The organism is Methylophilus sp. YYY-1, assembly GCF_029132825.1.
GTDB classification, from domain to species: Bacteria; Pseudomonadota; Gammaproteobacteria; order Burkholderiales; family Methylophilaceae; genus Methylophilus; species Methylophilus glucosoxydans.
Map to the genome: position 1 here is coordinate 1 of NZ_WOVG01000001.1, position 461,373 is coordinate 461,373.

The 461,373-nt window shown below is 49.8% G+C and carries 392 protein-coding genes, 11 tRNA genes, 2 other RNA genes and 1 pseudogene; 223 read left to right on the forward strand and 183 right to left on the reverse strand.

Annotated features, from left to right (window positions below; genetic code table 11):
• Nucleotides 1-54: 54 nt before the first annotated feature.
• Nucleotides 55-4,053 carry an Ig-like domain-containing protein gene (locus GOC95_RS00005; RefSeq protein WP_275354837.1) on the forward strand — a complete coding sequence of 1,333 codons (3,999 nt, stop codon included), beginning with the start codon at nt 55-57 and terminating at the stop codon, nt 4,051-4,053.
• A 134-nt stretch (nt 4,054-4,187) separates the two neighbouring features.
• Here GOC95_RS00005 and GOC95_RS00010 read toward each other — a convergent pair whose 3' ends face one another.
• The 6 genes from GOC95_RS00010 to GOC95_RS00035 form a co-directional block, all read right to left on the reverse strand.
• Complete coding sequence (locus tag GOC95_RS00010) at nt 4,188-5,648, reverse strand: bifunctional 2-methylcitrate dehydratase/aconitate hydratase (protein WP_275354839.1); 1,461 nt, start codon at nt 5,646-5,648, stop codon at nt 4,188-4,190.
• A gap of 95 nt (nt 5,649-5,743) precedes the next feature.
• A complete protein-coding gene (prpC, locus tag GOC95_RS00015; RefSeq protein ID WP_275354841.1) occupies nt 5,744-6,919 on the reverse strand; it encodes a 2-methylcitrate synthase in 1,176 nt (391 codons plus the stop codon).
• Between the two features lie 32 nt (nt 6,920-6,951).
• The gene (gene prpB / locus GOC95_RS00020) at nt 6,952-7,830 is read right to left on the reverse strand and encodes a methylisocitrate lyase (RefSeq protein WP_275354843.1); all 879 of its coding nucleotides are present in this window, start codon (nt 7,828-7,830) and stop codon (nt 6,952-6,954) included.
• A gap of 116 nt (nt 7,831-7,946) precedes the next feature.
• Entirely contained in the window at nt 7,947-8,945 is a 999-nt protein-coding gene (locus GOC95_RS00025) for an aldolase/citrate lyase family protein (protein ID WP_275354845.1), read from the reverse strand.
• A 2-nt stretch (nt 8,946-8,947) separates the two neighbouring features.
• The gene (locus GOC95_RS00030) at nt 8,948-10,006 is read right to left on the reverse strand and encodes a MaoC family dehydratase (RefSeq protein WP_275354847.1); all 1,059 of its coding nucleotides are present in this window, start codon (nt 10,004-10,006) and stop codon (nt 8,948-8,950) included.
• 9 nt (nt 10,007-10,015) lie between these two features.
• A complete protein-coding gene (locus tag GOC95_RS00035; RefSeq protein ID WP_275354849.1) occupies nt 10,016-10,897 on the reverse strand; it encodes a CoA ester lyase in 882 nt (293 codons plus the stop codon).
• A 181-nt stretch (nt 10,898-11,078) separates the two neighbouring features.
• On the opposite strand from GOC95_RS00035, the gene GOC95_RS00040 reads away from it, so the two are divergent.
• From GOC95_RS00040 to GOC95_RS00075, 8 genes are all read left to right on the forward strand, one after another.
• Entirely contained in the window at nt 11,079-11,813 is a 735-nt protein-coding gene (locus GOC95_RS00040) for a GntR family transcriptional regulator (RefSeq protein WP_194746977.1), read from the forward strand.
• A 192-nt stretch (nt 11,814-12,005) separates the two neighbouring features.
• A complete protein-coding gene (locus GOC95_RS00045) occupies nt 12,006-13,208 on the forward strand; it encodes a malic enzyme-like NAD(P)-binding protein (RefSeq protein ID WP_275354851.1) in 1,203 nt (400 codons plus the stop codon).
• A 4-nt stretch (nt 13,209-13,212) separates the two neighbouring features.
• Complete coding sequence (sdhC, locus tag GOC95_RS00050) at nt 13,213-13,605, forward strand: succinate dehydrogenase, cytochrome b556 subunit (protein ID WP_194746975.1); 393 nt, start codon at nt 13,213-13,215, stop codon at nt 13,603-13,605.
• A gap of 6 nt (nt 13,606-13,611) precedes the next feature.
• A complete protein-coding gene (sdhD, locus tag GOC95_RS00055) occupies nt 13,612-13,965 on the forward strand; it encodes a succinate dehydrogenase, hydrophobic membrane anchor protein (protein ID WP_275354858.1) in 354 nt (117 codons plus the stop codon).
• 10 nt (nt 13,966-13,975) lie between these two features.
• Nucleotides 13,976-15,763 (forward strand): succinate dehydrogenase flavoprotein subunit, encoded by a 1,788-nt coding sequence (sdhA, locus tag GOC95_RS00060; protein WP_275354860.1) that lies wholly within the window; start codon nt 13,976-13,978, stop codon nt 15,761-15,763.
• 1 nt (nt 15,764) lies between these two features.
• Nucleotides 15,765-16,511: a succinate dehydrogenase iron-sulfur subunit gene (locus GOC95_RS00065; protein ID WP_275354862.1), complete on the forward strand. Its 747-nt coding sequence runs from the start codon at nt 15,765-15,767 to the stop codon at nt 16,509-16,511.
• 9 nt (nt 16,512-16,520) lie between these two features.
• Entirely contained in the window at nt 16,521-16,811 is a 291-nt protein-coding gene (locus GOC95_RS00070; protein WP_194746972.1) for a succinate dehydrogenase assembly factor 2, read from the forward strand.
• Nucleotides 16,808-17,938 (forward strand): aldolase/citrate lyase family protein, encoded by a 1,131-nt coding sequence (locus GOC95_RS00075; protein WP_194746971.1) that lies wholly within the window; start codon nt 16,808-16,810, stop codon nt 17,936-17,938. Before GOC95_RS00070 ends, GOC95_RS00075 begins: the two co-directional genes overlap by 4 nt.
• A 59-nt stretch (nt 17,939-17,997) precedes the next feature.
• Here the strand turns inward: GOC95_RS00075 and GOC95_RS00080 are convergent, their stop codons facing one another.
• Nucleotides 17,998-18,165, reverse strand: a complete 168-nt coding sequence (locus GOC95_RS00080) for a hypothetical protein (protein ID WP_194746970.1) — start codon at nt 18,163-18,165, stop codon at nt 17,998-18,000.
• Between GOC95_RS00080 and GOC95_RS00085 the strand changes: the two genes are divergently transcribed.
• From GOC95_RS00085 to GOC95_RS00105, 5 genes are all read left to right on the forward strand, one after another.
• Complete coding sequence (locus GOC95_RS00085) at nt 18,164-19,813, forward strand: acyl-CoA synthetase (protein WP_275354866.1); 1,650 nt, start codon at nt 18,164-18,166, stop codon at nt 19,811-19,813. The genes GOC95_RS00080 and GOC95_RS00085 overlap by 2 nt on opposite strands.
• Nucleotides 19,814-19,838: 25 nt before the next feature.
• Entirely contained in the window at nt 19,839-21,344 is a 1,506-nt protein-coding gene (locus GOC95_RS00090) for a fumarate hydratase (RefSeq protein ID WP_275354868.1), read from the forward strand.
• A 114-nt stretch (nt 21,345-21,458) separates the two neighbouring features.
• Nucleotides 21,459-21,755: a hypothetical protein gene (locus GOC95_RS00095; RefSeq protein WP_275356363.1), complete on the forward strand. Its 297-nt coding sequence runs from the start codon at nt 21,459-21,461 to the stop codon at nt 21,753-21,755.
• Nucleotides 21,756-21,960: 205 nt separating this feature from the next.
• Entirely contained in the window at nt 21,961-24,540 is a 2,580-nt protein-coding gene (acnB, locus tag GOC95_RS00100; protein ID WP_275354870.1) for a bifunctional aconitate hydratase 2/2-methylisocitrate dehydratase, read from the forward strand.
• Nucleotides 24,541-24,781: 241 nt separating this feature from the next.
• The gene (locus GOC95_RS00105) at nt 24,782-25,765 is read left to right on the forward strand and encodes a crotonase/enoyl-CoA hydratase family protein (protein WP_275354872.1); all 984 of its coding nucleotides are present in this window, start codon (nt 24,782-24,784) and stop codon (nt 25,763-25,765) included.
• A gap of 41 nt (nt 25,766-25,806) precedes the next feature.
• Here GOC95_RS00105 and GOC95_RS00110 read toward each other — a convergent pair whose 3' ends face one another.
• Nucleotides 25,807-27,999: an ATP-binding protein gene (locus GOC95_RS00110; protein WP_275354874.1), complete on the reverse strand. Its 2,193-nt coding sequence runs from the start codon at nt 27,997-27,999 to the stop codon at nt 25,807-25,809.
• Nucleotides 28,000-28,232: 233 nt separating this feature from the next.
• Between GOC95_RS00110 and GOC95_RS00115 the strand changes: the two genes are divergently transcribed.
• Nucleotides 28,233-29,348, forward strand: coding sequence for a DUF2914 domain-containing protein (locus GOC95_RS00115; RefSeq protein WP_275354876.1), 1,116 nt, complete (start codon nt 28,233-28,235; stop codon nt 29,346-29,348).
• A 75-nt stretch (nt 29,349-29,423) separates the two neighbouring features.
• Here GOC95_RS00115 and rlmJ read toward each other — a convergent pair whose 3' ends face one another.
• Nucleotides 29,424-30,260 (reverse strand): 23S rRNA (adenine(2030)-N(6))-methyltransferase RlmJ, encoded by an 837-nt coding sequence (gene rlmJ, locus GOC95_RS00120; protein ID WP_275354878.1) that lies wholly within the window; start codon nt 30,258-30,260, stop codon nt 29,424-29,426.
• A gap of 106 nt (nt 30,261-30,366) precedes the next feature.
• Here rlmJ and GOC95_RS00125 point away from each other — a divergent pair, with 106 nt between their 5' ends.
• The 9 genes from GOC95_RS00125 to GOC95_RS00165 all read left to right on the forward strand — a co-directional run bounded on the left by GOC95_RS00125 (nt 30,367) and on the right by GOC95_RS00165 (nt 35,119).
• On the forward strand, nt 30,367-31,146 hold the full coding sequence (locus tag GOC95_RS00125) for a cation diffusion facilitator family transporter (protein WP_275354880.1): 780 nt from the start codon (nt 30,367-30,369) through the stop codon (nt 31,144-31,146).
• 39 nt (nt 31,147-31,185) lie between these two features.
• Nucleotides 31,186-31,365, forward strand: coding sequence for a 4-oxalocrotonate tautomerase family protein (locus GOC95_RS00130; protein WP_018985002.1), 180 nt, complete (start codon nt 31,186-31,188; stop codon nt 31,363-31,365).
• A gap of 175 nt (nt 31,366-31,540) precedes the next feature.
• Nucleotides 31,541-32,026, forward strand: a complete 486-nt coding sequence (locus GOC95_RS00135) for a hypothetical protein (protein ID WP_275354881.1) — start codon at nt 31,541-31,543, stop codon at nt 32,024-32,026.
• 105 nt (nt 32,027-32,131) lie between these two features.
• Nucleotides 32,132-33,931: an excinuclease ABC subunit UvrC gene (gene uvrC / locus GOC95_RS00140; protein WP_275354883.1), complete on the forward strand. Its 1,800-nt coding sequence runs from the start codon at nt 32,132-32,134 to the stop codon at nt 33,929-33,931.
• A 30-nt stretch (nt 33,932-33,961) separates the two neighbouring features.
• Nucleotides 33,962-34,543, forward strand: a complete 582-nt coding sequence (gene pgsA / locus GOC95_RS00145; RefSeq protein WP_275354884.1) for a CDP-diacylglycerol--glycerol-3-phosphate 3-phosphatidyltransferase — start codon at nt 33,962-33,964, stop codon at nt 34,541-34,543.
• A 106-nt stretch (nt 34,544-34,649) separates the two neighbouring features.
• Nucleotides 34,650-34,725, forward strand: a tRNA-Gly gene (locus GOC95_RS00150).
• 61 nt (nt 34,726-34,786) lie between these two features.
• Nucleotides 34,787-34,860, forward strand: a tRNA-Cys gene (locus GOC95_RS00155).
• An 18-nt stretch (nt 34,861-34,878) separates the two neighbouring features.
• A tRNA-Gly gene (locus GOC95_RS00160) sits at nt 34,879-34,954 on the forward strand.
• Between the two features lie 78 nt (nt 34,955-35,032).
• Nucleotides 35,033-35,119, forward strand: a tRNA-Leu gene (locus GOC95_RS00165).
• Between the two features lie 314 nt (nt 35,120-35,433).
• On the opposite strand, the gene GOC95_RS00170 is transcribed toward GOC95_RS00165, so the two are convergent.
• The 3 genes from GOC95_RS00170 to GOC95_RS00180 all read right to left on the reverse strand — a co-directional run bounded on the left by GOC95_RS00170 (nt 35,434) and on the right by GOC95_RS00180 (nt 37,924).
• Nucleotides 35,434-36,276, reverse strand: a complete 843-nt coding sequence (locus tag GOC95_RS00170) for a PEP-CTERM sorting domain-containing protein (protein WP_275354885.1) — start codon at nt 36,274-36,276, stop codon at nt 35,434-35,436.
• A gap of 551 nt (nt 36,277-36,827) precedes the next feature.
• Nucleotides 36,828-37,286: a GNAT family N-acetyltransferase gene (locus tag GOC95_RS00175; protein WP_275354886.1), complete on the reverse strand. Its 459-nt coding sequence runs from the start codon at nt 37,284-37,286 to the stop codon at nt 36,828-36,830.
• On the reverse strand, nt 37,271-37,924 hold the full coding sequence (locus GOC95_RS00180; RefSeq protein ID WP_194746957.1) for an XRE family transcriptional regulator: 654 nt from the start codon (nt 37,922-37,924) through the stop codon (nt 37,271-37,273). The genes GOC95_RS00175 and GOC95_RS00180 overlap by 16 nt, the downstream gene beginning before the upstream one ends.
• A gap of 335 nt (nt 37,925-38,259) precedes the next feature.
• On the opposite strand from GOC95_RS00180, the gene GOC95_RS00185 reads away from it, so the two are divergent.
• From GOC95_RS00185 to GOC95_RS00270, 18 genes are all read left to right on the forward strand, one after another.
• The gene (locus tag GOC95_RS00185; RefSeq protein ID WP_194746956.1) at nt 38,260-39,501 is read left to right on the forward strand and encodes an FAD-dependent oxidoreductase; all 1,242 of its coding nucleotides are present in this window, start codon (nt 38,260-38,262) and stop codon (nt 39,499-39,501) included.
• Nucleotides 39,502-39,519: 18 nt separating this feature from the next.
• On the forward strand, nt 39,520-39,780 hold the full coding sequence (locus GOC95_RS00190; protein WP_275354890.1) for a sarcosine oxidase subunit delta: 261 nt from the start codon (nt 39,520-39,522) through the stop codon (nt 39,778-39,780).
• A gap of 2 nt (nt 39,781-39,782) precedes the next feature.
• Entirely contained in the window at nt 39,783-42,671 is a 2,889-nt protein-coding gene (locus GOC95_RS00195) for a 2Fe-2S iron-sulfur cluster-binding protein (RefSeq protein WP_275354891.1), read from the forward strand.
• A 2-nt stretch (nt 42,672-42,673) separates the two neighbouring features.
• Nucleotides 42,674-43,348: a sarcosine oxidase subunit gamma gene (locus GOC95_RS00200; RefSeq protein ID WP_275354893.1), complete on the forward strand. Its 675-nt coding sequence runs from the start codon at nt 42,674-42,676 to the stop codon at nt 43,346-43,348.
• 42 nt (nt 43,349-43,390) lie between these two features.
• Nucleotides 43,391-44,725: a type III glutamate--ammonia ligase gene (glnT, locus tag GOC95_RS00205; protein WP_275354894.1), complete on the forward strand. Its 1,335-nt coding sequence runs from the start codon at nt 43,391-43,393 to the stop codon at nt 44,723-44,725.
• Between the two features lie 58 nt (nt 44,726-44,783).
• On the forward strand, nt 44,784-45,680 hold the full coding sequence (locus GOC95_RS00210; RefSeq protein ID WP_275354896.1) for a glutamine amidotransferase family protein: 897 nt from the start codon (nt 44,784-44,786) through the stop codon (nt 45,678-45,680).
• Nucleotides 45,668-46,360, forward strand: a complete 693-nt coding sequence (locus GOC95_RS00215; protein ID WP_275354898.1) for a protein glxC — start codon at nt 45,668-45,670, stop codon at nt 46,358-46,360. Before GOC95_RS00210 ends, GOC95_RS00215 begins: the two co-directional genes overlap by 13 nt.
• Before the next feature lie 2 nt (nt 46,361-46,362).
• Nucleotides 46,363-47,700, forward strand: coding sequence for an FMN-binding glutamate synthase family protein (locus GOC95_RS00220; RefSeq protein WP_275354899.1), 1,338 nt, complete (start codon nt 46,363-46,365; stop codon nt 47,698-47,700).
• A 258-nt stretch (nt 47,701-47,958) separates the two neighbouring features.
• Entirely contained in the window at nt 47,959-48,147 is a 189-nt protein-coding gene (locus GOC95_RS00225; protein WP_194746949.1) for a hypothetical protein, read from the forward strand.
• A 2-nt stretch (nt 48,148-48,149) separates the two neighbouring features.
• Entirely contained in the window at nt 48,150-48,929 is a 780-nt protein-coding gene (locus tag GOC95_RS00230) for a hypothetical protein (RefSeq protein ID WP_275354901.1), read from the forward strand.
• A 261-nt stretch (nt 48,930-49,190) separates the two neighbouring features.
• Entirely contained in the window at nt 49,191-50,045 is an 855-nt protein-coding gene (locus GOC95_RS00235; RefSeq protein WP_275354903.1) for a YihY/virulence factor BrkB family protein, read from the forward strand.
• 201 nt (nt 50,046-50,246) lie between these two features.
• Entirely contained in the window at nt 50,247-50,495 is a 249-nt protein-coding gene (locus GOC95_RS00240; RefSeq protein ID WP_194746946.1) for a helix-turn-helix transcriptional regulator, read from the forward strand.
• Between the two features lie 351 nt (nt 50,496-50,846).
• Entirely contained in the window at nt 50,847-57,989 is a 7,143-nt protein-coding gene (locus tag GOC95_RS00245; protein WP_275354904.1) for a tetratricopeptide repeat protein, read from the forward strand.
• Nucleotides 57,986-61,438 (forward strand): tetratricopeptide repeat protein, encoded by a 3,453-nt coding sequence (locus GOC95_RS00250; RefSeq protein ID WP_275354905.1) that lies wholly within the window; start codon nt 57,986-57,988, stop codon nt 61,436-61,438. Before GOC95_RS00245 ends, GOC95_RS00250 begins: the two co-directional genes overlap by 4 nt.
• 1 nt (nt 61,439) lies before the next feature.
• Complete coding sequence (locus GOC95_RS00255) at nt 61,440-62,369, forward strand: GNAT family N-acetyltransferase (RefSeq protein ID WP_275354906.1); 930 nt, start codon at nt 61,440-61,442, stop codon at nt 62,367-62,369.
• A complete protein-coding gene (locus GOC95_RS00260; RefSeq protein ID WP_275354908.1) occupies nt 62,366-63,124 on the forward strand; it encodes a class I SAM-dependent methyltransferase in 759 nt (252 codons plus the stop codon). Before GOC95_RS00255 ends, GOC95_RS00260 begins: the two co-directional genes overlap by 4 nt.
• A 2-nt stretch (nt 63,125-63,126) precedes the next feature.
• Nucleotides 63,127-64,581 carry an FAD/NAD(P)-binding protein gene (locus tag GOC95_RS00265; RefSeq protein WP_275354909.1) on the forward strand — a complete coding sequence of 485 codons (1,455 nt, stop codon included), beginning with the start codon at nt 63,127-63,129 and terminating at the stop codon, nt 64,579-64,581.
• Between the two features lie 185 nt (nt 64,582-64,766).
• Nucleotides 64,767-65,177 carry an FdtA/QdtA family cupin domain-containing protein gene (locus tag GOC95_RS00270; RefSeq protein ID WP_275354910.1) on the forward strand — a complete coding sequence of 137 codons (411 nt, stop codon included), beginning with the start codon at nt 64,767-64,769 and terminating at the stop codon, nt 65,175-65,177.
• 87 nt (nt 65,178-65,264) lie between these two features.
• Here GOC95_RS00270 and GOC95_RS00275 read toward each other — a convergent pair whose 3' ends face one another.
• Nucleotides 65,265-66,116 carry a 2OG-Fe(II) oxygenase gene (locus GOC95_RS00275; RefSeq protein ID WP_275354911.1) on the reverse strand — a complete coding sequence of 284 codons (852 nt, stop codon included), beginning with the start codon at nt 66,114-66,116 and terminating at the stop codon, nt 65,265-65,267.
• A gap of 413 nt (nt 66,117-66,529) precedes the next feature.
• On the opposite strand from GOC95_RS00275, the gene GOC95_RS00280 reads away from it, so the two are divergent.
• The 10 genes from GOC95_RS00280 (at nt 66,530) to GOC95_RS00325 (ending at nt 75,722) form a co-directional block, all read left to right on the forward strand.
• Nucleotides 66,530-67,330 (forward strand): flagellin, encoded by an 801-nt coding sequence (locus tag GOC95_RS00280; RefSeq protein WP_275354912.1) that lies wholly within the window; start codon nt 66,530-66,532, stop codon nt 67,328-67,330.
• 245 nt (nt 67,331-67,575) lie between these two features.
• Nucleotides 67,576-68,679 carry a DegT/DnrJ/EryC1/StrS family aminotransferase gene (locus tag GOC95_RS00285; RefSeq protein WP_275354914.1) on the forward strand — a complete coding sequence of 368 codons (1,104 nt, stop codon included), beginning with the start codon at nt 67,576-67,578 and terminating at the stop codon, nt 68,677-68,679.
• Nucleotides 68,680-68,914: 235 nt separating this feature from the next.
• A complete protein-coding gene (locus GOC95_RS00290; protein WP_275354915.1) occupies nt 68,915-69,715 on the forward strand; it encodes a flagellin in 801 nt (266 codons plus the stop codon).
• An 817-nt stretch (nt 69,716-70,532) separates the two neighbouring features.
• On the forward strand, nt 70,533-71,333 hold the full coding sequence (locus GOC95_RS00295; RefSeq protein WP_275354917.1) for a flagellin: 801 nt from the start codon (nt 70,533-70,535) through the stop codon (nt 71,331-71,333).
• A gap of 73 nt (nt 71,334-71,406) precedes the next feature.
• Nucleotides 71,407-71,754 carry a flagellar protein FlaG gene (locus tag GOC95_RS00300; protein ID WP_275354918.1) on the forward strand — a complete coding sequence of 116 codons (348 nt, stop codon included), beginning with the start codon at nt 71,407-71,409 and terminating at the stop codon, nt 71,752-71,754.
• A gap of 30 nt (nt 71,755-71,784) precedes the next feature.
• Nucleotides 71,785-73,473 (forward strand): flagellar filament capping protein FliD, encoded by a 1,689-nt coding sequence (fliD, locus tag GOC95_RS00305; RefSeq protein ID WP_275354919.1) that lies wholly within the window; start codon nt 71,785-71,787, stop codon nt 73,471-73,473.
• 24 nt (nt 73,474-73,497) lie between these two features.
• Nucleotides 73,498-73,986, forward strand: a complete 489-nt coding sequence (fliS, locus tag GOC95_RS00310) for a flagellar export chaperone FliS (protein ID WP_275354920.1) — start codon at nt 73,498-73,500, stop codon at nt 73,984-73,986.
• Nucleotide 73,987: 1 nt separating this feature from the next.
• On the forward strand, nt 73,988-74,320 hold the full coding sequence (locus tag GOC95_RS00315; RefSeq protein ID WP_194746935.1) for a flagellar protein FliT: 333 nt from the start codon (nt 73,988-73,990) through the stop codon (nt 74,318-74,320).
• Entirely contained in the window at nt 74,321-75,457 is a 1,137-nt protein-coding gene (locus GOC95_RS00320) for a flagellar hook-length control protein FliK (protein WP_275354922.1), read from the forward strand.
• Complete coding sequence (locus GOC95_RS00325; protein ID WP_194746933.1) at nt 75,444-75,722, forward strand: EscU/YscU/HrcU family type III secretion system export apparatus switch protein; 279 nt, start codon at nt 75,444-75,446, stop codon at nt 75,720-75,722. Before GOC95_RS00320 ends, GOC95_RS00325 begins: the two co-directional genes overlap by 14 nt.
• Before the next feature lie 73 nt (nt 75,723-75,795).
• Here the strand turns inward: GOC95_RS00325 and GOC95_RS00330 are convergent, their stop codons facing one another.
• Both GOC95_RS00330 and fliE read right to left on the reverse strand, forming a co-directional pair.
• Nucleotides 75,796-77,391 (reverse strand): tetratricopeptide repeat protein, encoded by a 1,596-nt coding sequence (locus tag GOC95_RS00330; protein WP_194746932.1) that lies wholly within the window; start codon nt 77,389-77,391, stop codon nt 75,796-75,798.
• A 64-nt stretch (nt 77,392-77,455) separates the two neighbouring features.
• Nucleotides 77,456-77,821 carry a flagellar hook-basal body complex protein FliE gene (gene fliE / locus GOC95_RS00335; RefSeq protein ID WP_194746931.1) on the reverse strand — a complete coding sequence of 122 codons (366 nt, stop codon included), beginning with the start codon at nt 77,819-77,821 and terminating at the stop codon, nt 77,456-77,458.
• A gap of 276 nt (nt 77,822-78,097) precedes the next feature.
• On the opposite strand from fliE, the gene fliF reads away from it, so the two are divergent.
• The 13 genes from fliF (at nt 78,098) to fliR (ending at nt 89,678) form a co-directional block, all read left to right on the forward strand.
• Entirely contained in the window at nt 78,098-79,819 is a 1,722-nt protein-coding gene (gene fliF / locus GOC95_RS00340; protein WP_194746930.1) for a flagellar basal-body MS-ring/collar protein FliF, read from the forward strand.
• Between the two features lie 3 nt (nt 79,820-79,822).
• Nucleotides 79,823-80,818, forward strand: a complete 996-nt coding sequence (fliG, locus tag GOC95_RS00345) for a flagellar motor switch protein FliG (RefSeq protein WP_275354926.1) — start codon at nt 79,823-79,825, stop codon at nt 80,816-80,818.
• Between the two features lie 24 nt (nt 80,819-80,842).
• Complete coding sequence (locus GOC95_RS00350; RefSeq protein WP_275354927.1) at nt 80,843-81,511, forward strand: flagellar assembly protein FliH; 669 nt, start codon at nt 80,843-80,845, stop codon at nt 81,509-81,511.
• Nucleotides 81,512-81,541: 30 nt separating this feature from the next.
• Nucleotides 81,542-83,023: a flagellar protein export ATPase FliI gene (gene fliI / locus GOC95_RS00355; RefSeq protein ID WP_275354929.1), complete on the forward strand. Its 1,482-nt coding sequence runs from the start codon at nt 81,542-81,544 to the stop codon at nt 83,021-83,023.
• A gap of 18 nt (nt 83,024-83,041) precedes the next feature.
• Nucleotides 83,042-83,488, forward strand: a complete 447-nt coding sequence (gene fliJ, locus GOC95_RS00360) for a flagellar export protein FliJ (RefSeq protein WP_194746927.1) — start codon at nt 83,042-83,044, stop codon at nt 83,486-83,488.
• Nucleotides 83,489-83,506: 18 nt separating this feature from the next.
• Nucleotides 83,507-84,910, forward strand: coding sequence for a flagellar hook-length control protein FliK (locus GOC95_RS00365; protein ID WP_275354931.1), 1,404 nt, complete (start codon nt 83,507-83,509; stop codon nt 84,908-84,910).
• A 150-nt stretch (nt 84,911-85,060) separates the two neighbouring features.
• Nucleotides 85,061-85,675 carry a flagellar basal body-associated FliL family protein gene (locus GOC95_RS00370; protein WP_275354932.1) on the forward strand — a complete coding sequence of 205 codons (615 nt, stop codon included), beginning with the start codon at nt 85,061-85,063 and terminating at the stop codon, nt 85,673-85,675.
• A gap of 15 nt (nt 85,676-85,690) precedes the next feature.
• The gene (gene fliM / locus GOC95_RS00375) at nt 85,691-86,695 is read left to right on the forward strand and encodes a flagellar motor switch protein FliM (protein WP_194746924.1); all 1,005 of its coding nucleotides are present in this window, start codon (nt 85,691-85,693) and stop codon (nt 86,693-86,695) included.
• Entirely contained in the window at nt 86,695-87,180 is a 486-nt protein-coding gene (fliN, locus tag GOC95_RS00380; protein WP_228518639.1) for a flagellar motor switch protein FliN, read from the forward strand. Before fliM ends, fliN begins: the two co-directional genes overlap by 1 nt.
• A gap of 21 nt (nt 87,181-87,201) precedes the next feature.
• A complete protein-coding gene (gene fliO, locus GOC95_RS00385) occupies nt 87,202-87,723 on the forward strand; it encodes a flagellar biosynthetic protein FliO (protein ID WP_275354936.1) in 522 nt (173 codons plus the stop codon).
• A gap of 111 nt (nt 87,724-87,834) precedes the next feature.
• Nucleotides 87,835-88,599 (forward strand): flagellar type III secretion system pore protein FliP, encoded by a 765-nt coding sequence (gene fliP / locus GOC95_RS00390; protein ID WP_275354937.1) that lies wholly within the window; start codon nt 87,835-87,837, stop codon nt 88,597-88,599.
• A 23-nt stretch (nt 88,600-88,622) separates the two neighbouring features.
• Complete coding sequence (gene fliQ, locus GOC95_RS00395; RefSeq protein ID WP_194746923.1) at nt 88,623-88,892, forward strand: flagellar biosynthesis protein FliQ; 270 nt, start codon at nt 88,623-88,625, stop codon at nt 88,890-88,892.
• Nucleotides 88,893-88,910: 18 nt separating this feature from the next.
• Complete coding sequence (gene fliR / locus GOC95_RS00400) at nt 88,911-89,678, forward strand: flagellar biosynthetic protein FliR (RefSeq protein WP_194746922.1); 768 nt, start codon at nt 88,911-88,913, stop codon at nt 89,676-89,678.
• Nucleotides 89,679-89,786: 108 nt separating this feature from the next.
• On the opposite strand, the gene flgL is transcribed toward fliR, so the two are convergent.
• From flgL to flgB, 11 genes are all read right to left on the reverse strand, one after another.
• The gene (gene flgL, locus GOC95_RS00405) at nt 89,787-90,692 is read right to left on the reverse strand and encodes a flagellar hook-associated protein FlgL (RefSeq protein ID WP_194746921.1); all 906 of its coding nucleotides are present in this window, start codon (nt 90,690-90,692) and stop codon (nt 89,787-89,789) included.
• A gap of 40 nt (nt 90,693-90,732) precedes the next feature.
• Nucleotides 90,733-92,376 (reverse strand): flagellar hook-associated protein FlgK, encoded by a 1,644-nt coding sequence (flgK, locus tag GOC95_RS00410; protein ID WP_194746920.1) that lies wholly within the window; start codon nt 92,374-92,376, stop codon nt 90,733-90,735.
• Between the two features lie 102 nt (nt 92,377-92,478).
• Nucleotides 92,479-93,555 (reverse strand): flagellar assembly peptidoglycan hydrolase FlgJ, encoded by a 1,077-nt coding sequence (gene flgJ, locus GOC95_RS00415; RefSeq protein ID WP_275354939.1) that lies wholly within the window; start codon nt 93,553-93,555, stop codon nt 92,479-92,481.
• Between the two features lie 13 nt (nt 93,556-93,568).
• A complete protein-coding gene (locus GOC95_RS00420) occupies nt 93,569-94,654 on the reverse strand; it encodes a flagellar basal body P-ring protein FlgI (RefSeq protein ID WP_275356364.1) in 1,086 nt (361 codons plus the stop codon).
• An 87-nt stretch (nt 94,655-94,741) separates the two neighbouring features.
• Entirely contained in the window at nt 94,742-95,392 is a 651-nt protein-coding gene (locus GOC95_RS00425) for a flagellar basal body L-ring protein FlgH (protein WP_194746918.1), read from the reverse strand.
• Between the two features lie 40 nt (nt 95,393-95,432).
• A complete protein-coding gene (flgG, locus tag GOC95_RS00430; protein ID WP_194746917.1) occupies nt 95,433-96,215 on the reverse strand; it encodes a flagellar basal-body rod protein FlgG in 783 nt (260 codons plus the stop codon).
• Between the two features lie 53 nt (nt 96,216-96,268).
• Nucleotides 96,269-97,012, reverse strand: a complete 744-nt coding sequence (gene flgF, locus GOC95_RS00435; protein ID WP_194746916.1) for a flagellar basal-body rod protein FlgF — start codon at nt 97,010-97,012, stop codon at nt 96,269-96,271.
• Nucleotides 97,013-97,056: 44 nt separating this feature from the next.
• Nucleotides 97,057-98,295, reverse strand: coding sequence for a flagellar hook protein FlgE (gene flgE / locus GOC95_RS00440; RefSeq protein ID WP_275354942.1), 1,239 nt, complete (start codon nt 98,293-98,295; stop codon nt 97,057-97,059).
• A 38-nt stretch (nt 98,296-98,333) separates the two neighbouring features.
• A complete protein-coding gene (locus tag GOC95_RS00445) occupies nt 98,334-99,005 on the reverse strand; it encodes a flagellar hook assembly protein FlgD (RefSeq protein ID WP_275354943.1) in 672 nt (223 codons plus the stop codon).
• Nucleotides 99,006-99,025: 20 nt separating this feature from the next.
• Entirely contained in the window at nt 99,026-99,433 is a 408-nt protein-coding gene (gene flgC, locus GOC95_RS00450) for a flagellar basal body rod protein FlgC (protein WP_194746913.1), read from the reverse strand.
• A gap of 19 nt (nt 99,434-99,452) precedes the next feature.
• Nucleotides 99,453-99,875, reverse strand: a complete 423-nt coding sequence (gene flgB, locus GOC95_RS00455) for a flagellar basal body rod protein FlgB (RefSeq protein ID WP_275354944.1) — start codon at nt 99,873-99,875, stop codon at nt 99,453-99,455.
• Nucleotides 99,876-100,151: 276 nt separating this feature from the next.
• Between flgB and flgA the strand changes: the two genes are divergently transcribed.
• From flgA to GOC95_RS00470, 3 genes are all read left to right on the forward strand, one after another.
• Nucleotides 100,152-100,919 carry a flagellar basal body P-ring formation chaperone FlgA gene (flgA, locus tag GOC95_RS00460; protein WP_194746911.1) on the forward strand — a complete coding sequence of 256 codons (768 nt, stop codon included), beginning with the start codon at nt 100,152-100,154 and terminating at the stop codon, nt 100,917-100,919.
• A gap of 161 nt (nt 100,920-101,080) precedes the next feature.
• Nucleotides 101,081-101,401, forward strand: coding sequence for a flagellar biosynthesis anti-sigma factor FlgM (gene flgM, locus GOC95_RS00465; protein WP_275354946.1), 321 nt, complete (start codon nt 101,081-101,083; stop codon nt 101,399-101,401).
• 5 nt (nt 101,402-101,406) lie between these two features.
• Entirely contained in the window at nt 101,407-101,889 is a 483-nt protein-coding gene (locus GOC95_RS00470) for a flagellar protein FlgN (RefSeq protein ID WP_194746909.1), read from the forward strand.
• Between the two features lie 72 nt (nt 101,890-101,961).
• Here the strand turns inward: GOC95_RS00470 and GOC95_RS00475 are convergent, their stop codons facing one another.
• The 11 genes from GOC95_RS00475 to GOC95_RS00525 all read right to left on the reverse strand — a co-directional run bounded on the left by GOC95_RS00475 (nt 101,962) and on the right by GOC95_RS00525 (nt 116,126).
• Complete coding sequence (locus tag GOC95_RS00475; protein ID WP_275354948.1) at nt 101,962-103,869, reverse strand: ATP-binding cassette domain-containing protein; 1,908 nt, start codon at nt 103,867-103,869, stop codon at nt 101,962-101,964.
• Between the two features lies 1 nt (nt 103,870).
• A complete protein-coding gene (locus tag GOC95_RS00480; RefSeq protein ID WP_275354949.1) occupies nt 103,871-105,787 on the reverse strand; it encodes a nucleoside-diphosphate sugar epimerase/dehydratase in 1,917 nt (638 codons plus the stop codon).
• Between the two features lie 17 nt (nt 105,788-105,804).
• Nucleotides 105,805-106,380, reverse strand: coding sequence for a sugar transferase (locus tag GOC95_RS00485; RefSeq protein WP_275354951.1), 576 nt, complete (start codon nt 106,378-106,380; stop codon nt 105,805-105,807).
• Nucleotides 106,370-107,257: an NAD-dependent epimerase/dehydratase family protein gene (locus GOC95_RS00490; protein WP_275354952.1), complete on the reverse strand. Its 888-nt coding sequence runs from the start codon at nt 107,255-107,257 to the stop codon at nt 106,370-106,372. Before GOC95_RS00490 ends, GOC95_RS00485 begins: the two co-directional genes overlap by 11 nt.
• Nucleotides 107,254-108,153, reverse strand: a complete 900-nt coding sequence (locus tag GOC95_RS00495; protein WP_275354954.1) for a glycosyltransferase — start codon at nt 108,151-108,153, stop codon at nt 107,254-107,256. The genes GOC95_RS00490 and GOC95_RS00495 overlap by 4 nt, the downstream gene beginning before the upstream one ends.
• Before the next feature lie 11 nt (nt 108,154-108,164).
• Entirely contained in the window at nt 108,165-109,127 is a 963-nt protein-coding gene (locus tag GOC95_RS00500) for a glycosyltransferase family 2 protein (RefSeq protein WP_275354955.1), read from the reverse strand.
• Nucleotides 109,117-110,445, reverse strand: coding sequence for a hypothetical protein (locus GOC95_RS00505; RefSeq protein WP_275354957.1), 1,329 nt, complete (start codon nt 110,443-110,445; stop codon nt 109,117-109,119). The genes GOC95_RS00500 and GOC95_RS00505 overlap by 11 nt, the downstream gene beginning before the upstream one ends.
• Before the next feature lie 5 nt (nt 110,446-110,450).
• Complete coding sequence (locus GOC95_RS00510; RefSeq protein ID WP_275354959.1) at nt 110,451-112,313, reverse strand: acyltransferase family protein; 1,863 nt, start codon at nt 112,311-112,313, stop codon at nt 110,451-110,453.
• Nucleotides 112,313-113,068: a glycosyltransferase family A protein gene (locus GOC95_RS00515; RefSeq protein ID WP_275354961.1), complete on the reverse strand. Its 756-nt coding sequence runs from the start codon at nt 113,066-113,068 to the stop codon at nt 112,313-112,315. The genes GOC95_RS00510 and GOC95_RS00515 overlap by 1 nt, the downstream gene beginning before the upstream one ends.
• Complete coding sequence (locus GOC95_RS00520) at nt 113,065-114,003, reverse strand: hypothetical protein (RefSeq protein ID WP_275354963.1); 939 nt, start codon at nt 114,001-114,003, stop codon at nt 113,065-113,067. The genes GOC95_RS00515 and GOC95_RS00520 overlap by 4 nt, the downstream gene beginning before the upstream one ends.
• An 83-nt stretch (nt 114,004-114,086) precedes the next feature.
• Complete coding sequence (locus GOC95_RS00525; protein ID WP_275354964.1) at nt 114,087-116,126, reverse strand: UvrD-helicase domain-containing protein; 2,040 nt, start codon at nt 116,124-116,126, stop codon at nt 114,087-114,089.
• A 225-nt stretch (nt 116,127-116,351) separates the two neighbouring features.
• Here GOC95_RS00525 and GOC95_RS00530 point away from each other — a divergent pair, with 225 nt between their 5' ends.
• Nucleotides 116,352-117,539: a GGDEF domain-containing protein gene (locus GOC95_RS00530; RefSeq protein ID WP_275356365.1), complete on the forward strand. Its 1,188-nt coding sequence runs from the start codon at nt 116,352-116,354 to the stop codon at nt 117,537-117,539.
• Between the two features lie 31 nt (nt 117,540-117,570).
• Here GOC95_RS00530 and ylqF read toward each other — a convergent pair whose 3' ends face one another.
• Entirely contained in the window at nt 117,571-118,506 is a 936-nt protein-coding gene (gene ylqF / locus GOC95_RS00535; RefSeq protein ID WP_275354966.1) for a ribosome biogenesis GTPase YlqF, read from the reverse strand.
• A gap of 162 nt (nt 118,507-118,668) precedes the next feature.
• Nucleotides 118,669-119,667: a DUF481 domain-containing protein gene (locus GOC95_RS00540; protein ID WP_275354967.1), complete on the reverse strand. Its 999-nt coding sequence runs from the start codon at nt 119,665-119,667 to the stop codon at nt 118,669-118,671.
• Between the two features lie 360 nt (nt 119,668-120,027).
• Here GOC95_RS00540 and GOC95_RS00545 point away from each other — a divergent pair, with 360 nt between their 5' ends.
• On the forward strand, nt 120,028-120,858 hold the full coding sequence (locus GOC95_RS00545; protein WP_275354968.1) for an SAM-dependent methyltransferase: 831 nt from the start codon (nt 120,028-120,030) through the stop codon (nt 120,856-120,858).
• A gap of 118 nt (nt 120,859-120,976) precedes the next feature.
• Here GOC95_RS00545 and GOC95_RS00550 read toward each other — a convergent pair whose 3' ends face one another.
• Both GOC95_RS00550 and GOC95_RS00555 read right to left on the reverse strand, forming a co-directional pair.
• A complete protein-coding gene (locus GOC95_RS00550) occupies nt 120,977-121,678 on the reverse strand; it encodes an OmpW family outer membrane protein (protein ID WP_194746891.1) in 702 nt (233 codons plus the stop codon).
• A 180-nt stretch (nt 121,679-121,858) separates the two neighbouring features.
• Entirely contained in the window at nt 121,859-122,170 is a 312-nt protein-coding gene (locus GOC95_RS00555) for a hypothetical protein (RefSeq protein WP_194746890.1), read from the reverse strand.
• A 242-nt stretch (nt 122,171-122,412) separates the two neighbouring features.
• Here GOC95_RS00555 and GOC95_RS00560 point away from each other — a divergent pair, with 242 nt between their 5' ends.
• The gene (locus GOC95_RS00560; RefSeq protein ID WP_275354972.1) at nt 122,413-123,468 is read left to right on the forward strand and encodes a M14 family metallopeptidase; all 1,056 of its coding nucleotides are present in this window, start codon (nt 122,413-122,415) and stop codon (nt 123,466-123,468) included.
• On the opposite strand, the gene GOC95_RS00565 is transcribed toward GOC95_RS00560, so the two are convergent.
• From GOC95_RS00565 to GOC95_RS00630, 14 genes are all read right to left on the reverse strand, one after another.
• Nucleotides 123,465-124,760, reverse strand: a complete 1,296-nt coding sequence (locus tag GOC95_RS00565; protein ID WP_275354974.1) for a DUF3526 domain-containing protein — start codon at nt 124,758-124,760, stop codon at nt 123,465-123,467. The genes GOC95_RS00560 and GOC95_RS00565 overlap by 4 nt on opposite strands.
• A complete protein-coding gene (locus GOC95_RS00570) occupies nt 124,757-126,163 on the reverse strand; it encodes a DUF3526 domain-containing protein (RefSeq protein ID WP_275354975.1) in 1,407 nt (468 codons plus the stop codon). The genes GOC95_RS00565 and GOC95_RS00570 overlap by 4 nt, the downstream gene beginning before the upstream one ends.
• A complete protein-coding gene (locus tag GOC95_RS00575) occupies nt 126,160-126,870 on the reverse strand; it encodes an ABC transporter ATP-binding protein (RefSeq protein ID WP_275354977.1) in 711 nt (236 codons plus the stop codon). Before GOC95_RS00575 ends, GOC95_RS00570 begins: the two co-directional genes overlap by 4 nt.
• Nucleotides 126,867-128,924, reverse strand: coding sequence for a TonB-dependent receptor (locus GOC95_RS00580; protein WP_275354979.1), 2,058 nt, complete (start codon nt 128,922-128,924; stop codon nt 126,867-126,869). The genes GOC95_RS00575 and GOC95_RS00580 overlap by 4 nt, the downstream gene beginning before the upstream one ends.
• A gap of 320 nt (nt 128,925-129,244) precedes the next feature.
• Nucleotides 129,245-131,359 carry a TonB-dependent receptor gene (locus GOC95_RS00585; RefSeq protein ID WP_275354981.1) on the reverse strand — a complete coding sequence of 705 codons (2,115 nt, stop codon included), beginning with the start codon at nt 131,357-131,359 and terminating at the stop codon, nt 129,245-129,247.
• A gap of 64 nt (nt 131,360-131,423) precedes the next feature.
• Nucleotides 131,424-131,768, reverse strand: coding sequence for a hypothetical protein (locus tag GOC95_RS00590; RefSeq protein ID WP_275354983.1), 345 nt, complete (start codon nt 131,766-131,768; stop codon nt 131,424-131,426).
• A 101-nt stretch (nt 131,769-131,869) separates the two neighbouring features.
• Nucleotides 131,870-132,574, reverse strand: a complete 705-nt coding sequence (locus GOC95_RS00595) for a DUF1826 domain-containing protein (RefSeq protein ID WP_275354985.1) — start codon at nt 132,572-132,574, stop codon at nt 131,870-131,872.
• A gap of 1 nt (nt 132,575) precedes the next feature.
• Nucleotides 132,576-133,838: a zinc metallochaperone GTPase ZigA gene (gene zigA, locus GOC95_RS00600; RefSeq protein WP_275354987.1), complete on the reverse strand. Its 1,263-nt coding sequence runs from the start codon at nt 133,836-133,838 to the stop codon at nt 132,576-132,578.
• Entirely contained in the window at nt 133,826-134,806 is a 981-nt protein-coding gene (locus tag GOC95_RS00605; protein WP_275354989.1) for a GTP-binding protein, read from the reverse strand. Before GOC95_RS00605 ends, zigA begins: the two co-directional genes overlap by 13 nt.
• Nucleotides 134,803-135,594: a ZIP family metal transporter gene (locus GOC95_RS00610; protein WP_275354991.1), complete on the reverse strand. Its 792-nt coding sequence runs from the start codon at nt 135,592-135,594 to the stop codon at nt 134,803-134,805. The genes GOC95_RS00605 and GOC95_RS00610 overlap by 4 nt, the downstream gene beginning before the upstream one ends.
• Before the next feature lie 200 nt (nt 135,595-135,794).
• Nucleotides 135,795-136,904, reverse strand: a complete 1,110-nt coding sequence (locus GOC95_RS00615; RefSeq protein ID WP_275354993.1) for an aminomethyltransferase family protein — start codon at nt 136,902-136,904, stop codon at nt 135,795-135,797.
• Nucleotides 136,905-137,111: 207 nt separating this feature from the next.
• A complete protein-coding gene (locus GOC95_RS00620; RefSeq protein WP_275356366.1) occupies nt 137,112-138,800 on the reverse strand; it encodes an APC family permease in 1,689 nt (562 codons plus the stop codon).
• Nucleotides 138,801-139,148: 348 nt separating this feature from the next.
• Entirely contained in the window at nt 139,149-139,787 is a 639-nt protein-coding gene (gene narL / locus GOC95_RS00625; RefSeq protein WP_275356367.1) for a two-component system response regulator NarL, read from the reverse strand.
• A gap of 17 nt (nt 139,788-139,804) precedes the next feature.
• A complete protein-coding gene (locus GOC95_RS00630) occupies nt 139,805-141,649 on the reverse strand; it encodes a histidine kinase (protein WP_275354994.1) in 1,845 nt (614 codons plus the stop codon).
• A gap of 41 nt (nt 141,650-141,690) precedes the next feature.
• Between GOC95_RS00630 and GOC95_RS00635 the strand changes: the two genes are divergently transcribed.
• A complete protein-coding gene (locus GOC95_RS00635) occupies nt 141,691-143,070 on the forward strand; it encodes a PAS domain-containing protein (protein ID WP_275354996.1) in 1,380 nt (459 codons plus the stop codon).
• 15 nt (nt 143,071-143,085) lie between these two features.
• On the opposite strand, the gene GOC95_RS00640 is transcribed toward GOC95_RS00635, so the two are convergent.
• The 4 genes from GOC95_RS00640 to GOC95_RS00655 form a co-directional block, all read right to left on the reverse strand.
• Nucleotides 143,086-144,123, reverse strand: a complete 1,038-nt coding sequence (locus GOC95_RS00640) for a DUF3445 domain-containing protein (protein ID WP_275354997.1) — start codon at nt 144,121-144,123, stop codon at nt 143,086-143,088.
• Between the two features lie 11 nt (nt 144,124-144,134).
• Nucleotides 144,135-145,088 (reverse strand): PDR/VanB family oxidoreductase, encoded by a 954-nt coding sequence (locus tag GOC95_RS00645; RefSeq protein WP_275354998.1) that lies wholly within the window; start codon nt 145,086-145,088, stop codon nt 144,135-144,137.
• Nucleotides 145,085-145,690, reverse strand: coding sequence for a dimethylamine monooxygenase subunit DmmA family protein (locus GOC95_RS00650; RefSeq protein WP_275355000.1), 606 nt, complete (start codon nt 145,688-145,690; stop codon nt 145,085-145,087). The genes GOC95_RS00645 and GOC95_RS00650 overlap by 4 nt, the downstream gene beginning before the upstream one ends.
• Before the next feature lie 97 nt (nt 145,691-145,787).
• A complete protein-coding gene (locus GOC95_RS00655; RefSeq protein ID WP_275356368.1) occupies nt 145,788-147,254 on the reverse strand; it encodes an NAD(P)/FAD-dependent oxidoreductase in 1,467 nt (488 codons plus the stop codon).
• A gap of 332 nt (nt 147,255-147,586) precedes the next feature.
• On the opposite strand from GOC95_RS00655, the gene GOC95_RS00660 reads away from it, so the two are divergent.
• Nucleotides 147,587-149,911 carry an aminomethyltransferase family protein gene (locus tag GOC95_RS00660; protein WP_275355001.1) on the forward strand — a complete coding sequence of 775 codons (2,325 nt, stop codon included), beginning with the start codon at nt 147,587-147,589 and terminating at the stop codon, nt 149,909-149,911.
• Between the two features lie 178 nt (nt 149,912-150,089).
• Here GOC95_RS00660 and GOC95_RS00665 read toward each other — a convergent pair whose 3' ends face one another.
• The 3 genes from GOC95_RS00665 to GOC95_RS00675 all read right to left on the reverse strand — a co-directional run bounded on the left by GOC95_RS00665 (nt 150,090) and on the right by GOC95_RS00675 (nt 152,698).
• Nucleotides 150,090-150,506 (reverse strand): DUF393 domain-containing protein, encoded by a 417-nt coding sequence (locus tag GOC95_RS00665; protein ID WP_275355002.1) that lies wholly within the window; start codon nt 150,504-150,506, stop codon nt 150,090-150,092.
• Between the two features lie 123 nt (nt 150,507-150,629).
• The gene (locus GOC95_RS00670; RefSeq protein ID WP_275355003.1) at nt 150,630-151,103 is read right to left on the reverse strand and encodes a transcriptional repressor; all 474 of its coding nucleotides are present in this window, start codon (nt 151,101-151,103) and stop codon (nt 150,630-150,632) included.
• Nucleotides 151,104-151,111: 8 nt separating this feature from the next.
• The gene (locus GOC95_RS00675; protein WP_275355004.1) at nt 151,112-152,698 is read right to left on the reverse strand and encodes a YdiU family protein; all 1,587 of its coding nucleotides are present in this window, start codon (nt 152,696-152,698) and stop codon (nt 151,112-151,114) included.
• Between the two features lie 211 nt (nt 152,699-152,909).
• Here GOC95_RS00675 and GOC95_RS00680 point away from each other — a divergent pair, with 211 nt between their 5' ends.
• The 9 genes from GOC95_RS00680 (at nt 152,910) to GOC95_RS00720 (ending at nt 163,738) form a co-directional block, all read left to right on the forward strand.
• Nucleotides 152,910-153,377: an archaeosortase/exosortase family protein gene (locus GOC95_RS00680; protein WP_275355005.1), complete on the forward strand. Its 468-nt coding sequence runs from the start codon at nt 152,910-152,912 to the stop codon at nt 153,375-153,377.
• Nucleotides 153,362-153,922 (forward strand): hypothetical protein, encoded by a 561-nt coding sequence (locus tag GOC95_RS00685; protein WP_275355007.1) that lies wholly within the window; start codon nt 153,362-153,364, stop codon nt 153,920-153,922. The genes GOC95_RS00680 and GOC95_RS00685 overlap by 16 nt, the downstream gene beginning before the upstream one ends.
• Before the next feature lie 139 nt (nt 153,923-154,061).
• A complete protein-coding gene (locus GOC95_RS00690; protein WP_275355008.1) occupies nt 154,062-156,185 on the forward strand; it encodes an IPTL-CTERM sorting domain-containing protein in 2,124 nt (707 codons plus the stop codon).
• Nucleotides 156,186-156,278: 93 nt separating this feature from the next.
• Entirely contained in the window at nt 156,279-158,180 is a 1,902-nt protein-coding gene (locus tag GOC95_RS00695) for an RNB domain-containing ribonuclease (protein WP_275355010.1), read from the forward strand.
• On the forward strand, nt 158,173-158,964 hold the full coding sequence (locus GOC95_RS00700; RefSeq protein WP_275355012.1) for a polyamine aminopropyltransferase: 792 nt from the start codon (nt 158,173-158,175) through the stop codon (nt 158,962-158,964). Before GOC95_RS00695 ends, GOC95_RS00700 begins: the two co-directional genes overlap by 8 nt.
• Complete coding sequence (locus GOC95_RS00705; RefSeq protein WP_275355014.1) at nt 158,957-160,108, forward strand: class I SAM-dependent RNA methyltransferase; 1,152 nt, start codon at nt 158,957-158,959, stop codon at nt 160,106-160,108. The genes GOC95_RS00700 and GOC95_RS00705 overlap by 8 nt, the downstream gene beginning before the upstream one ends.
• 291 nt (nt 160,109-160,399) lie before the next feature.
• On the forward strand, nt 160,400-162,643 hold the full coding sequence (locus GOC95_RS00710; protein WP_275355015.1) for an EAL domain-containing protein: 2,244 nt from the start codon (nt 160,400-160,402) through the stop codon (nt 162,641-162,643).
• A gap of 34 nt (nt 162,644-162,677) precedes the next feature.
• Nucleotides 162,678-163,052 (forward strand): nucleotide pyrophosphohydrolase, encoded by a 375-nt coding sequence (locus GOC95_RS00715; protein WP_275355017.1) that lies wholly within the window; start codon nt 162,678-162,680, stop codon nt 163,050-163,052.
• Nucleotides 163,053-163,243: 191 nt separating this feature from the next.
• Nucleotides 163,244-163,738: a YbaK/EbsC family protein gene (locus GOC95_RS00720; protein WP_275355019.1), complete on the forward strand. Its 495-nt coding sequence runs from the start codon at nt 163,244-163,246 to the stop codon at nt 163,736-163,738.
• A gap of 108 nt (nt 163,739-163,846) precedes the next feature.
• On the opposite strand, the gene GOC95_RS00725 is transcribed toward GOC95_RS00720, so the two are convergent.
• Complete coding sequence (locus GOC95_RS00725; RefSeq protein ID WP_275355021.1) at nt 163,847-164,287, reverse strand: hypothetical protein; 441 nt, start codon at nt 164,285-164,287, stop codon at nt 163,847-163,849.
• Between GOC95_RS00725 and GOC95_RS00730 the strand changes: the two genes are divergently transcribed.
• From GOC95_RS00730 to GOC95_RS00770, 9 genes are all read left to right on the forward strand, one after another.
• The gene (locus GOC95_RS00730; RefSeq protein ID WP_194746865.1) at nt 164,286-164,489 is read left to right on the forward strand and encodes a hypothetical protein; all 204 of its coding nucleotides are present in this window, start codon (nt 164,286-164,288) and stop codon (nt 164,487-164,489) included. The genes GOC95_RS00725 and GOC95_RS00730 overlap by 2 nt on opposite strands.
• Before the next feature lie 9 nt (nt 164,490-164,498).
• Nucleotides 164,499-165,338 carry an aminodeoxychorismate lyase gene (gene pabC / locus GOC95_RS00735; protein ID WP_275355023.1) on the forward strand — a complete coding sequence of 280 codons (840 nt, stop codon included), beginning with the start codon at nt 164,499-164,501 and terminating at the stop codon, nt 165,336-165,338.
• Nucleotides 165,325-166,329 (forward strand): endolytic transglycosylase MltG, encoded by a 1,005-nt coding sequence (mltG, locus tag GOC95_RS00740; RefSeq protein WP_275355025.1) that lies wholly within the window; start codon nt 165,325-165,327, stop codon nt 166,327-166,329. Before pabC ends, mltG begins: the two co-directional genes overlap by 14 nt.
• A gap of 29 nt (nt 166,330-166,358) precedes the next feature.
• Nucleotides 166,359-166,964 carry a dTMP kinase gene (tmk, locus tag GOC95_RS00745; protein WP_275355027.1) on the forward strand — a complete coding sequence of 202 codons (606 nt, stop codon included), beginning with the start codon at nt 166,359-166,361 and terminating at the stop codon, nt 166,962-166,964.
• On the forward strand, nt 166,958-167,968 hold the full coding sequence (gene holB / locus GOC95_RS00750; RefSeq protein WP_275355028.1) for a DNA polymerase III subunit delta': 1,011 nt from the start codon (nt 166,958-166,960) through the stop codon (nt 167,966-167,968). Before tmk ends, holB begins: the two co-directional genes overlap by 7 nt.
• Nucleotides 167,969-168,092: 124 nt before the next feature.
• Entirely contained in the window at nt 168,093-168,455 is a 363-nt protein-coding gene (locus GOC95_RS00755) for a PilZ domain-containing protein (RefSeq protein ID WP_275355029.1), read from the forward strand.
• Nucleotides 168,456-168,480: 25 nt separating this feature from the next.
• Entirely contained in the window at nt 168,481-169,257 is a 777-nt protein-coding gene (locus tag GOC95_RS00760) for a TatD family hydrolase (RefSeq protein ID WP_275355032.1), read from the forward strand.
• The gene (locus tag GOC95_RS00765; RefSeq protein WP_275355034.1) at nt 169,248-170,012 is read left to right on the forward strand and encodes an MBL fold metallo-hydrolase; all 765 of its coding nucleotides are present in this window, start codon (nt 169,248-169,250) and stop codon (nt 170,010-170,012) included. The genes GOC95_RS00760 and GOC95_RS00765 overlap by 10 nt, the downstream gene beginning before the upstream one ends.
• A gap of 137 nt (nt 170,013-170,149) precedes the next feature.
• On the forward strand, nt 170,150-170,518 hold the full coding sequence (locus tag GOC95_RS00770) for a hypothetical protein (protein WP_194746858.1): 369 nt from the start codon (nt 170,150-170,152) through the stop codon (nt 170,516-170,518).
• A 640-nt stretch (nt 170,519-171,158) separates the two neighbouring features.
• Here GOC95_RS00770 and GOC95_RS00775 read toward each other — a convergent pair.
• Nucleotides 171,159-171,243, reverse strand: a tRNA-Leu gene (locus GOC95_RS00775).
• 35 nt (nt 171,244-171,278) lie between these two features.
• On the opposite strand from GOC95_RS00775, the gene rnr reads away from it, so the two are divergent.
• The 3 genes from rnr (at nt 171,279) to GOC95_RS00790 (ending at nt 176,493) form a co-directional block, all read left to right on the forward strand.
• The gene (gene rnr, locus GOC95_RS00780) at nt 171,279-173,756 is read left to right on the forward strand and encodes a ribonuclease R (protein ID WP_275355036.1); all 2,478 of its coding nucleotides are present in this window, start codon (nt 171,279-171,281) and stop codon (nt 173,754-173,756) included.
• 188 nt (nt 173,757-173,944) lie between these two features.
• On the forward strand, nt 173,945-174,697 hold the full coding sequence (rlmB, locus tag GOC95_RS00785; RefSeq protein WP_194746855.1) for a 23S rRNA (guanosine(2251)-2'-O)-methyltransferase RlmB: 753 nt from the start codon (nt 173,945-173,947) through the stop codon (nt 174,695-174,697).
• A 17-nt stretch (nt 174,698-174,714) separates the two neighbouring features.
• Nucleotides 174,715-176,493 (forward strand): ABC transporter ATP-binding protein, encoded by a 1,779-nt coding sequence (locus GOC95_RS00790; protein WP_275355038.1) that lies wholly within the window; start codon nt 174,715-174,717, stop codon nt 176,491-176,493.
• Between the two features lie 47 nt (nt 176,494-176,540).
• Here GOC95_RS00790 and GOC95_RS00795 read toward each other — a convergent pair whose 3' ends face one another.
• Together GOC95_RS00795 and mqo are read right to left on the reverse strand one after the other, a co-directional pair.
• The gene (locus GOC95_RS00795) at nt 176,541-178,331 is read right to left on the reverse strand and encodes an adenylyl cyclase (RefSeq protein ID WP_275355040.1); all 1,791 of its coding nucleotides are present in this window, start codon (nt 178,329-178,331) and stop codon (nt 176,541-176,543) included.
• A 99-nt stretch (nt 178,332-178,430) separates the two neighbouring features.
• Nucleotides 178,431-179,918, reverse strand: coding sequence for a malate dehydrogenase (quinone) (mqo, locus tag GOC95_RS00800; protein ID WP_275355041.1), 1,488 nt, complete (start codon nt 179,916-179,918; stop codon nt 178,431-178,433).
• A gap of 535 nt (nt 179,919-180,453) precedes the next feature.
• Between mqo and GOC95_RS00805 the strand changes: the two genes are divergently transcribed.
• The 5 genes from GOC95_RS00805 to cimA all read left to right on the forward strand — a co-directional run bounded on the left by GOC95_RS00805 (nt 180,454) and on the right by cimA (nt 186,212).
• Complete coding sequence (locus tag GOC95_RS00805; protein ID WP_275355042.1) at nt 180,454-180,945, forward strand: urate hydroxylase PuuD; 492 nt, start codon at nt 180,454-180,456, stop codon at nt 180,943-180,945.
• 62 nt (nt 180,946-181,007) lie between these two features.
• Nucleotides 181,008-182,198: an aspartate aminotransferase family protein gene (locus GOC95_RS00810; protein ID WP_275355044.1), complete on the forward strand. Its 1,191-nt coding sequence runs from the start codon at nt 181,008-181,010 to the stop codon at nt 182,196-182,198.
• 21 nt (nt 182,199-182,219) lie between these two features.
• On the forward strand, nt 182,220-183,134 hold the full coding sequence (argF, locus tag GOC95_RS00815; protein WP_275355046.1) for an ornithine carbamoyltransferase: 915 nt from the start codon (nt 182,220-182,222) through the stop codon (nt 183,132-183,134).
• Nucleotides 183,135-183,402: 268 nt separating this feature from the next.
• Nucleotides 183,403-184,626: an argininosuccinate synthase gene (locus GOC95_RS00820; RefSeq protein ID WP_275355048.1), complete on the forward strand. Its 1,224-nt coding sequence runs from the start codon at nt 183,403-183,405 to the stop codon at nt 184,624-184,626.
• Nucleotides 184,627-184,631: 5 nt separating this feature from the next.
• Nucleotides 184,632-186,212 (forward strand): citramalate synthase, encoded by a 1,581-nt coding sequence (gene cimA / locus GOC95_RS00825; RefSeq protein WP_275355050.1) that lies wholly within the window; start codon nt 184,632-184,634, stop codon nt 186,210-186,212.
• 22 nt (nt 186,213-186,234) lie between these two features.
• Here cimA and GOC95_RS00830 read toward each other — a convergent pair whose 3' ends face one another.
• Nucleotides 186,235-187,023 carry a helix-turn-helix transcriptional regulator gene (locus GOC95_RS00830; RefSeq protein ID WP_194746848.1) on the reverse strand — a complete coding sequence of 263 codons (789 nt, stop codon included), beginning with the start codon at nt 187,021-187,023 and terminating at the stop codon, nt 186,235-186,237.
• A gap of 150 nt (nt 187,024-187,173) precedes the next feature.
• Between GOC95_RS00830 and leuC the strand changes: the two genes are divergently transcribed.
• The 29 genes from leuC (at nt 187,174) to GOC95_RS00975 (ending at nt 218,929) form a co-directional block, all read left to right on the forward strand.
• A complete protein-coding gene (gene leuC / locus GOC95_RS00835) occupies nt 187,174-188,580 on the forward strand; it encodes a 3-isopropylmalate dehydratase large subunit (RefSeq protein WP_275355054.1) in 1,407 nt (468 codons plus the stop codon).
• Nucleotides 188,581-188,592: 12 nt separating this feature from the next.
• A complete protein-coding gene (gene leuD / locus GOC95_RS00840; protein WP_194746846.1) occupies nt 188,593-189,231 on the forward strand; it encodes a 3-isopropylmalate dehydratase small subunit in 639 nt (212 codons plus the stop codon).
• A 177-nt stretch (nt 189,232-189,408) separates the two neighbouring features.
• Nucleotides 189,409-190,473 (forward strand): 3-isopropylmalate dehydrogenase, encoded by a 1,065-nt coding sequence (gene leuB / locus GOC95_RS00845; protein WP_275356369.1) that lies wholly within the window; start codon nt 189,409-189,411, stop codon nt 190,471-190,473.
• A 107-nt stretch (nt 190,474-190,580) separates the two neighbouring features.
• On the forward strand, nt 190,581-190,892 hold the full coding sequence (locus GOC95_RS00850) for a pyrimidine/purine nucleoside phosphorylase (protein WP_194746844.1): 312 nt from the start codon (nt 190,581-190,583) through the stop codon (nt 190,890-190,892).
• A gap of 102 nt (nt 190,893-190,994) precedes the next feature.
• Nucleotides 190,995-191,489 (forward strand): YajQ family cyclic di-GMP-binding protein, encoded by a 495-nt coding sequence (locus tag GOC95_RS00855; protein ID WP_194746843.1) that lies wholly within the window; start codon nt 190,995-190,997, stop codon nt 191,487-191,489.
• Between the two features lie 34 nt (nt 191,490-191,523).
• Nucleotides 191,524-191,646 carry an entericidin A/B family lipoprotein gene (locus GOC95_RS00860; protein ID WP_343223934.1) on the forward strand — a complete coding sequence of 41 codons (123 nt, stop codon included), beginning with the start codon at nt 191,524-191,526 and terminating at the stop codon, nt 191,644-191,646.
• Between the two features lie 63 nt (nt 191,647-191,709).
• Nucleotides 191,710-192,822, forward strand: a complete 1,113-nt coding sequence (gene asd / locus GOC95_RS00865; protein ID WP_275355058.1) for an aspartate-semialdehyde dehydrogenase — start codon at nt 191,710-191,712, stop codon at nt 192,820-192,822.
• A gap of 209 nt (nt 192,823-193,031) precedes the next feature.
• Complete coding sequence (locus GOC95_RS00870) at nt 193,032-195,998, forward strand: FimV/HubP family polar landmark protein (RefSeq protein ID WP_275355059.1); 2,967 nt, start codon at nt 193,032-193,034, stop codon at nt 195,996-195,998.
• Nucleotides 195,999-196,075: 77 nt separating this feature from the next.
• Entirely contained in the window at nt 196,076-196,864 is a 789-nt protein-coding gene (gene truA / locus GOC95_RS00875) for a tRNA pseudouridine(38-40) synthase TruA (RefSeq protein ID WP_275355060.1), read from the forward strand.
• Nucleotides 196,865-196,880: 16 nt separating this feature from the next.
• Nucleotides 196,881-197,528 (forward strand): phosphoribosylanthranilate isomerase, encoded by a 648-nt coding sequence (locus GOC95_RS00880; protein WP_275355062.1) that lies wholly within the window; start codon nt 196,881-196,883, stop codon nt 197,526-197,528.
• 22 nt (nt 197,529-197,550) lie between these two features.
• Entirely contained in the window at nt 197,551-198,753 is a 1,203-nt protein-coding gene (trpB, locus tag GOC95_RS00885; protein ID WP_194746837.1) for a tryptophan synthase subunit beta, read from the forward strand.
• A gap of 79 nt (nt 198,754-198,832) precedes the next feature.
• The gene (gene trpA / locus GOC95_RS00890) at nt 198,833-199,633 is read left to right on the forward strand and encodes a tryptophan synthase subunit alpha (protein ID WP_275355064.1); all 801 of its coding nucleotides are present in this window, start codon (nt 198,833-198,835) and stop codon (nt 199,631-199,633) included.
• Between the two features lie 50 nt (nt 199,634-199,683).
• A complete protein-coding gene (accD, locus tag GOC95_RS00895) occupies nt 199,684-200,550 on the forward strand; it encodes an acetyl-CoA carboxylase, carboxyltransferase subunit beta (protein WP_194746835.1) in 867 nt (288 codons plus the stop codon).
• Nucleotides 200,550-201,845 carry a bifunctional tetrahydrofolate synthase/dihydrofolate synthase gene (gene folC, locus GOC95_RS00900; RefSeq protein ID WP_275355066.1) on the forward strand — a complete coding sequence of 432 codons (1,296 nt, stop codon included), beginning with the start codon at nt 200,550-200,552 and terminating at the stop codon, nt 201,843-201,845. The genes accD and folC overlap by 1 nt, the downstream gene beginning before the upstream one ends.
• A gap of 47 nt (nt 201,846-201,892) precedes the next feature.
• Nucleotides 201,893-202,648: an SPOR domain-containing protein gene (locus tag GOC95_RS00905; protein ID WP_275355067.1), complete on the forward strand. Its 756-nt coding sequence runs from the start codon at nt 201,893-201,895 to the stop codon at nt 202,646-202,648.
• A 6-nt stretch (nt 202,649-202,654) separates the two neighbouring features.
• Nucleotides 202,655-203,173: a CvpA family protein gene (locus GOC95_RS00910; protein ID WP_275355069.1), complete on the forward strand. Its 519-nt coding sequence runs from the start codon at nt 202,655-202,657 to the stop codon at nt 203,171-203,173.
• Between the two features lie 33 nt (nt 203,174-203,206).
• Nucleotides 203,207-204,742, forward strand: coding sequence for an amidophosphoribosyltransferase (purF, locus tag GOC95_RS00915; RefSeq protein WP_275355070.1), 1,536 nt, complete (start codon nt 203,207-203,209; stop codon nt 204,740-204,742).
• A gap of 193 nt (nt 204,743-204,935) precedes the next feature.
• Nucleotides 204,936-206,123, forward strand: a complete 1,188-nt coding sequence (locus GOC95_RS00920; RefSeq protein ID WP_275355071.1) for an O-succinylhomoserine sulfhydrylase — start codon at nt 204,936-204,938, stop codon at nt 206,121-206,123.
• A gap of 210 nt (nt 206,124-206,333) precedes the next feature.
• A complete protein-coding gene (gyrA, locus tag GOC95_RS00925; RefSeq protein WP_275355072.1) occupies nt 206,334-208,907 on the forward strand; it encodes a DNA gyrase subunit A in 2,574 nt (857 codons plus the stop codon).
• 24 nt (nt 208,908-208,931) lie between these two features.
• Entirely contained in the window at nt 208,932-210,011 is a 1,080-nt protein-coding gene (gene serC, locus GOC95_RS00930; RefSeq protein ID WP_275355074.1) for a 3-phosphoserine/phosphohydroxythreonine transaminase, read from the forward strand.
• 23 nt (nt 210,012-210,034) lie between these two features.
• On the forward strand, nt 210,035-211,117 hold the full coding sequence (gene pheA, locus GOC95_RS00935) for a prephenate dehydratase (protein WP_275355076.1): 1,083 nt from the start codon (nt 210,035-210,037) through the stop codon (nt 211,115-211,117).
• 14 nt (nt 211,118-211,131) lie between these two features.
• Nucleotides 211,132-212,253 (forward strand): histidinol-phosphate transaminase, encoded by a 1,122-nt coding sequence (hisC, locus tag GOC95_RS00940; RefSeq protein WP_194746826.1) that lies wholly within the window; start codon nt 211,132-211,134, stop codon nt 212,251-212,253.
• Nucleotides 212,250-213,332, forward strand: coding sequence for a 3-deoxy-7-phosphoheptulonate synthase (locus tag GOC95_RS00945; protein WP_275355079.1), 1,083 nt, complete (start codon nt 212,250-212,252; stop codon nt 213,330-213,332). The genes hisC and GOC95_RS00945 overlap by 4 nt, the downstream gene beginning before the upstream one ends.
• A gap of 251 nt (nt 213,333-213,583) precedes the next feature.
• Nucleotides 213,584-214,525: a pyrroloquinoline quinone biosynthesis protein PqqB gene (pqqB, locus tag GOC95_RS00950; RefSeq protein WP_194746824.1), complete on the forward strand. Its 942-nt coding sequence runs from the start codon at nt 213,584-213,586 to the stop codon at nt 214,523-214,525.
• 9 nt (nt 214,526-214,534) lie between these two features.
• Nucleotides 214,535-215,296, forward strand: a complete 762-nt coding sequence (gene pqqC / locus GOC95_RS00955) for a pyrroloquinoline-quinone synthase PqqC (RefSeq protein ID WP_275355082.1) — start codon at nt 214,535-214,537, stop codon at nt 215,294-215,296.
• Nucleotides 215,297-215,310: 14 nt separating this feature from the next.
• Nucleotides 215,311-215,595, forward strand: a complete 285-nt coding sequence (gene pqqD, locus GOC95_RS00960) for a pyrroloquinoline quinone biosynthesis peptide chaperone PqqD (RefSeq protein ID WP_194746822.1) — start codon at nt 215,311-215,313, stop codon at nt 215,593-215,595.
• A gap of 14 nt (nt 215,596-215,609) precedes the next feature.
• Entirely contained in the window at nt 215,610-216,791 is a 1,182-nt protein-coding gene (pqqE, locus tag GOC95_RS00965) for a pyrroloquinoline quinone biosynthesis protein PqqE (protein WP_194746821.1), read from the forward strand.
• Nucleotides 216,792-216,856: 65 nt separating this feature from the next.
• A complete protein-coding gene (locus GOC95_RS00970) occupies nt 216,857-218,056 on the forward strand; it encodes a multidrug effflux MFS transporter (RefSeq protein WP_275356370.1) in 1,200 nt (399 codons plus the stop codon).
• A gap of 180 nt (nt 218,057-218,236) precedes the next feature.
• Complete coding sequence (locus tag GOC95_RS00975) at nt 218,237-218,929, forward strand: hypothetical protein (RefSeq protein ID WP_194746820.1); 693 nt, start codon at nt 218,237-218,239, stop codon at nt 218,927-218,929.
• A gap of 66 nt (nt 218,930-218,995) precedes the next feature.
• Here GOC95_RS00975 and GOC95_RS00980 read toward each other — a convergent pair whose 3' ends face one another.
• Both GOC95_RS00980 and ppsA read right to left on the reverse strand, forming a co-directional pair.
• Nucleotides 218,996-219,799, reverse strand: coding sequence for a pyruvate, water dikinase regulatory protein (locus tag GOC95_RS00980; protein WP_275355085.1), 804 nt, complete (start codon nt 219,797-219,799; stop codon nt 218,996-218,998).
• A gap of 44 nt (nt 219,800-219,843) precedes the next feature.
• Entirely contained in the window at nt 219,844-222,216 is a 2,373-nt protein-coding gene (gene ppsA / locus GOC95_RS00985; RefSeq protein WP_194746818.1) for a phosphoenolpyruvate synthase, read from the reverse strand.
• Nucleotides 222,217-222,419: 203 nt separating this feature from the next.
• Here ppsA and GOC95_RS00990 point away from each other — a divergent pair, with 203 nt between their 5' ends.
• From GOC95_RS00990 to miaA, 8 genes are all read left to right on the forward strand, one after another.
• The gene (locus GOC95_RS00990) at nt 222,420-223,394 is read left to right on the forward strand and encodes a hypothetical protein (protein WP_275355087.1); all 975 of its coding nucleotides are present in this window, start codon (nt 222,420-222,422) and stop codon (nt 223,392-223,394) included.
• Between the two features lie 120 nt (nt 223,395-223,514).
• Nucleotides 223,515-224,408: an NAD(P)-dependent methylenetetrahydromethanopterin dehydrogenase gene (locus GOC95_RS00995; RefSeq protein WP_194746816.1), complete on the forward strand. Its 894-nt coding sequence runs from the start codon at nt 223,515-223,517 to the stop codon at nt 224,406-224,408.
• A 7-nt stretch (nt 224,409-224,415) separates the two neighbouring features.
• The gene (locus GOC95_RS01000) at nt 224,416-225,525 is read left to right on the forward strand and encodes an ATP-grasp domain-containing protein (RefSeq protein ID WP_275355090.1); all 1,110 of its coding nucleotides are present in this window, start codon (nt 224,416-224,418) and stop codon (nt 225,523-225,525) included.
• The gene (mch, locus tag GOC95_RS01005; RefSeq protein WP_275355092.1) at nt 225,491-226,486 is read left to right on the forward strand and encodes a methenyltetrahydromethanopterin cyclohydrolase; all 996 of its coding nucleotides are present in this window, start codon (nt 225,491-225,493) and stop codon (nt 226,484-226,486) included. Before GOC95_RS01000 ends, mch begins: the two co-directional genes overlap by 35 nt.
• Before the next feature lie 76 nt (nt 226,487-226,562).
• A complete protein-coding gene (locus GOC95_RS01010; RefSeq protein ID WP_275355094.1) occupies nt 226,563-227,459 on the forward strand; it encodes a RimK family alpha-L-glutamate ligase in 897 nt (298 codons plus the stop codon).
• Nucleotides 227,460-227,468: 9 nt separating this feature from the next.
• Entirely contained in the window at nt 227,469-228,329 is an 861-nt protein-coding gene (locus GOC95_RS01015) for a triphosphoribosyl-dephospho-CoA synthase (RefSeq protein WP_275355096.1), read from the forward strand.
• Between the two features lie 62 nt (nt 228,330-228,391).
• Nucleotides 228,392-228,766 (forward strand): 4a-hydroxytetrahydrobiopterin dehydratase, encoded by a 375-nt coding sequence (locus tag GOC95_RS01020; RefSeq protein ID WP_275355098.1) that lies wholly within the window; start codon nt 228,392-228,394, stop codon nt 228,764-228,766.
• Nucleotides 228,767-228,804: 38 nt separating this feature from the next.
• On the forward strand, nt 228,805-229,755 hold the full coding sequence (gene miaA / locus GOC95_RS01025; RefSeq protein WP_275355099.1) for a tRNA (adenosine(37)-N6)-dimethylallyltransferase MiaA: 951 nt from the start codon (nt 228,805-228,807) through the stop codon (nt 229,753-229,755).
• 70 nt (nt 229,756-229,825) lie between these two features.
• On the opposite strand, the gene GOC95_RS01030 is transcribed toward miaA, so the two are convergent.
• A complete protein-coding gene (locus GOC95_RS01030) occupies nt 229,826-231,133 on the reverse strand; it encodes an undecaprenyl-phosphate glucose phosphotransferase (RefSeq protein WP_338657585.1) in 1,308 nt (435 codons plus the stop codon).
• Nucleotides 231,134-231,472: 339 nt separating this feature from the next.
• On the opposite strand from GOC95_RS01030, the gene epsL reads away from it, so the two are divergent.
• The 15 genes from epsL (at nt 231,473) to GOC95_RS01105 (ending at nt 249,388) form a co-directional block, all read left to right on the forward strand.
• Complete coding sequence (gene epsL / locus GOC95_RS01035) at nt 231,473-232,675, forward strand: XrtB/PEP-CTERM-associated polysaccharide biosynthesis outer membrane protein EpsL (protein ID WP_275355102.1); 1,203 nt, start codon at nt 231,473-231,475, stop codon at nt 232,673-232,675.
• Nucleotides 232,676-232,888: 213 nt separating this feature from the next.
• A complete protein-coding gene (locus tag GOC95_RS01040) occupies nt 232,889-233,917 on the forward strand; it encodes an SLBB domain-containing protein (protein ID WP_275355104.1) in 1,029 nt (342 codons plus the stop codon).
• A 17-nt stretch (nt 233,918-233,934) separates the two neighbouring features.
• Nucleotides 233,935-235,293, forward strand: coding sequence for a chain length determinant protein EpsF (gene epsF / locus GOC95_RS01045; RefSeq protein WP_275355106.1), 1,359 nt, complete (start codon nt 233,935-233,937; stop codon nt 235,291-235,293).
• Nucleotides 235,294-235,328: 35 nt separating this feature from the next.
• Nucleotides 235,329-236,195 carry a chain length determinant protein tyrosine kinase EpsG gene (gene epsG, locus GOC95_RS01050; RefSeq protein WP_275355107.1) on the forward strand — a complete coding sequence of 289 codons (867 nt, stop codon included), beginning with the start codon at nt 235,329-235,331 and terminating at the stop codon, nt 236,193-236,195.
• A gap of 1 nt (nt 236,196) precedes the next feature.
• Nucleotides 236,197-237,093, forward strand: a complete 897-nt coding sequence (gene xrtB, locus GOC95_RS01055; RefSeq protein ID WP_275355109.1) for an exosortase B — start codon at nt 236,197-236,199, stop codon at nt 237,091-237,093.
• Nucleotides 237,094-237,100: 7 nt separating this feature from the next.
• Complete coding sequence (locus tag GOC95_RS01060; RefSeq protein WP_275355111.1) at nt 237,101-237,817, forward strand: exosortase C-terminal domain/associated protein EpsI; 717 nt, start codon at nt 237,101-237,103, stop codon at nt 237,815-237,817.
• A 16-nt stretch (nt 237,818-237,833) separates the two neighbouring features.
• A complete protein-coding gene (locus GOC95_RS01065; RefSeq protein WP_275355113.1) occupies nt 237,834-239,264 on the forward strand; it encodes a lipopolysaccharide biosynthesis protein in 1,431 nt (476 codons plus the stop codon).
• 6 nt (nt 239,265-239,270) lie between these two features.
• Nucleotides 239,271-240,119, forward strand: a complete 849-nt coding sequence (locus tag GOC95_RS01070; protein WP_275355114.1) for a glycosyltransferase — start codon at nt 239,271-239,273, stop codon at nt 240,117-240,119.
• A gap of 56 nt (nt 240,120-240,175) precedes the next feature.
• The gene (locus GOC95_RS01075) at nt 240,176-241,600 is read left to right on the forward strand and encodes an O-antigen ligase family protein (RefSeq protein ID WP_275355116.1); all 1,425 of its coding nucleotides are present in this window, start codon (nt 240,176-240,178) and stop codon (nt 241,598-241,600) included.
• An 11-nt stretch (nt 241,601-241,611) separates the two neighbouring features.
• Nucleotides 241,612-242,832, forward strand: coding sequence for a glycosyltransferase family 4 protein (locus tag GOC95_RS01080; protein ID WP_275355118.1), 1,221 nt, complete (start codon nt 241,612-241,614; stop codon nt 242,830-242,832).
• Nucleotide 242,833: 1 nt separating this feature from the next.
• Nucleotides 242,834-244,492 carry a GMC family oxidoreductase gene (locus tag GOC95_RS01085; protein ID WP_275355120.1) on the forward strand — a complete coding sequence of 553 codons (1,659 nt, stop codon included), beginning with the start codon at nt 242,834-242,836 and terminating at the stop codon, nt 244,490-244,492.
• Nucleotides 244,489-245,910, forward strand: a complete 1,422-nt coding sequence (locus GOC95_RS01090; protein WP_275355122.1) for an Atrophin-1 multi-domain protein — start codon at nt 244,489-244,491, stop codon at nt 245,908-245,910. The genes GOC95_RS01085 and GOC95_RS01090 overlap by 4 nt, the downstream gene beginning before the upstream one ends.
• 39 nt (nt 245,911-245,949) lie before the next feature.
• Complete coding sequence (locus GOC95_RS01095; RefSeq protein ID WP_275355123.1) at nt 245,950-247,134, forward strand: glycosyltransferase family 2 protein; 1,185 nt, start codon at nt 245,950-245,952, stop codon at nt 247,132-247,134.
• Between the two features lie 35 nt (nt 247,135-247,169).
• On the forward strand, nt 247,170-248,273 hold the full coding sequence (locus tag GOC95_RS01100) for an acyltransferase (RefSeq protein WP_275355125.1): 1,104 nt from the start codon (nt 247,170-247,172) through the stop codon (nt 248,271-248,273).
• 50 nt (nt 248,274-248,323) lie between these two features.
• Nucleotides 248,324-249,388 (forward strand): acyltransferase, encoded by a 1,065-nt coding sequence (locus GOC95_RS01105; protein WP_275355126.1) that lies wholly within the window; start codon nt 248,324-248,326, stop codon nt 249,386-249,388.
• Nucleotides 249,389-249,425: 37 nt separating this feature from the next.
• Here the strand turns inward: GOC95_RS01105 and GOC95_RS01110 are convergent, their stop codons facing one another.
• From GOC95_RS01110 to GOC95_RS01120, 3 genes are all read right to left on the reverse strand, one after another.
• Nucleotides 249,426-250,391, reverse strand: a complete 966-nt coding sequence (locus tag GOC95_RS01110) for an acyltransferase (RefSeq protein ID WP_275355128.1) — start codon at nt 250,389-250,391, stop codon at nt 249,426-249,428.
• Nucleotides 250,392-250,643: 252 nt separating this feature from the next.
• On the reverse strand, nt 250,644-251,612 hold the full coding sequence (locus GOC95_RS01115) for an NAD(P)-dependent oxidoreductase (RefSeq protein ID WP_275355129.1): 969 nt from the start codon (nt 251,610-251,612) through the stop codon (nt 250,644-250,646).
• Nucleotides 251,613-251,622: 10 nt separating this feature from the next.
• A complete protein-coding gene (locus GOC95_RS01120) occupies nt 251,623-253,305 on the reverse strand; it encodes a GMC family oxidoreductase (protein ID WP_275355131.1) in 1,683 nt (560 codons plus the stop codon).
• Nucleotides 253,306-253,560: 255 nt separating this feature from the next.
• Here GOC95_RS01120 and GOC95_RS01125 point away from each other — a divergent pair, with 255 nt between their 5' ends.
• The 6 genes from GOC95_RS01125 (at nt 253,561) to GOC95_RS01150 (ending at nt 260,276) form a co-directional block, all read left to right on the forward strand.
• Nucleotides 253,561-254,334 carry a WecB/TagA/CpsF family glycosyltransferase gene (locus GOC95_RS01125; RefSeq protein WP_275355132.1) on the forward strand — a complete coding sequence of 258 codons (774 nt, stop codon included), beginning with the start codon at nt 253,561-253,563 and terminating at the stop codon, nt 254,332-254,334.
• A 31-nt stretch (nt 254,335-254,365) separates the two neighbouring features.
• Nucleotides 254,366-255,532, forward strand: a complete 1,167-nt coding sequence (locus GOC95_RS01130) for a nucleotide sugar dehydrogenase (RefSeq protein WP_275355133.1) — start codon at nt 254,366-254,368, stop codon at nt 255,530-255,532.
• Between the two features lie 18 nt (nt 255,533-255,550).
• Nucleotides 255,551-256,525 (forward strand): UDP-glucose 4-epimerase GalE, encoded by a 975-nt coding sequence (gene galE, locus GOC95_RS01135; protein ID WP_275355134.1) that lies wholly within the window; start codon nt 255,551-255,553, stop codon nt 256,523-256,525.
• A 30-nt stretch (nt 256,526-256,555) separates the two neighbouring features.
• A complete protein-coding gene (locus GOC95_RS01140) occupies nt 256,556-257,968 on the forward strand; it encodes a mannose-1-phosphate guanylyltransferase/mannose-6-phosphate isomerase (RefSeq protein ID WP_275355135.1) in 1,413 nt (470 codons plus the stop codon).
• Nucleotides 257,955-259,400 carry a phosphomannomutase gene (locus GOC95_RS01145; RefSeq protein ID WP_275355137.1) on the forward strand — a complete coding sequence of 482 codons (1,446 nt, stop codon included), beginning with the start codon at nt 257,955-257,957 and terminating at the stop codon, nt 259,398-259,400. Before GOC95_RS01140 ends, GOC95_RS01145 begins: the two co-directional genes overlap by 14 nt.
• Nucleotides 259,401-259,757: 357 nt before the next feature.
• Nucleotides 259,758-260,276, forward strand: a complete 519-nt coding sequence (locus GOC95_RS01150; RefSeq protein ID WP_275355138.1) for a PEP-CTERM sorting domain-containing protein — start codon at nt 259,758-259,760, stop codon at nt 260,274-260,276.
• A gap of 71 nt (nt 260,277-260,347) precedes the next feature.
• Here GOC95_RS01150 and dapC read toward each other — a convergent pair whose 3' ends face one another.
• Nucleotides 260,348-261,541, reverse strand: coding sequence for a succinyldiaminopimelate transaminase (dapC, locus tag GOC95_RS01155; RefSeq protein ID WP_275355140.1), 1,194 nt, complete (start codon nt 261,539-261,541; stop codon nt 260,348-260,350).
• Between the two features lie 15 nt (nt 261,542-261,556).
• Between dapC and GOC95_RS01160 the strand changes: the two genes are divergently transcribed.
• Nucleotides 261,557-262,477 carry a DMT family transporter gene (locus GOC95_RS01160; RefSeq protein ID WP_275355142.1) on the forward strand — a complete coding sequence of 307 codons (921 nt, stop codon included), beginning with the start codon at nt 261,557-261,559 and terminating at the stop codon, nt 262,475-262,477.
• On the opposite strand, the gene GOC95_RS01165 is transcribed toward GOC95_RS01160, so the two are convergent.
• From GOC95_RS01165 to GOC95_RS01215, 11 genes are all read right to left on the reverse strand, one after another.
• On the reverse strand, nt 262,463-264,244 hold the full coding sequence (locus tag GOC95_RS01165) for a tetratricopeptide repeat protein (RefSeq protein ID WP_275355144.1): 1,782 nt from the start codon (nt 264,242-264,244) through the stop codon (nt 262,463-262,465). The two genes, GOC95_RS01160 and GOC95_RS01165, sit on opposite strands and share 15 nt — an antisense overlap.
• The gene (gene mnmC, locus GOC95_RS01170) at nt 264,241-266,217 is read right to left on the reverse strand and encodes a bifunctional tRNA (5-methylaminomethyl-2-thiouridine)(34)-methyltransferase MnmD/FAD-dependent 5-carboxymethylaminomethyl-2-thiouridine(34) oxidoreductase MnmC (RefSeq protein WP_275355145.1); all 1,977 of its coding nucleotides are present in this window, start codon (nt 266,215-266,217) and stop codon (nt 264,241-264,243) included. Before mnmC ends, GOC95_RS01165 begins: the two co-directional genes overlap by 4 nt.
• A 36-nt stretch (nt 266,218-266,253) precedes the next feature.
• Nucleotides 266,254-267,543, reverse strand: coding sequence for a cyclopropane-fatty-acyl-phospholipid synthase family protein (locus GOC95_RS01175; protein WP_194746775.1), 1,290 nt, complete (start codon nt 267,541-267,543; stop codon nt 266,254-266,256).
• Between the two features lie 16 nt (nt 267,544-267,559).
• Entirely contained in the window at nt 267,560-268,333 is a 774-nt protein-coding gene (locus GOC95_RS01180) for a DUF1365 domain-containing protein (RefSeq protein ID WP_275355148.1), read from the reverse strand.
• On the reverse strand, nt 268,330-269,577 hold the full coding sequence (locus GOC95_RS01185) for an FAD-dependent oxidoreductase (protein WP_275356371.1): 1,248 nt from the start codon (nt 269,575-269,577) through the stop codon (nt 268,330-268,332). The genes GOC95_RS01180 and GOC95_RS01185 overlap by 4 nt, the downstream gene beginning before the upstream one ends.
• Nucleotides 269,578-269,582: 5 nt before the next feature.
• Nucleotides 269,583-270,527, reverse strand: coding sequence for an acyl-CoA desaturase (locus GOC95_RS01190; RefSeq protein ID WP_275355150.1), 945 nt, complete (start codon nt 270,525-270,527; stop codon nt 269,583-269,585).
• Nucleotides 270,528-270,600: 73 nt separating this feature from the next.
• A complete protein-coding gene (locus GOC95_RS01195) occupies nt 270,601-271,098 on the reverse strand; it encodes a lipocalin family protein (RefSeq protein ID WP_275355152.1) in 498 nt (165 codons plus the stop codon).
• 38 nt (nt 271,099-271,136) lie between these two features.
• Entirely contained in the window at nt 271,137-271,775 is a 639-nt protein-coding gene (locus GOC95_RS01200) for a DUF6134 family protein (RefSeq protein WP_275355154.1), read from the reverse strand.
• Entirely contained in the window at nt 271,772-272,539 is a 768-nt protein-coding gene (locus GOC95_RS01205; protein ID WP_275355156.1) for a DUF1295 domain-containing protein, read from the reverse strand. The genes GOC95_RS01200 and GOC95_RS01205 overlap by 4 nt, the downstream gene beginning before the upstream one ends.
• Nucleotides 272,536-273,069, reverse strand: a complete 534-nt coding sequence (locus GOC95_RS01210; protein WP_275355157.1) for a DUF2878 domain-containing protein — start codon at nt 273,067-273,069, stop codon at nt 272,536-272,538. The genes GOC95_RS01205 and GOC95_RS01210 overlap by 4 nt, the downstream gene beginning before the upstream one ends.
• Nucleotides 273,070-273,084: 15 nt before the next feature.
• Nucleotides 273,085-274,128 carry a cyclopropane-fatty-acyl-phospholipid synthase family protein gene (locus tag GOC95_RS01215; RefSeq protein ID WP_275355158.1) on the reverse strand — a complete coding sequence of 348 codons (1,044 nt, stop codon included), beginning with the start codon at nt 274,126-274,128 and terminating at the stop codon, nt 273,085-273,087.
• A 206-nt stretch (nt 274,129-274,334) separates the two neighbouring features.
• Here GOC95_RS01215 and GOC95_RS01220 point away from each other — a divergent pair, with 206 nt between their 5' ends.
• From GOC95_RS01220 to GOC95_RS01250, 7 genes are all read left to right on the forward strand, one after another.
• The gene (locus GOC95_RS01220) at nt 274,335-276,128 is read left to right on the forward strand and encodes a PQQ-binding-like beta-propeller repeat protein (RefSeq protein WP_275355160.1); all 1,794 of its coding nucleotides are present in this window, start codon (nt 274,335-274,337) and stop codon (nt 276,126-276,128) included.
• A 183-nt stretch (nt 276,129-276,311) separates the two neighbouring features.
• Complete coding sequence (locus GOC95_RS01225; RefSeq protein WP_275355161.1) at nt 276,312-276,827, forward strand: FxDxF family PEP-CTERM protein; 516 nt, start codon at nt 276,312-276,314, stop codon at nt 276,825-276,827.
• 27 nt (nt 276,828-276,854) lie between these two features.
• Complete coding sequence (locus GOC95_RS01230) at nt 276,855-277,394, forward strand: FxDxF family PEP-CTERM protein (protein WP_275355162.1); 540 nt, start codon at nt 276,855-276,857, stop codon at nt 277,392-277,394.
• 437 nt (nt 277,395-277,831) lie between these two features.
• A complete protein-coding gene (locus tag GOC95_RS01235; RefSeq protein ID WP_275355163.1) occupies nt 277,832-278,200 on the forward strand; it encodes a hypothetical protein in 369 nt (122 codons plus the stop codon).
• Nucleotides 278,201-278,321: 121 nt separating this feature from the next.
• On the forward strand, nt 278,322-278,819 hold the full coding sequence (locus GOC95_RS01240) for a hypothetical protein (RefSeq protein WP_194746764.1): 498 nt from the start codon (nt 278,322-278,324) through the stop codon (nt 278,817-278,819).
• The gene (locus GOC95_RS01245) at nt 278,816-279,715 is read left to right on the forward strand and encodes a response regulator (protein ID WP_275355165.1); all 900 of its coding nucleotides are present in this window, start codon (nt 278,816-278,818) and stop codon (nt 279,713-279,715) included. Before GOC95_RS01240 ends, GOC95_RS01245 begins: the two co-directional genes overlap by 4 nt.
• Nucleotides 279,716-279,725: 10 nt before the next feature.
• Nucleotides 279,726-280,484, forward strand: a complete 759-nt coding sequence (locus tag GOC95_RS01250) for a hypothetical protein (protein WP_275355166.1) — start codon at nt 279,726-279,728, stop codon at nt 280,482-280,484.
• Nucleotides 280,485-280,694: 210 nt separating this feature from the next.
• On the opposite strand, the gene GOC95_RS01255 is transcribed toward GOC95_RS01250, so the two are convergent.
• From GOC95_RS01255 to ssrA, 4 genes are all read right to left on the reverse strand, one after another.
• On the reverse strand, nt 280,695-281,444 hold the full coding sequence (locus GOC95_RS01255) for a hypothetical protein (protein WP_275355167.1): 750 nt from the start codon (nt 281,442-281,444) through the stop codon (nt 280,695-280,697).
• Between the two features lie 120 nt (nt 281,445-281,564).
• A complete protein-coding gene (locus GOC95_RS01260; RefSeq protein WP_275355168.1) occupies nt 281,565-282,449 on the reverse strand; it encodes a hypothetical protein in 885 nt (294 codons plus the stop codon).
• A 580-nt stretch (nt 282,450-283,029) separates the two neighbouring features.
• Entirely contained in the window at nt 283,030-283,680 is a 651-nt protein-coding gene (locus GOC95_RS01265) for a thermonuclease family protein (protein WP_275355169.1), read from the reverse strand.
• A 990-nt stretch (nt 283,681-284,670) separates the two neighbouring features.
• Nucleotides 284,671-285,036, reverse strand: a transfer-messenger RNA (tmRNA) gene (gene ssrA / locus GOC95_RS01270).
• An 82-nt stretch (nt 285,037-285,118) separates the two neighbouring features.
• Between ssrA and GOC95_RS01275 the strand changes: the two genes are divergently transcribed.
• Both GOC95_RS01275 and aroA read left to right on the forward strand, forming a co-directional pair.
• Nucleotides 285,119-285,988 carry a prephenate dehydrogenase/arogenate dehydrogenase family protein gene (locus GOC95_RS01275; protein WP_275355171.1) on the forward strand — a complete coding sequence of 290 codons (870 nt, stop codon included), beginning with the start codon at nt 285,119-285,121 and terminating at the stop codon, nt 285,986-285,988.
• A gap of 12 nt (nt 285,989-286,000) precedes the next feature.
• Nucleotides 286,001-287,299 (forward strand): 3-phosphoshikimate 1-carboxyvinyltransferase, encoded by a 1,299-nt coding sequence (aroA, locus tag GOC95_RS01280; RefSeq protein WP_275355172.1) that lies wholly within the window; start codon nt 286,001-286,003, stop codon nt 287,297-287,299.
• A gap of 6 nt (nt 287,300-287,305) precedes the next feature.
• On the opposite strand, the gene GOC95_RS01285 is transcribed toward aroA, so the two are convergent.
• Nucleotides 287,306-287,533 carry a DUF2061 domain-containing protein gene (locus tag GOC95_RS01285; protein ID WP_275355173.1) on the reverse strand — a complete coding sequence of 76 codons (228 nt, stop codon included), beginning with the start codon at nt 287,531-287,533 and terminating at the stop codon, nt 287,306-287,308.
• 94 nt (nt 287,534-287,627) lie between these two features.
• Between GOC95_RS01285 and cmk the strand changes: the two genes are divergently transcribed.
• From cmk to GOC95_RS01320, 7 genes are all read left to right on the forward strand, one after another.
• Entirely contained in the window at nt 287,628-288,299 is a 672-nt protein-coding gene (cmk, locus tag GOC95_RS01290) for a (d)CMP kinase (protein ID WP_275355174.1), read from the forward strand.
• Nucleotides 288,300-288,480: 181 nt separating this feature from the next.
• A complete protein-coding gene (gene rpsA, locus GOC95_RS01295; RefSeq protein ID WP_124551649.1) occupies nt 288,481-289,977 on the forward strand; it encodes a 30S ribosomal protein S1 in 1,497 nt (498 codons plus the stop codon).
• Between the two features lie 14 nt (nt 289,978-289,991).
• Nucleotides 289,992-290,279, forward strand: a complete 288-nt coding sequence (locus tag GOC95_RS01300; protein WP_018985241.1) for an integration host factor subunit beta — start codon at nt 289,992-289,994, stop codon at nt 290,277-290,279.
• 127 nt (nt 290,280-290,406) lie between these two features.
• A complete protein-coding gene (gene lapB, locus GOC95_RS01305; protein ID WP_275355182.1) occupies nt 290,407-291,639 on the forward strand; it encodes a lipopolysaccharide assembly protein LapB in 1,233 nt (410 codons plus the stop codon).
• 51 nt (nt 291,640-291,690) lie between these two features.
• The gene (gene pyrF, locus GOC95_RS01310; protein WP_275355184.1) at nt 291,691-292,386 is read left to right on the forward strand and encodes an orotidine-5'-phosphate decarboxylase; all 696 of its coding nucleotides are present in this window, start codon (nt 291,691-291,693) and stop codon (nt 292,384-292,386) included.
• 109 nt (nt 292,387-292,495) lie between these two features.
• A complete protein-coding gene (locus GOC95_RS01315; RefSeq protein WP_275355185.1) occupies nt 292,496-292,807 on the forward strand; it encodes a ComEA family DNA-binding protein in 312 nt (103 codons plus the stop codon).
• 305 nt (nt 292,808-293,112) lie between these two features.
• A complete protein-coding gene (locus tag GOC95_RS01320; protein WP_275355186.1) occupies nt 293,113-293,730 on the forward strand; it encodes a hypothetical protein in 618 nt (205 codons plus the stop codon).
• A gap of 132 nt (nt 293,731-293,862) precedes the next feature.
• Here GOC95_RS01320 and GOC95_RS01325 read toward each other — a convergent pair whose 3' ends face one another.
• The 3 genes from GOC95_RS01325 to GOC95_RS01335 form a co-directional block, all read right to left on the reverse strand.
• Entirely contained in the window at nt 293,863-294,219 is a 357-nt protein-coding gene (locus tag GOC95_RS01325; protein ID WP_275355188.1) for a hypothetical protein, read from the reverse strand.
• A 594-nt stretch (nt 294,220-294,813) separates the two neighbouring features.
• Complete coding sequence (locus tag GOC95_RS14395) at nt 294,814-295,038, reverse strand: DUF4113 domain-containing protein (RefSeq protein WP_343223939.1); 225 nt, start codon at nt 295,036-295,038, stop codon at nt 294,814-294,816.
• A 576-nt stretch (nt 295,039-295,614) separates the two neighbouring features.
• A tRNA-Ser gene (locus GOC95_RS01335) sits at nt 295,615-295,704 on the reverse strand.
• 323 nt (nt 295,705-296,027) lie between these two features.
• Between GOC95_RS01335 and GOC95_RS01340 the strand changes: the two genes are divergently transcribed.
• The gene (locus GOC95_RS01340; RefSeq protein ID WP_194746687.1) at nt 296,028-297,548 is read left to right on the forward strand and encodes an aldehyde dehydrogenase family protein; all 1,521 of its coding nucleotides are present in this window, start codon (nt 296,028-296,030) and stop codon (nt 297,546-297,548) included.
• A 101-nt stretch (nt 297,549-297,649) separates the two neighbouring features.
• Nucleotides 297,650-298,027 (forward strand): DUF779 domain-containing protein, encoded by a 378-nt coding sequence (locus GOC95_RS01345; RefSeq protein ID WP_194746686.1) that lies wholly within the window; start codon nt 297,650-297,652, stop codon nt 298,025-298,027.
• Between the two features lie 79 nt (nt 298,028-298,106).
• On the opposite strand, the gene cheZ is transcribed toward GOC95_RS01345, so the two are convergent.
• The 23 genes from cheZ to flhD all read right to left on the reverse strand — a co-directional run bounded on the left by cheZ (nt 298,107) and on the right by flhD (nt 331,032).
• On the reverse strand, nt 298,107-298,787 hold the full coding sequence (cheZ, locus tag GOC95_RS01350; protein WP_194746685.1) for a protein phosphatase CheZ: 681 nt from the start codon (nt 298,785-298,787) through the stop codon (nt 298,107-298,109).
• A gap of 2 nt (nt 298,788-298,789) precedes the next feature.
• Nucleotides 298,790-299,188: a chemotaxis response regulator CheY gene (cheY, locus tag GOC95_RS01355; RefSeq protein ID WP_194746684.1), complete on the reverse strand. Its 399-nt coding sequence runs from the start codon at nt 299,186-299,188 to the stop codon at nt 298,790-298,792.
• Between the two features lie 112 nt (nt 299,189-299,300).
• On the reverse strand, nt 299,301-300,371 hold the full coding sequence (locus GOC95_RS01360; protein WP_275355195.1) for a chemotaxis response regulator protein-glutamate methylesterase: 1,071 nt from the start codon (nt 300,369-300,371) through the stop codon (nt 299,301-299,303).
• Between the two features lie 26 nt (nt 300,372-300,397).
• On the reverse strand, nt 300,398-301,006 hold the full coding sequence (gene cheD / locus GOC95_RS01365) for a chemoreceptor glutamine deamidase CheD (protein ID WP_124551641.1): 609 nt from the start codon (nt 301,004-301,006) through the stop codon (nt 300,398-300,400).
• Nucleotides 301,003-301,902, reverse strand: coding sequence for a CheR family methyltransferase (locus GOC95_RS01370; protein ID WP_194746682.1), 900 nt, complete (start codon nt 301,900-301,902; stop codon nt 301,003-301,005). Before GOC95_RS01370 ends, cheD begins: the two co-directional genes overlap by 4 nt.
• A 41-nt stretch (nt 301,903-301,943) precedes the next feature.
• Nucleotides 301,944-302,651: a formaldehyde-activating enzyme gene (gene fae, locus GOC95_RS01375; RefSeq protein WP_275355197.1), complete on the reverse strand. Its 708-nt coding sequence runs from the start codon at nt 302,649-302,651 to the stop codon at nt 301,944-301,946.
• A gap of 56 nt (nt 302,652-302,707) precedes the next feature.
• Entirely contained in the window at nt 302,708-304,837 is a 2,130-nt protein-coding gene (locus GOC95_RS01380; RefSeq protein ID WP_275355199.1) for a methyl-accepting chemotaxis protein, read from the reverse strand.
• A 282-nt stretch (nt 304,838-305,119) separates the two neighbouring features.
• Nucleotides 305,120-308,299 carry a methyl-accepting chemotaxis protein gene (locus tag GOC95_RS01385; protein ID WP_275355201.1) on the reverse strand — a complete coding sequence of 1,060 codons (3,180 nt, stop codon included), beginning with the start codon at nt 308,297-308,299 and terminating at the stop codon, nt 305,120-305,122.
• Nucleotides 308,300-308,618: 319 nt separating this feature from the next.
• On the reverse strand, nt 308,619-311,333 hold the full coding sequence (locus GOC95_RS01390; RefSeq protein ID WP_275355203.1) for a methyl-accepting chemotaxis protein: 2,715 nt from the start codon (nt 311,331-311,333) through the stop codon (nt 308,619-308,621).
• 296 nt (nt 311,334-311,629) lie between these two features.
• Entirely contained in the window at nt 311,630-314,332 is a 2,703-nt protein-coding gene (locus GOC95_RS01395; RefSeq protein ID WP_275355205.1) for a methyl-accepting chemotaxis protein, read from the reverse strand.
• 209 nt (nt 314,333-314,541) lie between these two features.
• Complete coding sequence (locus GOC95_RS01400; protein ID WP_194747579.1) at nt 314,542-314,766, reverse strand: hypothetical protein; 225 nt, start codon at nt 314,764-314,766, stop codon at nt 314,542-314,544.
• 118 nt (nt 314,767-314,884) lie between these two features.
• Entirely contained in the window at nt 314,885-317,530 is a 2,646-nt protein-coding gene (locus GOC95_RS01405; RefSeq protein ID WP_275355208.1) for a methyl-accepting chemotaxis protein, read from the reverse strand.
• Nucleotides 317,531-317,746: 216 nt separating this feature from the next.
• Complete coding sequence (locus tag GOC95_RS01410; protein ID WP_275355209.1) at nt 317,747-320,251, reverse strand: methyl-accepting chemotaxis protein; 2,505 nt, start codon at nt 320,249-320,251, stop codon at nt 317,747-317,749.
• A 180-nt stretch (nt 320,252-320,431) separates the two neighbouring features.
• Nucleotides 320,432-323,041: a methyl-accepting chemotaxis protein gene (locus GOC95_RS01415; protein ID WP_275355211.1), complete on the reverse strand. Its 2,610-nt coding sequence runs from the start codon at nt 323,039-323,041 to the stop codon at nt 320,432-320,434.
• A 90-nt stretch (nt 323,042-323,131) separates the two neighbouring features.
• Entirely contained in the window at nt 323,132-323,647 is a 516-nt protein-coding gene (locus tag GOC95_RS01420; RefSeq protein ID WP_194747587.1) for a chemotaxis protein CheW, read from the reverse strand.
• 12 nt (nt 323,648-323,659) lie between these two features.
• On the reverse strand, nt 323,660-326,074 hold the full coding sequence (gene cheA, locus GOC95_RS01425) for a chemotaxis protein CheA (RefSeq protein ID WP_275355213.1): 2,415 nt from the start codon (nt 326,072-326,074) through the stop codon (nt 323,660-323,662).
• Nucleotides 326,075-326,104: 30 nt separating this feature from the next.
• The gene (locus GOC95_RS01430; protein WP_018985223.1) at nt 326,105-326,473 is read right to left on the reverse strand and encodes a response regulator; all 369 of its coding nucleotides are present in this window, start codon (nt 326,471-326,473) and stop codon (nt 326,105-326,107) included.
• Between the two features lie 44 nt (nt 326,474-326,517).
• Nucleotides 326,518-327,060 carry a chemotaxis protein gene (locus tag GOC95_RS01435; protein ID WP_194747591.1) on the reverse strand — a complete coding sequence of 181 codons (543 nt, stop codon included), beginning with the start codon at nt 327,058-327,060 and terminating at the stop codon, nt 326,518-326,520.
• 96 nt (nt 327,061-327,156) lie between these two features.
• Complete coding sequence (gene motB, locus GOC95_RS01440) at nt 327,157-328,101, reverse strand: flagellar motor protein MotB (RefSeq protein ID WP_275355216.1); 945 nt, start codon at nt 328,099-328,101, stop codon at nt 327,157-327,159.
• Nucleotides 328,102-328,160: 59 nt separating this feature from the next.
• Nucleotides 328,161-329,018 (reverse strand): flagellar motor stator protein MotA, encoded by an 858-nt coding sequence (gene motA, locus GOC95_RS01445; RefSeq protein WP_194747595.1) that lies wholly within the window; start codon nt 329,016-329,018, stop codon nt 328,161-328,163.
• A gap of 182 nt (nt 329,019-329,200) precedes the next feature.
• Nucleotides 329,201-330,049, reverse strand: coding sequence for a class I SAM-dependent methyltransferase (locus GOC95_RS01450; RefSeq protein WP_275355219.1), 849 nt, complete (start codon nt 330,047-330,049; stop codon nt 329,201-329,203).
• Between the two features lie 46 nt (nt 330,050-330,095).
• On the reverse strand, nt 330,096-330,662 hold the full coding sequence (gene flhC / locus GOC95_RS01455) for a flagellar transcriptional regulator FlhC (RefSeq protein ID WP_194747597.1): 567 nt from the start codon (nt 330,660-330,662) through the stop codon (nt 330,096-330,098).
• A 49-nt stretch (nt 330,663-330,711) separates the two neighbouring features.
• A complete protein-coding gene (flhD, locus tag GOC95_RS01460; RefSeq protein ID WP_194747599.1) occupies nt 330,712-331,032 on the reverse strand; it encodes a flagellar transcriptional regulator FlhD in 321 nt (106 codons plus the stop codon).
• Nucleotides 331,033-331,641: 609 nt separating this feature from the next.
• Between flhD and flhB the strand changes: the two genes are divergently transcribed.
• From flhB to GOC95_RS01495, 7 genes are read left to right on the forward strand one after another with little or no spacing between them, the layout of a single operon-like run.
• Nucleotides 331,642-332,814, forward strand: a complete 1,173-nt coding sequence (flhB, locus tag GOC95_RS01465) for a flagellar biosynthesis protein FlhB (protein WP_275356373.1) — start codon at nt 331,642-331,644, stop codon at nt 332,812-332,814.
• Nucleotides 332,815-332,835: 21 nt separating this feature from the next.
• Nucleotides 332,836-334,923, forward strand: coding sequence for a flagellar biosynthesis protein FlhA (gene flhA / locus GOC95_RS01470; protein ID WP_275355223.1), 2,088 nt, complete (start codon nt 332,836-332,838; stop codon nt 334,921-334,923).
• Nucleotide 334,924: 1 nt separating this feature from the next.
• Nucleotides 334,925-336,274, forward strand: a complete 1,350-nt coding sequence (flhF, locus tag GOC95_RS01475; protein WP_275355225.1) for a flagellar biosynthesis protein FlhF — start codon at nt 334,925-334,927, stop codon at nt 336,272-336,274.
• Nucleotides 336,267-337,058 carry a hypothetical protein gene (locus GOC95_RS01480; protein WP_194747603.1) on the forward strand — a complete coding sequence of 264 codons (792 nt, stop codon included), beginning with the start codon at nt 336,267-336,269 and terminating at the stop codon, nt 337,056-337,058. The genes flhF and GOC95_RS01480 overlap by 8 nt, the downstream gene beginning before the upstream one ends.
• A gap of 17 nt (nt 337,059-337,075) precedes the next feature.
• Nucleotides 337,076-337,810, forward strand: a complete 735-nt coding sequence (locus tag GOC95_RS01485) for an RNA polymerase sigma factor FliA (RefSeq protein WP_275355227.1) — start codon at nt 337,076-337,078, stop codon at nt 337,808-337,810.
• Nucleotides 337,810-338,562 carry a flagellar motor protein gene (locus GOC95_RS01490; protein WP_275355230.1) on the forward strand — a complete coding sequence of 251 codons (753 nt, stop codon included), beginning with the start codon at nt 337,810-337,812 and terminating at the stop codon, nt 338,560-338,562. The genes GOC95_RS01485 and GOC95_RS01490 overlap by 1 nt, the downstream gene beginning before the upstream one ends.
• Complete coding sequence (locus GOC95_RS01495; protein ID WP_275356374.1) at nt 338,562-339,497, forward strand: flagellar motor protein MotB; 936 nt, start codon at nt 338,562-338,564, stop codon at nt 339,495-339,497. The genes GOC95_RS01490 and GOC95_RS01495 overlap by 1 nt, the downstream gene beginning before the upstream one ends.
• Before the next feature lie 59 nt (nt 339,498-339,556).
• On the opposite strand, the gene GOC95_RS01500 is transcribed toward GOC95_RS01495, so the two are convergent.
• From GOC95_RS01500 to GOC95_RS01515, 4 genes are all read right to left on the reverse strand, one after another.
• On the reverse strand, nt 339,557-341,818 hold the full coding sequence (locus GOC95_RS01500; protein ID WP_275355232.1) for a GGDEF domain-containing protein: 2,262 nt from the start codon (nt 341,816-341,818) through the stop codon (nt 339,557-339,559).
• A 331-nt stretch (nt 341,819-342,149) separates the two neighbouring features.
• Nucleotides 342,150-342,764, reverse strand: a complete 615-nt coding sequence (locus tag GOC95_RS01505; RefSeq protein WP_275355234.1) for a protein-methionine-sulfoxide reductase heme-binding subunit MsrQ — start codon at nt 342,762-342,764, stop codon at nt 342,150-342,152.
• A gap of 1 nt (nt 342,765) precedes the next feature.
• On the reverse strand, nt 342,766-343,713 hold the full coding sequence (gene msrP, locus GOC95_RS01510; protein WP_194747608.1) for a protein-methionine-sulfoxide reductase catalytic subunit MsrP: 948 nt from the start codon (nt 343,711-343,713) through the stop codon (nt 342,766-342,768).
• A 241-nt stretch (nt 343,714-343,954) separates the two neighbouring features.
• Nucleotides 343,955-345,271, reverse strand: coding sequence for a phytase (locus tag GOC95_RS01515; RefSeq protein WP_275355236.1), 1,317 nt, complete (start codon nt 345,269-345,271; stop codon nt 343,955-343,957).
• A 156-nt stretch (nt 345,272-345,427) separates the two neighbouring features.
• On the opposite strand from GOC95_RS01515, the pseudogene GOC95_RS01520 reads away from it, so the two are divergent.
• Nucleotides 345,428-345,857 (forward strand): annotated as a pseudogene (locus tag GOC95_RS01520) (transposase); the annotation flags it as partial.
• 362 nt (nt 345,858-346,219) lie between these two features.
• Here the strand turns inward: GOC95_RS01520 and GOC95_RS01525 are convergent.
• From GOC95_RS01525 to smc, 4 genes are read right to left on the reverse strand one after another with little or no spacing between them, the layout of a single operon-like run.
• Complete coding sequence (locus GOC95_RS01525) at nt 346,220-347,047, reverse strand: tetratricopeptide repeat protein (protein WP_275355237.1); 828 nt, start codon at nt 347,045-347,047, stop codon at nt 346,220-346,222.
• A gap of 59 nt (nt 347,048-347,106) precedes the next feature.
• Complete coding sequence (ligA, locus tag GOC95_RS01530) at nt 347,107-349,191, reverse strand: NAD-dependent DNA ligase LigA (protein ID WP_275356375.1); 2,085 nt, start codon at nt 349,189-349,191, stop codon at nt 347,107-347,109.
• Between the two features lie 2 nt (nt 349,192-349,193).
• Nucleotides 349,194-350,627: a cell division protein ZipA C-terminal FtsZ-binding domain-containing protein gene (locus tag GOC95_RS01535; RefSeq protein WP_275355239.1), complete on the reverse strand. Its 1,434-nt coding sequence runs from the start codon at nt 350,625-350,627 to the stop codon at nt 349,194-349,196.
• A gap of 52 nt (nt 350,628-350,679) precedes the next feature.
• A complete protein-coding gene (gene smc / locus GOC95_RS01540) occupies nt 350,680-354,189 on the reverse strand; it encodes a chromosome segregation protein SMC (protein ID WP_275355251.1) in 3,510 nt (1,169 codons plus the stop codon).
• A gap of 79 nt (nt 354,190-354,268) precedes the next feature.
• On the opposite strand from smc, the gene queF reads away from it, so the two are divergent.
• Complete coding sequence (queF, locus tag GOC95_RS01545) at nt 354,269-354,715, forward strand: preQ(1) synthase (protein ID WP_194747615.1); 447 nt, start codon at nt 354,269-354,271, stop codon at nt 354,713-354,715.
• Between the two features lie 174 nt (nt 354,716-354,889).
• On the opposite strand, the gene GOC95_RS01550 is transcribed toward queF, so the two are convergent.
• The 3 genes from GOC95_RS01550 to GOC95_RS01560 form a co-directional block, all read right to left on the reverse strand.
• Nucleotides 354,890-354,965: transfer RNA gene (locus tag GOC95_RS01550), tRNA-Glu, on the reverse strand.
• 88 nt (nt 354,966-355,053) lie between these two features.
• Nucleotides 355,054-355,129: transfer RNA gene (locus GOC95_RS01555), tRNA-Ala, on the reverse strand.
• 182 nt (nt 355,130-355,311) lie between these two features.
• Nucleotides 355,312-355,842: a glutathione peroxidase gene (locus GOC95_RS01560; RefSeq protein WP_228518728.1), complete on the reverse strand. Its 531-nt coding sequence runs from the start codon at nt 355,840-355,842 to the stop codon at nt 355,312-355,314.
• A 221-nt stretch (nt 355,843-356,063) separates the two neighbouring features.
• Here GOC95_RS01560 and GOC95_RS01565 point away from each other — a divergent pair, with 221 nt between their 5' ends.
• Both GOC95_RS01565 and queD read left to right on the forward strand, forming a co-directional pair.
• Nucleotides 356,064-356,237, forward strand: a complete 174-nt coding sequence (locus tag GOC95_RS01565; protein WP_194747616.1) for a hypothetical protein — start codon at nt 356,064-356,066, stop codon at nt 356,235-356,237.
• A gap of 70 nt (nt 356,238-356,307) precedes the next feature.
• Nucleotides 356,308-356,754 carry a 6-carboxytetrahydropterin synthase QueD gene (gene queD, locus GOC95_RS01570; RefSeq protein WP_194747617.1) on the forward strand — a complete coding sequence of 149 codons (447 nt, stop codon included), beginning with the start codon at nt 356,308-356,310 and terminating at the stop codon, nt 356,752-356,754.
• Between the two features lie 13 nt (nt 356,755-356,767).
• Here the strand turns inward: queD and rfbD are convergent, their stop codons facing one another.
• From rfbD to GOC95_RS01605, 7 genes are all read right to left on the reverse strand, one after another.
• Nucleotides 356,768-357,685 (reverse strand): dTDP-4-dehydrorhamnose reductase, encoded by a 918-nt coding sequence (rfbD, locus tag GOC95_RS01575; protein ID WP_275355269.1) that lies wholly within the window; start codon nt 357,683-357,685, stop codon nt 356,768-356,770.
• 39 nt (nt 357,686-357,724) lie between these two features.
• Nucleotides 357,725-358,270, reverse strand: a complete 546-nt coding sequence (gene rfbC, locus GOC95_RS01580; protein ID WP_275355271.1) for a dTDP-4-dehydrorhamnose 3,5-epimerase — start codon at nt 358,268-358,270, stop codon at nt 357,725-357,727.
• Nucleotides 358,270-359,151: a glucose-1-phosphate thymidylyltransferase RfbA gene (rfbA, locus tag GOC95_RS01585; protein WP_275355273.1), complete on the reverse strand. Its 882-nt coding sequence runs from the start codon at nt 359,149-359,151 to the stop codon at nt 358,270-358,272. The genes rfbC and rfbA overlap by 1 nt, the downstream gene beginning before the upstream one ends.
• A complete protein-coding gene (rfbB, locus tag GOC95_RS01590) occupies nt 359,151-360,236 on the reverse strand; it encodes a dTDP-glucose 4,6-dehydratase (protein ID WP_275355275.1) in 1,086 nt (361 codons plus the stop codon). Before rfbB ends, rfbA begins: the two co-directional genes overlap by 1 nt.
• A 122-nt stretch (nt 360,237-360,358) precedes the next feature.
• Complete coding sequence (dnaQ, locus tag GOC95_RS01595) at nt 360,359-361,039, reverse strand: DNA polymerase III subunit epsilon (protein ID WP_275355277.1); 681 nt, start codon at nt 361,037-361,039, stop codon at nt 360,359-360,361.
• A gap of 13 nt (nt 361,040-361,052) precedes the next feature.
• On the reverse strand, nt 361,053-361,502 hold the full coding sequence (gene rnhA, locus GOC95_RS01600) for a ribonuclease HI (protein ID WP_275355279.1): 450 nt from the start codon (nt 361,500-361,502) through the stop codon (nt 361,053-361,055).
• The gene (locus GOC95_RS01605; protein ID WP_275355281.1) at nt 361,468-362,247 is read right to left on the reverse strand and encodes a class I SAM-dependent methyltransferase; all 780 of its coding nucleotides are present in this window, start codon (nt 362,245-362,247) and stop codon (nt 361,468-361,470) included. The genes rnhA and GOC95_RS01605 overlap by 35 nt, the downstream gene beginning before the upstream one ends.
• A 90-nt stretch (nt 362,248-362,337) precedes the next feature.
• Between GOC95_RS01605 and gloB the strand changes: the two genes are divergently transcribed.
• The 10 genes from gloB to GOC95_RS01655 all read left to right on the forward strand — a co-directional run bounded on the left by gloB (nt 362,338) and on the right by GOC95_RS01655 (nt 372,028).
• A complete protein-coding gene (gloB, locus tag GOC95_RS01610; RefSeq protein ID WP_275355283.1) occupies nt 362,338-363,117 on the forward strand; it encodes a hydroxyacylglutathione hydrolase in 780 nt (259 codons plus the stop codon).
• Nucleotides 363,118-363,327: 210 nt separating this feature from the next.
• Entirely contained in the window at nt 363,328-364,896 is a 1,569-nt protein-coding gene (locus tag GOC95_RS01615; RefSeq protein ID WP_275355285.1) for a transglycosylase SLT domain-containing protein, read from the forward strand.
• Nucleotides 364,897-365,021: 125 nt separating this feature from the next.
• Complete coding sequence (locus tag GOC95_RS01620; protein ID WP_275356376.1) at nt 365,022-366,629, forward strand: peptide-binding protein; 1,608 nt, start codon at nt 365,022-365,024, stop codon at nt 366,627-366,629.
• 3 nt (nt 366,630-366,632) lie between these two features.
• Nucleotides 366,633-367,658: an ABC transporter permease gene (locus GOC95_RS01625; protein WP_275355286.1), complete on the forward strand. Its 1,026-nt coding sequence runs from the start codon at nt 366,633-366,635 to the stop codon at nt 367,656-367,658.
• An 11-nt stretch (nt 367,659-367,669) separates the two neighbouring features.
• Nucleotides 367,670-368,494, forward strand: coding sequence for an ABC transporter permease (locus GOC95_RS01630; RefSeq protein ID WP_194747631.1), 825 nt, complete (start codon nt 367,670-367,672; stop codon nt 368,492-368,494).
• Nucleotides 368,495-368,542: 48 nt separating this feature from the next.
• Nucleotides 368,543-369,328 carry an SDR family oxidoreductase gene (locus GOC95_RS01635; protein ID WP_275355288.1) on the forward strand — a complete coding sequence of 262 codons (786 nt, stop codon included), beginning with the start codon at nt 368,543-368,545 and terminating at the stop codon, nt 369,326-369,328.
• Between the two features lie 307 nt (nt 369,329-369,635).
• Nucleotides 369,636-370,031 (forward strand): hypothetical protein, encoded by a 396-nt coding sequence (locus tag GOC95_RS01640; protein WP_275355290.1) that lies wholly within the window; start codon nt 369,636-369,638, stop codon nt 370,029-370,031.
• A gap of 61 nt (nt 370,032-370,092) precedes the next feature.
• Nucleotides 370,093-370,575 carry a hypothetical protein gene (locus tag GOC95_RS01645; RefSeq protein WP_275355292.1) on the forward strand — a complete coding sequence of 161 codons (483 nt, stop codon included), beginning with the start codon at nt 370,093-370,095 and terminating at the stop codon, nt 370,573-370,575.
• 110 nt (nt 370,576-370,685) lie between these two features.
• Nucleotides 370,686-371,207, forward strand: coding sequence for a hypothetical protein (locus GOC95_RS01650; protein WP_275355294.1), 522 nt, complete (start codon nt 370,686-370,688; stop codon nt 371,205-371,207).
• 203 nt (nt 371,208-371,410) lie between these two features.
• Complete coding sequence (locus GOC95_RS01655) at nt 371,411-372,028, forward strand: cold shock and DUF1294 domain-containing protein (RefSeq protein WP_275355296.1); 618 nt, start codon at nt 371,411-371,413, stop codon at nt 372,026-372,028.
• A gap of 77 nt (nt 372,029-372,105) precedes the next feature.
• Here the strand turns inward: GOC95_RS01655 and GOC95_RS01660 are convergent, their stop codons facing one another.
• The 10 genes from GOC95_RS01660 to GOC95_RS01705 all read right to left on the reverse strand — a co-directional run bounded on the left by GOC95_RS01660 (nt 372,106) and on the right by GOC95_RS01705 (nt 381,906).
• A complete protein-coding gene (locus GOC95_RS01660; RefSeq protein ID WP_275355298.1) occupies nt 372,106-374,004 on the reverse strand; it encodes a SurA N-terminal domain-containing protein in 1,899 nt (632 codons plus the stop codon).
• A gap of 331 nt (nt 374,005-374,335) precedes the next feature.
• Nucleotides 374,336-374,412, reverse strand: a tRNA-Asp gene (locus GOC95_RS01665).
• A gap of 163 nt (nt 374,413-374,575) precedes the next feature.
• Nucleotides 374,576-374,651 (reverse strand) — tRNA-Val (locus tag GOC95_RS01670).
• 60 nt (nt 374,652-374,711) lie between these two features.
• Nucleotides 374,712-374,984 carry an HU family DNA-binding protein gene (locus GOC95_RS01675; RefSeq protein WP_018985281.1) on the reverse strand — a complete coding sequence of 91 codons (273 nt, stop codon included), beginning with the start codon at nt 374,982-374,984 and terminating at the stop codon, nt 374,712-374,714.
• A 120-nt stretch (nt 374,985-375,104) separates the two neighbouring features.
• Entirely contained in the window at nt 375,105-377,537 is a 2,433-nt protein-coding gene (gene lon / locus GOC95_RS01680; protein ID WP_194747641.1) for an endopeptidase La, read from the reverse strand.
• A 136-nt stretch (nt 377,538-377,673) separates the two neighbouring features.
• Complete coding sequence (clpX, locus tag GOC95_RS01685; protein ID WP_194747643.1) at nt 377,674-378,963, reverse strand: ATP-dependent Clp protease ATP-binding subunit ClpX; 1,290 nt, start codon at nt 378,961-378,963, stop codon at nt 377,674-377,676.
• A 27-nt stretch (nt 378,964-378,990) separates the two neighbouring features.
• Nucleotides 378,991-379,638, reverse strand: a complete 648-nt coding sequence (gene clpP, locus GOC95_RS01690) for an ATP-dependent Clp endopeptidase proteolytic subunit ClpP (protein ID WP_275355305.1) — start codon at nt 379,636-379,638, stop codon at nt 378,991-378,993.
• A 3-nt stretch (nt 379,639-379,641) separates the two neighbouring features.
• A complete protein-coding gene (gene tig, locus GOC95_RS01695; protein WP_275355307.1) occupies nt 379,642-380,952 on the reverse strand; it encodes a trigger factor in 1,311 nt (436 codons plus the stop codon).
• A gap of 335 nt (nt 380,953-381,287) precedes the next feature.
• A complete protein-coding gene (locus tag GOC95_RS01700) occupies nt 381,288-381,662 on the reverse strand; it encodes a RidA family protein (protein ID WP_275355309.1) in 375 nt (124 codons plus the stop codon).
• A gap of 159 nt (nt 381,663-381,821) precedes the next feature.
• Nucleotides 381,822-381,906 (reverse strand) — tRNA-Leu (locus GOC95_RS01705).
• Nucleotides 381,907-382,051: 145 nt separating this feature from the next.
• Between GOC95_RS01705 and GOC95_RS01710 the strand changes: the two genes are divergently transcribed.
• Genes GOC95_RS01710 through GOC95_RS01725 form a run of 4 tightly spaced genes read left to right on the forward strand, consistent with a single transcriptional unit; the run spans nt 382,052 to nt 387,978 of the window.
• On the forward strand, nt 382,052-382,288 hold the full coding sequence (locus tag GOC95_RS01710; RefSeq protein WP_194747649.1) for a hypothetical protein: 237 nt from the start codon (nt 382,052-382,054) through the stop codon (nt 382,286-382,288).
• Nucleotides 382,289-382,330: 42 nt separating this feature from the next.
• Nucleotides 382,331-383,749: a TolC family protein gene (locus GOC95_RS01715; RefSeq protein ID WP_275355310.1), complete on the forward strand. Its 1,419-nt coding sequence runs from the start codon at nt 382,331-382,333 to the stop codon at nt 383,747-383,749.
• Complete coding sequence (locus tag GOC95_RS01720; protein WP_275355312.1) at nt 383,746-384,810, forward strand: hypothetical protein; 1,065 nt, start codon at nt 383,746-383,748, stop codon at nt 384,808-384,810. The genes GOC95_RS01715 and GOC95_RS01720 overlap by 4 nt, the downstream gene beginning before the upstream one ends.
• Nucleotides 384,811-384,846: 36 nt before the next feature.
• On the forward strand, nt 384,847-387,978 hold the full coding sequence (locus GOC95_RS01725) for an efflux RND transporter permease subunit (RefSeq protein WP_275355315.1): 3,132 nt from the start codon (nt 384,847-384,849) through the stop codon (nt 387,976-387,978).
• Nucleotides 387,979-387,998: 20 nt separating this feature from the next.
• Here GOC95_RS01725 and GOC95_RS01730 read toward each other — a convergent pair whose 3' ends face one another.
• The 4 genes from GOC95_RS01730 to GOC95_RS01745 are packed head-to-tail and all read right to left on the reverse strand — an operon-like array spanning nt 387,999 to nt 392,238.
• Nucleotides 387,999-388,664 carry a hypothetical protein gene (locus GOC95_RS01730; RefSeq protein WP_275355318.1) on the reverse strand — a complete coding sequence of 222 codons (666 nt, stop codon included), beginning with the start codon at nt 388,662-388,664 and terminating at the stop codon, nt 387,999-388,001.
• 16 nt (nt 388,665-388,680) lie between these two features.
• On the reverse strand, nt 388,681-390,126 hold the full coding sequence (pabB, locus tag GOC95_RS01735) for an aminodeoxychorismate synthase component I (RefSeq protein WP_275356377.1): 1,446 nt from the start codon (nt 390,124-390,126) through the stop codon (nt 388,681-388,683).
• Nucleotides 390,123-391,175: a hydantoinase/oxoprolinase family protein gene (locus GOC95_RS01740; protein WP_275355320.1), complete on the reverse strand. Its 1,053-nt coding sequence runs from the start codon at nt 391,173-391,175 to the stop codon at nt 390,123-390,125. Before GOC95_RS01740 ends, pabB begins: the two co-directional genes overlap by 4 nt.
• Nucleotides 391,162-392,238: an ATP-grasp domain-containing protein gene (locus GOC95_RS01745; RefSeq protein ID WP_275355322.1), complete on the reverse strand. Its 1,077-nt coding sequence runs from the start codon at nt 392,236-392,238 to the stop codon at nt 391,162-391,164. Before GOC95_RS01745 ends, GOC95_RS01740 begins: the two co-directional genes overlap by 14 nt.
• On the opposite strand from GOC95_RS01745, the gene GOC95_RS01750 reads away from it, so the two are divergent.
• Nucleotides 392,233-392,940, forward strand: coding sequence for a HisA/HisF-related TIM barrel protein (locus tag GOC95_RS01750; RefSeq protein WP_275355324.1), 708 nt, complete (start codon nt 392,233-392,235; stop codon nt 392,938-392,940). The genes GOC95_RS01745 and GOC95_RS01750 overlap by 6 nt on opposite strands.
• 46 nt (nt 392,941-392,986) lie before the next feature.
• Here the strand turns inward: GOC95_RS01750 and hxlB are convergent, their stop codons facing one another.
• The 3 genes from hxlB to tal form a co-directional block, all read right to left on the reverse strand.
• Complete coding sequence (gene hxlB, locus GOC95_RS01755; RefSeq protein WP_091470596.1) at nt 392,987-393,523, reverse strand: 6-phospho-3-hexuloisomerase; 537 nt, start codon at nt 393,521-393,523, stop codon at nt 392,987-392,989.
• A gap of 105 nt (nt 393,524-393,628) precedes the next feature.
• Complete coding sequence (hxlA, locus tag GOC95_RS01760) at nt 393,629-394,261, reverse strand: 3-hexulose-6-phosphate synthase (protein ID WP_194747659.1); 633 nt, start codon at nt 394,259-394,261, stop codon at nt 393,629-393,631.
• Between the two features lie 172 nt (nt 394,262-394,433).
• Nucleotides 394,434-395,387 carry a transaldolase gene (gene tal / locus GOC95_RS01765; RefSeq protein WP_194747660.1) on the reverse strand — a complete coding sequence of 318 codons (954 nt, stop codon included), beginning with the start codon at nt 395,385-395,387 and terminating at the stop codon, nt 394,434-394,436.
• 274 nt (nt 395,388-395,661) lie between these two features.
• Between tal and GOC95_RS01770 the strand changes: the two genes are divergently transcribed.
• Nucleotides 395,662-396,813, forward strand: coding sequence for an aromatic ring-hydroxylating dioxygenase subunit alpha (locus tag GOC95_RS01770; RefSeq protein WP_275355332.1), 1,152 nt, complete (start codon nt 395,662-395,664; stop codon nt 396,811-396,813).
• Nucleotides 396,814-396,839: 26 nt separating this feature from the next.
• Complete coding sequence (locus GOC95_RS01775) at nt 396,840-397,739, forward strand: DMT family transporter (RefSeq protein ID WP_275355334.1); 900 nt, start codon at nt 396,840-396,842, stop codon at nt 397,737-397,739.
• 107 nt (nt 397,740-397,846) lie between these two features.
• Here the strand turns inward: GOC95_RS01775 and GOC95_RS01780 are convergent, their stop codons facing one another.
• From GOC95_RS01780 to typA, 6 genes are all read right to left on the reverse strand, one after another.
• The gene (locus GOC95_RS01780) at nt 397,847-398,467 is read right to left on the reverse strand and encodes a response regulator transcription factor (RefSeq protein WP_194748431.1); all 621 of its coding nucleotides are present in this window, start codon (nt 398,465-398,467) and stop codon (nt 397,847-397,849) included.
• Between the two features lie 29 nt (nt 398,468-398,496).
• Nucleotides 398,497-399,834 carry an ATP-binding protein gene (locus GOC95_RS01785; protein WP_275355335.1) on the reverse strand — a complete coding sequence of 446 codons (1,338 nt, stop codon included), beginning with the start codon at nt 399,832-399,834 and terminating at the stop codon, nt 398,497-398,499.
• A gap of 91 nt (nt 399,835-399,925) precedes the next feature.
• On the reverse strand, nt 399,926-400,738 hold the full coding sequence (locus tag GOC95_RS01790; RefSeq protein WP_275355336.1) for a polyphosphate kinase 2 family protein: 813 nt from the start codon (nt 400,736-400,738) through the stop codon (nt 399,926-399,928).
• A 1,110-nt stretch (nt 400,739-401,848) separates the two neighbouring features.
• Nucleotides 401,849-402,649 carry a hypothetical protein gene (locus GOC95_RS01795; protein ID WP_275355337.1) on the reverse strand — a complete coding sequence of 267 codons (801 nt, stop codon included), beginning with the start codon at nt 402,647-402,649 and terminating at the stop codon, nt 401,849-401,851.
• Nucleotides 402,650-402,707: 58 nt separating this feature from the next.
• A complete protein-coding gene (locus GOC95_RS01800; RefSeq protein WP_275355338.1) occupies nt 402,708-403,127 on the reverse strand; it encodes a hypothetical protein in 420 nt (139 codons plus the stop codon).
• 661 nt (nt 403,128-403,788) lie between these two features.
• Nucleotides 403,789-405,597, reverse strand: coding sequence for a translational GTPase TypA (gene typA / locus GOC95_RS01805; RefSeq protein WP_275355340.1), 1,809 nt, complete (start codon nt 405,595-405,597; stop codon nt 403,789-403,791).
• A 377-nt stretch (nt 405,598-405,974) separates the two neighbouring features.
• Between typA and GOC95_RS01810 the strand changes: the two genes are divergently transcribed.
• Both GOC95_RS01810 and GOC95_RS01815 read left to right on the forward strand, forming a co-directional pair.
• Nucleotides 405,975-407,525: a DEAD/DEAH box helicase gene (locus tag GOC95_RS01810; protein ID WP_194747667.1), complete on the forward strand. Its 1,551-nt coding sequence runs from the start codon at nt 405,975-405,977 to the stop codon at nt 407,523-407,525.
• Between the two features lie 9 nt (nt 407,526-407,534).
• Nucleotides 407,535-408,986, forward strand: a complete 1,452-nt coding sequence (locus GOC95_RS01815; RefSeq protein WP_275355341.1) for a DEAD/DEAH box helicase — start codon at nt 407,535-407,537, stop codon at nt 408,984-408,986.
• A gap of 122 nt (nt 408,987-409,108) precedes the next feature.
• Here the strand turns inward: GOC95_RS01815 and GOC95_RS01820 are convergent, their stop codons facing one another.
• From GOC95_RS01820 to dnaE, 7 genes are all read right to left on the reverse strand, one after another.
• Complete coding sequence (locus GOC95_RS01820; RefSeq protein ID WP_275355342.1) at nt 409,109-409,531, reverse strand: group II truncated hemoglobin; 423 nt, start codon at nt 409,529-409,531, stop codon at nt 409,109-409,111.
• An 11-nt stretch (nt 409,532-409,542) separates the two neighbouring features.
• Nucleotides 409,543-410,739 (reverse strand): formate-dependent phosphoribosylglycinamide formyltransferase, encoded by a 1,197-nt coding sequence (gene purT / locus GOC95_RS01825; protein WP_275355343.1) that lies wholly within the window; start codon nt 410,737-410,739, stop codon nt 409,543-409,545.
• Nucleotides 410,740-410,894: 155 nt separating this feature from the next.
• Nucleotides 410,895-412,310 carry a sigma-54 dependent transcriptional regulator gene (locus tag GOC95_RS01830; protein ID WP_194747671.1) on the reverse strand — a complete coding sequence of 472 codons (1,416 nt, stop codon included), beginning with the start codon at nt 412,308-412,310 and terminating at the stop codon, nt 410,895-410,897.
• Between the two features lie 17 nt (nt 412,311-412,327).
• A complete protein-coding gene (locus GOC95_RS01835; RefSeq protein ID WP_275355344.1) occupies nt 412,328-414,691 on the reverse strand; it encodes a TonB-dependent receptor in 2,364 nt (787 codons plus the stop codon).
• A gap of 218 nt (nt 414,692-414,909) precedes the next feature.
• The gene (gene tilS, locus GOC95_RS01840) at nt 414,910-416,361 is read right to left on the reverse strand and encodes a tRNA lysidine(34) synthetase TilS (RefSeq protein WP_275355346.1); all 1,452 of its coding nucleotides are present in this window, start codon (nt 416,359-416,361) and stop codon (nt 414,910-414,912) included.
• A gap of 10 nt (nt 416,362-416,371) precedes the next feature.
• Nucleotides 416,372-417,367, reverse strand: coding sequence for an acetyl-CoA carboxylase carboxyltransferase subunit alpha (locus tag GOC95_RS01845; protein WP_194747675.1), 996 nt, complete (start codon nt 417,365-417,367; stop codon nt 416,372-416,374).
• A 33-nt stretch (nt 417,368-417,400) separates the two neighbouring features.
• Complete coding sequence (gene dnaE, locus GOC95_RS01850) at nt 417,401-420,880, reverse strand: DNA polymerase III subunit alpha (RefSeq protein ID WP_275355348.1); 3,480 nt, start codon at nt 420,878-420,880, stop codon at nt 417,401-417,403.
• 184 nt (nt 420,881-421,064) lie between these two features.
• Here dnaE and tpx (GOC95_RS01855) point away from each other — a divergent pair, with 184 nt between their 5' ends.
• Both tpx (GOC95_RS01855) and tpx (GOC95_RS01860) read left to right on the forward strand, forming a co-directional pair.
• The gene (gene tpx / locus GOC95_RS01855; protein WP_275355350.1) at nt 421,065-421,571 is read left to right on the forward strand and encodes a thiol peroxidase; all 507 of its coding nucleotides are present in this window, start codon (nt 421,065-421,067) and stop codon (nt 421,569-421,571) included.
• An 88-nt stretch (nt 421,572-421,659) separates the two neighbouring features.
• Complete coding sequence (tpx, locus tag GOC95_RS01860) at nt 421,660-422,163, forward strand: thiol peroxidase (protein ID WP_194747678.1); 504 nt, start codon at nt 421,660-421,662, stop codon at nt 422,161-422,163.
• Between the two features lie 89 nt (nt 422,164-422,252).
• Here tpx (GOC95_RS01860) and fabF read toward each other — a convergent pair whose 3' ends face one another.
• The 8 genes from fabF to GOC95_RS01900 form a co-directional block, all read right to left on the reverse strand.
• Nucleotides 422,253-423,485 carry a beta-ketoacyl-ACP synthase II gene (fabF, locus tag GOC95_RS01865; protein ID WP_194747679.1) on the reverse strand — a complete coding sequence of 411 codons (1,233 nt, stop codon included), beginning with the start codon at nt 423,483-423,485 and terminating at the stop codon, nt 422,253-422,255.
• Nucleotides 423,486-423,537: 52 nt separating this feature from the next.
• Entirely contained in the window at nt 423,538-423,774 is a 237-nt protein-coding gene (acpP, locus tag GOC95_RS01870; protein ID WP_018985321.1) for an acyl carrier protein, read from the reverse strand.
• Nucleotides 423,775-423,860: 86 nt separating this feature from the next.
• Complete coding sequence (fabG, locus tag GOC95_RS01875; RefSeq protein WP_275355353.1) at nt 423,861-424,601, reverse strand: 3-oxoacyl-ACP reductase FabG; 741 nt, start codon at nt 424,599-424,601, stop codon at nt 423,861-423,863.
• Nucleotides 424,602-424,611: 10 nt separating this feature from the next.
• On the reverse strand, nt 424,612-425,535 hold the full coding sequence (gene fabD / locus GOC95_RS01880) for an ACP S-malonyltransferase (RefSeq protein WP_275355354.1): 924 nt from the start codon (nt 425,533-425,535) through the stop codon (nt 424,612-424,614).
• 83 nt (nt 425,536-425,618) lie between these two features.
• Complete coding sequence (locus tag GOC95_RS01885; RefSeq protein WP_275355356.1) at nt 425,619-426,560, reverse strand: beta-ketoacyl-ACP synthase III; 942 nt, start codon at nt 426,558-426,560, stop codon at nt 425,619-425,621.
• Between the two features lie 48 nt (nt 426,561-426,608).
• The gene (gene plsX, locus GOC95_RS01890; protein ID WP_194747684.1) at nt 426,609-427,661 is read right to left on the reverse strand and encodes a phosphate acyltransferase PlsX; all 1,053 of its coding nucleotides are present in this window, start codon (nt 427,659-427,661) and stop codon (nt 426,609-426,611) included.
• A 127-nt stretch (nt 427,662-427,788) separates the two neighbouring features.
• Nucleotides 427,789-427,968, reverse strand: coding sequence for a 50S ribosomal protein L32 (rpmF, locus tag GOC95_RS01895; protein ID WP_018985326.1), 180 nt, complete (start codon nt 427,966-427,968; stop codon nt 427,789-427,791).
• Between the two features lie 209 nt (nt 427,969-428,177).
• Entirely contained in the window at nt 428,178-428,684 is a 507-nt protein-coding gene (locus GOC95_RS01900; protein ID WP_194747685.1) for a YceD family protein, read from the reverse strand.
• Between the two features lie 340 nt (nt 428,685-429,024).
• On the opposite strand from GOC95_RS01900, the gene GOC95_RS01905 reads away from it, so the two are divergent.
• From GOC95_RS01905 to GOC95_RS01925, 5 genes are all read left to right on the forward strand, one after another.
• Nucleotides 429,025-430,443: an acetyl-CoA carboxylase biotin carboxylase subunit gene (locus GOC95_RS01905; protein WP_275355359.1), complete on the forward strand. Its 1,419-nt coding sequence runs from the start codon at nt 429,025-429,027 to the stop codon at nt 430,441-430,443.
• Between the two features lie 41 nt (nt 430,444-430,484).
• Nucleotides 430,485-432,332 carry a sodium-extruding oxaloacetate decarboxylase subunit alpha gene (gene oadA, locus GOC95_RS01910; RefSeq protein ID WP_275355360.1) on the forward strand — a complete coding sequence of 616 codons (1,848 nt, stop codon included), beginning with the start codon at nt 430,485-430,487 and terminating at the stop codon, nt 432,330-432,332.
• 61 nt (nt 432,333-432,393) lie between these two features.
• Nucleotides 432,394-432,987 (forward strand): Maf family nucleotide pyrophosphatase, encoded by a 594-nt coding sequence (locus GOC95_RS01915; RefSeq protein WP_275355362.1) that lies wholly within the window; start codon nt 432,394-432,396, stop codon nt 432,985-432,987.
• A 97-nt stretch (nt 432,988-433,084) separates the two neighbouring features.
• On the forward strand, nt 433,085-434,524 hold the full coding sequence (locus tag GOC95_RS01920) for a DUF4139 domain-containing protein (RefSeq protein WP_275355363.1): 1,440 nt from the start codon (nt 433,085-433,087) through the stop codon (nt 434,522-434,524).
• A gap of 118 nt (nt 434,525-434,642) precedes the next feature.
• Nucleotides 434,643-435,356: an SAM-dependent methyltransferase gene (locus tag GOC95_RS01925; protein WP_275355365.1), complete on the forward strand. Its 714-nt coding sequence runs from the start codon at nt 434,643-434,645 to the stop codon at nt 435,354-435,356.
• 4 nt (nt 435,357-435,360) lie between these two features.
• Here the strand turns inward: GOC95_RS01925 and GOC95_RS01930 are convergent, their stop codons facing one another.
• Complete coding sequence (locus GOC95_RS01930; protein ID WP_275355366.1) at nt 435,361-435,804, reverse strand: helix-turn-helix domain-containing protein; 444 nt, start codon at nt 435,802-435,804, stop codon at nt 435,361-435,363.
• Between the two features lie 146 nt (nt 435,805-435,950).
• On the opposite strand from GOC95_RS01930, the gene GOC95_RS01935 reads away from it, so the two are divergent.
• Nucleotides 435,951-436,436: an ester cyclase gene (locus GOC95_RS01935; protein ID WP_275355368.1), complete on the forward strand. Its 486-nt coding sequence runs from the start codon at nt 435,951-435,953 to the stop codon at nt 436,434-436,436.
• Nucleotides 436,437-436,843: 407 nt separating this feature from the next.
• Nucleotides 436,844-438,001 carry a DNA polymerase IV gene (dinB, locus tag GOC95_RS01940; protein WP_275355370.1) on the forward strand — a complete coding sequence of 386 codons (1,158 nt, stop codon included), beginning with the start codon at nt 436,844-436,846 and terminating at the stop codon, nt 437,999-438,001.
• Nucleotides 438,002-438,034: 33 nt separating this feature from the next.
• Here dinB and mutL read toward each other — a convergent pair whose 3' ends face one another.
• A complete protein-coding gene (gene mutL, locus GOC95_RS01945) occupies nt 438,035-439,924 on the reverse strand; it encodes a DNA mismatch repair endonuclease MutL (protein ID WP_275355372.1) in 1,890 nt (629 codons plus the stop codon).
• Between the two features lie 34 nt (nt 439,925-439,958).
• Here mutL and GOC95_RS01950 point away from each other — a divergent pair, with 34 nt between their 5' ends.
• Nucleotides 439,959-441,482: a helicase-related protein gene (locus GOC95_RS01950; protein WP_275355373.1), complete on the forward strand. Its 1,524-nt coding sequence runs from the start codon at nt 439,959-439,961 to the stop codon at nt 441,480-441,482.
• A gap of 95 nt (nt 441,483-441,577) precedes the next feature.
• On the opposite strand, the gene GOC95_RS01955 is transcribed toward GOC95_RS01950, so the two are convergent.
• Together GOC95_RS01955 and tsaE are read right to left on the reverse strand one after the other, a co-directional pair.
• The gene (locus tag GOC95_RS01955) at nt 441,578-442,903 is read right to left on the reverse strand and encodes an N-acetylmuramoyl-L-alanine amidase (RefSeq protein ID WP_275355375.1); all 1,326 of its coding nucleotides are present in this window, start codon (nt 442,901-442,903) and stop codon (nt 441,578-441,580) included.
• Nucleotides 442,894-443,352, reverse strand: coding sequence for a tRNA (adenosine(37)-N6)-threonylcarbamoyltransferase complex ATPase subunit type 1 TsaE (tsaE, locus tag GOC95_RS01960; protein ID WP_194747702.1), 459 nt, complete (start codon nt 443,350-443,352; stop codon nt 442,894-442,896). Before tsaE ends, GOC95_RS01955 begins: the two co-directional genes overlap by 10 nt.
• Between tsaE and queG the strand changes: the two genes are divergently transcribed.
• Nucleotides 443,351-444,463 carry a tRNA epoxyqueuosine(34) reductase QueG gene (gene queG / locus GOC95_RS01965; protein ID WP_275355381.1) on the forward strand — a complete coding sequence of 371 codons (1,113 nt, stop codon included), beginning with the start codon at nt 443,351-443,353 and terminating at the stop codon, nt 444,461-444,463. The two genes, tsaE and queG, sit on opposite strands and share 2 nt — an antisense overlap.
• On the opposite strand, the gene GOC95_RS01970 is transcribed toward queG, so the two are convergent.
• Genes GOC95_RS01970 through glgC form a run of 4 tightly spaced genes read right to left on the reverse strand, consistent with a single transcriptional unit; the run spans nt 444,455 to nt 449,943 of the window.
• The gene (locus tag GOC95_RS01970) at nt 444,455-445,402 is read right to left on the reverse strand and encodes an ROK family protein (protein WP_275355383.1); all 948 of its coding nucleotides are present in this window, start codon (nt 445,400-445,402) and stop codon (nt 444,455-444,457) included. The genes queG and GOC95_RS01970 overlap by 9 nt on opposite strands.
• The gene (gene malQ, locus GOC95_RS01975; RefSeq protein WP_194747708.1) at nt 445,395-446,852 is read right to left on the reverse strand and encodes a 4-alpha-glucanotransferase; all 1,458 of its coding nucleotides are present in this window, start codon (nt 446,850-446,852) and stop codon (nt 445,395-445,397) included. The genes GOC95_RS01970 and malQ overlap by 8 nt, the downstream gene beginning before the upstream one ends.
• Nucleotides 446,853-446,880: 28 nt before the next feature.
• Entirely contained in the window at nt 446,881-448,584 is a 1,704-nt protein-coding gene (locus GOC95_RS01980) for a glycoside hydrolase family 57 protein (protein ID WP_275355386.1), read from the reverse strand.
• A 36-nt stretch (nt 448,585-448,620) separates the two neighbouring features.
• Nucleotides 448,621-449,943 (reverse strand): glucose-1-phosphate adenylyltransferase, encoded by a 1,323-nt coding sequence (gene glgC / locus GOC95_RS01985; protein WP_275355388.1) that lies wholly within the window; start codon nt 449,941-449,943, stop codon nt 448,621-448,623.
• A 220-nt stretch (nt 449,944-450,163) separates the two neighbouring features.
• Here glgC and glgB point away from each other — a divergent pair, with 220 nt between their 5' ends.
• Nucleotides 450,164-452,380, forward strand: coding sequence for a 1,4-alpha-glucan branching protein GlgB (gene glgB, locus GOC95_RS01990; protein WP_275355390.1), 2,217 nt, complete (start codon nt 450,164-450,166; stop codon nt 452,378-452,380).
• Between the two features lie 126 nt (nt 452,381-452,506).
• Entirely contained in the window at nt 452,507-454,159 is a 1,653-nt protein-coding gene (gene pgi, locus GOC95_RS01995) for a glucose-6-phosphate isomerase (protein ID WP_275355392.1), read from the forward strand.
• Between the two features lie 70 nt (nt 454,160-454,229).
• Here pgi and GOC95_RS02000 read toward each other — a convergent pair whose 3' ends face one another.
• The 3 genes from GOC95_RS02000 to GOC95_RS02010 form a co-directional block, all read right to left on the reverse strand.
• Nucleotides 454,230-454,871, reverse strand: a complete 642-nt coding sequence (locus GOC95_RS02000; RefSeq protein ID WP_275355394.1) for a response regulator transcription factor — start codon at nt 454,869-454,871, stop codon at nt 454,230-454,232.
• An 81-nt stretch (nt 454,872-454,952) separates the two neighbouring features.
• Nucleotides 454,953-456,071, reverse strand: coding sequence for an ATP-binding protein (locus tag GOC95_RS02005; RefSeq protein ID WP_275355396.1), 1,119 nt, complete (start codon nt 456,069-456,071; stop codon nt 454,953-454,955).
• A gap of 118 nt (nt 456,072-456,189) precedes the next feature.
• Complete coding sequence (locus tag GOC95_RS02010; protein WP_275355397.1) at nt 456,190-457,992, reverse strand: GGDEF domain-containing protein; 1,803 nt, start codon at nt 457,990-457,992, stop codon at nt 456,190-456,192.
• A gap of 203 nt (nt 457,993-458,195) precedes the next feature.
• Here GOC95_RS02010 and ffs point away from each other — a divergent pair.
• The 4 genes from ffs to recR all read left to right on the forward strand — a co-directional run bounded on the left by ffs (nt 458,196) and on the right by recR (nt 461,186).
• An RNA gene (gene ffs, locus GOC95_RS02015) (signal recognition particle sRNA small type) lies at nt 458,196-458,292 on the forward strand.
• A 126-nt stretch (nt 458,293-458,418) separates the two neighbouring features.
• On the forward strand, nt 458,419-460,209 hold the full coding sequence (gene dnaX, locus GOC95_RS02020) for a DNA polymerase III subunit gamma/tau (protein ID WP_275355399.1): 1,791 nt from the start codon (nt 458,419-458,421) through the stop codon (nt 460,207-460,209).
• Between the two features lie 25 nt (nt 460,210-460,234).
• Complete coding sequence (locus GOC95_RS02025; protein ID WP_275355401.1) at nt 460,235-460,543, forward strand: YbaB/EbfC family nucleoid-associated protein; 309 nt, start codon at nt 460,235-460,237, stop codon at nt 460,541-460,543.
• Between the two features lie 43 nt (nt 460,544-460,586).
• Nucleotides 460,587-461,186 carry a recombination mediator RecR gene (gene recR / locus GOC95_RS02030; RefSeq protein WP_194747727.1) on the forward strand — a complete coding sequence of 200 codons (600 nt, stop codon included), beginning with the start codon at nt 460,587-460,589 and terminating at the stop codon, nt 461,184-461,186.
• Nucleotides 461,187-461,373: the final 187 nt, after the last annotated feature.

The following is a 461,373-nucleotide window of genomic DNA, read 5'->3' on the forward strand; positions in this document are numbered from 1 at the left end:
AGCGTTGCTGGTAACGAACTTGCGGCTGACTCAGACAAGACCATTGAAGCGAAAGTGACTGTCACAGACAACGCTGGCAACACAGCTAGCCAGTCTACACAGTTGACCTACACACTGGACCTGACGCCACCTAAGGCAGAGATTGCCTTGGATGCTAACTTTGGTGGTGATGGCATCATCAACATTGAAGAAGCCAAAGCGACTTCCTCGATTCCCGTAACTGGTACAGTGGGTGGTGACGCTAAAGTTGGTGATCCAGTGGTAGTCACTATTAATGGCAAAGATTACCCAACGACTGTAATCACCCGTGCGGATGGCAAGCTGGGCTTCAGTGTGAGTGTTGCTGGTAACGAACTTGCCGCTGACTCAGACAAGACCATTGAAGCGAAAGTGACTGTCACAGACAACGCTGGCAACACAGCCAGCCAGTCTACACAGTTGACCTACACGCTGGACCTGACGCCACCCGTCGCCACTATTGCGCTCGATGCTAACTTTGGTGGCGATGGTATTATCAATATTGCTGAATCTCAACCAGGTGTTAATCAGCCAGTGACTGGTACTGTAGGCGGTGAAGCCAAGCTTGGTGATCCAGTGGTAGTCACGATTAATGGCAAAGATTATCTGACAACAGTGGTGACTCGTGCAGACGGTAAACTAGGCTTCAGCGTTAGCGTGCCTGGTAGCGAATTAGTGGCAGATAGTGACAAAACGATTGACGCTAAAGTCTCTACAACAGACTCAGCAGGCAACGTAGGTGTTGCAACTACTCAACTTACCTATACTGTCGATGTCACTGCACCAAACAAACCAACTATCGACAACATTTACGATGACTTCGGTACAAACACAGGCAATATCCCTAGTGGTGGCGTAGCTGATGACCCAACCCCAACTTTGAGTGGTAGGGCTGAAGCTGGTAGCACCGTGACTGTTTATGACGGCAAAAATGCGATTGGTACAGCTATCGCTGACAAAAACGGTAACTGGACATTTACACCATCAACAGATATTGCTAAAGGCCTGCATAACTATACGGTGACTGCAACAGACAACGCTGGCAACACCAGTGTGCCAAGTGATAACTATGCTTACACTTTGAACCAGTCACCAGTGTTTGTGACTTTAGATGGTAGTGCCACTGTGTCTGAAGACGGTTTGCCAAATGGTGTTCTTGATCAAGGTGAGCCTTCAAACATTATTGCATCTGGTGATTTAGGTATCTCAGATCCAAATGGTGATCTGCAGAGTGTGACATTGACTGCACCAACTCAAACCTATACGTCTGGTGGCGTGGCAATTACCTGGGCTGGAAGCAACACCGGGACGCTGATCGGTTCTGCTAATGGTCAGGAAATCTTGCGCATATCCATTGATAACTCAGGCAAGTACGCTGTCAAGTTGTCAGGTCCGCTGGATCACCCTGCTCAAGGTGAAGATACGCTTGCCCTGAAGTTTGGTGTAAATGCTAAAGACTCTGATACCACAACTACTGGTTCTATTACAGTCAATGTGGCTGATGATGCGCCGATTGCTACCAATCAGACGGTCACTGCTCAGGGCGACAAAGGCACAAACATTATGTTTACCATTGATGTCTCTGGCAGTATGGCGTCACTGGATGGCGTCAATGGCACCTCACGTCTTGCTAGTGAAGTGAAGTCCATCAATACCTTGTTGGATCAATATGCTTCATTGGGTGGTGATGTCCGTGTCATGATTGTGACTTTCTCTGATGGTTATTATCAGAAAACGCCGACCTGGGTGACAATCTCTGAAGCAAAACTACAGTTGGCTTCCTTGAAAGCACTGTCCGGTACCAATTACGATGCTGCATTGGATGGTAGTAAAACAGCATTTAATTCAGCCGGAAAAATTCCTGGTGGTCAGAATATTGGGTACTTCTTCTCAGATGGCGAGCCCAATAGTGGCCGTGAAGTAGGGGATAGCGATAGACAGGCATGGGAAGCCTTCCTGAAAGCCAATAACATTAATGAATATGCGATTGGTGTGGGTAGCGGCGTTTCAGCGACTCAGGTGGCTAACAGCATGAACCAGATTGCATACAATGGCTCAACCGGCACGGATACAAATGCAATTCAGGTATCCAACTTTGCGCAATTGGATGCTGTACTGAGCCAGACTGTACCAACCCCTGTTGTTGGCAGTTTGACCAGTGGCGGTGGCTTCGGCGCAGATGGTGGCTATGTCAAATCGGTGGCGATTGAGGGTACCACTTACACCTTTGATGCTAAAACAGGTTCAATTGCCGTCGCTGGGACGAATAATAGCTCTTACAATTCGACCACTCATCAGCTGACAGTGGTTACCAAAGCTGGCACATTTGTTGTAGACATGGACGATGGTAAATATGCCTTCACCCCAGGACAGACAAAAGTAACCCTCATCAACACCACTTTTGATGCCAATGGCAGTAGTCAGCAAACGCCAGTGCCTTTAGGCTGGTACACAGACAACAAGAGTGGCACGATTGAGATTATGCCAAGTACTATTTATGGCTTGTCTGCAAGTTACGGCAATGTGCTTGAGATTGAAAACTATAACGGTGATGGAAATCTATACACTTATATCAATCCAAGCAAAGATGCAGTGGTGACATTAAGTTTTGATTATGCGGCACGTGCTGGTCATACATCAGGCGTTGACTCTGCAATTCAAGTAATTGTGAATGGTAAAGTCATTGATACGGTCAATACTGGAAGCTTGAACATGAGTACATTCTCATACAGCTTCACAGGGACTGGTAGCCAGATGCGCGTGGAGTTTAAATCAGTGGATACGAACAGTACCGGTGGTTTGCTTGATAACATTAAAATCACGACTTCAAGCACTACCCAGCCTGCAGACAGCACTAAAGTTACTTATACATTAAGTGACAAAGATGGTGACACCAGCACTGCTGATTTGACGGTGAATGTGGCGAAAAATAATACCTATACACCTACACCGCAGGTGGCGCCTGATGTCTCTACGGCTGTCGGTGCGGCTGGCTTGATTACCTTGCCTGGCCTGTTGAATGTTGATTTGCTGGATTTCTCTAGCCGCCAGAGCTTCACTGCAAGTGATGCCAATAACAACATTACTAACGTCAATATTGCGTTCAATGCTGGGATTGGTGTGATCATCGGCTCTACACTGATGAGTTACTCGCAAGCGGTAGCGAATGAGTTAGGCTTAAAAGTAAGCTATACAGAAAGTAGCGGCTTCCTTGGCTTAATCGGTGCAAATGGCAAACTGGTGGTTACAGCTGCTGACGGTGGCACGATCGACAACCTTGCTCTGAATGAATTCCTGTCAACGGTGAAGGTGAATCCGCAGCTTCTTGGCGTCAATGTGTTGGAAAACTTTACGATCACTGCAACTGACAGTACTGGCCTGCAAGATAGCGCAAGTGCAAGCAATCTGCTCAATCTCAGCTTGTTGAGTAGCAATAACAGTACGCCAATTATCGGTGGTGATGCAGGTGACAACGTTGTTAACGGTACCTCCGGCAATGACATTATCTACGGCTACGCTGGCAACGATACCTTGAATGGTGGCAATGGTAATGACATCCTGCGTGGTGGTGCTGGTAATGACACCTTGAACGGCGGTAATGGCAATGACATCCTGATCGGCGGTAAAGGTAACGATACCCTGACCGGTGGCGCGGGTGTTGATGTGTTCAAGTGGGATCAAGGCGATGATGGCTCTGCTGGCGCGCCTGCACGTGACACGATCACAGATTTCAACAAAGCGCCTGTCAACCAAGGCGGCGATGTATTGGATATCCGTGATTTGTTGCAAGGTGAAAATCCAAACAACTTGGTCAACTACATGCACTTCGAGAAATCAGGCAGCGATACCATTATTCATATCAGTTCGAATGGTGGCTTTGCTAATGATGCACACAATGTTTCAGGTGCATTCAATAGTGGTCAAGAAACGCAGACCATTGTGGTGGCTGGTGTCGATTTAACCAACGGCCAAACCAGCGATGCAGCCGTGATCGCAAACTTGCTGACACAGCAAAATATTGTTGTGGATCACTAATCGCCGCAGTATTGCTTATAGCAGTTCAAGAGCGACCCTTGTGGTCGCTCTTTTTTATTCAGCGTTTGGGTTTGATACAGGCAATAAAAAAGAGCGCTGCTTGAGCGCTCTTTTTAGAGACTGAGTTTGCGTTGTTAGAGCGCCAGCATATCCACAAACGCATTCACAGCAGTGGCTTCCAGCTTGGCCTGATCCTGACACAAGGCCAAAATGTCGGCTTGTCTGGTTGTGTCAAAGCGACGTGCCAGATTGGTTTTGAATTTCTTCACCAGTTCCGGGATGCCTTCGCCACGGCGGCGGCGATGGCCAATAGGGTATTCCACCGCAATATTGCTGGATTGCGTGCCATCCTTAAAGAAAATCTGAATGGCATTGGCAATGGAACGTTTTTCCGGGTCCAGATAGTCACGCGTATATTCTGCTTTTTCGACGCAAGTCATCTTGTCACGCAATGCATCTATGCGCGGATCAGCGGCTGCGGCATCTTCGTAATCCTGTGCAGTTAAACTTCCTTTGAGCAAACCAACGGCTGCCATATATTGAATACAATGGTCGCGGTCAGCAGGGTTATCCAACGGGCCGGTTTTATCGATGATGCGAATGGCGGACTCGTGTGTGGTGATAATAATCTTGTCGATGTTGGCAATGTCTTCCAGGGTTTGCAGACGGCTGCCCACTTCCTTGTTGAGCTGGAAAGCGCACTCCACCGCTGTTTGCGCGTGAAATTCGGCCGGGAACGAGATTTTGAACAATACCTGCTCCATCACATAGCTGCCGTAAGGGCGCTGGAACTTGAAGGCATTACCTTTGAACAAGACGTCATAAAAGCCCCAGGTTTTCGCCGTGAGTGCACTTGGGTAGCCCATTTCGCCTTGCAAGGTCATCCAGGCCAGGCGCACCGCCCGCGAGGTGGCATCGCCTGCTGCCCAGGATTTACGTGAACCGGTGTTTGGACTATGACGGTAGGTGCGTAAGCTTTGACCATCAACAAAGGCGTTAGACACAGCATTGATAATATCCTGCTTGTTGCCCCCCAGTAATTTGGTCACAACAGCGGTAGAGGCAATTTTAACCAGAATGACGTGGTCCAGACCCACTCTGTTAAAGCTGTTTTCCAGCGCCAGTACGCCCTGAATTTCATGCGCCTTGATCATGGCGGTAAGTACGTCTTTCATGGTCAATGGCGCTTTGCCTTCGGCCACATTTTTGCGCGACATGTAATCCGCTGAAGCCAGAATCCCGCCCAGGTTGTCAGATGGATGTCCCCATTCTGCGGCCAGCCAGGTGTCATTAAAATCCAGCCAGCGGATCATGGCGCCAATATTGAAAGCGGCCAGGATAGGGTCCAGCTGATAAGGGGTGCCGGGAACTTTGGCGCCATTCGGCACAACTGTACCGGCAATCACGGGGCCTAGTAATTTGGTACAGGCTGGATAATCCAGTGCCTCGAAACCACAGCCCAGCGTATCCATCAGGCAGTTGCGGGCGGTATCGTAAGCTTCATGAGAGTTGATTTCAAAATCTGCCACGTAGTTGGCGATATCTACAATGACTTGATCGGGATCGGGACGTACATTAGAAATATGGGCGGACATAAGAGATTCTTTCAAGTAAAAATTTAAGCAACAGAGGCTACAGCAGAGTTTTCTCTGTGCTCTCTGAGTCCTCTGTGGCTAAAAAATGGGTAAGACTAACGTTTGTCTAAAGGCACAAACGCTCTGTTATCCGGGCCGTTATACTCTGCATTCGGGCGAATAATCTTGTTATCGATACGCTGCTCTATGGCATGCGCGACCCAGCCGGTGGTGCGCGAAATCACAAAAATTGGCGTGAACATGCCAGTTGGAATCCCCATCATGTGGTAGCTGGATGCGCTATACCAGTCCAGGTTGGGGAACATCTTTTTCTCGTTCCACATGATTTCTTCAATGCGGGCAGAGATGTCAAACAGCTGCATATTGCCGGCATCTTCACACAGTGACTTGCTGACGGCTTTGATCGACTCATTGCGTGGATCGGCAATGGTATACACGGGATGGCCAAAGCCAATAATGATTTCTTTGCGCGCCATACGAGCCTTGATATCTGCTTCAGCTTCATCTGGTGTTTGGTAACGCTCAATAATCTCCATGGCGGCTTCATTGGCGCCGCCATGTTTGGGCCCCCGTAGTGCGCCAATCGCACCAGTGACGCAAGAATACAAGTCGGAGAGGGTGCCAGCGATCACGCGTGAAGTGAAGGTTGAGGCATTGAACTCATGTTCGGCATAGAGCACCAGTGAGGTGTTCATGGCTTTGATATGCAGCTCGGACGGTTTTTTGCCATGCAGGAGATGCAGGAAGTGCGCCGCGATAGAGTCGTCATCAGTTTCTACCTCAATACGTAAACCGCGATGGCTAAAGTGGTACCAGTAAATGAGGATAGAGCCGAAACAGGCAATCAAGCGGTCCCCCAGCGCTTGTGCGCCAGCAGTATTGCGGTCGGTAGCTTCTGGTTCCAGTGTCCCCAGCATCGAGCAGCCTGTGCGCATCACATCCATTGGATGCGCATTGGCTGGAATCTGTTCCAGTACGGCTTTAAGTGCACTGGGCAGGCCGCGTAGCTTTTTGAGCTTTTGATGATAAGCGGTGAGTTGTGGTTGGGTGGGCAGCTCACCGTGAATCAGCAAATAAGCGACTTCTTCAAACGTGGTATGTTTAGCCAGTTCGATGATATCGTAACCGCGGTAATGCAGGTCATTACCGCTATGGCCCACGGTACAAATGGCCGTGGTGCCCGCAGCCACACCCGCCAGCGCGACGCCCTTTTTACGCTTGGGCGCTTCGGTAGCGGGAGCTGTGTTGATAGGATCAGTGGTGGTGTTCATAACTAACCTCCTTTATCTCTGGTCGCGTGCGCTTATTTTTTATACAGCGCGTCTAGTTTCTGTTCAAAAGCGTGATAGCCAAGATGCTCGTACAAGTCCGCACGTGTCTGCATCAAATCCAACACGTGTTTCTGTGTGCCATCTTTGCGTACGCTCTGGTACACCTGAAGCGCCGCCTGGTTCATCGCGCGGAAGGCTGACAGAGGGTACAAGACCATGCCAACGCCTGCCGTGGCCAGTTCCTCTACCGTGAATAAAGGGGTAGAGCCAAATTCGGTGATATTGGCCAGTACCGGCACCTTGACGGCCTCGACAAACTGCTGATACATTCCCAGCTGAGTCATCGCTTCCGGAAAAATCATGTCCGCACCTGCTTCTACGCAAGCACAGGCGCGGTCTATGGCAGATTGCAATCCTTCCACCGCCAGCGCATCCGTGCGCGCCATGACCACGAAGTCATCATAGGGCTTCGCATCCACTGCGGCTTTTACCCGGTCTACCATTTCCTCCAGGCTCACAATCGCCTTGTTGGGGCGGTGCCCGCAACGCTTGGCGCTGACCTGATCTTCAATATGCACCGCTGCAGCCCCTGCTTTGGCAACGCTTTTAATGGTACGGGCAATGTTAAATGCCCCGCCAAACCCGGTATCAATATCGACCAGTAATGGCGTATCCACGGCATCGGTAATCCGGCGGACATCTACTAGCACGTCTTCCAGGCCAGAAATGCCAAGATCGGGCAGGCCTAAAGAACCTGCCGCCACGCCGCCACCAGACAGGTAGATGGCTTTAAAGCCGGATTGAGTGGCTAGCATCGCATGGTAGGCATTAATCGCACCGATAATCTGTAATGGTGTTTCATCGGCCAAGGCTGCACGAAAACGTGCACCTGCTGTAGTGATTTGTTGCATATTAAACCTTTATCTTTAAGCCACAGAGAACAGAGAGGTCACAGAGATATCCATCAAACCGAATGAAAAATGTCTCAGATTTTCTCTGTGTGCTCAGTCAGCGCTGTGGCTAAGTATTAAAAGAACGCGTGTTCAGCATCTTCTGGCATGGCCACACCCGTTTGTTTAGCTTTTTGCAAGACCTCCCAGAAGTAGCGATAGGTCGCGCGGTCATGCAATTCACCTGCATATTGAATTGGCCCCCAGTCAGCGGCCTGTGCTGCCAGCAAAATGTTGGCGGCATCCGTCACTTCGTCATAATTCGGTTTCATGGCATCAACGATGGCCTGAATTTGTGTCGGGTAGATACTCCACATGCGCATAAAGCCAAACTCATTACGCGCGCGTGCGGCGTCGCTAAAGGTCACTTCCACATTCTTGAGATCCAGCGTCACGTTGTGGGCAGGCACAACACCATTTGCCAGTGCTGCCGAGACCACTTCCGTTTTGGCACGCGCCAGCAGGCGGTGATCAAACTGGCCAGGGCTGCGCATCGCGGTTGCAGGGATGGCGCCATGGTGGGCGCTGACAAAGTCCATCAGGCCAAAGTCCAGCACTTGCAACCAGGGCAGTTGTGCAATCTCGTGCACTTGGCGCAGGGCGCCATGGGTTTCAATCAGGATATGCACCGGGATTTCGCGGCGTATGCCATGGTGTTTGGCAACTTCTTGAATATAGCCGATCATTTCACGGGCTTGCGCGATGTCGGTACATTTAGGGATCGTCAGGTAACTCAAGACTTCACCCGCCCCCCCCACCAAAATATCGATATCTTTTTTCCAGTGCGGATGCGTATAGTCGTGAATGCGTGCCCCTGCCATCTTGTATTGGTTGGCAGCAGAATTCAGCACACGCACGATCATTTCCGCATGCGCCTGCTCCTGGCCGCTGGCAGCGCCGTCTTCACAGTCGCAGGTGATGTCAAACACAGGACCGACCGTATTGGGATTGGCCGGGTCTTGCAAGGACAAGGCTTTTAAAATTAGCTTTTCGCTGCCTGCAAAATGCTCACAAGCCGGGATCACCGGAAAGGGTTTTTCGCCACCAAAGAGCGCCTGGTTAGGATGAACGGCCATGGTTAGTTTCCTTTTCGTGGAATTAAAACGGTGTAATCAAGGTCGAGTACCACATTAGGGTAGTAGCCCTGTGAGGTCTTGATGTTCTCAACATGATCTGGCGGAATATTCTTGAGGCCGATCATGCGTAGTCTGAGGGCGCCGAGCTGCGGGTGAGGCAGGGTCCATTGATCCAGCACTTCCGTCATGCAGTAAATCGTGTCGCCTGCGTAGCTGGGGTTGGCATGTGTGCCGCCATTAATCGCCGCAATCGACAGCGCGTTTTCCAGGCCTTCAAAGCTCAATGCACGGCAGGCGGAAATCACCACGCCGCCATAAACCAAGCGCAAGCCTTGTGGCGTGGATTGCATCAGATGAGCATCAAAATGCAGTCTGGCATTGTTTTGGTACAAATGGGTAGCCAGCGTATGATCGCTGTCGTTAATGGTGAGGCCAGCGGGATGGCGCAAACGTTCACCTACGGAGTAGTCTTCCCAGAAGTAACGGCCACCGGTAGCCACCGCGATTTCCTGATGCACATTAAACGGGGCGGGCAGACGCAGGTCCTTGGCGGCGACAAAGGCTGGCAAGTCAGGGATCACAGTCTCCGGCGCTGGGGCAGCCAGATTTTTCTTGTGCACCATCACCCAGCGCACCCAGCTTAAAACCGGTTGCTGGTCTTGATTGACCGAGGTCGAGCGTACCCAGACCACGCCATTTTTGCCACTTGAGTTTTGCTTGAGGCCGATCACTTCGCTGGAGGTGGTCAAGGTGTCACCGACAAATACCGGCTGGATAAACCGCACATCGGCATATCCCAGGTTTGCCACGGCATTGACCGAGATATCCGGTACCGTTTTGCCAAACGCGATATGAAAAGCCAGCAGGTCATCAATGGGCATCTGCGCATAGCCCAACGACAAGGCAAACGGTGCGCTGCAATGCAACGGATTGCGTGCGCCAGTCAGCGCAATGTATAGCGCAGTGTCACCGCTGGTGATGGTGCGCGGCGTCGCATGCGGGATGACTTCGCCCAGCTTGAAGTCTTCAAAAAAACGCCCGGCGTTGATTTTGCCTGTCATGTTGATTCCTTAAATGAATTCTTCTTCTAGCTCTGCAATCGCTTCTGATAATTTGATGAGTCGTTGCGCAGCTTTAATATGGTGGTGTTCCACCAGTTTGTCGTTGACCACGACCGTCCCTTTACCACCTTCGTTTGCCTCTTTCAGGGCTTTAATGATCAACCTTGCATGTTCGACCTCAGACCTTTGCGGGGTATACGCATCATTGCAATAAGCAATTTGCGCCGGATGCACCAGTGACTTGCCATCCATGCCTATGTCGCGCCCCAGGCGGCAGGCATATTCAAACGAATGCATGTTCTTAAAATCAGACGTAATGCCGTCGATCACGCCTTTGCCATACGCACGCGCCGCCAGAATCACCAGCGATAAGGAGGTGAGGATGGCAGAGCGTTCATGCGTCACACGTGCATGCAGTTGCGAAATGAGGTCAGAGGTGGCCATCACCATGCAGATCACGCGCTCAGAGGCGGCCGCAATTTCCTTGGCGTTTAATACTGCCAGCGGGCTCTCTATCATCACCATCATCGGCACATCCTTGCCGCCGGCATCGTCCAGCAGCTGTTGTGCCTGCAACACGTCTTCGCGAGACTCGATATTGGGGAACAGAATGGCATCTGCGCCAATATTGGCCACTGCCTTGATATCGTCATGCCCCCAAATCGAGTGCAGATCATTGACGCGCACCACCACTTCACGTTTGCCATAGCCACCTTGCTTGACAGCATTGACAACGTTATCCCGTGATTGCACTTTGACATCCACCAGAATCGGGTCTCCCAGATCCAGAATGACGGAATCGGCCGCTAATGTGCGCGCACGCTCCAAATAGTGCTGATTGCAGCCAGGGACATATAGCATCGAGCGTCGTGGTCTGAGTGCATATGACATGGGTTTTCCTTTGTTGCAGCGAGAATTGAATTCATTATTCATGAATAAAAAAACTCTGTCAACAAATATCTTATGTCTTATATAAGATATAAAATAGTAGACAACAAAAAAGCGCTGTGATATAAATTGAATAACTAATTTTTTGGCGTCTTGTGATGCCTGCAAGTGTGGAGTCAAGGATATGGATAAACAAGTCGGATCAGCCAGTTACAGGCCGTTATATGACCAGATTAAGGTGTTGATCACCCAGAGCCTGATTGGTGGGGAGTGGCGCCCGGGTGACATGATCCCGAGTGAGATTGATCTGGCTCAGCGTTACAAGGTCAGTCAGGGCACGGTGCGTAAGGCAATAGATAGTCTGGCTACTGAAAATATCCTGATTCGTCGTCAGGGCAAGGGTACGTTTGTCGCGACCCACAATCAGGATGATGTGAAGTTGCGCTTTTTGCGTCTGACTGCTGAAACCGGCCAAAAAGAATTGTTACAGAATGAGTTTATCTCCTGTGTCAAAAGCAAAGCCAGTGTGCATATCGGCAAGGTGCTGGAAATGAAGGCGGGCGCGACCACCATAGAGGTTAAGCGCTTGCTGACTTTTTCCGGACGGCCTCTGATTTATGACCACATTATTGTGCCCGCTGCGCCATTCAAAGGCTTGAATCGCGCCAAGGTGGAAGAAAGCAATGGCTCCATGTACAGCATGTATGAGTCGCAGTTTGGCATACGCATGATCCGTGCTGAAGAGCGGATCAAAGCGGTGGCCGCAGATGCTGAAGTGGCGAAAGCCCTGGGGCTGAAAGAGGGATATCCGCTGCTGAGCATAGAGCGCGTGTCGTTCACCTATGGCGACAAGCCAATGGAGTGGCGGTTAGGTTTGTGTCTGACCGATGACCACCACTACATGAGTGAATTGGAATGATTGAAAAATCTTCATCAGCGGCGTTGAGCTGCGCATGTCCGTCTGGCTGCTGAAGTTTTTGAATTATTCGGGATAAAAGAAATGACTTTTGAAAACATATTTTCGCGTTGTTGGGCTTCGCTAGCCTAGCCAACATGTATTTTGAAAAGTCTTGGTCAACGCAAAGACTGGTGAATAGAAAGAGGTTAATGAATGGATGACTTGAAAAAACGCGCGCTGGACTACCACCAGTTTCCCAAGCCGGGCAAGCTGAGCGTGGAGTCGTCCAAGCCATGCGCAACGCAACAGGATTTATCCCTGGCCTACACGCCAGGGGTGGCCGCGCCAGTGCTCGAAATAGAGGCGGATCCTGCCAATGCCTACAAATATACCAACAAGGGAAATTTGGTGGCGGTGATCACCGATGGCACAGCCGTGCTCGGACTGGGCAACGTGGGTGCTTTGGCCGGCAAGCCGGTGATGGAAGGCAAGGGCGTGCTGTTTAAACGCTTTGCAGATATTGATGTGTTTGATATCGAAGTCAATGCCGCCACGCCTGACGAGTTTATCCAGACCGTCGTCAATATCGCGCCGACTTTTGGCGGAATCAATCTGGAAGATATCGCTGCCCCGCACTGTTTTTATATTGAATCCGAACTGAAAAAACGCCTGGATATTCCGGTGTTTCATGATGACCAGCATGGTACGGCCGTGATTGTGGCAGCAGCCTTGTTAAATGCGCTTGAACTCCAAGGCAAAACCTTGCCCCGCGCCAAAATTGTGTTTTTAGGTGCGGGTGCGGCGGGTTGCTCGTGTGCCAAGTTGCTTAAGCTGATGGGCGCCACTGATATCACCATGGTGGATCGCAAAGGCGTGCTCGATTTGGCGAGAGATGACTTGCATGACAATAACCGTGCGTTGGCCATTACGGCTGGCAAGGTGAGCTCTCTGGCAGAGGCCATGCAGGGCGCAGATGTATTTATCGGTGTGTCGGCCAAGAATGGCTTGCCAGCAGAGCTGGTGGCCATCATGGCGGCCAAACCGGTGATTTTTGCACTGGCCAATCCAGATCCTGAAATTTTACCCAGCCAGGTTTTCGCCGTGCGTGATGACGTGATTATGGCCACCGGCCGCAGTGATTTCCCGAATCAGGTTAATAATGCCTTGTGCTTCCCCTATTTGTTCCGTGGCGCGCTGGATGCCAAGGCCAAACAGATTACCGAGCAGATGAAAGTGGCGGCAGCAAAAGCGCTCAGTCAACTGGCGCGCGAGCCTGTGCCGCAGCAAGTGCTGGAGGCTTATCAGTTAACGTCTTTATCGTTTGGCAAGGAATACATTATTCCCAAGCCGTTTGATCCACGCTTGATGGAATACGTGGCTGGTGCAGTGGCACGTGCAGCGCAGGCAGACGAGTAGCAGCATGATTGTTAAAAAGCAGAAAAAACAGCGGCCCAAGAATCTGGATTTATTCACGATCCGGCTGCCGGTCAATGCCGTGGTGTCTATCATGCATCGGGCCAGTGGCGTTGCACTGTTTTTGATCCAGCCCTTGCTGTTATGGACCTTGTATCTGTCATTGTCTAGCGCTGCGGGCTATCAAAGCGTGGCCGGCCAATTGCAAACATGGCCAGTCAAGTGTCTGGTCACGGCCTTGGCCTGGGCGTTTTTTCATCATTTTTATGCAGGTATTCGTCATCTGGCGATGGATGTGCACTGGATGACCACCCTGCAAAAGGCAAGGTTCTCCAGCCGCGTTGTGCTGGGATTGGTGGCATTCACCATGTTGTGGATGTTATGGGCGATTTGGGGTTGAGTCAGCATGCTATTTGAACTGCTTACGGCGAAATACCCTGGCATGCGTCGCTGGCTGACGCAGCGGCTGTGTGCCTTGTCCATGGCCTTGGGGCTGTTGTTATTCTGCATGCGGCTGCTGTGGTTGTCGCCAGCAAGTTATCACGACTGGGTGGCCCTGTTTGCGCCCTGGTGGTGGCGCCTGCTGACACTGTGGTTTTTTATCTGCATGTTATTGCATGCGTGGCTGGGTGTGCGTGATGTGCTGCGGGATTATGTGCCGCATCTGGGCGTACGGTCGGTGCTGCAACGATTGGTAGATATTGCGGTGTGGGGAAATGCATTCGCAGTATTGTGGATTTTATTTGGAATGAAGATTTAAGGTGAATGGCATGACCAAGACAGCGCAGGGGACAGGTGCAAGCAAACTACAGCATCATCAGGTAGATGCCGTCATCGTCGGCGGTGGTGGGGCTGGCTTGCGTGCGGCTTTGCAGCTGGCGGAATCCGGCGCCGATGTCGCTGTGCTGTCCAAAGTGTTCCCCACCCGTTCACATACCGTGGCGGCACAAGGCGGCATTGCCGCCGCGCTCGGTAATGTGTCTGACGATAATTGGTTGTGGCATATGTATGACACCATCAAGGGCTCGGATTACCTGGGCGACCAGGATGCGATTGAGTTTATGTGCCGCAATGCGGCCAAGGCCATTATTGAACTGGAGCACTTTGGTATGCCGTTCGACCGCCTCGAAAATGGCCGCATCTTTCAGCGTCCGTTTGGCGGCATGACCCGCAATTTTGGCGAGCAAGCCATTTCGCGGACCTGTGCTGTGGCGGACCGCACCGGCCATGCCATGCTGCATACGCTGTATCAGCGCAACGTCAAGGCCAACACTCAATTCCTGATTGAGTGGTTTGCCCTGGACCTGATTCGGGATGCCGATGGGGATATCTTGGGCGTGATCGCGCTCGAAATTGAAACCGGCGACATTCATGTGATTCATGCCAAAGCCACCATGCTGGCCACGGGTGGCGGTGGCCGCATCTTCCAGGCCAGTACCAATGCCTATATCAATACTGGGGATGGTTTGGGCATGGCCGCGCGCGCAGGGCTGCCGTTGCAGGATATGGAGTTCTGGCAGTTTCACCCCACCGGGGTATTGAATGCCGGCGTATTGATTACCGAAGGCGTGCGCGGCGAGGGTGGTTATCTGGTGAATAGCGAGGGCGAGCGCTTTATGGAGCGCTATGCGCCCAATGCCAAAGACCTGGCTAGCCGCGATGTGGTGTCACGCGCCATGGCGACCGAGATTAAAGATGGCCGCGGCGTTGGCAAGCATAAAGACGCGGTGTACCTCAAACTAGATCATTTAGGGGAAGACATCATCAGCAAACGCTTGCCTGGCATCCGCGAGATTGCCAAAACCTTTGCCGGTGTAGACCCAACCCAGGCGCCTATCCCGGTGGTGCCGACCGCGCATTACATGATGGGTGGCGTGCCCACCAATCTGGATGGTCAGGTTGTGGTACATGACGGCCAGTCTGAGCGTGTCGTTAATGGTTTGTATGCGGTGGGCGAATGTGCCTGCGTCTCTGTGCATGGCGCCAATCGTCTGGGCTCTAACTCTTTACTGGATCTGGTGGTGTTTGGCAAAGCGGCAGGTGACAAAATGGCGGCGGAGATTGCTGCCAACCGTGCGCACAAGCCGCTGCCAGCGAATGTCGCGGATGCAACGCTGGCACGCGTTAACCGCCTTGAAAATGGCGGGGGCGAGAAAGTGGCTGAGGTGGGCTTGGCGATGCGCCAGACCATGCAAAAACATTGCGGGGTATTCCGTTTTCCTGATTTATTGGCCGACGGCGTAGACGCCATCAAGCAGGTGGCCCAGCGTGCCGGGCAGTTAAGAATTGCTGATACAAGCAAGGTGTTTAACACGGCCAGGGTCGAAGCGCTGGAGCTGGATAACCTGCTGGAGGTGGCGCTGGCGACCATGCAAGCGGCCCATGCGCGCCAGGAAAGCCGCGGCGCCCATGCCCGTGAGGATTATCCCGAGCGTGACGATACGCATTGGCTCAGTCATTCGCTGTATTTTGCCCGCGAGCAAAAGCTGCTGTACAAGCCAGTGCGCCTCAAACCATTGACTGTAGAACCATTCGAGTTGAAGAAAAGGGTGTATTGATATGCGTTTCTCTATTTACCGGTTTAACCCCGATGTAGACAAAAAGCCCTATATGCAGGACTACGAAGTCACGCTGGAAGACAGTGACCAGATGTTATTGGACGCGCTAATGCGGATTAAAGAACTGGACGAAACGCTCAGTATGCGCAAGTCCTGCCGTGAAGGGGTGTGTGGCAGTGATGCCATGAATATCAATGGCAAAAATGGCCTGGCCTGTATTACCAAACTCAGCGATCTGCAAGAACCTGTGGTACTGCGTCCCATGCCTGGCTTGCCTGTGATTCGCGATCTGGTCGTGGATATGACGCAATTCTTTGATAACTATCATTCGGTGATGCCTTATTTGCAAAACCACGACACGCCGCCGGAAACCGAGCGCCTGCAAAGCCCGGAAGACCGTGCCAAGCTGGATGGCTTGTATGAGTGCATTTTGTGTGGGGCTTGTACGACCTCTTGCCCCAGCTTCTGGTGGAACCCGGACAAATTTGTCGGTCCGGCAGGGCTGATGCAGGCTTACCGCTTTATTGCCGACAGCCGTGACCAGGAACAGGATGCGCGGTTGGAGAATCTGGAAGACCCTTACCGTTTGTATCGTTGCCACAACATCATGAACTGTACCGATGTCTGTCCGAAAAAGCTGAATCCAAACGCTGCCATTGCAGCGATTAAAGACCTCAAGATCGAAAAAGCCAAGGCCCATCAAGACAGCAAGCCGGGTAAGAAGATCTTTAGTATCAAAGTGTTATAGGGGGAAGCCATGCTGAATGCTGAAATTTTACGTGACGCCGAGCAGCGGCGACTGACCTGGCGCTGCCGCCGCGGCATGCTGGAACTCGATATCGTATTGCAACGCTTTGTCAGTGAGCAATTTGGCAGCCTGACACTGGCAGAAATGGAGCAACTGGATGCCTTGCTTGAACTGCCAGATAACGTGTTTTGGGATTTGATTCAGGGCGTAAAAGCCCCGACTGGAGACCTCAAGCCTATGGCAGCCCTTCTTCAAAAATTGAGTGCGAGCCGACCTACGGCAGAACAGGAAACCAGATGATTCAGCATATGGGAGAAGAGCCGATTGCACTGGATGCCAGTGCCTTGGGGGATTACTGGCCAGGCATACAGTTGTATTACCCGCCAGTGAAATATGCGCCCAGCCTGGGCATTTATGAAGACATGGAGCAGGCGGCCAACCGCATGGTCAAGCATGCGCACTTTACCAATGCGCATACGCTGATTTTTGACCTGGAAGATGGTTGTCGGCAGAAAGAAATGAGCCGCACCTTGCTGCGGCAGGAGCTGCCCAAACTGCGCAAGGTCAATGAGCGCGTCACCATTGCCATCCGCGCCAACTCCTTCCGTACCGATGAGTACGAAGAAGACATGAAGCTGGTACGCGACATGGGCGAATTTATTGATGTTGTCATGCTGGCCAAGGCGGGTGAATCCTACGGTGCCGCCGAGGTGCGTGATCTGTCTAGCTTTTTGTTGAGTATCAACCCGCAAATCACCATACAGCCGATTATCGAACACCCGAAATCGCTCAAGATTGCCCCAGAACTGATGCAATACGACACTGTAAAACATGTGGTGTTTGGTATTCATGACTTCTCCAAAGCACTGGGGATTCATATCACCCCCGAGCATTGGATAGAAGAGCTGTTCTATTTTATTAACCAGCTGATTTTTGAAGCCAGGATCGCCGGTAAAGGTGTGATTGGCGGTGTGGAAACGCTGATTGGCAGCAATATCATGCCAGATAAGTTTGTCGAGCCGCACGACGTGCGTCGCTGGCTGGATTTGCATGGCGATAACGAGTCGCGCGTGGTGTACAAACACGCTTGCCAGGAAGCGGCCATGGGCCTGACCGGCAAGCAGGTGATCCATCCCGGGCATATTCATTTGTGTAAAACCGCTTACACGCCATCGCCTACCGAGATCAACCAGAAGGTGGCGATTTTGAAAGCGGCGATTGAAGCCGATGCCTTGTTGGGTGGGGCGATCAAGTTTGAAGGCGAGATGTTGGATCCACCCATGTTTGGTAAGGCCTTGCAAACTTTGCTGAGAGCGCATGCCTTGCGCGCGCTCAAGGTCAGCGATATGGAGTTTGCCTTGCATGTGCTGCAGTTGATGCCGGCGCAGGTAGTACGCCAAAACTGGCCCTACGGCATTCTGCTTTAAATCAATGGCTGCGCGGGCGAATCACGGCGTTGCGCGGTACTCGAAATCCTCATGTACTTTTAGTACATTCCGGTTTCTGTGTTCCGTGCGCCTTGTGCTTCATCCCGCTCGCTCATTGATGAGCGTTTAAGCGTCATTGAAGATTTAAAAAGCATTTTCAAAAGAAATGCATATAACAGCATCGCATCAACCATGCGTGCATAGAGTGATTGGAAAGGTTTGAACATGACACAGTTAGCCCCTTATCCACAATGGCAATGGGACATCCCTGAGTTTTTCAATATCGGGGTGGCTTGTAGTGACCGCCATTTAGGCACCGCCAAGGCGGATGAAATTGCCATGATTGTGGAGGATGACAGTTTTGGTACCAGCATCATCACCTTTGCCGAGTTGGCGGCCAGGACAGACCGTTTTGCGCAGGTGTTGCGTGGATTGGCTGTCAAGCCAGGGGACAGGGTACTTATTCGCCTGCCGAACAGCCTGGATTACCCGACGGCCTTTCTCGGCACCATGAAAACCGGGGCGATTTCCGTGCCGACGTCTACTTTGCTCACTGCAGAAGAGGTGGCTTATCTGGCCAAGGATTCCGGCGCCGTGGTCCTGATAACTGACGCGGCCGCCTGGCAGGCGATGTCTGCCAAAATGCAGCAGAATATCGCGCAAACACCCCATTTGAAGCATGTCTTGCTGACACAGTTATCCGGGGAGGTCTCGCCCGTGGATGGGTTTAATGTCGTATCGCTGGAGGCAGCCCTGGCGAATGTGACTGACGCAGCGCCCGCCTATACCACGCGGGCAGAAGATCCGGCTTATTTGGTCTATACCTCAGGTACGACTGGCTATCCTAAAGGCGTGTTGCATGCGCATCGTGCCTTGTTGGGGCGCCAGCCAGCCGCCAAATACTGGTTTAATTATAGTGACAGCATGCAAGACCGCATCATGCACTCCGGTAAGTTTAACTGGACCTATGTGCTGGGCACTGGGCTGATGGACCCGTTATACCTGGGTAAAACCGTGATTGTGCATGAAGGCAAAAATGATGCGCAAAAGTGGCTGGAGCTGATTGCCAAACACAAAGCCACCATCTTTATTGGTGTCCCGACCATTTACCGCCAGTTATTGCAAAAAACCACCGCTATACAGGCAGATATTCCCAGTGTGCGTCACTATATGAGTGCGGGCGAGCATTTGTCGGACGAAGTGTTAACGCAATGGCGTGAGCGTTTTGGGTTGGATATTTATGAAGCGGTAGGCATGAGTGAGTTTTCCTACTATTTGTCACAAAGTGTGTATCGGCCGATTCGTGCGGGCTCTGCCGGTTTTCCGCAACCTGGGCACCAGATTGTCTTGCTCAATCCCGACACACGGGAGCCGGTGGCCGAAGGCGAGGAGGGCATGATCAGCGTGCCGGATAATGATCCTGGGTTGTTCCTGAATTACTGGAACCTGCCGGAAGAGACCACCAAATACAAGCATGATGGCTATTTCTTTACCGGCGACTACGCCAAGTATGATGCCGATGGCTATCTCTGGTTTTTGGGCCGTAAGGATGACATTATCAAGAGCTTTGGCTACCGCGTTTCGCCGTATGAAATCGAGCGCGTCTATAAAGGCCATCCGGCCGTGGCAGATTGCGCGGCCGTCGGCGAAGAGATTGAAAAAGACAAACTGCTGGTGGTGATTTATGTGATCCCCAAACCGGATGCCGAGATTGCGCCAGAAGACCTGATGGTCTTTGGCAAGCAGCATCTGGCGGCGTATAAAGCACCGAAAACAGTCTACCTGGCCAAGGAGTTCCCACGCACCAAAAATGGTAAAATCTTGCGTAAAGATGTGAGTCCTGCCATTGCTTATCAGAAAAGCAATGCGCGCTAAAACGCCCGCCTGAGAGACCTAGAACATGGCCCTGATTAAAACCCAAGACTTTATCGAGAGTATTGCCGACGCCTTGCAATATATCTCGTACTATCATCCGGAAGACTACATCCGGGCACTGGCCGCGGCTTATGCACGCGAGGAATCGGTGGCAGCCAAGGATGCGATTGCCCAGATTTTGACCAACTCACGCATGTGCGCCGAAGGCAAGCGTCCGTTATGCCAGGATACCGGCATCGTGGTGGCCTTTATCAAGGTTGGCATGCATGCCAGGTTTGAAGGCGACATGACGCTGGAAGCCATGGTTAATGAAGGCGTACGCCGCGCCTATCTGCATCCTGACAATACGCTGCGCGCTTCCATCGTCAACGATCCGGCCGGGACACGCAAAAACACTAGAGACAATACGCCAGCGATTACCCACGTGGAAATGGTCGCAGGGGATAAGGTCGAAGTGCAGGTGGCAGCCAAGGGTGGCGGCTCCGAGAACAAGTCCAAACTGGCGATGCTGAACCCGAATGAAAGCATTGTCGATTGGGTGCTCGAAGTGGTGCCGGAAATGGGCGCAGGTTGGTGTCCGCCAGGCATGCTGGGCATAGGCATAGGCGGCAGCGCCGAAAAAGCCATGTTGTTGGCCAAAGAGTCATTGATGGCGCCGATCGATATTCAGGCGTTGCAGGCACGAGGCGCGCAAAACCGCATTGAAGAGTTGCGGCTGGAGTTGTATGAGAAGGTCAATCGCTTAGGCATAGGCGCACAGGGTTTGGGTGGCTTAACCACGGTACTCGATGTGAAAATTCTCGATTACCCCACCCATGCAGCCAGTTTGCCGGTGGCGATTATCCCCAACTGTGCCGCCACCAGACATGTGCACTTCACGCTGGATGGCTCAGGGGTGGCGGTGCTGACCCCGCCCAGCCCTGAGGTTTACCCTGATGTGCATTGGGCACCCAGTCCGCAAGCCAAGCGCGTCAATCTGGATACCCTGACGCGCGAAGAAACCCAGCGCTGGAAAACCGGCGACACGCTGTTGCTAACCGGCAAGATTCTGACCGGTCGTGATGCCGCGCATAAACGGATTCAAACCATGCTGGCCAAGGGCGAGCCCTTGCCGGTGAATTTCACCAACAAGTTTATCTACTACGTCGGCCCGGTCGATGCCGTGCGCGATGAGGCGGTAGGCCCTGCTGGCCCGACCACCGCCACTCGGATGGATAGCTATACCGACATGATGCTGAACACCGGCTTGCTTGGCTCCATCGGTAAAGCTGAACGCGGTGACGAAGCGCTGACTGAGATTGCCAGACACAAGTCGGTCTACCTGATGGCGGTTGGTGGTGCGGCTTACCTGGTCAGCAAGGCCATCAAACATGCGCGCGTGTTGGCATTTGAAGATTTAGGCATGGAGGCCATCTATGAGTTTGAAGTGGAAAACATGCCGGTGACGGTGGCAGTGAGTGCCGATGGCGATTCTGCGCACAAGAGCGGCCCAGCCCTCTGGCGCAAGAAGATTGCGCTCAAAGCGGTTTAATGTGCTTTCCATCACAGAACATGCGCACGATTTGCTAAACACTACGTCATACTACTAAGCGTCAGAATGGGGGTAAGTATGATAAAAGGATTAAAAGCAAATACAGGTGTCAGCATGTGTTGCGCCGTTGCGCTGATGATGTTGACTGTGCAAGCGTACGCAGAGTCTGCCCTGGAGTATTTTACGGATAGCACTGGCAAATATGCCGGACCGAGTCTGGAAGACCAGGTGGCGTTAATGGATACCGACCATAATGGTTTTGCCGATGTGTTTGAGGTACGTGCCTACCTGGAAAAGCAACATGGCAAGGGCTATCAGAAAGAACTGCTCGATAAATGGGAGTCCTCTGCTGCTGGCAAAAGCTGCAGTACCCCGTTTGCCAAGCAACTTTACGGAGACAGTACACGCTGACAGCGTTCGTAGTGTTGTTTTGATGCTGACAACGGCTGTCATTTTGATCAATTGCCAGAATGTTACAAGCAGTTAACATTCTGGCGGAGGGAGTGCATTATAATCAAATCAAAAGAATGCCTCGCGGCCAGTGGTTAATACCGGCCCATTCCCCGATTTTCGTTTTATTGCCCAAATTTGATTTATTAAATAGAGCCTACACATCATGTTAGAAGCATACGACACCCACGTAAAAGAGCGCGCTGCGCAAAACCTTCCTCCCTTACCCCTGAACGCTGAGCAAGTGGCCGCCCTGGTTGAGTTACTCAAGTCTCCTCCAGCCGGGCAGGAAGCCTTGCTGGTGCATCTGCTTGAAAACCGCATTCCGGCCGGTGTAGACCAGGCGGCGTACGTCAAAGCGGCCTTTTTGGCCGATATTGCCAATGGCAAGGCCAGCTCACCCTTGATCAGCGCTGAAAAAGCCGTTGAGCTGCTGGGGACCATGCTGGGTGGCTATAACGTGCAGGCACTGGTGGCTTTACTGGATACGCCCATGGCGGCGCATGCCGTGAAGGCCTTGTCCACGACCATCCTCATGTTTGATGCCTTCCATGATGTGGATGCCAAAATGAAGGCCGGTAACACGCATGCCAAAACATTGATGCAAGCCTGGGCAGAGGCACAATGGTTTACCAGCAAGCCAGCGCTCAAAGATGAGATCAAAGTGGTGGTGTTCAAGCTGGATGGTGAAACCAACACCGATGACCTGAGCCCGGCGCAAGATGCCTGGAGCCGTCCCGATATCCCGTTACACGCCAAGGCGATGCTGGTCAACCGTATGTCTGATGGCCTCAAAGTGATTGAGGACCTGAAGCAAAAAGGCCTGCCATTGGCTTATGTAGGCGATGTGGTCGGGACAGGTTCTTCACGCAAATCTGCCATCAACTCAGTGCAATGGTGGATGGGCGACGATATTCCGTTTATCCCCAACAAGCGCACGGGCGGCGTGGTGATTGGCAGCAAGATTGCGCCTATCTTCTTTAACACGGCTGAAGACTCTGGTGCCTTGCCGATTCAATGTGATGTCTCCAAACTGAATACGGGTGATGTGATTGTCATTAAGCCGTTTGAAGGCAAAGTGTTGTCTGAAGCGGGCGAGGTTCTGGCCACATTTGAAATGAACCCGGTTACCCTGGCGGATGAAGTGCGCGCCGGTGGCCGCATTCCGCTGATTATTGGCCGCGGCCTGACTTCAAATGCCCGCAAAGCGCTGGGCTTGGGTGAGACCGATCTCTTTATTAAAGCGGTGCCTGCCAAAGATACTGGCAAAGGCTATACGCTGGCGCAAAAAATGGTGGGCCGTGCGTGTGGCCTGCCTGAAGGCATGGGTGTGCGACCAGGTACCTATTGCGAACCTAAAGCCACCACCGTTGGCTCTCAGGATACCACAGGCGGCATGACGCGTGACGAGCTCAAAGAGCTGGCCTGTCTGGGCTTTAGTGCCGATCTGGTGATGCAGAGCTTCTGCCATACCGCGGCCTATCCAAAGCCGGTTGATATCAAGTTGCAGCACGAGCTGCCAGAGTTTATGTCCAGCCGTGGCGGTGTCAGTCTGCGCGCTGGCGATGGCGTGATCCACTCCTGGCTCAACCGTATGATTCTGCCGGATACCGTGGGTACGGGTGGTGATTCGCATACCCGTTTCCCGATTGGCATCAGCTTCCCGGCCGGGTCTGGTCTGGTGGCTTTTGCCGCAGCAACCGGGGCGATGCCACTGGATATGCCTGAGTCGGTCTTGGTGCGCTTTAAAGGTGAAATGCAACCAGGCATCACCTTGCGTGACCTGGTGAACGCGATTCCTTATGCGGCCATTCAGGAAGGAGCCTTGACCGTCGGCAAGCAGGGCAAGAAAAACGTGTTTAACGGCCGCGTGCTTGAAATTGAAGGCTTGCCTGACCTCAAGGTCGAGCAAGCGTTTGAATTGGCTGATGCCTCGGCGGAGCGTTCCGCCAACGGTTGCACGGTGCTGCTGAACAAAGAGCCGGTGATCGAATTCCTCAATTCCAATATCGTGCTGATGCAGAACATGATCGAAAACGGGTATGCCGACGCACGCACGCTGGAGCGCCGGATTGCCAGCATGAAGGCCTGGCTGGAAAAACCGGAGCTGTTGCAGCCTGACAGTGATGCCGAATACGCCCACGTAATCGAAATTGATCTTAACGAAATCAAAGAGCCATTGGTGGCCTGCCCGAATGACCCGGATGACATCAAGCCCTTGTCAGCCGTAGTGGGGGACAAGATTGATGAGGTGTTTATCGGTAGCTGCATGACCAATATCGGCCATTACCGTGCTGCTGGCAAGGTGCTTGAAGGCGCAGGTGGCATCCCAACCCGCTTGTGGATTGCCCCACCGACCCGCATGGACGAAGCACAACTGCGTGCCGAGGGCGTTTATTCCACCTTTGGGGTGGCAGGAGCCCGTACCGAAGTGCCAGGCTGCTCGCTTTGCATGGGTAACCAGGCACGCGTGGCGGACAAGGCCACCGTGTTCTCGACCTCTACCCGTAACTTTGATAACCGTATGGGCAAGGATGCTCGCGTCTATCTGGGCTCTGCCGAGCTGGCGGCGGTGTGCGCCAAGCTGGGGCGCATGCCGACCATGCAGGAATATATGGACACCTTGGGCAGCAAGCTGACCAATACTGCCGAGATATACAAATATCTCAACTTCAATCAGATGACGCAGTATGCAACCTCACTGGAAAACAGTAAAAAGATTATTCCGATCAAAGAAACGGTATAAGGGCTTAATCTTCAAGTACAACAAGGGGGTGCAAGCCCCCTTTGTTTTTTATCAGCGTCGTTCTTTTGTTTTCTGCTGTTGTTTTTCCAGCCGCACATTTGCTTGCAACTGTAAAAGCGGTAACGGCGATATTCGCAGGTGATCTGTTTTGATTATGATGTATTGGCTGTAAGCAATGATGGCTGCGGCTAGCACAGCCATTCATTGGTTTAACAGGTTGCCAATATCCAAGGAGAAACCCATGAAATCGTGCGAACAAACACTGCCTTACCTCCCTCAACAACGCTTGCTTGCTCATGATTACGGCCAGGTGTACTGCCGTTATGATGAAAAATCGCAGGCATTGTGGACTTATCTTTCTCAGCCGCAACGGATTCCGTGCATCAATCACGCCTTGTTGCTGGACTTGCATGCGCACCACCATGATATCGAACGCAGTGGCGGTTATGTTGAGACCGCGAACGGGGCGTCATTGCCGATCCGCTATTCGGTATTTGCCTCTGCCACGCCCGGCTATTTTAATATGGGTGGCGATCTGCAAAAGATGGCTGCTGCCATCCGCCAACAGGACCGGGCGCAACTGGAGGCCTATGCCAGACTCAGTATAGACGTGGTGGCACAACGCGCTTTCCGCTTTCAACTGGCCAATGTCACCAAAATTTCACTGCTGCAAGGTGAGGTGTTAGGGGCAGGCATAGAAGCGGCTTTAACCAGTGATGTGTTGATTGCAGAGCGACAGGCTGTGTTTTGCTTTCCCGAGCTATTCTTCAACATGATTCCAGGTATGGGCGCTTACAGCCTCATTGCACGCAAAGCGGGCATGGCAGTGGCTGACAAGATGATTTTGGGGTGCGAGCGCTATAGCGCGGAAGAGTGCCTGCAAATGGGGTTGATCGATATGGTGGTCGAGCAAGGGGAAGGCGAGCAGGCCGTACGCACCTTTATCGATAAAAACAATAAACATGCCGCAGGGTTTTTATCCGCACAAAAAGCCAAGGAAAAAATTCATCCGCTAAGCTATGATGAATTGACGGCGATTGTGCAGCTTTGGGTTGAAAATGCCTTGCAACTCAGTGAGCGCGACTTGAAAGTGATGGACCGTTTTTATCGTGCGCAGTCACGCTTATTTCAGCCAGTGCCTGCAGATCAGCAGAGAGAAGCTGTGCTGACACCGTCCACTGAAAGTGAGGCGTTCTTCGTGCATGACCGCGTTGTGAACCAATAAGCGTGTGCTTGATATTTGGGGATGCCTGGCGCTTGCACTAGCTATTTTTTTGACCGCTTGGATGAAAGCTTGTCTCGCTGTTGCATAAGCTGGCCACGGGTTTCTTCGTAGCAGTCTGCAACTGCCTGATATAGCAGGGAAATGGTCGAGGCATCCTTCATGTTTAAGCCCAGCAGGCGACGACTGTGCTTGCTCAATGGAATCAGGCCCATGTTGGCGGATTCCCCAGCCAGGCTGTGCGCCAGGGTATGAACTTGAGCAAAGTTGAGGTCCATGCATTGCTTGCCTAAGTCGCGGACCAGGTCATCTGTTGTCTCAATAAACTCGCGGATAAGTTTGTTTAAAAACGCCTCGCTGCCACCGAGCTTGAGCAAGTGCGCCATACGGTCTTGATCCAGCAGCGGCTCGGTCATCGGTGCAATGGTCGGGATACTTTCTGCGGTTGCCGAGGGATGCGCATCTGCTGGCGATTGCGCTTTGCCACGTTTTTTCGAAGCGGCTGTGGTGACGGCAAGCGCCTCTGCGCCTGCTTGCGTGTCCAGCGTGCTTGTAATGGCTTCCACCAAAGTTTGAATCTGGCGCGACACCACTGGCTTGGTCAATACCTGATAGACCCCGGCGCGCAAACAGCGATCCTGTGTGGCTTTGGTGGCATCGGCGGTGAGGATCACGGTACGGATAGGCTGACTGCCCGGCAAGGCATGATAGATCCTGAACACCTCCAGGCCATTCATTTCCGGCATGTTGTAATCCAGGATCATCAGGTCAAACTGATGCTGCTCCAGCATATCAAGCGCGGCATCACCGTTGTCCACGGATTTCACCACACAGTGCATTCTTTGCAGGGTCTCATTCAGGATCATCCGGTTGACCACATTATCATCTGCAATCAGCACACGGATTTTTTTGCGGAATCGGGTGTGGCTACTTAACGGCACCACATTGGAGGCGTTATCCAGGTTGATTTCGGTGCTCCTGTCAACACTGGGCGCGATTGCGTGGGTCAGGGGCAAGCTGACCTCAAACACTGTGCCTACATTTTCCTTGCTGCTGACGCTAATGCTGCCACCCATGACCTCAACCAGTTGCTTGGCAATCGTCGTACCCAATCCCGTGCCGCCATAACGCCGGGTGATGCTGCTATCGGCCTGGGTGAAACTGTCAAAAATAAAAGGCAAGGCTTCTGCCTTGATGCCGATGCCGCTATCCTGGATGCGGAAACATAACAGGCTGCGGTTGGCATACTGTTCCTGGACACTGACCGTGATCTCGACGCCACCGTGCTGCGTGAATTTAATCGCGTTGGCGATCAAATTAGTCAATATCTGCTCCAGATGATGCATGCTGCCAGAAAAGTGCCGTTCCGCTTCATTGGCGAGATTGAACTTCAACCAGAGTTGCTTGCGCTCCACTTCAAGTTGAAACACGAGGTGCAAGCGGTTGATCAAGTCTGGCAGGTAAAAAGCAATCTCTTCGAGATCGACTTTACCTTTTTCAATCTTGCTGATATCGAGCACGTCATTGATGAGCTTTTTCAGGCTGCTGGCTGAGGCTCCAACCATATTCAAGAATTCGGCTTGTTTGCGGTCAAGCTTGGTCTGTGCCAGCAGTTCACTGGCGCCAATAATGCCATTGAGCGGTGTGCGCATTTCATGGCTGATATTCGACAGAAAGTTTGTCTTTGCCTCGCTGGCCTGGTCAGCCTCTTTGGTGGCTTTTTCCAGGCTCACCAGCAACCGTAGGGCATGCGGTGGAATCAGTAACAGCGTCAGCAAAAAGCCATAAGCCAGATGCTGGTGTTCTATCCAATAAGGGTTTAAATACAAGGTTAGACTAAAGCCCACCAGACTTAGCATATAGCAGCCTTTGAAAAACTTGGTGCCATAACGCAAGCCATAGCCAATAATCAGCCACAGATAAATGCCGATAAATACGCCGGCCATCGCCCCCGAGATCATTTGCTCTAGCGAGGTGGCAGTGATGTCCATCACCATGGCGGTCCATTGCCGTTTTTCGTTTTTGGCCGGGTTGCGCAAGATGTTATACAACATCAGAAAACCAAAGCCCAGATAAATCAGACACAACAATACGGGTTCATAGCTGCTGCGATTAATCAGCAAGTAAAGCGTAATCATGCTGACAAAAAGCACGCGGATCAGTGCCTGCTCAGTTTCATAACTGACAGATTTGATCTCGCTTACTTTGTACACCAACTGCTTTACTAGGGTTCGCATGTTTGATGGGATATCAGGGTATTAGCCAATGATTAGTGAGAGAAAAACTTAACTTTATTGATAGTTAACGGCTTTTTCTTAAGATAACTTAAAGTTTAACAGGCAAGGTTTGATTATCAAAGTAAGTTTACTTTTCAAACGCGCAAAATAAGATTGTGTTTCGTGCAGCGCATGCGCAAAATACCGCCCTGATACAAAACGCTGCCTGATGACAGATGTGGAAAGTGTAATGAATGATGACTGATCAAGCGCCAGCCCTTTCAAGATGGTCACGTTGGCTCGCCCGTAGCCGCATGGCGCTGCCGATAGTGTTTTTTATCGGCGGCTTTGTCTGGGACGCGATTACCATAGGCAAAAAAGTCGCGATGTCCGACATGATCATTTTTGCCTTGTATTTGCTGGTGGCCGCTATTCTCATGTACCAGTTGGCCGAACCTTCTTCTTCCATCCGGCGGCTGGGCGAGCGGCTGTTGAGCTTCCAATGGGTACAGCACAAAGTCACGCGCTGGCCAGTGCACGATTGGCCATACTGGATATTGCAGTTTTTGTTCGGCAGTCTGTTAAGTGCCTTATTTATTCTGTATTTCAAAAGCTCCGGTGACGGCCTGGCCTGGATCATCACGCTAGTGTTAGGCGCTTTGCTGGTGGCGAATGAGTTTTTAGAGAGTGAGTATCGGCGCCTGAGCTTGTGCTGGAGTATGTTCGGCCTGTGTTTCATCCTGTGGTGTAACTTTGCCTTTCCCTTTTTGTTTGGCAGCGTGCATGCGGCTTGGTTTTACCTGAGTACCTTGCTCGGGGCGACCATCACTTATGTGCTTTACCAGCGCGCACCGCATCACAGAGGCCGAATCTGGCCGGTGTGGGCAATTGCCGGGTTGCTCATGCTGGCTTACCGGGAAGACATGATTCCGCCTGTGCCCTTGGTCAAGCAAGCTGTGGTGGTGGCCTACGATCTGGAAAAGTCACCACAAGGCTATTGGATGACGGTAGAAAAGTCGCCCTGGTGGCAGTTTTGGCGGGTGGATACCGACCATTTTTACTTGCAGCCCGGACAACGGCTGGTATGCTTTTCTGCCATTTTTGCGCCACAAGGCCTCAAAACCCATCTGGTACATGATTGGCAGAAAAAGCAGGGTGACCAGTGGGTGAGTGTCTCCACTCCAGGGTTTTCATTGACTGGCGGACGTGACAGCGGGTATCGCGGCTATACCTATAAAACCAATCTCACAACAGGCGAGTGGCGGGTGCGTATCCAGACCGGCAACCGGCAAACCATCGCCAGCCATCAATTCACCGTCACGCTTGGGCAGGGCAGGGATACGCATAAACGCATCCGTATCCGCTATTAGTGGCATGAGTGCTTGCCCATTCCAGCTCGCCTAATCAAGACTAGTTGAATCAAGTCCAGTTGAATCAAACCCAGTCTAGCGCTGTTTGCCTTCGCAACTGGCATGCGCGCCTGCATCTTGCGCTAACACTTGTGCCAGCCACGGCAGGTGTGGCTCTACCGATTGCCGCAAGGTCCATGGCGGGTTAATCACCCACATGCCACTGCCATACATGCCAAAGCCATCGGCTGAAGGTTGTTCTACATCCAGCGTCACATGCAAAAAGTCGGTGTCCAGTCGGCGCAGCTTGTCTATCATTTGCTGCGGTTCTGGGCGTTGCAAGCGCGGGTACCAGATTAAATAAGTGCCTGTGGCAAAGCGTTTCAGGCTGTCTTTAATGCAATCCACCACCCGCGCATAATCGTCTTTGACTTCATAAGGCGGATCAATCAGCACGATCCCGCGTTTGGTCGGTGGCGGCAGGCAAGCCTTGATGCCCTCAAAGCCGTCTTTTTGCTGAATCGCGATTTGCCGTTTTTGTGATGCAAATTGCTGTTCCAGCAAAGCCGCATCGGCCGGGTGTAGCTCAAACAAGCGTAATTTATCCACCGGGTTGATTAGGTGGCTGGCCAGCCAAGGTGAGCCCGGGTAAAGCATCTGCTGATCTTTATTTGCTGCAGCAATAGCCTCCAGATAGATTTGAAACGGCTCAGGCGCCTGGCTTTGCTGCAAACGCAAAATGCCATCCACGTATTCCGCTGTTTTATTCGCTACGCTACTGTCCAGGCGATACAGTCCGGCCCCGGCATGGGTATCAACCACCCAATAAGGCTTATCCTTCTGTTTAAAATAATCCAGCACCAGGCTGAAAATCCAGTGTTTTAAAACGTCGGCATGGTTGCCAGCATGAAAGGCGTGTCTGTAACTTAACATGATGATTTTCTCTACAAGCCAGCATTATCCCAGATTTTTCATTAGAGACTGTTTTATGTCAGTCAGGCTATTGTGAAAAGCAGCTAATTTGCATTAGCATGCCATCATGAAACCTAGCCATACACCTCACGAACATTCTCACTCTTCTGGTCGCTGCCCGTATGGGCACGATCACGCACATGCGAACAGCCACGATCAGGACCATGACCACAGCCATGAACACAGCCATGAACACAGCCATGAACACAGCCATGAACACGCGCATCGCCATGATGATCACGAACACGGTAACCCGTTTTGGCTGCCATTTCTCGCCATTTCCGTCTTTACCGTGGTCGAGTTTGTTGGCGGCTGGTGGACACAATCGCTAGCCTTGCTCAGCGACGCATGGCATATGCTGTTTGATGTGCTGGCCCTTGGCCTTGCGATGTGGGCAGCACAGCAGGCGCGCAGTGGGCATCCTGCCTCAAAACACACCGAGCGTCGGGTCTCCATGATCAACGCCGTCTCCATGCTGCTAGTCACCGGCTGGATTGTCTACGAAGCCATCGAGCGCTTGCAAAATCCGCGGCCAGTCGCAGGCGGTTATGTCAGCATCATTGCTCTGGTAGGCTTACTGGTTAACGTTGTTGTTGCCAAACACATGCACCATCAACATGAACATCATGGTGGCGATGCTAACTTAAACCACCGTGCCGCATTCCTGCATGTGCTAGGCGACTTGCTCGGCTCTGTTACCGCCGTGGTCGCAGGCGTAGTCATCTACTTTACCGGCTGGATGAGCATAGACCCCATCCTCTCTATCCTGATTTCAGTACTGCTGCTGGTGGTCACGCTCAACCTCATCCGCGATATTCTCCGCGGTGGTGCAGGCCATCATCACTAGTTTAAAGATCATTTAACCAACCACAGAAGGAGCGTCAATATGCCTTATGTCAATGTGAAACTAGCAGGCTCAGTCACCAAAGAGCAGAAAAAACAAATCGCCAAAGAGATCACTGAAACCCTGCAAAAGCACGCGCATAAACCAGCTAATTACACCTATATCGTGTTTGAAGAGGTGGAGTATGAGGATTGGGCGATTGGTGGGGAGCTTTTAGGGTAGGTAGTTCTTTTAGTTAGGCGTATCTTTTATGGAGCTCATAGGCTTTTGTGTGATGCTTACTAAATATAGTATAAATATCAACAATAGCTTATTGAAAAATGATAATTCACGTTAACAATAATCTTGCTTCAGGCTGTACAATAATTTTGATGTACAGCCCTCGTTAGAGCACAACATGAAAAATCACTGGATGCCACCGCTCGTAGGTGAAATCGCTGACGGCAAGGTTACATGGCTGCGATTGGACTCGATCGACTACGAATCACTGGGCTACTTTCTAAGTTGTCATCTAATCATCGAGCACTACCTAGATCATTTTATTGCCACGTATATGCCTACGAAGTTTGATTGGGAGGGGGCGAAGCTAACCTTTGGTCAAAAAGCTTCGCTAATTTCAACGCTTGAATTTCCTGAGCCCTACAATCTTCCGCCGACCATCAAATATCTCAACTCGCTACGTAATAAATTCAGTCACGATGTTACGTTCATTCTAACGGAGCAAGAGTTGCTTCCTATTCGTCAGTTCGTTGAGAAATGCACTGAGAAGAAGCTAGGTGCTCAGTTCAATATCCATGATCTTCTAAACACTTACACAGGTATTGTTTGCGCGTATTTTGCGAGCTCAATTTCACATAGTGCTCGTTTCCAGATAGGTAAGTGAAGTTTTTGGTCTAGTTATGAGTTCAAGCATATATGCCCCTGTTTCAAGTACTCCTGGTGCAATTAGGTGAAACCAGTCTACTTATGGCAATGCTAGAATACGCATATGTTCGACCCCAAGCCCATCCTGAAAAACCTTCCAAACCTGCCAGGCGTTTACCGCATGCTCAATGCGGAAAATGCTGTGATCTATGTGGGTAAAGCCAAAGATTTAAAAAAGCGGGTTTCGAGTTACTTTAATAAAAATCTCGCCAGTCCGCGTACCAAAATGATGGTGTCGCAGATTACCAATATCGAGACCACGGTGACACGCTCTGAAGCTGAGGCGTTGCTGCTTGAGAATAACCTGATCAAGAGCATCATGCCGCGTTATAACGTGTTGTTTCGCGACGATAAGTCTTATCCCTATATTAGCCTCACAGGCGATGCGTTTCCGCGGCTGGCGTTTCACCGCGGCACGCAGCGCAAGGGGCATCAGTATTTTGGGCCTTTCCCCAGCTCGCCAGCGGTGCGTGAGAGCATTCAGTTGCTGCAAAAGGTGTTTAAGCTTCGCACCTGTGAAAACACCGTGTTTGCCAACCGATCACGACCTTGTTTGCAATATCAGATTGCGCGGTGTACTGCACCGTGTGTGAATCTGATTTCCCAAGAAGACTATGCGAGTGATGTGCGCCACGCGGCGCTATTTTTGCTGGGCAAAACCAGTGAGGTGATGGATTCATTAGCGGATGGGATGAATGCTGCAGCCGAGGCGATGGAATACGAGCAGGCGGCGGTGTTGCGTGACCGGATTCAGGCCTTGCGTCAGGTGCAGGCCAAGCAGTTTGTCAGTGACTTTAGCGTGAGTGATGCGGATGTGATTGCCTGCGCCGAGATTGAGGGCCAGCACTGCATTAATCTGGTGATGATCCGTGGTGGGCGTCATTTGGGTGACAAGAGCTTTTTCCCCAAGAACGCGCAGGATGCCGAGCTGGTAGAAACGGTAGAGGCGTTTATTACCCAGTATTATGTAGCGCAAAACACGCCGCCTTTGCTGGTGTGTGGGGCGGAGATCGACAAGACCGAGTTTGAAACCATGCTCAGCGAGCAGGCTGAACGCAAAATCCGCGTGCTGACCAATGCGATTGGCGATAAAAAAGTCTGGCTCAAAATGGCGCAGACGAATGCCGAGCTGGCGCTGCAACAACGGCTGGCGACTTCGGCCAACCAGCAGGCGCGTTTGCTCTCTTTGCGTGAGGCGCTTAACCTGGCCGAGAACACCGAGCGCATTGAATGCTTTGATATTAGCCATACTATGGGTGAAGCCACGGTAGGTAGTTGCGTGGTGTTTGACCGGGGTGATATGCAAAACAGTGAATATCGCCGCTATAACGTCACTGGCATCACGCCAGGTGATGATTATGCGGCGATGCGGGATGTGCTGACCCGGCGATATAAAAAAGTCGCTGCGGGCGAGGGCAAGCGCCCAGACCTGATTTTTATTGATGGTGGCAAGGGCCAGTTGGGTGTGGCGATGGAGGTCATGCAAGAGGTCGGTCTAGACGATATACTGCTGATTGGTATTGCCAAGGGAGAAGAGCGCAAACCGGGTCTCGAAACCATGATTTTCTCCGACACTGGCGAAATGCTGAATTTACCCGTGGATAATCCCGGCTTGCACCTGCTGCAACAAATCCGCGATGAGGCACACCGTTTTGCGATTACCGGCCACCGGGCCAAGCGCGCCAAAGCCCGCATCACCTCTAGCCTGGAAGAAATTGAAGGAGTAGGGGCCAAGCGTCGCAAAGCCTTGTTGACGCGATTTGGTGGCCTGGATGCGATAAAAAGTGCTAGCATAGACGAGATTGCACAAGTCGAAGGCATTAGCCTGGCACTGGCGCAAACCATATACGAACGATTGCATTAAGCCATTGCAACAGCCCTGAGCAAAATAACCATGTGGAATGTCCCCAATATACTCACCCTGCTACGCATCGCGATGATCCCGGTGTTTGTTGGTATCTTCTTTTTGCCCGCGAATGCCATCGCCAGCGACGGGCTGCCAGCACACTGGGTAAACCTCACCGCTGCAAGCGTGTTTATTCTGGCCTCATTCACCGACTGGCTGGATGGCTATTGGGCCCGCAAATATCACCAAATGTCCAAGTTTGGCGCGTTTCTTGACCCCGTGGCTGACAAGCTGATGGTGGCCGCCGCCTTGATTGTGCTGGTGGAGTTGCACCGCGTCGGCGCTGTCGTTGCACTGATTATCATCGGCCGTGAAATTGCCATCAGCGCCTTGCGCGAGTGGATGGCCAGCATAGGTAAAAGTGCCAATGTCGCCGTTGCCATGGTCGGTAAAATCAAAACGGCGGCACAAATGGTCGCTATCATCCTGCTACTTTGGTTTGATCCGCTGTTTGGCATCAACATCCAGTGGCTGGGTGAATGGCTCATCGTGATTGCCGCATTGCTGACCCTGATCTCTATGGGCTACTACCTGCGTGCAGCGTGGCCGGCGATACGCGAAACCATCTAAAAAAGCAAGGCGAAAAAAGAAATATTATTTTCAAAATCTTCCTTGACACCGGTCTCAAAATCATTAAAATGCCAGCTTCTTTACGACACATGACGTAAGGAAATACGCGGGAATAGCTCAGTTGGTAGAGCGCAACCTTGCCAAGGTTGAGGTCGCGAGTTCGAGACTCGTTTCCCGCTCCAAATTCTGGGGAAAGCGCCGCTTTCCCTTTTTAACATAAGTTGTTTTTATGTTGTTGGTTCTGGCGCGATAGCAAAGCGGTTATGCCGCGGCCTGCAAAGCCGTTTAGGCCGGTTCGACTCCGGCTCGCGCCTCCAGTCTCATGTAGTAAATATGCGGGAATAGCTCAGTTGGTAGAGCGCAACCTTGCCAAGGTTGAGGTCGCGAGTTCGAGACTCGTTTCCCGCTCCAAATTTCTCTCAAGCACACATTCTGGCCGCTATGCAAAATAGACGACAGTGTTAGAATACAAAGCTTGCTAGACCTACCGCCCGGATGGTGAAACTGGTAGACACAAGGGACTTAAAATCCCTCGGCTTAACGGCTGTGCCGGTTCGATTCCGGCTCCGGGCACCAGTAAAAACTCAAATAAACCAGCGACTTAGCTGGTTTTTTTGTTTTTTCATTTTTCTTTGAATATCTCTATTTTTCATTCGCACTGTGGCGCAATTGTGGGGCGAGCTGAGTTGCAACTATTTTAATTTTGGGTTATCTTGACTCACGAATATTTTTCACTCAACACCAAAAGCCACTCCTAGGCATTAACTTAGGCCATACACCTGACGCGAAATCAGGCGTATTAGATAGGGTGGAAAAAGAAGTGACTCGAACTCTCATGCCTACAAATAATAAAGGCCGGTTATCCCGGCCTTTGTTTTATCAGGTGTTAGTTATGCTTGTTTATTACGGCGTACTGCAATACCTAGCAAACCTAAGCCTGCAAATAGCATCATTAGGCTTTCGGGCTCTGGGACGATTGTGATCTGACCTGGAGTAATAGCCCAAGCATAGAGTAAAGCATTCTTGTAGTTGGTTGACCTTGAACCAGCACTCATTAAAAAATACCATGAAATAGTATTTTCTGTATTTGGTTGTCCATATTCTGAACCAGACCAATATCCATCAAACATCTCGTTATCAAATTTATTATCGAGATCCTGGATCCCAAAAGGAAGGCCAAGGTCTATGACATTAAAACCATTTCTATCTCGGAAGGAGTTACTGCCTAATTCCAGATGAAATAGCTCTGGTAATTCATCGCCACCGATTGTTCCATTCGTAGCTACGTTATATCCACAATTTGATCCCCCAACGCTGTCAAAACAAAAAGTGGGGTTGGTGAATGTAGGTATCTCCCAATGCGTACTACCTCCATAACTGATACTGTTTAAATAATTGGCAAATGCCATAGCACCAAACCAAGTGGTTCTACCTAGTTGAGTGTCACTGAAATCATCGGCACTAAGCGTATATGTTCCGGTGGGACTGTAATAGTTAGGATAGTTTGAGATGGTCGGGCTAGCACTTAAAATATTATTTACCACAGTATTAAAACCATAATTTGCAATCATGCTACCAAGTAGGTTGCCATCTTTTGTCCAAGTAGCATCACTCACCGAGCTGTAAACTAAATCCTTACCATTAGAATTATAAGAAGTTAAGGTGGCTTGTGCGTTGAAACTGATTAATGCGATGGATGCTGCGAGAATTGCTTTTTTTATTGTTGAAGCCATAAAACTACCTCTCCTAAATTATTTTTGATTTTTGTAAAACGGCGTAATAACGTCCCTCGCGATTATGCCTAAGTTAAGTTAAAGCAAAAAGTCTATTGTTATGGCCCGAATGGGCTATTAGAGGTTCTTAGAGATGAGATTTAAAGACTGTGACTTTTATAAAAATGTATAACATTGTGTATAACTACAATGTAGTATTTTAATGGAATGGCTTAAATATTTGGCATAAACGCAACATTCGGTTCAGGCTCCGGCACCAATACTTCCCTTATATATTCTGGCTAATTAGGCTGGTTTTTCATTTTCAAATTTTTCTACACCTGTCTGTGAATGACTGTATTTTTTATGCATGCTGTGGGGTTGGTGTGGGATTCATGTATTCGGTTGTCTAACAGCGCGGGTGAAGTCCAGATATCCATTTAGGAGGGGCAAGCTCCGTTTTCATTTCTACCAAGTGACAAAAATTAGCCACTTAGAAAAAGGTAGTTTGTGAATGAGCATTTTTTCCTACCTTAGCCGGTGAGATGTGACTAGTTAAAAATGTATAACAATTATAAAAATAATCTTCTCGCATTTAACTGAGTGCTTTCCCAACCCAGGTGCCGGTAATACCCTATCGCGGGTTCATTTTCAATATCGACCAATAGCTGGGCACGAGTCGCTCCTTTTTCTTTTGCCCAATCCAATGCCGACTGCAGTAATTTTTTACCAATTCCTTGCTGTCTAAATTCTGCATGAACGACCATGTCCTCTACCCAAGCAGAGCGTGCTCCTTGTGCCGTGGAAATGACTAGTTGCGCGCTAACCATCCCAATCAGTTTCCCGTCTTCTGTAAATGCCGCCTTGATTACCCCATGTTCTGGTTGTGATATCAGCATAGTTAAACCGGCTTTTTGTTTCTCCATGTCTGGTTTGAAATCGGCTTCTATACTAAATAGCGCATGTAGAAGGTTGGCTAGTTGAGCGGCATCTTTTTCTTGTGCATCTCGAATACTTATGACTGCGTCCACTCACTGCCTCCTGAATGATCAACTGGGTCGTGATGAATAATAGCCAGGAAACGGATTGGGACCTCTATGAGCTTGGCTGGCTGATGCGGCTGGTCTCCTCTAAAGGTCAGTGAGTCGCCTGGCTCAAGTAAAAAAGTCTCCAAGCCTACCTTGTACTCTAATACCCCCTCCAGCATATGAATAAATTCAGTCCCGCCATGTTCAAAAGGGGGGAATTCTTCTGCCTGATCTTCCAGCGTGATCAAGAACGGCTCAAAAGTCTTTTGAGGCCCTTGGTCATAGGCTAATAAATGATATGTGTGGCCGAGCTTTGTGCCGCGGCGTACCACTTCCATACCATGCCCTTTTTTAACGAATTGTGCATTTCCTGAGGGGGCGTTGTAGTCGCGGAACAGCCTTGAAAGCGTTACGCCAAGCGCGTTGGCTACTTGTTCCAATGTTTCAAGACTGGTCGATACATGACCATTCTCAATTTTACTGAACATTCCAACACTAATATTCGCTCTCTCAGCGACATCGGCAATGGTCAGGCCATGTTGTTTTCTGACCTCTTTGATGACATTTCCCAAGTGTTTACCCAAAGGTTTGGATTCTGTTTCAGTAATAGGGACAACATTTTTTTTCAAATCAGAGGTCATTGGCGGCTAAAACTCCCATATCCATTCTTCTCGTTCAATTATCACAGGCACAGTAAATCAAGCTCCTGCTGGAGAATTAATTGACTAACTCTTTCTTAGTCATTAACCCATCCTCAGCCACTTTTTTAAGAATATTCACATGCTCTAAATGTGTTCATCAGACCAAATTATGCACCAAATCATTGCAAAATAGGTAAATTTATTCCTGAGAGGAAAAAAATATTCATAAAGCCGTTGACAGCGGTTTTTGCAATGCGTATAAATGGAATTGTTGTTTCCTGCTGGGAATAAAATTTTCATGTCGAGATTGATATTGGATCGTTGCGGAGCGTTGAATGCCTCTAAGATTGCTTAAATATGCGTTGAGTAAAGAGTACAAAGAGACTCGGTTTTTTAGGGAGAATGTGACCCCTAAGAAAAGTTACGACGCAGTCATTATTGGCGGAGGCGGACACGGTTTGGCTGCTGCCTACTATCTGGCTAAAGACCATGGCATGACTAATATTGCCGTGCTTGAAAAGGGTTACTTGGGTGGAGGCAACACCGGCCGCAATACCACCATTGTCAGGTCTAATTACCTGACCCCAGAGGGCGTGAACTTCTATGATGCCAGCGTCAAAATATATGAAGGTTTGTCCGAAGAGTTAGATATCAATCTATTCTATTCAACGCGCGGCCATTTCACATTGGCACATACAGAATCAGCGATGCGGACAATGCGTTGGCGCGCTGAGGTCAATAAACATGTGGGCGTGGATAGTTATGTCGTTGGTCCGGATGAGATCTCAAAAGCCTGTCCTCAGCTAGACATCAGCTGCAGTGGCCATGCGCCAATTTTAGGGGCTTTGTATCATGGGCCAGGTTCTGTGGCTCGGCATGACGCTGTTGCTTGGGGTTACGCCCGCGGCGCCGATAGGTTAGGTGTCGATATATTTCAGAGTACAGAAGTGACTGGCATCGATATCAAGGGCGGTAAGGTTCAAGGGGTACAAACGAGCCGAGGTTATATCTCTACCCCCCGAGTGCTCTCAGCGGTGGCAGGGTTTACTCCCCGCATCTGCAAAATGGCTGGCATTGATACGCCCATCGTTATTCATCCGTTGCAAGCCTGTGTGACTGAGCCAATGAAGCCCTGGCTGGATTCAATCCTGGTTTCCGGTAGCTTGCATGTCTACGTCAGTCAGTCTTCCCGTGGCGAATTGGTCATGGGGTCTTCGTTGGATCCCTATGAGGTTCATTCGACCAGGTCATCTTTAGACTTTGTGGAGGGACTGACGTCTCACATGTTAGACATGTTCCCCTTCCTCTCCAATGTGAAGATCGTCAGGCAGTGGGGCGGCATGGCAGACATGACCCCTGACTTCTCTCCCATTATGGGCAAGACACCGGTGGAAGGATTTTACCTCGATGCCGGGTGGGGAACATGGGGATTCAAGGCCACACCGATCAGTGGGAAAACAATGGCTGCCACGATTGCTAACGATATGGCACCAGATCTCATCAAGCCTTTCAGACTTTCAAGATTTGAAGAGTACGAATTGACTGGCGAAAAAGGTGCGGCTTCGGTCGGTCACTAAGCATCAGGAAGATTAGAAATGAAATTACTTACTTGCCCGATTAATGGCGTGAGACCGCTAAGCGAATTTGTCTTTGGTGGTGAACTTCGTGATATGCCCGAAGCTGAATGCAGCGACAAAGAGTGGGCCGATTATGTTTATAACCGCAATGGCGCGCCAGGGCTAAAAAAAGAGTGGTGGTATCACTCCCCAAGCGGAACCTGGTTTGTTGCAGAAAGAGACACCTTAACCGACAACGTAGCACGTACCTACTTATATGAACAGGAAGGTGCTCAATGAGCATGAGGTTACAAAATACTTCCGGTGAGTGGATCAATCGGAACAACAAAATCAAATTCTCATTTGAAGGTAAGGAATATGAGGGTTTTGAAGGCGATACGATTAGCAGCGCCTTGTGGGCTGCGGGCGAGAAAGTATTAGGCCGTAGTTTTAAATACCATCGCCCCAGAGGCATTTTTACCTTGGCAAATCATGACGTCAACATCATGGTGACAGATGGTGTCGATACCAATATCCGAGCCGATGTTGTTCAGGTTAAAGCGGGGATGAAACTCCAAGTAGTGAATGTTGACGGCGGGGTGATGGCGGATAAGAAGCGCTTTCTTGATTCGATATCGGCGCTCTTACCCGTTGGTTTTTATTACAAAGCATTTCATACCCCACGTGGTTTGTTTCCGTTTTGGGAGCGCATCATTCGCAATGCAGCTGGTTTGGGCGTGGTGAACTTTAACTATCCGCGGCTCTTAAAAAAGAAACAGCATTCGCATTACGATCTCCTTGTGGTTGGCGCTGGCCCTGCAGGGTTATCTGCAGCTTTGACTGCGGCCCGTGAAGGCTTAGAGGTGCTTTTGGTAGATGAAAATTCCACTCCCGGCGGAAGTTTTGCTTACGACAATGCAGGCAATTCAGCGCATCACCAACAGTTAGCAAACATGTTGAGTGAAGCACAAAGGCTGCCTAATTTAACAGTGAAAACTAACTCTTATGCAGCCGGATATTATGCTGATCATCTGATCCCAATCGTAGACGAATCTGGAATCACAAAAGTACGTGTTAAAGCAGTGATTGTTGCCAGTGGCGCCTTTGAGCAACCTCCTGTGTTCAGAAACAACGATCTACCGGGTGTCATGCTTGGTTCCGCCGCGCAACGTCTCATGGCACGATACGCCGTTAAGCCATTCTTGAAGGGCGTAGTCGTCACTGCTAATAGCCATGGTTACCGGGTGGCGCTTGATCTGATTGCCTCTGGGGTAGAGGTCGCGGCGATTGTTGATATGCGGGCGGATGGAGAGACAGATGCCATTGCCAGTGTGGTCGCAAATAAAGGCATCCCAATCCATAACGGTGCCTGCATCTATGAAGCTGTGCCGGTATCCGGCAAGTTAGGTGTCAAAGGCGCGATTGTCGCGGATTACGATGAAGGCTCTGCGCAGGCCGATATTCGGAAATCCATACAGATTGACTGTGACGGTATCGTCATGTGTGCAGGCTGGGCGCCTGCTGCTGCATTGCTCTATCAAGCTGGTACCGGCATGCGTTATGACGATCAAATACACCAATTCGTTCCGTCAAGACTGCCCAATGGCATTTTTGCTGCAGGTAAGGTCAACGGTGTTTTTGGCTTGAATCAACGCCTCCAGGATGGCGCCCGTGCTGCCTCTGATGCCCTCAAGTATTTGGGGTATGTTGGAAACGACACCACCGTAGAAAGTTTTGCCGGCTCATCGCCTAGCCATCCTTATCCGATTGTGATGCATCCCAAAGGTAAAAACTTTGTGGATTTCGACGAGGATATCAGCGTAAAAGATTTCATTCATGCGGCTCAGGAAGGCTTCGATAACATCGAATTAATGAAGCGTTTCACGACCGTTGGCATGGGGCCTAGCCAGGGCAAGCATTCAAATATGAATGCGATTCGTATTCTGGCGCGTATCAGAAGCCTTCCAGTCAATAAAATTGGCACGACGACAGCACGGCCCTTCTTTCATCCAACACCAATAGGTCATTTGGCAGGCAGGGGGTTGCATCCTCATCGAGATACCCCGCTGCATCAGTGGCACGCAGAACACGGTGCAGTGTTCACGGATGTCGGCGCATGGAAACGTACAGCCTACTACAACGTGGATGGGCAAACCAAAGAGCAGTCTATCCAGAACGAAGCAAAAGCCGTCAGAAGTGCAGCCGGCATCATTGATGTCAGTACCTTGGGCAAGATAGAGATTCATGGCGCCAATGCCGCTGAATTTTTGGAACGTTTCTATACTGGTAATTTTAAAGATCAAAGGGTTGGGCGCTCCCGATATGCCTTAATGCTGGACGAATCAGGGGTGATGGTAGATGACGGTGTCGCGTGCCGGATCGCAGAAAATTTCTTCTATGTGACCGCAAGTACCAGCAATGCCGCCGCGGTTTACCGTGAGATGCAGCGGTGGAATCAGATTTGGGGCCTGAATGTGACCTTCATCAATGTCACGGGCGCATATGGCGCGGTGAACATTGCCGGGCCATTGGCCAGAAAGGTGCTTCAGAAGATCACCCTTTTGGATCTCTCTGAAGACCAGTTCTTATTAGGTGCAGTAGCCGATACGTCCATAGCAGAAATAAAGGCACGTGTGATTCGCGTTGGATTTGTCTCTAACCAGGCCTATGAGATTCATGTGCCTGCCTCATCTGTGCTTAAGTTGTGGAATTTGCTGCTAGACAGTGGAAGTGTTGATGAACGTGTTAAACCATTTGGCACAGAGGCACAAAGATTGCTTCGATTGGAAATGGGCCACCCATTAGTGGGGCATGATACCGATGGTCTTACAAACCCCTTTGAGCTTGGTGCTGACTGGGCCATCAACCTCAATAAACCTTTCTTTATCGGTAAACGCAGTTTGCAAATTATCCGCAAACGTCCTCTGCTAAAAAAACTGGTGGCTTTTTCGTTTAAGCCAGATTTCCAGGGCCCTGTGCCATGTGAATGTAATTTAGTGATCAGCAAGAGTGGCCAGATTGAGGGCAGGGTCACCAGTCTATCGTTGAGTCCTACGCTGCAAAGATTCATCGGGTTTGCATATGTATCCCCAGCGAATACAACGTTGGGTGACGTCTTGAGTATTAGAACCGACAGCGGCCAGATGGTGGAGGCCTATGTTGTCCAGTCACCATTTATTGAAGGGGATTAAATATGGAAATGGTATTTGACCGACTCTCCCCCGTCAGTTTTGCGCAGTCAGGGTTAACGATGAAGAAAGCAATCTTGAACGGGATGGAAATCGTTCTAAGTTATGAAAATACGGATATCGAGATGCAAAGGATGAAGAAGCTCGGTATTTGTGATGTGAGCGCATTTTCCAGAGTAGGGATTAAAGGCGCAAAGGCCGTTGAATGGCTTGAATCCCAAGGTTTTACCGTGCCAGAAGCACCCAATACATGGCGTAAAGATCACGCTGGAGGATTGGTGTTAAGACTTGGGCGGAGTGAGTTTTTATTGGAAGGTTTCCACCAGGGGCAGATTGCAATCAATGCAAATGATGCACCAGAGCATCTTTATCAAGTGGCGCGTTATGACGCTTCGTTCATTCTGAGCGGCGTGCATTTTCACAGTGCATTCAGTGAAATTTGTGCACTAGACCTGAGTGAAAGCGCGTTTGCTGCGGATGCTGTGTTGCTGACCAGTGTGGCTGGCGTGTCTGTGACTTTAATCCGCCAATTGCTGAATGGTGAGCTGGTCTACCGTTTCTGGTGCGATGGTAGCTATGGTAACTACATGTGGAGCACGCTCACCGAAATCGCCGGGGAGTTCGGCGGAGGCGCTGTTGGCCTGGATGTTCACTTCAAACAGATGATAACTAGTTCTTGATCGTTTCGAATTTTAATTAATAAATTTTAGGTGAGGCACTCAATGAAGTCATTGCAGGAAGCACAAAAGTTTTTGCAGGAAAACAAGGTCAAGTACGTCCTTGCCCAATTCGTCGATATTCATGGGGTAGCTAAGGTCAAGTCAGTACCGGCTGAGCATCTCAACGATATCCTGACGAAGGGCGCAGGTTTTGCTGGTGGTGCAATTTGGGGGACAGGCATTGCACCCAATGGCCCTGATTACATGGCGGTTGGTGAGCTGAGCACTATCGGCTTGGTGCCTTGGCAACCTGGTTATGCGCGACTGGTGTGCGATGGGCATGTTAATAATAAACCGCATGAATATGATGCACGCGTCGTTCTTAAGAAGCAGATTGCCCGGTTATCCGAACGTGGATGGACCTTCTACACAGGATTAGAGCCAGAGTTTTCATTACTGCGTCGTGACGAACAGGGTCAGATTCTGCCGTTTGATGAAACTGATACGTTGCAAAAACCATGTTACGACTATAAAGGGATCACAAGACACTCTGAGTATCTGGGTAAGTTAACTGAGTCGCTGATTGCGGCAGGGATGGATGTTTATCAAATCGATCATGAGGATGCGAATGGTCAGTTTGAAATTAACTACACCTATTCTGAATGTCTCAAAAGTGCAGACGATTACATTTTATTCAAGATGGCTGCGAGTGAAATAGCCAATGAGATGGGCATGATCTGCTCGTTCATGCCTAAGCCATTTAGCAATCGGCCAGGCAATGGTATGCACATGCATATGTCCATAGGGGATGGAGAGAAAAGCCTGTTCCAAGACGACAATGACCCCTCTGGACTGGGGCTGTCTAGCCTGGCTTACCATTTCCTGGGCGGGATTCTTGCGCATGCCCCGGCACTGACCGCCTTATGTAATCCGACCGTAAATTCGTACAAAAGGCTGGTCGTGGGGCGCTCATTAACCGGTTCAACGTGGGCGCCAGCGTATATCAGTTACGGTAACAATAACCGATCGACATTGGTGCGTATTCCTTATGGCCGCTTAGAACTGCGGCTTCCTGACGGCAGCTGTAATCCATATCTTGCAACCGCAGCTGTGATCGCAGCGGGCTTGGATGGCGTTGCCCGTCAGTTAAACCCAGGCAAGGGGCATGATGAGAATCTCTACGATTATAGCCCCGAGCAACTTCAAGCGTTGAAGATTGGCATCCTTCCCCAGAATCTGGGTGAGGCATTGGATGCGCTTGAGAGTGATGCGGTCATCATGGATGCGCTGGGGGCAAATCTTGCCCAAGAGTTTTTAAAGATCAAACGCATGGAGTGGATAGATTATCAACGGCATGTCTCCCAGTGGGAAATTGATAGGTATGTTGAGTTCTTTTAATTGTTTGATGTGAGTGACGCATTGGTCATCGAACATGAAGTATTGATAGGAGAAAATGATGTGTGGGATTGTAGGATTACTGGTTAAAAACCAGAGTATGCGCGCAAATATCGGTCAATTGATGATGCCGATGCTGATTGGGATGACAGAGCGAGGACCGGACTCTGCTGGCATGGCTGTGTTTACGTCGCCTGTGGATGCAAATGCGTTGAAATATAGCCTGTATGCACCGACGGCAGATTTTAGATGGAAGGCATTGGAGCGAGACTTTAATTCTGAGCACTCAGATCAGGTCACTCTCGCGGTGAAGGGGAATCATGCGATTCTCACCTCCGCAGTGGACACCGCGAAAGTAAAAAGCTGGATCAAGCAAGCCTATCCGCAGATTCATATCCTTTCTGTGGGTCAATCGATCGACGTGTACAAAGATACCGGCCTGCCTGCCGATGTGGCTGCGCGTTATGATTTGCCAGCATTGAGTGGCACGCATTTGGTCGGGCATACACGGATGGCGACTGAATCTGCCATTACGCCAGCGCATGCGCATCCTTTTACAGCAGGCACTGACTGGTGCCTGGTGCACAATGGATCTCTTTCTAACCCCAACAGCCTCCGTCGCAAGCTGCAACATGAAGGGATCAATTTTGAAACCGACAATGACACTGAAGCAGCCTGCCGCTTCCTTGAGTGGCGTATGCGTGAAGGTGACGATTTGAAAACCGCCCTGGAACATGGTTTCGACGAGCTGGATGGTTTCTATACATTGCTGATGGGTACCAAAGATCAATTGGCCTTGGTGAGGGATCCATTTGCATGTAAGCCTGCAGTGGTCGCGGAGCATGATGATTATGTCGCGATCGCTTCAGAGTTCCGCTCTTTAGCCCACCTTCCTGATGTGAAGAATGCTCACGTTTTTGAACCTTCACCAAAGGAGATGTATGTATGGAAAGTCTAAAATTTGACTTGGAAAATACCGAGTTGAGAACCGTGAATCAATATCTGCATCGTCCTGCAGCAGAGTTGAGTGGTAAAAACGTGGTCATTAGCAACCCCAATGGGGCTCACAACATCGCAGTCGGCCTGAATGCTGAGGTGAATGTCACAATCGATGGTCACGCCGGATATTACGCCGCAGGCATGAACCAACTGGCGACAGTCACTGTGACCGGCAGTGCATCTACTGGTGTGGCGGAGAATATGATGTCAGGCGTGGTGCATGTGAAAGGCTTCGCTTCTAATGCTGCTGGCGCAACGGCGCAAGGTGGTTTGTTAATCATTGACGGTGACGCCGGGCTTCGCTGCGGCATCTCGCTCAAAGGGGCTGATATTGTGGTCGGCGGTTCAGTGGGCAGCTTTTCCGCATTCATGGCACAAGCTGGCAATCTGGTGGTGCTTGGAGACGCAGGCGAGGCATTAGGCGACTCATTATACGAAGCTAGACTCTTTGTGCGCGGTAACGTCAAGAGCTTGGGTGCCGATTGTGAAGAGAAGGAGATGGATCAGGAGTCACGCAATATTTTAGTGGATCTTTTGGCCAAGTCCGGCCACGCAGACGTGGATCCGGATAGTTTCAAATTATTTGGCTCTGCACGCACTCTCTATAACTTCCATGTTGATAACGCAGGAGCATATTAATCATGAGCGATATCTCTAAAAAAACTCCGCAAACAGAACCGCGTTTTTCTGCGACGTTTGATCCGGGAACGATGTCAGAAATTCGCCGTGCAGCAGCCACCGGCATTTATGATATTCGTGGCGCGGGTGCTAAACGAAAATTGCCACATTTCGATGACCTATTATTCTTGGGGGCTTCTGTCAGTAGATACCCACTTGAAGGCTATCGTGAGAAATGTGGCACAGATGTGGTCCTCGGAACACGTTATGCCAAGAAACCTATTCACCTCAAGACCCCAGTAACGATTGCGGGCATGAGCTTTGGCGCGCTGTCTGGGCCAGCAAAAGAGGCTCTGGGCCGTGGAGCAAGCGCAGTCGGTACCAGTACAACCACTGGGGATGGCGGTATGACGCCTGAGGAGCGTGGTCAGTCTTCGATTCTGGTCTATCAATACTTGCCTTCTCGGTATGGCATGAATCCAGATGATCTGCGGAAAGCGGATGCCATTGAAGTGGTGATTGGCCAAGGCGCGAAGCCTGGTGGCGGGGGGATGTTGCTGGGCCAGAAAATTAGTGACCGTGTTGCAAAAATGCGTTGTTTGCCTAAAGGCGTCGATCAACGTTCTGCCTGTCGCCATCCAGACTGGACTGGTCCAGATGACTTGGAAATTAAGATTGCTGAACTGCGTGAGATCACAGATTGGGAAAAACCAATTTATGTGAAGGTGGGGGCGACGCGTCCATATTTTGATGTCACTCTCGCTGTTAAATCGGGTGCCGATGTTGTGGTACTCGATGGTATGCAAGGTGGGACCGCTGCCACACAAGAGGTGTTTATTGAACATGTGGGTATCCCGATTCTAGCGGCAATTCGACCAGCTGTTCAGGCGCTGCAAGATATGGGTATGCACCGTAAAGTTCAGCTGATTGTTTCGGGGGGTATCAGAAATGGTGCTGACGTCGCTAAAGCCTTGGCGTTGGGCGCAGACGCTGTCGCTATCGGCACCGCTGCATTAATTGCGTTGGGTGATAACGATCCACATCTGGAAGAGGAATACCAGAAACTTGGGACCACTGCCGGCGCTTATGATGATTGGCATGAAGGTAAGGACCCTGCAGGGATTACTACTCAAGATCCAGAGTTGATGAAGCGTTTAGATCCGGTGAAAGCTGGCCGTCGCCTTGCAAACTATCTCTCTGTGCTGACGATGGAAGCTCAGGTGATTGCTAGAGCATGCGGTAAATCTCATTTGCATAATTTGGAGCCTGAGGATTTGGTGGCACTCACGATTGAATCCGCTGCCATGGCCAAGGTTCCGCTCGCAGGCACTAACTGGATTCCAGGCGCGTCTTCGTTCTGACATAAAGCGACTAATCAATACTGCAAGAAGGGGCAAGGCTAAGAGGTCTTGTCCCTTGACGTTTGGTAGATGATCGTAGGGTTATCCTTTGGCCTTTACTCTATCCAATGTGCCAGTAGAGGAGAGCTGTTCGCTTTTCAAAGTTAATATTATTCCATTCAAGGTTTAATATTTCAGACTGTCGCAAAAATAGCCTTAGCCATCTCATAGTTGACAAGGCTGCGAGATTGCGACATTCTTAGCCCAACGGAGGTTGAAATGCTATTCCTAAAGATGAGCGCCAATAGTAAGTTGCTGGCAGAGCAGGTCAAAAATGCCAAGAAAAAATACCCGACATTAAAAGTGGTCGGTCGTGGCACGGTGACAATTAACCCGGCCAGCATTGTCAATTCAGCCAGTTTTCAGGCAGATGCTTCAAAGATTGCGAATCTTCCCCTGCAAAAATAGCCATGGGGGTGTTATTTGTTCTGCTGATTCTGGTTTCAGGGTTTCTTGTTTGTCATTATCATCCCCAGTACTTCTTTAAGCTGCATCGATACGAAGGCCAGTATCTTTACCTGCAAGCGGCCTATCTCGGTATTCTCTGCCTGATCTCGGCGGCCATTTTTCATGTTTTGTTGATCAATCTGTCAGCGATCCCGGTGTTTGAGGGCGTGCGTACTCTTGGCATCGATTATGTCGATTTGCTGGCCCGTTATCTGCCGGATAGCCTGGGACTCACCGAGGGGGATAAAAAGCGCTATGTGCTGTTAGGTGTGATCGCCCTGACGACATTGTTGATGCCGTTATTGATTTCAAAGTGGGTGTATTGGCGGCTTAAACATTATTTGCAGCTCGATAGTGATGAAGAAGTGGATATTGTCATTATGTCTGAGTTGTTTTCTGACAGTCCTTTGGACCAGTTGCTATTTTCGGCGATGATTAACGACCGCAACCTGATGTTGGTGCTGGATGACCGCAAGGTGTATGTGGGGCGGGTGGCCACCATGGGCGAGCCCAACGAGAATGAGGGTGCGGATCAGGAAATCAGTTTTCTGCCTTTTGTGAGCGGGTATCGCGACAAAGATACGTTGCAGGTGATGTTTACTACCGATTACAAAAAAGTCGGCGACAATTTGCCGCTGGTGATCCGGCAAGAGTCGATTGTCAGTGCGCGTGAGTTTGATTTTTCTGTGTATGATACCTTTCAGGAGTCTGGTAGACCTTCAGCAGGTCTAGCCACTACCTAATCTGCAAGCGGATCCCAAACGGGGGGGTGATGCCTTACAAATCTTTGAATACCAATCCCGCATGCTTCGCCGTAACCCTGTTGCGGTCAGCCGCCGCTCAGTCCGTCGGCCATTTCTGACAGTGAGATAGCCCTTTGACCGATAGGGCGTAGCCGTGCCCTTGGGTATGCTGGAGTCAGGTTTCTGCTGCGTTTAACGTTGGCAAAGCTCCCCCTTGCTGCTAAACGGCAAGTCTTTATAGTCTATGCATGGATAATCTGGATGAAACAAGTCTGGCTACTGGTGAAAACGGCCTTTATCGGTTGGCGGGATGATTACGCACAAAGCATGGGTGCCGCCCTGGCTTACTACACGTTGTTCTCGATTGCACCGCTTTTATTGATAGTGATTTCAATTGCGGGGCTGGTATTTGGGCAGGAGGCTGCGCGCGGTGAAATTATTGGCCAGTTGAATAGCTTGATGGGGCAACGTGGCGCGGTGGCAATACAAACACTGCTAGAAAGCGTGAGCCGACCGTCCGAAGGCATTGCTGCCACTGCCATTGGGGTGGTGCTATTGCTGGTAGGGGCGACTTCTGTGTTTGGTGAGTTGCAGGATTCGCTGGACCGTATCTGGAAAGCGCCGGTGCGTGAAGGCAGCGGCTTGTGGCACTTGTTGCGGGTGCGCTTGTTATCGTTTGGCATGATCCTGGGCATCGGCTTTTTGCTCATGGTCTCACTGGTGTTTAGCGCCGGGCTGGCGGCGATCAGCAAATGGTGGTCGCCAGTGTTTTCTGGCTGGATCCTGATTGCGGGGATACTGAATACCGTGTTCAGTTTTGCATTGACGACTGGTATGTTCGCCATGATTTACAAGACCATGCCACGTGCACAAATTCAATGGGATGAAGTGTGGATAGGCGCCATCATTACGGCAGTTTTATTCACCATCGGCAAGTGGCTGATTGGCATTTATATCGGCAACAGTGCATTTTCCAGTGCCTATGGGGCGGCCGGGTCCATTCTGGTGTTGTTGATCTGGGTTTATTACTCCGCGCAGATATTCCTGATGGGCGCCGAATTGACGCGTGCCTATTCGCATGTGATGGGCACGGCAAAGCGTATTGACGTTGATTGAACCAAGTCAGCCTAGCATGCGTCTTTTCACGTATCGCAAACACTTTATAAAATTGTATAATGTTTTGTGTCCTCAGGCAGTCGCGTAGTTGAGGAGGATTGATATCGATCAAGCCCAGGCATTCATGTGCAGACTACACTTTATCCAAGTGTGGCATCGCGCTTGAAACACGCGAACAATCAAAAGTTGTCAGGAAGTTGTGTGATTTACGTAGAGTTAAAGACCGTTATTTTAAAAAAACAATTAGAGTGGGGCAGAACCATCACCATCACCGAAATTGCAGATGCAAGCGGGATTAGCCGCATGACTTTGCACAGAATGCTCAAAGACCGGACCTATAATGCCAGTACCGAGCACTTGAACAAGCTATGTGCTTACCTGCAGTGCGATTTATTTACCCTGATCCGTTGGGAGCCTGATCTGCCAGTCGCGCAGGTACATGTTGCCTGAACATCGCCTTGTACTTGATCACAGGTCGTCCTCGCCAGGCTTCTTCCCTGGCCAGACTGTCCTTTCCGCTATATTTGTTATCCCACCTGGTTTTCTTGCCGGTCATGTCTCATGAGCGGGGCATGTTTACGGCAGCCCTGATCTTTTCTTTAATGGTTGCGCGTGTTGGTATGCTTCTGACATAAAACGATATTTTCTCCTCAATCCAGAGCTGGTGCGGCTTGGCAAGCATTTCGTCTGGGCTGTCACCATGCTGAACACATAAGCTGGCTGGTGTTTTCCGCTTTTTTTAAGCGATGCCTTTGCACAGGAGTTTTCAATAATAAGAGAAAATTTTTGGAACTCTCTGTTATGAACAAGCTTGCTGTCACCCCGTTTGCCCAGGATAGCCAAACACATGGCAGCGCACCTGGCCGCCAGCAACTGTTGCAGCAGCTGGCACAGCTTTGGCAGCAAGGGGCCACTGAAGCCTGCTTTAGCATTGCCCGGCAGTTAACAAGTGAGTTTCCAAAAGAGGGGATTGCCTGGAAAATTTTGGGCGGTTTACTGCAACAGCGCGGTGACCTGCAAGGCGCCGGCGAGGCCCTTGCGCAAGCCGTCAAGCTGCTTAAAAAAGATGCAGAGGTATTCTTGAATGCCGCGAACGTGGCCGCGCAACTGGGGGATGTGACCCTGGCCACCAAGCATTATCGTCAGGCGATCCGTTTGAATCCATCCATGACCCGCGCTTATGCCAATCTGGCCAGCTTGCTCAAAGAAGCCGGGCAGCAGAAAGAAGCCGAGAAACTGTTGCGTACCGCTTTGCAGCTCAACAAGCACGATGCACTGGTATTGTTTGACCTGGCAGCGTTGCTGCATGAATCCGGCAAGTCACTTGAGGCTGTGCAATATTATCGTCAGGCGCTAGAGATTGAGCCTGACAATGCCGTGCTGGCCTACAACATGGCACAAGTCTTGTTTGTCCTGGGTAACCTGGATGAGGCGCTGGTACATTTTCAGCGCGCCATTGATCTGAACCCGACCTATTTTGATGCATTGCACCAGTACGGACAGTGTCTGCGGCAAAAAAACCGTTTTAAGGAAGCCGAGCAAGTGTGGTTGCAAGCCCGGGTACTCAATCCTGAGAGCTGGCAGTTGCTCAATGACCTGGCTCAACTGTATAAACAGTTACAACAACCGTTGGAATATGAAGCTTGCGCCAAGGCCATCATGCAGGTCAAAGCGCCAGAGATCGAAGAACTCAATAACTTTACCTCTACCCTGATTAACCAGCAGTTGCTCACTGAAGCAGAACGTTATTGCAAGCAAGCGATGAGCCTGGGGATCGAAGATCCGTTTACCTATTGCAATATGGCTTTGCTGCTGTATTACAAACAAGAGTATGCACAATCTCTGGAATATTATGAAAAAGCGTTGCAGCTCAAGCCGGACTGCGCCGCTTTTTGGAGTAACTACAGTGTTTCGCTGCGTTTGGTTGGCGAGGTGGAGCGTGCGCGGCAGGCTCTGGAAAAGGCGATTGCGCTGGATCCTGAGTATCTGGACTCTTACATCAATCTGGGCAGTGCCTATCTGGAGCAGGGCGATGTCAAGCTGGCGGTGGAGACTTATGTCAAGCTCATCGCACGCGCACCCCATTTGGATAAAGCCTACCGTAACCTGTTATACACCAACAGTTTTGCCAATGAGCTGAGCCCGAAAGAGCATTTAAAGTATGCACGTGCCTGTGGTGAGCAGTTCATGGCCAAGGCTGCACCTTTCAAAAACTGGTTGGTCAACGCGCAAGACCAGCGTTTGCGCATTGGTCTGGTGTCTGCAGATTTGCGCAGTCATCCGGTGGGCTATTTTCTTGAGCATTGGTTAAAACATATCAATGCCGGTAAAACAGAAATCTATGCTTACTCAGCCGATGGGCGTGAGGACAATTACAGCCAGGTCTTGAAAAAACACTGCACGCAATGGCGTTCATTGGCTGGCATGAATGATGCCCGTGCTGCCAGCCTTATCCGTGAAGATGGCATTCATATTCTGCTCGACCTCTCTGGCTATACGGCAGACAGCCGCGTGTCATTATTTGCCTGGCGTCCGGCGCCCGTGCAGGCCTCCTGGCTGGGCTACTGGGATACCACAGGCTTGCCTACCATGGATGCGGTGATTGCTGACCCGGTCAGCGTGCCTGCGGGTAGTGAAGGGCAATTTACCGAAAGCGTTGTCAAACTGCCGCATACCCGTTTGTGTTTCTCAGCCCCCGAGTCCGAAGAGCAGGTGAATGCGCTGCCTGCCTTGCAAAATGGCTATGTGACCTTTGGCTGCTTTCAAAAATACAGCAAGGTCAGCGACGAGGTATTGGCAGTTTGGGCACAAGTGTTTCTTGCGCTGCCTGCGGCCAAACTTTACTGGCAGTGCAAGGCCTTTCAAGATGATCAGATACAAGCTGAAGCCCTGGCCAGACTGCAACAAGCCGGTATCCAGCCTGAACAATGTGTCTTGATGCGTCCCACAGCGCGAGATGCCTATTTCAAAAACTATCATGCTGTAGACATGATTCTGGACAGTTTCCCCTTTAACGGGGGCACAACGACCTGCGAAGCCTTGTGGATGGGCGTACCTACGCTGACTATGCCGGGCGAGACCATGATCTCCCGCCAAGGCGCCAGCATGATGACCAGCGCTGGCTTGCCAGAGTGGGTTGCCGAAGATAAGAAAGCTTTTGTACAAAAAGCAATTCAATTCGCTGCGGATTTACCTGCTCTTGCCAACCTGCGGGCAGGCCTACGTGCGCAAGTGATGCGCTCCCCATTGATGGATGGCGAGCGTTTTGCACGCGATATGGAACAGTTGCTGTGGAATGTCTGGAGCGAGCGGGTGACGGGTATTGCCGACGCGCTGTTGGCTAAAACACGCATTCAGGACGCTTATGCCGGTGAGGATCCAGTCTGGATCATTAGTGCCACCCGGGCCAGTGAAGAGGCCTTCTGGGCTTCTTCTGCACTCGGGGTATCGCTCAAACGTCATATGCAGCAAGATGCCAGAATCGTTCCGTATGTGTATTACGAAAATACACGCGGTCTATCCGAAGTTTTTAATGAGGCCGTTGCCATCGCGCCTGACAATGCGCTGGTCATTTTTGCCCATGACGATATCTGGCTGGACCAGAACCCTTTTGTGCAAACTGTGATGGATGGCCTGGCGGCCTATGATGTGATTGGCGTCGCCGGCACTGCGCGCATGTTGCCCAAGCAACCGGCATGGTTATTTACCGACCTTGCCTTTACCTGGGAGCAGTCTGCGTTCTTGCGTGGCAAGGTTGCGCACAGCGAACACCCGTTTGGGCACAACACTTATTTTGGTGCTGAACAAGGCGATTGCGTCTTGATGGATGGTGTCTTCATGGCCGCCTACAAACGCACGCTGACGCAAGCCAATGTGCGCCATGACCCGCAATTTGATTTTGAATTTTATGACCTGGATTTTTGCCGTACAGCGACCCAGGCCGGGCTCAAGCTCGGTATTTGGCCGATCAGCCTGACGCACCAGAGCATGGGCAATTTTGGCAAGCAGCGCTGGCGTGACAAATATCAGATGTATCTGCGTAAATGGGGCGAGGGGGAGGCCGCAGTTGGCACGCCGATGACGGCTGAACTTGGCGCGGCGCTTGAAGAAGTGTTTACGCTGGCTCTGCAGCATCAGCAAGCGGGTGATCTGCAAACCGCGACACAGTTATATCAAGAGATTCTGGCGGTTGCTCCACAATCCGCCCCTGCCTGGTTTAATCTGGGACTCATCGCCTGGGCGCAGGGGCATCAGCAAGAGGCCGTGGCCTGTTTTGCGCAAGCCCATGCTGCACAGCCGGCTGAATGGGAGTATCTGCAACATTATTTGGTGGCCATGCATGCCACGGCGAGTGCGGATATTTTGGCTGCCACCTTTGAGCAAGCCATGGCATTGCCGCAGCATGCGGAGGCGGTGCACCAGCTTGCCGAAGCGTTAAAGATGCCTGGGTTCACTCGCCAATCCGTGCAACATGCACAAGCTTCGTCGCAAGACGCAGCCATGCAACCGGATGCCTCCCAGCAACAAGCCTTGCTTGCAGCGTTTGAGCAGCAACAATATGGACAAATGGAACAGGCCCTGCACACCTATTTGGGGCAATATCCGCAGTGGCTGGCGGGCTGGAAAATGCTGGCGGATGTCTTGATGCTGCAAAAAAAGGATGCCAGCGCTGCGGCCAAACAGGCCCTGACATTGAATGCGCAAGATCCACAAGAACATTGCTATTACGGCATCGTCCTCAAGGCCAAGGGAGATCTGCCTGGAGCGGCAACTGCCTTTCAACAAGCGATTGCCCTCAAGTCGGACTACGCTGCGGCTTACAATAATCTGGGGACAGTCCTCAAGGATCTGGGTCAGGTAGAAACGGCCATCGAGCACTTTAAATGCGCATTGGCCTTGCAACCCAACTATGCCGATTGCTTCAGCAACTTGCTGTTTTGCATGACCCACGCAGAACACATAGACAATGCCGCACTCATGCAAGCACATCAAGCCTATGCCGACTTGTATGAAGCGCCGCTCAAAGCAGCCTGGCTGCCACATCAGAATACACGTGACGTGCACAGGCCACTTAATATCGGCTGGGTCTCTGCAGATTTCAGGGCCCATTCGGTCGCGCACTTTATGCTGCCTTTACTTAATGAGCTGGCCAAAGAAACCTCTCTGCGCTTGGTTGCCTATGCCAATCAACCGCTGGTGGATAATGTCACCACCCAGATGCAGGGCTATTTTTCAACATGGTACGAAGTCTCATCCTGGTCAGACCAGGCACTGGCCGAGCAAATCCGGGATGACGGCATTGACATCCTGATTGATTTATCCGGCCATACCTCAGGCAACCGCTTGCTGACATTTGCGCGCAAGCCTGCACCTGTTCAGGTGAGCTGGCTAGGCTACCTCAACACCACCGGCTTGAGCAGCATGGATTATTACCTGGCAGACTCATATCTGTTGCCCCCCGGCCAGTTTGATGACCAGTTTACTGAAAAGCTGGTGCAGCTGCCGGTGAATGCAACTTTTATCCCATATGAGCAAGCGCCAGAGGTGAATGCCTTGCCTGCACTGAGCAACGGCTATGTCACGTTTGCTTGCTTTAACCGGGTCCTCAAAATCACTCAGGCCACCGTGCAACAATGGGCCGCGTTGATGCAAGCCTTGCCTGACAGCCGCCTGGTAATTGGTGGGGTGGGAGAGGGCGAAAGCACGCAGCATTTGCAAACCTGGTTTGCCGAAGCTGGCATTGCCGCTAACCGCATCCGCTATTACGCACGCACTGACATGGCAAGCTATTTAGGCTATTACCACGAGGTCGATATTTGCCTGGATACCTTCCCCTCCAACGGCGTCACCACCACGGCACATGCGCTGTGGATGGGCGTGCCCACGTTATGTGTTGCCGGTGACCGCTTAGCAAGCCGTGGCGCCATGGCATTGATGCAGCATCTGGGGTTGATGCAATTTATTGCCTCGGACCATGACAGCCTGATCAAGCAGACCCTGGACCTGTGTGCTGACTTTACAAAGTTGGCAGCGTGTCGCGCCCACATGCGTGAACACTTTTCTAACAGTTTGCTCGCCAAACCTGGCTTGCAAGCAGAGGCGTTACGCCAGATGTTATTCCAGATGTGGCAACGCTGGTGTGCGCAACAGGCCCCAGCTTCAATTCAAAGCAGATGGGTGGATGCCGACCTATCTCACCCCACTCTACATATGGAGCCAGAGATGCTTGTGGAAGAAATTGATACTGTAGAAGCCGTAAACACACTTTCTCCTGTCACGCCTAGTAGTGATTTAATGGCTGCCGCCCAGAAATTACAGGCAGAAGGAGAGATTACGCAGGCGGCTGAACTTTATCTTGCCTTGCTCAAGGCAGAACCCCAACATGCGGAAGCCAATTTCCAGTTGGGATGGATTGAAACACATACCCGCGGTGTCACATTCGCTTTGCCAAGACTGGAGCAAGCAGTCATGCAGCAGCCAGAAGTAGAGCAATATTGGGTCACCTATATTGATGCATTGATGATGCAAGACAACATTCGGGCAGCGCTCTTGGCTATTCAGCAAGGGCAGCAACATGGGTTAACCGCTGCGTCAGCAGCCATGCTGATGAATGATTGCATGCAAGCGGCGAGCCAACAGTTTGCTGAGAAAAGTACGCCTGATTCAGCCCTGGTTTCTGTCGAGCAATTACAACAACAGCTATTTGCTGAAAGCAAGATGCAGACAACTGTTAGCAATGACGTGCCAGTGTCCGTTGTCCCTCAGCAGCCTCTGTTAGCGCAACCTGTTCAGTGGTTTAACAAGACAAAACCACTTGCAGATCAGACAGTTTTCCCTGAAAGCTGGTTAAAGGCTTATCCTCAGGCATTGATGATTGAGTACACTTCCCGTTGTAATTTGCGCTGCAAGTATTGCTCCAAGAGCAATCCCGGCGACGACCAAATTCCTGGGCGCAATATGGATATGACAACCACAACCGTGGATGCGGTCATTCATTTAATCGAGCAATCTTCCTATAGCGAGTTGTTGCTGGCAGGAACCGGTGAGTCTACTTTTCATCCGCATTGGCGTGAAGACTTTCCACGCATGATACACGCTGGCAAGTCTCGTAATCCGTCATGTTATATCCATGTCAACAGCAACTTTGCGGCCAAATACGAAGATGAGGATTGGGCTGTGTTTGCGCAGCTAGACGGGATCGTGATTTCAATTGATACCGCTGATCGGCAATTGACACGTGAGGTACGCGCCAAGTCCGACCTCGGTTTGATTATTTACAACATTACCCGTTTGCAGACTTATTGCCAGTTTCACGGTCTCAAGTTGCCCAAACTGACGGTGAACGTTACTTTATATCATGAAGCGGCTGCCGGCCTGCCTGAATTGATGGCGATGCTGTCTAATTTACCGATCACGTCGGTGACGATTTCAGATTTGTTTGAGCGTGAAGCCACTGACAAACATGCGATTCGTCCTTTGCACAATGATGATCCGGTGTCATTCAAGCAAGCTGTTGAGCATTTAAAGCATGCCATGGAAATTGCAGATAAGCAGCAGGGCTTTCGCGTCACCATACAGCCACATTTGATGGAGAGAATCGAAGCCATGGCGAAAAGTATCAATGCTGCAGCCACTGATACAGGCGCTGTGCAGGCCGATCCGCAACTTTCCACCAAGCTTTGTTTGCAGCCATGGACACGCTTTACGCTGGCTGCCGATGCTGCAATCTTCCCTTGCTGCATGACTGAAATGGATCCGGTGGGCAATATTGATAGTGGCAAAGAAGAGGAGGGGTTGAACGGTGAAGGGATACGTGCCTTCCGTCATGCATTGCTGCGAGGTGATATGCCAAGCTCCTGCAAGCATTGCACGAATGCACCGGATGTCAGCCCACAAACCCTGCAGACAGCAATCCATGAACTTTCAAGAAAGGCCAATGCATGAGCCAGGACACTATCAATCAGATGAATGCCACGCCGGAGCAACTGATGGCTGAGGCCAATGCGCTGGCAGATCAACCGGAACAAGTGCTTAGACACTATCAGGCTATGTTGCAGCAATATCCTCGCTATGCGCCTGCTTATCACCAGTTTGGATTGGTTTTGCGCTCACAAGGGGATGCTGGTGCAATCGGCAAACTTGAACAGGCTGTTCAGCTGGATGCCGGGAATGAGCAATATTGGGTCAGCTACATTGAGGCCTTAATGTTTTGCGCGCAATTGCAAAAAGCTGCTGCGGCAATTCAATTAGGGTTGCAGTACGGTTTAGGACTGTCAAAAGCACACGTACTGGCCCAGACATGTGTAGACATGATGGAAGCGGCCGGGTCTTCAGTCATGGCCACTGCAAGCGAAGTGCCTGCTTCATTTGTCAAATCAGGCAACGTTGCTAAGGTTAAAATTTACCAGGCCTATTATTCCGAACAAAGTCGCCTCGAGTTGGATAAAGGATTTATTCCGTTTGATAACCTGGCCAATCCCCGACCAGATTGGCGTGAGTATTGGTTTATGCGTCAATACTTTTTAAATGAGGCGCTAGATGAAGAGACCTTCTATGGCTTCTTCTCGCCAAAGTTTTCTGAAAAAACCGGGTTAAGTTCTGCAGAGGTTTACCGTTTTATCGAGGCCAATGCTGATCAGTCAGACGTGATTCTTTTTTCACCTTTTTTTGACCAGACCGCGTTTTTCCTGAATCAATTCCATCAAGGTATCCTGGCCCATCAAGGCATTGCACCTTGCTTTGAATTGGTGATCAATAAAATTGCGCCTCAAGCCGAGATGGACACACTCATCATGCACAGCGAAAACTCTGTGTATTCTAATTTCTTTGTGGCAAAACCTAGCTTCTGGCGAACATGGCTGGCAGCTTGTGAAGATTTGTTTCATGAAGCTGAAGAGGGTAAAACGCTGCTCGCAAAATGTTTGAATGCCGATACTACCCATGAACATAAACTTTTGCCGTGTAAGTCATTTGTGTTTGAACGTATTGTTTCCTTGATGTTGGTGACACAACCGCAATGGCGGGTCAAAGCTTATGATTCAAGTTTAATGCCACTGGTCAATTCGACATTGGCTGAATTTGTGACCATGGATGAATTCAAGGCATTGGATGAAATGAAAAAACAGGCCTGTAAGCAGCACTGTGACGTGGATAGTTTGGGCTACACTGCTTTGAAAGATAAGATCGTTGATCGGATTAAGCGCCATCGGTTAAATCAGCTCGAGCAAGCGATTGAGGAAGTGTATGCGCAGGCCGAGCAATTACAAGCCGCAGGTGAGCTTCAAAAGGCGATGGCTTTATATGAAGATATTCTCAAGAATCAGCCACAACATGCCGGGGCCAATCACAATCTGGGCTTTATTGAAACGCATACGCGGGGTGTTGAAGCCGCCTTACCCAAGTTTGAAGCAGCAGTCATGGCCAGGCCTGAGGTTGAACAATATTGGGTGAGCCTGATTGATGCTTATATCTTAGCGCAAGACTTTCCTGCAGCTTATGAGGCGATCAAGCAAGGCCAGAAACATGCATTGACTGCACAAATGGCTCAGCTATTAAATCAGGAGTGTCTAGAGAAAACCGATAGTGCCTGGCGCTTGCAAAAAGAAACAGAAACCGCATCGCTTGTAGAGTCAAACTTGATAACGCATGCGGCAATAGAGGCTTTGTTGACGCAAGCACAAGCTTTACAGGCAGAAGGTAATTATCAGTCTGCCAAAGCACAGTTACAACAAGTGTTACAAGCTGATCCCAAACATGCCAGGGCTAATCATGACTATGGACGATTGCTCGCAGAAACAGAGGCATTAGATGCCGCGTTACCATATTTGGAAGCAGCGATTGCGAATGCCCCTCAAATTGAGCAGTACTGGGTCACCATTATTGATGCCTATACCCAGTTACATGCCTTTAAAACCGTGTTTATGGCAATCAGCGAGGCTAAGAAGTATGCCTTGTCTGAGGCAATGCATGACATGCTATATGAGGAAGTTGTCAATTACGCGATTGGTCTCATTGGCAATCCTCAAGTTCAACAAAGTCCGGTCATGGAGGGGTTGATAGACGCTACCGGCCTGCTACAGGAGATTGTGACAGCCAATGTAGCCGATATTCAAAGAGGCCAGTCTAGCGGAGCGTTGATTTCTGGCAATATGGATTTAAGCGCTTGTGAGGCCTTTATGCAACGCTTTCCAGCTTTGATGGAGACCGATAAACTGATTAATTTTGTGCGTGCAGTGGTCTTGAAGCTGATGTGGCTGCCAGAATTTACTGGTCATAAAATATTTGCACCATATTTTGATCAGTTACTTGCCAACATAGACTTGGGTATTCCAGCCGTAGTACCACGCAATGCCAAACTGGCAAACATTGTTGTTGCCACCGAAGTCTATGACTTTGGCGGACATACCAAGGATATTATTACCATGCTGCATCAGCTTGAGAATCCCATGCTGGTGATCACCGATGTTTATGCAAGATTTGCAACACAATCGTTTTACAAGAATATTCAAAGCGCGCTGCCACAGTGCCCTGTTTTAGTCCTGCCACAAGAAAGCTTGCTGGCCAAAGGCCAACGTTTGGCCAGCCTGATTAATACCTATGCCCGTAATGTGTTTTTGTTGACGCATCAGGATGATGTCGCTGCGGTCGTGGCTTGTCAGCCTAATTTTGAGACGGATTACTACTTTATTCACCATGCGGATCACAATTTGTCAGTAGGGAGCGGCGTCCCCCATTTGAAACATGTCGATTTGTATGGGCAGCGAGCCATCAACTGTCATGAAGATTTGGATCGCGAAACATTGTTTTTACCAACGACGGCTGTTGACCAAGGGATTAAAACTTTTGACTATACCTCTGGCAAGTTGAATACAGTCACGGCTGGCACCTTTGCCAAGTTTAAAACCGAGGGTGCGATTGCTTTTCAGGAATTGGTCTGCCAGGCATTGTATCTAGGCGAAGGTCAGCATTATCATTTTGGTGAGATTCAGGCCCCTGTGCTGCAACAAGTGCGGGACTACCTAACGCAAAAAGGCTTGGATGTAGCGCGTTTTGTGTATATGGGCAACGTGCCCTCCTTATGGCAAGCCTTGCTCGAGATTGATGCACATGTGTTTATTGGCTCTGCCCCTATTATGGGCGCTAAGTCGGATATTGAGGCGCAGGGAGCCGGCTATCCTTTACTGGCGTTTAAAGCCCTGGATTGCCCGCGTCATCTTAACGTTGGCAGCCATGCCCCTGAGACGATTTACTGGCATGACATGGAGACGTTTATCGCCGGTTTAAAAGCACTGAATGCTGATCATTCGAAGTATGCAAAAGCGGCACGTACCTACTATGAGCAGGCTTGTTCCATGAGCGCTTATCAAGAGGTATTGGGGAAAATGAGTCACTAGTATGGATATTCGGACTTATCAGCAACAGCATGTGGCATGGGACCAGTTTTTGGCACAGAGCCGGAATGGGGCCTTCTTTTTCAAAAGAGGCTACATGGATTATCACGCTGACCGTTTTCAGGATGCTTCTTTGTGGATAGAGAAGGAAGGGCAAGTACTTGCCATGTTGCCGGCGAGCCGCGACGGTGACACCATCGTCAGCCATGGCGGTTTGAGTTTTGGCGGTTTGGTCATGAGTGCACGTCTGGGGGCGGCAGATGTAAAAGCCCTGTTTGAGCAGTTACGTGATTACTGGGCGGCCATGGGGATTAAAAAGCTTATTTATAAGCCTATTCCACATATTTATCACAGCATGCCCAGTGAAGAGGATTTGTATGCCTTGTTTAGATTAGGTGCCAGGACCATGCGAGTGGATGTATCAACCACCATTATGCAGGAGTCACGTTTGCGCTTATCAAAAGGTCGTAAGCATGCATTGTCCAAAGCGGCTAAAGCAGGGGTCACGATTAGAAAAAGTGATGACTATGCCAGTTGTTGGCAGATACTCACTGATAATTTGCAAGCGCGACATGGCACCAGTCCCACGCACAGCCTGCAAGAGATCTCGCTTCTAGCCAGCCGCTGTCCTGAAATCAGCTTGTATATGGCCTATCTACATGAGCAGCCGATTGCCGGAGTTGTCATGTTTGATTTTGGCCGGGTTGCGCACACGCAATACATTGCGCCTAGTCCGGTGGCAAGAGAAGTGGGGGCGGTAGATTTACTACTGGAAACGCTCATCAGCGAAGTCTACGCAGATAAGCCCTATTTTAATTTTGGCATTTCTACCTGCCACAATGGCTTAAGTTTTAATGAAGGCTTATGTGCGCAAAAGGAAATGTTTGGTGGCCGCACGACAACCTTGCAATGGCTGGAAATGGATTGTGTATGATGCATGATGACCAACGTAAACAGGCGATCTCGGCTTATGAGCAAGCGTACAGCGCCAGCGATTTTGAAGTGATTCAGGCGCGCTATCGTAAAAAACTCTTGCTAGAGTTGTTTGAAAAATATCAACCCAAACATGTGCTGGAGGTAGGCTGCGGTTGGGATACGATTGCGAATCACTGGCAAGGCTTTGAAAGCCTGACCGTCGTTGAGCCTGGCCCGCAGTTTGCAGAAAAAGCCAGAAAAGATACTGCCCAATTAGCAGGTGCACAAGTGATCGAGGCGTTTCTTGAAAGTAGCCATCTGGGTAAACCTGACCCGGCATATGATTTGATCCTGCTGAGCAGCCTGTTGCATGAGGTGCCAGATGCGAAGGCATTATTGGCTAGTGCCAAAGCATTGGCAGGTCAAAATACAGTGATTCATATCAATGTGCCGAATGCGTTGTCTATGCACCGCCTGCTTGCTGTGGAGATGGGGTTGATGGATAGCGTCTATGCCCAGTCTGCACTGCAAAAATCATTTAATCAGCCACGTATTTTTGATTTAAAACAATTAAAAGTATTGGCGAAAGAACTAGGATTACAAGTGCTTGAGGCAGGTTCTTTTTTGGTGAAACCATTTACCCATCACCAAATGATGACCCTGATGCAACAAGGCTTGTTGACGCAGGAGATGCTGGATGGCTTGTGGCAATTGGCCCGGCATTTTCCTGAAAACGGCTCTGAAATTTATGTCAATCTCAAACTTGAGGACTGAAAATGGATACTAAAACAACGGTGATTGTAGGGAATGCTTTAGCTGGAATGGTCGCGGCATTAGAGTTGGCGCGCCAAGGCAAAAAGGTGACCTTGGTCAATCCTGGTGGACCATTGGGCGGTTACTTTGCCGGACTGGAGATTGATGGCGTGATGTTTGATGCGGGTCTAGTCAAGTTTGAGCTGGATGGCTATCTTTCGCAAAAAAGTACCTTAGCCAGCTATAACCCCAAGCTACGTAATGATGTGGGCCGCTTTATGAATATCGTGCATGCCTGGGCCCTGCAGTATGAGCCATTACATCAGTTTGACATGCCAAAAATGTGGTTGCAGAACAAGGCTTACGATGATGTGGTATTGAGTAATAGCTACCATACCTTTAGTAAATTGCCTTTTGCCCAGCAAAGTATTCAAGAGTTGCAGCAATTACCTACTGCAGAGATTCATGCGCGCGAAAAATCCAATGGTGCCCGTTACCATACGCTGGATTACCTGACCGCTTCCCTTGCCAATCATGGTAAAGCCATGCATGACCATATAATTGCTCCTTACCTGATGAAGGCACAAGGCGTGACAGCCGACAAAATGCTGGCACGTTATCATCGTGTCGCCTGGTTACCACTCTTCTACCCCGAGACATTGCTGGCCAGTTTTCAGGGAAAAGCGGTGCCCCTGCAACCCACCGTATTTCACTATCCCAAGCAAGGGGCGGTCGGTGGCATCTGCCGTCAAGTCAAACAACAAGTACTCAGTCATCCCAATATCACCTATGTGCAACAAGCGATCCAAACGGTAGAAAAAAATGACAGTGGATGGCAGTTACAGTTGGGTGAGGGGGCCGTGAGTGGTCCTATTGAAGGTGGCCATTTGGTCTGGACCGGTGCGCCAGCAGCTTTGCTCAAGGCACTGGGGAAACAGCCTACCATGGTGCAAGAGATTAAATCGCCGATTGCTGTACTATTTCTGCGCATTAAAAAAGCGGATATCCGTGATGTGTATACGATTTTGCATGTTCTGGATATGGATAAATGCGCTTATCGGATTACAAATCAGACGGCATGTGCTGATCAACAAGACGAAGATATGAATATTGTGGTTGAGTTTAACCAGAATTATTTCAAACAGTTGTACGGTGAGAATGATTCGGACGCATTCATCGTTGAGAAATTACTGGCCGAACTGACGGCCATGAACATGATTGCGGCAGATGCCCAACCTCTGATTGCTGCCATCAAACGTATCCCGGGTGGATTTTTGGTACCAGATCAGGCGGCACGGGATGCTTGGGAGCAAGATCAGCAAACCGTGGCAGCACTGCATCCTGAGATTGCTTTACTCGCAATGTCGAGCGGGTTTTTTGCCACGTCACTTAACGATCAGGTGATTCAAGGGTTGTACTATGCAGAAACCCGCCTGGACGCAGAAGCTGAAACAGTCAAGGAAACACTGCCTGCCTGAATCTAAAGTCACTGACTCGCCACAGATTCTGGTGGCGAGCAATTTGGTACGCGTTATTTGGCTGTGAGGCGAGTCTGTCACCTTACTGATGATAAATGCTGCCTTTTCCAGGCTTTATTAGTTGAATTAATTCGTGCATGCCTATCGTATAGTGGCTTGAGTTACGAGATAGAGCAGGTGTGTGTATGCCACTAGAACATTGCAGAATTATTGAGTTGCCTAAAATCCATGACCCGCATGGCAACCTCACATTTATTGAAAGTGATAATCAAATCCCATTCGCGATTCAGCGCGTCTACCATGTGTATGATGTGCCGGGCGGGGCAGAGCGCGGGGGGCATGCGCACAAGAATCTGCATCAGTTTATTGTCGCCATGTCTGGTAGTTTTGATATCACCTTGGATGATGGCAAGGATAAGAAAAAATTTCATTTAGCCCGTTCTTATTATGGCTTGTATATCTGTCCTATGATTTGGCGTGAAATTGATAATTTTTCTTCAGGTTCAGTTTTAATGTGCTTGGCCTCAGAAAAATATGACGAAACTGATTATTTCCGACGTTATGATGAGTTTATGCGCGCGCGTTGGGCTGCTTGAGATCACCGTTTAATCCCGTTTTTGAAGTGGGCATATAAAAAGGCGCATCATTGATCTGATGCGCCTTTGTTTTTGATACGTGAATCACTATGTGCCCGAGTGGCTCACAGTGGTTGCGGTCGTGACAGGCTGTACTGGTTGTTTGGCCGGCTTTTTGTTTTGGCGGTAGACCTGGCCAGAGGTCGATACATTGGCGCGCATTCTAATCAGCTCAGCAATCTCTGCATTTTCCTTCTGCTCTTCTCTAGGGGCAAATAAAGCTCTGCCTCTAGGGTCAGCATCGACAGGGGGTTCGCACAGGTAATAGACGGCCAGGCTCTTGCGATAGACACCATAAGGCTGCGTCAAGGGGCGGCTCATGCCATGCCAGGAGTTCTGGGTGGTATCAAAAATCACGGCCCGGTTAAATTTGGGGCAGACTTCTTTGATCAGTTCACCCGGCTGGTTTTGTTCAGCGTCGTGACTCCACAAACCCAAATGGCCGCCATGGTAAGCCTTCAGTTGCTCGGAGACGTAGATAATGATGTTGATTTTGCGTTGCAAGCCCAGTTTGGGGTGAATGGAGTAATCCAGGTGCGGATTCAGGTTGCCTCCGGTGCCGTGAATATGCCAGCCGCCACCATGCAACCCGTTATCAGCATATAACTGGGTGCCGACAATTTCGGACAGTTTGTCTATCACGGGTGCAGAGTTCAGGGTTTGAAACAGGGCATAGGTCAGAGCAGGGAAGGCATTCCAGTCATTTAAGGCCTTTTTATCTTCAATCTGGTTTTGGTAACAAAACCAGCGCGAAGAATCATACTCGGGAAACTCACGTGCAACCTTTTTCACCAGGTCAGGATTCAGGAAGTTATCGATCACGGCATGACGAAAGGGCTTTGCATCCTCAAAATGTTGCATTCCTTTGGTCAGTTGATTCAAATCCAGAAACGATTGCATGAAAATCCCCCTTCGCATTCATTGAGCGTGTTATGTATTTATATCGGACGCGCAAGCAATTTATTAAGGCGAATACGCATGTATTTATGCGCTAATTTTTGTAGATGCAGTACCGACCTTGGGTGGTGGCGCAGTGCGACAAGGTCCAAGCGTTTTAGCGCATGAATCAGCGCGCAGGGATATCTCTAGAAATAGTGGCAAAACCACGTTCTATTCAATGAAATCAAATATGCGGGGCTGCGATAAAGTGATTCTTAACTTGACGCAACGTTCTTACTATAACGGTCAGCATTTGCTTAACTTGAGTAATAACGTGCGAAATCAGATTAATTTAAAACAGATTTGAAGAGCTTGAGTGTGGCATGAATACTTAACATGAAGCTCGATATTTTTGTACATTAAGGAGGCTTAACATGGCTGCAGTCATTAATACCAATATTTCATCATTAAATGCCCAGCGCAATTTAAATGCATCTCAAGCTGGTTTGAATCAATCCATACAGCGTTTGTCTTCAGGGCTGCGCGTTAACAGTGCCAAAGATGATGCGGCCGGGTTGGCGATTGCAACACGCATGGACTCTCAAGTCCGTGGCAATGACGTGGCAATTCGTAACTCCAATGATGCAATTTCATATCTGCAAGTGACCGAAGGTGGTTTGTCGAAAGCGACTGATGTGCTGCAGCGTATGCGTGAGTTGGCTGTGCAGGCAGCCAACGGCAGCTACGGTAGCGGTGATCGTGCCAATCTGGACACGGAATTTACGCAACTGACTGCGGAGCTAACCCGCTTGAGCACCTCCACCCAGTTTAATGGTTTGAACGTATTTGGCGGTCCAGGCTATACCTTCCAGATTGGTTCTGGCTCTGCGGATACTTTGCAAGTAAGTTCCGTGACCGCAGCTTCCATCTCTGGAAATGTGCAAACCGCCTCAGCAGCAACGGCTGCGATTACAGCCATTGATGCGCAACTGGATTCAGTGAATACGTCACGTGCGAGTCTGGGTGCGTACCAGAACCGCTTTGAAGCGGTAATCAGCAGCTTGCAAGTGAATATCGAAAATGTTTCCGCGGCGAAATCCCGGATTATGGATGCAGACTTTGCGTCAGAAACTGCGAAGATGACCCGTAACCAGATTCTGCAACAAGCTGGCACGGCGATGCTGGCCCAGGCCAACCAGTTGCCTAACAGCGTCATGTCACTGATTAAAGGGTAGTCTTTCAGCAGCTTTCTTGGTGTATATGTTTACAGGTCGTGGGCTTTTGTCTAGGCAAAAGCTCACGACCTCTTCATTTCTGGATCATCTCATCAACACACCAGTTCTCTATCGTTCAGGATAGGCCGGTAAAACCGGTTTTGTTTTTTTCAATTTAAAGTTTCCAGATGCGATATAGTTAACGCAATCTTTGCGGTAACACGCGCGATCCCTGTTGCTGGGATGTTGATAATTGGATGCCAAACATGATTCCTTTCCTTGATCTCAAAGCCGCTTATGACGAATTGTCACCTGACCTTGAGACTGCCCTGTTAAGGGCTACCCGTTCTGGCTGGTATATCGGTGGCGAAGAAGTGGAGGCCTTTGAAGCCCAGTTTGCCGCCTATACTGGCGCACCGTATTGTGTCGGCGTGGGCAATGGCCTCGATGCACTGACCTTGGCCTTGTGCGCCATGGATGTGGGGGTGGGGGATGAGGTGATTGTCCCCTCCCATACTTATATTGCGACCTGGTTGGCGGTGAGTGCGGTCGGCGCGACTGTCGTCCCTGTCGAGCCTGCTGAGGGGCAGTTCAATATTGATGTTGCCACCATTCAGGCAAAAATCACAGCTAAAACCAAAGTTATTTTGCCCGTGCATTTATATGGTATCCCGGCAGACATGGACGCCATTTGTGCATTAGCCAAACAGCATGGCTTGCTGGTGTTGGAGGATGCTGCGCAAGCGCATGGCGCTGCCGTCAGGGGTAAACGGGTAGGTACGCATGGGGATGCGGTCGCATGGAGCTTTTACCCGGGCAAGAATTTGGGGGCTTTGGGCGATGGTGGGGCCGTCACCACAAGGCATGAGCATCTCGCCCAACGTATACGCGCGCTTGGCAATTATGGCTCAGCCGTCAAATATTACAATCTGGAGCTTGGCGTGAATAGTCGCCTGGATCCCTTGCAAGCTGCCGTGCTGTCAGTCAAGCTGGCTGCGCTGGATGAGTGGAATACACGCAGGCAGGCATTGGCGCAGCGCTATCTTGAGGGTTTGCAAGGCCTGCCTTTGCAATTGCCGGTTTCTCCAGCCTGGGCCAATACTATCTGGCATTTGTTTGTGATCGCAACGCCACAACGCGATGCCTTGCAAACCTGGTTGCAGGCGCATGGGGTGCAAACCCTGATTCATTATCCCGTCCCGCCACATTTGCAACAGGCTTATCAGTCGCTCGGTTGGCAAGCAGGTCATTTTCCGTGTGCCGAGCGTTATGCCAATCAAGTACTGAGTTTGCCCATGGGCCCGCAACTCTCAGTCACGGCTGTCGACCAGGTGATTGAGCTGGTACAGCAGTTTTTCAGAGCGCAGTAAGACTGTCTCACGCATCGCCTCGTTTAAAGTTTTTCCGAGTAGGGTCGTAAAGAGTGTCAAGTGCATGATCTTCCCAACAGAAATTTAAAGTGCATGATTAAAGAAATTTCTGGCGAAGTCGATAAAAGTAATAACAACGCTGAATAGCAAACACGAAGTCAAAAAGTGGATCAACGTTGATATGACATGCCGATTTGACACTAACTACACATAGGACTCTGAAGGAGACTAAAACATGGCTTCTGTAATTAATACCAACATTGCATCCCTGAATGCACAGCGTAACCTGAATGCTTCACAAACAGGCTTGAATCAATCGATTCAGCGTTTATCTTCTGGCTTGCGTATCAATAGCGCCAAAGATGATGCAGCGGGCATGGCGATTGCCACCCGTATGGACTCCCAAATTCGTGGCAATGAAGTTGCGATTCGTAACTCAAACGACGCGATTTCTTACCTGCAAGTGACAGAAGGTGGTTTGTCCAAAGCGACAGACGCCCTGCAACGTATGCGTGAACTGGCCGTGCAGGCAGCCAACGGCAGCTATGGTTCTGGCGACCGTACTAACCTGAACACAGAGTTTACACAGCTGACTTCAGAATTATCCCGCTTGAGTACATCTACCCAGTTTAACGGTTTGAATGTATTTGGCGGTTCAGGCTACACCTTCCAGATTGGTTCTGGTTCTGCAGACACCTTACAGGTGAGCGCAGTGACTGCGGCATCCATTAGCGGCAACGTGTCCACTGTTTCAGACGCGACTGCAGCGATTACCGCGATTGATGCGCAACTGGATGCGGTGAACACTTCACGTGCCAGCCTGGGTGCCTACCAAAACCGTTTTGATGCCGTTGTGAGCAGCCTGCAAGTGAACGTGGAAAACATTTCTGCAGCGAAATCCCGGATTACGGATGCAGACTTCGCGTCAGAAACTGCGAAGATGACCCGTAACCAGATTCTGCAACAGGCAGGCACAGCAATGCTGGCCCAAGCCAACCAGTTGCCTAACAGTGTCATGAGCTTGCTCAGAGGCTAAGTTTTCTCGAGGCTTTCAAACTATGGCGAGCATTTGTTTAGACAAGTGCTCGCTTTTCTTTTTTAGTCGCCAGCATTGTCAGTCAGCACCTGGCTATGCATCCTGATCTGCCGGTCTAACAAAACAGCATCAACCCTTGCCCTGGCGTGTCACAACATGCGCATTGCAGGCTTGTCTTGCGGATGCAACATTGCGCCTGATCTACAGCCGAGTGGCTTTCATTTCCCTTCTTCGTTTCATGATCCACAATACGTCAACCAATTCGATAAGTTTCTGAAAATAAAAAGAATACCTTTATTTTCACCTCTGATTTAAACGTACTCCATCTCTCACTGAGCGTCTGTGCGACTTTGAAGATAAGCAGGTAAAAACGTCGTTGTTTAGCCAAATTATGCTGGCTTGGTTACGGTAAAGTAGGCATGTTGGTGTAGCGCTAACTCACTTGAGTGCAGCGGGCACAAAATGAGTTCATGGAGACTGCAGGACTGAAGGAAATTACACGGGATTTTTCGCAAGAATAGACCAAGTCGTGCTGACGCGATGACCATGCTGACACCGGCATGGTCGCCATGTTGCACGGCTTGAATTTGCCATGAATGATTTGATATTAAAGTTTTTCCGAGAGGAGTCGTAAATAGTTTCAAGTGCATGATCAACCCAACAGAAATTTAAAGTGCAGCATTAAAGAAATTTCTGGCGAGGTCGATAAAAGTAATAACAACGCTGAATAGCAAACACGTAGTCGCAAGTGAATCAACGTTGATATGACATGCCCATTTGACACTCATTGGATATACGACTCTAAAGGAGATTTAACATGGCTTCTGTAATTAATACCAATATTGCATCTCTGAATGCACAGCGTAACCTGAATGCTTCACAAACAGGCTTGAATCAATCGATTCAGCGTTTGTCTTCTGGCTTGCGTATCAATAGCGCCAAAGATGATGCAGCGGGGATGGCAATTGCCACTCGCATGGACTCCCAAATTCGTGGTAGTGATGTTGCGATTCGTAACTCAAACGACGCGATTTCTTATCTGCAAGTGACAGAAGGTGGTTTGTCCAAAGCGACAGACGCCCTGCAACGTATGCGTGAACTGGCCGTGCAGGCAGCCAACGGCAGCTATGGTTCTGGTGACCGTGCCAACCTGAACACAGAGTTTACACAGCTGACTTCAGAATTATCCCGCTTGAGTACATCTACCCAGTTTAACGGTTTGAATGTATTTGGCGGTTCAGGCTACACCTTCCAGATTGGTTCTGGTTCTGCAGACACCTTACAGGTGAGCGCAGTGACTGCGGCATCCATTAGCGGCAACGTGTCCACTGTTTCAGACGCGACTGCAGCGATTACCGCGATTGATGCGCAACTGGATGCGGTGAACACTTCACGTGCCAGCCTGGGTGCCTACCAAAACCGTTTTGAAGCCGTTGTGAGCAGCCTGCAAGTGAACGTGGAAAACATTTCTGCAGCGAAATCCCGGATTACGGATGCAGACTTCGCGTCAGAAACTGCGAAGATGACCCGTAACCAGATTCTGCAACAAGCAGGCACAGCAATGCTGGCCCAAGCCAACCAGTTGCCTAACAGTGTTATGAGCTTGCTGAGAGGTTAATTGTTCAGACACTTGAATCATATCCACAGAGGCATCCCTCTGTGGATTTTAGGCTAAGCAGAGGAGCAGCATCATGAGTCAATCTATGGATGGTGTTGGCGGTAACCGCACATTAACAGGTGTGCCTGCAGTAAATAGCTTGAAGCTGGTGAAGTATGCAGAAGCCAGCGGCGAGCAAAAACCTGTCGAAGCGATGGATAAAGCCACTTTGACCGGGGCGGTAAAAAAACTGAATGACTATGTGGCGCCTGCGCTGCAAACCATACAGTTTTCGATTGATGATGACACAGACCGTATCGTCGTGAAAGTGGTCGACACCGAGACACAGAAGGTGCTCAGGCAAATCCCAAATGAGGAGGTGCTGGCCATTAGCAAGACGCTGGACAAATTAAGAGGCCTAGTCATTCGTCAAACGGTGTGATGAATTGTGATTGTATTTGGAGACTAGATTATGGCATCAATTGTAAGCTCAACGGGCTCATCAGGGTTACCTATTGACTCTCTTGTCAGTGCCATGATGACGTCTGCCCAGCAGCCGATTACCCAGATCAAGACGCAAGTCTCTACTTACAATGCCAAACTCTCTGCGTACGGTACGTTGAAAAGTGGATTGAGTACCTTCCAAACAGCTTTGGATGGTCTGTCTAGTGCCGGCAAGTTTAATGCGCAATCCGTGACGCTCACCGATTCAAACAGTATCAGCGCGACTGCAAATGGTAGCGCTACCAATGGCAACCACAGCATTTCGGTGAGCCAGCTGGCGACTTCACAACGTATTACCACGTCTGCTTATAGCGATGCCAGTACCACTTTTGGTACCGGGAGCCTGAAGATTTCCTTTGGTACTTATACCCCAGCCAACGGTAGTACGGCAGCTTCTTTTACTGCGAATAGCAGCAAAAATGCGATTACGGTCAATATCGACAGTAGCAACAATACCCTGTCCGGTATCCGTGATGCCATTAACGCACAAAATGCTTCTGTCACGGCTTCTATTGTCAATGACGGTACTGGTAACCGCCTGGTGATCACTTCCATGGACACTGGTGCAGCCAATAGTCTGAAGATTGATGTCACGGATAACGATGGCAACAATACCGACGGTAGCGGCTTGTCCACCTTTGCTTATGACCCGACCGCCTCCAGTGGCAGTGGTAAAAACTTAAGTGAGCTTCAGGCTGCTCAAAATGCGTTATTGACTGTTGATGGGTTGAGCATCAGTAAGGCGAGTAACACCATTACTGATGTGATTGAGGGCGTGACCTTAAACCTGAAGGCGGTCACCAGCACGCCTAATGCAATGACGATTGCGACGGACAATAGCGCGATTAAAAGTTCTGTACAGAGCTTTGTCGATGCCTACAATAAACTGAATACCAGTCTGCGTAGCCTCACAAAGTTCGTTGATGGCGGATCTTCTGCCAATGGCCCTTTGCTGGGTGACTCGGTGGCACGTGACGTGTCAGTGAAACTCGGATTAATGATGTCCCGCATCTCTCCTACGGCCAGTACCTACCGTACCTTGAGTGATATTGGCGTCACCGTGGGCGATGGCGGAGTCATGACGCTGGACGATACCAAGTTTCAGAAAGCGATGGCGAATAGCCCTTCCGATGTGGCGAAAATTTTTTCACCTTCGGCAAGCAGTACCGATCCATTGGTCAGCTTTGTCAGCAGTGGGGATAAAACAGTTTCTGGCACCTATGCCGTCAATATCTCACAAGCGGGGAGCAGCTCACAAGATGTGGCTGGTACCCTGAATGGTGTGAATGCGATTGGCAGTGGTAATACCCTGACCGGCGCGTTTGGTCAGAATAGTGCAGGTTTGAAACTCAGTATTTTAGGCGCGGCGACTGGAGACCGTGGCACGGTGACTTTCAACCGCGGCCTAATCGGGGAGTTTAGTAGCATGCTTGATAGCTGGCTGGACTCCGATGCTGCGTTGGCCACCAGGACAGACGGTTTGCAGTCGTCTATTAAATCATTGAATAAAAAAGCCGATGACTTGAGCGCCAAGCTGCCAAGTCTTGAAGCAAGTTATCGTGCCCAGTACGCAAAACTGGACGCATTACTCAGCAGCATGCAAACCCAGAGCAGTGCGTTGACACAACAATTGAGTGCAATAAGCAAAAATAGCTAATCGCGGAATATTATCAGGAGAATCATGATGTTTGGATCGAAACAATCTGGCATTAATGCCTACGCCAAAGTAGGTTTGGAAACCGGCGTCGTGGATGCCAGTCCGCTCAAGCTGACGATCATGCTTTACGAAGGCGCTGTAACTGCCTGCATCCGCGCGCAGCAAGCGATTCAAAAGCAGGATATTCCGCAAAAAGGTGAATATATATCCAAAGCCATTTCCATCATTGAAAGCGGTTTGCGTACCAGTTTGAACAAACGTGCAGGGGGCGAGGTTGCCCTCAATCTGGACCAGTTGTATGAATACATGATACGTACACTCATGCAAGCGAGCCTGCGTCAGGATAGTAGTAAAGTTTATGAAGTTCAGCAGTTGCTCATGGAGTTGAAAGGCGCCTGGGAAACGCTGGAAAAATCGGGGATGAGCCGCCTTGCACAACAGAATGCCTTGGAAAACTCGGCGATCGCAGAAAAAGCACAGGCGTATCAACATTTGGCCATGGCCGGGGCCTGATATGTCCAAGGCGCTGATTAATACTTATGAGTCTGCTGCCAAAATCATGGCGCAGATGCTGCTGGCCGCTCAGCAAAATGCCTGGGAAAAAGTGACAGAGCTGGAGCAGTCTTACATGCTCAAGATCGAAGTGATCAAAGCGCTGGAACAAACCTTGCGTTTACAATCCGAGCAACTGACACAGGCGCAGCACTTGCGCAAACAGGAGTTAGTGCAGAAAATTTTGGCCGATGATGGCGAGATCCGTAATTTGCTGTATCCCGTCATGCATCGTATTACCGATATGATTTTTGATGCGCAGCTACATGCACGCACCCCACCGGATGTGATTTAGATGATTCCTATCCCGCAAGTCCTCTCACAACGTTTCATTACCAGTGAAACTGAGAACTTGCGTGCGGTCACTTCCATCATGCCGGTGGAAGGTACCCAGGCCGAAGCCCCTTTATGGGAACGCATGCGTCCAGGCATGCAGTTTACCGGACTGATTTTGCAAAAAGACACCGCTCAAAAAGGCGCAGGCAATGCCGACCTGGCTGCTTTTAAAGTGCAAATCCAGTTACCCAACCAGCCACCCATGGTGGTGCAGATGCAATTACCCGCTTACTTGTCGCAACAGCAAACACTGAACATGCAGTTTATGGGGCTGGCACAAGGCCAGGGCAAAGACGCCGAGGGTTATCCGCAAGTGCGCTGGGGTGTGCAGTCTTCCGCGGCGGGGACGTCACGGCTGTCGACAGCTGGGTTGCTGGCAGAGACGCCACATGCAGACAACCCCGCTACTATGCAAAGTCTGGTACAGAATGCGGCCGGGCAATCGAGTCTGGTCGAGTTAAGCTCTCCCGCCAGAAACCTACAGCGCTGGCTGGATGCCAGCCCGTTTCAGTCGCAATCTGCCGTCTTGCAGGCACAAACCGTGGTCAGCAACAGCCCGCAAAAGCCGCAAGTGCTGGCGCAAGATCTCAAGCATGCGCTGGATAGCTCGGGCTTGTTCTATGAGTCTCACCTGAAAGAGGCGACGCTGGGCACCCGGCCCTGGCATCAACTACTGCAAGAGCCGCAAAACAAACCTCACTTTGTACCGCCGGAGATGGTGTCGCAACAGTTACAGGTGCTGGAACAGCAGCGTGTGATTTGGCATGGTGAAGTCTGGCCCGGCCAGATGATGGAGTGGCAGGTCAGTGAGCGCAAAAATTCCCAGCAGTCTAGCGAAGACCCGACCTTAAACAGTTTGTTTAGCAATTTGAAATTGCAGCTGCCAAGGCTGGGCGAGGTGGCTGTAAGAATCACGCTGGCTAACGGGCGCTTTAGTGTCCGTGTGCAGCCCACGGATGCAGCGAGCCTCAAGGAAATGCAATCTGGCCGCAGTACGCTGGCCATGAATTTGCAAGCTTCTGGCGTGAAGCTGGATTCCTTGCAAATCGTGCGTGAAGAAATCGCGCAGCACAGGCCGCAATATGCAGCAGGATAAGCCTTATACCCAATCTGCCGTGGCCCTGGCTTACGAAGCCGGGGATTTGGCGCCACGTGTGGTGGCCAAAGGCAATGGTCTGCTCGCACAACGCATCATTGCCCTGGCGCAAGAACACGAAGTCTATGTGCATGAGTCACAAGCCATGCTCAACCTGCTCATGCAGGTCGAACTCGATGCCCATATTCCCCCACAGTTGTACCAGGCGATTGCTGAAATTCTGGCTTGGTTATACAAGCTGGAACAAGGGCAGGCCGACCATTAAACTGGCCAGTCTCAGATAGAGACTTTGTCGCAGTAACATTGCCGCCTCCTGTTTTGCCAGAGAGTTACTGGGTCTACGATTTTTCTGCAATCACTTCTGCCAGCGCCTGTTTGACGTCTGTAATGACACTTGTCCAATCATGCTCATGGGCTCTGAACAGTCTGGCCGAGGGATACCACGGACTGTCTTCGCGTGCGAGCAGCCAACGAAAATCAGGTGGGTCAGCTAACAATATCCATACCGGTTTGTGCATGGCGCCAGCCAGATGTGCGACTGAAGTATCCACTGAAATAATCAGATCCATGTGTGCGATGAGCGCAGCTGTATCGCTAAAATCCTCTAGTTCGGCCTGGTGCTGCGTGAGTTGTGGTAGCCCGCTTAACGCAGCCTGGTCAGTATCGCGGACTTCTTTTTGCAGGCTATGAAAACTCGCATCCAGTGCCAGCAACGGCGCCAGCTGCGCTAGCGGAATGCTGCGGTAACGATCTTTCTGATGCGTGGTGGATCCTGACCAGACCAGGCCTACCCGTAATCTTTTCTGATCTCTCATCTGCAGACGGCTTACCTTGTCAGGCGCGGCAAACAGGTAAGGGGTGTGCTGAGGCAGATTGCCGAGTTCTGTCTTGAAGACATATGGCAAGCTCATGAGCGAACAATGGTAATCATAGTCCTGATAAGCGGTGCCCGCGGCAATCAGTAAATAGTCTGGCCCCAGTGAGCGCAACAAGGGAATCAGGCTCGCTTGCGCTTCAATAATGACCTGTGCACCCAAGGCGGCGACCAGTTTGGCGTAGCGTATAAACTGGATGGTATCGCCCAGACCCTGTTCGGTGTAAAGCAAGATACGCTTGCCTTGCAGGGATTGTTCGCCGGTCCACATCGGTTGCACACAGGCTGCACGGCGTCCCCTGGGCAGATGTGGCGCATGTTTGCCACTTTCGTACATGGCCCAGCCTTGCGCATAATCGCCGGTGAGCAACTGGAATAACGCCAGATTCCAGTGCAACGTCGGGTTGTGTGGCTCCAGTGCCAGCGCCTGACGATAACAGTCGCTGGCCATGTCAATGTCCAGCATATCCAGATACAGGTTGGCCAGATTAAGATAAAACAACGCGTTCTGCTGATCGGCTAGCGGGATTTGCTGGTAGCTGGCCAAGGCCTCATGATGGCGGCCAAGCACGTGTAAGATGCTGCCTCGGCACAATAAGGCCGGTGCCAGCGTGGGTGCATAGCCGACCAGGTGGTCTGCACTGAGCAAGGCTTCTTCATAGCGGCCGAGCCGACTCAGGATCAGGCTTTTGCTGTGTAAGGCGGCAACGCAAGCCGGGTTTAACTGTAAAGCAAATTCATGATGGGCGAGCGAAAACTCAAATTGCTCTAATTCAAACAGCAAGTTGCCGCATTCGATAAGTGTGGGTTCATGCTCAGGCGCAAGATGCAGGGCCTGGTTAAAACAGTGCAGGGCCTGCGGGGCGTTTTTTTGCTGCTTGAACAGCATTCCCTTTTGAAACCAGGCTTGAACATTCGCGGGGTTGCTGGCTAACACGGCGTCAGGTGACTCGTGGCTGGCGGTACTGCCTGATGGCCGCAATACTGGCGTGCCATTGAGTCGCATCAGCGGGGCAGAGGGGGTGTGTTGTATCAAGCCAGCCACGGGTTGAGCCTGCATTGTTCTTTTCTCACTGTTAAAACGGACTGATGGTCTGGCCCAGTCGCCAGCTGGCTAGTTAAGCCTAGACTTGCATATTCATCATGTCCTGATAGGCGGTGACCAGTTTGTTGCGGACTTGCACTGTGGCCTGAAAGGCGATATTCGCTTTTTGCCCGGAGATCATGACATCAGACAGGCTGACATTGTCATTTCCCATGGCAAAATCCTTGCCCATTTGTTCGGCCTGCAATTGCATATTGTTGACCTGGTCCAGAGAGGATTTCAGCGCATCACTAAAGCTCACTTGTGTCGTCGGGCTTGCCTGGGGCGGCTTGGCGACAGGATTGGCAATAGCACTGTTGCCCAGACCTTCTGGTTTTTGAGCCGCCGCCCGTAATTGCGCCAGCATGGAGGAGATGCGTTGTGCATCAATACCGCCTGCGTTCATAGGTGTCTCCTTTCATCCTGTACTCGTTTCGTGGGGGAGGCCATCACCTCTTATCTCATGGTGAGCACTGTAACATTGCGCCAGCTGGACTGCTTTGCAAAATAGGCAACATTAATCCGTCTTATTTGCTGATTTGAATAGGCAGGGTCAGCGCATAATGTGATCCATGTGAAAGTGTCCTGACAGGATATTGAAGTTCAAAAGAGGTGGCAGCATGACCGGCAATCAACAGGCCGGGAGGCAGGTCACTGCAAGTAGGTAATATTGGAGGTTCAGATGGCTGCTGATGCTGCCTTATTAACAACAAGCAATGAGTCTGGCGGAGCGTCCAACATGTTTGGGCAGCTCGGACAAAAGTTAATGCTGGTCGCCGGGATTGCTGCCGTGGTCGCGGTGATGGTGGTGTTCTGGCTGTGGAGTCAGAAGCCGGATTACCGGGTGTTGTTCTCCAACTTTGCTGACAAGGATGGCGGTGCCATCGTCGCCGAGTTGGATAAATTGAATATCCCTTATCAATTTGCCGATGGTGGGGGTGCCATTCTGGTGCCTGCTGACATGGTGCATCAGGCACGTTTGAAACTGGCGGCACAAGGTCTGCCCAAAGGCGGCAACATCGGCTTTGAACTGCTGGAAAACCAGAAATTTGGCGTGTCGCAGTTTGTTGAGCAGGTAAACTTTCAACGCGGCCTTGAGGGCGAGCTGGAACGCAGTATCCAGTCTATCTCTGCCGTGCAGGCTGCTCGTATCCATCTGGCGATTCCCAAGCCCAGCGTGTTTGTGCGCGAGCAACAATACCCAACCGCTTCTGTGCTGCTCAATCTGCACAATGGCCGCCGGTTAGACGCGCAACAAGTGGGTGCCGTCGTGCATCTGGTGGCAAGCAGTGTGCCTAACCTGTCTGCCGATCACGTCACCGTGGTCGATCAAAACGGCAATTTGCTGTCTGACAACGCCAATAAGCTCAAGCAAAGTGGCCTAGACCCAGAGCAGATGGCCTACGTGGAGAATATGCAAAATAGCATTGCTCGCCGTGTGGAATCCATTATTACGCCTATCGTCGGTGCGAAAAATGTGCATGCCGAAACCAGCGCCGAGATTGACTTCTCGATGACAGAACAGGCCAACGAGTCCTATAAACCCAACACCAAGCCGGATGACATGGCAATTCGCAGTGCGCAAAGCCATGAGACGCAAAATACCGGCGCCAACAACGGCGCGGTACCTGGTGCTTTGTCTAACCAGCCGCCTGCAGATGCAACTGCTCCGATCAATGCCCCTGGTGCGCAGGGTCAAGGGGAAAATGCTGCGCCTGCTGCTGCCCCAACCCCACCACAAAATACGCAAAAAGATACCACCACTAACTACGAGCTGGACAAGACTGTGAGCTATATCCAGCAGGCCAAGGGCGGCATCAAGCGCCTGCATGTGGCGGTGGTGGTCAATCACATCCCAGTCGTGGATAGCACCGGTAAAACGACTTACCGTGCACTGACCGCGGCCGAGAAGCAGCAGGTAAGCGACCTGGCAATGCAGGCCATGGGCTACAACAAAGAGCGTGGCGATACTATCTCTGTGGTGAATACCCCGTTCGTGGCCGAAGCACAGGAAAAACTGGTTGAGCCACCGCTGTGGAAGGACCCTGTCATGATTGAGTATGGTAAAGATGCCTTGCGCTTCCTGGCTGGCGTGGTGGTGTTGATGATGATTTATAAAAAATTGCTCAAGCCGATGGCCACCAAACTGACTGGCGCGGATAAAAAACAACTGGCTGTGACTGCGGCACAAAACGCGGCAGCAGGCGGTGAAGCGGTTGCCGGCGCGGCAGGCAGTGCAGCTGAAGGTGAAGATGCACTGGTCACATTGAGTGGCGATCCTCCTGCGTTAACGGGCGATGATGGCCGGATGGATCAAACCTTGCTGGCCGTGAAGCAGGTGGCCAAAGAAAACCCACGCATGGTCGCGAATGTGGTTTCCAGCTGGGCGACTGCGGAGAAATAAACCATGACTGAAGGCTTGACTAAAAGCGCGATTTTGATGCTTGCCCTCGGTGAAGACGAAGCGGCGGAGGTGATGAAGTATTTGTCACCCAAAGAGGTACAGCGGCTGGGCATTGTCATGGCCTCAATGAAGCCGGTGCCACGTGAAGAGGTAACTGAAGTGCTGGAGTCCTTTATGGTCGACTTTGCCGGCAGCAGTGACTTCGGTCTGGATTCGGACGCCTATATCCGCTCGGTTCTGATCAAAGCCTTTGGTGATGACAAAGCTTCTAACCTGTTAAGCCGGATTCCGCAATCGCAAGATGCCGCGGGTATTGAAAGCCTGAAGTGGATGGATGCCTTCAGCGTGTCCGAGTTTATCAAGAATGAGCATCCACAGATTATCGCGACCATCTTGTCACATCTGGAGGCAGACCAGGCCGCAGAAATTCTGGGGCATTTTACTGACCGTTTACGTCAGGATGTGATTTTGCGGATTGCCACGCTCGACAGCATTAAACCGGCCGCGCTCAAAGAGCTCAATGAAGGCATGATGAAAATGCTGTCAGGCAATGAAAACCTGAAGCGTCAGCCGATAGGTGGCGTAAAAACCGCGGCTGAAATCATGAACTACCTGAGTGGCGACAACGAGGCCAAATTGATGGAAGGCCTCAAAAGCTATGATGACAATATGGCGCAGGAGATCATGGACCAGATGTTTGTGTTTGACAATATTCTGGAAATTGACGACAAAGGCATTCAAACGCTGCTGCGTGAGGTGCAATCTGATATGTTGATTGTGGCTTTGAAGGGAACCTCTGATGAAATGAAAGAGAAGTTCCTGCGCAATATGTCTTCGCGTGCAGCCGATATGATGCGTGAAGACATGGAAAGCCGTGGTCCGGTCAAGTTGTCTGAGGTTGAAGCACAGCAAAAACAAATTCTGCAAATTGTGCGCAGGCTGGCCGATGAGGGCCAGATCATGCTGGCTGCCAAAGGCGACGGCGAGCAATATGTTTAAATCCAGTCAGTGTAAGGAAGCATAATGGTGGCTGCAGCAATCCCAAAAGAACAGATGAGTGCCTATCAGCGCTGGGAGATGGCCAGTTTTGATGATGCTAATAGCAGTGAGAGCGTGCGTCGCAAACAGGCACAGGCCGATGAAGCCGCACGCACGGTCACTGAAATTCTCAAGCAAGTCCGCCAGGAAGCCTATGAAGAAGGGTTCAAGATTGGTTATGGCGATGGCATGCAGCACGCGCAGGCACAGCTGGAAAACGAACGTGGTCAGTTGTTGCAAATGGCGCAGAGTTTCCAGCAGGCGCTGGCGTTTCAGGATAGCCAAGTTGCCGAGTCTGTTTTGAGCCTGGCGCTGGATCTGGCCAAAGCCATGATGAAAACCAAGCTGCAGGCTGATCCGCAGGCGGTGCTCCCGGTCGTGCTGGATGCCATGCACTATTTGCCCCAAGTCAGACAGCCCGCGCGCCTGATTGTGCATCCGGACGATGCGCAGGTGCTGCGCAGTCATATCGGCGACACACTCAAAGAGCAAGGCTGGCAAATTGTGGAAGAACTGCAAGTCGAACGTGGCGGTTGCCTGGTTGAAACGGCAGATAACCAGATTGATGCCAGCAATGAGGTCCGCTGGAAGCGTCTGGTACAAGGGCTGTCACGCTATGATGACTGGCATAAACCTGCCTCCACCCACGAATAAGTTTTTCACTTTCTAGTTTAAGCCTACGTCATGACAATTTCAGATTCAGGGCTGCCGACGTTAGACGCGGTTGCTGACAATAGCCCCCAAGTCACCAATGAGCCTCCCAAGCAGCCCAATGTGCATGAGCAACGCTGGCAAAGTTATTTGCGCGATTGCAGTGAACTGATCAATATGGTCGACCCGCTTGAAGTCGCGGGGCGTATCGTCAAGGTGACCGGCCTGGTGATGGTCGCTACCGGTATCAAAATGCCAATAGGCGGTGCCTGTTTTATCCCGTTACAGGATGGTGGCCGGGTAGAAGCCGAGGTGGTGGGATTCGATGGCGAGAATCTGCTGCTCATGCCGCAAACCGCGTTGGAGGGGGTGACCCCGGGCGCCAAGGTGTTCAGCATGGAAATTGCTGAAACCGTGCCAAAACCACAAATCGGCCGCCCGCCACGTCGACGTGCACAGGATAGAGCGCGCCATTTTCCGGTAGGGGATGGCTTGCTCGGACGCGTGGTCGATGCAGCCGGTAATCCGCTGGATGGTCTGGGCCTAATTCCGGGGGATGTGACCGCGCCGCTCAATGGCCGCGTGATCAACCCATTGCAACGGGCACCGATTGAAGACACCCTGGATGTAGGTGTGCGTGCGATCAACGCCATGCTCACCGTGGGCAGGGGGCAGCGCATGGGCCTGTTCGCCGGTTCTGGTGTGGGTAAGAGTGTGCTGCTGGGCATGATGGCCCGTTACACCACTGCGGATGTGATCGTGGTCGGCCTGATTGGTGAACGGGGCCGCGAGGTACAGGAATTTATCGAGCAGATTCTGGGGCCGGAGGGGCTGGCACGCTCTGTGGTGGTCGCTGCACCTGCCGACGTCTCGGCATTGATGCGCTTGCAAGGCGCGAGTTATGCCACGGCCATTGCCGAGCGTTTCCGCCAGCAAGGCAAAAATGTGTTGCTGATTATGGATTCACTCACGCGTTATGCCATGGCGCAACGCGAAATTGCCCTGGCCATTGGTGAGCCACCGGCAACCAAGGGCTATCCGCCTTCTGTGTTTGCCAAATTGCCGGCACTGGTCGAGCGTACCGGCAACGGCGCCAGGGGCGAGGGCTCGATTACAGCGTTTTATACCGTGTTGACCGAAGGCGATGACCAGCAGGATCCGATTGCGGACTCTGCGCGCGCGATTCTGGACGGACACATCGTGTTGAACCGCAGCCTGGCTGAAAGCGGACATTACCCCGCCATTGATATCGAGCAGTCGATCAGTCGCGCCATGCACAACATTACCAGCAAAGAACATCAACAGGCCGCCCGCATGCTCAAGCAGTGGTACTCACGCTACCTGCGGAATCAGGACTTGATCGCGGTAGGTGCTTATCAGCCAGGATCAGACCCCATGCTGGATATCGCGATTAGAAAACGTGACGACATCAATGCCTTTTTACAACAAGACATTGATGAGTGTGCGGATATGCAGCATAGCCTGCAGCAATTAGCCAACACGCTAACCTTATAGCCCCTTTAAAGCGAGCCCATGGCCAAACAATCCACCCAAACCCTGACCTTGCTTAACCAGTTGGCTGCCGATGAAGTGGAAGCGGCGATGCAGGCGCTGGCCCAGGCCATGCAACAGCTGGAACAGGCGCAACAGCAGCAAGTCATGCTGGCGCAATATCAGCAGGAATATGAGCAGCAATGGCAGCAGGTAGTGCAAAACGGCCTTAAAGCCGATTTATACCGTAATTTTCAGGGCTTTTTCTCGCAATTGGAATTGGCGGTACGCACGCAAAATGCTCAAATCGAACAATGTCAGGCGATTGTCCAGCAGCAGCGGTTGCGGTTGCAGGAAAAACAGCGCAAGCAAAAGTCTTATGAAGTGTTGATTACGCGGGCCCAAACCTCACAGGCCAAGGCTGAAAACAAGCGTGATCAGAAAATGATGGACGAATTTGCCAGCCGCGCCAGACGAGCACGTTGGTAAATAGCCGGGAGTAATGTGATGGCCTTGATTAATTCACCAGTACTGCCTACCCAGGCGTCAGAGGCGCTTAAAGCGCCCATGACGTCGTCAGGCGGCCAGGAGCCGGTGTCACCCGATGCGTTTTCACAAACCTTGCGCCAGCAAATGGCCCAAGCCCAACCTGCTGCGCCTAAAGACAAGCCTGCTGCGCCCAAAGCGGAGAGCAACACTGAGCAAGGTGCTGTGTCGAATAAGGCGAGTGAACCGACTGAACCGGCTGAACCGGCTGACAAAGCCACTGCCGCCACGGGGACAGAAGTCGCCCCAACCGAAAAAAATATTCCCCACCTCGCAGGCAAAACCAAGGCCAAATCCAAAGCAGACGAGAACACCAGTCTGGCAAACAATGTAGCCAAAGAGCCTTCTAGCGTGGTCTCTCCTGTTGTGGGGGTAATTGACCGTGCCAGTTTGACCGATGCCAATCCTGACCAGAAAAAAACTGGTGTTGGCACGACTGAGGATACCAGTGCTGCGGCTGCCGGCATCATGCCATGGATGCAGACCATGCTTGCGATGCGGGCCAATCAGCCCGCAGAGGCTGCAAAAGGTGGCGCCGAAGGGGTAGCATTGACCCTTAGTAACGGTCGCTTTGCAGCCGCTGGCTTCGATAAAGCCTCTAGCCAACACGGGATAACGAATGAGTTGCAGATCACGCCAGCCACCGACAAAGACACGCTGACAGCAGCGACCGCGGTTGTGCCAGACGGTAAGCAGCTCTCGAGTCTATCCACCAAATCAGAAAAGACGGCGGAAGGTTTTACAGCGCTGTTGAATAACGCAAAATTGACCAGCGCGGAGATTGGCTTGCCTAAAGGCATGGAGCAGGCCGTGCGTGCGCATGAAACGACGCAGGGCGCCAGTACATTGACCACGCCGCCCATGATAGAGACCATGCAGAATACGCCTTGGTTGCAATCGGCTGGCGTGACCGATCTGAGCCAGGTGGTCACCACCCAGATTACGACGCCGTTTACCGATGATCGTTGGCAAGCGGCAATTAACCAGCATGTGATGCAGATGGCTAGCCAGAGCGACGAAGTGGCCAGCCTGACATTGTCGCCCCCGGATTTGGGGCCCATCCAGGTGGTGTTAAAGGTCGATAACCAGTCAGTGAATCCCAGTTTTATCACGGATAACCCTCTGGTGCGCCAGGCGCTGGAAGATGGCATGCAGGATCTGCGTGATCGCATGCAGTCCCAGGGCTTGCAACTGGGCCAGACCTTCGTCGGGAATGGGCAGCAAGCGCAACAGCATTTTGAACAGCAATCCAGCCGTGATTCTGCAAGGACTGCAGCCCCTGCGGCTGAGTCAGACACGGCGATCGCACCGCAAACGGCAGTCCAGCCACGTGTGGTACGTGGCCTGGTGGATACGTTTGTATAAGCATTGCTCCAGGCTGGCTAGCATGCCTTACCCAGCATAAAGGTCGATTTAACGCTGATTTTCCCCTTTTATCCGGCAATGTTTTGCTGGGCGCTCTCCGCATAATGACACCATATATCGTCAAGGTTTTACAGTAAGAAAGGTAGTGTCATGGCTCAAGAACCAGCAAAAGCAGACGGTGCAGCAGAGGCCGCCCCCAAATCCAAGAAAAAACTGATTGTGATCCTGGCCGTGGTGCTGGCGTTAGCCGCTGGCGGCGGCGCAGCAGCCTTCTTCCTGATGAAAAAACCTGAGGCGCATCAGGCCAAAGATAAGCACGGTAGCAAGGCCGAGAAGGAAGATGGCCACGAAGAAGGTGCTGCTGAGGGCGAAGAGGAAGAGGCCGCAGCCGATGAAGAAGAGGAAGAGCATGAAAGCGGTGGTGGCGGTGGCCATGGTGAAGCGGGTGCGGGCCCGGCCTATTTGCAATTTGAAACGTTTACCGTGAACTTGCTGCCTGATCCCGATGAAAAGTTTTTGCAACTGGACCTGACCATTGAGGCCAAAGACACTGCGCTGGCCGACAAAATGAAGGCACAAATGCCGCTTATGCGTAACCGTGTATTGATGTTGCTCACCAGTAAAAAAGCATCGGATATTGCGACCCCTGAGGGCAAAGCTCAGCTCAGCGAAGAACTGCTGACAGAACTGAAAAAACCATTGAAAAAGGGGGGTAAACAACTCAAGATCAAACAGGTGTTGTTTACTTCATTTGTCATCCAGTAATGCCTGAGAGTAACCATGTCTGCAGATAAATTTTTATCACAAGACGAAATCGACGCCTTACTCAAGGGTGTCGAGGGCGACGATGACAGTGATGCCTCCAGCAAGGATGAGTCTGGTGTTCGCAACTATAACCTGGCCACGCAAGAGCGCATCGTGCGCGGGCGCATGGCCACGCTTGAGATCATTAATGAGCGTTTTGCCCGGCTGCTGCGCATTGAGTTGTTCAATTTTCTGCGGCGTACAGTCGAAATCTCGGTAGGGCCGGTCAGGATCATCAAGTACACGGACTTTATCCGTAATCTGGTGGTCCCCACCAACCTCAATTTGATCCATATGAATCCCTTGCGCGGCACGGGTGTGCTGGTGCTGGATCCTACCTTGGTCTTTTTGCTGGTGGATAATATGTTTGGCGGCGATGGCCGCTTTCATACCCGGGTGGAGGGGCGTGATTTCACCGAAACCGAGCAGCGGATTATTCAACGCGTGCTGAATATCTTGTTTGACGCCTACCAGAAAGCCTGGGCGCCTATTTATCCGGTGCAGTTTGAGTATCTGCGCTCGGAGATGAATACCCAGTTTGCCAGCATTGCCACGCCGAATGAAGTGGTGGTGGCGATTACGTTTAATGTGGAGCTGGGACCTAACAGTGGTGAAATTCATTTCTGTGTGCCTTATGCCATGGTGGAGCCGATCAAGGACTTGTTGACCTCGTCCCTGCAAGGCGAGAACCTTGGCGGTGACAAACGCTGGGTAAAAATGATGACCCAGCAAATCCAGGCGGCAGAAGTTGAAATTGTGGCCAATCTGACCACACGCAAGATGATGGTGGCAGACCTGCTTGCGTTAAAAGTGGGGGATGTCATTCCTGTGAATATTCAGGATACGGTAGAAGGACAAATCGATAACGTGCCCATTATGGAGTGTCGTTATGGCGTGTTTAACGGGCAATATGCGCTCAAGGTGGAAAAAATGATACGTGCTGACGGTAGTAGTCAGGAACAATTGCAAGGAGAGTCATAATGGCAATGGATCCCGCGACAAGTAGTAATGAAGAGGAATTGGATGCCGCACTGGCCAGCATGGGGATGCCTGAGTCGGAAGGGGTGCAAACCATTGCCGAGGATGACTGGGGCGCGGCCCTGGCCGAGCAAACCAAAGCCGAGTCCTCTGCATTGCAAGAGCCGATAGGCAAGGCCGCCGTCTTCAACGAGTTTAGCAGCAGCAACAAGCTCGAAGGCACCCAGAACGATATTGATTTTATTCTGGATATTCCGGTACAGCTGACTGTAGAGCTGGGCCGTACCAAGATTTCGATCAAGAACCTGCTGCAATTGGCGCAAGGTTCTGTGGTTGAGCTGGATGGCATGGCGGGTGAACCCATGGACGTATTAGTGAATGGCTGCCTGATTGCACAAGGTGAGGTGGTGGTGGTGAACGACAAGTTTGGTATCCGCCTAACCGACATCATTACCCCAGCAGAACGTATCCGTAAACTGAACCGCTAACTGTCCGGGATACTGATGCGTATGATGCATGCATGCAAATGGCTGCTGGCTGTCGTGGCTAGCTGGAGTATTTCGCCGCTCGCCCTGGCTGCTGCGACAACAACGGCCATTACAGTAGCCCCTAGCACCGGCGATACCTTGGGCCGCATGGTGTGGGGCACGGTGATCGTCTTGCTGGCGATTGCGGCGGTTGCCTGGTTCTTGCGCCGCGTCCTGCCTGGGCAAGGCTATGCAAAAGCTGGTGTGATCAAGCAGGTTGGCGGCTTGCAATTGAGCCCACGCGAGCGGGTGGTGGTGCTTGAAGTGGGTGGCCGCTGGCTGGTGGTGGGGATGCATGGTGGGCAAATGACCGCGTTGGGTGAGGTGAGTCCGACTGCGACTGAATCGGCTGCATCCGACAGCGCGCAGGTGGCAGAGCCTTCTGCCCAGGCGATCTCTGCTCAAGGGATTGTTGATCCGCAAGCTTCTTTTGCCGTGCGTTTGCAACAGGCGATGCAGGCCACCTTGCAAGACAAAGTCAAATCTTTCAAAAACAAGCCTTGAGTGGCTTATTTCCAGCCTTTGATTGGGCTGTCCCCAGCGTAGACTATCCCTAACTTATTTTAGAGCTTGTGCTGTCCAAGGATGGCGCAAGTCCGTGACGGGTATTGTTGCATGCGTTTACATTCCATCCTCAAGTCTTTGCAAGTCATGCTGCCAATCGCACTGCTGCTATTGTGGTCATCAGGCAGTCTGGCGGCAGAGGGCTTGCCCATCGGCACGGTGACGCCGGCGCCAGGGGGTGGCCAGGACTATACACTGAGCCTGCAAACGCTCATTATGCTGACAGCACTCACGTTTATCCCAGCCGCCTTGCTCATGATGACCGGCTTTACGCGCATTGTGATTGTGCTGTCGCTGTTACGTCAGGCGCTGGGGACACAGTCTGCGCCCTCCAATCAGGTATTGATAGGCCTGGCCTTGTTTATTACCTTTTTTGTCATGGGGCCGGTATTTGACAAGATTTATACCGATGCCTACCAGCCGCTTTCCGAAAGCAAAATCACCATGCAGGAAGCGCTGCAACGCGGTGTCTTGCCGCTTAAAACCTTTATGCTCAAGCAAACGCGCGAGACCGACCTGGCCATGTTTGCCAATATGGCCCATAGCGAGTCCATCAATACACCAGAAGAAGTCCCGCTCAGAATTCTGGTGCCTGCATTTATGACCAGTGAGCTGAAAACGGCGTTTCAGATTGGTTTTGCCATTTATATCCCGTTTCTGATTATCGACATGGTGGTGGCCAGTATCTTGATGGCCATGGGCATGATGATGATGTCACCGGCCGTGGTCTCTTTGCCTTTCAAGCTGATGCTGTTTGTGCTGGTAGACGGCTGGCAATTGATCCTGGGGTCTTTGGCGCAAAGCTTTGTCCTCTAACTCGTTTCTTTTTGGAGTATTGTATGAGTCCAGAACAAGTCCTGACCTTGGGCAGTGAAGCCATGCAGACCACCTTGCTGGTGGCAGCGCCGGTATTGGGCACTGCGCTGATCATTGGTCTGGTGGTCAGTATTTTTCAGGCGGCCACACAAATCAACGAGCAGACCTTGTCTTTTATCCCCAAGCTGGTAGGGGTGATGGCGATCTTGCTATTGGCCGGGCACTGGATGCTGATGACGCTGGTGGACTACATGCACCATATTTTCACCATGATTCCACAGCTGGTTAATTAACGAGGGCTGCCTCGCCACATGCTGACGATTCATGACTCAGACCTGCAGCAGTGGGTGGTACAGTTTCTCTGGCCGCTGACACGTATCCTCGGCTGCATTGCCGTGGTGCCATTATTTAGTCATCCCTCCATTCCCAACCGCATTAAACTCACAATCGGCTTTATCATTACGCTGGCACTGGTGCCTGGCATCCAGGTGCCTAATATTGCCGTGCTGTCATGGCAAGGCTTGTTCTCATTACTGGCGCAGTTTTTGATCGGCATCAGCATGGGCTTTGTCATGCGGCTCATGTTCACTGCCGTCGAGCTGGCTGGCTTTATGATGGGGATGAGCATGGGGCTGGGCTTTGCCAGCTTTTATGACCCGCATACCGAAGGGCAAACCATCGCCGTCGCCCAGATGCTGACCATGCTGACCTTGATGGTATTTATGAGCCTGGACGGGCACTTGATTGTCATTGCAGTCATGATGCAGAGTTTTGAAACCATGCCGATAGGCATGACGCACTGGCAACTGAATAGCCAGGCGATTGCAAGCATTGGAGGTCATATTTTCTCGCAAGGCTTGCTGATGTCTTTGCCCGTGATTGCCAGTCTGCTGATTACCAACATGGCGCTGGGCGTATTAACCAAAGCCGCCCCTCAACTCAACCTGTTTGCCATGGGCTTTCCAATCACCATCGCGGTCGGGTTTATCATGATTTTGCTCGGATTACCTTCTCTGATTCATCCGGTCGAGGACTGGATGATCGATGCACAGCAATACATGCTGCAAGTGCTGCATTAGTCTCACTGATTTACCAATTGCGCTTTAGACGAATTGTTTGGATTGATCCATGAAAAAGCCGATCGCTGGTAAGCGATCGGCTAAAAATCAGTGCGATACCGATCTGAATTAAATAAACTGGAACAGTGACAATTTAGAGGTCGAAACAAACGACTTCTGAGCGGCTTCCATAATGGTATTCTTTTTAGCCAGGTCAGACAGTGCTTGCGTATAGTCCAGGTCTTGCAAGTCGGAAAGTACCTTAGAGTATTGCAGGGATATATCATCGCCTGTGTCATCCAGAATCTGGATTTCGTTGAGTTGGCTACCAATTTGCGCTCTGGTATCAAGAATGCTGTCCAGGGATTTGTCTGTATTCTGCAGAGCAGTTGCCAGGCCATTGGTGAAGTTGGTGCGGGATGTTGCATCAGTAATCGGTGTATTGAGCAAGGTAATCGCTTGCTGCATGTTGGCAAATAAGTTATTGCCGTTGGCATTGAACACGCTATCACCGGTAAACGTGGTCGGCATGGTCCGGTTATCGTCAATCTGCAAATTCATGCGCGAGGTCTCCCCCTGGAAAACACCCGCACTGGTAAATGCCGCCTTATCTGTAGTAAATCCTGAGTAGATAAAGTTACCCATGGAGTCTTTGGCGTTGGCCAGACTGATCAGGCTATCCAAGCGGCCTTGCAACTCAGTCGCAATACTTTGGCGCTGTGAATCGTTATAGGTGGCGTTACCCGCGGCCGTCAGCGAACTCTTGATATTCAACACCAGGTCAGTCACGGACGATAAATTGGTTTCATAGTTTTCGAGCATGCTGCTGGCCGTTTTTCGCGTCTCGGCAAAAGTGTCCTTCATGCTCTTGTTATTGTTGATCTCGATAATCCTGGCAGAGGCAACCGGGTCATCCGCTGGCGAGCGGACTTTCTTGCCTGAAGAAATTTTTTCATTCAGATCATTCACGTCACTTTGTAGGCCCATGAGGCGGTTGGTGCCATTGGCATAGATCGTATTTGTACTTAATCTCATAGTGACATCCTTACTCGATGTGATTTACCCAGTTCTGAATTTATCTGCCCAGACTTAGCAGGGTATCGAACATATTACTGGCGATTTGCATCATTTTGCCTGCCGCTTGATAGGCTTGCTGATAGCGTAGCAGGTTGGCAGCCTCTTCATCCAGGTTGACCCCTGATTGTGACTGCATGGCCGAGGTGGCATTATCCAGCGCAGTTTTGTCGGCCTGGTTAATGATGCTCATCTGGTTGGCTTTAATCCCCACCGCACTGGTGGTGAGGGCATAAGCCTGTGCAAAGGTTCTGTTGGTAGAGCTGGCATTCACCCTGACGAAGTTCTGATTCTGTAAATCAGCCAGTTTTAGCGCATTGGTGTTGTCGCTTTCCCCTTTAGAAGGGTTGTCGGCCAATGCCAGCTTTTCCACATCCGTTACCGCCAGGGTCAATCCGCTGGCAGCATACTGGGTAGGCTTAATCAGGTAAGAGTCGCCATTGGTCGGTGAACTGGTATTCGTGTTAATGGTGATGCCATCCTGATTGAATGGCAAGGTTACATTTGTCCAGACGTACTTATCATTTTGGCGCGTGATATTGTACTGACCATTCACATACTCCAGGGTGTAGTTGCTGCTGGTCAGTTGTGAAGGGTCCGTGATCGCGACAGAGGCCTGTTTGCTCTGGTCAGTATTATTGCGGTTACTGATCGCGACCGGGCCAGCAATATTAAACATATTCTGGCCAACGGTACCGGTCAGGTCTGTGCCCTGTTTGTGCTGGTTGTTAAACGCCGTGGCAAAGGTAATCGCCAGTTGTCCCAGCTGGTTTTGTACCGTGTCTAGCGTTTCATCCCTGAATTGCAATGCGCCGCCCAATGCGCCGCCCGTCAGAGAGCCGCTTATGGGTTTAGGCGAGCCAGAAGCACCATAACCGACTTCAAGTCGGGTGCTATCCGTGTCATTGGGTACCGCATACAGGTCTTGGGATTGATTGCCCAGTACAATCGGGATGCCATTGCCGATGGAAACGTTGTAAGTGTTATCTTGCTGTGGCAGGACCGTCGTTTTGATCTGTTCACTGATTTTTGCGACGAGCAAATCACGCTGGTCCATCAGGTCATTGGGCGGATTACCAGTTGAACTAAACGCTTGCTTGATTTTTTCATTCAGATCCGCAATAGAGCTGGCATAGCTGTTAATAGTTGCCACACTGGTTGAAACTTGCGTATTGATATTGGAACGCATTTCATCCAGACGCGAATTGACTGCGGTAAAGCGGCTCACCAAGGATTGCGCATTGGAAATGACCGTTTGCCGGGTGGCAATATCCGAAGGGTTCGCAGCCGCTGCGCTGACAGATCTGAAAAAGTTGGTCATCACCGCGCTCACGCCGGCTTTGTCATCAGACAGCAGGCTATTGACTTCATTAATGCCTTGTAAATATACCGAGCTTGAACTTTGGTTACTGGTTGTATTAATCACTTGTTTGGCCAGCACGTCATCGTAGGAGCGCACGATGGTCCCAACCTCCGCGCCTTGACCAAGGTAACCGTTACCAAAACTTTGTGCGGCTGCTGCCTTTTGAACAATAGACTGCCTGTTGTATCCAGGCGTGGATGCATTGGCAATGTTATGTCCCGTGGTTGCAATGCCTAGCTGAGCGACGGTCAGCGCACTTTTCCCAACGTTTAATACATTCATATGCTATAGACCTTTCGGGCAAGCGGATGGATGACCGCTTAAAAACGGTCATCAACATCACGATTAAGTTGCCTAACGGCAATGTTTTCAAATACTTTAATTTCAACTTCGCAAATGATTAATCACTTGCGTCAGTTTTTTGCCATATTGCGGATCAGTCGCATAGCCTGCACGCTGCAGCGCATGGGCATAAGCGCTAGCATCATGCGTGTTATTCATGGCTTGTTGATAGCGCGGATTTTGCGAAATCATTTTGGCGTAATCCTTGAATGCATCACTGTAGCTGTCGTAGGCCCGGAAATTTTCCACTTTGGTTTGCTTGACGCCATTCACGTACTCGGTGGTGGTACTACTGACGACTTTGCCTTTCCAGCTGGCATCAGCCTTGATGCCGAACAGGTTATGGCTGTTGACGCCATTCTCTGTTTTAATTTCATGTTTACCCCAGCCACTTTCCAGTGCAGCCTGGCCGATCATAAATTTGGCCGGAATGCCAGATGCGTTACTGGCTGCCTGCGCATGTGGCAGCATGCTTTGAATGAATTGCTGGGTTTTGCCAGCGACTTCACGCATCGCGGTCGCCAACGGCGCCTGGGGCAGGGTAAAGCCTTGCACATTGGCTTGTGTTTCTTCAATCAAAGGCGGCAATTCCGGGATGCCACGTGCCCAGGCGGTATCGCTGGCTGGCGCTGTGGACTGAGTATCAGCAGCTTCCCATTGTTGATACGCTTCACGGATTTTTTGTGTTGCTTGTGCCAGCACGGCTTGGGCATGGGTGGGGACTGCGCTCTGCACCGTTGCACTGCTGACTTTGTCAGTGGCTTTATTCGCCTTGCCCGATTCGTTACCGCTTGCGGGCGTGTTGGTATCCACGGGATGTCCGTTGAGTTTACTCAATTGCCTGACCAACACATCAGTGAGCCCCAGGCCTTTCTGGCTCAAATGGGTACTCAATTGTTGATCAAGCATGCCGGTAAACATTTTGCTTTGTTCGTTATCGGCAAAGCCTTCTTGCGGGACGGTATCGCGCATGCTTTTGAGCATCATGTTCATCAAAATACCTTCAAACTGACGTGCCACTGCACGAATGGTTTCAGGCGAGTCATTTTTGGCTCGCTTGAGACTATTCAGCGCACTGCCGTCTATGGCCAGGCTATTTGGATCGACACGTGGTTGCATGAGCGCCTCCCGTTTAAATCACCTCAAGCTCGGCATTCAATGCACCGGCCGCTTTCATGGCCTGCAGAATTGCCAGCAAGTCCTGCGGCGTCGTGCCAATGGCGTTGAGTGCTTTGACCACATCTGCCAGGTTGGCCCCATTGTTGAGCTTGAGCACTTTGCCAGGCTCTTTGTTGATATTGATCTCAGACACTGCAGTAGACACCGTTTGGCCGTTAGAGAATGGGCCAGGCTGGCTGATGACCGGTGAGGTATTAATGACCACTGACAGGTTGCCATGCGAGACGGCGCAACTATCCAGCGTCACGGCCTTGTTCATGACCACGGAGCCGGTGCGTGCATTGAGAATAATTTTGGCAGGCGTTGCCGCCAGCGCTACATTAATGGTTTCGAGATTGGCTAAAAATGAGACACGGCTCATGCTCTCAGGTGGGCGAACCTGAATCACGCGGCCGCTCTCGGCTTGCGCAGTCATCGGGCCAAACTTTTTATTGATGGCTTCCACGACGTTATTGGCGGTTGAAAAATCACTTTCTTTAAGCTCAAGCCTGACAATATCCTGGCTGAGCAGGGTGTTTGGCAATGCGCGCTCTACGGTCGCCCCTTCAGAAATCCGGCCCACGCTCAGATGGTTAATCTGGGTCTGGCTGCCATTGGCTGAAGCGCCGACCCCGCCGACCACCAGGTTACCCTGCGCCATGGCATAAATCTGGCCATCTGCACCTTTGAGCGGTGTCATCAGCAAGGTGCCACCCCGCAAGCTTTTGGCGTTGCCCATGGAGGAAACGGTCACATCCAGTGTTTGTCCTGGTTGCGCAAAAGGGGGCAGGGCACTGGTGACCATGACGGCGGCAATATTTTTCAGCATCAGGTTGGTCCCGGGTGGAATCGTCACACCGAGCTGGTTCATCATGCTGATGATACTTTGGACGGTAAACGGGGTTTGTACTGTCATGTCACCTGTGCCATCCAGACCGACGACCAGACCATAGCCAATTAACTGGTTGCTACGCACGCCCTGGATGTTGCTGATGTCTTTGATCCGTTCTGCGTGGGCATTATCGGTGTTGACGATGGTCACGCTGAGGAATAACAGCATGCACAACAGTTCTCTTCTGTAGTCATAAAAAGACCGTAACAGGGTGCGTGCGTTGCTGGGGCGTGTTTGTTTCATCATGTGTGCCCCTTACAACGGAATCATGCTAAGAAAGAAGCGGGAAAACATCGATAGCACTTCTGCCGCATCCATTTTGCTATTGGTGCGGTATTCGATACGCGCATCGGCCACCTTGGTAGAGACCACCTGGTTACCAATGGTAATCATGTCCGGGTTGACCACGCCAGAGAAGCGTACATACTCTGTGCCTTTGTCAAAGCCGATCTGTTTTTCGCCGCTGATCACGAGATAGCCATTTGGTAGCACATCGACCACGGTTGCCGTGACAGAGCCGCTAAAAGTGTTGCTGGCATCCGCAGTCGCCTTGTCTTTGAAGGAGAGGGCAGAGCTGGCATTGAATGAGGCTTTAGGCACGTTGTGACCAAATAAGCCGGTGACGCCAGCCGTAGTTGCACCGTCTTTGGTTTGTTCATTGTCAGTGGCTTTGTTGGCGGTGGTGTTCTCTGTAATCAGCACGGTGACCATGTCGCCGACATAGCGTGGACGACGATCCTCAAACAGTGGACGGTAGGCGCCGCTGTTAAAAATAGCCCCTTCGCTGCGCGTATCCGGGCGGGCCGCCGCAACGCGAGGTGTTTCAGGCTTTTGAACAATCGTAGACGGCGTGATGGAACAGCCATTCAGTAATTGGGAGAATGCCAGACAAAGTAATAAGCTCATGATCGTTCTATTCATCATTTGAATGCCCCTCAACCAGGGATTAAAGCTGCGCTAGTTTTTGCAGCATCTGATCCGAGGTCGTGATTGCTTTGCTATTAATTTCATAAGCGCGCTGCGTCTGAATCATGCTCACCAGTTCTTCCACCACATTGACGTTGGACGTTTCAACATAGCCAGAATTCAACAGCCCCGCGCCGTTTGTACCTGGTGTGTTCACACCAGGGTTACCAGAGGCCGTGGTTTCGACATACAGATTTTCGCCTTTGCCCTGCAAGCCGGCCGGGTTAATAAATGTTGCCAGCTGGATCTGTCCAATCTGTGTAGTGGCGGTAGAACCTGGAGTGGTGATCGAGACCACGCCATCACGGCCTATGGTCAGGCTTTGCGCATTGGCCGGAATACTGATTGCCGGTTGTACAGGATAGCCGCTAGCGGTGACCAGCTGGCCCTGGCTGTCAACCTGGAAAGAGCCGTCACGGGTATAAGCGGTGGTGCCATCTGGCAGCAAAATCTGGAAGAAGCCTTGACCCTGGATCGCGACATCCTTGTCGTTACCTGTTTGCTGCAGGTTGCCTTGGGTGAAAATACGCTCAGTCGCGACCGGTTTGACCCCGGTACCCAACTGCAAGCCGCTGGGTGACTGACTTTGCTGAGAAGTCTGGGCGCCGACCTGGCGCAGGTTTTGGTATAACAGGTCTTCAAATACGGCACGCGATTTTTTAAAGCCACTGGTACTGACGTTGGCCAGGTTGTTTGAAATCACGTCCATCTGCATTTGCTGTGCATCCAGACCGGTTTTGGAAATCCATAATGAGCGTATCATCGTTCACTCCTTGGGCATTGAGCCATGTTCATAGTGTCATCTTAGTCCTGGCCTTAGCCATTCAAACCAAAGAGTTGATCAGCTTTTCCGGCGTTGTTTTGGGCGTTATCAAGCATTTTCATTTGCATCTCAAACTGGCGCGCCAAGCTGATCATGTTGACCATGGTATCGACGACATTCACGTTACTACTTTCCAATGCACCACCGACCACCGTGACATTGGCATCTGCCGGTGCCGGTTGTCCATTCGAAGTCACAAACAAGCCATCTGCAGCCCGTTTCAGACTGGATTCTGGCGGGTTTGCCAGTTTGATACGGCCGATAATATTGGTTGCACCGGGCGCCGTCAGATTGTTCACGCTGGAGACCGTGCCGTCCTTGGCAATCGTCACCGAGACATCCGGTGGAATGCTGATCGGACCACCATCGCCCATCACATTCAAGCCGGATTCGGTTTGCAACTGCCCATTCTGGTTAATCTTGAGTGAACCGTTACGCGTATAGCCCTCAGAGCCATCGGCGCGCTGGACGGCAATCCAGCCTTCGCCTTGCACGGCAATGTCCAGATCACGTCCGGTTTGCTGAATGCTGCCTGCGGCATAATTGGTACCCATGGTGGCGTCAACCACAAAGGCGCGGGTTGGCAGGCCATCTCCTAAAATGGGCACCGCCCGGAAGCTGTCTATCTGCGCTTTGAAGCCTGTTGTCGTTGCGTTGGCCAGGTTGTGTGCAGTGGTAGCCTGTTGCTCCAGGATATGTTTGGCGCCGGTCATGGCGGTATAAATCAGACGGTCCATTGCGACTCCTTCAATCAGTCAACATTCAGCGTTTAACGACTCAATTAACGCATGTTCACCAGTGTTTGCAGCACCTGGTCTTGCGTTTTAATGGTTTGTGAGTTGGCCTGGTAAACGCGCTGCGCCATAATCATGTTCACCAGTTCTGCAGTCAGGTCGACGTTGGAGTCTTCCACTGCCGAAGATTGCAATACCCCCAGCGTGCTGCTGCCTGGTGCGCCAATCAAGGCTTCGCCTGAATCGAACGAGGATTGCCACTGATTGCCACCCAGCGAGCGCAAGCCGTTAGGGTTGACAAAGTTGGCCAAAACCACACGGCCTAGCGCCTGTGATTGACCATTACTGTAACGTCCCACAATAATGCCGTCGCTACCGATGCTGAAGTTGGCAATCCGGCCAGAGGTATAGCCGTCCTGGGCTAACTTGTTCACACTAAAGCCAGAGCCATATTGCGTACTGGCGGTGTAATCCAGTTTGAGGTTGACGGCAGCTGCACCGCTTGAAGGTGTAAAGCTGACATTCAGGGCTGTAGAGTTGGTGGTGTCATACGCGCCAGAGGTTGTGAATTTAATCGTGCCCGTTGCTGTATATGGATCTGAAGCATTTGCTTTGGGTGGGACCACACTGCCGTCAGCAGTGGTATACGTTTGCCAGGTGTTTGCAGCGGTTTTGACAAAGTAATTCTGCACCGTATGGCTATTGCCCAAGGCATCATACACGGTAATCGAAGTCGAGTTGGTGTAGGTAGTGGCATCAGAAGGATTAAATGGTTTAACCGATTGATCGATGACTGGGCTATCCGAGTTCAGATTGAGCTTGCCGGTGACCTGGGTAGATGTTTTTGGGGGCAGGTCGCTGGTGTTAATTTGAATATCTACTGGCGAGGACCCTTCCAGGTTGTCAGCACTGTTGCCTCTCAGGCGTTTGCCTTCACTATTCACAATATAACCATCTTTATCCATCTCAAACTGGCCATTACGCGTGTAGGTGACGACACCGTTCTGGCTCATAATGAAAAAGCCATTGCCATTGATGGCTACATCCAGTGTATTGTTGGTATTGGTGATGTTGCCTTGTGTGAACTCCTGCGAGACCTTGGCCAGCTTGGTACCAATCCCGATTTGTGTGGCGCCCCCGCCGTTCAATGAGGCGGCATACACATCAGAAAATTTGGAGGTTGATTGCTTAAAACCCACAGTGTTGGCGTTGGCGACGTTGTTGCCAATCACAGACAATTGTTGAGAGGTGGCATTTAAACCGCTAAGACCTTGTTGAAAACTCATGCTATTTCTCCTTGCGTAAGATTACATTCTGTGGGGCTTTAGAATACTTCCAGGACATCGGCCAGTGCCACGTCCTTGCCTGTACTCAAATTCAGTCTGGACGAGCCGTTCATTTGTGAAACACTTTGCACCTGGGCCAGGCTTAATGCGGTGCTGGTTGTTTTTGCATCCCCCAGTGTTGCGGTCGTTTCAAAGGTATAAGTGCCAGTCGGTGCCGGTTGCCCGCTCGCGTCTTTTCCATCCCAGGACAGGGCGTTGATGCCGGTGGCCTGCTTGCCTAGCGTCAGTGTTTGAATGACGGTGCCTGCGCCATTTTTAATGGTGACGGTCAGGTTGTCGGCTCCGTTCGGGATGTTGACACCGAACAGTGCGCCTTTTTCACCCAGCTCCATGGTATTGCCGGCAGACAATATATTTCGGCCTATCATGCTGGTCGCCTGGTAGGACTGGCCCATCTGCACGTTGTTGATGAGGCTGGTCATGGAGTCATTCAGTTTGTTGATCCCGGTTACCGTGTTCAGTTGCGCCATCTGGCTAGTCACCTGGGCATTGTCCATCGGGTTGAGCGGGTCCTGGTTTTTCATTTGCGTCACCAGAAGCTTCATGAACCTATCTTGGGCATCATCGGTACTGGTTGTATTTGATGAGCGATTGTTCACTGTATTGAGCAAGTCTTGAGGGACCTGATTGTTAGTATTCACCGTGGTCATATGAGATTCCTTTCTGCAGGTTATTGACCAATATTGAGTGTTTTAAGCAACATGGTCTTGGCCGCATTCATGGTTTCCACGTTGTTTTGATAAGCTCGGGAGGCAGAGATCATGTTCACCATCTCTTCAGTAACGTTGACGTTAGGCATGGTGATATAGCCTTCACTGTTGGCCATCGGATGTTTGGGGTCGTAGACCACTTTGCCGGGGCGGTTATCTTCAATCACCCCGTCAACCGCAACCGTGCTAGCGTTTTGATTCGCCGCATCTTGTACGGCCTTGAACACGACCTGTTTGGCCTGATAGGGTTTGCCGTCAGAGCTGACCACGCTGTCCGCGTTGGCCAGGTTACTGGCTACGGTATTCAGACGCATGGATTGTGCGCTCATCGCAGAGCCGGAAATCTTGAATACATTAAACAAAGACATGTCAGTACTCCTTACTCAATTACTGGCCATTGATTGCGGTCAGCATTTTTTTGATCTGGCCGGTGATCATGGTTAAGCTTGCTTCATAACGGATGCCGTTATCGACATAGGCATTACGTTCTGCATCCATGTCTACCGTATTGCCGTCTACAGAGGCTTGCGTCACCGTACGGAACAATGGATCACCCGGGCCTGCGTAACTCTGATTCGGCTGACCTTGCATGTGGCCCGAGTCGGTTTTTTGCAAACCACCTGTCGCTGTACCCGTGCTACTGGTTGGATGCATGGCGGCCTGCATGGCGGCTTTAAAGTCGATATCGCGTGCCTTGTATTGCGGTGTATCCGCATTGGCGATATTGGATGCCAACAGCTCTTGACGTTCATTGCGCACACGCAATGCCGTCTGATGAAAATTCAGTGCGGCGTCTAATTTGTTGATCATCATTGATTCCTTTCACTTGCCTGAATCTCTGGCTTTAATCTTTGGTTAGCGATTGTTGTAGCCTCGTCGCCAAAACACCTTTATTCAAAAATATCCTAAAGGTTTGCCAGACACTGCCGTTAATCCTGATAACTCGTTGCCTCTTATTGCTCGAGTCACTTTTACTAGCTATGCCTAGTGTACGCCGCACGTTTATGAACAATTTCTGAATTAAATGCGGTAAATCCCCTTTATTTGAGCATTTAGCGCCAGCGGTTGTGCGTAGAATGAATGCTCATGAAACCTCGTCTGCTTACAATTTTTTGTGCGATGCTGATTGCCCTGACCGGGTTCTTCAGTCATTTACTGCACGCAGCTGACCGTACGGCGACAACCGCTACGCTGGCCAATCAGCGTGTCGCTGAGCCGGCGGTCGCAGACATGCACAGCCGCGTATATCAAACCGCTGTGCAATATGTGCAGAGCCAGACGCAAGGTTATCCAGGCAAAGTCAATGTCGACATTCAGCCACTAGACAGCCGTGTTCGTATTGCTGCCTGCGACATGATGGAAGGATTTACCGTACCAGGCTCACGGTTGTGGGGTAAAACACATATAGGTGTCCGTTGCCTGCAAGCCGAGACCAAGTTGTGGACGCTGTATGTGCAGGCAGACGTGCAAGTGTGGGCTGAATATGCAGTGACGGCAGTGCCAGTCAGTCAGGGTGCACTACTCAGCCCGAACGATGTGGTGTTGCAATCAGGGGATTTAAGCAAGCTACCGGCTGGCATTATCACGGACTTGTCCATGCTCGAAGGCAAACAAGCCGCCTTGAATATGCCGCTGGGCACGGTGTTGCGCCCAGAGCTGCTCAAGTCCAGACCTGTGATCATGCAGGGTCAGACTGTACAGTTAAATAGCCGTGGCGAAGGATTTGTGGTCAGTGCCGATGGGACTGCACTGCAAACAGCCAATGCCGGGCAGGTGGTGGATGTCAAAGTCAGTAGCGGCCAGGTGATTAAAGGGGTTGCACTGTCGAGTGGAAAAGTCGATGTAAGGTATTAGGCAGACTCACCACGACAACCATGAAAAAATACTTCTCAATCAGAATCTTGAGATAAAAACTATATTAACAACTAAAGTTCGCTTAAACTATGCCGATAGAACTGTTAATCAATGAGGGTTTAGTCACCCGACAAACTCAGACATCAAGGCAGAGGGATAGCATGAATATTTCAGATTCGATCAAGAAACTTGGGATTGGTGTAGATAAACCAGTATTAGATAAAGGTACCAGCAGCAAAAGTACCGAAAAAACAAGCACATCGGCAACGCCAGCCAGCAAAGACAATGTGACATTGTCCGCGGCATCGGTGCAGATGCAGTCCATTGAAGCGGGGATTGCCTCGTCAGAGGTGTTTGATACGCACAAAGTGGACGAAATTAAAAGTGCTATTGCGCGTGGAGACTTTACTGTCGACACGGGTAAAGTGGCTGACGGCTTATTGCAAACCGTTAAGGACTTGATACATTCGAAAAAAGGATGATGTTTATGACAACTGCAAATCGCAACGCTATCCCTGAGATCAGTTTTGAAGCGGATGCCAATCTGGTTGAAGCGCTCATTGAAGATTTGCAGAATGAACAAAAAGCCTTGGTCAAAGCTGACCTGGACACCATAGAACGGATTATTGATCAGCGTGTAGAGTTACTACAGGCGCTGGGTGAAGCCGCAAAACAGCGTTACGCTGCCTTGTCGGCCGCCGGCTTCGAAGCCAATGAAAAAGGCATGGCTAAATGGCTGGAGTTAGGACATGGCAAAGTGATGGATACTGCATGGATGGAGTTCCAGAAAAAACTGGCGCAGGCAAAAGAGCTTAACCGCATCAACGGCATCCTGATCAACAAGCATTTTCAACGCAACCAGGAAAAGCTGGATGCGATTCAAGGCAAAGCAACCAATGCCACGCAGTTCTATGGCAAAAATGGCCAAACTCACGGTGCCCATAGCTCTCGCACCAGCTTTGCGGTATAACTCGCATTAAAATCAAACGATCACAACCGTAAATGGCAATTCATCATTGCCATTTACAGGCTTGAGCGTTGCTTACTGGCTTTCCAGCCATTCCCAGCGCTCCAGTTTCTGCAAGATTAACGCTTCAATTTCATCCAGTCTCTCTTGTCGTTGCTTGACCTGCTCAGGCGCTTGCTTGTAAATGTCGCCTTGTGCAAACTGTGCCTGGATATCAGCTTGCTCTTGCTCTAATTGTTCAATTTCTGCAGGCAGCGCTTCAAGCTCACGCTGTTCCTTAAAGCTCAACTTTTTTCGGGTTGAGGTGTTGGATGAGGCGTTCGTGCTGACGGGGGACGAGGCTGCAGGCACCGGTTTTTCGACTGGTTTATTTGCAGCTTCGCGCTGCTGGCTAAAGCGCAGCCAGTCATCATAACCACCGCTAAATTCGGTGAGTTTGCCCTGGCCTTCAAAAGCAATGACTTGTGTCACCGTATTTTCCAGGAATGCCCGGTCATGACTCACCAGAAACAGGGTGCCCGCATAATCTTGCAGCAGGTTTTCCAGCAGTTCCAGCGTATCGATATCCAGATCGTTGGTGGGTTCGTCTAGCACCAATACATTGGCCGGACGCGCAAATAATCGGGCTAGTAACAGACGATTGCGTTCACCGCCAGACAGAGATTTGACCGGGGAGCGTGCACGTTGCGGTGCAAACAGAAAATCCTCAAGATAACCAATGACATGGGTGCGTGTTTCACCGATTTGAACATACTCCGATCCCGGACTGATCGTGTCCATCAGCGTTGCTTCCGGGTTGAGCTGTTCGCGCATCTGGTCAAAGTAGGCCACCTGGATATTCGTTCCCAGTTGCACCTTGCCCGCGCTCGGCGCCAACTCGCCCAAGAGCAGCTTAAGCAGGGTAGATTTACCGACTCCGTTCGGGCCTAGCAGTCCGATGCGGTCCCCCCGCATGATGCGGGTACTAAAGCGATTAATCAGCACTTTGTCACCAAACGCCATGCGCACTTCTTGCAGTTCTGCAATCAGCTTGCCTGAGCGCTCGCCCGCATCCAGTTGCAAGTGCACCTGACCTTGACGATCACGGCGTGCAGCGCGGTCAAGCCGCAGTTGTTCCAGTCTTCTGACGCGACCTTCATTGCGCGTGCGCCTGGCTTCAACCCCTTTGCGGATCCAGACTTCTTCCTGCGCTAGAAACTTGTCAAATTTGGCCTGGTGTTGTGCTTCTACGGTCAGCAATTCAGCCTTTTTCAGTTGGTACTGGCTATAGTTGCCTGTAAATTCGGTTAAATGACCGCGGTCAAGTTCGACAATACGGGTAGACAGGCGGTCCAGAAAGCGACGATCATGCGTAATCAGCATCACGCTGCCTTGATAGCCCAAGAGCAGCTCCTCTAGCCAGACGATTGCTTCCAGATCCAGATGGTTCGTCGGTTCATCGAGCAACAAGACATCGGGGGCTTGCACTAATGCCTGTGCTAGGGCCACGCGTTTGCGCCAGCCACCTGACAAGGTGGCAATTGGGGTGTCTGCCTGTAGCCCGAGTTTGGACAACACTGACTCAATGCGGGATTGTAGCGCCCAGCCGTTTTCAGCTTCCAGGCTGTGCTGTAATACTTGCATGCGATCGAGCAAAGCTTCAGTCTCTTGCGCCTGCGACAACTGCAGTGACAGGTCGTGATATTCTTTAAGTTGTGTCACGACATTCCCCAAGCCTTGGGCGACGGCAGTAAACACATCATGTGCTGCATCCAGCTCTGGCTCTTGCGGTACGTAGGCAATCTTGCTGCCAGGGTCGCGCCAATATTCGCCATCATCCAGTTTGATCAGCCCGGCGACCACTTTAAGCATGCTGGATTTACCGGTACCGTTACGGCCAATGATGCCGACACACTCCTTGTTATCCAGCTGAAAGTTGACTTGGTCCAGCAATGGCACATGACCAAAGGCCAGGCTGGCCTGTTTGAGTGTGATTAAAGGCATATCAGTGTATCTGTTGTGAAGGCGAGGGGAGGGTCTCTAAGGGCGCCAGAGCGGCACGTAAAGAGACAGAGGGGGCGGGCCGGGTATCTGGCTGATACTCCTCGACCCAGCGCTGCAAGTCTTGCTTGATTTGAGCCTCTGGCAAATGCGGTATGGTCGCCAACCACTCGAGCAACTGCGTCAGCCAAAGGCTATCTGCACTGCGCGCTTGGGCAATCCGTAGTTTTTCATGGCTCGTCGGCAAGGTGTTTTCATCATCTGCCAGCAACTCTTCATAAAGCTTTTCACCCGGACGCAGGCCGGTAAACTCAATGCGTATTTCTTGCTCTTGCAGACCGGATAGTTTAATCATGTCACGTGCCAGATCAATGATTTTGACCGGTGTGCCCATATCCATTACAAAGACTTCACCGCCGTTGCCCATGGTCGCTGCCTGTAATACCAGTTGCGCGGCCTCAGGGATGGACATAAAGTAGCGTGTGATCTCCGGGTGGGTAATTGTGATTGGGCCGCCGTGCGCAATTTGCTCGCGAAATTTTGGAATCACGCTGCCACTGCTTCCCAGCACGTTGCCAAAACGCACCGTGATAAAACGGGTGTGATTTTGCTTGTTTTGCAAGCCCTGACAAATGAGTTCGGCCAGACGCTTGCTGGCGCCCATGACATTGGTCGGATTCACTGCTTTATCAGTGGAGACCAGCACAAAAGTGGGCACATTAGCCGCCTGGCACGCCGCTGCAATCTGGTAGGTGCCGTAGGCATTGTTCTGCAAGGCCTCTACCACGTTAAAATGCTCCATCATAGGCACATGCTTATAAGCCCCGGCATGTAACACAACCTCCGGCTGATGATTTTGCAAGATGCGTTGCATCCTGGCCTGATTCTTCACATCCGCCACCAGATAGACCAGCTCTGCATTGGTGACGGACTGATTAAATTCTTGCTGCAAGGTATACAACGCATATTCCGAGATATCCAGACAGATTAATTGTGCCGGGTGAAAACTCAGTATTTGTCTGCACAGTTCAGAGCCAATGGAGCCCGCAGCCCCCGAGACCAGCACTACCTTGTTAGCCAACATCGTACTCAAGCCATGGGTATCCAGTTGCACCACATCACGCCCCAGCAAGTCCTCGACATCAATCTTGCGAATTTGCGAGAGACTGACCCTGCCACTGATCAGGTCAGACATGGCTGGCAGAGTCAAGACTTCCATCTCTGTTACTTTTCTGGCGGCTTCCACCGCCAATCTGCGCTTCTGGTGCCGGCTACTTGGCATCGCGATCATGCAATGCTTGCAGCCATAACGTGCGGCAATTGCTGGAATATCTTCCAGACCACCTTCTACCTTGGTGTGCATGATTTCGCGGCCCACCAGCCTGTTCGCAGGATCTATCATGGCCACGACACGCCATTCCGGATTTTTACTGAGCTCTTTAATCAGGTTAAAAGAAGCATCTTCAACCCCGATCACAATCACAGGTTTACCTTGCAGCGCAACCGTATTAAATAAGCGCCGCTCTTTCCAGGCACGGTATAAAAAACGGCTCCCGCCCATCGCCAAAATGAGCAACATAGGATTCAGGATCAGCACCGAACGCGGGATGATGATCGTTGGGTGGACCAGCAGGGCATACGCTGCGCTAAGCAAGGCAGCAAATCCTACTGCGCGCATAATCCGTTTTAAATCGGGCAGACTGGCAAACCGCCAAAGTCCTTTATAAAGGCCAAAGGTATAAAAACAAATGGCATGAATGGCAAAAATCACTGGCAATGTTTGCCAGATATACTGCACAAAAGTGGAGGGTATCTGAAAGTTAAAGCGTAAAGAGAAAGCAAAGATCCATGCCGCGACCAGGACGACCGCATCATGAGCAAACGCAAAAAAAGACAAAACGCGTGTTGGTAGCCTGAGCATAGCAATCAAACAAACAATCAATGCGTGATGTTATCACGCCTTAATACCTTGATCACTGTTAGCACAATAATCTTGATATCAAGACAGAGGGATTGACGTTGCAAGTAATACACATCTAACGCCACTTTTTGTGGGATTGGAATTTCGTCCCGGCCATTCACTTGCGCCCAGCCTGTGATGCCTGGTTTCAGTGTATGGACGTTTTTTTCAGTGCGCAATGCAATCAAATCGTCCTGATTGAACAGTGCAGGCCGTGGACCGACAATGGACATGTCGCCTTTCAGCACACTCCATAATTGCGGTAACTCATCCAGGCTGGTTTTGCGGATAAAGCTTCCTACTGGCGTTAAAAATGCGTTTGGATCCTTTTGCTGATTCATTAAATGGGTGGCCATTTGTGGCGTTCCCACACGCATGGACCGGAACTTTGGCATGCTAAAAAGCTGGTTATGCTGACCAACGCGCTTGCTCCAGTACAACGCCGGGCCTGTGGAGCTGAGTTTCACCAATAGATAAGTCGCTAATAACAAGGGACTCAAGCATGTTGTTGCGATCAGCGCCAGTACAATATCTAAAACTCTCTTAATCCACATAGTCTGCCACAGTACGTTTAATGCCTTCGTCAAAGCTGATGACCGGCTGCCAGCCCAACATTTGCTTTGCCTTTGCGGTATTCACTTGCAAATTGCCCAATAAGCGATCACTCAAGCTGTGTCTGCCAACCAAACTAAACATCCATTTCATCAGCAAAGGCGGAAATGGTAACAATAAGGGTCTGAGCCCTAGCGATTTTTTAATTGTTCGGATTAATGTCATTGTGGAAACATCGTGATCGTCTGAGATCAAGAATATTTGATTGGCAGCGTGCGGGTGATGGCAGCATAACGTAATAAAATCATTCAAATTTTCCAAACTAATCAGGCTGCGTTTGTTATAAATAGTCGCAAATGGTAAGGGGACGGTTTTTTTACAAAGGGTAATCAGCGATTTAAAGTTGGCTTTGACGCCTGGTCCATAAATGAGCGGTGGACGTATGATCACCCATTCGATGCCATTCGCTGCACAAAAGCCCTTCAATGCAATCTCAGCCTCAAGTTTTGATTTGCCATACGCATCAAGCGGCGCTGGTTTATCCTCAGGTGTAAAGGGCGTTTCAGTGCTTTCGCCATTGACTTTGACTGAGCTTAAAAAAATAAACCTTTTAATGCCCAGATCTTTGGCCAGTTGTGCCATTTTCATTGTGTAATTGATATTTATATCCGCGTAGGCTTGATAGACATTCGTTGCCGTTTCTTGCATGATATGTGCCCGTCCAGCTAAGCTCACCAGACAGTCGTAAGGGATGTCTGACCATAAGCTGGTAAAGGGCGAATGGCGATCAATTTTTGTAACAGAAAGTCCGGCCTTTTGTAAAAAAGCACATAAAGCTTGACCGACAAATCCAGAGGCGCCAGAGACCAGAATATTCATTTTTTTGCCAGAAAAAGCACATATAACGCGAACGCTACCTGGTCGCGAAGTCTACGTCTGAACTGATGAGCATGCAGAGCAAGCTTGAAGCGATCAAATAGATTCAAGCGTACAAAACTATTGATTGGCCAGCGATTTTCATATCCTACTGCGGCGGCAATCAGCAATATTTGTTGGCGATACCAGCCTTGTCCCAGTTTTATTAATCTGGCGATCATCGGCTTCAGTCCCCGGTTTGCACCGATGACATTATTTGCATGCTGTCTATACATCATGCTGGGGTAGGAATCTATGTACCATTGATAACCTTTAGAACGGGCAAATGCATAAATAAACCAGTCATGTAAGAAAATTTCCTGTGTCTGCAAAACATTGTTTCTTAAGTAGGATTGCAATTCGACTGCAAGTTTTTTGGAGAGCACAAAAGTACATCCAGGGCCAGCAGACTCAAACATGAAGTCATGATTCGTTTGTGCTTGTGCTTTATCAATCAGTATCTGTTTTCCATCCTGCCAGAAAGCTGTCACATTGCTGGAGTAAGCGTGTGTATGGTGTTGGGAAATCATGACGATTGCATTTTTTAACTTGGTTGCGTGCCAAACGTCATCCTGATCGGAGAGGGCAATATAGTCAAATGGTTGCAGCTCAACTTCTCTCAACAAATGAAAAAAATTTTTTGCTGCACTGCCTAACACACCTTGATTAGGTAGCTTATACAGCGTCGGATAGCTATCTTTAAGTGTATCAACCAATGAACTGGTATTGTCTGAGGATAAATCAACGCTAATTGCAAGCGTAACTTCAACTTCTTCCTGAGAGTAAATGCTTTTAACTTGTTCCTTTAGCCAGTTTTCTCCATTATAAGCAGCAAGTAGGACTAAAACGTTGGGGTGCATAAGCGTAATGTTTAGTTGGGCTCAATATTGGATTTTGGAATGGCGATACAACTGGATGACTCTGTTATTAGTTTACCATCTATCCCGGTTAATCCATGAAACAGCCCTAACAATAACATGCGTATACGTAACAATCTATTTGGGGCAAAAATGATGAAAAACAAACAGAAGTAAAGTAGCCTGAGCAGTAAAAAAAGTTTTATCGGGTAAAGACCTGAAATGTTCTTGATGCAAAAAACAGTATTCCTGAACATATAGTAATCACGGTAAGGTGCATGGTGAGAAACTTGCCTGTTCTTCATAAATGGAATGGTTTGAGCATGGTCACCGATCGCATGAATCAGTCTCGCATCATTAACTCCATACAGTTTGTAGCCTGCACACAGGGCGCGCATGCACCATTCCGTATCAACATGATCAATAAAATAACCACTTCTATTCCCGCCGATTGCCTGAATAGCCTCTAGCGAGACCAATGAGCCAGACGATATCAAAAAACAAGCCTCTGTTACATGGCTGGCTTCATTTGTGTCTTTTTTTACTTCTCTGACAGGATAACCATGTTTAAGCACTAAAAATGGTGATTCGATCTTGGTCCTTGCATCAATGGTAACCGGCGCGGTAATCGCTACTTTATTCCCTGCAGCAAGCTCACAAAAACACTTTAAAAGTGCATTCACCATGTGTGGTGTTGGAACACTGTCTTGGTCTAGAAACAATATATAGTCAAATTTTTGTTTTATTGCATACTCAATTGCAATATTTTGTGCGTAGGCAATGCCCATATTATCCGCAAGATGAATAATTTTTACATTCATCTCTTTGGAGGGATTTAGATTAAAGGAGTGAAGTGGACTATTGTCGATGATGACCATTTCATCGACCTGTTCTTTAGTCTCGGAAACCAATTTAGAGAGTGAATCGTTACAGGGATTGTATGTTACTACCGCTGCAAGGACTTTTTTATTGTTCATTTTTTCCTAAAATCTTGGTATGGAACTGATGTAGAACGTAAATAGCGCCAAGCATGCCAATCAACACAGTATTGATCAAATAGATCCCAAAAATATAACTGACCTCTTTGAGTACGTAAATAACGCAAATCGAGGTAAATAAAAAAATAATTCTTAGCAGGTTTAATTTGAAAAGAGGATCTAGCTTAAATGACAGCAGATAAGTATTGATGGATGTGTAAACATGTATTCCGATTGCTGTAATCGAAAATAGTAAAATATATTTTGCGCTTAAGAATCTGGATAAGTATGGTGAGTTTGTTTGGTTGAGCGCAAAAAATAATGTCCACAGTATTAATAGCAATAAGATTAATACAAGCAATGACGTCCCAAATAAGCTTTTAAACTGAGCGTAAACTTTTAAACGCTCTCCTTTTGATATCGAAGCGCCAAACAGGGCAAGTTTGGAATTGATCCAGGTAATGGCAAATCCATTTATTGCATTAAACGCTTGTAGGGTGACGCCTAGTTTACCTGCCAGTTCAACTTGCCCGAGAGCAAACATTAACGGAACATAGACTTGTGCACCCATGTAGATAGAGAGAAAAGACACGCTCAGTCTTTTTTGTAAGGGGAAGACAGATTTTAGGTATGAAAAAAAATCTTTGATTGAGATGTGTTGGTTAAGCGCTTGCCGAATAAATAAGCCGTATTGACTGAGCAGCCATGCGCTTAATGTTATGACATTTGCAATTGCCTGTATGACCAATGCATAAACGCCGAGGTGAGAGGATAAACAAAGCCATAAGGTCGGAATGGAGACGAGAGTCGAGAGCATTCTTGCGATTGCAACATCATTAATTTTTCCTGTGCCCTCAATGATATTAATGGCTGTATTGATGAAAAAACTTAAACAATAAACCAGTACCAGTAAAAGCCAGGGCAGATAAAGCGTAGCGGATTTTTCGAGGAGGATGCCACCTAGCACACCTAATGACAGCGCCATGAATATGGCAAGAAAAAACGCATGTACTAGAATATTCTTAACCAGAGTCAGAAACTGATTTAACGATGATTCAGGCCCGACCAACCTCTGCTTCTGAAAATAAGTGTCGCGCACATGGTGACTTATTAACTGGATGATTAATGTACTGAGACCAAACTCAAAAAAAACACTAAAACCAATCAAATTTAAAAAGGTGTAGTAGTGTCCCTGAAGTTTATCGTTTAAGTAATGGAGTACAAAGTAGATTGTGACAAAGCCACCAAGGCTATTAATGACTCTGCCTGCAAGAATCAGCAATACTGTTTTATCAACGAGATGTGTTTTGTTAAACATAGGATCTAATGATAAAGTCCACTTAGTACGCTTGGATCCAGATGTTCTAGTAAGAACTGCCCGCCAGCTTCGGAAAGGTGTGAGCTATCCAGATACAATATTTTAGAGCCATTTAAAACCGGGCATCTGTCTTCATGACACATGGCAGGCATAGGGTCGATGACTTTTAGGCCATATTTTTGAACGATAGGCGCTATTTTTTCCCGGTAGCGCTGCTCATTCTGAGTCACAAGCGTTTTCGGTAAATCACACCCCTTTAACTCGAAAGGCAATCTTTCAAAACATCTTCTAGGTTCTGCACCTAAGGGCACTGAGTAAACAATATATATTTGATCGATGGTTTTTGAATATGCAGCAATAGTGTTTTCAAAAGACTGCCAAAAAAAATCCGACCTAAACGTCTGGCCGTTGACCGTGATGCCATCACTGTATAACGGCCATTGTGCAGCAATAATCAGCGTTTTAAACGTATGCCGCTGCGTGATGTACTCAAAAGTTTTTGCCGAAAAATGACGGCAGTCATGAGTACCATACCCAATCAGCGCAGGGCACATACCCATGCCCAATTGAAGGTAGTTAGATTTTTCAGAAGATTCAAATGCGTTAAGTACCGTCGTGAAGGCATTTGATTGGCTATCCCCAATGACAGCCAACTTGGTTCCGCCCTCTACATAGTGATCATCATTGCAGCGGTCTTCTTTATGAGGCTTCCCAATATACTTCTCGCATGACCTTCTGTAAGTCATGACTAACGTATTGTTTTGATTGAGTTCTGCGTTATTAAGATGAACGGTTCTTGATGTGAAGCCTTTGTTGATGATGACGAGCACAGAAACGGCTGCGGTTGCGAGCAGGAGCGTGATCAATAGCTTAAGTTTTTGGTCTTTCTTTAGCCATTTTTCAAAGTAGAAAGTCGTCACAAAGGCTAGCGCCATGGATACTATTAAGAGTTTGATTCTGAACAGAGGGGTGAGTCCTCCCCAAATCAATTTGGAGTATTCTAGTAATGGCCAATGCCATAGATACAGCGCATAGCTCATTTCGCCGACAAGGGTTAGTGGATAGAGCGAAAGGGATGTGGTCACAATGTTGGGTCTTGTTCGCACTAGCAGCAGTGCGGCGGCCAACACTGGTAATATCGTGATGAGCCCTGGGTGTGTTGACTCAGTGGACATAAGAGATAATGCCAGGGCGAGTAAAGCCACTCCCAGATAACTCAGGACCGGAGTAGATTCTTTATCTTTTTGTAGCAATGCAGCGATCGCGCCTGCCAAAAACTCCCATAGTCGAAACGGCGTAAAGAAGAAAACGGCAGAAGGTGCGCGATTGACCAAGGTAATATCAAGCAAAATAGATACTGTTGTGCACCCGAGCAGCAACAACAGCATGTTGTTTCGCTTGCGACATAAACTGCAAAGTAGTGCAATAAAAATATAAAACTGAAACTCTACTGCCAATGACCATAGGTGTAGTAGTGGGCGAATATTAATCGCATTATCGAAATATCCACTTTTGGAAAACTCAAAGTAGTTGGATTGTGCCAATAAAGACGCTAAGACTGAGGTGGATAAATCAACATACTCTCCTGCCAATAATACACACCCACCTATCGCCAGGGTACAGATGAGGATTAGCAGAAATGATGGAAATAGTCTTAGAAATCTGCCTTTCAGGAATGCTTTTAAAGGGAGTTCGTAATTATTTTTTGAAATAATTTGAAAAATCAGATATCCGGAAATGACAAAAAAGACATCCACCCCAATAAAGCCAGCCTTGAGATAGCTGGGGAAATAGTGGTAAATCAGAACAAAAGCAATGGATAATGCTCTCAGACCACTGATTTCTGGACGGTAATGCAGCTTATTCATCAATTTCTATACAGAACGTGTTTTTTGATGAGATTTCTTAGCTTGATGTAGGCGCGGGCGAAGAAAGCACTTTCCCATTCCTGAGGAATATGGTCTCCCCATCCAATGTGCTTGACATATCCCCCAGGATGAATCGTGATGGCGGCTCTAAATCCAAGTCGGTCATAGTAAATCGACAGGTCAATTTCTGAAGCAACGCTTTGATTTTTCTTACCAATCAGGATTGGCTTTTCTGCATAAGGGGCCAGCAGATGGTAGTCTGCCAATCGCCTTAGCCCCGGATTAAATGTAAATCCGCTCCATGCGCCGCGATACTTTCTTTGCATTAACTTGTTATCAAAACCTTCGACCGATTCGGATTGCGAGATTGGATGCGTGTTCGTATCGTCGTGAGCTCTCAACCAAACAGTAATTACCTGTTGATGACGCTCAAGGATAGCTAGTGACTCCTCAATGAAGCCTTCCTGGTAAAACTCCCAATCATCTTCGCAATGAAACACATAAGGCGTGGTAATGCTGGAATAGAGCTTATCAATCGAACGAATCTGCCCGATATTTTCTGTATTCAAAATAAACTCGTAGCTGTTGGGAATGCAGGCACTAATACGTTCAGTGTCAAACCCACCGCAGCTATCATCAATAATAATGGTTTTGAAGATAGGGTAAGTGTTGAATTTGTAAAAGCTTTTAAGCGTCTTTTCCAGTAAGTCCATTCGGCCACAAGATGTGATGGCTAGGGTGATCGGATGTGTCACGCGTGCTGCTCCCATGGGTAGTCAAAACCGAATTGTTCTCGAAGCGCTGTTCTTAATTTCAAGTGATCATACATGGATTTCCCTATGCCTTGATCAACCCATACGGAGTGGCCGGTTTTTCCATCTTCCCAGTGTAAATAAAACGTGCTTTTATCCTTTCCAGCAAGCGGATCTGTAAAGCTCATGCCGTCTTCAATCAACTTTGAAAACCAATAAGCGGAAGTATCTCCTCTATCATCAAAGTTACCAAAAAATATTTTATGTTTTTGCGTTATTTTTTTAGCTATACCGACTTTTAGTAAAGCGGACCATTCATTTATCCGGCATGCCCATTTGTGGTCATTTTTATCCAGTTTGGTATTTGGCCATTGTTGAGAAGGGCGATATCCGGCACAAATTTTTTCAGGATTACAGCCAACCGCTTGATAGGCACAGCGCCAGCATTGACCTAGGTCTCCGACAATTCCAGGGTTGGGGAGATTTTTAATAGCGTTGAGATAGAGTGCAATAATGTCCCCATTAAAGCTGATGTCATCATGCATGATAAACAGATATTCTTTGTCCGTATTTTCGATGGCCCATTGGTAACGTAAATCCTCCCTGTCTACAAAAATAGATTTATTTTTATAGAAGTTCCATAGCATTCTGAAAAACATATAGCGATATGTCAGATACGTCGGCTTGTAGCCTTTGACGAATGAAAGCCACCACCCCATTCTGTGATTGTTTCTTCGAACGTTTATTTTCCAGGGATGCAATGCTTTTAAAAGCGCATCGGATTTGTAAGCTTTGAGTATTTCTGGCGGAGATTGATCATCATTGATCCAGACCGTATCTACCAAGTCTTTTGATTGTTGGTGAAGGGTGAGCAGCGAGTAAATTAGAGATTCCGGTTTTTTAAAAGACTGAATGGCAACATCGACTTTGTTTAACATGGTGAAATCCCGCCTATTGCATAGTTCCGGTCATTTTAGCTGTAATAAGACTGCTTAACGGTTTGGTGTTAGCGAGCTAGTAGCTAGGATTGGATTGATGTGGTTTTACTCGCCAGCATCGCCTTAATATTTGCCATCTTACTCTTGCCATAATCTTTACTCAGCACCTGATCTGGCCCATTAAACGGGTTGCCAAAGTGTTTAACATCATCTTTAGGCAATTCGGCAATAAAGCGGCTAGGCTCGCAGGCTTGCATTTCTCCGGCGCGTTTACGTTTTTTGCACCAGGTGATGTTGAGTGATTTTTGGGCGCGGGTGATGCCTACATACATGAGTCGGCGTTCTTCTTCAATCTGGTCAGCGTCGATGGAGTTGGTGTGCGGCAGGATGCCTTCTTCACAGCCGATCAGAAACACATGGCCGTATTCCAGTCCTTTTGAGGCGTGCAGGGTAGAGAGTTTGACGGCATCTGGCTCGCCATCTTCGCGGCCTTCTAGCATGGTGATGAGCGAAACCAGTTGTGTCAGTTCGATGAGGTTTTTACCGTCCGATTCATGGCCGAACTCGGTCGAGGCTTCGCCTTTTTTGCTGAGCCAGGCGACGAATTCTTGTACATTGCTCCAGCGCGTCTCGGCAGATCTGGCTTCTTCACCGTCGTACAGATAGCTTTCATACTGGATGGCGGTGAGTAAGTCGCTGAGCACTTCGTTAGCAGGGTCTTTGACAGCACGGCCTTGCAGTGTTTGGATAAAACGGCAGAAGGTCAGCAGGTCATCGAGCTGTTTGGCGCCGACCTCATGCTGAAAGTCACCTTCAAAGGCGGCGGCAAACAATGACATTTTGTGCGCGCTGGCGTATTCGCCCAATCGCTCCAGCGTGGTGTTGCCTATGCCTTTTTTCGGCGTGGTGGCGGCACGGATAAACGCAGGATCATCATCTTCGTTCATGATCAGGCGCAGGTAGCTGATGATGTCTTTGATCTCAGCCTTGTCAAAAAAGGATTGGCCCCCCGAAATTGTGTAGGGGATTTTGTGGTTACGCAGAAATTGCTCAATAATCCGCGCCTGGTGGTTGCTGCGGTAGAGAATGGCGTAGTCTTTGTAAGTCGTGCGATGCTCGAATTTGTGCGCTTGCAGCTTCATCACCACGGTTTCTGCTTCGTGCTCTTCACTTTGCGTCGCCGTGACGTGGATCAGGTCGCCGGTGCCGAGTTCGCTCCACAGTTTTTTCTCAAACAGTTTGGGGTTGTTGGCAATGACGTGGTTGGCCGCGCGCAAAATCCGCACGGTAGAGCGGTAGTTTTGTTCGAGCTTGATCACCTTGAGTTTGGAAAAGTCTGTGGTCAACTGACGCAAGTTCTCCACGTCGGCACCACGCCAGCCATAAATCGCCTGGTCATCGTCGCCTACGGCGGTGAATTGTGCTCTCAGGCCGGTTAGCTGTTTAATCAGCTTGTACTGGCAAGCATTGGTATCCTGATATTCATCCACGAGCAGGTAGTGCAACTTGCGTTGCCATTTTTCCAGCATTTCACTGTGCTGATTAAACAGCTCCACCGGCACCTTGATCAGGTCATCAAAGTCTACCGCCTGATATGCGCGCAGGGTTTGCTGATAAAGCTGGTACACCCGGGCTGCGGCATGGGTGAGCTCTTCATCGGCTTGTGATTTGGCCTGATCCGGGCTGATAAAGTCATTCTTCCAACTGGAGATTTGCCATTGTGTTTTGCGCAACAGTTGCTTGTCGGTGGTGGCTAAAATATCACTGAGGATTTTAAAGCTGTCCGAGGCGTCCAGAATGGAGAATTGCGGTTTATAGCCGAGCAGCGCCGCTTCCTGGCGCAAAATCTGCAAGCCTAGGGAGTGAAAAGTGGTGACGGTAAGTCCCTTGCCACTTTTGCCTTCCAGCAAGGGGGTCACGCGTTCCTGCATCTCACGCGCGGCCTTGTTGGTAAAGGTGATCGCCGCGATTTGATGGCCCTGGTAACCCGCCTGGTTGATCAGGTAGGCAATTTTTTGGGTAATGACGCGGGTTTTACCACTGCCAGCGCCTGCCAGTACCAGCAACGGGCCGTCAAGATAGTGAATCGCTTCACGCTGGGGAGGATTTAACAGATGCTGCATGAGCGGATTGATAAAACGTGTTTCAGTACAAAGTGGAGAATAATGGGAAAGCAGACAATTATTAGCCTAGATGGACTATTCAACCCTTTCATTTATATGGGTATAGTCCTGTAACCATAGTATGATGTTTCTTCAGGTTAACTAACTTTGTCCGTCCCTGTGTTTGATCTCAATAGCGCCATTCTATCATCAATTGGACTCACCCTAACGCTGGTTCTGGTCTTGATGATTTCTGGGGCCTATCAGCAGCGCCGCCTGATCATGGGTTGGGTGCGGGGCTTGCTCATTTTTGCCTGTGGACTGGCCGTGTATTTCTTTTCGCAAACTAGCCTCATTATCGGACCACAAAGTATCTATATTGCGGCGGCGGTGACTCTGGTGGCACAAGGCTTGAGTCAGCTCGTCAATGGGATACGCATGTTCAGGGGGTATCGCGTTTACCGCTATTGGACCTTGCTCGTGATTACCACCTTGCTGGCCTGCAATGCCGTGATGTTGAACATGCATATTTCCAATCGCTGGCTGCTACTGAGTAATTTAGCCGTTTTGCTCTGGATATTTGCCTACGGCAGCCGCAGTTTAGTGGGGCATGGAAAAGATTTTGTCGCCAATATCTTTTGGCTGTGTTGTAGTCTGTTTGCCATGGTTGGCTTGATCCTGGCCATTGTCGCAGTCAAGGTTGGCCTGGCGGAACAGGCGAGTCTCGATGGTTTTGGCGATTGGAGTATCCATGCTTATCTGGTGTCCTTTTTCATGCTGGTCATCACGGCGGTGGTGAGCTTGCTGTTGTTGGTCATGCATGTCAAGGCACAAGCCGGGCTGCAGGCGATTGCGACGCTGGATGGCCTGACTGGGGTGCTGAATCGGCGTGGCCTGCAAGAAGCCGCCAGTCGCATGCAGGCGGTTTCGCAACGCATTCAGCTCCCCATGGGCATGCTGATTGTCGACCTGGATTACTTTAAAAAGGTGAATGATGTGTATGGTCACCTGGTGGGCGATGTCGTGCTTAAGTCTTGCGCCGAGACCATACGTGCCGCCTTGCGTGGCGGCGATGTCATCGGGCGCTATGGTGGCGAGGAGTTCTGCATCTTGATGCCCAATACCGGTGAGCAGGAGGCCATGGTGCTGGCAGAGCGCATCCGCCGGATTATTGAGGTGACGCCTGTGAGCATTGCCGGCGTTGAGAGCATGAGTCGTGAGACCCAGGCGATTAAATGTACGGTCAGTGTGGGGGCAGTGAGTTCAGAAACCATGGGCTATGTGATTGATGCCTTGTTTGCAGCGGCAGACCAGAATCTCTACCGTGCCAAGCAAAACGGCCGCAACCGTATTGTGAGCAATATAGAGCAGTTGCTGGATAAGTCCCCAGTGAAAGGTAAGCCTGCGAAACGGCATGCCAGCGTGATTGCCTAACTTCAGAGAGCTCCTGCCGTTGACGCAGACTTTACGCTTGGCCTGATTCAGAGGCGGGTATTTCTTCCTGAACCGGACTACTTTGTTGCTCAGCCGCTTGTGCCAGCATTTCGGCTCGGCTTTGCGGGGACTCCAAGCTGACACGGCCAATGGCGCCACTTCGATAGTCTGTGAGCAAGGCCATGGCTGTGCGCTCCATATCCCACTCTCCATCATTGCGTTTGTAGCTTCTGCGTTTGGCAATGGCTTGCAACAAATCAATGCCATCTATTTCAGCCACATTGAGCTTCATCACGTCCAGCTTGTAGCGTGTATTCATGAGCGCTGGATATTGCTTCAACAACACATTGCCCAAAAACTCAGCCACATCCTCATCAATCACGGCATTGCGGCCAATCGCATGGCTGGCGGCCAGCATATACCCATCTGAGGCGTGTTCGATTTTGGGCCACATCATGCCCGGCGTATCCGTGATGTTGAGGCTGTCACTTAAGTCAAAGCGTTGCTGGCTTTTGGTCACGGCCGGTTCATCGCCGACCTTGGCTGCACGCCGGTTGAGCAGGGCATTCATCAAGGTGGATTTGCCGACGTTGGGAATCCCCATGATCATCATGCGCAAGGGTTTCAGCGGCGTGCCGCGATGCGGGGCCAGTTGGCGGCATAGACCTGGGATTTTTTTTGCATCACCGGGCTTTTTGCAGGAGAGGGCAACCGCTTTCGTATTGGGCTGGCTGTTAAAGTAATTCAACCAGGCTTGCGTCACATTCGGATCAGCCAGATCGGCTTTGTTGAGGATTTTGAGGTTAGGGCGCTGGCGGAAATTACGCATTTCCTCAATCATGGGGTTGTGGCTGGCGGCGGGTACGCGGGCGTCCAGTACTTCAATGACGACATCAATGTGTTCCAGTGTCTCTTCTGCTTTTTTGCGGGCAGAAGTCATGTGCCCCGGAAACCATTGTATCGCCATATTTTTGCTCCATGCTTAACTCAAAAAATACGGGTTCAATGTCTTTGCCGTACCCGGTTGTGTGAGGGAACTCTATGCCGTTATCAGCTGCGCACCTCACCATCAAGCGCGTATTTTAACATTTAAGCGGCCAGCCACTAAATACGATTGTCTTTTTAGCGATTACTTCCAGCTGTAACCCAGCGTAAACAGCGCACGCGTATCGCCTTTACGCCGTTCATCGACAGGGCGGCTGTCATAGTTATAGTCGACTTGTGTAGAGGCACTCAAGCCGAAAATAAACGGAAAACGCAAGCCGGTGGAGCTGTAAAGCAGGATTTGTGACGGCGAGTTCGGCGTGTAAGTGACTTCATGCCGGTGGAATGCTTGCACAAATGAATCAAACAGGTATTGGTTATAGTTGACCGCCCAACGCAAGGCCGCATGATTCTCGTTACTTTCCTCGTAATAATCCTGGGTGATGTATGACAGACCACCTTCCAGTGAAAGATTGCGTTTTTCGCTTTCAAAAAACTGGTAACCCGTACCCACACTGTAGGTGCTGCGCAAGCGAATGTCGCGGAAGCGGTCTTTTTCCTGAATCGTGTTTAAGTAGCCATACCATTTTTTGGTAAAAAAGTGATCGTACTGACCACGGACTCGCCCATTATTCTGAGTCTGGCGATCTTTATCTGCAGCCCAATAGTAGTAGCCCTGTACGGTATAGCGCGTATCAAAGCCGCGCAAAATCGACTCGCCATTAAACTGCATGTTGCGGTTTTTACTGTTACCGTTGTTAAAGGCACCACCCAGGCTCATGTTCCCGGTCCAGACATAGCCTTCGCCAATCAGATCCAGGGTCGGATTGATGTAATGAATTTCGCCGAGTTCAGTGTCCACCAGCCGTGTATTCGTTTCCTCATCCAGAATGACCTGCCCCTCAGTACTGTGTATCAAACGTCCGGTAACGATACTGCCATCTGATAGCTGCATCAGGATAGACTTTTCCGCATCAATGCTGTGGATGTCATCCCAGTTGATTTTAATCTCGTCTGCATAGCTGGTTTTAAAGGTGAGCTTGTTTGAGATTTTGACGCCTAGCGTCCCGGTGATTTTGTCCCCGTTTTTGAGCCATACCGTATCTGCTTGCGCCAGATGCGTCGTTAGCAGGAGCAGTAACAAGGCCCATTGCAACCATCGCCACGGTTTTGATGGCGCGGTGTAGGATAGATATCGGCGTGCCTGAAGCATGGATTGTTGCGGCATAGGTACTACTCCCTGATTCGATTGAACAACAGCGCTGCGTGGCAGCGGATTGAATGCAGCGGTTGCGCTGCAAAGGCGGGTGTTTTTTATAAAACTGACCACCCTGTCTCTTACATGATTCCAAAACCAGCCTGAGAGTTCCCGCTAAAATGGGACTCAAAGACTTTAGCAGACGCACTTAGGCACATGCCGTTCATCTCATGCTATTAAACTCACGTGCCGTCAAACAATTGTGCTGTTAAACTGGCGTATTAGCATTTTAAAGTAGTCCGCAACATGGTCCAAACATTATTGCCCCCCGAGGTCAGGCCTGGCCAATCCTTGCCCTTATTGCAGGCCTTACATATCCTCACCCGCGACGGTAAGCTCAATCAGGATAGCCGCCGCAAACTTAAGCAGGTCTATCATCTGGTCAATTTTATCGAACCGCTGATGCAGGCGGTGATGGAAAAACAACCTTCGCCCGTCTTGGTTGATCACGGCGCCGGCAAATCTTACCTGGGCTTTATTTTGTATGACTTGTTGCTGAAACAACATCAGGCAGGCCAGGTGATTGGCATTGAGAGCCGCGGTGAATTGATTGAAAAGTCGCGCCAACTGGCGCAAGCATGCGACTTTAGCCGCATGCAGTTTGAGCATTTGACAGTAGCAGAAGCCATGCAGTCCGCGCAACTGCCAGAACAGGTTGATATTGTGACGGCCTTGCATGCCTGCAACACCGCCACCGATGATGCGATTGCATTTGGCTTGCAAAAGCAGGCACAGTTTATGGTGTTGGTGCCTTGTTGTCAGGCGGAGGTGGCTGAAGTGCTACGGCAACATAAAGCTGAGGCCTTATCAAAAACCTTTTTAAGTGAGTTGTGGCGTCATCCTATCCATACGCGTGAGTTTGGCAGCCAGGTGACCAATGTGCTGCGCTGCCTTGCGCTGGAAGCGCATGGCTATCAGGTGACCGTGACCGAGCTGGTAGGCTGGGAGCATTCTATGAAAAATGAACTGATCATTGCCAAGTATACCGGCCAGCGTAAACGCAGCGCGCGTGAGCGCGGCTTGCAATTGCTGGAGCAGTTACATTTGTCTGGCCTTGCGCCAAGGTTTCACTTTTAGCATTTGTTTTTAGGCTACGCTCAGTCAGGCGCAGATAAAAAAACCTCTGACACTGGGAGAGTATCAGAGGTGAATGGAGCTAATGCTTTGCCCCAGGGAAGAGACGTTATGCGCCTAACTAGAAGCGCTTGCCGAAACCCAGGCTGATCACCCATGGATCGATATCCAGGTCATCAATTTTTGTCCAGGCGTTGCCATTGAGCGGGTTTTGCATTTTTACGGTGGTATTCATCCAGATGTATTTCACATCCGCGTTCAGCAACCAGCCATCCTTGAGATTAACATCCAGACCAGCCTGCAAGGCAGGACCAAAACTGTCACGGTCAATTTTGATTTTTTGACCTGCTAATGGGCCTTGACGCAGGTCGAGGCGGCGGTCCAGCATAAAGGTTGCGTTAATCCCGGCGCCGACATAGGGGTCAAAGGTTTGGTCGGGGTTAAAGTGCCATTGTGCGGTTAAGGTTGGTGGTAAAGCATCAATGCTACCCAGTAATTGATTGGTGACGGTAGTGCCTGAGTCTTTGGTGATGCTGACATCGTGCTTGGAGCCCAGCGCCAGAATCAGTTCTGTCGCAATGTTTTTGGTCCAGTAGTAGCTAATGTCCAGCTCAGGAATAGTATTGCTGTCCGCTTTTAATTCTGCACCGCTAGACATCGCGCCTGCCGCAATATTTTTGTTTACATATTTGCCCAGATCGCTACTTTCGTTCGGGCTGATATTGGTGGCGCGCAGGCGGATAACCCAGTCGCCTTGTTCTGCCTGAACATTGAGGGCTGGCAATAAAGCAGCCAACATTAAACTGATTGCGGTTTTTTTCATTGTGATCACTCCATTAGTGCATTGAACTTGAATGCATTGTAGGTCGGCAAGTCAGGCCGTATATTGATGCAGGTCAACTGGATTGAATTTGCCTAAAACGCCGTGCAAACAGCAAAGCGCACGCATGGAGTAATAAAAAAACCAGTCCTCAGACTGGTTTTGGGTGGCTGGATTGTTGGATCAGTAGTCGTTGCGTTGTTTCCAGGCTTCATCCAGTGCTTTGGACTTTTGTTCAAAGATGGCTTTTTTGGCATCGAGGTCTTTTTCAATCTGGGCTTTTTCCGCCTGATATTGTTTAAGCGTTTCTTGTGCTTGCGTCAGCACGGCTTGCTGGCGTTGAATTTTTTGCTCGATATCGCTGAGTTTGCTCATGGCGTCGCCTACGGCATCGCGGGCACTGGCGGCTTCAGATTGTTCGACGCTGATATTGCGCGCAAAAACTGGTTCGCTGAAGGTCAAGATCAAAAGAGCGGTGAGGGTCAGTATACGCATGCGGGACTCCATTAAAAAAGCGGTATAACAACAAGCCATGAATTAAAAAGCAGATCATAGGCGTTTAAATCATGTGCATCAATCTTTTAGTAAGGCATGTAAGCGATTAGTTTCTTTAGTTCATCCGTTTAGCCATTCGATGGCTCGCTCAATCATCGCCGTTGGCGAGCGCACTGCTGGTTTAACGCTTTACATATACACCTTATTCCGCAACAATGTTGCATATCATTGAGGAGGAAAAAATGCGTTTCTGCTGGCTTTGCATGCTGTTGTTGTCTTGGGGAAGTTTGCATGCAAGGGAGGCCTTTGATTTGGCGGGCAAGCAGATTGCGTCAGGCACGCTCTCTTCGTGGATGATGGCCGTGTCGTCAACGGCAATTCCGGTGACGGTGATTCATGGGCAAACTTCAGGACCGGTATTGACCCTGACAGCAGGTATCCATGGCGATGAATTTCCTTCGATACTGGCCTTGCAGCAGTTGCGCAAGCAGATACAGCCTGAACACTTGAAAGGGACCTTGATTCTGATTCATCTGGCGAATCTTGAAGGTTTTCATGCACGTCGCATTGCGCTGAGTCCGGTCGATGAGAAAAACCTGAACCGGGTGTTTCCTGGTAGCGCACAGGGCACCCTGACTGAGCAGATCGCCGATTTTTTAACGGCTCAAGTCATCAGCAAAACGGATTACCTGATTGACATCCATTCTGGCAGTGCCAACCAGCATTTATGGCCACATGTGTATTCCCCTGTGTTGCACGTGCCAGCGCTTGATGCCAGAACACAGCATTTTGCTGATCTTTTAGGATTGCCAGACATTGTGCTCTATGACGGCAGGCCCAATGATCCTGATCATTCCATCTCATATCCGAATACGGCACAGACCAGGGGCAAGCCTGCATTGACGCTGGAAGTCGGCCAGTTTGCTCAGCGCGATGCCGCTTTTGTGGCCATGATCACGCAAGCTTGTGCACAGGCCATGAGTGGCTTGGGCATGATAGATGCGCCTGAAACGATAGATGTCAGCACGCAACACACGACAAAGGTAGCCTCGCCAATTCATTATTACAGCAAAATGGTTGAGCTACGCAGCCAGCAAACCGGCTTGTTTACGGCCAAATCCAGCATAGGCGATTGGGTGACAGCAGGGCAGGTCCTAGGTGAAGTGACGGATTATTTTGGCGAGAAGATTGAAACTTTGCGTGCGCCTGTGGCCGGGCGCATCCTGATTCAAAATGCCACGCCACCGATACGCGCGGGCGAAGTCACATTATCTATTGGTGTGGTGAAGGCCCCTTAGCTGTTGCCATCAGGATGCGGACCTTGCGCGCACGGCTCGTTTGCGTCAAAGACTGGCATGGATTCAATCTCTTTGCGATGTAGTGCCCGCTCATCAAACAAAAAAGGGTAGATGGCTTCACGCAGGCGGGTGTGAAACTTCTCTATCCGCTGTCTGTGTACTAGCAAATGGCTAATATCGCTGCATGCGACCGCTTCCAGTTGTGTTTGTGCCCAGACCGTGGGTAACCACCGCCCCATCTTTGTTGCGGCATCCGCCCTCATTTGTAAGGTTCGTGTCCGGGCAGCCACTTGTGCTTGCAAGTGGACGTCGCCCATATGCTGAAAGGCAAAGTACCATTTCCAGTGAAAGCGGCCTGTGACGGGCGGAGTATCTTTCCATTGCGGATACAAGGCATAGAAGGGTTTCAGCGTATCCTCTTTTGGTAAATCCCAGGCGCCATGTACCAATTGCCGATGCTGCATGGCAAGCTGGCTACCGTCTTGCAAGGGATAACGGGCGTGCAGCCATAGCTGGCAAAGATTCGGTAAGACCACGCATAACATGACCCAAATGCTGCTCAGCAACATGGCATTGAAGTTGGCGTTGAGCGCTCGTTTGCGCAGGCTGACAGCACTACACAATACAGACCATAAAAACGTATATAAGGCTGTAATTGTTAAAACCTGTAACAGGGGTGACAAGGAAAGCGAGTGCATCCCGGCAAACAGTAATAACGGGAGTACGAAGACAAGCGTGACAAGCACCCAGCGGGATAACACTCGTTTAAACCAGAAATAACCAGGTTCTTTTACCAGGCTTTGCAAAAACAGTAAACGTTGTGCCTGTTGCTCGCTGGCTTTCAGGTCATGCATCAGGGCGATACAGAGCAAGGGCGCAAAAAATACCAGCAAAAAAGCATAGTCAAAGGTACCCAGCATCACATATTCAGGGTGATGCGACTCACCATCATAAAGCTGGCTTTGCAAGCCGAGTAAACGTATCCGTTGCACGTACGGCACCACCAGCCGGTTGCCCAGGGCAATAAAGCTCCATTCGCCAGGGCGGTAATAGACGTTGTGGAACAGGTAATAGCCCACCTCTCCTGCCTCAAGTGCCCCGTCATGACTGTTGTGCTGGATAAAGTCCTGCTTGCGCAGGGACTCTTCCTGTTGCGCATGCTGGATCTGGGACTGGATATGACGGATATTTTGCCAGCCGTTTAACAAGCTAAAACTAACCAGTACCAGGCTGAGCAAAAGCAATAGGGTCAGGCTGCGTTGCTTGAGCAGCAGAGTGAATTCATGTTTCATAGTCGGTGCGAAACCCTAACAAGCAAGGAGCCAGGCAATAACAGCCAGCCAATCAACACCAGAAAGGCAGCTGTCAGACTGGCGTGGCTGACTGCCATCGGTGGCAGATTCACCGGGGGACGGGGCGCGTTCTTCCAAAAGTCGGCAGAAACACGCGTGTTCTTATCGTCATGCTGGTCCACTTTGTAAGTGTGGATCTGGTTCAGATATTGGATTAATTGATACCGCCGGGCTTCAGACTGCCGGATAAACGCCTGGTGGTGCGGCAGGTCATTGCCGCTAGCCGCCATCTGTATATATTGCAGCGCCAATGCCGGTGTGAGCCATAACCAGTGCCGGATACTTTCATTCTGTTTTGCCAGGTGTGCGTCATGCAATGCCTGTTGTTCGCGGTAGACGGCCGTGGTCAGGCGCTCGCCTTCCTGCATCAGCAGTCCCTGGTAGTTTACTGGCAGGTCTTCGATCCGGCTTACCTGGTATTTGTTGAGTATGCTCTGTTTAAAGGCCTGAAAATGCGGATCGTCAGGGTTATGGCTGTCGCCTATGCTTTGCAGCTTGCTTTCCGCATGGTATTCAGCCTCTGCGCGAGGCTGTGTTGGATAGGCGATCTGGGCCAGATTCGCCAGCCCGCGCGGAAAAATGATGCAGACACAGACCCAGCACAGCAATAACGTCAGCAAGGCACTATGCAGTTGCCGGCTGTACCAGGACACGGTGACGACCAGCAGGCACCAGCCGGCAATGTAAAGCGCTTGGGCCAGCAACATGAGCGCCAGCCTGGCCAATAACTGATCGCTCTGCCAGCTCCATGCCAGCGTCAACAGTGCTTGCAGGCACAAAAGGAGCAGCAATGGTAAAAACAATGCCAGCCATTTTCCGGCGGCAATCACCCAGCCAGGGGTGCCATTGCCGCGCATGAAAGCCAGGATGCCGGTGATTTTATCGGCAGTGACGGTGGCATAGGCAATCATGATCAAAAACAGTGGCATCCACCATTGCACGATCATGGCTGGTGTAATTAATGAAAAGCGGCCCAGCGTAGTGGCTTCAGTCGCCGGGTTGAAGTTGGCACTGTTCAGACGATGTGCTTCCAGATACACCAGATGGCCAGACTGGTCGAGGATGCCGGGCTCGATCACACTGAGCGGATGGACCGGCTTGGCGACGAAATCGCCAAAATGCGAGACCCGGTGCGGATGACGGTCGGGTTGCGATTGCCAGTCATGCTGGCTGCGCGCTGTCACCTTAGCCACAGTCTGTGCATGATCTTGCCAGTGGTGATGGGCGGCAAGGGCGGCAATGCCCCATAATGTCACCAGCACTATCATTAACAATGCCGGAACCCGCGCATGCCATAACCTGCGCCATTCATTGCAGGCGATTTTCCAGATCAATGCGCTCATGCCTGCCCCTGATACAGTTTTTTCAGGCTATCCAGTGTCAGTGCTGACTGGTCCAGCATTACCGGTTGCAACTGCCCATTGGTCAGCATCAGCAAGCGGTCAGAAAAACCAATGGCGGACAACACATCATGCGTGACCACCAGCACGCCCATGCCACTTTCTTTGCATTGCACAATCAGCTGGTTTAAGTCTTCGGTAGCCTGTGGATCCAGCCCTGAATTAGGTTCATCGAGCAACAGCAGTGTGGCCTGTTTGGCAAGTGCAAACGCCAGCATCACCTTTTGCTTCATGCCTTTGGAGTATTCGCTGCAAGGCCGGTGCCAGGCTGTTTCCGGCAAGCCGGCCATGGTCAGGCAGCTGTTAATATCCTTTTCTTCACCTATATTGGCCAGGCTTAAAAAGTAACGGATATTTGCTATCGTAGAGAGATGTCCATACACGGCAGGTTGCTCCGGCACATAGGCAAGGTGCGATAGCGCCCGCTGGCGGTCCTGCGCGATATCAATACCGGCAATCAGGATATTGCCTGTTTGTTCGGCCGTGTCATGTAAGCCTAAAATACTTTTCAGCAGCGTTGATTTACCGGCGCCATTGCTGCCCAGCACAGAGACGACTTCACCTGCCTCTAAGTTGAGCTCAAGCTGATTTAGAATTTTCCGCTTGGAAAACCCCAGGCTTAGCTGTTGAATCGATAGCAATGCAGTCATAAAAAATCCACCGTTGCTGTGAGCATAAAGTTACGGCCAGTACCTGGGGCGAAGTTAAGCTGGTTGGTCGCACCTGTGGATGAAAAGTCATACACATACTCATAGTAGCGATCAAAAATATTATTGGCTAACAAGCTGACGCGTCCCCAGCTGGTTTTATAGTCAATATTGGCATTGGTCAGCGTATAGCCGCCGTATTTTCCGCCCTGATTACTCTCATTGACGTAGTAGTCGCCTTGGCTATCCACGTGAACACGTGCAATCCAGTTTGCATTTGGCGCATATTGCAGACCCAGCGAGGCGGTGTAAGAGGGGATACTGCGGACCGAGTTATCCTTGAATTGCGGATGTAATGCATCCGGTTTCACGATAATGGCCTCTACCCGTGACACATTGCCCCAAAAGTGCCATTGCTCGTCTAACGCATAGTCAAAACTGGCATCTATCCCTTGCCTGCGGGTGGAGCCGATGAGTTGGTTAATGTTGTCAATATTAATAAATTCGTTTTCAGCTTTTTGTTGCCAATAAGAAAGACGCGTATTCAAATCAGGATGCCACTGGCTCTTGATTCCTAATTCCCAGCCATCGTTGATCGCAACCTTTACGTTGGTCGGGCCATTGGTACTATAGAGATTAAGGTTAACGCCAGTGGGTGTTTGAAAGCTGCGTCCGGCATTTACAAATAAAGTTTGCTGCGCATTCAGGTTGGCAAAGAAGTTGAATTTGGGTTGTACGATGGTCTGGTTATCCAGCATGCGTGTCCTGAGCGTATTCCCATTAATCACAAACTGGTTTCTAGGGTCGCTGTTCAAATAATCCACCCGATAGGCCAGGTTCCAGCGTAACCAGTCCAGCGGCGTGTTTTCAAATTTGGCGTAAATGCCTTGTGCGGTGAAGTCGTATTGGGCATTGCGCCGGATAGTGGTCAAGCGTTGACGGAATTCATCGACATGCTGGCGTTCAATATCGTAGCCGGTTTCAAAAGCCCAGCTGGGATTGATTTTCCAGTTTAACTTGCTCACAAAGCCAATCGAGGTCTCGTCTTCCAAGCGATGTTCCAGGCCTGGTGATCCAAAAAAACGTACATTGCGTTCACGACCAAAGTTCTGCCAATAAGCTTTCAGGCTTAAATCAAGGTCGTTATTAAAAAAGTAATCGTAATGCAGGCTTAAATGCTTGAATTCTTTTTCACCGCTATCGTTGAGTGCATTGGGAGCCACGCCTCTGCGGTCATCACGCGCTTGTTCTTTAGACATAAAACCCGGTGCTTCAGGCGAATTGTATTTGCCATACTTGGCGCTCAATGCCAGGCTGGACTGCTCGAAATCCAGCTGCCAACGGCCAGATAAGGCAATTTTTTCATTTTCGGTATGGGCGCGGAAGCCATTGCCTTTGCGATAACCAATCCCATAGTTTTGGGTGAAATCGCCTTGTTTTTCACCATAGTAGCCTTGCATTTCGCGGGTTTGAAAGCTGCCATAACCAAATTGCAATTGCTTGCCGACGTCTTTGCGGGTTTCTACCTTGTAGTTGCCTGCGGTGGCAAACAGGCCGGTCGAAGCGTCGCTGGTGCCTTTAAATACTTGGGCACTCTGAATGTTGGTGGGGAACAGGTAATCCAGCTCACTGAGACCTGAGAACAAATTGGACGGAATGCCATCCACAAGCACTTTGGCATTCGGTGTTTCGCCATTGCCACTAAAACCGCGGATAGACACTTCGGTATTGACAATGCCCTGACTAAAGCGTGACAGCACCACGCCTGGTGTTTTGCTAAACAATTCCAGGGTATCGGTGACGTGTTCGTACTCGAGTTCTTGACGCGTAATGACATCTACTGAGCCAGCCAGGCCTTTATCAGTGGCTGAGACTTGCTCTTTTTTGCCAAGCACCACGACGCTATCCAGCTCGATACTGCTGACCGGTGCTTCATTTTTCTTGGCTTTACTGCTTTGTTTGGAGGGGTCCAGTTCTACCGAGTCTTCAGCATAAACCGTTACCGCCGGGAACAGCATGACTGCCAGCAGGCTGGCAATCGTTTTTGGGTACATCATGATTTATCTTCCCTGTAAGTCTGCGTATTCATCAATCTGGTTCAGTGTGTTCTCTTTGTGCCTCATCTCACACGGTGGCTGAGGCAATATGTTTTATTTTTATTGGGCTAAAGCTGTTAAATAAGAATGATTGTAAAGTGATCTATGCGACTTCTCCTTAAAAAAACAATGTCTGGTGTAGAAAAAACACACAGCAGCCTCGTTGTGTGCGCTTGTTGTGATGGACTGTCACTTTTTTGATCCTTCAATCGGGGAATGGACCGCCGATCAAACGATGATCAGAGATCCTTGGTCCATCACATGATTAGCGTTGCAGCAGATTAAAAGTATTTATTCAGACCAATAAACACCCCTCTGCGTGGCCCAAATTGTGGCGCATCAATGCCAATGCCAGAGCCATCCCGTAATTCATACTTTTTATCAAACAGGTTGATGATGGCCAGCCTGGTTTCCAGCTTGCCTAGGGTGCCTGCGTTGATCATGGTGCTGGCCCCCAGATTGACCTGCGTGTAGGCGGGCATGTGTTCGGTATTGGCGAAGCCACGGCGCAGGCCACTGCCAAAGAACGCATCGGCACTGAGTTGATAGCCTTGCCATAAGTAACCGACGCCGGCGGACGCGGTGTAGCGCTGGTCATGGTCGGTATGCACCCAATGATTGGCGGTGTAGTCCAGCTCATCTTGCTCAAAGTTATATTGTGCAGAGACGACTTTCTTTGCCAGGCTCATCGAGCGTGAGAGGTTGGCATAGGCAGAGAAGGCTTCGTCTTTATAGCTCGCGGTCAATTCAAAGCCATAAATTCTGCCTTTGTCATAGTTAAAAGGCGTGTAGACCAAGGCTTCACCAAAGCGACCCTCATCAATCAGGTCCTGGACAATTTTGTAGTAGCTGTCGAAGCCCACGGTGAGTTTGGGCGTTAACTGGTGACTGACGCCGACGTCAAAATAATGTGAGCGCTCGGGTTTGACTGCGCCATTGAGGTCACTGGACGCAGCATTGGTGGTATTGCTGAATAAGGCCAGTGTTTTAGTGCCGACCAACTCCGTCGGAGGCGGTGTAAAGTATCTTGAGTAGGCAGCATGGAAGGTGGTTTCAGGCGTGGCATTCCATACCAGGCCCAGGCGTGGGCTGAGTTGGCCGCCGCTGACATAGGCATTCATTTTGTCGGCTCGCACGCCATAGTTCATCACCAGGCTGTTGTTGATTTTCCATTCGTCCTGCAAGTAAAGCGCCAGCAAGGTGTTACCGTTTTTGTGATTGTTATCAACAATGGTGGCCTGGGTGTTGGTCGTCGTGCCGCCCGAGGTCAGGAACACATTAGCGGTATTGTCGCTGGTGATATCTTCGGTGCTGGTAAACATCCCCATGCGGATGGTGTGGCTATCGCCCCAGTGATAGCTGCCATCGGCTTGCACGCCATTACTCATGCTGTCTCTAAACACGCGCGAGGCCACGCCATTAAAGGCTAAGCTCCCCGTGATATCCGGCGTATAAGTGGTGCTGGTATAGCGTGTGAACAGCGAAACCTGGTAATCGAAATCAGGGCCAATGGAGCTCTGCACGGCCAGTATGCCGTACTGGTTACGCTCGTTCTGGTGATCTCTCAGGCTGGAGGAGTTATAGCCAGACAAGCCTAAGGCAGAGAGATAGTCGCTGTTGGCCGCCTGCGCCGGGTTATTGGGGATTTGAAAATTACCATAGTAGGAGCCCAGCATCGCCACAATTTGCGTTTCTGGATTCAGCAAGTACGACATGTAGGCGAAGCCTTTGGTTTGCTGGGTATTATCATGAATCGGGTTGTAGCTATCGGTGGTATTTTCGATGCCGCGATTATTGGAGAGATAAGAACCCGTGACATAGTAACTGAAGTCACCCGTGGAATTGTGCATTTGAATACTGGGGTTGACGGTGTCGCTGGTGCCACCATAAAAGCCAACATTGCCGCCCGGTTTGAAGTTTTTCTTGGTCTCAATCTCAATTACCCCGGCCGTTCTGTAGCCATACTGCGCAGGCAAAGCGCCGGTGAGCAGATTGATTTTATCGGCAAAGCGCGTATCCAGAATCTGACCAAAACCATTGATACCCTCCGGCAGAATCACGCCGTTAATCCGGTATTGGATATTGCCATGATCGCCACGGATATGCAGTTGCCCATAAGAGTCATTAGCGACGCCAGGGGCGCGTAACAAAATCTGGTTAAAGCTGTTGTTTTCACCACCTGGAATGTTGCTGATATCTTTCTGGTCAAAGCGGTATACGCTGCCGCCCGTGGCGGGTGACAGGCTATTACGGATTTTGCTGAACCGTTCTGCCGTCACTTGCACGCTATCGAGCTCGAGTGCGCTTTCATCCACCGGTTCTGCCAGTACAGAGATTGCAGGGTAGCTGGCAAACAGGCCGCCCACCGCTACAGAAATGATGCGTTTGATCTTCATAAAGTTGTCCTCTTGGCCTCATGCTGAGGCCTTTTTCGTCTGGTTGTGTTGGGGTTATCAGGACTCAAACGAAAAGAGGTGGTGCGCGCGCAGCGTAGCGGCGATAGGACGGTTTGGTATGTAAAACGGTATGGCTGGTTTGGGCTGATGTGACGAGGTCTGGTGCATGTAGCAGTAGCGGACGCCCTGGCAGCAGTGTGTCAGGGAGATTGTCCAGGCACAGGCATTCTTCACACAGATTGTCCTGGCTGGTTTTGTCATGCTTGAGGGTGTGATTAATCTCTTCAGACAGGTGAGAGATGGCGTGCGCAATCGCATGCTGCTGCGCAAATACAAAAAACAGCAAGACTGCCAGCAGGGCGCCTAGCAGCCATTGATTGAGTCGGGTCCGTATGTAGTGATTTAGCATGCAGTCTGGCGATTAAAAAACCTGCGATGAGCGCGTCCGCTATCTAGCCATGTTCTGATGACACACTCATGAATCGGGCAAGTTATTTTCATCACAGCGCGTTAATCCCTGATGGCATCCAGCGCGAGTACGACGCGTGTCTGCCCCTCTGGCACCACAGGCGAACGATGAATGGCGCCGCCTACGGTGTTCCCTTGCCACTGACTGCCTTTGAGCAATACGATATCAAAGGCGTCTGCCTGTCTGATGCCACGCGCATCGAGTACCACGCCTGCACGCTGTTGGTTATTGAGTCCAGGCGGGTTTAAGTGACTGCGGTGCTTTAAATAACTGCGGTCGGCAAATGCTTCCTCCAGCCATTCGGTGCCTGGCCCCATGTAGGTACACAGCAGCCGAATTCCGGTATGGTCAACATGAAATTGCGGGCACATGGCTTTTTGCAATACTTCCAGCCGCAGGCCCACGGTCTGGCAATCCAGCAGCTCGGCAAACACCGTCACCAATTGTGCCAGCTCTTGAATAAACGCTTCGCGGCCCGGCTGTGCAGGCAACGGCAAAGCACGCAACTGTGGCGCAAGTGCGGGCTGCAATGAAATCACGTTGCGCAGTCCAGGCACCAAGCTGCGCGCTGCCAGCTGCAGGTAGTCGCTGATTGCAGTTTGCGCCTCCCGGCGTACGAGACAGACTTGCTGCTCGGGCTCAAAGATCGGCAGCATTTGCAGTGGGTTAAAGGTCAAGGGCTCGCTTGCTGGTGTCAGCGTAGGTGCAAGTGAAGCAGTTTGAGGGGAGCTGGCAACCGACAACATGCTAGACACTTTCCAATATCTGCATATCGTTGTTGGTTTCAACGGTTTCTTCTACCGCCCAGCGGGGAAATGGGTCGTCAAACTTGCGCCAGGCGTCCATGCCCAATGCCAGCTCGCTTTCTGTGAGCAGGCAGGCATCAAATTTTGCCGTTAGCGCCGCTTTATCCATCTCCATGCCAATAATGACTAACTCTTGTTGACGATCACCATAAGGCGCTTGCATGCGTGAACGGATATGTTGCAGGCTGTCTGTATCCTGCGGCCAATACTTGGCCGGCGTTGCCGCCCACCAGATGCCCGCCAGTTCGGTGCGCGTCACCGCACCCGCTTGCGACCACATGGCACAAAACTCGGGACGCGAGGCGATCCAGTAGCGGCCTTTGGAGCGGATCACGCCTGGCCATTCGCTATTCAGCCATTGCCACAAGCGTTGCGGATGAAACGGGGTGCGTGAACGGTAAACAAAGCTAGAAATACCGTATTCCTCGGTTTCTGGCACATGTTCGCCACGCAGCTCCTGCAACCAGCCAGGCGCTTCTGCGGCCTGGTCAAAGTCAAACAGGCCGGTGTGCATGATGCGGTCCAGTGGCACCTTGCCAAAGCTGCTGTGCAGGATGTCTGCACGCGGGTTAAGTGTTTTGAGAATGCCTTCCAGCCGGGCGATTTCCTCCAGCGTCATCAAATCGGTTTTGTTCAACACCAGCAAGTCGCAAAATTCAATCTGGTCTACCAGCAGGTCAACCACGGTGCGTTCATCTTCCTCGCCCAGAGACTCACCTCTGTCGGTCAGACTTTCTTGCGAGCTATAGTCCTTGAGAAAGTTGTAGCCATCCACCACCGTGACCATGGTATCGAGTTGTGCCACATCGGCTAGGGATACGCCTTCCTCATCGGCAAAGGTGAAGGTTTCAGCAATCGGCAAGGGCTCTGAGATACCGGTAGTTTCAATCAGCAGGTAATCAAAACGGTTTTCCTTGGCCAGGCGGGTGATCTCGACCAGCAGGTCTTCTCGCAAGGTGCAGCAGATGCAGCCATTGCTCATTTCCACCAGTTTTTCTTCCTGACGTGATAGCTCGGCCCCGCCGTCGCGTACCAGCTGGGCATCGATATTGACTTCAGACATGTCGTTGACGATCACCGCGACACGCTTGCCTTCGCGGTTATTGAGTACATGATTCAACAGCGTGGTTTTCCCCGCGCCCAAAAAGCCGGAGAGTACGGTGACAGGGAGTTTTTTGAGGTGAGACGCGCTTAAACCAGACATAAATTGAGTCCTTGCATAAAAAATTCTTTAGGGAGGTCGGTACCGATGAATACCAGCGTAGACACTTTGCGTTCATCAGGCTGCCATTGCGTGGTATGGTCACCACTCATGAGCATGTGTACGCCTTGAAAAACAATGCGTTGTGGATCGTTGTAGGCATGCACAATGCCTTTGTAACGCAGTAGCTGCGGGCCGTAATCATGGATGATGGTTTCGAGAAAGATTTCCAGTTTTTGCAGATCAAACGGCCGCTCGCTACTAAACACAAACGAAGTGACGTCGTCGTCATGCGCATGACTCACATCACGCAAAAAGTCTGGTTCGATTTCGAGGATGGCATCCAGTGAAAAACCATCAATATCCAGAATCTGCCTGAGGTCGGTTTGGCCAAAGTGCACGCTGTGAATGGTGGCCCTGGAGTTAATGTTGCGCAGCCTTGCCGAGAGGGCGGTCACTGCTTCTGGTGTGACCAGATCCGTTTTTGACATCAGAATACGGTCAGCAAACCCGACTTGTTCTTGTGCCTCGTGGTGCGCATCCAGTTGTTGCATGGCATGCACCGCATCCACCACCGTGATAATGGCATCCAGGTGATAATTGGCATAAATGTCATCTTCAACAAAAAAAGTTTGTGCGACCGGTGCCGGGTCGGCCAGGCCCGTGGTTTCGATCATCACGCGGTCAAAGCTAATTTCCTGTGCTGCACGTTTTTGCGCCAGATCGCCCAGAATACGCACCAGGTCGCCACGCACGGTGCAGCATATGCAACCGTTATTCATCTCCACGATTTGCTCGTCACCCTGAATCAACAGCTCGCCGTCTATGCCGGTCTCGCCAAACTCATTTTCAATCACGGCAATGCGCTGGCCATGTCGCTCTTGCAGAATGCGGTTAAGCAGGGTGGTTTTACCTGCCCCTAAAAAGCCGGTCAAAATCGTGACGGGTATTCTAGGTGTGGCTTGCGTCATGCGGTTCCCCAAAGTGTAATGATCTGTTGCTGAATAAACGGTGAAATCCAGGCCACGCCGAGACCACAAGCAATCAACAGGCATTGCACCAGTAAATCCTCTGGGCGGTATTGCGTTTGCAGCGTTGGCACTAAGTCTGCCAGGGCGATGTAGATAAAGCTGGCGGCGGCCAGTAACAAGGCGTACGGAATCAGCGGGACAATATGCGTAAAACTCAACCAGCCAACCAAACCACCGACAATCATGGCTGAACCCGAAAGCATATTAAGCAGGAGCGCACTGCGTTTACTCAAGCCAGCATTGATCAACACCATAAAATCTGAAATCTCTTGCGGAATCTCATGCGCGACAATCGCAAACGCTGTCACCCAGCCCAACTTGATATCTGTCAGAAAACTGGCTGCCAGCAAGATGCCATCGACAAAATTATGGATACCATCGCCTAACAGAATAATGGCCACTTGGCCGCCGGACTGCTGTTCTACCGCTTGAGTAGCAACAGGTGCAGCATCCGCATGATGGAAATGCCGCCATAATGCCAGCTTCTCCATAATGAAAAATAACAACATCCCGGCTACCAGCATCCAGCCCGCGTTGGTCAGGTTGATGCCTTGATTCAAGGCTTCCGGTAATAAATCAGTAAAAGCAAACCCGAGCAATATACCCACGGCAAATGCCACCATGCGTCGCGCATGATTGGCGAACAGGGTATTAGATAACCAGCCAGCGATCAGTACCGAAACCACACCACCTGCGGTACAAGCCAGCATTAAACTGGGGAATAACATGCTTGAACTTTAAAATGCAATTTTGTTGCATTTTAAAGGGTGAGGGATTTAATTGCAACAATGTTGCAATTCTGTGTGTAAAAAAAGCAGGCATCCCATTCATAGGCGCCTGCTACTTACGCAATACGTATTTTTACGATCTCATCATCGTTAGATGCGCATGCAACATCGCCAGCCTGATATTGCATGCACTATCGTCATCAAGCGTGCGTTCTTAGTCTCATGGGATCATAAAAAGGGGTAGGGGCCACATAGGCGGACACTTTTTGATGGCTGCACACCACTTCAACAGCCGTTCCAATCGCTGTGTATTCTGGCTTTAAATGCACCATGGCTAAAGACTGCATTAAATAATTGCTAAAGGAGGCGCTGGTGACGACACCGATCTCTACCCCATCTTTGACTATTTTTGCGCCTGCCTCAACACTCGTTGATGATTTGCAGATTAAACCAGCTTGTTTCACCCGCTCTTTGCCTTTGGACGCCAATACAGCCGCTTTGCCGATGTAGTCTCCCTTTTTATCCAGGTCCACCCCCCAGCCCATGTTGATCTCCCATGGCGTGGTATCACCTTCAGGCATTTCGAATGGAAAAAACAAGAGCGCTGCTTCAATGCGCGTTAACTCTAGTGAGTTCCAGGAGGCTGGAATCGCGCCCAAAGGCTTGCCAACCTCTAAAATCTTATCCCATATTTCAATGGCATCTTGCCCTTTACAATAGACTTCGTATCCACGCTCCCCTGAATAGCCGCCACGTGCAATGACGACATTTTTACCAAATAGGCTGGTGCGCTTGTGCTTAAAATAATCCAAGCTTGCCAGGTCAAAGTCGATGACATGCGGCGCTAATATCGCTAAGGACCTAGGGCCTTGTAAAGATAAAATATGCGCATCAAGATCGGGCGCGATGGTCACGTCTTTGCCAGCCGAGAGCATTTTTAAGTTTTCCGGTGTTTTGCCTGAGCCGTGGGAGAGCCGAAAGCTGTTTGTACTGTCTCTGATAATCATGATGTCATCACAAATTGCACCGGATTCATCCGTTTCTGCAGCCAGGACACTGTGGCCGGGTTCGAGTTTGGTGATGTCCTTAGCCACCAGCCTATCAAGGACCTTTTCTGCATCTGGGCCATCCACATTGATGATGTTTAAGCCAGACACGTCGTATAAGCCGGCACGACTCCTCACCGCGACCACTTCATCATGGACATCCGTGTGATAGCTCCAAGGAATAGGCATATCATTCCATGTGTCGCCATCTAAATTTGACCCTAATTCCCGGTGTCGAATATTGAGTATTGAGTTTCTAGACATGATGACTTTTCTCCCATTAAATTGATGATTCCGAATACTATAAAATTAAAGATTTGTTCAACACTCTCTTTAGGATGTACTACTTAAGAAGTAAAGTTGTCTTCAAGTGACACCTTCAAAAAGTTGAGCTCACCCAGAGCAAGGATTAAAAAAGGGTGAGCAATCAAACTTGCTCACCCTTGGTTAGGCCACGCGTTCCAATTTGAACTAAATGCTATGCAGCCAGAAGACAATGAAGACGCCCACCAGCAACGCTATGTAAGGGAGCACGCCAGCGCGGTTCATGACGCCATCCTTTGCATTGTCTAGTTGCATATCTTCTAGCATGGCTGATGGAAATACACCTTTATCCTGGATGAAGTGTCTGTAAATAAAAACCGGCACAATCAAGGTTGCAAAAAACAGTCCGGCATTGAGGGTGCCTACCCCCCAGACGTCAGCGCCTAATCCCATCAATCCCAGGTTAACAAAACCGAGCAACGCGCCTAAAAGCAGTAGGATAGTAGGTGCTTTGTATGGGCGGTCCCAGTTCGGTCTGTCCATGCGGTGTATCCAGCCGGAATTCAGATTGAGGAAGTTAAAAATGATGTAACCAACATTGGATGCAGCCAATACAAACACATAGTCTGACATCAGCAATAACAGCAGGTTGAAACACAAATCTGTCCACATCGCTTTGGTAGGCGCGCCATGCTCATTGACTTGAGACAAGTATTTGGGCAGCCAGCCATCGACAGAGGCTTGATAAAGCGTACGAGAAGAACCGGCCATGGAGGTCATGATCGAGAGCAAAAGCGCCAAAACCAGCATGATTACCAATACTGTCACAATCATCTTGGAGCCGCCCAACATACTCGACAACACTCCGGCAACGCCCATGCCACTGTAAATGTCTGGTGCCAACATCCCATCGTATACCGCGCCAGTCGTTACGTTACCTGCGGCATCTGTCACCGCTGGCGTCACCAAATGGCCTAAGCCTAAATGCGCCTGAAAAGCGATGGGCACTAGTGTGTACACCGCAATACACAGCAGACCTGAGTAGAAAATGGCCTTAAAAGTATCTGTTTTAGGGTTCTTGAATTCTCGTGTGTAACAGACGGCGGTTTCAAAGGCATACGTTGACCAGGCAGCAATAAACAAGCCAGCCGCCATTAATTTCCAGCCTTCAATATTCCAAATACCATCAATCACATTCCCGGCTGTGTCATAACTTAAAGGCGCCAAGGGAAAGAAATTCGCCATAGGCATGTCGCCGGTGAGGATAGGCACCAAGCCTATCAGCATGAGTGGAATTAAAGCGGTGACACCCAGGATCATGGTTGCTTTGGCAGAACGTAAAATACCACCGTGCTGTATCGAAAACACTGTGAGTAAAACGGCAGCCCCGAGAATAAACGTTGCGTTAATTCTTAAGCTTAAGCCAGCTTTAATGCTACTCAAATCCATGAGAGTAATTTGCCAGGTGTTGATGGCGGCATCTGGGGAAAATAAGGCACTCAAAATGTAGCCTGCAGCCAATCCAGAACCGATAGCCAATACTGGAGACCATGCGAACCAGTTACACCACACTGACACTGGCGCGATAAACTTGCTATATCTTACCCATGCAACCGCGCCATATACCGAAGCACCGCCAGACTTATGTGGAAACAAGCCTGCAATTTCTGCATACGTAAATGCTTGAATAAAACCAAATGTGATAGAAATGGCCCATACCAACCAAGCTGGTTTGCCTACCGTTGCCGAAATGGCGCCCATAGAAAACAATACAAGCGCTGGCACGCCACTAGCAACCCAAAAGGCACCTTGCCAACCAATCTTGCGATGCAGCGTGTGTTTGCTTTCAGCACCACCTGCGAAGCCGGCTTGAGATATATCAATCGAAGAATTTATACTCACCTTATTTTCCCTTCCCTAAAAGCCTTCTTTTTTTCACCTATCTACTGATTTCAAGAAAGGCTAATAAGAAGATCAACGTTCAATGACAATCAGATATCAACTGCACATGGGATTAAGTCAATACATCCACAATGGAATCTATTTTGATGATTTGCAGCTGTTTACTAAATTCTCACTACGGATTACTCCTTAAGGGGTAGCTGGTGAAGATTTCAAAGGAGCGTTGGAAGGGGAGCGTTAGAACGTGTTGATAGGTGCGTATGCGTAACTTTGCGCCTACGCACGATGTGAAAGACCTTTTTGCCGAGCGTTAAAAAGGCACGAGGTCTGCGCTAGTAGACCTTATTTTTGATTGTGTGCCCAGACTGCGGCTTCTAAGCGGCTACTTAGTTTAAGTTTGCTCAGTAAATGTTTGATATGCACTTTCACGGTGGTGTCGCTAATGCCAAGTTTGCGGGCAATGGTTTTGTTATTGAGCCCGTCACTGAGACATTGCAATATTTCTCTTTCACGCTCAGTGAGCGAAGCCTGCTCATCTTTACGTTGAGGTTTCGGCTCTAACAGGGCTGTTCTAAGCACTTCAGTGAGTGTGTCTTGAATAATCGTCATGCCATTAGCGACTTTTTTTAAGTTGGCACAGAGGTCTTCTGGCTCCATGTCTTTTAACAAGTAGCCATCAGCACCTGCGCGCAAGGCCTCTAATAAATCGTCTTCAGCATCTGACACCGTCAGCACCACATATTTGGCAGTGAGATCTAACGCTTTAAATTGGCGTAAGGTCTCTATGCCATTCATTCCTTTCATGTTGAGGTCTATCAACACAATGTCTGGTTTAAAGCCAATGGCAGTATCCAAACCCTCTTGCCCTGAGGCGGCTTCACCGATCATTTTGAATGCAGGGTCTGCATCTATGATTTGCCCAACCCCTTTGCGGAAGAGGGCATGATCATCGATCAAGAACACTTTGTATTGGGTCTGCATCATTTTTAAATGTCTTTCTATGATTGAGGCAACTGTGGCGTGAAAATCAAGCGCACTCGCGTGCCCCCTTGTTTGCGTCTGAGAACCGCAACATTTCCCCCCAGGCTTTCTGCCCGCTCTTGCATGATGCTCTGTCCATAATGGCCAGACGCTTCAGTGGCGGTGTAGCCAATACCATCATCATCAACGATGACAATGATGGTTCCACTGCTTTGAAAATTAAGTGAGATTTCCACTCTACTTGCGTTTGCATGGCGCACTACGTTGGAGAGTGCCTCACGCAATACATGTAAAATATGAAACTCTTCATTGACAGTCAAGCGACAGTTTATCAGACGATTATCCAGAGAAATGGATAGGTTGGAGCGTTGGCTAAACTCATCAATGGCAGTTTGAATTGCCGAGTTTAATCCCCGCACATCCATATGTACGCGGAAGGTTGCCAATAACTCGCGTAGCTCACGATAAGCCGTATTCAAGCCATCGCGCAATTCGTTGACAATGCCGCGAAATTCATTTGTCTCTAATTGGTTGTTGCTTGCACTTTGCAGCCGCGAAATTTGAATTTTCATGAACGACAATGATTGCGCCAAAGAGTCGTGCAATTCACGGGCAATGGCCGCACGCTCTTCTAACAATGCCAGACGCCGACCCTCTTGCTCCCGTCCTTGGAAACCCATCACCATAGAAAGTAAATGGGCCGTCAGTTCGATCAATTGCGTTTCTGTTTCATCAAACACATGCTCAAGATCCGCCTCGACTTGTAACACGCCCAATGCTCCCGTGGGAGTGACGAAGCCAACTGCAATGCATTGAAAGCCATTGCCATGTGGCGAATTGTCATTGCTACAGAATCTCACCAGATTGGTTGTGGTGAGCTCTTCTAAAATGGCGTCACTGAGTTTTTCTGGTTTGTGATTAGAAAATAAAACGCGCTCTGTTGAAATGCCCAAGTCATTTTCGGTAAAAATGAGAGAGACATTTAAAATGTTTAAGGCCTTTTCCAGCGAGAATAAACTTTTGCGTAAGACTGTTTCGCTTAATAAAGTGTTGTTGATAGATTCTACAAATTCATGCAGAAAGTCTTGTGATCTAATTAATCGACGCAGGCGTTCACTGCTATTTTGATTGAACCATTCGTTTTCTGCTTTAAACCCTTCTAGTCTTGCCGAGGTTTCGTAAACCAGGCGTTCAATTTTGACAAACTCATCTTCATCCTGCTCGCGCTGTTCATTTTGCGCGTCTTGGCCAGCAAAACTGACTAGCGTATCCAGACGATGAACCAGGAGCTTTCTCGCTCTAAACGCGATGGTGATCAAGCAACTGATGGCTAAATAAATGCTCAGCAGCTGCAGCAGTGAAATCACTGATTGCTTTGCCTCGACCTCTTGCAACAATAGCGCGACCAATTGCTCATAGCTTGAGATTAAGGTCTGAACCGTGAGTCGTTGCGAGGTGATGGACGCTTGTTGAAAGTGGCTGTCACTGATTTTTTCTCTTGCTTCTCTGAGTTTCTGCAACAGTTGATTGACTTGAGTGGCATCATGGTTGTTAATCTGTGCCACCATCTTGCCGAGATCAAAGCGTAAATGGGGATCGGCCTTAAGGATTGCTTCGGTCAATTTCTCGGGCGCTTCTCCGATGGCGGTGTCTGAAAAATGTTGCCAGAACATCTGCTCTTTGGTGATGTCTTGAATGACTTTTTGATTATTAGCAGTGTAGTCGAGCAAAAAGAGAGAGCCAGCCTGCATGAGTATCAAACTGGAAGTAATACAAAAAATTAATATGATAAGCTTTGCATACAATGTGTGTATTGTCAGATCTTTGATGCTTTTGATCAGGCTTGCAAATTGAATGCTCAAGGATGACTCCGGAATTGAAATTTCCCGCGAAAGGCGCTTAGATGAGTTTGTTTGTTTTTAGCACACTAATATTGAGTGTCATTTTTTTTATCGTCTTTAACGCATGGTGGGTATCTGGCGCCTCATTTAACACGCATTTATCTGCATTGATGATCGCTGCAACCACCGCATTGTCTTCATTGTTGTTGATTGCAATCTATCCCATCTTTCGTAAACATTATACGCGTCATCCCAAGCCATCGATGGATCATAGCGTGACTTGGGCTAACGATGTGTCTAGCAATCTTTCTACACCAGCCGCAGTCATTGATGGCTACATTGTTAAGTTTGCGAACAAAGCATTTCTGATGGAAATTGGCATGTTAAGCATGCAGGAGCAAGTGGTCGGGATGCCGTTGACCAATATTATTCATCCTGGCGACCATCAGCTGCTGGCTTCTCTATTTGCAAAGACAACGGCAACCCAAGATAAAAAAAATCACTTACGCATTCGTATGCTCTGCCTGGATGGCAGCATTTTACCGACACACGTCTCCATTTCACCCATACAAGAAGACAGTCGATCTGTGGTCAATTTACTCCAATTCTCTTCAAGCCTTTCACAAAAGATGGTGGAATCCAGTGAGCCTGAAAACTCAATACATGAGCAACTCATCAATCACATAGAACAAATTGTGTTTTATCTTAAAGTGAATCAAGAAATCATATACTTAAACCATTCTTGGGAATCAATGTTAGGTTACAAAGTACAAGAATGTCTCAATAAAACCTTACTTACTTTTGTGCATCCAGAAGATAAACCGTTGGCTGAGGCGAGAATCACTTCTCTCATTCAAGGAAAGCGCAATAAGACCGTTGTCGAGTTTCGTCTGATTGCCAGAAATGGCGATTCTCATTGGGTGGAGTTGCGTGCTAAAAACACCACCGCATACAAAGGCGAACGATCCAGCATCATCGGTACCCTGACCGATATCAGCCAAATGAAGCTCACGGAGTCTACCAAAAGAAGTCATCGTCATCTGCTTAATGCGCTCATCAACAATACCCCTGGCATGATTTATCGTTGTAAAAATGATAAAAACTGGAGTTTTGAATTTGTCAGTGAAGGCGCGGTTGATATTACCGGTTACGAGCCGTATGAAATGATAGGCAACCCCAACTTTTCCTATGCCCAGATTATTCATCCTGAGGACCGCAATATCGCCTGGGATCATGTGCAAGAGAAAATCAGGCATCAACAAAAATTCCAATTACTTTATCGTATTTATACGCGTTCTGGCGCGGTTAAATGGGTACTAGAGCAGGGTAAAGGGGTATTTTCAAGTGCTGGAGAGTTGTTAGCACTTGAAGGCTTCATTACCGACGTGGCTCAAGAGGATGGGTCGCAGGCCATACAGAGCTTACAAAAGTATTTCATGTGAAGAGGGTATCCAGCGTTATGGGTGCGTCCCTAATGCCACTTCTGTGCCATCATCTTTTTTAGACAGCCATTCCACCGTTAAATCTTTAAACTTGGTTAAGCCTTTGTACTCCACTAAATCCGGATGTAACGACTTCAGCACCCGATGAAAACGTTTTGCCCAGCGAGCGGAAGTGGTCAACTCATTCATATTGATTAAATAGCAGCGGATACTGAACAGTATGGCATTGCTGCGTGGCAATCTGAATAGGCTTTGCAACTCAACACGTAAATGTACCAGCTCGCCCACATTGTCGATGGTAACTTTATTACGGTCGCCGCCCCATAAGGGATAGTTTTCGGGCGACGTGTCTAGCCTTGGGTTAATCGTCATGGTCCAATTTAAACGCCGTACGGGTGCACCCAATTGCAAGGCCATGAGGAATTTTAAAGCACGGTCCATCACACCGAGTTTCGTCACTTGCGGGACAGGGCCGTGCCACTCATGCCACGCCATGCCCACATCAAAGGCCAACGACCAATCTGCTTGGCTGGTGATAAAGCCAGCATCGGCGTACAAGGTACCGTTGCGTTGATCCAATAGCACAAAGTCACCTTGCACCTGTCTCCCCATATACTCCATTGGATCCATGTCAAATGAGGTGCTATCGCCAAATGTAAACGTGTTTTTAATCCCAAGCGGTTTATTTTCCCAGGTCCACAATAGGCCGTCTTTTTTGAGCGAAAATAGCTCAGGATAGTCGTTCGATAAACTTTCCATCGTCAGCTCTAGAAAATCCCATTGCGCCTCCGCCATGTGAGGCAAGGCCTGGTACCTTCCCGCATCTAGCGCTAAGGTTTTGGCTTTATCCTCGCATTCAGCGACGTAGTGCTCATCAATATCAAAGGCAAATTCAGTCACAGCGCCAACTGGCCCCTTGGTGTGGGGCTCAATATTCACTGAATACATGTAGGTGTCTTCTGCAAACGGAAATGGAAACCGCTTAATGGCCTCGGGTGAGTTTTGGTAGGTATAGTCATCGCGAAAGGTTTCTTTTTTAAAAGCTAAGCTCATAGCGTTTCCTGTTAAAGATTAATTTCTAAGGAGTGGCATTTTGCGCGCGAGACGCAAGGCATAATCTTTTTGCCAGCCGCCTTGTCTGCCTCTGATAAATAGTGATCTTGATGCACCAGCACGCCATCAGCACGGATGACTTCCAGCTCACAGCGGCCACATGCGCCGCCACGGCAAGAGTAGGGCGCATCCACCCCTGCCGCTTCAATGGCTTCCAACATACTCATTTCTGCGGGGACATGAACTTCAATGTTAGATTTTGCCAATTTCACTTTGAATGGTTCACCTGAAGGGGGCGCTAAAAATTGTTCGCTATGGATATGATTTTCTGGCCAACCCAGTGATCGCGCCGTTTCAATTAAAGCAACCACCATTGCATTCGGTCCACACACATAGACGTGGGTGCCAAGGGGTTGTTTGCTTAATAGCGCTTTGAGATCAATGCTGAGTCCTTCGCTCTCGACATACACATGGACTCTTTCAGCGCATTTTTCTTTCAGGGCAGAGGTGAATGCCGCGTGATCCTGAGAGCGATAGGCGTAATGCAATTCGTAATTGGCTTTGGTCTTGATTAAATCTTCAATCTGCGACATGAATGGGGTGATGCCAATGCCACCAGCGACGAGTAGATGTTTACGAGCTCTTTTATCCAGCGCGAATAAGTTGTTTGGATACGTGATTTCTAATTGAGAGCCAATCTTGACCTCGTGATGGAGGTAAGCCGAGCCGCCTCGTGAGTGCTCTTGTAGGCGCACGGCAATGTGATAAGCATCAGGCGCCTGCGGAGAGCCCATCAGTGAGTAAGGGTTGCGATGGAGTCGGCCATTGATGTTCATCGCAACCACCACATGACTCCCCCCTGAAAATGGAGGGAAACTTGCGCCATCCTCCCTGATAAAGGAGAACTGCTTAATCAACGGAGTGATTTGCTGAATATTTGAAACAACAACTTTAAATGTACTCAAGGATAAATCTCCTCAATGCTTGGAATCTGCCCAGGGTCTTCAGCGTCCACCATCAGCCCCATATAAGCACCAAGGCGTCTAGAAAAGTGGTCTCTGACAAACAGTTGTTTGCCGCAGCCATCACATTTTTTGATATTGGTATGCGCTTCATAAGAGATGGTCTTGCAATGCACGCAATAGATAGGCCGAGCTAAGGTGCCAACGAGCTCTTTGATGATGTCACTGTCATCAATGCCATACTTGTCAGCCATTTGAGCCACCTGCCAGATAAAGCGCTCAGAGCCTGCCACGTAGATGCGTAAGCCCATGCATGCACTGGATAAATGGGCCTCAAATGCAACGAGAGACTCCTCTGTCGTTTCAAACATCAACAGCGCATCCGGCACGACCTTGCTTAAGGGAATGCTGATATCCTGTTGCACAACGGGGTTTCTCGCATAGAGTACTTTGGTAGGGTGCTCTGGATGCATTTGCTGGAATAACTTCATTGCCGCCAGGCCCCCGGCACTGCCTTCAACCAGCACAATATGTGCGTTTGCCTGTTGTTGCCAGACCAAGGTTGAATAGACCGGCTTACTTCGAATCCAATATCCGCGTTCCATGGTATTTTTCCGTCGTATTTTTATGTAAAATCATATGCTTAATAAGGGTTTTTCCTGTATAGGATGAAGTGAGCACCTAGAGAACATATCCTTTAATTTAAGCCTCTTTCACCGCAGGCAATTCACTTTTATCGGAGAGATACGCCTCCAAGGAGTCGTCCAACGCTTCTAACCAAGGTGTGTGATGGGGTGGGGACATGGTGCCCGTCATCAAGGAGCGATAAGAGTGATCACGGAAAGTCATGATGTTTTGCTTTTTATGATACTTCCATTCCAGGAAGGTCTTGTTGACCGCAGGAATATCAAATGACGGATAATCAGTGGCATCGATCAGCTCCTGAATATAGTCGCCTTGGTAGGTGTACATTTCTTCCGCTGTTTGTAGCGCCAGTTCTTTTTCACGCCATAGCATGCTATGCGCTTTCATCTCGGCTTTTGCCGGTAATTCAATACGTCCCAAAATAATGTCTCGCACGTACCAAGCCTGCGCATCAAACATATTGAAGGAATACCACTGATCCTGCATGCCGATATAGAAGAATTTTGGATTGTCTTCCCATGCAACGCCTTTATACAGGTTGAGTGGCCAAAGTCGATTGTTGGTTTTTAGGCGTAAATCATCTGCGAGGAATGGAAAGTGATGTAAATAGCCGGTGCACAGAATAATTGCATCCACTTTTCGCGAGCTGCCATCGAGAAAATAAGCAGTATCCGTATCGACTCTGACCAGATTGGGTTTTTCTTCCCAGTTTTTTGGCCATTTATAATTCATCGGTGCGGTGCGGAAACAGCTGATGATGCTGCGTGCCCCATATTTGTAACATTGCGAGCCTATATCTTCTGCTGAATAACTGCTGCCGACCAATAGAATGTCTTTGTCTTTAAACTCCAGGGCATCGCGGAAATCATGGGCATGCAGGATGCGGCTACCAAACTTGTCAAAGCCTTCAAAACTCGGGATTTTTGGAGTAGAGAAATGCCCGGTCGCGCAGACCACATAATCAAACTCCTCTGCGTAAACGGTATCCGTGGTGTGATCTTGCACAGTCACGGTGAACTTCTGAGTCGCCTCACTAAAGACGACATTGCGTACGGCCGTGTTAAAGCGAATATAATCGCGCACACCTGCTTTCTCAACGCGACCTTTGATGTAATCAAACAACACTTCGCGTGGTGGGTATGAGGCGATCGGCCTGCCAAAATGCTCTTCAAACGTGTAGTCGGCAAATTCCAGACACTCTTTGGGACCGTTAGACCAAAGATAACGATACATACTGCCATGGACAGGCTCGCCATGTTCATCTGTCCCTGTACGCCAGGTGTAATTCCACAACCCACCCCAGTCGCTTTGCTTTTCAAAGCACACAATTTCTGGAATTTGAGCGCCTTTTGCCTGGGCTGATTGAAAGGCTCTAAGCTGTGCGAGGCCGCTAGGACCCGCGCCGAGTATGGCTATTCGCGTTGACATTAGGATTCTCCATAAATCTGATTGATTAGATTGCGCCGCTTTTAGAAGCGCGATGTCGCTAAAGTAACCTGCTTCACCAAGATGAAAAATCCTCATCAAGAAGTACTCCAAATTGGGTAAGTGATGGTGAGGTCATCCCGTTGATGAGGCCGTAGCTGGAGATGTGTTGGGTCTGTTTTGATAACCGCGCATAGGCCAAACCTTGTTAATACACCGGAATCGCTGGCGCTTATGCATTGTTGACATGGCTGAGTGAAGCCGAAGCCTAATACCAAAGTGGTACGCCATGAGGGTAATTGAATCTCATGCCGTCAAAGTCAATATTAGTGCATTGGATAACGGCCTATGAATGAATATCAACCTCTTAATAGATATCCATAGGATAGGCACGCTCTTAACTTGGACACTTCGTAAGACATGGTGAATCGATGCAAGCAATCAAAGAACAGCAGTGGGGGGAGGACTATTATTTTGGCGCTTCCTTCACCAAGCCTATTAGCAAGTACCGTCTGGATGGACAACAGGCCATTCAATTATCGCTGAGCGCAGGCGACCAGCTTGAAATTCTAAGCCCAGACAAAGTGCAAAGTACTGAGCTGATTGTATTGGATGCACATGGCACATTGGCACCTGCGTTACTCGATAAGCGTCCGCCAGGCGTCGCGGTAGGTATTCAACAGCAACTTCAGCAGCGTGGTGCGGCCTCCCAAAGGCTGCGTAATCAATTAAACACATGGCAGCTGGATGACGCTTCTTTACAGCAAGCAATCAAAGTGTCAGGTGCAGAGCATGCCAAATTTACAGCGGCAAACGATTTGACTGTCGTGATTGTCGCGGCTGGTCCAAACATGTCTGTTGAAGCGCACACGCCAGTCACCGAAGTGGACATTACCGTGACTTACGCCAATCTGGCAGAACCACCCTTGCCAGCACCATTGGCGCCAATCAAGCACGAGTTGAGGGTTGACCGCGCCACGGCACAGACCTATGAAGTCAAAAAAGGCGAATGGATTCAGATTATTGATGTGTCTGGCAAGCAATGCTCGGATTTTATTGCGTTTGATAAACAGGCTTTGGAAGAAGGCAGCGTGTTGGGACTGGATGCGACAGCGACCAGAACGGTGATGGGCTTGAGCAATCCTGTACCCGGATTGCACTCACGATACCTTGGTTCGGATCTGAAACCCATGATAGAAGTGGTGCAGGATACCGTGGGTCGGCACGATAGTTTTCTACTGGCTTGTACCCCCAAATATTACGAGGACAGTGGCTATTTCGACCATGCCAGTTGCACCGACAACTTTAACCAACGATTGGCTCACTATGGCATTGCACCACGGGCGGGCTGGCCAGCGATTAATTTTTTTTTTAACACCTTTATTGACGCCTCGGGCGCCGTGCTGATGGATGAACCGTGGTCACGGGCGGGAGATTATATTTTAATGCGTGCTGAGCGAGACCTTGTCTGCGCCTCTTCTGCTTGTCCTGACGATATTGACCCTGCCAATGGCTGGCATCCGACCGATATTCATGTACGTATTTACGATGCTGCACAAGACTTTCCACGCGCCATTGCCTATCGCAACACTTCTGAGGAGCTGCCTCGCATGACCAAACCTTCTGGTTTTCACCCCCGAACTTCCGCAATGACCAAAAAATTTATCGACTATGCAGGCTATTGGGTGGCCACTGAATACGATGGCTGGGGGACGAATGCAGAATATCTCGCCTGTCGTGAGCGCGTGGCACTGCTAGATTTGTCGGTGATACGCAAATTTGAAATCGTCGGCCCTGATGTGGTGGCTTTTTTGCAGTATGTATTAACGCAGAACATCAGCCGCATGGCCATCGGTGAAATTGCGCACTCGGCGATTTGTCTTGAAACCGGTGGCATGATCGATGATGGCACCATATTCCGTATGGGGGAACAGGCTTTTCGCTGGTGTTGTGGTGCGGAATACACGGGTATCTGGATGAGGGAAAGGGCACAAGAAAAAGGCTTTAAAGTCAGCATCCGCAACGCCAGCGCACAGCTAGACAATCTCGCTGTGCAGGGTCCGAACAGCCGCGAGTTGTTAAGCAAGCTGATTTGGACCCCGGAGAGTCAGCCCTCGGTTGAAACACTCAAATGGTTTCACTTTACGATTGGCCGGCTAGGAGGGGCTGCAGGCGTACCCGTGATGGTTTCCAGAACCGGATACACAGGCGAACTGGGCTATGAAGTCTGGTGTCACCCCGATGATAGCGAAGCATTATGGGATGCTGTGTGGCAAGCGGGTCAGCGCTTTCAGATTGCCCCTATGGGGTTGAATGCACTTGACATCCTGCGTATTGAAGCCGGCTTGAGTATGGCTGAGCACGAGTTTGACCACAGCACCACTCCATTTGAAGCAGGCACTGGCTTCAGTGTGCCTTTAAATAGCAAACAGGAAAACTTTATCGGCCGTGAAGCCTTGTCGCGGCAAGCGCCCGAGAGCCGACATCGTTTAGTCGGCATGATTCTGCAAGGGGGCGATCCTGCCAGTCATGGTGATCATGTGTATCATGGCCGTTTCCCGGTTGGCATCGTCACCAGCGCCACTTATTCGCCATTGATGGGAAAACAGATTGCCATCGTGCGCGTGGCACCCGATTTTTCCAGCATAGGCACGCGCCTGGAAATAGGTAAGCTGGATGGGCAACAGAAACGTTTGGCGGGAGAAGTTGTGAGGTTGCCTTTTTATGACCCCAAGCGCGAGAAACTACTAGCATAAGGCTGATGAGACACGTAGATCCTGTGTCGTACATGGTCTTAATGCCTTTGTGTTGCTGGGGGCGTTTCTCCCAGCTGAATTGTGATGCATACACATAGTCAGTGCATCCAGCATGGCAAAGATTTAGAGTGTAAGGGTCTTTGCCAGACCAATCACTAAGGTCATTGTGATGAGTCAACTAGCGCGGCTTGGCGTTTTTTGAGATGAGCTTATGCAACAACCACGGTAAAGGTGTTTTGCTGAGCCACTGACGATGGTCGGCCACCCACGGATAGGCTCGGCTAAGCAAGGGCCTTAGTATTCGACTGGACCAGAATTTGCCCATCTTTGTGAAGCCTGTCACGGTGTATGCCGCGGCAAACACATCGACACCATTGATCCAGCGTCCCATGGCGTCTTGCGCGTGAATCCTGTTCATCAGGGCGTCACGCGTGACCGGGCAACTGTCGGGTAACTGCATTGCAGTTTGCGAACAGTCGACCAGTATTAACTGGTTTGTATCATCAGCTTGCTTCAGCGTCTCCATTTCAGTCCGACACAAGGGACAGGAGGCATCGTAATAAATGGTCAGCGGAAAGGTAATTTGTGAGCGCATGATTAAGTTCTCAAAGGGGTTCTGCTAGATTAAAGCGCTGGTCTTAGCCCTTGAATCAACTCACTTATGAGCACCAAAAATCACGCAAGTTCGCGTGCTCATTGCGCCTACAACACTAGCAGGTTAAGCGTGTGCGACAGCAGCTGCTTTCTGGCAATCCGGACACAATCCCTTCAAGCTAATCTCAATCGTTGATACCTGATAGGTATCGAATATTGCCTGTGGGATATGCGCAGCGAGTTCGTGTATGCATAACACGGTGCCGCAGGACTGGCAGAGCAGGTGGGCGTGGCCGTGGTTGTTAAGCATGCCTGGAGAGGAGGTGCTCGGCGTTTTAAAGCTGCGTTTGGGGCTGTTTAACTGGTATTTCCAGGCGCGGTCTTCGGTGGATATCTTATGAATCAGCGCGTTTTCCTGTAACCAGTCGAGGACGCGATACACCGTGACCCGGTCAATTTCTTTGACGCCTTGCAAGGCGTTGAGGATTTCAGGCTGGCTCAAGGCGGTATGCGAGTTGATCAGCGTTGTGAGCACGGCCGTTCGTGCTTGTGTAGGGCGTAACCCGGCTTCTATTATCAATTGTTCAGCGGTAACCATGGCTAAAATTATGAACTACACGACAGCATGGAGCAACCCGCCTTTTGTCTTGCCCAGTCCGGGCGCTTTTCCGCAAAGTGCTCTTTGCCAGGCTGCAGGGTATACGGGTGGCGTAAGACTTCTAGCAATTCCAGCAAGCGGCTATTGTCGCCAGTCATAGCTAAATCAATGGCTTCTTGAGCCAGGTAATTGCGCAGCACATAGACCGGATTGGCGGCAGCCATGCGGTGCTGGCGTTGCTCTAATGATTGCTGGGATTGCGCCAGGCGTTGGCAATAAGTCATGAGCCAGGCCTGGATATCCTGGTTAAAATCTTGCCAGCCTTTTTGCGTGTAAAAAGCGTTTTGCAGCGTGCTCACTTGCGGCTGTTGCAGGTCAATCTGCGCAAGGTGGGTAAAAAATAGTGTCTGGTCAATTTCGGCACGGGTCATGATCTCAAAAATCTGGTTGATGAGCTCGCCATCCCCCTCTTGCCAGCGCTCAAACCCAAACTTGTCAGCGAGGCTGCTGGTGAGGGCGCGGAAGTAAGTCTGGTCATAGGTGGCGATTCCGTCCGCCAGGCCTTGTGTGGATGGCAACAGCGTACCTAAGGCCTCTGCCAACCGTTCCAGGTTCCAGCGGGCAATATCGGGTTGGCGGCCAAAGCAATAACGGCGCCCTTGTGCGTCGGTGGTGTTGGGTGTCCAGCCGGGGTCAAAATTATCTATCCAGCCATAAGGGCCGTAGTCTATGGTCAGGCCCAGGATAGACATGTTATCGGTATTCATCACGCCATGCACAAAGCCCACACGCATCCAGTGCGCGATCATGACTGCCGTACGGGAACACACTTCTTCAAACCAGGCTTCAATCAGCTCTGGGGCTGGGTCATTCACATCCAGCGTCAGTCCAGTTGAGGGCCACCAGTCGGCAAAGTCCCGGTCCAGGGTAAAGCTAATCAGGCGTTTTAACAGCGCGAATTCTTCACGGCTGGCCAGCAGCTCAAAATGCCCAAAACGCGTAAATGAAGGGGCCACGCGGCAGACAATGGCGCCAGGTTCCAGCTGCGGATGCCCATCGTAAAACATGTCACGCACCACCTGGTCACCGGTTTTGACCAGGCTTAAGGCGCGCGTGGTCGGCACGCCTAGATGGTACATGGCTTCCGAGCATAAAAATTCGCGCAAGCTGGAGCGTAATACGGCACGGCCATCTGCCGAGCGCGAGTAGGGGGTCTCGCCTGCGCCTTTAAGTTGCAATTCAAAACGCTTGCCGCCATGCACTAACTCACCCAGCAAAATGGCACGTCCATCGCCCAACTGACCCGCCCAATGCCCAAACTGGTGGCCGCCATAGCGGGTGGCATAGGTAAACATGCCGTCCAGCATGCCATTGCCACCCAGCGTTTGTATCAGTTCGCGGTCTTGCATGTCGGTGGCTGTGAGTCCCAGCATCTCGGCCACTTCTGCGCTATAGGCGATCAGTTGCGGATCTTTGACCGGGGTGGGTTGTACGGCAGACCACAGGCAGTCACTGACTTGTCTGGTGTAGTTGTGGCGGATAGGGTCGCCCGGTAGTTCTCGGACAAAACGGTTATCAAAAGTTAAAGGGCGCATATGAAATGGACAATGCCGTGCATCAATAGTGCTTTAATCATAACATTTTCATCCATGCTAAACTCTGGCGCATCAAATCTCGTGCCTTTGCAGTGTTCGCACAAAACTGTTTTTGAAAGTCGTTTCCCCTATGAACCATCTGCAAGGTTTAAGTTTTCAATACATCAAAAAGTTGAAAGGTGTGCTGATATTTTTTTGTCTGTTTATCGTTATGCAGCAAATTTGGTTGAGTGTTGCCGATACCGGCGTAGGGGTATGGTGGATCAACGAGGTCATTACCCGGACATTGGCTTCTACGATAGGCTGGCTGGCGGACGAACAAGTGACGGTGGCAGGCAGCCTGCTGACAGGCGCACATGCCAGCATGAATATTGCCAATGGCTGTGATGGGGTGGACATGATGCTAATGTTGATCGCCGCACTGTTAAGCTCAACATTAAGCCTGCGGCAAAAGCTGCTGGGTGCCTTGTATGGGTTACTGTTTTTATTTTTAATCAATCAACTACGGTTGCTGCTGTTGTTTGAGGTATTGCAGCACGATCGCCAGCACTTTACCTTTACCCACGGTATTCTTGCGCCTTTTTTAATGTTGGGCGCCACCGGAATATTTTATGCATGGTGGCTGGCCGCCTCTACCCAACCTCTGGCGGATGATGAGTCCACATGCGCTTTGCAATAATGTTTTTCTGTTATGTCTTGGGCATTGGGCTGGCGCTCAATGCATTTTTCAGTCCCTGTATCCAGGCACTTTTGCCACTTTTTAAAGGGCTATTGACTTTGATTGATGGTCGTTTCGAGGTGATCTCTGCCCAGGTGACGACAGTAGGCGATGCGCAAGTCATCGATTTTGAGGTGAGATTGGCAAAGTCTTTCTGGTTGGGCAAACATTTTATTGCAGTGGACCCCAGCGGCGTTGCGCATGCCAGTACGACGCTGGTGCATCTTTGGCAAAGCCTGGCGGTATGCCTCGCGCTGATCTTGTCCTGGCCAGAGATCCTTATGCGTAAACGCTTGCTGGCACTTGCTTACGGGCTGTTAGGTACGCTGCTGGTGTGGTGCATCGATGTGCCATTCGTTTTGCTGGCGGCCTTGTGGCAAATGATAGATGCGCACTATGGCATTGCAGACTTTTCAATTTTGACTGATTGGCAGCAGGTACTTGAAAACGGTGGCCGGTTAATATTGGGATTGATGATCGGCTGTTTGGCCATTTTCTTGGCTTAGCTGCTTGAGAGTACAGCGGTGGCTTGCCATGGCCCCTCAATACCCGCATCCTGCTGGGCATGGTTCTGCCTTCATCAAGCCTTCATAAATAAAAATTAGCATCTGTAAGCTACTGACAATTCATTATTGATAGCGCACGATGCCTATTTTACTGCTGTATTTCCTCATCATTTTTTCTACCTGTTCTCATGCAGCAGACATTGAGCAAGAAATCCTGACCCGTTTTAATCAGGGCGAGACACAGGATTTAATTGTTGAATATGATGATGCATCTGTGAATAAAAGCCTGATCGCAACCCGCTTGAATAAGCGGCTCAAGACCGATAATGCCGATGTGTTGGCAATCAAGCGCAAGGCGTATGCTTCGCTTAAAAGCCAAATGAAAACGCTAGAGCTGCAGCAGGGCATCCAGGCAGTCAAAGACTATCCATACTTGCCACTGAGCTTAAAGCGTTTTAAATCACTCAGGTCGCTCAAAACCTTCATGGCCAATGGCAACATCAAGGCCGTGTATGTTGACCGGATCATGCACAAGGTACTCACGCAGAGCTTGCCTTTGATCAATCAGCCTGTCGTCAGCCAGGTCAACTACAAGGGGGCAGGGGCCACTGTGGTCGTGATTGATGACGGCATAGACTTTACAAAATCGGCGTTTGGTCCTTGTACTGCTGTGGCGACGCCCTCGGCGACGTGTCGTGTGGTGGTGGCTAACACCATCGTCAATTCTGGCACAGCCAATGCCAGCCCAAATCATGGTAGCAATGTGGCGGCGACGGTCTTGGGCGTGGCGCCAGAGGCCAAAATTGCAGCAATCAATGTCTTCAATAATAGTGGCGGCGCTTATACAAGCGATATTTTAAGTGCGATCAACTGGGCGGTTGCCAATCGATCCACATACAACATTGTGGCCATTAACATGAGCTTGGGGGCGTCGGATAAAAATACCAGTCCCTGCCAGTCCAATCCTTTTACCAGTCCGATACAACGGGCAAAGGATGCCGGCATTAATGTGGTGGTTGCCGCAGGCAATGATGGATACCTGGATGGCATCAGCACACCTGCTTGCGCACCAGCGGCCATTTCAGTCGGGGCGGTGTACGACAGTAATGTTGGAGGCTTGGCCTATAGTAACTGTACCGATACGACTTCGACCGCGGATAAAGTCACTTGTTTTTCAAACAGTGCCAATTATTTAACCCTGCTGGCGCCGGGTGCTTTAATCACCGCAGCAGGGATCACGATGGCAGGGACTTCTCAAGCGTCTCCGCATGTGGCTGGTGCGGTCGCCGTGTTAAGGTCAGCGTTTGTTAATGAAACAGCTGATCAAATTCAAGCGCGATTGACCAGCTTTGGCAAACCTGTCACAGACAGTCGTAACAGTCTTGTCAAACCCAGGCTAGATTTAAGCGCTGCAGCCCGTCCGCAAAATGATTCATTTTCTAACCCCGCCTTGATGAGTGGCGACTCTGGCAGTGTCAGTGGCACCAATCTGCTCGCGACGGCAGAAGTGAGTGAGCCAGCCCATGCCGACCTGGCAGCGCAAAATACGGTCTGGTTGCAGTGGACGGCACCAGCTTCTGGCCAAGTAACGCTTACCGTCAATGGCAGCGTTGCGAACCCCAGACTTGCGGTGTATACCGGGACAGCAATCAGCGCATTAACGCCTAAAGCAGGCATTGATAATGCGAATTCCCCCCTGTATTTTCAAGCTAGCGCAAATACCCAATACCATATCGCCCTCAACACCAATCAAACGGATGCCGGTAGTTATCAACTGTCATGGCAATTGAACACGCAGGCAAATGCCAATTTATCCGTCACTTTTAGTGGCCCTAACCAACAACTTGCGGTGGCCACGCCTTATCTTTACACCTTAACTGTTGCCAATGGCGGGCCCTCAAATGCCACCAATGTTGCCGTACAACTGAGTTTGCCAACGGGGGCGGATCTGGTCAGTGCAGACCAACGATGCAAATTGCAGGGCAGAACACTGACTTGCCGCGTTGCACAGTTGAATGCAGGGAGTTCAAGCAGTTTTAATGTACAACTGTCGTGGAGCAATACGCAGGATGTCCCACCGTTGGCCATCTCTGTGAATTCTGACTTGGCGGATGCTGACACTGGCAATAACTCGACAACATTTTCGTTACCAGCCACTCAGGCCTCCACAGTGACTGATGTGCCGACGCTGCCTGAGTGGGGGCTCATTCTCCTGGCTTGTATGTTGATTTTTTTGAACCGCAGAAACCTCCAGAGAGTTTAGCGCTCCCTTTTCTTTTTTCATCTCGGCATTTCTTGCACGCTGAATCAAACGCGCTAAGGTATCATTACGGCTGTATTTTAAAGAATCAGTTGAATGAACGTATTTTATGAAGAGGATGGCGGCTTTAAAGTCGCCTCCATCATGTCCGAGGCCGATAGCAGCATGCAGGTCGAAGCGAGCTCGGGCAAGCGCAGCAAAATCAAAACCGCCAATGTCTTGATGCGGTTCGAGGGGAGTTTGTCCGGTTTTCTGGAGGCCGCCCAGGCCGAAGCCGAGACCCTGGATACCGATTTTTTATGGGAATGCTGTGGCGAGGATGACTTTGGTTTTGAAAGCCTGGCCGAGGAATACTATGGCGGCAAACCGAGTCATCAGCAAGCTGCTGCCATTGCCATCAAATTGCATGGCGCGCCCATGTATTTTTACCGCAAAGGCAAAGGACGCTACAAGGCTGCGCCTGAGGACACGCTGAAAGCGGCATTGGCGGGGATGGAGAAAAAGCGCCAGCAAGCTGAACTGTTGGCACAGATGGTTGCACAACTCAAAGCGCACAGTCTGCCAGACGGCTTTGCCAGCAAGCTGGACCAATTGCTCTACGCGCCGGATAAAAACAGCCTGGAGTGGAAAGCGCTGGATCAGGCAGCCAGCGAACTCAAGCAACTGCCGGTGCAAGTGCTGCATGGCAGTGGCGCCATTGCCTCGATTCATGATTACCATCTGGGGGCGTTTTTACGCGAATATTTTGCCAATGGCACGGAGTTCCCGCCGTTTACACTGGCCGATCTCCCCGAGGCGCTGCCTTTGTCAGCGGTACAGGCCTTTAGTATTGATGACAGCACCACCACCGAAATTGATGATGCCTTATCGGTGACCGCGCTGCCTAATGGCAATACGCAGGTCGGCATCCATATTGCTGCACCAGCCTTGGGTGTGTCGCCGCATGCGTCGCTGGATAATGAGGTCATGAAGCGGCTGTCTACGGTATACATGCCCGGGCATAAAATTACCATGTTGCCAGAAGCGGCCATCCGTCCGTTTAGCCTGGATGCCGGCCAAGTAAAGCCGGCTTTGTCCCTGTATCTTGAAGTGGCACCTGATTTCAGCATTGTTAGCCATCAAAGCCGTCTGGAGCAGGTAACCATCATCGAAAACCTGCGCCACGACACGCTGGAGCCTTATTTTAACGAGCAGACGCTGACCGAGGACAGTGGCCATCCGCTGTGGCAACCGTTGGTGTTTTTGTTCCGCTTTGCCGAGAGCCTGGAAAAAGCGCGCGGTAAATATGACCCGACCCGGCCACAACCGGTGGATTACAATTTTTATGTGAGCGAGGGTAAGGTCAGCATTATCAACCGCCAGCGCGGCTCGCCCATGGATAAACTGGTGGCCGAGCTCATGATTGCCGCCAATAGCCAGTGGGGCCTGTTACTGGCGCAAAACGAAGTGCCCGGTATTTATCGCGCACAAAATGGTGGCAAAGTGTACATGACCACCAAGGCCGAAGGCCATCAGGGCCTGGGCGTGGCGCAATATGCCTGGTGTACCTCGCCGTTGCGCCGCGCGGTGGATTTGATCAACCAGCGGCAACTGATCAGCGTGTTGACCCTGACGCCGCCAGTCTACCCGTCCAACAGTGATGAAATTGTCGGCCATATGCGCAATTTTGATCAAACTTATAATGCCTACAACGAGTTCCAGACGCGGATGGAGCGCTACTGGTGCTTGCAGTACCTGATCCAGGAAAACATCACTGAAATCGACGCAACGGTCTGGCGTGAGAATCTGGTACGCCTGCAAAACTTGCCCTATATGACCAAGGTACACAGTTTGCCAGCGACCAAGCCCGGCAGCAAAGTCCGGCTGGCGGTGCAAAAAGTCGATACTTTACTGATGGAGCTGGACTGTAAATTCCTGCACCTGATCGAAGAGACCACAGAACCCTCAACGGAAGCCGAGGCTGTGGTGGAAGCAAGCATGGAGGCGCCTAATGTTTAAATTTAACCGTAAAGTGCACAAAGCCGTCTCCGACTTTGAAATGGTGGAAGTCACCGAAATGGATGGCGTGCGCTCCATGCACTTGGGCTCGCCGACCATACAGAGCAGTATGAGCGTGAAAGACCCGTATGCGCTGGTCCTGGCCTACTCCTGGGGCGCCCTGAGCAGCTTGTTGTTCAAGCCTGCCGCGCGCAAACTGTTGCTGGTTGGGCTGGGCGGTGGGTCGATTGCCAAATATGTATGGAAATATTGTCCGCAGATCAAGCAAACGGTGGTGGAACTCAATCCGCAAGTGATCCAGGTGGCACGCAGCCATTTTTTTGTGCCGGATGACGATGCGCGATTACAGATCATCGAAGGCGATGGTATTGCCTATCTGCAGCAGCATCCTGGCAGTGTCGACTGGCTGATGATGGATGCCTTTGGCAGCAACGGCTTACCGCCAGACTTTTGCACTCAGGCTTTTTTTGACGACTGTGCCGATGCACTGACGCCGGATGGCTTGTTTACGATTAACCTGTGGGGCTCGGACAAAAAGTTTGATATCTACATGCAGCGCATGGAGCAGACGTTTGACCAGCGCGTGCTCATGATGCCTACCGGCAAGCCCGGTAACATCATCGTGTTCGGCTTTAAAGCCGAACTGCCCATCCCGGATCTGGCGACGTTGCGCAAACGTTCGCAAGACGCTATGCAGACGCATCGTATCAACTTTCCAGACCTCATAGACCGCCTGCAAGGCGCAAACCCCAATAACGGCAAGGAGTTTCAACTCGGTGGCTAATTTTCTGAATCACTTTTTCGCAACCTGCCCACGTGGCCTGGAAGCCATTCTCGTCGACGAACTCAAGCAGAGCGGGGCGCGCGACATTAAAGCCACCGATGGCGGTGCCAGTTTTAGCGGCGAGTTGTCGGCGTGCTATCACACCAACCTGCATTCGCGTGTCGCCACGCGCATTCTCATGCAAGTGGGGCGGGGCCAGTATCTGAAAGAAGACGATATTTACCAGGGCGCGCTCAAAATTAACTGGCCTAACTGGTTTGATGTCAAACACAGCATGATGGTCAAGGTCACGGCCGTGCGCAGCCCGCTCAAAAGTCTGGAATTTATTACCCTGCGCGTCAAAGATGCCATTTGTGATAAATTCCGCCAGGCCGTTGGCAGCCGTCCTAATATCGATACGCGTGAACCTGCGGTCCGCGTGCATGTATATCTCACCAGCGACAGCTACCAACTGTATGTCGATACTTCCGGCAACCCGCTGTACCAGCGCGGCAACCGCAAAAACAGCATAGAGGCGCCGTTGCGTGAAAACCTGGCTGCGGGCATCCTCAAGCTCACCGGCTGGCAGCCGGGACAGGCCTTGCTGGATCCCATGTGTGGCAGTGGCACCTTTTTGCTTGAGGCGGTGATGATAGCTCTCAATATTGCGCCTGGTTTAAATCGCAATTTCGGCTTTGAAAAACTCAAAAACTTTGAATCTGATACTTTCCGTAAAATCCGCAATGCCGCGGCCAAAGCTGCCAAGCCGGTCAGTTTCCAGAGCATTTACGGCTCGGATATGGATTTACGTGCCGTACGCGTCACCAAGCAGAACCTGGAAATGGCGGGCTGGCTGGACGCCGTACAACTGACACACTGGGAATTCACGCAAGTGGTGCCACCCGCTGACAGCGGTGTCCTGGTCGCCAACCCGCCTTATGGCGTGCGTATTGGTGAAGATGAGACCTTGGCCGCCTTGTACCCCGAAATGGCCGCTGCGCTCAAACAGAAGTTCTCTGGCTGGAATACCTATTTCCTGACCAACGACTTGCGCCTGCCCAAGCTCATGCGTCTGAGCCCCAGCAAGAAAACCCCACTGTATAACGGCCCATTGGAATGCCGGTTGTTTGAAATTAAGATGGTGGCAGGAAGTAACCGTAAATAGGGCAGTTGTATTCTTATCCGTCGATGCCTTATGCATGAATGTAGGTCGAATGTATTCATCCGTTGCAATCTCTAGTGTCTGTGAAGGACGACAGGCGCTGGCAGATTGCATTGCAGTCTCAAAGTGCACGCTTGGATCAAATGTTAATAATTGTTTTATCTGAACCGCATTTCTATTGTTTAGTATAAATTATAGTGGCAAATATTATCGTTAGCATTTCTTATGCTGAACGTGATTAAGCAGATTTAAGTCGTCACATTTCAACAACTAAGAATCAACTAAGAGGCTGCTATGGATGCTTTGTTGAGTTTGTTGGTCCCTGATAACTTCATGCCCCATGGCCATTGCTATTTATGGACGCCCGTCCTGTTGTGGATGTATGTTGTTTCTGACAGTGTCATTGCGATTTCTTATTATACGATTCCGATGGCATTGCTTTACCTGGTTAAAAAACGCGCGGACTTGGAGTTTAACTGGGTATTTTTCATGTTTTCCCTGTTTATCTTTGCCTGTGGAACAACGCATTTGATTGCAATTGCAACCATTTGGGAGCCAGCCTATTGGCTTGATGCCACAATGAAATGCTTAACAGCAGTGGCTTCAGGGATCACGGCAGTGATGCTGTGGCGCTTGATGCCAGTTGCGTTGACGATTACCAGTACCAAGCAGCTAAAAACAACCATTGCCAGGCTAGAGTCCGAAGTGCAGAAACGATTGCTCGCAGAACAGGCCTTGGCAAAATTGAATTTGAATCTTGAGCATCTGGTCAAGGCGCGTACAGAAGATCTGAGCAATATCAATGCGAGTTTAAGGCTGGAGATTGAGCAAAGAAAACGCACAGAACTTGAGCTGTTTAACCAGAAACAATTGGCAATTGTCACGCTGGAGTCCATCGGCGATGCGGTGATCACCACCAATATGCAGTCCGAGGTGACTTATCTGAATCCAGTGGCCGAAAAAATGACAGGATGGAGCAAAGCCGAGGCAATGGGGCGGCCGATTCTGGAGGTGTTCAGGATTTTGAATGAAAGCACCCGCAAGCTGGCTGCTAACCCAGTGGATGTCGTGCTGGCGCACAACAAGGTCTGCGGACTGGCCAATCATACCTTGCTGATCGCCAAATCTGGCGCTGAATACGCGATTGAAGATTCTGCGGCGCCGATTCGTGATCAGGATGGCAACATTCTAGGGGTCGTGCTGGTGTTTCATGATGTGAGTGATGCACGTCAGATGGCACAAAAAATGACCTACCTTGCCGAGCATGATTATCTGACCGACTTACCGAATCGACTGTTACTGACAGACCGTATTACGCAAGCGATCAGTGCAGCGAAAAGAAGGGGTTCCAAGCTGGCCATTCTGTTTTTTGACATAGATCACTTCAAGCGGGTGAATGATACCCTGGGCCATGAAGTGGGCGATCAATTGCTCAAAGTATTGAGCAAAAAGCTGCAAATGTGCATTCGTGCCTCTGACACGCTCAGTCGCCAGGGCGGGGATGAGTTTGTAGTGTTGTTGCCAGAGTTAACAGATGATGCCGTCCCAGCCGAAATCGCACAAAAAATACTGTTTTCCATCAAGGACCCGATCAGCATCGCAAATCACGAGTTGTTTATCACGGCCAGTATTGGGATTGCCGTATATCCTGATGATGGCGACAATGTCGATGTGCTGACACGCCATGCGGATGCGGCAATGTATCATGCCAAAAATTCAGGTAGAAATAATTACCAGTTTTTTACCAAGGAAATGAGTGCACGTGTCGCGGCTCAGCTTACGATGGAAAACAGTTTGCAAAAAGCAATATCAAACAATGAGTTACTGCTTTTTTATCAGCCAAAAGTCAGCATCAAAACCGGCAAGATCATCGGCGCTGAGGCTCTGATCCGATGGGTGCATCCGCAATGGGGCATGATGATGCCAGATCGTTTTATCAAGATTGCCGAAGACTCTGGCTTGATCAGAGGCATTGGTCACTGGGTATTGCGGGAGGCGTGTGCGCAAAATAAAAAATGGCAAGATTCCGGTTTGCCCGAGATTCCCATCGCGATTAATGTTTCGGTGGTTGAGTTGCACCATGCGCACTTTACACAAGAAGTGACTAAAGTGTTATTACAAACGGGCCTGCAACCCTATCATCTCGAACTGGAGGTGACTGAAAGTGTTGCGATTCAGACTGAGGTGACCGTGATTAACGATTTGAACAAGCTCAAAGAGATGGGTGTCCGGTTATCAGTAGATGATTTTGGGACAGGATATTCCAGCCTGTCATATCTAAAGCTATTGCCGGTAAATACCATTAAAATCGATAAAAGCTTTATTCGTGATATACAAGTGGATGCTAACGATGCGGCAATTGTCACTGCGATTATCAAAATGTCACAAAGTCTGGGATTAACAGTGATCGCAGAAGGGGTAGAAACCCAGGCACAGCTCGAATTTCTGCAATCGCATGACTGTGACGAGATGCAAGGTTATCTATTTAGCCGACCCTTGCCTGCCGATGAATTTGCAGCGCTGCTTGCGCAGCAATAAAGCTTCCTATCTTATTGTTTTATTGAGTTTATTTATGACTGAACACCAACACCAAACGACTGACTCTTTACTGAATTTGCGTGAGCGCATAAATGCATTTGTGCAGGCACGTGACTGGGCGCAGTTCCATTCCCCAAAAAATCTGGCCATGGCCATGATAGTTGAGGCGGCAGAAGTGGTTGAGCATTTTCAATGGATGACTGAGGGCGACAGCCGCCAGTTGGATGCCGCCACGCGCGAAAAAGTTGGGCAAGAGCTGGCCGACACCTTTGTTTATCTGCTGCGGATTGCCGAGGTGTGTGGCATAGACTTGATTGCGGCCACCCATGCCAAGATCGAGTTGAATGCGCAAAAATACCCGGTTGAGAAATGCAAGGGGAGCAATGCTAAATATACAGAATATCAATAGGACACTTCTATAAACTCAATTTCCGTCGCTATACTGCGTTGCGCATAAAAAATGTCTCCTTATATATCCACTATATGCGGCGTCAAAACTTTTTAGTCGCGCCTTGTCTGACTTAGCAATTTGAATTGATAGAAGCACCCACGCATTTAAATGTTGAATTTAATGTAGTTTGTTATATTGAAGGAATAGCCATGCGTGTAAGTTTAGATTCCCCGGTAACCCGTTTGCTCGAGCAGCAACACATCGCGTTCGAGGTCATCGAAATCCCGCTCAGTGAAGACAAAAAACCAATTCGCAGCCTAGAAGAGCTGCTAACAGCACAAGGTCTGGATACACAATCGGTCGTGCGTAGTGTCGTGTTTAAAGGGGAGCATACTGGCTTTAGTCTGCTCGCTGTGGCGGGCGCTGGCCGTGCCGATTGGGCCTTGTTGCGCGCGCACTTGAGTGAGCGTAAGTGCCGTATGGCAGAATATGACGAAGTACCTGAGGCCACCGGCTATGTGGTTGGTGCAGTGCCGCCGATTGCTTTGCCCGCTGGCTTGCGCGTGCTGGTTGACCAAAGCGTGTTGAGTTACGATCGGGTGGTGATTGGCAGTGGTGTGCTGGGCTATGCACTGGCGCTGAGTGGCAGTGATTTGCAAGCCTTGTTGAGCGCATACCCGGTTGGGCAGTTTGTGAAGGTTTAACTTCAGCTTAGAAGCGCGCAGCATTAAGCGCCTGGCGTCGCAGGGACGTTAAGAATCGCCCGCTGAGTGGTGAGTCCAGTCGTCAGTCAGGCTCAACGGCTTGCCGACTTATTTGTTGTTGAAGATCGTATTCAGGGAGTTACTTTTACTGCGCTCGACCATCACGGCTGCCTGACCTGGGTTCTTGCTGATGGTGCTAGCCCAGTCCTGACTGCTGCTGCCTGACTCCTCAGTGTTATTGCCAAGCATACCGGGCAGTGCATCCTGATTGGCGTCGTCGCTGTTGTCCCCAAACATTACTGTAGCGTTGTCGAGCTGGTACTGGCGCAATTGTTGCATCAAGCCTTGCGCTGTGTAGGTTTGTGGCGCCTGTTGGCCCCCAAGGATCACTTTGGCGCTTTCAACAGCGGCTTCTGCCGCGGTTTGCGGCGTCTCAGCCTGTTTGCTGTCTGTGGTTTGCACCTTGCCGGTCGCAGCACTGTTATCCGTGTTGTAAGCCTTGTTCAATAACGACGACACATTGCTGTTTTGTATACTTGAAATAGACATGATCGAAGCCCTTAATCATTATTTCGCTCACATTACCGCGTATCTTGTTAACGGCATGCCAGAAAAAAACTTTAGAACACCCTTTAATTCTTTTAATTTGCCGCATTTTTCCAGTGTGCTGGCCTGCATTTTTGGCCAGCCACCCGTCAGTGCCAGCAGATTTATGGTAAGGTTCAGCCTTGTTAGAAACACAGATATTTAATGGCGAAACATGAGTTTGGTGCGTTACTGCGTGAATGGGAGACTGGTGAGCGGCGTGAGCCCGACCAACCGCGGTTTTGCCTATGGCGATGGCATATTTCGCACCATGCGCCTGCTCGATGGTGAACTGCAAGACTGGCCCCTGCATTATCAAACCCTAGTTGCGGATTGCAGCAAAATCCTGATGGTCTGTCCGTCGGCTGAATTGCTGATGCAAGAATTCAAAAGCCTGATGTCTGCCGGAGAGGATGAGACCAAATTATCCGGCGTAGTCAAAATCATCATTACGCGTGGCGATGGTGCCCGCGGCTATGCGCCCCCCGCCATTTCCGAACCAACCCGCGTGTTTGTCTGGAGCCCTTTGCCAGTCTATCCTGAGGCCATATACACCCAGGGGGTCGCGCTCTATCAGTGCCAGACCCGACTGGCCAGTCAGCCTTTGTTAGCGGGCATCAAGCACTTAAACCGGCTAGAAAATGTCTTGGCCCGGGCCGAACTAAAAGACCCCCGCTTTTTTGACGGCTTGATGCTTGATTACCAGGATCAGGTGATCGAAGCGGTGAGCGGCAATCTTTTTATTCACAAGGCCGGGCAGGTCATGACCCCGATATTGGACCAGTGTGGCGTGGCCGGGGTCATGCGGCAAAAAATTCTGGACTGGTATAAAACGCAAGGCCAGCCGGTCAGCTTGACCCGGTTGACCGTACAAGATGTGCTCACTGCCGATGCCGTGATTATCACCAACAGTGTCTATGGCGTGTTACAGGTGACGCAGCTTGATGCGCAGCCATTGGCACACAATGATTGGGGACACACCCTCAGAACCCAGTTGCATTATGTTGTTCATTAAACGTTTTTTTCAATACAGTCTGGCCTTGTTGGGCCTGACGATACTGGCATTAGCCATCTGGATCGTGATCTTTTTGATCCGCCCGCTGCCCATGGCCTCAGAAACCATAGGCATGCAAATTCCTGCCGGGGCCAGTGTGCGTGCGATTGCCGACCAGCTGGTGGCTTCAGGCGTGCTCACCGAGCCTTACAGTTTTTTGCTGGTGGTGAAACTCACGGGCAGTGCCAACAAGTTGCAGGCGGGCGATTATGCCTTTAACACGCCCTTGCAAGTGATGGGCCTCATTGATGTGCTCAAGCATGGCACGTTTGACCAGTTCAAACTGCAATTGACCGAGGGTAAAACCTTTGCCGACTTCAGGCAAAAGCTGGCGCAAATGCCGGGTATCCGCCACGACACGCTCATGTTGTCCGACCAGGAACTGATGCAACAGGTGAGCGGCCAGAACGATGCCCCCGAAGGCTGGTTTTTCCCGGATACGTATTTTCTGGATGCGCAAAGCAGTGACCTAGATTTGTATAAGCGCGCTTATCAAAAAATGGTGCAGCACTTGAATCAGGCGTGGGAGCAACGCGCATCGGGCCTGCCTTACCGTACCATGTATGAGGCCTTAATCATGGCCTCGATTGTAGAGAAAGAAACCGGTGTGGAAGAAGAACGGCCGCAGATTGCCGGTGTGTTTGTGAACCGCCTGCGCAAAGGCATGCGCCTGCAAACTGACCCCACCGTGATTTATGGCATGGGCACGCGTTACCGTGGCAATATCAGCAAAAAAGACTTGCTGGCGGATACGCCGTATAACACCTATACGCGCAGCGGCTTGCCGCCGACGCCGATTGCTTTGCCTGGCCTGGCCTCAATTCAGGCGGCATTGCATCCGGCCAATACCAACGCCTTGTATTTTGTTGCCAACGGCCAGGGCAGGCATGTGTTTGCCGCGACACTCGAAGCGCATAACCAGGCGGTGCGGGCGTACCAGTTAAAAAAATAGTTGTCGTAAAGTTAAAGGGAAATCGGGACATGGCAGGGTTGTTTATTACGCTGGAAGGCATGGATGGCGCGGGTAAAAGTACGCATATCCCCACTATTCTGAAGTTGCTGCAAGCGACCGGCAGAGAAGTGGTGTCCACGCGCGAACCCGGCGGCACGCCTTTGGGCGAAGAGCTGCGTGCCTTGCTCTTGCATCGTGAGATGCATGTGGAGACAGAGTCGCTGCTAATGTTTGCTGCGCGCGCCGAGCATTTGCAGCAAGTCATTCTGCCAGCCTTGCAGCGTGACGCGATTGTGCTGTCAGACCGTTTTACCGATGCTTCTTATGCGTATCAATGTGGCGCACGTGGCTTGGCCATGGAAAAAATGCAGCAGCTTGAGCAGTGGGTGCTGGGCGACTTGCAACCAGACCTGACCTTGCTGTTTGATGTGCCGGTCGAGGTGAGTCTGCAACGGTTGGCGGGCGCACGCACCCCGGATAAATTTGAAGCGCAGGGCTCGGCGTTTTTTGAGCTGCTGCGCGCGCAATATCTGGCGCGGGCTGCCCAATATCCGCAACGCTTCAGAGTCATAGATGCCAATCGCCCCCTGCTTGACGTGCAGCAGAGTGTTGTAGAAATCATCCGCCAATGTTGATGACCCAAGAATACCCATGGCAGGCCACGTTATTTGCACAATGGATGCAAGCTGGCCAGTCACGTCACCATGCGCTGTTGTTGCATGGCAAAACCGGCATCGGCAAACTGGCTTTTGCGCGCGCGATGGCCGCTGCCTTGCTGTGCTTGCAGCCTGAACACGGCCATGCTTGCGGTCAGTGTCAGTCTTGTCACTGGTTATCCGAAGGCGCGCATCCTGATTTTAGGGAGATCACGCCAGAAGATGAAGACAGCGCTGAGGGCAGCAAAAAGAAAACCCGCAAGCGGCAGCAAATCCTCATCGACCAGATTCGCGCCTTGCATGATTATTTATCGCTGAGCAGTCACCGTGTTGAAGGCATGCGCGTGGTGTTGATTCACCCGCTGGAAGCCATGAATGTCGCGGCGTCCAATGCCTTGCTCAAGTTGCTGGAAGAACCGCCGCAACGCACGCAGTTTTTGCTGGTCTCACATCAAAGACAAGCGTTGCTGCCGACCATCCTGAGCCGCTGCATGCAGGTGGAGATGCCAGTGCCCAGTGAATCACAAGGCTTGCAATGGATGCAGTCACAAGGCATTGCTCAACCCGAATGGCTCTGGCACTACAGTGGCGGGGCGCCGATTACCGTGCTGCAAGACGACCTGGACTGGTATGCCTGGTATCAGCAGTTTCAACCGCACTTACGCCGCGGTGCCGAGATTGACGTGGTGGCTGCGGTGCCGGTGCTGATCAAGCAAGGCATGGAAGCGGCGATACAAGTGCTGCAAAAGTGGTTGCTGGACGTTTGGTTGTCCTGCCATCAGCAACCCTTGCGCTACCACCCTTTAGAGGCTGCAGCTTTGCAGGGGCTGGCCGGGCGTGTGCAGTTATCGCGGCTGCTGGCGTTTCAGCAACAGCTAAATCGTTTTAAAATGACCGCACAACATCCGCTCAATCAGGAGTTGCAGTTGGAGCAGCTGTTGTTGCAATACAAAAAAATATTTGAGGATAAACCGAATAAGTGAGTGCGCGAGATCAGGTGCAAGGCGCGCGGTGTTAGAAACAACAACGTGCAACGCAGTATTGTGCTCAAGTAGTCACTATCCCTGTATCCTTCATTAACCGCTCACGTACTCTGGAGCTGATGTCATGACCGAGATGCAACCTTCTGCAGCGGCAAAACCTGGTGTGTTGTCGCTGGCGATTCGTGAAAAAGCCGCCCTGTTTGCGGCGTATATGCCTTTTGTCAAAGGTGGGGGCTTGTTTATCCCCACCAGCAAGTCTTTTAAGATGGGCGAAGAAGTGTTTATGTTGCTCACTTTGCTCAATGATCCAAACAAGCTCAAAGTGGTAGGTAAGGTGATCTGGATCACGCCGCAGGCGGTCAACAACAAGCCGCAAGGCATAGGCATTCAGTTTAGCGACAAAGATGGCGGTGCCGAAGCCAAAAAACGGATTGAATCTATCTTGGGTGCCGCACTCAAATCTAGCCGACCGTCGAATACCATTTAGTGATTAGCACGCAGACAGAAAGAATATGTTAGTAGATTCCCATTGCCACCTGAATTTTCCCGAGCTGGTCCAGAACATGGATCAGGTATTGGAGAGCATGCGCAGCAACCAGGTGGGGCATGCCTTGTGCGTCTCGGTCACGCTGGATAAATTCCCCGAAGTACTTGCCATTGCCGAGCAGTATCCCAACATTTATGCCTCAGTCGGCGTGCATCCAGATTACGAGGACATCACCGAGCCTACCGTACAAGGCCTGGTTGAACTGGCCAATCATCCACGCGTGGTGGCGATTGGCGAAACAGGGCTGGATTACTTCCGTTTAACTGGCGATTTGTCCTGGCAGCGCGAGCGCTTCAGAACGCATATCCGGGCGGCAAGGCAGACAGGTAAACCCTTGATCATCCATACCCGTAATGCGGTCGAGGATACGATCAAGATTATGCAGGAGGAGGGCGCGGCCGAGGTTGGTGGCGTCATGCACTGCTTTACAGAAAGCTGGGAGGTGGCCCAGGCCGCGATTGCCATGGGGTTCTATATCTCGTTTTCCGGCATCGTGACTTTTAAAAATGCCCAGGCGCTCAAAGAGGTCGCGCAAAAGGTGCCGCTGGCATCCATGTTGGTAGAAACCGACTCCCCCTATCTAGCACCTATCCCATTCCGTGGCAAAACCAATCAGCCCGCTTATGTGCGGCATGTGGCAGAAGAAATTGCGCGTCTGCGCGAGCAGCCATTACAGCAGATCATGGACGCAACTACCGCTAACTTTTTTAAACTGTTCAAGCACGCCCAGCCATGCAACTGACCATACTAGGCGTAGGCTCCAGCGCTGGCACGCCCGCGATCGGCTGCCAATGCGCCACCTGCAGCTCGACCGATACGCGCAACAAGCGCACACGTTGCTCCAGTATGGTCACACTGGATGACGGCCGGGTGATCCTCATAGACACCTCGCCAGACTTGCGCCTGCAAGCTTTGCGCCAACAGATGCGCAGGGTGGATGCCGTGCTGTACACTCACACCCATGCAGATCACCTGCACGGCATTGATGATTTACGCGCATTTTGCCAGATCAACCGCTGCCAGATTCCGCTCTACAGTTATCCCGAGGCGATTACCCATATTCAGGAAAAGTTTGGCTACACGCTGCGTGACCCCATCCCCACCTACTGGGACTTGCCCGTTTTGGCTGCACATACCGTCGAGGGCCCGTTTGAAGCGGCTGGTCAGCAGATTATTCCCATCCCCATCATGCACGGCAAAATCCGCATCTACGCCTACCGTATCGCTAACTTTGTCTACATGACCGATGTCTCCGAGATCCCGGAGAGCGCGTATGCCTTGCTGCAAGGGGTAGACCTGTTGCTCATAGATTGCCTGCGCGAAAAACCGCACCCCACGCATGTCAACGTTGAGCAATCACTGGCCTTGATTGAACGCATAGGCGCCAAGCGTAATGTGCTCATTCATATGACCCATGAGCTTGAATACCAGGCCCTGCAAGCCAGGGTGCCTGCCAATGTCCAGGTCGGTTATGACGGCATGCAACTTGATTTTTAAACGGTGCACCAAGGGCTTTAAATCTTGCACTGAAGCCAACTGGCCGATTAGCCAGGTCAACCAAAGCCAGACATAAACAGTTATACTTGTACAAAACAATAATTCAGTAATTTGATTTTGGATAACAGGAAGTAAACATGAAGGTATACACCCATCTTATGACCGCCTTGGTCACCGCCACACTTGCTCTGGCTGCAACCAGCGCACTGGCAGGCAAAACCTATGATGAAAATGACTTTATCAACGGCTTTAGCGGAAAATCCAAAAAAGTGGTGCTCGAAAAACTCGGCCAACCCTTTAAAAAACAGCAATCCGTCAAGCCCACCAACGCCAATAGCATGATCGCAGGCATCGGCAAACAACAAGACAGCTCAAAACCTGTACAGGTTGAGATGTGGTACTACAAAAACCTGGTGAAATACGACAAAAAGAACACGTACAAAGAAACCGAAGTCACGTTTGTGAATGACAGAGTGATGAATATTGGTTTCTTTAATAACCGCTAGGCAATTCAGTTGCTGGATTAAAAAAAGCCTCGGCAGACCGGGGCTTTTTTATTTTTCCATTAACCAGTAATGATTATGCGAGGTTTATGTTGCAATGCCATGCCGCTTGAATTTTGCTTATAATTTAGACAATTAAATAATCAATGATGGATGATTATTATAAATAGTCTAATTGATTACTTTGAACGGCTTCTAACTAACTTACATGGTCTCGACTCACATTTACATTCGTTTTAAGGTGCTAAATGAATCCTTTAAGAACCTAGTAGCGGGGTTTAACTCTCAGGTAAATTATAAAAGGTATCTAGGTGTGGATGGGGCAAGTGCGATGGGCGGAATAATGTTCGTGTCTTCATTTTTCCTACTCATAGGACTAATTTTACCCAGCTTTAAGGAGACACCTTGGGTGATGAAATGGGCCTACCCATGGGGTGCTATGATAATTTCGATTTTTCTAATTGTTATTTTTGATAGAAGAAAAAAAGGAATATAGGTTTTGAAGTTTAAACAGAGTCAATTACCAAAGAGTGTTAAACTGACCACATGTTGATTCAAAAAACAGCCAAGAAAATTCTTTGTAATACACAAAAAACATTGTTTGCTTGGGAGTCTAATTTGGCGCAGCTGGAAAGCTGCTTGATGGTGCCCAGAAGAGGACTCGAACCTCCACGTCGTTAAACACTAGTACCTGAAACTAGCGCGTCTACCAATTTCGCCATCTGGGCTAAAGAAGCTGTGCATTTTAAAGGAAGAATAAATATTGTCAACCAGAAAAACTAAAAAATCCCTGCGTGCAAATGACCCGCAGGCCCAGCGTGAAGCTGAGTTATACCAAACACCGCTGCCTAGTCGCGAGTTGGTGTTACAGTTGTTGTCAGACCAGGGCATTCCCCTGAGTGCTGAGCAGATTTATGTGATGCTCGATATCAGCCATGATGAGCGTGACATTTTTAACCGCCGGTTGGGTGCGATGGAGCGCGATGGCCAGTTAATGCGTAACCGCAAGGGCGCGTTTTGTTTACCGGATAAAATCCATTTGATTGCGGGGACCGTGTTCGGACATACCGATGGTTATGGGTTCCTGGTCCCCGATGATAAAAACAAAAATCCTGAAGATATCTTTTTAGGCCCCAAGGAAATGACCTTGGTCATGCATGGCGATCGCGCCATGGTGCGGCTGGCCGGGCTGGACCGCAGAGGTCGGCCTGAGGGCAAGCTGGTTGAGGTGCTGGAGCGGGCGAACAAGACGCTGGTAGGGCGCGTGATCCGTGCCCAGGGCGTAACCATCGTTGCGGCTGAAGACAAGCGTATCAGCCAGGATATTCTGATTCCTTACCATCTGGATATGGATGCGCAAGTGGGACAGGTGGTGACTGTTGAGTTAACCGAATATCCTTCTTCGCACTCTAACCCCATGGGAAAGATTGTCGAAATTTTGGGCAATTATGCGGATAGCGGCATGGAGATTGAGATTGCCTTGCGCAAGCATCATTTGCCGCACCAGTTCAATCCTGCGGCGCTCAAGCAGGCAGAAGACTTTCCTAAAACCGTACAAGCCAAAGATTATAAAGGTCGCAAGGATTTGCGTGATTTGGCTTTGATCACGATTGATGGCGAAACTGCACGTGACTTTGACGATGCTGTGTTTGCCGAGCCGCAAGGCAAAGGCTGGCGCCTGGTGGTGGCGATTGCGGACGTGAGTTTTTATGTGCAGCCTGGGGACGCGCTGGATAAAGAGGCGTTTGACCGCGGCAACTCGGTGTATTTTCCGCGTCGTGTGATCCCGATGTTGCCAGAGGCTTTGTCTAACGGGCTGTGTTCGTTGAACCCGGATGTTGAGCGATTGTGCATGGTGTGCGATATGCAGGTGGACGGGCAGGGCGTGGTCAAGCAATACCAGTTTTACCCGTCGGTGATGCGGTCTAAAGCGCGCATGACGTATACCAAAGTCGCTGCTTTATTGCAGGGCGAAGATGCTGCGTTGAGTGAGGAATATACCTGGCTGTTACCGCATTTGCAGAACCTCAACAGCGTGTTCAGGCTCATGCTGACACAACGCGAAAAACGCGGTGCGGTGGAGTTTGAATCCACTGAAACCATGATGGTGTTTAACGATAATGGCAAAATCGACAAGATTGTGCCGGTGGTGCGCAATGATGCGCATAAACTGATTGAAGAGTGCATGCTGGCGGCCAACGTCTGTGCCGCTGACTTTTTGCTCAAAAACGAGCAGACCTGCCTGTTCCGTATCCATGAAGGGCCGACGCCAGAAAAACTTGAGGCCTTGCGCCTGTTTATGGGCGAATTTGGTTTTGGTGTGGGTGGGGGCGAGAGCCCGCACGCCAAAGACTACGCCAAACTCATGCAGCGTATCAAAGAACGTCCGGATGCGCAGTTATTACAGACGGTCTTGTTACGCTCGATGCAGCAGGCGGTGTACAGCCCGGATAACGTCGGCCACTTTGGCCTGGCGTATGAGGCGTATACGCATTTCACTTCGCCGATCCGCCGCTATCCTGACTTGCTGGTGCATAGAGCAATCAAGGCGGTGGTGGAAGGTAAGCGATATCAGGCCAAAGACTGGCATCACCTTGGCGTGCATTGCTCCATGACCGAGCGCCGTGCCGACGACGCAACCCGCGATGTGACGAACTGGCTCAAATGCTTTTACATGCAGGATAAGGTGGGTGAGGTGTTCAGTGGCACCGTGGCAGGCGTCACCAGCTTTGGTTTGTTTGTGGCGCTGGATGAGGTTTATGTGGAAGGCTTGCTGCATGTCACCGACCTGGGCAATGACTATTTCATTCATGACAAAGCTCGGCATGAGATGGTGGGCGAGCGCACTGGCGTGCGCTATCGTTTAGGCGACCGCTTAACCGTGAAGGTGGTGCGTGTGGATCTTGAAACCACGCGTATTGACTTTACACTGGTCGGCAAGTCAGAGGGCGTGGTTGATCCGGCAGATGGTACTGTCGCTGAATCGTTGGCCGTGTCCAGCGTGAAAAAGACACGGTCTACCAAGCCGGTTGAAAAGGTGGTGCCCGCAGTGTGGGAAGCACCCAAAACGGCTAAACAACCAGCCAAAAAATCAACCAGATCCGGCACCAGCACGCCTCGCAGCGCCGCAGACAAGCCCGCTGCGAGCAAACCTGCTCCGGCCAGAAGCCGCTCAGCCAAAGACAAGGGCCGCCATTCTGCGCAAAAAAATAAAGGCAAACCCAAGGCGAAAGCCCGATAATCCCAGCCGTTCAATCAGATTGAAAAATTGCTTTATGAAAAATCTGGGATAATAGCGGTTAATGCAATATTGCCCTGCTTGGGGCATCTCGTCGCGCACGGGGCAGTGAATGTAGCTGCCTCTGCGCGATTCGTATTTTCACTTTTGCCTAAGCATAAGCAAAAGAGATCAAAAATTTAGGAGTGATTATGTCGGAAGCCCGCATTTTGTTTGGTTTTCATGCGGTGTTGAGTCGCATGCGTCAGCATGGTAGCAGCATTCAGGAAATTATTATTGACCAGGACCGGGTGGACGCGCGGATGCGTGATTTGCTTGAGATGGCTAAAGGGCAGAATATCCGCGTGATTCAGGCGGATCGCCAGCGCCTTGATGGCTTTATCGGTGCGCATGGCCGCCATCAGGGCGTGATTGCGCGCGTGATTGAAACGCCCATGCCTTACAAGGATATCCACGATGTGCTGGAGTCTGATCTGGACGAACCACCGTTCTTCCTGGTGCTGGATGGTGTGCAAGATCCGCATAACCTCGGGGCTTGTTTGCGGGTGGCCGATGCCATGGGTGTGCATGCGATTATTGCACCCAAAGACCGCTCTGTTGGCCTGAATGGCACGGTGCGTAAGGTTGCCAGTGGCGCGGCCGAAACGGTGCCATTTATTGCCGTGACCAATCTGGCGCGCACCTTACGCGAGCTGAAAGAAGCGGGGGTGTTTATTGTTGGCACCACCATGGATGCGCCGGGCTCGTTGCACAATACCAAGCTGCAAGGCCCTATCGCCCTGGTGATGGGGGCTGAGGGCGATGGCATGCGTCGATTGACCGAGGAAACGTGTGATGCCCTGATTACCATCCCCATGTTTGGCACGGTACAAAGCCTGAATGTGAGTGTGGCCAGTGGCATTGCGTTATATGAGATTCGTCGTCAGCGCGTCTTGGCCGTCTAACTAAGACCTCAATCCCCATGACCCTAAGCTTGCAGGATTTGTGGCAGCAACTGCGCCAGCAGGCCCGCCGTTTGTGGTTGGGGCAATGCCTGGCTTTTTGCGGGGCGATGGTGGCGGTGCCGATTCCGCTATTGATGCCCTTGCTGGTGGATGAGGTATTACTGCACCAACCGGGCAAACTCACGAAATTAATGACGGCGCTGCTCCCCGCCGAATGGCTGGGGCCGATTGCCATTATTGTGGTGGTGACGGTGTTCACGATCAGCTTGCGCTTAAGTAGTGTGTTACTCGGCGTGGCGACCACCCGTATTTTTGTCGGCTTATCCAAACAGGTGACGCTGGGAGTACGGCAAATGCTGCTGGATAAACTGGGCAGGATACGCATGCAAGTCTATGAAAGCCTGGGTGCAGGGCAAGTTACTGCCAGGCTGCTCACCGATATTGAGACGCTGGACAAGTTTTTAGGTGAAACCATCGCCAAAGTGCTGGTCGCCGTCTTAAGCGTGATTGGCGTAGCTGGTGTCTTGCTATGGATGCATTGGCAACTGGCGTTGATTATCCTGTTCTTGAATCCGTTTGTGATCGCGCTGACCATGATCTTGGGCAAAAAGGTCAAAGCCTGGAAGCAGCGTGAGAATGGCGCCTTTGAGGTTTTGTCGCAATCGGTGAACGAGACGCTGGAAGTGATGCAGCAACTGCGGGCCAGCAATAGCGACCGCCGCTTTCTTGATAAAGCCAAGCAGGCGGCAGAGGCAGTCAGAGCCGCCGCCACGGCTTCCGGCTGGAAGTCTGATGCTTTGGCGCGTTTGTCATTCGGCGTGTTTTTATTTGGCTTTGAGGTTTTTCGTGCCGTCGCCATGTTGATGGTGGTGTTTTCCAACTTGTCTGTCGGCCAGATGATCGCTGTGTTTGGTTACCTGTGGTTCATGATGGGCCCGGTGCAAGAGCTGTTGTCGGTACAAGTGTCTTATTACGCGGCCAAGGCGGCGCTAGGTAGGATCAACCAGGTATTGGCGGCGGATGAAGAACCCCATTATCCTGCCACCGTACAAGCCTTGGATGCACACTCGCCTGCAGCAATCCGCCTGCAAAACGTGACCTTTGCTTATGGCGAAGGCGATCCTATTCTGGCCGACGTGACGCTGGATATTGCACCGGGTGAGCAAGTGGCGCTGGTCGGGGTCTCAGGCGCGGGCAAGTCCACCCTGGTGCAACTGTTGCTGGGCTTGTATGCCCCCACTCAGGGCCAGATCTTATTCAACGGCCAGCCGATTGAGCAGTTGGGCTATGCACAAGTGCGCGAACACTTGGGCGTGGTGTTGCAACAACCCATGTTGTTTAATGACAGCGTGCGCCAAAACCTGAGTCTGGAGACCGCTTATTCGGATGATGCCTTATGGCAGGCGCTTGAAATTGCGCAGCTGGCGCAATTTGTGCGCGATTTGCCACAAGGGCTGGCGTCGCAGCTTGGACGCAGTGGGGTGCGCTTGTCCGGTGGCCAACGTCAACGGCTGGCGATTGCTCGCATGATGCTGAAACAGCCGCAAATCGTCATCTTGGATGAGGCGACCTCCATGCTGGATACGCATACAGAAGCTTTGCTGCATCAGGCAATGCGCACTTTTTTGCGTGGGCGCACGACCATCATCATTGCTCACAGATTATCTGCCGTGAAAGATGCTGACCGCGTGCTGGTGTTTGATGGGGGCCGCATCATTGAGGAAGGGCAGCATGACACGCTGGTACAGCAGGCCGGCAGTATCTATCAACGCTTGTATGGCCAGCAGGCCAGCTAAGATTTGAGCCGCCTGCAGCTAAATTCAGGCGCTCACAAGGTAATACGTTAAGGCTTCAACAGACGAGACACTTCACTGCCTGGTTTGGCAGCGTCGCCAATGGTATTGAGCACATGTGTGATTTCGCCCGTCCCGCCCAGCGAAACGCTGGTCATGCGCTCAAACTGGATATGTTCACCCAGAGGTGCCTCAATCGCGCTGCTTAGTTTGACTTCCGGGTTGTCATTAAAAAAGCAGTACACGCCCATGCCGATAGCCCTGTGCTGTGTGACGTGATCAGCCACCTTGTAAGAGGCAAAGCCGTTGCTGCTGCCATTCATCCAGCTGGCCTGGTTGGGGACATCATAGGGCGCTTCACTCTGGTAAAAATACACGGCGCCATTTTCGCCATTCCACACGGTTTGGTAGTCGTGGAAGTGCTCGACAAACAAGCCATACATGGTGACATCATCCCCGTTCACCACGATGCCATGCTTGGTTTTATTCATAGACCAGCCGATGCCGTTGCCATGGTCGCCGCGCCATACCCACAAGTTATCGCCAATCACGTGATTGCTATTGATGATGACGCTATGCGTGGCATTGCCCACGCTGGCGCCGCCTACCCGGAAAAACACATCATGCAGGCTGATCGGGTTTTGGGCATGCGAGGTCGCGGTTTTGCTTTGGCCAACGTGCAATAACACCTCACTGTTTTTCTCACCTGCATCAAACAGCAGGCCGCCCAGGATCACGCCATCGGCATCTTGCACTTGCATGGCGGGGTTGCCATGGGTAGGCAGCAGGGTGGCGATGCCCAAGCCGAGCACCACGGTATTGGCGCGCGAAATGTTGAGGGCTTTGTCTAGCGGGTAAATGCCCGGCGTCAGCAACAGATGCAGGCCTTTGGCAAGCGCTGCATTCAGGCTGTCAGCGTTATCTGTTGCCGCTTTGGCAATATAAAAACGGCTCAAGGGAATCGTCGTGCCGTCCAGGTGGGCGTCTTGCCAACTGATGCCTTGCGTCTGCTGACGCAAGGGAGGGACGTAAACCTGGTATTCACCAGCCGCGGTCACTGTCAAAAACGGCTTCTCGCGTACGATAGGCGTTTGCGGGACGTCGGTATAGGGTGGGTTAGGCCAATGCGACGCATCCGGGGCATGCTTGACGCCAACAAAGACCATATTCCAGTTGGCATTGGTCCAGCTGCCAATGTTGCTGTTTCTGGTTAACCATTGCTGCTGGGTGCCCGAATTGACTTGCTGGTCAATCAGGCTGTCGGCGATAAAGCCGCCACTGGACCAGCCGCCATTATCATCCAGCAACATATTGCCACGCACATGCAGACGGCGTAGCGGTGAAGCTTGCGACACCGCCCATTGCATGGTGCCATTATCCGGCGTCACCGACAGGTTCTCTACGCTACGCCAGAAATTTTGTGTGGCATCTTCTTCGTGCCAGGTGGCCTTGACCTCAATCCCGCCCTGCAACATGACGTCATCAGGGTAGCTGCCCAGACCCATGAGTTGGGTATAAAAGCCCAACTTGATCTTGTTATGGTAGACGCCCGGTTTGAACAATACCGCATAGCGTTCAGGCCCAAACTGGTTACTTTCTTGTTGTTTGAACAGGGCATCCAGCCTGGCCTGCACTTCTTCCGCCGGCATTTGTGGGTCGAGCACAAACACGTTCTCGCCAAAGTCGGGGGCACTGGCTTGCACTTTATGGGCATCCGCCTGGCATCCGGCTAAAAACAAAGCGGTGAGGCCCGCGCCAAATAGGGTAAACAGTGTTTTGTCGGCAATCCCGGAATACATAAACAGTTCGCTTTCTCTTACAAGTCCTCTAGTCAGGACCACGCTATTGTCCAGAAAATTCAAATTTTGTTGGCTTGCATGGCCGTCAGCAATGGGTGGTGCGATCCCGGGTTGCCAGACCTGCTGAGCTAGTTCAGCAAACTAACCCAGTTGCAAGGTACTCAAGGTTTCACTACGCACACGTGCCAGCAGTTGCGCATCGTCAATCAATGATTCGCCATAGGAGGGAATCATGGACTTGAGCGTCTCTTGCCAGGTCTGGCTTTGCATGCGTTTGGCAAAACAGCGCTGTAATACATCCAACATGGCCTGGACGCTCACAGATGCGCCAGGCGAAGCGCCGAGCAAGGCCGCCAGGCTACCATCGGCGCTGGCCACAATCTCAGTGCCAAATTCGAGTTTTCCCCAATGCTGATGGCAGCGTTTGATGATTTGTACCCGCTGCCCGGCGTGCGCCAATTGCCAGTGCTGGCTATCGGCCGCAGGCAGAAATACGCGCAAGGCAGACATGCGCTGCTCATGCGTTTGAAACACTTCCTTGATCAGGTATTTGGTCAGGTCCAGATTGTGTCGGCCCGCACCGAGCAGGCTCTTGATGTTTCTGACTTTGACGGATTTGGCCAGGTCGAAACGCGAGCCTTGCTTGAGAAAGCGCGTGGTGAATCCGGCATAGGGCCCAAATAGCAGCGCAGGCTTGCCTTGTATCATGCGCGTATCCAGATGCGGCACCGACATGGGTGGTGCGCCGACCGCAGCCTGGCTGTAAACCTTGGCATGATGGGTGTTGATCAGCGAGGGTTCATTACAAATCAACCATTGGCCACTGACCGGAAAACCGCCATAGCCATTCGCTTCAGGGATCCCCGACTGCTGCAACAAGGGCAAGGCGCCGCCGCCGGCACCTAAAAACACAAACTGGGCTTCCAGAGTTTGTTTTTTACCAGTGACCAGATCCTGCACTTGAACTTGCCAGGGATGTTTTTCGCGCTTGTTCACTTGCTTGAGCTTGGTGACGCGGGATTGGGTGAGCAAGGTAAAGTTGGCTTGCGTCTTGAGGTGAGACACCAACTGCCTTGTCAGTGCGCCAAAATTGACATCCGAGCCATGGGCGACGCGTGTGGCAGACATGTGCGCGCCGCTTTCACGGCCACGCATCATCAGGGGCATCCACTCGTTCAGGGTTTCCGGCTGCTTGCTCCACTGCATCTCGGCGAATAAAGGATGCGCTTGTAATAACTCAAATCGCTGACGCAAAAAAGCACCGTCTTCAGCACCCCAAACCGCACTCAGGTGCGGGACGCGCTGGATAAATGCTGCCGCTTGCAGTGCCCCTTCTTTTGTCAGGGTAGACCAATATTGCAGAGACACCTCAAAGGCGGCGTTGATCTCTAGTGCGCGCCGAATCTGAATCTCTCCCTGCCGGTTTTTGGGGGTGTAGTTGAGCTCACAATACCCCGCATGGCCAGTGCCTGCATTATTCAGTGCATCAGAACTTTCAAGCGCAACGTCTTCGAGTTGCTCCACCATGCATATGCTTAAGGTCGGGTCGAGTCTATGCAATAGAGACGCCAGCGTTGCGCTCATAATGCCGCCGCCAACCAGCACGACATCGATGTCTGTTGTTGCCATGGTGCGAGTGTCCCCTCATTGTCGCGCCTGCAGATTGGGCGCAAATTATATTGACGCCGCGCATTATAAATCGAAAAACCACGCGTATCATCTAAACTTGATGCTTTCGTGACGCATGCCAATAAGCCTGGGGCTAACTTGTCAATAAATTGCTTTTACGGTAAGCTTAAGGATGAAATTAAAAAGGTTCAAAACCACAAAAAAATCAAGCCTGGCTTGGGTTTATCTTCAACCGGATTTGACTGGAACAAGATTTACTGGGTCGTTGATCTGAATTTCCGATTTGGTGTTGTCTCATGGCAATCGTTATGCTCTTGAGACACCTAAATTTAGGCGCATGAAAATGTTTACGAGTGGCTAGCCGGCATAGCCACCATGCGGATCTAGTCCGATCAGGCTTAAAAACACAAAAGGGTTGGGGTGTATATGAAAAATCCGTTGGAATCTGTTGCAGGATCCGTTCTCTCTGGTGTGTTGCTCACGCTGGCGCTGGTTTTTTTCCTCAAAAATTTTGTGGTTGCAGGAGGCTGATACGATGGAACTGGTTCCGGCACTCGCAAGATGGTTTCATGTATTGGCAGGCATTACCTGGGTGGGCCTGCTCTATTATTTTAATCTGGTGCAAATGGCAGGCTTGAAAGCGGCCGCAGCAGACGGTACGGCTGCGGGTATTAACAAACATATCGCGCCACGTGCCTTGCTGTGGTTTCGTTGGTCTGCTGTGGTGACCTGGCTGGCGGGTGCGGCATTGTTGGGCCCACATTTTACCGATGCGTTCGCCTTGCGAGGCGGGTTTGAATTGATTGGTGTGGGTGCCTGGCTGGGGACCATTATGCTGTTTAATGTTTGGGTGCTGATTTGGCCCAATCAGAAAAAAATACTTGGCATGGTGGCAGCCGATGAACAGGCGAAAAACAATGCAAGACGTGTTGCCATGCTGGCCTCACGCACGAACTTGATGCTTTCCTTGCCCATGCTGTTTTTTATGGCCAATGGGTTGAGTCATCGAGCCGTATTAGGGTTTTAGCGGGTTTAAGACGTTTACGGCGGCTTAAGCCGCCGTTTTTGTTTTTTGAAAAAGGGTTTGAAATGCATTCGGAACATTTAATGAACACCTATGGCAGACAGCCAGTGACCTTTGTTAAAGGTGAGGGCGTCTGGCTCACAGACACTGCCGGTGATCGCTATCTGGATGCGCTGTCTGGCGTGGCGGTGAATGGCTTGGGTCATACCCATCCCAAATTTGTAGCGGCGCTCAATGCACAAATCGCCAAACTGATCCATGTCTCCAATATTTACCAGATTGCAGAACAAGCTGCGTTGGCCGACAAAGTGGCCGAGTTGTCTGGCATGGATCGCATATTTTTCTGTAACTCAGGCTGTGAAGCCAATGAGGCCGCGATTAAATTGGCGCGTTTGTACGGACACAACAAAGGCATAGACCATCCTGAAATCATCGTCATGGATCAAAGCTTTCACGGCAGGACCATGGCTACTTTGTCAGCGACGGGTAACCGTAAGGTGCAAGCCGGTTTTGAGCCGTTGGTGAGTGGGTTTGTCCGCGTGCCTTTTGATGACATCGAAGCTGTCAAAGCGATTGCTGCCCATAAAAACAATGTGGTGGCTATTCTGGTTGAGCCTGTGCAAGGCGAAGGCGGGATTCATATTCCAGCCAGTTTGAAAGCCTATTTGCAAGGCTTGCGTGCGCTGTGCGATGCCAATGGCTGGCTGTTAATGCTGGATGAAGTCCAGTCTGGCATTGCCAGAACCGGCACCTGGTTTGCTTTTCAGCACAGTGGCATTCTGCCGGACGTGATGACACTGGCCAAAGGCTTGGGCTCTGGTGTGCCGATTGGGGCTTGTGTTGCGCGCGGCGTGGCTGCGGAAACCTTTACACCAGGCAAACATGGCTCTACCTTTGGCGGGAACCCGCTGGCCACGGCTGCTGGTCTGGCCACATTAAATATCATTTCCGAAGAACAATTACGTGAAAACGCACAGACGGTTGGCGACTATATTCGCGAACAGTTTACGCTTGCGCTCAAAGGCGAGGCCGGAGTCGTCAATGTACGCAATGCCGGCATGATGATAGGCATTGAGCTTGACAGGCCGTGTGCCGAGCTGGTCAAGCAGGCGCTGGCGGCCAAGTTGCTGATTAATGTCACCTCAGAAAAAGTGATTCGTTTGTTACCACCGCTGATCATGAATAAGCAGGAAGCAGATGAGTTGGTAAGCAGGTTAACGCCCCTGATTTTAAATTTCTTAAAGGCAAATGCTTGATTACGCAAGCGTCTACACATCATGAGTATTAAACATTTTTTGCAATTTAATGACCTGACACGCGATGAGATAGAGCACATCTTTACCCGTGCCAAATGGATTAAATCGCAATTTAAAGATTACAAACAATACTGGCCGCTGGTCGATCGCACGCTGGTCATGATTTTTGAAAAAGCCAGTACGCGTACCCGCTTGTCTTTTGAAGCTGGCATGCAGCAACTGGGCGGCTCAGCCATCTATCTCAACACCCGTGACTCGCAACTGGGGCGTGGCGAGCCGGTAGAAGATGCGGCACAGGTGATTTCGCGCATGAGTGACATCGTCATGATCCGCACGTTTGAGCAAAGCATCATTGAGCGTTTTGCGCAAAACTCGCGCGTGCCGGTGATCAATGGTCTGACCAACGAATATCACCCATGCCAGATCCTGGCGGATATTTTTACCTTTATCGAGCACAGAGGTTCGATCCAGGGTAAAACCGTGGCCTGGATTGGCGACAGCAATAACGTCTGTAACACCTGGTTGCAGGCGGCAGAAGTGCTGGACTTTAATGTGCATGTGTCGACCCCGCCTGGCTATGAAGTCGAACCAGAGCGCGCTAACTTGTACGGCACGGATCATTTCGAGTCATTTGCTGACCCGATGGAGGCAGCTCTCGGCGCGGATCTGGTCACGACCGATGTCTGGACCAGCATGGGCTTTGAGGCCGAAAACGAAGAGCGCCGCAAAGACTTCGCTGATTGGCAAGTCGACGCTGACATGATGAAGGTCGCAAAAGCCGATGCCTTGTTTATGCACTGCTTGCCTGCGCACCGTGGTGAAGAAGTTTCGGCCGAGGTCATTGATGGCGCGCAAAGCGTGGTCTGGGACGAAGCCGAGAACAGACTGCACACGCAAAAAGCGCTGATGGAATATTTGTTGTTGGGCAAAGTTTGATTTTTCACCACTGAGACCCAGAGTGTTTCAAGGTGGTTTTCTCCTTGCCCTCTGTGATCTCTGTGGCAAAAAATTGTTTTTTTATAGGTTCACTCTGACACGAAGTTGAAATTAAGCGTGTCAGACTGGCGTGACAGTAAACGTGACGCCAAAAGCATGTGTTAGCCACAGACAACACAGAGGTCGCAGAGAAAAAGCGCTTTTACAGATTTTCTCTTTATCTCGTTAGCTGTGAGGTAAAAATATTTTTTATGGAAATACAACTTCAATGAGCGATATTAAAAAAGCCGTATTGGCCTATTCTGGCGGCCTTGACACTTCCGTGATTCTGAAATGGTTGCAAGACACTTATCAATGTGAGGTGGTCACGTTTACTGCTGACCTTGGACAGGGCGAAGAGCTGGAGCCCGCGCGTGAAAAAGCCAAAAAATTTGGCGTGAACGAAATCTATATTGATGACCTGCGTGAAGAGTTTGTGCGTGACTTTGTGTTCCCGATGTTCCGTGCCAACACCGTTTACGAAGGTGAATATTTGCTTGGGACCTCGATTGCGCGTCCGCTGATTGCCAAGCGCCTGATTGAAATTGCCAACGAAACCAAAGCGGATGCTATTTCGCATGGTGCCACCGGCAAGGGTAACGACCAGGTGCGTTTTGAGCTGGGTGCCTATGCCTTGAATCCCAACATCAAAATTATCGCGCCATGGCGTGAATGGGATCTGTTGTCCCGTGAAAAACTGCTGGCCTATGCCGAAAAACATGGCATCCCGGTCGAGATGAAGCACAAGCAAGGCGGCAGCCCTTATTCAATGGATGCCAACCTGTTGCATATTTCCTACGAAGGCCGTCACCTGGAAGACCCGGCAGCGGAAGCCGAGGAAGACATGTGGCGCTGGACCGTATCCCCTGAAAAAGCGCCTGACGCGGCCGAGTATCTGGACCTTGAGTTCAAACAGGGTGACATTGTTGCGCTTAATGGCAAATCCATGAAAGCACACGAGATTCTGGCTGAGCTGAACCGCTTGGGTGGCAAACATGGTGTGGGTCGTCTGGACCTGGTGGAAAACCGCTATGTAGGCATGAAGTCCCGTGGTTGCTACGAAACTCCAGGCGGCACCATTATTCTGAAAGCGCACCGTGCGATTGAAAGCATTACGCTGGACCGCGAAGTGGCGCACTTGAAGGATGATTTGATGCCACGTTACGCCAGCCTAATCTATAACGGCTATTGGTGGAGCCCAGAGCGTGTTGCCTTGCAAACTTTGATCGACCATACCCAGGCGACGGTGAATGGCTGGGTGCGCGTGAAGTTGTACAAAGGCAACGTGATTGTGGTTGGCCGTGACAGCAAAACTGATTCGTTGTTTGACTCGACCATTGCGACGTTTGAGGATGACAAAGGCGCTTACGACCAGAAAGATGCCGGCGGGTTTATCAAGTTGAATGCTTTGCGCATGCGTATTGCAGCCAACTTGCACAGCCGTAAAAAATAATTCTTATGGCTCATCGACGCGTCATTGCCTACGACTCTACCTTGCGCGATGGCGCGCAAGCGCAGGGAGTGTCTTTTTCGGTTGAGGATAAACTCAAGGTGGTTCAGCGTCTGGATCAGTTGGGCATCGGCTACATTGAGGCCGGTAATCCTGGCTCTAACCCGAAAGACCTCGAGTTTTTTGCCCGCGTCGGCGAGCTCCATCTTCAGCATGCCAAAATTATTGCGTTTGGCAGTACACGCCGCATTGGCATTACCGCAGCAGAAGACAAGAATTTGCAGTCGCTATTATCAGCCAACACAACGGCGGTGGCTATTTTTGGCAAGAGTTGGGATTGCCAGGTTACTGACATTCTGCGCACGACGCTAGACGAAAACCTGGCCATGATTGCCGATACCATTGCCTACCTCAAGGCGCAAGGCAAAGAGGTGGTGTTTGACGCCGAGCATTTTTACGATGGCTATCAAGCCAATGCCGACTATGCCATGCAGACATTGCAAGTGGCGGTAAACGCTGGGGCGGATGTGTTGGCCTTATGTGATACCAATGGCGGCACTTTCCCAAACGAGGTATTCAGCATCACGCAAACAGTGGTGAACCGTTTCCCTGCAGTGCAGATTGGCATTCATTGCCATAATGACTGTGAAATGGCGGTCGCCAACTCGGTGGCTGCCGTGCAGGCTGGCGCCATGCAGGTGCAAGGCACCATCAACGGTATTGGTGAACGCTGCGGCAACGCCAACCTGGTGTCGATTATCCCTAATGTGCAGCTAAAACTGGGTTTGGCCTGTATTTCAGAGTCGCAATTATCTGGGTTGACGGCCGCCGCACGCTTTGTCAGTGAAGTCGCCAATGTTGCGTTTAACGACAAGGCGCCTTATGTCGGGCAGGATGCCTTTGCACATAAGGGCGGCATGCATATTGATGCAGTGAATAAAAATCCGAAATCTTATGAACACATCAACCCTGGCATGGTTGGCAATGAGAGACATATTCTGGTCTCTGAAGTCGCGGGGCGCGGGGCGATTCTGCGCAAGTTGCAACAAATTGATCCTAGCCTGACCAAAGAGTCTCAAGCAGCAGTGAATATCCTGGAGCAGCTGAAAGCACTGGAGCATGAAGGGTATCAGTTTGAAAATGCCGAGAGCTCGTTTGACTTGCTGATGCAGAAGTTACTGGGCAAGTTCAAGCCGTTTTTCAGCCTCAAGCAATACCATGTCAATATTTACGAACCGTCCGCGGATGGGCTGAATTCCTCGGTGACGATACACATCAGCGTGAATGGCCAGGAAACCAGCGCAACCGCTCAGGGCGATGGTCCCGTGAACGCCCTGGACAAGGCCATGCGCAAGGCGCTGCAGCCGTTTTATCCGGCCATCAATGAAATCAAGCTGGTCGATTACAAAGTGCGGGTGCTGGACTCCAACCTGGCCACGGCAGCGAAGGTGCGCGTGTTGATTGAGTCTACCGATCAGCAAAGCAACTGGACCACCATCGGTGTTTCTTCTGACATCATCCAGGCATCCTGGCTGGCCTTGAAGGATGCGATTGAATACAAGTTGTCGCAATCGCGGACAAGCCCATAAGCGCAGCAAACCCGAACGCTGATTAGTCAGCAGGTTGCAGCAACACCAGTTTAAGGTGTTCCTGTTCTACCGGACGTAGCGTCACCTGCTGATATTGAATCAAGCCTTGCGTCGGGTGTTGAAAGGCGCGCTGTCCACCTTGCCTTTCCAGCACATCATGCTGTTTCCAGAACGCTGCAAACTCTGCACTGGCATTGCTCAGTTCGTCGATGAGTTTCTTGATTTCAGGCTCTTCCAGCCGTGTGCGGCTGTCCGCTCTGAATTCTGCCACCAGTCTGCGCGCGCGCATGTCCCAGTTCACTACAAACTGTTTTGCCGCCGGATGTGCAAACACAAAGCGTAGCAGGTTAGGGTGTTCGCCAGCAGGCCACTCAATATCCAGCAGTCCACTAAATAAATCACTTGCTGCGGTATTCCAGGCCAACATGTCCCAGGTGCGGCCCATGATATACGCCGGAATCTGGATGTGTTTCAGCATGGTCACCAGGGTTTCCGGCGCCGTATCAACTTGGTTCTGGTGGGCATGCGGGTCACGGCGGTCTGCCATGTCAAACAGATAGCTACGTTCAGATTTGCTCAGTTTGAGCGCATTGGCCAGGCGGTCCAGGGCTTCGGCCGACACATTGACTTCGCGCGCTTGCTCGATCCAGGTGTACCAGGTAGCGCTGATCCCTGCCAATTGAGCCACTTCTTCGCGGCGTAGCCCTTGGGTGCGACGGCGAACGCCTGATGGAAAACCAAAGGCTTCCGGGCTGCCACGCTGGCGCATGGCTTGTAAAAATTCTGCGAGCTCCTGGCGTCTTGAATCCATCTTTTCCTGTTGAGCATCAATTGCTTGCGTGTGCAGCGGCTGTTTAAAGTGGTAGTTTCAATACTAGTATAAATCATATTCTTGTAAGGGTATTGAAACTTAGGTATTCTGCGCAGGTTATTTATTTTGTGTGGTTTGAAAGGAACTGTCATGGCAGGTAAAACGCTGTACGACAAATTATGGGATTCGCATGTGGTGCGTGAAGAAGCAGACGGCACCTGTCTGATTTACATTGACCGCCATCTGGTGCATGAAGTGACCAGCCCACAGGCTTTTGAAGGCTTGCGTCTGGCCGGGCGTAAACCATGGCGTAATTCCAGCATTGTGGCTAACCCTGACCACAATACACCGACCAAAGACTGGGACAAAGGCATTGAAGATCCAGTGTCCCGTTTGCAGGTGGAAACGCTGGATAACAACATCAAAGAGTTTGGTGCCTTGGTGTATTTTCCTTTTAAAAACAAAGACCAAGGCATTATTCATGTGATTGGGCCTGAAAATGGCACGACCTTGCCTGGTATGACCGTGGTCTGTGGCGATAGCCATACCTCAACTCATGGTGCCTTTGGCGCGTTGGCGCACGGCATCGGTACCTCAGAGGTTGAGCATGTCTTGGCTACACAAACCCTGGTCGCGAAAAAATCCAAGCGCATGCTGGTGAAAGTCGATGGCCAATTGGGCAAAGGCGTGACGGCCAAAGACGTGGCGCTGGCGATTATCGGCAAAATCGGTACCGCTGGCGGTACGGGGTACGCGATTGAGTTTGGCGGCGAAGTGATCCGTGGCTTGTCCATGGAAGGCCGCATGACGCTGTGTAACATGGCGATTGAAGCCGGCGCTCGTGCGGGCCTGGTGGCCCCGGATGAGAAAACATCGGCTTACCTTGAAGGTCGCCTGCATGCGCCTAAAGGCGAGCATTGGGCGCAAGCTGTGGCTTACTGGAGCACCCTCAAGTCCGACGCCGATGCCGAGTTTGATACCATCGTAACATTGAACGGTGCAGAGATTGCCCCGCAAGTGACTTGGGGGACATCGCCTGAGCAAGTGCTGCCCATCGGCTCCACTGTGCCTGATCCTGCCCAGGAAGCCGATGCAACCAAACGTACCAGTATTGAAAATGCGCTTAAATACATGGGCTTGACTGCCAATACCCCGATTGAGCAAATTCAGCTCGATAAAATCTTTATTGGTTCCTGCACCAACTCGCGTATTGAGGACTTGCGTGCCGCTGCCAGCGTCGCCAAAGGTAAAAAAGTGGCCAGCAATATCAAACTGGCGATGGTGGTGCCAGGCTCTGGTCAGGTGAAACGTCAGGCCGAAGCTGAAGGCTTGGACAAGATTTTTATTGAGGCTGGTTTTGAGTGGCGTGAGCCTGGCTGCTCCATGTGTCTGGCCATGAACTCAGACCGCTTGAGCCCTGGTGAGCGTTGCGCTTCAACCTCTAACCGTAACTTTGAAGGCCGTCAGGGTCCGGGCGGACGTACGCATTTGGTCAGCCCTGAAATGGCGGCTGCTGCTGCGATTGCCGGTCATTTTGTTGACGTGCGTAGCGCCTAAGAGGAGAACATTATGAAAGCATTTACTACCTTGAATGGGCTGGTTTGTCCGCTGGATCGAGCCAACGTGGACACTGACGCGATTATTCCCAAGCAGTTCTTAAAATCAATCAAACGCTCTGGCTTTGGCCCGTATTTGTTTGACGAGTGGCGCTATACCAACTATGGCGAGCCTGGTATGGATTGCAGTACGCGTCCATTAAACCCGGATTTTGTCTTGAACCAGCCGCGTTACCAAGGTGCACAAGTCCTGCTCGCGCGTGACAACTTTGGCTGCGGTTCTTCACGTGAGCATGCGCCATGGGCGATTGAAGACCAAGGCTTCCGTGTCATTATTGCGCCCAGCTTTGCCGATATTTTCTTTAATAACTGCTATAAAAACGGTATTTTGCCCATCGTGGCTGCTGCCGAGCAGGTGGATCAGTTGTTCAAAGAGTGCTTTGCCAATGAAGGGTATACGCTGAATGTCGATCTGGTAGCGCAAACAGTGACCACGCCTTCTGGCCAGTCATTCAGCTTTGAGATTACACCGACACGCAAGCACAATTTGCTCAATGGCCTGGATGAGATCGGCCTGACCTTGCAGCATGCAGATGAAATCAAAACGTTTGAAGAGAAACATAAGGCTGCACAACCCTGGTTGTTCGCATAAAAACGTAATTCATCTGCGACACAATGAATTGGCGTGGTTGCGCGGTGCTCGAAATCCTCATGTACTCAGTGTACATTCCGGTTTCTGCGCTCCGAGCGCCTAGCCACGCCATCGCTCGCGACGGTTTTTCATCGTTTTTATTGAGATTGTATATATAGTTAGGAAAAAATAATGGCATTGAATATTGCAGTGTTGCCAGGCGATGGCATCGGCCCGGAAATTATTAAACAAGCCTTGCGCGTACTGGATGTGTTGCACAAAGAAGGTCTGGAAATGACCTTCACCGAGGCACCGTTGGGTGGTCAGGCGTATGACCAGTTCGGTCATCCCTATCCAGAGTTTACGCAAAAAGTTTGCCGTGAAGCGGATGCTGTTTTGTTGGGCGCGGTAGGCGGCCCACAGTATGACACCCTGGACCGTCCATTGCGTCCAGAGCGCGGTTTGCTGGCGATTCGTAAAGACTTGGGTCTGTTTGCCAACTTGCGCCCAGCTGTGCTGTTCCCAGAGCTGGCCAACGCTTCTACGCTAAAACCTGAAGTGGTGGCTGGTCTGGATATCATGATTGTGCGTGAACTGACCGGTGACGTCTATTTTGGTCAGCCACGCGGCATGCGCACCAACGAGCAGGGCGTGCGCGAAGGTTTTAATACCATGATTTACAGTGAGCCAGAAGTCCGCCGTATTGCGCACGTCGCTTTTCAGATCGCGATGAAGCGCCAGAAAAAACTGTGTTCAGTAGACAAGGCCAATGTGCTGGAAACCACCGAGTTCTGGAAAGAAATCGTGATCGATGTAGCGAAAGAATACCCGGAAGTCGAGTTGAGCCATATGTATGTGGACAATGCCGCCATGCAGCTGATTCGCAACCCGAAACAGTTTGACGTGATGGTGACTGGTAACATTTTTGGTGACATCCTGTCTGATGAGGCCTCCATGCTGACTGGTTCAATTGGTATGCTGGCTTCTGCATCCTTGAACGAGAGCAAAAAAGGCCTGTATGAGCCATCACACGGTTCTGCACCGGATATCGCCGGCAAGAACCTGGCTAACCCGATTGCCACCATTTTGTCTGCGGCCATGATGTTGCGCTACAGCTTCGATAATGAGGCTGCCGCCACCCGCATTGAAAATGCGGTGAAAAAGGTCCTGGCAGCGGGCTACCGTACCGGCGACATCTATGAAGAAGGCACCAAGCGCGTGTCATGCTCCGAGATGGGCGACCAAATCGTAGCGGCCATGTAACACGGGTTGCGCGGGCGGATGTAATTTCATCACGCTCGCGCAGATTTAGCTGTGATATAGTCCTTTGCTTGTTTTGCAGCGTATTGAAATTAAACAGGAATTTAAAAATGGCGCAATTTGATAATGTCAGTGTAAAAAAGAAAGCTAATGTCTATTTTGATGGCAAATGTGTGAGTCACACCGTGCTGTTCCCGAATGGCACGCGGTGTACCGTAGGCGTAATTTTTCCGAGTACATTGACCTTTAATACAGGCTCCCCGGAGTTGATGGAAATCAACGATGGTGTTTGCAAGGTACGCCTGAAAGGCGAGGAAAACTGGACCACCTACAAGGGCGGTGAGAAATTCACGGTACCGGGTAATTCCAGTTTTGAGATTGAAACAGTAGAGACCGTAGACTACGTCTGCCACTTCGAATAATTGCGATTGCTCGGCATGACTGCGTTGGTCGCGCTGGTCGTACTCAATGTACTGCCTGCGCGCTTCCGCCTTGTCCTGCCATCGCTTGTGAGGTTTTAAAAAATGCCTAGCTTTGATATTACATCCGAAGTCGATATGGTTAATTTGAAGAATTCGATTGATGCTGCCAGCAAGCAGATTACCAATCGCTATGACTTTAAAGGCACTTCGGCCAACATCGAGTTTAACGAGAAAGACAAAGTGATCACTTTGTTTGGGGACAATGATTTTCAGCTGGATCAGGTGAAGGATATTTTACTACCAGCCATGGAAAAAAAAGAGCCAGAGTCTTCCAAGCGGCTGGAGCACAAGGATGTGCAAAAGGTGTCTGGTAACAAGGTCAAGCAGGAGTTGATTGTGCGTGATGGCATTGATAGCGACCTGGCCAAAAAAATCACCAAGCTGATTAAAGACAGTGGCATGAAAGTCCAGGCCACCATTCAGGGCGACACCGTGCGCGTGAATGGGGCGAAGCGAGACGTCCTGCAAGAGGCGATTGCATTTGTGAAAAAGAGTATTACTGATTTTCCGTTGAAATTTGGTAACTTTAGAGATTGATGACGGTCGGCATCAGTCATTTGAGGAGAGGATGATGTTTAAAACGTTAATTTTGTGTGTAATCACTGCATTGACCTTGGCGGCCTGTAATACCATTGACGGCATGGGCAAGGATCTGGAAAAGGCTGGCGAAGCCGTGCAAAAGTCAACCAAATAAGGGTTGAATCAAAATTATCTGCGTTTATCCGCACGGCTGTGCGGTTAACAATAAAGGTTGAATATGTTGAAGGTAGGGTTAGTAGGCTGGCGTGGCATGGTGGGTTCTGTGCTGATGCAACGCATGCGTCAGGAAAATGATTTTGCGGATATCGAACCGCAGTTTTTCACCACCTCGCAAGCAGGCGGTGCAGCACCCAATGTGGGTAAAGCATCTCCCGCGCTTAAAGATGCGAAAAATATAGACGCATTGAAGCAGATGGAGGTGATTGTCACCTGCCAGGGCGGCGATTACACCAGCGAAGTGTTCCCGCAATTGCGCGCTGCCGGCTGGAACGGTCACTGGATTGATGCTGCCTCGACCTTGCGTATGGAAGACGATGCCGTGATTATTCTTGATCCGGTCAATATGCATGTCATTAAAGATGCGCTCGCGAATGGCGGAAACAACTGGATAGGCGGCAATTGCACGGTTTCGTTGATGCTGATGGCGCTTAACGGCTTGTTCAAGGCCGATCTGGTTGAGTGGGCAACGTCCATGACCTATCAGGCTGCGTCTGGTGCCGGTGCACAAAATATGCGTGAATTGATTACGCAAATGGGCGTGGTCAATGCCTCTGTGGCTGACTTGCTGGCCGATCCTGCTTCTGCGATTCTGGATATCGACAAACAGGTGGCCGATACCATCCGCAGTGAATCGCTACCGCAATCCAACTTTGGCGTGCCGCTTGCCGGTAGCCTGATCCCCTGGATAGACAAGGATTTGGGCAATGGTCAAAGCAAGGAAGAGTGGAAGGGGGGCGTTGAGACCAACAAGATTCTGGGGCGCTCGGCAAATCCGATTGTGATTGATGGTTTGTGTGTGCGTATTGGCGCCATGCGTTGCCATTCACAGGCTTTGACGCTCAAACTGCGCAAAGATGTGCCGCTCGATGAGATCAACCAGATGCTGGCGGAAGCCAACCCCTGGGCAAAGGTGATTCCCAACGAACGCGAAGTGAGTATGCGTGAGTTAACGCCAGCGGCGATTACCGGCACGTTGACCACGCCGGTGGGGCGTTTGCGCAAACTGGCAATGGGTGGCGAATATCTGTCCGCGTTTACAGTCGGCGACCAGTTATTGTGGGGGGCAGCCGAGCCATTGCGACGCATGTTAAGAATTTTGGTAGAAGCTTAAGTAGTTTGTGAAGTAGCAGCCCGTAAAGCTATGATTTATCAATGAAATCATAGTCTTTTCGGGCTTTTGCTTTTTTGGGGCTAGTGTTTAATGGATGCGAGACACTAAAAACAGTGTATTTATTGCCTGCAAGCCGTCTGCACGCGCTTGCGTGGCTGTCTGAATGATGCTATTTTGACAAAAGCCATGAATGAAAAAAGGGTGAATCGGTGCGTAAAATTCAATTAAAAAAAATAGCCTTTGCCTTGAGTCTGGGTGCTGCCATGTCAGCGCAAGCTGCCGGATTAGGTACCATCACGTCCAGCTCAAAACTGGGGGAACCGCTCAATGCTGAAATCGAGCTGTTGGCCGTCACGCCTGCAGAGTTGAGCAGCATTCAAGCTGCGCTTGCCAGTGAGCAGGTATATCAGGATCAAATGCTGGAAAAGCCTGCGGCTTATCCATTCATCAAAATTGAGGTTGGCAATAATACAAAAGGCCTGCCTATCCTCAAGTTGAGCAGTACACAACCGATTACAGAAGCCTTCCTGGACATGCTGATCCAGGTAGACTGGCCGACCGGTCGCCTGGTAAAAGAATACACCTTACTGTTAGACCCGCCCGGTTTTAACTCTAATTATGCTGCCGAAGCTGCGGCGACGCCCACGGTGAAACAGTCAGAAGCCCAACCTGCGCCAGCCGTGGCCGCTGAGAGCCGTCCTGCAGAAACTAAGAGTGCGAAGGCTCCGACTGCAGCCAAGCCAGCGGTCAAAAAAGTCGAGCCTAAATCACCGGCTCAAGACACTGCCTCTGAGGCGCAAGCGTTGACGACAGAGCGTGGTGATACGCTATATGCCATCGCGCGCCAGATGAAGCCAGACAATGTCAGCATGGATCAAATGCTGGCTGCGCTTTATCAATCCAATCAGGACGCTTTTGACGGTAAAAACATGAACCGTCTCAAGGTAGGTAAAATCATTCGTCTGCCTGACCAGGCAAGCCTGGAGCGTCTGAGTCGCAAGCAAGCGCAGCAAGTGGTGGCTGAGCATACGGCCAACTGGCTAGCTTATAAAAATACGCTGGGCAAAGTGGTTAAGGAAAGTGCGCCTGCCCAGACCGGTGGCAACACTCAACAATCCGCAGGCAAGATTGGCAGTGCGGGTGACAAACCATTGCCACAGTCCAAGCCAGCCAAGGATGTATTAAAGCTTTCGGCAGGTGACGAAAAATCGACTTCGTTGACTGACAAGGCCAACAGCAAGGCCTCCGTGACTGCTGCACAAGAGGACGCGACCGCCAAAGCGAATGCGATCAAAGAAGAGCAGGCACGTGCTGCAGCGCTCGAGAAGCAAGTGGCCGACATGAAAAAGCTCGTGGAAATGAAAAGCAATGCCATGGCACAGGCTGAAAAAAATGCTGCGCAGGCAGCGTCTGCATCCAACGCTGAACAGAATAAAACGGCTACCGAGCCAGTTAAGCCTGAACCAGCCAAGTCAGAATCTACAACCTCTGCTCCGGCGAAAGCCGAAGCAGATAAGGCCGCTGGTGAGAAAACAGAGCCGGCTAAAACCGAGTCACCCAGCACTGCTGCAGAAAACAAGCCAGCGGCACCACCGGTCGAGCCTGCGCCTGAAGTTGCAGCCACCCAACCCTCATTTATGCACGTGTTGCTTGAGCGTCTAAAGTCAATCAACCCGGTCTTGCCATTTGCCTTGATTGGATTGCCTATCCTGCTTTGCATTTGGGCTGTGATCCGTATTCGTCGTAAAAAGCAGATTGATAACTTTGAAGACGTGATTGTGACCTCGCCGGCCACTGAAATGCAAAACAATACAGTGTTCGGGGATACACAAGCGGCTGCTTCGGGCGACACTTCATTTCTGACCGACTTCTCGCAGAGTGGGGTTGGCGGCATGATTGACTCTCATGATGTTGATCCGATTGCCGAGGCTGAGGTGTATATGGCCTATGGCCGCGATGCGCAGGCCGAAGAAATCCTCAAAGATGCCATTCAAAAAGATCCTGACCGCCATGAGCTCAAACTTAAACTGCTGGAAATTTATCAGGCAAGCGCGAATAAAGGCGCATTTGAGTCGTTGGCCAGTGATCTTTATGCCAAGCTGGGGCCGGCTGACAGTACCTGGGCAAAAGTGACGGCCATGGGACAGAAGCTGGACCCTGAAAACAGCCTATATCAGGTCAGTGCAGAGCCCGTCAGTGCACCGGAGGATAGCAATGCCAATGCTGCCAGTGCAATTGAACCCTCTGCTCCCGCCCAAAATGAAGAAGGCTACCATTTCAATTTTGAGGCTCCCGCTTTAGAGTTTGAGTCTGCAAATGCAGCGGTCTCGGCTTCAAGCGAGCCTGTTGAACCGTCTCAGAATAATGAGGTCGCCGAAACTGAGAAAAATGAGGCTGCCATTGGTATGAGCGAACAAGCGGAGGACGAGCCATTGGTTTTTGAGCCAGCTGCGTTGGCTGAAACTGATGTTGCAAAAGAAACGCTTGCACAGCCTGGCGCAACAGCATTAACGCTCGAGGATGAGCCGTTGTCATTCACCGCGCCCGAGCGTGCTGCAGCTGAACCGGAAGTGTCAACTCTCAACAGCACTGGGCTTGAAGATGTGGCAGATTCTGTAAATGAGGCAGCCGCTACGGACCCTGCGCTGCAGGTCGCCAGTGCCGAGGCTGAGTTGACCCCAAAATCACTGGATTTGCCATCACTCAATCTGGATGATGCTGAACAGGCTGCGGCGCCATTTGCCGCGCCTGCTAATTCAGTCAGTGGCGAGCCTGCATTGTCCAATGAAGACGCTGTATTCGAGTCCCTGCCGGAGCTCTCTCTGGAATTGGGGGGGCCTAACGATGCAGCCGGAAATGATCCTGAGGACTTGTCTTTGGATGATCTGGATATGGAAGCTCCGGTGGCCTCATTGAATGAGCCCGTTGCGCCAGAGGCAGTTGCTCCTGAAGCTGAGTTCCCTGAGATTTCCCTGGATGTGAGCGAGGCGGCGTCTGCGCCAGCAGAAGACCCTGTCGACGAGCCTGAAGAGGTCAACACCAAGCTGGATTTGATTCAGGCCTATATTGATATGGAAGATGTCATTGGTGCCAGAGAACTGATCGAAGAGGTGATGGCAGAAGGTGGTGAACGCCAGCGGCAACGCGCCAGTGAGTTACTCGAGAAAATTGCATAATCAAAGGCCGGGTTTCCGGCCTTGTTTTTGTGTGCCTTGATTAGGCGTTATCGCACTCAGCCCTTATACTAGGCGCCATGAAAATTGCGATTGGCATAGAATATCATGGCGCTCACTTTCAGGGCTGGCAAAGTCAGCCCAATGGTGCCGGGGTACAGGATGCATTAGAGCGCGCAATTGCGCTGGTTGCAGGTGAACAGGTGAGGTTGCATGCGGCGGGACGGACGGATAGCGGGGTGCATGCATTGATGCAAGTGGCCCACTTTGAGACTGCTGTGGCCAGGCCCTTGAATGCCTGGGTGCGTGGCAGTAATGCACATTTGCCCCCTTGGGTACGTGTATTGTGGGCAAGCGAAGTCGCTAATGATTTTCATGCCAGGTTTAGTGCACGGGCACGCAGTTATCAGTATGTGCTATACAACCACCCGGTTGCGCCTGCGAGTCAGCATGGAAGAGTCGGCTGGTATCATCGGCCACTGGCGGTTGGCGCCATGCAGCAGGCCATGCAAACCCTGCTTGGCGAGCATGATTTCAGTGCGTTTAGGGCCAGTGAGTGTCAGGCCCGTAGCCCGGTGCGCACCCTCTCTCAGGCAGCGCTTAAGGCGCAGGGGCGTTACCTGATTTTTCACTTTCAGGCCAATGCTTTTTTGCAGCATCAAATCCGTAATATGGTCGGCGCCTTGGTCTATGTTGGACAAGGGAAGCTGGATGTCTCAGCGTTTGCCGAGCTGCTGCAACATCGGGATAGACGGCTTGCTCCGCCCACCTTCATGCCCGATGGTCTGTATTTTACCGGCGTTCAATATGAGGCCGCCTGGCAATTGCCGCCATGCAGTGCCGATTGGGATGCATTCAACACGGATTGAAACCTGACTGAACAACATGAGAAGAACCAGAGTTAAGATTTGCGGGATTACCCGGTTAGAAGATGCGCTGGCGGCGATCGCTGCTGGCGCAGATGCGTTGGGGTTTGTATTTTACGCGCCCAGTCCGCGTGCGGTGAGCGCTGAGCAGGCAAGGGCGATTGTGGCTGCGTTGCCTCCATTTGTCAGCAAAGTGGGATTGTTTGTCAATGCGCCAGCCGACGAGGTGCGCCAGGTGATTGCCACGACCGGTCTGGATTGTTTGCAGTTTCATGGCGATGAGTCTGCGCAGGATTGCGCACAATTTAATCTGCCATATTACAAGGCAATCCGCGTCAAACCAGGGGTAAATTTGATACAATGCGAGTCTGATTTTGCTTCTGCGACCGCTTTGCTACTGGATACCTATTCTGAAAAGGCCGTGGGCGGAACCGGCGAAGCCTTCGACTGGTCACTGATCCCGTTGCAGATGCAAAAGCCCTTGATTCTCGCTGGCGGATTGCAAGTGGAGAATGTGGCGCAAGCCGTTGAGCAGATTCAACCCTATGCCGTGGATATTAGCGGCGGGGTGGAAGTACAAAAAGGGATAAAGTCCCCACAAAAAATAGCTGCATTCATGCGGCAGGTCGTGCAGGCAGATGCTGTACATAATGGGCGGTTTGAGTAACGAGATAGATACGGAGTAATACATGCAAGTCTATGATATGCCAGATGCGCGTGGCCATTTTGGTCCTTTTGGTGGGGTTTTTGTAGCTGAAACCTTGGTCGAGGCGTTGGAAGAACTGCGCCTGATGTATGAAAAATACCGTCACGACCCTGAATTTCTGGCTGAGTTTGCTTATGATCTCAAGCATTTCGTAGGTCGCCCCAGCCCGATTTATCATGCCAAGCGTTTGTCCGACAAAGTCGGTGGCGCTCAAATTTACCTCAAGCGCGAAGACCTGAATCACACGGGCGCGCATAAAATCAATAACACGATAGGTCAAGCCTTGTTGGCTAAACGTATGGGTAAGCCACGCGTGATTGCCGAAACCGGGGCCGGTCAACACGGCGTGGCTACAGCTACGATTGCAGCCCGTTTGGGCCTGGAATGTGTGGTCTACATGGGCTCGGAAGATGTTAAGCGCCAGGCGCCTAACGTGTTCCGCATGAAGCTGCTGGGAGCGACCGTTGTGCCGGTTGAAAGTGGCTCAAAGACGCTCAAAGATGCCTTAAACGAAGCCATGCGTGACTGGGTGACCAATATCTCGGATACGTTTTACATCATTGGTACCGTTGCCGGCCCGCATCCTTACCCGATGATGGTCAGGGACTTTCAGGCCGTGATCGGCGTGGAAGCCAAACAGCAGATGCAGGAAATGCTGGGTCGCCAGCCCGATGCTGTGGTGGCCTGTGTTGGTGGTGGTTCCAACGCGATGGGGATCTTCTATCCCTATATTGATGTAGAAGGCGTACGCCTGATTGGCGTAGAGGCGGGTGGTCATGGCTTGACCACTGGCCAGCATGCCGCACCTTTGACCGCTAACAGCCCAATCGGTGTCTTACATGGCAACCGTACCTATCTGATGCAGGATGAAGACGGCAACATCATAGAAACGCATTCGATTTCTGCCGGCCTGGATTATCCCGGTGTGGGTCCTGAGCATGCCTGGTTGAAAGACATCAAGCGCGCCGAGTATGTGGCCATTACGGATGATGAAGCCATGGCTGCCTTCCATAACTTGTGCCGTACCGAAGGCATTATCCCCGCGCTGGAGTCCAGTCATGCCTTGGCCTATGCTGAAAAATTAGCCAAAACCATGTCACCAGATCAGGTTGTGTTGGTGAACTTGTCCGGACGCGGCGACAAAGATATCAACACCGTCGCAAGCTTGGCCAATATTACATTGTGATGCGCAGCAGCCAGGGAGAAAGACCTCTCTGGCGCATGTGCATCTTTCATTTTCTGAACCCTTAAAAACACAGATTCTTATGTCCCGTATTCAATCGGTTTTTGCCTCGCTCAAGTCGCAAAACAAAAAAGCATTGATCCCCTATATCACAGCAGGTGACCCGCATCCTGATCAGACCGTGCCTTTAATGCATGCGATGGTTGCTGCTGGCGCAGACATGATCGAGCTTGGTGTCCCTTTTTCTGATCCGATGGCGGATGGCCCGGTCATTCAGCGTGCCAGTGAGCGCGCGTTGGTGCACAAAATGGGCTTGCGTAAAGTGCTGGGCATGGTGAAGACCTTCAGGGAAACCAATCAGCAGACGCCGATTATCCTGATGGGTTACGCTAACCCCATTGAAGCCATGGGCGCTGCAGAATTTGTTACATTGGCGCAAGCCTCAGGTGTCGATGGCGTGTTGACTGTGGATTATCCGCCTGAAGAGTGTGATACGTTCAATCAAACGCTCGCAGCTGCAGAGATAGACAGCATTTTCCTGTTGTCTCCGACGACAGAGCCTTCACGTACCGAGCTGATTGTGAAACAGGCGACTGGATTTCTTTACTACGTTTCGCTGAAGGGCGTGACAGGGGCGGCAAACCTGGATATCACGGAAGTGAAAAAACGCGTGGCTGAAATTCGTCAGCAGACAAGTTTGCCCATAGGCGTAGGCTTTGGTGTGAAAGATGCGGCCACCGCGCGCGAAGTGGCCGCGATTGCCGATGCGGTGGTTGTCGGTAGCCGGATGGTGTTGGCGATTGAACAATCCGATGCGGCTAACTTGCAGTCAAATGTACAAGCCTTGGTAAAAGAATTACGTACTGCGATTGACTCTGTTTAAGCTGTGATGAACAGGTATTCAGAGATCGTCATCTATCAGTAGGAGAAGTTATGAGTTGGTTAGACAAGATTCCACAAAAGATTAAACGTGCGGTAGGCTCGGTACAGAAGCGTAACGTGCCCGAGGGCTTATGGCATAAATGTGATGCCTGCCAGACCGTATTATACCGGACCGATCTGGACGCGAACTTGGAAGTCTGTCCGCAATGTGGACATCATCATCGTCTGGGCGCGCGTGATCGTTTGAACGTCTTGCTGGATGAAGCGGGACGCGTTGAAATTGGTGCCGATGTCACCCCCGTGGACGCACTCAAGTTTAAGGATAGTAAAACCTACGCCGAGCGGATGAAGGCTGCCCAGCGTGATGTCAAAGAAAAAGATGCACTGATTGTGATGCGCGGAACGATTGAAGGCGTGCCTGTCGTTGCTGCCGTGTTTGAATTTAAATTCATGGGCGGCTCTATGGGCTCAGTCGTTGGTGAGCGTTTTGTGCGTGGGGTACAAGCAGCCATCGAGCAGAAATGTGCCTTTATCTGTATCTCTGCCAGTGGCGGTGCGCGCATGCAAGAGGGCTTGCTCTCATTAATGCAAATGGCCAAAACCAGTGCGGCATTGACCAAGTTGTCCGAAGCAGGCTTGCCTTACGTGTCGGTATTGACTGATCCGACCATGGGTGGGGTTTCTGCCAGTTTTGCCATGCTCGGGGATGTGATTATCGCCGAACCGAATGCCTTGATCGGCTTTGCAGGCCCGCGTGTGATCGAACAAACAGTACGTGAAACCTTGCCAGAGGGCTTTCAGCGTGCAGAATTTTTGCTGACGCATGGTGCGATTGACATGATCGTCGACCGTCGTGAAATGCGTGGCAAATTAAGCCAGGTGTTATCCAGCTTGTTGAACATTGCCAAAGCTGCCTGATGTCCACTGTGATACCCGAGCATCCGCAAACGGTTGAGGATTGGCTCGGTTATATTGAGTCATTGCATCCCAAGTCTATTGAGATGGGCTTGGGCAGGGTGCAAGCCGTTGCGCAGCGATTACAGCTCACTTTCCCATTCACCGTCATTACGGTGGGTGGCACCAACGGCAAAGGCTCGACCTGTGCCATGCTGGAGCACATTTATACTGCGGCCGGTTATCAGGTCGGCTGCTATACTTCCCCACACCTTGTGCACTATCAGGAGCGCGTGCGCTTCAACGGGCAAGTCATTGCTGATGATTGCTTATGCCAGGCCTTTTCCGCCGTCGAGCAGGCGCGGGGCGATATCACACTCACCTATTTTGAAATGGGGACGCTGGCGGCCTTATGGGCGTTTGAACAACAGGCGTTGGATGTCGTGGTGCTGGAAGTCGGCTTGGGCGGACGCCTGGATGCCGTGAATATCGTCGATGCCGCCTGTGCGATTGTCACCAATGTAGACTTGGACCATATGGAGTATCTAGGGGATACGCGTGAATTGATTGGCCGCGAGAAGGCTGGCATCTACCGGGCTGAGCAAATCGCTATCTGCGGCGACGCCGAACCGCCGCTGTCCTTGCTTGCCTATGCAGAACAATTGGGCGTTAAGCTATACCGCTACGGTAGTGACTACCAGATAGACATCCGCGAGTCACAAGTCGCGCATTATGAAGATGCATTCGGCGTGTTGGATATTGCCAGTTTGCGTTTGTATGGCCGCTACCAATGGAATAATGCCGCTAATGTAATTTTTGCCGTACGTGCATTGCAATCACAGTTGCCAGTAACTTCTTCGGTCATGTTACAGGCGCTAATAGACACCGAAGTGACCGGACGTTTTCAGTATTGGCAACGCTCCCCCGACATTATTCTGGATGTCGCCCATAATCCACATGCTGCGCGTGCCTTGCGTGATAATCTCCAGCAGCTTAGTACCGGTGGTGGACGCGTCATCGCTGTGTTTTCCATGTTGTCTGATAAAGACATCGCCAGTGTTGTCGATATCCTGCATGATGTCTTTGACGAATGGCATATTGCCCAGATTGCGCATCCGCGCGCGGCAGACATTCACGAATTAAACACATATCTGGCCCATCAGGTTGCGCCTGATCGGCTGCATACATATGCCGCGTTGCCTGATGCCTTGCGAAGCGCCTATAAGAAAGCAGCGAAAAATGATAAAATTATCGTATTCGGTTCCTTTTTTACCGTGGCCGCAATCCTTGAATTAACGCCTGATCAGTGGGGCTGCTAGAGAGCGTCCTGCACTTGAAATCTGCTGAGTGAGAACTTCAACACATTATGGCGAGAGATGCTTTGACTGAAAATGAGCTGTTGCTCAAGAAAACTGCCCGCAGGCGGTTAGTGGGTGCGGTCACCCTGGTAATTCTGATGCTGATTATCCTGCCGTTCGTGCTCAAGGACAGAGTCGTGGATACCAGCCAGGAAAATGTCGAAATCACTGTGGTAAACCGCCAGGCGACCCGGGAACCGATTTTAGAGCTGCCAGAAGATGAAGTTGTGCTTGATAATGAAGCCGCGCCTGCAGGCAATGAACCCACTCCCACTCAAGGTGTAAAACCCGTTGCGACCGAGTCCGCAGCGTCTGCCCCTGTTGTAGCAGAAACACCAAAGCCTGCGAAAGTCGAAGCGGCGCCTGTTGTGACTGCCGAGCCTGTCGTTGCCAAAGTTGAACCCAAAGTTGAACCCAAAGTTGAACCCAAAGTTGAACCCAAAGTTGAACCCAAAGTTGAACCCAAAGTTGAACCCAAAGTTGCGCCAGTGAAACCTGCGGTTAAAGAAGCCGCTGTAGAATCCGATAAAAAAGCAGGCAAGTTTTTTGTCCAGTTTGGGGTTTTTTCTGATCCAAAAAATCTTGAAAATCTACAGGTCAAGCTGAAGCACGCAGGGTTTGAAACGGCCACTGAGAAAGTCGATGCGACTGGACAGAAGCTGCGTCTGCGAACACGGACTTATGCAACACGTAACGAAGCGGCAGCCACCCTCAAAAAATTGGAAGCGGCAGGTTTTAGCGGTATCGTCGCCAGTAAGTCATAAGTACTTATGACAGTATTTGATTATGTAGTATTAGGCATTCTTGGTTTTTCGATTTTGGTCGGTCTCATGCGTGGTGCCATTCATGAGCTGTTTTCTGTGCTCGGATGGGTATTGGCTTTTTATTTAGCCAACCGCTTCAATAGTCAGGTGATCGCTTATATGCCAGAACAGATTCCTGGTGAGGCGATCAAGGCCATGGCCGCATTTTTACTGGTATTTTTACTGGTATTGTTTGTTTGTACCTTGCTGGCGCTGTTGTTGACCACGTTGATTAAAGCGGTAGGTCTGGGTGGCCTGAACCGTATTTTGGGCGGTGCGGCTGGGGCGCTGAAGGGCCTGCTGATTGTCTGTATTCTGGTGATGTTGGCTGCCATGACGGAACTTCCAAAGGATCCGCGCTGGTCAAATGCCATGTTCAGCGCGCCAATTGAAGTGCTGGTCTTGAAATTGCTACCCTGGATGCCATCTAGTATTGCCAAGCATGTGCATTTGGACCAGCAACAGCTCGACGAGTCAGTGATTTAATTTGTAATCTCAAGTGTTTGATAGGATGTCACTATGTGTGGAATTATCGGTATTGTAGGCAAGAACCCGGTGAATCAGTTGTTGTATGACGGATTGCTGGTCTTACAGCACCGTGGTCAAGATGCCGCTGGCATCGTGACCTGTGATGGCAATACCTTCCATATGCATAAAAATAATGGCCTGGTGAAAGACGTCTTTCATACCCGCCACATGCGCAATCTGGTTGGTAATGTGGGTATCGCGCATGTCCGTTATCCAACCGCGGGTTCCTCCAGTGCGGCAGAAGCCCAGCCTTTTTATGTCAACTCACCATTTGGCATCGTGTTGGGTCACAACGGTAACCTCACTAACTCCGAGCAGTTGAAGTCAGAAATGTTCCGTCAAGACCTGCGTCATATCAATACCAATTCAGACTCTGAAGTGTTGTTGAATGTCTTGGCACACGAAATTGAAAGCACCTCAAAAAATGCCCTGTTAAACAGTGATATGGTGTTTGATGCGGTGGCAGGCGTGCACAGACGTTGTAAAGGTGCCTATGCTGTGGTCGCCATGATTGCTAATTTCGGGCTGCTGGCGTTCCGCGATCCGCATGGCATCCGTCCGCTGGTCATCGGCAAGCAGGAAACAGAAAAAGGCACCGAGTATATTGTGGCTTCCGAGAGCGTGGCACTGGATGTACTGGGCTTTACGCTACTGCGTGATGTTGAGCCTGGTGAGGCCGTGTTTATTGATATGGATGGCAACCTGTGCAGCCGCCAATGTGCCGAAAATGCCAAGCTGACTTCCTGCATTTTTGAATATGTCTATCTGGCTCGCCCGGACTCTGTGATTGATGGCGTGTCTGTCTACCAGACCCGTCTGGACATGGGGACCTTGCTGGCAGAAAAAATTAAACGCGAATGGGCCGATAAACAGATTGATGTCGTGATTCCGATTCCTGATACCAGTCGTCCAAGTGCGTTGCAACTAGGTATTGCCTTGGGTCTGGATTATCGCGAGGGCTTTATTAAAAACCGCTATATTGGCCGCACCTTCATCATGCCAGGTCAGGCCTTGCGCAAGAAATCCGTGCGCCAGAAGTTGAATCCAATCGGGATTGAATTCAAAGGCAAAAACGTCTTGCTGGTAGACGACTCGATTGTACGTGGCACCACCTCACAGCAAATCGTGCAAATGGCGCGCGATGCGGGCGCGAACAAGGTTTACTTTGCCTCAGCTGCGCCACCGGTGCGTTATCCTAACGTGTATGGCATTGATATGCCCAGCCGCCATGAATTGCTGGCAACCAACCGTACCGATGAAGAGATTTGCGCTGAAATCGGTGCAGATGCCTTGATTTACCAGGATCTGGACGCTTTGCGTGAAAGCATTACCAAGTCCAATCCACATATGACTGAATTTGATTGCAGTTGCTTTGATGGCAAATACGTGACCGGCGACATTGACGCCGCTTATCTGAATCGTATTGAGTCTGCTCGCAGTGACATGAGTAAAAAACAGTTGCCGCCAAACTCCACCACCCAGCTGGATCTGAACTTGTTATCAACGGATTTGGTGGGTGTCGAGTAAGACTTGACAGCCTACTTTAAAAGGCGTTTAATGAAATTGCGCTGATTTGAGTGGCGAACTTTAAACGAAGCCAAACTCAGCTTGCGGGCGCATTATAAATACTGCTAAAGCGAGAGCCCAAAGACCCGTTTTAGCGCAATGCTGAAACGGGTTTTTTATTGCCGTCCGTTTGCGGACAGAAGTTTGAGGAAGTATGAACGATCAATACCATTTGGAAACGCTGGCGGTGCGTGCTGGCACCTTAACCACCGAGTTTGGCGAAAACTCAGAGGCGCTGTTTTTAAACTCGAGTTTTCGCTTTAAAAATGCAGCGCAAGCGGCAGCACGTTTTGGCGGCACCGAGCCAGGTAATATTTATTCCCGTTTTACCAACCCGACCGTCACCATGTTTCAGGATAAACTGGCCGCACTTGAAGGCGCCGAACAATGCGTGGCGACTGCCAGTGGCATGTCTGCCATTCTGGCTTGCATCATGGGGATGTGCAGTGCAGGTGATCATGTGGTGGCGTCACGCAGTATTTTTGGCACTAGCGTGCAGTTGTTCACCAACATCCTCAAGCGCTGGGGTTTGGAGGTGACGCTGGTTTCCTTAACGGATCTTGATGCCTGGCAAGCGGCCATCCAGCCGAATACCAAACTGTTTTTTGCTGAAACGCCATCTAACCCGCTAACCGAGATTGGGGATATTGCCAAACTGGCAGCGATTGCGCATGCCGCAGGTGCTTATTTGGCGGTAGACAATTGTTTTTGTACACCAGCCTTGCAGCAACCGCTTAAATTGGGCGCGGATATTGTGATTCATTCCGCTACCAAATATATCGATGGACAGGGGAGGGTGCTGGGCGGGGCAGTGTTGGGTAGTAAAGCCTTGATGGAGCCTGTGTATGGCTTCTTGCGTACGGCAGGGGTGACCATGAGTGCATTCAATGCCTGGGTGTTTGTGAAGGGGCTGGAAACATTGCAAGTGCGCATGGAGGCCCATGCGGCGCGTGCATCGGCTTTGGCGCAATGGCTGGAGCAACAGCCTGGCGTTGAACGTGTATTTTATCCTGGGTTAAGCTCGCACCCGCAATATGCCCTGGCGCAGCAGCAACAGCGACTGGGCGGTGGCATCGTCAGCTTTGAAGTGAAACCACGCGCCGGTCAAACCGGTCAGGAAGCCGCCTGGGCATTGATTGATTCCACACGCTTGATTTCGATTACCGCGAACCTGGGTGATGCCAAATCCACCATCACCCATCCAGCCACGACCACGCATAGCCGGGTGAGTGCTGAGGCGAGGGCTGAGGCGGGTCTCAAGGATAATCTGGTTAGAATAGCTGTTGGGCTTGAGCATGTTGAGGACTTGAAAGCCGATTTGCAATTGCTGAGAACCTATTAATTTGTGTGCATGGTCCGTGAGTCGATTTGACTGCGAGTAGCATGATCTGCAAAGGGAGCATTTAGGCTCCCTTTTGCATTTTACATAGGTTGTTCCTGCTTACGTTGAGGCACGTAAGGCCCGGGGTCTATCGGTGGTGATTTAGCAAGCGGAAGTGCGCTATTTATGCTAAAATCGCGTGATAACTTTTAACTATAAATTGGGTCAAGAATGAGTCAGTCTCCAGATCAATTTGCTAAAGAAACCCTGCCTATCAGTTTAGAAGACGAGATGCGCCGCAGCTATCTCGATTACGCCATGAGCGTGATTGTAGGACGGGCGCTCCCGGATGTTCGTGATGGTCTCAAGCCTGTGCACAGACGTGTATTGTACGCGATGCACGAGCTGTCAAATGATTACAACAAGCCCTACAAAAAATCTGCGCGTATCGTTGGCGATGTGATCGGTAAGTATCACCCGCATGGTGATACGGCTGTGTACGACACCATCGTCCGTATGGCGCAGGACTTTTCATTGCGCTACATGCTGGTAGACGGCCAGGGTAACTTTGGTTCGGTCGATGGCGACAATGCTGCCGCGATGCGGTATACCGAAATCCGTATGTCCAAGATCGCACATGAGCTATTGGCGGATATCGAGAAAGAAACCGTAGATTTTGGCCCTAACTACGACGGCAGCGAGCAAGAGCCGCTCATTATGCCGACCCGTATTCCTAACCTGCTGATTAACGGTAGCTCAGGCATTGCCGTGGGCATGGCAACTAATATCCCGCCTCACAACCTCAACGAAGTATTGAATGCGTGTTTTGCCCTGCTCAAGCAGCCAGAAATCAGTGTGGATGAGTTGATTGAATTGATCCCAGCCCCTGATTTCCCGACAGCCGGGATTATTTATGGCACGGCAGGCGTGAAAGAGGGCTACCGCACTGGCCGTGGCCGTGTGGTAATGCGTGGTCGCACCCACTTTGAAGACCTGGACAAAGGCGGTCGTCAGTCCATCATCATTGATGAGCTGCCATATCAGGTAAATAAAAAGACCCTGATTGAAAAAATTGCCGAGCTGGTCAACGAGAAGAAAATAGAAGGTATTTCTGACCTGCGCGATGAGTCCGACAAGTCCGGCATGCGCGTGGTGATTGAGCTCAAGCGTGGCGAAGTGCCAGAGGTGATTTTAAATAACCTCTACAAGCAGACACAACTGCAAGACACGTTCGGCATGAACATGGTGGCCCTGATGGATGGCCAGCCACGGTTGCTTAACCTCAAACAGATGTTGGAAGCGTTCCTGCGTCATCGCCGTGAAGTGGTGACACGCCGGACTGTGTTTGAGTTACGTAAAGCGCGTGACCGTGGGCATGTGCTGGAAGGCTTGGCAGTGGCGTTGGCCAACGTGGACGAGATGATTGCCATCATCAAGGCCGCGCCAACCCCACCTGAAGCAAAAAAAGAGTTGATGGTCCGCAGCTGGCATTCACCAGTGGTCGAGGAAATGCTCAAGCGCGCCGCCATGGAGGCCTCGCGTCCAGAAGGACTGTCGGTCGATTTTGGCCTGACACCGCAAGGTTACAAACTGTCAGATGTACAGGCGCAAGAAATTCTGCAAATGCGTTTGCAACGGTTGACTGGTCTGGAACAAGACAAGATTGTCAGCGAATACAAAGAAGTGATGGATATCATTGCTGACTTGCTGGATATTTTGGCCAAACCTGAACGTGTCACGGCCATTATTGTGGACGAGTTGAATGAAATCCAGAAGCAGTTTGGTGACAAGCGCCGTTCAGAGATCGAGCAGAATACGCAAGATTTATCGCTGGAAGATCTGATTACACCGCAGGATGTCGTGGTGACCTTATCACATACTGGCTATGTCAAATCGCAGCCGCTAGACGAATACCGTGCCCAAAAACGCGGTGGTCGTGGCAAGCAGGCGGCCGCCACCAAAGAAGATGACTTTATCGACAAGATGTTTGTCGCCAATACCCACGATTACATTCTGTGCTTCAGTAGCCGTGGTCGTGTGTACTGGTTAAAAGTCTATGAAGTACCGCAAGGTAGCCGTGTCAGCCGTGGCAAGCCGATTGTGAACCTGTTCCCGCTGGAGGAAGGCGAGAAGATCAATGCGATCCTGCCGGTGAAAGAGTTTGACGAAAATCACTTCGTCTTTATGGCGACCGCAATGGGGACCGTGAAGAAAACAGCGCTGACCGAGTTTGCAAATCCGCGTAAGTCCGGCATTATTGCCATTAACCTGGATGATGGTGACTACCTGATTGGTGCTGAAGTAACCAACGGCCAGAACGATATTGTGTTGGTCTCCAATGGTGGTAAAGCGGTCTGGTTTACCGAAGATGATGTGCGTCCGATGGGACGCGCGACGCGCGGTGTACGCGGCATGAAGTTGGCTGCGAAACAACAGGTTCTGTCCTTGCTGATTGCCGAGAACGATCAGCAGTCTGTGTTGGTTGCCACTGAAAATGGTTACGGTAAACGTACAGTGTTGTCCGAGTTCCGTCATTCAGGCCGCGGTACCCAGGGTGTGAAAGCTATTGCCATCAGCGAGCGTAACGGTCTGGCCATTGCTGCCAAGCTGGTGACGGCGGAGGATGAAATCATGTTGATCACGACCGGTGGCGTGCTGATCCGCACCCGCGTCAAGGAAATCCGTGACATGGGCCGTGCCGCACAAGGCGTGACGCTGATTAACCTGGGCGAAGGTGAAAAACTGTCTGGCTTGGAAAAAATTGTCGAAACTGACGACGACACTGACACCGACATCGAAGAATGACCTTACTCAAGAATATTTAGGCACATGAAACAGATTTTTAATTTTTCTGCCGGTCCGGCAGTGTTACCAAAACCTGTGCTGGAACGTGCCCAGGCTGAAATGCTGGATTGGCATGGTTCAGGCATGAGCGTGATGGAAATGTCTCATCGCGGCAAGGAATTTACCAGTATTCTTGAGAAAGCCGAATCCGACTTACGCCAGTTATTAGCGATTCCCAGCAATTACAAAGTATTGTTTTTACAGGGCGGGGCGATTGCTGAAAATGCCATCATTCCCATGAACCTGTTAAACGGCAAGTCTGCTGATTATGTGGTGACTGGTTCCTGGAGCAAGCGTAGTGTTCAAGACGCAAAAGCTTATGGCCAGATCAACATTGCCGCAACGACAGAAGCAGATGGCTTCACTCATGTGCCCGCATTTTCCGACTGGAAGCTCAATAAAGAGGCTGCCTACGTTCATTACTGCACCAATGAAACCATCAATGGGGTGGAGTTTCTTGAGGTGCCTGAGACGCATGGTGTGCCGATTGTTGCTGACATGTCTTCGCATATCCTGTCACGCCCGATTGACGTTTCAAAATACGGTGTGATTTATGGCGGCGCACAGAAGAATATAGGCCCTGCCGGATTGTGCCTGGTCATTGTGCGTGAAGACTTGCTGGAACAAGCCTCCCCGCTCACGCCGGCAGTGTTTCATTGGAAAACGCAGGCAGATAACCAAAGTATGATCAATACGCCACCGACTTACAGCATTTATATTGCTGGTCTGGTGTTTGAGTGGTTACTGGCTCAGGGCGGCGTGGAAGCGATTGAGAAAATTAACATCGCCAAAGCCAACCTGCTGTATGACTATCTGGATCAAACCGATTTTTACAGTAATCCGATTGAGCACGCCTATCGTTCGCGCATGAATATTCCCTTCCGTTTGCGTGACGAGGGCTTGAACGAAGCCTTCCTCAAAGCAGCGGATGCGCGAGGCTTATTGCAACTCAAAGGTCATCGCTCAGTCGGCGGCATGCGTGCCAGCATCTACAACGCGATGCCGATTGAAGGCGTGCAGGCACTGGTCGCCTTCATGCAGGAATTCGAAAAAAATAATTCATAAAACACATTAAAATTAAGCTTTAAATGTCTGATTTATTAAAACAATTTAGAGATAAGATTGACGCAATTGATGTGCAGGTGCTTGCGCTCGTCAACGAGCGTGCCAAGTTGGCACGCGAAATCGGTCATTTAAAAGATGATGGTGTGATCTACCGACCCGAGCGCGAAGCACAGATTATCCGCCGCCTGCAGGCTGAAAATCAGGGCCCGTTAGCGCCTGAAGCCGTGAGCCATATTTTCCGCGCCGTCATGTCAAATTGTCGCGCACTGGAGAAAGAGCTGGCCATTGCTTTTCTTGGCCCGCTGGGGACTTATAGTGAAGAGGCTGCACTCAAGCAATTTGGCGAGGGTAGACAGGCCGTGGTGTGCGGCAGTATTGATGAGGTCTTTCGCACAGTAGAAGCCGGGCAGGCAGATTATGGCGTTGTGCCGGTCGAAAACTCAACCGAGGGCGCGGTGGGCATTACGCTGGATTTACTATTAGGCAGTGCGTTGCAGGTGGTTGGTGAAATCACTTTACCTGTGCACCACTGTTTGCTGTCGGCGCAGCAGGATCTCAACCAGATCACGCATGTCTTTTCGCACGCCCAGTCGCTGTCGCAATGTCATGAATGGTTGAACAAGGTACTGCCCAATGCCCAGCGCGAAGCAGTGACCAGCAATGCACGCGCTGCGCAAATGATCCATGAATTGGTTGCCACACAAGGCACGTTTGCAGCGGCAATTGCCAGCAAGCGCGCGGCAGAACTGTTTGACTTGAATATCCTCGCCGAGAATATTGAGGATGATCCCAAAAACACCACGCGTTTTCTGGTGTTGGGCAATCATGGTGTCGCGCCATCCGGCCAGGATAAGACCTCGCTGGTGATGAGCGCACATAACCAGCCAGGTGCTGTCCTGCAGTTGCTGGAGCCTTTATCGCGTCATGGCGTGAGCATGACCAAGCTCGAGTCACGTCCTTCACGCCAGAATCTCTGGAACTATGTATTCTTTGTGGATATTGAAGGTCACCAGCAACAGCCGGCAGTGCAGGCGGCCTTGCAAGAGCTGGCTGCACGTGCCACTTTCCTTAAAGTGTTGGGTTCTTACCCAACCGCCATTATTTAACTACGTCTTCGATTATGTCTGACTTATCCAGCGATACTATTTTGTCTGCTTTGGCGCCTGCCAATATTCGTGCGATTGCGCCTTACCAAGGCGGTAAACCGATCAGTGAACTCGCTCGCGAGATGGGCCTTAACGAAGCCGATATTGTCAAATTGGCATCGAATGAAAACCCGCTGGGCATGAGCCCCAAGGCGCAAATGGCGGTAGAAGAGGCCATTGATGACATCGCGCGTTATCCTGATGGTAATAGCTTTGCTTTGCGCGATGCCGTAAGCCACAAGTATGGCGTCGCTCCCTCGCAAATTGTGTTTGGCAATGGTTCGAATGATATTCTGGAATTAGCGGCGCGCGCATTTTTGTCTGCAGGCGATGAGGTGATTTATTCGCAACATGCGTTTGCCGTGTATCCCTTGGTGACACAGGCCGTTGGTGCCACTGGTGTGGTGGTGCCCGCCATCGACTTTGGTCATGATTTGCCTGGTTTTTTAGGTGCTATGACACCTAAAACCAAACTGATTTTCGTGGCAAACCCAAATAATCCAACGGGTACATTGATTCCTAAAGCAATATTAAAGGATTTTCTACGCCAGGTGCCTAAAAATATTCTGGTGGTATTGGATGAAGCCTATGACGAGTATCTGTCAGCCACGGACAAATCTGAAGCGATTGGCTGGCTAAGCGAGTTTGAAAACCTGATCATTTCGCGTACTTTTTCCAAAGCCTATGGTTTGGCCGGATTACGCGTTGGCTTTGGTCTGATGCATGCCAGCCTGGCTGATTTGATGAATCGGGTACGGCAGCCATTCAATGTGAATAATCTGGCACAAATTGCAGCGACAGTGTCTTTGCAAGATGACGACTTTGTGGCGCGCAGCTATGCCGCCAATCAGGCCGGGATGGCGCAAATTACCCAAGGCCTGACGCAATTAGGCTTGAGTTATATCCCGTCATTCGGCAACTTTGTCAGCTTTAAGGTGACCAATGCGGGTGCCGTTAATCAGGCCTTGCTCAAGCATGGCGTGATTGTGCGGCCGGTGGCCAACTATGAAATGCCGGATTATCTGCGCGTCAGCATCGGCCTGTTTAGCGAGAATGCACGTTTTCTGGACGTGCTGGAAAAGATTTTAAAGTCATGACTGCATACGAAAAATTAGCCACCGACGACGTCAGGGTGCTGGAAGTTAAACCGCTCATCAAACCTGCAGAGCTGTTGTCACGCCTGCAGGAAAGCACGGTGAGCACACAAAATATCCTGCAGACGCGCACGGCCATTCACCAGATTCTGCATCAGGGCGATGACCGCTTGCTGGTCATCGTTGGGCCATGCTCTATTCATGATACCGAGGCGGGCATGGAGTACGCCAGGCGTCTGCTTGACGTTCGTCAGCGCCTGGGCAACGAGTTGCTCATTGTGATGCGGGTCTATTTTGAAAAGCCGCGTACAACAGTTGGCTGGAAGGGACTTATCAACGATCCGCATCTCGATGGTACTTACGACATTAATTTGGGCTTGGAAAAAGCTCGCCGATTTTTGCTCGATGTAAATGAAATCGGCATGCCAGCCGCCACCGAGTTTCTGGATGTGGTTTCCCCGCAATATACGGCAGACCTGGTCAGCTGGGGCGCGATTGGCGCCCGTACGACCGAGTCGCAAATCCACCGTGAACTAGCCTCTGGCTTGTCCTGCCCGGTGGGCTTTAAAAATGGTACCGATGGCGGTGCCAAAGTCGCGATTGATGCGATCAAGGCCGCTGCCAGCCCGCATCATTTCCTGTCAGTCACAAAAGAAGGCGAGTCGGCGATTTTTGCAACCAAGGGCAATGAAGACTGCCACGTGATTCTGCGCGGTGGCAAAACCCCTAACTACGATGCAAACAGCATTGCGGCTGTGTGTGATCAATTGGCTGAAGCGGGGCTGGCGCCTGTTTTAATGGTGGATTGCAGTCATGGCAATAGCCAAAAACTGTATAAAAACCAGATGGTCGTGGTCGATGATGTCGCGACGCAAATTGCTGGCGGCGATGCCCGGATCATAGGCGTTATGCTGGAGTCGCATCTCAATGAAGGCCGTCAGGATCATACGCCTGGCTGCAGCCTGAATTATGGTCAATCGATCACGGATGCCTGTCTGGGTTGGGACGACTCGGTCTCCGTGCTGGAGACACTGGCCGCAGCCGTGAAAGTCCGGCGTGCTAAGCGCGCTGCTGAGGAATAAGCCTCTCTGAACATCCGCCGTGCTCGAGGGCACGGCTTTTTTACGCCCATTTGCGAGCAAAACCTGAGTGCTCATGATAATCATGAGGGGGGAATCATTGTGAGTAGCAGGCTCTGACTGCAACGCATGCGTATGATGCCAGTCTTACTGATGAACAAGTGGCAAGCTGTTGCTGCAAGTGCAAACACAGAATTGTTGTATGATGCAGCGGTACAACACGATTAGAAGATCCAATGGAATAACGAGCGATTATGCATATACATGTTTTAGGTGCCGGGGCAGGCGGGGGCTTTCCGCAGTGGAATTGTAATTGTCAGAACTGTGATGGTCTGCGTAAAGGCACGATCAAGGCCAAACGCCGTACGCAATCATCCATCTGTGTCTCCAGTAATGGCATCGACTGGGTGTTGTTCAATGCCTCCCCAGATGTATTGCAGCAGATCCAGGAGTTTCCACCGTTGCAACCTGGGCGCGCCATTCGTGACTCAGGCATCCAGGCGATCATTTTGATTGATGCGCAAATTGACCACACGACAGGCTTGTTCATGTTGCGTGAAGGCCAGGTCAAGCGTGAGATTTATTGTACACAGGCCGTCTATGGCGACTTGACCTCTGGCAACCAGATTCTGAATATTCTGGGCCATTATTGTGGCGTCAATCATCATGAAATCCCGATTGATGCCAGTGATATCAGCCATGCGCACAGTTTTGAGATTCCCAACGTGCCCAATCTGCGGTTTACTGCCGTGGCCTTAAAGAGCGCAGCGCCACCATATTCGCCACACCGCAATGACCCGCATCCGGGCGATACCATAGGCGTATTGATTGAAGAAATCACCACAGGCAAAAAGTGCTGGTATTCCCCAGGGCTGGCAGAAATTGAGCCGCATTTACCACCACTGATGCACCAGGCGGATTGCATTATGGTCGATGGCACTTTTTGGACCAATACTGAAATGCTGGATATGGGCTTGATGACCAAGACTGCGCGTAGCATCGGTCATAATCCCCAGTCTGGCCCAGGCGGCATGATAGAAGAGTTGGACAAGTTTGGTACGGATAAGGCAGTGCGCAAGGTACTGATTCATATCAACAATACCAACCCCATTTTAAGGGAAGATTCCGCCGAACGCGCCATTCTGTCCGATCACAAGATCGAGGTGGCGTATGACGGCATGGACATCATTCTATAGGAGAGCATTATGAACGCAGTCAGCCACGATAACTTGCCATGGTCCCGTGAGGAGTTTGAAGCCAAACTCCGTGAAAAAGGGCAGGGCTATCATATCTATCACCCACTGCATATGTTGATGTATGAGGGCAAGTTGAGTAAAGAGCAACTGCAATGCTGGGTTGCCAACCGCTATTACTACCAGATCATGATCCCGCAAAAAGATGCGGCTATCATGTCTAACTGCCCGGATAAAGAAGTGCGTAAAGGCTGGATTCACCGGATTACGGACCATGATGGCTATGAAGGGTCTGAGGGCGGCATCGAGGCTTGGGTCAAACTGGGGGAGGCCGTGGGCCTGACACGTGAACAGGTGACCTCACTCGAGCTGGTGTCACCTGGCGTCCGTTTTGCGGTAGATGCCTATGTGAACTTTGCCCGTCAGCGCCCTTGGCAAGAAAGTGTCTGCTCCAGCCTCACCGAATTATTTGCACCACACATCCACCAGCAACGCATCAGTTCCTGGCCCACCATGTATCCGTGGGTAAAAGAAGAAGGCTTTATTTACTTTAAAAAGCGTTTGACCGAAGCCCGTCGTGACGTTGAGCAGGGCCTGGATATTACGCTGGATTATTTCAGTGTCAGCCGTGACATGCAGTTGCGTGCGCTGGACATTCTGCAATTCAAGCTGGATGTCTTGTGGGTGATTGCTGATGCCATCATGCTGGCCTCTACACAAGTCAAGGTTGAAGACCGCGACTATACCCGTCAGCCCGTGATTAAATTCAGATAAGCGAAAGCATTGTGATGGAAAACAACATTCAACATTCAGATATTTACGCCATTGCCTTGCATCATCGCTTTCAATGGGAAGAGGCACAACAGAGTTATGTCATTCTGTTTCCTGAAGGCATGGTCAAATTGCATGGTGGCGCAGGCGAAATTCTGAAACGTGTGGATGGCAAGACCAGTGTCGGTGAGATCGTGGCTGATCTGAAGGCCACGTTTCCCGACGCGGAAGATATTGAATCCGATATCGTCGGCATGTTTGACCTGGCGTTGGGTAAAGCCTGGCTACGCAAAATCAATTAAGCAAAGGTAACAACATGGCACAAATGAATAACGGTGTAGCATCCAGCGTGACGCGCAAACAGCCTTTATGGTTGCTGGCGGAAATCACCTATCGCTGTCCATTGCATTGCGCCTTCTGTTATAACCCGACCGATTATGACAAACATACCAAAAACGAATTAAGCACCGAGGAGTGGATCAGAGCCTTGCGGGAAGCCAGAAAAATGGGCGCCATACAGCTGGGCATCTCCGGCGGGGAGCCTTTGTTACGCGATGATATTGAAGAAATTGTGGCAGAAGCGCATAAGCTGGGCTACTACAGCAACCTGATTACTTCTGGCGTTGGGCTGACCGAAAAACGCATTCAGGCCTTTAAAGAAGGCGGCCTGGATCATATTCAGTTATCCATGCACGATATCACTGAAGAAATCAACAACTTCATTACAAACACCAAAACCTTCGAACTCAAGAAAAAAGTCGCGGCCATGATCAAAGATCATGGCTATCCCATGGTGTTAAATGTGGTGATTCACCGCTACAACATTGGGCATGTCGACAAGATTCTTGAGATGGCCGAAGCGCTGGGGGCCGATTACGTCGAGCTGGCCAATACGCAATATTATGGTTGGAGCCTGGTTAACCGCAGTCAGCTGATGCCGACGCGCGAACAGCTGGCAGAGGCCGAGCGCATGACCAACGCTTTTCGTGAGCGGGTAGGCAACAAGATGAAAGTATTTTTTGTCGTGCCGGATTATTTTGCCGATAGACCTAAAAAATGCATGAACGGCTGGGGCGAGGTGTTTATGATCGTCACCGCCAATGGCGACGTATTGCCTTGCCACTCGGCGCGTGCGCTGCCCGGACTGACCTTCCCGAATGTGCGGGAACATGGGCTGGAGTGGGCCTGGAATGAATCGCCAGCCTTCAACAAATATCGTGGCATGGATTGGCTCAAGGAACCTTGCCGCAGTTGCGATGAAAAAGAAAAAGACCTCGGTGGCTGCCGCTGCCAGTCTTATTTGCTGAGTGGCGATGCTGAGGCTGCTGATCCGGTCTGCACCAAGTCACCGCATCGCCATTTAATTGATGAAGCAATCAAGGATTCGGAAAACCCTTTGTTACGTGAGCAACCGATCATTTTCCGTAACGATAAAAATTCCAAGAAATATGTAGAAGGCGATAAAGAGCGTATTGAGCAGTTTCACGCATTGCCTTGATGCCTTGCTCGCCTGCATAATGTCAAAGGTGCCTGTTGGCACCTTTGCTTTTTAAAAGGGTATTTATTTTGCTTTCCCGTGCTTCTCTTTTGGTCCTTGTGCTGGCCATGCTCGCTGCTTTAGCGCCGTTTGCTATTGACACTTATCTGCCAGCCTTTCATGTGATGGCCGCTGAATTCGGCACAGATGAGCTGGCGATCCAGCAGAGTTTGACTTTATATCTGCTCCCTTATGCTGTGATGACGCTATGTCATGGCGCGATTTCAGATGCGATTGGACGCATTACCACGATCAAATGGGGCCTGGCGATTTTTATGCTGGCCAGCCTGGGTTGTGCATTTGCACCAAACGTGCAGACCTTATGGCTGTTCCGCGCGCTACAGGGCGTCAGTGGCGGGGCAGGTAACACCGTGGCACGCGCGATGGTGCGCGACCTGTTTGACGGGCCACAAGCGCAACGGGTGATGGCCACGGTACAATTGCTCTTTGGCATTGCGCCTGCGGTGGCCCCCATTCTGGGTGGCGTATTGCTAGGCATCCATTGGCAAGCCATTTTTCTCTTTCTGGCATTATATGCGGCGGTTGCCCTATGGATGGCGGTGCGTCATCTTCCCGAGACCGTTACCCCAGAAAAACGCATTGCTTTTTCAGTGGCTGGTATCGCCCACACCTATGGGCAAATGCTTAAGAACCGGCTGTTTCTATGCCTGATCACCTGCCTCGGTCTGAATTTTTCGGCGTTTTTTATTTATGTGCTGGCCAGCCCGGTGTTTCTGGTCAAACATCTGCATTTAAATAGCCAGCAATTTGGCTACCTGTTTATTCCTACGGTCACCGGAATGATGCTGGGCTCATGGATTTCTCGCTATACAGCGGGTAAGGTCGCTGCGGCCAGGCTGTTACGCTGGGCATTTGCCTGGATGGTCGCCATTGCAATATTGAATGTCTGCGTGCAAGTGGCGGCAAGTGATCAGCTGCATGAGGCCTGGTGGTTAGCCATTTTACCTATTGCCTTATTCAATATCGGCATGGCTACGGCCATGCCGGTGCTATCCATTGCCGCGCTGGATTGTTATCCAAAATTACGGGGGACGGCTGCCTCGGCACAGGCATTTATGCAAATGCTCTGTTCTACCTTGAGTTCGGCATTGGTGGTGCCATTGGTATGGCACTCACCCTTGACGCTTGCCTCCGCCATGCTCGCAATGACAGGCGTCAGCGCGTTGTTGCTGTTTTTCGTGCGTAGATTAAAGGTCAGCGCTTAATGTGAGCTTCATCGTCACTTTTCTCTGATTACTTTACCAGGGAGGGTACGGCGATACGCTGAAATATAGGGCATTTCCCGATTTGATCGCATGTTTGATACACCCACAGCTGTTTTAAGATAAAGCTGTAAACACTTGCCTTAAGTGAGTGATCCTAAAAAGAAATAGTGGGAGTCAAATATGGAAATGAACCGCGAACAAGAAGCGCAAAAAGCGTATGTCAGGCTGCTGACAGGTCAGGGCGTCAGCCAACGTGTTCTGGTACAGCGTGAATTTGTCATTGTTCGGTTAAGTGCATTTTTGAAAGATATTCCTGCAGATGGTAGCCATTATCGTCAGGCCGTAGACCGCTTTATTGCCAGTATTGATCCGGCAGAGATTCCAACGGTCTTACCGGTGATTCGTGAGTTTTTCTCGTTTTGGGTACGCGACATCAAGGCGATTGCCGCCATGAGCCAGGCGAAAGTCTTTAGTGGCACAACACCGGTGACCACCGTCACGCAGGATGAGCTGTTCAAGCATTGGTATGAGTTGGATAAAACCGTATTGAATAGCCAGGAAAAACAAACAATAGATGCATTTGAGCAGGTGATACTGATGCGTGGTTACGAGCCATCGGTATTCAAGGAGCGCATGCGCATGGCCAAATGTCTGCTACTTTCGTTGCGTCATGTGTCGTACAAGCAATCACACAGCTATCGCCAAATGGTCGATCGCAATCTGCCTCTGTTCAATGCGCTGGGTTCCCAGCATACCTTCTTGAGTGTTTCGCGCGAGTTTTATTATTTCTGGCGTGCAGATATGCTCAAACCGCAATCTGCACCAGCCAAGCCTGCTGTGAGCCAATCACGTGATATGGCCATGGCGGCTTAATTGCCTAAGTCGCTATTTGGCTGCATCATCCCTGATATTGGGGAAAAGTAACAAAAAAACGCCAGCTTAACGCTGGCGAATTTTTTGCAGGATCAATGCTGCCAGCTCTTCAATCGAGCGGCTCGTCGAGTCCGCCCATGGAATGCCAGCCTTACGCATCATGCCTTCGGCAATTTCGATTTCCTTACGGCAGTTATCCATGGAGGCATAAAAGCTGTCTGGACGGCGCTCGTTACGCACAGAGTGCAGACGCTCAGGTTTGATGGTCAGACCAAAAATTTTGTCCAGGTTTTTTTGTAAAGCCGCGGGCAGGGCACCGCGTTCAAAGTCTTCTGGAATCAATGGATAATTGGCCGCCTTGATACCAAACTGCATGGCCAGGTAAATACTCGTCGGTGTTTTCCCGCAACGAGAAACCCCGATCAGAATCACATCCGCTTCATCCAGCCCCGAGTTAGTCATGCCATCGTCGTGGTTTAGCGTGAAGTTAATCGCCTCCATGCGCTCAAGATAACTTTGCCCTTTGACGCTATAAGCAATGCTGGCGCCAGTCAGAGGCTCTTGGTTAAGCTCGGATCCCAGCGGGTAGATAAAGCGATGGAACAGGTCAATAAAGTAAGCGTTGGCTTGCTTTAAATGATTACGATGCTCACCGTTACCGATGGACATAATGACGATAGGACGAATCCCGTCCTGCTCAGCCACTCGTTGGATATGTTCAAACGCGGCTTGTACTCTTTCATCGTTATCGGTGAAAGGCAGTCGGGTCGTGGTGAATTGTGTGTTTGGAAAATGCTCGAGCAGCTTGCTCAAGGCACCCGCCGTAATCCCCGTACCATCAGAAATAATAAATACAGAACGGTGATTCATACAGGTAGGTGCCTCAAGTCAAATGCTGTTTTAATACTGACTGCTTATTTTTTTGTCAGACGTTGCCAGGTCGCAACCACGGTGTCCGGATTCAGCGACACGGATTGGATGCCTTCGGCGACCAACCACTCAGCAAAGTCTTCGTGGTCAGAAGGACCCTGACCGCAAATCCCGACGTATTTGCCCAGACGGTTGCAGGTATTGATGGCCATCTTCAACAGCACTTTCACTGCATCATTACGCTCGTCAAACCCATCGGCCAGGATGCCTGAGTCACGGTCCATGCCCAATGTCAGCTGTGTCAGGTCATTGGAGCCGATGGAGAAGCCATCAAAGTACTCCAGGAACTGCTCTGCCAGCAAGGCGTTGGCCGGAATTTCACACATCATGATCAGGCGCAGACCATTTTCGCCGCGCTTCAGGCCATTGGCTGCCATGATTTCGGTCACGGCACGCGCTTCTTCCAGCGTGCGAACAAACGGAATCATCAACTCAACATTGGACAAGCCCATTTCATCACGTACTTTTTTCATGGCCTGGCATTCCATGGCAAAACACTCTTTAAAGTCTTCAGCCATGTAGCGTGCTGCACCACGGAAACCAATCATTGGGTTTTCTTCATCGGGTTCATAAATGTCGCCACCGACCAGTTTTTTGTATTCGTTAGACTTGAAGTCTGAAGTACGCACAATCACTGGTTTTGGATAGAAAGCAGCGGCAATGGTCGCCACGCCTTCGGCCACTTTGTCGATGTAGAACTGTTTGGGGCTGGCATAGCCGCGGGCACGGTTCTTGATCGTCGCCTGTATGGCTGCCGGCATAGCGTCAACGTTCAGGATGGCTTTCGGGTGAATGCCAACCATGTTGTTAATCACAAATTCCAGGCGGGCCAGACCTACACCGTCATTTGGGGTTTGCGCAAAGGTAAACGCCATATCCGGGTTGCCAACGTTCATCATGATCTTGCAAGGTGGTTTGGACAGCTCGCTATTGGATTGCGTAGACACTTCATAGTCCAGCGCACCGTGATAGACAAAGCCGGTTTCACCTTCTGCACAAGACACCGTCACAATCTCGCCATCGCGCAACAGGTCAGTCGCGTTGACCGAGCCTACGATCGCTGGAATGCCCAGTTCACGTGCAATAATCGCTGCGTGGCAAGTGCGGCCGCCACGGTTAGTGACCAAGGCGCTGGCGCGCTTCATGACGGGTTCCCAGTTCGGGTCAGTCATGTCGGCAACCAGAACATCCCCTGGCTGTACTTCATGCATTTCAGAGGGATCCAGCACGATACGCACTGGACCCACGCCTACTTTTTGCGTCACGGCACGACCGGCGACCACTGGCACGGAGGCGTGTTTTTGCAGCTTGAAGGTTTCTGTGACGTTGTTGGCCGCTTCCTGGGATTTCACTGTTTCAGGACGGGCTTGCAGGATGTACAGTTTGTTATCCAGACCGTTTTTACCCCATTCAATATCCATTGGACAGCCATAATGCTGTTCAATCGTCATGGCATAGCCGGCCAATTCCAGAATGTCCGCATCAGTCAGGGAGTAACGGTTGCTTTCAGCTGGATCAACTTCCACGGTATGGGTGGATTTGCCGGCTTGTGTCGCATCCGAGAATATCATCTTGATCAGTTTTGAGCCCATGGTGCGACGCACAATGGCTGGCTTGCCTTGCGCCAGCAATGGCTTATGTACATAAAACTCATCCGGGTTGACCGCGCCTTGCACCACCGTTTCACCCAACCCATAAGACGAGGTGATGAACGCGACATCACGGTGGCCGGATTCAGTATCAATGGTAAACATGACACCGGCACAGCCAATGTCTGAACGTACCATTTGCTGCACACCCGCAGACAAGGCAACATCGGCGTGCACAAAGCCTTTGTGTACACGGTAGGAGATAGCACGGTCGTTATATAAAGAAGCAAACACTTCCTTGATGGCGTGGTTGATGTTGTCCAGGCCATGAATGTTGAGGAAGGATTCTTGCTGACCGGCAAAAGAAGCATCAGGCAAATCTTCAGCGGTTGCAGAAGAGCGCACCGCAAACGTGGTCCCTGGCGCTGATTTTTCAATCAATTTGGCATAATTGTCAGCAATCGCCGCCTGCAGGACAGGGGGGAACTCGGCTTCCATGATCCATTGGCGAATTTGCGCGCCTACGCGAGCCAGTTCTTGCGTGTCATCAGCATTTAGCTTGTCTAGCAAATCGTTAATCTTGTTGTTCAGTCCGCCTTGCGCTAAAAATTCACGGTAGGCATCTGCGGTCGTTGCAAAACCAGTCGGAACGCGCACACCTTTGGCAGAGAGCTGAGAAATCATTTCACCCAGTGAAGCGTTCTTGCCGCCCACGGATGGCACATCGGTGTTTCGTAGATTCTCAAATGGAATAACATGACTTACCATATAAAACCCTTAATGATTTAAAACTGGTGATAATCTATCGCGAAATGCAATGGATTGAATTCGATAAATAGAGGCCGTTTGCCAGACATCGTCTGATTATAGAATGACTTTTATTCCGTGCATTATGCCAAAATCATGTTTTAATGTCACGTCAACGTCAAAGACGTGAAATAATTTTTTTCACACTAAATAATATTAATGCCATGAATGCTCAGATCCCTGTCGATCGTTCGGTCAGTGTGGCCACTTATGGGCGTTTGCACCTGGGTTTTTTTAACCTCGGTGCGGACGATACGCGCCGGTTTGGTAGCATGGGGGTGGCGATCGATGCCTTTCAAACCGCGCTGACTGCCAGTATCGGTCCACAGTCTGCGCCACTGGACAGCTGGGCCGCTGCCATTGTACACCGTCATCTGGCTGCGCTTGGCGTGCAACAAGCCGTCAATCTGAATATACAGCAGGCAATCCCTCGCCATGGTGGGCTGGGCTCAGGCACGCAGATGGCCCTCGCCATTGGCGTCGCCCTCAATCACCTGTTTGCTCACACACTCACTGAATCGCACATTGCAGCCTTGCATCAGCGTGGTGGTCGTTCGGGCATAGGCATTGGTACCTTTGTTCAGGGCGGCCTGATTGTCGATGGCGGCCGTGGCCCGCATACCGTGGTGCCTCCCATTCTGGTTAGGCATGCGTTTCCGCAAGACTGGCATTTTTTGCTAATCACCGACAATAGCCGCGATGGCCTGCATGGGCAAGGTGAAAAAACAGCATTCCAACAATTGGCCCCGCAATCGGCCGCAGCCACCCAGGCGATACAGCAGCAACTGCTCAGTCACGGGCTGCCTGCCTTGATCGAACAGGATTTTGCTGCATTCAGTCAGTTTGTAGGCGATTTGCAAGCCTACAATGCCGAGTATTTTGCCCCGGCCCAGGGTGGCCTCTACGCCAGCCAAGGCGTCAGCCAGATTTTGGAGCAGCTCAAAGCGCAGGGGCATCGTGGCTTGGGGCAAACCTCCTGGGGGCCGACCGGATTTGTATTATTACCAACGCGTGCAGCAGCGGTAGCCTTGCAGATGCAATTGCTTGCCCGGTATGAAGATCGGCCTGCACTGGGGTTTATCGTCACCGCAGCCATAAATTCGCCAGCCTTGATTGAGGTCAAGGCATCTGTCGATTAACTTTTATTAAGATAATTTTGAAAAGTTACAATTTTCACGGTCTGCTCTTGATTTTGAACGGGGCTCTTAGTGTGTATATTTGAGCCTGAATCTATTTAACAAACGGTTTCAGGGGGAACAATGAAGAAAACCAGCATTATGCATTTGTTTACAGCCGCAAAAAATGCGAGTCCATTTGATGTCAATATGGCATTTGATGCAGGCTATGAAAAAATTATTTCTTATACCGACGTCACCCTGAATGAAATCATTCCATTGACTCAGGATGCCATTTTCTCCCGCAGTCCGAGTGGCCTCAAGCAACAGGCCTTGTTTTTTGGCGGCCGTGATATTCAAGTGGCGCTTGAAATGCAGAAGCAGGCACGTAGTGCCATGTTCAAACCTTTTGAGTGTCATACCTTTTCCGATCCCTCTGGCGCGTTTACAACCGCTGCAGCCATGTTGGCCAAGGTTGATTTTTACTTGCAAAAGTCCGGCAGCGGCCTGGGCAAGGAAAAAGTCGCCATTTTTGGCGCCAGTGGCACGGTAGGTTCTACCGCGGCATTGATCGCGGCACGCCAGGGCGCAACGGTGCTAATGGTGGCCCATGCCGAAATCGCGAGCATGCAGGCTTATGTGGACAAGTTGTCGACCAGTTACGACGTCAAATTGCAAGTGGTGGATGGTAGCAATGAAGCTGCGAAAATGGCGGTGTTGAACGAGGCCAGCGTGGCTTTGTGCGCAACCCCGGCTGGCGTGCGCGTGCTGGAGGTGCGTCATTTTGCCAACTCCAAAACACTGAAGGTGGTTGCTGATGTCAATGCCGTACCGCCGTCTGGCATTGAAGGCGTCGACACCTTCTCGAATGGTGGCATGATTGAAGGCACGCAAGTGGCCGGTTTTGGTGCGCTGGCGATTGGTCAGCTCAAATATGTCACCCAGAATAAATTGCTGGAGCAAATGTTGCAGAGCGAGAGCCCGATGCACATTGACTATCACGAGGCATATGAATATGCCTGTGCGCACGTAGAATAGGCTGCGCTTGCGGTTGGCCATTTTGTCGCACAGTGCACGCATTTATAGCCAGATGGCACGACGTGAGGGCTTTGACGTGTTGGCTGTGGACGCGTTTGCGGATGCCGAGACGCGACAAGCCGCACAAGCCTGTTTTATCTGGCCAGGGTTTGACAACCCAGGGGCTGCACATGTGATGGCCGACCTGTTTGCGCAACTCGATGCGTTTGCGCCAGAGGCCGTCGTGTTCGGTTCAGGATTTGAAGCCAATACAAAAGCGTATCAAGCATTGTGCGAGCGCTATCCGGTGTACGCCAATGCTGCCGAGGTCGTGATGCAGGTGAAGGATCCGTTAGTATTGCAGCAGACTTGTGAGCGCAGCGGCGTAGCATCGCCCATGGTGACAAGGCAAAAGCCGGTTTCTGGCACTTGGCTGTATAAACAGATCGGAGCATGCGGTGGCGGGCATGTGCAGATTGATGATTTCGCAGCGACAGGGCCGTCTGCAGCTTTTGACCAAGCCTATTGGCAAGCTTTTCAAGCGGGCCAGGCCGTTGGTCTGTTGTTTATCGCCCAGTCGAAAGCATGCGAGCTGATTGGCGTACATGCGCTTAAACAGCGTCCCGGCGGCTTTACCTATGCCGGCGCGAGCCGTCTGCACGATGAAAAAATATGGGCGGCAGCGCAGCAACTTTTGAACGCACTGCTGCCAAAGTTAAATTTGGTTGGTTTGAATAGCCTGGATGCGATCTGGGTAGAGGACACTTTACATGTGCTCGAGATCAATCCACGACTCAGTGCCAGCATGCGATTGTATAGCCAGATGCCTCTGATACAGGCACATCTGGCCAGTTGCCAGCAAGCGCAGGGGCCTGCACTGAAGCGACCGGCAGGCTACGCCAGCCATTGCATGGTTTATGCCCAACAGGCTATCACGGTCGGTTCACTCGACTGGCCAGAATGGGTAGAAGATCGGCCAACAACCCATGAGATTGCAGCCGGACAACCGGTGTGCAGTCTTTATGCTGAAGCAGAGACTGCGTGCGGAGTGCGCGCGGCCTTGCAAGACCAAAAAACACAACTTGAAAAATTATGGGGGACGTATGTCTGCAAGCACATCGAATTCAATATCCACTAATGAGCAACCGTCAAGCATTAGCGTTCAACGCTACAGCGCACCGCTAGTTGCTGAGCTGGTTGCCAATGCAGCCGCCTTGGGCTGTGCGGTATCCACCCACGAGACAGGGGCAACCATCGTCGATGCCGGCATTCAAGTCCCTGGAGGATTGGAAGCCGGTCGCCTGATTGCTGAAATCTGTATGGGCGGACTCGGTAATGTGGCCTTGCGCCATGTGCCGCAATTTGCCAACTGGCCATTAAGTGTGGTGGTCACGGCCAAACAACCGGTGATTGCCTGCCTGGGCAGCCAGTATGCCGGCTGGGCGCTGTCCCATGAAAAATTCTTTTCGCTGGGTAGCGGTCCTGCACGGGCGATTGCACAGCGTGAAGAGGTGTTTAAAGACATCAATTACCGCGACCAGGGTGAGCAATCGGTATTGGTCCTTGAAACTGACAAGGTGCCGCCTGCCGCCGTGATTGAAAAAGTATCCAAAGACACCGGGCTTCCGGCGAATAAACTCACCTTTATCCTGACGCCTACACGCAGTGTAGCCGGTTCATTACAAGTGACTGCGCGCGTGCTCGAAGTAGCCTTGCATAAATGTCACGCCTTGCATTTTGATTTGTCTGCCATTGTGGATGGATACGGGATTGCGCCGGTGCCTGCACCATCGCCAGACTTTATCGTCGGCATGGGCCGCACCAATGATGCGATTTTGTTCGGTGGCTTTGTGCAGTTGTTTGTGAATACGGACGATGCTGCCGCGGAAGCCCTGGCAACACAATTACCTTCTTCCGCCTCCAAAGACTATGGTCGTCCTTTTGCTGAGGTATTTAAAGCGGTGAATATGGACTTTTACCAGATTGACCCGATGTTATTCTCTCCGGCCAAAGTCAGTGTCAGCAATGTAAAAACGGGCCGCACATTCTTTGCTGGAAAATTCAATGAAGATCTTTTAAATCAATCTTTTGGTAGCTAAATCTAAAGTGATTTAATATGTTCTGAACGCAGGCGTCGGATCTCAAAACCCGTACCTGCGTCATCGTGCAAACCTTATGCAAGTTGTTCCCATTTTTACTGACGAAGTGGCCCAGGCCGGTGGCTGGCATGGCCAGAGCTTGGCTCAGGCGTTTGCCCGTCGTGGCTGGCAAGCGCTGATGGTGTCACTGGATAGCTGTCATCTGAGTATCGCCAATCAGCAGGTGCTGATTCATATCCCCGGCTTGACCCAACCAGCCCCCATGGCCTTTGTGCGTGGGGTAGCCGCAGGCACGACACAACAAATTATTACGCGCATGAACCTGCTGCATACTTTGCAGCGGCAGGGCATGGTCATTTATAACTCGGCACGTGCCATCGAAACCACGGTGGATAAAGGGCTCACCAGTCAATTTTTGGCAGAGCAGGGCGTGGCGACGCCAGCTACTTGGGTTTGTGAGCATCGGCACATTGCGCATATGTTGATGCAGCAGGCACTGGATACTGGAAAAGCGCTGGTGATCAAGCCGTTGTTTGGCTCGCAAGGCAAAGGCGTGCGTCTCATCGAAAGCCGTCAGCAGTTTGCCTTGCCGCAAGACCCTTTCGTTGATGGCGTGTATTACTTGCAGGAAAAAATTGAGTGCGGGCCTTACCAGCATGATTACCGTGTGTTTGTGGTGCGCGGGGAGCCGATTGCCGTGATGCAGCGGCAAGGTGACAGCTGGTTGCATAATGTGGCGCGTGGTGCACGTTGCAGTGCCTGTGACGAACAGGATGTGGCTGACATTGGCGTGCGCGCTGCACAGGCCGTGAATATCGCCTATGCCGGGGTCGACGTGATGCGGGATAAACATGGCAAATTGTGGGTGATCGAGGTTAACAGTATCCCGGCCTGGCGTGGGCTGCAAAGTATTACCTCGTTTGACATCGCGGATGTGCTGGTCAATGATTTGTTACAGCTGGCTGATGCTTAAATGATGCAGATGAATACACAGATTCAAACCGCTTATTTGCAGGCTTGCCTGGCCGAGCTCGAAGCGCTCAAGCCCGGCAATGTGCATATTTTTGCTGATGGTCATGGCATGCAGGTCCAGCATTTCGTTGAGAGCGCACATGTCTCGGCACCTGCGCTGTGTGACGATGCGCAATTTGGCAAGCGCAGCCTTGGGCAACGTGTTTTGCAGGCCTTGCAGGCCACCTACACCCAAGTCGGTTGTAATACTAATCTGGGGATTGTCTTGTTGGCCGCGCCGCTGGTGCAGGCTACGGTGGATTATGCGGCTTTGCCGTTAAAGACCGGCTTGCAGCAAGTCTTGCAGCAGACCACTGTGGAGGATGCGGCAGCGGTCTATGCCGGGATTCGTCTGGTGAATCCGGCCGGCATGGGGCAGCGCAGTGAGCATGATGTCTCAGAAGCGCCACAGATTACCTTGTTGCAAGCCATGCAACTGGCCAGCGCGCAGGATGAAATCGGCCGTCAATATAATGAGGGCTATGCCCGTCTGTTTGAGGAAGCGCTGCCCCTTTATCTTGAACAATGCCAACGCTGGGAACGTCCCGCCTGGGCGTTGACGGCGGCTTATTTGTACTGGCTTTCCAGCGTGCCGGATAGTCATATTGTGCGCAAATATGGCTTGCAGACAGCGCATGAGGTGCAAACTACCGCCGGGCAGCATTATCAGGCACTGCTGGCGCTAGATAATCCTAAAACCTACCTGCCTGCATTGCTGGCCTGGGATCAATCACTGAAAGCGGAGCGCTTAAATCCGGGCACCAGTGCGGATTTAACGGTCATCACAGCCATGTTGGCAACCATGCAAACAACCGGCGCCCACACCCTATAAGTCAATGCCTGACCTGCGGTATACTACAGGATTGACATGATTTAGTCAGTCTGGAGCCGCGTATGTCCGAGCAATTATTCACCGAGCAGGAAATTCAACAACTTTTGAGTAGCTCTTTGCCGCATTGGTACTATGAAGAGGGCTGGATACGCCGCAAATATAAAACCAATAGCTGGAAAGGGACGCTGATGGTGGTTAACACCATCGGTCATCTAGCAGAAGCGGCTTGGCACCATCCTGACCTGACGGTTTCTTATGCCTTTGTCATCGTCAAGTTATGCACGCACAGCGCAAAAGGCATCACGATGAAAGACATAGAACTCGCCAGAAAAATTGAAGAGGTGATTCAATGGCAACCTGCTCAGCAAGCAGGCTCAGCCTTAGAGGGCACACCACAAGATGACCTCCGCTTTAGTTACGTCAAATACGACCAATAACTGTTTTTACGTTTAATCTTCATTGTTGATGTTGTTGTATGCCTGCCCCAGATAAAAGCCATCTACCGCCAGCGATCTTTTTTATGGGCCCGACGGCTAGTGGCAAAACAGCCGCCACCATTGCGCTAGCCCAGCGCTTTCCGGTGGAAATCATCAGTGTCGATTCTGCGCTCGTCTATCGCGGCATGGACATTGGCACCGCCAAACCCGATGCCGAGACCTTGCGCCAGGCGCCACACCATTTAATCGATTTAATCACGCCACTGGAGCAGTATTCCGCCGCCCAATTTGCCAAGGATGCGTTAGCGCTCATGCACACTGCCACCGCCAACGGACGCATCCCGGTGCTCGTGGGCGGCACCATGCTTTATTTCAACGCCTTGCAACATGGCTTGAGCGACTTGCCGCCGGCGGACCCTGTCATCCGCGCGCAAATCGAAGCTGAAGCAAGCGCGGTTGGCTGGCCAGCCATGCATGCCCAATTAGCCAGCATAGACTCCAGCGTGGCTGCCAAAATCCATACCACTGACTCGCAACGCATCGAGCGTGCCTTGGAAGTGTATCGCATCAGTGGTCAGCCCATGAGCGCCCTGCGCGCGCAGTCCGAAAAAGTCACGCTACCGTTTGATATCCTCAAAATCGCCCTCATGCCTAGCGATCGCAGTGTCTTGCATCAGCGCATTGCCGATCGTTTTCAAGCCATGCTGAAACAAGGCTTTATTGAGGAGGTTCAAGGCTTGCTCAGTGCCTATCCGCAACTCACCACCGAGACACCAAGCATGCGTTGCGTCGGTTACCGTCAGGTGTTGCAGCACCTCAATGGCGAGATTGACCTGCCCACCTTGGCTGATCATGGCGTCTACGCGACGCGGCAATTGGCGAAGCGCCAACTCACCTGGTTACGTGGTATGGATGATGTCGAGGTCCTGGATTGCCTAAGTCAGGATTGGATAAATCAGATGCTGACAAAGATAAAATCGCATCTCTAATTGTTGATTGATGTTTGAAACAAAAAAGCCTGACAAGGATGTCAGGCTTTTTTACTATTCCAGAACCTATTTAATAGGCGCTGTCTTGTCCCACGGCGGTCAACCAAACGGTTTTTGCCACGATCAACATATCCAGACGAGGGCTCCAGTTGCGCAAGTACTCCAAATCGTAATGTACCCGCTGCTCCATTTTTTCCAAGGTGTCAGTCTCGCCACGAAAGCCGTTGACCTGCGCCCAGCCGGTAATCCCAGGCTTGACCTTATGGCGCACCATATAGCCTTTAATCAGTTTGCGGTACTCTTCATTATGCGCCACCGCATGAGGGCGTGGCCCAACAACACTCATGCGTCCTTGCAGCACATTAATAAACTGAGGCAACTCATCCAGTGATGTTTTGCGCAAAAAAGCACCCAGGGGCGTGATGCGCTGGTCATTTTTAGTCGCTTGCGTCACTTTGGTGCCATCCTCAGTCACGGTCATTGAGCGGAACTTATACACCAGAATCTCCTGGCCATCCAACCCGTAACGGCGCTGCTTGAATATCACCGGACCTGGGGAGGTGAGTTTTACCCCCGCTGCGATAATCAGCAAGATTGGGGAGATTAATATCAGTACAATTAATGAAAACAAAATGTCTGCCGTGCGTTTAATCATGCCGTCCACCCCTGTAAACGGCGTTTCGCAAACAGAAACCACAGGAATGCCATTCACGTCGGAAACCCGGCCCTGAATCAAATCTGTGACAAAAATATCAGGCACAAAATAAATTGAGGCGGTGGTATCTTTCAAGTCATCCAGCAGTTTCAAAATGCGAGGATGGCTAGACATCGGCAGCGCAATATAAATAGTATGTATCTGGTGTGACTTGCAGTAGAGAGGGATATCAGTCAAGGCGCCTAAGATCTCAAAGCCATGATTCTGGGGGGCGCGCTCAGGCGCACGGTCCTCAAAAAAGCCCAATACGTTGACACGGCTATATTCATCAGCCAGTAAATTATTGGCAACAACCAAGCCTTGTTCATTGAGGCCAATGATCACTGCGTTTTTGGCAGGCCCCTGCAAACGGATGAAGAATGGCGAAAGCTCTTTGAGAGCCGTCAGGCCCAGAATCTGCGCAATAGGTGTACCGATTAGCCATGTATAAATGATTTGAGGCGTAAATAGCGACATGTAACCAGTGATTTCGGCAAAGATCAGCACCATGCTTGCCAACAATAACCACTGAAAAATGACATCCCGCGACATTTTCCAAAAACCTAACCGTATTTTTGCGCCACTTGGAAATGTGACCGAAAACAAAAGAATTGAGGTGAAGAAGATAGAGATCGGTATACGGTCTTCAAAATAGATAAAAATTCCCCACATGAAAAAAACCATAATCAGCGGCTCGACAATCGACTCTACAAAATAAAGCGGGCTGCGTGGGCCAGAAGAGAGTCCAGCAATGGTTCTGATTGGAGGTTTGATTGTTTTTTTCATGATTTCTAAGTTCTGGGTATCGATTTGAGTTTAACCAAATTAAACAAAGTCAGCAATTACCAATTGGTAAGAAAACTAAAGGGATGATGATAAAAATATATTTTTCTTTCACTGAGGAGTTTACGCGCCAAGGTCAAGATAATAAAACGATTATCAAAAAGTTAAATTTCTGTAGTAATAAATCCAGATTTACAGGTTAGAATGTAAGCCAAGTATCTAATCGAAGTTGCTTAAATTATGTCATCACACAAGCAATCACAAAAAATCAGAATAAATCCCGCTTTACAATGTTGGCTTGCTTTTTCGTTTGGTATTGCTTCAGTCAACGTCGTTGCTGATGAGTTTGATACTTTGCAATTCAATACCTCTGTAAGTCGTGCTTATGATGACAACTTATTTAGAGTTAAAAATAATCAAACATCTGACCAAATTACGACCTATACTGCGGGTATCAAGCTTGATAAAACATATTCTTTACAACGTATTATTGCTGACATTTCATATGTAGATTACAAGTATCAAAATAGTACTTTTCTGGATTTTGATGCAATTAATTACGATGCAAAATGGCTATGGTCGTTGACTCCAGCTTTGACTGGCACCTTGTCAACAAGCAGAAATAAGACTTTGAATGGGTTTAGTGATTTTCGTTTGCTTACACAAAACATTAGGACAACCGACGTCAATCAATTTAGAGCTGAATACTCTCCATATAAGGTTTGGGCATTAATTGCCGGACTAACAGAGTCAGACGTTCAAAACAGTCAAACCTTTAACGCAATTGCGCAATATAAAGCGACAGCATTAGATTATGGTGCAAAATATAACTTTGCCTCGGGCAGTAATTTAAGCTTTCTCGCCCATAACCGAGATGGTAAGTTTGATCGCGCATTAAATCCTAATGCACTGTTCGATAATGGATTTAGTGAGAATGAGTTTGAACTTGACTTCGTGTTGAAACCCACTGGTAAAAGCAACCTTACAAGTAAAATTGGACACTTATCAAGAGAGTATGACAATTTTACAGTGCGTAACTATGATGTCTGGATTGGGTATGTACGTTACGATGTGCTTTTAACTGGAAAGATCAGAGCCAGTATTGATTTGACTCGCTCAGCAAGTCCCTTTGAGACTGAATATAGTACATACAGCCTGACTGATTCCGCAACTCTAGGGTTTAATTATTTATATTCGGAAAAAATTACAATCTCCTTAAATGGTCGCCTTGCAGAGCGTGATTTCAAAAAACGAGTGTTGTTGACAGCAGCTTCAAGAAATGATGACGAAAAGAGCATCTCTGCTTCGTTATCATGGCGGCCAATTAAAAATGTCGGTTTGACTTTAAACACTAGCCGATCAAGTCGAAACGCAAGTACCTCTTATAACAGTTTTGACTACGAAGATCTCACTACGAGCGTTATGGTCGATTTAAAGATCTGATTAATTATTTGTTAGGGATAACATTCCAAGATTAGCGCTAATACTTAATTCTTCTTAAAAACCTGAAATTTAAGAAATATGTCACAAACAATGGGTTTAATGACAAATTAAATCTATCTGTTGAATTAATATTTTTTAAATATCCAATTAAACTTGCATTAAAGTTGCCGTAATACGTATTTAATTATTAACGACGAAAAGAGTTCATCGCTTATGAAACAGTTTTTTAAGTTACTCTCAACCATTTTAATATTAGTAGTTTCAACATTGGCCCATGCAGACTATACCCTTGGTGCAGGGGATTATGTCAGAGTCACAGTGTATGGCGATGCAGATTTAATGCGTGAGACACGTGTTTCAGAGGATGGCGTATTGACGATGCCTTTAATTGGTGAGGTCAAGGTGGGTGGTTTAACTACCATCGAAAGTGAAAAGCGCATTGCAGAACAGTTAAAACGTGGCGGCTTTATCGCCAATCCACAAGTTTCGGTGCTTGTATTGGAGTTTATGAGTAAAACAGTCTCTGTGTTAGGTGGAGTGCTCAAGCCAGGCCGTTATCCAATCACCAGACCAACTGATGTGAAAGATATGTTGGCAGAAGCTGGTGGACTCAATGCTGAGGCCTCCGAAATCATTACGGTTGTGCGTGGTGACAAACGCAGCGAGTATGATTTACATGAGGTGATTGAACATCGCAACCTAAATGATCAAGACATCAGACTGACAGGTGGCGAAACAATTTACGTGAGTATGCGCGACGTGGCTGTAACCGGCCAGGTTTTACGTCCCGGTAAATATGGTATTCAAGGTGGAACACGCAAAATCAGTGATTTTGTCGCCTTGGCGGGAGGATCTACCGAAGCTGGTGGGGAAACACTTTATTTTACAACTCAGCGTTCCGGTAGTGCAGTGACTCAAGAAATCAACATTGATGAACTCTTCAGATCGCCTGCTAGTGCCTTGAATAAAGAGTTGATGCCTGGTGATGTTATTTACGTTCCCAAAGCACCACAGGTGTATATTTATGGCGAAGTGCAACGTCCTGGAATGTACAAGATAGATAAAAATATGACAGTTATGCAGGCAATTGCAAAGGCTGGGGGTTTAACAGTGCGAGGTACGCAACGTTCAGTCAAACTTCATAGAAAAAATTCTGAGGGAGCAACAGTAAAACAAGCACCTGATTTGTCGGGAACCTTGCAGGATGAAGATGTATTGTTTATCGAAGAAAGCCTGTTGTAATCAAAAAAGGGTAGTTTATGAATTTTTCTCAATTTGTGCAGATACTTCTTGCGCGTTACAAAATGATCATTGCGATTGCTGTGATAACGTTGTTAACAGCATGCTTGGTCAGTTTGTTATTTCCTAAAAGTTATAAGGCGGCAACGACTATTATCCTAAATTACAAGGGTGTTGATCCCGTCACAGGGCTATCAATGCCAGCACAGTTGATGCCAGGCTATATGGCTACACAGGTAGACATTATTCAAAGTAAAAATGTGACGCTAGATGTCATCAAGCGGTTACAACTAACAGAAGTTAAAGCCTTACAAGAGCAGTTTGCTAGTGCAACAAAAGGTAAGCAAGCAGACATTAATGAGTGGTTGGCAGATTTACTAGAGCAAAAGCTTGACGTTATCCCATCTAAAGAAAGTAGTGTGATTAGCATCGGCTACAAAGGCGTGGACCCCGTATTTGCCGCCACAATGGCAAATGCATACGCCGAGTCATATATCAATCTTAGTCTAAAATTAAAAATTGATCCTGCTATCAAAGCTTCTCAATATCTGTCTGAACAAACGAAGGTACTTCATGACAATCTTAAAGCTGCACAAGACAGATTGTCAGACTATCAGCAGAAACATGGCATCACAAGCATTCAGGATGCTTATGATGTTGAAACGTCCAAGTTGAGAGATTTATCTTCTCAGTATAGCTTGGCGCAATCGCAATCTATTGACGCAAACTCAAGAAGAAATGATGCTTCGAAAAATATGAGTGAGTCTCCTGATGTTGTTCAAAATCCTGTGGTTCAGAATTTGCGAATGAGTTTAGCTACAGCTGAATCCAAATTAGCCGAAATGGGACAACGCTATAGTAAAAATCACCCATCTTATATTTCGGCTGAAGCTGAAGTAGCTAAATTGAGAAGTCAGCTAAATGCTGAAGTTGATCGTGCTGTAGTAAGTTTAAGTAACAGTGCCAGCATTAACTCTCAACGTCTTGGCGATTTGAAATTTCAACTTGAAAAACAAAAGCAAAAGGTACTTGAACTTAACAGATCTCGCTCAGATTTGTCGGTACTCGAAAAAGAAGTGCAGATTGCAGAAGTGGCGCTTGAATCTGTGAACAATCGGTTCAGTCAGACTGCGCTTGAAGGGCAGTCTACTCAAGGCGACATCTCAATCCTTGAGCCTGCAGTACCACCTTTAAATCCGAGTAATCCAAGCATTTTATTAATTGCACCATTTTCCTTGATTATTGGATCATTATTGGGCTGTTTGTTCGCCATCCTCGCAGAATTAATGGATCGTCGCATCCGTAGCAAAGACGATCTGTTGGGCTTGAATATTCCTGTGTACGAATACCATATCAAAACGATTCCTATCGCAAATTAGCGATAACACTATTTATCAGGCAAAAGTGATCTTGTATGAATATTATTGAAACAGACAACAAATCAACGTTAAAGACAGTCTCTTCCAGTATTGGGCATTTATTGCTTGATATGGGAAAAATTACGGATAAAGATGCTGAACGTATTCTGAAGTTTCAAAAGGAAAAGGCCATGCGGTTTGGTGAAGCCGCTATGGCTTTGGGTTTTGTCACAATGGAGGATATCAATCAAGCGTTATCTTATCAGTTTGACTATCCATATCTGACACCTGATAAAGCATCCTTTAATTCAGGGCTGATTGCAGCTTTTGACCCATTCTCCAAAGAAGTCGAGTCTTTACGCTCTTTACGAACTCAACTGATTTTACGCTGGTTTGAACGAGGTTTTAAAAGCATTGCGATATCTTCAGCCACTGAAGAGGATGGAGCAAGCTTACTGGCCGCAAACCTGGCAATCGTTTTCTCCCAATTAGGTGAGCGGACATTATTGATTGACGCGAACCTGCGCCAACCAACACAGCATAAATTATTTAGATTAAGTAACAACCAAGGTTTATCAGATATTCTGGTTGGTCGAGCCTCTACCGATGTTGTCGTCAGAATTCCATCATTGCTAAACTTGAGTATTCTCAGCGCAGGTGCAACGCCACCCAATCCACAAGAATTGCTTAATAAAGAGGCGCTTGATGACTTGCTAAAAGTGTTTGCAGAGCACTACGATGTGATTATTTTGAACACTTCTCCGATATTAGCATCCTCCGATGCTCAGATTGTGGCAAAAAAGGTGGGGGGCGTGCTCATTTCAACGTTGCAAAATAAAACTGCATTAAAAGATACTCAAGAAGCCTATGAGGAATGTCGTAGTTTGGGCATAGATGTGCAAATAGCATTGAATGCAGGTTAGTATGGTTGTATCGACCGCAACTTCCCCTAGAGGGCCAAACTCAAAGTTACTCGGTTATATTGCAGTAATACTGGCAGTTCTGATTTTGTTTGTTCCGGTCTTTTATGACCTTTTTGTGACCGTATGGAACACAGATACTCAGTCGCATGGACCCATAGTGTTAGCCATAGGCGTTTGGTTCTTTTATTTCAAGACCAAACAAATTCTTGAGAAGCAGAACAACTTTAAACCTAATCCATATCTTGGTTGGCCTTTTATTGTTGCTGGTGCGGCGTTATATTTGGTGGGCTATTCACAAAGTGTTTATATCCTGTCTATATTGTCATTGGTGTTTATCTTATGTGGATTCATCTGCATTATTTTTAGTGCAAACACTGCGCTAAAATATTGGTTTGCACTGTTTTTCTTTGTGTTCCTGATTCCTTGGCCTGCTTCGGTCATCGATACCATTACTCAGCCGATGAAAATTGCAGTATCTTATGCTGCAGACCATCTGCTTTATATGCTGGATTATCCAATTGCACGCTCAGGAGTAATACTGCAAATTGGGCAATATAAATTGTTGGTCGCTGATGCATGCGCCGGACTGAATTCGTTATTCACGCTAGAGGCTATAGGGTTACTATATATCAATGTCATCAATCATCAGGCATTTTGGCGTAATGTATTACTTGCTGTCTTAATTGTTCCAGTTTCCTTTATTTCCAATGTCCTTCGAGTGTGCACGCTAGCTTTAATTACCTATCACATGGGCGATGAAGCTGGACAAGGGTTCTTGCACAATTTTTCTGGCATGGTGCTTTTTATGACTGCGTTGATTTTAATTATTGTGATTGACTCACTGATTCAAAAGTTGGCAGAAAAATTCAAAATCAACAGTCTGTTAAGCCAAGATTAGTCGTCTTATGAAAGATATTTATCTCAAACTCCCTTCAATCAGCTTGATCACCGGGCTCAAGTTCTTGGTTGTCAGTTTAGTATGTCTCTTATTAGCGATGTCACTTAAGCCTGACACACATTATGCCCAGCGGCCGAGCAACTTTGAACAAACAATTCCAAGAGTAGTTGGTAGCTGGGTTGAGGTACAGCAAGCGAAGCCACAAGTTAACGTAGTAAGTGATGAAAAAACACTGATTAATCAGCTGTATGACGACACTCTCATGCGAACCTATGCTGATGCAGAGGGGCATCAAGTAATGGTGGCACTTGCCTATGCAAAAGAGCAACGGCAGGATGTAAAAATCCACCAGCCAGATGTTTGTTACCCAGCGCAGGGATATCAACTAATTCATTCTAAACTGAAACAGTTTACGAATCTCGGCAGTCGAGATTCTGTTTTTGGAAAACAGCAGCTTTACTACGGGCAAAATCATTATGAAGCAGTCAGCTACTGGATTCGTGTGGGTGATCGTAGCATGACATCAGGCTTGCAAATGCGCCTTAAGATTATTCAAGATGGATTATTAAAGCGTCGTTTGGATGATGGCATTCTTGTGCGTGTTTCAATGGTCGTGGCAGATGAGGCCCAAGTAAAGCAAGCTTATGCAATTCAAGAAAAGTTTCTCGCTGATTTTGTAGTCGCTGTTGAGCAGCAATCTCCAGGATTACTTTTACCTAATTAATGTTGAACAATATTGAATGACAGCTGTTTCCAATGCCAAGTGGGTGGCAGTCTCACAATTAGCAAGAATAGCCTCGCAGCTTGCCAATATTTTTGTACTTGCGCGAATATTGCCACCAAGTGATTATGGATTAATGGCAATGGCCACAGTCGTCACTAATCTAGCGTTATTGATTCGTGATCAAGGGACCTCCGCAGCCATTATCCAAAAAGAAGATCTGACTCATCACACAGTCAATACGGTGTTTTGGTTTAATATTTTCGTCGGTTTGAGCATTGCCGGCATCATTATGTTGGCTTCGCCGATTATCGCAGGATATTTTAAACATGCTGAGCTGATTGAAATCCTTGTCATATTAGCCTTGGTTTTTCCTATTTCGAGCTCATCCATCTCCCATCAAGCACTATTAGAGCGAGAGTCTCAATTCAAGAAACTCGCATTTGTTGAATTAATATCTTCATTTGTTGCCATGGTGATTGCTGTGGTTGCTGCTATAAAAGGTGCTGGCGTATACAGCCTAGTATTACAAGCAATTTTAATGGCATTGCTTTCCTCAGTCCAAATATGGTTCCTATCCTCATGGCGTCCAAAAGGAAAGCCCAGTTTTGAACAGCTCAAAATGTTGTTGCCTTTTACAGGGCATATGACTGTGTTTCAATTGATTACTTATTTTTTCAGAAACGCTGACAGCATGGTGGTGGGCAGGGTACTCGGGGCTGCCTCTCTGGGTATCTATTCCATGGCATACAAAGTCATGTTGTTGCCTGTGCAAAATATTACGTGGGCCTCCTCTCGTGCGCTATTTCCTGTCATGAGTCGGCAGCAGGGCAATCTGGAAGAAATGGGTAAATTATATCTTCAGACAATCGCCTTTATTGCGTTTTTAACAGCACCGCTTATGGCTGGAATTTATGCGCTTAGAGAGCCATTTGTAGATGTCGCATTTGGCCATCAGTGGATGGATGTTGCAAGTGTTTTGGCATGGTTAACGCCTGTTGGGTTTATGCAGTCAATTTCAAGCACAACTGGCACAGTGTTTATGGCACAAGGTAAAACCCGTTTGCTAATGTGGCTATCACTAGGCAGTGCATTAGTTCATGTTCTGGCTTATTATATTGGTGCAAGAACTGGTGTGAATAGTGTTGCAGAATGGTATTTATATGCCAGTGTTGTGACAGGCATCCCCCTGGTGTTGATCGCGGGTAATTTTGTAAAATGTTCGGCTCTGGACTTGCTTAAAGCAATCTGGAAACCAGTTTTAGTATCGCTTCTGATGTGCATTGTGACTCGACGCACTTTTGTAATTCTAAATCAGCATATAAGTCTGCTTGCCAGCTTTATTCTGGCAACTTTGTTTGGAGGTCTTATTTACCTTCTGCTAAGTTATTTTATTTCCCCATCTTTGATGAAGACCTATCTCAATAAAGTATTTGCTAGGAAAAGTTGACCAATCATGAGAGTTTCTGTCTACATACCGACTAAAAACAGAAGGCAAGCGTTAGAAAAGGCAGTAGACTCTGTGCTAGGCCAAACGCACAGAGATATTGAGGTAATTGTTGTCAGCGACGGCTCAACTGATGATACTGAGAGCTATCTTAAACAGAAGTCTATAAGTGATCCTCGTCTTAAATATTTTATTAAGCCACAATCAGGTGGAGCACCGGCAGCGAGAAATCTTGCCATTAAAAGTGCGACTGGTGAGTTTATTACAGGACTAGATGATGATGATGAGTTTTTACCAAATCGCATTGAGTTATTAATCAGCTATTGGAAAATGCTGGAAAAACACTCTATAAGGCCTTCATGTATTTATACTCCTGATCTAATTTACAGGGATGGGCTTGAAGTTGACCAATCACGAAAGCTGGGACATGTTAGTCATGAGCAATTGTTTGATTTCAATCATATTGGGAACCAAATTTTTGCACCAAAAGACGTTTTTATTGGGGCTGGTTTATTTGATGAGGAAATGCCGGCTTGGCAAGATATGGAATTCTTTTTCAGAGTTCTAAAAAAGTTTGGCAGGGCGTCGTTACTCGATATTCCAACACAAATAATGGATGACACCCCACGAACGGATAGAATTTCTATCAAATCAAGAACCCGTTTGCAAAAGGCTTATACCCGTTTTGTATACAAACATTGTCAAGACTCTAAACGAAATGCGCAAAAGTTATTTTTGCAAATGTTTTCAAGGTACTATAACAATCGCCCAACTCTTACAGACTGGATCGCATTCATAAAGTTAGGCTTTTGGCCCAAAGGTTACTTGGCACTACTAACTGCAACATTTAGATACTAATATACGTAACTTGGCTAAGCCACCAATCGACTATTTAATCTAGGTCTGGTAATAACGTGTCAAAAATTAATATTAATAAAACCAAAATTGCTCTTTCAATGCTGGCAGCATTTTCGGCAATTTTCTTTGGTTTGGTTTCACTTTTTATTACACAGGTGGTAGGGGAACATTATATTTATCTGCTAAGCCTGCCTGTAGCAATTGTTATTGGGCTCGTGTTTGTATTTGATCGATATTTCTTTTTTTTACTAGTCATCCTGACACGGTCATCACTTGATGTTGTTTTTAATTCCATCAAACTTGGTAGCTTTGGAATTGGCGCAGTTCTAAATGCATTAGTAATTCTAATTGCAATATTAACAATTTTTGAGAAGCCTAACCCTAATCAACCAGATATTTTGAACATCAAAAGAGCATGGGTAATTTTTCTTACATTGTCATTCTTTTCATTGGTGTATTCGCCCGCAGTACTGCAAAGCGTCAAAGTTTTTTTGATTTATGTTTCATATGCCTCTATGTTTCTTTTGGGCACAAAACTTGTTGACTCTCAACGTGATTTTGATAAATGGATTAAGGTGGTTGCTTTTTCCTCGATTATCCCAGTTTTATATGGACTTTTCTGTATCGTATTTGGGGGTAGAGGAATGGCCTTTAGTTATCAAGAAGGCTTTCGACTTAGAAGCACCTTTCCACATCCTAATCCGTTCGCACCATACTTGGTGCTAATGATCACCGTTTGTTTTTACATATACAAATCTAAAATTACATCTATCGGAAACGGTCTGCGCAAGACGTTACCACTTTATATATTGTTATTAGTAGCGATGCTAATTATGACCAAAACAAGGTCCGGTTGGGTTGCTTGCTATATGTTCTTTTTCCTATATGCAATCTTGCATGAGCGTAAATATTTATTCTTAGTGTTACTTGCCCCATTTGTTGCCTTATTAATTCCAGAGGTACAAGAACGTGTTCTTGATTTAACTAGTGATAACGATTTTGGTTCAAGTGGTTATGGCCGGTTGAACTCTTATGCTTGGCGTCTCAAAATTTGGTCTGATAGTTTAGCTTGGATGTCAAAGACACACTACCTGACTGGTTATGGTCTATATAGTTTTATTCACCACTCAACAAGCTTTGCAATGGCAAACGCATTTCAAAAACAGGACTTTGACATTAACGCCCACAATATTTACGTTCAGTTATTTTTCGAATTAGGCATTTTTGGATTATTGTCCTTCTTATATCTTCTGTTTGAGGTATTCAAAAAACTCTTGAGCATTTACAAATTTAACAAATTACTAGTTTTTACAGTTATCGTTATGTTGCTGGAATTTGCATTCATGGGCTATGCCGATAACTTGCTTGATTATCTAGTATTCAATTGGTATTTGTGGTTCACATTAGGTTTAACAATTTCAGCTTCGAGACTGTTCCAAAAGCCTGAACAAGACACTCACCCTCAAAAAATATCCACATAAAGAGTCTTAATATGCGAATTGCATACTTTACAAGCAGTTATCCACGTGCCACTGATACATTTATACAACGCGAGGTGATTGGACTCAGAGCATCTGGCGTTGAAGTGCTAACGTGTGCCCTAAGACAACCCGAGGGTGCTAATAATGTGAGCCATCTGATTTTAAATGAGCGTAAACAAACCACTTATTTTTTGCCAGCTAGCCCGCTAAAGCTTATCCAACTTAATTTTAAGTATTTTGTGAGTGCTACCTCAAGCTACTTTAAAACGCTGCACTTAGCTTTTAAAACTCGTCGTCCTGGCGTGAAGGGCTCGCTCTACCAACTTTTTTACTTTCAAGAGGCATTGTTGCTCGCAAATTACCTACAACAGAATCATGTGCAACATGTGCATAATCATTTTGGTGATAGCAGTGGTATGGTGACGATGCTTGCGAGTCAGTTAACTGGCGTGGGTTATAGCGTCACCTTTCATGGGCCGCATATTTTCTTCGAGCCAACTTTGCTTGCACTTAGGGAAAAGGTCAAATATGCAAAATTTATAGTTTGTATAAGTAATTATTGCAAAAGCCAGATGATGCTTTTCTCTGACGTAGAAGATTGGCATAAACTCAAAATTGTTCACTGTGGTGTTGATGTAGACAAGTATTCTTTTGATGATAAATCTGTTGATAGTCAAGCAGCTGGGCCCGTAAAACTATTGTATGTGGGTAGATTAGCAGCAGAAAAGGGTGTACCTGTTTTATTGAAAAGTTTGATTGACTTGAAAAACGAGGGTTATCAGTTTCATCTAACCCTCTTGGGTGATGGTCCTGAGAGAGCTAGCCTTGAGTCTGAGGTTGATAAACACGGACTGACAGGAATGGTCTTTTTTGGTGGCTTTGCTAGTCAAGAAACTGTCAGAGAGACTTTGTTAGCAAGTGATGTATTTATTTTACCCAGCTTTGCCGAGGGTGTCCCTGTGTCACTGATGGAAGCGATGGCCTGTGGCATCCCAGTCATTGGAACTAATGTTGGAGGCGTTACTGAACTGATTGAGCATGGTGTTTCTGGCATGGTTGTTGCTCCATCCGATGAACAAGCGCTGAAAAGTGCCATTTTTCGGTACATTAAATATCCGGAGTTACGTGAAACAGTCCGTTCAGCTGCAAGAGAAACTATTGAATCTGATTTCAATTTTAAAATTGAAGTTAGCAAACTTGAACAGCTGATTCGGGAGCAAGTGCAAAGCTAATATGATTGGTTACCTCAATAATACTCATATTTCAGAATTAGAGTCATATCCGCTTTGTATCATTGGTGCTGGCGCAGCTGGCATATCTTTAGCCGTTCATCTTAGTCGGCTTGGTCATCGCATATTGTTGATAGAGGGCGGTGATTGGAACGAAGGTTCCGAAGTACTCGACGCATATATGGGGAAAGCGACGCCACCACATCCAGAAACGACTGAATTTAGATATCAGCGGTTTGGGGGAACAACGCACCTATGGGGGGGGAGATGCGTACCACTTGACTCACATGATTTTGAGAAGCGCGCTCATGTTCCAGAGAGTGGCTGGCCAGAAGGAGCAAAAGACATCGCTAACTATTATGCTCAAGCCCTCGATTATTGCGATGCCGGTGATAATAATTTCAATATTTCAGCCTTCGGTCCCAACACTAAACCAATATTTAGCGAAGCGCCAACATTAGCGCCTGATTTGAATGAGTATATTGAGAGATATAGCCTACCTACAGATTTTGGTAAAAAATTTCGGCAAGAGCTTGAAAATTCAGTCAATGTAAAAGTCCTCTTGCGCGCGCGCTGTACTAAACTAAATACAAGTGCTCAGAATGGTGATGTCGTTGAGACAATCACTTTGCATGATGGTCAACAATCGGTTGATGTGAAAGTTAATCAAATTGTCTTAGCCGGAGGAGGGATTGATACAACTCGACTATTGCTAGTCAGTCGTCAGTATCAACCTGCCTGGAGCCATCTCGATGGCAGCCTTGGTAAGTATTATGCGTGTCACTATGACTTGATTTATGGAGCGTTACGATTTAAAAATGAACGTCCCATTTTTGATTTTCAAAAAACAACTGAAGGCGTTTATGCCAGACGAAAGCTTCAATTTTCAGCAGAGTTTCAAACTAAGCATGGTTTGTTGAATTCTGCATTTAGGCTACATTTTCCAGCATACGCGGACCCTTCTCATGGTAGCGGGATTTTATCTACTATTTATCTTGCAAAGTCAATATTAAAGCCCGAGTATCAAACCATTTTAAATCATGGTGGCAATCAATCATTAGAGCGTGTTGACTATGCAAAACATGTCTGGAATGTTGTCTCGGATCCAGTATCTGTCATTCGGTTTGCTTACGACTGGTTATTCAAAATAAAGTTGGCGAAAAGACGTATTCCCTACACGCTGGTTGCAAACCGTAATGGAACATATCCTATTGAGTTTAATAGTGAGCAAGTATCAGATCCAGTCAATCGCATTGAGTTGCTTGACGAATACGACCGATATGGCATGCCTAGAGTAAGTGTGCATTGGAAAATGACGGCTAAGGATATCGCCTCTGGAATTAAATCTTTTAATTTATTACAACAACAATTTGAGAATACCAACGCATGCAGACTTGAGTTTGACCAAAAAGAGTTAGAAAAGGCAATGGAGAGCGCTTTACCTGTTGGCGGGCACCATATGGGAACAACCCGTATGGGAACCGCTCCGAATGATAGTGTGGTAGATGTTAATTGCAAAGTGCATGGAGTCAAAAATCTGTATATTGCGAGCGCATCGGTTTTTACCACGAATAGCCATGCTAATCCAACACTTACGATTGTTGCATTGGCATTACGGCTTGCTGATCATTTAAATCATATTCAAGCCTTAAGGAGTAAATGATGAAAGCTTTTCATAAAACCAGTCTGTTAGTATTACCTTGGCTCGCATATGTTGCATTTAATCATAATGTAAGCGCAGCAGATGTCGCATTGTATAGCAAACCGTTTGCTGTAAATTCTTTATGGAAGAGTAGGCCAGTATCTCCAAGTTTCTCTGATTTTGTAATTCCAACTTCAAAATATAATCCCAATATTCACGAGGGAGTATTATCCTCAGGATGCTTTTTTGCCGATGAAACTAGTGGCCCTGTAACCGTTAAACCTAATCCTGGACAAAAAGGGGTTTATGATGCTGATGCAGAAACTAATCAGCCAAAAATTGAAATTCCACACTGGCCAGCTGATCTTGTTCCTGCTTCTGGTGGCGATGGTCATGCAGATATTTACGATACAGCGAGTGGAGTGATTCATTCATTTTGGAAGCTCAGAAATACAAATGGGGAATGGACTGCCAATCTTTATGCTTGGTCACCGATAGACGGGACTGGTTGGGCTGATCCGGCACACTATTATCAGGGTGCTCGGGCAGTAGGTATTGGTGCATGTGCAGGCATTATTCGGAAAAATGAGTTTGCAAGTAGCGATCCTATTTATCCACATGCTCTGGCTATGTCACTTGCATTAAATGGTGCAGCCTCTAATCCAGGATATGTCTATCCTGCTACCTCAGCTGACGTATATGCACCGAAAAATACTGGTCAGATTCCAGAGGGTGCTCTAGTTATGCTGCCTGAAAGTTTTGACGTTTCAAAAATCAAGACGCCAGAGTTGATAAAAATTGTTAATACGCTAAAAGTTTATGGCGCTTACATTGTTGATACAAACGATGGCACACCATTTATCATTTATGTTGAAAATGGCTCAGGACTTAACCTGCATAAAAATGGCTACAATTACAAGGCAGCAAATGAATTGCATTTAATTAGACAGTCTTTGCGAATGGTAACTTCAGCTAAGTCATGGGTCGATGCCTCTGGGAATCCATTCATTCCTGAAAAGAATTTTAATATTCTATCAATGCGAGGCCCATGGTGTGTTTATCAGCGGACCGCATGTATACAAAACAGTCCAACTGCAGGAAAGTTTGATACTTGGAAGCAGGCAGTCATCTTTGGCCCTACTACTAGTGAGGTCGTTCAATCAAATCCTTCTGGGCGATCACTCACTCAAGTCACATGGGCAAAACCTAAAATGGGTGAAAAGTATAAAATCACCGCAAAAACCACTGGGGGTGGTAAACTCAGACTCATTATCAAGGACAAAAAATATAAAACTAGAGTTGATACATATGATCTTTCGGATGGTCAATCTAGAACATTTGCATGGCCAGCCGATGATGTTACCTCAAATGTTGTTGTAACTAGTGGTATAGGTGCTGGATCAAGTGTAAGTGGCACATTAATTCGCGTTGATCAATAATGTTCAGACCTGAACAGAATAAGTTTCCAAGTAGAAATTATGCTTATAGTTGTTGAAATCCTTTTTTTTACGGTATTTGCCATACTGGTAATTCCAGTACTAACATTTTGTATACAAATCTTGGTGGCTGTTTTACCTGGGTTTCGTAACCAAAAGGTTGAGCCGCAGTCAGCAGCAATTGCACTACTGATCCCAGCCCATAACGAATCCGCTGGGATCAGTGCAACGCTTGAATCTATCAAGAAATCTGCTACGCCTAACACCCGAATTGTGGTGATTGCTGATAATTGCTCGGACAATACGGCAGAGATTGCAAGAAGTAACGGTGTGGAGGTCATTGAGAGAGCACATGAAACGTTGCGTGGTAAAGGATACGCGTTAGATTTTGGTATTCAACACCTTAAGACTAAGCCTCCAGAGGTGATGATTGTTTTTGATGCCGACTGTATTGTATATCCAGATACTATTAATGCTTTAGCTCAGGCTGTTATCAAAGGTAAGCGTGCAGTTCAAGCCTTGTACTTAATTCAGGCAAAACCAAATTCACCCGTAAAAACTAAATTGGCTGAGTTTGCCTATGTCGTTAAAAGCTGGACTCGACCGCTGGGATTTTATCGCCTGGGTATGCCTATGCAACTGATGGGCTCCGGGATGGCTTTTCCATGGGAGCATGTTAAAAATGCTAATCTTGCCAAAGGATATATTGTTGAGGATATGAAATTGGGTATAGACCTAGCCGAGCAAAGGTTCGCCCCCAAATTTTGTCCTGAAGCATATGTTACAAGTGAGTTCCCATTAAATGATGAGGGTGCTGACTCGCAACGGAAAAGGTGGGAGCATGGCCATATTGGCATGATTGTACAAGAGGGACTGCCACTGTTTCTTAAGGGATTACGTACAGCAAATATTGAAATGACCGCAATGGCTTTAGATTTGTGTGTTCCCCCAGTTGCGCTGCTATTCTTGCTAAGTGCATTATTTGCAATTATTTCCGCAGTCTTGATGTTGCTTACTAACACTACATTCCCTTGGGGGTATGGTGTAATTCAATTCCTGTTATTAGCTTTATTTGTCATGATCTCATGGGTTAAGCACGGTACTAAAATATTACCGTTTTTTGAGCTTTTGACTTACGCGCCAGTTTACGCTGTTAGTAAAATCCAGCTATACGCTAAGTTTTTTGTGAATCGTCAGATTGAATGGGTTAAATCCAAAAGAGATTAGCGGACGTTTTCATTTTTAAAGTACAAAACACATCAATGAGTAAAACTATAAAAAAAATTGATCAATTAGAGAGTCTCCGCGGTATTGCCGCATTACTGGTCGTTTTATACCACGTTCCAGCATGGAATCCCTTGATCCACAATATATCCATTATTCGAAGTGGATTTATGATGGTAGATTTGTTTTTTGTCTTATCCGGCTTTGTAATTTATACCGCATATGCAAATCGAATCAACACAGTTTATGAGTTGGCAAAGTTTCAGTTTTTGCGATTTGGTCGCTTATATCCTGTACATTTACTCTTTTTGTTATTGTTTCTGGGCATTGAAATATTGAAATATGTTTTACAACATCATTTCGGAATTGCAAGCCTTAGCAAGCAACCATTTGAAGATAACGATCTTGCAGCATTTATGCGAGATATTTTTATGGTTAAGGCATTCTGGCCAAATGAACAGGCCATCACATTCAACAGCCCGGCTTGGTCTATCAGTGCTGAGTTTTACACCTATCTAATTTTCGGATTGATTGTTCTCAACTTTTCAAAAATTAAGAATTATATTTTTGCCGCCCTAGGCCTATCAGCCACTGCCATTCTCTTCATTTATCATCCTGAGCAGCATGATTTCATGCTTAGATGCATCGCAGGATTTTTTATCGGCTGTATGTTAGCCCTTGGCATTAGTAAAGTTATAAACTCTGTCTTTTTAAGTCCTTATTGGATACCGGTCTGTTTTGTATTGATTGGGTTATTTATGATCTTCGGCCATGATGCCAAAGCATTAAAGGTTTTAATTTACCCCTTAACGTGTTTGCTCATTGCATCAATCTTGCTTTCAAAAGACCATTTTTGGAAGCATTTCCTGTCTCATCCGACCTTAGTTTGGTTAGGGACAATTTCATTCTCATTATATATGTCGCATGGTTTAGTTCTCTGGTTTTATCAACAAGTGATTAGGGTACTCTTTCATCGGCCAGAAATGATAGTCGAGAGCTTATCAATACCACAATTTGAATTCCCATTGGCGGTTGCTCTTACCATTGGTTTTCTGGCAGCTTGTTTAATTATTGGTTACCTCACTTACAAGCTGGTAGAAAGTCCATTTCGCGAGAAATCACGCCAACTTGTCAAAGTTTAGCCAAATAGTGTCTGGCTCCGAGCTTATTCAGCATAACTAGAAATCAATATATGAAATACACACCAGAACTAGATGGAATCAGGGCGTTATCGATATTACTTGTTATGATCTCTCATGCTGGGTTCGGGCATATCGTTCCTGGAGGTTTTGGCGTTACTATCTTCTTTTTTATTAGCGGATACTTAATTACTTCACTATTGATTAGTGAGGCAGAAAAAAACAATCATATAGATTTAAAAAAATTCTACATACGACGGTTTTGGCGATTACTCCCACCAGCTATTTATTTCATCATCATCTCAAGCCTATTGATTCTCTTTATTAATCAGTCAATAAAGGTCTCAGAGATTTTTGCCGCATTATTTTATTTCGCTAATTACTATAAAATTTTTATACATTTTTCGAATGTAGATGGCTTGCTCTCTCCATTTAATATTTTATGGAGTCTTGCTATCGAAGAACATTTTTACATTTTGTTTGCGCCGCTACTTGCGTTCACTTATCGTTCAAATCGTTACTATCAAATAATCGTTATTTTTTTACTCCTACCGCTACTGATCAGACTTGGCTACGCCCTGATTTTTCCAGATCTGTTGCATGAAGGGGGGTACACTTATACGGCAACGGAGGCAAGGATAGACTCGATAGCATTCGGTTGTTTCATGGCTTGTCTGATGCACAAGCCAGCTCAAAAAGAGTGGCTTGAACGGCATTTACTTAAATTTGGTTATTTTGTTCTCGGATTAGCTGCAATTCTCTTTTCACTATTGGTTCGGGATCTGTTTTTTAGAGAGACATTCAGATATAGCTTACAAAACGTTGGGCTGTTTTTAATACTTCTGAATGTATTATTTAATCAAGCAAATATTTTTGCCGCAATTAGGCGCTTTTTGGCGTTACCCTCACTCACTTTTATTGGCAAGCTAAGCTATTCGTTGTATTTGCAGCATTGGTTATCAATGACGCTTATTTCGTATGCAATAGGTTTGAATAAACTTTCGCTTGCCTGGCAACTGGGATTTTGGGGCCTAACCATTATCACCTCCTTGATTTCTTACTATGTAATTGAACAACCAACAATCGCATTAAGAAGAAAATATGGCTCTAATGTATGATTTGATTTTCCTGCAATTGTCGACTGCCAGTTCATACCTATTTCGCCCATTTCTGATTAAGTGCCTTTCTTACCGGTACTTCAATAAAACGATAACTAAAGGATGCAATGATTAGTGCTGCTAAGAGCAGTACTAATTTTGATTGACCTGAATGAATCATTTTATAAAAGGGCTGTTGCCATAAATAAAGCGAGAATGAAATTAAACCCACCCAAGTAAGTGCCGGGTGGCAGATGAATTTCATCAGATACTCTGGTAGTTCTTTAATGCTGCAGATAGCGGCCGCGACACAGACTGTCCCAAGGCTGTATTTGATTGGGTCTGGCACCAGATTGATGTTGAGAAGTAAGGCCATGCCAAGTAGCAAAACAGAAGCCAGTGCCGGAATGTGCTGGCTGGATCGTTGAATTAGCAGAAAACTAATGACGCCAATAAGAATAGAGGCGCTGCGGGTGTCACTTCTCCAATACACATTGTAATAATCAAGATGTTCTGTGGACGTAAGTAGGGCGCCGTTGATCAAAAATAATACACAGATAGCAATGAGCGGTTTGATTGGATCAAAGTTGTATTTTCGGGCCAAAAACGCAATGAATGCCAGCAGGATGTAGGTGTGCTCCTCAATACAGAGTGACCAAATGTGATCTAAAACGGGAGTGTGGTTTGCGTATATGCTGTAGTAATTGTAGGTGAAGGTTAGTGTAGCCAATACACTTCGGTAATCCACATGCAGCGTGTTTTCTGACCGACCAAAAATCAGCCACATTGCAATGATAAACACAAACAGTGCTGGCCATACCCGCGAGATGCGTCGTTTAAAAAAGCTAGGCAGTGGGGTGTGTTTGATAAATAAGATTTCTGCCATCAGCCTCCCACTCAGCACAAAAAACATTTCAACGCCAAATCTGCCAGCATTAAATCCCTGAATGGAAAGAAAGTGGCCAGCTAAAACAGCAATAATCGATAGCCCGCGCCATCCATCAAGATAGGTATAACGCTTCATTAAAAACCATAATGCGAATATGTAGAATTGAGAGCTACAATAGCGCAGTAGATTTTTTGTGTTTATCAGCGGAAATTTAAAGCTTTGTAGGAATTTCCACGTTAAAGCCTAAGGCTTTTATGCTGAAAGCACGCACAATGATGCGATAAAATTGTGTTTTATAAATTAAGATATTATCAAGATTGCCAGCTCTTCTTACTTGCGTTTTTAATTGGTATTTTTAAAACTCATGCTTTTATCGAAATTGCACGATTATTGATCACCTTTTAACCATTTAACTGAACTTAAAAAACTCTCCTGGTAAGGCGTAAAGTTCATTTTGCTGGATATTTTGCTCGAGTTCAGAAAAATCTGCTGTTTAAAAAGTCTTACGAGTGATGGCGGCAGCGGTTCTGGAAATTGCTTAGCCAGGTTTTTCTGGCCTGCTTTTTCAAGTATTTTTTGAGATATTTTTATGGCTGGACTAAACGCTTTTGAATCTAGCTTGAGCTGCATGGGGTGTATACGTTTGACCGGAGTGGCGCCAATGGCTTGCGCTAAATCGATAAAGTATTGGTTCCAGCGTGGACTGTCAGGCGCTGCAAGGTTGTAATGATGAATGTCGCCGGCATTGAGCGGCAGTTGCAACCCAAAATGTATCGCTTTAACGACGTCATCCACGTGCACCAGATTGCTCCAGCCATCCCCGGCACTGCCAAGGTCACCGAGCCTGAAGGTGTTGAGCAGATTGGCGACACGTTCTACCCATTGCACGCTGCCCGGCCCATGAATGCAGCCTGGTCTGAACACGACTACTTTGCCGCCAGCTTGTGCGTAGGCTTGCATGTGCTGCTCGGCCTCGCATTTGGCAGCCGCATACCAGTTGTAAGTTGGGTCAAACGGTGAGTTCTCGGTAATGATGCCCTCACTGGCGCCATAGACTGACATGGTACTCAAATGCACAATTGTTGGCTTGCCTGCCGCCAATGCCGCTTCGGCCAGGATTTTTGCTCCTTGGCCAATGCCGTCTTTACTCCCGGCGACACAATTCACTACTGCATCGACTTGTTTGAGCTGTGTGGTCAGGTCAGCCAGATTCATACTATCTAAAATGACATGCCCCTCAATATTGCTGCGCATTCTGCCTCTGGAGGCAGCAATGGAGGTGATATTTGAGTGTTGCAAGTGCGTATGTAGCCGACTGCCTACATGACCAGTGGCGCCAAGGATTAAGACTTTCATGCTTGCTTCCTTACGATATGATTGAATGAGTAGATTTGCCTGCCTGCAGTGTTTCTGCAATATGGTCTGCCAGGCGTAAGCTCATGGCGACAATGGTCAGGGTAGGGTTGGCTTGGCTACTGGTAGGAAAAACCGCAGCACTGGCAATATAAAGGTTGCTAATGTCATGCACTTTGCAGTTTTCATCGACTACGGAGCTTTCAGGCTGCTTACCCATGCGTGCAGTACCAATGTGGTGTCCACCGTATGCACCAAAACGAGTCAAATCAGCTTCTAACTGCTCATCGTTAAACTCAAAGGTAGCAAGTCCACTTTGGTTGATTTCCTGTTTAAACACTTTGAGCGCTTTCCGGATAGACTCAATATCTTCAGGGAGATATTTCCAGTCAATTTTGACCTTGGGCATGCCTAGCGCATCCGTCTCATTGATCAAGGTAATCCGGCTCTCAGGGTTGGGATATTGCTCACCGTGGATTTCAAAGGTGAACTGATTGCTTTTGTTGCTCAAAATCACAGAAGGAAATTTACGCTTGGCCAGCGTGCGCTTGGTAATCCAATGGTATAAAAATTTTGTCGTATCAATGGGGTCGAGAATAATGTTTGCAAAGTGTTTTAAGTAAGTGGATAGAGTTGCTTGCCCATCTTTTAAGCGCTTTCCGTACTCGTAGCTGATAAAGTTCTTGGCTAAGAACAATCCGGATAGCACTCCAATTCTATGTGAGGGATCCACGATTTTTGGAAAATGTAATCTGGCCACCATATTGCCTACTCTTAATTTCTTTTGAGTGTCGGCAGTTAATGCAAAACGACGGCGGCAATACACCCCCTCAGGTGAAATTTCATATCCATGCCGAACATTTTTGGTGGTACCAAGTACGGTTAACTGCCCTAGGTTACCTGCTATATGACATTGGTAATACCTACCGACCAAATCATATTTATTGCCAATTCCAGTAGGCAGTACATCGTTTGATGCCAAAAGCAATCGGGCTGTTTCAATACCGCCTGTCGCCAGGATGAACTGCTTGGCAATCACGGAAAGCTTGGTACCCTGTAAGCTGACCACATCCAGGTGTTTTACTTGCTTGCCATCCATGCCAAGTCGAATGCCGGTGCAGTTAGCCTCCAGCAGTATTTCAATATCATCAGCCAGAATCAGTCTTTGTCTGTACCGATCTCCCATATTTGTCGGGCAAGAAAACCTTTCAAGATTATTGGTTTTTAGGATGTCACTTTTGAAGCCTTTGATTGCTGCCTGTTGCTCAGGATCAAACACCTTGTCGGCATCATATTCATAAGTGCCTGCTTCTAGTAATTGATTGGCAACTTGGTAGTAGGGTGCCAAGTCATCATAACCAATTGGCCAGCCGCTATGCGGAACATAGTCTCGGGCCTCAAAATCAATCGGATCAAACGGCATACAACGCCCCCCCCATATGGTCGTTGAGCCGCCAAATCTTCTTTGACGGTATTTATCAGGAGGACTATGGAGCTTTTCGTCAACGACTTCACCTGCGTAAAGCTGTTGTACCTGGTCATTCTCAACCTCCAATCCCGACTCTAAAAGCAGAACTTTCAATCCTCGCCCAGACAAAGATAATGCCAGTGAGATGCCAGCTGCACCTGCACCTACAATACAAACATCAGCCTCTAGCGTTGCACCTGAGGGGTAGTTATTCAAATTACTAATCATATTTTTTTGTTAAATCACTTAAAAAAATTCACAAATAAGCGTTATTATTGAAATTGTAGATGGGGTGTAAGCAGTGGCGTCAAGACCAGAATAGGTTAAAACGTCTTATATCGCATAATCCTTATGGGTTATACCATATCACACAGGTTCTTTTTTTATTCACGTGCGACTGAAAAAATAATCATAATTTTTTACGTAACCCTACGTATTTTGGTCACAAATATATATCTAAACTTGTTGAGTCTCAGTCTATTTATGTCAAATACCATAGAAATGTTCGGAATCACCATTCACAAGTTTTCGATGAATGAGTCTGTTGATGTATTGCAAGAGTGGCTTCAGTTTGGAGATAATTCTTGCAAATATGTAGTTACCCCGAATGTCGATCACATTGTGCAATTAGAAAAAAATCCAGCATTCCAGCAAGCCTATGCAAATGCAGCGATGACTGTTGCAGATGGAAAACCTGTAGTTCTGGCCTCTAAATTGCTTGGAAAACCATTACCTGAAACCGTGCCTGGTAGTGATCTTGTTCCGAATATATTTACCCGGTTTCAACAAAACAATCTCCCTTTGCGTGTTTATCTGCTGGGTGCCATGCCAGGAGTCGGTGAGGTTGCTGCTGCGAATATCAAGGCGCAATGGCCTGTCGTTGAAGTCGTTGGCATTCTAAGCCCTGATTTTGGTTTTGAAAAAGATAGTGCTTATTGTGATCGCATTTGCCAATCGGTAGCAGATGCAAAAGCAGATTTGCTAGTAATTGGCCTAGGTGCGCCAAAACAAGAAATATGGGTGAATAAATACGCGAATAAATTGCCAGTAAAAGTGGCGCTTTGCGTTGGTGCGACTATCGATTTTTTAGCTGGGAATAAACCCAGAGCGCCTATGTGGATGCGCAGATTTGGTCTGGAATGGATGCACAGAATGTGCTCGGAGCCCAAACGACTTGTTAAAAGATATATGGTTGGTGCGATTATTTATCCCAAGTTGTTTATGCGGGAATGGTTGAAAAGTAAGCCGCATCACTGAAATTTAGTATACAAAAATAGAAGGAGCCACTGTGAAAATTGCAATTGCTGGTACTGGTTATGTTGGTTTGTCATTGGCAGTATTATTAGCTCAAAAAAATGAAGTCGTTGCGCTGGATATCGTGCCAGAAAAGGTGGCACTACTGAATCAAAAACAATCGCCAATTGTTGATCGGGAAATAGAAGACTTTCTGGCCAACAAATCGCTCAATTTTAAAGCGACCACTGATAAGAACGAAGCATATAAAGACGCTGCATTTGTGGTGATAGCCACACCAACCGACTATGATGTCGAAACCAATTACTTCAATACCAAATCCGTAGAGGCCGTGATCAAGGATGTAATGGCGATCAATCCAAGTGCGGTTATGGTGATCAAATCAACGATTCCTGTGGGTTACACCGAAAAAATTCGTGCCGAACTTAATTGCGATAACCTAATTTTTTCACCGGAATTTTTACGGGAAGGTAAAGCACTTTACGACAATCTTTATCCATCGCGCATCGTTGTGGGAGAGGTCTCAGAACGTGCACAAACATTCGCTAATTTGCTGAAAGAAAACTGTCTCAAACCTGACGCCCCCATTTTATTGACTAATAGTTCAGAGGCGGAAGCGATCAAATTGTTTGCCAATACCTTTCTGGCGATGCGTGTGGCATATTTCAACGAGTTGGATACTTATGCAGAAACGCATAATTTGAATACACGCCAGATTATCGAAGGCGTCTGTATGGACCCGCGTATCGGTAATCATTACAACAATCCTTCTTTTGGTTACGGTGGCTACTGTTTGCCAAAGGACACAAAGCAACTGTTGGCAAACTACTCACAAGTTCCACAAAATCTGATTAACGCGATTGTGGATGCAAATACCACGCGTAAAGACTTTGTGGCCATGAGTGTTATCAAAAAGAATCCCAAAGTGGTTGGCATTTATCGCCTCATCATGAAAGCAGGGTCAGACAATTTCAGAGCCTCGTCCATTCAGGGAATTATGAAGCGGATTAAAGGTAAAGGGATTGAGGTAGTTGTCTATGAGCCAGTCCTGCAGGAATCCGAGTTTTTCAACTCTAAGGTAATCAGGGATCTAGAGCAGTTCAAACAAATGTCTGATGTGATCATTGCCAATCGACAAGCCAAAGAGCTCTCCGATGTGGTGGATAAGGTCTACACTCGCGATTTGTTCGGCAGCGATTAATCAATTCTGGATATTTCTATGCGCGTATTAGTCGTTGGTGGAGCTGGGTATATTGGCTCACATATGGTGAAAATGCTACTGGGTGCCGGGCACGAAGTGGTTACTTTGGATAATTTATCCAGTGGGCATCGAGATGCAGTACTGGGCGGTGTCTTTGTTGAAGGCGATTTGGCTGATAGCGATTGCTTGAACAACGTGTTCAAGCAATACACCCCTGACGCAGTCATGCATTTTGCTTCGTTTATACAAGTGGGTGAATCGGTACGCAAACCGGATATTTATTATCGTAACAATGTTACCAATACATTGAATTTGCTAGATGCCATGCGTGAGTTTGAGGTGAATAAATTTATTTTCTCCTCAACTGCCGCGGTCTTTGGTGAGCCTGATTATGTGCCGATTGACGAGGTGCATCCGAATCGGCCGTTGAATCCGTATGGTCGATCCAAGTTAATGATAGAGCAGGTGCTTGCTGATTATGATAAGGCTTTTGACTTGCGCTCGGTATGTCTACGTTATTTCAATGCTGCTGGCGCCGATCCAGACGGGCAGTTAGGCGAGCGCCACGACCCCGAGACGCATTTGATTCCCCTGATACTGCAAGCAGCCTCAGGGCGCAGGGAAAATATTCAGGTATTTGGGCGGGATTATGATACGCCAGATGGCACCTGCATTCGTGATTACATTCATATTGTCGATTTATGCTCCGCTCATCTTGCCGCGCTCGAACACCTGAACAATGATGGAGAGAGTGATCGCTTTAATCTTGGTAACGGTGAGGGATTCTCCGTGCAGGAAGTGATTACAGCGGCGCAGCAGGTGTCAGGGAGAGCAATTACCGTGATCAATGGTCCAAGGAGAGAGGGTGATCCAGCGAGACTGGTTGCTGACTCCACGAGAGCGAGAAGCACATTAATGTGGCGCCCTAAGTTTACAGACCTGGAGACAATTGTCGCCCATGCCTGGCAGTGGGAACTTAAACAGTTAAGTTAAAACGTTGAAAATTGGTATAAGGTTGAAAAGATGAAAATTGTTCCTGTGATTCTTTCAGGCGGCTCGGGTACACGTTTATGGCCGTTGTCGCGTGCAGTGTTACCTAAACAGCTATTGCCTCTGGTAAGTGAAAATACAATGCTACAGGAGACACTACTGCGGCTGGCTAGCTGGGCAGAAATTGAGTCACCTATTGTTGTATGTGGCAATGATCATCGTTTCTTGGTTGCTGAGCAATTAAGACAGGTCGGCTTGAATCCAGAAGCGATCGTCCTTGAGCCGATTGCAAGAAACACAGCGCCTGCTATTGCGGCCGCGTCGTTGATTTTGAAGGACACAGATGCGCTGATGCTGGTGTTGCCAGCTGATCATGTGATTACCGATGTTGCTGCTTTTGAAGCGGCAGTTCGTCGCGCCAGTGTGGCGGCCAGTATGGGCAAGCTGACCACTTTCGGCATTGAGCCCACACATCCCGAAACCGGTTATGGCTACATTCAATCAGGTGATGGCTTGGACGCCGCAGAAGGATGTTATACGGTTGCACGGTTCGTTGAGAAGCCTGACGCCGAAACGGCACAGCAGTATCTTGATGCCGGCAACTTTTACTGGAATAGTGGCATGTTTTTGTTTAAACCGGCCATTTTTCTCGCCGAGCTGAAACAACATGCCCCAGCTATGCTAGATGCAGTGACCACCGCTGTGGCTAATAGCTACAAGGACCTTGATTTTGTGCGCTTGCATGAAGCGTCATTTGCCAAATCTCCGTCAGATTCGATTGATTATGCGGTCATGGAGAAAACGCAGCTGGCAGCAGTCGTGCCAGCCAATATGGGGTGGAATGATGTTGGATCGTGGACCGCGCTGAAAGAGGTCCAGCCAAATGACGAATCAGGAAACGCAATTCGTGGCGATGTTTATCTCAGGAATGTCAAAAATACTCTGGTCCGTGCCGAGCATAGATTTGTAGCAGCGGTAGGGGTAGAGGATCTTGTGATCGTTGAGACAGGTGATGCCATTTTGGTGGCACACCGAGACTGTGCTCAAGATGTCAAAAATATTGTAGATCATCTCAAAGTTAGCGGTCGTACTGAGCACCATGTACATCCGCGCGTATATCGTCCATGGGGTTGGTACGAAGGCATTGATGTGGGGGAGCGATTCCAAGTAAAACGCATTATGGTCAAGCCTGGCGAAAAACTGTCTCTGCAAATGCATCACCATAGGGCCGAGCATTGGGTGGTGGTGAGTGGTTCTGCGATGATTACAGTGGATAATGTGACCAAGCTTTATACTGAAAACGAGTCTACATATATCCCTATTGGTTCTACCCATCGCTTGGAAAACCCCGGCAAGTTGCCATTACATCTGATTGAGGTGCAATCGGGAAGTTATCTTGGTGAAGACGATATCGTCCGCTTTGAGGATACGTATGGGCGCAATTGAGATGAATGCGCCTAAAACGCTGCAGCAGTTAATGCAGAAAAGTGGTGTCGCGTTTGGAACCAGTGGTGCCCGAGGTCTGGTCACAGCAATGACTGAAGAGGTATGTGCAGCTTACACGCAAGCTTTTGTGCAGGCGATGCAGCGCGAATATGTATTTAAAACAGTGGCCATAGCTACGGATCTTCGCCCTAGTAGTCCAGTGATTGCGCAATATTGCTCCAAGATGCTCTTCCAGTTGGGATTGGAAATCATATTCTGTGGTGCTATTCCAACACCTGCATTAGCGCTCTATGCGCAAAAACATAAAATCCCCGGAATCATGGTAACTGGTAGTCATATTCCGTTTGACCGCAATGGCCTCAAGTTTTATCGCCCCGATGGTGAAATAACCAAGGCAGATGAAGAAATAATGCTGGCCACCAGTGTTCTTCCTCTACAAGATTATAGTATCAGCCTGCCATTGCCGACACCTGATGCAAGAAGTGATTATTTAGAGCGATATGTAGACATGTTGGGCGCTGATGGGTTTAAGGGCTTGAGACTTGCGATCTACCAACACTCAAGTGTAGGTCGTGATCTGATGCAAGAGCTCTTTAGCATCTTGGGGGCTGAGGTTATTTGTCTTGAGAGATCGAATACCTTTGTTCCCATTGATACAGAGGCGGTTTCTGATGCAGATGTTCAGCGAGGAATAGATTGGGCAAAACAATACAACGTTAATGCCATCATCTCAACAGATGGAGATGGTGATAGACCGCTCATCGCCGATGAGCATGGAACTTGGCTGAGAGGCGATATTGTGGGGCTATTAACGGCTCAATGGCTCAATATTCGTCATCTAGCGGTCCCTGTAAGCTGTAACTCAGCGATTGAAGTGAGTAGATTCTTTGACCAAGTGATCAGAACGCGTATTGGATCACCCTATGTAATTGCTGGGATGGCGTTACTCCATGAACAGGGTAAGCAGCATATTGCTGGTTTTGAAGCAAATGGTGGTTTTTTACTGGGTTCTTCAGTAAACGCTTATCCGCACTTGGCGCCTTTGCCAACGCGTGATGCATTATTGCCTGTCATGTGTTTGTTGGCCGCTATGCAGAAATATAATAAACCGCTCTCTACAATAGTGGCAGGTTTGCCGTCCCGCTTCACCGCAAGTGACAGATTGCAGCAGTACCCGACAGAAAAAAGTAAGGAATTAATTGAGGATTGGTTTGAATTCCCAGAAAAATTGATGAGCCTTTTACAAATCGATGAAATGGTTATAAAAAAAGATATTACTGATGGATTAAGGTTAACCCTTACCTCAGGAAATGTCATTCATCTCAGACCATCAGGGAATGCGCCTGAGCTTCGATGTTATGCAGAATCCCATTCAATCCCTGCCGCTGTGAGATTAGTAAAGGCAGTACTAGAACGAATCTCAACTTTGTAAGAGTCTAACTTGTCCGAAAATAATATTCGATTGTCATATTTCTGACAAATTATTTTGCTAAGTTATGTAATAAAGCTGTAGAATATGCATCTATTTAGTGCATAACTGCTGATGTCAAGTTTATATTGGTGCAGCTTTGATATTAGGTAAATATAAAAAAAGATAAATCATTATAAAAAAATAAGTTAAATCAATGACTTGCGTCTTTTTTTGAGCTGGCCTATTTTTTGCTAGTTTTGTAATAATTCTTTCATAGTTTGAATTCGATGTGCCAAGCGATAAATTGCAGTCAGTAATTCAACCATATTAGTTTTTAAGTTGTTCAATTTTATTGTTTTTTTAAATAGAGGAGAGGTTATGAAAGCATCTCATGTATTAGGTCCAATTGCTCTTGCATTGACTTTGGCTTTTTCAGGTCACGCATCTGCAACGGTTGTCAACGTGACTCCCTTGGGCAATTTGAATAATGGTCCGGTATCAAATGCGTCGTTGTTACAAGTTGGTGCATTCTTTTTACCAGATGTTTACACATTCGATTTGACCTATGATTCAAATGTCACGGTTGACTTTAAAGCATTGCTGGGCATCAGTGCTGGTTCAAGCTTCAGTTTATACGACTCAGCAGATAACCTGATTTCCAGTTACTCCATTCCGTCTCTGATTGTAAATGCAACCACATCCTTGTCATTTATCGATATTGGTGCGGGCACTGGTTATCAGTTTAAATTTAACCCAGGTGCTTTTAATGTGACTCTTTCCAATAAGTTGACATTTAGTGCAACACCTGTAATTCCCGTTCCGGAACCAGAAAACAACGCTTTGATGTTGGCTGGCTTGGGTATTATTGGGCTGATCGCCCGCAGAAAATTTGTTTAATTTTTTGTGTCTGATAAAAAGCCGATTGCTATAGCAATCGGCTTTTTTATTGCTCCATCTCATTTTGCTTTTTATATGCGTAAGTGCTCGCAAATTCGTTGTGTGGCAGCTATGGTTTCTGCATTTGATGCAACAAGCGCCATTCGAATAAAGCCTCGTCCCGGATTGACGCCATGCGCTTCACGGGCAAGAAATGATCCAGGCAACACGGTGATATTCAGGTCTTGATAGAGCTGTTTGGCTACAGCAGTATCATCTTGCTCGGTATTGATCCACAGGTAAAATGCGGCATCAGGTAATTGCGTTTGCGGCCAGACAGTTTGCAAGCGTCGGGTAACGGCCGCAAATTTTTCACGGTAAAGTGCGCGGTTGTGTTGAACGTGCGCTTCGTCATTCCAGGCCACGATACTTGCAGCTTGTACGGCCGGATTCATAGCGCAGCCATGGTAAGTACGGTATAGCGCAAACTTTTCTACAATCTCTTCATCCCCTGCGACAAAGCCAGAGCGCATGCCAGGCACATTTGACCGTTTGGACAGTGAGCTGAACATGACAATGCGTTTAAACTCGCGACCAAGTTGATGCGCGGCTTGCAAGGCACCAACGGGCGGCTGCGCTTCATCAAAATAGATTTCCGAATAGCATTCGTCTGAGGCAATCACAAATCCGTATTGATCAGAGAGTTCAAACAGTGTTTTCCAGGCGGCAATGTCCATGACTTTGCCGGAAGGATTACCGGGACTGCAGACAAATACCAATTGCGTGCGCTTCAGCACGTCAGCAGGCACTTGTGTGAGATCCATCACAAAATCATTCTCGACGGTGGTATTGATAAAGTAGGGCTGGGCGCCTGCCAGAAATGCAGCACCTTCGTAAATCTGGTAAAACGGATTTGGCGAGATGACCACTGGCGCTTGTGAGCCCGTGTTGTCTATCATCGCTTGCGCAAAGGCGAATAATGCTTCGCGGCTGCCATTAACCGGCAAGATGGCTTTATCGATATTGAGTGCCGGGATCTGGTAGCGGCGCTGTAGCCATTGATTGATGGCTTCACGCAAGGCCGCTACGCCGATTGTGGTAGGATAGCTGGCCAGTCCACTCAGGTTGTTCGCCAGTGCTTCAGAAATGATGGCTGGCGTGGCGTGCTTGGGCTCACCGATAGACAGGTTAACGTGGCTATACTCAGGATTCGGCGTCAGTCCTTGAAACAAGTCGCGCAGACGTTGAAAAGGGTAGGGCTGGAGAAGATTTAAATGTGGATTCATAGGTGTGTATTATAAGTGACGCTTTCGCATAAACAAAAAGCTTCGCAGCAAAAAAAGTGGGCATCTTTGGCCCTGGTGTATGGCGCCTTGTGCTGGGGCGTGATTTGGTACCCTTACCGCCTGCTGAATGAGGTCGGTCTGTCTGGCGTGCAATCCAGCGTACTGAGTTATTTCGTGGCCTTGGTAATTGGTATGCTGCTGTTCTGGCGGCGGTCAGCGTATATCTCGCAGATTCCTTTTTCAGCTTATGGCTTAAGTCTGGTGGCGGGCTGGACCAATCTCGCTTATGTGCTGGCGGTGATTGATGGGGAAGTCATGCGGGTTATGTTGCTGTTTTATCTTTCGCCATTGTGGACGCTGCTGTTGGCCAGAATCTGGTTGCATGAGCCCTGGCATCTGCCGCAACTGGCGGCGATAGGCTTGTCTTTGCTTGGTGCGACCTTGATGCTGACAGACGGCCTATGGATTTGGCCGTGGCCACAATCCACCTCAGATTGGTTAGCGTTATCCGCCGGCATTGGTTTTTCGCTGACCAATGTGATTACCCGTTACTCCACCCACCTCTCAGTTGCGGCAAAAGGCATGCTGGTGTGGCTGGGCGTATTTGGCTTATCTATGTTGGTATTACTCTGGCTCAATGGGGTGAATGGCTTTGCATTTATCACGGATGTGACACCCATGATGGGGCTTTGGTTGGTGTTGATCGCATTGCTACTGGTTTCTGCCACCTTGCTTGTCCAGTATGGCGTCACCAAAATCCCGGCCATTCAAGCCTCAGTGTTATTTATGACCGAGTTGATTGTAGCCGCTATCGCCGCCTACTTTTTGGCACATGAAACGATGTCTGTGACAGAAATGATGGGCGGCCTCTGTATTATTGCCGCTGGCGTACTATCAGTCGTCACCGCGGAGACGGAAGATTCAGCCGCTGGATAAAAGCAATTGCTGATACGCCTGCTCAAGCTGGCGGCAGAAGCTGTCCGGGCTAAACAGGCGATTGGCATGCTGTTGCAAGCGTGCTTTGATGGCGGCTAATGCTGCTGGCGTTTGTGCCAGCATGATCGCACGTTGCTCCAAAGCCTGCCAATCCTGGCAAATACACTCCTCCAAGCCGAGTTTTTTGAGCAAACTTGTGCTGACGCGTGCCGGGAAGGTGCTGCCTTGCACGGTAAGCAGAGGAATGCCTTGCCACAGCGCGTCACTAGCAGTGGTATGGGCATTGTAGGGTGCGGTGTCCAGCATTAAATCTGCATGCTGCTGCCTGGCGATGTGTTGCTCGATACTGGTGCGCGGCGCGAAAATCAAACGATCAGCAGCGACGCCCAGTGCCATGGCGGCGTTTGTCAAATGCTTGGCTGCCCAGACATTGCCTTCGAGCAGCCACAATACGCTGCCTGATACCTGTTTTAAAATCCGCATCCAGCAGGCAAACACCTCAGGCGTAATCTTGAAACTCTGGTTAAAGCAGCAGAACACAAAGCCTTGCGCTGGCAAACCATGTGAGTGGCGGCTACCTGCGTCTGTAGTGGGTCGACGTGCATTATTCGGTTGATAGCAGGGCAATATGATCGCTTTCTCCGCCAAGGCCACTTCTGCCAAGATTTCATCCACGATAATCGCATCGTATAGCGGTACCCCATTAAGCATGCCCATGCTGCCGGGATACCCCAACCAGTTGACGTGCTTGCGCGCCGGTTTATAAGCGGCGACGCCACTGCGACTGCGTTGAGTAAAGCCGGTTAAGTCTACCAGCAGGTCAATCTCCGCTGCGCGCATATGCTGCGCCACCGCTTCGTCTGTCATGTTGCTGATTTCCAGCCACTGATCTGCGGCCGCATGAAAAGCGTGCCATTCGGCAGACTGATCATTGTGGCTATTACTATATAACAGTATTTCAAACTGCTCGCGATGGTGTGCAGCGATGACCTCAGTGACCAAATAAGCCAGGGGGTGTTTACGAAAATCCGAGGATAGATAAGCCACTTTGATGCGCGCACCTGCTGATTTGGCCGCTGGCGCAGCCAGTGGTTGGATGTGCGCGTAATGTTGTTGCGCCCAACGGCTGGCACAGGCTAACTGCTCCTGATCCGTGGTGCCTGGCATGGCCAGAAAGGCAAATGGCGGGATTTGTGCCTGAGGCAGCGCCTGTAACGCGTGACGCACCTCTGCAATGGCTTGCTCAAGCCCTTGCCAGTCAGCCATATGCTGTTTTTGATGGATCCAATGCACCTTTGCGTGCAGCAGTTTGGGATTTAATTGCAGGGCACGCGCATAGGAAGCCACTGCCAAGTCCAGCTGGCCTTGCTCACGGTAGGCATTGCCCAGATTGTTATGGCATTCCGAATCTTGCGGATCCAGTTGCAATGATTGCTGGTAGTGCTGGATGGCGAGCGCGATTTGCCCAAGTTTGCGCAGGCTATTGGCCAGATTAAAATGCACATCGGCCTGCTGCTTGTCTTTTGCCAGTGAACGCCTGAAAAAGGTGGCTGCCAAAGTTTCATCTCCGCGCAGGCTGGCCACATTACCGAGTTGCATCAATATCTGCGGATGTTCTGGCACCAGTTGCAGGGCGTGCTGAAAAGCCCTTTCCGCCGTATTGGCTTGCTTGGTTTGCAAGTAATACCGTCCCAGCTCGTAATGCAGTTCCGGGTCATCTGGCGTGCGGCTAAGCTGCTGCTGAAGTTTGGCTAGCTGATCAGTCATGTTTTCTCTTGCTCACTAAACGGCTGTAGCAATGGCTTCCAGCCGGCCTGTTTAAACAATAACCGTTGCGGATGCAGACCTAGCCAAAAAGTATCCTCAGAGAGTTGTGGCAAGGCATAGCCAAAGTCTTGCAGCATGCGTCTGGCTAGTATGGCTGCACAATAAGGGGCCGTCATCAGGCCTTTGCTACCGTGCGCTGCATGTACATACAACCCTTGTGCAGCGGGCAAGTCAGCGAAGCTGCTGACGGACGCATGACTGTCCATCAAGTCTTGTAACGGCAAAAGCGGACCCACATAGGGTAAATAATCCGGCGAGCCACAGCGTAGCGAAGCCCGTGCCGAGATCACGGCCGTGTGCGCCACTGGACCAAATTGTGAGCTAAGCGTGCTCACCATATGAAGATTTTGCTCGCTATCTTCAGCACGCACGCTGGTATCCGTCTCGCCTGGTGCAAAGGTGGCCCCCATGGCATGTGTTCCTTGATGCGCTGGGGTTAGATAGCCATCCCCACACAAGATGGTACGCAAGGGTTGCATCGCCGGTTGCGCGGCAATCACCCCCATTTGTCCACGCACCGGATTGAGCCACATCCCACTCTCAGGAATTAAAGCTGCCGCTTCAGCCGCATTACACACCACCACGGCATCAAACGTGCCCAAGGGGCTGCTATCACTGAATAGCTGCCAGCCGGAAGAAATGCGTGAAAGCTTGTCGACCGCCTGCGCTAAATGCAGCCTAATTTTTGGCTGCTTCACCAGCTGCTGGCAAGCCCGCACCGGATTGACCCAGGCCCCGTGCGGGAAATATAAGCACTCATGGCCAATCTGAACGCCCGCGCATTCGCTGGCTGCTGCTGCCGTCATTTTGTGGAGCAGTGGCGTATCGACGCCTAGCTGTTCATAGCGGGCGGCAACTTTTTGCACGCGTTTATGTTCACGTGGGCTGCCACCAAGTTGTAATAACCCGACGCTCTGGAAGCCGTCGTCGCCCAGATTGAGCTGCGCATAATGCCGCAGGCTATAACTATAGCTACGCCAGGCGAGCTGGTCATTCATCGGTTTTTCGGCATTGAGCCTGGGATAGAGCATGCCTCTGGGATTGCCAGAGGCCCCCGTAGCGACTTGCGCCGCATGCTCAAACAAATGCACTTCACAGCCGAGCGACGCCAATTGATTGGCCGTGCTGCAGCCCGCAATGCCTGCACCTATGATGGCCACTTTAGGCAGCGGGTTGATCGCTGGTGCCGTCGTCGTGGGCCAATTTCCACATAACATTTCACGCTTGTTGCCAAAGCCTTTAGTTTTTTGGACTGCAAATCCGGCCGCTTGCAAGCCGCGCTTGACCACGCCCGCACTGGTAAAGGTGGCAAACGTAGTGCCTGCGTGCGCACAGGTGGCCATGCTTGCAAATAAATAAGGTTGCCACATTTGCGGGTTTTTGGCCGGCGCAAAGCCATCGAGAAACCAGGCATCTGCCTTCAAGGAGAGCTGTGGCAAATAATGCGCACTGTCCCCGATAAACAAGGTCAGGCTGGCCGAGAAGGAAGGTAGCTCAAGCTGGTTAATGCCTGGTTGTAACAAGTGATATTGTGCGCAGAGTGCCGCGCTTGCTTCGGCCAGTTCTGGAAAATGCGCATGCGCGGTTCGCAAATCCTGCAAGGTGAAGGGCGCAATTTCGACGCTGACAAAATGCAGGTGGGCGTGAGCAGGGGCGGTGTCACGCCAGAGCTTGAGAGTCGCCAGAAAATTGAGGCCGCTGCCAAAGCCCGTCTCTACAATGACAAAATGACTCGCTGTGTCGGCCGGGAGCTGCTGCCAGCGTTCAGCCAAATGGTTATGCTGCAAAAACACATAACGGGTTTCTGCCAGCCCATGCTGCGGATGCTCGGGACTGACAGAAAAATAAACATCATCGAATTGGGGGGAGTAGGGCAGGCCATTGCGCCACTCCAAGACTGCATGTGTACTCATGCCGCCAAGTTTATCATGGCCGGAGCATGCGCTGCTTTAGGCCACGCGCTTAAGCTGACGATAACCAGGTTTGGCCAAAAGCAAATGCACGTCGCCCAGCGCGCATTCTGCAAAGCCACCCTCGCAGTAACTCAGGTAAAAATCCCACATGCGAATAAAGGTCTCGCTATAGCCCAGCCGCTGTATGGCATCGATATTGGCAAAAAAGTTTTCCCGCCATAGACGCAAGGTGGTGGCATAGTCCAGGCCAATATCCTGCAAGTCCACCAGCCGCAAGTCGCTGGCGCGGGTCATGCTTGCCAGCATGGCAGTGTTCGATGGAATATTCGAGCCTGGAAAAATATAGCGCTGGATAAAATCCACGGAGCGGATGGCACTGTCATAACGCTGATCCGCAATTGTAATAGCCTGAATCAATGCAACACCGTTGGGCTTCAATAACTGGCTGACTTTGTTGAAATACGTGTCGTAGTATTGATGACCGACCGCTTCTATCATTTCGATTGAAACCAGTTTGTCGTATTGCCCATGCAGATGACGGTAATCCTGCTTGAGCAGCGTGATGCGGTCTTGCAGTCCTGCTTCCGCGATTCTGCTTTGAGCCAACGCATATTGTTGCTGCGAAATGGTGGTGGTGGTCACATGGCAACCATAGTGCTTGGCCGCATAGATGGCGAAGCCGCCCCATCCCGTACCAATCTCAATCACGCGATCGTTTGCGCTAAGCTGTAATTTCTCACAAATAACCTGTAACTTACGCTCAGAAGCCGCTTGTAAACTAGCGGGTTCCGTGTCAAACATGGCAGAGGAATACATCATGGTCGGGTCCAGAAATAACTGGAACAAGTCATTACCGAGATCATAGTGCGCGGCAATATTCTTTTTGCTGCCTGCCTCGCTGTTGCTATTGAGCCAGTGAAACAGTTTGAGCACGGGCTTGCTTAGCCATTGATAGCCGCCTTCCAGTGTGTCCATGACAGATTGGTTAAGCACCATCAGGCGGATCACATCTGTTAATGTGTCTGCTTGCCAGTAGCCCAGCATATACGCCTCCCCCGCACCAATGCTGCCGCCAAATGCAATTTCTCCATAAAAACGCGCATCAAGCACGGTAATGCTGGCTTGAATCTGGTCTGGTTGTGCCTGGCCAAACACATGCGTTTCTGTACCATCCACAAGCGTAAGTTGGCCAATCTGCAGTCCTGACAAGCGTTTGAGCACCTGCGATTTGGCCAGTTGCGCTACCCATTTGGCGCGGCTTTTGGCCTTGAGCGGTTTGGTCAGGGTGTCCGTTGGCAAGGATGAAGGGCTGGGAAGGGTATTCATAGTATTCAATTCAGCGTCAGGTATTTTGATCAGGATGGGGATAGAACGGCACTTTTTTGAGCCAAAGCCGCAAGGCTTGCCAATAAATCGCGGCAATCACTTTCAGTGTCATCCACGGGTACTGCCATAACAGGCGATTCAAAGTAGCCGCCTGCCAGGGCTGTCTGTGTAATTTCAAGGTGGCAAAAAACATGGACTGTTGATCTCGCCAGTTTTGCATATGCACGTTGAGGACTTCCGCCGGCAATGAAAATTGCCATTGATACTGGATATCCATAGGCATAAATGGCGAAACATGAAAGTCTTTTTTGAGACTGAATACACCATTCTCGGCCGTATTCATGGCATGCACATAAGCAAACCGTTCTTTCCATGGAGTATTGGTAATGTGGCTCACAATCGCTTGTAACTGGCCTTGCTCATCGTGGCAGTAATAAAAACTCACGGGATTAAAGCAAATGCCCCAGTAACGGCAATGCGTCAGCAAGCCGATGCGGCCTAGTGGACGCTGCCCGGTTTCCTGTTCAACCAGGTTACGCACGCTGACATCTAGCGGCTCATGGCTGGGGCCCAGATAATCCTGGCGCCGAAAATAAGCCAGATTTGGTTTAAGATAAGACCATAAGCGATTGTTTTCAAATAGCTTTGGCAATTCATCCAGATCCAGATACAACATAAACAGCTGGTAGCGAAAACCATGCAGGGTTGGCTGCAGCCGCTGATGGCTCACCCAACCTGTATAAATGGCACTTTGCAAACTATCTGTTTGCAATGCTGCAGGAGGACTCATAAATGCATCGCCTGAAAATGTTGTATGGCCGCCAGAGCACTGACCACACCGTCCTCGTGAAAACCGTTGCGCCAGTAGGCGCCTGCATAGCCAGTCCGGTGTTTGCCACTAATCTCGGCATGGCGGGCTTGCGCCTGGGCGCCTGCAAGCGTGTACAAAGGATGGCGGTAGTGCAGCTTTTTAATCACCTTGTCTGGCGCGATGGCATCGGTGTAGTTCAAGGTAACAAGTAAAGGCTCGCTGGACTGGATGCCTTGCAGGATGTTCATGTTATAGGTGACCTGCACCTTGCCTGTCGCTTGCGCCGTAACGTGGTAGTTCCACGCCGCCCAGGCTAGCTTGCGTTGCGGCATCAGACGGGCATCCGTATGCAGATATACCGTGTTGTCCTGATAAGGAATGGCGCCTAGGATGTCGCGCTCGGCCGTTGTGGCCTCAGCGCCCAATATCTGCAAGGCTTCATCACTGTGGCAGGCAAAAAAGACAAAATCAAACCGCTGTGATTGCCCGTTTTGCGTGGTCACGGTAACGCCCTGTGCATCGCGTTGCACAGCCTGCACTGCTGCATTGAGCTGGATACGGTCACGATAGCCGGCAGTGATTTTTTCCAGATAGCGCGCAGAACCGCCGACGATGGTGCGCCACTGCGGCCGCTGGTCTACCGTGAGCATGCCGTGATGGTGAAAAAAGCGCACAAAGAAGCGGGCAGGGAACTGCAACATCTGTTCGGCATCAGTTGACCAGATCGCGGCCCCCATAGGCACGATGTAGTCGCGGATGAATTGGCTTGAATATCCCTGCTGTTTTAAATAGTCACCCAGCGGAATTTCATCGCCTGCAGCGAGCAGGGCCAGTGAGGTTTTGTTAAAGCGCAAGATATCCAGAATCATGCGGTAAAACGCTGGAGACAGTAAGTTGCGGCGCTGGGCAAACAGACTGTTTAACGTCGTACCGTTATATTCCAGCCCGCTGACTTCGTTGCGCACGCTAAAGCTCATATTGCTGTCACGCCAGACGACACCCGTTTCACGCAAAATGCGCTCAAACTCAGGATAGGTTTTATCGTTAAATACAATAAAGCCAGTATCTACCGCATGCTTCTGGCCACCAACCGTCACCTCATGTGTGTGCGTATGGCCACCGATGTAGTCGTTAGCTTCAAACAGGGTGATGTCATGCTGCTGATGCAAATAATAGGCAAGGGTATTACCAGCGATACCGCCGCCGATAATGGCAATCTTCAATCCCATTACAGCGGCCTTTCCTGATGATGCTGATCACGCACCTCAACCGGTACTTGCTTTAAATTCCAGATCAACCCCAATGCAGCCAGTATTCTCAGTCCGTAATAGGTCAAATCAATCTCCCACCAGTAAAAACCTTGTTTGACCGAACCCGGAAAATGATGATGATTGTTGTGCCAGCCTTCACCCAGCGTCAGCAGGGCAATCAGCCAGTTATTGCGACTGTGGTCGCGCGTGGCATAACGGCGGCTACCCCAGACATGCGCCAAGGAGTTGACACAAAAGGTGGCGTGATAAAGCGCCACGGTGGACACCACAAAGCCCCACACCAGTAACTGCCAGCCGTTGGTTTGTAATTGTGGCACATAATGTGCCAGGGCAGTCCCCAGTAAAAAGATGCCTAAAGCCAGAGCGAGCGGCACCAGGCTGTCAAAACGGTCCAACCAGCAGAGTTCACGAAAACGCGTCAATTCACGCACACGCTCTAATTGCGTCTTGAAATTGGCATGGCTCAGAAACCAGCCTAAATGACTCCACAGCAAGCCATGCTGGTGTGGGGAATGGATATCTTGCGGCTGATCTGCATGCACATGATGACTGCGGTGGTGGGCGGCCCACCACAAAGGACCGCGCTGTACTGCAGTGGCTCCAATCAAGGCAAATAAGAACTGTCCAGCGCGCGAGGTTTGAAAGGTCTTGTGGGCAAAATAGCGGTGATAAAAGCCGGTAATCGCAAACATGCGGATCAAATAAAGCCCGATGGCAAAGGCCACCGCAAAAGGACTCCAGCCCACCCAATATAAAGCGATGAGGGCAAGATGCAGGCCAACAAACGGCAGCACCCGCCACCAGTCTATGCTCTCCGCATGCGCACTGGCTGGCGGCTGGTAGCGCTGGTTATCCAGCCAGCCAATGAGCCGCCATAGCAGCCCGGTGATTCTGTGTTGCATGATTCGTCCTCTCTCAAATACGCGTCGCCTGTTGCGCGTATGGTGATGTTTGTTTGATCAACAACTCACCCTTTTATTGTGGTTGATGCTTGAAAACCTCTAGCTTGCTGGTGTCGTAGCCCATGGCCCGGATTCTAGCGACCAGTTGTTCATAGCTGGCCTGATCCAGCGTTGGTTTCCTCGACATCAGCCAGACATAATCACGTTTGTTACGCGCAATGATCGTATGCTGGTAATCCTGATCCAGGTAAGCAATCAGGTATTCTGATTTGAACGGCCACACAAACTGCATGCGCCACTCGGCATTGCCAGTGCCCGGCACAATAAAACCCGTCGGGTGATAGACTTTAAGTGGGCCTGTAAAACTGCCCTGATTAAAGGTGAAAGTAGTGGCAATACTGCCATCCGAAGTCTTTTCATAGCGCTCAACCGGATTGTAAGGATCCTTTTCAATGAAGGTCGGGATCGCTGCTATCACATACCAGTCGCCCATAAAACGGTCCAAATCCACTTGCTCAACCGTTTTAATCGGAGGCAAGCTTTGGCAAGCGGTCAGAGAAAAAATACCCATTATACAAATCACTTTAAATAATTTATTCAACATATTGATTAAATAAGTTTATATTTAATTTTATAGCCTTCTGGCGTAATCGACTCCAACGCCACCCACTGCTGTTGCTGATCGTACCAAAGCGTAATTTTCAGTTTGTCTTTGCCCTTTAAACGGCCATTGAGCCGATATTGATGGGTGAGGGTGGTCTGACCTTTCACCTCTATAGTTTTGCTGCCTTCATCCGTGACAGTCACATCCAGATATTCTGCATTTTGTGGGTTAAGTAAACGGGATTGCTTGAGTATTTCGGGATTCCAGTAAGCAAAGGTCATGATACAGCCTGGCAGGGTTTGCGTACTGCCATTTTTCTCAAGTACAAACTGATTATTTTGTATCGCCCCTTTGACGTCGGTGATTTCTTTATTTTCCTCGGTGTGTGCCGTCAGTTGAGACAGGCAGTTGCCTTGCCACTGTTCATCGGCCTGGTGCTGGTAGCGATAGGCATTAATAAACAGCACTTTGACCTTGAAATTGGCGCGGCTTTGCAATTGGTTCTGATCCAGGCTAAAGGTGTGCGTCCCAATTTTTTGCTGGTCCAGGTAGACCTCAAATGACCAGTCCTGCGCCTGTAGGGGAATAGCGAATAACAGCGCCAGGCCAGTTAAAGTGCATCTCGTGATAACCTTAATTCTCATTTTTCAGCTCTCTTGGGGATCCCGGGAATAAATGCATTGGTATTTTTGACATATTCGGCATACCCGGGACGACGGCTGTGGATAGTCTGCTCCATCAAACTCACACCACTGACTTTTAACAGCAAGAACGTCATCAAAAGCGGAGACACCCAAACCCAATAGCTCGCTGATGACGCCGCCAACAGTGCAAATCCCCACCAGATCAGACACTCGCCAAAGTAGTTTGGGTGGCGGCTGTAGCGCCATAAACCAGTATTCAGTACCTGGGTTTGATGTCCGGCGGAAGCCCTGAATCGTGTGAGCTGTAAGTCCGCCACCACCTCCCAATATAGACCGAGCACAAATAACAATACACCGGCCAGGTCCAGCCAATTCAAGGCAGCAGTGCTTGAGATGGCCGCGAACAGTGGATAAGAAATGATCCAGGCCAGCAGCGCCTGAAAAGCGAACACAATGTAAAGGCTTTTCAACCAGAAATAAGGCTCATTGTTTTTGCGTATCGTGTCATATCGATGATCTTCTTTGCCCCAGTTGCGCCAGGTTAAAAAAATACTCAACCTTAGCGACCATAAGGTCACTGCGAACAGCACCAGGCAGGCTCGTAATGAAAGGTCTTGCAGGAATATGGCGGTGACATAGGCCGTGATGGCAAAGAACAGGCTCCACATGCTATCCACATGGCTGTAGTGTTTGGTGATAAAACTTAAGAACCAGCCGCAAAGTGCAAACAACACAATCGCGATCAGCGCGTAGTAATAAATCATGTTTGCTCCAAAGCGAGAGACTGGTTAAAGCGATGACGTAACCACAGCATGAGTGGTAACAGAGTGGCCCATTCAAAGGCAAACCAGGCCAGGCTATAAAGGCCTGGTAATTGAATGGCCCCCACACTTTCAGCCCCTAAATAAGCAAGGGGGCCGAACACTGCCCCCAGCATGAACGCCAAGGCATATTTATGTTGTAACCAGCGCATGCTGACGTTCAGCGTGGTGGCAAAGGCAAGCCATAAGGCCAACATCCAGAGCGGGATGTAGGCCAACCACTGCGTATGGTTTTCAAATAGGATCCATTGCAACTTATATGCAAATTGGTCTGCCACTGCGCCAATCACTGCCGTCAATAAGAGCGGCAACGTTTGCGCCCAACCCTCGACCAGCGATAAATGCAGCAGGGTATAGAGCAACACCGCAGCGAAAACGGCTGTACTCAAGCCGGGTTTAGCGGACAATACGCACAGCCACCAGATCACTTGAAAAGAAATAAAATTAAATATAATCAATTTCTTATTGGTCATATTTAATCTTTCAGATTATCGTTTGGCAAATAAATAGTGGCTGACCCACCAGGTCTGGCCATGGTTGTAACCGAACAGTTCTGCGCAGGCCATGAAAAAAATCCGCCAACGTTGACGCCACATTTCTGCATCGGCCTGCCCATAGATAGACGCCAGGACAGGGGTCAGTGCCTGATGGTTTTTGTCCATCAGTTGCAGCCAGGCATTCGCCGTTTTTTCATAATGCGTGCCGTCCCAGCGCCATTTGTCTACCAGTTTCAAATCATCCTGAAAATACAGCGGCAAATCATCACTAGGCATCATGCCACCACTAAAGAAATACTGGCTCATCCAATCATCTTCCGCTTTGACATCAAAAGCATAAGGGGTGTAGCGGTGGACAAAAATATGCTTGAAAAACAAACCACCCGGCTTCAGCCAGCGCGCCACTTTGCCATAGAGCACTTGGTAGTTGCGCATGTGTTCAAACATTTCAACCGAAACAATGCGGTCGTAAGTTTGCTCGGTATCAAACACATTCATGTCTGCAGTGATGATATGAATGTTTGACAGGCCACGCGCTTTTGCCTGACTCATAATATATTCACGCTGCGAAGCGGAGTTTGAGACCCCCGTAATCTGCGCCTGCGGATAATGGCTGGCCATCCATAGCGTCAGCGAACCCCAGCCGCACCCCAGCTCTAAAATATGTTGACCATCCTGCAACTGGGCATGTGCACAGGTTTGCGTAAGCGCCAGTTGCTCGGCTTCATCAAGCGTACGTGTGTCCGGCAACCAGAAACAGCTACTGTATTTGCGATTGCGACCTAAACAATATTGATAAAAATTGGCAGGTACTTCGTAATGCTGTGCATTGGCTTTTTCAGGCAGTGGCGCGATCTCTGCCTGAGCCATTGCCTGCACAAACTGGACCAGACTTGACTGCGCTTGCTCACAATCCTGTTCAGAAATTTCTTCCAGCCTTGATTTGCACAAGCGCTGAATGCCTTTACGGATCAAAGCATCAGAGAGGTAGCCTTTTTCAGCCAATTTTAAGGCAAATGTTACAGGTGAAGTCATGATGATAATTATTGTATTAACTAAATGATCCTAGTATAAGTCCATTCGTCCTTCCGATTAGTTTCATGGATAGAAAACTTTTTATCACATCCAAAATTTAGGTGAATGTTGCTGGAGTTTACAGAGGGATATGCTGAACTCGTTGCCGGATAAGTTTTAGGTGTATACTAACCTGTATAGTTAAAAATATAGCCGGGGTTATCATCATGCAAAACAACACTTCGACGGTATGTGCTGTAGTGACACTTTCTGTCATGCTTTTGGCTTGTTCGCATGCCAGCAAACCAGAAAAAACGGCTTCCGCCAATGTCGATTGGCCAAGTTATGGCTTGAATCTGAAGGCGCAGCGTTACTCTGCCTTGTCTCAAATCAACCAGAAAAACGTTCACCAGCTTGCGCTCGCCTGGAAAGTGGAAACCGGTGTAAAAGCCACGTTTCAAGCCACTCCGATTGTGGTCAATGGCGTCATGTATGTCAGTTTGCCCTACAACCATGTGTTGGCGCTGGATGCGGCGACGGGTCAACAGCTATGGAAATACACGCACGACCGCAAACCAGACTGGCCGATGTGCTGCGGTCCAGCCAACCGTGGCGTAGCCGTGGCAGAAGGCAAAGTGTTTATTGGTACAGTGGATGCCAGGCTGATTGCATTGGATGCCAAAACGGGCGCAAAGCAGTGGGATATTGATGTCGCCGCTAATCAGGTGAGCACCGAGCACCAGGACGCCTTAAGTGGTGATGACCCCAATAAAACCCGCAAAGTGACAGGGGGCACCGGGGTAGGCATTGCGATGGCCCCGGTTGTTTACAATCATAAGGTCATGATCGGCATTACCGGTGTCGGCTATGGCTTGCACATTGACAATCCACGCAGTGATGCGCCTTTGGGCGCGGTGATCGGCGTCACTGGCCGTTATGGCCGTCCAGGCTTTTTGGCGGCTTATGACGTGAATGATGGTCATCAGGTCTGGCAGTTTGATACGATCCCCAAGCAGGGTTGGGAAGGGCAGTTTGTGACTAAAACGGCCGATGGCAATCAGTTTCACAGAGACACGGCGGCTGAACGGGCAGCACTCAAAGACTACCCTGACGCCGCAAAATTTGGTGGGGGCTCAGCCTGGAGTACACCTGCCATTGATACCGCAACCAATACCCTATACTTTGGCACAGGCAATCCCTCACCTCAAATGAACGATATTTCGCGCCCAGGCGATAACTTATATACAGTTTCTTTAGTGGCGCTCGATACCGAAACCGGTCAATACAAATGGCATTATCAACAAGTCCCTCACGATCTTTGGGGCTATGATCTGGCAAGCCCACCAGTCCTGTTTGACTATCAATACCATGGCAAGACTATTCCTGCCGTGGGGCAGGCCAGTAAAATGGGCTGGTTTTACATTCACGACCGCAACACTGGTCAGTTCTTGGCCAAGTCAGCCCCATTTGTGCCACAACACAATTTATTTGCCAAGCCAAGTCAAGAAGGCACTGTCATCTACCCAGGCATTTTAGGTGGTGCCAACTGGTCACCTGTCAGCCTCGATGAAAAACATCAGAAAGTTTATGTGGCTGCAATGCATAGCCCGATCAAATATACCGTTCACGAAACCACAGTGAATCCGGGCGAAAAACCTATTCGCTATGCGGCCAGTGAACCCACAGACGACCCTAGATGGGGCGTACTCAGTGCAATTAATCTTACTGATGGCAATATTTTATGGCAGCGAAAAACGAATCAACCGCTGATCGGTGGTGTACTAGCGACAGACGGCGGGTTATTGTTTTGTGGAGAAGGAGAGGGGAAGTTTGCTGCGTACAGCAATATGACTGGTGACTTGCTATGGCAATATCAATCTGAGTATGGTGTAAATGCCCCTCCAATCAGTTATGAAGTGAATAACGAACAATATATCGCTATTGTTAGTGGGGGCAATTCGTTATTTGGATTCAAGCAAGGGGATAGGATTTACGTTTTCAAACTTAACTCAATCAAATAGTTGTTATTCCCCAATAATAAGCACCCCCTAAAAGTCTTTCTTTTGTACAATGAATACTTTATATTGATTAAATGTATTTCTAGTTAGCTAGAAGATAAGTGATTAGTCATAATGGACTATTGAGCCAGATGTGCAAGATATGAATAATCACTAGAATAAATTTTGTTTAATTCTGGAGAAGTCATGTTTAAGTCGTTTTTTAAGTTGTCATTACTCGCCATTGCAATCGCTGCATCCACTTCAGTTGCGCAAGCACAAGATTTTGGCCCATACACATCCAGTCAAAGTCTTGATTTCACTCGGTTGAAAGCTGATGCAGACTTTATTAAGAACTCTGGCTCAATCTCAACTCGTGGCGCTTACTTTGACGACACTTATCAAATTAACCTGTTACAAGTGTCTGATTTTTCATACAACATATCTGAAATTACGACTGCTGATGATGTTAAGTATGATGTTACTTTCTTGAATTTTGGTTTTTATGACATTAATGGTGCTGCTGTTACCACATTTACAAATCTAGCCGCAGGAACATACTTCCTGACAGCGAGTGGTAAACTGGCAGGCACTGATGGCGGCGATTTCAACGTAAGTTTCAATATTACTCCGGTAGCCTCAGTACCAGAAGCTGATTCCTACGCATTAATGTTAGCTGGCTTGGGATTGGTTGGTATGATTAGTCGTCGTAGAAGCAAATAAATTAACTGCTTTGAGAAGGAGAGTTTTATGAAACATGCTAAATACTTTATTGCTGCCTCTTTTTTTTGTTCATCTGTTGCTAGTGCAGCATTCTCTGTTTCTGATGCTGACCTTGTAAATCCAAACAGCAATAACTCCTTCTCGACTGCACAATCAGCTTTTACCCTGACAGCAGGTAATAACTACACTATTACTGGGAATATCACCAGCAATGACATCGATTACTACAAAGTCATTATCGAGCCATCTAGTTCATTGATAATGAATATTAAGCTTAGCGCGCCCAATATGAACCCAGGACTAGGCTTATACGATGTCGGAGGTAATTTATTGTCTTACGACACTGAGACAGGTGGGACTCAATTTGCGGCAATACTAAATTATGTATTAGATCCTGGTACATATTTTATTTCAGCAGAACGTTCGGTCTTTAATAGCCCAAACTTCGCTTACTCTATTACTATTGGTATCCTTGGTGTTAATCCTGTCCCGGAACCTGAGTCTCTAAGTTTATTGGTATTTGGTATAGGTATACTCGGATTAATTTCTCGACGCAGATCACGGTAATTCAACTTTTCGTTTATCAATGCAAAGGGCTCGCTGAGCCCTTTTTCTATAAGTAATATAGTTGCAGGACCTCCAACATCAGTTTGCTTTCGACTGAGTCGACTTACTAATTTTTAATTGGTAGGGCAATCGGGGATCAGCGCCAGCATGCATATTTAAGCGCTAAATCTAGCAAATCATTCCCACATTTATTTCCACAGAAAGCACTAATCATCTGGTTAACACTACCTGAAAGAAAGCTTTCCTCTTATTCAATAATTTAACATAATATACATTATGCGAAACTAAATAAAGAATCACGTTTCTCAATGAAAACTAAGACGTCAACTCGCTTATCCAAGTATAAGTCTTCGGTTGCTTTAAGTTTGCAAAAACAATTTTTACATTATCTTACAAAGTGCTAGTATTAGCTTTCAAACAAGAAAAAGGGAGGAAACATGAAAGAAGAAAAACAAATTGAAAAAGTGCAGACGCAACTCACCCTGCTCTGGTGCTTAAAAATCGGGGAATTCTTAGGCACCATTGATCAGCAGAAACTTATCCATCAGTTAAACTTGAAACCTATTGTCCTCAGAAGATGGTTATTGGGTAAGATGGTCGTCCCTAGCACTATCATTTATCAAGTAAAACAACTGGCCTATGCACCGCCACGTACACGCAAATGTAGAAAATTACGCATGACTGCGTGTGGTGAACAAAATTTAGCTTCGTTGAAGGTAAGGTGTGAATGGAAGATCCGCTTTTTTGATGAGATGAATAAGCGAGCAAAGTACAAGTTTTGTAAGAAATTAAAGCGGATCATTTAATTCACAGAGTAAATCCAATGAATGGCAATTGAAAAATTTACCTGCTTTTTACACCATTTATTCAGTCTTCAATCCTTTTTAAGCTGCGTTAGCATCAATATCCTATTGTTGGAGATGCTACATGCAGCTTTTGCCTACACAGGAAATGGTGAAAAAAATATCTGACTCCTGGTCGTTTGTAAGCGGTTCCGCTTTCAACTTCAAGGAAAGTCAGCGCTATACATTTCACAATCATGACAACCTCATGGCGGTTGTTCTTCCACTTTATATTGACCAATTACCGCAACATGAGTCGATTGCGATTGGTTTGATATTAGATGATGCTGAGGCACACAAAATCGCATCTCATATGTTTGGCTTATCTTCTGACGAATTATCCGATGAGGATGTTAAAGATGCCAAAAAGGAAACATGCAATATCATGGGGGGCGGCTTGATTGTAGATGAGCACAGTGAATTGGGCCTACCCAAAGAGATTCCTTTAGAAGAGTTCTTTGAACTCCAAAAAACGGCAACATTTAGCCGTTTATTTGTAAGCGATAAACCAAACGAAGACCTGGTGAATCTGGTGATCTTCGATGTAAATAATCATAAGTTTTCAGGGGTATTTTCATTATGAGCACAATGACGGGTGAAGCAGCCAAATTCTTGATTGTGGATGACAGTCGCGCAATACAAAGCATTATCAAACGTGCGATTGAAGGGTGTAATTATCCAAAGCTCGAAATTCAAACTGCGACAGATGCTGAAGCTGCGATGAATATTCTTGAGGGCTATCGCCCTGACTTGATTATTACTGACTGGCACATGCATAAAATCAGTGGCCTTGAATTTTGTCAGCATGTCTGCCAAACATACGGGAAAAAAATCCCAATTGGCTTTGTGACCACGGAATCTGCCGCCGAAAAAATCGATCAGGCTTATCAAAGTGGTGCAAGATTTGTAATTAACAAACCCTTCCAAGACACTGATTTAAGATCAAAAATATTGGAAATCATTCCAGTGGGCGGAATCACTGAGCAGCCTGCGGCTATCCCAGAGAATCTCGCGACTAGCCATCAAATGCTCTCAAGCATGCTGAAGGGTCAGGCTTTTACGCTAGAGCCCTGCCCTCCACTGGGCTTAACGGATTTGACTGAAAACAATTTCATTGGATTGTTTGGCGAAAACGGGAAAACACCCCCCGTCAATGCGCTTGCTATCATGGAAATGAACGCTGTAGGCCTGTTGTGGGCGTTGAATAATGAAAAACCCGAAATGCTTAAAACCATACTCGCCAGTGGTGGCGCCAGTAACGACCAACTAGATGAAGCGAGAAGGTTCATGGATGAGTTTGGTGCGGGTATGTCAATTGGACATAAAAATGGTCCATTGAAGCTGGCTAGATCAAGTATAGTCAGTCGACAATTTCCCCGCCTTGAGATGTCGTTGAAGAGCAATGCTGGCCGTATGGATTATCGAATCCATGTACCAGAAATCGGGACAGGATTTATTACTTATATCAAACTCCTGTAAGGAGAATAGGATGCCATTTTCTTGGGGTGAATTACTGAGCGGTGCCGGGATTATCGTTAGCTTGGGTGCCGCCTTTTTATTAGTCAAGTTGCTCATCAGCAATACATTACAGCAGGAAAAGTTTTTTAATGCACTGGGTAAGTGCTATACAGAGCTCGAGTCATCCAGCGATCGACTAGACACGCTCTGCACTATTCTGGATAGAAGATTTTCCAACTACGAGGAAAACCATAAACAATCAGATCCATTGTTAATCAATAGCATACAGCGCTTTGATAAAGTAGCACAGGAGATCAGGGATCGCCTGGATGATTTGTTGCTATCGGAAGCCTCGGATAACATTATTGCTGAGCGATTGAGTGAGCCCGTGCTGCAAGAGCTGAATAAATTGCAAACACATCTAGAGCAAATGGCTGGTCAACTCCGGCGCAATAACAATTTGTCTGCTGACGAAAATGTCGAAATGGCTGCCATGAGAAAGCGGATTGAAAGCTATCAATCCATGATGATGAAAGCAAGATCAGAAGCCAAAGAGGCTGAAAACACCATGGCGGAATTGCGTCAGGAAATACAGCAACTACAGGTCATGAACAATCGCCCACTGCAATCAGCCAATGATGCATTCACAAAAGAGCTACAATTCCAACTGAATGAAATGGAGCAACAAAAACGCAGACTTGAGGAACAGCTTGCGTCATTAACCACAGAGAAACAGCGCAATGAAATCGAGAAACAATTCATTGAAGACCGATTTATGGAGTTATCGTAACCCATACGTAAAACAAATCAATGCATTGAACATTTCAAATGGGCTGGGTTCAACACAACAAATCCTTGCAAGCCTTTATCTGAGCCAATCCATGGGAAATATAAAAATCAGTTACCCCCAAAGTTACCCCAATTTAGCAAAAGTAACTTAGCTCAAGAACTTGAAAATTCCAATCTTGGGTCCATGAATTATGTTGATTCTTAAGTCTGATTATTTTTTATTAATTAACTTGGCAATTCCGGCTTCAATAACATTTTGTTTTATATAAACCCCTTGCTCTTGAATCGCCAAGTTTCGAATAACAACACCCAAGTTGGGCAAAGGGTTTCCCTTCGAGTCGAATAACATTAAATCTGCATTGATATCAGGTTGAAGTCCACGGACTAGAGTTTCTGCAATTTGAGGTGGGCAATTGCAGCCAGCCAAACAACTTTTGGTTCTACTTGCCTTAGTCACATCTGGTTGTTTACACAATGGCCCACTGAAACCAGGCGGTGGCATAGCTCTCTTATCCAAACAAGTTCTGCCACTGCCCTTCACTACTGCTTTAGAACCAAGGGTATCACACCACGGCGAGTAGGCTGCAGCGATTTGAACGGCAGATATAAAGCCTCTACGATATTTACTACGAAGATCTATTGCTATTGCTCTAGCAGACCACTCAACCGTCTCAAAAATAGCATGTCCATCAACATCTCGATTTCCGTCTTTTCCATTCTTGCCTGATGTCCCTAGCCATGGACTATCACCTTGTTTCTGGCACCAGTAGTTATTCATTCGTATACAGCGTTTTCCAACTTCTTTACAGGAAACTGAGTTTCCGTCCTTATCGGTTAAATTATCCTCTGCTTGTGTACACCAGTTATCAGCCTCTATTTGCTGCTGTGCCAGCGAAATGGAAGGGCACAAAATCATCCTGCTAATACAGCAGACCACTACCAAGAAAAGTATAGACCGCATCACTACTCCTCATAAGTTCACTTGTAGAACTAAAGGGGCATGTTAAAGAATCTATTGCACGCCGTTTGATTTCATATTCAATTTTCAATAAAACCAAGTGATTAAATGGTAGGCCCATACTTATTGAAGTTGAATGATGTTTTTAAACCTCATATCAGTTATGCCAATTTCAGAATTGGAAACTGGCACTGCTTGATTAGATGGAAGTTTCAAACCCGATGAGGTTTCCAGTTTGATAACTGACGGTGACGCATCAGCTCCTATCGCGCCGAAATATGGAGTAAGATTTATGCCTAGCTTTACTTTGTTTTTCTGCATAGTCTGAGATGCATAAAACATCCCACCAACCTGCCAGCCAGGACCAGATATTTTTGCATCCGCCTTTGTACCTTTTAACACTGAATATGCTGTGTTAAGTGTTGCAACTGATGAGACAACTTTAATGCCTTTCAGAGTTAATCCAGACGTATTAGCTATTTCTTCCCTAATAAATTTAGCAACTATTTTGAATTTATTTGGATCAATATCTGACATCCTGAGTTTACATGAGGCTCCTTTATAAAATCGATACTCAACTTTGTAGTTTCCTTCTGCCGTTCCAGCTAAAAAAGGAACTCCTAAAGATGCAGCAGATTTAACATCTAATAGATATGAGTCGTAATTGTATTCAGTTGCCTTAATCTCTGGATCCTTTGCTGAATCCTTTCGAATTACATCACCATACCAAATCACATTGGTTTTTCCATTTCTGTCCTCTACAATAGCTGCAGCACTTCCTACAATATCTTTCAGTTGATCCGGATCAAATAGGTCATCTCCAACAAGGTCAAATTCTGCAAAAGGATCTGGAAGTGTAGCTTCAACAACCTCCCCCGAAGTATTTTTGACAGGTTTTGCTACGGATACTCCTGTCAATCCTGCACCGCCTTGACCAGTAACTGCGTTTGCTGAAATACTGAATAAAATAACTGGGATACTAAATACAAATATCATTATATTTTTCATGTCATTCTTCTCCATAAAGTAAGTCAATCTAAATTAGTGTAATAACAGAACCCTCAATGCAATCTATGGCATAGTACTAAGATACTTCTTTATAACTTCACTAAACCAGCTCTTTACTTAGTCGGCTGATATCCTCAGTCTGAGATGATTTTGAGTACTTATTTTTAATAATATGGATAGCACGAAGCAACTCACCAACTCGTAACAACTCAAGTTGTTCAGTGATTAATTTAGTACTTGGAATTTGAGACGATTGATTACCGTGTGCGGTACTTTTGGTAGATAAAATGAGCTGGTTATCAGCTCGATTGCTAGTGATTTCGCATAAGATGCTATTAAGAAAAAAGCATACTCTCCAACTCCCATAGCTTGATGGATAGTCTTCGAATGAAAGTATTTTGCACCCTGCGCGATTAAGTGTTGCATACAGATTGCTCTGGTTCATATTGCACACCTTGATATTATTTTTTAATCTAGCTTTCCTCTTAAGAGATCATAGTTCATATCCATAACATAGATTAACTTTTTAGCAGAGATTTAAATCCAGTAAATTCAAAAGTTATCCTTTTTACAACACTGTTCAACCGACAGCCGAAGTCCAAAGTAAGTGTGTTTCAACAAATTGATTCACAAGGTATGCCGTCGTTATCACGATCAAGTCGGTAGACACCCATACTTCTACGCAGCTCAGCATTTGTTTACAGTACCGCTTACCTGCACATGTGAAGCCGCTTTGGGTAGGTTTAATAGCTGGAGCAGCTGCAGGTGTGGCTTGATGCCTAAATTCCCAAGGTGGCACCGGATTCGGATCATCCCAAAGCCGCTGCCCCATACTTTTAGCTTTATCTTCCATTTCAATGAGCACTGAGTCATTACTATATTTCCGATAAACCCATGCCATCCCATTGTCGACCTGATGCTTATTGGCATTGACCTCGTCGCAAGTTACATCGCCTATAGTGCGACCATACTTACCAAGGCCGAAGGTCTGAATACTCGCAGTTTTTTTGAAACAAATTGAGGATAGTGATTTTTTAGAAGCGTTGCTGAAAGCCTGATTTTTCTCAGGTGCGTCTATTGCATTTAACCTGATGATGATTTTCTGCTTGTCTTTAGTAAGTATGGTCAACGTGTCGCCATCAGCAACAGCGATAACGTGGCCGGATAGTTGATCAGCTTTAGAGGTAAGAACTATCAACCACCGAGTTAAGAAAACAGCTATCTTATTCAAGCTCACCCCTTGTTCTAATTACTCCACCCAAAGGTTCAAGAATATGCTCTTTAACTATCGCTATTATCATCGGTGTTTTATACATTCTGCTGACACGCTTGGCATAAGTCGAGAGTCGACTGATCTAAGATATACATCTCCTGAAGATATGCACCAATTAGAAACTTGAAGTACTCATCAGGCATTATTGATTTAGATCGAGGTGGAGATACTCGAATCAAAGTCTGGCAAAGTTTTAATGCGTCTATCGTCTTTGTGATTTCCATATATCCAGAAAATACAGTTGTGAAAAACGTGCTATCTGGCCGCTCGGGTAATTCAACCTTATCTACATGTGCCTTCCAAGCGGGTTCAATGTACTTAGTTGAGAAGTCCAATAACCTTTCCTGATATCTCTCTAAACCTTGATCTACCTGTTTTTCATAAGTCTTGGATGTGGGCATTGTATTTACTCCTTGGAATGCTTATTTAACCTTCAGCAGGATACTCCAGTCACCAGTGTAGTTGGGGGCTTTTGAAACTGCGCTGCATAGTCCAATTATTAGTTTGGTTCCTTCTGAAAGTCTGATTCGTTGATTCCACAAAATCTGTGGATAAGGCCGTGGATGCAATCTTGGTAAGGTCGATAACTATCTGATTCGTTTAACGAATGGCAAAGTGTTCAAATTATGACCTGTTACAAACACTTGTAAGTGCTGAGTGTTCGGGTCTCTCCTTTGCACCATAACTACTTCAAGGTTGTCATTTGTTTTGCAAAAGCTGGTGGATGAAGTAATTGCTAACGAGGGTTTGCCAATATCAGCAGTTCATTATGAATTGAGTTGTAAAGGTTTTGAATTTGATCAGGACTGTCGATTACCCCACAAAGTACCCCCAATAGTTGGGGTATGTCAATAAATCACATGATACGTTATGAGAGTGGGTATAAATGAAAAAACCCGCATTTACGCGGGTTTGTGAGGTGTTTTGGTATTTCTTGATTTTGGTAATTGGTGGAGCTGGGGGGAATTGAACCCCCGTCCGCAAGCCCTCCACAGACAGTTCTACATACTTAGCTGTGTTGTTTATATTTAACCAGGCACCCACCAACGAGCAAGCAGATGACAAGCGAGTTGCCTTGGATTTAATGCCTTACCAAGCAACCCGGTAAAGCACGATCCTCTCTAAATGACGCTGCTGCCGGTTACCCGGCCCGACCGAGAGGCTCTTCGGTGCAGCGTTCAGCCGGGATTAAGCGGCTAAAGCGTAAGTTTCGTCGTTTGCGACTATACTTTTTCAGATGGATTTACGAGGGAACCTGAATCCTCGGTATGCCCTGCACTGCTTTGCAACCCACGTCGAAACCGGGTCAGCCCCAATACAGACTGTGGATTATACGCCTTAAACGTTGGTGAGCCAAACTTAAAGGCGCACTACTTCGACATGGTACAATTTATAAATGTTCAAGAAAATTGTGATTTTTGGGGTAGGTTTAATAGGGGGCTCCATTGCGCTGGCCCTTAAAAAACACCCTGGGGCTCCTCACATTGTTGGTGTGGGCCGCGCTCAACAAAGCTTGCAGGAAGCACTGGATTTGGGTTTGATTGACAGTGCGGAAACGGATATTGCTTCTGCACTTCTCGCGGCGGATCTGGTTATCATTGCCACTCCAGTGGCACAGACGCCGGCTATTTTAAAGGCCATCCGCCCCTATTTGGGCGAGTCGACCATTATCACAGATGCCGGCAGCACCAAGTCGGACGTGATGGCGTACGCGAGGGCCGAACTTGGGGACCAGGTTAATCAATTTGTGGGTGGTCATCCGATTGCTGGGGCGGAAAAAAGTGGTCCTGCTGCTGCCATGGCTGATTTGTATCTCGGTAAGAATGTCATTCTGACGCCTGATGCGCAGACCTCTAACTCAGCGCTCGATCAAGTCAGCAGACTTTGGCAGCAATGTGGCGCAGTGGTTTCGCACATGAGTGCGCAAGAACATGACAGCGTATTTGCAGCCGTCAGCCATTTGCCGCACCTGCTTGCCTTCGCACTGGTGGAGGATCTGGCCAAGCGTAGCAATGCGGAATTGTTGTTCAAATTTGCCGCCAGCGGTTTCCGCGACTTTACGCGCATTGCAGGCAGTCATCCTGAGATGTGGCGGGATATTGCACTGGCTAACAAAACCGCCTTATTAAGTGAACTTAGGCTCTATCAACAAGCGCTCAGCGACATGACGGCACTCTTGGAGGCTGATGACAGTCGTGCTTTGCACGATTTGTTTGAACATGCCAGCCGTGCACGTAATGACTGGGCCAAGTCAAAAATTCAATAATTACCAATCGCTATGGAACAACTGCATTTACCCGCTGCCCACCAAGCCCAAGGCGCAATCACTCTGCCTGGCTCAAAAAGTATCTCAAACCGTACGCTATTGCTCGCAGCACTTGCTGACGGTGTCACTGTCATTCGCGACTTGCTCGCCTCAGACGATACCGCCAGAATGCTGGAGGCCTTATCAGCGTTAGGCGTCAAGCTGGAAAATATCTCTGAAAATGCCTGGCAAGTCACGGGCTGTGGCGGCAACTTTCCCAATAAGCAAGCGGATTTGTTTCTGGGCAATGCGGGGACGGCCTTTAGGCCCTTGACTGCCGCACTGGCATTCTCAGGCGGTGACTACCATCTGCATGGGATTGCGCGCATGCATGAGCGCCCGATTGGCGATTTAGTGGATGCCTTGCAACAGGTGGGCGCGCAAGTCAGCTACCTGGGGAATGCGGGCTACCCTCCCCTGCAAATTTCGCCAGCGCAGCTGGATGTCAGTCAAGCGATCAAAATACGAGGTGATGTGTCAAGCCAGTTTTTGACAGCCTTGTTGATGGCCTTGCCGCTAACAGGCCAGGCGGCCAGTATTGAAGTGGTAGGCGAACTGATCTCCAAGCCTTATATCGAAATCACGCTCAACCTGATGCAACGCTTTGGCGTGACCGTGCAACGGGATGGCTGGCAGCATTTTTACATTGCTGCAGATGCGCGTTATCACGCGCCAGGAGAAATATATGTAGAAGGTGACGCGTCAAGTGCCTCTTATTTTATTGGTTCGGGTATTGTTGCGGGGGACGTCACCGTCAACGGCGTCGGCGCGCAAAGCATACAAGGCGACATCCGCTTTGCTGAGGCGGCCAACCTCATGGGCGGACGGATCAGCTATGGCGACAACCACGTGCGTGCTGAAAACACAGGCACATTGAAGGCGATTGACCTTGATTGTAATCACATCCCCGATGCGGCCATGACTTTAGCCGTGATGGCCATGTTTGTGCGTGGTGATTCGGATCAGCACCGTACAACCACCCTACGCAATATCGCCAGCTGGCGCGTAAAAGAGACCGACCGCATTGCAGCCATGGCAACAGAACTGCGCAAAGTCGGGGCCACAGTGGTCGAAGGCCCGGACTACATTCAGGTCACCGCCCCCTTGCAACTGACCCCTAACGCAGTAATTGATACCTATGATGACCACCGCATGGCCATGTGCTTTTCATTGCTCAGCCTGGCCGGCGTGCCCATTACCATTAATGACCCAAAATGTGTGGGTAAAACCTTTCCAGAGTACTTTAAGGTATTCGCCAGCATTGTTCGCTAGCCATTCTCAAGCCGCATACGCCCACTCATGCTCGTCAGGCTCTGCGGCAGGCGCCACGTCGTGAGAATGCTGATGCTGTTGCCAGGCACGCTCGTGAAAATAAAACACCACGGTGTTGCAGGCCGGTTCAACCAGCGCCATCAGCCCACCCACCAGCAGGCTGCCTGTGAAAAGATAGGCAATGGTGAACGCTACGCTAAAATGCAGCATGGCAAAAGACATGGTTTTAATCATGGTGTGCTCCTTATTAACGATGTAGCCATGATATAAAAGCCAAAAGTCAAAATCCAATTCATTGTTTTTAACTGATTGATAAGTAAAATTTATTATGAATAATCCTCTCCCTCCAGTCATTGCCATTGACGGCCCTTCTGCTTCTGGCAAGGGTAGCGTCGCTGAACGCGTGGCAACTCATTTTGGATTTCATTACCTGGACTCGGGTGCGATTTATCGTCTATTGGCTTATGCCGCTGCTCAACAAGCCGTGGACTGGTCAAATGCTGATGCGCTGGCTGATATCGCGACACAGATGCAGATCAAGTTTGAGCATGGCCAAGCTTATTTAAACGGCGAGCAAGTCAGCCACCATATTCGTACTGAACAGATGGGAAAAGGGGCCTCTGAAGTCGCTGTACACCCTGCCGTACGCACCGCGCTGTTGCAAACGCAACGCAATTTCAGGCAAGCCCCTGGGTTGGTTGGCGATGGCCGAGATATTGGCTCTGTCATTTTCCCGGATGCCGGATTGAAAATATTTTTGACAGCCGCGGTCGAAACGCGCGCAAAACGTCGCTACGATCAGTTAATTCAACGCGGCGATCACGCAGATTACGCTTTGATTCTAGCTGATTTGCAGCAGCGAGATTTACGCGATAGCCAGCGCGCAGTCGCGCCACTCAAGCAATTGCCAGATGCGGTTTTGCTGGACACCACCGACATCAACATTGAGCAAGCGGTGAATATCATTATCGAAGCATTTAAAAAAGCAGCGCAAAACTAAATAAAAACACACATAAGTCATTGAACCCAATAATTTTTTTGTGTATAGTCTTGGATTCGGGTTGCTCAAGTCACGCTTGGGCAATATTTTTTAAACCTTTTCCATTGTTGGCGCTTTTGCCTTGCAATGGCTCGCTGCAAGATGCCTGTCTTCATGCGAGTAAAAATTGGACAATTTTTTAATGGCTTCTATTTCTAATACATCCTCTTCCATGGAATCTTTTGCAGCCCTCTTCGAAGAAAGCCTGGCTCGCCAGGAAATGCGCGCTGGTGAAGTAATCACCGCTGAAGTAGTTTCTGTAGACAATGATTTCGTTATCGTGAACGCCGGCTTGAAATCCGAGAGCGTAATTAACGCCAGTGAATTCAAAAACGCACAAGGCGAACTGGAAGTTGCCGTTGGCGACTTCGTTAAAGTAGCGATCGAAAAACTGGAAGATGGTTTTGGTTCTACACAACTTTCTCGCGAAAAAGCGAAGAAAATGCAAGCATGGCTGGATCTGGAAGAAGCCATGAACGAAGGCCGTGTAGTTAAAGGTTTTGTCAGCAGCCGTGTTAAAGGCGGTCTGCGCGTTTCTGTCAGCGGCATCATGGCTTTCTTGCCAGGCTCACTGGTAGACATTCGTCCAGTTAAAGACACCACTCCTTACGAAAACAAAGAGTGGGACTTCAAAGTCATCAAGCTGGATCGCAAGCGTAACAATATCGTGGTTTCCCGCCGTGCTGTGATGGAAGACACCTTGGGTGCTGACCGTGAAGCATTGTTGGGCAGCTTGACTGAAGGTGCTGTGATCAAGGGTATCGTTAAAAACATCACTGACTACGGCGCGTTCGTGGATCTGGGTGGTATCGATGGCCTGTTGCACATCACTGATTTGGCATGGCGCCGTGTGAAGCACCCATCTGAAGTGCTGACCGTTGGTGAAGAAGTTGAAGCCAAGATCCTGAAATTCGATCAAGAGAAAAACCGTGTTTCTCTGGGCATCAAACAATTGGGCGACGACCCATGGGTGGCATTAAGCCGCCGTTACCCAGTCGGTACACGCCTGTTCGGTAAAGTGTCTAACCTGACTGACTACGGTGCGTTCGTTGAAGTAGAACCAGGCATTGAAGGTTTGGTACACGTGTCTGAAATGGACTGGACCAACAAGAACATCCACCCAGGCAAAATCGCTCAACTGGGCGACGAAGTTGAAGTGATGATTCTGGAAATCGACGAAGACCGTCGTCGTCTGTCACTGGGCATGAAACAGTGCAAACCAAACCCATGGGATGATTTCGCTGCAACCCACGCTAAAGGCGACAAAGTTTCAGGCCAGATCAAGTCTATCACTGACTTTGGTGTGTTCATTGGCTTGCCAGGCGGTATTGATGGCTTGGTACACTTGTCTGACCTGTCCTGGACTCAGTCTGGCGAAGAAGCGATCCGCAACTTCAAAAAAGGTGATGAGCTGCAAGCTGTTATCTTGGGCATTGACGTTGAGAAAGAGCGTATCTCTCTGGGCGTTAAACAGTTGACTGAAGATCCAAGCGGCAACAGCGCACCAATTGGCGAAGACAAAGGTGGTAAACCAAAAGCCAAAAAAGCAAAAGCGGATGATGTCATGATTGATGAAGCTTCTGCCGGGACAACTAACCTGGGTGCTTTGCTGAAAGCCAAACTGGATAGCAAAAAATAAGAAGGCTTTAGATCATGACAAGATCTGAACTAATAGACCTGCTTGCCCAGCGCTTTCCGCAACTTGTGCTGAAAGACGCAGAGTTATCCGTCAAGACCATCCTTGATGCAATGACGGAAAACCTGGCAACAGGTGAGCGTATCGAAATACGCGGTTTTGGCAGCTTTAGCTTGAACTACCGCCCGCCTCGTTTGGGACGTAACCCGAAAACTGGTACCAAAGTACAGGTGCCAGCGAAATACGTGCCGCACTTTAAGGCTGGTAAAGAGTTGCGTGACCGCGTAGACGCGATCGAATCTTAATTTTTGTGATTCAGCAGTAAAAAACGGTATCTTCGGATACCGTTTTTTTTGGCCGCTCAGACCGCTATTGATGGCGCATTGAGGAGCGCTTGGGTAAAATGTCATGTGATCAAACAAGAGAGCTTTTATGCTGGTTGAATTCGAGTATTGGTGGTTATTGATTCTGCCTCTGTTTTTTACATTGGGCTGGATTGCAGCCCGCGTGGATATCAAGCAACTGATTGCTGAATCCACCTCATTGCCAGCCACCTATTTTAAAGGTCTGAATCTGCTCATTGCTGACCAGTACCACAAAGCGGTGGATGCGTTCAGTGAAGCGCTTTACATGAACAAAGACTCCCTGGAGCTGCATTTTGTATTGGGGAGCCTGTTTCGCCGCACAGGTGAGACAGACCGCGCGATTCACTTGCACTTAAACCTGCTCGAAAACTACGAACTCACCGAGCAGCAATCGACATCAATCAAAGTGGAATTAGCGCAGGATTACTTCAAGGCAGGCCTGTATGATCGTGCTGAAGAAATTTTTCAAACGCTGCGCCATACACGCTATGAACAAGCGGCCTTACGTCACCTGCTTGAGATTTATGTCAAAGAACGCGAATGGTCGCTCGCCATTGGCATTGCCACTGAATTGGAGCGTTCGTCAGGCGTGTCTTACCGCAAGGAGGTCGCTCAGTATTATTGTGAATTGGCCGCCAATGCCATGATCAAGCAGGATTGGTCCTCTGCAAAAGTCCAACTCGAACAAGCGCTGGATGCCAATAAGAACTGTGTGCGCGCTAATGTCTTACTGGGCGATATCGCAGCACAACAAGGCCACCATTCTGATGCGATTGCACTTTGGAAACGCATAGAAATGCAGCATCCAGAACATCTGGGCCTGGTCGCGCAAAAAATGCTTAAAAGCTATGCTGCGCTGTATGGTGAAGAGGAAAGCGAAGGCGACCTCAAACTGTCCAGAGGCTTAAAGGAAGGCCTGAGCCAACTCCATTACTATCTGGAGCTGTATCAACTCAGTAGTATTATGTCGGTGTTGTATGAAGCCACCCTGCAGGCTGAAGGTGCGGATAAAGCGGCAAAACTCGCCCGCAATGAGTTGATCCGCAAACCCAGCCTCAAATCGCTGGATCAATTGCTCCAAGCGCGCGCCATGCTCCAGGATGAACAACATGATTTACAGTTGATGCAGCAAACCGTTCGCAATGCCATTGGTGACCGTGCCGCCTATTATTGCGACCAATGTGGTTTCCGGGCCAAACAATATCATTGGCAATGCCCAGCCTGTAATGCCTGGGAGTCGCTGCCGCCCGAACCCACTGAAGCGACCATTCGTGATATCAAATTACTTAAACGAAAATAAATCCGTTTGGTGCCCTTCCCCAACCCGTTTCATTCCTAAGACAATTCCTTTATGACCGACAGTAAAATTGTTGTTGCCCTGGATTATGCAGATGCCAAATCGGCAATCGCGCTAGTAGATCGGCTGGACCCAAGCCTGTGTAAACTCAAGGTGGGTAAGGAACTGTTTACCGCCGCCGGGCCTCAGCTTGTCGAACAGCTGGTTGCGCGGCAATACGATGTGTTCCTCGATCTCAAATTTCACGATATCCCGAATACTGTGGCAAAAGCCTGTCAGGCCGCCGCAAATTTAGGCGTATGGATGGTCAATGTTCACGCCAGTGGTGGGCAACCCATGATGCAGGCTGCACGTGAAGGCTTGGATAAAGCCTTTGATGATCAAGCGCCGCTGCTAATCGCTGTCACGGTATTAACCAGTATGGACGCGCCAACGTTGCATAGTTTGGGGATCCAGCGCACCCTGCCTGAACAGGTGCTCGCATTGGCCACACTGACACAACAATCTGGCTTAGATGGTGTAGTTTGTTCAGCACAAGAGGCCAGCATGCTCAGAAAAGCATTGGGGCCTGACTTTTGCCTGGTCACCCCGGGTATTCGTCCCAAGGACTCGGCAAAGGACGATCAAACCAGAATTGTGACGCCTGCAGATGCCATCGCATTAGGCGCCAGCTACTTGGTCATAGGCAGGCCAATTACACAAGCAGATGACCCGATTGTTGCATTAAATACAATTATTAAAAATATTTAACATTTTTAAATTAATTTAAGGGCGTTAGCCGTCCGATCATGAACGGGCTCAGTAGAATTAAAAACAGGCGCAATGCCTGTTTTTTATACTTAACGATTCTGGAGGTCATATGATGAAAACGCTTATGGGTTACCTGATGTATTTCCTTTTATTGCCAGCCGCTTATGCGGTGGTTGATATCAATACGGCCAGCCAGGCTGAACTTGAAAGCCTGAATGGTATCGGTCCGGCCAAGGCGCAAGCCATCATTGAATATCGAAAAAAGAGTGGTGGCTTTAAGTCAGTGGAAGAGCTGGATCAAGTGCCAGGCATAGGCCAGGCAACCTTGGCAAACCTGAAGAAAGATGTAAGCGTCGGCGCCAAGAAAGCAATAGCCGCTGAGCCTAATAAAACCGAAAAAGTAGCAGAGAAAAAGAAATAACTGTCTACATTAAACAAAAAGCACCCTATTGGGTGCTTTTTTTATTTGGCGGAGAGAGAGGAGTAAAGGCTTCAACAGATACATAAGCGACTGCCGTAACTATTGGAAATATATACAACCGTATGAGCATTCTATACACTACTTTTAGCAGGTATCCCATGCATAGCTTTAGTTCTCTTAATATACGTCCTTCGACTGCTCATTCTTAAAATCCTCAAACATGTCGCACCTGAGAGCAAGCTGAGTCTCATTGGTTTTATGTGCAATTGACCTGACGTTCTACTAACCCTAACCGCTTTCTTAATATGAGTAAAACTCTGTCCCTCTTAATACATACTTCTATCTTGCTAACCTTTGCCTCATGTACAACAACGTTCAAGGGCGACTATAAGTCCATCCATAATGGGCTTAAGGCCTGTAATGAATCATTTTGTATTCATCTAGATGAACGATTTGAGATGATTGTTTCTAGATATGACAGACAGGGAGCATTCAAAGAAAGAGACTTGCTCATACAGTCCCAACACAACTGGCTGATGCATCGGCAAGAAGTCTGCAATATTGATGCTTGGCGCTCATGCTATCAAAAGCTTACAGAAGAACGTTCGGGGTACTTTTATCAGCAGGAATACTTAGCTGAGCTTGGGTTACCTCAGTGTAGTGTAATTAGTGGCGGGTATCCAAAAGACTCTAACATTGATGGAGAGCTTGTTTATTATCCAAGTGCGGTTACACGCTTCGTATGTAAATCAAAGTGTGAAAGCGGTGAAATAGCTAAAGCAAAGAAATATCCTGATACTTGGGCTTATTGTCAATTCGGCAAAGAGACGATTGCTTCGTACAACATCCAAGAGCCAGAACACTTAGCACCATTACCGTTTATTCCGAAAAGTGGTTTCGGTGTGCCTCAAGATGTTGAATAAGCTTTTGTCTGTCCACTTGGAGTACACCTTGACTGGATGTCAGGCAGCGGCCCTCATTCAGTCAGTTTATGATTCCTTGGACAATTAATTGACACATTCAACTAATAGTTTTCAGACGCTATACTTACAATCTTACCCAGTCAAAGGTTGGGCGTTTCCACAAGTTTTACTCCACCATCGTTTGAACCACTTCGCCTCTGATCTTTCAATCTTATTCTTGGGCTTGTTTAAGTCAATAATTATGCTTATAAAGCTTATAGTTCTCATGTTGAAGGCTTTTATAAAGCGAATTGATTCTGAACCATCATTCTTTATCAATACACCACAAAGCTCACGGTGCTCTTCATGCTCGTTATATGCCAGCTTTGTGAATTTATAAAGCTCTAAGTTGGCAGGATATTGATTGCGGATAATATCTTTGATTGCTTCGTCTGCAAACTCCTTATCCGGCATTGCTGCTATGGCTTGCCCGTCTGGCCTTTCTGTCATTGCATTCCGAAGACATTGTGTAATTTGATTGGAGGAGGTTGATGGGTCGTAGCATTTCAGTATTCCAGCCGCTTGAGCATGGCTACTAAAGATTAAGCAACACATTAACACTAGTGTTCTGCCTGCGTTTACGGTCATAGATATAGCGGTTATATTTAATTGTGGAGTTGCTATTGACCTTGATTATCGAGTGTACTGAAGACCACTACATCACGGTTAAGCGTAGAGATATTGAATTATAAAACGGGGAGAGATAAGTAATATGTCAAAGTTGATGATTAGTATTTGTCTGGTTTTGCTTTCCTCCTGTGCAAATAAAGCCGTTAAAGAAATCGCTATACCCACAAAACAGGAAGATTTTAAATTTGACCGCTACAAGAGACTCACATGCGGCGGTTATGCAATCTTAGACTACGCATTGGAAATTGGAGGAAGTACATCGTACTACAAAGAGAACACCTCGGAGTTTGTATGTGAACATCCGAATAGTCCCTTACCATCTTGCCTTCCACCAAACTGGTATGCAAATGGATGCGATAAGTACGCTTTTGCTTACAGACGACTCGCAATTAAAAACTTCTCAAAAACCAAACCCTAATCCCTCACCTCAGGCAACTCCTCCCAGCTAGAAAAGTTAGGACTCTTAAAGCCACGGACACCCTCAGAGGCCAGCTTAATAGTCCCTCGGGAATACTTGCTATTAATGGAGTCCATGAGAGTCATTAAAGCGTCCGCCCTAGCCCGCCCTTTACCAAACCCAAACATATCAGCCTGTCGCCCAGCGGCTGGCACTAACTCAGTTAGCATCACACCGCACATCTGATAATAGATGCCTGGCTTAAAGAGTTTCTTGAGAATCCAAAGGGCAACCCTATTTATCTGGACTGTTTGTCTGTAGGTGCTGGGAAGGCTAACGAGTGACTGGCCCCATAATACTCAGCTTCATCAAAGGGGCTATTCTGAATAAAGACCATCACAACACTGGCTATACGCATGTATTCCTGTGGACAGTTATGGATACCCTCTTTAAGTAACTCTCTCGCTACCTATTTTCTGAATAGTTGATTAAATCACAAGTGTATTCATATCTATATCTATCTTACTTAATTCAGGATTACCTTAAGTTTAACTCCAAGCGCCCCGCCCTCTCTCCATGTCTCGATTAAGCCGGACGAGTCTACAGCCTCAAAGGCAATACGATGAGCAAAAGGTGTTGTCAATGTGTTGAGGGTTGATGCTAAGCGTTACATTGTTTATTCCTTATATACGTTGAAAATGAATATCAACGAGCTAGGAACATCAGGCAAACGTAAGGTAAAAGCGCAAGGTAAAAATAAAAAACCTGTTATCCGTAACTTATTAATTAGTAACAGAAAACAGGCCTTATTTTACTGCTGGCGGAGAGAGAGGGATTCGAACCCTCGATAGAGTTGCCCCTATGCCACCTTTCCAGGGTGGTGACTTAAACCGCTCATCCATCTCTCCGAAAGAAGGCGGGATTATACCCATAAAAGTTAAAGACGCCAAATCATTTTATGATGCAATCACTGGCGACTTTCACACTGCATATGGCCTGTTTTAGGGCTAGCAAGATGTCAGGTCTGCTATCTTATAAAACAGTATAAAGTTGGCTAAAAAGCTTGCTTTTGTTATTTTTAAGGTTTAATGTTTAGCACACAAACACACGGCTAAGCCTTATAAAATAAGGTGTTAACGTATGTTTATCGCGATATCTAGTTGCGATTTGATGTAGGCGGTTTGGAGAGCAGTTCTGCTACGATATTAATAGAAAAAACACAGGAGTTACTATGAGTTTGGATCTTCTCAAGGCGATGGGCGTTAAAGTGCCCTATAAAGCCAAGTATGATAACTTTATCGGTGGAAAATGGGTTGCACCGGTCAAAGGTGAATATTTTGATGTCATCTCGCCTATTACTGGCAAGCCCTACACTCAAGCTGCACGTTCTAGCGCCGAGGATGTTGAATTGGCATTGGATGCAGCGCATGCAGCAGCCGATAAATGGGGCAAGACTTCTGTCGTTGATCGCTCCAACTTGTTGCTGAAAATTGCTGATCGCATCGAGCAAAACCTTGAGTTGATCGCGACTGCGGAAACCGTCGATAACGGTAAGCCTATCCGCGAAACCATGAATGCCGATATTCCATTGGCAGCAGACCATTTCCGCTATTTTGCCGGGGCGTTGCGTGCGCAAGAAGGCAGCATTAGTGAACTGGACGAACATACCGTTGCCTACCACTTTCACGAGCCACTAGGCGTGGTCGGCCAGATTATTCCGTGGAACTTCCCTATTCTGATGGCCGCCTGGAAACTGGCGCCAGCTGTGGCCGCGGGTAACGTGGTGGTAATGAAGCCTGCAGAGTTCACGCCGATTAGCCTGCTGATCCTGATGGAAGTAATTGCTGATTTGATTCCACCTGGCGTCATCAACATCGTCAACGGCTTTGGCCGTGAGGTAGGTGCTCCACTCTCTACCAGCAAGCGTATCGCGAAAATCGCCTTTACTGGTTCGACAGCCACCGGCCGTTATATTGCCCAGGCTGCAGCCAGCAACCTGATTCCAGCAACCCTCGAACTGGGTGGCAAATCGCCTAACATCTTCTTTGAAGATATCATGTCTGCCGATGATGATTTCCTGGATAAAGCTGTAGAAGGCTTGGTGCTGTTTGCATTTAACCAGGGTGAAGTCTGTACCTGCCCTTCCCGTGCGTTAATTCAGGAATCCATTTACGACAAGTTTATGGAGCGTGTATTGCCACGTGTTGCCGCCATCAAACAAGGTAACCCACTTGACCCCAACACCATGATTGGTGCGCAGGCATCCCAAGACCAAGTGAACAAAATCCTCTCCTACATGGATATTGGTCGTCAGGAAGGTGCGCAGTTATTATGCGGAGGTGAGCGTAATGTACTGAGCGGTGATCTGGCTGAAGGCTATTACATCAAGCCGACCTTGTTCAAAGGTCATAATAAAATGCGCATCTTCCAGGAAGAAATTTTTGGACCTGTGCTGGCAGTGACCACCTTTAAAGATGAAGCTGAAGCACTGAGCATTGCCAACGACACCATTTTCGGCCTGGGTTCAGGCGTCTGGTCGCGTGACGGCAGCCGCGCTTACCGTATGGGCCGTGGCATCAAGGCTGGCCGCGTTTGGACTAACTGCTACCACGCTTATCCTGCGCATGCCGCATTCGGTGGCTACAAAGAGTCCGGCATTGGCCGTGAAACGCATAAAATGATGCTGGACCACTACCAGCAAACCAAAAACCTGCTGGTCAGCTACAGCCCGAAAAAACTGGGATTCTTCTAAATCTTGGCGGGAATGATAAAACAGACATTTGTTTGATCTAAAGGAGCGAATTTTTCGCTCCTTTTTTTATCTATCTATCACACTATAAACAGGGGAAGAGCATGACTGAACGTGTTTCTGCAACGCCAGCGGCCATCGCGCTCATTGAGCAATTAACCGCCCAGCATGGCCCAATTGTATTTTTTCAATCAGGCGGATGTTGTGAAGGCAGTGGCCCGATGTGCCTACCAGCCGCCGAATACATCGCCAGTCCGATGGATGTCAAACTGGGAACCTTGCCAGGTGGTGCTATTTTTTACATGAGTGACAGTCATTTCAGCTTTATGCACAGTACGCACACCATCCTCGATGCGATGCCGGGCTCGAGTGGCTCATTTTCACTCGATTGTGGCAGTGGCATGGCCTTTATCACGCGAGGCCGCTTATATTCGGATGAGGAACTCGCTGCGCTAAAACCTGAAGAGCGCGTCGGGCTTTAATACGTAGAAGTCTGCCTGATCAATAAAAAAGGCATCCTAAGATGCCTTTGCCAGGACGACACTGGATAAACGCTGTGAATTAAAAGCCCAGGCTTTCGAGCAGATCATCCACCTGTTCCTGATTGGCGACCACATCCACTGTGTTATGTGGATCAATTTGTGGACCATTCATCAAGGAGTCCTCGTCTTTTTTGGCCGCAGGAGAAAAATCTACCAACACTTGCACCAATTGTCTCTCCAGGTCTTGTGCCAGTGAGGTCACTTTTTTGATCACCTGGCCGGTCAGATCCTGAAAGTCCTGCGCCATCATGATATCCATCAGTAACGATTTGGTCGTCGATGTGTGTTGACTGACCAGTGACATATATTCCAGTGTTTCATGGACAACAGCATCGTATTCCGATTTGAGCGAAGCGCGCTGCATGACTTCTTCCCAGCGTTGCTTCAACACCGCAGCCCGATCAGATAACTCTGACTGTAAAGGCGTGGCCAGATCAGTGGCGTTCAGCACACGCTCAGCCGCCTGTTCAGTCATTTTTGCCACATAACTTAAACGGTCTCTGGCATCAGGAATTTCCTGCGCGACTTGTTCCAGCACCTTGTCATAGCCCAGTGCACTCAGATTATCGTGCAAGGAGCGGGTCATGTGTCCAATCCGGCTGATCATTTCCTCTTGCTGATTGGGACTCATCGTGGAAATCAGGTTAGAGGCAAGATCCATCGCCGCATGATCCTGATTCGGATTGATCGCTTCGGTCATGGTTACACCTCGCCTTTTTCCAATTTTTCAAAGATTTTGGATAACTTCTCTTCAAGTGTGGCCGCAGTGAAAGGCTTCACCACATAGCCACTCGCTTTGGCCTGGGCAGCAGCAATAATGTTTTCTTTTTTTGCCTCGGCAGTGACCATCAATACAGGCAATTTGGATAATTTGCTGTCTGCACGGATATTCTGCAACATGGTCAAACCGTCCATGTTGGGCATATTCCAGTCTGAAACCACGAATTCAAAGTCACCATTGCGCAACTTGTTGAGGGCATCTGCACCATCTTCTGCTTCTTCAACATTGTTATAACCAAGTTCTTTGAGCAGGTTGCGCACAATTCTACGCATCGTAGAAAAATCATCCACTACCAGAAATTTAGTATTTGGGTTGCCCATTTGTTACTCCGCTATCATTTAATTACTAATCCCGTAGCCTGTATTATGGAACGAACCATGGTCAATGCTAATCAGGATAAAGCTGGGATTTACCGGTTTATTCCTCACAGTACTATACGCGAATGGCGCGTTCACTGTTAGTTGCAAGATGTTGTAGCACCAGACGCGGTAAGTCTTTTAAATGCCCGACTTCGTGAACACCACCATGCGCAACCGCTTCGCGTGGCATACCATACACCACACAGCTTTCTTCGTTTTGGGCAAAATTGAAAGAGCCGGCATTCTTCATGCGCAACATGCCCGCGGCGCCATCTTTGCCCATGCCCGTTAAAATGATCCCGACGGCGTTTTTACCGGCGTTTGTAGCCGCTGAATCAAACAATACATCGACTGATGGCTTATGTCTATTCACCGGCTCGGCGTCAGATAAACGGGTGACATAGTTGGCGCCACTTCTGGCGAGCAGTAAATGCTGATCCCCTGGCGCGATATAGGCATGGCCAGGCAATACACGCTCACCATCTTCGGCTTCCTTGACGGCAATTTTGCACAGACTGTCCAGACGACTAGCAAAGGACTTGGTGAAGCCTGCAGGCATGTGTTGGGTAATTAAAATGCCGGGGCAATCAGAAGGCATCTGCATTAAGAAGGACTTGATCGCTTCGGTGCCGCCAGTAGAGGCGCCAATAATCAGCAGTTTTTCACTACTGATGAGCGGATTGCGGATGGGACTTTGTTGCATCTGCGTATTAGACGCTTTGGCAATACTTTGCAAGGTGCTGATTTTTGCCCTGGCAGCAACACGGATCTTGTCAGTAATCTCGGCGGCATACTGCTGCATGCCCTGGGTAATGCCCATTTTGGGTTTGGTGACAAAGTCGGTGGCACCCAGCTCCAGTGCACGCAAAGTGATTTCAGAGCCTTTTTCTGTCAGCGTGGATACCATAAGCACGGGCATCGGACGCAAACGCATGAGTTTTTCTAAAAAATCCAGACCGTCCATGCGTGGCATTTCTACATCCAGCGTGAGTACATCCGGATTCAACTGCTTGATCATCTCGCGCGCGACCAGCGGATCCGGTGCGGTTCCAACCACTTCCAGATCCTTGGTGTCGTTAATGATTTCGCTCAACAAACTGCGTATCAATGCCGAGTCGTCAATCACCAGCACTTTTGTTTTCATGGCATAACCCCTTGTTTTAATTATTATTAGAACAAATCGATATCTCCACCCACATCGTTGGTTTGCAGCTTGCTGGAGTAAGCTTGCTCGCGCTTGACCAAGGTGTAGTTGTTCAATTGTTTCAGCTTTTTAACCAGTACTTTACCGGTTTTGGGAAAGAAATAAACCTTGCGGGGATAAATATCCAGCAAATCTTCGCCGGTGACTTTAATCCCTTCTTCTTTCAGATACTTTTTGACAAACGCAGCATTGCGATCACCCACGTTATTGGTGGTAAAGCTGCGCAAGACGTTGCCGCCCCCAAAAATTTTAGCTTCGAGGTTTTCGCGCTTGGCGCCGTTACGCAACAGCTGGTTGATCAAGACTTCCATGGCATAAGTGCCATAGCGCATCGACTCAGAAATCGGGCTGTCCTTGTCTGCACTGCCCCCCTCGGGCAACATGAAATGGTTCATGCCACCAATGCCGGTACGGCTGTCACGGATACAGGCAGAAACACAGGACCCAAGCACGGTGACAATCAACATGTCCTTGTCTGTGTAGTAATACTCCCCTGGTGAAATTTTGGCAGCATTGCAATTAAATGTTCTGTCAAAATACAGGGTGTTAGAAATTTCTTCTTGCATGACACTCATAGCGATTTCCGATGCGTAAAGAGGCTGGAACGTGCCGCGCCACTGGTTTTTAATTTATAGACGGTTTTTCCCAACAGTTGCAGGTGGTCGGACACATACAAAAAGTTTTCTGAATGGCCTGCCAATAACAAACTGTCTTCATGCATGAGGTTGACAAATTTTTCAATGATTTTGCCTTGTGTCGGCTTGTCAAAATAGATCATGACATTGCGGCAAAAAATCACATCAAAGCCATCATGAAATGGCCATTGTGCATCCAGTAAATTCAATTGGTGAAAATGAATCAGGTCACGGGCGGCTTTTTTGACACGGACCAGGCCGTCATGCTTGCCTGTGCCACGTTCAAAAAATTTGCGTACACGACCGTCATCCATTTTCTTGACCCGGTCTAGCGGGTACACGCCTGCACTCGCCGTCGCCAGCACATTGGTATCAATGTCTGTGGCAACAATTTCTACAGGCGGTTTCAAGCTATTAAACGCTTCGCAAGCGGTGATCGCAATCGAATAAGGCTCTTCGCCTGTCGATGCCGCAGAACACCAGATACGTAGCGGTTTTCCTCGCCGGTTGGCTGACAGCTTCACCAGATGTTCGGCCAAAATCGGAAAATGATGTTCTTCCCGAAAAAACGAGGTCAAATTAGTGGTTAGCGCATTGGTAAATGCCTGCCACTCATCCGCATTGTTCTGCTGCTCGAGCGTGTCCAGATAGTGTTTGAAACTATTCATGTCCAGCGCGCGCAAACGCCTACCGATTCGGCTGTAGACCATATCGGTCTTTGCATCGGATAATGAAATGCCTGCATGGCGATAAATCAGACTTTTAATTCTGACGAAATCATCGCGCGTAAACAAAAACTCGCGATCTTCTTGCTCTTGTTTTTTTAATGCACTCACTTCGTTATCCTATGCAAATCCGCGGGCATACACTGCCAGAATTAAGCGCGTGTCGTGTTGATACGCTCTCTCATTTGTGAAATGGCCAAATCAACTTGCTGATCATCTTTAACTTGGGTTTCATAGCTGCTTTTTGCATGCTTGCTGCGCTCTTGCATTTGAGAAATTGCTAAGGCAGCAGCTTTGTCTTCAGCACGACGGTTTTGTGCTTCCGGGGTTTGTGCAGCAAATGGATGCAACGCTTCCTTGTACTGCTTCACAACGTCAGCAGCTTTAGGCTCACGCGCAACGGCGGCTTTAATCGCCATTTTTGTTGCACGGTAGTTCCAGTCTTGGATACGGTCATCCATGTCAGCTTTGCTGTCGATGAATACACCAACACAGATAAATACATCATCTGCCTCTTCCAGCGGGATCGTGCCGTCAGCGACGCAATCCATTACAGCCATCGCTACACCACGTTGTGCCGGGCCAAACATTTGTGTTGCCTGACGTCCATCTTTAATGGTCACCTTGTTAAACATTACGGTGTTTGGTTTTACCATCATGTTTGGCGCTGCAATCGCCAACAAACCGTTTACGCCTTGTTTTTGGTCGGTGAGCGTACGACAAAATGCGTCTTCTGCAGCGCTACCGCGTGGACCCATAATCAAGTCAATGTGGGCCACATTTTTCAAATCCAAACCACCTTCTGGACGCTCTTCGATGACTAAACCTTCGCCAATCAATACTCGATCAATCACTGCCATTTTTAACTCCTGATATAAAAAGTACTACTTTATTAAAGGGCGTTCGCTACCCTGCCCTAACCGTTGCTGACCTGACGATAATCATCGTCCCAGTCTGCATTTCCTGCGCGATGGCTGGACGCTTTTGCCTGTCCATCCACAATAAATACCCCTACTGCACTAGCCAGCTCGTTGGCGTGATCCATCAGGGATTCTGCAGCCGCAGCAGCCTCTTCAACCAAAGCTGTGTTTTGCTGCGTCACATCATCCATGCGGATCACCGCATCGTTGACCATGGCGATGCCGGCACTTTGCTCATTCGATGCCGATGCAATTTCACCAATAATCACACTGACCCGTTTCACGGAATCCACGATTTCATGCATTGTGTTTCCAGCTTCCTGCACCTGACGGCTACCTTCTGCTGTTTTGTTCACGGAGTCAGTAATCAATTCTTTAATTTCACGTGCAGCCACGGATGAGCGTTGCGCCAGGCTACCCACTTCGGCCGCCACCACTGCAAAACCCCGACCTTGCTCACCGGCGCGGGCCGCTTCTACCGCTGCATTTAGCGCCAGAATGTTGGTCTGGAAGGCAATGCCATCAATCACGGAAATAATGTCTTCAATCTTGCGGGCACTCTCATTGATATCACTCATGGTGGCCACCACCGCACCGACGACCTCGCCACCCTTGACGGCAACTTGTGAGGCCTGTGCAGCTAAATTATTCGCCTGCTTGGCGTTTTCGGCATTCTGCTTCACTGTCGATGCGAGCTCGTCCATGCTGGAAGCTGTTTTTTCCAGGTTGGCCGCTTGGTCCTCAGTACGGCGACTCAAGTCGGCATTACCCTGGGCAATTTCCTTGGCAGCAATATTGATAGATTCCGCTGCGGTCTTCACCGTCAACACTGGCTCTACAATCATGTCCAGCGTATTGTTCATGCCTTGCACAATCTTGCGATAATCGCCTGGGTGTCTGTCTGCATTGGCGCGGACGGTGACACGGCCCTCTTTGGCGGCTTCAGCAAGCATTTGGGCGTCTGCATTCAAGGCTTTCAGGTTGCTGCGCACTTGCTCTATGGTTTGATTGATTTTTGCCTTGAGGCCTGGAAACTGCTCCAGCGGTGCATCAAAATTACCATCACCAAACGCTTGTACGCAGGCCATGGCTTTTTGATTCAACTCGATATGTCCAGCCACGATATTGTTGATACTTTCAGCCAATAATGAGAACTGGCCTTTGAACATGTCTGCACGCAGGGTCATATCAATATTGCCTTTTTCGTGCTCGGCATTGACCCAGTTTACAGAGTCTACAATCCCTTTCAGGTTGCCGCGGATACGATCCACGCTTTTGTTCATGGCGGCTTTCTTGCCTGGCATGGCTTCCAGTTGCGCCGTCAGGTCACCCCGGCCAATACTGTCCATGACTGCAATAAAGCGCTCGGTTTCGGTCACATAGCCATGAATCATGCGATTCACAACGTCAGCCACCACTTTAAAATCACCCTGCAATTGACCGCTATTCAAACGCGCATCCGTTTCACCTTCGGCATGGTTTTTAGCCATTGCTGTCAGATCCTGAATCAATGCCTGTACGTTAGATTTGAGGCCATCGAAGCCTTGATTGAAGGCATGCAAATGTTCTGGCAAGCGTTCAAGCTGCGTATTCAGCTCACCACGACCCAGCGCCTCAACGGCGCGGCCGGCTTTTTCCATACTGGCCACATGCATGTTTAACAGATGGTTCACGCTTGCAGCAGACTGGCTCAGCTCCCCTGCAAACGCAGTCACATCCAGTTGCGCGTTAAGGTTGCCTTTGGCATGCTCGGCTTCTATCAGCGCCAATTGCTGTTTGAAGTTTGCAAAACCGGCTTTTGACTGATTGATTGCATCTGCCACCGAGGCTGCGGCTGCGCTTGTCTGCACAGCAAAGTCACCCTGCGCCAGAGATTGTGCGGCTTGCAGTGTTTGCAAGGGCTCGCCACCTACCACGTGCTTCACTGAAGCGGTCAGACCGCATGCCATGAATATGGCCAACAGCGTTAATCCTGCATGAAGCATGAAACCCATACCTGAACCGGTATTTAAAACCAGTGGTGCCAACAGACTGCATACCAGCACGCCCAGTATCATCGTCAGTTGTAATGAAAGCTTAGTACGAGAAAGTCTTCCCGCAAGCGCACCCCATTGATCAGCGAACATGCGTTTCACTCCTTTTTTCCAGATCCAGATAATTTATTATTTGGTCTATTTATCGACCTATGTCAGCGATTATTCAGCATGCAAGCCACTTTTGAATTGCATGTAAAAAGGGGAAATTTGGTTCTTTTGCGGTAATTGCCCCCCTAAAGAAATTCTTATCGTCGTAATTACTTACCTGGCAGGGTGGTTTTGATCATGGGGATTATTCGAGCCATTTAGCCTTTGCAGCAGCAAACAGGGGGATTTAAGCTCTATGTGCTGCTACAGAAAGCAATTTGGCGCTTAAAAACTTTCCCAGCTATGATCGTGCGTGCCCGTTTTGAGCAACTTGCCCAGATCACCAGCGCCACGGCTTGGGCTGACTTTATGTTTATGCATGGCAGTCAGGTTGACTGCACGGTTTTTCTCAGACACGCGGTGCGTGTTTGCGTGCGCACTGGAAAACCCGCCAGCGGCCACGCCCTCCAGTTTAAACTGACTAATCGCATCGGCTAATTGATTGGCCTGATCGACCAGGGATTCAGCCGCAGCAGCAGCCTCTTCAACCAAGGCTGCGTTCTGCTGGGTGGTTTCATCCATGCTGGTCACTGCCTGGTTCACCTGATCAATGCCCGTTGACTGCTCGGTAGATGCGGCTGAAATCTCACTGATGATATCGGCCACACGCTGGACTGAGGAAACCACTTCTTCCATGGTGTTACCGGCATTCTCAACCAGCTTGGTGCCTTCGGTGGTCTTGTTCACAGAGTCGGTGATCAATTCCTTGATCTCTTTTGCCGCACTGGCTGAGCGTTGCGCCAGATTACGTACTTCACCCGCGACCACCGCAAAGCCTCTGCCCTGTTCCCCTGCTCGCGCGGCTTCTACCGCAGCGTTCAAGGCCAGGATGTTGGTCTGGAAGGCAATGCCGTCGATCACCGAAATAATGTCTTCGATCTTCTTGGCACTTTCGTTGATCGCACTCATGGTGGCAACCACTTCGTTCACCACCTGGCCACCTTTGACGGCAACGCCTGAGGCGGTCAGTGCCAGCTGGTTGGCCTGTTTGGCGTTATCAGCGTTCTGTTTCACGGTCGAAGCCAGTTGTTCCATGCTGGCGGCAGTCTCTTCCAGACTGGAGGCTTGCTGCTCGGTACGCGCAGACAGGTCTGAGTTACCGCTGGAGATTTCATTGGCGGCCGTGGTGATGGTTTCTACTGCTTCAGTCACCGCAATGATCGGTTCTACGATCATGTCCAGCGTGTTGTTCACGCCTGCAATGATCTTGCGGAAGTCGCCATTGTGTTTGTCGACATCAGCACGCACGGTGATGCGTCCTTCTTTTGCGGCTTCGGCCAGTTGATTGGCGTCGTTGACGAGCAGGTTGACCGCTTCAATACAAGTATTGAGGTTGTTCTTGAGCTCGTTGAAGTCGCCATTGTAATGGTCGGTAATCCGCTCAGGGATATCACCTTTGGAGATGCGGTCTACGTAGTTCGCAGCCACATTCAATGGTCCAATCACGGAATCTAGGGTGTTGTTGACGCCTTCGACGATCTTGCGGAAGTCGCCATTATGTTTGCTGGCATCTGCACGGGTGGTGAGTCTGCCATCGACCGCGGCTTGTGACAGCATGTCGGCATCGCTAATCAGCGCATTGACGGCGTCTATACACTGGTTGAGGTTGTCTTTAATCGTGTTGAAGTCACCATTGTAGTGGTCGGTAATCTTGGCCGGGATATTGCCCTTGGAGATATCTGCCACATATTGGGCTGCGACATTGAGTGGGTCGATCACCGCATCCAGCGTCTCGTTCACGCCCTGGACAATCTTGCGGAAGTCGCCTTGATGCTGGCTGGCATCCGCACGGGTGGATAAGCGCCCTTCAACCGCAGCATGCACCAAGTCGTCGGTGTCGTTTACCATGCGGTTAATGGTTTCGATACACTGGTTCAGGTTGTTTTTAATGGCGTTAAAATCACCTTTATAGTCAGCCGTAATCTTTTCTGGAATTTCACCTTTGGCGATCTGTTCCACATAGCTCGCAGCCACACCCAAAGGCGTTACAACTGCATCCAGTGTCTCGTTTATCCCCTCAACCACTTTGCGGAAATCGCCTTGATGCGGCTGAATGTCTGCCCGTGTAGAGAGATTACCTTGTACCGCAGATTGTGCCAGGCCATGGGTATCATGAATGAGTAACTTAATCGACTTGACCATGCTTTGCATGGCCGTCATTAACTGGCCGGTTTCATCCTGGCTATGCACCTCAATCACGACATCTGTTCTACCCAGTGATAAGTCCTGTGCAACCTGGGCGGCTTCACGTATGGGTTTTGCAATTTTTGCGGCTGAAAACCAGATGACCGCAATCCCGGTTGCCGTCACCATCAAGCCTAACAATAACTGCCATAAAGCGGCTTGATTCGCACCGCTAGACAATCGCTGATCAAGCGCTTGCGCTTCTGCCAACACGACGGCGGTTGGTACTTTAATCAGGACAGACCAAGGTTTGCCGGTGCGGCCCAACATAATCGGGGCGAGCGCCATCATTTGACCGGCTTGCTGGTCAATCGCGGCTAAATCATGACCAGACTGGATCTCTTGGAGATACTTTGCGCTGCTGTCGCCCACAATTTTGCCAAAGGGCTGGCCAATCAAGCCTGGATTACGGCTATCGGCCACAATCAGCCCCATATTGCTGACGATAACCACTTCGCCTTTGCCGTCAAACAGATTCTTGCTGGCACCTTCAGCGGTTTTTTGCACAAAGTCCAGATTGTAGTCAGTCCCGGCGACACCATAAAACTTGCCGTTCTTGATAATGGGCACCGACAGCGTGGTCAGCCATACAGATTTGCCTTGCACAATATAAGGAAATGGGTCCAATACACTTTCGGTATGGTTTGTTTTGGGGCCAAGATACCAGCCGCCTTTCATGACGCCATTGGGGTGCTTGTCCAGCGTGTCATACTCCACCAGTGGTTGCACCGCAATCCGTCCGCTTTCATCACGGTTCCAATAAGGCGTAAAACGGCCGGTGAGGCTATTGTTGCCATCCCTGCCGGTTTTAAAAGCGTCATCTTTACCATCAAGCGCATCCGGCTCCCAACAACTATAAGTGCCATTGAACTCTGGGTTTTGTTTCAGCACATTGAGCAAGATGGCATTAATCTGGTCACGCCCCAGTGCCACGGAACCCTCTTTACTCAACACAAAAGTATTTGCCATCGTGCGTGCCGCATCCAGTGCGACATCAAACTTGGCCTGGATTTTTCCTGCTTCAGAGCCAGCCAGATTCTTCAAGCTGTTTTTGGTGCCTTCGTTGACTAACAACGATACGTTTTCAGACACCAGTTGCTGATTGTTTTTAGCTGAGAGATAAGAGGATCCGACGAGAATGCTGCCGCTGACCAGAATGGACAGCCCTGCCATCAGGACGATTTTGCCCTGAATAGATTGAAAGCGCTGAGACAACTGCATATTGACTTCCTTTGCATAAAAATAAATAGGGGGCGTGCATTGCTGACACACTGCTCTTCCGAGTTATTTCTAGCTTGAAGTCAATCGATGACCGTAAAGCCAATTTTTATATGAATAATAAAATCCGTTTATAAGATTTTTTATTCACTGTTTATGTAATCATTATCCCGCTAAAGATAAAGATCCAAATTGAATGTAAAACGTATTTTTATGGTTCTGTTTAAAGTCATTCAGGCATGAGGTTTTTCAAACCCTGTCCAATAATGTGCAGACACAAAAAAACGGCTGCCGAAGCAGCCGTTTCTGAAGATGACTTAGGTCAAAACTCTTCCCAATCCGAATTATCCGTGCCGGTTTTGGCAGTGACCCTGGTGGGACTCGCCGTCGCTTGAGCACGCTGGGGTTTATCCACATAGCCGGAGGGGGCTGGAACCGGTCGTCCCGAGCCATGCTGGGGCATGGTTCGCGGTGTTGAAGAAACACTTCCCTTGGCTTGAGAGTTAGGTGAGGCGGTAAAGCCTGATCCCGCGCCCCTCTCCAGCTTGAACTGGCTGACCACATCCGCCAGCTGATTGGCCTGATCAACCAGGGATTCAGCCGCAGCGGCCGCTTCTTCAACCAAGGCTGCATTCTGTTGCGTGGTTTCATCCATGCTGGTCACTGCCTGGTTTACCTGATCAATGCCGGTGGTTTGCTCAATAGAGGCAGCAGAGATTTCACTGATAATGTCAGCCACGCGTTGCACAGAGGAGACCACCTCGTCCATGGTGCTACCGGCATTTTCGACCAGCTTGGTGCCTTCAGTGGTTTTATTTACAGAGTCTGCAATCAGCTCTTTAATCTCTTTCGCAGCACTGGCTGAACGCTGGGCCAGATTACGTACTTCACCCGCTACAACCGCAAAACCACGGCCCTGTTCCCCTGCACGCGCCGCTTCAACTGCAGCGTTCAAGGCCAGGATATTGGTCTGGAAGGCAATGCCGTCAATCACCGAGATGATGTCCTCGATCTTCTTGGCACTTTCGTTAATCGCACTCATGGTGGCAACCACTTCATTCACCACCTGGCCACCTTTAACCGCGACACCAGACGCTGTCAGTGCCAGCTGGTTGGCTTGTTTGGCGTTGTCGGCATTCTGTTTAACCGTGGATGCCAACTCCTCCATGCTTGCCGCCGTTTGCTCCAGGCTGGAAGCCTGTTGCTCGGTACGGGCGGAAAGATCAGCGTTACCGCTGGAAATTTCATTGGCTGCAGTGGTGATGGTTTCGACGGCTTCAGTAACCGCAATGATCGGCTCTACAATCATGTCCAGGGTGTGGTTAACGCCTTCAACAATTTTGCGGAAATCGCCTTTATGCTGGGAAGCGTCAGCCCGCACTGAAATGCGGCCTTCGCCTGCAGCTTCTGTTAAGCCGTTGATGTCCCCGATCAACCCTTTCAGGTTAGCGCGAACTTGCTCAACCGTGTCGTTGATCTCGCCTTTTTTACCTGGCCAGCGCTGAAGTGGAATGTCGAAGTTGCCTTCGCCAAAGCCCTTCACGACCTGCATGGATTGCTGGTTCATTTCCAACAAGCCAGTCACCATATTGTTGACAGACTTGGCCAGCGTACTGAAATCGCCTTTAAACATGTCATCACGTAGCATGGCATCAATTTCACCTTGCTCATGCGCATTACTGACCCAGTTAACCGAATCAATCAAGCCTTTGAGGTTGCCGCCAATCTTCTTGACGCTCTTGTTGATAAACGCTTTTTCTCCAGGGAACTCCTTGATGGTGGCGGAGAAATTACCTTCACCAAACTGCAAAATACAATCAGTCACCGTTTTATTTTCTTCGATATATTCCTGCACCATGCCGTTCACCCCTTCAGCCAAGGCGCTGAAGTGGCCATTATATTTGGCAGGGTCAATAAAATAGCTGATATTGCCCTGACGATGGGCAGCAGACATCTGGTTTAAATCGGAAATGATATTGGTCAAATTGGCTCTGACTTGCTCAATATCGCGGTTGATCTCGGCTTTTTTCCCTTTGAATGTCTCAAGCGGAATGCCAAAGTCGCCATTGCCAAAGCCGTTGATCACAGCCATCACCTTGCGGGTCGACGCATGTTGGTCATCCAGCATTTGATTGACACCTTCGGCCATGTCTTTAAACATTCCTTGGTGTTGTGCACTGTGGATACGGCGATCAATCTCACCATTGGCTTGCGCATGCGCGACATCCTTCATTTCGCTGATGACTTTTAGCACATGTTGCCGCATGCGTTGTAGCTGGTAGGCAACACTGCCTTGGTCATGTTCAGCCAGCGGTACGGCAAAATCAGAATCTCCTTCGCCAATTTTTTTGGCAAACTCAGTGAGTTCCAACGGATCTGCACCTAACCGGTTAAGCAGGGATTTAGAGATTGAAATAGCCATCCATCCAGCGATAAGAATGGCAATCCCCAGTGCAATTTGCATCAGTATGGAAAACCCGGAAGCGACAGACTTGGCTTGCGCTGAAGCCGTTTTGTTTAATGCCTCCTGATAATCAATAAACTGGTTAATGGTTTTGAGCCACTCTACAAACAAGGGCTTGGCTTCACTCATTAACAGACTTTTCGCTTGCTCCTCATCACCTGCATGGCGTAATGCAATCACACGCTCAATCACCGGTAATGTTTTGGCTTCGATAGACTTGATGTGCGTGAGAATTTTCTTTTCATCTGCCGTAACAGCCGCATCCTCTTTAAAAATAGCATCCAGCTTGGCCGCACTCTCTTCATAAGCAACAGCCAATCGGCGGATATCACTGATGGACTTGTCCACTTCAGCACTGGATGCCTCTAGGGTCACATCACGTAAACTAATCGCCCGGTCATGCACGCTGCCGCGAAAGTTAATGGCATAGCGCTGCTTAACGCTGTTCACATCATTGATTTCGGTTAGCGTATTGTCGATTTCACGCACACGGTCAATCCCAATAACAGTTAATCCTGCCATAAGCAGAATCATGCTACCAAACCCGACCATCAGGCTTTTCTTTACTCTCATGTTTCCGAACATTTATTCATCCTCAGTATTTGCTTACGCCTATGCCAAATGCTTGTTTAAGATTACAAAAGTCAAAGACATGACTGTCTTCTGACGTGTCTTGCCAACACAAACACTTTTTTCCTTAATACTTTGCTATCTTGCAAGTAGTCATCCATCAAGCATCCATTAAAGAAAGGCTTAAAACCTATCCTTTTAATGTCTTTGAATGCATCTCCATAAAAGACAAATGTGATCCAGCGAATCACATAAAAAAACCGGCTGTTTAGCAGCCGGTTTTTTATTTAGACGAATGACTAGAATTCTTCCCAATCCGAATCGTCAGTGCCTGTCTTTGCGGGCGGCCTTGGCGCGCTCGGTGGAGATTTTGAAAACTGCGGTTTATCGACATAGCCTGAAGGGGCTGGCACTGCTCGGCCCGAACGCGAATCTGCACTTGGTCTTGGCGCTGAATATCCGCCACTACCAGAAGAGGATTTGAGCGTTGCAGTGAAGCCTGCGTTGACTTTACCTTCCAGCTTGAACTGGCTAATCACATCAGCCAGCTGGTTGGCCTGATCGACCAGGGACTCTGCCGCAGCAGCAGCCTCTTCAACCAAGGCAGCGTTCTGCTGGGTGGTTTCATCCATGCTGGTCACTGCCTGGTTCACCTGGTCAATGCCTGTAGTCTGCTCGGTAGATGCGGCTGAAATCTCACTGATGATATCGGCCACACGCTGGACTGAGGAAACCACTTCTTCCATGGTGTTACCAGCATTCTCAACCAGCTTGGTGCCTTCGGTGGTCTTGTTCACAGAGTCGGTGATCAATTCCTTGATCTCTTTTGCCGCACTGGCTGAGCGTTGCGCCAGATTACGTACTTCACCCGCGACCACCGCAAAGCCTCTGCCCTGCTCACCTGCACGCGCTGCTTCTACCGCTGCGTTCAAGGCCAGGATATTGGTCTGGAAGGCAATACCGTCAATCACCGAAATAATGTCTTCGATCTTCTTGGCACTTTCGTTGATCGCACTCATGGTGGCAACCACTTCGTTAACAACCTGGCCACCTTTGACGGCAACGCCTGAGGCGGTCAGCGCCAGCTGGTTGGCCTGTTTGGCGTTATCAGCGTTCTGTTTCACGGTCGAAGCCAGTTGTTCCATGCTGGCGGCAGTTTCTTCCAGGCTGGAGGCTTGCTGCTCGGTACGGGCAGACAGGTCTGAGTTACCGCTGGAGATTTCATTGGCGGCCGTGGTGATGGTTTCTACTGCTTCAGTCACCGCAATGATCGGCTCTACAATCATGTCCAGCGTGTTGTTCACACCAGCAATGATCTTACGGAAGTCGCCATTGTGTTTGTCGACATCAGCACGCACGGTGATGCGTCCTTCTTTTGCGGCTTCGGCCAGTTGATTGGCGTCGCTGACGAGCAGGTTGACCGCTTCAATACAGGTGTTGAGGTTGTTCTTGAGCTCGTTAAAGTCGCCATTGTAATGGTCGGTAATCCGCTCAGGGATATCACCTTTGGAGATGCGGTCTACGTAGTTCGCAGCCACATTCAATGGTCCAATCACGGAATCTAGGGTGTTGTTGACGCCTTCGACGATCGTGCGGAAGTCGCCATTGTGTTTGCTGGCATCGGCACGGGTGGTGAGTCTGCCATCGACCGCGGCTTGTGACAGCATGTCGGCATCGCTAATCAGCGCATTGACGGCGTCTATACACTGGTTGAGGTTGTCTTTAATCGTGTTGAAGTCACCATTGTAGTGGTCGGTAATCTTGGCCGGGATATTGCCCTTGGAGATATCGGACACATATTGGGCCGCCACGTTGAGAGGATCGATCACCGCATCCAGCGTCTCGTTCACGCCCTGGACAATCTTGCGGAAGTCACCTTGGTGCTTGCTCGCATCCGCACGGGTGGATAAACGCCCTTCTACGGCAGCATGCACCAGCTCGTCAGTATCATTGACCAGACGCTTGATATTGGTACGCACTTGCTCAATGGCTTCGTTCACAAAGGCTTTCTTGCCAGGGAATTGCTCCAGCGGCATATCCAGATTACCATCGCCAAACGCTTTCACCACTTCAATCGCACTGCGGTTCATGGCAATATGCCCAGCCACCATTTTATTGATCCCGGCAGCCATTTCTGCGTAGCCGCCTTTAAAGCGGTTTTGATCAACAGTGCAATCAATATCGCCTTCATCATGCTGCTGGCTGACATAGTTCAATGACTGTACCAGGCCATCCAGGGTACGTTGCAGTACACGGATAGAATAAGCAACGCTGGTTTTGTCATCTTCAGGCAACACAATCTTCTGGGTCAGATTGCCCTCTACAAAGTTGCGTGCAATGACAGTTAAATCGGCAGGCTCCATACCCAATTGCTTAAACAGGCTGCGCTTGATATAGAAACCAATCGAAACCACGACAGCCAAGGAGAGGCCGGCAATCGCAATCAGCATCAACAATGCATTTTGCTTAACCTTCACCGCTGCAGCAGCGCCTTGTTTAGCAATCTGATTATTGTAGGCCCGATGTTCACGAATCGCTTTCTGAACATGCTCAATCACCGCCTGATTAGCCAGCAACACATCCCGGGCCTCTGTTTTCTTGTTAGAGAGCGAAAGCGTCAGCGCGCTGCTACCTAGCTCATCATAAGACTTGATCGCCTCATAGTCTTTTTGCAGTAACTGCTTGTCTTTATCATCGCTGATCAGACTGTCGTATTTTTTAAGTGCAGCCATCAGATCACCATGCACCTCAGCAACCTGCTTTTCAATCTGCTGCATTTTGACATTGTCTGTATTCAGCATATGCTGCCAGATCAAGCTATTTAATAGCTCAAACTCAGCGAGCGTGTCATCCAATGCCTCGATGCTGGGTGCCGCATTTTCATTGGCAACGTTGGTGTATTTAAATACACGATCAGTCTGAAAGTAGCTGAGCGTCGCTAGCGTAAATAGCCCCAGCGCTGCAACTGCAATCAGAATATACATTCTCTTCGCAATGGTCATAATTAAAACTCCAAATCCAGATTTTTATTCGCCTTTATCAGACTCTCGTTTATTTTGTAATACTCCAAACATATTTCATGCGCTAATAAACAAGCTTTTTACAGGTCTTTTCCTACTCAAGTTTTCATGTATTTTGCCGGGGCTACAGCTTGGCGATACGCATAAAAAATCCCCCTTTGCAGAGGGGGATTTTCAAAGCAAGAAATGCATTACTTCTTGGTTTTTTCAGCTTCAGCAACATCTACCTTTTTCTTCGCTGCTGAAGATTCAGCCACTGCGTCACCTTTCATATGCGCTGCAGTCAACTCTGGGCTGCCCTCTTCAAAACAGACACGGCCCATCATAGATACTTTGCACACTTCAGCCGCAAACAGCGGTGTTGCCAATGTTGATAATGCAATAATACTTAACGTTGTTTTCAAATGTTTTTTCATAAAGTCTCCATCAAATTATTAACCATGGTTTAGGTGGCTTTTCACTACCACTTATTGTTAATAACGACAGACCTTATGATTTCTTTAGTGTTGTTACAAAACAATTACAACTTTATTTTTAGCCATGCGTACCGGTTCTGCGCATGGCTTGATGCCCCGCTGTAGAACGGCCACTGTCCACTTTAAAATGACTGATCGCTTGAGCCAAATGATTGGCTTGATCCACCAAGGATTCAGCCGCCGCCGCCGCTTGTTCTACAAGCGCTGCGTTTTGCTGTGTGGTTTCATCCATACTGGTCACCGCTTCGTTAACCTGATCAATCCCAGTGGTCTGCTCAATAGAAGCTGCGGAAATTTCACTGATAATATCGGCGACCCGCTGTACAGAACTGACGACCTCCTGCATGGTGGTCCCTGCATGCTCTACTTGACGGGTACCTTCCGCCGTTTTATTGACAGAATCCGTAATCAGCTCCTTGATTTCTCGAGCCGCTGTCGAGGAGCGTTGCGCCAAACTGCGCACCTCACCGGCCACCACGGCAAACCCTCTGCCCTGCTCACCTGCGCGGGCGGCCTCAACCGCCGCATTTAACGCCAGAATGTTGGTCTGGAAAGCAATGCCATCAATAACCGAGATGATGTCCTCAATTTTCTTAGCACTTTCATTAATCGCGCTCATGGTTGCGACGACTTCATCTACCACTTCGCCCCCCTTCGCTGCAACACTAGAAGCTGACAGCGCCATCTGATTGGCCTGTTTGGCATTCTCGGCATTTTGTTTAACCGTAGAAGCAAGTTCCTCCATACTAGCGGCCGTTTCTTCGAGGCTGGAGGCTTGCTGCTCGGTACGGGCAGACAGATCAGAGTTACCGCTGGAGATTTCATTGGCTGCGGTAGTGATGGTTTCCACTGCCTCAGTCACTGCGCTAATCGGCCCAACAATCAGATCCAGCGTATTGTTGATACCATCGATAATATTACGGTAATCGCCAGGGTGCCGCGCCGCATCCGCACGGACACTGATGCGACCATCTCTGGCGGCCTCGGCTAACATGCTAGTGTCTGTATTTAAGGCTTTCAAATTGGCACGCACCTGCTCTATGGTGTCATTGATAAAGGCTTTTTTACCAGGAAATCTTTCCAGCGGGGCGTCAAAGTTACCCTCGCCCAGCCCTTTCATGCAGGCCATGGCTTTTTTCTTGACAATAATATGGCCACCCACCATTTGGTTGATGCCACCGGCCATAGTGCGATAAGCGCCATCAAATTTGGTGACATCGATCTGAACATCAATGTCGCCAGCATCGTGCTCGGCACTCATGTGGTTCATTTCAGCGATCAGGGTATTCAATGCGTCGATACACTGGTTCAGGTTATTTTTTAAGGTATTAAAGTCCCCCTGATAAGTATCCGTGATTTTTGCCGGGATATGACCTTTGGAAATGTCTTCAACATATTTGGCCGCCACATTAATAGGTGTAATCAATGCATCCAGAATCTGGTTGATGCCTTTGCCGATTTCTGACACAAAACCCTCTGGCAACTTTGCCAAATCAACACGTTTGCTGAGGTTACCTTCGGCAGCTTCGCGCACCAGACGAAAGACTTCCTGCTGACCAATATCCTCCGCTGTTTTGTCATCCCATTGTGTCATTCTCCCTAGGTACTCACCTTTGGATGTGTAGACGGCGACAATGGTTACCTGAATTTTTCTGCCATATGCATCTATCTCAATCACTTTGGGCACTTTTGAGCTATGTGCAAATAAAGGTCGGCATGACTCTGGTAAATAGCTAGAAATATCATGGCCAAACATGTTGTCTAGTGTTAAACCCGGATGCTCTTTGCCAATTTCACTCAATAATATTTGCCAGAGACTCCGTGCTGCACTGTTCATATATTGCAACCGGTGCATGCTGTCACTGTAACTAAAAGCGGTAGAACTTTGATCTAGCGCTGTTTGCAGTCGGCCTGCCTCTTCAGCCATTTTCCTAGAATCATTGACATCAAAGCCCACCTTGATTTGCATGGACTTCAGGGTCTTCATCAAACTGCCAAATTCGTCGTTGCCGCGTGTATCAATCTTGAGATTCAACTCGCCACCAGCCAAGCCTTCGATCGCATGTGCCATCACAGCCATCGACTTTTTCAGTTTTAGCGAGAAAATGCCGCCAGCCACCAATGCAGCCGCGACCCCCATCCCCATGCCTACCCATGCGCCAGGATCATGACGATAAAAGCCCACTGAAGAAACAACAGCCACCGGGGTCAGCATAGCTGCTGACAGCTTGTAGAAAATCGGCAGGTCATGTACTTTTGCTGCCAGTTTTTCACCCCAGCCAGGTTGCGGGAGGTTGCCGTCACGCATCTGTTGATACAGTTTTTCAGCCTGCTCAATCTGTACGCGGCTCACTTTGTTGCGAACAGACATATACCCTATCACCTTAGCACCTTCACGGATGGGGGCCACATTCGCTTCTACCCAGTAGTGGTCACCATTTTTACAGCGATTTTTCACCATACCGTTCCAGGGCTTGCCTGCTTTCACCGTCCGCCACAAGTCCTCAAACGCCGCTGCTGGCATGTCCGGGTGACGGATAATATTGTGATTTTTACCTATCAGCTCCGCCTCACTGAAGCCGCTGATTTCAATAAACTCACGATTGATATAGGTGATGGCCCCTTTTAAATCCGTCTTGGACACAATAGAGGCATCCTCTTTGAGTTCGATCTCTTTTTGTGTCACGGGCAAGTTGATTTTCATAATCTGATCTCTTTCGGTATTTTGTATTTTCACTAGGACGAAATTACAATTTTTACTTCTGCCAGTGAGTTTATTAGATTACGACTGCAACATAGATACCGAAAAAGCATGTGATCGCGTGTTAAATAGCAGATTTGAAAAAAGAAAAAGCCGACTTTGCAGTCGGCTTCGATCAGAGTTTGCTAGGTCCTAACAACTCTTCATCTACTCAATGGATCAATTGTAAGTACCTGTTCGGGATAGAGGTCGTGTGGCTTTGTTTTGAGTTTCTTCATTCAGATTGAAATCAGCCACCAGATCAGACAATTGGCTGGCTTGTTCAACTAAAGACTCGGCTGCGGCAGCCGCCTCTTCAACTAACGCTGCATTTTGCTGCGTCACATCGTCCATGCTGGTGATGGCTTGGTTGACACTATCAATTCCTGAGGTCTGTTCAATCGAGGCTTCAGAAATTTCACTGATAATATCGCTGACGCGCTTGACTGACTGCACAATCTCCACCATGGTTTGTCCGGCACCTTCGACCAGTTGTGTACCTTCCGTGGTTTTATTGACAGAGTCAGCAATCAGATCCTTGATTTCTCTGGCAGCACTTGCAGAGCGTTGTGCCAGATTACGCACTTCTCCAGCCACAACAGCAAACCCTTTACCTTGTTCGCCAGCACGCGCAGCCTCAACCGCCGCATTCAATGCCAGAATATTTGTTTGGAAGGCAATCCCATCAATCACTGAAATGATATCTTCAATCTTACGCGCGCTTTGACTGATCGCAGTCATGGTATCCACGACCTGATTCACTACTTCCCCACCACGCTCAGCCACTTTGGAAGCCGCCTCTGCCATTCGGTTGGCCTGCAATGCATTCTCAGCATTTTGCTTCACCGTTGCAGCCAGTTGGCTCATACTGGAGGAGGTTTCCTGCAAGCTGTACGCTTGTCTTTCTGTGCGCGTAGATAAATCAATATTGCCCGTTGAAATTTCATTGGCTGCACTATTGATCGTGGTGGTGGCCTCTTTGACTTGCAACAGAATTTCAGACACACGGTCCATTAAGCGATTGATACCGTTGGACAAACTAAGTATCTGATCCGTTTTACCATGCAAGTCTATGCGTGCGGTCATGTCTCCGTGCTGTGCCGCTTCCAGTAATTGCTCAGTAGATAGCACGGCCTCCATCAAGCCTGTTTCAGCACGTTTCTGCTGAGTAATATCTGTTGCAAACTTCACTACCTTGATGGGTTTGCCATGCTCATCCAGCACAGGGTTATAACTCGCTTGGAGCCAAATTTCCTGGCCGTGTTTATCTATCCGCTTAAACACACCCTGCATGAATTCGCCGCGACCAAGGCGATGCCAAAAGTTTTTATACTCCATTGAATGACGCTCTTCCAGTGGCATAAACATACTGTGATGTTTGCCAATCAGTTCCGCCGCTTGATAACCCACGACTTGCATGAAATTTGCGTTCACTTTAGTAATATGACCATCCAGCGAAAACTCTATCGTTCCTAATGAGCGTTGGATAGCGGTCATTTGCCCTTGGTTATCGATATCACGCAGGCGCTGCTCAGTCACATCAATCGCATACTTGACAATTTTGTAGGGCTTGCCATTCAAGTCTAAAATCGGATTGTAGCTGGCTTGCAACCATAGTGGGTTGCCATTCGCCGCGACACGTTGATAAACACCCGCTTGTGTGTTTCCTTGAGCCAGCTTTTGCCAAAATTGCGCATACTCAGCGGATTGTTGAACGTCGCTTGGAACAAACATTTTATGATGCTTGCCCACAACAGCGCTTTTCTGATAACCAACAGTATTTAAGAAGTTATCATTGGCATCCAGAATATTGCCTTGCAGGTCAAACTCAATCACAGCCATGATTTGCCGAATGGCGGACAACTGGCTGGCCAAGTCTAAGTCTCGCGCCTTTTGCTGTGTGATATCAGTAGCAAATTTAATGATCTTCAACGGCTTGCCGTCACTGTCTAAAATAGGATTATAGGTCGCCTGTAACCAGACCTCTTGTCCATTTTTCGCAATGCGTTTGTAGATCCCCGATTTAAACTCACCTCTGGCAAGATCTTGCCAAAATCTGATGTAGTCCGAGGAGCTGGCTTCTGAGTGTGGCATGAAAATGCGATGATGTTTACCAACCACTTCAGCAGCATCGTAACCGGTCACCCGCGCAAAGTTCTGATTCAATGCCAGAATCGTGCCATCCAGCGAAAATTCAATGACTCCAAGCACCCGGTTTAAGGCATCAATTTGGCCCTGGCTCTCAAGCTCACGTGCCTTAAGCGCGGTGATGAGACTAAAGTAGTTGACGATTTTAACCACTTGCCCGTCTTGGTTTTTTAACGGGATAAAGCTGCCTTCAATCCAATCTTCACGGTTTCCTTTGCTTAAGCGTTTAAATTGGCCCGTCTGAGCCTCTCCATTGCAAAGCTTTTGCCAAAACTGCTTATGCTCTGGCGCATCAAGGTTTCCCAATGGCAGGAACATGCGATGATGCTGACCGAGCACTTCGTCACGCCTATAACCGGTTAAGTCTAAAAATGTTTGATTGGCATCAAGCACGTTCCCATCTAAATCGTACTCGATCATCGCCACGACGCGATGGAGGGCCTCCATCCTGTTCAAGCGTTCTAGATCCAAATCACTGAGTTGAGAATGATGAGATCCAGTCATCCATTGCTTGAGTATGCCTAGCCAGGTTCTCATTGTATTTCTACCTTCACCTTCAAAATGGCAAAGCCCTGCAACAGGACTTTGAAATCACAACTTTTTACCACAGAGGATAACCGCTCAATAAGGAGGCCCACAATTTCAGGCCTTCAATTATTTTTTCTATCATTGCAGGACATCTGATCATGTTGCACCTCCTTGTATTGAGCGCTCACATTAAAACTCTTCCCACTCCTGGTCATCCGTGCCGGTTTTTGCGGCTTTGACTGGCGCATGATTGACCGCAGCTACCGTCGGTTTGGCTTTGCTTACCGCAGGTGCGGCCGCCACTTTGCTTGTCATCGTCGGGCGGCTGACAGCACTGCTCTGGCTCACGCCACGTAATTTAAATCGATTCACGGTATCCATCAGCGTCGCAGCCTGCTCTACCAGCGATTCTGCTGCCGCAGCGGCTTCTTCAACCAAGGCAGCATTCTGCTGTGTGACTTCATCCATGTGATTGACCGCGTCATTCACCTGGTTAATGCCTGAGCTTTGCTCTGCAGACGCCGCGGTGATTTCACTCATGATGTCGGTCACACGTTGTACGGAAGTGACCACCTCATGCATGGTTACACCAGCACTTTCCACCAGTTTGGTGCCTTCAGTGGTTTTGCTGACAGAGTCAGTAATCAGTTCCTTGATCTCTTTGGCAGCACTGGCAGAGCGTTGAGCCAGGTTACGCACCTCACCAGCGACCACGGCAAAGCCTCTACCCTGCTCACCTGCACGGGCAGCCTCAACTGCGGCGTTCAATGCCAAAATGTTGGTCTGGAAGGCAATGCCATCAATGACAGAAATAATGTCCTCAATTTTGCGCGCACTTTCGTTGATCGCGCTCATGGTAGTCACTACATTGCCAACGACATCGCCACCACGAAGCGCCACTTGTGAAGCTGCTTCAGCCATTTGGTTGGCCTGGCGGGCATTTTCGGCGTTCTGTCTAACGGTTGATGCCAGTTCTTCCATGCTGGAAGCTGTCTCTTCAAGGTTAGAAGCTTGCTGTTCAGTGCGGCTGGACAAATCATTATTGCCGCTGGAAATTTCATGGGCTGCCGTATTAATCGTTTCGCCCGCTTCACGCACACGCAACAAAATATCGCTAAACGTGTCCAGAAGCTGGTTAATGGCTTCCATCGTTTTGACGGCAGAACCTTTTGCACGATTCGCATCCAGTCTGGTCGACAAATCACCATCCACGGCATTTTCAACCACAGATTTCATTTCGTTTTCAAGACGTTTTTCTTCGGTCAAATTGACCCATTCCACCACGCTCCCAATACGTTCGCCTTGCTCATCAATGAGAGGATTTGCAGTCAGTCTGAAAAACATCTGGCCAATCGGTAATTCAGCAATATGCTGGCCCTTCAGGCTTGCCAGTAAATTGCGTTGATGCGCAGGACTTTTGTGGAACAGATCAAAGTTCTGCCCGATCAGCTTGTCTGGATCAAAAGCAGGAAAGATGGCTCTGAACGTATCAGCAGCCTCGCGCATTAAGCTCAAGGTTGTTGGATTCATATAGGTAATGACACCATCGTTACCCGCAACCATCAGGTTGTTAGAGGAAGACTCCAAAGCTTGCTTGATCATCGAAGCTTCTCTGGACTTTTCTCTTTGCTGTTTGTCTGCCAGCACTGCTTTGGTGATGTCAGTAGCATATTTAACTACTTTCATCGGCTTACCATCTAACCCTAAAATGGGGTTATAAGATGCCTGCACCCATATATCCTTACCATTTTTAGTATAGCGATGATAAACCCCTTCATCGTACTGACCGCTGCTTAACTTTTCCCAGAAAACTTTATACTCAGGGCTATTCTTGTAACGCTCACTAACAAAAATGCTATGGTTCTTACCAACCACCTCAGCCAGTGAGTACTCTGTAAGTTTTAGGAAGTTGTCATTGGCATGCAAAATATTGCCTTGGAGGTCAAATTCAATGACTCCCTGCACCTTGTTAATCGCAGCCACCTTACCCTGAAAGTCAATTTCTCGCTGCTTTTCTTCAGTAATACAGTACGAATAGACTTTGACCTTGGCTAATTGACCGCTCGCATCTGGGATAGGCACATAGCTGGAACTAAACCAGTACTCTTTGCCAGACTTTGCCACACGGCAGATTTCCAGTTTTGCATTCTGCCCCTTGTTCAATTTTTCCCACATTTGCTTGTACTGATCACTTTGCGCGGTAGAAGCCTTGAGCAACATGGACACATGCTTGCCGATCACCTCTTCACGGCGAAACTCAAGCGGGGTCAGAAAAACATCATTACATTCGAGAATATGCCCTTGCAAGTCACACTCCATGACACCAAAACACTGGTTGAGTGCGTGCTCTTCCTCTTGCAGGATGATGTTGCGCAGCTTGTCTGCTGTAATGTCTGTCAGGTACGCAACTACTTTGCGCAGCTGGTTGCCTTGCATCACTGGGGCGTAATACCCTTGAAACCAGACATCCTTGCCCTCTTTGTTGATCAGTTTAAAGCTACCCACTTGCGACTTGCCACTGCCTAAGGCATTCCAGAATTGTTCATATTCTGGTTTTTCTGTATCAACACCAGCCAACAAGACGCGATGATGTTTGCCGACCAGCTCATTGGCTGCGTATTTTAAAGAGTGGCACAGATTCTCGTTCACATGGCTGATTTCACCCTTGTCAGTGAGTTCAACAACAGCACGCGCCTTGTTGATTTCCGACTTCAGGGCACTAAATTCAGCCACCTGATTCAACACATTCTGATAGCCCCTTGTGTTTGCTGCCAATTTGTTGATGATTGTAGAAAACATGGTTGTTACCCCTTGCAAAAGATCTCTATGAAACGAGTTGCAATTTTTATAATAATTATTGTGTCAATGCTTTAATTGCATTCTCTCTATTTAATGGACGGCGGCATCCATCAGTTGCATTTCGTCACTGGTCATGAGTTTCTCAATATCCACCAGGATCAGCATTTCCTGCTCAATGGTGGCCAGGCCCACAATGTATTTGGTGTCGATACGGGTGACCAGTGTGGGGACCTCGCGCAAATGCTCATCGCGCAATTCGCGGACATCAGACACACCATCGACCACGATGCCAACAATGCGACCATTCAGATTCAGAATGATGACGACAGTAAACTCGTCATACTCCACTTTGCCCAGATTGAACTTGATACGTAAATCGACAATCGGCACAATTTTGCCGCGCAAATTGATCACACCTTTGATAAACGATGGCAGATTGGCAATTTGCGTCACGGCATCGTAGCCACGGATTTCTTGCACCTTGAGGATTTCAATCCCATATTGCTCGCTGCCAAGCACAAAGGTCAGGTACTCGCCGGCTGCCGTTTTCAGGCTGCCGCCAGTGTTATTGGCCGATGTATTTGCTAACTCTGTTGTTGTGCTCATTGCATATACTCCTTATGCATTGATATGTGTTTGTGAAGTCGAATAGTTCTGGTTGGAAAATGCCAATCCACCAGTTACATAATTGGTTGTCTGACCCATCTGGATAATGGCTGGCACATCCAGAATCAATGCCACCGAGCCATCGCCCATAATGGTGGCGCCAGAAACACCGGGAATCCGCTTGAAGTTGGTTTCCAGGCTCTTGATCACCACTTGCTGCTGACCAACCAGACGGTCTACAAACAGGGCAGATTTCTTGCCATCGGCTTCCAGAATCAGCAAGACACCATCAGTCGGATTGGTGATCTGGGTAGGATGGTTAAACAAGGCATGCAAGGCGATAATCGGCAGATACTCTCCACGGACATGCACCATCAGTCCCTCGCCTGTGACCGTTTTCAGGTCTTCTGCACGCGGTTGCAAGGTTTCAACAATCAGGTTCAGTGGCACCACATACACACTCTTGTCCAGCGACACCGACATGCCATCGAGGATGGCCAGCGTCAGTGGCAAGGAAATCGAGATGGTCGTGCCATAGCCCAGCGCTGAGCGGATTTCAATATTGCCGCCCATGGCGGTGATATTCCGTTTCACCACATCCATGCCAACCCCGCGGCCAGACACATCGGTCACCACCTCAGCGGTAGAAAAGCCCGGGGCAAAAATCAAACTATAAACGTCGGCGTCAGACATGCTTTCACTGACTGGCAAGCCGTTAGACATGGCTTTAGCCAGAATCTTGTCGCGGTTGAGGCCGCCACCATCATCGGTGACTTCAATCACGATGCTGCCGCCTTTGTGTGCCGCAGACAGGGTCAACGTGCCATTCTCGGCTTTGCCTAGCTGTTTACGCACTTCCGGTTTTTCAATACCATGGTCTACACTGTTACGCACCAAATGGGTCAGTGGATCCACAATCCGCTCAATCAGGCTCTTGTCGAGCTCTGTCGTGGCACCGCTAGTGACAAAGTCCACTTTTTTGCCCAACTTGCCTGCTAGGTCACGCACCATACGAGGGAAGCGTGAGAATACAAAGTCCATCGGCATCATGCGGATAGACATCACGGACTCTTGCAGGTCACGCGTGTTACGGGTCAGTTGGCTGACACTATTAATCAGTGCTTCGTTATCTACAGGATCCAGTGCATTGACACGCTGTTCAATCATGGCCTGGGTAATCACCAGCTCGCCAACCAGGTTAATTAACTGGTCAACTTTTTCAATCCCGACACGGATGGAGCTGCTTTCTGCATTTTGCGCTGCCGCCGGTTTATCGGACTCACGGCGTTGTTGCGACCTGCGGTCCTCTTTCACTTCTTTAGGCGCCGCTTCAGCCACTTGTGCAGGCGCCGATGTTGCCGCAGCTTGCGCTGCGACGGCAGTATCGTCACCGATCAATTGTGCTTTGGGGGCATCTGGGTGTGGCTTGAATGGGGCAAAGAAGCCGTAACCATCCTCCTGACGCTCCTCATTATTAGTGCCAAACAGGCCATAGCCCATTTCTTCAGCCACCTGAACTTTGCCATTACCAGTCACTTCTGCAGCGACCGGCTGAACCGGGGCGGCCTCCGCTGTTGCTTCAGGCTTGATAATCGGATCATCATCGAAGAAGCCGTAGCCCAGATCTTCCTCAACGGGTGCGGCAACCGCGACGGCAGCTGCAGGCGCAGGCTCTAGTGCGGCGGCGGCTTCTGGCGCTTTGGCGGCCTCGCTCGCTACCTGAATCACCAGTGCGTCAGGGTCTACAATAAAGGAGCAAATCGAAACAATGTCATCTGCGCTCGAATCAGTTTTAACCAGCAGTGCATGTGAGCCTGGCGCACGCTGATACACGGCCACCTCACCTAACAAGGCTAACTCGTCTTTCAAGTTTGCCAAGTCGCGCTCGGTAACTACCGGCAAGCCGACGTCATATAAGGTGATGCCCTTGGCTTTTTCATCTTCACTGACAGACAAGGCTGGCTTTTCAGCACCGACGACCAACACTTCCGGCTCTGGTGTCGCAGCTGCAATGACAGGGTCTTCGGGAATGGCGCTTTTGCCTTCAGACAAGGACTTCAGCATCATGGAGACATCGCCGACTTGCTCAGCATCTACTGCTGAACCATGTCTATGCCCATCCAGTTGCATCTTGATCACGTCTTTGGCGGCCAAAAAGGCGTCCACATGCTCTGTGGTCAATGCCATTTCCTGCTTGCGAATCTTATCAAGCAGGTTTTCCAGAACATGGGTAATCTCTGCCATGTCCATAAAGCCAAACGTTGCCGCGCCCCCTTTGATTGAGTGCGCAGCACGGAAAATCGCGTTTAACTGCTCGATATCAGGTGACTCTACGTCAATATCAAGCAACAGGCGCTCTGCTTCGGCCAATAACTCTTCAGCCTCGTCAAAGAACACCTCATAAAACTGGCTCATATCCACTGTCATTGTTTACTCCAGTCCCTTAACCTTGTGCCCTTAGGCACCAATTACTTTTTGTACAACTTCAATCAGACGTTTTGGATCAAATGGTTTGACCAACCAGCCATTTGCACCAGCCGCTTTGCCTTTTGCCTTCATTTCGTCTGATGACTCAGTGGTCAGCATCAAAATAGGCACCTTCTGGTAAGAAGCCAATGTACGCAGGTTGGTGATCAGCGTCAGCCCATCCATCACGGGCATGTTCTGATCCGTCAACACCAGGTCAACGGTTTTCTCTTTTGCTTTGTTCAAGCCATCCTGACCATCGACCGCCTGTACCACATCATAGCCAGCCGCTTTCAGGCTAAAAGCCACCATTTGACGCAATGATCCGGAGTCGTCTACTGTTAAAATTGTTTTCGCCATGTTTGATTCGCCTTTTTCACTAATTTTGTAAAACGCCGCTGTGACTAAAATAAATCGATATCACCGGTTGCCAAGTCCTGCTGGTTCACTGACTTGCGTAAATTGCCGGTCAAATGCTGGCTACCCTGATCAAAATTCTGGTTCAATTGCTGAATGAAGCTTCTGATTTCCTCATGCTCGTCATCCGCTGCCATCGGAAACTGATGGCTGGATAACTCATGTAACAGCACTTTTAAGCCGTTCACCCGATTAATCGTCCGTTGCAGCAATTGATTGGTCATGTCCTGAAACTGCATGCCAGTCACCACTTTATTCACTTCCTGACCAATATTGTCCTGAAACACCTGCAACTGCTGCATTTCTTCAGGCTGCAACTTGCCGGCCTCTACCAATAACTGGAGGGCAGACTGTTGCTCCATTAACTGGGCATACACATTCATAAAGCTGGCACTGAGCTTTTCAATCGCCTCATTGAGCAAAAAGCTGGTTTGCTGTAAATCGGTTTCGATTTCGAGCAAATGCCAATCACCATGGTGCGAAACTGCAGCCAGTAACTCTCTTAGTTCTTCTATGGGCAATGTTTTCATAGTGGTCCTATCTTGCCTGATTCCCCTGATTTTCAATCAAGAAATAAGCATCATAAAAATGACTTATTTCTTGCGCTTTTACCGTTCCCTGTTTTTTTACTCCGCAGGTGTAGCGGCGGTTTTCTGCAATGCATCGACTTGCGAATGGTCTTTTTCACTGACAGAAATTTTTTCGTTATCCTTGAGTAAATCCTCTTCGGTTTCCTTGTTCATCACGATCAGACTGATCCTGCGGTTAATCGGATTGAACGGATTTTCCTTGTCCATCATGATGGCCGAGCCCATGCCAACCACACGCAATAACTTGGTCTCATCCATGCCGCCGGCAATCAGTTCTCGCCTTGAAGCATTTGCACGGTCGGCCGAGAGCTCCCAGTTACTGTAGCCCTGATCACCGCTGGCATAAGGCGTCGCATCGGTATGCCCAGACAGGCTGATTTTGTTATCCACGCCATTGAGTGTTTTACCAATCTCTCGCAAAATTTTCTTGGCGTAAGGTTGCAAATCTGCGCGCGCGTTTTCAAACATCGGGCGATTCTGTTCGTCGATAATTTGTACGCGCAGGCCTTCCGCTGTCATGTCCAGTTTTAATTGGGATTTGAATTGCTTGAGCTCAGGATTTTCATCAATCGCCTGTTCAATCTTGGCCTTGATTTCTTCCAGCTTGGCTTTTTCTGCCTTCTTGAGGACTTCTTTTAACTCTTCTTCCTTAATCGTTTTGTTACGACCAGGATCGCCATCGACCGGCTTCACCTGACCTTGCTTGAGTGTCACATCCTTGCCGCCGGTATTTTTCAAGGCGGAATCACTGGCACCCACGCCCGGGCCCATGAGCACGACTTTGAGCGGGGTTTTAAAGTATTCAGAAATGCCTTCACGTTGTGCTTTAGAGGTGGAGCCGAGCAGCCACATCAGCAAAAAGAACGCCATCATCGCCGTCACAAAGTCGGCGTAAGCGATTTTCCAGGCACCCCCGTGATGACCGCCGCCGCCTTTCTTGATTTTTTTAACGATAATGGGGGCAATATGTTCTTCTGCCATTTTCGTGGTCCTCTAGGGTTGGTCCTGTGCTTTATTTGGATTGATCTTGTTTGCCAGGCTTATTTTTTAGCTTGCTTGACGTAATCTTCAAGCTCAGAGAAACTTGGACGCTCAGTGGAGTACAAGACCTTGCGGCCGAACTCAACAGCAATTGCAGGCGCATACCCATTCAGGCTGGCAAGAAGCGTCACCTTAATGGTTTGAAAGACCTTGGAGCTTTCTTCCAGCTTGGCTTCCAGCACCCCAGCCAGCGGGCCAACAAAGCCATACGCCAGCAAAATACCGAGGAAGGTACCCACCAGGGCATGGCCAATCAGCACACCCAGTTCGGTGGGCGGCAAATGCAAACTTTCCATGGTGTGTACCACCCCCATCACCGCAGCTACAATACCAAAAGCTGGCAAGGCGTCACCGAGCTTTGCAATACAATGCGCTGCCACATGGCCTTCCTGATGGTGGGTTTCAATTTCGTTATCCATCAGGTTTTCAACCTGGAAGGCATCCATGTTGCCGGACACCATCAAACGCAAGTAATCACAAATAAACTCGACCACATGATGGTCATGCTGAATTTTTGGATATTTGCCAAACAAGGCACTGGATTCAGGATCTTCAACATCCTTCTCGATCGACATCAGCCCTTCTTTACGAATTTTGGTCAGAATCTCGAACAGCAAAGCCAGCAAATCCATATACATGGCTTTGTTGACATGGGAGCCTTTGAAGGCATTTGGTAAGTCTTTAAGTGTGGCTTTCAATGATTTGGCATCATTGCCGACAACAAATGCACCTACAGCCCCCCCGAAAATCATTACGACTTCCAATGGCTGCCATAGGCCACCCAAGTGCCCCCCGGCCGCTGCGTACCCGCCAAAAATCGCCCCCAAAATAACGACATACCCGACAATGACTAACATGCCTACACTCCACAATGGTTTTACCAATGTTAAAAGCATAGCAACAGGCCAAGGAATTCAATTATCCAAATAAAAGGGCTTTAGCCCCTTATTAAATATGGTTAATTCTGGTTAGATTTCATGCCAGCAACGAAAGGCTTAAGCGCCTGCGATGGCGGATACAAGAAAGGGATAAAGGCTGTCTACAGGCTGTAGACGTACAAGGCAGGGGCGTTTTTTTGTGGATAGATGATTCGTTGCGCCGTCATGTCTGGCACCGGAAACTCGGAGCTGACAAACAGCGTGCCAGCCGGCATCTCAGCCCTCACCTTTTGCCAGACATCGGGCATCACAGCAGGCGACAAATAAGCAAAGATGACATCAAATTTTGCAAAGTCCAGTTCGCGGTAGTCACCGAGCGTAAATCTGGCACTGGTGCCAGAAAACAAGGCTCTGACCGCACTGACCGCCCATGGCAGCGGCGCAATTTCGATACCTGAAACCTCGTCATGCACACGCTGGCTCGCCAAAAACAGGGCGAGATCCCCAATCCCGCTGCCAATATCCAGCACTTTGAGTGGAGCATCATCGCCATGCTGCTCCAGCACGTGATGCAGCGCGCGCCAGGTTGCAGGGAAAGAAGGATAAAATGGGACCCGGGTGTTGTGTACAGACCAGTACAGGGTCAAGGTAATGATAAATCCAGCCAGATAAACCGTGGCAGGCAAGTTAATATGCTGCATGCCAAGGACAGCGACTGGAAAAATCGCATGAATCCAGCGCCACCAGACTGGCATCTGCGCGGCTTTGGCCAGCAGGCTGACCAAACAAATATGCAGGAGCAGCCAAATCCAGACATGCTCTAGCGAAATGCCAAGATGGCTTAATTCAAATGCGAATACACTGTTGATCACGCCTGGCGCGAGGCCCGCGATCAACAGTATACTCAGTGTCTGGATCAGTAATGCCTGGCACCACAACCGTTTTGGTAGCAGGCGCTGTAGCCAGGGTTTGGGCAACAGCGTCTCTACCGAAAGTTTGGCCGATGGCATGCTGAATCCTTTCACTCACAGAGTGTCGTGACACTGATCCGGCTGATCAGGCAGTCATGGAAACCAGTTTGTAGCTCAACTCTTTTGCCTTTTTGGTTTTGCCGGCACGTGAAGGCACATGGCACAAGTTGCAGACATAGTTCTGGTTCAAATCATAGCTATTGACGATGTATTGACCACCACAGCAATGACAGACTTTAGTTGTCAGCATCTTGCTTTCAATAAAACGTACCAGTGTCCAGGCACGTGTCAGTGACAACACAGGCTCTTCTTTGGCGTCGGCATCAGGATGCTGTACTTGTTGCATATACAAGGTATAGGCTTTGATGATGGCCTGGATGCCGTCTACCCCTGCGTAATCAACCATAAAGCGATAAATGTTGTAGAAAATCGAGGAGTGAATGTTTGGTTGCCAGGTCAAGAACCAGTCGGTAGAGAATGGCAACATGCCTTTTGGAGGAGAAACGCCTTTCATCTCTTTGTACAGCTTGATCAAACGCTCACGTGACAATGTGGTTTGTGATTCGAGCAACTGCAGGCGGGCGCCCAGTTCGATCATTTGCATGGCCAGTTGAATTTGTTCTGCTTCGTTTACTACACTCTTCTTTTGCATGATATCCTCTTTTCTCTTTCTAATCGCCGTGTGGTGACAACTACGCTGCTTATACTGTGGAATCTGCGGCCTGGGCTGACATCAATACCGCGGTATGCAGATGGGCTTGGGCAGGGTCTTTGGCATAGCTGGTCAGCATTCCCAGGATTTCGCTATCATCAAAGCGGAAGCGGGTCAGCAGCATGTTGGTGTTACAGAGTTTGAGTAACTGCAGATTGGTCAAGTTTTCGAGCAGATCTGCAATTTCCTTGTTAATGCCAAGGCGGAAGATGGCAGTGGCTTTGTCAGCACGGATCAGTTGTTGCGCCAACATCAGGTAGTTCAGATTGGCATCCTTGATTTCAGCGAGTAAATCGTTTTGCATGTTCATGATCTTTTCTCCGTTTTTTTGCGTAAATTTAAGTCCGCCTGAGCGTTAGGCGTACTTTGCGCGCAATCATGAACTGCAACAATCAGGGTTTGTCGGTTTATTTTGTAAGACAGACGAAAACAGCCGTGTAGGAGTTTGTCTTACAAACCCCTACACGGCATTGTTCACTAACAATAATATCAATCACTTATCGCTCAAACCTAAAGTTGAGCTACAAGTTCGTTATGTGCAGTGTGTCAGCATTTTTTGATTTCCAATTCAAAAATTAATTCAAGTTTTCTTGTTGTATTCCGTAAACAATGACTTTTATTCGTTTTTAAGCCGCCTTCATGGTGGCCAGATACTTTTTCAGATATTCCGGTTAACGTCCCTACTTGATAAAACTTTAGGGTGCGCAATCAAAAAAAATACAAAAATTTGATAAGTCACTGTTTATTAATCAAAAATATTTTTAGCTTTTACACCCCTTAACAACAGACAGGCAGCAACTGTGAGAAAGCGGTCAATTCGCCCTTTTATTCCCAACTTAGAAATACATTTATCTAGCCAATAATCACTCACAAGACACACGACATGGCGTGGTGTGCAAACCCGGAACGAGTGAAAGACATGGCAGCTGAAGACAGCGATATGGAAAAAACCGAAGACGCGTCCCCCAAGCGATTGGAGAAGGCACGCGAAGACGGCGATGTTCCCAGGTCGCGCGAATTGGCCTCTTGTGCGGTTTTGTTTACCAGCGGCATTGCCATCATGATGATGAGCAAGCCGATGGGTGAGGCCATGAAGGATGTATTGCGTCAGGGCCTGAGTCTGGACAGGGCCATGGCGTTTGAGCCGCAGCTGTTGATTGTGCATATGATCAAAGTGGTGGAACAGGCGATGTGGGCCTTTTTGCCACTGGCAGTCATTGTGGTTGCCGTAGCGATTGCTTCACCGATCTTGGTCGGTGGCTGGGTGATGTCGCAGAAATCGCTGGTGCCCAACTTTGGCAAACTCAACCCGATGAAAGGCTTGTCCAATCTGTTCTCCAAGAACTCGCTGGTGGAGTTGGTGAAGTCGATTGCAAAAACCATCCTGGTTGGTTCTGTCGGCTACACGCTGGTGAAAAAGGATTTGCAACCGATGTTGGGCTTGTCCAGCATGCCGCTGGAATCCGGGATTAGCACTGTCAGCGAATTTATGGTGACCGGCTTTTTAACATTGGCTTCTGCGCTGGTCCTGATCGCCGTGATTGATGTGCCCTACCAGCTGTATCAATACGCGCAAAAACACAAAATGACCAAACAGGAACTCAAGGACGAATCCAAGGAGTCCGAAGGCAGCCCTGAAATTAAAGGCCGTATCCGTCAGCAGCAGCGTGAAATGGCGCGCAGAAGAATGATGAGTAATGTGCCCAAGGCAGACGTGGTGATTACTAACCCGACCCACTATGCCGTGGCGATCAGCTATAAAGAAGGTGAAAATGCAGCACCTGTCGTCGTTGCCAAGGGCGTCGATGTACTTGCGCAAAAAATCAAGGAAATTGCTGCAGAACATAATGTGATGACGCTGGAATCCCCCAAACTGGCACGGGCCTTGTATGCCCATGCCGAGCTGGAGCGCGAGATTCCTCAAACCTTGTATGCCGCGGTAGCGCAAATTTTGGCTTATGTGTTTCAACTGCGCGTGTTCAAGCAGCATGGCGGCGTCCGTCCGGTCATCCCTACTGATGTACCGGTCCCGGACGCACTGGATCCACATGCACTGGTCGCAGCGCCTGCCACGGCAACAGATATTGAATAAGCAAGACTGAGGAGTATTTAGATGAATAACTGGCAACAAATAATGGGGAAATTGGACGGCCGCAGCATCGCCGCCCCGCTCATTATTGTTTTGCTGCTGGCCATGATGATCTTGCCGTTACCGGCCATCATGCTCGATGTGTTTTTCACTTTTAATATTGCCTTGTCCATCCTGGTCTTGATGATCGGTCTGCAAACCACCAAGCCGCTGGACTTTATCGCCTTCCCGACCGTACTGCTGATGACCACCATGTTGCGCTTGTCGCTCAACGTGGCTTCGACCCGTATCGTGCTGACCGAGGGCCATGCCGGCCCTGATGCCGCCGGTAAAGTGATCGAGGCCTTTGGTCACTTTCTGATTGGCGGGAACTATGCGGTCGGTATCGTGGTGTTCGTCATCCTCACCATTATCAACTTTACCGTGATCACCAAAGGTGCGGGCCGGATTGCAGAAGTGGGTGCACGGTTTACCCTGGATGCGATGCCAGGCAAGCAGATGGCGATTGACGCGGACCTGAACGCGGGCCTGATTGGCGAAGATGAAGCCCGCCGCCGCCGCAAAGAAGTCGGCCAGGAATCCGAATTCTATGGCGCGATGGACGGTGCCAGTAAGTATGTGCGCGGGGATGCGATCGCCGGGATCCTGATCATTATTATCAACATTGTCGGCGGGTTGATTGTCGGCATGGTGCAACATGACCTGAGCTTTGGCGATGCAGTGAAAAACTACACCTTGCTCGCCATTGGTGATGGCCTGGTCGCGCAAATCCCTTCGCTGGTGATTTCCATTGCGGCCGGTGTGGTGGTTTCACGTGTGGCCAACAATGAAGATATCGGCGGCCAGCTGATTACCCAACTGTTTGAAAATCCACGTGTGCTGACCATCACCGCCGGCATTATTGGCGGTATCGGCCTGATTCCAGGCATGCCTCACCTGGCCTTTATCGGTTTGGGGGGCTTGTTGGGTGGGATGGCCTATTCTGTCAAACAAAAACAGGAAAAAGCCAAACAGCAAACGGTGATTGAACCACAACCAGATGATAAATTGGCCCCGGCCAGCGAGGCGGAAGAAGCTACCTGGAACGATGTGCTGCCAGTAGATACCATCGGCCTCGAAGTTGGCTACCGTTTGATCCCGCTGGTGGATAAAGGTCAAGGCGGTGAATTGCTCAAGCGTATCAAGGGCATTCGCAAGAAATTTGCCCAGGAGATTGGTTTCCTGGCACCGACGGTCCATATCCGCGACAACCTGACGCTTAAACCGAACGCCTACCGCATCACCATGAAAGGCGTGGAAATGGCGACCGGGGAATCTAACTATCATCAAATGCTGGCGATTGATCCTGGTGCGGTGACCGGTGAGCTTGAAGGCACCCGCACTACAGATCCAGCCTTTGGCTTGCCCGCAGTGTGGATTGATCCCGAGCAGAAAGAATTCGCACAAAGTCTGGGCTATACCGTGGTAGATCCAGGCACCGTGATTGCCACTCATTTAAACCACATCATTTCACTCAATGCCGGTGAGCTGTTGGGCCGCCAGGAAGTCCAACAGTTGCTGGATCACATGAGCAAAGAATCCAGCAAGCTGATTGAGGAAATTGTGCCCAAGATCATCAGCTTGTCCACCTTGCAAAAGGTCTTGCAAAACCTGCTCAATGAGGGCGTGCATATCCGTGACATGCGCACAATTCTGGAAACGCTGGCAGACCATGCCCAGTATTCGCAAGATGCCAATGACTTGACCGCCATGGTCCGTATCAAGCTGGGGCGTGCAATTGTGCAGGACCTGTTCCCCTACAGCAACGAAATCACCGCCATGACCTTAGATGGCCAATTGGAAAAACTGTTGTTGCAAGCATTACAAAACAACCAGTCCAGCCAGGGCGTGATCGAGCCTGGCATTGCCGAAAGACTGTCACAAGAGACCGAAATGGCCGCCAGACAGCAAGAGCAGATGGGCTTGACACCAGTCCTGCTGGTGGCTGGTCCCCTCCGCCAGGCTTTATCCAGATTTTTAAGAAGGACCGTCCCGCACCTCAGAGTGTTATCCCACGATGAGTTGCCAGACAACAAATCGATTCGTGTCACCAGTTTAATCGGAGCGCAGTAATATGAACATCAGAAGATTTTTTGGCAAAAACGCACGTGAAGCCTTGGCTCAGGTCAAGCAGGCCCTGGGGGAAGATGCCATTATTGTTGCGAATCGCAGTGTCAACGGTGGGACCGAGATCATGGCCATGCTGGAGTCGGATGTCGATGCCAGTGCGAGCCAGGCAACTGCTGAGCAAGGCAGCGAGCAAACCCGCAGCCTGCTTGATTTTGTGAATGCCAAAGAGCAACCCCGGCAAGCAACCCCAGTACCGACACCGCGCGCCGTTCAGCCGCCGGCAGCCACGGTATCTGAAGAGGCCAATGTCAACGAATCGGCCATCATGGACATGCTCAAGCAGCACAGTGAACAACAAGAGCATGCGTATCAGCTGGCAACACAAACGCTGGAAGAAAAAATGCAAGGCATGATGGTGGAAATGCGCCAGATGCGCAGCCACTTTGAAACCCAGATGAGTGCCATGACCTGGCAGCATCATTTACAACATAGCCCGGCCAAATCAAAAGTGCTGGGCACCCTGCTCGCTGCCAACTTCAGTGCGTCTCTTTCGCGCCAGATTGCCGAAAAAATGCCGCAACACATTGATGTGAACAAGGCGCCAATGTGGGCCAAAGAAGTGATCAGCCGCAATTTGCATACGCTGGACGACGAAGATGCTTTGCTGGACCGTGGCGGCATCTATGCCTTGGTCGGCCCGACCGGGGTCGGCAAAACTACCACCACGGCCAAATTGGCCGCCCGCTATGTGATGAAACATGGCACCCAAAACCTGGGCTTGATCACCACGGACAGCTACCGGATTGGCGGCTACGAGCAATTACGCATTTACGGCAAGATTCTGGGCGTGATGGTGCATGCGGTCAAAGATGAAGAAGACTTAAAAATAGCCTTAAACGAACTCAAGAACAAACATATGATCCTGGTGGATACGGTAGGCGTGAGCCAGCGTGATCAGGCGGTGACTGAGCAACTTTCCATGCTGAGCCGTGCCGACAGCCCGATACAGAAACTGTTGTGCCTGAATGCGACCTCAACCGGCGATACCTTGACTGATGTGATGCGTAGCTACAAAAAGCATGATATCGCTGGCTGTATCGTCACCAAACTCGACGAAGCGGCTGCGATTGGCAATGTACTGGACGTGTTGATTCGCGAACGCATGCGCCTGTTTTACACCACCAGCGGTCAGCGTGTGCCAGAGGATATCGAGGTTGCAGACAAGCAAGCCCTGGTCGAGCGCGTGTTGACACCACACCAGGCCAGCCTGCCCTACCAGTATCTGGATGAAGAGTTACCGCTGGTGATCTCCAGCATGATGCAAACCGCCAGCCAGGAGCAGCCACATGTTTAATTACCGTGACCAGGCGGACGGCTTGCGCCGTATCATGGCCAAAACCTCTGCCCGCATTATCAGTGTGATTGGGGCCAATGGCCAACCAGCCAGCCAGTGGATGCGTCAACTGGCGACCAGCATGCTGACGCCGGAACAGCGTTTGTTGCTGGTGCACGCGCACCGCCAACCCGCGATGACACATTCCCTGCAAGGCATCGCCGTGCAACGTCAGGCCATCCAGCGGGGCATTTTCAAACACCCGCAAGGCTATGACCTGACCTGTTTGGGCGAAAATGACCTGTTAACCTCGCCTTTATCTCACGATTTAAAAACGCAACTCAACGGTATAGTTGAGCAACTTGCGTACGATTACGACACTGTGATGATTGAAGCACAACTGGATAGCCAAGACTACAGCCTGCTGCTGCCGGTAATTGCCGCGCATGAGCTGGTGATCCAAATGGATAGAAGCGAAGCCGCCATTAAGTCGGCATATGCGACCATCAAGCACATCAGCCAGCAGCATGGGCAGATTCCGTTGGGTGTCGTCGTGACAGACGCTAACCATGATCAAGGCAATCAGTACTTTATGCGCCTGAACCAGGTGTGCAAACAATTTTTGGGCATCACGCTGGAGTTCATCGGGGCCATGCCTGCTGAAACCGCCAAGGCAGTCACTGCCAACCCTGGGCGCGCGACTGCAGAAGTGAGCAAACAGCTTTCCAGCACACTGGCGTTTAAAACCGTCGCCCATCGTCTCGAACAACAACGGATTTCCATGCCATCCATGGCTGTTGCCTAAAGTCAAAAAGGAAAAACATGTATACCGCTAAAGGCACGACTCAAAATACCGATCAGATGCTCAAAATGCATAGCGGCCTGGTCAAGAAAATGGCGTATCAAATGAAGGCCAAGCTGCCCTCCTGCGTCGAGCTGGATGACCTGGTGCAAGCGGGCATGATCGGCCTGATGGACGCGATACAGCGTTACGAAGATACGCATGGGGCACAATTTGAAACTTACGCCTCTCAGCGCGTACGCGGCGCCATGCTAGATGAATTGCGCGGTGCCGACTGGCTGCCGCGCGGTATCCGCAAAAACATGCGCGATATCGAGTTGGCCGTGCAGCAACTGGAACAAAAACTGGGTCGCCCGCCAACTGAATCCGAAATCGCCAAGCACATGAATTTTAGCCTGGAAGATTACTACGAGGTCTTGAGCGACTGCCAGGGTCACCAGCTGATTTATTACGAAGATTTTCAGGACGATGACGGTGGCGAGCACTTTCTGGATCGTTATGTGGACGATGATAGCAGCGACCCGGTGAAAGCCCTGCTCGAAAGTGACTTCCGTGAAGCTTTGATAGCCTCTATCGACAACTTGCCAGAGCGCGAAAAGATATTGATGGGCTTGTATTACGAGCAGGAGCTCAACCTCAAGGAGATTGGCGCCATCATGAATGTGTCCGAATCACGCGTTTGCCAGCTGCATAGCCAGGCGGTCGCCCGCTTGCGTGCCGCCATGCGTGAAAAAGCCTGGACCGGAGTCGCCTGATGGATTGGGGTAGCCTGGCCGGACTGCTGATTGCACTCGGCGGCCTGGTCCTGGGCCAAGTCATAGAAGGGGGCCACCTCAACTCCCTGATGCAACCTGCTGCCTTTGCCGTGGTTATTCTCGGCACGACTGGCGCCGTCTTGCTGCAAACCGAACTCAAAGTGTTTATCAAAGGCCTGCGCATGTTGAAGCTGGCCTTTGTCCACCCACAAGATGACCGCAAAAAACTCGCCGTCAAAATCAATCAATGGAGCCAGCAGGCGCGCAAAGAAAGCGTTCTGTCACTGGAAAGTTACATCAAGCCTGAGCAGGATCCTTTCGTACGCAAGGGCTTGCAATTGCTGGTGGACGGTACCCCGCCTGATCGCATCCGCGAAGTCTGTGCCATTGATATGTATTACTACGAAATGCAACAGCGCGACGCTGTCAAAATCTGGTCAGCGGCAGGCGGCTATGCGCCCACCGTAGGCATTCTGGGCGCGGTGCTCGGCCTGATTCATGTCATGGAGAATCTGTCTGATCCAAGCAAGATCGGTAGCGGCATCGCAGTGGCCTTTGTTGCCACCATTTATGGTGTGGCGCTCGCCAACCTGGTGTTTTTACCCATCTCCAACAAACTCAAAGGCCATGTCCAGCATGAAATGTCCAGGCGTGAAATGCTGCTCAATGCCTGGGTCTCCATCGCACGGGGCGACAATCCAAAATTGGTCAGTGAGCGGCTGGAATCTTATCTGCATTTGAGACAATCGTGATGTACAGACGCCACAAGCTCGAAGATGAAGAGGAAAGCCACGAACGGTGGCTCATTTCTTATGCAGACTTCATTACCCTGCTGTTTGCTTTTTTCGTCGTCATGTATGCCACCTCCAACATTAACCTGAATAAATACCGCGCCCTCTCCAGCTCGGTCGTCAATGCGTTTCAGGGGCAACCGGGGGCTGTCGGCCAGCCGCAGAATATGCCACAGGGCTTACAAACGCCTGGATTGCCAGTTCCTGGCGCGCAGAATCAAAACGGGCAAGTCCCAAGTGCGGTGATGAAGCCTTTGCCGCTCAGCTATCTATATCAGGAAAAAAAACAGCGTGATCAGGAGAAAATACGCGCCATGGCTCAACAACTGGCCAACACGCTGGCGCAATGGATAGAGCAAAAACAGATCATGGTTTACCAGTCAGACTTGGGGGTGGAAATGGATATTTCTACCCATCTGCTGTTCCAGAACAATCAGGCGGCATATACACCACAGGCCAACCAGGTACTGCACATCATCAGCGCACAACTAAAAAATGAATACCGCACCCTCCAGGTTGAAGGGCATAGTGACAAGCACACCTTCAGTGGCATGGTTGACGCAGAAAGCAAGCGTTGGACATTGACGGCCACGCAGGCAGCACGCGTCGCGGCAACACTGGCCGCCGATGGCATCGCCGCCAAACGGCTTTCAGCCCTTGGCCTGGCAGAAACGCGGCCGGTCTCCAGCAGTGACAATAACCTGGCGCAATCGCTCAACAGCCGTATCACCCTGCGCATCCTCACCGCAGAGGCAGGTGAGCAACTCACCACCAATCTGGCGAACCGCCAGGAAGTCTCGCCAGCCGAGCCAGAAGCAACCGCAGAGATTCCACCGATGGCAACGCCAGCTACCTTGCCATCAGCAATGACAAACAAGCGCAACAGTCAGCCTTGACCTTGGCTGTGCGGCCGTAAAAGTTATTTTTTAAACCATCGCCTTTTAGGGCATCATTTCTAAACCAACGCTTGTTGCAACCAATCATTAAATGCGTCTATTGGCATGGGTTTACCAAACAGGTAACCCTGGTAGCGGCGGCAACCATTGTTTAGCAACAGTTCCAGTTGTTCTGGGGTTTCAACCCCTTCGGCAATCACGCCGAGGTACATGCTCTGCGCCATGGCAATAATGGTACGCACAATGGTGCGGTCATGACTATCGGTCACAATATCATTTACAAATGAGCGGTCTATCTTGAGTTGATACAGTGGCAATTTTTTAAGATATTGCAACGAAGAATAGCCGGTGCCAAAGTCGTCTAGGGAGAACTGGATGCCTGACTGGCTGAGCTCTGTCATGATGCGTACCGCATCGTCCACATTTTCCAAAAGCAGGCTTTCGGTTAACTCCAGACGCAAGGCATTGGGGTTGATTTGATGCCGCTGTAAACAGGCTTTGACCATGGCGGTGAAATTGGCCTGTCGGAACTGACGCGCGCTGATATTCACCGACAAACTGAGTTCACGTGTTTTTTGTGCCCGTTGCCAAACGGCAATTTGTGCACATGCCTGGTCGAGTACCCACATGCCGATTTCAACAATCAGGCCACTGCTCTCGGCCACCGCGATAAATTGCAGCGGTGAAGTGAGGCCTTGCGTGGGGTGTTGCCAACGCAGCAAGACCTCTGCGCCAAACGGCCGGCCGGTGTGGTCCACTTGCACCTGATAATAAACCCGCAACTGTTGCTGGACGATGGCTTCGCGCAGCTCGGCTTCCAGGCGCGCTTGCGTCGCAATCTCGGTCTGCATGCCAGGCTCATACAGACAGGCATGGTTGCGGCCAGACTGCTTCGCTTTGTGCAAAGCGATGTCCGCGGCTTTCACATAGTCCGTTTCATCCATGTCTGTCCCAATAAAACTGCACAAACCCATGCTGGCGGTCACCGGCAGCTTGAGTCCTGCCACGTTAAACGGCCGTTGCAGGGTCTTGTGCAATTTGCGCTGCAAGGCCCAGACCTGTTGTACCGCCTTGTCTTTTTGAGTCGACAGTCCTGAAAGCAGAATCAGAAACTCATCGCCGCCCATACAGGCAATAAAATGCGGTTGTGCCGCCTTTTGCAGGCGCTGCGCCACTTGCTGCAACAGCGTATTGCCTGCATTGTGGCCATGGGCTTCATTCACCCATTTGAAATGGTCGAGGTCTATATAAATGAGACCGCCATGTTGCTCTGCGGCGGATTGATGACGCAAGGCATGCAATACTTCATACATTTTTTTGCGGTTAGGCAAGCCGCTCACCGGCTCAAGATAGGCCAGGGTTTGCATCGACTGCTGTGACAAATGGCGATCCACGACGATGCTGACCAGTCTGGCCGCCTGCCCGATCAGGGATTGCTCAGCGGCTGTAGGCAGTTGTACCTGACGCGAATACAAGGCAAACGCCCCGAGCACTTCCCCCGCAGCATTAAGAATAGGCTCTGCCCATCCACCCTGCACTCCCGAAGCCTGTGCTGCCGTTCGGTGGTACTGCCAGTAAGGATGGATCATGACATTTTCAACCATCACGCGCTGGCGCGTGGCGATCGCGGTGGCTAGAGAGCCGTTACCGGCCTCCAGCTTGAGCTGTTGCAAGGTTTGCAGTAGCGGAGATGGCAAACTGGGCGCGATCACGGTTTGTACACGTTGCCCCAGATCCTGCGTCAGCACGATGGCACAAAAGGTCTCGGGATGCAGCGCTTCGATCTCGCCAACAATCCAGGCCAGGATGTGTTCGGTGTCCTGTTCTTTAAGAATCAGCTCCAGCATAGAAAACTTGAAGCGATCATAGTCTCGCACTCGTTGTTTTTCTTGCTGGTAAAGCAAGGCAGCTTGATGCGTCTGACTCACATCCCGCACCAGCAGCAAACAACGTGGCTCGTTTTGCCCATGCAAAAAATAATGCACTCGACACTCTAGCCACTGCACTCCCAGCTGGTCGCAGGCAATCTGTATGCATTGTTGGGTGGTCTGATCAGTGGCGGGCGTTAATAGGGCTTTTATCAACGCATGACTTTCGGCGGGTAAGGCTTGCCAAAGGCCGTTGCTATTCAAGACTTGATGCGCTGGTGTAGTCGCAGCTGGCCCTTGCGCTAACACAGACAAACAATCACCGGCGGCATTGGTCTCAACCGCCAGGTAATACTGGGCCGGATCAAGCAAATCAGACCACTGTTCAAGAAGCACACACAGTGCAGGATTGGCCAATATTGAAGCACTTGGCTCAGAGATTACTGAAGACATCGCAAACTTTCACAACTGCAGTGCACAATCTCTGTCCCTCCAACGCAGGTAAATACGCTGGTCATGAGATGGCACACCCCCGAAGAATATTTTTAGAATAGCACTACCAATGGATGGCTGCGCATTATATTTACAATAATGTGTCCAAAAAGCAGTGCGATGTCAAGCACAGATACCTTAACACTTGTCTGGCTGCAAGCAAGTTCGCGGGTAGAAACAGTGCGCGACCATCCCCCTCCCCGGCCTCACTTTGGGGTAAATCCGGCGATTGGAGTTCGTCCCACGTAAGATGGCTTTGCATCATAAAAAATCAAAGAAAAATCGCCCAAATCTACTTTCTACTAAAGACAGGCAAACGCAAGAGCATGATCAAGCCAAACACCCCGCTGTAAATGATCGGTTCGGTCAGGTCTTTTTTGACCAGCCACCAGAAATGCAGCAAGGCCAAGACCGCAATCACATACACCAGTTGATGCAATGTTTTCCAGCGCTGTTTAAGGGCATGCATGGCTACCTGGTTAGAACTAGCCGCCAACGGCACAGTCAATAATAAAGCCAGTGCTCCAACCAGCACATAGGGATGCTTGACGATATCCTTGAGCATGTCCGACCAGTCGAACTGATAATCCAGCCAGACATAACTGGTCACATGTAAACTGGCATAGGCAAACATCCATAACCCTAACAGGCGCCGCACGGCGATCAACCAGCCTAGCCGGGTGAGAGATTTAAGTGGTGTCACACTCAGTGACAGTAACAAAAATACCAGTGCCCACGTGCCGGTGGAACGCTCAATAAACTCAACCGGATTCGCCCCCAGGTCATTGGTAACCCCCAGGTATATCAGGCGCAGTATCGGCAGTAATGCGCCTAGCCAAACCAGCATCTTCACCGCCTTGATGCGGTCTTTCACTGAAAGAGAAGGCCATGTGAATAAAGGACTCATATTAGAAATTTTTCTTCAAGTCCATGCCTGCATACAAGCTGGCGACTTCTTCATAACCATTAAACAGCTTGGTTTTCACGCGCCCGGCAAACAGTCCTGCGCCGATACGCTTCTCTGAGGACTGCGTCCAGCGTGGATGATCGACTTGCGGGTTTACGTTGGCGTAAAACCCGTATTCACGCGGACTCGCCCGCATCCAGGTTGTCGTTGGCATTTGCTCAACAAAGCGAATGGTAGAAATGGCTTTGGCCCCTTTAAACCCATACTTCCATGGCACCACCAGACGCACTGGTGCACCGTTCTGATTTGGCAAGACCTTGCCATACAGTCCCACCGCCAGAATCGTCAGTGGTTGCATGGCCTCATCCATACGCAACCCCTCCACATAAGGCCAGTCCAGTATCGGCATGCGCGCGCCAGGCATATGCCGGGGGTCGTTATACGACACAAATTCAATATACTTTGCATTGCCGGTCGGTTGCGCCCAGTCAATCAGCGCCTTGAGTGGCAACCCTATCCATGGGATGACCATAGACCACCCCTCGACACAGCGCATACGATAAATCCGCTCTTCCAGCGGTGCCAGCTTCATCAGCTGCTCAATGCCTATGGTTTTCGCTTGCTTGACCGCACCTTCTATCTTGATGGTCCATGGCGTCGGCTTGAACAGCACCGCCTCTCGCGCCGGGTCTTCTTTGCCGGTGCCAAACTCATAATAATTATTGTAATTGGTCACGTCCTGCAAAGCGGTGAGCGTCTCCTCCTTGCCATAGGCGGTTTTTTGAAACTCCAGCGTTTGCGCTGCCTGTGCCGTGGTTGGCAACCACAAACTGGCAGCGGCGATACCAGCAGCCTTGATCAAAGTCCGGCGTTGTTCAAACAGCGCTTGTGGCGTGATTTCTGAGGGTAAGATTCCGCTGGGGTTACTGCGGTGTGGGTCAAATTGCATGATGTTTCCTGTGTGGTCACAATTGTATGTTTGTCGCGTATGACAGGAAAACCTTACAGGGGATTCCAAATAAAAATAAAACTTTAACTGCCAGGGACGTTTGACAGTGATTAGATTGCCCTTACGCTGGCTAACATGTTGATGGATTATTTAAACACAAAGCCCCCAACTTGTGGGGGCTTTGTCGGCAGTCAGACTGCCGACAAAAAAGTCCGCGTAATTGTTTATTCTGCGTGATGAATTATGCTTTGCGACGACGCATGCTCAGTAACCCAACACCAACCAATAACATCGCAGATGTCTCTGGTTCTGGCACAGTTAGAGCTGGTATATTGCGAGGGTCAAACCCAACGGGAGTCTTACCATATGGTGCTAGGAAAGGATTTGCTGCAACAATATCACTCCATTTTACATATTTGAAGTTTGTTGATCCTGCTGCCACACCATTATCTTCACCGTCTTGTGTGATAAAAATACCGTCTTCAAAACCTGGAAGACCAAAGCTAGTCACATCTGCACCATCAGAGTGTTGTACACCATCAATTGTGCCATTACCAGTAATCGAGAATGAGCCTAAGTAACTGAAGTCTTTGCGGTTAAATGCAGCAAAAGTGCTGTCACCTTGGCTTGAAGCAATAATTACACCCTCACCGTTTTCGCCATAGCGAATGGTTAGACCTTCAACATCAGGAGTAATTGGACTAATCGGATTGAAGTTCTTGGTCTCTACCAATGGCACACCACTCAGCGAACCTGATTTTAGGTCTATACCCCAAATACCTACATCTTCTTGACCAACATAGGCTATACCTGTTTGTTGGTCAATCACCAAACCTTCAGATTGTGGGTTATAAACCACTCCAGTAGAGTCAAGACCTCCACCCAAGAGGTTCACCCCTTTGTATGTTGTCGGTAGACTCCAAGAGTTAACTAGCTGAGATGTCACTGTGCCATCTGCGTTTGCAATCATCTCAAACTGAGCGATGCTATGACCTTTTTCGTAGCCATTCGCACCACTGCCACCTCGTTGTGCAACCAAGCTATATAACTTATCATTCGCTGCATCGCGCCATAAACCCAAACCGTAAGCCGTGGATTGATTGGCCACGGGGATATTTGGGAAAGTTCGGTTGAAGCTGGTAATTTCGGTGAGAGGACTAGTTGCGTTTGAGCCATCGATCTTGAAAACTCTTAATCCATCTTGACCACGCTCTGAGAAAATGGCTAAGTCCGCACGTGAGCCGTCTGCCATTTTGAAGTTATATTGAACATCTACGTTATTTAAACGGCTAGATTGACCTCCAATCTTACCTGGCAAGTAAGATTGAATCTGATTGCCAGCCAAGTCGTACACCCGCAAGCCAGCGTTTTTGACTGAGGTAATGATTAAACTTTTTGAAGCGTCTGTCGGGTTAAGCCAAACAGCAGGATCATCCGCATCGCCTGATGAAGGGATAGTCGGCGTTTCCACGCTTGCGGAAGTAGCATGCGCTACCGAAAACCCAGAAAATAGCAAAGTTGACAACACTATGCTGGTTGCCCAGTGTAATTTATACATTATAGTCTCCCCATAAAATAAATATGAGATTTAAACTATACGCACACAACATTACAAAAATACACTTGATTACTAGTCCTTGTGTAGGACCTACATATTCCACATGAAACGACTACCAACCAGGGCCTGTTAACACTAAATGATATTATCATGGTGATGGAAATCACCGAAACACAATACGACCAAATCAAGCACTGCATGCCGCGTCAGCGTGGCAATCTCAGCCTTTCCAACCTGCAAGTTCTCAACGCTATCCTCTACGTTACCGAGCATGGCTGCAAGTGGCGCGGATTGCCCAAACGTTTTGGAAACTGGCATACTATCTACAGGCGCATGAATCACTGGGCAAAACTGGCGTGCTTAATCGCGCCCTTAGAGCAGTTGCAGCAACTGCAAATTATCCGATCAGAATCGAGGCTGTTCCCTTGATAGCACTATCATCAAGGTGAATCCAGACGGCACTGGTGCGTTATAAAACGGCCCAGAATCTATCGACAAATCTAGAGGTGGCTGGACCACCAAAATTCATATGGTTGCCGCAGATGCCAGAAGAGCCATAACCTTCGCCTTGTCACCCTGGCACGCCAGAGGGCAGACAGCTCTTACTCTCAGTAGAGCGGTTGTTTCGCAGGTTTAAGGTAACATAAAATCAGTCAACGTTATTCCAACCTCATGAGCATATGTGCCAGGCGAGTTTAATAACAGACGGATTTATCAAACACCCCAAGCGCACACGCAAGGCATTGTTTCTAGAGCGTGAATGGATTGCTTCCATGGGCTGCGATGTGTGGGTTTATAGAACCGCATTCTCGCAAAGCAGGCAATAGCCGTCCGCCGCGAGGGCTGGAACAGACTCGATTGATTTATCACCTAATGGCAGTACGCCAGAATGAGTTCTCGGAAACGAATGAAGACTTTTTTAATGGGTTATGTATAAATCGGACATGCTCATTCTTTATTTTCTCTAGCGATGAGTGCGTCTAATTCAGCATCTTTTAATTTGGCGGCAATGGTACGGGCTTGCTGCAGTAACTGTTGCGCAGCCGCGTGATCCCCTTGTGCTTTTTTTGAAGCGGCCCATTGAATGGCGGTCTTGGCTTCATAAAATTCGCCGCCATTTTCATGCGCATAGTCCATCAAGCGCTGGTAGGTTTTGTCTGCCCCGACAAAGTCTTTTTTATCGGTAAACAATTGCCCCAAAGTCAGGCTGGCTTCAGCATATTGGTCAGGGGTGCCTGATTTGCGCAGCATCAGGACACCTTTGAGCTGATATTCAATCGCTTTTTCAGCCTGTTTTAACTGCTGATAGGTCATGGCTTCGTGGATATAGCTATCCGCGCGCTCGTCGTCGTTCAAGGCTAGCTTTTCGCCAGCTTCAAATGATTTGAGCGCGTCAGCATACTGCTCCATTTCAAAATAGGCTTCGCCGATCAGGTTGTGGGCAACACGGGCATAGCGGCGCATGTTTTGCTGCTCGCTAAATTTCAATGCTTGCTGATAACTCTCCAGCGCCGCGGCATGCACTTTGGCTTCCAGCTGCGCATTGCCCAACAGCATATGCGCCGCAATCAGATCCAGCCCTTCCGGCTTGAGGCTGAGTGCCTGTTTAAAGCTCTGCTGGGCGGCGGTGTTATCCCCTAAACCCGATTGCGCGCGGCCTTTGCAAAGCCAAAACTCAGCTTGTTTAGCATGCTGCTCCGCAAGTTTGACGGCTTCAGCGTATTGATGTTTTTGGACGGCAGTATCACAGGCATCCAATGCAGCATCCTTAGCCATTGATTCATTAATAATCAATAGATTAACAGCAAAAATTAAAGTTAATTTTAAGTTCATATTCAGAATAAACTCGATTGTTTTGAGAGAGGTTCGATTGAATCAGAGGGCGTTTCCGTCGTCGTATCATCTTCAGAAGCGGCCTGTAACATGGCGAGCAATGCAGCTTCATCCAGAATGGCGATATTCAGTTGCTGCGCTTTTTCAAGTTTGCTGCCCGCCTCTTCTCCGGCCACCACATAACTGGTTTTGGCCGAGACACTGCCGCTGACCTTACCGCCCGCGGCTTCGATCATCGCTTGGGCTTGGTCACGCTTGAGCGTAGGCAATGTGCCAGTCAGCACAAAGGTTTTGCCAGCAAACGGGGTCAAAGCAGGCTTTTTTTCAATGTCGGCCCAATGCACGCCTAAATCGCGCATGGCGGCTATCACTTCGCGGTTATGCGGTTCCTGAAAGAACTGATATGCAGCTTCCGCCACAATCGGCCCGACATCCTTGACTTGCGTCAGTGCGGCTACATCGGCCTGCATCAAGGCATCAAGATTACCAAAATGTTGTGCCAGGTCTTTTGCAGTGGCCTCACCCACATTGCGAATCCCTAATGCATAAATAAATCTGGGCAAAGTCGTTTGCTTGCTTTTTTCAATGGCTACCAGCACATTTTGTGCAGATTTTTCTGCCATGCGTTCAAGGTCGCTGAGCATGGGCAGGGTCAAACGGTAAATATCATCCAGATGATGGACGAGTTCGCGTGCAACCAGCTGGTCAACCAGCTTCTCACCCAGGCCCTCAATATCCATTGCACGGCGAGAAGCAAAGTGTGTAATGGCCTGTTTACGCTGTGCCGGGCAGATCAATCCGCCAGTGCAGCGTGCCACTGCTTCATCCTGCGGACGGACCACATGCGAGCCACATTCCGGGCAGACGGCAGGCATTTCAAAGCGGCGCGCATCTGCCGGGCGTAATTCTGTTTTTACCGAAACAACCTCTGGGATCACATCCCCTGCCCGTCTGACAATCACGGTGTCGCCGATCTGGATATCCTTGCGCCTTAATTCATCCTCGTTATGCAAGGTGGCATTCGTGACCGTCACGCCGCCTACAAATACGGGTTTCAATCTGGCAACAGGTGTGATTGCACCAGTACGGCCCACCTGCACAGAAATATCTTCAACAATGGTTGTCGCCTCTTCGGCCGGAAACTTGTGTGCCACCGCCCAGCGCGGCGCACGCGAAACAAAGCCTAGGCTGGCCTGCAAGGCAAAGTCATTCACTTTGTAGACCACGCCATCGATGTCAAACGGTAACTGGTGCCGTTTTTCGCCAATCTCGGCATAGTATTCACGCAACCCCTGAGCGCCTATTTTCACCGCGCGCAAATCACTGACAGGAAAACGCAAGTCAGCCAGGTATTGCATGGCTTCAGAATGAGTATTTAATTCCGGCACGCCTATGCTGGCGCCCAGACCATAGGCAAAGAAATGTAGAGGGCGTTTGGCGGTAATGTGAGGATCCAGCTGGCGCAAGCTACCTGCTGCGGCATTCCGCGGGTTGGCAAACAGTTTGCCATTAGCAGCGGCCTGTTGCTGATTGAGCTTCTCGAAGTCTCTTTTCAACATCAAGACCTCGCCGCGCACCTCAAGTAAGGCTGGTGGCTGCGCAATATTCAAGCGGCTGGGAATGGCGCGTATGGTTTTGAGGTTGTGGGTGACATTCTCCCCCGTATACCCATCACCACGGGTCGCGCCCTGCACAAATAGCCCGTGCTCATAGGTCAGGGTAATCGCCAAGCCATCAAATTTTGGCTCGACGGCATAGGCCACCACGGCCTCCCCGGTACCTTCACGCACTCGGCGATCAAACGCTTCTAGCTCGTCGTCTGCAAAGGCATTATTCAGGGAAAGCATGGCTTGCCGGTGTTGCACACTTTCAAAAGCAGACAATGCCTGTCCCCCCACCCGCTGGCTGGGGGAGTCCGCAGTAATCAGCTCTGGATATTGCTGCTCAATGCCGACCAGCTGGCGGTAGAGGCCATCATATTCACTATCGCTGACCAAGGGCGCGTCCAGCACATAATAGTGATAGTCATACTCGGCAATACGTTGCTTAAGCTGCTGCAACGCCAGCGCAGCCTCTTGCATGGACATCATCAGGAGAACAGGCGCTTGGCATGGCTACTACCGGGGATAATCCCCTGCGTCGCCATTGCATTAGAGATATTTTTGAGTTGCTGGCGGATTTTATCCAGCTGTGGATCACCAATCGCTTTGCGGTTGACGTCAATCAGGGCGGCATTGAGGCTAGTCGCCAAATGACGTGCAATTTCGACCATCTGGTCAAACACCTGCAAACTGTCAGGCGTAGTAGGAATATCCAGCTGGAAAGTCACCCCAGTCATCACTGCGGATTTCAACATATCTGCAGAAAATGGCTTGCCCTCGTAATTACGTACTGAAAACACTAATTGACCGTCAGCATTCAATAACTCGAAGCGGCCTTCGGCACTCAGCTGCATGCCGCAAGCTTCAGCCAAGCCACGCAGCTTGGTCGCATGAAACATGCCCTGGTTGGCTAACACATGAAATTCAACGGCTTTATCAACGTCGATACAGAAAGCATCTATCGCTTGTGCTTGTAATGCAGGCTCATATCCGCCCTGCCATACCACAGTCAGGCCCAAGGCCCTGGCCAATGTTTCCATGGACTTCTGAAAGCGCTTGAGCGTTTCCTGATCAACCGGACCGCCACGGTCTGCCAATTGCAAACTGCAAGCAACCTGACTGGCGGGCGTTTGTGTTTGCATGGCGGCAGCATCCAGAGCCAATACATCCTGCCACTCGCCCGTTGTTGCGCTCTGCGCCCAGAGGGTGGCATGTTGTGGGAACGTACGTACCTCAGCTTGCATATCTTCCAGCTCAACCAACATGACGCCTAGCGGCGCATCAATCAAGCCAATCCAATCCATAGAGGGGTGAACTTCAGCCGGCAAGTCCGGCAGTGTCGGGGACAAGGAAGCCGGTTCTGCCGATGGCATCTCTTCCAAGGCCTGGACTGGCGGTACTTCAAAAGCAAAAGTCGGTTGCTCTGCCACCACAGCCGGCTCTGGCACTGCGACTGGCGGTTGATAAGCCGACACCTGTGGGGCGACCGCTTCTGGCTTGGTCACATTGATCACTGGCTCATGAATCGGTTGAACAGGCGCTGCTTTGACCGGAGAAGTGGCAGGCGCTGGCTTTGGTTTAAGCTTGGCGGGCTCTACGGATTTCGTAGGGGGTGGATTGGAAAATTCAGGCTCAACTTTAACGGAAGGTTGAGCTGAAGGCCGCACGCCGGTTTGACGGACACGGGGCTCAGACATCCAGCCCTCCACCTCCTCGGACACAGGCACGGTATCCACGGCAGCTTTCTTAGCAGCCTCTTTGACCTTGGCGGCAGGCTCGCCATCCAGCAAATCGCTACGGGTATGACTAAAACGGTATTCAACGTCTCTACGATATTTTTTTTCCTGCCACCAGTTAAATACAACCACTGCCAGAACGATGCTGACCCCGAGCAACACCAATATCATCCACAAATCAGACATGTGACTTAACAATCCTTTATAACGCTTGCATTATGATACAACAAAACTGGCGCTAAGCCGCATGCATGCGGATGGCCTCTTCGATATCCACATCGACAATCCGTGACACGCCCGACTCTTGCATGGTGACCCCAATTAGCTGTTCAGACATCTCCATCGTGATTTTGTTGTGAGAAACAAACAAGAATTGGGTTTTTTCTGACATCACGCGCACCAGTTGGCAGAAACGCTCGGTGTTGCTGTCATCCAGCGGGGCATCCACCTCATCCATCAGGCAAAACGGTGCCGGATTTAACCTGAACAGCGCAAACACCAGCGCCATGGCCGTCAGCGCTTTTTCGCCCCCGGACAATAACTGGATGGTCGTGTTTTTTTTGCCTGGCGGTTGCGCAAAGACTTGCACGCCAGTATCCAGAATTTCATCACCCAACAGCACCAGCTTGGCATTGCCGCCATTAAACAAGGTATTAAATAATTCGCCAAAATGACGGTTGGCTTCATCAAAGGTTGCGCGCAATTTTCCGCGGGTTTCGCGGTCTATTTTCTGGATCGCCTCTTCCAGCGTTTCGCTGGCGGTGAGCAGGTCTTGCAGTTGACTGTCCAGATACCCTTTACGCGCCTGCTCGCTGGCTAATTCTTCAATCGCAGCCAGGTTGACTGCGCCGAGTTGCTGGATCTGCTGTTGTAACCTTTGGGTCGTTTGTGCCAGTGTTTCGGCTTTGCTGTCATGATTTAGCCCTTGCTGAAGCAAGGCTTCATCCAGCCCCGTTTCAGACAGAGACTGCTGGCATTGCTCGACTTGCAGCTGGCAGGCCTGCTGTTTAAGTCTTTGTTGCTCCACGGTGTCGCGCAAGGGATGCAATTGCTGCTCGATTTGCATGCGCTGACGCTCTTCTGTCTGCAAAACGGCTTCTTTCTGCGCCAGATCGTTACGCACATGCGCCAGCGCCTGCTCACAAGTGTGCTGCTTGTCCAAGGCCTGTGCCAAATGTACCTTCAAGGTTTCCATGGCACTGACGGCGAGCGTTTGCTCGGTTTCTTGCAGGCGTAATTGCAAATGCTCACGCTCTTGGCTGAGCTGACTCAAGCGGTGCTGCAAATCATTGACAGCATTTTGCAACAGGGTTTGCTCGAATACTTGTGACTGATGCGCTTTTTCAGCCTGCTGTACGCTGTCACGCGCATCAAAATAGGCTTGCTCTGCATGATGCTTGAGGGCCTGCGCTTCGCGCGCCGCCTGTTCCAGGCTGGCAAACTGCGCCTGATACTGCGCGATCCTGGCTTGCGCTTGCGAAAGCTCGTCATTGAGACTCTGCTGCCGTACTTGCAGCGCAGACAGGTCCTGTTGCAAGGCGGTTTGCCTGCGCGACGCGTTGTCATAGGCCTGCTGCAAGCTTGACTGTTGCATCTGCGCCTCATGCATGGCTGCGGTATATTGTTTGATCCGTTGATGAGCTTGCTGCTGTTGCAAGCGCAACTGTTGCAGCGCCTGCTCAATCAGTTGCACCTGCTGTTGGGTGTGATTAACCGCAGCTTGCGCGGCTTCCAAACCGGCCTGTAACTTGTCCAGTTGCTGCTGCCGCTCCAACACGCCTTGCATGGCATTCTGGCGGCCATGATAAACCACGCTATAGCGTTGATAGAGATCCCCTTGCTTGCTAAGCAGACTCACGCCTGCCGGGAGTTGCGATTGAAACTGGCCCACTTGGGCAACATCCTCAATCACGTAAATACCCATGAGCCAGTGCTGCAAGGCACCAGCCATTTCCGACTGCTTGAGCGTGAGCAAACTATATAAGCTGGGTAATCCTTGCCAATGGTCTGGCAAGCTATCGCTGGCCGTTCCATGCATGGCTATGGCTAAAGCGGCTTGCGGATGCGGTAATGTAGCCAACATCGGCAAAGATTCAGTGAGCAAGGCATTCAGTTTATAGCCCAGGACCGCTTCGAGTGCGGGTTGCCATGCGGCATCCACCTGTACCGCCTGCCACAAACGCGCCGCTGATTGCAAACCGCTTTGTTGCAACCAGGGCCCTAGTTGCTGGTCTTGCTTGAGGCTTTGCTGCAACTTTTGCAAAGACTGGATTTCGGCTTCAATCTGGTTCAGCTGGCGTTGAGCCTGCTGCCAGTCTTGCCTGGCTTGCAGCAACCATTGCTGTTGCTGCTGCTCATCTACCCGCCATTGTTGTAGCTGCTGTTCTTCTTGCTGCAACTGAGCTTGCTGTTGCGCTTGCTTCTGCTTATACCCCTCCAAGGCCTGCATATCTGGCAAGGCCCAGGCTGATAGCTCATCTTGTAACTGTTGCAAGCGCTGGCTGGATTCAGAAAGATTGCGTTGCAAAAACTGTACGTTATTCTGCTCCAGTTGCATCTGCTGGCGGCATTGCTGCACGGCTTGCTGTGCTTGACTGGCGGCTTGCTGTATGCCTTGCAACTGTAATGACTGTGCAGGCAAAGCCTGTTGCAAGGCTTGCAACTGCTGCGCTTGTGCGGTCAGCGCTTGTTGTGCGGAGGCGAGTGCCGTGGTTTTTTCGTCCAGTTGCTGTTGTAACTGCGCTTGCTGCTGGCTACCACGCTCAATCTGCCCCTGCAGCTGTTGCTGCTGTTGCAGCAGTCTTAAGCGGGCCTCTTCCGATTGCTTGACTTGTAAATCCAGATTGGAAACTTGCGCGTTGGCCTCGTAAAAGGCCGCCTGTGCCGTATGCAATTCGCCTGATGCGGCCTGATGCTGCTGTCGAGCCTGCTCCAAAACCAGCTCGCAACGCCTTAACGCCGCAACTTTCTCCTCCAGCGCATTCACTGCGTGCGCTACCGCTTGTGAAGCGGCCTCGTAAGCCAGCACAGCATCTCGCTTGCGCAACCACCACCATTGCGCCTCAGCCAGTTGGTACGCCGCTTGCAGTGACTGATATTTCTGCGTCACCACGGCTTGCGCCTCCAGCTTGAGAATCTGCTTGTTCATCTCGCGTGAAATATCTTCCACGCGCGCAAGATTCTCACGTGTATCACGCAGGCGTAGCTCTGTTTCACGCCTGCGCTCTTTATATTTGCTGATCCCTGCCGCTTCTTCGAGAAATACGCGCAGCTCTTCTGGCCGGGCTTCAACAATACGTGAAATCGTGTTTTGACCGATGATGGCGTAAGCACGCCCCCCAAGGCCGGTGCCCAAAAACAAATCTGCCACATCCCGACGGCGTACCGCAGTGTTATTAATATAGTAGCTTGAGCCCTTATCGCGCTCGATTACGCGCTTGACCGAGATTTCGGCATATTGATTCCACTCGCCACTGGCACCACCCAAGCTGTTATCAAAAATGAGCTCGACACTGGCCCGCGAAATAGGTTTGCGATGCGAAGATCCGTTAAAAATCACTGCGTCCATGGCATCGGCGCGCATTTCCTTGGCGGAGGATTCGCCCAGCACCCAGCGGACCGACTCCATGACGTTAGACTTGCCACAGCCATTGGGCCCTACCACGCCCACACGCTGCCCATGCAGGTGGATGGTCGCTGGATCAACAAAAGACTTGAACCCCGCCAGTTTTAAATGTGTCAGACGCAAAGTAAGTAAACTGCTTATAAGAATTTGAGTGGTCGCTTAAGCGTTATAATACCCATTTTTAAGACGAAACATGCGCACAATGAACGAACATTTACTTGGTGGGAAACCCACTGCACAACCGACTAAAACACTGGAAACCTTTGAAAATCCCAATTCGCAGAGAGACTTCCATATCCATATGGAAATTCCAGAGTTTACCTGCCTGTGTCCAAAAACCGGTCAACCTGACTTTGCGGTGATTTATCTGGACTATATTCCCAACAAATTATGTGTTGAGCTCAAGAGTCTTAAACTTTACATGTGGTCATTCCGCGACGAGGGCTGCTTCCATGAAGCGGTCACCAATCAGATTCTGGATGATCTAGTCTCTGCCATTGACCCGAAATTTATGCGCGTAACCGCCAAGTTTTATGTCCGTGGTGGCATTTTCACCAATGTGGTGGCCGAACATCGTGCCCCAGGCTGGCAGCCACAACCTTTTGTCGAGCTCTCTCAGTTTTCTGCGCAAAGTAATATACGCGGATAAGCCATTTGACCATGCAGAAAAACAAAAGCCCGGCAATGCCGGGTTTTTTACTGCGCAACCTGTACGCAGCTTGACACCATAGCCTTAAAGAAACTTAAGCTTTAGTAAGCACTTTAATAAGCAGGTGATTTAAATAAATATGAAATTTAAAGCTAGAAATCACTGAGTGATTTTTGGCGTCCCCACGGGGATTCGAACCCCGGTCGCCTCCGTGAAAGGGAGGTGTCCTAGGCCTCTAGACGATGGGGACCTAAGAAATTTAACAACCCGTGCATTATACCAGTTTTTCAAATAATTAAAATATTTATTTTTTAAAAAATTCAATATTTTCAATCACTTGGTGGAGATAAGCGGGATCGAACCGCTGACCTCTTGCATGCCATGCAAGCGCTCTCCCAGCTGAGCTATACCCCCAAATCTCTGGTATTGCAGTTCTTTGTTTTGCAGTGCAATTCAAAGAAGGCGCCATATTAATGATGCCCAGATATCTTGTCAACGACTTTGATAAGAAAACATGAAAAAAACTTTATATCGTTTTGTTTTATGAGGCCCTGCCTTGTTTTGCTACAGAGCCTGCCGTAAAAACCTTGAGAAACTTACTTGAGATGGGGTTTGATCTTGCCGAGAATTTCTTCACTTTCCGGACGTGTCATACTGTTAAAAGAATAAACCTTCTGCCCGCCTGGCAAAATCAGATATTTGTAAAAATTCCATTGTGGTGCCTGCCCTGTTTGTTTGATCAGTTGCTGATAAAGCGGATTGGCGCCACTTCCAGTCACGCTGGACTTTTCAACCATAGGAAACTTGACCGAATAAGTCAGCTTGCAAAAGTCGCCAATCTGCTTGTTGTTGCCAGGCTCCTGACGGAAATCATTGGAGGGGAAGCCAATCACCACCAGCCCTTTATCTTTATATTGCTCATACATGGCTTCCAGCGCTTCAAACTGTGGCGTGAATCCGCATTTGCTGGCAGTGTTCACAATGAGCACTGGCTTGTCCTGAAATTGACAAAAATCGACAGTTTGACCTTGCAGTGTCTTAAACTGGTGCTGGTATAACGGTAGACATTCTGCCTCAGCCATGGATACCCCCCCCAGGGTTAAAAACATCAATATAAAACTGCGCATTGCATCTCTCCAAATAGTTATGATTGTGTTATGCCTTTGTAGACAATGTGTTAGCTTGATTGTTCTCAATTAAGTTTTCATATTTTACTTTTTTTAATAGGTGCCGTTAACCTTCTTGTAAGGAACCTTTGCCATGCTTGGCACAGTCTATGCTAAAGATGTTCTAAAGCAATTTGATACTGACAGGTTTTGTTAACAGAATAACGTCATGGGAGATCATCATGTTACAAAAAGCAGCACCTAACGATAAATTCAAGAAAATCGATCAAATGCTCGAAGACTTTGCCGGCGATGAAGTCGATGATTATGACAGTGGCTATGGTAGCTATGAAAAAAGTCATAAGCACTACTCTGCCGATGAAGATGCATTGATGAATATTGATGATTTGTATTGATGCATGCACTTGCATTTGCAATCCGTGATCGCGCATCAGCGTGAGCCGTGGTTGCTGATATAATGGCGTGATGGAAATTACTACACGCTTGGAATTCGATGCGGGCCATCGCATTCCTGATCACAAGAGTCAATGCCGTAATCTGCACGGTCATCGCTACGCAATTGAAATTACACTGTCTGGAGAGGTGATTCAGGCAGAGCATGCCTCTGAAAATGGCATGGTAATGGATTTTGCCGATGTAAAAAGAATTGCCCGTGAAACCATTGTCGATCGCTGGGACCATGCTTTTCTGGTCTACCATGGCGATACGGCGGTACTGGATTTTCTAAACAGCCTGCCCAATCACAAGACTGTGGTGTTCCCAACCATACCGACCGCAGAAAACATGGCTGCAGAAGCCTTTAAGCTGCTCAAGGCGCAATATCGTGATACCTTCGGCAATCAGCTCAAGCTGGTGAGAGTTCGCCTTTACGAAACGCCCAATAGCTGGACGGATGCATTCGATCAGAAATAGTCGGCGATCAGAATTAATTTTCCAGCGCACTCAACGCTGGCATGACTGTCACAAGTGACTTATCCCATACTGGCAAACGCACACCAAACACCTGCTCCAGCTTATCACTAACCAGCCTTGAGTTTTGGGGGCGTCTGGCAGGAGTTGGGTATTCTGCAGTTGATATGGCTTGCAGCTCTTTAAGTAGCAAGGCGGGCCACCCCTGTTGTAGCGCCAGCGCTTGATACTGCGCCACAATCTCACTGGCAAAACCATACCAGCTGGTTTCTCCCTGATTCACCAAATGATAAATCCCGGTCTGTTCAGCGTTGTGCGGATGCCAGCGTTCAATTAATTGTGCGACTGCTTCAGCAATCGCGATATCGGCCGTGGGGGCGCCATGCTGGTCTGCCACAATGCGTAGTTGTTCCCTACTCTGTGCTAACCGAATGATGGTTTTGAGAAAGTTCTTGCCGTAGCTGCCATAGACCCAGCTGGTACGCAGGATGAGATGCGGGAGGCCAACCGCAGCAATTGCCTGCTCGCCTGCAAGTTTGCTGGCACCATAAACACTGACTGGATTAACTGCGTCAGTTTCAAGGTAAGCTGTGGCTTTGCTGCCGTCATATACATAGTCAGTCGAGAAATGGATCAGCGCTGCATTCACTCGTGCGGCCTCTTCTGCAATGACTTGTGGGGCCGTGGCGTTGATGGCAAAGGCAAGTTCACGCTCGGTTTCGGCCTGGTCTACTGCAGTATAGGCGGCGGGGTTAATAATCAGGTCTGGTTTGACCTGGCGGATGACTTGCCGGATGTGCGCTGGCTGACTGAGGTCCAGTTGTTGGCGGGTACAGCTGATTAGCTGTACTTGAGCAATGGGCTGTTGTTGCAGCTGTGCGGCAAGTGCATGCCCCACTTGACCATTGACGCCTGTTAACAGGATTTTTTTCATATGCGTGAGCAAGGTCCGAATCAAAGAATATGCTAATAATTAGTCAAATTTGGGCGCCTGTGCCCAGGGGAGCCCTTGCTGATCTTTGGCAGACAGGCTGGGGGGCATGTCCAGCGGCCAGTCTATGCCAATCGTCGGGTCATCCCATTTAAGGCAGGCTTCATGTTGTGGCGCATAGTAATCCGTTGTTTTATACAGAAAGTCAGCCGTGTCAGAGAGCACGACAAAGCCATGCGCAAAGCCAGGTGGAATCCATAACTGACGGTGATTGTCAGCGCTTAAATGCACGCCTTCCCATAATCCAAAGGTCGCAGAACTCTGACGCAGATCGACCGCGACATCAAACACTTCTCCGGCAACCACTCTCACCAGTTTTCCCTGCGCTTGCTGGACTTGATAATGCAAGCCGCGTAATACGCCCTTGGCCGAACGGGAATGGTTATCTTGCACGAATGTCACATCCAGCCCTGTGGCTTGTTTAAAGGCTTGCGCATTGAAGCTCTCTATAAAGAAGCCTCGTGCATCGCCGAATACCTTGGGTTCTAGAATCAACACCTCTGGAATTTTGGTCGCAGTCACCAGCATTAAAACACCCGCTCTTTTAAAATCATCTTCAAATACTGTCCGTACCCATTCTTGGCATATTTGTCCGCCAGTTTGTCCAGTTGCTCTGCATTGATAAAGCCCTGGCGATAAGCGATTTCTTCCAGACAGGCAATCTTCAGGCCCTGACGCTTTTCAATCGTTTGAATAAAGCCACTGGCTTCCAGCAGTGATTCGTGGGTACCGGTATCCAGCCAGGCCATACCACGCCCCATGACTTCGACGTTGAGGTCCCCAGAGGCCAAATAATGCTTGTTGACGTCAGTGATCTCGAGTTCGCCACGGGCCGAGGGCTTGAGGTTCTTGGCAATCTCAACCACGCGCTGATCGTAAAAATAAAGCCCCGTCACCGCATAGCGCGACTTGGGTTGTGTAGGCTTTTCTTCCAGGCTGATGGCCGTGCCGTGCGCATCAAACTCGACCACGCCATAGCGCTCGGGGTCGTTGACCGGGTAGGCAAACACGGTGGCGCCCTGCTCGCGTTTACCGGCAGTCATGGCCATGTCACCGAGCTCATGCCCGTAAAAAATATTGTCACCGAGCACCAGGGCGCTGCTGTCGTTACCAATGAACGACTCGCCGAGGATAAAGGCTTGTGCCAGCCCATCGGGTGAGGGTTGTACCTGATACTCAATGCGCATGCCCCACTGGCTGCCATCGCCTAGCAGTTCTTTAAAGCGTGGCGTGTCCATCGGGGTAGAAATAATCAACACTTCCCGGATGCCTGCCAGCATGAGTGCGGACAGGGGGTAGTAGATCATGGGTTTGTCATACACCGGCAACAGTTGTTTGGAGACGACTTGCGTCACTGGATATAAGCGGGTGCCGGAGCCACCGGCCAATACGATGCCTTTTCTTGCCATTATGCCAACTCCTCGCCACGTTCATGGTAGTTTGTACTGAGCCAGTGCTGGTATTCACCGCTGGTGACGCGTGCCACCCATTGGGTATGCTCCAGATACCAGCGCACCGTTTTACGGATCCCGGTTTCAAAGGTTTCCTGAGGTTTCCAGCCTAAGGTCTGCTCGATCTTGCTGGCGTCAATGGCGTAACGCAGGTCATGACCGGGACGGTCTTTGACAAACGTAATCTGGTCGCGGTAGCTGCCTTGCGCTTTGGGCTGCTCCTGATCGAGGATGTCGCACAGCGTATGTACAACGTCCAGATTGGTTTTCTCATTCCAGCCACCAATATTGTATGTCTCGCCAGGCTCGCCCTTGGCTAGCACTTCACGGATGGCGCTGCAGTGGTCTTCGACATACAGCCAGTCACGGATATTGCTGCCGTTACCATAGATCGGTAAGGGTTTGCCAGACAAGGCGTTATGAATCACTAACGGAATCAGTTTTTCCGGGAAGTGGTAAGGGCCATAATTGTTGGAACAATTGGTGGTGAGAGTCGGCAGGCCATAGGTGTGATGATAGGCACGCACCAGATGATCTGAGGCCGCTTTTGAGGCTGAATATGGACTGTTGGGCTGATAAGGGTTGGTTTCCTTGAATGCAGGATCATTGGGTTCCAGTGAGCCATAGACTTCATCGGTAGACACATGCAGGAAACGGAACGACTGCTGCGACTCTACCGGCAATGCTTGCCAATAGGCCCTGACCTCTTCAAGCAGGTTAAACGTACCGACCACATTGGTCTGGATAAACGCATCCGGCCCGTGGATAGAGCGGTCTACATGACTTTCTGCAGCAAAATTAAGCACTGCCCTGGGTTTATGGGTTTCTAGCAGTGACTTCACCGCAACACGGTCAACGATATCCGCATGAATGAAGACATGGTCCGGGTCATGGCTAATCTCCGCCAGATTCTCCATGTTGCCGGCATAAGTGAGCTTGTCCAGATTGACCAGTTTACCCAGCTTCAGCTTTACCCAGGCATTGACGAAATTGCTGCCGATAAAACCGGCACCCCCGGTCACTACAATGGTGTCTGTGTGCATAAAATCTCTGCTTAATAGTGATTACAACTTGGAAATATCTTTTGATACTACCGCAAGCACCCGGCATGTAAAGAGTGAATAAGCGCAGCAGAGCCGCATCAAATCACAACAAAAGACGGTCGTCACCAGGGTGAAGCGCCTGACTTGCTGAGACTTTCTATATATTGCTGATGGCTGGCCAACTCCTCTTCGCTAGGCGGCAATCGCTTCATTGCAGAAAAGTCGACCTCAATATGGCTTTGCATGGTTTGTTGCTCGGAGGTTGAGAGTTCCATCAACAGGCTCTCTTGTCCGCGCGTCATGGCAATGTAGACATCGGCGAGCAATTCCGCATCGAGCAAGGCGCCGTGCAAGGTCCGCTGTGAGTTATCGATACCGTAGTGGCGGCACAAGGCATCCAGATTGTTACGCTGGCCGGGACGCATTTCCTTGGCCATTTTCAAGGTATCAACGATACCACTGACGAATGACGGCAGCGGGTCCATGCTAAGCCTGGACAACTCCATATTGAGGAAGCCGACATCAAACGGAGCGTTATGAATAATGAGCTCTGCACCACGAATAAACGCAATGAAATCCTGTGCAATTTGCGCAAAAAGCGGCTTATCCTGCAAGAACTCCAGCGAAATTCCATGTACTTCCTGCGCACCGGCATCAATCTCACGCTCGGGATTGATATACAAGTGAAAGTGACGCTGGGTTGGTCGGCGGTTCAACATCTCGACCGCAGCAATTTCAATAATTCGATGTCCCTGATCGGGATAGAGGCCAGTGGTCTCGGTATCGAGGAAAATCTGTCTCATTTAAGCTACGCTCCTATCCTATCGCCACGGTTAGTACACCTTGATTTGCCAAGGCATCTGCACGCTCGTTGCCCTCGTTGCCGGCATGCCCTTTCACCCAAATCCATTCAATCTGGTGAGGCTTGGCGATGTCATCCAACTGTTGCCATAAGTCCGCATTTTTAACCGGTTTTTTATCCGCCGTACGCCATTGCTTGAGCTTCCAGCCTGCCAACCACTCGGTCATGCCTTTTTGCACATAGCTGGAATCGGTATACACTCTGACATGCGAGGGTTTCTTGAGCGCCTGCAAGCCTTGAATCACCGCCGTCAGCTCCATACGATTATTGGTGGTCAGCGCTTCGCCACCATAGAGGGATTTTTCGTGCGAGCCCGCTTTAAGCCATACGCCCCAGCCACCGACGCCAGGGTTGCCCTTGCAAGCACCATCAGCGTACATTTCTATCCATTGTTGATTCGACATCCGCGCATTCTAACTGCTTTTGGCCGTTTTTTTGTATGCTGGAACGGCCTTTTCTGACCTGCAACGCCGGATTCAGCGGCAACATTTTCCAGTCTGGTTTTAACAAACGGATGTTGAGCACTCTTTTTTTGGCGATCAGGAAATAAATGCCACCACTCATGCCACACAAGCGTGGCCCCCACCGTTCCAGGCAAGACTGGCGCGCCAGCCAGTCAGGATCATTGAATGGAAAAGCGTGCATCAAATAACCACTACGCACGACCTCAAATCCCAATACACTCAACCAGTCACGAATGCGCCAGGCTGTAAACAATCTGCTGAAACCGCCTGCCTGCCTGAATTGCCCGACTCTGGCGCGCATGCCTAAACAACTGGCAGGGCTAATCCCGGTCAGCACCAAACTACCTTCAGGCACCAGTACCCGAAACACTTCGCGTAACGTCTGCTGTGGATCCGCACACTGCTCCAGCACATGGGGCATGCAGACCAAGTCAACTGAATTTTCGGCAAATGGCAAAAACTCGCTTTCGCATAATAACGATGCATTGGCCGAGGCGGTTAGCTGTAGGGAGTGTTTGTAAGGAATCCGACACTGCTCGAGCAGGTCATGCGCAGACCATCCGATCTGCAGAGCATGAAAGCCGAACACATCAGCCACGGCCTGCGCGTACAAAGGCGTTTCACGCGCGACAATATATTGACCCAGAGGCATTTGTTCAAAGAACACTGACTGGCTTGATTGCAAGATAGATTCCCTCACGCACTTAAAACACCTCTTGAATACCGTCCAGGGCATCTCCCTTGACAAGCATCATGATTTTTTCAATGATGCGTGATGGACAAAAGTTCTGCAAGTATAGAAATCATCCCCCTGCCCGCTTTTAGCGACAATTATCTGTGGTTAATTCAGTCTGGCTCGCTGGCCTGGGTGGTTGATCCGGGCGATGCCGACGTGGTTGAAGAGGCTTTGAGCAAGAGAGAACTGAGCTTAAAAGGGATTTTACTCACACATCATCATGCAGACCATGTGGGCGGCGCTGCCAGCTTGCAAAAGCATTGGCGCTGTCTTGTCTATGCCCCAGACAGTTCACAGCCGTCTTATCAGGCCATGCAGACCATCCCCGTCCACGCCGGGGACACTATCAGTCTGCTGCCAGAAGACATAATAAGCTGCGAAGTGCTTTCGCTGCCGGGCCATACACTTGATCATGTGGCTTATTATGTCAATCAGCAGCATTTGTTTAGCGGCGACGTACTGTTTGGTGCAGGGTGTGGCCGCCTGTTTGAAGGCACGCCTGTGCAAATGTATACCTCACTACAACAGATTGCCGCGCTTCCCCCAGAAACACTCGTTTATCCTGCGCATGAATATACCGCGCACAATCTTGCTTTTGCGCAGACCATAGAGCCGGATAACCGCGCATTACTCCAACGTATCGCAACCACCCGCGAGTTACGCCATCAGCAACGCCCCAGTCTGCCAACGTCCTTGGCACAAGAATTGGCGACCAATCCGTTTTTGCGCTGTGAACAGTTGCGTCTGCGCCCTGAATTTCAATCGCGCTCGGCGCTGGAAGTGTTTACCGAGATCCGCACCCGCCGCAATGACTTCTGATCGCACAACCTTCAAGCACAGTCTGGGCTCGCTGGCAAGGGCTTGTCTCCCCCCGAATTTAACGTAGAATGATGTCCTCCTTAAAGCGCTTGTGTGCGTTAGGCCTATCTCAAACAGATCGGCGCGGCCGCTACGGCCATCCGGATTTAGCAATCCATGTGTATCCGCCCTGCCGGATGCACAACACTCTCAGGATAAAGTATTACCGTCATGCGTTTTAAAAGATTCATCGTCTGCATTGCACTGTCAGCCTCGCCATGGTGCGGATCGGCTGAATACGTGGAACCAGCCACCTTGTCCGATGACAATGGCAGTTATGACGAAAGCTATGGAGAGACTGGCGTAGAAGGCTACACCTCCAGTTATCAGTTTGAAGATAGCCTGACCTTGCAAAACAGCTTGTGGGACCGCGTGCGCGATGGCTTTAACATGCCTGACATCGACTCAAGCTACACCAACAAACACGAACAATGGTACGCCTCTCGCCCAGACTACGTTTCACGCATGCTGGAGCGGAGTAAAAAGTATCTTTACCACATCGTTGTTGAGGTTGAAAAAAGAGGCATGCCCACCGAGATTGCGCTACTGCCCATGATAGAAAGCGGCTTTAACCCTAAAGCGCTGTCTACCAGCAAGGCGTCAGGCATCTGGCAATTCATTCCCTCTACCGGCAAAGACTTTGGCCTCAAGCAGAACTACTGGAAAGATTCACGCAAAGACGTCACTGCCGCCACCCAGGCTGCGCTCAATTATCTGCAAAAGCTTTATACCATGTTTGGCGCCTGGGACTTGGCACTGGCCGCTTACAACGCGGGCGAAGGCACGGTTGCACGCGCCATTGAGCGCAATGAGCGCCTGGGCTTGCCGACCGATTACCAGCACTTGTCCTTACCGGATGAAACTCGCAATTACGTGCCCAAGCTGCAGGCCATCAAAAACATTATTTTCCGGCCTGAACAATATGGATTGACGCTCAACGAAATTCCAAACCGGCCTTACTTTACCACCGTCCAGGCCCCCAACAAGATTGATGCAAAACTGGCTGCAGAGTTGGCAGGGATTACGCTGGAGGAGTTTAGCGCACTCAACCCAAGTTTTACGCGGCCGGTTCTCATCACGGAAAACAGTTATCAAAAACTTCTGCTACCAACCTGGGCGGCCAGCAACTTTACACAAAATCTGAATGCGTACAACCGTCCCCTCTCCAACTGGCACAGCTACCAGCCCAAGCGTGGTGAGCGTCTGGGTGTGATTGCCAGCAAGTTTGATATCAGTATTTACGAATTGAGCGCAACCAATAACCTGAAGCCGAATCGCAATCTGATTGTCCGTCGACCATTGTTAGTGCCCGCCAGCGTGGAGTCAGCTGGTCTGACCAAACCGATTGATGTTGCAGCCATGGCCAAACTTTCCGTAGAAGTGCCGGTTGAAAAAGAGTCATCCAGCGAACCAACGACTTTTTCCCATAAAGTGAAAGCTGGCGAGACCTTGTCTACTCTGGCCAAGCGATATGGCATTAGCAGCCAGCAAATCATGCAACAGAACCATCTCAAGTCTAAAAAACTGGCGGCTGGCCAGGTATTGCAACTGCAAAAACAAGAAAGCCACGCCAGCAAATCAAGTAAAGGGAACTCTGGAAAATCGCATGACTCGAAAACAAGCGTAAAATCTGGTGCTAAGAAAGCAGGCAGCCACACTAAACATAGCGCCTCTTCATCAGATTCAGCTAAAAAGAGCACAACATCTCATCATAAGAAAAGTCAGTCCAGCAAACATTAAATCGGCCCATCATGCGCACTGCACACTCACCGCTCAATTTGCACGTTGTGTCTTATCCGCAGAATGCGCAAGGCAAGCGCCGAGGATACGTGCGCCATGCCATGATGACCATGGCTCTGGCGGCCATGCTGTCAGCCTGTAGTCCAGAGCAGGCCAACCAGGAGACACTGGCTTTTGATCAGGCCTACCCACCACAGGCCGGGGGCACGCTGATGAGTGCCATGCCCTCAGATCCGAGCAGCATGATCGGTATGGTGGCTGGCGAATCCGCCTCGCTGGCAATTGGCAGTTACCTGTTTAATTCACTGCTCAAATACGACCAGAATCTGGATTTGGCCGGCGAATTAGCCGCTTCCTGGCGAGTCGCAGACGACAATAAGACCATCACTTTCAAGCTCAAACCCAATCTGCAATGGGCCGATGGCAAGCCGCTTACCAGTGCGGATGTGCTTTTCACCTGGCAGCTGATCACAGACGAAAAAACGCATAGCCCTTATGCCTCTGATTATCAACTCGTCACCCAGGCAGAAGCGCCTGATCCACAAACGTTTATCGTGCACTATTCGCAGCCCTTTGCACCCGCGCTCGAAAGCTGGGCCAGTTTGCAAGTGCTGCCTAAACACAAACTGGCAGGACAGGATATACATACCACCAGTTTTGCGCAAAAACCGTTAGGCAGTCATTATTACCAGCTTCAGGAATGGCGACACGGCGAATACATCAAATTAAGCCGCAACCCCAAGTCTGTGATGGGTCCCGCCAATATCGAAACGTTGGTCGAACGCGTGATCCCTGATCCAGCCGCCCAATTTCTCGAGCTCATGGCGGACCATATTGATAGCATGAACATGGATCCCATTACCTATGCACGCATTATTCCTTTGCGACCGGCACTCGCAGCCAGGCTCAACCAATACAAAGAGCTAGGCAACAGCTATACCTACCTGGGCTTTAACCTCAAACGCAAACCATTTGATGATGTGCGTGTGCGTAAAGCGATCAACTATGCCATTGATAAACAGGAAATTATTGATGGCGTCTATCTTGGCCTCGGCATTGCGATTGCCTCCCCGTACAAGCCGGGCACGCGCTGGAGCAATCCTGATCTTCACCCCTATGCCTTCGATCCGGCCAAAGCCAGACAATTGCTAGCCGAGGCAGGTTACACAGACAGCGATGGCGACGGTTATCTAGACAAAAATGGTCAAAAACTGTCATTTGAAATCCTGACCAACCTCGGTAATAAGCAGCGCGAGAAAACCTCGGTCATTATTCAGCGCAGACTCAAGGAAGTCGGGATTGATACCCGCTTGCGTACGCTGGAATGGGCCAGTTTACTGACCAATTTTATCAAACCGGGTAATTTTGATGCCGTGGTAATGGGCTGGGGACTGGGTCTGGACCCTGACCAGTACAATATCTGGCATTCCAGTCAGCAGAATCCTGGGCAATTCAACTTTATCGGCTACCACAATCCTCAAGTAGACCATCTACTGGAGCAAGGGCGACTTGAGTTTGACCCGGAAAAACGCATGCAGATTTATCATGCATTCGCCAAGGCCCTCTATGACGACAGTCCTCTGGTTTACCTGTCTGCCGGCTACGGGCTGACCGCCATCCACAAACGTGTGCAAGGGATTATGAATCCTATACCTCCGGCGGGTGTCGGCTACGACTCACAAAAATGGTATATTCCGGCGCCGCTGCGCCGCGCGCAAATACAGGCTGAATAAAACATGCTACGTTATTTAATCAGACGTGTGTTATGGATGATCCCGATGTTGATCGGCATCAGTCTGATTTCGTTTTTTATCATGCATCTGGCGCCTGGCGATATCACCAGTACGGAATCTGCGTTCGACCCCAAATCCTCAGAAGAGTCACGGCAAAAACTGCGTGAGCTTTATCATCTGGATAAACCCATTATCGTGCAGTATGGCTTATGGCTGGAGCGCATGGTGCACCTTGATTTCGGCCATTCGTTTGCCAGCCATCAAAAACCGGTATTTTGGTCAGAAACCGACAAAGACGGTAATACCACCAACGGCATGATTGAAGAAGCCTTGCCAGTGACCTTGCTCATGAATTTAGTTGGTTTGTTGTTGACGCTGAGCCTTGCGATTCCACTGGGCGTCATGGCGGCCAAAAAACATAGTCATTGGCAAGATCGCAGCATTACCTTATTTAATTTTATTGGTTTTTCTATCCCCGGCTTCTGGTTATCCCTGTTGCTGATGTACTGGCTGGGCGTAATTCACCCCTGGTTTCCGATTTCTGGCCTGCATAGCCTCAACTACGACCAACTCAACGCCTGGCAGCAAGCACAGGATCTGTTCATGCATTTGTGTTTGCCTGTGATCATTCCAGCATTGACGGGCCTCGCAGGTGTCACCATGTTTGTGAAAAACGGCATGCTGGACGTATTGAGCCAAGACTTTGTGATCACCGCCCGCGCCAAGGGCTTGAGTGACCGGGTCGTGACTTATAGACATGCTCTGCGCAATGCCCTGCTACCACTGATTACTTTGGTCGGCCTGTCACTGCCGGGCTTGATTGGCGGCTCGGTGATTGCAGAAACCATTTTTGCCATTCCAGGCATGGGTAAACTGTTTTATGAAGCGGTGATGATGCGTGATTTCCCGGTCGTCATGGGCATACTCACCATAGGCTCAGCCCTGACACTGGTGGGCAACTTATTGGCTGATCTGGCCTACGCGTGGGCGGATCCGCGTTTGCGTAAAGGGGTCATGCCACAACGCTAGGCTATCCAGACATGAAAAAAGTCCTGCAAAATCCCTTAGCCCTAACCGGGTTGATCATTATCAGCATCATCTTGCTGCTGGCGCTACTCGCGCCCTGGATTGCCCCTTATGACCCAGATGCAATCCAGGTCAAGCAGATTTTGGTGGGGCCTTCGGGCCAGCACTGGATGGGCACCGATGGTCTGGGGCGGGATGTCTGGAGCCGGATGCTGTTTGGCGGCCGCGTCTCGCTATTGGTAGGCCTGGTCGCGGTGGGGATTTCGACTGCCATCGGGGTCGTGCTCGGTGCTTTAGCTGGCTACTATCGTGGTTGGGTAGATACGCTGATCATGCGACTGGTTGATTTGATGTTGTCTATTCCCAGTTTTTTCTTGATTTTAGCCGTGATTGCCTTTTTAAGTCCTTCGATCACCAACGTCATGGTGGTCATCGGCCTCACCTCCTGGATGGGCGTCACGCGGCTGGTGCGCGCTGAATTCCTGAGTCTGACACAACGTGAATTTGTCACCGCTTCCACTGCGCTCGGTGCTCTGGACAGCCGCATTATTTTCAAACATTGCCTGCCTAACAGCCTCACCCCTATTCTGGTCAGTGTCGTGCTGGGCATCGCCAGCGCCGTGCTCCTTGAGTCTGGCCTCAGCTTTTTAGGTCTGGGCGTGCAACCGCCGCAAGCCTCCTGGGGCAACATCCTCACCGATGGTAAAGAATATATCCAGTTTGCCTGGTGGTTATCCGTGTTTCCCGGACTTGCCATTTTAATCACGGTGTTAGGGTATAATCTGCTCGGCGAAGGGCTGCGGGATGTGTTCGACCCACGTTCCAACACAGTACGCTAACCCTTCAATCAACTGACCAAACGAACTAACAACCACACAGGAACAAGCATGGCATTTCTTGCTGGAAAAAAAATCCTGATTGCCGGTTTGCTGAGCAACCGTTCAATCGCTTATGGCATCGCAGCCGCAATGAAACGTGAAGGTGCCGAACTAGCATTTACCTATCAAGTCGACAAGCACGAAAAGCGTGTACGTGACCTGGCCGCAGACTTTGAATCCGAGATCGTTCTCCCCTGTGACGTTGCTGAAGATGCACAAATCGACAACCTGTTTGTAGAGCTGGCTAAAATCTGGGATGGCCTGGATAGCCTGGTGCACTCGATTGCTTTCGTCCCTAAAGTCGCTCTTGATGGTGACTACCTCGAAAGAATCGACCGCGAATATTTCCGCATTGCACACGATATCAGCTCCTACAGCTTCTCTGCGATGGCCAAAGCAGCCTACCCGATGATGCAAGGCCGCAATGGCAGCCTGTTGACCATCAGCTATTTGGGCGCAGAACGCACCATGCCTAATTACAACGTCATGGGGGTCGCCAAAGCCAGTCTGGAAGCCAACGTACGCTACCTGGCACAAAGCCTTGGCCCACGCGGAATCCGTGTTAACGCGGTTTCTGCTGGCCCAATCAAAACGCTGGCTGCCTCAGGCATCGCTGACTTTGACAAAATGATCGGTTTTAACGAAAAACACGCCGCCTTGCGCCGTAACGTGACCATCGACGAAGTTGGCAATGTCGCCGCCTTCCTGACCAGCGACCTCGCCTCTGGTGTGACTGGTGAAATCACTTATGTTGATGGTGGCATGAACATCACTGCTGCTGGTCAAATCGACTAAAGTTGACCACCTGCATAAAAAACGCCTGCGCTGATAAAAGCCAGGCGTTTTTTTATAGCTAAATGCCGAATACTTGCACTGCTTAATAACAATGCGCTAAATTGCACAATATCTTCAAAGCAATCAAAAAAATACAAACAAACCAATTAAAGGTGCACTAGAATTTAATTCTCATTTAATTATGGTGTAATAAAAATATATAATATATTGTATTTTAATTAAAATTTATTTTTTAATATTTATAGCCCCTAGTCTAAATAAAAGTTTAGGTTCGTTTTTGGGGTCTAATTAACGTTAGAGCGCAACAATGAAAATAACTGGGCATGCTTTTGAATGTGAAATTGATTTATCACTTCCCGACAGTGAGGAGTGGATGGATACCAATGTCAAAGTCAAAACCCAGCAGTTTCAGGGCGCTTTTACATGTACTGTTCAAAAAAGTGAGTGGTTGTTGCTAATCAAAACACTCAAGAAACTTGATGTATCAGTCGGTAAAAGCACTGAACTAAAATGGTCGAATATGGAAGAAAACATCTATTTTGAGTTCAAACTTAGTGCTTTAGGCTCTCTTAAAACAGAGTATAAATTTAGCTCTGAGAACTTTAGTGACGGTCCAGTTCTTTCGGGTTATTTTACAGCAGACCAAAGCTATATAGGAGTGTGGGAAAATTCAGCACGGCAAGAGGTAGAAAATGCTCTCTAACCCATCATTCAAGCGGGACGCCTAACGGCGCCCCTTAATTCAAACGTTAGGGGCTAATACTATGCTACTAAAGCATCGCCTCGCTATTACGGGTTTATTTTTCTTCTTGTCTACTAGCTTTGTATTTGGTGAGTCTAGCTATGGAAATCCAGTAGATGGTCGCACATATCTAACCAATGGAGAATTTAAAACCTACAGTCCAGAGGGGCAAAATTTCGCCAAAAACGAGAAAGTAACTATAAGTAACGTCCGACTTCTAACTGGTGAGCCTGACTTGAAAGAAAGAGTCCTTGTTGAAGAGCTCGACTCATTTATTAAATCAGCCGAAAATGAGGCACATGCCATTTTGGCAAAAAATATAGCTCCAGCCCGAGTGCTTCTTCAATTCAACTGTCAACCCAATCATCATGTTGTACAAATTGCTAGTCAAGGCAGTGCACAAGAAGCTGTACTGCATGAACTTTATGACAAGACAAAAGCCCTTACACCACTTAAAACCAGTGGTGAGGTAATTTTCCAGGTTGAGTTTAATGTTAGCCCCTAACCCATCCATCAAGAGGAACTGGCGAAAACAATCTTCGATGATGGAATTTTCAATAACGAGGGTGGAGCCACCAATGTCGCCAGCTCCTTATGTCAAACGTTAGCAGTCTCATGGAAGCCATCGACCAACTTCAGCGCCACTACATGATGCTTACGCTTGGTTTAGGTGAGATACAACCGTGCATCGACTGGGCAATTGAACGATTGGAGCTCAATCAAGAAGGTGATGATCTAGACGTTATCTTGCTTGCAGCAGCAACAGTACTAGAAGAAGCTTCTCCGTTGACTCATACGATTTTGGAGCGCTACAAAGGCCCTGAGGCATTGGACAAGCAACTTGCTGCAGGAAAGTACGTGGCGAGTTTACGGCCTTTGTATTTGTCTGGCGCAGAGTCCATTGAGTCGCTCAATGGCAAGTTCACCATACTCTTTGTCAGTCTTGGGTATCCAAATTGGCTAGTTATGCTCAGCAGAAACTGTGAATACGCTACCGACGTCGATGCATTCCGCGAGCCCTTCGAACAAGAGTTCGAGTACATCGCAGATCTTTGGGGCAAGGCCAGAACACTCACTGAGTTTAAAGCTGCATACAGTCGAGAGGTATCGAACACTCATGACGCGAAATACTGCTAACAAGTCCGTCAACCGGATGCCAAAATGCTGCGCTCTGGCGCCGATTAGGTCAAACGTTAGCGGGTTTATGAGAACGCTCGCAAAAGCTGCTGCCATTCTCGTCTCCTTATCTTTGGTAGCTTATCAAAGAGTTGCAGAGTTCATGCGCTATGAAGGCGAAACCTAGCGAGTCAGATCAAACGGATATCTAACAGAAATGAATTATGAAATGCACTCGTTATCAAGGCAGAGTTACCACCTGGAAAGACGAACAAGGGTTTGGCTTTATCACGCCCAATAGTAGCGGAAAGCAAGTGTTTGTACATATCACTGCATTTTCAAACCATCAGCGACGGCCGATTGGCAACGAGATTGTGAGTTATGAAGTCAGTAAAGATGCGAGTGGAAAATTAAAGGCCGAGCATGTTCAATACATTGATGCACCATCGCGATCAAAGGATGGGCAGTTTCTATTGCTATTTGCCATCCTTTTCCTTGTTTGCATGGCAATATCCGTTTTCGCCGGAAAACTGCCATTATGGGTGTTAGGGATCTATTTGCTGATGAGCAGTTGCACACTCATTGCTTACAGGCTGGATAAAAGTGCTGCAAGGCAGAACAATAGACGTACCCCTGAAAAAACCTTGCATCTATTGGCATTAATCGGTGGCTGGCCTGGGGCCATTATTGGGCAGAAACTGTTTCGCCACAAATCAAAGAAGCTTTCTTTTCAAGTGATTTTTTGGGCAACTATTATTCTGAACTGCGCGACATTAGCGTGGCTGCTTTCCATAGATGGATTTGCTTTTACAGAGCGCGTGATTGGCGCATTTTTAAATTAGCCAGGTGTATCAATTACAGAGTGACATGAAATAAAAAAGGAGGGCTATGCCCTCCTTTTTTCACTTCAGTTCGCTAATTATTCGTTACCTTTAGATAACAACACTTTGGCATTGAACTGAATATCTTTCTTGGCTTTGAGCGAAGCGACATAAGCATGTGACATCTCTGCCCCCAGTGCCATCTGATACACTTTAAAGGCTCTGTCCGCCACATCTGGCTGGTCTTTGAGCTTCTGGTTCACCGCAATCACTTTAATCACGGTATAGCCTTTGTTGGCCTCGTTAAAGCCATAGTACGCTGGCAGTGTATGTGTGTTGACCTTGAACACATTTCTCATCACACCATCGCTCAAGCCCTGCGCATTTCTGCGATCAACCGTCACGGGCGTAATCCAGTCTGCATTGCTTGCTTTACCGGCCTTTAGCTCAGCCAACAAGGCCTCGCCTTTTTGCTGCACCAATTTATCTGCGGCTTCAGCTTTGAGCAAGCCTTCAATACCGGCTTTAACTTCATCAAAGCTACGAGGCGCTTCTGGGCTGTACTCAACCACGCGTGCAGACACCAGGTTATTCGGTGATACCTCAACGGCTTCGGTATTGCGTTTATCTTTAAGCACGTCATCGGAGAACACCAAGGAAGCAAAACGATCGCTTTTGAAGAACTTGGCGACTTCATCTTTGCTCATGGCTGGAGAAGACTGCAATTGCAGGTTAAATTTCTTGACCGCTGGCTCCATGCTGCCAGATTGCTCATACACAGTATTGCCAAAATCATCGGCCAATTCTGCATATTTGGCTTGTGCTTTCTGGAACAACAATTCGGCTTTAATTTTGAGCTTCATCGAATCAAAATCAGAAGACTCGCCTGTAATGCCTGTCAGCTTGATGATATGGTAGCCGAACTCAGACTCCACCAAATCGCTGATATCGCCAACCTTCATTGAGAAAGCTGCATCCTCAAAAGGCTTGACCATCGCACCACGGCCAAAACTGCCTAAATCGCCGCCCTTGCCTGCTGAGCCTGTGTCTTGTGAAAACTCAATTGCCAGCTTTTCAAAACTCTTAGGATTGGCCTTGACCTGCTTGAGAATGGACTCTGCTTTTTCTTTGGCAGCGGCTTTTTCAGCAGGCGTGGCAGTGCTATTAAAGCCGATCAAAATATGGCTGGCCTGACGTTGTTCATTGCCCTGAAATTTAGCCGCATTTTCATCATAGTATTGCTTAACTTCTTGGTCAGTCACGCTAACTTGGCCCATCAGGCCTGCAGCAGAGAGCAAGGCAAACTGTAACTTCACCTTGGCTGGTGCAATGAATTTAGTTTTATGCTGGTTGTAATACGCTTGCACCTGCTCAGGCGTCACCGTCACCTGATTCATAAAGTCAGCAACTTTAATATCCGTCACGCTGACTTCACGCTGTTCAAACTCGGACATAAGCGATTGCTCAGCGACTTTTTTTGGCATAAACACCAGATTGCTCAGGCCTTCTCTTACCTGCTGGACCGCGAGGTCTTTGCGTATGCTCTGCTCAAATTTGGCTGGTGTCAGCTTGTTTTGTGTCAGCAACTGGTTGTAGGTTTCCTCAGAAAACTTACCGTTGCTTTGAAACTCGGGCATGCCAAGAATATGCTGGCTGAGTTGCTCGTCACTGATTTTAAAGCGGTAATCATGAATCGCGCCTTCAATCAGCCGACGTGTAATGATGCCTTCCAGCACAGATTGCTTGAAAGCTGGACTTTCGAGCAAAGCCGTATCGACTTTTTGTCCCTGGGACTGCATATAGTTACGCGCATTTTCCACGGCGTTAGAATATTCCTGCAGTGATATCTTCTGGCCATCAACTTTGGCCACTGCAACCTGCCCACCCGCCTGATTCAAATAGGAGTCGATGCCAAACAATGCAAACGGCACCACAATCAGTGCCAGAATGATTTTTGCCATCCATCCTTGTGTATGTTTTCTAAGTGCTTCCAACATTTTATCGTTTCCATTACCTGATTTTTTGCAACAGCAAACTATACCATAAAGCGATTAAAACCGCCTGAGTGCAACGCCTTTAAGACATAAGCGCGGCCAATTTGTGCAGGAAAAATAAACAGTAATAATCACGCCAGTAGCCCACACTCAATCAAAGTACTGCAAGCTAGGTATGATACCGAGCGGTAAAGGTGTGACACTCAGCGCAGAGCCTGTACAAACTCAGCAGATATAAAATTACTTGTACCAATGCTGGAATTTTTAGTGAGTAGATGAGGATTGATTTAGAGGCTGAAAAAGAAAAAAGCCCTGAATAATCAGGGCTTTTATTTGGCGGAGCGGACGGGGCTCGAACCCGCGACCCCCGGCGTGACAGGCCGGTATTCTAACCAACTGAACTACCGCTCCCGGTAATCGTTAAGCTGAAATTATAACATTGTTTTTTATAAAATCAACTAATTTTTTTAATTACTTATTCGGTACTTAGCATTGCTAATTAAAGTAACTTCTTAAGTGCCGTGTCACTCAAAAAATTAAGAGCGCAAACTTCGCACTCTTAATTTAAATTGTTTGGTGGGTGCTAACGGGGTCGAACCGCTGACATTCGCCTTGTAAGGGCGACGCTCTACCAACTGAGCTAAGCACCCGTAACAACCACTGGTGTTGCTACTGCAGTTAAGCAACAAACGCTGCTCAACCAAAGAATGCTAGTTTACAGCATCTTTAAGGCCTTTACCAGCCCTAAATTTAGGAGATTTAGCAGCTTTGATGTTAATTGTTGCGCCGGTACGAGGATTACGGCCAGAACGGGCAGAACGCTCACCTACATAGAATGTACCAAAACCAATCAAGGTCACCATATCACCTTTTTTCAATGCACCGGAAATAGCCTCAGTTGTTGCATCCAGAGCACGAGCCGCAGCGGCTTTAGAAATACCAGCAGCACTTGCAATATGATCTATCAATTCTGATTTATTCACGTGTTTCCCCTAATAACTAGTTAAAAAGACAGGTACATCCTGTACCGTCTTTATATCAAGCCGCAAAACGAGCTGTCAAGCGGTATTCCGGCCTTTTGACAATAATTCGCATCAATTTTACTAATGCGTGACAGCTTGCTCGGCATTCCCCTCGCCAGCGGCAACAATCTCGACTGCAGGCGCTTCCACAGCCAACGGTTGCGGTGCTCTTTCCAGCGCAAGATCCAACACCTGATCTATCCATTTCACGCAATGAATGTCGAGATCCTTTTTGATGTTGGCAGGGATTTCAACCAGGTCCTTTTCATTAGCTGAAGGAATCAATACCGTTTTAATCCCCCCACGGTGAGCGGCAAGCAATTTCTCTTTTAAGCCGCCAATCGCCAGCACTTCCCCACGCAAGGTGATCTCACCTGTCATCGCCACGTCTGCACGGGCTGGAATGCCCGTCAGCACAGACACAAAGGCAGTGGTTAAGGCAATACCCGCACTTGGACCATCTTTAGGCGTCGCACCTTCTGGCAAGTGGATATGAATATCCTTCTTCTCGTAAAAGTCGGTCGGAATACCCAATCCTTCTGAACGGCTACGTACCACACTCATGGCCGCAGTGACAGACTCTTGCATCACATCGCCCAACTTACCTGTGGTGATCGTTTTACCCTTACCAGGCAAAGTCACCGCCTCAATGGTCAGCAACTCACCGCCAACCGAGGTCCATGCCAAGCCTGTCACCTGCCCTACCTGGTTATCTTTAGCGGCAACACCAAAGTCATAGCGCTTGACGCCCAGGTATTGCTCAATATTCTTGCTGGTGATGTTAATCTTTTTAACGGTTTTGGTTTTGCCTTTTGCCAGCAATTGCTCTTTGACTGCTTTACGGCAGACCTTGGCAATTTCCTGCTCCAGGCGACGCACCCCCGCTTCACGGGTGTAGTAACGCACGATATCGCGCAGCACACTTTCCGCCACCGAAATATCGGTAGACTTCAAGCCATGGGCTTTAAGCTGCTTGGGTAACAAGTAGCGTTGCGCAATATTGATCTTCTCATCTTCGGTATACCCTGACAGACGAATAATCTCCATCCGGTCCAATAACGGCTCGGGGATATTCATACTGTTAGCCGTCGCGACGAACATGACGTCACTCAGGTCATAATCAACCTCGACATAGTGGTCAGCAAAGGTATGGTTTTGTTCTGGATCCAACACCTCCAGCAAAGCTGAAGACGGATCACCGCGCATGTCCTGGCCCATTTTGTCGACTTCATCAAGCAGGAACAACGGGTTTTTCACGCCAACTTTCGTCATGCTTTGCAGCACTTTGCCTGGCATGGAGCCAATATAAGTACGGCGATGGCCGCGAATCTCCGCCTCATCACGCACACCGCCTAAAGCCATGCGCACAAACTTGCGGTTGACCGCTTTGGCGATACTCTGTCCCAGCGAGGTTTTACCCACCCCTGGAGGGCCCACCAGGCACAAAATTGGGGCTTTGAGCTTGCCAACACGCTGCTGTACTGCCAGATATTCCACAATACGCTCTTTGACTTTATCAAGACCATAGTGATCCGCATCCAGAATCGCTTCTGCTGCCTGCAAGTCTTTACTGATTTTGGTTTTCTTTTTCCATGGCAGATTTAACAGAGTATCAATGTAGTTACGTACCACAGAAGCTTCAGCTGACATCGGTGACATCAGTTTCAGCTTCTTGAACTCGGCGGTGACTTTGGCTAATGCTTCTTTAGGCATGGCTGCGTTTTTAATGCGCTGGTCCAGCTCTTCCATCTCGGCATTTTCATCCTGCTCACCGAGTTCTTTCTGGATGGCTTTCACCTGCTCATTGAGGTAGTACTCGCGCTGACTTTTTTCCATCTGCCGTTTAACACGGCCACGGATGCGTTTTTCAACCTGCAGAATGTCGATTTCAGACTCCATCAGGTAGAGCAAATGCTCCAGACGCTCAATCACGCTGAGCATCTCAAGCACTTTCTGCTTTTCTTCCAGCTTGAGCGTCAAGTGGGCTGAAATGGTATCAGCCAAACGACCAGGCTCGTTAATTGTTGCCAGTGAAGTCAGAATTTCGGGGGGAATCTTTTTATTGAGTTTAACGTATTGATCAAACTGGGTCATGACCGTACGCATCAAGGCTTCGGCCTCTTTGTCATCCTGGTCTGTTTGCTCAACTTCTTCACCCAAGGCCATAAAGCACTCGTCAGTCTCCACAAAATCGGAAACGCGTACGCGATGCAAGCCTTCTACCAGGACTTTCACTGTACCATCCGGGAGCTTGAGCATTTGCAGCACGGTCGCCAGGGTACCGATTTCATACAAATCTTCAGCCACAGGATCGTCTTTGTTGGCTGACTTTTGTGCAACCAGCAAAATCTTTTTGTCACCCTCTGAAGCGCGCTCCAACGCTTTGACCGATTTAGTCCGGCCAACAAACAATGGAATCACCAGGTGGGGATAGACGACGACATCGCGCAAAGGCAATAAAGGGATTAAAGCGTTTTCCGGTGTCTCGGAGTCAAGCAAAGTGTGTTCTGTCATAGCGTCTTTCAATAAGTGTCAAAGGAACAAGTCCTTTGCATATAGATGGGAACATTCTTTGAGAATTCAAGAGAGCAAGCATCTCATGCTATTAGATGCTATCTTGCAATAGCCGGACGGCTATTGCAAGCGGGATTTAATGTGCGTTTTCAACGCGTTTTTGTGCATCCTGATAAATCAGAATTGGTTCGGAGGTGTGTTCAATCACGCCAGCATCTACAATCACTTTGGACAAGTTTTTGAGAGATGGCAGCTCATACATCAGGTCTAGCAAAGCGTGCTCGAGAATCGAACGCAGGCCACGTGCACCGGTTTTACGTTCCAGCGCTTTTTTAGCAATCAGACGCAAGGCAGACTCTTCAAACTCCAGCTCAACGCCTTCCATTTTGAACAGCTTCATGTATTGCTTGGTCAGCGCGTTTTTGGGTTCTACCAGAATCGTCATCAGTGCAGCCTCATCAAGAGACTCAAGTGTCGCCACGACTGGCAGACGACCAATGAACTCAGGAATCAAACCAAACTTGATCAGATCTTCTGGCTCCACTTCACGCAAGACTTCGCCAACCGCGCGTACATCTTCTTTGCTCTTCACTTCGGCACCAAAACCAATACCACCTTTTTCTGAACGGTGACGAATGACTTTTTCCAGCCCGTCAAAAGCGCCGCCGCAGATAAACAGAATGTTGGTGGTATCCAACTGCACAAACTCCTGATTAGGATGCTTGCGTCCACCTTGTGGTGGCACAGAGGCAATCGTGCCTTCGATCAGTTTCAACAAGGCCTGTTGCACGCCTTCACCAGACACATCACGGGTGATTGACGGGTTATCAGACTTACGGGAAATCTTGTCGACTTCATCGATATAAACAATGCCGCGCTGGGCTTTCTCTACATCGTAATCACACTTTTGCAGCAGTTTCTGCATGATGTTTTCAACATCCTCACCCACATAACCGGCTTCGGTCAGTGTGGTCGCATCCGCCATCACAAAAGGCACATCCAGCAAACGTGCCAAGGTCTGCGCCAGCAATGTTTTGCCAGAGCCGGTTGGCCCAATCAGCAAAATGTTACTTTTTTGTACCTCAACATCATCTTTGCCAGACTGGTTGCCGTCAGACAAAGGGTTATACCCCAGACGTTTGTAGTGGTTATACACTGCAACAGACAGATTTTTTTTCGCCTGTATTTGGCCAATCACATACTGATCCAAAATAGAGCAGATTTCTTGTGGCGTCGGCAATTTTTTGTCTGCGGACTTGATTTCGTTAAGGCTCTGAATTTCTTCACGAATAATGTCATTGCATAAATCAACGCATTCATCACAAATAAACACAGAGGGGCCTGCAATCAGTTTTTTCACTTCATGCTGACTTTTGCCACAAAACGAGCAATATAACAGCTTCTCGCTGTCAGATTTGTTTGCCATGCTATTCCCCTGCTAGTTACGCGCTGATTAAGCAGCGCTACGTGCGGCAATCACCTGATCTACCAAACCATAAGCTTTGGCAGCGTCAGCACTCATAAAATTGTCACGATCGGTATCGTTGGCAATGGTTTCAATACTTTGGCCAGTGTGATGGGCCATGATGCCATTGAGTTTGTCCTTCAGGTACAAAATCTCTTTGGCATGGATCTCGATATCAGACGCCTGCCCCTGGAAGCCACCCAGCGGCTGGTGAATCATCACGCGTGAGTTAGGCAGGCAGAAACGCTTGCCTTTCGCACCAGCGGTCAGCAGGAACGCGCCCATGCTGGCAGCTTGACCGATACACAGCGTGCTGACATCGGGCTTGATGAACTGCATGGTGTCATAGATAGACATCCCCGCAGTGACCGAGCCACCGGGAGAGTTAATGTAGAGAGAAATGTCCTTGTCAGGATTCTCGGCCTCGAGGAACAGCAACTGCGCCACCACCAGATTGGCGGTCATGTCATTGACCGGCCCCACCAGAAAAATGACGCGTTCTTTGAGCAGCCTGGAATAGATGTCATATGAACGCTCTCCTCGGCCACTCTGCTCAATAACCATAGGGATATATCCCAGGCCTTGTGGCTCCATACGTTGTTGCATCATGCCTTCGTTCGCGTTCATATAATTCATGGTTTAAGCACCTGCCATCATCAATTCATCAAATTTAATTTTTTTGTTTGTTACTTTGGCTTTTTCCAACACCCAGGCAACAACATTTTCTTCGGTCGCCAAGGCCGCTGGCTCATCCAGACGTTTCACATCTGCATAATACCAGTTGACCAGCTCTTCAGGTTTCTCAAAGCTTTGCGCGAAAGTATCTACCATCGCACGTACCTGATCGGCATTGGCCTGCAAGTTGTTGGTGTTGACCAACTCAGTTAAAACCAAACGCAACTTGGCATTGCGCTGTGCCTGCGTTTCAAACACAGAAGGCTCCATAGGCACTTGTGCCGGATCCACACCGCGCTGACGCAGGTTTTGTGCAGCAACCTGCATCAAACGATTAGTCTCGGCCGCAATCACTGCTTTAGGCAATTCAAAGCTGCTCTCATCGACCAAGGCCTGGAAGACAGACTCTTTAACCCGTGCCTTGATACGTTTATCTACTTCTTGCTCAAGGCTTTGCTTGATTTCAGCTTTCATGGTGTCGATGTTGCCATCTTCCACCCCGAGGCTTTTCGCAAACTCAGCATCCACTTCAGGGTAGACTGGCTGCGACACAGAAACAAACTTCACCGCATAAGACACAGCTTTACCTGCCAACTGCGCCGGATTGTGATCTTCCGGATAAGTGATCTCAAATGTTTTTTCGGTACCAGCTTTGCCACCGATCAACGCATCGTCAAATTCTTTCACACGGCCTGGTTCACCGATCACAAGATCAATACCACGGTCGCCAGTACTTTCAACCTGCTCACCATCAATAGAAGCGGTCAAAGTAATGTTAATGCGGTCACCCTTTTTCGACATGCGTTTGACCGGCTCATAGCTCACGCGCTGCTTCACCAACACATCCAATGTTTTTTCCACATCGGCATCGGTCAACTCTAAGGCTGGACGCTCAATTTTGACTTTGCTCAGATCGCCCAGTTTCACTTCCGGGAAAATTTCGAAAGTAGCAATGTATTCAAATTCCTCTGCAGCATCCTTAAACGGAATATGCTCGATATTCGGGAAGCCTGCCACACGCAGCTGATTCTGCTCTACCGCTTCACCAAAGCTGGTTTCTACCGCTTTGGAGTAAACTTCATCGCGTACCTGATTGCCATAGTGCTGGTTGACCAAACCCATGGGCGCTTTGCCCGGACGGAAACCAGCAAACTTGGCGGTACGTGAAATTTGCTGTAAACGTTGTCTGATTTGCCCTTCCAGCGGTGCCAAAGGGACTTTGATTGTCATGCGACGTTCCAAGTTGCTGACTGTTTCAACAGATACTGCTGCCATGCTGAACTTCCTGTAAAAATCGTTATTTAACGATGGGTTATGTAAGTGAGCGCCATTGAATGCGCATTTAATAATGTTTTCACACAACCTGACCACACTCTAAAGGCAGAGGCCGGCGATCAAATGATGAAAAAAGAGCGTAAAAATATAACACAAGTCTGAATTGAAATAAACTTAAAGCCAGTTTAGCGCAACTGTGAACAACACATGGCGAAAGACAGTGTGCTTGTAAACGACAACCCCATCAAAATGCGAAATGATCACTACATGAATCGAAGATGGGGTTAAGCACTTTAATTGCAAGCCGCCTAGCTTAGCAATGTTTACTCGCCCTCTTAAGCAAGCGCAACAATCGTCTCAATTTCAACCAATACATCGCGCGGCAATTTGGCCACTTGTACCGTGGAGCGTGCCGGGGTATGCGTGCCGAACACCTCGGCATACACCTGATTCATCGCCACAAAATCATCCAGATTCTTGAGAAACACGGTTGTTTTCACAACTTGCTGCAAACTGCCCCCTGCAGCCTCGATAATAGCCTGCAAATTGGATAGTACTTGACGCGTCTGGGTCTCAATATCGCCATCATTGAGCGTGCCATCAGGGCGCAAGGCGATTTGACCTGAGGTAAACAACATATTCCCGACGACAACACCTTGTGCGTAAGGCCCGATCGCGGCTGGTGCATTCGCTGTTTGTACAATATTCATTTTTCGTTCCTTTCAGAGCGTCACTCAAAGATGACTCGCTCAAATCACTCCAGATCATTTGCTTAGGCCGCTCTATCATGACCATTGAACGGCCGCCAAAAACAACAAAGGCCTCCGCAAAGGAAGCCTTTAATTTGTATCCTCCACCATCGGGTGAGGTGGTGCGAAAGGAGAGACTCGAACTCTCACGCCGCGAGGCGCTGGAACCTAAATCCAGTGCGTCTACCAATTTCGCCACTTTCGCATACTGCCATCGTTCGCTGACAATTCGCTAGTATACCCTAATTGCATCAGCTTTCACAAACTTGCCGAGTTCAGATTGACAAGCCAGCCGTTCAACTGCAAGATGCCAGATTAATCATCATAAAAACGTTGTTATAGGACAGGATATGCATTCAGCCGAAGAAAACATGCTTAGAGCGGAACTTGAGCTCTTGATGCGAGAGCGTGAAATTTTGCTCAAAATCACCGGGGTGGCTGCCGGACTCATTGCAGAACTCAACACACCGGATTTGCCAATTCGCACGGTGGAAGCTGCTGATTTATTGGCCACGACCATTAATCAGCTGCCAGAAGACCTGTTACAAGACGCGCTGGACGCTGTTCACGCGACCATCGTCAACTAAGTTCTGGTGAAGTGCATGTCTGACATGCGGGCTTGAGATGTGATGCGTCTGCTAGCTTTTGCTTTTCCATGGTTACTGACTGCTTGCGGTACTGCTTTTCAGCCACACCCGATTCCCCAACAAGAAAACATTACCACCATCCATGAAGCGGCGCCGGATGAAGATGGCTTCAAGACGTTTGTTCTAAGCAATGCACCCCAGACCGCCTGGCCTATCCAGACCTGGGATTTGGATAGCCTTACCTTATCTGCGCTTTATTTTCATCCAGCCCTTAAAGTTGCAAAATCCGATTATGCGGTTGCGCTCGCCAGCATCACCAGTGCCGGACTACGGCCGCAAGTCGGCTTGAACAGCCAGTTAGCGCATAGCAACCAGGCCAATGGCGACATCAGCCCCTGGGCTTATAGCCTGCAAGTGAGTATCCCGCTGATTACTGCTAACAAGCGACAAATCAGCATTGAAATCGCGCAATATCAGGCAGACATCGCCAAAATACAGATCGCGGAAACGGCGTGGATGCTCAGGCAGCAATTGAGCGTAGACTTGATTTTGCTGGCAGAGCAGCAAGCAATGCAGGCAAACTTGAGCAAATTGCAAACAGCACAGGATCAATTGCTGGATGCTTACCAGAAACGGCTGGATGTGGGAGTCGCAGGGCAATCTGACGTGCTGCCGATTCGTTTGCAGCGTGACCAGTCAGCCTGGCAGTTGCAGCAAACCAGTGTGCAAATCAAACAGACTGAGCAGAAAATCTTGCATGATGCCGGACTGACCACACAAAACAACCCGCTGTTTAAACTGGCGCCAGTCCAGCTTTCCCAAATTCTCAAGGAGCGCTTTGCGCATGCAGCGGTATATGCCGATGCGACCACCATACAACATTATGCGCTGACCAACCGCATGGACATTCAACGCGGCTTAGCACAATATGCCAAGGCTGAGTCGCAACTGAAACTGGAGATGGCCAAGCGCTACCCCAACCTCTCGCTCAGCCCCGGCATCATGTATGAATATGGCGATAAAATCTGGTCATTGGGATTGAGCACCATGCTGAACCTGCTCAACCGCAATTCGGATTTGTGGGCACAAGCCGAGCAAGTGAGACTGAATGAAGCTGCGCGCTTTTATGCCTTACAGCATCAGGTGATTCAATCTTCAGAGCAGGTGCATGTCAAATACCGCGATAGCGCACGTTTGCTGGTCACATTGACACAAACCTATGAACAGCAAATGCAGAGAAAGGCCCAGCTTGCAAAACAGTGGCGGCAAGGGCTGATCGACAAAGTGGAATACTTGCAAGCCGAAATTCAATTTTACAATGCGCAGCAACGGCTCATTTTGCAGCAAGCCAATGTCATGCGGGCATTGCAAGAGATTGAAAACGTAATGCAAACACCCATCGCGCTGTCACAGCGCCCGGTGGTCACCCTAAAACAACAGCAAAAGGCAACAGCCAAATGAATAAAAAAGCGCTGTGGATTATTGTGGTTCAGGTTTTACTCATTGTGGTTCTGATATGGTGCGTTGCCATTGTCGGTCGCGATGAGTATGAATCCGTCCAGAATGACGGAGATGAAACCATTGAAGGCCCCTCAAGAGTAAGCGAGCAAAATGGGTTGCAAGTGGTCAAATTGAATGCAGCCACGCAAAAAAACAGTGGCATCCAGGTGCAGCCCCTGCAAGCCTATCAATATCATGGCAATATCAAGGTGCTGGGTTCGGTGATCTCGATCCAGACACTGGTGGACTACAACAGCCAGTATCAGCTACTCAAGTCGCAATTAGCACTGGCTGAAAACATGTTGCCTAACCATCAACTGCAATACCAGCGTTACAAGCAACTGAACGAAGACGACAAAAATATCTCGGACAAGGCACTACAAGAGGCGCAGTCAGTGATGATTAGCGACCAGACGCATATCAAAACGACACAAGAGCAACTCAGGGCGCTCACAGACACCATCGTGGCACAATGGGGCAAACCGCTAGCCACCCTCATCACCCAGCAACCTTCGCAAGGCCCGCTCAATGACTTGATCAAGCAAAAAAAAGTACTGGTACAAGTCAGTTTTCCGTTGAATTATGAGGTACCAGCCACCGACTCCGTTGTTTATCTGACCCCGATTCAAGATGAAGTCACCCCCATCCGGGCAGAGTTTGTTTCGCAATCGATCCAAACCGATATCAGCAATATCGGAAAAACTTATTTTTACAGTGCGCCCGCCGATTATTTGCGGGTAGGCATGCGGGTCAATGTGGTTCCGGCCGAGGCTTCGTCAAAATCACTCAAAGGCGTACTGGTGCCCAACCAGGCGATTGCCTGGCACGGGGGCATCGCCTGGATTTACATCAAGACTCAGCCAGATACGTTTTTACGCAAACCGGTGGCTTCTGATATTGAACTCGAGCACGGCTGGTTCGATACCCATTTAACGCCCGGCACAGAAGTCGTCACCCATGGTGCACAGTTGCTGTTGTCGGAAGAGTTCAAATTTCAGATCAAGAATGAAAATGAAGATTAATCTGCAACTGTTTGAAAAAAATAGAGATTTCAAACCATGATGGCAGCCCTGGTCAGATTTTCCATCCGCTTTTACGGTGTCATCATCGGCCTGGCCCTGCTGGTAGTACTGTATGGTGTTTACAGCCTGCAGCAGAGCGACCTGAATGTTTTTCCAGAGTTTGCGCCAACACAGGTGGTGATTCAAACCGAATCGCCGGGCTTGTCCGCCAGCCTGGTAGAAAAAATGGTGACGCAACCGATTGAAAACGTGCTTTCGGGATCGATAGGCATCAAAAGCTTACGTTCGCAGTCGATTCCAGGCTTGTCCATCGTCACCGTTGTTTTCCAGGACAAGTCAGACATATACCGCAATCGGCAAATGGTTGCGGAACACCTGAACATGCTGGGCAATCTGCTACCTGCAGGCATTGTTCCCAAAATGACACCGCTGACCTCTTCCGCCAGTACCGTTCTCGGGCTGGGTATTACCTCGGAGACGCTGTCACTGATGGCGCTACGGACACTGGTCGATTGGCAACTGACTCCGCATTTGATGAGCATACCTGGTGTGGCTGACGTCAATGTCTATGGCGGACAAGTGCGTCAGTTTCAAATCAAGATTGATCCGCGCAAATTGATGCTATACCAGCTGAATGTGCAAGATGTCGTCAATGCTGCCTCCCGCGCAACTGGAGTCAGAGGGGCCGGGTTTATCCAAAATGACAATCAGCGCCTCATTCTGAATACGCAAGGGCAAACCACGACACCACAGCAACTCGCACACATTACCCTGCTCCGCAAACTTGGCCGGACCATTCGCATCAGCGATGTGGCCGAAGTCGCAGAAGGTGCGGCCCCCTCCATTAGCAGTGCGGCGATCAATGGCAAGGTGGGCGTCTATCTATCGGTGCAAGGGCAATTGGGGGCCAACGTATACGCCCTCACCAAACAGCTGGAGCAAAAACTGGCAGAGATACAGCCCAGCTTGCAACGCGCGCAAGCAACCTTGCACACCGGCCTGTTCCGCCCGGCCAACTTTATTGAAACGGCGATTCACAGCCTGCGCTCCGATATCTTGATTGGTTCCATACTGGTCATCGCCGTCTTGTTTGTATTTTTGTTCAACGTGCGTACGGCCGTCATTTCCGCCACCGCCATTCCCTTGTCACTGCTAACCGCCATTGTGGTGCTCTACCAGTGTGGTGCAGGCCTCAACATCATGGTGCTGGGGGGGCTGGCGATTGCACTGGGCGAAGTGGTGGATGACGCCATTATTGATACGGAAAATATTTTCCGCCGCCTGCGCGAAAACCGCCAGCTTGCACAGCCACAACCGCTGTCAACCGTGGTTTTTCAAGCTTCGATGGAGGTGCGCAGTTCGGTGGTCTACGCCACCATGATTGTCGCGCTGGTATTTTTACCGTTGCTGACCTTGACAGGGGTAGCAGGAAAATTGTTTGCGCCATTGGGCTACGCTTATATTTCTGCCATCTTAGCCTCATTATTCGTCGCCCTCACCCTTACCCCTGCACTCTGTTATCTGTTGCTGGCGAAAGCGCCTTTAGATGCGCAAGAATCACCTTTATTACACTGGCTCAAGCACCGTTATGTCGCCCTGCTCCACCGCATTGAACAGCATTATCAGCTCATTCTGCTGAGCAGCTTTGTGTGTATTGCACTCGGCCTGGCCCTGCTGCCTTTATTCAGGAGCCAATTTATTCCCTCCCTGCACGAAGGGCACTACGTATTGCACATGACTACCGTGCCAGGGACCTCAGAGGTGCAGTCACTCAAGCTGGGCAATCAGGTCACTAAAACCCTGCTGGAAATCCCCGGAGTGAAAACGGTCGCCCAATGGGTAGGCCGTGCCCCGAATGCAGCAGATACGTTTGGCACGCACTACAGTGAGTTTGAGGTCGAGACTGGCACCTTGCCCGGCGCTGAGCAGGAGCGTATTTTTCATGCCATCCGAGAGGAGCTGGCTGGCGAATCCACGGACGAAGAGGATGACGGTAAAGTGGAAGTTGGATTTGTCGGCGCCAATTTTGCCATGAATACGTTTTTAACCGAGCGGATTGAAGAAACCATCTCGGGTTACGCCGCTGGCCTGGTGATTAATATTTACGGCCAGGACCTGGATGCCCTGGACAGGGATGCGCAAAAAGTCGCCAGTGTATTGGCCGGGATACGCGGCATTCGTGATGTCATGGTGCAATCCCCACCTGAAACGCCAGAGATTGTGATTCGGCTCAAGCAGGAAAAACTGGCATTGTGGGGGTTGCAGCCTATGGACGTCCTGGAGACGGTTAAAGCCTGCTATGAAGGGGTGCCGGTCAACCAGGTTTACATTGGCAATCGAGCGGTCGGTGTCAGCGTGCTGCTCAATGATGCTGCACGCGACGATATTGCCGATATGCGCAACCTGCCCATTTTCAACCCAGAAGGCCAGATGCTCAAGCTGTCTGATGTCGCTTATGTTGCGCAGGAAGGTGGACGGTCAAAAATCCTGCATTCAGGTGCCAAACGCATCCAAACTGTCACCGCCAATATGGCTGGGCGTGACCAGGCATTATTGCTTAAACAGATACAAAGCGCTTTACATGAAAAGATGACACTCAATCCCGGCAACTATCTTGAATTTTCGGGTGAGGCTGAAGCTAACGCGCAATCGCGTCAGGACCTAATAATTCATTCGCTGGTCGCTGGCATCGCCATTTTTCTCATGCTATACATGGCGTTTGGCCGGCTGCGTAACCTGCTGCTAGCCTTTGCCAATCTGCCTTTTGCCTTGATTGGCGGCGTAGTGGTGACCTTTTTTAGTGGCGGCTGGATCTCGGTAGGCACATTGGTGGGGTTCGTCACCTTGTTTGGCATCACGTTGCGCAACTCCATCATGATGGTATCGCACTTCCAGCATCTGGTGGATCATGAAGGCTGTGAATGGAATCTGGAAACCTGCATTCGTGGCGCCTCAGAACGGCTGCCTTCGGTGCTGATGACCGCATTGGTAACGGCGTTAGGCTTACTCCCGCTCGCCATTGGCAGCGGCGAACCCGGGCGGGAGATTGAAGGCCCGATGGCGACCATTATTGTCGGCGGGCTGGTGTCTTCAACAATTCTTAATTTGCTGATTCTGCCCACGATCATGCTACATTTTGGCAAGTTTGAGCAGACAGCCCCTCAGTAATGCGCCTGGCTAAACCTGCATTACGCAGTTGAAATACTCGTCACGCCACAATGCTCAAAATGGCTGGCATCAAAGCCGTGCTCGCACAGCATGTATTGACTCTGATGCACCACCCGGGTTTTAAACCGCGCCAGCTTGAGAAAAGAGGTGACTCCGGTGTCTATCATGCCCATCTCCTGCAATTGCGGCAATGTCAGCGCCTGTTCTAAGCTCAGCAAGCGTTCATCAGACTTCACCAGCAACAACTGGCAAGCATCCAGTTGCAAAGCCAACCACGCGGCCAGGCTATCCGAGGTCACGTCCCAGCTGTGCGGCAGCGGATATTCCGTGGCAAATGCCTGGTTTAATGCCATTTCACTCGGCAACCAGACCAGGCCACGGTGTTGCCAGCCACGCTCGGCAATTTCAAAAGGATTACGCACCAGGGTTAGCGCGGGCATCATCGCTACCAGGCTACGTGCCATTTGATCCATGGCGTAAATTGCCAGCGCATGCGCCTGACTGTCATCGATATGTCCCTCAGGCATCGTCGCCCGCAAACGCTGGAACTCACGTACCGCATCAGCATACACACCGCCCCCGGGGACGATGATCACCTTACCATCCCCCCAGCGCACCACCAGCTTTAGCCATTGCATCAGGCTATCATAGTGGGTCACGCTGCCCCCTAGCTTGATCACCCACATCGCATCTTCCTGAACATTAGTTTTTTGCTGACCATTCGTTTTTTGTTTTAAATGCCGCAACCAGCTTGAAGAACTGCGACGCCTTGTCAAAGGTTTCCTGATACTCTTTGGCGCAATCCGAATCAGCGACAATGCCACCGCCGGCAAAAAACGTCATGCGGTCTTGGGCAATAACCGCCGTTCTAATCGCAATATTCGTATCCATACAACCATCAAAGCCAATATAGCCGATACTGCCGCAATAAATCCCACGCCGATGCGGCTCCAACTCCTCAATAACTTCCATCGCACGCAACTTGGGCGCACCAGTAATAGAACCGCCAGGGAAGCAACCGCGCAGCAAATCCAGCGCATGAAACCCATTGGCCAGCTGACCACGAACGATGCTGACCAGATGATGCACATTGGTAAATCGCTGCAATTTGAATAACGCTTCGACTTTCACCGATCCAACGGCACACACCTTGCCGATATCGTTGCGCAGCAGATCAACAATCATGAGGTTCTCGGCGCGGTCCTTGATACAGCCGGATAACTCCTGCGCAATCGCCGCATCTTGCTCAGCATCTTGGTGACGCGGACGAGTGCCTTTGATCGGACGCGTTTCCACCTGTTGATCCACCACCTGCAAAAAACGCTCAGGTGACATGGAAAGGACCGAAACAGGCACCCCCTCCCCGTCCTCCACTTGCAGCAAAGCCATAAAAGGCGCACGGCTCAATTGCCGGAAATGATCATACGCCTGACAGGGGTCACCGCGCACCTCCACGGCAAAACGCTGCGCAAGGTTAATCTGATAGCAATCCCCGGCACGGATGTAATCTTTGACGCGTGTAAAGGCCTGAGCATAAGCGGCTTGATCCAGATTGGCTTTTACGTTGCCGACGACTTCAAATGGTACGCTATTGCGTTCTGGCGCCACGGATAGCAACCTGGCATGCAGTTGCTCAAGGTCTGCTTGATCCAGATAGCGTAAATGCGAAACCAGCTTGCACTGCCGTGCATGGTGATCCACGATGATCGCCCAGTCATAAATGCCCAACATCATCTCTGGCAACGGCACGTCCTGTTGTGCCATCACTGGAATGTTTTCAATACTGCGACCCAAGTCATAGGCAAAATAGCCGAGGGCGCCCCCTGCAAACGGAACCTCAGGGGTACGTTCAACATGATGGGAGAGCAACCATTGCTGAATGACTTTGAAAGGATCTTCTTCCGTGCGGGTGCGCTGCTGATCAACCAGCACGTCTGTGTGCGGGTGCCGATGAATTATTCTCGCCACAGGGGCAGCCACCACAATATCAAAGCGCGCCCCCAGGCTGATCTCTTCATCCACGGTCGCGACCGCATCTGTTTTTTCAATCTGCCCACTTTCAAGCAACATGGGCCAAGTGAGGTCTCTCACCTGCTTGAACCAATGCATGCCTTCAGCATACGGGAGCGTCAGCGTCTTTAATGTCATTGCTGCCATAACCTCGCCACTGAATAGGCCGGAAAACACACCTCTGCATCCTTTTTTAAACTTGCCTCAGCGGCCTCTACCACAGTAGAAGCAGCGTAGTACTTCATCCCCAATTCGTCTGCCAATTGGCTGACCAGAAAACTGCCCGCACCAAGACCCACCAAGGTCTGCGGTCGGTCTTGTCCCTGCGCGATCACTGCCTGAATACTGTGCTTGATTAAGGTGAGCTGCGCTGCTTTAAACGCCTGCGCCAGAGACTGCCAGAGGTTGTCCTCGGCTGATTCGACATCATGCCCAACCATACGAGCGATGCGCCGCATGCTTTCTAACAGCGATTTGCCTTGACCATCCGCCGTGTCTGCCAGGTCATCGCTGGCCGGCAGCTCGCCCAAAATACGGTAGACATCCGCCGTGGTGGCAAAATACTCGGCAGCGATATGCCGCTGTGCACCTTGCCATTCAATAAATGGCCCCAGCGCCATCAGCGGTGTGCGGACGACACCGGTATAACAGAGTCCAGATTGCCGCATACGTTCGGCATCTGTCCAGCCTGAGGGCAAGACCTGTTGCTGCTGACATCGTGTCAGATCGCAAGTCGTACTGCCGATATCAACCACAACCATCGCGGTATCAGGCAAGGCCATGGCAAGACATTGTGCTGAGGCATGCCAATTCATGGAGGCAATCGTTTCCGCTTGGCCTGTCACATTGTCGGTAAAGGTCATGCCTGAACCCTTTGTGGCCTGATAAAATCTGGCGGCTGGCAAATAGCGATGGACCGTTTCCGCAATTGCTTGTACGCCTTGTGCCCGATTTTCAAATAAATCCACCAACTCGCCGGTCATGGTAATGACATGATCGCATTCGTCCGCCGACAATTGCCAGTCATGCAACAGATGCTTAATGGCCTCTTCCAATCGCGGCAGGCCTTTCCATAAAGCGCATGCCTGCTGTGAAACGTTGAGTACCTGCGATTGTGTATCCAGCATCACCGCTTTGACATGCGCACCGCCAATATCCCATCCAATGACAGGTTTAGACCTGGTCATATCCCCCCTCTTGCAATGTGTTCAGCGTGAGTCTTAGCGAGCTGCTAGCCACGTCTGCTTGTAACTGATTGTTTAATACTGCCTGCAGAATGACTCCTGCCGGATTGCTGTTCATTATCCTCGACAATCCAATATACGGAGTGGTTAATCGTGGATTGATTTCAACCAGAACCAAGGCGCCCGCAGCATTCAAAATCATATCCGCCCCCCAATAACCGATCAGGCCCGGGATCGCACGATGCACTTGCTCGGCCAGTCGCTGCATGGCGAAAATCTGATCCGTCGCTTCGTTGACACCAGCCCCGTTAAAAGTAAATTCACCATTGACGATTTCCACCTGCTGGCGATGCGCAGCGATCACTTTTACCTGGTTAGCGGTAGCCACCACTGACATGCTCAAGGCAATGCCTGGCACATAGGGCTGTAGCAAAAACCGCGTCTGACTCAGCAAGGAATTATTGATTAAATTATTTTTAAATTCAATCAGTTCAGAATCTTTTTTAAAGTAATATGTTGCAGTGCAACCCGCGCCATCATCAGGTTTCACTACCCAGCCATGCAACTGCCCCTGAGCAAACCAGGACAGCGATTCAAATGTGGTCAGTTCAGCCAACATCACGTGTGGCACCACTGGCACACCGGCCTGGTGACAAAGCTCAGCCATGCATGCCTTGCTGGTGGTGTCGGCAATAGCCTGTGCCGTGCATCCGACCCATGGAATACCCATGTCTTGCACCAGATGACACAACGCTTGCAGAATCCCCTGCGTTTCGGGTGCGATCACCCAACAGGCATCAATGTCCTGCTCAGCGAGTTGCTGTTGCCATACCGAATGCGCATTTTCATGCGCCTGTATGGCAACACTCTGCGCCATTGCAGGCGGCATCACGCGGTAGTCATGGCTAGTGATACAATCCATGCCCAGCGCAGCCAGGTCTGCCAATAGGGCGTCTCGCATCAACAGCCCTTCCTGCAGCAAACTGGCAGGCAAGGCTTCTGCAACCAAGCCGCCGGCGCTAATGTATTCACAAACCCAGATTTTGAAACGAGTGGTATTTTGCATATTATTCCCGTCATCGATTTGATGCATGGCCAGGTGGTCCAGGCCATACAAGGCCAGCGCCAGCACTACCGTCCTATTCAATCGCAACTGACGGAGAGCCATGCCCTGATCGATATCGTGGCAGCTATTTTACAAGTTTATCCGTTTGACTGCCTGTATATTGCAGATTTAAATGCCATCACTGGCCAAGGCACGTTGCCGAACCACCTGTCCTTGATCCAGCAGGCGATGGTCGAGTTCCCGCAATTAGCCTGGTGGATAGACGCAGGTTTTCAAACCGCCGACCAGCTGATTCCTTGGCAATCTGCCCGCATCACCCCTATTCTGGCCAGTGAGTCTATGCAAGATGATCAAACCTATGCACAAATGCGGCAAACGTGCCCAAACAGCCTACTCTCGCTGGACTTTTTCCAAGATGGCTTTCATGGGCCCACCCAACTGCTCTCAGCGCCACAGCAATGGACACACCCCACCATCGTCATGAGCTTGCCCAAGGTCGGGGCAAATCGCGGCCCAGACCATACACAACTGGCCACGCTCAAAGCGCAGCATCCGCAACAAGCTTTATATGCCGCTGGTGGCGTACGTGATGCGCAAGATATTGAAACCTTATCGCAGGCAGGCGCCAGCGGCGTATTGATCGCCAGTGCGCTCCATCAAAAGCAACTCACAGCACATGATTTATCCAAATGGGGCGCATAAAAAAACCGGTCATACGACCGGTTTTTTATAGGCCAAGCCTAAACACTTACTCAAGGTTTGCATGCAATGCGCGCATGCCTTCTTCTGTCAGGCCTTTAGCATGAATCAATTCAGAAATCGCGCCTTCAAGGAATACCAAGGTCGACAGCTCGAACTGACCACCCATAGGCATGCCTTTGACCAGTGGGAAGCTGTCATCCTGACCAATTTGAATCACCAGGTCAGCCACATCTGCCATGGCAGAAGTTTTCTTCATGGAGATAACCACCAGTTTTGCGCCCACTTCTTTGGCTTTTTTCACAAATGGCAGCAACGTCGCTGTACCACCGGAACCAGAAACCAATACCAGCAAGTCACCTTTTTTGATGGCTGGAGTCACCACTTCACCGATCATGTAAACGCTGTAACCGGAGTGTACCAGGCGCATGGCAAAGAAACGTGAGACCAGCAGTGAGCGACCTGCGCCACCAATGAACGTAGAACCTGCCTCATCAACCAACTTGAGCAGCTCAGCTGCTTTTGATTTGTCGGTCACGTCAAGAATGCGTTTCAGGTTGTCCAGAATAAATTGTTGATGATCCATTTTTAAATCCTGTGTAAACATAAAATTGAATAAAAAACCCGACACATTACTGGGTCGGGTTTTTATGATCGCTAATCAATAATTGCTTATTGATGCTTAAATGAATTAAGCGTGAGCGATAGCAGTGATTTCTGCAGCAGCAGCAGCTGGGTCAGCAGCGCCGTAGATAGCAGCACCAGCAACGATGATAGTCGCGCCAGCGTCACGTACTTGAGCAGCTGTAGCAGCTTTAACGCCACCAGCAACAGAGATGTCAACACCCAGGTTCAAACCGGCAACAGCAGCCAGGTCAGCAAATGGAGTTTGACCAGCAGCTTGTTGGTCCAAACCAGTGTGGATACCGATGATGTGTGCACCAGCAGCAGCAACTTCTTTAGTTTTAGCAACTTTGTCTTCAACGCTGATCAGGTCAACTTGAGCTTTTTTGCCGTATTTGTTAGCAGCTTTGATTACGCCTTTGATTGTACCGATGTCGGATACGCCCAAAACTACGCAGATGTCAGCACCAGCTTTGTAGAATGGCTCAGACTCGTACTCACCAGCGTCCATAGTTTTCAGGTCAACCAGGATCTTGTTGTTTGGGAACTTAGCGCGCAAAGTTTCCAGCAATTTGATACCGTTGTGCTTGATGCATGGTGTACCGATTTCCAGAATGTCAACGTGTGGAGCAACTTTTTCTGCCAAAGCGATAGTTGCGTCGAAATCCAATGAGTCTAATGCCATTTGTGTTAATGCCATGTTTTTCTCCAAAAGTTAAAATTTAAATGCTATTGCTAGCGTACTACCAATTCAAGCTGGTCGCCCATAGTAAGCTCGCAGCCAAAATAAGTCAATGTTGCAGGCCAATTTATGCCTGACTTAAAAGCCACACGGGCAGATCACTGCCCGTGTGCATTATCGCATGGCGATATTACAGTTTTGCGGCTAATGCAGCTTCCAGTTTATTCTGGTCAGCCACAAAACCACGGATACCTTCAGCCAACTTTTCTGTCGCCATTGGATCCTGATTCAATTCAAAGCGGAACTGCTCTTCTGTCAATTTGGCAGGCACTTCTTTGGTTTTTCCGCCATCTTTCAATACTTGAGTCAATGTACCTTCAGTCGCAGCCAACTCTTGCAGCAGGTTTGGAGACACGGTCAAACGGTCACAACCAGCCAAGGCAATCAGCTCGCCAGTGTTACGGAAAGAAGCACCCATTACCACGGTTTTGTAACCGTGTTCTTTGTAGTACTGGTAGATCGCGCGCACAGAAACCACACCTGGGTCAGTTTCTTGTGTGTACTCAGTGCCTGGGTTTTTCGCTTTGTACCAGTCGAGGATACGGCCAACGAATGGGGAGATCAGGAATACGCCAGCTTCAGCACACGCACGGGCTTGACCAAAACCGAACAGCAAAGTCAGGTTACACTGGATGCCTTCTTTTTCAAGAATCTCACCGGCCTTGATACCTTCCCAGGTAGAAGCCAGTTTGATCAATACGCGGTCTTTGCTGATGCCAGACTCTTGGTACAGGCTGATCAATTTGCGACCTTTAGCAACCATGGCGTCGATATTGAAAGACAGACGTGCATCCACTTCTGTAGAAATACGGCCTGGAACCACTTTAGTGATTTCAGCGCCAATCAACACAGCCAATTTATCCGCTGCGTTCTCAATTTGTTGCTCTTTAGAGCCGCCTTGTGCTTTAGCATAAGCAATGGCAGTGTCAATCAATGGTGCGTATTCAGGGATTTGGCTAGCCTTCAACACCAGAGATGGGTTTGTGGTTGCATCCACAGGTTTAACACTTTTAATTGCTTCAACATCACCAGTGTCAGCCACGATGGTTGTCATTGCTTTCAACTGATCTAATAAATTTGCCATTCGATTGCTCCTAAAAATTGCAATTATCGTTTACGTATTGTTATACACAAAAACCTCGAACATTATAACTGAATTTATTTGAGTTGGTTAAGCCTCGTTTTGGCCTTGGATAAGCCCCGGGGCCAGGTCCACCTCACACACAACGCGTATTTTTTTGATTAAAATCAAATGATTGAGCCGGATTTTTACAGTGAATAAAGGCGCTTTGACTTTTCATTCACCCCCTTTTCGGGCACAATTCACCTTTTTTGCAAGTAATCTATCCGTTGGGCATATGGGCTCTGTCACCTCTTTAAATAAAGAACACCATCAGACTCGCTTCGCACAATTACCCGTAGACTGGTATCTCAACCCGGAAATCTATGCGCTGGAGCAGGCGCATTTGTTTTCCTTGCTGCCACAATACATGGGGCATACGCGCATGGTGCCTAACGCCGGAGACTACCGGGCGCTGGATTGGATGCACGACGCCGTGGCCTTGGTCAACCAGCAAGGCACGCCTCAACTGATCAGCAATATTTGCCGTCACCGGCAAGCAGTCATGCTCAATGGACAAGGCAATACGCAACATATCGTCTGTCCGCTGCATCGCTGGACATACGACCTGAGCGGACAATTGCTCGGCGCCCCGCATTTTGAGCAAACCCCTTGCCTGCACCTTGAAAAACAATCCCTGACAGAATGGCAAGGCCTGCTTTTTAAAGCGAACGAGGCCTCCAGCAAACAAAAAGGTCTGGAGATTAGCCAGGTGTTAAAAACGCTTGGTTGCAAGCAGGACTTTGACTTCACCGGCTATTATTTTGATTCGGCGATTGTGGATCACTATGATTTCAACTGGAAGACTTTTATCGAAGTCTACCTGGAAGACTACCATGTAGGCCCTTTCCACCCTGGCCTGAACCAGTTTGTTGATTGTGGTGAACTGCACTGGGAATTTGGCGAACACTACAGCGTACAAACCGTGGGCTACAAACCGCTGCCAGATTACAGCCTGTCGCCAGTCTACAAGCACTGGCAACAAACGGTCACCGATTACCAACAAGGCACCGCGCCTAAATACGGCGCCATCTGGTTCGTCATGTATCCTTTCCTGATGATCGAGTGGTACCCCAATGTGTTGGTCGTCTCGCACATCATCCCGACCGGCGTCGAGTCGTGCAAAAACGTGGTCGAATTTTACTATCCAGAAGATATTGCGCTGTTTGAGCGTGAGTACATCAAAGCGCAGCAAGCGGCTTATTTTGAGACCGCAGTAGAAGATAAAGAAATCTGCCAGCGTATGCAGGATGGCCGCAAAGGCTTGTATCTGCTAGGTAAAGATGAGCGAGGCCCCTACCAGCACCCGATGGAAACAGGACTGGAGCACTTCCATCAATGGTATCGCCGCCAGATGGAACCGCATCTACCTGCTCACTTGCCACGCTAACCGAACACCCACCTTACTGTTTCCGCTTGAAAAAACCACCTTCCCCACGCTCCTGGCACCCCCAACATTGGCAGCTGGGTAGCTACTGGATGTTGCTGGCAGGCTTGGGGTTTGCCATCATGGGCGCATTTGTCAAAGCAGGCGCAGCACGCTTCACCACCAGTGAACTGGTGTTTTACCGCTCAGCCTTTGGCTTTGTGATGATTGCCGCCATCGTTTACGGTCAAGGCAAGCAGATAAAAACACCGCTACTCAATATGCAGCTGCGCAGAGCCGGCGTGGGGTTCACGGCCTTGCTGCTATTTTTCTATGCCATCGCGCATTTACCGCTGGCCACTGCCATCACACTCAACTACACCTCGCCCATGTTCCTCGCGCTGCTCTCCCCCTGGCTGCTCACAGGTGACCAGCCACTGACGCGCCAACAGCGGTTGAGGCTTAATCTATTCGTCTTGGGAGGCTTTATTGGCATTTGTCTGCTCTTACAACCTACGTTCCATCGCGAGCAATGGCTGGCCGGGGGCGTGGGTCTGCTCTCAGGCATTGGGGCAGCGCTCGCCTATGTCCACGTCAAACAACTGGGGATACAAGGCGAACCCGACTGGCGTACCGTCTTTTACTTCACACTGGTTTGCACGATTGCCAGTGGCGGCTGGATGTTGATCGACCATGTCACACCCCTACGCTGGCAAGACCTGCCATTATTGTGCGGTCTCGGCCTGTCGGCAACCTTAAGCCAACTGGCGCTCACCCGAGCTTACCGCACAGGCAACACCTTGACGGTGGCAAGCCTGGCTTATAGCACCATCGTCTTTGCCACTCTGCTTGGGATCCTCTTCTGGGCAGAAGCCCTGAGTCTGCTTGAAATAGCTGGCATGCTGCTGATTATCGGCTTTGGTGTTTTAAGTACCCGCAGCCGCGCTTAAAGCAATCCCAAGGCCTTACCCTCCCCCCCAAAGTGCAATAAAAAAAGTCATTCTTATTGCTAAGAATGACTTTTTATTAAAGACCTAAGCTGGTTTTAATTGAACGCTTATGGCTCCAGCAAGCCACAACGCATGGCAATCAGCGCAATCTCGGCAGAGTTTTGTGCGTTGAGTTTTTGTTTGATGTTATACAGGTGCGTGCCCACGGTACGCGGACTCAAAAACAAGGTTTCAGCAATCTCGTTGGTAGATTTGCCTCGCGCCAGCGACATAAACACTTCAAACTCGCGTTCGCTGAGCACATCGACCGGATTTTGCTCACCTGATAATTGCTGAATCGCCATTTGCTGGGCCACACTGGCTTCAAGATACTTCTTGCCTTGCGCCACACTGCGGATGGCTTTGATCAACTCTTCCGCCGCACTGCGCTTGGTGACATAGCCCATCGCTCCGGCATTTAGCACGCGCTTGGGATGCACGGAGTCTTCATGTGCAGACAGTACAAGGATACGTGCGTGACTATCTTTGGCAAGAATCCGCTCAATCGCCTCCATGCCGCCGATACCAGGCATGGTGATATCCATCACCACCACTTGCGGATGATGCTCCTGATAGGCCTTGATGGCTGCCTCGCCGCTTTCAGCCTCAGCAATCACCTTGATATCCTGGTCGGACTCCAGCAACATTTTAAAACCCATCCTGACCACGGCATGGTCATCCACCAGCATTACACTAATCACACTTGTCTCCCCTTTATTTATGCTGATTCTATAGGCAACCGAACTTCCAGGGTGGTTCCACGGCCAGCATCTGGCTGCGAAACTACTTTAAATTGCCCATGCAATGCTTGTACACGTTCACGCATGCCCAGCAAGCCAAAATGCTTGGTCTGGTCCACGTTGTCGATATGCATCCCCACGCCATCATCACAGATCATCAGGCGCAAGCCATCCTTATCCAGCAGCAAATGCACATTGATACATTGTGCATGCGCGTGCTTGATAGCGTTATTCACCGCCTCTTGCACAATGCGGTAAAGATTGATGTTCACATTCTCGCCCATGGGCTGAAACTCGCCAGAGACATGCAGCTGTATGCTTAATTCTGGATGCTGCGCCTGGTAACCAGATATCATATCGCGCAAGGTTTCCACCAGGCCCATATTATCCATGGCGGCCGGACGTAACTGGCGGATGATATTGTGCATGCCGTCGTAAATATGGTTGGCCGCCGCCACGATGGTCTGCGCATTGGCAGAGATATCAGGCGTGGTCGCCTTGGTTTTGTTCACAATAGCCACGGCAAAGGTTTTGATCGCGGTCACATACTGGCCGAGCTCATCATGCAGCTCACGCGCCAGGCTGCGCCGCTCGTCTTCAATATGCTGCTGTATCAGTTGCGTAAGCTGGCGGTTTTGCTCCAACTGGCGCTCGGCATCCAGCGAGACAGCCATCTGGTTCAAGCTTTGGCCAATACGGTCAAACTCGGGCAAAGAGAAGCGCTCCAGGCGCGTTGTCAAATCACCCTGCTCTATGCGGTTAATCGCATGCAAAATATGCCTGACCGGACGCAACGCATGACTCAGCAAGCCATACACTAGCAAGTTGAGCAGCACAAAAAAACCAATGCCCATAATCATCAATTGCCTAAAGCCGGACCAAGCCTCCCGAATTGAGCCTTCTGCACTGGAGTGAACAATCAGCACCCCATACCGCACCCGGCGCGTCACGGTTTCGACCTTGGGGGCCACCAGACGTACAAACCATTGTGGCGGGATGACTTCAGATTTAAAAGTGGAGCCAGGAGAAAGATACAACGGGTTATTGGCGTAGTCATACAGCTCAATCCGGCTGCTGCGCACATAGCCCAAAGAGCGTAAAAAATCCTGCAACACATAATGCGTCGGCCCCAGGCTGGGATTCATGGCAGAACTGACAATCACCGTATCCAGCAATTGCACCGTCACCCGCGTAGCCGCCTCCACCCGCTCACGAATACTGTCTTTGGTGTCGCGCACCAACACCACGCCTGCCGCGACCAAAAAAGCCAGCGACAGCATGGTGACTAAAAGATTTAACCTGAAACGTAAACTCATGGAAAGTGATGATAATCGCAATTGCCCTATTAGACTTTAACTACCGCGCATTCTCACAGCGCAAAATCATTAAATTCAACCAATCCGGCGCTTAGTCTTTAATCTTCAAAGCATCCCATTCCTTGGGTTTAGGCGGGTAAGCCAATGGCAGTTGATTCAGCGTCTCCAGCAACAAACGTGAAATCAGCAGATTGCGGTTGGTTTTAGAATTGGCCGGGATCACGTACCAAGGCGCATGTTCGGTAGAAGTGGCTTGCAAGGCAGACTCATACGCTTGCATATAATCCTCCCAAAGCGCGCGCTCCTCCAGGTCTTTTGGATTAAATTTCCAATGCTTAGTCGGTTCATCCAGACGCTCTTGCAGGCGCTCCTTTTGCTCTTCTTTCGAGATATGTAAAAAACACTTGATCAGTGTTGTGCCCGTCTCGGTCAACATACGCTCAAAATCGTTGATTTGCTGGTAACGGCGCTTGCATTCCACCTCATCAATCCAGCCATGCACCTTCACAATCAGCACATCTTCATAATGACTACGGTTAAAAATTACCAACTCACCTTTAGCCGGCACCTGCGCATGCACCCGCCATAAATAATCATGCGCCAACTCATCAGCGCTAGGCGCTTTAAAACTCGCCAGCCGAATGCCTAACGGGTCACAAGCACTGAACACATGCTTCACTGTGCCATCCTTGCCGCTGGTATCCATGCCCTGCAACAGCAAAACCACCTTATGCTTGCCCTCAGCATGCAAAATATCCTGCCGCGCATTAATCGCCTCAGTCAGTCTTGCCAACTCAGCTAAATCCTGCGCTTTATCTTCACTCCGCGCGGAACGGTCATCGGGAGAATATTGCTTGAGGGAGAATTTTTTAGGGTTAACGCGGTATTTTTCCAGCTTTTCCATGAGGCCTGCCAAGATGACAAAATCACAAGCAGTGTATCTCAAGCTGAGAGGGTTGCAAAAGGTCTGATTAGCTTGGGATCACAATACGTGGGCAACGCCCCCTACTCGGCTTTAAACTTTATTCAAAGGCAGTTTAAATCAGTCCGGAATGGCGTTAAAAACAGATTGAATATGGACGATTGAATCACAGCTGAACTGCCAGCGTTGATGTGTAGCGGGTTGGACCCGCGCCGGGAGTGCCTGATTATTTCTAGGGGAGCTGATATACCCGACTAACGAATGAGGACCCGGCGTGCGTCTTTCATCGGGGTCCGGGCCAATCATGCCCAATATGACCGGTTGTAGTACCGCAGTCCTTCACCTTCTCGCTTAACACTGGCTACAGCAAAGGATACTTATGCGCTGAAAAACTTAAAACACACAAAAACATTGCAGATAGCTATTGCTTAAAATGGGGAAGCCCTTGTAGTTTGAAGTAAGGGGCTGGCGACAATGGTGGCGCAGCCGATGTTATTAAACATTAATTTCATAGAAGCTTGCTTTCGCCAGTCCCGCTTGATGGATGGGTTAGGGACCTGACTACTCAAAAGCAAGCCCCTGCGTGATTACACCCGACAAAAATGGCTAGTGTAAGCCCAACTAGGCTAAATGCTGCTGCAACACCCACAGAAATTGACATGGCTGGGTGGAAGCGAAACGCTTGCGAGCCAGAAGAACTAACGCCAAGAGTGAACCAAAGTGGGATAAGAAATGCCGTGATACCGCTTAATGGAATGATGCTGTGGCGGAGATAAAAAGCCAAAGACATTTCAGAATAGCGGCTCACTGGACCTGGAAATTTTGCCGAAGCAATGGCACCAAGCAAAGTGACCACGGTGGCAAAAACGCTAGTAGCACGAAGGATATAGCGAACACGCGGTGATGCTCGCGAACAAGCTCGACTTAACAGCCACATCAGTGCGCCAACAACTACCAATAAACTGAGAGAAGTGATTAAGTACATAGCGAATTTAAGGGCCCTAACGTTTGACGTGAGGGGCCGCCGTAGCGGCGACGCCGCGAAGGGAACCCACGAGCGCAGCTTGTGGGCGGCCCCTCTCGACGGAATTGTTAGGTGGCAGGGTGCATTTTTTTGAGCAAGGCACTTGGGTCATCCTTGAGGTGAATAGGAACGATGATTCTGTCTACTTCAAGAAGGATTCCATCCGAGAATCCTCGACAAACTTCGTCAAATAAGTGCCAAGCCAAGTCGGAGAAGTGCCTAAGTTGAGCGTTCAACCATGCAGCAGAGTCCTTTCGAGATTGTTCTCGCGCGGACTCTAACTCTGAATGACCAAGAACATCGATCATTGTGTCGAGTAGGGTTAGCTTCGCTAACTCCGGATCTGCTCGCCGATGGCGGCGCTCGTGAACGTGCGCTCCGCGATCGCTAATCAGAGGGGCTAGCTGTTCTTGCACAAATTGGGCAAGGGAGTCCCCTACTTCAGTTATAAACTCCGTGAAGTCAGTGTCCTTCTTATAGCGGCGCTGGATAAACTTAATTAGGTCAAACAATCTGCACTGGAATAAATATACCTCGTTCAAATAGCTTTCCATCCAGAAAGTCACCGTAGCTGTGTGTCGCGCCGGCTCAATGGACTCCACGGACGTCGCAGCTAGATCTCGGATGAGATCGAGTGTCTGCCCAGATTGAATGCACTCGTGGAACTGATTCCAAAAGTCCCGCAAAAATCCAAACTCGCGTGAGACTCCAACTGGAGATAGCTCCGTTTCCCAAGGAGACTCAATAACTTGCATGCTGCGCTTCTCAGCCAGCTCTCGATGGGCTTCATCGCTCAGCCATCGCATGATGGCTGGCGTGCCAAAAGCCGCCATATAGCGCTTGACGTAACTTGGTCGATCACGCTCCACGGGATACCTAGCGTTTGAATTAACGGGCGCGCTTTAGCGCGTCCCTGTAAATGATGGGTTATGCATTTTTATGTAAATAACTCCAAACTGAACCATCATATATAAACCTAGCATTGTTTCTAGAAAAACACTTTCTTGATAATTTCCAGAAATCGGCTTTGCTTCTTGGTACAACTACAAATTCAGTAACCTGTTTTTCGGTTGCAAAAACGATAACATTAATTCTGTCATCGCCACCCACTGCTGTTTTCTTCGTAACATCCCAATCAAACCCTAGAATGTCGTTTGATTTCAGGGTGTATGGCCCAAAAAAACAAACACGTGACCATTTATCGTTAGCAATGTTTTTAAAATCGATTGGTTTTGGTGCCTGCGCAGTTATGTCACTAACAATTTTCAATTGTTCAGGACTATCAGTTTTTTCATAGCAACCAAAAAGCAGAAACGCTAAAAAATAAGGAACTTGGTTTTTATGCATAACGTTGGAGGTAAGCGGACTGCCGCTTGCGGCAGGTCAGTTTGACCGAAGGGTTAGCACGCAAACGTTTGCTAGAGGCCACGCTTTAGTTCTCCCAGCATAAATTCACATGCAGAGGATTCACTTTCGAACGAGCCTAGGATTGCTTCTTGCCCTCGCTCGAAGAACGAAACTTTCCATTTGCCTTCACTCTCAATAAGGCAAATTCGTTCATTGGTGTTGCTTCCACTGAGGGAGTAATACACAGATGGGACACCAAGTTTTTTTAATACTGCAATAAGCTCATGGCGGTTCATTTTGACATGCTCGCTAACGTTAACTAGACCCCAAAAACGAACCTAAAATTTTATCTATACCGGGGTCCATAAAATTATTAAAATTATTCATTTTAATAAAATCAATTCTTAGTTGTTTTTTATGACACCTTTATACAAGGATCACAGTATGAAAAACACACCTGAGGCAAACCGTTACCAAAGCCCTTTATAATCTTAGAGCGCTTGAGCGTGAAGGGTTACTGCAGTGTGGCTATTGAGCATACTCAAACTGGATTAAACGATATATTTTAAGCAATGACAAGCCTGAGATGAAAGGCCTGTTGAAACACAGCTTGGAATAAAAAACGCCAGCATAGCGCTGGCGTTTTTATACTGAGCAGAGCTTAGTCTTTAGAAGCACGTTTACGCTCGTGCTCTAACAGGTAGCGTTTACGCAGACGGATGGTTTTTGGTGTGATTTCGACCAATTCGTCATCGTCAATGAACTCTACAGCACTTTCCAGGCTCAGTGAGACTGGAGGAATTAAACGCACCGCTTCGTCTGTACCAGAAGCACGCACGTTTGTGAGTTGTTTGCCTTTGATTGGGTTAACGACCAGGTCATTGTCGCGGCTATGAATGCCGATGATCATGCCTTCATACAATCTGTCGCCTGGGCTAGAGAACATTTTGCCGCGATCTTGTAGCTTCCATAAGGCATAGGCAACGGCCTCACCTTGTTCAGCTGAAATGAGCACACCGTTACGACGGCCTGGCATGTCTGCTTTTACCGGGGCGTATTCGTCAAAAATATGCGCCATCAAGCCAGTACCACGGGTTAAGGTTAAGAACTCACCCTGGAAACCAATCAGGCCACGTGCTGGGATGCGGTACTCCAGACGCGTGCGACCGTTACCGTCAGATTCCATGTTAGTCATTTCACCACGACGACGGCCTAACTCCTCCATGACCGCGCCCTGATTTTCATCTTCAACATCTACAGTAAGGATTTCATAAGGCTCGCATTTTTCGCCATTGATTTCTCTGAACACGACGCGTGGTTTACCTACGGCAATTTCAAAGCCTTCACGACGCATGTTTTCCAGCAAAATGGTCAGGTGCAATTCGCCACGACCAGACACACGGAAAACATCGGTGTCTTCAGTATCTTCAACGCGCAAAGCCACGTTAACCAACAATTCTTTGGTTAAACGATCACGAATTTGACGTGAGGTGATGAACTTACCTTCAGTGCCGGCTAATGGTGAGGTGTTGACCATAAAGTCCATGGTCAAAGTTGGCTCATCTACGCCCAGATGTGGCAAACCAACAGGTTTGTCGCGATCACAGATGGTGAAGCCAATACCGATTTCTTCGATCCCTGAAATGATCACAATGTCACCAGCTTCGGCTTCTTCAACCGGCACACGCTCTAAACCTTTAAAACCAAGCACTTGGTTAATACGGCCTTGTGCGACTTGCTCATCTTCGCGCATCACTGCTACGACTTGGCCTGGCTTGATACGACCGTTAGTGATACGACCAACGCCCAAACGACCTGTATATGTCGAATAATCCAAGGCTGAAATTTGCAATTGCAATGGAGCATCGCTGTCGCCTTTAGGTGGCTCAACGTGACTCAAAATCGTTTCAAACAGGGCGCGCATATTGTCTGAAGGATTTTTCAGGTCCAGCGTTGCAAAACCATTCAAGGCAGAGGCATAGACCACAGGGAAGTCTAATTGCTCATCCGTTGCACCCAAATTGGCAAACAAATCAAAAGTGTGGTTGATCACCCAATCCGGACGGGCACTTGGACGGTCTACCTTGTTAATCACGACAATAGGCTTCAAGCCTAGCGCCAGTGCTTTCTTCGTCACAAAACGGGTTTGTGGCATGGGACCGTCAACGGCATCCACCAACAGCAATACGCCATCCACCATACCCAATACACGCTCTACCTCACCACCAAAGTCGGCGTGGCCCGGGGTATCAACGATATTGATATGCGTGCCTTCATAAGTTAAGGCGGTGTTTTTGGCCAAAATGGTAATGCCACGCTCTTTTTCGAGATCATTGCTATCCATCACACGCTCAGTCACCGCTTGGTGTGAGGCAAAAGTACCTGACTGTTGAAGTAGCTTATCGACCATGGTGGTTTTACCGTGGTCAACGTGGGCGATAATTGCGATATTTCTTAAATTGCGTGCCATGTGAACTGCCATCTGTTTGGAAAGGGCGCGATTTTATCACAAATCAACTAAATAATTGACTTTTAAAATAAAATGGATATACTGCGAGCAACTTTAAAGCGTTGCTGGTGCTCTACTAGCCCAATACGTTTTAAATTCATTGCCCTGACCTGTCGATAACTCGCGAATTTTTGAGGTTATCATCTTTAGATGAAGTCTTGATGACACCATCTTCTTTTATCGGTTAGTGGCCATGCCCAAGCGCCGGTAAAAGCAATCCATTCCTGATGTTGCTTTCGCTCAGCAAGTACTACATGCACACTTTGTGCAATGTAATTGACTGGCTTTGCATTTGCTTTACTAGCGCCCTTTTTAATTGTTGATGAAAGGGACATTCCTTGTCTTTTGCAGATTTAAATCTCGACCCCTCCATTTTGCGCGCATTGACCGACGCAGGCTATGAAAACCCAACACCGATTCAGGCACAGTCCATTCCTGAAGCATTGCAAGGCCGTGACATCATGGCTTCTGCACAAACCGGCACCGGCAAGACCGCTGCCTTTACCCTGCCCGCTTTAAACTTGCTGGCAACACCACACCCGGTGCGCAGCCGTGGCCCACGTATCCTGGTACTGACACCAACCCGTGAACTGGCTGCACAAGTGAATGAAGCCGCACGTAAATACGGTAAATTCTTGCGCGCACGCTGCATCAGCATTGTGGGTGGCATGCCTTACCCATTGCAAAACAAGTTGCTGTCGCAACCACTGGATATTCTGGTAGCAACGCCTGGCCGTTTTATTGATCACCTTGAGCGTGGCCGCATTGACCTGAGCCGCCTGCAGATGCTGGTGCTGGATGAAGCTGACCGCATGCTGGACATGGGTTTTATGCCGGATGTAGAACGTATTTGCGAAGCCTTGCCTGCTGAGCGCCAAACTTTGCTGTTCTCTGCCACACTTGACGGCATTATGGATATCGGCAAACGTTTCCTCAATAATCCACTCACTATTCAAGTGGCTGGTCAAAAAGAAAAACATGCCAACATTGAACAACGTTTGCACTTTGTGGATGACATGAACCACAAGAACAAACTGCTGGAGCACTTGCTGATTGCACCAGATGTCAATCAAACCATTATTTTTACCAGCACCAAGCGCCATGCCGATTTGTTGGCTGAAGACTTGTATGCTGCCGGCCATAGCACTGCGGCATTGCACGGCGACATGACTCAAGGTGCGCGTAACCGCACGCTGACAAAATTGCGCCACGGCGATGTAAAAGTGCTGGTAGCGACGGATGTTGCAGCGCGCGGCATTGATGTACAAGGTATTTCACACGTCATTAACTACGACCTGCCTAAATTTGCTGAAGACTATGTACACCGCATTGGTCGTACTGGCCGCGCCAACAATACCGGCGTTGCGATTTCGTTTGCTTCAAACGCCGATCGTCATTTGCTGCGCAAAATCGAGCAATATACTGGCCAGAAATTACAGGCTGAAGTGATTGCCGGTTTTGAGCCAAAACGTGCGGTACGCATGGATGATGGCGATAGCCGTCGTGGCAAGCGCCCTGGCAAACCACAAGGTAAAGGTGGCTTCCGTCGCGACGAGCGTTCAGCACAGCCAAAATCATTTGGTGAACGTGTTGCACGTGAAGGCCAGCGCGATGCGCAAAACAATAAGCCACGTGCACCGCGTACCCCAGAAGCTGGACAAAGCAAAGAAGTCAACGGTAACAGCAAGAGCTACAACAAGGATACCGACTTCCAGTTTGCCCGCGCATTGGCGGACGAGTTTGGCCAGCGCCGCCCACGTCCAACCAATAGCCAGGAACGCTTTGGCAACCCTAACGCCAGCCGTAGCAATCAAAAACCACGTCCAGCGGGAAAATCCTTTGGTGACAATGGTGGTGGCGCCGCCAAACGTCCTCGTTCATTTGCCTAAGCCTAGCCTATGACTGAGCAAACCATTGTAGATTTTCGTGCGCTCGGCCTGGCCGAGCCGCTGTTGAAAGCGATTGAGGAATCCGGGTATACCACGCCGACGCCGATTCAGGCGCAGGCGATTCCTCTTGCCTTGCAGCACATGGATTTGATGGCCGGTGCGCAAACAGGGACGGGCAAAACGGCGGCGTTTTCGCTGCCAATTTTGCATACCTTGCTGCCATTGGCCAGCACCAGCACCTCGCCAGCCAAGCATCCCATCCGGGCCTTGGTGCTGGCGCCGACACGTGAGCTGGCGATTCAGGTATACGACAACATCAAAACCTATGCCAAACACACGGCTTTGCGTAGTACTGTGGTGTATGGCGGTGTAGATATCAAGACGCAAACGCCTATCCTCAAGACAGGCGTTGAAATCCTGGTCGCGACACCCGGCCGCCTGCTGGACCATGTCGAGCAAAAAACCTTGTCGTTAAACCAGGTACAGTTTCTGGTATTGGACGAAGCCGACCGCATGCTGGATATGGGCTTTATGCCTGACTTAAAGCGCATTCTGGCCTTGTTGCCAAAACAGCGGCAAAATCTGATGTTCTCGGCGACGTTTTCTGATGAAATCAAAAAACTGGCAGATGCGTTTTTAAATAATCCGACATTGATTGAAGTGGCACGCAGCAACGCCACCAACGACAATGTGGAACAAAAAGCGTTTTTGGTGAACACTGACCAGAAACAACGTTTTTTGGTACAACTGCTCAAGCAATACCCCAATCAGCAAGTGATTGTTTTTACCAAAACCAAGCTTTCGGCCAGCAAACTGGCCAGAGCACTGGAACGTGATCAGGTGCCTTGTAGCGCGATTCATGGTGACAAGTCACAAAAAGAACGGATCGAAGCGCTTGATGCGTTTAAGGCGGGCACTATTCACGCCTTGGTTGCGACCGATGTTGCCGCACGCGGTCTGGACATCACGGACTTGCCATTGGTGGTTAACTACGAAATCTCTACTGCGCCAGAAGATTACGTGCACCGTATTGGCCGTACAGGCCGTGCAGGCGCTAAAGGCATTGCCATTTCGCTGATCGACGAGGATGAAACCAAGTATTTTGACGAGATTGAAAAGCTTATCAAAAAACAGATTCCAAAAGAAAAAGCCAATGTCAGCAGCAGTACAACCCCTGCGCGTTCACGCCCCTCTAAAGCCTCCAGTGGCAAAGATGCCTGGTTTGAGCAGCCTTACCAGCCAGCCGCCGCCACGGCCGCGCCCAAAGCAGTCACGGCAAAATCTGCAGCTAACGTAAAACGCAAAGTGGTTGCCGCGCTGCTGGGTGGATTTGGCTTTAAAGCGACGCCGCAAAACCGCACGCAAGCCAAGCGCACGACAGGCAGGTCTAAGCAGAAATCAGATCTCCCTGCTCAGCAACCTGCTGAAAATGCAGCGGAGACCGCGAATATTGAGTCCTAAGCCTGCAATCCCAGAGACGACACTGAAGTCCTGGAACTGGGATTGCGATGATGACAAAGCCCCGAGATTCGGGGCTTTTTCTTTCTGCGGATGAGAGGTTGAGCTTGCGAATATTAAGGGGATTAACCCTCGCGATTGCGCATAAAATCCGCCACGCCATACAATTGATTGGCAATATGCTTCATCAGCGACTCTTCAAACTGTAAGGTATGCATGGCTTTAATCATGCAATACATCCATTGATCGCGCTCGGACTCACCAATGGAAAACGGCAAATGCCGTGCCCGTAATCTGGGATGTCCATAGCGTTCGATATACAACTGCGGCCCGCCCGTCCAGCCAGTTAAAAACATAAACAGCTTTTCGCGTGCCTCGGTGAGATCTGGCTGGTGAATGGCGCGTAAACCCGCCGCTTTTGGGTCGCTATCCATGATGTCATAAAAGGTTTCCACCAGCTGTCGGATGGTCTCAGTCCCTTTTTCTGTGCCGCCCAGCCAGTCAAACAACGATTGTTTGGCGGTATTTGGCTCTTGAATTTCAGTCATTGCCACACCAGTTATCCTGCGACTTTAGGCGTGACCAGACCCGCAGCCTCTTTGGCACGCGCACGCGCGAGGTCCGTATTGTCAGCGGTCGCCAAGGCGACGCCCATGCGACGCCGCACAAAAGACTCCGGCTTGCCAAACAAGCGAATCTCGCTGTTAGGTACTGACATGGCCGCTTCCAGACCGTGATAGGCCAGTGTTTTGGTATCTGCACCGCCATAAATGACGGCGCTTGCGCCAGTCTCACGCTGAGTCACATCCACAGGCAAGCCTAAAATCGCACGCGCATGCAGTTCAAACTCATTCAGGCGCTGCGTGCACATGGTGACCATCCCAGTGTCGTGCGGACGAGGACTAACCTCAGAGAACCAAACCTGCTCACCTTTGACAAACAGCTCAACGCCAAACAAGCCCTGACCACCTAAGGCATCCGTCACTTTTTTGGCAATGTCCTGAGCATTTTTCAAGGCTAGCGCATCCATTGCTTGTGGCTGCCAGCTCTCAACGTAATCGCCCTGCTTTTGCACATGGCCAATCGGCGCGCAAAAATGCGTTTCAATCTCGCCAGCGGCATTTTTGGCACGCACGGTTAACAAGGTGATTTCATAATCAAAATCAATCTGACCTTCGACAATCACCACCCCTTGATTGACACGCCCCGCACTGGCGGCATACTCCCAGGCGGCCTTCACTTCTGAGGCTTGTGTAATGCGGGATTGACCTTTACCAGACGAAGACATGGTGGGCTTGATAAAGCATGGATAACCAATACCACCGTCAATCGCTGCTTGCAATTCAGCTTCAGAACGGGCAAACGCATACGGTGACGTCGGCAGGTTTAATTCTTCCGCGGCCAGCCGGCGTATCCCTTCACGGTTCATGGTGAGTTGCACGGCACGTACAGTAGGCACCACCGTGACGCCTGTGGCTTCAATCTCGGCCAGCGCCTGCGTATTCAACGCCTCGATTTCCGGGACGATATAATGTGGTTTGACCTGACTCACCAAGGCTTTAAGCGCATCCGCGTCAGTCATATCAATCGCATAGGCATGATGGGCAACTTGGTGACCAGGCGCATGCTCATAACGGTCAACCGCAATGACTTCCACCCCCAAACGCTGCAAGGCAATAATCACCTCTTTGCCAAGTTCGCCACTGCCCAACAACATGACTTTGGTCGCATTTGCGCTTAACGGGGTACCAATCATTTTTAGCTCCACTGTAAAAGCGTAATGATACCATGCGCGATTTATGTGCAAGAGGCCGTACGCTTGATTTACATCATGCAACAACCACGCACGGGCATAACAAAACGCCCCGCAGTTGCGAGGCGTTTTATTCAGGATGACAGAGATTCAGCGCGTTATACAGAGATGCCATGTTTATCCATACGATAGCGCATGGTCATTCTCGTGATGCCCAGCAATCTTGCGGCCTTAGAGACATTATTACGCGACTGCTCCAAGGCATTTAGCAGCATGGCCTTTTCTGCATCATCCAGCGTCACCTGGCTGTCGCCTTGCAAGACACTCGCCACCTGGTTCATGCCAACCTGAGGCAAGCCCAAGTCAAGCTCGGAAATCATAGACTGTGTGCACATCAAAACCGCACGGCTGATTTGATGACGCAATTCACGGACATTGCCCGGCCAGTGATAGGTTTGCATTGCCATCAATGCCGCGGCGCTGAACTCATGATGCGGCAAGGCGTAGCGCTTCTCAGTCAGTTGTCGGAAATAATTAGCCAGCAACAAGACATCTGCCCCACGATCACGCAAGGGAGGCATTTTCATGGTAATCACGTTCAGTCGGTAATATAGATCCGAACGGAAGCGCCCCTCATTCGACATCTGGTATAAATCACGATTGGTGGCGGCGATAATACGCGCGTTCACTGGACGCTCCTTGGTAGAGCCCAAGCGACGCACCATTCTGCGCTCAAGTACATTGAGTAATTTTGCCTGTAAACCCAACGGCAACTCGCCGATTTCATCGAGGAACAAGGTACCATCTTCTGCAGATTCGATCAGGCCTGGCCGCGAGGAAACTGCATTGGTAAATGCGCCTTTCTCATGCCCAAACAGCTCACTCTCAATCAGCTCAGCCGGTAAAGAGGCACAATCCACATGCACAAAAGGTTTGTCATGATTGGCACAACTGCCATGCAAAAAACGTGCAACAACGTCTTTGCCCGTGCCGGTTTCTCCTGTAATCAACACCGTCGGTTGCACGGCATCACTGAGCGCACTTAACTGGGCAATACGCGTGATCTGTTGGCGCACACTTTGCATAGGCGTACTTTCGCCTATCAGTTGAACGGAGTCATTAGCAACGGCATTGCGCTGGCGCGAGTAATCCAGGCTGGTTTGCAGTTCTGTCGTCTTCTCGTTTTTCTGAATAATGAGCAATAACTCTTCAAGATCAATGGGCTTTTTTAAGTAATCAATGGCCCCCAGCTTGATGGCATTGACCGCATCACTCACGTCACCAAACGCAGTCATGACAATCGTATTGATATTTCTGGCAATAAACTCTGATAACAGGTCTAGACCATTGCCATCGGGCAGGCGCATATCCAACAGCGCCATATCCGGTTCAAACTGCTTGATTAGCAGTCTTGCATCGCTTAAAGATTCTGCGTGCTCGCACTCAAATCCTGCTTTTTGCAAACGCTTAACCACCGCGCGCGCAAAAAGCGCCTCATCCTCTACCAGCAAGATTTTTTTCTTGAGAGGCATTAAGCTGGATTTATCCACTGATGATGAAAGTTGTGAAAGCACGCATCCTCCTCGTTTATTTAGTCTTTATCGTAAGAAGCGACGGACTTTTTGACGCCAAAATCGTAACGCGCACCGATCCAGCCTGCTCTTGGCGCACCAGGCGCATAAAACGTATCGTTGGTTTCATTGCCACTAAACTGGCCGGTAGTCGGGTCAATCGGATTCTGACCCAGCATGCCCAAGCTGTAATACTCGCGGTCAAACACATTATTCACACGGGCGAAGATGTTCCAGCCATTGTCAAACCGGTAGTTTGTGAACAGATTCACTACCGTATAACCACGGACTTTTGCGCCAGAACTTGTATCCTTGTTGTTTTCGTTGCCACGTGAATACTGGCTGGAGAAGGCCACAATATTGCTGCCCACATTCCAGGCAGAAGTCACGTCATAGCCCAAGCCCAGTTTAAACTGATGTTTTGGGATACCTGCCAGGTAATCTCCCTTGTTCACCTGAATAAAGCTGTTGCCTGACGCAGGATCTACAGTAGCGCTGGTATTCACCTGATTCGCAATCTGGAAGGAAGACTCGTAGGTAGCCTGCACAAAGCTATAGCCCAGATTCCATGAAAATGCATCCATACGCCCTGCAAGACTCGCATCAAGCCCCTGACGCTTGGTTTTACTGATATTAGAGAAAAAACCAGCGCCGTTATTGAGGGCGGTCGCAGAGGTCAGAAACTGAATGTCATTGGTGTTGATCGTATGATAGGCACCCAGACTCCAGGTGATTGTCGGTGTCAGGAAGCCACGCAGCCCGGCATCATAGGTTTTGCTAACCACTTGTTTGAGTGGTGGGTCACCGGCCATTGCGTTAGGCAATTTACAAGGATTGTTTTCATCCGCACATCCCAGCTCGATAGAGGTAGGTGCGCGGCTGCTTTCACTATAAGACGCATATGCCGTCAATTGATTGCTGGGCGTAAAATTAATCCCCAAAGACGGATTCAGCCGATTGAAGGAATGCGTGCCGGTGAGCGAGCCGGAACCACTGGGGGTGATCTTGTCATCATTATCAATTTTAGTGGTGTTGTAACGCGCAGAGGCCGTCACGTGCCAATAAGGATTCAAAGACAAGGTATCCGTCGCAAAGACGCTCCAGGTGCGGTTCACACCGCTCAAATTCACTTGGTCAGTCAAGGCATTAAGTTCGCCAGTGCCATCCACGCCACGGTAGCTGTTTAACAAGCCAAACTCGGTATTCTGCGAGAACTTGGTCTTACCGCGGTTGTAGCCCAAGCCGCTGATAAACTGATTTTTCAGGCCCAGTAAATCTTGAGAAAAGGTTAACTGTGAGGTAAAGCCGTAACTTTTCTGCGTTAATCTGCTGCGGTTAATCGCGCCAGAGCAGTTCTCATCAGCATCATTTCCAGCCAAGCAATCTGAATTATTGTCACCTAACCCGCCAGCAGCCAATTCAAAACCATCATTTAAGTCACCATTGAAGGTTTTGGTACGCACATCACGATAATAAACATTCCCACTTAACTGAATATCGTCAGCAAAGTAATGGCTCAAATTAAGGTTTACAAAAGCCATGTTGTTCTTGGTCTGGTCAGGCACGGTAAAATTGCTTTTGTAGCCCAAAGAATCCAGCAAACTGCCTGCTTGCAAGCCATTGCCACGCATTTTGTTATCTGCGAGCGACAAGCTGACATTGACAGAGGTTTTTTCATTCTGCCAACCGGCCTTGGTAAACAACTGCTTGACGCGGGAGGCTGAAAAACTGCGCCAGCCATCCTCTTCAAAACTGTTGCCAGAGATAAAGAAATCTTTAGAACCGTCTTCGGACACGCCACCATATTCTGCATTCAACACATGACGGCCCCAGGAACCAGTGTAAGCTTCAACAGCGCCGCCCTGGTTGGTACGGCCACTCTTGGTCTGCACTGAAATCGCCCCACCTAAAGTGTTCAAACCAAACAATGGGTTAGAGCCTGGAATCAAAGTCATCTGATTAATGGCGTTCATCGGAATCAGGTCCCAGTTCACCACATCACCAAAGGCTTCGTTCACACGTACGCCATCGACATACACGGACAATCCTTGTGGCGTGCCAAGCAAAGGGGAAGCGGTAAAACCGTGATAGTTCACATCGGGCTGGAATGGGTTGTTCTGTGTTTCATTCACATTCACCCCAAGCATGTTCTGGTTCATGTAGTCACCTAATGTCAGGCTCTTTTGCTTGACCAGCTCTTTTTGTTTGACTTGCTGCACGCCGGCAGGAATGTGCTCAAGAGGCACACCAACCCCATTCAGCGGCGTGGTGCTGATGACCTCGACTTTATCCAATTGCACCTCTTCAGCTTGCACAGCGACCGCATGCGCCGCATAAGCAGAGAGAATGGCCATCAACAATGGTTTGACTGCTTGTTTATTCATAACGAATGATCCTTTTCCCGAGAATACTTAAATGAATGTCTTTTGGCTGCAAAAAACACTCAAGGTATTGAGCAAAAATCATTCCATTGTGAGGCTAAAAAAATATCTTTTTTTAATCAATGAGATAAAAATAAATCTGGTTTATTACAACCAGATTTTATCTTAAAATTGGTTTATTACAACCAATTTAACAACCACCATTGGATATATACAACCAATTACAGAAGAGAGGGAGACGGCGTCAGGCTGATTTCCAGACCGTAAGCATTGCGGCCAGGCTGCCAGGCGGCATCCACCGCCAGCCCTGCCAGTGAGACCAGCGTTTCAGAAGCACCTGGATGGGTGGTGGCCACTTGGACCAAAGGATAAAAAGCACGTTGCCATGGCGGAATGCCCAGCATTTGAAAGAGGACTTTCAATTCACGTCGTGGACGCTTGGCATCAGGCTGCAAACTCTCACCCCCTGCCCTAGGCATCAACTTGAGCGAAGTGCCTTCAGCAAGCACCAAAGGCTGCCCATACCGCCGGTTAAGGGTAATCGCTGCCGGGGAAACCCCCAGTCTGGCCAAAGCAATCCCGCGCGCTTTCACGACTTTAAACTGCACTTGCCATTCACCCCATTGCTGCGAGGCTTGCCCTTGCCACACCAGCGGTGTTTGCGGCAATGCGCTTGGTTTGGTAACGCAATACAGGCGTTGCTGGTAATGGTGCAAATAAGCTGACTGAAGCGAGGCTTGCCCTTGTAACGGCAAATGCAGATAACGGTTAGGTTTTACCGATGAAAGCTGCTGCCAATAGTCTTGCAATTGATCCTGATTGGGCATCCGTAACTGCAACTGTTGAAACCAATGGCGGAGCAAGTTTTTGGAGCGGACATCACCCAATGCATACAGCTTTGACATCGCAATCGATTGCCCCAGCCATTCGGCTTGCAAATCACATTGCGCCAAGTCCTGGCTGGCCAGTACATCCAGCAAACTCTGCGCGTCTGCCATGTGCCCCGCCGTTCTCAACAACGACTGATCCACTTGCGGATAACGTTCGCGCAACACTGGCATCACTGCATGACGCATAAAATTGCGGTCGTAAACCGTATCTGCGTTGCTTTCGTCTTCTACCCATTGCAAGTGGTGTGCGGTAGCAAACTGTAAAAGTGCAGCTTTTGGCACGCTTAACAGTGGCCGATACAAGCGGCGTGCCCCATCCCATGCGGCCATGGCACTCAAGCCCTTGACGCCAGCGCCTCTTACCAGTTGCAGCATCAACGTTTCTGACTGGTCTTGCAGATGATGAGCCGTCACAATCGTATCTGCACCGATCTGCTGACGCTGTTGCTCCAGGGCATGATAGCGTGCTTCTCGGGCGGTGGCCTCCAGGCCTTGTCCGCTTTGCAAATCTACGCGCACCTTGTCAGCAAAAAAAGGGACATTGTAGGTCTGGCAACGGTGTTCGCATTGTTGCAACCACGCATCGGCATTAGGACTCAAGCCATGATGCACATGCATGGCTGACAGCCGAAATGGCAATCGCTGGCACAGCTCTGCGAGCAGATGTAACAACACCATAGAATCTACGCCACCGCTCAGTGCGAGTAGCAGATGTGGTGTGTTGGCATCCGGATTTGACAGCCCAGCCAGAAAACCAGATAACTGGCTTTCCAGGCTGGTCATAAGAGAAGCATTACTTTTCACTGGCCGCTTTAAATTTACCGTAACTCATCAGACGCTGGTAACGTGTCTCCAGCAACTGCGGTATTTTTTTGGCCTGCAATGCTTTCAACTGTTGGCCGATCGCTTGCGAGACCTTCTCCATCACATCTTCATAATTACGATGTGCGCCACCCAGCGGCTCGTTGATAATGGTATCAATCAAGCCCAAAGACTTGAGCCTGTCTGCGGTAATGCCCAAGGTTTCGGCGGCTTCCGGGGCCTTGCTGGCGCTCTTCCACAAAATGGACGCACAGCCTTCAGGCGAAATCACCGAGTAAGTGGAATATTGCAGCATATTCAAATGATCCACGACACCCAAGGCCAGCGCACCACCAGAACCGCCCTCACCGATCACCACGCCAATAATCGGCGTTTTCAGTTCGGCCATGACATACAAATTGCGTGCAATCGCTTCTGACTGGCCGCGCTCTTCAGCCCCAATGCCGGGATAGGCGCCTGGCGTATCAATAAAGGTGATAATCGGCATCTTGAACTTTTCGGCCAGACGGAACAGGCGCAGCGCCTTGCGGTAGCCTTCAGGACGCGGCATACCGAAATTGCGGTATTGGCGTTCTTTGATATCGCGGCCTTTTTGATGGCCCATGACCATGACCGGAATGCCTTTAAAGCGCGCAATGCCGCCGACAATGGCCGGGTCATCTGCATAGGCACGGTCGCCATGCAACTCCTGGAAATCAGTAAACAAGGCATTGATATAGTCTGCAGTATAGGGGCGCTGCGGATGGCGGGCCACCTGGGAAATCTGCCAGGCAGTCAAGGCCTGGAAGGTATCCTGCAATAACTTGGTATTCTTCTTTTGTAACAAATCCAGCTCTTTGGAAATATCCAGAGAGTCATGTTCGTCATGCGAAACTTGTAGCGCGTCAATCCGCTTTTCCAGTTCGGCAATCGGTTGTTCAAAATCAAGATAAGTCAGTTTACTAGGCGTTAAACGTTTTACACTCATTGGAATTCCAATATGAATTCTTTAGAAAAAAGTTCAGGCATTATAAAGGATTTTGACGTTTTCTTTAGACAACCAGCCCTGTAAATTGTGTAGCAGGTCGTCATGCAGCACGACTTGCCAGTCATCGCCTAGCATCAAACTCACCTGGGCAGACTGGTTATGGTAGTCCACTTTGATCGGACAACGCTTCTGTTCCTCACCGGCGTAGCGATAAGGCGTCAATACAGTCATGAGACGCTGCACATCTGAAGTGCCATTGCAGCTCAAGGTCAGCATTTGCGCAAAACGGTTACGCACCGCGGCCAGATCATAGAGTTTACGGGCGCTGACACGGATGCCGCCTGAGAACTCATCATTACTGATGCGCCCTTCTACCACCAGCAGCTGGTCTTCCTTGATCCACTGTACGTGCTGATTCAACAGTTCGCTACCGACGACCACATCCACGCGTCCGACGGCATCATCCAGCGTCACAATCGCCATTTTTCCGCGCTGCGTCATGCGGACACGTACACCCATGACCACCCCGGCCAGCAGTTTCGGCTGCTCTTGTGGCGCCAGCTCACCCAGATTGCCTTTAATAAAGGGGCCAAGCTGCGCTTTGTAGCTTAAATAAGGGTGGCCACTCAAGTAAAAACCCAGCGCTGTTTTTTCTTCTTGCAAGGCCTGCTCGGGGCTCCAGGCGGCAATATCCGGCAACGCATGCTGCGTTTCGATCACCCCGCCAAACAGGCAATCTTGCCCGGCGTGTGCCGCGCCCTGCTCTGCGACACTGATCGCCCTATCCAGGCCCGCCAGCAACGCAGCCCGGTTAGGTTCCAGCTTGTCAAAAGCGCCGGCGCGGATCAGAGATTCAATCACCCGACGGTTGACCTTGCGCAAATCCAGGCGCTGACAAAAATCGAATAAGTCTTTGAAAGGGCCTTGAGACTGACGGGACGCCATAATCAACTCAATCGCCGCCAGGCCGGTGCCTTTGATGGCGCCCAAGCCGTAAAGCACCTGCTGCGCATTGAGCGGCTTGAACTGATAGACACTGGCATTGATGTCTGGCGGCAACACTTCGATATGATTGGCGCCGCAGTCATCAAAAAACGTATGCACGTTATCGGTGTTGTTCATGTCAGCAGACATGGTCGCCGCCAGAAAAGCCGCCGGGTAATGCGCCTTCAAGTAAGCCGTATGATAAGCCACCAAGGCATACGCTGCCGCATGCGACTTGTTAAAGCCGTACCCCGCGAACTTTTCCAGCAAGTCAAACAAATCATTGGACTGCTGCAAGGTCAGGCCATTTTTGAGCGCACCTTCATTAAAGATTTCGCGCTGTTTGACCATCTCTTCCGGCTTTTTCTTACCCATGGCGCGGCGCAGCAAGTCTGCACCACCAAGACTATACCCGGCGACCACCTGGGCGATCTGCATCACCTGTTCCTGATACACGGCAATACCGTAGGTTTCCTTGAGAATAGATTCGGTCGACGGGTGCGGGTATTCCACGCGCTGCGTGCCATGTTTACGGCGGCAGAAGTCTGGAATCAGATCCATTGGGCCAGGACGGTACAAGGCAACCAGCGCAATAATGTCTTCAAACAAGTCTGGCTTGGCTTGCTTAAGCATATCTTTCATGCCGCGCGATTCCAGCTGGAACACCGCTGTCGTATTGGCTGTTTTCAGCAGATGGTAGCTACGCTTGTCATCGAGCGGAATCGTCTCAAAACTCAGTGGTGGCAACGTTTCTTGCGCGCGCTGCGCATTGGCGTTTTCAAGCGCCATATTCAGGATAGTCAGCGTGCGCAGGCCCAAAAAGTCGAACTTAACCAGGCCGACCGCCTCCACATCATCTTTGTCGTACTGACTGACCAGGCTATCGCCATTGGGCTGGCAATAGACGGGCGAGAAATCTGAAATCTTGCCAGGCGCAATCAACACGCCCCCGGCGTGCATACCGATGTTACGGACCAGGCCTTCCAGCCGCAATGCCAAAGACAGTAATTCTGCGACCTCCTCTTCTTTTTCGCGGCGCTCTTGCAGTTGCGGCTCTTTTTCCAGTGCGGATTCAAGCGTGATGCCCAGCTCCATTGGAATGAGCTTAGCGATGCCATCGACAAAGTTGAACGGCAAATCCAGCACGCGGCCCACATCGCGGATCACCGCTTTGGCCGCCATGGTCCCGAAGGTGGCGATCTGAGACACCGAAGCCAAGCCATATTTGTGCTTGACGTAATCGATGACGCGATCTCGCCCTTCCTGACAGAAGTCAATATCAAAGTCGGGCATGGAGACCCGCTCCGGGTTTAAGAAACGCTCGAACAGCAGGTTGTATTTGAGCGGGTCGAGGTCGGTAATCCCCAAACTGTAAGCGACCAAAGACCCCGCACCGGAGCCCCGGCCTGGTCCGACTGGCACGCCGTTGTTTTTTGCCCAGTTAATAAAATCGGCCACGATCAAAAAGTAGCCAGGAAACCCCATCTGAATGATGATGCCGCACTCAAACTGCAAGCGCGCTTCGTATTCAGCTCGTTTGGCTTCCCGCAGCTGTTCATCCGGGTACAAATAGGCCAGGCGGTGCTCCAAGCCTGCTTTAGACTGGTCCACCAGATATTGATCCAGACTCTCACCATTAGGCGTCGGAAAATCGGGCAGGTAATTTTTCCCCAAAGTCAGCGTCAGGTTGCAGCGCTTGGCAATCTCCACCGAGTTTTGCAAGGCGATGGGCATATCGGCGAACAAAGCCTGCATTTCTGCCTGGGTTTTCACATACTGGGTGGCGACAAAACGCTTGGGTCTACGGGTATCGGCCAGCACATAGCCTTCCGCGATACAGGTGCGCGCCTCGTGCGCCATAAAGTCATCCGGCGTCTGGAACTGGATCGGATGCGTTGCCACCACAGGTAAATCGAGCTGCTGTGCAATGGCGATGGTTTGTCTGATCAATTGCTCTTGGGCATAGGCTTCGGTATTGCCGGGCACATGTACGCGCTGAACTTCCAGGTAGTAGCGGCCTTCAAATACCCCGGCCCAGTGTGCTGCCGCTTGCAAGGCTTGAGCCTGGTTGCCAGCCTGCAGTGCCTGTCCAATGTCACCGGCAGTAAAGCCCGACAGCAGCAATAGCCCTGCGTTTTTTTGCTGTAACCACTCGGGTTTGATTTCTGCCCGTTCACGGTACTGGTTCTCCAGATAGGCGCGACTGAGTAATTCACACAGATTGCGATAGCCCTGCTGCGTTTGTACCAGTAACAGCAAGCGGTGAGGCTGGTCGCGCTGGAGCGGATTCTCGATCCAGACATCACAGCCCAGAATCGGTTTGAGCCCCTTGCCACGGGCAGCCTTGTAAAACTTGATCGCCCCAAACAGGTTAGCCAGATCGGTCAGCGCAATCGCTGGCATGGCATCACTTTTTGCAGCCTTGACGTAATCATCAATGCGCACCGTGCCATCCACAATGGAATACTCACTGTGGCAACGCAGGTGAATAAATGCAGGTTGGAGAGAGGGTGTTTCAGGCGCTTCCATCACTTTATTTTAACCGCCAACCTGCTTTTTTGTACCCATGCCGACGACAAATAATGTCATTGACAGCCTCAAAAAAGCCATGCAAACCTCGTAAAAAATGGATTGTTGATAGTTGTAAAAAATTGAAACGAACCGGGATTATGTTCTATGATGGCAGGCGTTTTTGTCATAAGCGATAGATCACATGCCCAATGCCACTGCCCTGCTCGATGACCCGATACTGGTGGAGGACGAGCTGCCTGCCGTGGGGCAGCACCTGCCGTATTTCCAGCTAGTTAACCGCGAGCTTGAGGACGTTGCGCTGGATGCCTTTGCAGGTCAGCGCAAGATACTGCATTTTTTCCCAGGCATTGATACGCCCACCAGTGCTAACAGCGTGCGTATTCTTGAGCGCATGGCGCTAGATCTGACTAACACCGCCATCCTGCATATTTCACCGGATTTACCATTCACCATGGCCCGCTTCTGCGCCATGGAAAGCCTGCCGCAATGCATGACTTTATCCACCTTGCGTGGCCGCGACATGCTCAAGAATTATGGCGTGCTCATGATGACCAGCAAACTGGCAGGCCTACCTGCACGCGCCATCATCGTCGCGGACGAAAATGACCGCGTCCTCCACGTTGAATTGGTCAAGGACCTGGTCATGGAACCAGACTACGAAGCCGTGCTTGCGGTGCTGCCCGCCTGATTCCCTTACTTTTTATGTGGTTGATTGCGTTGCGCTGACACGTTAAAGTGCTTGTTTAAGTTTTATTCATCACATTTTGGAGAACACTATGTCTAGCGTTACGCTCAAAGGAAATCCGGTCGCGGTTGGCGGTAAATTTTTAACCAAAGGCGACAAGGCTCCTGATTTTCAATTGGCAGATGCCAAACGCAACCTGCTTGGTCTGGATGCGTTTTCAGGCAAGCGTAAAGTCTTGAACATTTTCCCTAGCATTGATACGCCCACCTGCGCCACCTCAGTGCGCACCTTCAATAAGGAAGCCAGTAGCGTCAGCAACACCGTCGTGCTGTGCGTGTCTGCAGACCTGCCTTTCGCACAAAGCCGTTTCTGCGGTGCAGAAGGTCTGGAGAATGTTGTAACCCTGTCTACCTTCCGCGATACAGCCAAATTTGGCAATGATTATGGCGTCCTGATCACCGATAGCAGCCTGGCAGGCCTGACTGCACGTGCAGTGGTTGTACTGGATGAGAACAATCAGGTATTGCATAGCGAACTGGTTGGCGAAATTGCTGACGAACCAAACTATGCTGCTGCCTTGGCAGTCCTCAAATAAGTCAGCAGATTTGAGTAATAAAAAAGCCAGCATTAAGCTGGCTTTTTTATTACTGCTTTTATATTGCTAAAGACCCGTCTTAAATACTTTTAAACGCGCTTGAACAACAAGCTGCCGTTAGTCCCACCAAAACCAAAATTGTTTTTGAGGGCATATTCAATCTGCAAGTCACGTGCCGTGTTAGCACAGTAATCCAGATCGCAATCCGGATCAGGATTCAACAGATTGATGGTCGGTGGTGAAACCTGATGGTAAATCGATAACACCGTAAAGACCGACTCCAGACCGCCTGCGCCACCGAGCAAGTGACCAGTCATCGATTTGGTCGAATTGACTACCAGCTTGTAGGCATGATCGCCAAACGTTGCCTTGATGGCATTGGTTTCGTTGGTATCGCCCAGGGGCGTCGAGGTCCCGTGCGCATTCATGAACTGGACTTGGTCCGGGTTCACCCCTGCGTTTTTGAGCGCGTTCACCATGGAGCGGCGTGGACCGTCCATATTCGGTGCGGTCATGTGATAGGCATCGGCACTCAAGCCGTAACCTGCCACCTCTGCATAAATTTTGGCACCGCGTGCTTTAGCATGCTCATACTCTTCGAGTACCATCACCCCTGCACCTTCACCGATGACAAACCCATCACGGTCTTTATCCCAGGGACGGCTGGCCGTCGCAGGATCGTCATTGCGTGTAGACAAGGCTCGCGCAGAGGCAAAGCCACCGACACTGAGCTCGGTAATGGCGGCTTCTGCCCCACCTGCCACCATGACATCGGCGTCACCATACTCAATCATACGTGCGGCTTCACCAATGCTATGGGTGCCTGTGGTACAGGCAGTCACCACCGCAATATTCGGCCCCTTGAGACCCAACATGATGGACAAATTGCCGGAGATCATGTTGATGATGGTGCCAGGAATAAAGAATGGCGAGATCTTGCGTGGGCCACCTTCGTCATAACTGTCGTTGGTGGACTCAATCAAGCCCAAACCACCAATCCCGGAACCAATGGTCACGCCAATGCGTTCTGCATTAGCGTCGGTCACTTCCAGGCCAGAATCACGGAAAGCCTCCAAGCCAGCAGCCAGACCGTACTGGATAAAAGTATCCATGCGGCGTGCATCCTTGGCTGGAATAAAGTCTTCAGCGTTGAATCCCTTAACCTCACCTGCGATTTGCGAGGCAAATGGGGTAGGATCAAATTTAGTGATACGGGTAATGCCTGATTGACCAGCGACCAGATTGTTCCAAGCGGTTTGGGTACCAATCCCTACTGGAGACACCACGCCCAAGCCAGTTACTACTACTCTGCGTTTCGTCATAATAGAAAATCAGCCCTCTTGCGAGGGCTGATTGAAGAATGAAGTCAATGAATTACTTGAGGTTTGCGTTGACGTAGTCAATCGCTTGCTGCACTGTAGTGATTTTTTCAGCTTCTTCGTCAGGGATTTCGCAATCGAACTCTTCTTCCAAAGCCATTACTAATTCTACGGTGTCCAGAGAATCTGCACCCAGATCATCTACGAAAGATGATGTGTTTTTTACGTCAGCTTCGTTTGCACCCAATTGTTCACAAACGATTTTCTTTACGCGTTGTTCGATGTCGGACATCTAAAATACCCCTTTGTTGATAAGTGTCGTGTACAGTAAACCAGTATTCTAGCAAAACTTGCCCAGAATACCAAAGAAACTAAATATTAAGCGCAGTACATGCCGCCATTGACATGGATGGTTTCACCCGTGATATAAGCGGCCGCTGGCGAAGCCAGGAAAGCCACTGTCGCCGCGATTTCATCCACAGCCCCCAAACGCCCAAGCGCAATACGTTCGAGCATTTTGGTCTTGATATCGTCAGGCAGTTCAGCGGTCATATCCGTGGCAATAAAGCCAGGCGCCACACAGTTCACGGTAATACCGCGACTGCCGACTTCTTGCGCCATAGACTTGGTAAAACCAGTCATCCCAGCCTTGGCCGCTGCGTAGTTGGTCTGCCCGGCATTGCCCATATGACCCACCACGCTGGAAATGTTGATAATACGTCCCTGACGCGCTTTCATCATTGGACGCAATACCGCCTGACTCATGCGGAATACGGACTTCAGGTTGGTCGTCAAGACCGCATCCCAGTCTTCGTCTTTCATGCGCATGAGCAAGGTATCTTTGGTGATGCCGGCATTATTCACCAGGATGCTGACATCCCCATACTGCTCGGCAATCTGCTTTAATACCGCCTCAATTTGTTCAGGCTGTGTCACATCCAGCGCCATCCCGACGCCGTTGACCCCAGCTGCTTTCAAATGGGCGGTGATTGCTTCTGCGCCACTGGCAGAGGTCGCCGTACCAATCACGGTGGCTCCCTGCTTGCCCAGGGCTTGTGCAATCGCTGCACCTATGCCGCGGCTGGCGCCCGTCACTAATGCGATTTGTTGGTCAGACATGGTCTCTCCCTTATTGCGTAATCAATGTTTGCATGGCTTCGTCATTGACGAGCGCAACACAGCTCACCTCGGCCACAATGCGCTTGGCTAAACCAGCCAGCACCTTGCCGGGGCCACATTCAGCGGCGCTCAGCACCTCTTGTGCAGCCAGCTGTTGCACGGTCTCCACCCAGCGGACCGGGCTATAGAGCTGGCGAACCAGCGCGTCTTTAATCTGCGCGGCATCCGAGTAGGCTGCGACATCGGCGTTATGCAAGACCGGCACGATCGGCGCCTGTACATTCACGCCATTGAGATATTCGCGCAGCTTTTCAGCCGCTGTCTGCATGAGGTCGCAGTGCGAAGGCACGCTGACAGGCAATGCGAGCGCACGCTTGGCCCCTTTCGCCTTGGCTAACTCCATGCCACGTTCAACCGCCGCTTTGTCACCGGCAATGACAACCTGGCCTGGTGAGTTGAAGTTAACGGGCTGCAAGACTTGACCTTGTGCCGCCTCGGTACAAACAGCACGCACGGTATCATCATCCAGCCCCAAAATCGCTGCCATGGCCCCCTGGCCTTCCGGCACGGCTTGCTGCATTACCTGGGCGCGAAATTTTACCAGTGGCAAGGCATCCGCAAACGAAATGGCATTGGCTGCAACCAGTGCAGTGTACTCACCGAGACTATGACCCGCCATCGCGGTTGGCAACTGGCCACCCAGCGCCTGATAAACACGCCAGGTAGCAATACCGGCGGTCAGCATGATGGGTTGTGTGTGTTCCGTCAGATTAATTTCTTCATTTGGCTCGGTGGCCATTTTCCAGAAATCTACCCCCAACACAGCCGAGGCTTCGTCAAAGGTTTGTTTAACGATGGCATGGGCTGCAAGTCCTTGCATCATGCCCACAGACTGTGAACCTTGACCAGGAAAGAAAAAAGCAAATTTAGACATATTGATTCAGTTATTTATTCAATTAAAACGGTCATGCAAGCACGGCATGCTTCATTGTTCAAACTTGGTACTGTTAGCACTGGTTAGTACTTTACCAGGACTGAGCCCCAGGTAAATCCACCACCAAAGGCCTCCATGAGCAAGGTATGTCCACGCTGGATGCGCCCGTCACGTACAGCCACATCCAGTGCGAGTGGAATTGAGGCTGCGGAGGTATTGCCATGGCGATCCACTGTCACGACGACTTTATCCATCGGCATTTCCAGTTTTTTGGCCGTTGCCTGCAAAATACGGATATTAGCCTGATGCGGCACCAGCCAGTCAATATCTGACTTTTGCATCTGGTTAGCCTCCAGCGTCTCATCGACGATCTGATCCAGTGTATTGACCGCCATTTTGAACACAGGATTCCCTTCCATCACCACCGTGTCAGGCCCATCAGGATTGCGCGGCACATGTAAATAGGTTTCGTAGTGACCATCGGCGTGGATGTGGGTAGAAAGAATACCGGGTTGCTCACTGGCTTGCAGGATCACCGCACCGGCACCGTCGCCCCATAAAATGCAGTTGCTGCGGTCGCTGTAATCAGTAATACGGGTGAATGTATCCGCCCCAATCACCAGGACATTGCGGGACTGGCCAGACTTGATGAACTGGTTGGCGGTGGTCAGCGCATAGACAAAGCCACTGCATACCGCCTGTACATCAAAAGCGGGACAGCCGCTGATGCCCAATTTGCGTTGCACCATGGTCGCCACACTTGGGAAAATCTTGTCAGGCGTGGTTGTTGCCACAATAATCAGGTCAATCTGTTCAGCCGCGATGCCGGCCGCGTCAATCGCCTGACGCGCCGCGTGGGTCGCCAGATCGCTGGTACGCTCATCCGTGACGCGGTGGCGTTGTTTGATGCCAGTTCGGGCGTAAATCCACTCATCGGTGGTATCCACCATTTTTTCCAGATCGGCATTGGTCAAAATATGGGGTGGCAGGTAGCTTCCAGTACCTGCAATGCGAGCGTAAATCATTCGTGCGATTATGCCTTAATTGGTTTGAAACACCTAACAAAAAGGGGTTCAGGGTTGCTCGGAGGTCGTCAGATGCTCAATCTCCAACTGCGACTGAATACGCTTGAGGACACCACTCTGCGCCTCTTCCATCGCGACATGAATCGCATGGTAAAAACCGACGCTGTCTGCGCCACCATGACTCTTGACCACAATGCCACGCAAGCCCAAAAAGCTTGCCCCATTATAAAGTCTTGGATCTACCCGCTTTTTAAAGGCCTTTAGCACCGGGAAAGCGCCCAGCGCCATCAATTTGGTCAACCAGTTACGTTTAAATTCCTGGGTGAGGAATTTACCCATCATATGCGCAAGGCCTTCGGTAGTTTTTAACGATACGTTGCCAACGAAACCGTCACAAACGACCACGTCTGTCGTGCCCTTGAAGATATCGTCGCCTTCTACATTGCCGTAAAAATTCAAATGACTGCCGCGTAACAACTCCGCCGCCTGCTTGACTACCTCATTGCCTTTGATATCTTCAGAACCGATATTGAGCAAACCCACGGTTGGATTCGGCTTATTGGTCAGGCAGCTCACCACCATCGCGCCCATAATGGCAAACTGGTACAAATGCTCAGGCGTACAGTCGGCATTCGCCCCCAGATCCAGCATAAATGTACTGCCTTTTTCAGAGGGTAAAGTCGAGGCAATGGCTGGCCGGTCAATCCCGGGCAAGGTTTTGAGGACAAAACGTGCGGTCGCCATCAACGCACCGGTGTTACCGGCACTCACGCAAGCCTGCGCTTCTCCCGTTTTCACCATATTAATAGCCACCCGCATAGAAGAATCTTTTTTGTTCTTCATCGCACTTTGTGGCGACTCATCCATCAACACCACTTCACTGGCATGGCGGATACGCAATCGCGGTCCCGGCTGGACATTCAAGACCTTAAGCTCGGATTCAATTGCCTCTTGCAGGCCGACCAGGATAATGTTTAATTCAGGATTTTCGTTCAGAATTCGAACTGCCGCGGGCACAGTCACATGCGGACCGTGATCTCCTCCCATGGCATCAATGGCAATCACTACTTCATGTGAATGCACGTGTTGACCAGTTGTCATGTGATTTTCCAAGTTTGTTAACTTTGCGCGTTTAAGCGCAGCCATCACAGCGGCTTACGTCAGATACGCAAACGCCGCGCATTTTACTGCGCGGCGCGTTTTAAAGCGGTTCGCTTTAATGTGGCGATTATTCGCCTTTTGCAGGCATCACTTTGCGGCCACGGTAAAAACCGTTAGGGCTCACGTGATGACGCAAATGCACTTCACCTGTGGTTGGCTCAATTGCCAAAGGTGGGTTAGTCAAAAAGTCGTGGGAACGGTGCATACCACGCTTGGAAGGTGTCTTTTTGTTTTGCTGAACGGCCATTTAAGTTACTCCAATATCAAACCGCCACACCTCATGTATCGAAGCTCAATGACAGTTTATAAAACAAACTCGGTTATTAATAAATTAAAAATGCTACCTAATCCAGCATTATAAAATAACTCAGGGATAACTGCAAATAAATCATGCAAATATCGCTTTTCATTGGTTTATTTGCCATGATTCGCGGCATGAACACCCAGCTTACGGGGTTATTTGTCCAGCTTCAACTGCTTGAGCACAGCAAATGGATTCGGCTTTTCACCCGCAGACTGCTGTAATTGTGTACACGCCTCTTCATGCATGACAGAGATAGGCAGCGCCATCAACAACTCATCCTCGACCAACACTTCCAGTGACGACTCATCCGTAGATTCCAGCCAATCCACCGTTTCATCTTCTAGCAATGCTTCCGGCGGCTCATCACAAAGCGCAAATTCAAAGGTCATCTCTAGCGACTCTGGCATGGGCTCAAAGCAGCGCTGGCACACCAGCGGCAAAGTCGTCTGCAAACTTAGCGCCAGCATAGGCAGCGACACCTCACCAAAATAGCGGGATGGCAAGCCTTGCAACCGATAATGCACCTGCATGCCGTCGAGCGCGGCCGCATCCGTCACTCCTAGCGCTTGCAACGCCTCATGTAACCTGGGCATAGCGCTCAGCGCTAACACCCCCTCAACGGTTTTTTGCTGCTTTGCCAGCTCCTGAAAATGCGCCATGATCTTTACCAAACAATTCAATCAACTATTAAGTCGGCACTATAACAAACTCAATGATCATTGACGACTAAAACACGGACAAGGCCAGCACTAAAATGACAGGCCTCTGTTTAAGCGCAAGGTTTGTTGTTATAATGACACCGCATCACGCGGCGCTCTGTTCAAGGGCGCACCCATGGTGCCGGTTTGCCTGATCGGCCATTTGTTGCTGTAGCAAAGACGACTCCAAACCACAACCAAATCAACTTGAACCGTTTTATATTCAGTCTCCTGGAGATTGAAAAACTCGGTTGAGTTACTAAAAGACTCTAGTCCTTTTTTCTTGCTTTAAGGGTAATGTGTGTTTAAGAAAATTTTAGTCGCGAATCGCGGTGAAATTGCGGTGCGCATCGTACGTGCCTGCTCTGAAATGGGCATTAAATCGGTAGCTATTTACTCCGATGCTGACCGCCATGCGTTGCATGTTAAAAAGGCAGACGAAGCCTATAACATTGGCTCAGACCCTGTCGCAGGCTACCTGAACGCACACAATATAGTCAACATTGCTGTGGCTGCAGGCTGTGACGCCTTGCATCCTGGTTATGGCTTCCTGTCAGAGAATCCAGAACTTGCTGAAGTCTGCGCACGTCGCGGCATCAAGTTCATTGGTCCTGATGCCGACGTCATCCGTCAAATGGGTGACAAGATCCAGGCACGTAATGCCATGATTAACGCAGGCATTCCTTGCGTGCCAGGCAGTGAAGGCAATCTGGAATCGGTAGAGGCCGCGGTGACTTTGGCCAATAAAATTGGCTATCCCGTGATGCTCAAGGCGACGAATGGTGGCGGTGGCCGCGGAATTCGTCGTTGCGACAACGAGAAAGAGCTACTCAGTAACTATGACCGTGTCATTTCAGAAGCCAGCAAAGCCTTTGGCAAGCCAGAAGTCTTTCTCGAAAAGTGCGTGGTGCATCCGCGCCATATCGAAGTGCAAGTGCTGGCCGACTCACATGGCAATGTCATTCATTTGTTTGAACGCGATTGTTCCATCCAGCGTCGTAACCAGAAACTGATCGAGATCGCCCCCTCTCCACAACTGACTCAAGCCCAACGTGAATATATCGGTGGTCTGGGTGTGAAAGCGGCTAAGGCCGTCGGCTATGAGAACGCAGGCACGGTTGAGTTCTTGCTGGATTCAGACAATAACTTTTACTTCATGGAAATGAACACGCGCTTACAGGTAGAGCATACTGTGACCGAGACCATTACTGGCGTGGACATTGTTCAACAGCAGATTCGTGTTGCGGCCGGCTTACCGCTGCAATACAAGCAAAGTGAAATTGCTTTCCGTGGCTTTGCCATGGAGTACCGGATTAACGCAGAAGACCCGAAAAAGGACTTTTTGCCCAGCTTTGGTAAAATCACCCGCTACTATGCGCCCGGCGGTCCGGGTGTACGTATGGATGCGGCGATTTACAGCGGATACGTCATTCCGCCTTATTACGACTCCATGTGTGCCAAACTGACGGTTTGGGCTCTGGATTGGGAAAGCGTGATTGAGCGCGGTCGCCGTGCCTTGAATGACATGATTGTCTATGGCGTCAAAACGACCATTCCATACTACCAGCAGATCATGCAGCATCCGGACTTCCGCGCCGCTGATTTCAACACCAGTTTTGTGGAGCAACACCCCGAGCTGACTGAGTACGACGTAGGATTACCCAAAGAGTTGATGGCAGCCGCCATTGCGGCTGCGATTGCCGCCCACGAAGGTATTTGATTAACCCGCATTGCAAGATATTTATTTAGATCGACAAGACTATGAGCAAAATACATGTCACCGAACTCGTTTTAAGAGATGGTCACCAATCCCTGATTGCAACGCGCATGCGCACCGAAGACATGCTGCCGATCTGCAGCAAGCTGGATGAGATTGGGTTCTGGTCTCTCGAAGCCTGGGGCGGTGCAACCTTTGACGCTTGCGTCCGCTTTTTGAAGGAAGATCCATGGGAACGCCTGCGCAGCTTGCGTAAAGCCTTGCCCAATACGCCTATCAATATGTTGTTGCGTGGCCAGAACTTGCTGGGCTACCGTCATTACTCTGATGACGTCGTGCATGCCTTTGTCAAACAGGCAGCCGATGCCGGTGTCGATGTGTTCCGTATTTTTGATGCAATGAACGACATCCGCAACCTGAAAACCGCGATTGAAGCCGTTAAATCGGTCAAGAAACATGCCATCGGCACCCTGTCCTTTACGACCAGCCCGGTGCATGATGTGGCCTACTTTGTGAGCATGGCCAAAGAGCTTGAGGCGCTGGGCTGTGACAGCATTGGCGTCAAGGACATGGCTGGCCTGCTGACACCGACCATGGCCGCCGAACTGGTCAAGGGTCTGAAGGCTGCGGTCAGCGTGCCCGTACACATGCACAGCCACGCCACCTCCGGTCTGGCCAGTATGGTCTTGCTCAAGAGCGTGGAAAGCGGCGTGGATATTATTGATACCTGCAACTCTTCATTCTCCGAAGGTGCCAGCCATCCGACCACAGAAAGCCTGGTGGCCGCATTGAAAGGCACGGAATACGACACAGGCCTCGATTTAGGCAAATTGCAGGAAATCACCGCCTACTTTAAAGAAGTGCGCAAGAAATACTGGCAATTTGAAAGCGAGTTTACCGGCGTGGATACACGCGTCTTGGTCAACCAGGTACCAGGAGGCATGATTTCCAACCTGTCCAACCAGCTGAAGGAACAAGGTGCGCTTAACCGTATGGACGAGGTGCTGGCCGAGATTCCACGTGTGCGTCAAGATCTTGGTTATCCTCCGTTGGTGACGCCCACCTCGCAAATCGTCGGGACACAAGCTGTACTGAACGTATTGACCGGTGGCCGCTACAAGTCCATTACCAACGAAGTCAAAAATTACTTGTTAGGCCAATATGGCAAAGCCCCTGCGGCAGTGAATGCTGAGGTGCGTAAACAAGCGGTCGGCGATGCTGAAGTCATTACCTGCCGTCCAGCAGACTTGCTGCAACCAGAAATGGTCAAGCTGCAGTCCGAGGCCGAGCGCTTTGCCAATAACGAGCAAGATGTATTGACCTATGCCATGTTCCCGGACATCGGTAAAACTTTCTTGCAAGAACGCAATGCAGGCTCATTGAATCCAGAGCCATTGTTGAGCAAAGACGCGGTCACCCAGCAAACAGCGGCCGCCCGTTATGCGCCGAATGAGTTCAACATTACCCTGCACGGTGAAACCTACCATATCAAGCTGACCGGCAGCGGTCACGCGGGTGAAGAACGCAGACCTTACTATGTCAAGGTAGACGGCATTTCTGAAGAAGTGTTTGTTGAGACCTTGAGCGAAATGGAAGTCAGCGGTGGCGGCAGTAACGGCAGCAAGAAAAAAGCCGCTGCAGTCGCCGCGAGTGGGCGTCCACGCCCTCACCATCCAGGCTGCGTCACCACGGCAATGCCAGGCACGATAGTGACGGTAAAAGTGAATGTGGGTGACAAAGTCAATGCCGGTGATGGCGTGTTGGTGATCGAAGCCATGAAAATGGAAAACGAGATCCAGGCCAGCAAATCGGGCACCGTGGTTGCCATTCATGTGACCAAGGGCGACAGTGTCACGCCAGATGAAACACTGATTGAAATTCAACCTGAATAATTACAATCAACAAAAATCCCTGAAGCAATTCAGGGATTTTTGCTTTTGAGCTGCCTGATCCATGAAACAATCACTGATTCTTGCCTCCTCTTCACGTTACCGTCGTGAATTATTGCAAAAGCTGCATTTACCGTTTACCTGCCTGTCACCAGAGATTGATGAAACCCCGTTGCCAAATGAAAGCCCCGAACAGACTGCTTTGCGCTTGGCAGAGGCCAAGGCCCGCAAAGTGGCAGAAACCCAGCCTGATGCGCTGATTATTGGCTGCGACCAGGTCGCGACCGTGGATGGTATGCAGATAGGTAAACCTGGTAATCATGCCAATGCTGTCACGCAACTCACCATGCTCAGCGGCAAAGAGGTGGTTTTTCATAGTGCCTTGTGCCTGTATGACAGCCAACGGCAGCACATGCAAGCCACCATCGTGCCCTATTTCGTTAAATTCAAATCCTTAAGTGCCAGCCAGATCGAGACCTACCTGCACCTTGAACAACCTTATGATTGTGCAGGCAGTGCCAAATCTGAAGGCATGGGCATCGCGCTGCTGGACTATATGCGGGGCGATGATCCGAATGCGCTGATAGGACTGCCCTTGATTGCCTTGGTCGAGATGCTGCGACAAGCGGGTGTAGACGTATTATCGGTTTCAACTTGATAGCATAAAACAAAGTCATGTGTTAACTTTTGAACGGCCACTGCGTTTAGGCAGTCTCATGCTTAAAACGCAAATAACCCATAACGAAAGGATACACATGCGACTCAGCACCCTGCTATTTTTCTCCATGGGGACGGCTGCATTGACGTACGCAGCAGCTGCACAAGCGGAAACCACCCTCACCAGCCCGCAATCTGACCAGACCAGTGTGGCGGTGACGATTTACAATGAAGACCTTGCGCTGGTCAAAGACAGTCGCAAGTTAAAGTTAAGCAACGGCCTGTCTGCCGTTTCTTTCCGTGATGTCAGTGCGCAGATCAAGCCTGAAACTGCCTTATTGCGTAGCTTGCTCCCTAACACCAGCTTGCAGGTGCTGGAGCAGAACTTCGACTTTGACTTGCTCACCCCGCACAAACTGCTGGAAAAATATGTCGGCCAACAAGTCACCGTGATTCGTACCAACCCGACCACAGGTGCCGAAACTGAAGAAACAGCCACCGTACTCTCTGCCCAGGATGGCCCGGTGCTCAAAATAGGTAACCGTATCGAAACCGTGATCCCGGGCCGTATCGCCTATCCTAACGTCCCCGGCATGCTCAAAGACCGTCCAACCCTGACGACGCAGTTGCAATATAAAGGCGGTGAACAGTCCACTCTGGAGCTCAGTTACCTCACAGGTGGCTTGCAGTGGAAAACCGACTATGTCGCTGAGCTCAGCAGCAAAGAGGATGCGATAGATCTGTCTGGCTGGGTCACGCTCACCAATACCAGCGGCACCAGCTATCCCAACGCAAAAGTGCAACTGGTGGCAGGGGATGTCAACCGTGTGCGTGAAGTGATCCACCCCAAAACCATGATGATGCGCGCGGATGCCATGGTCGCCGAAGCCGCCATGCCCACCGAGCAAGCATTACTCGAATATCATTTATACACCCTGCCACGCCCCACGACCATTGCAGAAAACCAAACCAAACAAGTGGCCTTGCTTTCTGCGCAACATATCCCGGCGCATAAAGAACTGGTACTGAATGGCTCGGAGTATTATTTCCAGGGTCAGTATCCTGATATCGACAAAAAACTCAAAGTACAGGTCTTTGTAGAATTTGATAACAAAGAAAGTAGCCAGTTGGGCATTCCTCTGCCTAAAGGCACCATGCGCGTTTACAAAAAAGATCACGACGGCACGGCACAGTTTGTGGGCGAAGACCAGATCGACCATACACCAAAGAACGACACGGTGCGCCTCAAACTTGGCAATGCCTTTGATGTGACGGCTGACCGTGTGCAAACCGATTTTAAAAACCTGAGCAAGCAAAACCAGCCACCCGTGTATGAAAGCGCTTATACCATCACTTTGCACAACGCGAAAAAAGAAGCGGTCACCGTCACCGTGCAAGAGCCGATTGCTGGTAGCTGGAAAATACTAAGCGAATCACAGCCACACCAGAAAACCAGTGCCCACCAGGCCAGCTGGAAAATCAATGTGCCTGCCGATGGCGATGCCACGCTGAAATATCGTGTGCAGGTGAAATATTAGCCTGCCACACTCCCGCTCAACATGCTTCAAGGGCGTCAACAAAAGCATTCTTGCAAAAGAATGCTTTTTTGCTGTCTGGCCGTGGGATAATCACGCTGTTTAACTCATTAAGATTGCCATGACTGCTGGAACCCTCTACTTTATTCCCGTCCCCCTCACGGAAGACACCACGCCCCAACAAGTCGTATCGCCTGAAGTCATACAACGTATGCACAGCTTGCGTCACTTTATCGTCGAGAACGAAAAAACGGCCCGTCACTTCCTAGGCGCCAGCGGGCACCCAGTGCCTATGCGTGAAATCACGCTCACGGTGCTGACTAAAGATACACCGAATAAAGACCTGCAAAAGTTACTGCAACCTGTGCAACAGGGCATGGATGTTGGCTTGATGAGTGAAGCCGGTTGTCCGGGTATCGCCGATCCAGGGGCCGCGCTCGCCGCCGTCGCTCATCACAAAGGCATACGCGTCTCCCCGCTCATCGGCCCCAGCAGCTTGCTGCTGGCACTGATGGCCAGCGGCTTGAACGGCCAGAGATTTACGTTTTTAGGCTATCTTCCCAGCGATAAAAATGAACGTATCAGAACCATCAAAGGCATTGAGTTTGACTCAAAAAAACAGCAAGCTACCCAGCTGTTTATTGAAACACCCTACCGCAATCAGCATGTATTAGAAGACCTGATTGCTAACCTGCAAGCACAAACAAAATTATGTGTGGCCTGCAATGTGTCAGGCAAAGAAGAATTGATTGTGACAAAAACAGTGGCTGACTGGAAGAAAGCACCCCTGCCAGATTTGCATAAAAAACCGACCGTTTTTTTGCTGCTAGCCTAAGGGATCAAAAACGTACCACCCGCACACCAGAGGCAGCCTCGATATTAGAGGCTGCCTGCTGCGCCTGATCATAATCACGTTGCGCTTGCAACACCTCATCCATATGCGTCTCAGACCAGTCCCGCAATGCGGCTAGCAGGCCCACCAGCGTGTTCCCCAGCGGTGTTATCTTGTACTCCACTCTTGGCGGCACCTCAGGATACACCGTACGCGCAATCAGCCCGTCCCGCTCCAACCCGCGCAATGTTTGCGTCAGCATCTTTTGTGAAATTCCACCAATCTCGCGCTGCAAGGTGCTAAACCGCTTGGTTTCATTCTCCAGCAACCCCAATACCAGTACCGTCCACTTATCTGCTATCCGGTTCAACATCAAACGTGTCGGGCACGCTGCCTGATACGCATTCCAGCTACTGACAATCTGCAACGGTTGTTCTATCTCTTCCAGCATGGCTTTCCCTCGGTATCTAAGACGTTCAAGTGAGTAACAAGTGCATAAGTTACTTTAAGGTGCCTACTTACTAAAAGTAACCATTGAAATTATGATGCGCAACACCTACAACACGCAAGCATTTTCAACTCACTTAAGGAAGCCATATGCATCTATTCAAATCGCTGCTTACCACCTTGCTATTCACCACCCTGTTAACCAAAGGAACCCTCACCATGGCACAAGACCAAACGCAACAAAACAAACAACTGCTGGCAGACTTTGCCACTGCCGTCTTTGTGAAAAAAGACCTGAGCCAACTGCCCAACTTCATGCAGCCAGGCTATATTCAACACAACCCGCTCGTGCCACAAAGCCTGACTGGCTTCGAGCAATTCTTTAGTGCCTGGTTTAAAGCTGTACCAGACTGGCACTATCAACTGGAAAAGCTGGTCGCCGAAGGGGATACCGTTTGGGCGTATGGCGTGTATTCAGGGACACAAAAAGGCGACTGGTTAGGCATCCCGGCTACAGGCAAGCACTACAGTATTTACGCCGTGGATATTTTCAGGATCGAGAACGGTAAACTGGCCGAGCACTGGGATGTGCTGGATGCTTATGGCTTGTTCAAACAACTAGGCGTTATTCAGTAACTTTCACCGATTAAAAAGGCCTATCCAAGATAGGCCTTTTTTGCGCCTACAGCAATATCCGCTACCGCACTGCTTAAAGCGATTTAAACTATATGATCCAACCGCGGTATTAATCAATCAGTACATCGCTGTTGAAAAAACGCATGCAACACAATCATTACCGGGAAACGGAACGAATATGCCGCCCAAGTGGGCTATTTTTACGGCGGTTTTCATAGCGGATAAAGCAATGGTGATTGTAGAGGCCGTTTAAAAAAGCAGTCTTGGACAAGAATTGTTTTTAAGTACTATCGTGGGATAATCCGGCTTTGCAATCTCCTCTATCTCTTTGGCTGCCATCCTTGATACTTCATTTTATGCGTAAATCTCTGATTGTTAACCTGCTGATCAATTAGTGAGTGCCGGACATGTCAGACCAAGAGCACAGACGCATCGCACATATTGATATGGATGCTTTTTTTGCATCTTGCGAATTGTCACGCTACCCGGAGTTGAAAGGCTTGCCCATGGTGGTGGCCGGTGGCTCCTCACATGTGCCGAGGATCAGAGAAGATGGTACACGCGAATTCTCGCGCTTGCGTGATTACGCAGGGCGCGGCGTGTTGACCACAGCCACCTACGAAGCGCGGGCGCTAGGCTTGAACTCGGCCATGCCCACCATGCAGGCAGCCAAACTCGCGCCAGATGCGGTCTTGCTACCGGTCAACTTCGAACTCTATCGCCATTACTCGCAGTTGTTCAAAGCAGCGATTCGTAGCATCAGCCCGCAGGTGGAGAATATTGGAATCGATGAAGTCTACGCCGATGTTTCGGCGCTGCCAGGAGACGCCACCGAGATTGCACAACAGCTGAAATCGGCCGTATTCGCTGCCACCGGCCTGACCTGTTCAGTCGGGATCGCCCCCAATAAACTATTGGCAAAGTTATGCTCTGAAATGCAAAAGCCAGATGGCATCACGGTCATCACGATGTCAGATGTCCCCAGCCGCATCTGGCCGATGGCGGCAAAAAAGATCAATGGCATTGGTCCCAAAGCCAGTGCAAAACTCGAATCGTTGCAGATTAAGACCATAGGCCAAATCGCCGCTATGAGCGAAGCCTGGCTTGTTCAACATTTTGGCAATCGCTATGGCAAGTGGTTATACCGTGTTTCCCGCGGTCAGGACGACAGACCGGTCGTGACAGAAAGCGTCCCGGTCTCCATGAGCAGGGAGACCACTTTCGAACGCAACTTGCATCCGGTACGTGACAAACAGGCCTTGAGCGCGGCGTTTACCCAACTATGTGAGCGTGTGGCCAGCGATCTGCAAAAGAAAGGCTATACCTGCCGCAAGGTCGGGATCAAGCTGCGTTTTGAGGACTTTAAAACGGTCACGCGTGACCTCACCTTGTCCACGGCGATCAGCGATGCGAAATCGCTACGGCTTTTTGCTGGAAAATGCCTGAAAAGGATAGATTTAGATAAGAAAATACGATTGTTAGGCGTTAAAGTCAGCGGTCTGCTGCGTGCTGATCGTATAGACCAAACAGATTCAGCGCAATTTACCCTAGACTTTGACGAGTAAGACGCACACGCGTTTAAAACCGGGGCTAGACGGCTACTGCCCCCGCATAAACATCTTGTCCAAATCGGCCAAACTCACCTGAAACCAGGTGGGTCTGCCATGATTGCACTGCCCGCTTCTTTCAGTCGCTTCCATATCACGCAACAAGGCGTTCATTTCAGTAATGGTCAGTTGCCGGTTAGCACGAACGGCAGCGTGGCAGGCCATGGTACCCAGTACTTCGTTTTGGCGTTCTAGCAGCACGCGGCTGGCGCCATATTCGTGTAAGTCGCGTAATACAGCACGGGCCAGCGCGACGGCATCGGCATCTTGCAGCATGGTGGGGATGGCACGAATGGCAATCGTGGTGGGTGACAAGGTAGCCAACTCAAAGCCCAGTTGCTGTAATGTGTCGCTGCCTTGCAAGGATTGCAGCGTGGCAACTTCAACTTTTTCGGCATAAAAACTGATGGGAATCAGCAACGGCTGAGTTGCGATGGCCTGCTCGCTCAGGGCATTTTTCAGGCGCTCGTACATGATGCGCTCATGCGCGGCGTGCATATCGACCACCACCATGCCTTGGGCGTTTTGGGCAAGGATATAAATCCCATGCAACTGCCCCAGCGCAAACCCCAACGGGTATTGTTGCGGCAGATCTGGCGTGGGTTGTATCGGCTGATCCAAGGCTACCACCGAGGCAAACACCTCTAAAGAATTACTTTCAAGGATGGTCGCTTGATCCATCGCGGCCGGTTTTAAGTCGCCGTAAAGTTGACCATAAAACTGCTGCGCCATGTCACCCCCGTTGCTGATATTGGGTGGGTAGCTGCCGCCAAAGGCCGTGCGACTCTGCAGTGGCATTTCCACTTGTTCGCGTGGCATGCTAAACACAGAGGCATCCGTACCTGGGCGGAAGGGATTAAACGGCGCTTGCACGGGCTGGCTGGCTTGTATCTCGGCAGATGTTTTGCCCAGGGCCTTGTGCAGGCTATGAAAAATAAAACGATGTACCGCTTGCGATTCACGGAAGCGGACTTCGGTTTTGGCGGGATGCACGTTGACATCGACCAGGGAGGGATCCAGCTCAAGAAACAGCACAAAGGCCGGATGTTTATCGCCGTGCAACACATCCTGATAGGCTTGCTTGATGGCGTGCGCAATCAGCTTGTCGCGCACAAACCGGCCATTCACAAACACATATTGGCTATCGCGGCTGTGGCGCTGGTAAGTGGGCGAAGCGGTCATCCCCCATAGGCGCAAGCCACCGCTATTCTCTTCTAGCCATAGGCTTTGTGCAGCAAATTCGCTCCCTAACACATCTGTGATGCGTTGTTGCGGGGTATTGGCCGCCAATCGGCTAATGGCTTTGCCATTGTGTTGCAACAAAAACCCGATATTCGGACGCGACAGGGCGACGCGGGTAAAGGCATCTTCACAATGGCCAAACTCGGTATTTTCGGTTTTGAGAAACTTGCGCCGCGCCGGGGTATTAAAGTACAAATCATGCACCTCAACAATGGTGCCTGCATCCAGTGCGGCCGGGCTCAGCTGTGGCGCTTGCGTGCCTTCTGCGGCGATTTGCCAGGCATGACTGGCGCTTTGCTGACGGCTGGTGAGCACAGTACGCGAGATAGAGGCAATACTGGCCAATGCCTCGCCCCTGAAGCCCAGGCTGCCAACTTGTTCGAGATCTTCAAGGCTCTCAATCTTGCTGGTGGCATGCCGTGTCAGCGCCAGGGCCAATTCATCCTTGGCAATTCCGTGACCATTGTCGGTGACTTTCAACAGCTTGATACCGCCTTGTTGCAAGGCTACCTGAATCTGCGTGCTGCCTGCATCCACACTGTTTTCGAGCAGCTCTTTCAGGGCGGAGGCTGGGCGTTCAACCACCTCACCGGCGGCAATTTGAGAAATCAGTTGATCGGGGAGAAGTTTAATTTGCATCTTGGCATTTTAAACCGTTTGGTAGAATGACTGTATGTTCTCAGAAGAATTTCAGGCGTATTTATCTCGCTTTACCCTCGCCCGCCAGCTGGGTCGCCAACATCATTTTTATGTTGGGCCCACCAACTCCGGCAAAACCTATCAGGCACTCGAAACCCTGCGCCAGGCTGAGTCTGGCGTTTATCTCGCGCCGTTACGTCTGCTGGCAATGGAGGTCCGCGACCGGCTGATGCAGGCCGGCGTCCCTTGCAATCTGGTGACTGGCGAAGAACGTGTCATGGTGCCCGGTGCCAGACACACCGCCTCCACCATCGAAATGCTGCGACCAGACCACGCCGTAGACGTCGCAGTGATTGATGAAATCCAGATGCTGATGGACCCGGACCGTGGCAGTGCATGGACGGCGGCGCTGGTCGGGGTCCCTGCCAAACAAGTATTTATCTGCGGGGCGAACAGTGTCACCAGCAGCTGTACCCGCGTGCTAGATGCGCTCAACGAGCCCTACACCCTCACCCATTTACAGCGCATGACACCGTTGCTGATCGAAGAACATAGTATTTGCGGTGCACGCTACCACGCCGCCAAACTACGCAAAGCTCTACGCACCGGTGATGCCATCATCGCCTTTAGCCGCAAAGATGTGCTCACACTGGCTGCGCGTATCCGCCAATGGGGGCTGTCTGTCGCCACCATCTATGGCGCCCTCTCGCCTGAAGTCCGCCGCGTCGAGTCTGCGCGTTTTGCCAGCGGCGAGGCGCACATCCTGGTCGCCACAGATGCCATAGGCATGGGGCTCAACCTGCCGATCCGCCGCGTGATTTTTGCCAATATCCATAAATTTGACGGCATCGCCTCGCGGCCGCTCAATGCCACCGAAATGCGCCAGATTGCCGGTCGGGCCGGACGCCATGGCTTATATGACACGGGATATGTCACCGTCCTGGAAGACGACGAGCAATGGCATTTACAGGCTATGTTAGACGCCGATGACACGGTGCCACCATTTGCTTTGCCGATTGCGGTTGGTGGCGGGAATATTGAAGCGCTGAGTTTACACATCCCTACCTGGCGACTGGCCGAATGCATGGAGTACCTGCACAAGCAATATGCGAGGTCACCCGGCCAGTATGCCTTGCAGTGGCAAGTGACAAGCCTGCAACACCAGCAAGCCATGCTGATAGACCAAACCGCACCGCAACTCTCCATGCGGGACAAATACCGCTTGATGTGCGCCCCGCTCGCGATACAGGTGCCGATTGCACGGGACTATTTTTTGCAATGCGTACAAGCCGTCGCTACGCAACAAGCCAGGTCATTGCCGCAAATGCCAGAATGGCTGAATGGCCAACAGGCGCAATATCTGGAGCAGGCTGAACTCATATGCCAGCATTTGAGCTTGTATAGCTGGTTATCGTATCAATATCCACGCATCTTTGTGGATAGCGCATTGATTGATGACGCCAGGAAAAAGCTCAATGGTTTTATTGGTCGGGCGTTGAGAGTTCAGGCGGGCTATGGCAAGACGCAAAGAGAAGCAGAATTAGGGCAATACTTTTAATATCACTTCTACCAAGAACGCTTACGACGTCCTTTTCGCATGAAGGCAAAAATAAGCCCAATCATCGAATGACTTTTGAACCTAATAAATAACACTTATTTTTTAGCGAAGGAAGGATTGGTCGCAATATAAGACTTCACGCCAGACAAAATCGCATTGACCAACTTATCCTGATAAGAATCATCATTCAACCTGGCTTCTTCTTCAGGATTGCTGATAAACGCCGTCTCGACCAGAATTGAAGGGATATCCGGTGATTTAAGCACCGCAAACGCTGCTTGTTCAACATACTTGGAATGGAGGGTATTGATTTTAGCGATGCGGCCCAGCACGGCTTTACCCATGCGGATACTGTCGTGAATAGTGGCGGTTTGCGACAAATCGAGTAAGGTTCTTGCCAGGTCCATATCGCGGGTATCAATCGCCACACCACCAATCAAGTCTACCGCGTTTTCCTTTTTCGCCAGGTAGCGGGCGCCGGCACTGGTGGCGCCACGCTCAGACAGGGCAAACACAGAAGACCCTTTGGCGGTGCTGTTCACAAACGAGTCGGCATGGATGGAAATAAACAAGTCGGCCTTGGCCGCGCGTGCTTTTTTGACACGGTCTCCCAGTGGCACGAAATAATCGCCATCGCGGATCAGGATCGCTTGCATGTTTTCTTCGGCATCGATCTGTTGCTTGAGCTTGCGCGCAATGGCCAGAGTAATGTTCTTTTCGTGGCTGCCATTGGAACCGCGTGCACCAGGATCTTCACCGCCGTGACCGGCATCGACGGCAATGGTAATGAGTTTTTGGCCAGGTTTTGCCTGTTTGAGTGGTTTTTCAACCGGCTTGTCAATCACTTTGTCCGCCGGTTTTTCGGCAGACTTTTCCACCGTTGCATTGGCATTGTCTGGTGTGGGCTCGGCTGCTTTTTCAGCGGGTTTGTCGTCTTGACGTGGCACTTCTTGCAATTGCCGGGAAGGTGTCAGTACCGGGCTCGCCATGGCTGACTCGACAGGACCACTCGCAGGGCCTATGCTGATGGCCAAGCGTTGTTGCGAGCTGCCCGCATTCATATCGGTGACCTGCGGTTTAATATCAGATTTGATGTCAAAAACGATACGCGCCGTTTTCTCGGTAAACGGCGCAATGCGGATTTTAGACAGGTAAGGATGTTGGGCATCCAACTGCAGCGCGAGCGCTTTCAGGGTTGGACTGATGGCAACACCGTCCATATCAATCACCACGCGGAATGGATTATCCAGCGTGAAGACACGGTATTTGACTTGCTGGTCGAGCAAAAGCTCGACATGTGCCTGACCGCCTTGCTGCTGCAAATTGGCCAGGATGACTTCAGCGGCATGTGCGGCCTGACTCAGAATGAATAACAGGACTGGCAATAGCCAGCCCAGGCAATGCTTACGCTTTACTGGCATAGTGTTTCCAAGGCCAGCGCCTGCTGACTTGTGATGTGCAGCACGCGGCCGTGCGGCAGGATATCAAAGCGGATCTCGATGTCTGCGACAGGCAATAGCTCGGCTGCACGCTCAGGCCACTCGACCAGGCAAACACTGGCAGGGTTGAAATAATCGCGGAAGCCGGCAGCTTCCCACTCTTCTGCATCCTGAAAGCGGTAAAGATCAAAGTGATAGCACGTGGCGAATGGCAGCATATAGGGTTCCACCAGCGTATAGGTGGGGCTTTTCACTTTGCCGACATGCCCCAAGGCATGCAGCATGCCGCGCACCAGCGTGGTTTTTCCGGCCCCCAGATCACCGTGCAGGTAAATAACCTGCCCAGGCTGCAATTGCTTTGCCAGCACGCTTGCGGCATGCACGGTCGCTGCTTCGTCTTTTAAAATCTGTGTAGAATACGTTTCTGTCATGTCACATCAATCACATCCCGTCCCGATTCAACTGCCTGATGTTCATGTCGCTGCGCAAATGGCAGCGACCATCAAGGGCTGGGCGCGAGAACTGGGGTTTGGCAATATCGGCATTACCGATACCGACTTGTCTGCCGCGGAGCCTGAATTTTTAAAGTGGCTGAACAAACAATACCACGGCGACATGGATTATATGGCAAAACATGGGACCAAGCGAACCCGTCCGGCAGAATTGGTGCCTGGCACCTTGCGCGTGATCTCGGTCAACCTCAATTATTTGCCCGCAGATGCAGCCGACGGCTGGCAGGTGCTGGAGAGCCCTGAGCAGGCTTATGTCGCCCGCTATGCCATGGGGCGCGATTACCATAAAGTGATGCGGCAAAAATTGCAGCAATTGTGCACCCGCATCAGCGAGACCTTTGGCAGTTTTGAATACCGTGTATTTGCCGACAGTGCGCCGGTGATGGAGGTGGCACTGGCGACCAAAGCGGGGGTGGGCTGGCGCGGCAAGCATACGCTGTTACTCAATCGCCAGCAGGGATCATGGTTTTTTCTGGGGGAAATTTATACCAACCTGCCGCTACCCGTGGATCCGCCCATCTCAGCACATTGTGGCAGTTGCACTGCGTGTATTGATGTCTGCCCGACCGCTGCCATCGTTGCACCTTACGAACTAGACGCCCGCCGCTGTATCTCTTACCTCACCATAGAACATCAAGGCAGCATTCCCGAGCAGTTAAGGCCACTGATGGGCAACCGGGTATATGGCTGTGACGATTGCCAGCTAACCTGCCCGTGGAACAAATTTGCCGTCAGGACCTCAGAGCCCGACTTTGCGGTACGGCATGGACTCGACAGCTTGAGCCTGGTGACCTGTTTTGGCTGGACCGAAGCTGAATTTCAGCAAAAAATGGCGGGTAGCGCGATCTACCGCATAGGCTACACGCAGTGGTTGCGCAATATTGCCGTCGGCTTGGGCAATGCGCCGACGTCGATGGCGGTGATTGCAGCACTGAAGTCACGGGCACAGGATGAAAATGCCTTGGTGCGGGAGCATGTGGTCTGGGCACTGGCGCAACACCAGGCGCACGCGCATGAAGGGTTATGCTGAGCGGGTGGTGGACTCGGCCAGCAAGGCAGCACCCAACATGCCCGCAATATCGCCAGAACGAGATAGATGAACCACGACCTTGCCTCTGAGTACCGGGATCAAGTCTGCTTCCAGCCGTTGATAAAACGCCTCAGACATCAGCGACCATGCGGCAACCACGCCACCGCCAATCAAAACGGTGCCGACATCAACCACCTTGAGTACACTCGCCAGCATTTGCGCCAGTTTGCGACCAGCATCCGCGTAGACTGCGCGCGCATGTTCATCGCCCTGCTCCGCAGCCAGCGCAATCTCCAAAGCACTCCTTGTCTGGCCAGTCAACTCAGCATAGCCTTTGCTGATGCCGGTGGCAGAAGCATATTGCTCGACGCAGCCGTGGTTACCACAGCCACACAAGCGGCCTTGATGCTCGACAATAATATGCCCGGCCTCGAGCGCATAACCATGCTGCCCGGCCCAAACATGACCATTCACGACCAAGCCGGCACCCACTCCGGTGCCCAGGCCCAGATACAGCAAACCACCAGCTGGCTGACCAAGCAGGCTAAATTCCCCAAAGGCTGCAGCATTGGCATCGTTCTCGACCCGGATATTGAAACCAAGCCGGGCACCCAGATCGTGGCCCAGATTCACGTTCAACAAGCCCGGTAAATTGGGCGATTGCGCCAGGATGCCCGTGTGCGGATCAATAAAGCCGGGAAAACCAATGCCGATACTCTGAATCGTCGGATATTTTTCAAGCAATGGCTGGATGGCTTCTGCCGTAACCGCAATAATCTTTTGCCAGGCCTGTGCTGGCGAGTGCTGCTTGCAAATGGCAGAATAGTTTGCCTCAAAACGCGTTTCTTCAATCAGGCGCAGATCAGAAAACACACCTAAACGCAGATTGGTCCCGCCCACATCCAGACCCAAACGATAAACCGGAGTCACATCACGCATGGAAGCGGCCACTTTCTTCAACACTGTGTCTAAAAGACAATAATTTCTCTTCACTCAGTTGCGACCATTGCATGCGCCAACACCAGTTGCCTTCTATGGTGCCTGGCGTGTTCATGCGCGCCTGGCTATCCAGCGCGAGAATGTCTTGCATGGGGATAATTGCCAGCTTGGCCTGGCTCTCCAGGGTCAGTTTAATCAAGGCAGCGGGCATTTGCGGAGGATGTTGATTCAGGTAATCATGTAAATGATTGCGCACATGCTCTGGCGCGGTGAGGTACCAGCCCAGGGTGGTATCGTTATCATGCGTGCCGGTATAAGCGACGCTGTTTTGTTCTATGTTTTCTGGCAAGTAAGGATTGTCTTCACCGCCACCAAACGCAAACTGTAAAATTTTCATGCCAGGCAAGTCGAATCCATGGCGCAAGGCATCCACTTCTGCGGTGATGATGCCCAAGTCCTCAGCCACCAGACTCAGCTCCGGGAAGGTCTCGGTGATGGCGTTTAACAGCGCTTCACCTGGCGCCTCTTGCCAAGTCCCGTTAATGGCAGTGGGCTCTTCTGCGGGGATTTCCCAAGCGGCCTGCAAGCCCCTGAAGTGATCAATCCGTAGCACATCAAACAGCTGTGCCTGCGTATCGATACGCCCCAGCCACCATGAAAACCCATCTTTTTGCATGGCCAGCCAGTCGTAATGCGGATTCCCCCAGCGTTGTCCGGTTTCAGAGAAATAGTCTGGCGGCACACCCGCTACGACGGTCATGTTGAGGGTGTCATCCAGCTTGAACCATGCGGGATGCGCCCAGACATCGGCACTGTCGTAAGCGACAAAAATCGGGATATCGCCAAACAAGCGAATGCCGCGCTGATTGGCGTAACGCTTGAGCTGCGCCCATTGCTGAAAAAACACATACTGCGTAAATTTAATCAGCGTCAACGGCTCCTGGTGCGTGACCCGATAAGCTTGCAAGGCTTGTGGATCATGCTTGCGGTAAGCTTGTGGCCATTGCTGCCAGCTTTGATTATGGTGCTGCTCACGCAAGCAGCCAAACAAGGCAAAATCTTCCAGCCAGTATTGCTGCGTCTGACAGAATCTCGCAAACCCGGACCACGACAGACCATGGCCTTCACCATGTGTGGGGGCGCTGCCTGACTGCACGCGCGCCATGACTTTAGCCATCAACGCAGGCAAACTCAGCGTCAGCTCATTGGGCAGACACCAGCCATCAAGCTGTAATTGCTGCGCGCTGATCATGCCACTATGTCCTGCATGCGCGGAGACACTTTGATAGGGCGACTGGTCTCCATGTGGCTGGTTGACCGGCAAGGTCTGCCACACCGATACGCCCATTTTGACCAGGGTGTCTACAAAACGATAGGCCTCTGGGCCGAGATTGCCCTCAGGCAATGAAGTGATGTGCATCAGCACACCCGCTTGTCTATGTTGCGTCATGGATTGGCATTCAAATCAGTTGAAAGAATCAGGCGTTGCCCCGGCGCATGGTGCCTGCATTTTCGGCATCGCCACCGCCCAGGCTGATGGGTTGTAACAAATGTGCAGGGGCTGTCAGGCCAAGTAATTTGTACAGGTTGCTCAAATTACGGCGATAGAGCTGGTCAAAACTTTGTACGCTTTGGGCGCTGTTGTAATCGCCAAACCACCAGAACCAGTCCGAACCTTCGCACAGGGCCAATTGCTGCTGGCACTTTTGTTTCTGTTCGGCTGAAAGTTGGTGTATCTGTTGATCATAATGCCGCTTGGCTTCGCTCAACAGATCCCAGGCACGGTTTTTGGCCGGTTCCCCAATCCAGGTACTAAAGGTGCCATAGACCCAACTCCCGGCGCAAATATCATCCAGCAAGCGTGGCGCTGGCAATGTGTGTTTCTGCTGCAAAGCGAGAATATCGCTAAAAGTCGTCATCTGGATATCCGGATGCTGCGCCAGCGCCTGATAGAGCTCGTGCAAGAAATAATAACCGTTATATGGATAGTATTCCCAGGCATTCTCGCCATCCAGAATTACGCTCACCACCGGCGTCTCTTCACTGTTGGCCAGGATATGCTCCAGCGACTGAATAAAGTCATGAACCGCTTCGCTTGCGTATTGTTTGGAATACTCAAAGCCGATTTTGTCAGACAGATGGTCGTCACGGAAAAAGCACACAATATCCTGCTGACCATTGGTGATTTTATAAGGCTGATACAGGTATTGCGATGGCGTGTCGTGCGGCAGCCCAAGTTTACGCAAGCTGTTGGCCAGCACACCCTGGCCAGTGGCCGCCCAGGCCACGCCCTGCTCTGCCAGCAACGACAGTGCAGGATGTGAGACCGCGCCTTCAGCAGGCCACATGCCATTGGCGGGCTGACCAAATATTTTTTCATGATAGCGCTGTGCCGCCTGCACATGAGCGATCGCACGCGGATAACCGTCTGGATAGGTGGCTGACTGCGGCAACGGTGCATCGGGCATGGCGTCACGCGCACTTTCCAAATCAATGAGCAATGGCAAAATGGGATGGTAGTAAGGCGTGGTGGTCATTTCAATGCGGCCTTTTTTCAGCAAGGCCTGATAGCGCGGCAAAATGCCTTGCAAGGTCTCGCTGATCACGGCTAACAGCGCTTGCCTGTCTTCCAGGGTAAACAGCACGCCTTTTTGCATCAGGGTTTGCACAGTTTTGTTTTTGCGGCGCAAGCTCTCCCCCGTCCATGCCAGGTGGTACCAGACCAGCAAGTCCGCTTTATATTGTGCCGAGAGATAATGAAACTGGCCGTTTTGCATGACAGGCGCCACCAGTTCATACAGCTTGAGCAAACGCTGATAATGCGGAAAAGGACTCAACATTTTCTCATGATGTGCCTTGAAACAGCTGTCCACAATCAGGCGACACTCTTCATCCGTGATGTTTTCCAGATTGGGATTTGCCAGCAAACGCAGTAATGGGTCACGCCACTGTCCGGACCGTGACTGCTCAGCATAATCTTCGAGCTGCTCCACCAGAATAGGTACAAAATTGAAGGTTACCCTGGCGTTTGGATTTTGCTCCAGGTGAAAGGCCATATCACTGTAATCCTTGAGCGCATGCAAATACGTCCATGGCAGCACAAACTCGCCTGTCACCAGATCACGGTAATCCGGTTGGTGCATGTGCCAATATAAATTTAAGAGCAATTTTTTATCGGACATCCTTCAACCTCTTTCACTCACTCAATGACTTTTAAACTACTTCACACGGTATAAATCTTGGCCCAGCATGTCGGGTGTGACCAGTACGATGCCTTTTTCAGAGACATGAAAGCGCTTTTTATCTCGCTCCAGATCGACACCAATCTGCATGCCAGCAGGAATCTCGCAGCCGCGGTCTATCACTGCGTTGCGCATGATGACCCCCTCGTTAATTTTGACCTTGGGCAGCACTACAGCGCCATCCAGATCGGAATAATCCGCCACATGCACGCCGGAAAAAAGCACTGAGTTAGACACGCAAGAACCACTGATCAGGCAGCCCCCTGACACCAGCGAGTCTGTCGCCTTGCCCGTACGGCCTTCATCCTTGAATACAAATTTGGCCGGCGGCAGTTGTTCCTGATAAGTCCAGATCGGCCATTCACTGTCATACAGATTGAGCTCTGGAATCACCTTGGTCAGCTCCATATTGGCTTCCCAGTAGGCATCTATGGTTCCCACATCCCGCCAGTAAAAGTTGTTGCCTTGTGCACCGACGCAACTATCGGTAAATCGGTGCGCCTGTACCCGGTATTTTTTGATGATGTAAGGAATAATGTCCTGCCCAAAGTCGTGGTGTGACTTGCGGTCATAAGCATCCCGGATCAATTGTTCGTACAAAAACTTGGCATTGAAGATATAAATACCCATGCTGGCAAAAGCCACCTCGGGATTGTTCGGGCTAGGCTTGGGATGCGCTGGCTTTTCATCAAAGGCGATCACGCGGTCGGTGGCGTCCACCTCCAATACCCCAAACCCTTTGGCGTCTTCGAGCGGCACATTGATGCAGGCAATGGTCATATCGGCATTGCTGCGTGCATGCGTCGCCAGCATTTTGCCGTAGTCCATTTTATAGATATGGTCGCCGGCCAGGACCAGAATATATTCGCCGCCATTCTCTCGCAGCAAATCAATATTCTGATAGACCGCATCAGCCGTGCCTTTGTACCATTCCTCGCCCAGACGCTGCTGGGCAGGAATAATGTTGACGTATTCGTTAAACTCCCCACGCAAAAAGCCCCAGCCGCGCTGAACATGCTGAATCAGGCTTTGCGCTTTGTATTGGGTCGCCACATTAATGCGGCGGATGCCAGAGTTAATGCAATTAGACAAGGGGAAGTCGATAATGCGGAATTTACCACCAAACTGTACAGCCGGTTTGGCCCGCCAGTCGGTGAGGTTTTTTAACCGGCTGCCACGACCACCCGCCAGGATAATGGCAACGGTATTTTTCGTCAGGTTACTGATAAACCGGTCGGAGGGACGTTCTTGCCGCCGGTTGGCTTTACGACGTTCAACAAACTCTGCTACTTGAGACATGATGCTATTCCTGTTTTTCCTGATCCTGGGAACCAGCCTACAGTCATTATTGTCAGCGTTGCGCGTTTCAGCAGAGACGACACAAGGCTTTGCATCTGCAGGTCTGACATCCACAGTCTGCATGATAATTGGGGTAAAGACAACGAAATTCCGGGGGCGAATGACGTAAATCTTAACTTTTTTTGATAGCATGGAATCTGCTTAACCGGATACCGACAGCATGACTGCCAAAGCTTCTCATCAAATTGCCACCGACAATCATCATTTGCAACGGATTTTAGACGCCACCCATCATAATCCCTTTGAATATTTGGGGTCGCATCAGGATGCGAAAACCAAGCGCTGGCAGGTGCGTGTGTTCATACCAACGGCAGAACAAGTATGGCTCAACAATGGCAAAAATTGGCAGCCCATGCAGCAGGCGCATGCCCAGGGCTTGTTTATTTACGAGTCAGATAATCCGATTTCAACCCCTGTCCCACTGCAAATTCAGCCCAAGGGGCAAGCTAGCCGTTACGAAACCCTGGATGTCTATGGTTTTGACAGCACCGTGTCTGCCGATGACCTGTATCTGTTTGCTGAAGGTCGTTTTTACCAGGCCTACAATACCCTGGGCGCAGTCCCCATGCAGGTGAATGGGGTGCCAGGCGTCCGATTTGCTGTCTGGGCGCCCAATGCGTCACGGGTCAGCGTAGTTGGCAACTTTAACCAGTGGGATGGCCGTATCCATGCCATGCGTGTCATCGGCAGCACCGGCATTTGGGAGTTATTTATTCCCCACCTGACTGAACATGATTTATATAAATTCGAAATCCGCAACCGAGAGCATGGCTATGTCATGCTCAAGGCCGACCCCTATGGCAGAGCCTTTGAGCCTAGGCCCGGCACGGCCAATCGTATCTGCCACAGCGAGTACACCTGGCAAGATGATGGCTGGTTGCAGCAACGCCAGCAGCATGACTGGCTGCATGCACCCTTTAACTGTTATGAAGTGCATTTAGGCAGTTGGCAACGAGACCCAAACGGCCACTTTATGGGCTATCGCGCCATCGCAGAGGCGCTGATTCCACATTTGCTAGAGATGGGCTATACCCATATCGAGCTATTACCAATTGCCGAACATCCGCTGAATGAATCCTGGGGTTATCAGGTGACGGGCTACTTTGCCCCCACCCAGCGCTATGGCAGTCCGGATGATCTTAAGTATTTTATTGACCGCTGTCATGCCGCCAATATCGGCGTCATTCTGGACTGGGTCCCTGGTCACTTCCCCAAAGATGACTGGGCGCTGGCGCGTTTTGATGGCACGGCGCTGTATGAACATGCAGACCCCCGCCTGGGCGAACATATGGACTGGGGCACCTATATCTTCAATTATGGCCGCAATGAAGTGCGCAGCTTTTTACTCAGCAATGCTTATTACTGGCTGCAAGAGTTTCACATTGACGGCTTGCGTGTGGATGCCGTGGCGTCCATGCTCTACCTGGATTACTCGCGCAAAGATGGAGAATGGTTGCCTAATGTCTATGGCGGACGTGAAAACCTGGACGTGATCGAGTTTCTCAAGCAACTGAACGTGATGGTGGGCGAACGCTTCCCCGGCGCATTGACGATAGCCGAGGAATCAACGGCCTGGCCCGCCGTTTCGCGACCGGTCTATGCCGGGGGCCTGGGGTTCAGTATGAAATGGAATATGGGCTGGATGAATGATGTCCTGACCTACATGCAACTGGATCCGGTCTACCGCCAATACCACCATAATCGCCTGACCTTTGGTCAGATGTACGCTTATTCCGAGAACTTTGTCCTGCCGTTCTCGCACGACGAAGTGGTCCACGGCAAAAAGTCCTTACTCGAAAAAATGCCTGGGGATGATTGGCAAAAATTCGCCAACTTGCGTCTGTTGATGACCTTGCAAATGACCATGCCAGGTAAAAAGCTCAACTTTATGGGCAATGAAATTGCCCAGCGCCGTGAGTGGCGTGTCAACCAAAGCCTGGACTGGCATTTACTTGAAGACACTGCCGCTGACCATGACCTGCATCGAGGTATACAGCGCGTTTGCAAGGACCTCAACTGGCTCTATCGCCATCAAAGCGCACTCCATGCCCATGACTTTGATGCACAGGGCTTTCAATGGATAGACTGCGAAGATGCCGCGCAATCAATATTAAGCTACGTCAGACGCGGCAAAGACCATAGTTTTGTTATAATCCTACTTAATTTCACACCGGTACCGCGCCATCAATACCGTTTGGGCGTACCACAATCGGGTTACTATCAGGAATTGTTTAACAGTGACGCCGCTTGTTATGGTGGCAGCAATGTTGGTAATGGTTCCGGCTGTCCTAGTGACCCCGTGCCATGGATGAACCAGCCAGCCTCCATCAGCCTAAACTTGCCGCCACTTGGGGGTGTCATACTTCAGTTACAATAACTGGTTACACTGACTATATGATGTAGCCTGGCAGTAAAGATTTTTGGCCAGACAAGAAAATTCAGAGATTGCCTTGTCTGGCCCCGTAAATTTAATTGACTTGAAAAACGATAGTAACAACACGACATGGCAAAACTAACCACACATCCGAGCTGGCATGCGCTGAACCAGCATCAAATTGAAATGCGCGATGTTCAAATGCGCGATCTGTTTAACCAAAACCCCAAACGCTTCGAAGAATTCAGTTTAACGGTGGACGACATCCTGCTGGACTACTCCAAGCACCGTATCACTAAAGAAACCCTGTCCCAGTTATTCCAGTTAGCGCGCGACTCAAATATTGAGCAATGGCGCAGCCGCATGTTCAGCGGCGAAAAAATAAACATTACCGAAAAGCGTGCAGTGCTGCACACCGCCCTGCGTAACCGCAGTAATACACCGGTGTATGTGGATGGCAAGGATGTGATGCCAGAAGTGAACGCCGTACTGGCGCAAATGCGGGCCTTTACCGAGCAAGTACGCAACGGCCAATGGACAGGATTCACCGGCAAACGGATTACCGATATCGTAAATATCGGTATTGGTGGCTCAGACCTCGGTCCAGTCATGGCATGTGATGCGTTAAAACCCTACGCCAGCCCCAACTTGAAAGCCCACTTTGTTTCCAACATTGATGGCGCGCACTTGATGCGTGTGCTGGAAGTCTGCGACCCTGAAACCACCCTGTTCATCGTTGCCTCCAAAACCTTTACCACCCAGGAAACCATGACCAACGCGCACTCAGCGCGCCGCTGGTTCCTGCAAGCAGCTAAACAAGATCAGCATGTGGCCAAACATTTTGTCGCGCTGTCCACCAATGCCAAGGCCGTGCAGGCATTCGGCATAGACACCAACAACATGTTTGCTTTCTGGGACTGGGTAGGTGGTCGTTACTCCCTGTGGTCAGCCATCGGTCTGTCCATTGCGCTCTATGTCGGCATGGACAACTTTGAACAGTTGCTGGCAGGCGGTCACGCCATGGATCAGCACTTCTTGTCGGCGCCACTGGAACAGAACATGCCTGTCATCATGGCCTTGCTGGGTGTCTGGTACAACAATTTCTTCCATGTTGATACGCACGCGATTTTGCCTTATGACCAGGGCATGTCTCGCTTTGCGGCCTATCTGCAACAAGCAGACATGGAAAGTAATGGCAAATTTATTTGCCGTGACGGTAGCCGCGTCAGCTACAAAACGGGCCCGGTCATCTGGGGCGAAGCTGGCACCAATGGCCAGCATGCGTTTTACCAGTTGATTCACCAGGGCACACAAATGGTTCCGGCAGACTTTTTGATGCCAGCCAACAGCCATTACAAAGTGGGTAGCCCAGACGATCAGCACCATAAAATCCTGCTGGCTAACTTCCTGGCACAAACCCAAGCCTTGATGTTGGGCAAAACCCGTGAAGAAGCACGTGCCGAACTGGAAGCACAAGGCATGAGCGGCCAGGCACTGGAAGATCTGCTGCCGCATAAAGTGTTTGAAGGCAACCGCCCAACCACGTCTATCCTGTTTAAACAGCTCACACCCTTTACCTTGGGTAAACTGATTGCGCTTTATGAGCACAAGATTTTTGTGCAAGGCATGATCTGGGACATTAACAGCTATGACCAGTGGGGTGTGGAATATGGTAAGCAGATTGCGAGCCAAATTCTGCCACAGCTGAATACCAACGAGCCGGTAAACAGCTTTGATAGCTCAACCAACGGCTTAATCAATTACGCGAAGAAAATTTCATAGCATATTGATTAATATTAAAAAAGGCCTCTATTGAGGCCTTTTTTATTGTGCGGTGCTATCTCAAGCGCCCCTAAACCAATTGGTTCTTGATGGCGTAATGGGTGATATCGGCATTATGTTTAAGATGCATTTTTTCGAGCAGCCGCGTCCGGTACATGCTGACCGTTTTCACCGACAATGCGAGTTTATCTGCAATCTCACTGACTGACTGCCCGGAAGCAATCATGCGCATGACCTGAAACTCGCGATCTGAAAGGGTTTCGTGCAAGGCCACCGCATAATCATTCCCCACCTGCTCGGCCAGAATCTCTGCCACGTTGGGGGTAATGTATTTTTTGCCTTTGGCCAGCGTGTGTATGGCGGTGAGCAACTCTTCTGACGCCGTATGCTTGCACAGGTAGCCAGAAGCGCCAGAACGAATGGAGCGCACGGCATACTGCTCTTCCATGTACATGGAAAGCATCAAGATGTTGAGCGCAGCATTTTCTCGCTTGATGAGCTTTAAGGCTTCTATGCCGGTTTTATCCGGCAACGAAATGTCCAGTAGCATGACATCGGCAGCCACTTCACGTACACATTTAATCGCCTGCGCAACATTCTCCGCCTCACCGACGACATCAATATCCCCACTCGCAAGCAATATTTGCTTGATGCCAGAACGTAAGATGGCATGGTCATCTACGATAATGACTTTTATTTTTTGTATATCCAACCTGATCCCTCTGTTTTGCTGGTTGCACCATGGCTAATCCAGAAACTGCGCTGTTGATTGTAAATCGGATCAGCCATTCTGTCACGACTCTGCGGGCTTGAACGGCGCTTGCACCCGGATACAAGTGCCAGATGCGGCGCTGGAAGATTCAATCTGGCACTCGCCCCCCAGTGCCGCCGCTCTTTCCTGCATACCTCTCAGGCCAAATGCGTTCGATTTGATCTTGTCGGCAGGGGCAATGCCGATGCCATTATCCGTGATGTTCATGAATAACAGCTGATCCTTGAGGCTGAGCTCCACTTCGACCGCATTGGCCTGCGCATATTTGGCGATGTTCGAGAGCGCCTCCTGACAAATCCGGAACAACGCCATGGATTGATCGGGATCACACTCCAAATCATGACAATTGGTGATAAATTTTGCCGAGATGCCTAATTGCTTTTTGAACTGGCTCACCTGCCACTCCAGCGCATCCACCAGCCCCAGATCGAGAATGTTGGGTCGCAAATTGCCAGAAATACGATGTACGGAATCAAACGTCTGGTTGATGATCCCTTGCAACAAATGCGCTTGCTCGAGGTTGACCGGCTCACCGGCCTCAATTTGCTGGATGATGGTCGACAAGCCCAGCTTCATCGCAGTCAGGTTGCCGCCGAGGTCATCATGAATTTCACGCGCAATCGACACGCGCTCCTGCTCTTTGACCTGGTTCAAGTGCGCCGTCAGTGCCTGCAGATCTTGCCTGGCTTGCTCGATCTCCTGTTTTTCATGCTTACTCTGGCTAATATTGAGCATAATGCCATCCCACTGCACCGCGCCCTGCCCCAAGTCTTGCACGGTAGCCCGGATATTGACCCATTTCATGTCTTGCCAGTCGGCAATCCAGATTTGTCCTTCCCAATCCAGGCGTTTGTGTTGCCGGGCGGATTTTTGCAAGTTTTGCTTGAACAGATGGGCGGAAGGTTGATCCATGGCATCAAACAGGGTGTTGGCATCCTTGAGCAATGCTGCGGCCGGGATACCCAGCAAGGCTTCGCAGCCCTCACTCACATAAGTAAAAACCACTTGAGCATCTGCAGTCATATGCATCTGGAACACGAGTCCTGGAATGCTGGAAACAATGGCGGAGAATCTGCGCTCGCTTTCATGCAAGGCATGTTGGACACTATCAATAGGAAAATGGCTGGCTGGCGTAGACACATGGCACCTCAATCAAGATGCCAGCTAGCATATCATGTCAACCCACGGCTGGATATGACAGTCAGTGATCCCGGATAAAACCGCTGTCGATCAACAAAGTGCTGACCAAGCGCACAAGCTAGGGATTGACGGTGCCAACTAGATCAGTTTCAGTCATCACCCGGTTTTTGCCGCGTTTTTTGGCCAGGTACATGGCCTGATCTGCGCGCAACAAGATGGCACTGACATCGTCCTCTTTCTGGAACAAGGCGACACCTGCACTAAAGGTGATCAGCAGCTTTTGGTTATTACCCATGAAGTACTCTTTGGTCAGTGATCGCTGCAAGCGCGACATAATGATCACCGCCTCTTGCAAGTCGGTCTTGGGCAGAATGACAACAAACTCTTCGCCCCCCATTCTGGTCACAATATCCGTCGGCCTCACCGCACGTTTTACCACTGAAGCCAGATGTTTGAGCGCAGCATCCCCGGCGGCATGCCCATGCTGGTCATTGAGCGATTTAAAATTATCGATGTCGAGCAAAGCCACACTAAATGACTCACCGCTACGCTGAAAACGCGCAATCTCGGCCTGGAAGGCATCGTCCATACCGCGGCGATTGAGCACGCCGGTGAGTTGGTCAATTCTGACGACCTCACTCAACTGCTGCAACTCCAGTTGCAATTGATCAATACGGTCTTGCGTATCCGTTGCCTTGCTCTGTTGGATAAGCAAGTCATCGCGCGAACGCAGGATGTCGGTCTGCATGACAGAAGTATCGCGCATCAACTGGTTGACCAGCTCATTAATTTTAATCAAATCATCAGTTTGAGAGAGCTCTTTGGCATAGGTCTCGATTTTGCCACTGTAGAGTTCGCTGGCTTCACCCATATATTTGAGCTTATCAATAAAAGTACTGATTAAGGTTTTAAATGAGTTCCTCGCCTCAATCAGACTGTGCTTGACCAGTCCTTGCTTGTAAATAACCTCTTTGAGGCTTTTTTCGGCTTGTTTAAGCTTGGTTCTATCCAGCGGACCGGTAATAATCGACTGTACAGCATAGACCTGACCACTCAGCCAGCTATCTTCAGCCACCAGTTCACCGATATTTTCCAGTAGCAAATGCAACAAGTCGATAATGTCGCCACGCACGTCATCCTCTTGCGCGCCCATCACCTCGACCCGCATCAATAACGCTTTAAGTGACTTGGCCAAAGCCTCCCACTCTTTAAGCTTTTTAGCGCGCTCGGCAGATTCCTGCAGGGCCACCGCCTCCGCCTGCAAGTCTGGATACCCTTGCAAACGGGGAATCAAGCCCAGGTAAAGTGTTTGCTTCAACAAGGTCTGCAAAATGGTAAAAGCGCCATGGAACTGCTGTACTTCAGAGGGCAAACCTTGTTCACTGGATATATCCAAGACAGGTTGCGACGTCGAAGCTGTGGACGCGTCAGCCGCATCAGTCAAGGCAATCCCCTCAACCCGGGCTTCAGAAGGCAACCACATATTCGCCATGCCGATCAACTTGTCGGACAGGCTCTCGTCATCACCAAAATTAATGAGCACACGTTCCAGCGTCTCACGCTTTCTGGCAGTATCTATGCCACTGCGCTTGTCGTCCCAGGCTTGCAATAAAACACGAATCGCCTTGGGCCATTTGGTGGAATGACTAAGCTGCTGTTGCATGGCCTCAGTCAGCAATTCCCCCAGCCCTTGCCAGTTATCCTGTTTAAGCACTTTTTCCCAGCGGTTAATCCAGTTGGTTTGCTCCAGCGTGTCGTGGGGCAACTGCTTCAATGCCTTGCGCAACGCACTGGCAGCATCCTCCTTCACCGGTTTACCTGCAATCTCATAGTAAATCTGCATGTAATTGTCCGGTGTCGGTTCGACACGCCTGACAGCCATTTGCTTGATGGTTTCACGTGCAACTTCTGAAGCTGTCATGGATGATCCGTTTGCTGCCATCGTTTTCTGCCAAATCACACTAAAATTAATAGGATGCAAATATTATGCGGGGCGATGATTGGAATTTATTGGTGTATAAGAAGGTAAATAATTGTTTATTTCAGAAGCTTTACCTCTGCAGGTGAAATGAGGCACGGCGAAAATAAGGCGGTAAAAAAACGTTTTTGCGTTACAATAGCGTCCGCGGGCCTCCCCGCATTGTAAGGTAGCCAACCTGGTCAGGTGCGGAAGCAAGCAGCCACAACTATCAAGCAAGTGCCGGGGGTTGGGCTCGCCCCTTCTCTCCAGCCCTTCTGTTTGTCATGCCAGCGTTGATCTTAATGTTATGGTTTGTGGCAAGCATGAGTCGGCAAAATAGGCTAAAGTACAGGTTTGCCTTATTGCTTTTAATCAGTAGAGTGCGCGATGTCTTACCAAGTGTTGGCGCGTAAATGGCGCCCCAAATCTTTTGCCAGTCTGGTGGGCCAGGACCATGTGGTCCAGGCCCTGAGCAATGCTCTGAGCCAACAGCGCCTGCATCATGCTTACCTGTTTACCGGCACCCGTGGCGTTGGCAAGACCACCCTCTCCCGTATTCTGGCAAAATCGCTGAACTGTGCGACCGGCATCACCGCAACGCCTTGCGGCGAGTGCGAAGCATGCCGTGCGATTGATATCGGCCGGTATGTAGATTACGTGGAAATGGATGCGGCCTCTAACCGCGGTATTGCAGACATGGTGAGCTTGCTTGAGCAGGCGATCTACGCGCCGTCCTCCGGCCGCTTCAAGGTCTACATGATAGACGAAGTGCATATGCTGACCAAAGAGGCGTTTAATGCCATGCTGAAAACGCTGGAGGAGCCGCCTGCCCACGTCAAATTCATTCTGGCGACCACAGATCCACAAAAAGTTCCGGTCACCATTTTGTCGCGCTGCCTGCAATTCAACCTGCGCCAAATGGCCAGCAGTACCATTACCGCCCACTTGCAAGACATTCTGGGCAAGGAGCAAATTCCATTTGAGGCGCCCGCATTACAGCTGATAGCCCGTGCGGCCAATGGCAGCATGCGTGACGCGCTCTCACTGACCGACCAGGCAATTGCTTATGGCAACCAGTCCGTCCGCGAAAGCGATGTGCGCAGCATGCTGGGGGCGATTGACCAAAGCTACCTGTATGATTTGTTGCGGGCGTTGATCGCACAAGATGCAGCCAGCCTGCTCAATATCGCACAGCAAATGGAGTCGCGCAGCATCGGCTTTGAAAGTGCCCTGAACGATCTTGCAGCTTTGTTGCATGTGCTAGCTGTCGCGCAATACGCGCCCCAATCAATTGCAGACGATCACCCCGAGCGGCAGAACTTGCTGGAACTTGCCGCAGCCTTGCCCGCAGAAACCCTGCAGCTGTATTATCAGATTGCTATTTTAGGTCACCGCGATATTGGCCTGGCCCCGGATGCTTATGCAGGCTTTACCATGACGCTGTTGCGTATGCTGGCATTTAAAGCCGATGCAACGGCCCCCACACCCGCGCCCCCGTCAAGCACAGAAGGTCATGGCCGTGGCAGCGCTCCGAGTGTTGGCAGCGCGCGCGCCGCCTTGGCGCAAAGTTATCAAGCCAGCAGCGCAACCAACCCTGCAACAGCGGATCATGCGATGCGCAAGCGTGCGGTGGAACAGGCTCCCGAAAGTGCTACTGAACCAGGCGCATCTTTCACCACTGCCCCCCTGGCAGAAATGTCGCAGCCAGCGCTTTCGGCCCCAGCACCGACAGCCGTTGCCAGTGAAGCAGTACATGTTGCAATGCCTGAGACGCAAGAAACAAGCGCTGCATTGGACTGGGATGGCAACTGGCGCGCGCTGGTAGAGAACCATTTGAGCAAATTGGGCCTGGTACGCGCACTGGCACAAAATTGCGAGCTGGTCCAGTTTGAGGACGATGCCATGACATTGCGGATTAGCGAGTCACATAAACACCTGGCCAGTGCCAATTATCTCGAAAAACTCAATGCTGCTTTAAACAGCCATTTTGGCCGCCGCTTGCAACTGATCATCACCACCAGCCAGGAAGCCAATACGCCCGCCAGACAGCTGGCCGTCGAAAAAGCAGAATTACAGGATCAGGCTACACAAGCGATTATGAGTGACCGCTTTGTGCAAGGCCTGATGCAGGAAATGGGCGCAACGATAGTGCCAAATTCCATTAAACCCTTACATTAACCACACGTAACTTCAGGAGCAGACAATGATGAAAGGTGGCATGGGCAATATGATGAAACAGGCCCAAATGATGCAAGCCAATATGCAAAAAGCCCAGGCAGAACTGGCAAACACTGAGGTGGAAGGTATTGCCAGCAATGGCATGGTCAAAGTGACCATGACCTGTAGCAATGATGTGAAACGCGTACAGATTGATGACGCGGCCATGGATGACAAAGAAACACTGGAAGACTTGCTTATGATTGCGTTGAAAGATGCGAAAACGAAAGCCGAAGCGACCAGTTCAGCGAAAATGAGTGGCCTGATGCCACCAGGCTTCAAGTTGCCGTTCTAGTGCCTGACGCCCACCCATATTATCGTCGACGCGGAGACCAGGCGTGAATCACCCGGCAGTTCTGGATCAGCTGATCAGTGCCCTGCGCTGTCTGCCGGGCGTGGGGCCTAAATCCTCCACGCGGATGGCCTATCACTTGCTGCAACGTGACCGTGAAGGTGCACAAAAGCTGGCAGCCAGTCTACAACAGGCGCTGGATAAGCTGGCGCATTGCGATTATTGCAACAACTTCAGCGAGCATCGCGTATGCAGCGTGTGCCAGGATACCCACAGAGACAAATCCACGCTATGTGTGGTGGAGATGCCGACCGACCTCATGATGCTGGAGAATACGCGTAGCTATCAGGGCCAATATTTTGTATTAATGGGAAAACTCTCGCCCATGGATGGCATTGGGCCCAAAGACATTCACCTGGATAAACTGCTCAAACGTGCACAGGACAGCGCGATAAACGAAGTGATTATTGCCACCAACTTTACCTCCGAGGGTGAAGCCACTGCACACTATATTGGGCAGATGCTCAAATCGCGTGGCATTCGCGTCAGCCGGATTGCGCGTGGGTTGCCGATGGGTGGTGAGATTGAGTATGTGGACAGTGGCACGCTGTCTACCGCGTTGCTGGAAAGAAAAGCCGTCACTTAACAGCAAAGCAATCGTCAAGCAGTCAAGATAACTGCTGTATTTGATGCCCTTGTGCCAAGACCTTAACAAGTTTTTAAGCACACTTGTCTTTTATCTTCGTTTTTTCTCTTCATAAACACTCTGTCCTGTCGTTATACAAATGACAGCCTCCCGCGGTTTTTAATCAGGCGAGACGTCATTATCGTGA

Excerpts from the sequence above, each read along its gene's own strand:
- fliO (WP_275354936.1), top strand. The coding sequence starts at position 87,202 with ATGATGCATGCATGCAAATGGCTGCTGGCTGTCGTGGCTAGCTGGAGT.
- flgL (WP_194746921.1), bottom strand. The coding sequence starts at position 90,692 with ATGAGATTAAGTACAAATACGATCTATGCCAATGGCACCAACCGCCTC.
- GOC95_RS00910 (WP_275355069.1), top strand. The coding sequence starts at position 202,655 with ATGACAGTATTTGATTATGTAGTATTAGGCATTCTTGGTTTTTCGATT.
- GOC95_RS01345 (WP_194746686.1), top strand. The coding sequence starts at position 297,650 with ATGACTGAACGTGTTTCTGCAACGCCAGCGGCCATCGCGCTCATTGAG.
- hisC (WP_194746826.1), top strand. The coding sequence starts at position 211,132 with ATGTCTGACTTATCCAGCGATACTATTTTGTCTGCTTTGGCGCCTGCC.
- flgB (WP_275354944.1), bottom strand. The coding sequence starts at position 99,875 with ATGATCAACAAATTAGACGCCGCACTGAATTTTCATCAGACGGCATTG.
- GOC95_RS00170 (WP_275354885.1), bottom strand. The coding sequence starts at position 36,276 with ATGGCTTCAACAATAAAAAAAGCAATTCTCGCAGCATCCATCGCATTA.
- GOC95_RS01145 (WP_275355137.1), top strand. The coding sequence starts at position 257,955 with ATGGGCGCAATTGAGATGAATGCGCCTAAAACGCTGCAGCAGTTAATG.
- GOC95_RS00255 (WP_275354906.1), top strand. The coding sequence starts at position 61,440 with ATGGATATTCGGACTTATCAGCAACAGCATGTGGCATGGGACCAGTTT.
- fae (WP_275355197.1), bottom strand. The coding sequence starts at position 302,651 with ATGGCAGTGATTGATCGAGTATTGATTGGCGAAGGTTTAGTCATCGAA.
- GOC95_RS00660 (WP_275355001.1), top strand. The coding sequence starts at position 147,587 with ATGCAAGCAATCAAAGAACAGCAGTGGGGGGAGGACTATTATTTTGGC.
- GOC95_RS00180 (WP_194746957.1), bottom strand. The coding sequence starts at position 37,924 with ATGACCTCTGATTTGAAAAAAAATGTTGTCCCTATTACTGAAACAGAA.
- rlmJ (WP_275354878.1), bottom strand. The coding sequence starts at position 30,260 with ATGTTAAGTTACAGACACGCCTTTCATGCTGGCAACCATGCCGACGTT.
- GOC95_RS00975 (WP_194746820.1), top strand. The coding sequence starts at position 218,237 with ATGGAAATGAACCGCGAACAAGAAGCGCAAAAAGCGTATGTCAGGCTG.
- cheZ (WP_194746685.1), bottom strand. The coding sequence starts at position 298,787 with ATGACCGAAGCGATCAATCCGAATCAGGATCATGCGGCGATGGATCTT.
- xrtB (WP_275355109.1), top strand. The coding sequence starts at position 236,197 with ATGGTTGTATCGACCGCAACTTCCCCTAGAGGGCCAAACTCAAAGTTA.
- lon (WP_194747641.1), bottom strand. The coding sequence starts at position 377,537 with ATGACAGAACACACTTTGCTTGACTCCGAGACACCGGAAAACGCTTTA.
- rfbD (WP_275355269.1), bottom strand. The coding sequence starts at position 357,685 with ATGAAAAAAATCCTGTTAACAGGCGTCAATGGTCAAGTGGGGCATGCA.
- typA (WP_275355340.1), bottom strand. The coding sequence starts at position 405,597 with ATGGCACGCAATTTAAGAAATATCGCAATTATCGCCCACGTTGACCAC.
- flhC (WP_194747597.1), bottom strand. The coding sequence starts at position 330,662 with ATGCAAAAGAAGAGTGTAGTAAACGAAGCAGAACAAATTCAACTGGCC.
- pqqD (WP_194746822.1), top strand. The coding sequence starts at position 215,311 with ATGGAAAACAACATTCAACATTCAGATATTTACGCCATTGCCTTGCAT.
- GOC95_RS00350 (WP_275354927.1), top strand. The coding sequence starts at position 80,843 with ATGGTGGCTGCAGCAATCCCAAAAGAACAGATGAGTGCCTATCAGCGC.
- GOC95_RS01635 (WP_275355288.1), top strand. The coding sequence starts at position 368,543 with ATGGCATTTCTTGCTGGAAAAAAAATCCTGATTGCCGGTTTGCTGAGC.
- pyrF (WP_275355184.1), top strand. The coding sequence starts at position 291,691 with ATGACCGACAGTAAAATTGTTGTTGCCCTGGATTATGCAGATGCCAAA.
- GOC95_RS01745 (WP_275355322.1), bottom strand. The coding sequence starts at position 392,238 with ATGCAAAATACCACTCGTTTCAAAATCTGGGTTTGTGAATACATTAGC.
- rpsA (WP_124551649.1), top strand. The coding sequence starts at position 288,481 with ATGGCTTCTATTTCTAATACATCCTCTTCCATGGAATCTTTTGCAGCC.
- GOC95_RS01885 (WP_275355356.1), bottom strand. The coding sequence starts at position 426,560 with ATGATTTACGCTCGCATTGCAGGTACTGGAAGCTACCTGCCACCCCAT.
- GOC95_RS01315 (WP_275355185.1), top strand. The coding sequence starts at position 292,496 with ATGATGAAAACGCTTATGGGTTACCTGATGTATTTCCTTTTATTGCCA.
- GOC95_RS00425 (WP_194746918.1), bottom strand. The coding sequence starts at position 95,392 with ATGAGCTTATTACTTTGTCTGGCATTCTCCCAATTACTGAATGGCTGT.
- GOC95_RS01360 (WP_275355195.1), bottom strand. The coding sequence starts at position 300,371 with ATGAAAACAAAAGTGCTGGTGATTGACGACTCGGCATTGATACGCAGT.
- GOC95_RS01085 (WP_275355120.1), top strand. The coding sequence starts at position 242,834 with ATGATTGGTTACCTCAATAATACTCATATTTCAGAATTAGAGTCATAT.
- GOC95_RS00105 (WP_275354872.1), top strand. The coding sequence starts at position 24,782 with ATGAAATCGTGCGAACAAACACTGCCTTACCTCCCTCAACAACGCTTG.
- fabF (WP_194747679.1), bottom strand. The coding sequence starts at position 423,485 with ATGACGAAACGCAGAGTAGTAGTAACTGGCTTGGGCGTGGTGTCTCCA.
- GOC95_RS00200 (WP_275354893.1), top strand. The coding sequence starts at position 42,674 with ATGGAAATGGTATTTGACCGACTCTCCCCCGTCAGTTTTGCGCAGTCA.
- GOC95_RS00635 (WP_275354996.1), top strand. The coding sequence starts at position 141,691 with ATGAGTTTGTTTGTTTTTAGCACACTAATATTGAGTGTCATTTTTTTT.
- fabD (WP_275355354.1), bottom strand. The coding sequence starts at position 425,535 with ATGTCTAAATTTGCTTTTTTCTTTCCTGGTCAAGGTTCACAGTCTGTG.
- GOC95_RS01210 (WP_275355157.1), bottom strand. The coding sequence starts at position 273,069 with ATGACCAATAAGAAATTGATTATATTTAATTTTATTTCTTTTCAAGTG.
- GOC95_RS00235 (WP_275354903.1), top strand. The coding sequence starts at position 49,191 with ATGAAACAAGTCTGGCTACTGGTGAAAACGGCCTTTATCGGTTGGCGG.
- queG (WP_275355381.1), top strand. The coding sequence starts at position 443,351 with ATGTCACATCAATCACATCCCGTCCCGATTCAACTGCCTGATGTTCAT.
- GOC95_RS01720 (WP_275355312.1), top strand. The coding sequence starts at position 383,746 with ATGAATAAAAAAGCGCTGTGGATTATTGTGGTTCAGGTTTTACTCATT.
- motA (WP_194747595.1), bottom strand. The coding sequence starts at position 329,018 with ATGTTAGTCATTGTCGGGTATGTCGTTATTTTGGGGGCGATTTTTGGC.
- GOC95_RS01125 (WP_275355132.1), top strand. The coding sequence starts at position 253,561 with ATGTCAAATACCATAGAAATGTTCGGAATCACCATTCACAAGTTTTCG.
- accD (WP_194746835.1), top strand. The coding sequence starts at position 199,684 with ATGAGTTGGTTAGACAAGATTCCACAAAAGATTAAACGTGCGGTAGGC.
- GOC95_RS01835 (WP_275355344.1), bottom strand. The coding sequence starts at position 414,691 with ATGAATAAACAAGCAGTCAAACCATTGTTGATGGCCATTCTCTCTGCT.
- GOC95_RS01100 (WP_275355125.1), top strand. The coding sequence starts at position 247,170 with ATGAGTAAAACTATAAAAAAAATTGATCAATTAGAGAGTCTCCGCGGT.
- GOC95_RS01070 (WP_275355114.1), top strand. The coding sequence starts at position 239,271 with ATGAGAGTTTCTGTCTACATACCGACTAAAAACAGAAGGCAAGCGTTA.
- GOC95_RS00510 (WP_275354959.1), bottom strand. The coding sequence starts at position 112,313 with ATGAATAAGCTGCATTACCGTCCAGAAATCAGTGGTCTGAGAGCATTA.
- GOC95_RS00670 (WP_275355003.1), bottom strand. The coding sequence starts at position 151,103 with ATGGTTACCGCTGAACAATTGATAATAGAAGCCGGGTTACGCCCTACA.
- GOC95_RS00675 (WP_275355004.1), bottom strand. The coding sequence starts at position 152,698 with ATGCGCCCTTTAACTTTTGATAACCGTTTTGTCCGAGAACTACCGGGC.
- GOC95_RS00250 (WP_275354905.1), top strand. The coding sequence starts at position 57,986 with ATGAGCCAGGACACTATCAATCAGATGAATGCCACGCCGGAGCAACTG.
- GOC95_RS00550 (WP_194746891.1), bottom strand. The coding sequence starts at position 121,678 with ATGAAAAAAACCGCAATCAGTTTAATGTTGGCTGCTTTATTGCCAGCC.
- folC (WP_275355066.1), top strand. The coding sequence starts at position 200,550 with ATGTCCACTGTGATACCCGAGCATCCGCAAACGGTTGAGGATTGGCTC.
- GOC95_RS01730 (WP_275355318.1), bottom strand. The coding sequence starts at position 388,664 with ATGTGGGTGATCAAGCTAGGGGGCAGCGTGACCCACTATGATAGCCTG.
- GOC95_RS01040 (WP_275355104.1), top strand. The coding sequence starts at position 232,889 with ATGAAACAGTTTTTTAAGTTACTCTCAACCATTTTAATATTAGTAGTT.
- rpmF (WP_018985326.1), bottom strand. The coding sequence starts at position 427,968 with ATGGCCGTTCAGCAAAACAAAAAGACACCTTCCAAGCGTGGTATGCAC.
- serC (WP_275355074.1), top strand. The coding sequence starts at position 208,932 with ATGAAACAGATTTTTAATTTTTCTGCCGGTCCGGCAGTGTTACCAAAA.
- GOC95_RS00570 (WP_275354975.1), bottom strand. The coding sequence starts at position 126,163 with ATGAGCGCATTGATCTGGAAAATCGCCTGCAATGAATGGCGCAGGTTA.
- GOC95_RS00945 (WP_275355079.1), top strand. The coding sequence starts at position 212,250 with ATGACTGCATACGAAAAATTAGCCACCGACGACGTCAGGGTGCTGGAA.
- miaA (WP_275355099.1), top strand. The coding sequence starts at position 228,805 with ATGCCTGCCCCAGATAAAAGCCATCTACCGCCAGCGATCTTTTTTATG.
- pqqC (WP_275355082.1), top strand. The coding sequence starts at position 214,535 with ATGAACGCAGTCAGCCACGATAACTTGCCATGGTCCCGTGAGGAGTTT.
- GOC95_RS01560 (WP_228518728.1), bottom strand. The coding sequence starts at position 355,842 with ATGCGCAGTTTTATATTGATGTTTTTAACCCTGGGGGGGGTATCCATG.
- GOC95_RS00270 (WP_275354910.1), top strand. The coding sequence starts at position 64,767 with ATGCCACTAGAACATTGCAGAATTATTGAGTTGCCTAAAATCCATGAC.
- GOC95_RS00565 (WP_275354974.1), bottom strand. The coding sequence starts at position 124,760 with ATGAAACATGAATTCACTCTGCTGCTCAAGCAACGCAGCCTGACCCTA.
- hxlB (WP_091470596.1), bottom strand. The coding sequence starts at position 393,523 with ATGGATCATCAACAATTTATTCTGGACAACCTGAAACGCATTCTTGAC.
- GOC95_RS00370 (WP_275354932.1), top strand. The coding sequence starts at position 85,061 with ATGGCTCAAGAACCAGCAAAAGCAGACGGTGCAGCAGAGGCCGCCCCC.
- GOC95_RS00090 (WP_275354868.1), top strand. The coding sequence starts at position 19,839 with ATGGCCCTGATTAAAACCCAAGACTTTATCGAGAGTATTGCCGACGCC.
- tig (WP_275355307.1), bottom strand. The coding sequence starts at position 380,952 with ATGGCAGCAGTATCTGTTGAAACAGTCAGCAACTTGGAACGTCGCATG.
- GOC95_RS01435 (WP_194747591.1), bottom strand. The coding sequence starts at position 327,060 with ATGAAAACATTGCCCATAGAAGAACTAAGAGAGTTACTGGCTGCAGTT.
- mnmC (WP_275355145.1), bottom strand. The coding sequence starts at position 266,217 with ATGAGTACACATGCAGTCTTGGAGTGGCGCAATGGCCTGCCCTACTCC.
- fliI (WP_275354929.1), top strand. The coding sequence starts at position 81,542 with ATGACAATTTCAGATTCAGGGCTGCCGACGTTAGACGCGGTTGCTGAC.
- GOC95_RS01955 (WP_275355375.1), bottom strand. The coding sequence starts at position 442,903 with ATGCCAGTAAAGCGTAAGCATTGCCTGGGCTGGCTATTGCCAGTCCTG.
- rfbC (WP_275355271.1), bottom strand. The coding sequence starts at position 358,270 with ATGCTGGTGACTGCGACCAAAATTCCAGAGGTGTTGATTCTAGAACCC.
- motB (WP_275355216.1), bottom strand. The coding sequence starts at position 328,101 with ATGGCAGAAGAACATATTGCCCCCATTATCGTTAAAAAAATCAAGAAA.
- GOC95_RS00770 (WP_194746858.1), top strand. The coding sequence starts at position 170,150 with ATGAAGGTATACACCCATCTTATGACCGCCTTGGTCACCGCCACACTT.
- GOC95_RS01420 (WP_194747587.1), bottom strand. The coding sequence starts at position 323,647 with ATGAGCACAACAACAGAGTTAGCAAATACATCGGCCAATAACACTGGC.
- flgE (WP_275354942.1), bottom strand. The coding sequence starts at position 98,295 with ATGAGTTTTCAACAAGGTCTTAGCGGTTTAAATGCCACCTCTCAACAA.
- GOC95_RS00075 (WP_194746971.1), top strand. The coding sequence starts at position 16,808 with ATGATTCAGCATATGGGAGAAGAGCCGATTGCACTGGATGCCAGTGCC.
- GOC95_RS00715 (WP_275355017.1), top strand. The coding sequence starts at position 162,678 with ATGACTGAACACCAACACCAAACGACTGACTCTTTACTGAATTTGCGT.
- GOC95_RS01405 (WP_275355208.1), bottom strand. The coding sequence starts at position 317,530 with ATGAAAATCAACTTGCCCGTGACACAAAAAGAGATCGAACTCAAAGAG.
- GOC95_RS01980 (WP_275355386.1), bottom strand. The coding sequence starts at position 448,584 with ATGTCCGATAAAAAATTGCTCTTAAATTTATATTGGCACATGCACCAA.
- GOC95_RS00730 (WP_194746865.1), top strand. The coding sequence starts at position 164,286 with ATGATCGAAGCCCTTAATCATTATTTCGCTCACATTACCGCGTATCTT.
- GOC95_RS01205 (WP_275355156.1), bottom strand. The coding sequence starts at position 272,539 with ATGATTTATTACTACGCGCTGATCGCGATTGTGTTGTTTGCACTTTGC.
- GOC95_RS00480 (WP_275354949.1), bottom strand. The coding sequence starts at position 105,787 with ATGCTCAGGCTACCAACACGCGTTTTGTCTTTTTTTGCGTTTGCTCAT.
- GOC95_RS01030 (WP_338657585.1), bottom strand. The coding sequence starts at position 231,133 with ATGGTTTTTTTCATGTGGGGAATTTTTATCTATTTTGAAGACCGTATA.
- dinB (WP_275355370.1), top strand. The coding sequence starts at position 436,844 with ATGTCAGACCAAGAGCACAGACGCATCGCACATATTGATATGGATGCT.
- GOC95_RS01800 (WP_275355338.1), bottom strand. The coding sequence starts at position 403,127 with ATGCATAAAAACCAAGTTCCTTATTTTTTAGCGTTTCTGCTTTTTGGT.
- flgM (WP_275354946.1), top strand. The coding sequence starts at position 101,081 with ATGAATATTTCAGATTCGATCAAGAAACTTGGGATTGGTGTAGATAAA.
- GOC95_RS00445 (WP_275354943.1), bottom strand. The coding sequence starts at position 99,005 with ATGACCACGGTGAATACTAACAATCAGGTCCCTCAAGACTTGCTCAAT.
- plsX (WP_194747684.1), bottom strand. The coding sequence starts at position 427,661 with ATGACAACTGGTCAACACGTGCATTCACATGAAGTAGTGATTGCCATT.
- GOC95_RS00555 (WP_194746890.1), bottom strand. The coding sequence starts at position 122,170 with ATGCGTATACTGACCCTCACCGCTCTTTTGATCTTGACCTTCAGCGAA.
- holB (WP_275355028.1), top strand. The coding sequence starts at position 166,958 with ATGTTGATGACCCAAGAATACCCATGGCAGGCCACGTTATTTGCACAA.
- fliG (WP_275354926.1), top strand. The coding sequence starts at position 79,823 with ATGACTGAAGGCTTGACTAAAAGCGCGATTTTGATGCTTGCCCTCGGT.
- GOC95_RS00610 (WP_275354991.1), bottom strand. The coding sequence starts at position 135,594 with ATGTTATTCCCCAGTTTAATGCTGGCTTGTACCGCAGGTGGTGTGGTT.
- GOC95_RS00025 (WP_275354845.1), bottom strand. The coding sequence starts at position 8,945 with ATGGCCGTTCATCCTAACCAGGCGCTCTTTGGTGGCGAAAAACCCTTT.
- ligA (WP_275356375.1), bottom strand. The coding sequence starts at position 349,191 with ATGTCCATGCAAGAGGCTGCGCTGGCGTTGCAGCAGCTTAAGCAACGT.
- GOC95_RS00760 (WP_275355032.1), top strand. The coding sequence starts at position 168,481 with ATGTTAGTAGATTCCCATTGCCACCTGAATTTTCCCGAGCTGGTCCAG.
- flgJ (WP_275354939.1), bottom strand. The coding sequence starts at position 93,555 with ATGCAACCACGTGTCGATCCAAATAGCCTGGCCATAGACGGCAGTGCG.
- mutL (WP_275355372.1), bottom strand. The coding sequence starts at position 439,924 with ATGCAAATTAAACTTCTCCCCGATCAACTGATTTCTCAAATTGCCGCC.
- mltG (WP_275355025.1), top strand. The coding sequence starts at position 165,325 with ATGTTGTTCATTAAACGTTTTTTTCAATACAGTCTGGCCTTGTTGGGC.
- GOC95_RS01105 (WP_275355126.1), top strand. The coding sequence starts at position 248,324 with ATGAAATACACACCAGAACTAGATGGAATCAGGGCGTTATCGATATTA.
- GOC95_RS01815 (WP_275355341.1), top strand. The coding sequence starts at position 407,535 with ATGACTGAGCAAACCATTGTAGATTTTCGTGCGCTCGGCCTGGCCGAG.
- GOC95_RS00820 (WP_275355048.1), top strand. The coding sequence starts at position 183,403 with ATGAGCGATATTAAAAAAGCCGTATTGGCCTATTCTGGCGGCCTTGAC.
- sdhC (WP_194746975.1), top strand. The coding sequence starts at position 13,213 with ATGATTGTTAAAAAGCAGAAAAAACAGCGGCCCAAGAATCTGGATTTA.
- fliR (WP_194746922.1), top strand. The coding sequence starts at position 88,911 with ATGCTGACGATTCATGACTCAGACCTGCAGCAGTGGGTGGTACAGTTT.
- GOC95_RS00285 (WP_275354914.1), top strand. The coding sequence starts at position 67,576 with ATGATTCCTTTCCTTGATCTCAAAGCCGCTTATGACGAATTGTCACCT.
- GOC95_RS00695 (WP_275355010.1), top strand. The coding sequence starts at position 156,279 with ATGAACGTATTTTATGAAGAGGATGGCGGCTTTAAAGTCGCCTCCATC.
- GOC95_RS00485 (WP_275354951.1), bottom strand. The coding sequence starts at position 106,380 with ATGTGGATTAAGAGAGTTTTAGATATTGTACTGGCGCTGATCGCAACA.
- GOC95_RS01515 (WP_275355236.1), bottom strand. The coding sequence starts at position 345,271 with ATGTATAAATTACACTGGGCAACCAGCATAGTGTTGTCAACTTTGCTA.
- GOC95_RS00035 (WP_275354849.1), bottom strand. The coding sequence starts at position 10,897 with ATGTCATATGCACTCAGACCACGACGCTCGATGCTATATGTCCCTGGC.
- GOC95_RS00365 (WP_275354931.1), top strand. The coding sequence starts at position 83,507 with ATGGCCTTGATTAATTCACCAGTACTGCCTACCCAGGCGTCAGAGGCG.
- GOC95_RS01500 (WP_275355232.1), bottom strand. The coding sequence starts at position 341,818 with ATGTCTTCAGTAATCTCTGAGCCAAGTGCTTCAATATTGGCCAATCCT.
- GOC95_RS00790 (WP_275355038.1), top strand. The coding sequence starts at position 174,715 with ATGACCCTAAGCTTGCAGGATTTGTGGCAGCAACTGCGCCAGCAGGCC.
- pqqB (WP_194746824.1), top strand. The coding sequence starts at position 213,584 with ATGCATATACATGTTTTAGGTGCCGGGGCAGGCGGGGGCTTTCCGCAG.
- GOC95_RS00315 (WP_194746935.1), top strand. The coding sequence starts at position 73,988 with ATGTCCAAGGCGCTGATTAATACTTATGAGTCTGCTGCCAAAATCATG.
- GOC95_RS01180 (WP_275355148.1), bottom strand. The coding sequence starts at position 268,333 with ATGAGTCCTCCTGCAGCATTGCAAACAGATAGTTTGCAAAGTGCCATT.
- GOC95_RS01925 (WP_275355365.1), top strand. The coding sequence starts at position 434,643 with ATGACTGCTGGAACCCTCTACTTTATTCCCGTCCCCCTCACGGAAGAC.
- GOC95_RS01620 (WP_275356376.1), top strand. The coding sequence starts at position 365,022 with ATGCTGTCAGCCTGTAGTCCAGAGCAGGCCAACCAGGAGACACTGGCT.
- GOC95_RS00265 (WP_275354909.1), top strand. The coding sequence starts at position 63,127 with ATGGATACTAAAACAACGGTGATTGTAGGGAATGCTTTAGCTGGAATG.
- ppsA (WP_194746818.1), bottom strand. The coding sequence starts at position 222,216 with ATGGTAAGTCATGTTATTCCATTTGAGAATCTACGAAACACCGATGTG.
- GOC95_RS00700 (WP_275355012.1), top strand. The coding sequence starts at position 158,173 with ATGTTTAAATTTAACCGTAAAGTGCACAAAGCCGTCTCCGACTTTGAA.
- GOC95_RS01790 (WP_275355336.1), bottom strand. The coding sequence starts at position 400,738 with ATGGAAAAGCTGGAAAAATACCGCGTTAACCCTAAAAAATTCTCCCTC.
- cimA (WP_275355050.1), top strand. The coding sequence starts at position 184,632 with ATGGCTCATCGACGCGTCATTGCCTACGACTCTACCTTGCGCGATGGC.
- flhD (WP_194747599.1), bottom strand. The coding sequence starts at position 331,032 with ATGAACATGCAAAACGATTTACTCGCTGAAATCAAGGATGCCAATCTG.
- GOC95_RS01650 (WP_275355294.1), top strand. The coding sequence starts at position 370,686 with ATGGAAGCCATCGACCAACTTCAGCGCCACTACATGATGCTTACGCTT.
- GOC95_RS01505 (WP_275355234.1), bottom strand. The coding sequence starts at position 342,764 with ATGAGTCCTTTATTCACATGGCCTTCTCTTTCAGTGAAAGACCGCATC.
- GOC95_RS01240 (WP_194746764.1), top strand. The coding sequence starts at position 278,322 with ATGCAGCTTTTGCCTACACAGGAAATGGTGAAAAAAATATCTGACTCC.
- prpC (WP_275354841.1), bottom strand. The coding sequence starts at position 6,919 with ATGAACACCACCACTGATCCTATCAACACAGCTCCCGCTACCGAAGCG.
- GOC95_RS01780 (WP_194748431.1), bottom strand. The coding sequence starts at position 398,467 with ATGCTGGTGGATGACCATGCCGTGGTCAGGATGGGTTTTAAAATGTTG.
- fliQ (WP_194746923.1), top strand. The coding sequence starts at position 88,623 with ATGAGTCCAGAACAAGTCCTGACCTTGGGCAGTGAAGCCATGCAGACC.
- sdhA (WP_275354860.1), top strand. The coding sequence starts at position 13,976 with ATGACCAAGACAGCGCAGGGGACAGGTGCAAGCAAACTACAGCATCAT.
- GOC95_RS00475 (WP_275354948.1), bottom strand. The coding sequence starts at position 103,869 with ATGCCTTTAATCACACTCAAACAGGCCAGCCTGGCCTTTGGTCATGTG.
- GOC95_RS02025 (WP_275355401.1), top strand. The coding sequence starts at position 460,235 with ATGATGAAAGGTGGCATGGGCAATATGATGAAACAGGCCCAAATGATG.
- GOC95_RS00135 (WP_275354881.1), top strand. The coding sequence starts at position 31,541 with ATGAAAAATCACTGGATGCCACCGCTCGTAGGTGAAATCGCTGACGGC.
- GOC95_RS00505 (WP_275354957.1), bottom strand. The coding sequence starts at position 110,445 with ATGTTTAACAAAACACATCTCGTTGATAAAACAGTATTGCTGATTCTT.
- dnaE (WP_275355348.1), bottom strand. The coding sequence starts at position 420,880 with ATGGAAGCGCCTGAAACACCCTCTCTCCAACCTGCATTTATTCACCTG.
- GOC95_RS01250 (WP_275355166.1), top strand. The coding sequence starts at position 279,726 with ATGCCATTTTCTTGGGGTGAATTACTGAGCGGTGCCGGGATTATCGTT.
- GOC95_RS00860 (WP_343223934.1), top strand. The coding sequence starts at position 191,524 with ATGTTTAAAACGTTAATTTTGTGTGTAATCACTGCATTGACCTTGGCG.
- prpB (WP_275354843.1), bottom strand. The coding sequence starts at position 7,830 with ATGCAACAAATCACTACAGCAGGTGCACGTTTTCGTGCAGCCTTGGCC.
- GOC95_RS00215 (WP_275354898.1), top strand. The coding sequence starts at position 45,668 with ATGGAAAGTCTAAAATTTGACTTGGAAAATACCGAGTTGAGAACCGTG.
- GOC95_RS00720 (WP_275355019.1), top strand. The coding sequence starts at position 163,244 with ATGCGTGTAAGTTTAGATTCCCCGGTAACCCGTTTGCTCGAGCAGCAA.
- tal (WP_194747660.1), bottom strand. The coding sequence starts at position 395,387 with ATGGCAAATTTATTAGATCAGTTGAAAGCAATGACAACCATCGTGGCT.
- GOC95_RS00300 (WP_275354918.1), top strand. The coding sequence starts at position 71,407 with ATGAGTCAATCTATGGATGGTGTTGGCGGTAACCGCACATTAACAGGT.
- queD (WP_194747617.1), top strand. The coding sequence starts at position 356,308 with ATGGAAATTACTACACGCTTGGAATTCGATGCGGGCCATCGCATTCCT.
- GOC95_RS01915 (WP_275355362.1), top strand. The coding sequence starts at position 432,394 with ATGAAACAATCACTGATTCTTGCCTCCTCTTCACGTTACCGTCGTGAA.
- purF (WP_275355070.1), top strand. The coding sequence starts at position 203,207 with ATGTGTGGAATTATCGGTATTGTAGGCAAGAACCCGGTGAATCAGTTG.
- msrP (WP_194747608.1), bottom strand. The coding sequence starts at position 343,713 with ATGCAATTTGACCCACACCGCAGTAACCCCAGCGGAATCTTACCCTCA.
- GOC95_RS00045 (WP_275354851.1), top strand. The coding sequence starts at position 12,006 with ATGGATGACTTGAAAAAACGCGCGCTGGACTACCACCAGTTTCCCAAG.
- GOC95_RS01715 (WP_275355310.1), top strand. The coding sequence starts at position 382,331 with ATGCGTCTGCTAGCTTTTGCTTTTCCATGGTTACTGACTGCTTGCGGT.
- rfbB (WP_275355275.1), bottom strand. The coding sequence starts at position 360,236 with ATGCACACAGACACCATTGTAGTGACCGGGGGTGCCGGTTTTATCGGC.
- gyrA (WP_275355072.1), top strand. The coding sequence starts at position 206,334 with ATGAGTCAGTCTCCAGATCAATTTGCTAAAGAAACCCTGCCTATCAGT.
- GOC95_RS00080 (WP_194746970.1), bottom strand. The coding sequence starts at position 18,165 with ATGTTCAAACCTTTCCAATCACTCTATGCACGCATGGTTGATGCGATG.
- rlmB (WP_194746855.1), top strand. The coding sequence starts at position 173,945 with ATGTCGGAAGCCCGCATTTTGTTTGGTTTTCATGCGGTGTTGAGTCGC.
- GOC95_RS01845 (WP_194747675.1), bottom strand. The coding sequence starts at position 417,367 with ATGAGTGTAAAACGTTTAACGCCTAGTAAACTGACTTATCTTGATTTT.
- GOC95_RS00585 (WP_275354981.1), bottom strand. The coding sequence starts at position 131,359 with ATGAAGATCAAACGCATCATTTCTGTAGCGGTGGGCGGCCTGTTTGCC.
- tpx (WP_194747678.1), top strand. The coding sequence starts at position 421,660 with ATGTCTAGCGTTACGCTCAAAGGAAATCCGGTCGCGGTTGGCGGTAAA.
- malQ (WP_194747708.1), bottom strand. The coding sequence starts at position 446,852 with ATGACGCAACATAGACAAGCGGGTGTGCTGATGCACATCACTTCATTG.
- GOC95_RS00520 (WP_275354963.1), bottom strand. The coding sequence starts at position 114,003 with ATGTTAAACAAAGTCGATGTTGCCATTCAGTCTTTTAAAAAACCGGAA.
- GOC95_RS00195 (WP_275354891.1), top strand. The coding sequence starts at position 39,783 with ATGAGGTTACAAAATACTTCCGGTGAGTGGATCAATCGGAACAACAAA.
- aroA (WP_275355172.1), top strand. The coding sequence starts at position 286,001 with ATGGAACAACTGCATTTACCCGCTGCCCACCAAGCCCAAGGCGCAATC.
- epsL (WP_275355102.1), top strand. The coding sequence starts at position 231,473 with ATGTCATCACACAAGCAATCACAAAAAATCAGAATAAATCCCGCTTTA.
- GOC95_RS00920 (WP_275355071.1), top strand. The coding sequence starts at position 204,936 with ATGAACGATCAATACCATTTGGAAACGCTGGCGGTGCGTGCTGGCACC.
- GOC95_RS00275 (WP_275354911.1), bottom strand. The coding sequence starts at position 66,116 with ATGCAATCGTTTCTGGATTTGAATCAACTGACCAAAGGAATGCAACAT.
- GOC95_RS00810 (WP_275355044.1), top strand. The coding sequence starts at position 181,008 with ATGCATTCGGAACATTTAATGAACACCTATGGCAGACAGCCAGTGACC.
- glnT (WP_275354894.1), top strand. The coding sequence starts at position 43,391 with ATGAAGTCATTGCAGGAAGCACAAAAGTTTTTGCAGGAAAACAAGGTC.
- cheY (WP_194746684.1), bottom strand. The coding sequence starts at position 299,188 with ATGGGCAACCCAAATACTAAATTTCTGGTAGTGGATGATTTTTCTACG.
- GOC95_RS01140 (WP_275355135.1), top strand. The coding sequence starts at position 256,556 with ATGAAAATTGTTCCTGTGATTCTTTCAGGCGGCTCGGGTACACGTTTA.
- GOC95_RS00725 (WP_275355021.1), bottom strand. The coding sequence starts at position 164,287 with ATGTCTATTTCAAGTATACAAAACAGCAATGTGTCGTCGTTATTGAAC.
- GOC95_RS01655 (WP_275355296.1), top strand. The coding sequence starts at position 371,411 with ATGAAATGCACTCGTTATCAAGGCAGAGTTACCACCTGGAAAGACGAA.
- GOC95_RS01020 (WP_275355098.1), top strand. The coding sequence starts at position 228,392 with ATGTCCGAGCAATTATTCACCGAGCAGGAAATTCAACAACTTTTGAGT.
- GOC95_RS01495 (WP_275356374.1), top strand. The coding sequence starts at position 338,562 with ATGTACAGACGCCACAAGCTCGAAGATGAAGAGGAAAGCCACGAACGG.
- dapC (WP_275355140.1), bottom strand. The coding sequence starts at position 261,541 with ATGAATCCACATTTAAATCTTCTCCAGCCCTACCCTTTTCAACGTCTG.
- GOC95_RS01395 (WP_275355205.1), bottom strand. The coding sequence starts at position 314,332 with ATGACCATTGCGAAGAGAATGTATATTCTGATTGCAGTTGCAGCGCTG.
- GOC95_RS00755 (WP_275355029.1), top strand. The coding sequence starts at position 168,093 with ATGACCGAGATGCAACCTTCTGCAGCGGCAAAACCTGGTGTGTTGTCG.
- GOC95_RS00685 (WP_275355007.1), top strand. The coding sequence starts at position 153,362 with ATGCGCTTTGCAATAATGTTTTTCTGTTATGTCTTGGGCATTGGGCTG.
- GOC95_RS01770 (WP_275355332.1), top strand. The coding sequence starts at position 395,662 with ATGGGCTCTGTCACCTCTTTAAATAAAGAACACCATCAGACTCGCTTC.
- rnhA (WP_275355279.1), bottom strand. The coding sequence starts at position 361,502 with ATGTCGAATCAACAATGGATAGAAATGTACGCTGATGGTGCTTGCAAG.
- tmk (WP_275355027.1), top strand. The coding sequence starts at position 166,359 with ATGGCAGGGTTGTTTATTACGCTGGAAGGCATGGATGGCGCGGGTAAA.
- GOC95_RS01285 (WP_275355173.1), bottom strand. The coding sequence starts at position 287,533 with ATGATTAAAACCATGTCTTTTGCCATGCTGCATTTTAGCGTAGCGTTC.
- GOC95_RS01820 (WP_275355342.1), bottom strand. The coding sequence starts at position 409,531 with ATGACTGAAATTCAAGAGCCAAATACCGCCAAACAATCGTTGTTTGAC.
- fliS (WP_275354920.1), top strand. The coding sequence starts at position 73,498 with ATGATGTTTGGATCGAAACAATCTGGCATTAATGCCTACGCCAAAGTA.
- GOC95_RS00850 (WP_194746844.1), top strand. The coding sequence starts at position 190,581 with ATGGCGCAATTTGATAATGTCAGTGTAAAAAAGAAAGCTAATGTCTAT.
- cheD (WP_124551641.1), bottom strand. The coding sequence starts at position 301,006 with ATGAGTGTCATGCAAGAAGAAATTTCTAACACCCTGTATTTTGACAGA.
- GOC95_RS01230 (WP_275355162.1), top strand. The coding sequence starts at position 276,855 with ATGAAACATGCTAAATACTTTATTGCTGCCTCTTTTTTTTGTTCATCT.
- GOC95_RS01260 (WP_275355168.1), bottom strand. The coding sequence starts at position 282,449 with ATGAAAAATATAATGATATTTGTATTTAGTATCCCAGTTATTTTATTC.
- gloB (WP_275355283.1), top strand. The coding sequence starts at position 362,338 with ATGGACAAAAGTTCTGCAAGTATAGAAATCATCCCCCTGCCCGCTTTT.
- GOC95_RS00680 (WP_275355005.1), top strand. The coding sequence starts at position 152,910 with ATGCAGCAAATTTGGTTGAGTGTTGCCGATACCGGCGTAGGGGTATGG.
- ylqF (WP_275354966.1), bottom strand. The coding sequence starts at position 118,506 with ATGGCGATACAATGGTTTCCGGGGCACATGACTTCTGCCCGCAAAAAA.
- GOC95_RS01215 (WP_275355158.1), bottom strand. The coding sequence starts at position 274,128 with ATGACTTCACCTGTAACATTTGCCTTAAAATTGGCTGAAAAAGGCTAC.
- GOC95_RS00650 (WP_275355000.1), bottom strand. The coding sequence starts at position 145,690 with ATGGAACGCGGATATTGGATTCGAAGTAAGCCGGTCTATTCAACCTTG.
- GOC95_RS01725 (WP_275355315.1), top strand. The coding sequence starts at position 384,847 with ATGATGGCAGCCCTGGTCAGATTTTCCATCCGCTTTTACGGTGTCATC.
- GOC95_RS01010 (WP_275355094.1), top strand. The coding sequence starts at position 226,563 with ATGCAAGTTGTTCCCATTTTTACTGACGAAGTGGCCCAGGCCGGTGGC.
- GOC95_RS00640 (WP_275354997.1), bottom strand. The coding sequence starts at position 144,123 with ATGAGCTTAGCTTTTAAAAAAGAAACCTTTCGCGATGACTATACCTAC.
- GOC95_RS00995 (WP_194746816.1), top strand. The coding sequence starts at position 223,515 with ATGAAGAAAACCAGCATTATGCATTTGTTTACAGCCGCAAAAAATGCG.
- GOC95_RS01195 (WP_275355152.1), bottom strand. The coding sequence starts at position 271,098 with ATGGGTATTTTTTCTCTGACCGCTTGCCAAAGCTTGCCTCCGATTAAA.
- GOC95_RS01275 (WP_275355171.1), top strand. The coding sequence starts at position 285,119 with ATGTTCAAGAAAATTGTGATTTTTGGGGTAGGTTTAATAGGGGGCTCC.
- GOC95_RS01110 (WP_275355128.1), bottom strand. The coding sequence starts at position 250,391 with ATGAAGCGTTATACCTATCTTGATGGATGGCGCGGGCTATCGATTATT.
- GOC95_RS01090 (WP_275355122.1), top strand. The coding sequence starts at position 244,489 with ATGATGAAAGCTTTTCATAAAACCAGTCTGTTAGTATTACCTTGGCTC.
- GOC95_RS00085 (WP_275354866.1), top strand. The coding sequence starts at position 18,164 with ATGACACAGTTAGCCCCTTATCCACAATGGCAATGGGACATCCCTGAG.
- GOC95_RS00470 (WP_194746909.1), top strand. The coding sequence starts at position 101,407 with ATGACAACTGCAAATCGCAACGCTATCCCTGAGATCAGTTTTGAAGCG.
- flgG (WP_194746917.1), bottom strand. The coding sequence starts at position 96,215 with ATGATACGCTCATTATGGATTTCCAAAACCGGTCTGGATGCACAGCAA.
- flgK (WP_194746920.1), bottom strand. The coding sequence starts at position 92,376 with ATGAATGTATTAAACGTTGGGAAAAGTGCGCTGACCGTCGCTCAGCTA.
- GOC95_RS00805 (WP_275355042.1), top strand. The coding sequence starts at position 180,454 with ATGGAACTGGTTCCGGCACTCGCAAGATGGTTTCATGTATTGGCAGGC.
- GOC95_RS01095 (WP_275355123.1), top strand. The coding sequence starts at position 245,950 with ATGCTTATAGTTGTTGAAATCCTTTTTTTTACGGTATTTGCCATACTG.
- GOC95_RS00320 (WP_275354922.1), top strand. The coding sequence starts at position 74,321 with ATGATTCCTATCCCGCAAGTCCTCTCACAACGTTTCATTACCAGTGAA.
- zigA (WP_275354987.1), bottom strand. The coding sequence starts at position 133,838 with ATGTCTGGTTTAAGCGCGTCTCACCTCAAAAAACTCCCTGTCACCGTA.
- GOC95_RS00225 (WP_194746949.1), top strand. The coding sequence starts at position 47,959 with ATGCTATTCCTAAAGATGAGCGCCAATAGTAAGTTGCTGGCAGAGCAG.
- GOC95_RS00590 (WP_275354983.1), bottom strand. The coding sequence starts at position 131,768 with ATGCTAAATCACTACATACGGACCCGACTCAATCAATGGCTGCTAGGC.
- GOC95_RS00530 (WP_275356365.1), top strand. The coding sequence starts at position 116,352 with ATGATTTCTGGGGCCTATCAGCAGCGCCGCCTGATCATGGGTTGGGTG.
- GOC95_RS01410 (WP_275355209.1), bottom strand. The coding sequence starts at position 320,251 with ATGAGAACCTGGCTAGGCATACTCAAGCAATGGATGACTGGATCTCAT.
- epsF (WP_275355106.1), top strand. The coding sequence starts at position 233,935 with ATGAATTTTTCTCAATTTGTGCAGATACTTCTTGCGCGTTACAAAATG.
- lapB (WP_275355182.1), top strand. The coding sequence starts at position 290,407 with ATGCTGGTTGAATTCGAGTATTGGTGGTTATTGATTCTGCCTCTGTTT.
- GOC95_RS00990 (WP_275355087.1), top strand. The coding sequence starts at position 222,420 with ATGAATGCTCAGATCCCTGTCGATCGTTCGGTCAGTGTGGCCACTTAT.
- dnaX (WP_275355399.1), top strand. The coding sequence starts at position 458,419 with ATGTCTTACCAAGTGTTGGCGCGTAAATGGCGCCCCAAATCTTTTGCC.
- purT (WP_275355343.1), bottom strand. The coding sequence starts at position 410,739 with ATGATTGGTACCCCGTTAAGCGCAAATGCGACCAAAGTCATGTTGTTG.
- GOC95_RS00905 (WP_275355067.1), top strand. The coding sequence starts at position 201,893 with ATGGCGAGAGATGCTTTGACTGAAAATGAGCTGTTGCTCAAGAAAACT.
- GOC95_RS00290 (WP_275354915.1), top strand. The coding sequence starts at position 68,915 with ATGGCTTCTGTAATTAATACCAACATTGCATCCCTGAATGCACAGCGT.
- clpP (WP_275355305.1), bottom strand. The coding sequence starts at position 379,638 with ATGAATTATATGAACGCGAACGAAGGCATGATGCAACAACGTATGGAG.
- GOC95_RS01400 (WP_194747579.1), bottom strand. The coding sequence starts at position 314,766 with ATGAAAAAACATTTGAAAACAACGTTAAGTATTATTGCATTATCAACA.
- GOC95_RS01485 (WP_275355227.1), top strand. The coding sequence starts at position 337,076 with ATGTATACCGCTAAAGGCACGACTCAAAATACCGATCAGATGCTCAAA.
- dnaQ (WP_275355277.1), bottom strand. The coding sequence starts at position 361,039 with ATGAGACAGATTTTCCTCGATACCGAGACCACTGGCCTCTATCCCGAT.
- tpx (WP_275355350.1), top strand. The coding sequence starts at position 421,065 with ATGCCCAATGCCACTGCCCTGCTCGATGACCCGATACTGGTGGAGGAC.
- GOC95_RS01255 (WP_275355167.1), bottom strand. The coding sequence starts at position 281,444 with ATGCGGTCTATACTTTTCTTGGTAGTGGTCTGCTGTATTAGCAGGATG.
- fliF (WP_194746930.1), top strand. The coding sequence starts at position 78,098 with ATGGCTGCTGATGCTGCCTTATTAACAACAAGCAATGAGTCTGGCGGA.
- GOC95_RS01970 (WP_275355383.1), bottom strand. The coding sequence starts at position 445,402 with ATGCGTGATGTGACTCCGGTTTATCGTTTGGGTCTGGATGTGGGCGGG.
- fliP (WP_275354937.1), top strand. The coding sequence starts at position 87,835 with ATGCGTTTACATTCCATCCTCAAGTCTTTGCAAGTCATGCTGCCAATC.
- GOC95_RS00260 (WP_275354908.1), top strand. The coding sequence starts at position 62,366 with ATGATGCATGATGACCAACGTAAACAGGCGATCTCGGCTTATGAGCAA.
- argF (WP_275355046.1), top strand. The coding sequence starts at position 182,220 with ATGAGTATTAAACATTTTTTGCAATTTAATGACCTGACACGCGATGAG.
- cmk (WP_275355174.1), top strand. The coding sequence starts at position 287,628 with ATGAATAATCCTCTCCCTCCAGTCATTGCCATTGACGGCCCTTCTGCT.
- GOC95_RS00880 (WP_275355062.1), top strand. The coding sequence starts at position 196,881 with ATGAGAAGAACCAGAGTTAAGATTTGCGGGATTACCCGGTTAGAAGAT.
- GOC95_RS01645 (WP_275355292.1), top strand. The coding sequence starts at position 370,093 with ATGCTACTAAAGCATCGCCTCGCTATTACGGGTTTATTTTTCTTCTTG.
- GOC95_RS00830 (WP_194746848.1), bottom strand. The coding sequence starts at position 187,023 with ATGGATTCAAGACGCCAGGAGCTCGCAGAATTTTTACAAGCCATGCGC.
- GOC95_RS00495 (WP_275354954.1), bottom strand. The coding sequence starts at position 108,153 with ATGCACCCCAACGTTTTAGTCCTACTTGCTGCTTATAATGGAGAAAAC.
- GOC95_RS00605 (WP_275354989.1), bottom strand. The coding sequence starts at position 134,806 with ATGACGCAAGCCACACCTAGAATACCCGTCACGATTTTGACCGGCTTT.
- GOC95_RS01220 (WP_275355160.1), top strand. The coding sequence starts at position 274,335 with ATGCAAAACAACACTTCGACGGTATGTGCTGTAGTGACACTTTCTGTC.
- fliE (WP_194746931.1), bottom strand. The coding sequence starts at position 77,821 with ATGAACGCAGGCGGTATTGATGCACAACGCATCTCCTCCATGCTGGCG.
- GOC95_RS00855 (WP_194746843.1), top strand. The coding sequence starts at position 190,995 with ATGCCTAGCTTTGATATTACATCCGAAGTCGATATGGTTAATTTGAAG.
- GOC95_RS01565 (WP_194747616.1), top strand. The coding sequence starts at position 356,064 with ATGTTACAAAAAGCAGCACCTAACGATAAATTCAAGAAAATCGATCAA.
- GOC95_RS00525 (WP_275354964.1), bottom strand. The coding sequence starts at position 116,126 with ATGCAGCATCTGTTAAATCCTCCCCAGCGTGAAGCGATTCACTATCTT.
- GOC95_RS00500 (WP_275354955.1), bottom strand. The coding sequence starts at position 109,127 with ATGAACAATAAAAAAGTCCTTGCAGCGGTAGTAACATACAATCCCTGT.
- rfbA (WP_275355273.1), bottom strand. The coding sequence starts at position 359,151 with ATGGCAAGAAAAGGCATCGTATTGGCCGGTGGCTCCGGCACCCGCTTA.
- fliJ (WP_194746927.1), top strand. The coding sequence starts at position 83,042 with ATGGCCAAACAATCCACCCAAACCCTGACCTTGCTTAACCAGTTGGCT.
- GOC95_RS01450 (WP_275355219.1), bottom strand. The coding sequence starts at position 330,049 with ATGCCATCGGCCAAACTTTCGGTAGAGACGCTGTTGCCCAAACCCTGG.
- GOC95_RS01625 (WP_275355286.1), top strand. The coding sequence starts at position 366,633 with ATGCTACGTTATTTAATCAGACGTGTGTTATGGATGATCCCGATGTTG.
- GOC95_RS01490 (WP_275355230.1), top strand. The coding sequence starts at position 337,810 with ATGGATTGGGGTAGCCTGGCCGGACTGCTGATTGCACTCGGCGGCCTG.
- GOC95_RS01225 (WP_275355161.1), top strand. The coding sequence starts at position 276,312 with ATGTTTAAGTCGTTTTTTAAGTTGTCATTACTCGCCATTGCAATCGCT.
- GOC95_RS01015 (WP_275355096.1), top strand. The coding sequence starts at position 227,469 with ATGAATACACAGATTCAAACCGCTTATTTGCAGGCTTGCCTGGCCGAG.
- fliD (WP_275354919.1), top strand. The coding sequence starts at position 71,785 with ATGGCATCAATTGTAAGCTCAACGGGCTCATCAGGGTTACCTATTGAC.
- GOC95_RS00110 (WP_275354874.1), bottom strand. The coding sequence starts at position 27,999 with ATGCGAACCCTAGTAAAGCAGTTGGTGTACAAAGTAAGCGAGATCAAA.
- GOC95_RS01930 (WP_275355366.1), bottom strand. The coding sequence starts at position 435,804 with ATGCTGGAAGAGATAGAACAACCGTTGCAGATTGTCAGTAGCTGGAAT.
- asd (WP_275355058.1), top strand. The coding sequence starts at position 191,710 with ATGTTGAAGGTAGGGTTAGTAGGCTGGCGTGGCATGGTGGGTTCTGTG.
- hxlA (WP_194747659.1), bottom strand. The coding sequence starts at position 394,261 with ATGGCATTAACACAAATGGCATTAGACTCATTGGATTTCGACGCAACT.
- GOC95_RS01340 (WP_194746687.1), top strand. The coding sequence starts at position 296,028 with ATGAGTTTGGATCTTCTCAAGGCGATGGGCGTTAAAGTGCCCTATAAA.
- sdhD (WP_275354858.1), top strand. The coding sequence starts at position 13,612 with ATGCTATTTGAACTGCTTACGGCGAAATACCCTGGCATGCGTCGCTGG.
- GOC95_RS00295 (WP_275354917.1), top strand. The coding sequence starts at position 70,533 with ATGGCTTCTGTAATTAATACCAATATTGCATCTCTGAATGCACAGCGT.
- pabB (WP_275356377.1), bottom strand. The coding sequence starts at position 390,126 with ATGACATTAAAGACGCTGACGCTCCCGTATGCTGAAGGCATGCATTGG.
- GOC95_RS00545 (WP_275354968.1), top strand. The coding sequence starts at position 120,028 with ATGGTCCAAACATTATTGCCCCCCGAGGTCAGGCCTGGCCAATCCTTG.
- fabG (WP_275355353.1), bottom strand. The coding sequence starts at position 424,601 with ATGTCTGACCAACAAATCGCATTAGTGACGGGCGCCAGCCGCGGCATA.
- GOC95_RS01900 (WP_194747685.1), bottom strand. The coding sequence starts at position 428,684 with ATGGCGCATTTTCAGGAGCTGGCAAAGCAGCAAAAAACCGTTGAGGGG.
- tsaE (WP_194747702.1), bottom strand. The coding sequence starts at position 443,352 with ATGACAGAAACGTATTCTACACAGATTTTAAAAGACGAAGCAGCGACC.
- GOC95_RS00580 (WP_275354979.1), bottom strand. The coding sequence starts at position 128,924 with ATGATGTACCCAAAAACGATTGCCAGCCTGCTGGCAGTCATGCTGTTC.
- GOC95_RS00190 (WP_275354890.1), top strand. The coding sequence starts at position 39,520 with ATGAAATTACTTACTTGCCCGATTAATGGCGTGAGACCGCTAAGCGAA.
- flgF (WP_194746916.1), bottom strand. The coding sequence starts at position 97,012 with ATGGACCGTCTGATTTATACCGCCATGACCGGCGCCAAACATATCCTG.
- GOC95_RS01235 (WP_275355163.1), top strand. The coding sequence starts at position 277,832 with ATGAAAGAAGAAAAACAAATTGAAAAAGTGCAGACGCAACTCACCCTG.
- GOC95_RS01630 (WP_194747631.1), top strand. The coding sequence starts at position 367,670 with ATGAAAAAAGTCCTGCAAAATCCCTTAGCCCTAACCGGGTTGATCATT.
- glgB (WP_275355390.1), top strand. The coding sequence starts at position 450,164 with ATGACTGCCAAAGCTTCTCATCAAATTGCCACCGACAATCATCATTTG.
- cheA (WP_275355213.1), bottom strand. The coding sequence starts at position 326,074 with ATGACAGTGGATATGAGCCAGTTTTATGAGGTGTTCTTTGACGAGGCT.
- galE (WP_275355134.1), top strand. The coding sequence starts at position 255,551 with ATGCGCGTATTAGTCGTTGGTGGAGCTGGGTATATTGGCTCACATATG.
- GOC95_RS01245 (WP_275355165.1), top strand. The coding sequence starts at position 278,816 with ATGAGCACAATGACGGGTGAAGCAGCCAAATTCTTGATTGTGGATGAC.
- trpA (WP_275355064.1), top strand. The coding sequence starts at position 198,833 with ATGTCCCGTATTCAATCGGTTTTTGCCTCGCTCAAGTCGCAAAACAAA.
- narL (WP_275356367.1), bottom strand. The coding sequence starts at position 139,787 with ATGCAGACCCAATACAAAGTGTTCTTGATCGATGATCATGCCCTCTTC.
- GOC95_RS00130 (WP_018985002.1), top strand. The coding sequence starts at position 31,186 with ATGCCTTATGTCAATGTGAAACTAGCAGGCTCAGTCACCAAAGAGCAG.
- GOC95_RS00490 (WP_275354952.1), bottom strand. The coding sequence starts at position 107,257 with ATGAATATTCTGGTCTCTGGCGCCTCTGGATTTGTCGGTCAAGCTTTA.
- GOC95_RS01535 (WP_275355239.1), bottom strand. The coding sequence starts at position 350,627 with ATGTCTGATTTGTGGATGATATTGGTGTTGCTCGGGGTCAGCATCGTT.
- GOC95_RS01115 (WP_275355129.1), bottom strand. The coding sequence starts at position 251,612 with ATGAAAGTCTTAATCCTTGGCGCCACTGGTCATGTAGGCAGTCGGCTA.
- GOC95_RS00980 (WP_275355085.1), bottom strand. The coding sequence starts at position 219,799 with ATGAATCACCGTTCTGTATTTATTATTTCTGATGGTACGGGGATTACG.
- GOC95_RS01065 (WP_275355113.1), top strand. The coding sequence starts at position 237,834 with ATGACAGCTGTTTCCAATGCCAAGTGGGTGGCAGTCTCACAATTAGCA.
- GOC95_RS00185 (WP_194746956.1), top strand. The coding sequence starts at position 38,260 with ATGCCTCTAAGATTGCTTAAATATGCGTTGAGTAAAGAGTACAAAGAG.
- GOC95_RS00070 (WP_194746972.1), top strand. The coding sequence starts at position 16,521 with ATGCTGAATGCTGAAATTTTACGTGACGCCGAGCAGCGGCGACTGACC.
- GOC95_RS00245 (WP_275354904.1), top strand. The coding sequence starts at position 50,847 with ATGAACAAGCTTGCTGTCACCCCGTTTGCCCAGGATAGCCAAACACAT.
- tilS (WP_275355346.1), bottom strand. The coding sequence starts at position 416,361 with ATGACCAGCCTGGAAAGCCAGTTATCTGGTTTTCTGGCTGGGCTGTCA.
- mch (WP_275355092.1), top strand. The coding sequence starts at position 225,491 with ATGTCTGCAAGCACATCGAATTCAATATCCACTAATGAGCAACCGTCA.
- GOC95_RS01175 (WP_194746775.1), bottom strand. The coding sequence starts at position 267,543 with ATGAATACCCTTCCCAGCCCTTCATCCTTGCCAACGGACACCCTGACC.
- GOC95_RS01935 (WP_275355368.1), top strand. The coding sequence starts at position 435,951 with ATGCATCTATTCAAATCGCTGCTTACCACCTTGCTATTCACCACCCTG.
- GOC95_RS00575 (WP_275354977.1), bottom strand. The coding sequence starts at position 126,870 with ATGACTGCATTGCTATCGATTCAACAGCTAAGCCTGGGGTTTTCCAAG.
- GOC95_RS01165 (WP_275355144.1), bottom strand. The coding sequence starts at position 264,244 with ATGACTGATCAGCTAGCCAAACTTCAGCAGCAGCTTAGCCGCACGCCA.
- GOC95_RS01080 (WP_275355118.1), top strand. The coding sequence starts at position 241,612 with ATGCGAATTGCATACTTTACAAGCAGTTATCCACGTGCCACTGATACA.
- GOC95_RS01525 (WP_275355237.1), bottom strand. The coding sequence starts at position 347,047 with ATGGCTAAGGATGCTGCATTGGATGCCTGTGATACTGCCGTCCAAAAA.
- oadA (WP_275355360.1), top strand. The coding sequence starts at position 430,485 with ATGAGCAAAATACATGTCACCGAACTCGTTTTAAGAGATGGTCACCAA.
- flgC (WP_194746913.1), bottom strand. The coding sequence starts at position 99,433 with ATGTCTTTGTTTAATGTATTCAAGATTTCCGGCTCTGCGATGAGCGCA.
- acnB (WP_275354870.1), top strand. The coding sequence starts at position 21,961 with ATGTTAGAAGCATACGACACCCACGTAAAAGAGCGCGCTGCGCAAAAC.
- pgsA (WP_275354884.1), top strand. The coding sequence starts at position 33,962 with ATGTGGAATGTCCCCAATATACTCACCCTGCTACGCATCGCGATGATC.
- pqqE (WP_194746821.1), top strand. The coding sequence starts at position 215,610 with ATGGCACAAATGAATAACGGTGTAGCATCCAGCGTGACGCGCAAACAG.
- GOC95_RS00765 (WP_275355034.1), top strand. The coding sequence starts at position 169,248 with ATGCAACTGACCATACTAGGCGTAGGCTCCAGCGCTGGCACGCCCGCG.
- GOC95_RS01190 (WP_275355150.1), bottom strand. The coding sequence starts at position 270,527 with ATGCAACACAGAATCACCGGGCTGCTATGGCGGCTCATTGGCTGGCTG.
- GOC95_RS00220 (WP_275354899.1), top strand. The coding sequence starts at position 46,363 with ATGAGCGATATCTCTAAAAAAACTCCGCAAACAGAACCGCGTTTTTCT.
- GOC95_RS01385 (WP_275355201.1), bottom strand. The coding sequence starts at position 308,299 with ATGCAGTTGTCTCAGCGCTTTCAATCTATTCAGGGCAAAATCGTCCTG.
- uvrC (WP_275354883.1), top strand. The coding sequence starts at position 32,132 with ATGTTCGACCCCAAGCCCATCCTGAAAAACCTTCCAAACCTGCCAGGC.
- GOC95_RS01430 (WP_018985223.1), bottom strand. The coding sequence starts at position 326,473 with ATGGCGAAAACAATTTTAACAGTAGACGACTCCGGATCATTGCGTCAA.
- GOC95_RS00065 (WP_275354862.1), top strand. The coding sequence starts at position 15,765 with ATGCGTTTCTCTATTTACCGGTTTAACCCCGATGTAGACAAAAAGCCC.
- GOC95_RS01300 (WP_018985241.1), top strand. The coding sequence starts at position 289,992 with ATGACAAGATCTGAACTAATAGACCTGCTTGCCCAGCGCTTTCCGCAA.
- flgA (WP_194746911.1), top strand. The coding sequence starts at position 100,152 with ATGAAACCTCGTCTGCTTACAATTTTTTGTGCGATGCTGATTGCCCTG.
- GOC95_RS01700 (WP_275355309.1), bottom strand. The coding sequence starts at position 381,662 with ATGAATATTGTACAAACAGCGAATGCACCAGCCGCGATCGGGCCTTAC.
- GOC95_RS00030 (WP_275354847.1), bottom strand. The coding sequence starts at position 10,006 with ATGACAGGCAAAATCAACGCCGGGCGTTTTTTTGAAGACTTCAAGCTG.
- GOC95_RS01950 (WP_275355373.1), top strand. The coding sequence starts at position 439,959 with ATGTTCTCAGAAGAATTTCAGGCGTATTTATCTCGCTTTACCCTCGCC.
- GOC95_RS01920 (WP_275355363.1), top strand. The coding sequence starts at position 433,085 with ATGCGACTCAGCACCCTGCTATTTTTCTCCATGGGGACGGCTGCATTG.
- GOC95_RS00655 (WP_275356368.1), bottom strand. The coding sequence starts at position 147,254 with ATGAGGATTTTTCATCTTGGTGAAGCAGGTTACTTTAGCGACATCGCG.
- GOC95_RS00665 (WP_275355002.1), bottom strand. The coding sequence starts at position 150,506 with ATGCGCTCACAAATTACCTTTCCGCTGACCATTTATTACGATGCCTCC.
- flhA (WP_275355223.1), top strand. The coding sequence starts at position 332,836 with ATGAATAACTGGCAACAAATAATGGGGAAATTGGACGGCCGCAGCATC.
- GOC95_RS01740 (WP_275355320.1), bottom strand. The coding sequence starts at position 391,175 with ATGACCAGGTCTAAACCTGTCATTGGATGGGATATTGGCGGTGCGCAT.
- GOC95_RS00230 (WP_275354901.1), top strand. The coding sequence starts at position 48,150 with ATGGGGGTGTTATTTGTTCTGCTGATTCTGGTTTCAGGGTTTCTTGTT.
- GOC95_RS01785 (WP_275355335.1), bottom strand. The coding sequence starts at position 399,834 with ATGAGTTTACGTTTCAGGTTAAATCTTTTAGTCACCATGCTGTCGCTG.
- leuC (WP_275355054.1), top strand. The coding sequence starts at position 187,174 with ATGGCAGGTAAAACGCTGTACGACAAATTATGGGATTCGCATGTGGTG.
- flhF (WP_275355225.1), top strand. The coding sequence starts at position 334,925 with ATGAACATCAGAAGATTTTTTGGCAAAAACGCACGTGAAGCCTTGGCT.
- GOC95_RS00095 (WP_275356363.1), top strand. The coding sequence starts at position 21,459 with ATGTGTTGCGCCGTTGCGCTGATGATGTTGACTGTGCAAGCGTACGCA.
- flhB (WP_275356373.1), top strand. The coding sequence starts at position 331,642 with ATGGCAGCTGAAGACAGCGATATGGAAAAAACCGAAGACGCGTCCCCC.
- GOC95_RS01660 (WP_275355298.1), bottom strand. The coding sequence starts at position 374,004 with ATGTTGGAAGCACTTAGAAAACATACACAAGGATGGATGGCAAAAATC.
- GOC95_RS00280 (WP_275354912.1), top strand. The coding sequence starts at position 66,530 with ATGGCTGCAGTCATTAATACCAATATTTCATCATTAAATGCCCAGCGC.
- GOC95_RS01415 (WP_275355211.1), bottom strand. The coding sequence starts at position 323,041 with ATGTTTTCTACAATCATCAACAAATTGGCAGCAAACACAAGGGGCTAT.
- fliM (WP_194746924.1), top strand. The coding sequence starts at position 85,691 with ATGTCTGCAGATAAATTTTTATCACAAGACGAAATCGACGCCTTACTC.
- GOC95_RS00210 (WP_275354896.1), top strand. The coding sequence starts at position 44,784 with ATGTGTGGGATTGTAGGATTACTGGTTAAAAACCAGAGTATGCGCGCA.
- GOC95_RS01320 (WP_275355186.1), top strand. The coding sequence starts at position 293,113 with ATGAGTAAAACTCTGTCCCTCTTAATACATACTTCTATCTTGCTAACC.
- GOC95_RS00325 (WP_194746933.1), top strand. The coding sequence starts at position 75,444 with ATGCAGCAGGATAAGCCTTATACCCAATCTGCCGTGGCCCTGGCTTAC.
- GOC95_RS00595 (WP_275354985.1), bottom strand. The coding sequence starts at position 132,574 with ATGTTGTCGGTTGCCAGCTCCCCTCAAACTGCTTCACTTGCACCTACG.
- GOC95_RS01615 (WP_275355285.1), top strand. The coding sequence starts at position 363,328 with ATGCGTTTTAAAAGATTCATCGTCTGCATTGCACTGTCAGCCTCGCCA.
- leuD (WP_194746846.1), top strand. The coding sequence starts at position 188,593 with ATGAAAGCATTTACTACCTTGAATGGGCTGGTTTGTCCGCTGGATCGA.
- acpP (WP_018985321.1), bottom strand. The coding sequence starts at position 423,774 with ATGTCCGACATCGAACAACGCGTAAAGAAAATCGTTTGTGAACAATTG.
- GOC95_RS00040 (WP_194746977.1), top strand. The coding sequence starts at position 11,079 with ATGGATAAACAAGTCGGATCAGCCAGTTACAGGCCGTTATATGACCAG.
- GOC95_RS01325 (WP_275355188.1), bottom strand. The coding sequence starts at position 294,219 with ATGACAGAAAGGCCAGACGGGCAAGCCATAGCAGCAATGCCGGATAAG.
- epsG (WP_275355107.1), top strand. The coding sequence starts at position 235,329 with ATGAATATTATTGAAACAGACAACAAATCAACGTTAAAGACAGTCTCT.
- GOC95_RS14395 (WP_343223939.1), bottom strand. The coding sequence starts at position 295,038 with ATGTGCGGTGTGATGCTAACTGAGTTAGTGCCAGCCGCTGGGCGACAG.
- GOC95_RS02010 (WP_275355397.1), bottom strand. The coding sequence starts at position 457,992 with ATGACAGCTTCAGAAGTTGCACGTGAAACCATCAAGCAAATGGCTGTC.
- trpB (WP_194746837.1), top strand. The coding sequence starts at position 197,551 with ATGCAAGTCTATGATATGCCAGATGCGCGTGGCCATTTTGGTCCTTTT.
- GOC95_RS00560 (WP_275354972.1), top strand. The coding sequence starts at position 122,413 with ATGCGTTTCTGCTGGCTTTGCATGCTGTTGTTGTCTTGGGGAAGTTTG.
- GOC95_RS00615 (WP_275354993.1), bottom strand. The coding sequence starts at position 136,904 with ATGTCTAGAAACTCAATACTCAATATTCGACACCGGGAATTAGGGTCA.
- truA (WP_275355060.1), top strand. The coding sequence starts at position 196,076 with ATGAAAATTGCGATTGGCATAGAATATCATGGCGCTCACTTTCAGGGC.
- GOC95_RS00710 (WP_275355015.1), top strand. The coding sequence starts at position 160,400 with ATGGATGCTTTGTTGAGTTTGTTGGTCCCTGATAACTTCATGCCCCAT.
- pheA (WP_275355076.1), top strand. The coding sequence starts at position 210,035 with ATGTCTGATTTATTAAAACAATTTAGAGATAAGATTGACGCAATTGAT.
- GOC95_RS00690 (WP_275355008.1), top strand. The coding sequence starts at position 154,062 with ATGCCTATTTTACTGCTGTATTTCCTCATCATTTTTTCTACCTGTTCT.
- GOC95_RS01120 (WP_275355131.1), bottom strand. The coding sequence starts at position 253,305 with ATGATTAGTAATTTGAATAACTACCCCTCAGGTGCAACGCTAGAGGCT.
- mqo (WP_275355041.1), bottom strand. The coding sequence starts at position 179,918 with ATGGCAACAACAGACATCGATGTCGTGCTGGTTGGCGGCGGCATTATG.
- GOC95_RS00420 (WP_275356364.1), bottom strand. The coding sequence starts at position 94,654 with ATGCTGTTATTCCTCAGCGTGACCATCGTCAACACCGATAATGCCCAC.
- GOC95_RS01710 (WP_194747649.1), top strand. The coding sequence starts at position 382,052 with ATGCATTCAGCCGAAGAAAACATGCTTAGAGCGGAACTTGAGCTCTTG.
- GOC95_RS01480 (WP_194747603.1), top strand. The coding sequence starts at position 336,267 with ATGTTTAATTACCGTGACCAGGCGGACGGCTTGCGCCGTATCATGGCC.
- GOC95_RS00330 (WP_194746932.1), bottom strand. The coding sequence starts at position 77,391 with ATGCAGGCTCAACCCGTGGCTGGCTTGATACAACACACCCCCTCTGCC.
- GOC95_RS01380 (WP_275355199.1), bottom strand. The coding sequence starts at position 304,837 with ATGTTCGCTGATCAATGGGGTGCGCTTGCGGGAAGACTTTCTCGTACT.
- pgi (WP_275355392.1), top strand. The coding sequence starts at position 452,507 with ATGGCAAAACTAACCACACATCCGAGCTGGCATGCGCTGAACCAGCAT.
- GOC95_RS00010 (WP_275354839.1), bottom strand. The coding sequence starts at position 5,648 with ATGTCCGCCCATATTTCTAATGTACGTCCCGATCCCGATCAAGTCATT.
- fliN (WP_228518639.1), top strand. The coding sequence starts at position 86,695 with ATGGCAATGGATCCCGCGACAAGTAGTAATGAAGAGGAATTGGATGCC.
- GOC95_RS00115 (WP_275354876.1), top strand. The coding sequence starts at position 28,233 with ATGATGACTGATCAAGCGCCAGCCCTTTCAAGATGGTCACGTTGGCTC.
- pabC (WP_275355023.1), top strand. The coding sequence starts at position 164,499 with ATGAGTTTGGTGCGTTACTGCGTGAATGGGAGACTGGTGAGCGGCGTG.
- glgC (WP_275355388.1), bottom strand. The coding sequence starts at position 449,943 with ATGTCTCAAGTAGCAGAGTTTGTTGAACGTCGTAAAGCCAACCGGCGG.
- GOC95_RS00125 (WP_275354880.1), top strand. The coding sequence starts at position 30,367 with ATGAAACCTAGCCATACACCTCACGAACATTCTCACTCTTCTGGTCGC.
- GOC95_RS01200 (WP_275355154.1), bottom strand. The coding sequence starts at position 271,775 with ATGAGAATTAAGGTTATCACGAGATGCACTTTAACTGGCCTGGCGCTG.
- GOC95_RS01390 (WP_275355203.1), bottom strand. The coding sequence starts at position 311,333 with ATGAGAGTAAAGAAAAGCCTGATGGTCGGGTTTGGTAGCATGATTCTG.
- GOC95_RS01060 (WP_275355111.1), top strand. The coding sequence starts at position 237,101 with ATGAAAGATATTTATCTCAAACTCCCTTCAATCAGCTTGATCACCGGG.
- GOC95_RS01150 (WP_275355138.1), top strand. The coding sequence starts at position 259,758 with ATGAAAGCATCTCATGTATTAGGTCCAATTGCTCTTGCATTGACTTTG.
- GOC95_RS01640 (WP_275355290.1), top strand. The coding sequence starts at position 369,636 with ATGAAAATAACTGGGCATGCTTTTGAATGTGAAATTGATTTATCACTT.
- clpX (WP_194747643.1), bottom strand. The coding sequence starts at position 378,963 with ATGGCAAACAAATCTGACAGCGAGAAGCTGTTATATTGCTCGTTTTGT.
- queF (WP_194747615.1), top strand. The coding sequence starts at position 354,269 with ATGAACGAACATTTACTTGGTGGGAAACCCACTGCACAACCGACTAAA.